269 protein-coding genes, 4 tRNA genes and 1 rRNA gene (1 of these 274 only partly in view) are annotated in these 392041 nt (G+C 41.0%); 95 read left to right on the top strand and 179 right to left on the bottom strand.

Annotated features, from left to right (window positions below; translation table 11 throughout):
- The 6 genes from DCO56_RS17955 to spt form a co-directional block, all read right to left on the bottom strand.
- Window positions 1–230: ribosomal RNA gene (locus tag DCO56_RS17955) — 16S ribosomal RNA — on the bottom strand; the annotation flags it as partial.
- 1338 nt (window positions 231–1568) lie between these two features.
- Window positions 1569–1964 (bottom strand): GtrA family protein, encoded by a 396-nt coding sequence (locus tag DCO56_RS17945; RefSeq protein WP_108635093.1) that lies wholly within the window; start codon window positions 1962–1964, stop codon window positions 1569–1571.
- 2 nt (window positions 1965–1966) lie between these two features.
- Complete coding sequence (locus DCO56_RS17940) at window positions 1967–2659, bottom strand: CDP-alcohol phosphatidyltransferase family protein (RefSeq protein WP_108635092.1); 693 nt, start codon at window positions 2657–2659, stop codon at window positions 1967–1969.
- Between the two features lie 9 nt (window positions 2660–2668).
- The gene (locus tag DCO56_RS17935) at window positions 2669–3661 is read right to left on the bottom strand and encodes an NAD-dependent epimerase/dehydratase family protein (protein ID WP_108635091.1); all 993 of its coding nucleotides are present in this window, start codon (window positions 3659–3661) and stop codon (window positions 2669–2671) included.
- A complete protein-coding gene (locus DCO56_RS17930; RefSeq protein WP_108635090.1) occupies window positions 3658–4779 on the bottom strand; it encodes a hypothetical protein in 1122 nt (373 codons plus the stop codon). Before DCO56_RS17930 ends, DCO56_RS17935 begins: the two co-directional genes overlap by 4 nt.
- A 13-nt stretch (window positions 4780–4792) precedes the next feature.
- The gene (gene spt, locus DCO56_RS17925; protein WP_108635089.1) at window positions 4793–5992 is read right to left on the bottom strand and encodes a serine palmitoyltransferase; all 1200 of its coding nucleotides are present in this window, start codon (window positions 5990–5992) and stop codon (window positions 4793–4795) included.
- 411 nt (window positions 5993–6403) lie between these two features.
- Here spt and smpB point away from each other — a divergent pair, with 411 nt between their 5' ends.
- Window positions 6404–6859: an SsrA-binding protein SmpB gene (gene smpB, locus DCO56_RS17920; RefSeq protein WP_108635088.1), complete on the top strand. Its 456-nt coding sequence runs from the start codon at window positions 6404–6406 to the stop codon at window positions 6857–6859.
- Here the strand turns inward: smpB and DCO56_RS17915 are convergent.
- Complete coding sequence (locus tag DCO56_RS17915) at window positions 6856–7767, bottom strand: AraC family transcriptional regulator (protein WP_108635087.1); 912 nt, start codon at window positions 7765–7767, stop codon at window positions 6856–6858. The genes smpB and DCO56_RS17915 overlap by 4 nt on opposite strands.
- A gap of 200 nt (window positions 7768–7967) precedes the next feature.
- Here DCO56_RS17915 and DCO56_RS17910 point away from each other — a divergent pair, with 200 nt between their 5' ends.
- Together DCO56_RS17910 and DCO56_RS17905 are read left to right on the top strand one after the other, a co-directional pair.
- A complete protein-coding gene (locus DCO56_RS17910) occupies window positions 7968–9470 on the top strand; it encodes an aldehyde dehydrogenase family protein (RefSeq protein WP_108635086.1) in 1503 nt (500 codons plus the stop codon).
- A gap of 2 nt (window positions 9471–9472) precedes the next feature.
- A complete protein-coding gene (locus DCO56_RS17905; RefSeq protein WP_108635085.1) occupies window positions 9473–9847 on the top strand; it encodes a DUF779 domain-containing protein in 375 nt (124 codons plus the stop codon).
- A gap of 82 nt (window positions 9848–9929) precedes the next feature.
- Here the strand turns inward: DCO56_RS17905 and DCO56_RS17900 are convergent, their stop codons facing one another.
- The 5 genes from DCO56_RS17900 to DCO56_RS17880 all read right to left on the bottom strand — a co-directional run bounded on the left by DCO56_RS17900 (window position 9930) and on the right by DCO56_RS17880 (window position 16162).
- The gene (locus DCO56_RS17900; RefSeq protein ID WP_104383990.1) at window positions 9930–10331 is read right to left on the bottom strand and encodes an acyl-CoA thioesterase; all 402 of its coding nucleotides are present in this window, start codon (window positions 10329–10331) and stop codon (window positions 9930–9932) included.
- A gap of 69 nt (window positions 10332–10400) precedes the next feature.
- Window positions 10401–12224, bottom strand: coding sequence for a MutS-related protein (locus DCO56_RS17895; protein WP_108635145.1), 1824 nt, complete (start codon window positions 12222–12224; stop codon window positions 10401–10403).
- Window positions 12225–12258: 34 nt separating this feature from the next.
- Window positions 12259–12915, bottom strand: coding sequence for a protein-L-isoaspartate(D-aspartate) O-methyltransferase (locus DCO56_RS17890; protein WP_108635084.1), 657 nt, complete (start codon window positions 12913–12915; stop codon window positions 12259–12261).
- Between the two features lie 225 nt (window positions 12916–13140).
- Complete coding sequence (gene priA / locus DCO56_RS17885; protein WP_108635083.1) at window positions 13141–15624, bottom strand: replication restart helicase PriA; 2484 nt, start codon at window positions 15622–15624, stop codon at window positions 13141–13143.
- A gap of 148 nt (window positions 15625–15772) precedes the next feature.
- Complete coding sequence (locus DCO56_RS17880) at window positions 15773–16162, bottom strand: DUF423 domain-containing protein (protein ID WP_108635082.1); 390 nt, start codon at window positions 16160–16162, stop codon at window positions 15773–15775.
- A 269-nt stretch (window positions 16163–16431) separates the two neighbouring features.
- Between DCO56_RS17880 and DCO56_RS17875 the strand changes: the two genes are divergently transcribed.
- The 3 genes from DCO56_RS17875 (at window position 16432) to DCO56_RS17865 (ending at window position 21230) form a co-directional block, all read left to right on the top strand.
- Window positions 16432–19071: a hypothetical protein gene (locus DCO56_RS17875; RefSeq protein WP_108635081.1), complete on the top strand. Its 2640-nt coding sequence runs from the start codon at window positions 16432–16434 to the stop codon at window positions 19069–19071.
- Between the two features lie 117 nt (window positions 19072–19188).
- Window positions 19189–20199, top strand: a complete 1011-nt coding sequence (locus DCO56_RS17870) for a DHH family phosphoesterase (protein WP_108635080.1) — start codon at window positions 19189–19191, stop codon at window positions 20197–20199.
- 23 nt (window positions 20200–20222) lie between these two features.
- Window positions 20223–21230 carry an FKBP-type peptidyl-prolyl cis-trans isomerase gene (locus DCO56_RS17865; RefSeq protein ID WP_108635079.1) on the top strand — a complete coding sequence of 336 codons (1008 nt, stop codon included), beginning with the start codon at window positions 20223–20225 and terminating at the stop codon, window positions 21228–21230.
- Between the two features lie 78 nt (window positions 21231–21308).
- Here the strand turns inward: DCO56_RS17865 and DCO56_RS17860 are convergent, their stop codons facing one another.
- The 3 genes from DCO56_RS17860 to DCO56_RS17850 are packed head-to-tail and all read right to left on the bottom strand — an operon-like array spanning window position 21309 to window position 24851.
- On the bottom strand, window positions 21309–22487 hold the full coding sequence (locus DCO56_RS17860; protein ID WP_108635144.1) for an ABC transporter permease: 1179 nt from the start codon (window positions 22485–22487) through the stop codon (window positions 21309–21311).
- A gap of 11 nt (window positions 22488–22498) precedes the next feature.
- Window positions 22499–23455: an HlyD family secretion protein gene (locus DCO56_RS17855; protein WP_108635078.1), complete on the bottom strand. Its 957-nt coding sequence runs from the start codon at window positions 23453–23455 to the stop codon at window positions 22499–22501.
- Window position 23456: 1 nt separating this feature from the next.
- Window positions 23457–24851: a TolC family protein gene (locus tag DCO56_RS17850; RefSeq protein WP_245935867.1), complete on the bottom strand. Its 1395-nt coding sequence runs from the start codon at window positions 24849–24851 to the stop codon at window positions 23457–23459.
- A 320-nt stretch (window positions 24852–25171) separates the two neighbouring features.
- Between DCO56_RS17850 and DCO56_RS17845 the strand changes: the two genes are divergently transcribed.
- Together DCO56_RS17845 and DCO56_RS17840 are read left to right on the top strand one after the other, a co-directional pair.
- Window positions 25172–25939 (top strand): TatD family hydrolase, encoded by a 768-nt coding sequence (locus tag DCO56_RS17845; protein ID WP_108635077.1) that lies wholly within the window; start codon window positions 25172–25174, stop codon window positions 25937–25939.
- A gap of 13 nt (window positions 25940–25952) precedes the next feature.
- Window positions 25953–26972, top strand: a complete 1020-nt coding sequence (locus DCO56_RS17840; RefSeq protein ID WP_108635076.1) for an asparaginase — start codon at window positions 25953–25955, stop codon at window positions 26970–26972.
- A 9-nt stretch (window positions 26973–26981) separates the two neighbouring features.
- On the opposite strand, the gene DCO56_RS17835 is transcribed toward DCO56_RS17840, so the two are convergent.
- From DCO56_RS17835 to DCO56_RS17785, 11 genes are all read right to left on the bottom strand, one after another.
- Window positions 26982–28289 (bottom strand): bifunctional folylpolyglutamate synthase/dihydrofolate synthase, encoded by a 1308-nt coding sequence (locus DCO56_RS17835; protein ID WP_108635075.1) that lies wholly within the window; start codon window positions 28287–28289, stop codon window positions 26982–26984.
- An 11-nt stretch (window positions 28290–28300) separates the two neighbouring features.
- Window positions 28301–29128 carry an energy transducer TonB gene (locus DCO56_RS17830; protein ID WP_108635074.1) on the bottom strand — a complete coding sequence of 276 codons (828 nt, stop codon included), beginning with the start codon at window positions 29126–29128 and terminating at the stop codon, window positions 28301–28303.
- 58 nt (window positions 29129–29186) lie between these two features.
- Complete coding sequence (locus tag DCO56_RS17825) at window positions 29187–29597, bottom strand: ExbD/TolR family protein (protein WP_108635073.1); 411 nt, start codon at window positions 29595–29597, stop codon at window positions 29187–29189.
- A complete protein-coding gene (locus tag DCO56_RS17820; protein WP_108635072.1) occupies window positions 29597–30304 on the bottom strand; it encodes a MotA/TolQ/ExbB proton channel family protein in 708 nt (235 codons plus the stop codon). The genes DCO56_RS17825 and DCO56_RS17820 overlap by 1 nt, the downstream gene beginning before the upstream one ends.
- Window positions 30305–30329: 25 nt before the next feature.
- Window positions 30330–31739 (bottom strand): HU domain-containing protein, encoded by a 1410-nt coding sequence (locus DCO56_RS17815; RefSeq protein ID WP_108635071.1) that lies wholly within the window; start codon window positions 31737–31739, stop codon window positions 30330–30332.
- Window positions 31740–31779: 40 nt separating this feature from the next.
- On the bottom strand, window positions 31780–33531 hold the full coding sequence (locus DCO56_RS17810; RefSeq protein WP_108635070.1) for a porin family protein: 1752 nt from the start codon (window positions 33529–33531) through the stop codon (window positions 31780–31782).
- A 6-nt stretch (window positions 33532–33537) separates the two neighbouring features.
- Window positions 33538–36576 (bottom strand): tetratricopeptide repeat protein, encoded by a 3039-nt coding sequence (locus DCO56_RS17805; RefSeq protein ID WP_108635069.1) that lies wholly within the window; start codon window positions 36574–36576, stop codon window positions 33538–33540.
- Between the two features lie 379 nt (window positions 36577–36955).
- Window positions 36956–37894: an aspartate carbamoyltransferase catalytic subunit gene (locus DCO56_RS17800; protein ID WP_108635068.1), complete on the bottom strand. Its 939-nt coding sequence runs from the start codon at window positions 37892–37894 to the stop codon at window positions 36956–36958.
- Window positions 37895–37995: 101 nt separating this feature from the next.
- Window positions 37996–38559: a bifunctional pyr operon transcriptional regulator/uracil phosphoribosyltransferase PyrR gene (gene pyrR, locus DCO56_RS17795; RefSeq protein WP_108635067.1), complete on the bottom strand. Its 564-nt coding sequence runs from the start codon at window positions 38557–38559 to the stop codon at window positions 37996–37998.
- A 258-nt stretch (window positions 38560–38817) separates the two neighbouring features.
- On the bottom strand, window positions 38818–40209 hold the full coding sequence (locus DCO56_RS17790) for an APC family permease (RefSeq protein WP_245935866.1): 1392 nt from the start codon (window positions 40207–40209) through the stop codon (window positions 38818–38820).
- 230 nt (window positions 40210–40439) lie between these two features.
- Complete coding sequence (locus tag DCO56_RS17785; RefSeq protein ID WP_108635066.1) at window positions 40440–43451, bottom strand: glycosyltransferase family 117 protein; 3012 nt, start codon at window positions 43449–43451, stop codon at window positions 40440–40442.
- Window positions 43452–44250: 799 nt separating this feature from the next.
- Between DCO56_RS17785 and DCO56_RS17765 the strand changes: the two genes are divergently transcribed.
- From DCO56_RS17765 to pth, 3 genes are all read left to right on the top strand, one after another.
- Window positions 44251–45207, top strand: a complete 957-nt coding sequence (locus DCO56_RS17765; RefSeq protein WP_108635065.1) for a ribose-phosphate pyrophosphokinase — start codon at window positions 44251–44253, stop codon at window positions 45205–45207.
- 167 nt (window positions 45208–45374) lie between these two features.
- Window positions 45375–45971, top strand: a complete 597-nt coding sequence (locus DCO56_RS17760) for a 50S ribosomal protein L25 (protein ID WP_104383968.1) — start codon at window positions 45375–45377, stop codon at window positions 45969–45971.
- An 80-nt stretch (window positions 45972–46051) separates the two neighbouring features.
- On the top strand, window positions 46052–46615 hold the full coding sequence (gene pth / locus DCO56_RS17755) for an aminoacyl-tRNA hydrolase (protein WP_075994222.1): 564 nt from the start codon (window positions 46052–46054) through the stop codon (window positions 46613–46615).
- 48 nt (window positions 46616–46663) lie between these two features.
- Here the strand turns inward: pth and DCO56_RS17750 are convergent, their stop codons facing one another.
- Both DCO56_RS17750 and DCO56_RS17745 read right to left on the bottom strand, forming a co-directional pair.
- Entirely contained in the window at window positions 46664–48745 is a 2082-nt protein-coding gene (locus DCO56_RS17750; RefSeq protein WP_108635064.1) for a M56 family metallopeptidase, read from the bottom strand.
- 4 nt (window positions 48746–48749) lie between these two features.
- Window positions 48750–49112, bottom strand: a complete 363-nt coding sequence (locus tag DCO56_RS17745; RefSeq protein WP_104383965.1) for a BlaI/MecI/CopY family transcriptional regulator — start codon at window positions 49110–49112, stop codon at window positions 48750–48752.
- Window positions 49113–49460: 348 nt separating this feature from the next.
- Here DCO56_RS17745 and DCO56_RS17740 point away from each other — a divergent pair, with 348 nt between their 5' ends.
- The 14 genes from DCO56_RS17740 (at window position 49461) to DCO56_RS17675 (ending at window position 64292) form a co-directional block, all read left to right on the top strand.
- A complete protein-coding gene (locus DCO56_RS17740) occupies window positions 49461–50831 on the top strand; it encodes a hypothetical protein (protein WP_108635063.1) in 1371 nt (456 codons plus the stop codon).
- Between the two features lie 5 nt (window positions 50832–50836).
- Entirely contained in the window at window positions 50837–51844 is a 1008-nt protein-coding gene (locus DCO56_RS17735; protein ID WP_108635062.1) for an SPFH domain-containing protein, read from the top strand.
- Window positions 51845–51850: 6 nt separating this feature from the next.
- Window positions 51851–52096, top strand: coding sequence for a hypothetical protein (locus DCO56_RS17730; RefSeq protein WP_108635061.1), 246 nt, complete (start codon window positions 51851–51853; stop codon window positions 52094–52096).
- A gap of 191 nt (window positions 52097–52287) precedes the next feature.
- Window positions 52288–53574, top strand: a complete 1287-nt coding sequence (locus DCO56_RS17725) for a citrate synthase (protein ID WP_108635060.1) — start codon at window positions 52288–52290, stop codon at window positions 53572–53574.
- A gap of 225 nt (window positions 53575–53799) precedes the next feature.
- Entirely contained in the window at window positions 53800–54873 is a 1074-nt protein-coding gene (gene nuoH / locus DCO56_RS17720) for an NADH-quinone oxidoreductase subunit NuoH (protein WP_108635059.1), read from the top strand.
- A 3-nt stretch (window positions 54874–54876) separates the two neighbouring features.
- Window positions 54877–55440 carry a NuoI/complex I 23 kDa subunit family protein gene (locus DCO56_RS17715; RefSeq protein WP_104383959.1) on the top strand — a complete coding sequence of 188 codons (564 nt, stop codon included), beginning with the start codon at window positions 54877–54879 and terminating at the stop codon, window positions 55438–55440.
- Window positions 55441–55444: 4 nt separating this feature from the next.
- Window positions 55445–55987 (top strand): NADH-quinone oxidoreductase subunit J family protein, encoded by a 543-nt coding sequence (locus tag DCO56_RS17710; protein WP_108635058.1) that lies wholly within the window; start codon window positions 55445–55447, stop codon window positions 55985–55987.
- A complete protein-coding gene (nuoK, locus tag DCO56_RS17705; RefSeq protein WP_108635057.1) occupies window positions 55984–56292 on the top strand; it encodes an NADH-quinone oxidoreductase subunit NuoK in 309 nt (102 codons plus the stop codon). Before DCO56_RS17710 ends, nuoK begins: the two co-directional genes overlap by 4 nt.
- A 3-nt stretch (window positions 56293–56295) precedes the next feature.
- Window positions 56296–58350 (top strand): NADH-quinone oxidoreductase subunit 5 family protein, encoded by a 2055-nt coding sequence (locus DCO56_RS17700; protein WP_108635056.1) that lies wholly within the window; start codon window positions 56296–56298, stop codon window positions 58348–58350.
- Between the two features lie 3 nt (window positions 58351–58353).
- Complete coding sequence (locus tag DCO56_RS17695; RefSeq protein ID WP_108635055.1) at window positions 58354–59955, top strand: complex I subunit 4 family protein; 1602 nt, start codon at window positions 58354–58356, stop codon at window positions 59953–59955.
- A 6-nt stretch (window positions 59956–59961) separates the two neighbouring features.
- On the top strand, window positions 59962–61443 hold the full coding sequence (locus tag DCO56_RS17690; protein WP_108635054.1) for an NADH-quinone oxidoreductase subunit N: 1482 nt from the start codon (window positions 59962–59964) through the stop codon (window positions 61441–61443).
- A 107-nt stretch (window positions 61444–61550) separates the two neighbouring features.
- Complete coding sequence (locus DCO56_RS17685) at window positions 61551–62156, top strand: DUF4254 domain-containing protein (RefSeq protein ID WP_108635053.1); 606 nt, start codon at window positions 61551–61553, stop codon at window positions 62154–62156.
- Window positions 62157–62160: 4 nt separating this feature from the next.
- Window positions 62161–63186, top strand: a complete 1026-nt coding sequence (locus DCO56_RS17680) for a glycosyltransferase family 9 protein (RefSeq protein WP_108635052.1) — start codon at window positions 62161–62163, stop codon at window positions 63184–63186.
- Window positions 63183–64292: a glycosyltransferase family 4 protein gene (locus DCO56_RS17675; RefSeq protein WP_108635051.1), complete on the top strand. Its 1110-nt coding sequence runs from the start codon at window positions 63183–63185 to the stop codon at window positions 64290–64292. Before DCO56_RS17680 ends, DCO56_RS17675 begins: the two co-directional genes overlap by 4 nt.
- On the opposite strand, the gene DCO56_RS17670 is transcribed toward DCO56_RS17675, so the two are convergent.
- On the bottom strand, window positions 64289–64900 hold the full coding sequence (locus DCO56_RS17670) for a glycosyltransferase family 32 protein (protein WP_241254849.1): 612 nt from the start codon (window positions 64898–64900) through the stop codon (window positions 64289–64291). The genes DCO56_RS17675 and DCO56_RS17670 overlap by 4 nt on opposite strands.
- 405 nt (window positions 64901–65305) lie before the next feature.
- Here DCO56_RS17670 and DCO56_RS17665 point away from each other — a divergent pair, with 405 nt between their 5' ends.
- The 5 genes from DCO56_RS17665 (at window position 65306) to DCO56_RS17645 (ending at window position 69961) form a co-directional block, all read left to right on the top strand.
- Window positions 65306–66061 carry a glycosyltransferase family 2 protein gene (locus DCO56_RS17665; protein WP_219929412.1) on the top strand — a complete coding sequence of 252 codons (756 nt, stop codon included), beginning with the start codon at window positions 65306–65308 and terminating at the stop codon, window positions 66059–66061.
- Window positions 66058–67074, top strand: coding sequence for a WaaS/CpsH family glycosyltransferase (locus tag DCO56_RS17660; RefSeq protein WP_108635048.1), 1017 nt, complete (start codon window positions 66058–66060; stop codon window positions 67072–67074). The genes DCO56_RS17665 and DCO56_RS17660 overlap by 4 nt, the downstream gene beginning before the upstream one ends.
- Window positions 67043–67999: a WaaS/CpsH family glycosyltransferase gene (locus tag DCO56_RS17655; RefSeq protein ID WP_108635047.1), complete on the top strand. Its 957-nt coding sequence runs from the start codon at window positions 67043–67045 to the stop codon at window positions 67997–67999. The genes DCO56_RS17660 and DCO56_RS17655 overlap by 32 nt, the downstream gene beginning before the upstream one ends.
- Window positions 67999–69042 carry a glycosyltransferase gene (locus tag DCO56_RS17650; RefSeq protein ID WP_108635046.1) on the top strand — a complete coding sequence of 348 codons (1044 nt, stop codon included), beginning with the start codon at window positions 67999–68001 and terminating at the stop codon, window positions 69040–69042. The genes DCO56_RS17655 and DCO56_RS17650 overlap by 1 nt, the downstream gene beginning before the upstream one ends.
- 115 nt (window positions 69043–69157) lie before the next feature.
- Entirely contained in the window at window positions 69158–69961 is an 804-nt protein-coding gene (locus DCO56_RS17645) for a hypothetical protein (RefSeq protein WP_108635045.1), read from the top strand.
- Between the two features lie 2 nt (window positions 69962–69963).
- Here the strand turns inward: DCO56_RS17645 and DCO56_RS17640 are convergent, their stop codons facing one another.
- On the bottom strand, window positions 69964–70965 hold the full coding sequence (locus tag DCO56_RS17640) for a WaaS/CpsH family glycosyltransferase (protein WP_108635044.1): 1002 nt from the start codon (window positions 70963–70965) through the stop codon (window positions 69964–69966).
- Between the two features lie 343 nt (window positions 70966–71308).
- Between DCO56_RS17640 and DCO56_RS17635 the strand changes: the two genes are divergently transcribed.
- Window positions 71309–72313: a glycosyltransferase family 2 protein gene (locus tag DCO56_RS17635; protein ID WP_108635043.1), complete on the top strand. Its 1005-nt coding sequence runs from the start codon at window positions 71309–71311 to the stop codon at window positions 72311–72313.
- A 4-nt stretch (window positions 72314–72317) separates the two neighbouring features.
- Here the strand turns inward: DCO56_RS17635 and DCO56_RS17630 are convergent, their stop codons facing one another.
- The 4 genes from DCO56_RS17630 to DCO56_RS17615 all read right to left on the bottom strand — a co-directional run bounded on the left by DCO56_RS17630 (window position 72318) and on the right by DCO56_RS17615 (window position 75613).
- Entirely contained in the window at window positions 72318–73175 is an 858-nt protein-coding gene (locus DCO56_RS17630; RefSeq protein ID WP_181390593.1) for a glycosyltransferase family 2 protein, read from the bottom strand.
- A 134-nt stretch (window positions 73176–73309) separates the two neighbouring features.
- The gene (locus DCO56_RS17625; RefSeq protein ID WP_245935864.1) at window positions 73310–74356 is read right to left on the bottom strand and encodes a DegT/DnrJ/EryC1/StrS family aminotransferase; all 1047 of its coding nucleotides are present in this window, start codon (window positions 74354–74356) and stop codon (window positions 73310–73312) included.
- A gap of 7 nt (window positions 74357–74363) precedes the next feature.
- The gene (locus DCO56_RS17620) at window positions 74364–74765 is read right to left on the bottom strand and encodes a sugar 3,4-ketoisomerase (protein ID WP_108635040.1); all 402 of its coding nucleotides are present in this window, start codon (window positions 74763–74765) and stop codon (window positions 74364–74366) included.
- Window positions 74765–75613, bottom strand: coding sequence for a glycosyl transferase (locus tag DCO56_RS17615; protein ID WP_241254851.1), 849 nt, complete (start codon window positions 75611–75613; stop codon window positions 74765–74767). Before DCO56_RS17615 ends, DCO56_RS17620 begins: the two co-directional genes overlap by 1 nt.
- Window positions 75614–75885: 272 nt before the next feature.
- Between DCO56_RS17615 and DCO56_RS17610 the strand changes: the two genes are divergently transcribed.
- Window positions 75886–76377 (top strand): SixA phosphatase family protein, encoded by a 492-nt coding sequence (locus DCO56_RS17610; RefSeq protein ID WP_165309133.1) that lies wholly within the window; start codon window positions 75886–75888, stop codon window positions 76375–76377.
- A 215-nt stretch (window positions 76378–76592) separates the two neighbouring features.
- Here the strand turns inward: DCO56_RS17610 and DCO56_RS17605 are convergent, their stop codons facing one another.
- Genes DCO56_RS17605 through DCO56_RS17590 form a run of 4 tightly spaced genes read right to left on the bottom strand, consistent with a single transcriptional unit; the run spans window position 76593 to window position 81636 of the window.
- On the bottom strand, window positions 76593–77411 hold the full coding sequence (locus DCO56_RS17605) for a DUF4249 family protein (protein ID WP_108635037.1): 819 nt from the start codon (window positions 77409–77411) through the stop codon (window positions 76593–76595).
- 5 nt (window positions 77412–77416) lie between these two features.
- Window positions 77417–79987, bottom strand: a complete 2571-nt coding sequence (locus DCO56_RS17600; protein ID WP_108635036.1) for a TonB-dependent receptor — start codon at window positions 79985–79987, stop codon at window positions 77417–77419.
- Between the two features lie 18 nt (window positions 79988–80005).
- Window positions 80006–81019: a FecR family protein gene (locus DCO56_RS17595; RefSeq protein ID WP_108635035.1), complete on the bottom strand. Its 1014-nt coding sequence runs from the start codon at window positions 81017–81019 to the stop codon at window positions 80006–80008.
- Window positions 81020–81021: 2 nt separating this feature from the next.
- Window positions 81022–81636 carry an RNA polymerase sigma-70 factor gene (locus DCO56_RS17590; protein ID WP_108635034.1) on the bottom strand — a complete coding sequence of 205 codons (615 nt, stop codon included), beginning with the start codon at window positions 81634–81636 and terminating at the stop codon, window positions 81022–81024.
- 182 nt (window positions 81637–81818) lie between these two features.
- On the opposite strand from DCO56_RS17590, the gene DCO56_RS17585 reads away from it, so the two are divergent.
- The 5 genes from DCO56_RS17585 (at window position 81819) to DCO56_RS17565 (ending at window position 87311) form a co-directional block, all read left to right on the top strand.
- Window positions 81819–82658: a hypothetical protein gene (locus DCO56_RS17585; RefSeq protein WP_108635033.1), complete on the top strand. Its 840-nt coding sequence runs from the start codon at window positions 81819–81821 to the stop codon at window positions 82656–82658.
- 50 nt (window positions 82659–82708) lie between these two features.
- A complete protein-coding gene (locus tag DCO56_RS17580; RefSeq protein WP_108635032.1) occupies window positions 82709–84709 on the top strand; it encodes a thioredoxin domain-containing protein in 2001 nt (666 codons plus the stop codon).
- Window positions 84710–84746: 37 nt separating this feature from the next.
- Window positions 84747–85244 carry an FKBP-type peptidyl-prolyl cis-trans isomerase gene (locus DCO56_RS17575; protein WP_104383926.1) on the top strand — a complete coding sequence of 166 codons (498 nt, stop codon included), beginning with the start codon at window positions 84747–84749 and terminating at the stop codon, window positions 85242–85244.
- Window positions 85245–85342: 98 nt separating this feature from the next.
- Window positions 85343–86032, top strand: a complete 690-nt coding sequence (locus DCO56_RS17570) for an SMUG2 DNA glycosylase family protein (protein ID WP_108635031.1) — start codon at window positions 85343–85345, stop codon at window positions 86030–86032.
- A gap of 538 nt (window positions 86033–86570) precedes the next feature.
- Complete coding sequence (locus tag DCO56_RS17565) at window positions 86571–87311, top strand: hypothetical protein (RefSeq protein ID WP_108635030.1); 741 nt, start codon at window positions 86571–86573, stop codon at window positions 87309–87311.
- An 89-nt stretch (window positions 87312–87400) separates the two neighbouring features.
- Here the strand turns inward: DCO56_RS17565 and DCO56_RS17560 are convergent, their stop codons facing one another.
- The 3 genes from DCO56_RS17560 to DCO56_RS17550 all read right to left on the bottom strand — a co-directional run bounded on the left by DCO56_RS17560 (window position 87401) and on the right by DCO56_RS17550 (window position 89725).
- The gene (locus tag DCO56_RS17560; RefSeq protein WP_108635029.1) at window positions 87401–87658 is read right to left on the bottom strand and encodes an RpnC/YadD family protein; all 258 of its coding nucleotides are present in this window, start codon (window positions 87656–87658) and stop codon (window positions 87401–87403) included.
- A gap of 135 nt (window positions 87659–87793) precedes the next feature.
- The gene (locus tag DCO56_RS17555) at window positions 87794–88594 is read right to left on the bottom strand and encodes a HEPN domain-containing protein (RefSeq protein ID WP_108635028.1); all 801 of its coding nucleotides are present in this window, start codon (window positions 88592–88594) and stop codon (window positions 87794–87796) included.
- 3 nt (window positions 88595–88597) lie between these two features.
- Window positions 88598–89725, bottom strand: coding sequence for a hypothetical protein (locus DCO56_RS17550; protein WP_108635027.1), 1128 nt, complete (start codon window positions 89723–89725; stop codon window positions 88598–88600).
- A 169-nt stretch (window positions 89726–89894) separates the two neighbouring features.
- Between DCO56_RS17550 and DCO56_RS17545 the strand changes: the two genes are divergently transcribed.
- Window positions 89895–90311, top strand: coding sequence for a helix-turn-helix domain-containing protein (locus DCO56_RS17545; protein ID WP_108635026.1), 417 nt, complete (start codon window positions 89895–89897; stop codon window positions 90309–90311).
- A 222-nt stretch (window positions 90312–90533) separates the two neighbouring features.
- On the opposite strand, the gene DCO56_RS17540 is transcribed toward DCO56_RS17545, so the two are convergent.
- Together DCO56_RS17540 and mnmC2 are read right to left on the bottom strand one after the other, a co-directional pair.
- Window positions 90534–92198 carry an SWIM zinc finger family protein gene (locus DCO56_RS17540; protein WP_108635025.1) on the bottom strand — a complete coding sequence of 555 codons (1665 nt, stop codon included), beginning with the start codon at window positions 92196–92198 and terminating at the stop codon, window positions 90534–90536.
- A 186-nt stretch (window positions 92199–92384) separates the two neighbouring features.
- The gene (gene mnmC2 / locus DCO56_RS17535) at window positions 92385–93050 is read right to left on the bottom strand and encodes a tRNA (5-methylaminomethyl-2-thiouridine)(34)-methyltransferase MnmC2 (RefSeq protein WP_108635140.1); all 666 of its coding nucleotides are present in this window, start codon (window positions 93048–93050) and stop codon (window positions 92385–92387) included.
- 226 nt (window positions 93051–93276) lie between these two features.
- Between mnmC2 and DCO56_RS17530 the strand changes: the two genes are divergently transcribed.
- A complete protein-coding gene (locus DCO56_RS17530) occupies window positions 93277–94536 on the top strand; it encodes a dicarboxylate/amino acid:cation symporter (RefSeq protein ID WP_108635024.1) in 1260 nt (419 codons plus the stop codon).
- Here the strand turns inward: DCO56_RS17530 and DCO56_RS17525 are convergent.
- Entirely contained in the window at window positions 94533–95492 is a 960-nt protein-coding gene (locus DCO56_RS17525) for a lipid A deacylase LpxR family protein (protein WP_108635023.1), read from the bottom strand. The two genes, DCO56_RS17530 and DCO56_RS17525, sit on opposite strands and share 4 nt — an antisense overlap.
- A 457-nt stretch (window positions 95493–95949) precedes the next feature.
- Between DCO56_RS17525 and DCO56_RS17520 the strand changes: the two genes are divergently transcribed.
- The 4 genes from DCO56_RS17520 to DCO56_RS17505 all read left to right on the top strand — a co-directional run bounded on the left by DCO56_RS17520 (window position 95950) and on the right by DCO56_RS17505 (window position 101341).
- Window positions 95950–96357 carry a cytochrome c maturation protein CcmE domain-containing protein gene (locus DCO56_RS17520; RefSeq protein ID WP_104383916.1) on the top strand — a complete coding sequence of 136 codons (408 nt, stop codon included), beginning with the start codon at window positions 95950–95952 and terminating at the stop codon, window positions 96355–96357.
- A gap of 20 nt (window positions 96358–96377) precedes the next feature.
- On the top strand, window positions 96378–98837 hold the full coding sequence (locus DCO56_RS17515; protein ID WP_108635022.1) for a heme lyase CcmF/NrfE family subunit: 2460 nt from the start codon (window positions 96378–96380) through the stop codon (window positions 98835–98837).
- Complete coding sequence (locus DCO56_RS17510) at window positions 98837–99598, top strand: Rossmann-like and DUF2520 domain-containing protein (protein WP_108635021.1); 762 nt, start codon at window positions 98837–98839, stop codon at window positions 99596–99598. The genes DCO56_RS17515 and DCO56_RS17510 overlap by 1 nt, the downstream gene beginning before the upstream one ends.
- Window positions 99599–99784: 186 nt before the next feature.
- Window positions 99785–101341, top strand: coding sequence for an FMN-binding glutamate synthase family protein (locus DCO56_RS17505; RefSeq protein WP_108635020.1), 1557 nt, complete (start codon window positions 99785–99787; stop codon window positions 101339–101341).
- A gap of 136 nt (window positions 101342–101477) precedes the next feature.
- Here the strand turns inward: DCO56_RS17505 and DCO56_RS17500 are convergent, their stop codons facing one another.
- The 3 genes from DCO56_RS17500 to DCO56_RS17490 all read right to left on the bottom strand — a co-directional run bounded on the left by DCO56_RS17500 (window position 101478) and on the right by DCO56_RS17490 (window position 104035).
- Window positions 101478–101921 (bottom strand): MarR family winged helix-turn-helix transcriptional regulator, encoded by a 444-nt coding sequence (locus DCO56_RS17500; protein WP_108635019.1) that lies wholly within the window; start codon window positions 101919–101921, stop codon window positions 101478–101480.
- 285 nt (window positions 101922–102206) lie between these two features.
- The gene (locus DCO56_RS17495) at window positions 102207–102983 is read right to left on the bottom strand and encodes an amidohydrolase (RefSeq protein WP_108635018.1); all 777 of its coding nucleotides are present in this window, start codon (window positions 102981–102983) and stop codon (window positions 102207–102209) included.
- An 83-nt stretch (window positions 102984–103066) separates the two neighbouring features.
- Window positions 103067–104035 (bottom strand): polyprenyl synthetase family protein, encoded by a 969-nt coding sequence (locus DCO56_RS17490; RefSeq protein ID WP_108635017.1) that lies wholly within the window; start codon window positions 104033–104035, stop codon window positions 103067–103069.
- Window positions 104036–104145: 110 nt separating this feature from the next.
- On the opposite strand from DCO56_RS17490, the gene DCO56_RS17485 reads away from it, so the two are divergent.
- Both DCO56_RS17485 and DCO56_RS17480 read left to right on the top strand, forming a co-directional pair.
- Window positions 104146–105315, top strand: coding sequence for a glycosyltransferase family 4 protein (locus DCO56_RS17485; protein WP_108635016.1), 1170 nt, complete (start codon window positions 104146–104148; stop codon window positions 105313–105315).
- Window positions 105312–105641: an iron-sulfur cluster assembly protein gene (locus DCO56_RS17480; protein ID WP_108635015.1), complete on the top strand. Its 330-nt coding sequence runs from the start codon at window positions 105312–105314 to the stop codon at window positions 105639–105641. Before DCO56_RS17485 ends, DCO56_RS17480 begins: the two co-directional genes overlap by 4 nt.
- Window positions 105642–105758: 117 nt before the next feature.
- On the opposite strand, the gene DCO56_RS17475 is transcribed toward DCO56_RS17480, so the two are convergent.
- Window positions 105759–107000: a cation:proton antiporter gene (locus DCO56_RS17475; RefSeq protein WP_108635014.1), complete on the bottom strand. Its 1242-nt coding sequence runs from the start codon at window positions 106998–107000 to the stop codon at window positions 105759–105761.
- 3 nt (window positions 107001–107003) lie between these two features.
- Window positions 107004–107483: a cation:proton antiporter regulatory subunit gene (locus DCO56_RS17470; protein ID WP_108635013.1), complete on the bottom strand. Its 480-nt coding sequence runs from the start codon at window positions 107481–107483 to the stop codon at window positions 107004–107006.
- A 356-nt stretch (window positions 107484–107839) separates the two neighbouring features.
- On the opposite strand from DCO56_RS17470, the gene DCO56_RS17465 reads away from it, so the two are divergent.
- Together DCO56_RS17465 and DCO56_RS17460 are read left to right on the top strand one after the other, a co-directional pair.
- A complete protein-coding gene (locus DCO56_RS17465) occupies window positions 107840–110869 on the top strand; it encodes a SusC/RagA family TonB-linked outer membrane protein (RefSeq protein WP_108635012.1) in 3030 nt (1009 codons plus the stop codon).
- A gap of 13 nt (window positions 110870–110882) precedes the next feature.
- Window positions 110883–112505, top strand: coding sequence for a RagB/SusD family nutrient uptake outer membrane protein (locus DCO56_RS17460; RefSeq protein ID WP_108635139.1), 1623 nt, complete (start codon window positions 110883–110885; stop codon window positions 112503–112505).
- Between the two features lie 69 nt (window positions 112506–112574).
- On the opposite strand, the gene DCO56_RS17455 is transcribed toward DCO56_RS17460, so the two are convergent.
- A complete protein-coding gene (locus tag DCO56_RS17455) occupies window positions 112575–113378 on the bottom strand; it encodes an MBL fold metallo-hydrolase (protein WP_342749298.1) in 804 nt (267 codons plus the stop codon).
- A gap of 90 nt (window positions 113379–113468) precedes the next feature.
- Between DCO56_RS17455 and recJ the strand changes: the two genes are divergently transcribed.
- The 4 genes from recJ to DCO56_RS17435 all read left to right on the top strand — a co-directional run bounded on the left by recJ (window position 113469) and on the right by DCO56_RS17435 (window position 119275).
- A complete protein-coding gene (recJ, locus tag DCO56_RS17450) occupies window positions 113469–115169 on the top strand; it encodes a single-stranded-DNA-specific exonuclease RecJ (RefSeq protein ID WP_108635010.1) in 1701 nt (566 codons plus the stop codon).
- A gap of 223 nt (window positions 115170–115392) precedes the next feature.
- Window positions 115393–116127, top strand: coding sequence for an LPS export ABC transporter ATP-binding protein (gene lptB, locus DCO56_RS17445; RefSeq protein ID WP_108635009.1), 735 nt, complete (start codon window positions 115393–115395; stop codon window positions 116125–116127).
- 17 nt (window positions 116128–116144) lie between these two features.
- Window positions 116145–117659, top strand: coding sequence for a GH3 auxin-responsive promoter family protein (locus DCO56_RS17440; protein WP_108635008.1), 1515 nt, complete (start codon window positions 116145–116147; stop codon window positions 117657–117659).
- A 545-nt stretch (window positions 117660–118204) separates the two neighbouring features.
- Window positions 118205–119275 carry a branched-chain amino acid aminotransferase gene (locus tag DCO56_RS17435; RefSeq protein WP_108635007.1) on the top strand — a complete coding sequence of 357 codons (1071 nt, stop codon included), beginning with the start codon at window positions 118205–118207 and terminating at the stop codon, window positions 119273–119275.
- 70 nt (window positions 119276–119345) lie between these two features.
- Here the strand turns inward: DCO56_RS17435 and miaA are convergent, their stop codons facing one another.
- The 4 genes from miaA to pdxA all read right to left on the bottom strand — a co-directional run bounded on the left by miaA (window position 119346) and on the right by pdxA (window position 123635).
- A complete protein-coding gene (gene miaA, locus DCO56_RS17430) occupies window positions 119346–120272 on the bottom strand; it encodes a tRNA (adenosine(37)-N6)-dimethylallyltransferase MiaA (RefSeq protein WP_108635006.1) in 927 nt (308 codons plus the stop codon).
- A gap of 46 nt (window positions 120273–120318) precedes the next feature.
- Window positions 120319–120909: an IS1096 element passenger TnpR family protein gene (locus DCO56_RS17425; RefSeq protein WP_108635005.1), complete on the bottom strand. Its 591-nt coding sequence runs from the start codon at window positions 120907–120909 to the stop codon at window positions 120319–120321.
- A gap of 46 nt (window positions 120910–120955) precedes the next feature.
- Window positions 120956–122389, bottom strand: a complete 1434-nt coding sequence (locus tag DCO56_RS17420) for a CCA tRNA nucleotidyltransferase (protein WP_108635004.1) — start codon at window positions 122387–122389, stop codon at window positions 120956–120958.
- A gap of 190 nt (window positions 122390–122579) precedes the next feature.
- A complete protein-coding gene (gene pdxA, locus DCO56_RS17415; protein WP_108635003.1) occupies window positions 122580–123635 on the bottom strand; it encodes a 4-hydroxythreonine-4-phosphate dehydrogenase PdxA in 1056 nt (351 codons plus the stop codon).
- 174 nt (window positions 123636–123809) lie between these two features.
- On the opposite strand from pdxA, the gene rsmA reads away from it, so the two are divergent.
- Genes rsmA through DCO56_RS17400 form a run of 3 tightly spaced genes read left to right on the top strand, consistent with a single transcriptional unit; the run spans window position 123810 to window position 126703 of the window.
- Window positions 123810–124589 (top strand): 16S rRNA (adenine(1518)-N(6)/adenine(1519)-N(6))-dimethyltransferase RsmA, encoded by a 780-nt coding sequence (gene rsmA, locus DCO56_RS17410; RefSeq protein WP_104383896.1) that lies wholly within the window; start codon window positions 123810–123812, stop codon window positions 124587–124589.
- A gap of 1 nt (window position 124590) precedes the next feature.
- Window positions 124591–125769 (top strand): FAD-dependent monooxygenase, encoded by a 1179-nt coding sequence (locus tag DCO56_RS17405; RefSeq protein ID WP_108635002.1) that lies wholly within the window; start codon window positions 124591–124593, stop codon window positions 125767–125769.
- On the top strand, window positions 125759–126703 hold the full coding sequence (locus DCO56_RS17400; protein ID WP_108635001.1) for an NAD(P)-dependent oxidoreductase: 945 nt from the start codon (window positions 125759–125761) through the stop codon (window positions 126701–126703). Before DCO56_RS17405 ends, DCO56_RS17400 begins: the two co-directional genes overlap by 11 nt.
- A gap of 43 nt (window positions 126704–126746) precedes the next feature.
- On the opposite strand, the gene DCO56_RS17395 is transcribed toward DCO56_RS17400, so the two are convergent.
- The gene (locus DCO56_RS17395) at window positions 126747–127613 is read right to left on the bottom strand and encodes a UbiA prenyltransferase family protein (protein WP_108635000.1); all 867 of its coding nucleotides are present in this window, start codon (window positions 127611–127613) and stop codon (window positions 126747–126749) included.
- A gap of 186 nt (window positions 127614–127799) precedes the next feature.
- On the opposite strand from DCO56_RS17395, the gene acs reads away from it, so the two are divergent.
- Window positions 127800–129716, top strand: coding sequence for an acetate--CoA ligase (gene acs / locus DCO56_RS17390; protein WP_108634999.1), 1917 nt, complete (start codon window positions 127800–127802; stop codon window positions 129714–129716).
- A 66-nt stretch (window positions 129717–129782) separates the two neighbouring features.
- On the opposite strand, the gene DCO56_RS17385 is transcribed toward acs, so the two are convergent.
- The 15 genes from DCO56_RS17385 to DCO56_RS17300 all read right to left on the bottom strand — a co-directional run bounded on the left by DCO56_RS17385 (window position 129783) and on the right by DCO56_RS17300 (window position 153295).
- Entirely contained in the window at window positions 129783–130772 is a 990-nt protein-coding gene (locus DCO56_RS17385; RefSeq protein WP_181390591.1) for an energy transducer TonB, read from the bottom strand.
- 152 nt (window positions 130773–130924) lie between these two features.
- Entirely contained in the window at window positions 130925–131245 is a 321-nt protein-coding gene (locus tag DCO56_RS17380; protein ID WP_219929411.1) for a hypothetical protein, read from the bottom strand.
- Window positions 131246–131700: 455 nt separating this feature from the next.
- Window positions 131701–133074, bottom strand: a complete 1374-nt coding sequence (locus DCO56_RS17375) for a RagB/SusD family nutrient uptake outer membrane protein (RefSeq protein WP_245935863.1) — start codon at window positions 133072–133074, stop codon at window positions 131701–131703.
- Between the two features lie 116 nt (window positions 133075–133190).
- The gene (locus DCO56_RS17370; RefSeq protein WP_108634997.1) at window positions 133191–136709 is read right to left on the bottom strand and encodes a SusC/RagA family TonB-linked outer membrane protein; all 3519 of its coding nucleotides are present in this window, start codon (window positions 136707–136709) and stop codon (window positions 133191–133193) included.
- Window positions 136710–137101: 392 nt separating this feature from the next.
- Window positions 137102–138166: an IS110 family RNA-guided transposase gene (locus DCO56_RS17360; protein WP_108634995.1), complete on the bottom strand. Its 1065-nt coding sequence runs from the start codon at window positions 138164–138166 to the stop codon at window positions 137102–137104.
- A 295-nt stretch (window positions 138167–138461) separates the two neighbouring features.
- Entirely contained in the window at window positions 138462–138893 is a 432-nt protein-coding gene (locus tag DCO56_RS17355) for a nuclear transport factor 2 family protein (protein ID WP_108634994.1), read from the bottom strand.
- Between the two features lie 1633 nt (window positions 138894–140526).
- Window positions 140527–140781: a type II toxin-antitoxin system Phd/YefM family antitoxin gene (locus DCO56_RS17350; protein ID WP_108634993.1), complete on the bottom strand. Its 255-nt coding sequence runs from the start codon at window positions 140779–140781 to the stop codon at window positions 140527–140529.
- A gap of 1392 nt (window positions 140782–142173) precedes the next feature.
- Entirely contained in the window at window positions 142174–142836 is a 663-nt protein-coding gene (locus DCO56_RS17340) for a hypothetical protein (RefSeq protein ID WP_108634991.1), read from the bottom strand.
- Window positions 142837–143011: 175 nt separating this feature from the next.
- Entirely contained in the window at window positions 143012–143293 is a 282-nt protein-coding gene (locus DCO56_RS17335) for a hypothetical protein (RefSeq protein ID WP_108634990.1), read from the bottom strand.
- A 624-nt stretch (window positions 143294–143917) separates the two neighbouring features.
- Window positions 143918–145210, bottom strand: coding sequence for a DUF4302 domain-containing protein (locus DCO56_RS17325; protein WP_108634988.1), 1293 nt, complete (start codon window positions 145208–145210; stop codon window positions 143918–143920).
- A gap of 6 nt (window positions 145211–145216) precedes the next feature.
- Complete coding sequence (locus DCO56_RS17320) at window positions 145217–146107, bottom strand: zinc-binding metallopeptidase (RefSeq protein ID WP_108634987.1); 891 nt, start codon at window positions 146105–146107, stop codon at window positions 145217–145219.
- A gap of 2 nt (window positions 146108–146109) precedes the next feature.
- Window positions 146110–147705, bottom strand: a complete 1596-nt coding sequence (locus tag DCO56_RS17315; protein WP_108634986.1) for a RagB/SusD family nutrient uptake outer membrane protein — start codon at window positions 147703–147705, stop codon at window positions 146110–146112.
- A gap of 24 nt (window positions 147706–147729) precedes the next feature.
- Complete coding sequence (locus tag DCO56_RS17310; RefSeq protein ID WP_245935862.1) at window positions 147730–151335, bottom strand: SusC/RagA family TonB-linked outer membrane protein; 3606 nt, start codon at window positions 151333–151335, stop codon at window positions 147730–147732.
- Between the two features lie 234 nt (window positions 151336–151569).
- A complete protein-coding gene (locus DCO56_RS17305; RefSeq protein ID WP_108634985.1) occupies window positions 151570–152721 on the bottom strand; it encodes a FecR family protein in 1152 nt (383 codons plus the stop codon).
- A 52-nt stretch (window positions 152722–152773) separates the two neighbouring features.
- Window positions 152774–153295 (bottom strand): RNA polymerase sigma-70 factor, encoded by a 522-nt coding sequence (locus tag DCO56_RS17300; protein WP_108634984.1) that lies wholly within the window; start codon window positions 153293–153295, stop codon window positions 152774–152776.
- Window positions 153296–153712: 417 nt separating this feature from the next.
- On the opposite strand from DCO56_RS17300, the gene DCO56_RS17295 reads away from it, so the two are divergent.
- From DCO56_RS17295 to mnhG, 7 genes are all read left to right on the top strand, one after another.
- Window positions 153713–156022, top strand: a complete 2310-nt coding sequence (locus DCO56_RS17295) for a putative monovalent cation/H+ antiporter subunit A (protein WP_108634983.1) — start codon at window positions 153713–153715, stop codon at window positions 156020–156022.
- Window positions 156023–156135: 113 nt separating this feature from the next.
- Window positions 156136–156555 (top strand): Na+/H+ antiporter subunit B, encoded by a 420-nt coding sequence (locus DCO56_RS17290; RefSeq protein WP_104383873.1) that lies wholly within the window; start codon window positions 156136–156138, stop codon window positions 156553–156555.
- Window positions 156555–156911: a Na+/H+ antiporter subunit C gene (locus tag DCO56_RS17285; protein ID WP_104383872.1), complete on the top strand. Its 357-nt coding sequence runs from the start codon at window positions 156555–156557 to the stop codon at window positions 156909–156911. Before DCO56_RS17290 ends, DCO56_RS17285 begins: the two co-directional genes overlap by 1 nt.
- Window positions 156908–158416 carry a proton-conducting transporter transmembrane domain-containing protein gene (locus DCO56_RS17280; RefSeq protein ID WP_108634982.1) on the top strand — a complete coding sequence of 503 codons (1509 nt, stop codon included), beginning with the start codon at window positions 156908–156910 and terminating at the stop codon, window positions 158414–158416. The genes DCO56_RS17285 and DCO56_RS17280 overlap by 4 nt, the downstream gene beginning before the upstream one ends.
- A 19-nt stretch (window positions 158417–158435) precedes the next feature.
- Window positions 158436–158894, top strand: a complete 459-nt coding sequence (locus DCO56_RS17275; RefSeq protein ID WP_241254854.1) for a Na+/H+ antiporter subunit E — start codon at window positions 158436–158438, stop codon at window positions 158892–158894.
- Window positions 158891–159166: a monovalent cation/H+ antiporter complex subunit F gene (locus DCO56_RS17270; RefSeq protein WP_108634980.1), complete on the top strand. Its 276-nt coding sequence runs from the start codon at window positions 158891–158893 to the stop codon at window positions 159164–159166. Before DCO56_RS17275 ends, DCO56_RS17270 begins: the two co-directional genes overlap by 4 nt.
- Window positions 159156–159509, top strand: a complete 354-nt coding sequence (mnhG, locus tag DCO56_RS17265) for a monovalent cation/H(+) antiporter subunit G (RefSeq protein ID WP_223581928.1) — start codon at window positions 159156–159158, stop codon at window positions 159507–159509. Before DCO56_RS17270 ends, mnhG begins: the two co-directional genes overlap by 11 nt.
- A gap of 138 nt (window positions 159510–159647) precedes the next feature.
- Here the strand turns inward: mnhG and DCO56_RS17260 are convergent, their stop codons facing one another.
- Window positions 159648–160739 (bottom strand): lactonase family protein, encoded by a 1092-nt coding sequence (locus DCO56_RS17260; RefSeq protein WP_108634979.1) that lies wholly within the window; start codon window positions 160737–160739, stop codon window positions 159648–159650.
- Between the two features lie 414 nt (window positions 160740–161153).
- Here DCO56_RS17260 and DCO56_RS17255 point away from each other — a divergent pair, with 414 nt between their 5' ends.
- Window positions 161154–162503 carry a peptidylprolyl isomerase gene (locus DCO56_RS17255; protein ID WP_108634978.1) on the top strand — a complete coding sequence of 450 codons (1350 nt, stop codon included), beginning with the start codon at window positions 161154–161156 and terminating at the stop codon, window positions 162501–162503.
- A 79-nt stretch (window positions 162504–162582) separates the two neighbouring features.
- Here DCO56_RS17255 and DCO56_RS17250 read toward each other — a convergent pair whose 3' ends face one another.
- The 9 genes from DCO56_RS17250 to DCO56_RS17210 form a co-directional block, all read right to left on the bottom strand.
- Window positions 162583–163467 carry a DUF4440 domain-containing protein gene (locus DCO56_RS17250; RefSeq protein WP_108634977.1) on the bottom strand — a complete coding sequence of 295 codons (885 nt, stop codon included), beginning with the start codon at window positions 163465–163467 and terminating at the stop codon, window positions 162583–162585.
- Between the two features lie 161 nt (window positions 163468–163628).
- Window positions 163629–165095: a cysteine--tRNA ligase gene (gene cysS, locus DCO56_RS17245; protein WP_108634976.1), complete on the bottom strand. Its 1467-nt coding sequence runs from the start codon at window positions 165093–165095 to the stop codon at window positions 163629–163631.
- A 21-nt stretch (window positions 165096–165116) separates the two neighbouring features.
- A complete protein-coding gene (gene der / locus DCO56_RS17240) occupies window positions 165117–166418 on the bottom strand; it encodes a ribosome biogenesis GTPase Der (RefSeq protein ID WP_104384042.1) in 1302 nt (433 codons plus the stop codon).
- Window positions 166419–166587: 169 nt separating this feature from the next.
- On the bottom strand, window positions 166588–168333 hold the full coding sequence (locus DCO56_RS17235) for a RagB/SusD family nutrient uptake outer membrane protein (RefSeq protein WP_108634975.1): 1746 nt from the start codon (window positions 168331–168333) through the stop codon (window positions 166588–166590).
- Window positions 168334–168356: 23 nt separating this feature from the next.
- Window positions 168357–171446 (bottom strand): SusC/RagA family TonB-linked outer membrane protein, encoded by a 3090-nt coding sequence (locus DCO56_RS17230; RefSeq protein ID WP_108634974.1) that lies wholly within the window; start codon window positions 171444–171446, stop codon window positions 168357–168359.
- A 358-nt stretch (window positions 171447–171804) separates the two neighbouring features.
- A tRNA-Met gene (locus DCO56_RS17225) sits at window positions 171805–171877 on the bottom strand.
- Between the two features lie 58 nt (window positions 171878–171935).
- A tRNA-Met gene (locus DCO56_RS17220) sits at window positions 171936–172008 on the bottom strand.
- Between the two features lie 57 nt (window positions 172009–172065).
- Window positions 172066–172138, bottom strand: a tRNA-Met gene (locus tag DCO56_RS17215).
- A 59-nt stretch (window positions 172139–172197) separates the two neighbouring features.
- Window positions 172198–172270: transfer RNA gene (locus DCO56_RS17210), tRNA-Met, on the bottom strand.
- A gap of 115 nt (window positions 172271–172385) precedes the next feature.
- Between DCO56_RS17210 and era the strand changes: the two genes are divergently transcribed.
- Window positions 172386–173264 (top strand): GTPase Era, encoded by an 879-nt coding sequence (era, locus tag DCO56_RS17205; protein WP_077437022.1) that lies wholly within the window; start codon window positions 172386–172388, stop codon window positions 173262–173264.
- A gap of 157 nt (window positions 173265–173421) precedes the next feature.
- Here the strand turns inward: era and uvrC are convergent, their stop codons facing one another.
- The 4 genes from uvrC to DCO56_RS17185 form a co-directional block, all read right to left on the bottom strand.
- On the bottom strand, window positions 173422–175233 hold the full coding sequence (gene uvrC / locus DCO56_RS17200; RefSeq protein ID WP_181390590.1) for an excinuclease ABC subunit UvrC: 1812 nt from the start codon (window positions 175231–175233) through the stop codon (window positions 173422–173424).
- 219 nt (window positions 175234–175452) lie between these two features.
- Window positions 175453–177723 (bottom strand): transglycosylase domain-containing protein, encoded by a 2271-nt coding sequence (locus tag DCO56_RS17195; RefSeq protein WP_108634972.1) that lies wholly within the window; start codon window positions 177721–177723, stop codon window positions 175453–175455.
- A gap of 301 nt (window positions 177724–178024) precedes the next feature.
- The gene (gene ispF, locus DCO56_RS17190) at window positions 178025–178504 is read right to left on the bottom strand and encodes a 2-C-methyl-D-erythritol 2,4-cyclodiphosphate synthase (protein WP_108634971.1); all 480 of its coding nucleotides are present in this window, start codon (window positions 178502–178504) and stop codon (window positions 178025–178027) included.
- A gap of 279 nt (window positions 178505–178783) precedes the next feature.
- Window positions 178784–179602, bottom strand: a complete 819-nt coding sequence (locus DCO56_RS17185; protein WP_108634970.1) for a glycogen/starch synthase — start codon at window positions 179600–179602, stop codon at window positions 178784–178786.
- 148 nt (window positions 179603–179750) lie between these two features.
- On the opposite strand from DCO56_RS17185, the gene panC reads away from it, so the two are divergent.
- The 10 genes from panC (at window position 179751) to DCO56_RS17135 (ending at window position 190080) form a co-directional block, all read left to right on the top strand.
- Window positions 179751–180599 (top strand): pantoate--beta-alanine ligase, encoded by an 849-nt coding sequence (gene panC / locus DCO56_RS17180; protein WP_108634969.1) that lies wholly within the window; start codon window positions 179751–179753, stop codon window positions 180597–180599.
- Between the two features lie 24 nt (window positions 180600–180623).
- Window positions 180624–180974: an aspartate 1-decarboxylase gene (panD, locus tag DCO56_RS17175; protein ID WP_108634968.1), complete on the top strand. Its 351-nt coding sequence runs from the start codon at window positions 180624–180626 to the stop codon at window positions 180972–180974.
- A gap of 110 nt (window positions 180975–181084) precedes the next feature.
- The gene (locus DCO56_RS17170) at window positions 181085–181447 is read left to right on the top strand and encodes a hypothetical protein (RefSeq protein ID WP_108634967.1); all 363 of its coding nucleotides are present in this window, start codon (window positions 181085–181087) and stop codon (window positions 181445–181447) included.
- A gap of 375 nt (window positions 181448–181822) precedes the next feature.
- The gene (locus DCO56_RS17165) at window positions 181823–184159 is read left to right on the top strand and encodes a TonB-dependent receptor (protein ID WP_108634966.1); all 2337 of its coding nucleotides are present in this window, start codon (window positions 181823–181825) and stop codon (window positions 184157–184159) included.
- Between the two features lie 40 nt (window positions 184160–184199).
- Window positions 184200–184667: a DUF255 domain-containing protein gene (locus DCO56_RS17160; RefSeq protein WP_181390589.1), complete on the top strand. Its 468-nt coding sequence runs from the start codon at window positions 184200–184202 to the stop codon at window positions 184665–184667.
- Window positions 184668–184742: 75 nt separating this feature from the next.
- Complete coding sequence (locus DCO56_RS17155) at window positions 184743–185399, top strand: FKBP-type peptidyl-prolyl cis-trans isomerase (RefSeq protein ID WP_108634964.1); 657 nt, start codon at window positions 184743–184745, stop codon at window positions 185397–185399.
- 67 nt (window positions 185400–185466) lie between these two features.
- Window positions 185467–186117, top strand: a complete 651-nt coding sequence (locus DCO56_RS17150; protein WP_108634963.1) for an FKBP-type peptidyl-prolyl cis-trans isomerase — start codon at window positions 185467–185469, stop codon at window positions 186115–186117.
- A gap of 70 nt (window positions 186118–186187) precedes the next feature.
- A complete protein-coding gene (locus tag DCO56_RS17145) occupies window positions 186188–186787 on the top strand; it encodes an FKBP-type peptidyl-prolyl cis-trans isomerase (protein ID WP_108634962.1) in 600 nt (199 codons plus the stop codon).
- Between the two features lie 819 nt (window positions 186788–187606).
- A complete protein-coding gene (locus tag DCO56_RS17140; RefSeq protein WP_108634961.1) occupies window positions 187607–189250 on the top strand; it encodes an NAD+ synthase in 1644 nt (547 codons plus the stop codon).
- 257 nt (window positions 189251–189507) lie between these two features.
- Complete coding sequence (locus DCO56_RS17135) at window positions 189508–190080, top strand: DUF4136 domain-containing protein (RefSeq protein ID WP_108634960.1); 573 nt, start codon at window positions 189508–189510, stop codon at window positions 190078–190080.
- Between the two features lie 152 nt (window positions 190081–190232).
- Here DCO56_RS17135 and DCO56_RS17130 read toward each other — a convergent pair whose 3' ends face one another.
- From DCO56_RS17130 to DCO56_RS16995, 28 genes are all read right to left on the bottom strand, one after another.
- The gene (locus DCO56_RS17130; protein WP_108634959.1) at window positions 190233–191270 is read right to left on the bottom strand and encodes a GntR family transcriptional regulator; all 1038 of its coding nucleotides are present in this window, start codon (window positions 191268–191270) and stop codon (window positions 190233–190235) included.
- A 75-nt stretch (window positions 191271–191345) separates the two neighbouring features.
- Window positions 191346–192503, bottom strand: coding sequence for a glycoside hydrolase family 88/105 protein (locus tag DCO56_RS17125; protein WP_108634958.1), 1158 nt, complete (start codon window positions 192501–192503; stop codon window positions 191346–191348).
- A 585-nt stretch (window positions 192504–193088) separates the two neighbouring features.
- A complete protein-coding gene (locus tag DCO56_RS17120; RefSeq protein WP_108634957.1) occupies window positions 193089–194717 on the bottom strand; it encodes a RagB/SusD family nutrient uptake outer membrane protein in 1629 nt (542 codons plus the stop codon).
- A gap of 7 nt (window positions 194718–194724) precedes the next feature.
- Complete coding sequence (locus DCO56_RS17115; protein WP_245935861.1) at window positions 194725–197841, bottom strand: SusC/RagA family TonB-linked outer membrane protein; 3117 nt, start codon at window positions 197839–197841, stop codon at window positions 194725–194727.
- Between the two features lie 4 nt (window positions 197842–197845).
- A complete protein-coding gene (locus DCO56_RS17110; RefSeq protein ID WP_108635135.1) occupies window positions 197846–199411 on the bottom strand; it encodes a fasciclin domain-containing protein in 1566 nt (521 codons plus the stop codon).
- Between the two features lie 30 nt (window positions 199412–199441).
- A complete protein-coding gene (locus DCO56_RS17105; RefSeq protein ID WP_108634956.1) occupies window positions 199442–201055 on the bottom strand; it encodes a fasciclin domain-containing protein in 1614 nt (537 codons plus the stop codon).
- 7 nt (window positions 201056–201062) lie between these two features.
- Window positions 201063–202529 (bottom strand): RagB/SusD family nutrient uptake outer membrane protein, encoded by a 1467-nt coding sequence (locus DCO56_RS17100; RefSeq protein ID WP_108634955.1) that lies wholly within the window; start codon window positions 202527–202529, stop codon window positions 201063–201065.
- 11 nt (window positions 202530–202540) lie between these two features.
- The gene (locus DCO56_RS17095) at window positions 202541–205780 is read right to left on the bottom strand and encodes a SusC/RagA family TonB-linked outer membrane protein (protein ID WP_108634954.1); all 3240 of its coding nucleotides are present in this window, start codon (window positions 205778–205780) and stop codon (window positions 202541–202543) included.
- A 45-nt stretch (window positions 205781–205825) separates the two neighbouring features.
- Window positions 205826–208024, bottom strand: a complete 2199-nt coding sequence (locus DCO56_RS17090) for a fasciclin domain-containing protein (protein WP_108634953.1) — start codon at window positions 208022–208024, stop codon at window positions 205826–205828.
- A 77-nt stretch (window positions 208025–208101) separates the two neighbouring features.
- On the bottom strand, window positions 208102–209553 hold the full coding sequence (locus tag DCO56_RS17085) for a hypothetical protein (protein ID WP_245935860.1): 1452 nt from the start codon (window positions 209551–209553) through the stop codon (window positions 208102–208104).
- Between the two features lie 215 nt (window positions 209554–209768).
- Complete coding sequence (locus DCO56_RS17080; RefSeq protein ID WP_108634952.1) at window positions 209769–210902, bottom strand: glycoside hydrolase family 88/105 protein; 1134 nt, start codon at window positions 210900–210902, stop codon at window positions 209769–209771.
- Window positions 210903–210905: 3 nt separating this feature from the next.
- Window positions 210906–213062, bottom strand: coding sequence for a glycoside hydrolase family 65 protein (locus tag DCO56_RS17075; RefSeq protein WP_245935859.1), 2157 nt, complete (start codon window positions 213060–213062; stop codon window positions 210906–210908).
- Between the two features lie 32 nt (window positions 213063–213094).
- Window positions 213095–216682: a DUF4450 domain-containing protein gene (locus DCO56_RS17070; protein WP_108634951.1), complete on the bottom strand. Its 3588-nt coding sequence runs from the start codon at window positions 216680–216682 to the stop codon at window positions 213095–213097.
- 157 nt (window positions 216683–216839) lie between these two features.
- Window positions 216840–218240, bottom strand: coding sequence for a glycoside hydrolase family 28 protein (locus DCO56_RS17065; RefSeq protein WP_108634950.1), 1401 nt, complete (start codon window positions 218238–218240; stop codon window positions 216840–216842).
- 135 nt (window positions 218241–218375) lie between these two features.
- Window positions 218376–219437 carry a glycoside hydrolase family protein gene (locus DCO56_RS17060; protein WP_108634949.1) on the bottom strand — a complete coding sequence of 354 codons (1062 nt, stop codon included), beginning with the start codon at window positions 219435–219437 and terminating at the stop codon, window positions 218376–218378.
- Window positions 219438–219658: 221 nt separating this feature from the next.
- Window positions 219659–221737, bottom strand: coding sequence for a RagB/SusD family nutrient uptake outer membrane protein (locus DCO56_RS17055; RefSeq protein WP_108634948.1), 2079 nt, complete (start codon window positions 221735–221737; stop codon window positions 219659–219661).
- Window positions 221738–221770: 33 nt separating this feature from the next.
- Window positions 221771–224902: a SusC/RagA family TonB-linked outer membrane protein gene (locus DCO56_RS17050; protein ID WP_219929409.1), complete on the bottom strand. Its 3132-nt coding sequence runs from the start codon at window positions 224900–224902 to the stop codon at window positions 221771–221773.
- 285 nt (window positions 224903–225187) lie between these two features.
- Entirely contained in the window at window positions 225188–226693 is a 1506-nt protein-coding gene (locus DCO56_RS17045; RefSeq protein ID WP_108634947.1) for a RagB/SusD family nutrient uptake outer membrane protein, read from the bottom strand.
- A 4-nt stretch (window positions 226694–226697) separates the two neighbouring features.
- Window positions 226698–229871 (bottom strand): SusC/RagA family TonB-linked outer membrane protein, encoded by a 3174-nt coding sequence (locus DCO56_RS17040; RefSeq protein ID WP_108634946.1) that lies wholly within the window; start codon window positions 229869–229871, stop codon window positions 226698–226700.
- 278 nt (window positions 229872–230149) lie between these two features.
- Complete coding sequence (locus DCO56_RS17035; protein ID WP_108634945.1) at window positions 230150–232891, bottom strand: glycosyl hydrolase; 2742 nt, start codon at window positions 232889–232891, stop codon at window positions 230150–230152.
- A gap of 12 nt (window positions 232892–232903) precedes the next feature.
- Entirely contained in the window at window positions 232904–233215 is a 312-nt protein-coding gene (gene rhaM, locus DCO56_RS17030) for an L-rhamnose mutarotase (RefSeq protein WP_108634944.1), read from the bottom strand.
- Window positions 233216–233253: 38 nt separating this feature from the next.
- Window positions 233254–236211 (bottom strand): DUF4982 domain-containing protein, encoded by a 2958-nt coding sequence (locus tag DCO56_RS17025; protein WP_108634943.1) that lies wholly within the window; start codon window positions 236209–236211, stop codon window positions 233254–233256.
- A gap of 50 nt (window positions 236212–236261) precedes the next feature.
- On the bottom strand, window positions 236262–237416 hold the full coding sequence (locus DCO56_RS17020) for a glycoside hydrolase family 88/105 protein (protein ID WP_108634942.1): 1155 nt from the start codon (window positions 237414–237416) through the stop codon (window positions 236262–236264).
- A 114-nt stretch (window positions 237417–237530) separates the two neighbouring features.
- Window positions 237531–239126 (bottom strand): arylsulfatase, encoded by a 1596-nt coding sequence (locus tag DCO56_RS17015; RefSeq protein ID WP_219929408.1) that lies wholly within the window; start codon window positions 239124–239126, stop codon window positions 237531–237533.
- A 1-nt stretch (window position 239127) separates the two neighbouring features.
- Window positions 239128–239907 carry a rhamnogalacturonan acetylesterase gene (locus DCO56_RS17010; RefSeq protein ID WP_108634941.1) on the bottom strand — a complete coding sequence of 260 codons (780 nt, stop codon included), beginning with the start codon at window positions 239905–239907 and terminating at the stop codon, window positions 239128–239130.
- A gap of 8 nt (window positions 239908–239915) precedes the next feature.
- Complete coding sequence (locus DCO56_RS17005) at window positions 239916–240686, bottom strand: rhamnogalacturonan acetylesterase (RefSeq protein ID WP_108634940.1); 771 nt, start codon at window positions 240684–240686, stop codon at window positions 239916–239918.
- Between the two features lie 59 nt (window positions 240687–240745).
- Complete coding sequence (locus DCO56_RS17000; protein ID WP_245935857.1) at window positions 240746–242596, bottom strand: rhamnogalacturonan lyase; 1851 nt, start codon at window positions 242594–242596, stop codon at window positions 240746–240748.
- A 35-nt stretch (window positions 242597–242631) separates the two neighbouring features.
- Entirely contained in the window at window positions 242632–243954 is a 1323-nt protein-coding gene (locus DCO56_RS16995) for a rhamnogalacturonidase (RefSeq protein WP_108634938.1), read from the bottom strand.
- Window positions 243955–244519: 565 nt separating this feature from the next.
- Here DCO56_RS16995 and DCO56_RS16990 point away from each other — a divergent pair.
- Entirely contained in the window at window positions 244520–245890 is a 1371-nt protein-coding gene (locus tag DCO56_RS16990) for a glycoside hydrolase family 28 protein (RefSeq protein ID WP_108634937.1), read from the top strand.
- Between the two features lie 151 nt (window positions 245891–246041).
- Here DCO56_RS16990 and DCO56_RS16985 read toward each other — a convergent pair whose 3' ends face one another.
- The 29 genes from DCO56_RS16985 to DCO56_RS16845 form a co-directional block, all read right to left on the bottom strand.
- The gene (locus tag DCO56_RS16985; protein ID WP_108634936.1) at window positions 246042–248903 is read right to left on the bottom strand and encodes a glycoside hydrolase family 2 protein; all 2862 of its coding nucleotides are present in this window, start codon (window positions 248901–248903) and stop codon (window positions 246042–246044) included.
- A 97-nt stretch (window positions 248904–249000) separates the two neighbouring features.
- A complete protein-coding gene (locus DCO56_RS16980) occupies window positions 249001–249543 on the bottom strand; it encodes a DUF3347 domain-containing protein (RefSeq protein ID WP_108634935.1) in 543 nt (180 codons plus the stop codon).
- 1 nt (window position 249544) lies between these two features.
- Window positions 249545–251995, bottom strand: a complete 2451-nt coding sequence (locus tag DCO56_RS16975; protein ID WP_181390588.1) for a zinc-dependent metalloprotease — start codon at window positions 251993–251995, stop codon at window positions 249545–249547.
- A 20-nt stretch (window positions 251996–252015) separates the two neighbouring features.
- Window positions 252016–253440: a RagB/SusD family nutrient uptake outer membrane protein gene (locus DCO56_RS16970; protein ID WP_108634934.1), complete on the bottom strand. Its 1425-nt coding sequence runs from the start codon at window positions 253438–253440 to the stop codon at window positions 252016–252018.
- Window positions 253441–253452: 12 nt separating this feature from the next.
- Entirely contained in the window at window positions 253453–257058 is a 3606-nt protein-coding gene (locus DCO56_RS16965) for a SusC/RagA family TonB-linked outer membrane protein (RefSeq protein ID WP_245935856.1), read from the bottom strand.
- A gap of 31 nt (window positions 257059–257089) precedes the next feature.
- Window positions 257090–258235, bottom strand: coding sequence for a FecR family protein (locus DCO56_RS16960; RefSeq protein ID WP_108634933.1), 1146 nt, complete (start codon window positions 258233–258235; stop codon window positions 257090–257092).
- A gap of 56 nt (window positions 258236–258291) precedes the next feature.
- Complete coding sequence (locus tag DCO56_RS16955) at window positions 258292–258876, bottom strand: RNA polymerase sigma factor (RefSeq protein WP_146191077.1); 585 nt, start codon at window positions 258874–258876, stop codon at window positions 258292–258294.
- A gap of 458 nt (window positions 258877–259334) precedes the next feature.
- Window positions 259335–260759, bottom strand: coding sequence for a sialate O-acetylesterase (locus tag DCO56_RS16950; RefSeq protein WP_245935855.1), 1425 nt, complete (start codon window positions 260757–260759; stop codon window positions 259335–259337).
- 123 nt (window positions 260760–260882) lie between these two features.
- Window positions 260883–261821 (bottom strand): glycoside hydrolase family 43 protein, encoded by a 939-nt coding sequence (locus DCO56_RS16945; protein WP_108634931.1) that lies wholly within the window; start codon window positions 261819–261821, stop codon window positions 260883–260885.
- A 43-nt stretch (window positions 261822–261864) separates the two neighbouring features.
- Window positions 261865–264261, bottom strand: coding sequence for a glycosyl hydrolase 115 family protein (locus DCO56_RS16940; protein ID WP_108634930.1), 2397 nt, complete (start codon window positions 264259–264261; stop codon window positions 261865–261867).
- 28 nt (window positions 264262–264289) lie between these two features.
- Entirely contained in the window at window positions 264290–266818 is a 2529-nt protein-coding gene (locus DCO56_RS16935; RefSeq protein ID WP_108634929.1) for an alpha-L-arabinofuranosidase C-terminal domain-containing protein, read from the bottom strand.
- Window positions 266819–267264: 446 nt separating this feature from the next.
- Entirely contained in the window at window positions 267265–268572 is a 1308-nt protein-coding gene (locus DCO56_RS16930) for a rhamnogalacturonan acetylesterase (protein ID WP_108634928.1), read from the bottom strand.
- A 335-nt stretch (window positions 268573–268907) separates the two neighbouring features.
- Window positions 268908–270275, bottom strand: a complete 1368-nt coding sequence (locus DCO56_RS16925; RefSeq protein ID WP_108634927.1) for an FGGY-family carbohydrate kinase — start codon at window positions 270273–270275, stop codon at window positions 268908–268910.
- 14 nt (window positions 270276–270289) lie between these two features.
- Window positions 270290–271564, bottom strand: a complete 1275-nt coding sequence (locus tag DCO56_RS16920) for a sugar isomerase (protein WP_108634926.1) — start codon at window positions 271562–271564, stop codon at window positions 270290–270292.
- Between the two features lie 81 nt (window positions 271565–271645).
- Window positions 271646–273754 carry a bifunctional aldolase/short-chain dehydrogenase gene (locus tag DCO56_RS16915; RefSeq protein ID WP_108634925.1) on the bottom strand — a complete coding sequence of 703 codons (2109 nt, stop codon included), beginning with the start codon at window positions 273752–273754 and terminating at the stop codon, window positions 271646–271648.
- Window positions 273755–273777: 23 nt separating this feature from the next.
- On the bottom strand, window positions 273778–274854 hold the full coding sequence (gene rhaT / locus DCO56_RS16910; RefSeq protein WP_108634924.1) for an L-rhamnose/proton symporter RhaT: 1077 nt from the start codon (window positions 274852–274854) through the stop codon (window positions 273778–273780).
- A 264-nt stretch (window positions 274855–275118) separates the two neighbouring features.
- Window positions 275119–277443, bottom strand: coding sequence for a DUF5703 domain-containing protein (locus tag DCO56_RS16905; RefSeq protein WP_108634923.1), 2325 nt, complete (start codon window positions 277441–277443; stop codon window positions 275119–275121).
- A gap of 6 nt (window positions 277444–277449) precedes the next feature.
- Window positions 277450–278871, bottom strand: a complete 1422-nt coding sequence (locus tag DCO56_RS16900; RefSeq protein WP_108634922.1) for a sialate O-acetylesterase — start codon at window positions 278869–278871, stop codon at window positions 277450–277452.
- Window positions 278872–278889: 18 nt separating this feature from the next.
- Window positions 278890–280908 (bottom strand): aceric acid hydrolase, encoded by a 2019-nt coding sequence (locus DCO56_RS16895; RefSeq protein ID WP_108635128.1) that lies wholly within the window; start codon window positions 280906–280908, stop codon window positions 278890–278892.
- A 7-nt stretch (window positions 280909–280915) separates the two neighbouring features.
- Entirely contained in the window at window positions 280916–284317 is a 3402-nt protein-coding gene (locus DCO56_RS16890; RefSeq protein ID WP_108634921.1) for a glycosyl hydrolase, read from the bottom strand.
- A gap of 171 nt (window positions 284318–284488) precedes the next feature.
- Window positions 284489–287809 (bottom strand): glycoside hydrolase family 2 TIM barrel-domain containing protein, encoded by a 3321-nt coding sequence (locus DCO56_RS16885; RefSeq protein ID WP_108634920.1) that lies wholly within the window; start codon window positions 287807–287809, stop codon window positions 284489–284491.
- Window positions 287787–289946, bottom strand: coding sequence for an alpha-L-rhamnosidase-related protein (locus DCO56_RS16880; RefSeq protein WP_108635127.1), 2160 nt, complete (start codon window positions 289944–289946; stop codon window positions 287787–287789). Before DCO56_RS16880 ends, DCO56_RS16885 begins: the two co-directional genes overlap by 23 nt.
- Window positions 289947–290078: 132 nt before the next feature.
- The gene (gene fucP / locus DCO56_RS16875; RefSeq protein ID WP_108634919.1) at window positions 290079–291374 is read right to left on the bottom strand and encodes an L-fucose:H+ symporter permease; all 1296 of its coding nucleotides are present in this window, start codon (window positions 291372–291374) and stop codon (window positions 290079–290081) included.
- Window positions 291375–291385: 11 nt separating this feature from the next.
- Complete coding sequence (locus DCO56_RS16870) at window positions 291386–291838, bottom strand: MaoC/PaaZ C-terminal domain-containing protein (protein ID WP_108634918.1); 453 nt, start codon at window positions 291836–291838, stop codon at window positions 291386–291388.
- A gap of 36 nt (window positions 291839–291874) precedes the next feature.
- Window positions 291875–292948: a Gfo/Idh/MocA family protein gene (locus DCO56_RS16865; protein ID WP_245935854.1), complete on the bottom strand. Its 1074-nt coding sequence runs from the start codon at window positions 292946–292948 to the stop codon at window positions 291875–291877.
- Complete coding sequence (locus tag DCO56_RS16860; RefSeq protein ID WP_108634917.1) at window positions 292945–294168, bottom strand: extracellular solute-binding protein; 1224 nt, start codon at window positions 294166–294168, stop codon at window positions 292945–292947. Before DCO56_RS16860 ends, DCO56_RS16865 begins: the two co-directional genes overlap by 4 nt.
- A complete protein-coding gene (locus tag DCO56_RS16855) occupies window positions 294161–295303 on the bottom strand; it encodes a CaiB/BaiF CoA transferase family protein (protein ID WP_108634916.1) in 1143 nt (380 codons plus the stop codon). The genes DCO56_RS16860 and DCO56_RS16855 overlap by 8 nt, the downstream gene beginning before the upstream one ends.
- A 1-nt stretch (window position 295304) precedes the next feature.
- Window positions 295305–296456 (bottom strand): CaiB/BaiF CoA transferase family protein, encoded by a 1152-nt coding sequence (locus DCO56_RS16850; protein WP_108634915.1) that lies wholly within the window; start codon window positions 296454–296456, stop codon window positions 295305–295307.
- Window positions 296449–297621: an ABC transporter substrate-binding protein gene (locus tag DCO56_RS16845; protein WP_245935853.1), complete on the bottom strand. Its 1173-nt coding sequence runs from the start codon at window positions 297619–297621 to the stop codon at window positions 296449–296451. The genes DCO56_RS16850 and DCO56_RS16845 overlap by 8 nt, the downstream gene beginning before the upstream one ends.
- A 378-nt stretch (window positions 297622–297999) precedes the next feature.
- On the opposite strand from DCO56_RS16845, the gene DCO56_RS16840 reads away from it, so the two are divergent.
- Window positions 298000–298776, top strand: coding sequence for an IclR family transcriptional regulator (locus DCO56_RS16840; RefSeq protein ID WP_108634914.1), 777 nt, complete (start codon window positions 298000–298002; stop codon window positions 298774–298776).
- A 6-nt stretch (window positions 298777–298782) separates the two neighbouring features.
- On the opposite strand, the gene DCO56_RS16835 is transcribed toward DCO56_RS16840, so the two are convergent.
- From DCO56_RS16835 to DCO56_RS16695, 29 genes are all read right to left on the bottom strand, one after another.
- A complete protein-coding gene (locus DCO56_RS16835; protein WP_108634913.1) occupies window positions 298783–300363 on the bottom strand; it encodes a sodium:solute symporter family transporter in 1581 nt (526 codons plus the stop codon).
- Window positions 300360–301454: a Gfo/Idh/MocA family protein gene (locus tag DCO56_RS16830; protein WP_108634912.1), complete on the bottom strand. Its 1095-nt coding sequence runs from the start codon at window positions 301452–301454 to the stop codon at window positions 300360–300362. Before DCO56_RS16830 ends, DCO56_RS16835 begins: the two co-directional genes overlap by 4 nt.
- 1 nt (window position 301455) lies before the next feature.
- The gene (locus DCO56_RS16825; RefSeq protein WP_108634911.1) at window positions 301456–303972 is read right to left on the bottom strand and encodes an L-rhamnose mutarotase; all 2517 of its coding nucleotides are present in this window, start codon (window positions 303970–303972) and stop codon (window positions 301456–301458) included.
- The gene (locus tag DCO56_RS16820; RefSeq protein ID WP_108634910.1) at window positions 303962–305704 is read right to left on the bottom strand and encodes a RagB/SusD family nutrient uptake outer membrane protein; all 1743 of its coding nucleotides are present in this window, start codon (window positions 305702–305704) and stop codon (window positions 303962–303964) included. The genes DCO56_RS16825 and DCO56_RS16820 overlap by 11 nt, the downstream gene beginning before the upstream one ends.
- A gap of 5 nt (window positions 305705–305709) precedes the next feature.
- Complete coding sequence (locus DCO56_RS16815; RefSeq protein ID WP_108634909.1) at window positions 305710–308799, bottom strand: SusC/RagA family TonB-linked outer membrane protein; 3090 nt, start codon at window positions 308797–308799, stop codon at window positions 305710–305712.
- Window positions 308800–308843: 44 nt separating this feature from the next.
- A complete protein-coding gene (locus DCO56_RS16810) occupies window positions 308844–311249 on the bottom strand; it encodes a glycoside hydrolase family 2 TIM barrel-domain containing protein (protein ID WP_108634908.1) in 2406 nt (801 codons plus the stop codon).
- A gap of 105 nt (window positions 311250–311354) precedes the next feature.
- Window positions 311355–312455, bottom strand: a complete 1101-nt coding sequence (locus DCO56_RS16805; protein WP_108634907.1) for a glycoside hydrolase family protein — start codon at window positions 312453–312455, stop codon at window positions 311355–311357.
- Window positions 312456–312549: 94 nt separating this feature from the next.
- A complete protein-coding gene (locus tag DCO56_RS16800; RefSeq protein ID WP_181390587.1) occupies window positions 312550–315288 on the bottom strand; it encodes a family 78 glycoside hydrolase catalytic domain in 2739 nt (912 codons plus the stop codon).
- Window positions 315289–315327: 39 nt separating this feature from the next.
- Complete coding sequence (locus DCO56_RS16795) at window positions 315328–316791, bottom strand: glycoside hydrolase family 28 protein (protein WP_108634905.1); 1464 nt, start codon at window positions 316789–316791, stop codon at window positions 315328–315330.
- Window positions 316788–317669, bottom strand: coding sequence for a sugar phosphate isomerase/epimerase family protein (locus tag DCO56_RS16790; RefSeq protein WP_108634904.1), 882 nt, complete (start codon window positions 317667–317669; stop codon window positions 316788–316790). Before DCO56_RS16790 ends, DCO56_RS16795 begins: the two co-directional genes overlap by 4 nt.
- Window positions 317666–319078 carry a glucuronyl esterase domain-containing protein gene (locus tag DCO56_RS16785; protein ID WP_108635124.1) on the bottom strand — a complete coding sequence of 471 codons (1413 nt, stop codon included), beginning with the start codon at window positions 319076–319078 and terminating at the stop codon, window positions 317666–317668. Before DCO56_RS16785 ends, DCO56_RS16790 begins: the two co-directional genes overlap by 4 nt.
- Window positions 319059–320207: a sialidase family protein gene (locus DCO56_RS16780; RefSeq protein ID WP_108634903.1), complete on the bottom strand. Its 1149-nt coding sequence runs from the start codon at window positions 320205–320207 to the stop codon at window positions 319059–319061. Before DCO56_RS16780 ends, DCO56_RS16785 begins: the two co-directional genes overlap by 20 nt.
- A 99-nt stretch (window positions 320208–320306) precedes the next feature.
- Window positions 320307–323045, bottom strand: coding sequence for an alpha-L-rhamnosidase (locus DCO56_RS16775; RefSeq protein ID WP_108634902.1), 2739 nt, complete (start codon window positions 323043–323045; stop codon window positions 320307–320309).
- Entirely contained in the window at window positions 323045–325822 is a 2778-nt protein-coding gene (locus DCO56_RS16770; RefSeq protein ID WP_108634901.1) for a glycoside hydrolase family 2 protein, read from the bottom strand. The genes DCO56_RS16775 and DCO56_RS16770 overlap by 1 nt, the downstream gene beginning before the upstream one ends.
- 5 nt (window positions 325823–325827) lie before the next feature.
- Window positions 325828–327270, bottom strand: coding sequence for a sialate O-acetylesterase (locus tag DCO56_RS16765; protein ID WP_245935852.1), 1443 nt, complete (start codon window positions 327268–327270; stop codon window positions 325828–325830).
- Entirely contained in the window at window positions 327271–329103 is a 1833-nt protein-coding gene (locus DCO56_RS16760) for an exo-alpha-sialidase (protein WP_108635122.1), read from the bottom strand.
- Between the two features lies 1 nt (window position 329104).
- Entirely contained in the window at window positions 329105–330034 is a 930-nt protein-coding gene (locus tag DCO56_RS16755) for a glycoside hydrolase family 43 protein (RefSeq protein ID WP_108634900.1), read from the bottom strand.
- Window positions 330034–331434, bottom strand: coding sequence for a glycoside hydrolase family 140 protein (locus DCO56_RS16750; RefSeq protein ID WP_108634899.1), 1401 nt, complete (start codon window positions 331432–331434; stop codon window positions 330034–330036). The genes DCO56_RS16755 and DCO56_RS16750 overlap by 1 nt, the downstream gene beginning before the upstream one ends.
- A gap of 4 nt (window positions 331435–331438) precedes the next feature.
- Window positions 331439–334549, bottom strand: a complete 3111-nt coding sequence (locus tag DCO56_RS16745) for a DUF6298 domain-containing protein (protein ID WP_181390585.1) — start codon at window positions 334547–334549, stop codon at window positions 331439–331441.
- A gap of 9 nt (window positions 334550–334558) precedes the next feature.
- Window positions 334559–336187, bottom strand: coding sequence for a polysaccharide lyase (locus DCO56_RS16740; protein ID WP_108634898.1), 1629 nt, complete (start codon window positions 336185–336187; stop codon window positions 334559–334561).
- Between the two features lie 112 nt (window positions 336188–336299).
- Window positions 336300–337931, bottom strand: coding sequence for a polysaccharide lyase (locus tag DCO56_RS16735; protein WP_108634897.1), 1632 nt, complete (start codon window positions 337929–337931; stop codon window positions 336300–336302).
- 120 nt (window positions 337932–338051) lie between these two features.
- Window positions 338052–340085: a RagB/SusD family nutrient uptake outer membrane protein gene (locus DCO56_RS16730; protein ID WP_108634896.1), complete on the bottom strand. Its 2034-nt coding sequence runs from the start codon at window positions 340083–340085 to the stop codon at window positions 338052–338054.
- A gap of 8 nt (window positions 340086–340093) precedes the next feature.
- Window positions 340094–343378: a SusC/RagA family TonB-linked outer membrane protein gene (locus tag DCO56_RS16725; RefSeq protein ID WP_108634895.1), complete on the bottom strand. Its 3285-nt coding sequence runs from the start codon at window positions 343376–343378 to the stop codon at window positions 340094–340096.
- 27 nt (window positions 343379–343405) lie between these two features.
- The gene (locus DCO56_RS16720; protein ID WP_165309239.1) at window positions 343406–343969 is read right to left on the bottom strand and encodes a DUF3826 domain-containing protein; all 564 of its coding nucleotides are present in this window, start codon (window positions 343967–343969) and stop codon (window positions 343406–343408) included.
- Window positions 343970–344191: 222 nt separating this feature from the next.
- Window positions 344192–347647 (bottom strand): malectin domain-containing carbohydrate-binding protein, encoded by a 3456-nt coding sequence (locus DCO56_RS16715; protein WP_245935851.1) that lies wholly within the window; start codon window positions 347645–347647, stop codon window positions 344192–344194.
- 47 nt (window positions 347648–347694) lie between these two features.
- Window positions 347695–350493 carry a glycoside hydrolase family 95 protein gene (locus DCO56_RS16710; RefSeq protein ID WP_108634893.1) on the bottom strand — a complete coding sequence of 933 codons (2799 nt, stop codon included), beginning with the start codon at window positions 350491–350493 and terminating at the stop codon, window positions 347695–347697.
- Window positions 350493–352079 (bottom strand): glycoside hydrolase family 28 protein, encoded by a 1587-nt coding sequence (locus tag DCO56_RS16705; protein WP_108634892.1) that lies wholly within the window; start codon window positions 352077–352079, stop codon window positions 350493–350495. Before DCO56_RS16705 ends, DCO56_RS16710 begins: the two co-directional genes overlap by 1 nt.
- A 1-nt stretch (window position 352080) precedes the next feature.
- Window positions 352081–353619, bottom strand: coding sequence for an MGH1-like glycoside hydrolase domain-containing protein (locus DCO56_RS16700; RefSeq protein WP_219929405.1), 1539 nt, complete (start codon window positions 353617–353619; stop codon window positions 352081–352083).
- 103 nt (window positions 353620–353722) lie between these two features.
- A complete protein-coding gene (locus DCO56_RS16695) occupies window positions 353723–356341 on the bottom strand; it encodes an alpha-d-galacturonidase (protein WP_108634891.1) in 2619 nt (872 codons plus the stop codon).
- A 258-nt stretch (window positions 356342–356599) separates the two neighbouring features.
- On the opposite strand from DCO56_RS16695, the gene DCO56_RS16690 reads away from it, so the two are divergent.
- Together DCO56_RS16690 and DCO56_RS16685 are read left to right on the top strand one after the other, a co-directional pair.
- Complete coding sequence (locus DCO56_RS16690) at window positions 356600–357220, top strand: 3'-5' exonuclease (protein ID WP_165309242.1); 621 nt, start codon at window positions 356600–356602, stop codon at window positions 357218–357220.
- Between the two features lie 10 nt (window positions 357221–357230).
- Entirely contained in the window at window positions 357231–359144 is a 1914-nt protein-coding gene (locus tag DCO56_RS16685; protein ID WP_108634889.1) for a DUF294 nucleotidyltransferase-like domain-containing protein, read from the top strand.
- A gap of 7 nt (window positions 359145–359151) precedes the next feature.
- On the opposite strand, the gene DCO56_RS16680 is transcribed toward DCO56_RS16685, so the two are convergent.
- The 8 genes from DCO56_RS16680 to DCO56_RS16645 all read right to left on the bottom strand — a co-directional run bounded on the left by DCO56_RS16680 (window position 359152) and on the right by DCO56_RS16645 (window position 371682).
- Window positions 359152–361071 carry a glycoside hydrolase family 43 protein gene (locus DCO56_RS16680; RefSeq protein WP_108634888.1) on the bottom strand — a complete coding sequence of 640 codons (1920 nt, stop codon included), beginning with the start codon at window positions 361069–361071 and terminating at the stop codon, window positions 359152–359154.
- 25 nt (window positions 361072–361096) lie between these two features.
- Window positions 361097–363058 carry an alpha-L-arabinofuranosidase C-terminal domain-containing protein gene (locus tag DCO56_RS16675; protein WP_108634887.1) on the bottom strand — a complete coding sequence of 654 codons (1962 nt, stop codon included), beginning with the start codon at window positions 363056–363058 and terminating at the stop codon, window positions 361097–361099.
- Between the two features lie 104 nt (window positions 363059–363162).
- Window positions 363163–364704: an alpha-N-arabinofuranosidase gene (locus DCO56_RS16670; protein ID WP_108634886.1), complete on the bottom strand. Its 1542-nt coding sequence runs from the start codon at window positions 364702–364704 to the stop codon at window positions 363163–363165.
- Between the two features lie 13 nt (window positions 364705–364717).
- On the bottom strand, window positions 364718–365866 hold the full coding sequence (locus tag DCO56_RS16665) for an aldose epimerase family protein (RefSeq protein ID WP_108634885.1): 1149 nt from the start codon (window positions 365864–365866) through the stop codon (window positions 364718–364720).
- Window positions 365867–365961: 95 nt separating this feature from the next.
- Window positions 365962–367662: a sodium:solute symporter family transporter gene (locus DCO56_RS16660; protein WP_108634884.1), complete on the bottom strand. Its 1701-nt coding sequence runs from the start codon at window positions 367660–367662 to the stop codon at window positions 365962–365964.
- Between the two features lie 75 nt (window positions 367663–367737).
- On the bottom strand, window positions 367738–369240 hold the full coding sequence (gene araA, locus DCO56_RS16655) for an L-arabinose isomerase (RefSeq protein ID WP_108634883.1): 1503 nt from the start codon (window positions 369238–369240) through the stop codon (window positions 367738–367740).
- 44 nt (window positions 369241–369284) lie between these two features.
- A complete protein-coding gene (locus DCO56_RS16650) occupies window positions 369285–369977 on the bottom strand; it encodes an L-ribulose-5-phosphate 4-epimerase (RefSeq protein WP_108634882.1) in 693 nt (230 codons plus the stop codon).
- Window positions 369978–369993: 16 nt separating this feature from the next.
- Window positions 369994–371682: a ribulokinase gene (locus tag DCO56_RS16645; RefSeq protein WP_108634881.1), complete on the bottom strand. Its 1689-nt coding sequence runs from the start codon at window positions 371680–371682 to the stop codon at window positions 369994–369996.
- Between the two features lie 322 nt (window positions 371683–372004).
- On the opposite strand from DCO56_RS16645, the gene DCO56_RS16640 reads away from it, so the two are divergent.
- The 17 genes from DCO56_RS16640 to DCO56_RS16560 all read left to right on the top strand — a co-directional run bounded on the left by DCO56_RS16640 (window position 372005) and on the right by DCO56_RS16560 (window position 391324).
- Window positions 372005–372709, top strand: coding sequence for an NUDIX hydrolase (locus DCO56_RS16640; RefSeq protein ID WP_108634880.1), 705 nt, complete (start codon window positions 372005–372007; stop codon window positions 372707–372709).
- A 149-nt stretch (window positions 372710–372858) separates the two neighbouring features.
- The gene (locus tag DCO56_RS16635) at window positions 372859–373509 is read left to right on the top strand and encodes a hypothetical protein (protein ID WP_108634879.1); all 651 of its coding nucleotides are present in this window, start codon (window positions 372859–372861) and stop codon (window positions 373507–373509) included.
- Between the two features lie 364 nt (window positions 373510–373873).
- A complete protein-coding gene (gene atpD, locus DCO56_RS16630) occupies window positions 373874–375376 on the top strand; it encodes a F0F1 ATP synthase subunit beta (protein ID WP_108634878.1) in 1503 nt (500 codons plus the stop codon).
- Window positions 375377–375397: 21 nt separating this feature from the next.
- Window positions 375398–375646 carry an ATP synthase F1 subunit epsilon gene (atpC, locus tag DCO56_RS16625; protein WP_028071934.1) on the top strand — a complete coding sequence of 83 codons (249 nt, stop codon included), beginning with the start codon at window positions 375398–375400 and terminating at the stop codon, window positions 375644–375646.
- A gap of 394 nt (window positions 375647–376040) precedes the next feature.
- The gene (locus DCO56_RS16620; protein ID WP_108635119.1) at window positions 376041–376931 is read left to right on the top strand and encodes a branched-chain amino acid transaminase; all 891 of its coding nucleotides are present in this window, start codon (window positions 376041–376043) and stop codon (window positions 376929–376931) included.
- A complete protein-coding gene (gene ilvD / locus DCO56_RS16615; RefSeq protein WP_108634877.1) occupies window positions 376915–378615 on the top strand; it encodes a dihydroxy-acid dehydratase in 1701 nt (566 codons plus the stop codon). The genes DCO56_RS16620 and ilvD overlap by 17 nt, the downstream gene beginning before the upstream one ends.
- Before the next feature lie 130 nt (window positions 378616–378745).
- Entirely contained in the window at window positions 378746–380488 is a 1743-nt protein-coding gene (ilvB, locus tag DCO56_RS16610; protein ID WP_108634876.1) for a biosynthetic-type acetolactate synthase large subunit, read from the top strand.
- Window positions 380489–380497: 9 nt separating this feature from the next.
- Window positions 380498–381088, top strand: coding sequence for an acetolactate synthase small subunit (ilvN, locus tag DCO56_RS16605; protein ID WP_108634875.1), 591 nt, complete (start codon window positions 380498–380500; stop codon window positions 381086–381088).
- 4 nt (window positions 381089–381092) lie between these two features.
- A complete protein-coding gene (locus DCO56_RS16600) occupies window positions 381093–381554 on the top strand; it encodes a DinB family protein (RefSeq protein ID WP_108634874.1) in 462 nt (153 codons plus the stop codon).
- Between the two features lie 116 nt (window positions 381555–381670).
- Complete coding sequence (ilvC, locus tag DCO56_RS16595) at window positions 381671–383152, top strand: ketol-acid reductoisomerase (RefSeq protein ID WP_108634873.1); 1482 nt, start codon at window positions 381671–381673, stop codon at window positions 383150–383152.
- Window positions 383153–383329: 177 nt separating this feature from the next.
- On the top strand, window positions 383330–384727 hold the full coding sequence (leuC, locus tag DCO56_RS16590) for a 3-isopropylmalate dehydratase large subunit (protein ID WP_108634872.1): 1398 nt from the start codon (window positions 383330–383332) through the stop codon (window positions 384725–384727).
- Window positions 384728–384768: 41 nt separating this feature from the next.
- The gene (gene leuD / locus DCO56_RS16585; protein WP_108634871.1) at window positions 384769–385359 is read left to right on the top strand and encodes a 3-isopropylmalate dehydratase small subunit; all 591 of its coding nucleotides are present in this window, start codon (window positions 384769–384771) and stop codon (window positions 385357–385359) included.
- Window positions 385353–386831 (top strand): ATP-binding cassette domain-containing protein, encoded by a 1479-nt coding sequence (locus DCO56_RS16580; protein ID WP_108634870.1) that lies wholly within the window; start codon window positions 385353–385355, stop codon window positions 386829–386831. Before leuD ends, DCO56_RS16580 begins: the two co-directional genes overlap by 7 nt.
- Window positions 386832–386969: 138 nt before the next feature.
- A complete protein-coding gene (gene leuB, locus DCO56_RS16575; protein ID WP_108634869.1) occupies window positions 386970–388043 on the top strand; it encodes a 3-isopropylmalate dehydrogenase in 1074 nt (357 codons plus the stop codon).
- Window positions 388044–388160: 117 nt separating this feature from the next.
- Window positions 388161–389324 carry a 2-isopropylmalate synthase gene (locus DCO56_RS16570; protein WP_104383780.1) on the top strand — a complete coding sequence of 388 codons (1164 nt, stop codon included), beginning with the start codon at window positions 388161–388163 and terminating at the stop codon, window positions 389322–389324.
- 66 nt (window positions 389325–389390) lie between these two features.
- On the top strand, window positions 389391–390638 hold the full coding sequence (gene ilvA / locus DCO56_RS16565; RefSeq protein WP_181390583.1) for a threonine ammonia-lyase IlvA: 1248 nt from the start codon (window positions 389391–389393) through the stop codon (window positions 390636–390638).
- Between the two features lie 170 nt (window positions 390639–390808).
- The gene (locus DCO56_RS16560) at window positions 390809–391324 is read left to right on the top strand and encodes a DUF2911 domain-containing protein (RefSeq protein WP_108634867.1); all 516 of its coding nucleotides are present in this window, start codon (window positions 390809–390811) and stop codon (window positions 391322–391324) included.
- A 90-nt stretch (window positions 391325–391414) separates the two neighbouring features.
- On the opposite strand, the gene DCO56_RS16555 is transcribed toward DCO56_RS16560, so the two are convergent.
- On the bottom strand, window positions 391415–392041 hold the final stretch of the coding sequence (locus tag DCO56_RS16555; protein ID WP_108634866.1) for a sodium:solute symporter family protein. The gene runs 1287 nt beyond the window's last position; the window shows 627 of its 1914 coding nt (coding positions 1288–1914); its start codon lies off the right edge, out of view; the stop codon is at window positions 391415–391417.

The following is a 392041-nucleotide window of genomic DNA, read 5'->3' as shown; positions in this document are numbered from 1 at the left end:
CTATCCTATAAATATTTAATAACCAGACGATGCCGAATAGTTATATTATGCGGTGTTAATCTCTCTTTCGAGAGGCTATCCCCCTGATAGAGGTAGGTTGCTCACGCGTTACGCACCCGTGCGCCACTCTCACCATCTTTGAGCAAGCTCTCCGATGGATCCCGTCCGACTTGCATGTATTAGGCCTGCCGCTAGCGTTCATCCTGAGCCAGGATCAAACTCTCCATTGTAAAATGAAGTTTTTGATTCCAACTATTTACATAATCAGAATTCTTTTTTTATATCTCTGATCTTGGACCGAATTGAACCAATTCTTGAATTTGTTCATGACTTTCGTCTCCTACTCGTCACGCTTACATGATTGTGTTTTCTTAAAGAACTTCTGCGCTTCAACTTCCGTATCCGCTATATTCCGATGGGCACCAGGCCCGTCTTTATCTTTTTATGTTTCCCTCCGTTTCCGTTGGGACTGCAAAGGTAGAAATCTTTTTTGAACTTCCAAAAAACTTTTGAAGTTTTTTTTTCTTTTTCTTTTCCAATTTCTGCGCCTAACTCCCGTTAAACCCTTCTTTTTTCATTGATCCCTCTTTCGAAGCAACCGTTCCTCCCTTGCGGAGTGGTGCAAAGATAGGGAGATTACTAACAAACTTCCAAGCCTTTTGTTCTTATTTATTTCATTTTACCCCTAACTCGCTGGAAACTTGACGGATTGTTTTTACCGGAAGCTGACCTGAGGGCCTTAGGGGGCAGGCTTACGGGCAGGCAAAGCGGAGAAACGATACGTGAAACGTCGGAATGGCTAACAGGGTACTTGCCTGCTACCCCGTGCAACCAGAAGCCTCCGAGCTGGCAAAGCAGGATAAATGCGAAGTCAGCAAAACAGCTCCAGGAGAGAAATCTGGAGCAGAAAGGCCGGGAATGAGGCGGCTTCCAGGGCAGCTTTCTCTTATTCTTTTGATTGGGGTACTGACTCCTTAACGGCTTTTAGCCAAAAAGCACAGCACTAGCTAATAGAAAACATTAAGGATACCCTAGAATAAGAAGCCGGGATTGGAAAGATCGAATGTGGGCAGGCATAAAAAGCGTAAGCGCAAACAAACCGCGGAAACTGCAGAAATATAATGCAAAAGCGAAGTCACCAAGGTCAGCATAAGTTCAATGTTTAGTTAGGGTTTGTTTAGGTTTAGTTTAGGTATTGGTTAGGTATAGTTTAGGTAAAAGCTAAACTATACCTAATGGATTGCTAACTTAAATCTAGATTATTCCTAAACTAAGATATAATCAATAGCGAACAATTAGTATTATAACCAAATAGCCTTAGCTTTATTTAAAAGAATATAACTGTTAATGCTATGGTTATCGATGATAATCCAAAATGCAAACGCCGGCAACCAAAATTAAAATAGCACTGAAACGATCTACAAATAACCTGGAGTTATCAATACAGATTGCAATTTCACCAATTTAAAATTTAAAAAATGGATTAGAAGTCCAAAAAAAAGCTATATACAGAAAAAACAATATTAAGCTGAACGGCATCGTTCAATCGACAAGAAAAGGGAAACAAATTACTTCCCATCGTCTTTAAAGACCCAGAAACGCTGAAGTGTATAATTAAAGCCTAAAGAAACAAGCAACTCAACAAGTAGCTTTGAAAACAAAAAGTTAAAATGGTATACGTCCACTAGAAAGTGAATGCCAGTAGATTTGAGCAGAATACTGCCACAGACAACAATTACAAACTTCCATAACTGACTACCTACAGAATTTTGCGTGCTTCCAAAAGACCAATACCGATTGATCAAGAAGTTTACGACAGCGCCAAGGCTACCGCTGATTGCATTGGAGAAAGGCGCGCTAATGTGTAACAGTTTATAACAGGCAGAATATACACCAAAATCAAACAATCCGCCCAGAAAGGCGGACAATTGTGCTTTTAGAAAAATAACAACCCTTGAAGACATATTTAGCCCGCCTCCTCTTGTTGTTTTTTCAGTTTATCTTCCTTATCCTTCGCATCCCCCAATTTTAACAACAGACGTGTATCATTTGCATTAATAATAAAAAGCAACAAGCAAATCACAAATACACACCAATTAATGGAACCGGGCATCAATACCTCCAATAACATCACCAAGGAAATAATCACACGTATTTCTGTCGGCCCCAAGATTCCGGCATCTATGGTATACTTATCAGTAATTCTATACCGAAGTTGGGATATAATCATCGCCCATCCATATAAGGAGACCAACGTAAAGCCGAGATATTTAAAATCACCTGTCGTATAGAGTACATATCCCAATCCGATAAATACCGTACTGATCCAATCCATTACAATATCGAGTGCAAATCCATACCAACGGCGTGATTTATTCCGATAAAATGCAATACGTCCATCCAATGAATCACCAAACCATTGTACAAAAAAACCAGGAATACCTAAAAGTAAATAACGGATATCAACATATTCTGCTAGTAAAAAACTCCCTAAAACCATCAGGGATCCCAAAAAACCGATCGCCGTAAGGCCATCAGAAGTAATCCAATTCGGAACCCTCGGCACGAGGTATGTAATCAACTTTTGTTCGGGTTCACTCAGGATATTTGTTCTTTTTCGATCTTGAAAAAGCTTTTTATTTATTTTAAACTCACTCATTATCTGTGATTATAACCATTTATTTTCTTTATACCAAGCCAGTGCCTCCTCTAAGCCCGCTTTCAAATTATATTTAGGTTGGTATTGTATTTGGCTTTGAGCCAATGAAATATCACAGCCCCAATTTTCTGCTGTAAGTTCATTCAGTCGCTCTGGATATAGTACAGGTATTGTTTTTGAATTTTTATATACACGTTCAAAGATTACAGCCACTGCTTTGACAATCCCCAAGGGAATATGCATCCGGATCATTTTCTTCTGCGTGAACTCTTTAAAAATTTTGGCCATTTCATATCTATCATAGACCTGACCATCACTCAGATTGTATACTCTTTTCCCTCCTTGATCAAAACGGCAAGCGTTTAAAATCGCTTGAACTAGATCCGTCACATAAATAAAGCTTAGCTTTTGAGGAGATCTTCCGACATAGGCATCCATTCCACCGTTCATTGTCTTGAAAAGAATAAAAATATCTTTCTCTCTGGGACCATATACTGCTGTAGGCCGTAAAATTGTCACCGGTTGTCCCTCAAACTCACTCAATGCGAGTTCCGCCTTGCTTTTGCTTCGACCATAAGCTGTCACTGGGCAGTAGGGATTACATTCATCAATTAAATTGGATGCATAAGGAACAGGTCCTATGGCTGCAAGACTACTTACAAATACAAATCTGCGGATTGGGTTTTCCAATGAAAAACAGGCCGACGCCAAGTTTTTGGTATAACCAACATTGACCTGTTCTAAATCTTCTTCGCGTTTGGCACGCGTCATTGCCGCTGCATGTACGACATAGGTATAGTTTTCCGATTCCAATAAAGCTTTGATGGAAGCTTCATCAGTGAAATCAGGATAAACAAATTTATCCACAACAGAACGAATTTCTGAAACGTCACTCGACTTTCTAACGGCAGCATGAACTTCCATTCCGGCTTCCTTCGCCGCCCTTGTCAAATGATAACCCACAAAACCACTCGCTCCAGTGATTAATATTTTTTCTATCATAATGATTTTTGATACAAACGATACCGTTTGTACAATTCTCCATTCATTTGTTCAATGGCATGGTTCATCATATAATTATGCTCCAACATCCACGAACATTCAGCCCCTTTTATATTAGAATCTTTTGATTCTCTAATAATTCGGCCGTACAAACAAGCTTCAATACCAAGCTTGCGATAATCTTCCAATACACCCAACATCAATACCCGTAGCAAATTGATTTTTTTCTTTCCGAACAACAACTTAAAAATACCCGTAGGAAGTAAACGGCCTTTCTTCACTTTGATAAGAATTTGATTGATATCGGGGATACCTAAGCCAAAACCAACGAGCTCTCCGTCTTTTTCGGCCACAATGGCAAAACGTGGATCGAGGATCATCTTCAGATCTTTAGCTGTATAGTTAAATTCATCTTCCGTCATCGGAACGAATCCTGAATTTTTATCCCAAGCTCTATTATAGATATCACGAACCTTGGCAGCTTCGTTTTTAAAATCCTTAACATTAAATTGGCGCAATGTAATTCCTGATCTTTTTAAACGTTCCTCCAACTTATCCAAAAGCTTTACAGAGCGCTTATCGGCAGTTTGCTCCATGACCAGATACGCCCTAAGATCTACCTTCTGTCCATAACCGGCATTGGTAATCAAATCCATGTAATAGGGTGAATTGTAGGGCATCATCGCCACTGGTGGTCTATCAAAGCCCTCAACCAAAAGCCCTACCGTATCATTGGTTGACAAATTGATAGGGCCGACGATGGTATCTCCACCTTTAGCTTTCACCCATTTTTCAGCAGTTTCAAACAAAGCATTAGCCACCTCCTGATCATCGATGCAATCAAAAAAACCCCATTGCCCTTCATTGACATGATTAAAGGCGTTGTGGTTGTTGTTCCAAATCGCGCAGATTCGGCCAACGATCTCATCATTACGAAAAGCTAGAAAGGGTTGTGCTTGGGAATGTTTGTAAAAGGGATGCTTGTCAGGGGAAAGCAAATCGTTTTGTTCAAGAAATAAGGCCGGTACATAATTAGGATTTCCCGCATAGAGGCTATGAGGGAAATCTATAAACAGCCGTTTTTGTTTCTTTGTTTCAACGGGTACAATCTGAATCATATACGATTAGATTTTATATTAATGTTTCAACTTCAGCTTGTTTGAATACTTTAACCATCTTCTCAATTGCTTCATCGATTTGGTCATAAGTATGTGTCGCCATCAATGAAAAACGAATCAAAGACTCCTCCGCAGGAACCGCCGGAGAAACAACCGGGTTAACAAATACACCATCATCTTGGAGCATTTTAGTCACCCAGAAGGTTTTTTCATTGCTACGAATAAATATTGGCAAAATAGGACTTTCCGTAGCGCCTAGATCAAAACCATGATCTAATAATTGCGCTTTGGCGTAATCCGTATTTTTCCATAATTTTTCAATGTGTTCAGGTTCATTTTGAATAATCTCCAACGCTTTCAATGTAGAAGCAACAGAAGCTGGCGTCATTGACGCACTAAACATCACTGAACGTGCATTGTGTTTCAAGAAATCAATCACATCAGCATCGCCCGCTACGAATCCACCTAAAGAAGCTAATGATTTACTAAACGTACCCATGATCAAATCTACATCGTCATTAAGCCCAAAATGCGACGCTGTACCAGCGCCTTTATGTCCAATAACACCCAAGCTATGTGCATCGTCCACCATAACGGCAGCATCAAACTCATTGGCTATCGTAGTAAGTTCCGGTAAGTTAACAATATCACCTTCCATACTAAAGATACCGTCCGTACAAATTAGTTTTGCACTTTCTTCAGGCAATCTCGATAATTTAGCGCGCAGATCGTCCATATTGTTGTGACCGTATTTGATCACTTTCGCAAATGATAAACGGCTTCCATCAATAATAGATGCGTGATCACGTTCATCCAGCAAAATATAATCGTTACGTCCCATCAGACAAGACAAAGGACCAAGATTGGATTGGAATCCTGTGCTAAACAGAATCGCGGCCTCTTTACCTACATAAGCAGATAGTTTTTCTTCCAGTTCTACGTGAATATCCAAGGTACCGTTTAAGAAACGCGATCCAGCACATCCAGTACCATACTTCTCCAAAGCATCTTGCGCTGCTTTTATAATACGTATATCAGTCGTTAACCCTAAATAAGAGTTAGAGCCGAACATCAATACACGTCTACCATCGATTTTTACCTCGGTATCTTGTTTTGATTGAATAGGCCTAAAATAGGCATATAAGCCTTTAGCTTTTAACTCCTCTACAATCTTAAATTGCGATATTTTTTCGCCTAACTTTCCTTTACTCATGCGATAAAAAGGTATTTCTAAAACTATTTCTAACTTTTAGATGTTATTGTAACAAACAAAATTCTCGAATTGGACTTTTATATAAAAAACTCTGTCTTCGAATAAAAATCTGCTCTATCCACAATGTAAGTTGAAATTCTACGTTGTCTATATTCACAATAATTCCAAAAAACGTTGCAAACATACGAAAACATAATCTGACTTTCACTTAAATTTAGTCATATTTTTAACACACCGCCCAAAACAGTTAATTTTATTTTAATACTCCCCTAACATCTTCCCCACACAATTCTACTATAAAATAAGACAATTTTAATAATTATATTTGCGAACTTTAAATTATCCTATAATTAGTTACATTTAGGTTCATTGCACTAGCAATGGTATAGACTTACTAATATACAACAATATATGGCTTTATCTTCAGATATCAATATAAAAAATAAAAAAGCTTCTTTTGAGTATCATCTACTGGACAGATACGTTGCTGGAATTCGACTTTTAGGCACAGAAATAAAATCAATACGGGAGGGAAAAGCAAATATTAACGATAGTTTCTGCAGTTTCTTCGAAGATGGGCTTTACATTCGTAACATGCATATTGCCGAATATTCCATGGGTTCATTTTACAACCATGAAGCAAAACGCGACCGCCAGCTTCTGCTGACAAAAAAAGAACTTAAGAAACTAAAAGAAAAAGGTGAAGAACGGGGTTTTACAATTGTTCCATTGCGCATATTTATCAGCTCACGTGGTTTTGCAAAAGTTGAAATTGCCCTTGCACAAGGTAAAAAAGACTTCGATAAACGGGAAAATATAAAGGAAAGAGATGTCAAACGTGAGCTTGATCGCGTTATGAAATTCTAACTTTGCCATTGCGTCAGGACAAATGCTCCTGGCGTGATGCCTACCCTATTTTTAAACAGCCGGACAAAATAATTGACATCATTGAATCCTGCCCCAAAACAGGACTCCTTAACATTACGGGTCAAGAGCAACAACTGCTTAGCTTTATGAATACGCTGCTGAATCACATATTCCATTGGGCTAAGCCCAAGTTCCCGATTGAACATCCTGGTCAAACTGGCCTTGCTCATGTGCGCGGCCTTCTCCAATAGTTCTATCGATATCTTCTCGGTAATATTCCTACGGATAAATTCCTGTAAATGAACAAGTACCTTATTAGGCGATTTCCCCACCTTCAACGCCATAAGAGACTGCGACTGCAGCAATCGAATCGTAAGCTCCTTAAACGTAAGATCTGCCAAAACATCTTTAAGCGGATTTTCGCTTATAATAATCTGAAATAATTTATTAACCAATTCGGCCAGTTCGTTGGAATTATAAAGATGAAAAAGTTCCGGATCAATATGCCAGCGGTCCAACTGTTCCTTTGGATAAAATTCATTTAAATAATCCAATACTGCTTCTATTTTCTCTTTCCGGATAGTGAGCGCCGAACACTGTGTAGGCTGCTCCAGTGTAGCTTCCGGAAAATCAATATGCATACCGACCATGGATGGCAATACGATCATCTGTCCGGGTAGATAGTCAAAAGCTTTCATATGATCCAGGTGCATAATTTTCTTCCCTTGAATCATATTGATCATGACCAGGTCATCAAACCGCAGGGGTACATATTCAGACACACGATATGTCTCATATATATTCAGTTCCAGGCTATCCAATGTAAATGCGCGGCGGTTTTCCACCAGCGTACTGAGTTCTCTTCCCTGAGAAAATGGCAATGTATGAATCAGTGTCCTATCCTTCATATCGCATCAACTAAATATAATTGGTAATCAATCAAATATAACAAAAAAAATCAAGCATTTGTTTCGGGGTATCTTGGAATAATATGCTATGCTTTTACTGCAACGATGCTGCTATGCTTTGCTTCAATAATGCTACGGTATTGAATAATTGCTGGCTAACTTTGATAAGAAGGGATTAAAAATAAGTAATAATAAATCATATGAGCGCAATTCAAAGACCATCGTTCAAAGAACGATACGACAATTACATTGGCGGCAAATTTGTTGCCCCGATCCAGGGAAAATATTTTGACAACATCTCACCGGTGGATGGTAAAGTATATACCCAGGTCGCGCATTCAACGAAAGAAGATCTCGATCTGGCAGTTGACACGGCATCCAAAGCCTTTGAGACCTGGGGAAAAACATCGGCAACCGAACGCAGCATTATTCTCAACAAAATTGCAGACCGCATCGAGGCTAATCTGGAATATATTGCCGCAGTAGAAACCATAGATAACGGAAAAGCGGTACGTGAAACGCTAAATGCAGATATCCCGCTTGCCATTGATCATTTTAGATACTTTGCGGGAGTAATCCGCGCCGAAGAGGGATCAATAACCGAATTAGACAGCAATACCGTTTCCTTGATTGTGCACGAACCGATAGGCGTTATTGCACAGATCATTCCATGGAATTTCCCAATTTTAATGGCGGTATGGAAACTTGCCCCAGCTCTTGCTGCCGGAAATACCGTTGTTTTAAAACCGGCAGAAAGTACACCGGCATCAATTCTGGTCCTCATGGAAATTATTGGCGACCTGATACCTGCAGGTGTGGTAAATATTGTCAATGGTTTTGGTTCCGAACTGGGCAGGGCCTTGGTAACAAATCCAAAAGTTGCGAAGGCAGCCTTTACAGGTTCCACCGCAACGGGCCGGTTGGTCATGCAATACGCTACAGAAAATATTATCCCCGTAACACTGGAATTGGGTGGAAAATCCCCAAACATATTCTTCAGCTCAGTCATGGATGCTGACGATGCATTCTTGGACAAAGCGATCGAAGGTGCTGTTTTATTTGCCCTTAATCAGGGAGAAATATGCACATGCCCCTCGCGCTTATTGATCCAGGAGGATATCTACGATAAGTTTATTGCACGTGTCATTGATCGGGTCAATCAGATCAAAGTTGGTGATCCATTGGATCCGACAACAATGATGGGCGCCCAAGCTTCCAAAATTCAAAAAGACAAAATCATGTCTTATATCACACTGGGTAAACAAGAAGGAGCCGAAGTGCTAACCGGCGGAGACGAAAATAATGTCGGTGCAGGTTTTGAAGAAGGTTACTACATCAAACCAACGCTATTCAAGGGAAATAATAAGATGCGTATTTTCCAGGAGGAAATTTTTGGTCCGGTCCTGGCTGTTACAACGTTCAAAGATGAGCAAGAGGCTATTGCCCTTGCCAACGACACTATGTATGGTCTCGGCGCCGGTGTATGGACCAGAGATGCACATCAGCTTTATCAAGTTCCACGCGCCATCCAGGCAGGCCGTGTTTGGGTTAATCAATATCACTCTTATCCAGCTGGCGCCCCATTCGGAGGATACAAACAATCCGGAATTGGTAGAGAAAATCACAAGATGATGCTTGCCCATTATCGTCAGGCAAAAAATATGTTAATTTCATACAGCAAGGAAAAACTAGGGTTCTTTTAACAATGACCAACAGAATAGATAGTACGGACAAAGCCAAGGAGCTCATTCATACACTTGAAGCACAACACGGTGCATTGATGTTTTATCAGGCAGGCGGTTGCTGTGAGGGCACTCAACCTCAATGTTTCGAAAAAGGGGGGTATTTTCCGCGGATGAATGATGCCATGATCGGATTGGTTGAGGGATATGAGTTTTGGGTAGACCGGGATTTGTTTGAGTACTGGAAACATGCCCACTTCACCCTTGATGTGCTGGAAGGTTTCGGTCCCGGTGGTTTTTCGTTGGAAACACCGCTAGGAAAAACCTTTAAAGTACATTATCGGCTCTTTACCGAAGAAGAATTAAAAGAACTTAGTCCGGTCAAACGTAGTGAATAAACACAAAAACGGGTGGATTACTCCACCCGTTTTTAAATCTTTTGCCATCGCAACCAAAAGTATCCCAGTTAAATTAGGAAGATCATTCTATATCTAGCCCCTCTAAGACAGGAATTGGCTGCTTATTTTCATCCAAAGCAACAAAGGTAAAAACACCTTCTATGGCCAGTTCGCGTCCTTCTTTATACATGTGTTCCAAAAATATTTCAACTTTCACCTTGAGACTGGTACGTCCGACGTTTTGGACACGTGCGATCGCTTCAATAATACTTCCCGAAGGAATTGCCTTATTGAAATCAATACGGTCGGTGGACACGGTCACTAAAGTTTTGCGGCAGAATCTCGTAGCCGCCATGAAAGACACTTCATCCATAATGGACATTGCCTTTCCGCCGAATAAGGTATCGTGATGATTTGTCAGAAAAGGAAATACTGTTGTACATACATGCGTTTCCGATAAATCAATACGTTCTTGTAAAGTCATTTATTGTGTTAATTTTGTGGATTTAAGAGGACACAAATGTAAGGCTATCCCAAAACAATTGAGTCATTTTTATCCAATATTTTCTTCGATATCCACCCCTATACCCTTTAGTAACAACGAGGCATTGAAGATCTTACACTCTCCGGTCTTCAATTTATAGTCAAACAGCATCTGCCCCTCGTCCACCTGAATGTCAAAATGATAATTTTTGATTTCTCCCGGAAACTCCTGCTCCAAACTGGACAGTTGCAGATCATGTGTAGCCACCATACCTTTCCCCTCCAAGCGGACTAATTTTTTGATAATCGCACGGGATCCCAAATACTTGTCCACCGAATTTGTACCACGTAGCATTTCATCAATCAGGAAGAAACTATCCGTATAGGAAGCGACTGTATCTAATATAAATTTCATTCGATTGAGCTCTGCCTTGAAGGTAGAGGTACTTTCATTCAGGTTATCCCGGATACGCATATAGGATATAAGCTTATAAATCGGTAGCCGAAATGTTGTAGCGGCAACGCTGGCTCCGGCATAGGCCAGAACGGCATTTATTCCAATTGTCCGCAAGAACGTACTTTTCCCCGCCATATTGGATCCGGTGACCAATGCAACCCGATGATCCATACTTGTATAATCATTGGCAACAACCTGTTCGCTCGGAATCAGCGGATGGAAAACGCCATGTGCTTCAATCTTATCTTCGTTAGGACGGTTTAAAATGACCGGGTAAATATAAGTTGGGTGGTTTCTTTTCCAGATGGCCAGACTATTCACGGCCTCTACTTTTGCCAGGGTATCAAATGAATTCAAAATTTCCTGTTCATACTTATTTTTCCAATCTATAATCGCCAATACCTGTCTAAAATCCCAAAGCAAAAAAAGATTCAGAAACAGACCAACGAATACATTATTTCGCGCATCCAGATTATTGATCAGTTTGGCGAGTTTTTTAAACGCTCTTGAAATAGGTTCAGCATGATTGCCTTGCTTTAATTCATTCGCCATTTCCTGTAGCGATGCAGACTTCCATGAATGGCTTTCAATAGCCTGTATGGCATCGGCATAGGATTCCAGCATTCCGCCTATCTTATCTATTCTTGAGGAGAATAAACTTATGTTACCTGCTTTGGCAAAAGCCCAAAGCACATGAAACAGGCCCAATATAGTGGCGACAGCCGCAAATTTGGGGATAAAAAAACTACCAATGAGCGCCACCGCAAATAAAGCCGGACCAACCTTGACATACATGCGCATGAAGGCGTTTCCAAAGTTAAAATTTCGATCTTGAAAATAATTGGACAAAAAAGCTTTAATATCCAGCTTATGATTTAGGTTTGCCAGCAGTTTTGCCTGAAAATCCCATATCCATTCCGATTCATTTTCCAATTCTTTCGAGGCTTCCTGATTGCGCCAGATCTGCTCCTTATCCAAAGGAGCACTGAACCAAGATGCCAGCAGGTCAATACCCTGCTTCGTTGTCGAGCGGTTCAATTGGGCAAATAAAGAATGGGATCCAAATACATCCATATCCGAACCGTAAGGATGGTTGCCATCTTCAAATTGCTCTCCATGGGCATACATGTTTGCTTTCCCTTCAGCTACGGTCTGTTCGTTGGAAAGTACCTTTAAATAGGCTTCAAAATAATTTTTCTGAAGTTCCAGTTGACTTTGCCGGCGCACCAAATACGCAAAAAGGAATAACAAGGCAAAGAAACAAAAGAACACCAGAGGTAGACTTTCCAACTGAAAAGTATAAAACAACAGCGCTCCACCGCCAAGAATAACGAATAGCCGTATGAAGCTCAAGGTATTCACCTGCTTATTTAATTTTAAGAGCGTTGACGCAATTTCTTGATGCTTTTGCGCATATAATGTAGCGATTGAATTCATCCCTAAATAATTTTTTATTCCATCAATCATTCAACTACCAGGCCTGGTCCCCCACCAAAGGCACAAAACGAAAGGTATCTAATTCTATTCGATCAAAATCATTTTCCCCCACACGAATTATTGTTACCATCTTCTGAGACTTCTCGTCTCCCACCGGAATAACGAAAATCCCCCCTATTTTCAGCTGTTTCAGCATGATTTCTGGTACAAATGGGGCTCCTGCAGTTACAATGATTTTATCGTAAGGGGCATGCTCTACAATACCTTTGGAACCATCACCTAAAAAGAAATTTGCCTTATAGCCCATATAGGGCAGCACCTGAATTGTCCGTTGATAAAGATTTTCCTGACGTTCTATGGTATACACCTCAGCGCCAAGTTCAAGCAGAATACAGGTTTGATAGCCTGATCCAGTTCCTATTTCCAGCACCTTATCTCCCCTTTTCACGTGGAGCAATTCTGATTGATAAGCGACAGTATAGGGTTGTGAAATCGTCTGTCCGTCACCGATAGGAAAAGCAATATCCCGATAAGCCTGATTCCAAAAGGTTTCATCAAAAAAGAAATGGCGCGGTACTTTTCCAATGGCTTCCAATACTTTTTGATCTTCAATACCTCTTCCTTTTAGATGCTCGACCAATTTCTTGCGTGCACCTCTTTCCCGATAATTATCAATAAACTTATACGCCATGATGTTTCAAATTTACTTTTAAAAAGGGATATTTAGCCGAACTATTCACAAATCATTTAGCGTCAAGCCAATACATGGCACTGAATACCGTACGTAGAACAAAGCTGCGCTACTTCAAAAAGACCTAATCCAAACAGCAACAGCAAGTTAAAAACAATTAAATTGCACTAGTTTCAGAATATTGATGACATAAGTCTGCCGGATAAGCGTACAAGAGCTACGGTCTTAATAGGGATCGACATCGACCTGGACACGAACACCAGTATTGGTCTTATCAAGCTCAAAATCCAATAAAACGGATCGGATCAACTCCTTTACCTTGGCAATACTGATATTTGTCCGTTCAATCTTGAGAGTAATGGTCTGAATAAAATTATTCCGCACGCGGGACACCAGTGGCGGTTCGGGGCCTAAGACCCTTGCGCCCAGTTGCTGACGCAGTGCCGAAGCAAAACGATTGGCAGAATCATAACATTTTTGAAAATCAATATGCTTAATATCAATACGGATAAGCCGATAAAATGGAGGATAAAGATAATTCTTCCGCTCTGTGATTTCTGTCATAAACATCCCCTCATAATCATTGTTAACGACCTGCTCCAAGACCCTATGATTGGTGGTATAACTTTGGATAATTACTCGTCCTCCGGCTTCCCGGCGGCCAGCTCGGCCAGCAACCTGGGAAAAGAGGGAAAACGAACGCTCATAAGCCCGAAAATCAGGAAAATTAATAATTGTATCCGCATTCACCACTCCGATTAAGCTGACACGTCCGAAATCCAGCCCTTTGGCTACCATCTGCGTACCGATCAGCACATCAAACTCATGCTCATCAAAGGCCGTAATGATCTTGTCAAATCCATACTTTCCTTTGGTGGAATCCAGATCCAACCGGCCAATACGAATCTCCGGCATCAGCAATTCCAGTTCCTCTTCCACCCGTTCCGTTCCAAAACCCTTGCTTTCGATGTGCGGCATCCCACAAGCCGGGCAGACCCGCAGGGGCGGTTCAACATGTCCACAGTAATGGCAATGCATCATATTGGAACTTTTGTGATAAGTTAAACTAACATCGCAATTCACACATTTGGCTACAAAACCGCAGGTATTGCACTGGATCATGGTGGTATGTCCACGCCTATTCTGAAACAGAATAACTTGTTCCTTATTTTTAACAGCCTCTTCAATAGCCTTTAACAACGTCCCTGAGAAATAGGAGAACATATTTTCTTTTCGCCCTTCCTCAGGAATATTGACCAGTTCGACACTGGGCAATTGTGCATTACCATAACGTTCCAACAACTGTACAAATCCGTACTTCTTTGCCTTGGCGTTATAATAGCTTTCCAACGATGGTGTTGCAGACCCCAACAGCACCTTAGTTTGATGCAAAAATCCTAAATAAATGGCCGTATCCCGAGCATGGTAGCGTGGTGCCGGATCAAATTGCTTGTATGAGCTTTCATGTTCTTCATCGACAATAATAATTCCCAGATCCTGAAAGGGAAGAAATACAGAAGAACGGGCGCCAATAACGACCTGAAATTCGTCCTTCATTACTTTGTGCCATACTTCGGCCCGTTCGTTGTCATTGAATTTAGAGTGATAAACTCCGAGCTTATCACCAAAATGTAATTTTAGACGCGCTGTAATCTGTGCCGTCAATGCAATCTCCGGCAAAAGATACAATGCCGATTTCCCCGCCGCTATGGCCTGTTCGATCAGCCTTATGTAAATCTGCGTTTTACCCGATGCTGTAACGCCGTGTAAGAGTGTCACCTCTTTCTCTTCAAAAGATGCGCTAATTTCATCGTAGGCTCTTTGTTGGTTTTCATTGAATTGAAAATTGGCATCCAGTTCGATATCTTCTCCCTGAAACCTCGACACGACCTTTTCCTTTATTTCAAATACTCCTTTGTCGATCAAAGCTGTGATCGCTGCATTACCGCAGCCTGAGGCCTCTGCCAGCATGGGACGCGTAATCTCCTCCGTTTTCTTGACGAGCTGCATAAATGCCAGGACCGCATCCTGCTGTTTGGGCGCACGGTTGAGACTATCCAAAAGTTCACGCTTCGCATTCTCATTTCTAAAGTCCGGAGCAAAACGCAGAAATGCTTTTGTTTTAGGTTTATACCTTTCTGTAATTTCCTCTGAAATAAGGACGATACCTTTGTCAAACAATTGTTTTAATATCGGAAATACGGTTTTCTGTCCCAGTAACTTTACGATATCATTGACCTTAAGTTCTCCCGCCACCTCCAGCGCTTCAATAATGAGGTATTCTTTATCAGATAGCGTTGATCGGTCAAATTCCGCTGTTATCGAAGACGCTACTTTTGTTTCACTTGCCAATTTTAATGCCGCTGGAAGAGCAGCTTGCATGACCTCACCCAAACTACACATATAGTAATCTGCCAACCAATCCCACAATTTAAATTGGGCCAGATTGACGATAGGCTTGTCATCAATGATATCTAAAATATACTTTGCTTCGTATTTTAGTGGAGCTTCTTTGCTGACAGATTTCACCACAGCCGAATAAATTTTATTTCGTCCAAATTGCACGATGACCCGAATCCCAACCTGTACCCGATCATTCCAGTCAGCCGGAATACGGTAGGTGTATGTTCTTGCTAGAGCCAACGGTAGAACCACATCAATGAACAAGGTATCTCTTTCACTAAAAATCGAAGATTGCGGATTGGACATAATTTCTTATTATGGGATAAAAATACAAAAAAAGCCGCAGAAAGAACAGCGAAGTCCTCCTTCAAAAAGAAAGCCTTCCCGGACTTAGTCTTTGGGAAGGCTCCATATTTTTAAGGCTCCTGGGCTTTATTTAATGCAAACAGCAGGGTTATGATTTGTTCTTTAGCGCGGCCACAAATAAGGCAATCCACCCGATGATCAATGATAGCCCCCCCAAAGGAGTGATAGGTCCCAAGATGGCGGGATTCCCAAAACCGGTTATCTCCCTGACACTAAGAACATATAGCGACCCCGAAAAAAAGATAATACCAACAATAAAGGCGATAAAAGACACTTTAATTGAATAGGTTTTTGCACGCGAAAAAGTAGATAAAAATAGCAATGCAAAGGTATGATAGAAATGATACTGATTTGCAGTTTTCCAAGTTTCGATATGATATGCACTTACCTTTCCTTCTAGACCGTGGGCACCAAAGGCCCCTAATATTACAGCTAATGCTCCTAATAACGAAGCGGCTAAAATGATTCTCTTATTCATTATAATAAAGTGAATGCTGAAAACGTGTTTCTCCGATAAATGTATTAAAAACCGAACAAAATAAGGAATATTTTGTTAAATTTATATTACAAAGCCCCATTATCGGGATGATTTTCTAGCGCTTCCCGCATATTTTTGTTAGGTTTGTTTTACTGATGAAACCATCATAAGTTTATCCAGGTTGATAGCTTCATTACTATAAAAAACAAATTGACTGAAACGTGTTCATCTATACCATTGAAGATGAGCACTCATAAATATATATTCTGATGAAAAAAACAATAGTCATCACTATTTTATTATTCATAGCCGTCATTGCGGCAACGATCTATCTTTTCGGAGATTTTAATAAAAACAACAAACAGGATTCAAAGGCCTTACAATATTTACCAGAAAACACCCTGGCCATTGCATCTTTCGCCAACGACGAGACTGTAGACACAATATTTAATGAGTACGAATTATTTAAGGCCATTCTGGGACAAGGAAATTTTGATGATCTCGAACGATTAAAAGGAGAATTGCTGCGCAGTGAACAACTCAGCCCCTTCGTTACTGGTCAACAGATCTTGTTATCTTTTCACCGGGAAAAAGATCAGATAACACCACTTTATAGTGTTCAGGTTGGCCAAAGTCTGGACAATAATTCACTGGGCACACTTGTCGGACAGATCGGTAACAATTACAAGGTGCAACTATTTGACACCCTGGGGCAACGATTCTTCGGCCTCAATAAGGGAATAAAAGACAGCACGCTCTATTGTGCCTATTCACATGAAATTGTTTTTGCCAGTTATTCAAAACAGGTTCTCGCACAAATTTTCGACAAGAATGTCCGAAAAATAAATACAAAACAGATTGAGTTCTTTGTCAATCACAACAATAAAAATACTCCCCTCAGTCTGTATTTTTTCAATGAACAGCTCGCGCAGGTTGCCCGGATATTGACGAAATCAAAATTTGGCAATTACCTCAATTTAATCGATTCACTGAAGGGACAAACCTCCTGGAATATGAATTTTAAACAGGATGCGCTTATCTTTAAGGGTGAAACAGATCTTACAGGAAGTAAAAACAGCTATCTGCAATTATTTGCCAATCAAACACCCCAAGTTCAGGCATTAGGAAATTATTTACCAAAAAATGCGGCTTCTTATATTGATTTCAGTATTTCAGATGCAGCCAGCTTTCATTCTGGATTAAAAGAACTGTTAATCCAGCAAAAAGAATATGACCGTATAAGCAAGAACGTTAAAAATTTCGAAGATGACACTAAAATTTCCTTTGATAGCGTCATTACACCGCTCTTCAATGATGAATTTGCACTGGCTGAATTGGATAATCAAGATGTACTTGGATTAATCAGCTTATCAGATTCCAGCTTATTTGCAAATAACTTCAAGAAATTCAGTTCTTCAGTAGGTGACTCAATCTATCAATTTAAGTATTCTCACCTCTTATATGCCTCTTTTGGTGAACCGTTCAAGGGTTTCACAAGGCCCTATTTTACCATCGTTGACAATATCATGGTTGTCGCAAGCAGAACAGGAATTCTACGGGATTATCGCGAATCATTCCGTGAGAGGCAATTTTTATCGGGCACTGCTATTTTCAAGAATCACGCAGCTTTACAAAACAGCCGCAGCAATGTCACCTTTTATTTGGAACCGAAAGCTGCTAAAAGCACTATTTTGGATAACCTAAAATCCGATTATGCAAAGAATTTTAAAGACGAGGAGCAATTTGGCTTTCAAAACTTTTATTCCTGGTCATACCAGTTAAGCGGCAATCAAGGCACATTCGCATCCAGCTTATATGGACTTTATAAAAGTGATACACGTCTGGGTGGCAAACCGGAATGGACCGTTCAGCTTGAAAACCGTATGATCAATAAGCCGTGGATTCTGGATCAGGATGGTAAAAACAAATTCATCATGATCCAAGAGCAGGATCATACCGTACATGCGTTTTCACCAGATGGAAAGGAACTTTGGCAAAACCTTTTCCAGGGCGAGATTTTGGGTGAACCGATTCAATTACAAGATCTCAGTATTGTCATTGTCACCAAAAATCGGCTGTACCGGATTACGCCCGACGGGAAAAATGTAAACGGCTTTTCGGTCGAACTACCTTCTACCGCAAGCTATGGCGCTACAATGACCAACTTCAATAAAGAACAACGAATCTATATCCCGGCCACGGATCGCATTTTGGCTTATACTTTAGATGGCAAGAAAGTGGAGGGAATGGAGAATAATAGTGTAGACAGCCGTATTCTATTTGACCTCAAAACAACAGCTTTGGGCCAGACGAATTACATTATAGCAGGCACCAGTACAGCTTCTGTTTATTTTTTCAATGAAAATGGCAAAATTATCCGAAAACAAACTTTGGACACCGAAGGCGAAAGTGTTAAGAACCCGATCGGTCTAGTCGCTGCTTCAGATGAAAAAAATTCGTTTGTCTATGTTGCCGATAATAAAGGCAGTGTTTTCAAAGTTCCTTTTGAAGGTGAAACGAAGAAAATAAAACTGGGAAGCTGGGGCAAGGATGCTTTCTTTAACTTCGAAGATATCAGTGGCGGTGCCGATCGAGATTTTATCATTTTAGCCAACAATAAATTGAAGGCCTATAGCGCAAGGGACTCCTCCTCCTATTTTGAATATAAATTCATTGAAGATGCGAGCAACAGGCCACTGTTTTTTAAACGTATCGGTAAATCCGATGTATTGGGAGTCGGCACTGACAATCGCATGATTTATGTCTTTGGGTCGGATGGTTTGATACAAGAAGGATTCCCAATGGAAGGCTTTTCAAAGTTCTATTATGGACCGATTAACTATGGCGACAATGCGAATTATCTGATTTGCATGAAAAAGGATTTTAAGGTTTATGTTTACAAGTTTTAAAAACTTGTAAATCAATTTTTTAAACCCAAAACAAAACAAAATAAGACGCAAAAGATGTTTATAAAAAATTTGTCTAATCTAAATTTTTTATAGTAGGTTTGCAGACTTAATATGACTATGCTAAAATCGGAAGAATTAAAAGAATTATTGGCTGAACCAAAGCGTATTGTAATCACCACACATTACAAGCCGGACGGAGATGCATTGGGTTCATCCTTGGGATTATATTTTTGGTTAACCACAAAGGGACACCATGTTAATCTAATCGTACCATCAGATTTCCCGGCTTTTTTAGACTGGCTGCCCGGTTTGGAAAAAGTGCAGATTTATACGCAAAATATTATCCTACATAATCAGCAGATTGAGACAGCAGATGTGTTATTCTGCCTGGACTTCAACGGTCTGAGCCGTATTCATGAGATGGGAGACCCTATCCGTGGGGCAAAAGGAATCAAATGCATGATTGATCATCACCTGGATCCGGAAGGATTCGAAGATTATGCCTTTTGGGATCCTTCAGCAGCTGCAACCGCGCAATTAATCTACCGTTTTTTGGTGAATGAGATGCAAGATGAAGACAGTATCAGTGCGGATATGGCTACTTGTCTTTATACGGGTATTATGACCGATACTGGCTCTTTCCGTTTTCGCTCTACGACATCCGAAATCCACCGTATCATTGCGACTTTAATTGACTGTGGCGCACAAAACTGGGCGATCCATGAAGAAATTTACAACAGTTCTTCGGAAAGCCGTCTCAAGTTTCTGGGCTTTTGTCTGCTCAACCGCCTCGAAGTCATTCACGAGTATAATACCGCTGTCATTCATGTAACCAAAGAAGACCTCAATCAATTTCAGGTCATCACAGGAGATACCGAAGGTTTGGTCAATTATGCACTTTCCATCAAAGGAATTCGATTAGCTGCGTTAATTATTGACAGAAATGAACAAATTAAACTATCTTTGCGATCGATTGGAGAAGTTCCCTGTAATGAAATCTGTAAATTGTATTTCAATGGGGGCGGCCATCTCAATGCTTCCGGCGGAAATTCGAAAGATAGTCTGGATGTTGTGATCGCAAAATTCAAATCCATTTTACCAAATTATAAAGAAATATTAACAAAATAAGATATCGTAACATACATTAGAAAATGAAGAAAGCAATTCTATTTTTCGCGGCTGCCGGTCTTTTGATGACGTCATGCCAAAAATTCAAAAAGGCTGAAGGTGGTCTTGAGTATAAGATCGTGGATGATAATGCAAAAGAAAAAGCAGTATCTGGCGATTTATTAGCTATTGACATTGTACAATCAACAGATAGAGATTCTGTAATGAGCAGCACTTACGAAATGGGCATTCCTCAGATCGTTCAATTATATCCAGACAGCGTTATCGCAAAAAATCCAGGTGATCCAACAGGTTTATTCAAATATGTCGGTGAAGGTGATAGCTTGGTATTCAAAATCAACTTGGATTCCATGGCTGCGAAAACTCACCAACCTAAACCAGAATTTGCTGACAAATTCTTAGTGTTCTCGATCAAAGTGAAAAAACACTTCAAAAAAGGAAAATTAACAGATCAACAATTGGGTGAGCAAGTGCAAAAATACTTTGAAGAAGAATTGAACAAACACAAATCTGCTGAGCCTGCAAAATTGGAGAAATACATCAAGGATAAAAACTTGAAAACAACAAAAACAGCTTCAGGTCTTCAGTACGTAATCACTAAACCCGGAACAGGAGCAAATGCTAAAGTAGGTGATTCTATCCATGTAAACTACGTAGGTTCATTGACTACAGGACTTGTATTTGATACTAACCTTCCGGATGTTGCGAAAAAAGAGAAAATCTTTATGCCACAACGCCCTTATGAAGCATTGAAATTCCAATTGGGTGTTGACGGTGTTATCCCAGGTTGGACTGAAGCATTCCAGTTGTTCAACAAAGGGACTAAAGCGACTTTAGTTATCCCTTCTTCTTTGGCCTACGGTGACCGTCCGTCAGGTAAAATCCCTCCTTATGCACCATTGGTGTTTGAAGTAGAGGTATTGGATATCAAACCAGGAAAGGTTCCAGCGCCAGCGCCAACTACTCCAGGTACAGTAGCTCCAACAACAACTGCCCCTGCTGCTACAAAAGCTCCGGCAGCTAAAAAATAATTTAGCATAATAAATTCGCTAACAAACAAAAGAGCCGTTCCCACATATGGAACGGCTCTTTTGTTTGTTATATTTTCTTTAGTCCTGAACCTGTTTTTGCTTATCAGCCTGTTTTAATTTTCTTATCTTCCACCAAAGCACGGCTACAGCCAGCACAAAACAGACGACCGCAATGATCGTCAAAGCCCATAGCGCTTTGTTGGTATGGTAGTTTTCCGCATGCTGAATAAATAGCAGTCTAAAAATCCGCAGATAATGTGTCGAAGGAATCACGTTGGCAATCCCCTGTACCCAGCCCGGCATTAAACTCGCCGGCCAGGTAAATCCGCTCAAGATAAAAGCAGGCGTCGCAATTACCATCAAGACCTCCGTTGACTTTAACTGAGAAGGTAAAATCATACTCACTAATACACCAATAAAGCAAACCGCCAGCAGAAACACGAAAGTGCATAACACAAAACGGCCAAAGTCAGCATGCAGAGGCATTCGATAATATTTCCCAAAACCCCAATACAGCAGCAATATTCCAATCGACATCAATACATAAGGCAATATCTTGACGAGAATAAGTCCAATCGGATTGGAAATTTTCCGAACAAGATCAGCGAACGTATTTCCCTCAAATTCTGAGGAAAAAGATAATGCCAAGCCCAATAACAAGACCTGTTGCAATACGGTGATCAATACTCCGGGCAACATAAAATAGAGGTAATTACCGCTTCGAATATTTTGCTTAACTATCGTTGTCTTAAACGGTTCATATTGTTGAGCTGCCACCGTTGCCGGTACACCACGCTTCATTTGCGCCTGAATCTGAATACCCGCTTTCATCGTCATCGCACAGACGTTAACGGCCATTAACGCCGTGTTGGAGGTCAACGTATTCGCACCATCAACGAATACGGTCACCTCGGGTAGACGGCTTTGTTGTACCCCCGAAGCAAAGCCCTTGGGAATATGAACAATGGTTGTTGCATCGTATTGGATCGCAACATCCTTCGAATCAAACAAAGATGGTAATACCTTCGCTACCCGAATGCTTTCATTGTCCGAAAGCATATCTATAAATGAACTGCTTAAGGGGCTATTGTCTTCATCAACAATAATAACAGGCATTTTAGTAACCTTTCCCTGTTGGTACACATGACCAACGAGAACACCATACAATACTGGTGCGCCTAAAAAGAGCATCAACAAAACCTTATTGTTAAAAAAGAGCTTAAACTCCCGTTGGATTAATTCTAGAAATCTTTTCACATCCATTCCCTTTAATTCGTATGGAGAACCACAAGCGTTTTTGTTAACAAATCTTTTGTTCCAGCCATATCCTCGGGGACAACCTTTAATTCAAAGACTGCTTGCTGTGGATCAAAATCCGGATATGCTGAAGCGATATTGGCATAAGAATTCAGTGCTTTTACGCTAACGATCTTGGCCGATACCTTTTCGTTGCTCCGATAAGGTATCTCTACGGTTACCACAGCCCCCTTCTGCAATTTCCCGATCTGATTTTCCGGCAGAGTAAACCTAAAATAGATAGAACGGTCAAGAAAGCCATTTACAATGGGATAGCCGGCCATGGCCAGTTCTCCCACTTTGAGATTGATGGTTTCTACGCTCATGTCCTGCGGCGCGATCACATATTTCTCCTGAGCAGCAACATTCACTTCAGACATGGCCCCAAGTGCTCTTTCTTTTTGACCTAACGCCATAATCTGTTGTTCCTGCCGAGCTCCGCCTCGCGCTTCCGCCATTTCGGCTTGCGCAGCCAAGTATTGGTTTTTTGCGCCTTGGTATTTCGCATAAGTTTCATCATATTTCTGTTGTGGAATCAAACTGTCCTGCAATAAAGCTTCAAGTCGACCAATGGATTTCTTCGCAAATTCATACTGCTCTTTCAAGCCATCTACCTTTGCTTGCAGTTGGACTAGCTGTCCTTTGGTCGCACCTTTGACGGCCATATTATATTGTGCGTCGGCAGATTGCAGCGCCCCTTTCGCCTGTTCCTCCTTTGCGTCCACCTCAGGAATACTCAAAATAGCCAAGGTATCCCCTGCATGTACAAAGTCGCCCTCCTCAACTAAGATCCTGGCGATTTTTCCGGGTACTTTTGTGACGACGGTCACCTGTTCACGTTCTACTTTTCCCTCAATAGGTTTTTCTTTCACTTGATTTGTACAGGAAACAAAAATAGACAAGGCTAATATCCCATATAAATTTTTCATGTTACTCATGTATAGTTTGTAATAATTTTCCAGAAGTATGTAATAATTCGACAGCAGCATTTCGTTGCTGCAAAACGTTATTAAAATAACCGAGGTTAACCTTATACCAGTCATTTTCCGCCGCCAGCAACTCCGTCACATCAATCAACCCGGCCTGATATTGCTTTACGGCCATTGATAAGTTGTTTTCAGCGGCTTTCAGCTGTTGTTCACCTACTTTCAGTTTTTGATTTCCGGTACTGTAACCTACCTTATTTTTACTTAACAACAGATTAAGTTTTTCCGCTGTATCTTCTCTTTTTGTCGCATTAATGGTTTGGTCAAGCTTAACCTGTTTAATTTTATTATGATGTTCTCCGCCGGTATAGAGGTCCCATTTTACTCCGAGCCCGACCAATAGATTTGGACTTCCTTTGATTGAATTTAAGGGCAGATTCACTGTTCCCAATAGTGGCTGGTCTTTTATGCTCAATTTTGAATTGAATACATTTAAGTAATTTGCCGATCCAAAAGCAAAAACAGCCGGTAGAGATCCCCCCTTTTCCTTTTTGTATAAATAATCATAAGCTTTTGATGATGCTTCCAGGGCTTTAAGTTCCGATCGCTGCTCAACATCATTGGGTATTTCCGACAAAAATATCGGCTTTAGTCCATAGTGAATGCCGCCGACTTCCTGAAAAGAAACTCCAGTTTCCTGCTCAATCTTCTGACAGAGGAGATCACGATTTCCGGCAAGCTCCACCTTCTTCTCCTCTAATTCTAGGAGCGCCAATTTGAGTTTATCTCGATCATAGGGAATAGCCAGACCATTTTGTATCGCTTTATTGACTTTCTCCTGCTCTTTTTTTAGTCTCTTTTCCGAATCTGCGATAAGTTTGTCGACTTCGTCCAGCAGCATCAACTGGTCAAAAGAAGCGATAATATCCTTGGAGAGCGTCTCTCGGCTCGCAGATTCCAAATATTGTTGTGCCAGGGCTTTCTCTTGGAGTGCCTTTATGCCATTGGGAATCTGTAGTCCTGAAAAAATAATTTGTTTTACCGAAACACCCGCATATGCGGCCTGCCCATGCATGCTGAATCCAGTCGCACCCTCAAAAAGTCCCAGGTTCAGCAGTGGAACATTCACGGTCGGAATATCCACGCTACCATTGCTATGCACATACCCATATAACCCCAATGCGGAAACATGTGGCAGCCTGTTGGCTTTTACTCCTTCGGCTTCCAGCCTTGCTTTATCAACTTCATATGCCTTCAGTTTTAATTCCTTATTTGTTTGAAAGGCCTTTTGAATAATATCTTTTACCGATGGGTCAATCATTGACTGCGCATGCAGCTTATTTAAACCCATAAGCGATGCAAAGGTGAACAAACCCATACATAGTTTCTTATTCATCATATGATTCATTTATTCTTTAAAAAATAGGGCAACAACCGTTCTTCTGTTTAACAGCAAATAGTAAAGTATGTTTTACAACATGCGATTTTTTCCAAGATAAGAAAAAAGTATAGCCCATATATGACTCAAATTCTCGTTTTTGGCTTTATAGCTAAAATATCCAATAAGAAGAGAATCCGTTATTAATTTTCATTTTGTTAATTATTAAGTTATCTTTGGAGAACGAATTGAAATTTTGGTAATGAAGCCGACCTCTTTATTCGATAATAACAAAAAGAAGTTTTTTACCCTAACCCACTTTTGCCTCCACGCAGAAAACTATGTTGCTTACTGATACACATACACACATCTACTACCATTCAGGTACCAATAAACTGCAAGAACACCTACAACGTTGTTTAGACAACAATATAGAACGCCTTTTTTTACCAAACGTAAATAGTGCTTCCATCAAACCTGTATTCGATACGGTTGCAGCTTATCCAGAACATTGTTTTCCTATGTTAGGACTACATCCCTGCGATGTTAAGGAAAACTATGTGGACGAGTTAAACAACATCCAAAAGAGCTTGGAAAATAACAAAGTCCATGCCATAGGTGAAATCGGGCTGGATCTTTATTGGGACAAAAGTACGCTAAACATCCAAAAAGATGCTTTTCGAACACAGGTAAAATGGGCTAAGGAACTCAATTTACCGATAGATATTCATTGCCGTGAGGCATTCACCGAATTGTTCGAATTATTGGAGGAACTTAAAGATGATAAGCTATTTGGTATCCTCCATTGTTTCACGGGGACGTTGGAACAGGCTCAGCATGCGATTAACTTGGGCTTTGCACTTGGAATAGGAGGTGTTGTCACCTTTAAAAAAGCAGGATTGGACAATGTCGTCAAAGAAATCGACCTAAAACATATCGTCCTTGAAACAGATGCGCCCTACCTCGCCCCTGTTCCTTATCGGGGTAAAGAAAATGAAAGCAGCTACCTCGTGTATGTTGCCCAAAAGGTTGCCGACCTACACGCGATTTCCGTTGAACAGGTCGCAGAAATTACAACCGCGAATTCAAAACGTATTTTTGGTATATAATCTATAGAATCCCATGCACAATATTTTTATTATCTACACTGGCGGAACCATAGGAATGGTCAAAGACGAAACGGGTACTTTTGTCCCCTTCGACTTCGAGCTAATCAAGCGTAATCTTCCTGATTTAAGCCGTCTGGATTATAAACTGACCGTACACTCTTTCGAACCGATCATCGACTCTTCCAACATGAAACCGGAAATCTGGATTGAAATGGCCCAGATCATCAAAGATAATTATGCGAACTACGATGGGTTTGTCATCTTACATGGATCAGATACGATGGCATTTACAGCGTCTGTGTTAAGTTTTATGCTTGAGGGCCTGCAAAAGCCGGTCGTTCTTTCCGGATCACAATTGCCTATTGGAGAGATCCGCACAGATGCACGCGAAAATATGATGACAGCGCTGGAAATTGCTTCTGCCAAACAAGACGGTGTTTCGATTATCCAGGAAGTATGCATCCTGTTCGACAACAAATTATTCCGAGGAAACCGCTCTTTCAAATATAACTCAGCCAAATTTGAAGCATTTAGATCCCCCAATTACCCTGTACTTGTCGAAGCAGGCATTCACCTTAAATACAATACCGACGCGTTATTAAATAATATTGACAAAGAATTTATCTTACATACCAAACTGGATAACCGCGTTGCTGTATTGAAGCTCTTCCCGGGAATATCCGCGCAGACCATCAAATCTGTCCTGGATTCGGATGTACGATCTATTGTGATGGAAACTTTTGGTTCGGGAAATACCACGACAGATAGCTGGTTTCTAGACCTATTAAAAGGAGCCATTGATCAAGGGAAAAATATCCTTAATATTTCACAATGTAAGGTTGGTTCAGTCGAACTTGGGCGGTACGAAACCTCACAAGGCCTGAAAGCCATCGGTGTGCTCAATGGATATGATCTTACATTTGAAGCTGCTGTCACTAAGCTTATGTACCTCCAGGGCGAGCTCGAAGATCAAAAAGAAGTGGCCTATTGGGTAGAAAAAGATATTCGCGGCGAACTGACGGTTAACGATTAGAAAAAAGTACTATGACCTTTCACCTATCTCCGCCAGGACTTCAGCTACCACAAAATTACTTCCGCCCACAAAAATCAGATCTCCCCTTTCGTATGCAGCCTTCGCCGCAGAAAAAGCCTCCTGTACAGAAGAATATTCTCCACCATTCAGGTCAAAAGCCACTGCCTCCTGACGCAGTAAATCCGGGGGCATTGCCCTCGGCATATCCGGTGCAGCAAAATAATAAACTGCATCTTTGGGCAGGTAAGGCAACATATGTGTCAGGTCTTTATCGCGCATAGCTCCAATGACAAAATGTAATTTGTTATAGGTAGTCGCATTTAGATTTTTCAACACCTCATGAATGCCGTCCTCATTGTGTCCGGTATCGCAGATGACAAAAGGATCTTTGGAGAGCTGTTGCCAACGTCCCTGGATACCTGTGGTAGACTGAACATGCTTTAAGGCTTCATGTACATGGAACGAGCTGATTTCAAAACCTTGCTTACGTAGTTCATCCACAGCCAAAAGAACACCGGCAAGATTCTTCACCTGATAAGAACCTTTGAGGTCAAGCTGATAAATATCCTCGGCACCATTTCCATCAATCGCTTCAATATGCAGGTAATCCTGGTCAACGCTCAACATCCTGGTCTGATAAACCTGAGATGCAAATTGAATGGGAGCTGCCTCAGCATGAGCCTTATTCAAAAATACAGCTGCTGTTTCGGCAGCATACTCAGAAATGACCACAGGTGTATTTTTTTTAATAATACCTGCTTTTTCGCCGGCAATCTCTACCAATGTATTTCCAAGCAGATTCATGTGGTCAAAACCGATGTTTGTGATCACGGACAATAAGGGTTGAATAATATTTGTACTATCCAGTCTCCCGCCAAGTCCAACCTCAATAACAGCGATATCAACTTTACATTTCTCAAAATAGTCGAAAGCCATCGCTACGGTAATTTCAAAAAAAGAAGGCTGAACATCTTCGATCAGCGCCTTATGCTTTTGAACGAAATCCGTCACAAATTCCTGTTCGCACATGGCGCCGTTGACACGAATACGTTCTCTGAAATCCAGCAGATGGGGTGATGTATAGAGTCCGGTTTTATAACCTGCCTGCGCCAATATCGCCGCCAACATATGAGAGGTAGAACCTTTTCCGTTGGTACCTGCAATATGTAGGGTTTTGAATTTTCGCTGTGGATTATCCAGCGCATTGCAAAGTCTGATGGTATTGTCAAGGTCTTTTTTGAAGGCTGAGGCACCATCCCTTGTAAACATAGGCAATCGAGTATATAAATACTCGATTGCCTCTTTATAAGCATTCATCTGAATGATTTTTATCTTAATCTAAAATTGAACACAATCCGCCCCGTTTGGGAATCTGGTGCATTAGCCAATTGATTTAGCCGTGCACCGCGGACAGCACGTTCACATTTCTCCAACAATGTTGGATCCGTGATTGTAGTCCCTTTTACTCCCGCACGCGCATAGGTAATCACGCCTTGCTTATTCACTCTGAATTCCACAGCAACCTTACCGGCTTGTTGACCATTATCGTCAATGCTTGGTCGCTGGGTAAAACTACGGTTTTCAATAGACAACATCATATTGCCGTTACCTGATCCCCCCTCACCATAATTACTCGCCAAGGGATCGCCCAACTTAGAACCTTGGTTTCCCGGTGTTGTGCCAGTACCGTCTCCAGCACCCTTGCCATTGTTTTTATTGCCTTTAAAAAGCGCTTTCGCATTTGCCTGTGGTGCTACTTCTTTTGTCTGCTTAGTTGTTTCGGGCGCTTTTGATACCACTTTCTTTTCCGTTTTTGTGACGGCTGGAGCCTCTTCCATATCTTGCGTGACAACTGCTTTTTCGGCAACTTGTTGTGTTGGTGTAGGTGTTGGAGTCTCCACAGGATCTATCCGATCCGGTCGTTCACTATTTGCATTCGGATCAATAGAGGGTTCTTCTACACTCATGTAATCGTCGCCCATCCCCTCTGGAGAAGTTCCATAGTTTACAATCATACCGCCCATACCATACTCATCCGGTTCCTGCGCCTTAAAAACTACAAAGAAACCAATCAAAAGCAGTGATGCCATGACCAATGTAGATATTCCCAAAGCCTTAGGGAAATTATTTTCTTCATGTTGAAGATGATATCGCATTGTATAAATCTCCTATATTAACATATGAGCAATAAACTTCAAAAAAGTTTAATTGCCCCTACTTATCTTTTTTAGGTTCTGTTGCCAGCACCACTTTCACTTTCAGACGATTGGCTACATCCATGACCGAGATCACGTTCTGGATAGGAACAGTATTATCGACATACAGCATAATGGTCAATTCTTCGCCACTGGCCATCTGCGATTGGATTGCTGCTTCCAAACCTTCTACCGGAACAGGATTTTTATCGATAAAATAGCCCAACTCCTTTGTAATAGATACTGTAATTGTCTTTTTTGCAACAGATTGCTCACCTGCGCTTGACTTTGGCAACAATAGCTTGACCACTTGCGGATTCGAAACTGCCGACGCCAACAGGAAAAACAACATCAGGAAAAACATGATGTCGTTTAGCGCTGAAGTATGTACTTCGGCAGATGGTTTATTTTTTCTACTTCGTAAGTTCATTATCTTCCCGGTTCATCCAATAAATCAATAAATTCTACTGCATCGGTTTCCATACGTAAAATCAATCGTTCAACCATCATATTTAAGATATGATAGCCTAAATAAGCCAGGATACCGACAGCAAGACCTGACGCTGAAGATACCATTTTCACATATAGACCACCGGATACGGATGCAATGTCGATACCACCCGCCAATTCTACCTCATGGAAAATCTTGATTACCCCAAAGATAGTACCAACGAAACCAAGCATCGGAGCGATACCGGCGATAATACCAAGGATATTGATATTTTTCTCCAATTTAGCTACTTCCAATTTACCGACATTCTCAATAGCCCCCTCAATGTCTTTGATGGGCCTGCCCACGCGTAACAGTCCTTTTTGCAACATGCGTCCTAAGGCCGAGTTGCTGGAACGGCATACAGCCAACGCAGAGTCTAAATTTCCAGACAATACATTTGCTTTCACTTGAGACATCAAACTATTATCGTATCTGGCGGCTCTGCGAATGGTCAGATAGCGTTCAAAAAAGATAACCAATCCAATAAAGAACAGTAATAGGATTGGAATCATTATCCATCCCCCTTTGATCATCATATCGATCAAACTCATGTTTTCTGTACTAGCAGCAGCAGGTAATGGTTGTTGCGCAGCTTGATTAAACGTATCTACAGCAGCCCTGGCTGTATCTTGCACTAATGACATAATTATTAATAGTTTTATATAGTTTCTATAATGTTTCTACCCAAGCACCTTCAATTTTTCCCGCTACAGATTTTTGAGCGAGGTCAGCCTCTGCTTTTGTCATGTAGGTATTCAAGATGATCTTCTTTCTATTCCTTTTATACTTTCCTTCCACAGCGCGAGCAGTCTTGTAGCCTAGCATCCGAAGACGTTTTGCCTCTTGCTCTGCCTGAGCCATTGTGCGTGCCGAACCGATCACAACCTGATATTTTGGCTGTGCTACGGGTATGGATTCTTTAATGACTGGATCCGCCTGCAAAACAGGAGCAGCTTTCCCAGCCGCCGCTGTATTCTTGCCTACTTCTACGGCTATACCCTTTAGTGAATCCGCTGTTGTTTTTGCTAAGGAATCCACTTTTTTTAAACTGTCCGCGGCGAGCACGTTGGATGATGAATCAGCAGTTGGCAGATTATTTTTCTGAACGGCTGTATCAGCAGCGGTTTTTAGTGCGGGCCGGGCTCCCCCAAACAACGAATTTTTCAATCCCGGATTCGTATACAATACGCCTACTGCAATCATGACCAGTACAATGGCTGCTGTTAGCCAGTACCAGATCGCATTCGAATTGCGTGGCTCCTCCTCATAAATATGGGGTGCATAAGCAGAATTTGCAGCGGCAATTGCGCCAACTTCTTTCTGCGTGTCAATTTGCTCCTCCGTAGATGTTATGGTATCCTCCGGATTAGCTATAGCTGGTACTGCCACGGCGTCCAATAGTTCGGCATCCACAGGGCTAGCCTCTTCTTCAGCTTCTGGGGTATCGGACTCAATCTCCGATTCAACAATAGCTTCAGCAACAGGAAGCGAATCTGCATCGGCAAGAGCCGCGGACTCTTGTTCCTCCTGCTTAGCTTGCTCTTCATTTTCAACACTGTCTGTTGCTTCAACGACAGGTTCTTCTGCATTGATTTCCCCAACGACATGTTCTGATGGGACAGATTCGACCGACTCAGCAAGCCCGTGTTCATCTTCGCGCACCGGAATAACTGTTTCGATTTCAGGACCAACAAGATTGACAACAGGTTGAAAATTAAAGCCAGAGAGGTCCAGCGGTTTAAAAACCAAACTCGAACCATAACTTATCAACAGACCGAGATCCTCCAGCTTCGCTTGACCAAATTGTCCCAGATCATTTCGCAATGCCCTAACGGTATCATCCAATATTTGCTGCGCCTGCACCAAACTCAAATGCTCCTGCTGTTGGATATAATGCACGATATTGAATCCCCGTTGTGCGGAATAGTCCAGCTCAACATAAGAAATGGGGGGCAAAAACACATTGTTCTGTTTATCGAATTGAGCCGGAGAATGAATTCTTTTGAACACACCTATTCCGGGCACGTATACTTCCGCATAGCGTCTTAATAAACTATTGATGTCTTTGCCTAGATTCATTGTTCTCTGATTTAAAATGCAAATTTATAATCTTAATTCGTTAAAACGAATAATTAAGACCACCAATTACATTGAAGCCCAATCTTGGATAATACATGTAACGTTCGTATTCCTTTCCAAAGATATTATTTGCTTTCACGAAAACACCAAATTGTTTTTTAATTCGGTATTCAGCACCAGCATTTAAATCAGCAAAGGAAGCAATCGTCACCTTGTGACCACTATCCGCTATACGAGTACCATCACTGTTATAATTGTAAACATACGCATAGGTATTACCTTGGCTAGAAAGCTCTGCATCGACGAAGAATTTATCTGAGATATTGAAACGCGCATTGGCCTGCAACCTAAATTTAGGTAAGCCCCAAGCCTCTTCTTCGTCGCTCAGGTTATAGTCATCAATAAATACTTTACCACCTAGATTAACCAATTGTGATAAACGTACATTGATCTCCCCTTCCAATCCCATATGCTTCGCTTTATTGATCTGGCCATCATAAACCACATCAAAAGCCCAAGGAATATATCCGCCTTGATTATCGCCAAACGCACTATTCTTAAACAGAGGTAATCCTTCGATCTGTTTGTAAAACACCTTCACCTTATAGCCAAATGTCGCACCTGCATTACCTTTTAAACCACCGTATACATTCAATTTTTCAATTGAATTGGCGATCCTGACGTTTGGTGCCAAATAAGGATTTTCCTTCGCAAAATTTCGGAAGGATCCCTGTCTTACATTACCATTAACTCCGGCAAATAAAGAGATGTATTCCGGAGCCAAAGAAAAATCCGCTTCAACCGATGGAAAAACATTAAAACGGGACTCATCACCAAATTCCGAAGTCAGGTTGGCTCCCAAAGTAACATTATAGTTATCCCCCTTAAATCGAATGTACGGATTGATCAAAAACAAATTGTTCTTCACATTTGCCGTATCATTTTCGTTTTTGACATCGTTCATGGTGACACTCAGGTTGGCTCCAACATTGAAAGCGCTCATGCGTTTGTTGAGATAACCGGACAGCGCAAAAGAATTTTCTTTTGCCTTATAAGCATCCTTAAATAGGTAACCATCTACCTTTGCAGCGTAGCTCATCGCCTGCTCATTTTTTGGATCAACGTTACTTGCCAGTTCACCATTTAAATAGATATCGGTGAATGTTTGCTTATCCGGGGTGGTATTCAATAATGTCGTCCCTGGTTGGTCAAATGTCTGACCGTAGAAATTTGTGCCATACCTATTGTAGCCTAAGGTACCTTTTACAGTCACGGCATCCAGCACACGGCGTCCGAAAATACCAATATCCTGTGTACTGAATTTCTGTCCATCAATATTGCCCTTTTGGCTTAAGTGTTTTGCAAATAGCCCAAAACGCGTATTTTCAAACTGCTCGGATGCCAAATATGCTTCACCTAAAATCGAGTTATAATTACCTATTCCAAATTTGACATAATTGCTGCTGTGTTCAAAAGGTTGTGCAAATGGTATTTCCTGCACATTCAATTGTTTCAGACCAGTATTGATATCCAACTTTTTATCAATGATATTACCGTAGTTTAATTTGGGCTGATATTCCCGTTTGTTGGTCATATCAGGACTACGACGGATTTTTACAGCATCAGCAAGAATCGGTTTGTAATCGCGAACAACATCAAAAGAATCAATAGTGACCGGTTTTTCAGGATCATTCTTCTTGCCTGTTTCCTGTGCAAAAGAATTCAATCCCACGCCCATCAAAAGCGCCGCTAAGGTATATTTCTTCACATTTCTATTTTGCAACTTCTTCATTGTATCCTATTTCTTTTTGTTGTTCAATTTATTTAGACGCTCTTTTGCAGCAGGCAAAATATCGTCTTTCGCATCGTAGTTATCCACAATTGATTCCAATGTCGCTTTCGCCTGGAATGTATCGCCTTTACCCGCATAGGCATCAGCCATCGTGATAAAGCTTTTCGCTACCCAATATTCATAAGAGGAGAAATTGTCAGACAAATCCATTGCCGTTTTAATACAGGCATCGTACTGTTTATTTTCCAATTGAATAACAGCGACATTATATTTTGCTTCCGCACCGTATACGGTACGACTCTTCAAAGCTGCTAAACTGAATTCCTTCATCGCCTCAGTTTTCTTATTCTGCTTCACATAGCATTTTCCTGCATACAAGAATGCGTTCGCGATCTCTTCTTCAGAAGATTTCTCGTAATTTTTCACCGCATTCGTGTAGTTTAACGCTTCTTTGTAATCACCGATTTCATAATAAGAAACCATTAGATTATTGATTGCAAAACCGTAGTTAGATTTGTATTCAGAGGTAAGCTCCAATTTTTTCAACAACTGTGTTGCTTCGTTATATTTCTTCTGTTTCAAATATAAATTGGACACTGAAATCAACGTGCGTTCCGTATACGGTGAAGTCCAGTCATTCAAGATAACGTTATAATCGTGTAAGGCATCTTCGGTATTTCCCAATGCCGCATTACTTTCCGCACGAACAAAGCGCGCATATTTCTCTTGATTTGGTTTCGGGAATTTATCGAAATAAGCATTTACAGCCTCGACTGCTCCTTTGTAATTGCCTCTCGAGAATAAAGTCGTTGCTGTTGAGAACGAACGTGAATCTTGTTCTGACTTCGAGACATCACCTAAATTAGTTCCCGTGGCATATTTGATATACCCCGTCGCATCCCCTTTATCCAGGTAGATATTCTCAATTGATCGCATGGCCTGTCTAGCTTCATCCGTAGAAGCGTATTGATCAACGACACGTTGGAACGTTGCCAAAGCTGCATCATTGTTGTCCTGATTATATTGAACCAACCCGATTGTTACTAAAGCACGTGGCACATAACTGCTTCGCGGATATTTTTCAACCATCGTTTGAAGTCCGGCAATTGCCTGATCGCTTTCTCCCATCAAGAAACGGGTGTAAGGAATTTCAAAAGCAATATCATCCGCATAATTAGAATTTGGGAACTGAGCAATAACAGCATTCAATGTTGAAATTTTGCCATTATTATCGCCTTGCAATCCTTGAATAATACCTCTTTGAAATAAAGCATAATCCTGACTAGGCGCTTTAGACGATATTAATTTGTTATATTCCGTTAATGCTCTTCCGTAATTTTTCGATGAGAAGTATGAATCACCTAAACGTGCGATGGCATCATTACGTGTATTCATCTCTATGCCTTTAGAACCGCCAGAGGCTAAGAAGCGTTCAAAGTAATTCGCAGCCGTATTATAGTTTCCGTTACGGAAAGCTGCGTAAGCCAAGGCGTAATTTGCATAACTGTATACATCGGTTTTATTTGCCCCAGGCAAACGTAAGAATTTATTGAAATTCGTTACCGCCTCACCGTATTTGCGTACTTCATACATCGCTTCTGCCTTCCAGTAAGTAGCCAAAGCGTAGATTTCTTCGTCATAACGATGCTGTTCAGAACGCATGAACAAAGAAATTGCATTTTCAAAAGCACGCTCATTATAATACTCCAGACCCCGGTAATAGGTTACTTTTTGATAAGCAGCATTAGCCTCTTTTCCCCGTTTTGGAATAGACTCTAAAATATCGACCGCATCACGGTAGTTTTTAGTGCTCAACAAGACTTCCGCCAATAGCGTTTTCGCTTCTTCCTGGCGTTGTGATTTTGGATAAGTTTTTAAATACTCCTGCGTAGAAGCCAGGGCGACCTGATGGAACTCCAATTCATACGACAGCTTCGCATAGTTAAACAACCCCTCTTCTTTCATCGCTGGATCAAAATCCAATTTTGAGGCTCTGAAAAACGCGTTACGCGCAGACTGCTTATTTCCCTTTTTCAGGAAGCTGTCCCCCAGGGTAACCATGGCCGACTGGTAATAAGCATCAGGCTCCGTCATTTTCTCCAGCTCTGTGATAGCCTTATCGTAATCCTTTAGCTTGTAAGCGATATACCCGATCTGATAGCTATCTTGATTATTTTGGGTCTTGCCCTGATCTTGTGCCTGGAACTTATCGTAATAATCTTTTGATGTTTTTAAGTCACCTTTGATAAAGTATGTCGCCGCGATAATACGGAACATCTCTGTTTCATTTTCTTGTTTTGTTTTTGACAAAATTGGTAACGCATAGTCCAACACATCGTCGTAGCGTTTATCCAGGAAATACAGCGCAGTGATATAATAAGGGTAACTATTTTCGAATTGCTTAGATCCATTTAGACGTTCAAATTCATTCAATGCCGTTTTATATTCCGCATCTAAATAACATAAATACGCATAGTAGTAGATTGAGGCTTCCTGAAATTCAGTTTTCTGATCTTTCAATCCCTCAAATAAGGGCTTTGCTGTCTTATAATCTTTCGTCATGAAAGAGGCGTAACCCAATTTAAAGCGATATTCTACATTTTCTTTACCGGCGAGATTTTTACTGTCAATCTTTGTAAACCATTCAATTGCCTTAACATAATCCTTTTTAGCATAATATGATTTACCTATCTGAAAGTAAGCGGCTTTAGAATTGGCGCTTACAGGGAAATCTTTAATATATTTTAGGAAACGATTTTCGGCATCTGACTCGCCCAATTCCAAGGCGCATACCGCTTGGTAATACCGCACATTTTCCTTTAATAAAGATAGCTCCTCCGTCTCGTCCAATTGTAGGTTGGATTTCGTCCGCAAGGCCTCCACACGATCAAATTGTGCCGATGCGGAACCGAATTTTCCGCGTTCATACAATTCCATTCCAGTCTTGTATGCCTTGTTGATTTGTTGCCATTCTGTCTGTTGCGCTAATGCTGGCGTCGCCATAACGGTTAGTGCAACTCCCACCTGGTAAATCTTCTTATACATAATATGTGAAACCTTAATATGTTATTTATCTGCAAATGTAAATGAATCTCCCTTCAAACCGAGGTAAATTTGCCTTGACATGCAAATTTAATGACCTCTCCTCTTTGATTGGCCGCTTTAAGGTAAGCCAAAATTTATTGAAAATCAATTCAAACCTCCCCCTTTTGAGAGATAGTTTTATTCATTTTACTAAATTATACTTTAATTGAGCTATTTTACACAAAAGTTATTAACATCTGTGAATAATCCAGTATTATAACGGAAATTTTGCACAAAAAATATGCCCGACCAAAAATAAAGTCAGGCATAATATTGTTGATTGATGAATCTGTCAATTTCGTCCTCCGGTATCTAAAACTGGCTCAAAATCAAAATTCAGTTAGCCACGTTGTCCGGCCAAAAGATACAATACCGCCATCCGAACAGCAACTCCATTTTCAACCTGATCCAGGATAATGGAGTGTTCACTATCGGCAACATCGGAGGTGATTTCGACCCCACGGTTGATCGGTCCGGGGTGCATAATCGTAATCGGTTTTTCCAAAGAATCCAAGATTTCCTTATTTAAACCATATAGCATGGAGTACTCTCTCAAAGATGGAAAATAGGCAATATCCTGACGTTCCAGCTGGATGCGTAACATATTTGCCACATCACACCAATTCAGTGCTTTTCTCAGGTCATGCTCCACCTTTACACCCAAAGAAGTAATATGCTTAGGAATTAATGTAGTTGGTCCGCATACCATGACTTCAGCACCCTGTTTTTGAAGACATAGAATATTTGATAAGGCCACCCGGGAGTGGGTTATGTCACCAATAATAGCAACTTTACGTCCCGCTACATCGCCAAAGCGCTCGCGTATTGAAAAGGAGTCCAAGAGCGCTTGCGTAGGATGTTCATGTGCCCCGTCGCCAGCATTCACAATTTGCGCATCAACATGTTTACTTAAGAACACACCTGCTCCGGCGTAGGGATGTCGCATCACAATCATATCCACCTTCATCGCAAGGATATTGTTGACGGTATCAATCAAAGTCTCCCCTTTACTCACGGAAGAAGAAGAAGCCGCAAAATTGACAATATCAGCAGATAGTCTTTTCTCAGCAAGTTCAAAAGAAAGCCGCGTACGTGTTGAATTTTCAAAAAACACATTGGCAATGGTGATATCCCGTAGAGAAGGCACCTTTTTGATCGGTCTATTTAATACCTCTTTAAAATTACTCGCTGTATCCAGAATCAATTGGATATCTTGTTCATTTAGATCTTTGATTCCCAACAAATGGCGAGTACTTAATTGTTCTACTGCAGCTGACATTTTATAGTATATTCAAGTATTTACTAATCATTTTTTAATTGAAGTGTTCGTTCCCAAGGGCCTATTAGAACCTTCCGTTATTTCTTTACTGAACCGGATTTCTAATCATTACCCAAAGGTTTTTTCTCCGTGACCAAGATAATGCTATCCTGATCGTCAGATTCTTTCCAGTTCACAATGACTTTTTGTGAATCTATAGAATCAACTTGTATTCCAATATAATCGGGTTGAATCGGAATCTGCCTGGAGAAGCGACGATCGACTAAAACAAGCAATTCAATGCTTCTTGCTCTTCCAAATGCCTGTACAGCATCCATGGCTGCGCGAATGGTGCGTCCTGTCCACAAGACATCATCAATAAAAATAACGTCTTTACCTTCTACAATAAAATTGATATTTGTACTATTTGCTAACAACGGACCTGCATTACCTTTTGTACGGAAATCGTCCCGATAGAATGTAATATCCAGATCACCGACCAAGATCGGTTTTTCGATCATGCGTTCAAGTTCTTTGACGATACGTCTAGCTAAGAAAGTTCCTCTTGGTTGAATACCTATGACGACTGCATTTGAAAAATCACCGTGATTCTCAATCAATTGACGACATAGTCTTTGAATGGTGATTTGAAATTTTGGTCCGTCTAATAAAATCGACTGTTTCATTATGGGAATGTTTGAGCAAAGCTACACTTTTTTTAACAAAAACTATCGCTCGTTTCCCAATTAATTTCAATATTTCAACTCGTTTCCAGCATTAACGAAGAGACTAATAAATTTAAAACAACCGCTCATCAAAGCAGATAAACGAGCTCATTGACATTCTTTATGGCACCACACGGCACATATCAGTTCCGAGGGTGCCCAGCTTTCTCGCCCATATCACCTATCCGGTATAAAAAACACCGAAGCGATACACCTGTTTTAGTCATTTTTCTTATTGCCTCGTGCAAAAAAATATACAGGCAGCCCTATCAATACCAGTATAAAACCCGGCCAGGTATACTGCGGCTTGTAGATGATTAACAGTAGGCAAAATACCGTACCAATAAGTAGGTAGATGATTGGTGTAAAAGGGAATAAAAATGTTTTGTAGGAACGGGCCAACTCAGGTTTACGGATACGCTGAATAATAACGCCCAGTACCGTAATCATATAAAAGATGACAATAACGAAAGAGATCATATCCAATAGATTGCCATACTGGCCACTTAAACAGAGCAAGGAGGCCCAGATCCCCTGTAACCATAATGAGCGGGCAGGCACATCATATTTGTTGTTGGGGATAGCCTGTTTTAAGAATAAACCATCTTTGGCCATGGTCTGAAAAACCCGTGCTCCGGACAGCGCAAGACCATTGACACAGCCAAATGTTGATATCATCACCAAGATGGCCATCGCTATTGTACCGGTATGTCCCAACATCTTTTCAGCAGCAGCAATTGCGACCCGATCATTGGTGGCAAAAGCGATCTCTTCACGGCTCAGCGCAGAAAGATAGATGTAGTTACAACAGATGTATAAAAGCATAACAAGGCTGGTTCCGATGACGAGCGCCCGCACCACATTACGCTGAGGGTTCACAATCTCACCCGACACAAAGGTCACATTTTCCCAGGCAACACTACTAAAGACCGACCCCACCATAGCCGCTGCCAGCGCCCCCATTAAAGCGCCACCGGAAATTCCCATCCAACCCTCACCTTTCAAATTCTGAAAAGCCTCCCAGCTGTACGCCATATTCTCCGAAAAATGATTTTCTTTGATCAAGAACAGGCCGCCGACGATCAATAGAACCAATGCAATAATTTTTGCTGAAGTAAAAAAAGACTGCACAGACTTGCCGCTCTTAATCCCGCGCGTATTGATATAGGTTAGCAAGAGAATCACGCCCATCGCCAGTATCTGTATCCAGGTAATCTTAAACTCACCGCGTTGAAAAAGCGGTGCAGCATCGTTCAGTTGCGGAATCAAATAGGCGGTAAACTTACCAAAAGCAACCGCAACAGCTGCTATCGTACCCGTTTGAATAACCGTAAATAAGCTCCAACCATACAAAAAGCCAATCGGTTTTCCGAACACTTCGGTGAGATAAGTATATTGTCCACCAGCTTTGGGATACATTGAGGATAGCTCACCGTAACAAATAGCTGCCGCAACAGTCGCGACAGCAGTCAGTAACCATACAATTGCCAACCAGTATCCTGAGCCCAGTTGCCGCATCATATCACTCGACACAATAAAGATCCCACTTCCGATCATCGAGCCCATGACCAGCATAATCGCATCCCACAATTTCAGTTGACGTTTCATCATAATATCAGGTTGGTTTTTATGCCGTTAAGCTAAGAAAAAATAATCAAAAAACCTTCATGCATTCACAAGCACCAAAAGCAATGAAACCGACTGAAGATTCTTGCTGACCAATAAGAAATACACTTTTAGAAAAAGAAGAGCTGCCCTCAGCTACATCCTATTCAAAAGATTATTATTTGAACAGGTGCAGCCTAGGGCAGCTCCTTCTGATTGAACGATGGTGTGAAAGATTATTCTACACCATATTGTTGTTTATACGATTTTTCCAGTTCAGTCACCTGTTGCAGCAATTGTTTTTCCGAAGTGGAAGCCAATATACTTTTATAAGCACCCAGAGCCCGTAAAGCCGTCCCGATATTGGAATATTCCAGTTCAGCTTTTGTTTGAGCGATATCCTGATACCAGCGCATATTCTGCGTCATAAATTTCAGATTACGATTGACAATCTCATTTGCACGTTTATTTTCACCGGTTTCATACAATACATTAATGATTGGAATATAGCCCAATACATCACGCATCAAGTACACACGTTTCGGCATTTTCTCATAAGTCTCAACGGCTACTTTACGCGCTTCATCTTTATGGCCTTCCATCATTAACTGTGTTGCCGTTCCGCCCATCACTGTATTGGTGATCATGGTGATCATGCGGTAGGATTCAGGATCTAAATAAGAAGCATTCGCCATATTACCCCATTGATATTTTGTTGTAATATCCTTAAAAGCAGACTGTGTATCCACTAAAGTTCCTTCAGATCCCGCAGGAGTCGCAATAGGCATTAAACGTAAAGCAAAACCCTCCTGTACCAGATATTTATCCAATCCAAGGTAGTTATCATTTGGAACGGTCGCCGCAAAATAAATCGGACGCTTCCAGTTATTGTTCACCAGAACATTTAGGATCGACAGTTCCGCTCTTGACACGTAGTTTCGATTATACGTCCATGTCATGGTATCGACAATAGATTCCTTCCATGCTTTGGGAACCACATTATTTTTCAGCACAGCATCCTTGTTTACCGGAAGGCTAAAATTTTTGGTCGGTAAAAAGTTTTCAAATTTACCACCACGCAATTCTAATTTGTTTTTTTGGTCATCAGACAATAAGATCTGCATCACCAGATCAAGATCTACGTGACCGGGTACTTTCATATCTTGATAATAAAGCACCTCACGGACACCTTTTTTGAACTTTTCGTCATCAATATTGATTGGCAGTCCATCCGCTTGGTTCACCTTTTGTTTCATCTGACGCATATACCAGTCAGAACTCAACAAGCTCAGGTTGACCACCCTTACATCGGGACGATAATTTTCAACTTCTTGCACATACCATAATGGATACGTATCGTTGTCACCATAGGTGAATAAAATGGCATTGGGTGCACAGGAAGCCAGGTAGTTTTTGGCTAAGTCACGTGCGGTTGTTTTCTCCGAACGATCGTGATCATCCCAGTTTTGGAATCCCAGTAATACTGGAGCCCCCAGTAAACAGGCCGCTGTCGCTACCCCTGCAGCCATCTTCCCATCCACCTTTTTACTTAAATAATCCGCAATAGCGAATACGCCCAAGCCGATCCATATCGCAAAGGCGTAGAATGATCCCGCATAGGCATAATCACGCTCACGTGGCTGCAATGGGCTTTGATTCAAGTATAAGACAATAGCTAGACCTGTAAAGAAAAACAGTAATCCTACGATTCCGGCATCACGTTGTCTTCGGCCAAAGTGCCAAAATGCGCCGATCAAGCCTATGATTAGCGGCAAGAAATAGTATTTATTATTTGAAGGATCAGTTTTCAACGAATCCGGAATGGCATTTTGTCCACCCACATGCATCTGATCAACAGGTTTAGCACCGGAGATCCAGTTCCCTTCTGTAAAAGACCCCTGTCCTTGCTGATCATTCTGACGGCCGGCAAAGTTCCAAAGGAAATAACGGCCGTACATGTGTCCGATCTGATAGCTGAAGAAGAATTTCAGATTATCCCCAAATGTAGGCGATTGTCCTTCTGGGATCTTTAAGTAATCACGATAATATCCATCATGTCCATCGCGGTTGCTATAAACACGGGGAAAGAACATCGTCTTATCGTATTTATAATTCATGCCATTCTCTACTTTCGTATATTTATCACTATCTTTTCGATAAGTATAAGTTGCCTCAGCATCCACTACTTGAGCATCGAAAGTCGGCCCGTTTAGAAGTGGCTCACTCGTATATTGCTCACGGCCCAAATAACTTACAAAAGAAAAGGCATTGTCCGGATCACTATTATTTAAGGTCGGATTCGCTTTGGCGCGTACCATGATCATCGCAAACGAGCTATAACCAAAGATGATAAATGCGGTACTGATCAGGATCAGGTTCAACATCGGTTTTGCTTTTTTGATCGAGTACCAGATACCATAAACAAAAAGAGCGATGAGCAATATAAAAAACAGATTAAATCCAGTACCGAAGCCCATGCCCAGACTATTCACAAAGAATAAATCAAAGTAAGCGGCAGCTTTGACAGTGTATTGGATAATACCCCATAAAATCAGGGCCAGCACAACAACACCGATCAGGAATGCTTTGGTTGCTCCCGAAGAAGTCACGGTTTTTGAGCGTTTAAAATAAATGACCAAAGCAATGGCCGGAATCACAAGAAGATTCAATAAGTGCACCCCGATTGACAAGCCCATCACATAGGCGATAAAGATCAGCCAACGGTCAGCACCAGGCTCATCAGCATGATTTTCCCATTTTAAGATCCCCCAAAATACAACAGCGGTACAAAGCGAGGACATGGCATACACCTCAGATTCAACAGCGGAAAACCAAAATGTATCCGTGAACGCATAAGCCAATGCACCGACAGCACCTGAACCAAATATTTTGATCAAGTCCGTTGCGGTATAGGACTCGCCGACTCCTTTTGCAACGACTTTCTTTGCCAGTGCTGTGATCGTCCAGAACAAAAACAGAATCGTCAGACCACTACAAACAGCAGATCCCACATTCATCCAAAAAGCGATCCGTGTGACATCACCTCCCGCAAGATTGGAGAAGATGTTTTGAATCATTAAGAATAATGGTGCTCCCGGCTGGTGCACAATTTGAAGTTTAAAGGCTGAGGCAATAAACTCACCACAGTCCCACCAACTCGTCGATCGTTCGGCAGTCATGACATATGCTACTGTTGCAATGAGCGCACATATCCATCCTAAAAGATTGTTGATTTTAGTATAGTTCATAAAATGATAACTGTAAAAGTATTATAATACGGCTCGAAAATAAGGATAAGTTAATAAGAAATGAACTTTATTCTGATTTTTTAACACATATTAATTGAAAATTTTCATTACGCGACGCAATATTGGCTGTAAAGAAAGCAGAACAAAGCCATTGATAAGCTGGAGCAGGCCAAAATCTAAGCTAAAAAACAGCAAGTATGTCTTAAATTTTCGGGCAAAACAAAAATTATTTATTTGAAAATCAAGCCCAATGCACTTTACAACACATTTTTATTTGCAGAAATAGGAATAGTCCGTATATTTGCATCATCAAATGTGAACGACATCATCACGATAACGAACACAATTGAATTGTTTGTCCGATAGTATAAGGGTAGTACGACAGTTTTTGGTTCTGTTTGTCTTGGTTCGAATCCAGGTCGGACAACAAACAATAGAAAAGGCTTGCAATCGCAAGCCTTTTCTGCGTTATATGCAAGGCTTATTATTTATGAAAGGGTTTAGATTTTTTTTAATTTGAATTTTGATTTTTAAAACAAATCTCTATCTTTGCGTCGTCAAAAAGAAAAAGACGGAAACGTTGACTTTTTAGAGACATTGTCCGATAGTATAAGGGTAGTACGACAGTTTTTGGTTCTGTTTGTCTTGGTTCGAATCCAGGTCGGACAACTTTTAAAGTTAAGAGTATATGGATTGTGCAAACAATCCATTTTTTTTAATGTTTAACTTTAAAAAATATTAGGGAATAAAAATATTGAATAAACGACAATACAATAACCCAACATAAATATACAAAACCATGCCTTTGCAATTCAACACGGTTAAACTATTTGCAGGTTCTGGCACTACAGAACTGGCTGAAAAAATCGCACAATCTTACGGGAAACCTCTAGGAGACAAAACATTATCGCGTTTTAGCGACGGTGAGATTCAACCATTCTACAATGAATCTGTACGTGGAGCCGATGTATTTATCATCCAATCTACCAACCAACCTACCGACAATCTTTTTGAATTATTGTTGATGACAGATGCTGCAAAGAGAGCCTCAGCGCACTACATTACAGCGGTAGTCCCCTATTTCGGTTTCGCAAGACAAGATCGAAAAGACAAACCAAGAGTTGCCATTGGCGCAAAAATGATTGCCAATCTGTTGACAGCAGCTGGAATTCACCGTATCATGACAATGGATTTACATGCCGCACAAATCCAAGGTTTTTTCGATATCCCTGTTGATCACCTCGATGGCTCCATTATTTTTGTTCCCTACATCAAATCCCTAAAACTCCCTAACTTGACAATTGCATCACCGGATATGGGTGGGTCATACAGAGCGCGTACTTTTGCTAAATTCTTCAATGCAGAAGTGATCATCTGTGACAAACGCCGTAAACGTGCAAATGAAATTGAATCAATGTCTATCATTGGTGATGTAACGGATCAGGATGTTGTATTGATCGACGATATCTGTGACACAGCCGGCACACTTTCAAAAGCTGCGGCTTTGATCATGGAAAATGGTGCGAGATCCGTAAGAGCGGTCTGTACACACGCGGTGTTATCCGGCAAAGCTTATGAAACAATTGAAAACTCCGTGTTATCAGAAATGATCGTAACAGATACCATTCAATTGGATCCAGAAAAAGCAAAACAATCCACAAAAATTAAAGTATTGTCTACAGCTGATCTGTTTGCAAAAGCAATCACCAGCGTCAACCAACATACATCTATCTCTGATTTATTTGACGTCGAATAGACTTTTTTAGTATAGCGTATTGAGATATTAGTATTTAGACTCTGGTATGGTAAGCCTTCGGCTGAAATACTGGAGTCTTTTTCTTTCCCCCTCAATATCAGCAGTTTTTTTTGATAATACCAAAATTTAAATTATCTTTGCACCTCAAAATTTATAAAAATTAAAAGATGAAATCAATTGCTATTAGCGGTTCTGTAAGACAGAACGTAGGGAAAAGAGATGCAAAAGAATTACGTTACCAAGGTTTAGTACCGGCAGTACTTTACGGAGGTAAAGAACAAACTGCTCTTTCTGTATCCGCAGCTGATTTGAAACCAGTTCTTTACACTGCTGACGTTGTAATCGTAGAATTAAACGTTGACGGTCAAACAAAAAGAGCTATCGTTCAAGACGCACAATTCCACCCATTGACAGACCTAGTTACTCACGTTGACTTTTTAGAATTATTTGATGACAAAGAAGTGTCTTTAAATATTCCTATCAAATTAACAGGAACATCTCCAGGTGTTAAAATGGGGGGTAAATTAGTTCAAAAATTACGCAATTTACGCGTAAAAGCATTACCTGCTAACTTGCCACAAGAAATTGAAGTACCAATGGAATCTTTAGAAGTTGGTAAATCATACCGTGTAGCTCAAGTTCAATTGGACAACGCAAAAGTATTGAACAATGCTGACGATACAATCGTATCCGTTATCATGTCACGTGCATTGCGTCAAGCTGAACAAGAAGCAGCTAAAGCAGCTAAAGGTGGTAAAAAATAATCTGAACAAGATTCTTAAAATACTACAGAAAGCACCGAAATTCGGTGCTTTTTTGTTTATTAAATTTTTATTTTTGCGTCATGAATTATCTTATCGTTGGATTGGGAAATATCGGTAGTGAATATGCCGATACGCGGCACAATATTGGTTTTATGGTTGCCGACGAGCTCGTTAAACAAGCTGGCGCTAGTTTCTCCCTGTTAAAATTAGCCTATTATAGCGAATTTAAACAGCGAGGGCACAATGTAACCGTCATCAAGCCGACTACCTATATGAACCTCAGTGGCAAAGCCGTCAATTATTATATGCAGCAATGTAAAGTACCTATCCAGAATGTACTGGTGATCGTTGACGATCTGGCCATTCCCTTCGGTTCTTTACGTATGAAGCCTAAAGGCAGCAGTGCTGGCCACAATGGACTTAAGTCCATCGAGCAACTTTGTGGGGGACAGGTATACCCTCGCCTACGTTTTGGTATCGGAGATAATTATCCCAAAGGCAGACAGGTGGACTATGTCCTTGGTCCCTTCGATAAAGAAGAACAGGCGGAACTTCCGGCTTTAATTGATCATTCTGTCAAAATGATCCAAAGCTTTGTCAATATTGGCATTGAGTTGACGATGACGAACCTCAATACAAAATAAAAGGGACCGCAGTCCCTTTTATTTTATTCTATCAGAAAATAATGATTATTACCCTTTGTCCCTTGCTGTCGCAGCGCGATTTCGTTCTTTATCAAGTTCAGTATTGATTATTTTCTTTATCTTTCCATCCAGTGGTTCCCCATCTCCCTTCCCATCATTCAATTCCCCCGCTTTTTTCTTTGTGGTTATGAGAATAACACCATTCGACCCTGCTGTACCATAAAGAGTCTGTGCACTTTGATTTTTAAGAATTTCGATGGACGCAATATCTCCGGATTTCAGATCATTGCGGTCTTTAGATTGCACCTGGCCATCAACAACAAACAACGGTTTTTCTTTTCCCGATAGACCACGGATCCGGATGCCATTAATATTCTTAAGTTCTTCCTCTACCTTCGCAGATGTTGTCGTTCGCGCCACAAATTTCGCGGTTTTCCCCGGGCTATCACTTTGGGCAGCTTTTCCTTCAAACGTTATTGTTTTAGCATCATTCCCCTTATTACCCTTTTTATACCCCACTACCGTAATTACCCGATCATCAGGGCTATTTTCCGATTTGGGTATGTGTGACGTTTTATCTACTTTATCTGGATTTTCCTTTGCCCATTTTTTTGTAGTCACTTCAATAACACCATTTTTCCCTTCTTCACCATATTTTGCCCAAGCAGAGCCATCCTTAATAACATGAATACTTTCAATATTATTTTGATCCATATCTCTCATTTCCCCCGAATTTATTCGTGCACCATCAACCACATACAGAATATTAGCAGGATACTTGATCACTGCGGCCTTAGCTTTACTAACGGAGTCCTGTCTGACAAAGAGACCTGTCACTTTTCCTTGAAGTTTGCCAGTACTACTTTCTGTTTTGGTAGTGATCAACAAGACACCATTTTCACCCTTCTCACCATAGATTGCTGTAGCAGATTTATCTTTTAATACTGATATTGATTCAATCCGCTCTGGAGCAATTGCATCTAGTTCTTCTTTACTAATAACTTCCCCATCCACCACAAACAGCGGATTACCAGTCGCATCAGAAGCGCCTTTGATTTTCAAAGAACCAATCTGACCGCTCCATACGGTAGTGCCCTTCGACCGGCGAGTTGTATCTATCTTAATCGTATCCGTACCGTAGGCTTCCTTGAGTACTTTTCCCGCTTCACTGACCATCTTGACCGATAGTGGATCACCCTGCTGTGAACCTGCAGCTAATTTCAAAAGCGTAGTCTCATTTGCCTTTTCAACGACATCTTCGATATTACCCTCCGCTTTGCTTACGGTAAATGCAGCTCCCGTTAGTAAAAATATAGGCAAAAGAAAGGCATATTTACTCAGTTCTATCTTGGATGACCTCTTCTTATTCATCATCATAATGCGACGTTTTAATAGTTTAAAATTAAATTGATTGCTCAACCCGATTGAAGTGCCCTTTTTGGACACATTCAACAGGCTATATTGGTAAGTCTGTTTGTCAATTCCTTTATTGAGCACCTGTTGATCAGTCAGAAACTCCAAATTTTGGCGAATGGCTCTGCGCATGAACCAGACGAAAGGATTGTACCAACAGCTCACCAATATGATTTCAAACAGTAAAATATCCAAGCTGTGAAGGCCTTTCACATGAATATCCTCATGCTTAAAAATATCTTTCAGTTCAGCATCCATATGCTGTCCCTTATTGACATAAATTTTATTCAAAAACGAAAATGGCACAATAGGGATAAACACATTCCTAAAAAAATACGTCTTCCACTGATCGGCTTTGGAATGCAGATGAACCCTTAAGAGGCTGAATAACTGGAAAACAAATTTCAACAATAGAAATGCCGCACCCAACATAAAAACGAACTCTACCAACCCACCCAGCGTCAACCGTTCCTGCATATCCTGTTCTTCCATATAAAATGAAATCTGCTCACCCACCAGCCCCACGTCTAATCCACCTCGTACAAAAAGCGATTTTAAATCCAAAAACGGATATATAAAAGCAAATAATCCACCTGTTAAAAAGTATGCTCTATTCAATGAATAGAAAGTTAAGCCTTTCAATAGCCCAACATACCCCAAGTAGATGATGCTCAACAGCAGATTGACTTGTATAATATAGGTCAGCAGATTTTCCATCGTATTAAGATTTGTTATTTTTAATCATATCCATAATCTCCTTGAGCTCGTCCTCGGTTAGCTTCTCCTCTTTCACGAAAAAAGAAACCATCTCTTTATAAGAATTTTTGAAATAATCACCTACAAAAGAGTTCATAAATTTCGCCTTATAATCCTGCTCACTGACCATAGGTTCGTAACGTTTTGCATTGGCATAACGCACAGCTTTCACAAAGTCCTTGCGCTCCAAATTTTTTACAGTTGAAGCTAAAGTTGTATAAGGCATCTTCTCCCCTTTAATGTTATCTAGAATCTCTTTGATAAAACCTCCATTTAGGCTCCAGATAGATTGCATTGCCTGTTCCTCTTGTGCTGTTAACTTTTCCATATCTAAATTCTTTCTTTACTAATCTTTCACTAATCTACGAATTATTCGTAAATACCAAAAATATTTTACATTTTTTAATTGTATCCTCGTCAACAACATCTAAAGCCCCGATTCTTTGTAACGTTACAATATGAATCAATATTTGACATATTTAAAATCAATCCTATCGAATATAAGATGACTGGCCGAAAATTTGTTATACCTTGTTTTTTATTTTAACTTTCGACTGTATATTATTTTATTTTCGCTACTTGACCGGCAGTATTATGATGAAATCATACATGCCTTTCTGTGCTAGAAATGAAACTTTAAACAGGAGTAATTCAAAACAAATACAACAAAATATAAATGGCTAAAAGCATCAAAGCGATCAAATGCCCGCATTGTGGCAGCATAAAAGTCAGCACAATACGTCCCGACTATTACAAATGTGATAGTTGCGGAACCGAGTTTTTTTTAGATAGTGATGACATCAACATCAATCACAATTACAACTACCCACGCAACAATACCGATCAATATAAAGCTATCCGAATCGTATTGTTTGCTGTTGTGGGCTTTATTGCACTCATGTTCATTATTGGTGTATTGAGTTCTATATTCTCTAAAAAATCAGAACCAAATTATTCGACTTACAGTTCGTCCAACACTGCAGAGAAAAAAGAAGAAGCCGAACCGCTGGAGTGGAATTACGCAAGCAATACATTATTTCTGGACAAAGATAACTCTCCACACGTCGTCGTCGTGGGCAATGTCGGAACTTCCAGGAACCGATTTGATGAAGGCAAAGACAACAAAGTATATATCGGATTATTTGACCCCAAAACTGGCAAAAAGGAATGGGTAAAGCAGCTGATGGAAACTCCCGTCGAGTTATCAAGTAGCGACGTTAATTTACAGGTATTTGAAGACCAAAACCTTTACATCATCATCAAATCCAAGTATATCTATCAATTGGACAAAAATAGTCTAACCTACAAAAGTGTCCTTGAAAATTACGTCAAAGATGCTCCGGCACTCAGCACCGGCATTGCCAAAGTTGAATTTAAATACGAAGATTATGGTTCTGCCTATCAGATTATGAACAATGAAGGGCAAAATATCGCCTATTACCCTTTAATCAATAAATCAATACCGGATAAGCAGCTTTACGATGAACGGAGAAAAAAACTCCCTAATCCAACGACAAAAACGGAATTCACTTTTTCAAGTAAATCCAGCTCCTATCCAGAGGAAAAAATTCAGTTAATTCAATACACGTATTACTATCAATATGGCTACCCCAAAGATAGCCCCCGCTTTTCCTGGGATAAAGATTTTGGTGGATCGGGTATTTTTACCGACCGCGATCCCTACAAAAAGGTACTGATCAATCCATGGCAAATTAAGGGAGCTCGTCTGATTAGTTTTAAAGACTTTACACCAGGTCGGCTCTATTTTCAACCTGTCGTGGTTGCTCAGAATGACAAAACGCTTCTGATCGCGTACAAACCAACACCTGCGGAAGATGATCCGCTACAGATCCAGCTATTGGATATATCGACCGGTGCGATACAGAAAACAGTCGCCACAGACCTTAAATCCATTTATGGAAATGGCTGTCTACTCAAAGACGGTTTTATTGTAAAAGGTTCGAGCGACTATTACTATTTTGATAATAGTGGAAAACAAATCAATAAATTCGAAGGGTATAATCCCAAATTCGACACATTAAATTAAATATTATGGGACTATTCAATCTTTTTAACAACCAATTATCCGAGGTCATTGAGTGGAAAAATCAAGACCCTCGTGTATTATGGTATAAATTTCCTTCCGAAAGGAATGAAATTAAGAATTCCAGTAAACTTATTCTTGCCCCGGGACAGGGCTGTATCCTTGTCTATGAAGGAAAAGGCGAAAACCTCCTTACGGAGGCAGGTACCTATAATTTAAAAACGGATAACCATCCTTTCTTCACCACATTAGCGCGATTAAGACAAAATTTCGAGTCAGAGCATAAGCTTTATATTTATTTCTTCCGTACGGCCGCCATTGTCAATCAATCCTGGGGAACGGGAAACCCGATCAAATATATTGACCCGCAATATAATCTGCCCGTGGAAATAGGCTTGAACGGTACTTTTTCTTACGTCATCAAAGAACCGGTACATTTCTATAAAAATATCGTCGCCAATCAAGACACAGTTAGCACGGCAGCCATTCAAGATATTATTAACAACCGGATTCCACAACAGATTGTCGCACAGATTGCACAGAAGAAATTAGGTTATAACGAAATCGATAGTCAGCTGCCTATTTTGTCCACGGACATCAAAACAGCGGTTGAACAGGATTTTAAAGATCTTGGTTTAGAAATTACAGATTTTAAGATCTTGGGAACCCAATTTGACTCAAACACACAACGTCGAATTGGTGAAATTGCTGACTTGACGACACAAAATCAAGCTGCACAGCAAGCAGGTTTGAGTTATGTGGAATTGGAAAAATTACGCGCACTCCGGGATGCCGCTAAAAATGAAGGTGGACTGGCAGGTATTGGTGCACAACTTGGTGTGGGCATGGAGCTGGGCAAACAATTTGATCTACAAAAAGAAGAGATCAAAGACAATATACAAGCAGAAGGAGATTTTGTCGAAAAACTGCAAAAACTACAATTGCTACTGCGCGAAAACATTATTACACAGGACGAATTCGACGCGCTCAAAAAACAGATTCTTAACAAAATATAACCCATCATGAAATACATCTTTGGCATATTATTCACCCTGGTTATCCTATTCGTCGCCACCTATTTTCTATTGGGGCTCTGGGGTATCCATTTCCTGGATGCTGAAAATTTCGGCAAAATCCTATGGACAACAGGAATTTTAACGTTAACATCTATTATTTTGGTATGCTTCGTCATCCTACCTTTTTTTGGCTCGGGCAAAAACGGGAAATATGAAGATAAGGGAAAAGTCGCTCAGCGAAAAATAGATTAATATTTCGGGACATAATAAGATAGTGTTAAATTTGAATAAACTATTTGCGTATTTAAGTAAATTGTTATTCAATATTATCCAAAATGACGTAATGATGTCATTTAAATTCCAAAAGAACTTTCAGTTTTAAATATCAAATAGTTAAATTTGTGAGATTAGCATACAAATCAGATATAAGATAATATATAAACATGTCAGATAAAGCATCTATAAATTTAGACGGCACTTCTTATGACCTTCCGGTCATTGTCGGTACTGAAAATGAAAAAGCAGTTGATATTTCCAAATTAAGAGATCTAAGTGGATTTATTACGTTAGACCCGGGATACAAAAACACGGGTGCAACAAAAAGTGCGATTACTTTCCTTGACGGTGAAACAGGTATATTGAGATATAGAGGATATCCAATTGAGCAATTGGCAGAGAAATCGACTTTCCTGGAAGTTGCTTATTTACTTATCTATGGAGAGCTTCCTAAAAAAGAGGTATTGGAAAAATTCAGAGCTGACATTAAAAAGCAAATGATGATTCACGAAGACATGAAAAATTTCTTCGCTGGATTTCCTTCCAAATCCCACCCAATGGGCCAACTTTCTTGTTTAGTAGGCGCCTTATCTGCATTTTACCCTGAATCTTTAAATCCAAACCTAACAGACGAAGAAGAAGATCAAACGATCATCAATCTTTTGGCCAAAATGCCAACGATCGTTTCCTGGATTCAAAAGAAATCACTAGGTCATCCGGTCGTTTATCCTAAAAATAACTTAGGTTACATAGATAACTTCTTAAACATGTTATTCGGCGAGGTTAACGACGAAAAAACATTCGATCCTGTTGTGATTGATGCCATGCACAAATTGCTTATTTTACATGCTGATCACGAACAAAACTGTTCTACATCAACAGTTCGTATCGTAGGTTCATCTAATGCCAACCTTTATGCATCTGTTGCCTCGGGTATCAATGCCTTGTGGGGCCCGTTGCATGGCGGTGCTAACCAAGCCGTAATTGAAATGCTTGAAGCGATCAAAAATGATGGTGGTGATGCAGAAAAATACCTTGCAAAAGCAAAAGACAAAAATGACCCGTTCCGTTTAATGGGATTCGGTCACCGTGTATACAAAAACTTCGATCCACGTGCTAAAATCATCAAAAAAGCATGTGATGATATTTTAGAGAAATTAGGCGTTCAGGATCCCGTATTGGACATCGCCAAAAAACTTGAAGAAGCTGCATTAAATGATCAATACTTTATCGATAGAAAGCTTTATCCAAACGTCGATTTCTATTCAGGTATTATCTACCGTGCATTAGGCTTTAAAGCAGATATGTTTACCGTGTTATTTGCGTTGGGTCGTCTTCCGGGATGGATCGCACAATGGAAAGAAATGCGTGAAAACAAAGAGCCAATCGGCCGTCCAAGACAAGTGTATGTTGGACATACAGAACGTAATTACGTTGAGTTCTCAAATCGTTAATTCGATTTATCAGCATAAAAAAAGCATCCCTAGGGATGCTTTTTTTATGCTGATAAGGCTTACTCAAGCAAAATCTTCATACTCAAATCTAAATACTGATATCTTGAATATGTCACGATAATCTACTTGTTTAGTATATTTTAATTTTTCCCTATCGAAATTCCCTGTTTTTCGTTAAGTTTGCGTATTCATTGGTCGCTTATTAAAAATCATTATAAATAAGACTTGATAGATACAATACTACATATCTTGGTTCCAATTGCTATTTTCACCTTTATAGCAGCATTTACCTTATTTGCAGTATATGCCGAGCGTAAGATTGCGGGATTTGTCCAAGATCGTCTCGGACCAATGGAAACCGGAAAATATGGTAGCCTACAGACGATAGCGGATATCCTTAAATTACTTCAAAAAGAATTAATAACACCCACATTAGCCGACAAAATTCTCTTTAGAATTGCCCCAATCATTATTTTTGTGGCTGTTTTCACCGGGTTTTCGGTCATTCCTTGGGCCAAAGATTTTATTCCGGCGAATACTCATACCGGATTATTCTTTATTATGGCCATCATCTCCATTGACGCATTGGGGATTTTGATGGCTGGCTGGGGATCGAACAACAAATATTCCCTACTGGGGTCCATGCGTGCAATCGCCCAAATGGTTTCCTATGAAATACCCGTTGGACTCTCCCTGATTACCGTCGTGATGTTAACACAGACTTTAAATCTCAACGAAATCGCAATCGGCCAAGGCATTCTGACCAACGGAAGTATCAAATTTTTAGGTTTTTGGGAAGTGAATGAGATAGGCGGCATTTTCGCCTGGAATATTTTTCAGGCCCCCCACTTAATTGTAACCTATATCATATTCTTTATCGCAACACTTGCCGAATGTAACCGGGCACCATTCGATATTCCCGAAGCGGAATCTGAATTGGTTGGTGGTTTCCATACGGAATATGGCGGGATACAATTTGCCTTTATCTTCCTGGCCGAATATGCCATGATGTTTTTGGTGGCTATGTTGGGTGTAGTCCTGTTTCTGGGTGGCTGGAATACACCGCTCCCTAATATCGGCGCAGTACGATTGGCAGACTGGACAACAGGCCTTGTCTGGGGAATCTTTTGGACCTTGGCCAAATCCTTATTTATCGTCGGCGTACAAATGTGGATCCGGTGGACCTTACCCCGATTACGTGCAGATCAATTGATGAGCTTATGCTGGAAGGTATTGACCCCGTTAGCTTTTGTTTGCATGGCCATTTCCGCCATTTGGAGAATTTTAATTATAGCATAAGATATGATATTTAAAACGGCTTCCCACGCATTTCGTACAGCAATCAAAGGACTATCTTTGACTGTGAAGCACTTGTTTGGCGCTCGGCGTTCGCGTCAGGAATTGAATATCAAAAACGATAATTATTTTGACCATCAGGAGGGCATTGTCACCGTACAATACCCCGCTGAAAAAATGCCTATTCCCGAAGTTGCCCGTTATCAATTGCAAGTGGATATTGACGATTGCATCGTATGTGATCTCTGTGCCAAAGCATGTCCGGTAGATTGCATTGAAATTGAGGCGATCAAATCGCCGGAAGCGATCGGAAAAACTTCAGACGGTAGTGTCAAACGGTTATATCCGGCCAAATTCAATATTGATATGGCCAAATGTATGTACTGTGGCCTATGTACTGTTGTCTGCCCTACCGAATGTATTGTCATGACCAACGAATATGATCGCAGCTCGCAGAAGTTGACCGATCTGATCTACGGATTTTCGGACATGACCGATGAACAAGTTGCGCAGCGCAAAGCCGAATGGACGCAGTTTCAAGCTGAAAAGGAGGCAGCAAAGCAAAAATAAGAACATGGAAATTATTTTATTTTATGCCTTCGCTGTACTGGCAATCGGATCTGCGCTACTATTGGTCAATCTTAAAAATATAGCCCGCGCCCTATTTTTATTTTTTATTGTTCTCTTTGCAATGGCAGGTCTTTACCTCTTTGCCTTAGCCGATTTTGTCGCCATTACACAGATCATGGTCTATGTGGGGGGTGTATTAATTCTGATGTTATTTGCCTTTATGCTTTCCAACAAAGAACTTCTGAAAGATCTTCAGGACAGCAGTGGCTCTTTTCTCAGTATGCCGCGATGGCAGGCCATTGTATTAACCTTAGGTTTTCTGACCCTCATGATTTTCGGAATACGGGAATGGCAGCAGTCACCGCCGACATGGATTCAGCAGGCTAGGGAAAATAATACCGAGATTATTTCAACAGATAATAATATTCAACAAATCGGATTACGATTTATGACCTTCTATGTATTGCCATTTGAAGTCATATCAGTTTTTTTGATGATGGCACTTATCGGAGCATCGCATTTATCCAGAAAGGAGCGCAATAGATGATCACACTAACACATTTTTTGGTTGTTAGTGCCTGCATATTCTGTATTGGCCTTTATACCGTGCTTTCAAAGAAAAATGCCATTATGATCTTAGTAGGTATTGAACTGATGATTAATGCAGCTATTCTAAACTTTGTAGCTTTTGGTAAATACGATAAAGTGAGTTATGGCGGACAGATTTTTGCCTTATTCGCCATTGTCCTTGCTGCTGCTGCGGTTGCAGTTGGATTAGCATTGGTCCTGAATGTCTATAGACACTATAAAACCATCAATCCGGATGAAATAAAAGAATTAAAAGATAAGTAAGAATTGGATCCAGTTGCCCACATATCACCCATATACACAGCGCTGTTTGCAGTAGCCGCACCATTTATTGCCTTTTTATATCAAGCGATGGCTGGCAAACGTGATCAGTCAGGGACCATCTCCCTGATCGCCATTGCATGTAGTTTTATATCCGGTGGATTCACCTGGCTGGCCATTTGGAATCATCCGATTGCGTCTGCTGAGATCAACTGGTTCACCATTGGTGCTTCTACTTTTAAGGTAGGCATCCTATTGAACAACCTAAGCGTACTTATGCTATTGCTGGTTCCCACAGTCGCCCTTCCTGTACATATCTATTCGAGAGCCTATATGAAAGGAGACCCAGGCATCCATCGTTACTGGATGTACCTTAGTCTCTTCTGTTTTGCGATGCTCGGACTGGTGATTATGGATAGCCTGTTGCTCATGTATATTTTTTGGGAATTGGTTGGTTTTGCCTCCTACCTCCTAATTGGTTTCTGGTTTACACGCGAAACGGCCGTACAGGCCAACAAGAAAGCATTTATAGTGAATCGCATCGGAGACCTCGGTTTTCTGATTGGTTTAGCAATCATATTTACGCAATTTAAAACGCTCAATCTAATTGACCTTTTTGGTGAAACCGGATTGATCTATCAGTCTGCTGTCACCAATGGACAATGGGTCTCTCCGGTGAACAGTATGGATCAGATTTGGCTCACAATAGCAGGACTGGCATTTTTCCTTGCGGCAATGGCTAAATCAGCTCAATTCCCGTTACATGTATGGCTGCCAGATGCCATGGAAGGGCCAACATCGGTATCTTCGTTGATCCATGCCGCCACCATGGTCGCAGCAGGTGTATTTTTGTTGGCAACCGTATTTCCATTATTCAACGAAAGTGCATTGTTATTTATCGCGATCATCGGTACAATTACCGCCGCATCCGCAGCCTATTTTGCATTAGGTCAATACGACATTAAGCGCATCCTGGCCTTTTCAACCATCTCACAATTGGGCTTTATGATGGTCGGAATCGGTATTGGAACCTGGGATGCTGCGCTATTCCATTTGGTAACGCATGCCTTCTTTAAATGCTTATTATTCCTGTCTGCGGGAGCCATTATCCATGAGATGGCACACCTCAAAACACATAGCCAACTTGATTTTGACCCGCAGGATCTTCGAAATATGGGCGGACTAAAAAAGTACATGCCCAAAACCTTTATCCTGATGAGTGTCGCATCACTGGCACTTGCGGGGTTTCCACTCACATCAGGTTACCTTTCCAAAGATAGTATCGTGATATCTTCCTTTGAATGGGCTTTATCAAAAGGTGGTTTTTACCTCATTATACCTGTTAGTCTTATCATCATCAGTATACTGACCGCATTTTACATTGGTCGCTTAATCTTTAAGGCCTTTTTAGGTAATTTTCGAATCATGGATCAGGTCAAGGACAAATTACATGGTGATCCCCTGCACGAGGCCTCAAAAACCATGTTGATTCCAATGGCCATATTAGGGCTATGCTGTCTATTCCCTCTATTTTCACTCAATCCTATTTCCTATCACGACTCCTGGTTGATGGATGGCCTTCTATCGGATGAATATACGTTTGCACCAAGTCACAGTGCACACTTGATTATTCCATTGATCTTATTGATCGGTTCGGTCATCAGTTGGATAATAGGTTGGAAATGGTACGTACAACAAACCTATCCACTTAACACCAATAGTCTGGCTCTGAAAGCGGCGTTCAACCAAGGCTATATCAATGAATTCTATCAATGGATCTTTGTTGATGGCACACTGAAACTAGCGAAGTTCTGTTACTGGTTTGACCGTTATGTTGTGGATTCACTAGTTGCTTTTATTCAGTTTATCGTCCTATCCCTCTCCAGATTGAGCGTGTGGATAGACAAATATATTGTAGACGGTTTTGTCAATGCTGTTGCTTCTGTTGCCTACTGGACCGGCAACCAGGTTCGCCTGGTACAGAACGGCAAATTACAGACTGCATTGTATTCCGTTTTTCTATTCGTTTTACTTGGTTTAATTTATCTCATATTTTTCTAGGAAATGCCTATTTTATCCTTACTGATATTTTTACCGCTTCTGGCGACGGCGTTTATCCTCGCCCTACCAACACGATACAAATCGAGTTACAAATATATTGCCTTAGCTTTTACGGCAGTACAATTTGTACTCGCCGGCATATGCTATGCACATTTTGACGCCAGCAAGACCGGCGTACAAGATCTGGCAGGATGCCAATTTGTTGAACAACTTGCATGGATTCGCTTGGACTTGGGCTCCATCGGAAAATTAGAGATAGATTACCTGATCGGGATAGATGGTATTTCCATGCCATTACTGCTGCTCAGCGCTTTCGTGATGTTGATGGCAATCGGTGCCTCCTGGAATATACAGAAAAGCCCCAAAGGATACTTCGCCTTACTTATGGTCCTCAACATGGCTGTAATGGGCATCTTTTGTGCTTTGGATTTCTTCCTGTTCTATTTATTCTACGAGGTCATGCTCCTACCGTTATACTTTTTAATCGGTATCTGGGGCGGGGCTAGGCGTGAATATGCTGCGATAAAATTCTTTCTTTATACCCTTTTTGGTTCGGTATTTATGTTATTAATCATTGTAGGTTTATATTTTTCGGTTATCAACCCCGAAACTGGGGCACATACCTTCAATATGATCTACATGATGAATCCACAGAATTATTTAGGAGATTCAATCTTCGCTTGGGATGGCTATCAGGAAATATTGGGTGTTTCGGCCAGATTAGTTGGCTTTGTGGTGCTCTTTTTCGCTTTTGCGATCAAAGTGCCTATCGTACCGTTGCATACCTGGTTACCTGACGCACACGTCGAGGCACCGACACCGGTATCCATTATCCTAGCAGGTATCCTATTGAAAATAGGTGGCTATGGCATTATCCGTATTTGCTATAGTATCTTCCCGGACATGGCCGCGCTATCCAATTGGTGGCTTGGACTGATCGGCGTCATCTCCATTATCTATGGCGCATTAAATGCCTTGGCACAAAAAGATTTAAAACGGATGATTGCCTATTCATCGGTATCCCATATGGGCTTTGTATTGCTTGGTATAGCCTCATTGACAGCCGAAGGTATTTCAGGCGCCATGTTCCAAATGATTTCCCATGGTTTTCTTTCGGCGGCACTTTTCTTTCTTGTTGGTGTGGTTTATGACCGTGTACATGATCGAAACATCTATAGTTTCCGAGGATTAGCTCAGCTTATGCCCAAGTATACAGGCTATGTTGCCATTGCTTTCTTTGCTTCATTGGGCCTCCCTGGCTTCTCTGCATTTATCGGCGAAGCATTTGTTATCATCGGTTCGTTCAACGCAGCTAGTGTAGGCACTGGGCTCCCCCGTTGGATGGCCTTAGCAGGCTCTATCGGTATCCTCTTGAGTGCAGCCTATCTGTTATGGACACTGCAACGGATGTTTTTTGGAGAGATCAGACTCAAAGGAGGGGAATCTTGGGCCAATGAACTGACCGATATCAATAGCCGTGAACAGCTGATTCTATTTCCAACCTTGGCTCTTGCTCTTTTACTGGGTATTATGCCATCCTTGGTATTCAGCAACCTCAATGCAAGTGTATTGAATCTGGTCAGCTTTATCCAACAATTTATTTAATCCAGCATGCTCGCATTCAGTCCATATATCAGTTCATTTATTGATCAAATTATCGGTAGTATTCCCTATTTCAAACCGGAATTAACACTGATCATTACTTTTATAGGTACTATTATCGCCAGTCTTTTCGTTGATAAATATTGGGACAAAGCATCTTTCGCCGTTACGATAGCTGGATTATTGTTGAGTGGTTGTTACCTATTGGGACAAGGATTAAGCCATGTGGAGATGGTTGGATTCTTCGACATGATTCACATTGATACATTCGCAACATCGGCACGGCTGATTATCCTGCTTTCAACCCTGCTCATTACAATTTTTATTCAGCAGCGTCATCAACATGATCGACCTCTGGGAGATTTGTATGCCGTGCTCTTAACGGCGACCTTAGGGTTGAATCTTTTGACCATGTCGAGCAATTGGCTAATGATCTTCATCGCAGTAGAAACCGTATCCATCAGTTCCTATATTATGGTCGGTTATTTTTCGTCCACCAAAGCACAGTCCGAAGCAGCGATGAAATATGTACTCTTTGGATCGACCTGCGCTGCGGTTATGCTCTATGGCTTATCCTTGCTATACGGTTTCACGGGAAACTTAAATTTTGATGCGCCAAGTCATATTGCGGGTCTGATGGAGGCTCCGCAGCTAATGATTAACATTGCCCTCCTTTTTCTGCTGACTGGTATTGGTTTTAAACTGAGTTTCTTTCCTTTTCACGTCTGGAGTCCCGATGTTTACCAGGGAGCACCAACAGTGATCACCACCTACCTGGCGACTGTACCGAAAATTGCCGTTGTAGTACTTCTTTCTAAGCTACTTGCAGCCTGGCTTGCTGTATCTTTTTATTTCAGCGATTTTCTGGCTTACGCGATCATCATCATTGCCATTGCAACCATGCTGATCGGTAATCTGGCAGCCCTGCGTCAACAAGATGCCAAGCGGATGATGGCCTATTCTTCTATCGGTCATACGGGCATATTGTTGATGGCGGTATTGGTCTATCAAAATAATGAATCGAATGTCTTACTATTCTATTTATCAATTTATGCCCTGATGAATATCGCTGTCTTTATCTTTATTGATAGTTTGGAAGTCAGCTTGGGCAGCACTTCCATTGACGCTTACAAAGGATTGGGCAAGCAATCTCCCGTATTGTTCACCGCTTTTTCTTTAGTGCTGATCGCTTTGATCGGTTTGCCTCCCACCGCTGGATTTGTCGGTAAGCTCCTGATATTTTCAAAGGTATTCGAACAGTATCAAAGCTTCCAATCCTTTGCCTTGCTTGCTTTATTAATCGTGGGAGCCCTAACCTCGGTGATTTCCCTATTTTATTACTTTAAGATTCCATTGAACGCATTCTTAAAAGACAGTGTGGATCCATATACTGGCAAATCCAATCCTTTGCTGCTCGGTATTGGCTTGCTGTGCACCCTTTTGGTGATCTTGCTCGGACTGTTCCCGGACACCTTGCTTTCTATTTTTTAAAATCGTCACCGCTCTTTCTTCAATAGTGTGATCCATCCCTAATTTTACTGTGTTTATACAGCGCTTGTAATTAAGGATAACTCCATAATATATTTTATATTTGTACCATGATTAGTGCAATAGCAAATCCCATTTTTCAACGTGCTATCCAGGATTACCACGTATACGATCAGATTGATCATCCAATCCAGAATCCGTATGACAAACAATCCCTAGAACATCTCCTGTACTTAAAGTGCTGGATTGACACCGTACAATGGCACATGGAAGATGTTGTACGTAATCCTGCCATCGATCCCAAGGACGGATTATATTGGAAACGGCGCATCGATGAGTCTAACCAGTACCGCACGGATACGGTCGAATATATAGACAGCTACTTTTTGCAGAAATATCAAGATATCGAAGCATTGCCTTCAGCAAAGATCAATACCGAAAGTCCGGCTTGGGCCATCGACAGGTTGTCCATCCTCGCTTTAAAAATCTATCATATGGAGCAAGAAACGCTCCGTTCAGATGCCACAGAAGTGCATATCTCTGCCTGTCAGAACAAATTGAACATCTTGCTGGAGCAACGTATGGATCTTTCACAAAGTATCGACGAATTATTGACGGCTATAGAATCGGGTGAAAAATACATGAAAGTCTATAAGCAGATGAAAATGTATAACGACCCCGAACTGAACCCTGTACTTTATACATCCGGAAAATAAAGACATGCCATTGCCGCAGCGAATTATAGTAACCCGGTTTTCGGCCATGGGCGATGTCGCCATGGTAGCTTCTGTATTGAAAGAATTTTGCCAGCAGTACCCTACGGTAGAGATTATCATGGTGAGCCGTCAATTTTTTGCCCCATTTTTTGAGGGCATAAAGAATGTCAGGTTCCATTCCTTTGAGCCGAAGACAATTCATAAAGGTTTTTTTGGACTGGTCCGGTTAAAAAAGGAACTGGCACAATATGGTGCAGACGCTGTAGCAGATTTACACTACAATTTACGCTCACGCGTACTTGCGGTGTTATTTTCGCTTGCTGGCATGAGGGTCAGACAACTGGACAAAGGCCGTGCAGAAAAAAAAGCTCTTACACGGAAGGAACATAAGGTTAAGCATCAACTGAAATTGACTGTTGAACGTTATGCCGATGTCTTTCGTGCGCTGGGGTTCCACGTTGAGCTTAGTCATAGATTGGCGCTTAATTTGCAGGATGTCCCCAAAGTAGCATTCAGCATGTTCGGTAATTTTGATCGCAAAAAAATTGGCATCGCCCCTTTTGCACAACATCGCTATAAAATCCTTTCACAGGTAAAGATGGAACAGATCATGGACTACCTGACACATCATGGATATGATGTATTGCTCTTTGGAGGCGGTAAGGAAGAATTTCAAATTGCACAAAACTGGACTGAACGTTTTCCAAACACCTATAATACGATTGGAAAATTTACGTTGCGGGAAGAACTGGATATCATATCCAATCTGGACCTGATGATCAGTATGGATTCGTCTGGGTTGCATATGGCTTCATTGATGGGCGTAAGATGCCTATCACTATGGGGGGCAACACATCCGTACGCAGGATTTACCGGGTATGGGCAACAAGCGGAGGACTGTATCCAAGTGGAGCATCCCAACCGCCCTAGCTCCGTGTATGGCAACAAACCTTGCGATTGTGACGGTACAGAAGCAATTGATTTAATTACACCGGAAATGGTGATCGAAAAAATAACAGCGATAAGATGAAGATAGGATTTGATGCAAAACGTTTTTTTAACAACGCATCAGGCTTGGGCAATTACAGCCGGGATCTGATACGCATTTTATCAAAGTTTGCTCCGCAAAATGACTATATCCTCTATACGCCCAGTACATCTATCGAACGCTATGCGAATCTCGTCAGTCCTGAACAGATTAAGAAACCACAGGGATATATCAACCAAAATTTCCCCAATCTCTGGCGAACCAAAAGAATAGTTTCGGATTTGAAAAGAGATCAGATCGATATTTTTCATGGTCTTTCTGGAGAAATTCCTGTCGATCTAACTTCTGCCAAAATTAAATCGCTAGTGAGTATGCACGATTTGATTTTCATGCGTTACCCTTCGTTATACCATCCGATTGACCGTTGGATCTATAAAAAGAAATTCGCGCATGCCTGTCGTCGGGCAGATAAAATTATTGCGATCAGTAAACAGACTAAAAATGATATTGTTGAATTTTTCGATATCCCGCCTGAAAAGATAGCTATCATCTATCAAGGCTGCCACGAGGCGTTTAAAATAGAAAAGACGGCCATTGAAAAGGAAGCCTTGAAAAAACGCTTAGGCTTACCCGATGAGTTCCTGTTGAATGTAGGAACGATAGAAGAACGGAAAAATGCACTTTCCATTGTCAAGGCAATAGAAAATATTGACATACCTTTAGTCATAGTGGGAAAAAGCACCAAATATCAACTTCAGCTTAAAGAGTTTATCAGCAAGCATCAAATGGAGCATAGGGTCTATTTTCTTAGTGGTTTGGACATGCAAGAGCTTTCTATTTTATATTCCTCAGCGCTCGCATTCATCTACCCTTCTATTTATGAAGGATTTGGTATCCCCATTATTGAAGCGTTGTATTCAGGCACCCCTGTAATTACTACAGATTCAGGAGTTTTTCCAGAAGCAGGAGGCCCATTTTCGCAATATGTATCACCACATGACATTGAAAATATCCGCCATACAGTCAAAACGGTTATTGAGGATTCTATGCTCCGCCAAGACATGCGTATCAAAGGTCTGGATTATGTTCAAAAGTTTAATGATGAGCATTTGGCCAGTCAGTGGGCAGAGCAATACCTTATACTTTAATTTTCAGCCTTTACGACGGGAATGACTTTTTGCAGTTTCTTCCAGTGTTTAGAGCGATCCCCATAGATAAGGATCTTCCCCAATTTATACTTAAATTTCATGATGCCTTTGTAATCATCGGTATAAATGCGGTACGAGACCTCCGGATTACGCGCAATAACATTATTGATTGCCAGCGAATAAACAGTCGGACCAGTCATCGAATGCACATCGTGCGGAAATCTATTGTTTTCAATATTTTCAACAATGAGTTTGATGGTTTCTTCCAGAAAGGGGTGTCCCTTGTCAAAAATAAGCGCCCATTGCGCAAAATATTGTTGCCACTTTTTCTCCCGCGCCACTACAGCGACATCATCTGTTCGAATTACCTGATCTAATTTACCCGTAATGTCACTATCAAGATCCAAATATATACCGCCTCTAATGTACAAGATCGCATACCTAAAAAAGTCAGCCTTTGCAGCACCTATTTGAAGCCGTGAATAAGCACGATAAGTGCGTTCGTCAAAAGACTCCTTAACAAACGCATCCACCTGAGCATCATCAAAAAACTCTCTACGGTAACCTTTATTTTTTCTTAAAAATCGCCAGATATAAAATTTGGTCAATAAAGGAATTTTATTTGTCTTGAAAGTCTGGTATATAACTTTTGGAATAGCCACTTACTATATTGAATTTAAACACGTAAATAACGCTAATATAACGTCATAAAAAATAATTTGCTATTACTTTTCGTGCAAAAATAATCATATATAATTAATAAGGTTTAAGTTTTTGTATTTGATAATCGAAAATACAATTCTTTGACAATCCTCCGTAAAAAAGCATTTCCGTTTTTTTGTTTTATTACAAAAAATATGTAATATATTTGTCACAATGAAAAAGCTTTTTGAGCTTAAGGACTAAATTGCAAAACAATAATTGTCATTTTTTCCAGCCTAATGTAACGAAATGAGAAACTAATACGTTATGATTGATATAGTATGGTCCAACTTTTTAATTAAATCGTATACGTGAGTCAAAAAATAAGCGCTTTAATTATTACATACAACGAAGAGGATAATATTAGCGAAGTTCTTAAAAGTTTAGAATTTGCCGACGAAATCATTTTAGTGGATTCGTTCAGTACCGATCGTACCCTGGAACTTGCCCGATTGCATCCTAAAGTAAAAATCTATCAAAATAAGTTCGAAGATTTTACCAAACAGCGGAATTTGGCATTGACATACGCCAGTAACGACTGGGTGCTATTTTTGGATGCGGATGAACGCCTGACTAAGGCATGCCAGACTGAAATAGTGGAGACCATCAATGATCCACAAGCGAAAGACGCATATTATATGTATCGCTTATTTTTCTTTTGTGGTGAGCGGATCAATTTTTCCGGAACACAAAACGACAAGAATTTCCGTCTCTTCAAAAAAAGTAAGGCTACATACGACAGCAAGAAGAAGGTCCACGAGACATTGATAGTCAACGGTACGATTGGTAGTTTAAAAAATAAAATATGGCATTATTCTTTTGCTGATTATGCATCTTACAAAGAGAAAATGGTTCATTATGGAACGCTTAAAGGCAAGGAGCTCTATGCGAAGAACAAACGTTATTCGCTATTGAGTCACCTGGCAAAAGTGTCCTTTAAATTTTTTAAGGCATACTTTTTGAAACTAGGTATTCTTGACGGACGACGAGGATATCAACTTTGCTACTTACAAAGTCTCAGCGTACATGAAACTTTTATGTCGTTGAAAAGAGAAGAAAAGAGATGAAGATTTGCATTATAAGCTTTGATTATTGGAATTATGACCACCACATTGTAAGTAAATTACAAGAAAAAGGGGTTGATGCCTCTCATATTAACATGGGAGCATATCGTTACAAAAACTTTGGCGAACGGTTCCGCAATGCCCTGAGCAAAATCTTCCTAAACAAAAACATCAAGCACATCAAACGTCAACAATATGTGCTTGATTCGCTGGCTAAGCTCGGCCCTCAGGACAAGATCCTTGTACTCAATCCCCATAATTTGGACTATGAGACCATTAAGCAGATCAAATCTTATACTCCATATCTGATTTCCTATCTATACGACAATCTCGAACGATTTCCAGTTAAAGATCGTTTGGATCTGTTTGACAAGATCTATTCGTTTGAAGACAAAGACGTTAATAAATACGGCTTTGAGAAGATTACAAACTACAATTATCTTTCCGAACAGCCTCTTCAATGTGATACGATTGAAAACGACCTCTTCTATATAACATCCTATGACAAAAGACGGATTAAATTCTTGCGGAGATTAGCGTCTCGCCTCTCTACAATGAATATAAAAAGCAAAATTATCGTCGTGGGGAAACAGGTATGGAAAGAGAAAATAAAACAATTATCCTCCAATAAATTACTTAACAGGTATATCCAGCTAAGAAAAACACCTATTTATATAGATGAGGTATTAACAGAATATAGGAAGAATAGAGTAATTCTCGATTTAATGCGAGATGGACAGGAGGGGTTAAGCTTCCGAATTTTTGAGGCAATGGCTCTGGAAAAAAAAATCATAACTGACAATCCAAGCATTCTAAATTATGATTTTTACGATCCCCAAAATATTTTATATATTGATAAAGATTTGGAAATCTTAAATGAATCCTTTTTTCATACCCCTTATAAAAGAATCTCCATCGAACTTTATAGGAAATATACATTAGACAGTTGGCTTGAAAAAGTATTTGATCTCGAACAAACTTTAGATGAAAAAAAAATTACTCTTTATAGCTCCTAATTATTACGGATTTAACGAAGTTGTATATAGCGGATTACAATCCTATAGTGATTATGAAGTAATTGAAATAAACTCTACGAAACCCTATAAGTACAAAAACATTAGCGAAAGGATATATAATTTTTTTCTAAAAACATTCAAAAAAGATAATTTAAAAAAAATTAAGACCGAACAATATGTCCAACAAGCCATTGAAGACAGCGGACAATATGATTTACTTATTGTGAATCGACCTGACCTATTAACCGAAGAGGCTTTAAAAAGGGCTATAGCCAAATCAAAAAAAAGCAAAGCAATTTTATGGGATAGCTTAAAAAAAATTCCACAACCAGAAGGATATCTTGCTAAATTTGATAATGTCTTAAGCTTCGACTCCGATGACTGTTCAAAATATGGTTTTACACCTATTACTAACTTTTATTTTAGAGAAGCCCAGAATTCAGAAATCAAGTTTGATGTAGCTTTGCTGATGACATATGATAATAGAATTAATGATGCTATCAAATTGTTCCGCTATTTTGAAAGACATGATATAAAAGCAAAGGCTCAAATTCTGGTTCCTAAAAAAAATCAAATTAAAGAAAATTTGCCTGAGAACATGGTAGTCATTCATCAGATTATTCCTTTTGAAAAATCCTGTGAATATTACTTCGACAGCAAAGCAATTTTGGATCTATCACATTCTAATCAAAAAGGGCTTTCTTTTCGGCCATTTGAGGCCTTAGGTTTAGAGAAAAAGCTAATCACAACATCTGAAAATGTAAAATCTTTAGAATTTTACAATGCAACAAATATTTTATATATAAAGGATATTGATAATATAGATTTCCCTAAAGAATTTCTAGATGAAAAGTATCTTAAGCCAAGTTTACAAATAGCAAAAAGATACTCCTTAAAAAATTGGGTTGAAAGCATTACATCATAATGGAACAAGATTTAATCATTTATTTTATCTGCCCTACAAATAAGTATGCTACTGGTGGGGTCAAGCAGATGTACCGACAGGTTGAGGTATTAAATGACAATGGAATCAATGCAAGGATTTTACATAAATGGCATGGGAATAGAGAGAAATGGTTACAAAATAACCCGCCAATATCTTATAGCCCCTATATTTTCAAGCAAATAAAATACAAAGCAAATTCAAAAAGCATAAATATCTTCCGAAGATTGACATTATTCTTTCTGAAGATGATCAGTAAAAAAATAGGTAGCAATTCAATACTGGTCTTTCCAGAATTTTATGGATTAAATGCCCATAAAATTACCCCTAATTTACCACGAGTAATATTCAATCAAAACTGTTACTATACATTTGACCATTCAGATAATTTTGATTTACAGAACAATACATATACTGATGATAAAACTTTAGCTGTAATAACAGTCTCCGAAGATTCTCAAAGCTATCTTAAATACATATTTCCGAAGATTCCAATTCATAAGTTAAGGTTAGGAATAAACAATGAACTGTTCTTTTATTCCAAAGAGAAGAAAAAACAAATTTGCTTTATGCCAAGAAAACTGTCTCACGACATCTCACAAGTTATTAATATACTTCGACTGAGAGGAATGGATAGTTCTTGGAATCTGGTTCCAATTGAAGATAAATCAGAAAAAGAAGTGGCACAGATTATGCGTGAAAGTTCAATTTTTTTAAGTTTCAATCACCGAGAAGGATTTGGTTTGCCGCCTGCCGAAGCAATGGCATGTGGCTGTATCGTTGTTGGATATATAGGCCGAGGAGGAGCAGAATATTTCAAACCAGAGTTTTCATATTCTGTAGAAGAAGGAGACATAATTGGATATGTAAATAAAATTATTTATGTAATAAATCTATTTGAAACAAACGTTGATCTTGTAACAGTTCAAAGAAAACAAGCTTCGGATTTTATTTTGAATAATTATAGTATAAATAATGAAATTAGCGATGTTGTAGATGTTTGGAAAAATACCTTAAAAAACTGATTCGTTCATTTAATTTTTCATAAAAATTATACAGTAAAAAGAAATTTTTCATACTCTATAATGTATATGTACACTATTTTTACTAAATTTGCCGTTACCAAAATGAAATTTGCTAATGAAAAAACAATTAAAACGGATATATCATTTTTTACAGTATAAATCTCTAATTTATTTCGATAAGAAAGTAAAAATACAACGAAAAGATCCTAGGAGCATTCCGATTATAATTATCAATTATAATCAGTTGGAAAATTTAAAAAATTTAGTTTCTTTTCTTCTAGCTAAAAATATTAAAAATATAATAATTATCGACAATAAATCAACATATGAACCTCTTTTAGCTTATTATAGGCAAATTAACGGCAAAGTAAAAATAGAGATGATGTCTGAAAATTTAGGTCACATGGTATTTTTTGAAAATGAAGATCTTCAGAAAAAATATGGATACGGATACTATTGTATTACTGATGCAGATATTCTTCCGAACGAAAAATTACCAGACAACTTTTTAGATATAATGATAAATATCATGGATAGATATCATGGTAAAATACAAAAAGTTGGATTTGCACTTGACCTAAAAACAATCCCAAATTTTTATCCGTTTAAACAAAAAGTACTAAAATGGGAAAAACAATTTTGGCTGGAAAAATTAGAGCCAAACATATACAAGGCTGGAATAGACACTACATTTGCCCTTTATAAACCTAAATATCCGAAAAAATTCAAGGTGAAACCAATGAAATTTTATGAGGGTATCCGCATTTCAGGAAATTTTACCTGTAAACACATGGGCTGGTATTTGGATCCCAAAAATCTTACAGAAGAACAGAGTGTATACATGAAAACTTCTTCTAGCTCAAGTTCCTGGAAATTTGACGAAGATGGAAATTTGGTAGCATCAGAAGCAAATTATTAAATTTAATCGACATCCAATATTTGACTGATCCATGAGGAAAAGCTATATTTCTTTCTTATTTCAAGCTCCACAGCAACATATGGAGTTTTAAGGAATGTAATTATATCTGCTTCATTCATCGAAGAATAGTCTAAAACATAAAAATTATTCGGGTGATAAAAATCATATTTAACAACATTGGTATTTGTCGTAATCACTTTTTTTTCATATTTCAATCCTTCAAATATCCGAAACGATAATCCATTATGATCGCCTATTAAAAAATCCACAATTACTTTTGTCTGTTCTATAAACTTCAGATAATCTTCGAATGGAATAACTTCAGTTAAACACTCTACCCCCCTCTCCATATAAAGATCTACATTTTCTAGCTGATCAGATTTAAAAACAATTTGAAATTTTACTTTTTTGTAAATTTTAGTCAATATATCGAACAAATTCAACAAAAAATGCTCCCTACTTTGATGATAAAAGCCTAAAAAATAAGCATCATAATTAATCGAATTAGTTTCCTGAGCAAAATCAAAATAAAAATTATGTAAAAGATGGGTCTGTAGTTCGTTATTTGAGATAATATCATCTTCATCGAATACATAAAACTTATCAAATATGGGAATCAATTTAAAAATCTCCGGATTCCGTCTTAACCCATCATAATGGTAGGACACCATATATTTAGCTTTATTTTTGGCCGCTAACAATACCTTTTTATGAAAAAAATCAGCTCTAAGTACTAAACAATAATCAAACAGATCAAATGCATCAATTCTGTTCAACAGTTTTTCAGCAGTATATTCATAGGTAAGCTTACGTTTATATTGATTGTTCCCATCTGTAAGTTTTTTAAAAGTATTTAAGACTCTTTGGAATATATTTTTATATCGAAATTTTATGGAATCGTGAAGGATAACAGTTACCTCAAAACCAATCTCTAACAGATTTCTTTCTATTAATGAATATAGTTTATAATCATTTGGAACAAGCAATAAAATTCTTTTCTTCATAAAATATATAAATCATAAGTCCTCAATATTCCATCAGGTAATTTTCTTCTTATATGCTATATTGAGAATAATATTATCTCTTCCTTGGACTTTCTAACCGATATCATGACAAAGATAAATATTAGCTTTCATACTCCTAAATACTAGAATCTTTTTCAAGATTATTTATCTTCTATTTGTCAAGATAAATCTTGGAAAATGTTTGTTTATAGAATCAATAAAATGACCTTTCAATATTTTTACATATTTTTACACTAAGAGAAAATATTGTATAATTCTGTCCTGAGCTAGTGTTTTAAATAAAGCACTGCTTAAATATACCAAACTTGGTAATAATATTATAATGAATTCAAAGCAGCCTTTAGTAACGGTCTTAATGGCCGCATACAATACCGAAAGATATATTGCACAAGCAATTCAAAGTATCCTAGATCAAACCTATAATAATTTTGAGCTCCTAATTATAGATGATTGTTCCTTGGACGGTACCTTAAATGAAATTAGGAAATTTGAAGATAGTAGAATAAGACTACTCCAAAATCATACGAACCAAGGTGTCGTCATTACCCGAAACAGAGTCCTACGGGAGGGTAAAGGTGAATTCATTGCAATTATGGACAGTGATGATATTGCTATCCCTGATCGTTTAGAATTACTATTAAATGAATTTAATAAGAGGCCTGAACTTGCTCTAATAGGTGGTCATGCGGATGTAATAGATCCAAATGGAGTACCTACAGGGCAAAAATTCAAGGTAGAGACAGACTCAAATTTACTTCGGCACCTCTTATTTTTTGGCAACAATTTCACACACTCGTCAATTATGATGAGAACGGATGTATTTAGAGAATTTAATGGATACCGAATTCCCATTGCAGAAGATTACGATTTATTTCTAAGAATTTCAACAAAGTATCCAGTATCAAATTTAGATAAGTGTCTACTTTTATATCGCGATCATACTTCAGGAATTTCAAAAAAATATGCATTAGAACTTGAAAATCAAATTTTACCAATAAAAGAAAATATTCTTCGTACCATTGATCTACCCTCGGAGATAAAATATCAGAAAATGATAACACCTCCTTTTGAATGGCCTAGTATTAGCGTACTTGAATATAAGAAATTTTATATTCAATTACTAAGTCGTATCAATCCCTCTAATGAATCATTATCCCTTAGAACATATCAGTTTATTTTCCAAAAATGGTATGAGGTAATAATGAATAATGGAGAAAAAAGAACTTTTTTCTATTTTTTCCATAAACCTTTTTTTGGATGGAAATACATTACAGCAAAACAATTTAGACGAGCATTAAAAAAAACTGTCAAAAATCTATTGAGATAAAGAGTCACTCTTTTATTTTTAGTGGATTAAACAGCAATAGTATATCCATAAAAGATTTTAATAAACGATACGAAATTTTAGACTGTTGCAAATGTTCAAAATGGATTAATCGTCGAGACTTATTTTCTAGATATTTGAGATCTTTCAAAGCGATATATTCACGCCAAAAATATGGATAGAAATTTTCGATAAAATCTTCCCTTTCACGAGTATGTGCCACAGCGTACGAACTGTCAGAGGAAATTCCATGTAAATCGTATTTAGCCAAAAAATCATCAATATAGATAAATGAAAGTTGGTGTTGGAAAAATAAATTCATAAAAAATTGCCAGTCCGAAGTAATTTTAAAACGACAATCATAAAAGCCATATTGAAAAAATAAGCTTCTCTTAATAGCCGTGGACTGATGATTTAAGGAACTAAACAACCAAAATGACAATGTCAATTGTGCAGGTTGAATCAAATCCAAGCTCTCTCCCGAATCGTACAAACCCAACGTATTGCCATAGTAAACGTCTCCTTGGCCATCAACCCGCTCGTCATAAATAGCAAGCGTACCATCGTCATAAAAAGTATCACCACTATTCATAAATATCAAATAGTCTCCTTTAGCGAGCATAATACCTTTATTCATGGCATCATAAACCCCTTGATCCCGTTCAGAGACAATATTATCAATCTGATCTTGATATGTAGCAAGCGTCTCCAGAGACCCATCATTACTGCCACCATCAATAACGATAAACTGAAATTTTTTATACCGTTGATTTACAACACTGTTAATAGTCAATTCCAGACCCTTACAATTATTATAATTAATAGTAATGACTGAAAATTTAACATTCTTATATTTATTATCCAAACCAGTTATTCTTCCTTTTTATTGTATACTGCAACATTTGCAATAAGAATCTACAACAAAAATAAAGAATATCAGTTTATTCCAATGGATATAAGCATAAATAACCACAATCTTTATCGTTTCAGCTGAAGGAGTTAAGAAAACTTATTCATTACCTTAACCACTCGACTAATATCCGCTTCCGTGTGGCCATAGGAAATCGGAAGGCTAAGTATTGTTCGGTGAATTTCTTCTGAGATTGGATAGTTTGCGCCGGATAGAATCCCCTGCATCGCTTTCTGTTGGTGTGGAGCTATTGGATAATGAATTTCTGTTCCGATACCGTTGTCTAGCAAATACGCTTTTAGTCGATCTCGCTCAGCATGGCGTATAGCAAAAATATGGTAAACATCCTCGAAACCAGCTTCTACTACGGGAAGAATAAAATCGGACTTCAGTTCACTTCGGTAAATTGCGGCCAGCATCTGTTTATGTGCAGTAATCTTATCCAAATACTTCAATTTTACAGATAAAAAAGCTGCCTGTAACTCATCCAGCCGAGAATTATACCCCACCTCATCAAACACATATTTAGCTGAAGAACCATAATTCCGTAGTGTACGAATAGATTTATTCAGTTCCTCATCCTTGCAGGTTATAGCACCGGCATCTCCTAATGCACCCAGATTCTTCGTTGGATAAAAGCTAAATGCACCAAAATCACCAAATGAACCGGCCTTTTGGTCTTTATAAATAGCTCCATGTGCTTGTGCACAATCCTCGACGACCTTCAGGTCATATTGGGTTGCTAACTGAAGAATGGGATCCATGTCACACATCTTTCCATAAAGATGGACAACTAAAATAGCTTTGGTCCGTGCTGTAATAGCGGGCTCAATTTTCCTAGGATCAATATTATAAGTATGTATATCGGGCTCTACAAGAACAGGTTTTAACCCAACCTGCATAACAGCGAGTATCGACGCAATATAGGTATTAGCTGGGACAATCACTTCATCTCCCGGTTTAAAGCCAAAATAACGTAATGACAGTACAAGCGCATCCAATCCGGAGGCCACCCCAATGCAGTGCTGTACATCACAATAGCTCGCAAAGGATTGTTCAAATTGCCCCACCTGTTTTCCCAAAATATACCAACCTCCATTCAACACTTCTCGGAATGCCGCGGTATATTCATCCATAAATTCTTTATTGACTTGCTGTAAGCTCTCGTAAGGGATCATGTATAAAATAAGGTTCGTAAATATAATCTGTTGCATCAAAGTATTCAGAAGCAAGTACCATGAGGATAGCGTCTTCTGAAAAATCGAACATCTGGTGCCAATCTTTAGGTTCCAAAATAAGGCATTGATCTGGTGAATTCAATTCGAAAACGCGCTCATTGGTTCCATCCTGATTATAAATAGCACAGCTCCCTTTCAGGCAGATCGCAGCTTGGACCGTTTGATGATGTCGATGTCCGCCGCGGGTGGATCCATCTACCCCATAAATGTAAAATATCCGACGCACATCGAAAGGAATAACTTTTTCTATCACCGTTAAATGCCCACGATCATCGGTGAATGTTTTTAGGTCAATCTGATAAGCCATTATCTTAAAAAATAGGATTTGTGATAGTATTCTCTAAATTTGCCGAGTGCATATAATTTAAACATACGGCGCAGTGAAGTTCTGATACGTGGAATTTCATTGATTTCATGCGAAACAATCTTACGCGATAATGCTTTGATCTCCCGGTCAGCACATGTTAACATCTTGATATATGGCTTGTAGAGAAATTCGATGTCATTATCGTTTAATGTATAGTAGTTAGATAGTGTAAAAGAATTCTTCTCTGCATATTTTAATCCATGAAAGTGATAAAATATCACTGGAAACAACTGTTGGCTCGAAAGCTCCCTTCCCCAAACTTGCCCTATTTTATGTTCGAATTCATATTGCTGAACATTCCAGGGCGCAACTCCGCCACCGAGATGCTCCAATACATGTATCCCAGTAAATTTCGATGTCCACACATCCAAATATTTTTGATCCCCAAATCGTCCAGGCTCTCTCCGATTATAGCACCACTCGATACAGGCTGCACGCCACCATTCCAAGACTGCTATTCCCTCAGGTGAGTTTTTAAAGTAAACAAACTGTACGCAATAAGTTCCGCCCGATTCACTATCTTCATACATCGCACTATACCGATGTGGGGTTATAATTACTGACGCCCCTTTAGCTTCCTCTATTAAAACGGCAGGGTCCGCATAAAAAAATAAATCGGCATCTAAATAGGTACAGTTTGACAGATCATAATTACGGATGCTATATAAAATAATAGACGGTGTACAGGTCCAACAATATTCTCCTACTGTACGTGTGGGTTTGACAGCCAATAATTGCTCATCTTCAAAATCCGACAAAGAGATGATGGTAGCATGAGACAGCTCCATACGCTTCAGAATGTTATAACATTCATCATCAAATGCAAAAATATAAAGATGAAAGTTCCTTACGCACTTTTCAAGCGACCGATACAAGGCCAGTCCGCGTGAAAGGTACAATGAATTAAATAAGGTGCAATAATTATACATATATTATATACTTTTTCAAAACTTCGTTTACGATTATTTGTATTCATATGCAAGACCTGCTGTCTCCCTGCCACAAACACAATGAAATGGAGAACAAAAACGTTAATAGTATAGAATCAAAAATTTTAATCATGAACAACAGTAAAAAACTTTATATCATCCGACATGCTAAAGCCGAAACCATTCCCGGGGTCAATGACTTTGATCGTGCATTGACTTCCGAGGGCATACAACACGCAAAACAGGTCGCAGAGAAACTTGCAGCCAAACTCACACTCGATGAAAACAGCATTGTGATCAGTTCGCCAGCTAATAGAGCCTTACAAACCGCCCGTGTTTTTTTAGACGTTATGGGTGCTTCATCATTTGATATTCAGATGGAAGAGTCTATTTATGAGTGCACCTACAAGCATTTGCTTTCAGTCATCAACACCATCCCCGATCATATTGATCATGTCTTACTTTTTGGGCACAACCCGACATTGACGGACTTGGTGGAATACCTAACCAGAAAGTCAGCTTATCTCCGCACCTCATCATTTGCAGAGGTTAAGATCGATGCCGGCTTTACCTTTCAAATGCTTAGTGGCAACTGTGCCGATCTTGTACAGATTGTTGATTAAAATATAGATTAAAGAACGATAGGTCCCGGAACATATCTCCTGAATAGTCCAATCTTGTAATAGTGACAACTGATGGCTAAAAAAGTCCTAGTCAATCTGGTCAATTTTTAAAAAAAAATTAAAAATATGATTCCAGCAATTTGACATATAGAAAAAGCCTTATGCAATTTCGACTTGCATAAGGCTTTTAATTCACTTTTTATCTGCTACAACGTTTATTTACTATCCCTGATATTTTTCATTGAAACCGTTTTTTCTACACCATCCATTACATAGAAATAGCCCAGCGCATTGCCCGAAATATTTCCCTGTACATTTGCCGGAACGGCAGACAGCAGCCCTTTCCATTTTGTCTCTTGGAATAAATTGTAAAGAAACTTAGCATATCGGGGAGAAATAGCAAATTTTGCAATGAATAAGCTATCCTTTTTGCTCATTTCATAACTATAAGTTGACGTCAGCAAGGTATTTAACACATTCGGCGCTCCGAACTTAAAACTGTAACTGAAGGGCGCTTTAAATACCGTAATACTTTCATTCGAAAGTTCCCTTTTTGGCAAAATCAACCATTTATTTGAGTTTCGCATGCCAAATAAATAAGTGGAGACCTTTACATGCCAATTCTGACGAGCATCCGATTTCTCTACAGGAATAAAAGATTTTTCTACTGGCACGATGGGAATAAGCTGATCTTGAGCCTCATATATCTTGCCATTTGACTCAATTTTTAACTGAAAAAGGTTGTTGACTGTATCTTTCAGATTAAATAAACTGCCTTTATAAAGGCCATCTCCAAGATCCTCAAATAGTATACTATTGGGACCATTAGTTACTGTCACTGCAGCGCCACTTATTCCCTCAGTCTTACTTCCGGACGAAGATATATTAAGTCGCTTCAGCGCTATATATTGTTCTTGATAGAGCGTATTAATTCCGCCTTCAACAATCATATCATAGGATTGATCCCTGTCAACTACAGGTTTTTCGCAGGATAGGAGAACAGAAAGGAAAAGAAACAAAATAATTATTTTCATGACTCTTAAAATCTAATTGCATAATTTATAGCCGGAACAATTCCAGAAAAGGAAGTCTGCTGAACAGCCGGATTGCCACTATCATCTTCGGAAAAGCTATAATAAAGTGGATTGCGCCGGTCTAGCACATTGTAGAGGCCGATGTTCAGCGTGTTCCGTCGCCCCGTTTCTCTTTGTTTTTTTGTTTCTAGATCTATTGAACAACTGATATCTAAACGGCTGAACAAGGGCATTCGATGCGAATTTCTATTAGAATAAATCGGAACGACTATTCCTTCATATTCGGTAAAACCCATAGGATACGTCAAGGGACGGCCGGACTGCACCGTATAAAATGCATTTAAATGCATAAAACGATTGATACTATAGGATAAGTTGCTTTTTAAAACATGAGGAATATCAGCATTTGCAACATATTCCTGACCTTTATTAATTCCAGCAATTGTACGAAAAGAACGAGACCAGCTATAAAAAAATGTACCATCAAAGCTTCCAATTCTTTTATTCAGTGAGAATTCCACACCATACATACGGCCATTCCCTTGCTTGACCTGCGTTTCGATAAAAGGATTTAAGATAAGCTGTGCATGATCAATCAGCTCAACTTGATTTTTCATCTTTTTCCAATATCCTTCTATGCTAATAGCTCCTTTATAGATCATTTTATGTATCCGAAAAGAGAATGCATCCGCGTATTGCGGTTTGATATTCTGTCCTGCAGGTATCCAAGCTTCCAACGAGGAAAATGCCAACTCGTCATTTTGTAGAAGTTGGAGGTATTGATACAGTCTATTGTAAGACAATCTCACACTATATCCTGAACCAAATCTATACATCATTGTAATACGAGGTTCCAGCCCATAATAGGCTTTCCTTTTATCGGCCTCTTCAGCCAACATTTTATACTGATTGTTATTCAGTAAGTAATACCTTCCAAAAGAAGTACTGGAAAATGCATTCACGCGAGTACCCAATACGACTCGGAAGGAGGAATCTATTTTCCAGTTAAACGAGGCGTATCCGGTATATTCATACGTTTGTGCTCTAAAAATATTATCCTCATTGTTGACATCCACGGGAGCAATCTCGCCTGGTTTAAAGCGATGAAGGGTAGCCTGAGCTCCAAAATCCAGTGTTCGCTCTAATCCCATAAAATAGGTAAAATCTGCTTTTAAGCTTTTATCCCTGATTTGCGTCAGCCAGGTTCTATTATCAGAAGATTCTGGCTTGCTGACATCCAGTTTGTTGCGATAATTACTAAGAATTGCAGAGATATTCATAAACAAACGTGGACTATGTACATAATTCCACCGCAACGTTGAAGTCCAATTACCCCAACGATTTGTATTTTTATTGAGAGCTACTACCTCGTCCTGTCCGACATACCCTGAAAGATAGATCTTATTCCGTTCTGAGAAAGCATAGTTCAATTTGACATTATAATCACTATAGGTTCCCTTGACATTAAATAACCGATACTCCGTATTTAATAGATTTGAAATGCTGGAGCGTGCTGTAACCAAAAAAGATCCTTTACCCCTTTTGATAAATGGCCCCTCTGCCCCTAAACGAGCAACCAAAAGGCTTGTTCCACCAAAAAAATGCATAGCCCCATTGTCGCCATCTCTTGTGTTCATTTCCATAATGGACGCTAGTCTGCCACCATAATTAGCAGGTATCCCATCCTTATAAATCTGCGTGTGTTTTAAAATATCCGAATTGAATACAGACGTCAGGCCAAATAAATGTGAGGGATTGTAAACAACAGCTTCATCAAGCAGAATAAGGTTCTGATCTTTTCCACTACCACGTACAAAAAGATTACTTCCTCCTTCAGTGAGTCCATTAATACCGTTTTGCATCTGCAAAACTTTTATAATATCTGCTTCACCCTTATAAAATGAATTATTCCGGAAGCGGGCCCAGTTTATTTTCTCATTGAGACGCTGTTGCTCTCTATCAGCAACAATCGAATCACTATCAATAACAACCTCTTTCAGGTTCATATCCATAGGTGATAGCTTAATGACAAGGTAACCATTTTCCATTTCGGGTGTAAAGCGCATATTTTTTGTGCGATAGCCAAGGTAACTAACCACACAGTCATGATTGCTTTTAGGAAGCGTCAATGAATAGAAACCATAGTTGTTACTAAAACCGGTTCTATTTTTTCCAGCAATTACCAGATTGGCGCCAATCAGACTCTCTCCGCTCAAACTGTCAACAACACGCCCTTTGATGGTGAAAGTTTTATCCTCAGGATAAAGAATCAATGCCCTGTTGATCACTGTAAAACCAATTTTCGAGTCCTTCAGCAGATACGCAAGAAGATCCTCCAGGCTGGATTTGTTGAAGTTCCTACCATAAACAATATTTCTGTTAAAGATCTGCTCATCATAGGACATAGAAATCCCGTAATTTTTATTGATTTCTGTCAAAATCTGAATGATCTCTTTATTTTTTGTATCGATGGAAACTTGCAAATCCGAGAGATTGCTTTGGCCAGATGATTTTGAATAAGTGAAAATAATCAGCCAGCACAACAAGAGAAAACGAGACAGAACAATACCCTTCATAGCAATACTCCCCAGTCTCTATTCGTAGATACTGTATCCTTTTTTACTCGCTTTCCATTTCACATTTAAAGTCTTGGAAAGAATCTGCACAATTTCATTCAGTGATTGGCCATCGAAATACATGCTTAGCTTCCGTGCTTTCAAATTGTCACCAACCACAACAATATGAGATTGAAAACGCTTTTCAAGATCCGAACAGATACTGTCCAGGCGTTCGTTGGAGTAACTGAGTTTCTGTGCTACCTTATAGTCATTTTCTAAATCATCGACGGTAACTTTTGATAGTACAGCGGTCTCTTTTTTAAAGAAGCCCTTCTCGTTCTTTTGCAGGATAAGTTCTTTTGCTGCAGCTCCTTTTCCACCGCTCAAAGCCACGGTACCTTCTTTCACCAGCACCTCTACATCCCCTGCGAGTAAATTAACTTCAAAGGATGTACCGATATCACGCACGTAATTATGGGTCAGTTCGACCACGAAAGGAGAGGTTCGGCCATGCCTTACGTCAAAAAATGCCTTTCCTTTTTTTAATTCAACAATACGTTGCTGATTAAATGTGCGTGTATTGAATTTTGCTTCTGCACCTGCATACAGCACCATGATGGAGCTATCGGGCAATAATATACGCTCCTGTTCGGCTGTTCCATATAATTGGCTCTCATACCCCACCCAACGGTCAAAGTTCAGGTAGCATGCAAATCCAATCATCAGCAACACTGCCGCAGCTACGAGTTTCATCCAAGGTTTCAAGATTGTTTTCATAGGTGTAGGCAACGTTACTTCATCAGTTGCCTGTACCCGATCCAAGCCTTGTTTAAATCTATCCCACTGGCTATTGGTATCCACATTTTTATAATGCTCCAGCACAATAAGGTCATCGGATAGCGTTCTGACTTCATCATATCGTTTCGGATTTTCCACATCCTCAGAAAGCCAACGTTCAAGCAACAGCCTTTCCTCAGCGGAAATAACCCCATCCAAATCTTTCTGGATCAAGTCATAAGGAATAAATCTTGACGTATTGTTTTCTTCCATATCTATATGATAACAAACTGAACTAAAAGTCCTAATGAAAAAAATAAAAAGCCTATTAGGAACAGCACATATGCTTCTCGCTTTGCCAATGCAACCCGAATTTTATCATAGGCAATGGTCAAATGATTTTTGACGGTTTTAATGGAGATTCCCAATTGATCCGCAATTTCTTGCTGTTTCATCTTATCGTATTTACTCATGAGAACAATTTTCCTACATTGTGGAGGCAACTCTTTTAATATACTTTCGATCATTAACAATTTGGATTCATATAAAGTCGCGTGATCGGTTTGGTCCGAATCGTCTGCCGGATTCAAATCCTTCAAATAATTCTGATTGTGATCCTTCAGGCGCTGGTTCTTTTTGAGGTGAGTAAGTGAAAGGTTGATGACACTCCGCGATAGATAGGCCCCCAATGATTGATTAATAGCCAGCTTTCCAGCATTCTCCCATAACATCATAAATACATCATTGGTCAGTTCCTCGGCGATAGCTTCATCTCTCAGGTACCGAAAAGACAATGTATATAATTTACGGAAATAGGCTTTATAAATAGTTTCAAAAGCATCTCTATCTTTATGAACTATCTTTTTGAGCAGGTCAACGTCGTTTGACATAGGACTTTGGTAAAGCTAATAATAATCGTATGTAAAAGTAATCAAATCCCCGGAGATTTCATCCAATCTATCTAATTTACAACGAATGAAGCCCAAGCAATAGCTTAACGTAAAAAAAAACAAAACGCCACACAACAAGTAAGTTTCAATTATATTTTTTATTTTTACGAAAAATCAAATTAATGTTAAAAAAATATTTCCTTGCGAGTTGTATTGCTTGCATTTTATTTTCTTGCGCTAAAGACAATTATCCTGAAACGCCAGAAGTAGTTACACCAGAAAAAGAAGCAATATCCTATAGTGATAAGTTGATTAAAAATATCAATGTTCATACTGAAGTCAATACGGTTAATATTTTTAAAGAAACACTAGTTGGAGTATATGACGAAGAAAACCATAAGGATTACCGATCATTTATCGATTGGGATAACGTTTTTGTGGATTCCGTAGTATGGCATATTGACGATGTTCTTCATTACAATACACGCACTGAGAGAAATCTGGCATATAGAGGGATTACATTCAACAAACCTGGTAATTATGAATTCAACCTTCTCCTTTATAAAGATAGTAAAGTTATAAAAAGATCTAGTTTGACCTTCAGAGCTATTGCAGGAAAAGATTTTTTTAATGTCAATTGGGAAAATCCACCGGCAAGTAACATTGTCGGACAGTCTTATTCCTACAAAAAAGGCTATCGTATAGATCAAACCTATGTGAAAGGGCAATATCCATATAGTTATGTGAGTCTTTATTATGGAGATCAATTTCCAAAACAAACTCCGGAAAAAGGAAAAGAGTATTTAATGGAAGTGGCACAAACGACGTTTGGTACACCTAAATTTGTTTCTGCACAAAATAAACAAGCCGAACTTGATGAAAAGTATATCATGCTTTTCAAAAACAAGTTGAATTACACTCCAGTAGCGATTTGGGAAAACGGAGCTTCTTCAATCGCCTTAGTAGGTTCTCCGAAAGATGCCATTGAAACTTATTTCATCATTGCAGAACCTAAATATTAAAAAATACATTAAAGCCTCCATTCTGGAGGCTTTTTTCCTACCTTCGTCCTATGGCGAATCAACTGCAGTTTGAAAACTCTCCTTACCTTAAGCAGCATGCGCACAATCCCGTGGATTGGATGCCCTGGGGAGCGGAAGCCCTAAAAAAGGCGAAGGAAGAAAATAAACTTATTATTGTCAGCATAGGCTATTCAGCCTGCCATTGGTGTCACGTCATGGAACGGGAGAGCTTTGAGAACTCGGCTATTGCACAGACCATGAACAAGTTTTTCGTGCCCATCAAAATCGACCGCGAGGAACGCCCTGATATCGACCAAGTATACATGCTCGCTGTCCAACTGATGACCAATGCCGGTGGATGGCCGTTGAATTGCATCTGCCTGCCCGATGGTCGTCCAATTTATGGCGGCACTTATTTCAAACCCCATGACTGGCAGAACATCCTGTTACAGATTGCGCAGATGTGGGAAGAAAAGCCTGAGGTCGCTTTGGATTATGCCAATAAATTGGAGAATGGGATCCAACGGTCGGAGAAACTTCCCATTCATCCCATTCCCGAACAATATACGCATAAGGATCTCGAAGCTATCGTTTTACCCTGGAGCGAAACATTCGACAAGAAAGAAGGTGGCTATAAAAGAGCGCCTAAATTTCCGCTGCCCAACAACTGGCTGTTCTTTTTAAAGTATGCAGTTCTTACGAATGACCAAGAAATCCTGAATCATGTCCATTTTACCCTGAAAAAAATCGGTTCCGGAGGAATCTATGACCAGATTGGGGGTGGTTTTGCACGCTATTCAGTAGACCACTACTGGCATATCCCCCATTTTGAAAAAATGCTTTATGACAATGGTCAATTACTTTCCCTTTATGCCGAAGCTTATCAACAGAATAAAGACCCATTTTATAAAAGAATAATCGAAGAGACGATTGTCTGGGCCGAAAGGGAGATGCTTGCCCCCAACCATGGTTTCTACAGCGCATTGGACGCCGATAGTGAAGGTATTGAAGGAAAATACTACTCTTTTTCAAAAGCCGAATTCGATGAAGTATTGGGCAAAGACGCCGAGCTATTTAGTCAATATTTTAATATTACCGAAGAAGGTAACTGGGAAGAAGAACATACGAATGTTCCCATTTGCGCCATTAATGCAGACCAACTTGCCACGAAGGTCAATATGTCAGCTGACGAATGGGCAGATTTTTTAAAAACTTCCAAGCGGAAACTATTTGATTATCGCGAACAACGCGTACGGCCAGGTTTGGATCATAAGCTATTGACCACCTGGAATGCCCTCTTGTTGAAAGGGCTAATTGATGCTTACCGCAGTCTAGGAAACAATCATTTTCTGGATCTCGCCCTGAACAATGCACAGTTTATTTGCACGGAACTGATTCAGGATAATAACTCCATCTTGCATCAGCCACGAGATGCAAACCGTGCGATATTGGGTTTTTTGGATGATTATGCTTTCACCATAGAAGCCTTTATCACTTTATATGAAGCCACATTTGATCAAAAATGGTTGACCATTGCACGGCAATTGGCTGACAAAGCCATCGGATTATTTTATGATGCGGAGCAGAAAACATTTTACTATACTTCATCAGAAGCCGAAGAGCTGATCGCCCGAAAAAGTGAAATCATGGACAACGTAATTCCCTCCTCCTCCTCCACGATGGTCCGCCAGTTGAAACGTTTGGGTTTACTTTTTGATGATGAGAATTATACCGCCATAGCTGATCAATTGCTGGCGAATGTATTTCCTCAAATCAAAACTTACGGCTCCGCTTATTCAAATTGGGCAATATTATTGCTAGAAGAAATATATGGGATCAATGAAATTGCATTGACAGGCGAGGGAGCATTAGCTTTTCGTGAGGAACTAGATCAACATTATATCCCAAACAAAATTGTACTCGGCGGCACGGAAGAAAGTCTTCCTCTCCTTGAGAATAGAATCGGAAAGGAAACAAAAGCATATCTTTGTAAAAATAAGACGTGCAGTCTTCCACAAGATTCCATAACAGCGTTAATAAATTATATTTAATAAACGGTAGCCTTAGGGCTCCAAAAATCAAAATCAGATGGCTATAAAAGCAAACGACGTCGTAGCATTGACGTACAGACTTCACACAGTAGAAAACGGTGAAAAAGTTTTCGTTGAAGAAACAACTGCAGAACAACCTTTAGACTTCTTATATGGTGTAGGTATGATGTTGCCTAAATTTGAAGAAAACATCGCTGACTTAAACGTGGGTGACAAAATTTCTTTCGAATTGGTACCAGAAGATGCTTACGGCGAAAAAGACGAAAGAGCATTCGCTCAATTACCTGTAGACATGTTCAAAGAGACAGGTTTACCTCCAGTAGGTGAAGTATTGCCTTTGCAGGACAACCAAGGAAACCAATTCCGCGCGGTAGTTGCTGAGGTAACTCCAGAAATTGTTATTGCTGACTTAAACCACCCAATGGCTGGTAAAACGTTGAATTTCGATATCGAAATCTTAACTGTACGCCCCGCTACTGAAGAAGAATTGTCCCACGGACATTCTCATGGTGTAGATGGTACGCAAGGTCACTAATCAGGGATCAAAATATAAACAGGAAAAGGGCGTCAATTGACGCTCTTTTTTTATTTTACTTAACTCAAAATATGTAACTTGTTTCCAAAACATCCATTATGCCCACATTTGCCGAGAAAGTAATTACATTTAACAAACAACTTCACTATCACGGAAATCTTCCTTCCGATTTTAATGTCATCAATCCCTACCTCGATAACCCGGAGACACTAGTTGTGATGGGACAATTCTATCATAAATACTATCACGACAATCTAAAACGTAAATTTATCATCGGGATCAATCCAAGTAGGCATGGTGCGGGTGTCACCGGTGTTCCTTTTACCGATACCAAACGATTATACAGTGCCTGTGGGATAAAAATGCAATCCGCTCATACCCATGAAATCTCTTCGGTCTTTATGTATGATATGATTGAAGCCTACGGCGGGCCTGATATCTTCTATCAACAGTTTTACATCAATTCCCCTTTTCCGCTGGCCATAGTCCAACATAAAAAGCCCAACAACTGGATTAATGCAAACTATTATGACGATAAGCAGCTTTTTGAAATGGTAAAGCCATTTATGGTGGAATCGCTAAAACAACATATTTCACTGGGAGTGAAAACTGACGAAGTCTTCGTTCTGGGAAAGAAAAATGCTACTTTCCTCGCAAAAATCAACAAAGAAGAAAAACTATTTGGAGAGATGATTATTCTGGATCACCCACGCTATATCCAACAATATAAATCCAAGGACAAACAACTATATATCGACAATTATATTCGTTTATTGAGTGGCTTATAAATGTTAGTAACTGTGTTAATAAACTGTAATTCAAAACTAAAATTGTTAATAAGCAATACCCTCGAACGATAGACCGGATTCATATTACTTCGATCTGGAGTCCGTGTTATATACGGTATCGAGGCCCCTTCGACTCCCATTCGGCCTTCATTCGACACTTATTCGCCTCTTCTTCGACACTGCGCCCTAGTAATAGCGGCTTGAGAAAGAAGTCTTACCCTCATGGCTCCGACTTTAACTCGGACTCACCACGGACACATGTCGCTCTCACCACAGACTCATCTCGACTATGGTACGAAGCTGTATCGAAGCAGATACGATGCTGCATCGAACCTCCATCGAAGCAGCGGTTTTACACCCATACCAAATTCGAAAAAGATCCTTGCCTACGTCACTGATAAAAATATCCATGCAATTTTCATAATAGGCTTTTACTAGCTATTATGAATTTAATAATTGCTGGTAAAAGCCTATTTCAAATTCCTTAAAAATAAACAAATATTTGTTTATCAGCATTTTAATTCCCTAAATTCAACCTATGGCTATACTAGAAAACGGTAATCTGAAAGGCTTGGTTGGGAACCTTGTCTTTCGAAAATCAAATGAAAAAACTATTGTGCAGACTGGCCCAGGGCGTAAGACAAAACAAACGAAGGCCACAAAAGCAGCTGCAATAGATTTTGGTCACGCGAGTACTGCAGGATCCCGCATACGACATATAATGGGAGAAGTTCATCTCAAATTGCACGATAGCAATATGCACAATCGCCTGATCAACCAATTAAAAAGAGTAACCCGGCCAAACAGAGCGCCCGTGGGTGAAAAGACAATTCGAGGCGGAAAGATCGATCGGCTGGTAAACTTTCAATTCAACGACAAATGCCATATGCACGACTACATGCATTTCGACCCAGAAATAAAATTGTTGGATACAAAACAAATTGCCATACAATTCCCAAAATTTGACATGCAAAACGATATTCATCGTCCAAAATACTGTAATCTCATGAAAATAAATCTGATGATTGTGGTATTCAATTTCGAAAAACAGATCTATGTCCGTAGGCACAAACACCAGATTTCTTTATGCTTACAGGCAGATTCTAGAACTGTTGAATTGGAAGAATTACGGTTTGATGTGAACGATCAAGATGCTGAGACCGTACTTATTGGAATGAATATCGAATACTATGAAAGATTTCGCGAAGATTATTCCCTACTAAATAATAAAGAACTGCATCCCGCGGCAATTGTCGGTGCATTTATTATTGAATCTTAAAAGCAAAATATAGGCATGGGCACGATAGAGAAAGAAATACCTTAATTGTTTATTATTGATATCACCGAAGGGCGATTCGATTAAACACACTATTTCAATTTCTCAATCTCCTCAATTGACAATCCTATAATATCAGCTATGACCTTGGAATCAAAACCGCTCTTTAACATCTTTAAGGCTGAGATTCGTTTCTCGGCTTCAGCTTTCGCTCGCTCCTCTTGCCGACCTTTTTCTATTCCCTTTTTCATGCCTTTTTCCATACCTTTCTCCATGCCTATACGTTCCGCTGTAAGGCGAATACTTTCCGCATCCCTCTTATCCTTAAGGCTCAATTCGTATGCTTTCATATCTTAATAATCCTCTATTTCTTTAACTCTCATTGTAAAAGCTAATTTACATTATTTTCCCGTTGGTAACATCTTCTTTGGCTTCTTTAACCTCGTAATCGGTAAGATATCCATTACGTTCATAAAATTCCTAATTCAACAAATAACTTTCCGCTCAAACAAAGCAATAATACCTTCAAAAATCTGTTCAGCATTTGCATGTAATGCTTCCATCTTGACCTCTAATCGTTTTAAGGTATCGAGGTCGATCTCAAAATTGTCTTCGTAACGGGTTGAGCGGTATATATCTTCCAAAACTTGGAGCAAAACGATATCATTGTGATCGTCTTCATCAAACACGCCAGCATAAATAGAACTGATTTCCTTCAGATACAGATGATGGTATCGGATCGAATGCGTAATTCTCTCCTTTGCAACAAGCAAAAGCTCTAGATAACGATAAGTAAGCTCGATAGCTTGGTGCAACATGAAAGAAGCCAAAGAAAATTTTCCCGTTACGCTAAAATGGTAATATCCTTCTTTAAATTCATCTATTTTCTGTTGTTCCCTATTTTTCAAGGCAATGGCGAGCCCCTTACATTTTGTGAAATCAAAATTTTTGGGTAACGGCACAAATTCAGATTTTTCCTTGGTGTAAATGCGTTTTTGGGGCTGACAAGACGTAAACAGAAATAGATTCCCTTCCCTAATCTTATCCTTTGCCTGAAAAGCCACATAACACATTACTTTATATTGCGGATATTCCCGTATAGTATTCATAATCTTTGGAACAAGATCGCCTAAATTATTAACATACTTGTTGGATACAAGGATAATTAGTTCGTATGGCAATATTTCCCTTTCATAGGAATTCAGATAAATCTGCTCGATATTGTATTTGGAAGTTATTTGGGAGACTATATTTTCCAAACCCTCCTCCTTATTTAGTGGTTCCATGTCTTAATAGATTTTTGGCTCATAAGCATTAAGTTCATCCAAATACAGCAGCTCCCTGATGAAATCGAGTACTTCGTTATTGTTGCGGTCAACTCTATATCCGATTTGCCGATTGCTAAATACATCCTCCAAACATAATTCTAGCATACTGCGCCATTCTTGAACAGATTTTTTTTCAAATTGGTCGTGTAGATATTTCCAAGGCCTTTTAATCCATTTATATCCCATACTGTACAACTCTTGCTTTTTATCCTTAGGATATTTCCATTTGGTATTGATATCCTTTCCATCCTCAAGAATGTTTTGATAATGCCCCCAATAACCATCAAGAATAAAAAGAAGATCGTGATAATAATACAATATATTCGCAGGATTGCCGTGTAGCTTCCAGAAATTGTTTGTATTCAAAATTTCCTTCGAAATAAGTATCGCTGTTATTAAATCTTCCTTTTTCGAATATCTGAATACATGATATAAGTCAACGTCGTAATCATAAAGCGTGTCCCTTGCTATAAATTTATCTCTTTCCTTCGTCAATATTTCCACATCTCGGGGAGATAACACGTTCCTCTGTTCGTGCCTGTCAATGATAAGTAAGGTACTGATCAAAATGTTCATTTGCTGCACCGCTTTCGCCATATAATCATCGAATTCACAAGAATAATTAACACAAGTGGGCATTAATCCTTCAAACAACAGATTGAAGAGGTCACTTCTTAATGAATACAAAGGATCCGAACTGTATATACTGACCAGTGCTTGATAAGCATTGGAAATGGGATCAGAATTCGTAATAATTCTTTCCCTTTCCCGCGTCTTGATTTTAATATTTGTATAAGGAATACTGAACTTTTCAGATAAACTAAGATCAGGTCTTATTTTCTCGATCAGCCATCCCGCTTCAAACAGACGTAATAATTTCTTATACTTTTTATAGATTACCAATGGAGAATCATAAGTCATCCAATAATTTCGACGTATTGCCAATGTCAAGATTTCAAATAGTTCATCCTGTATGTGCGTTGGGGATGAAAACTCGTTGAATGTCTTTTTTAATACGGAATATGGATTTAGTATTTCTTTTTCCGTTAGTAGTGTGATGTAACTACCTTGATATTCTACATGATGCATAGTGAAATGGATTTGAATTACACAAATAAACACAGTATCATCTACGTACCGAACCAAAACGACTTGTATAAAACCAAGCGCAATTTGTATCCTACAAGGTTATACTTGTTTTGTACCATCTAAAGATATTTCGTATCTTAAACACTGAATATTTGTTAACTTTGGACTTATGAGTACAACCAACACAACAAACCATATAGGAAGGAAAATTAGCCGTATCCGCGAACTTAGGGGAATGAAACAAGAGGCTTTAGCATTCGAACTGGGTGTAAGTCAACAAGCAGTATCCAATATGGAACGTAGTGCTGAGATAGAAGTAAGCCTATTGGCTCAGGTAGCGGAAGCATTAGGTGTTACTCCAGAAGCTATTGAGAATTTTGATGAAGAAGCTGTGTTTAATATTATAAATAACACTTTTACAAGCCACGACACATCTACACTAAATGCAATAAATATACATCCGACCTTTAATCCGCTTGATAAACTCATCGAAGCATATGAAGAGAATAAAAGGCTTTACGAACGCCTTTTAGAAGCTGAGAAATCTAAGGTGGAGTATTTAGAGAGGCTGCTAAAGAATAAATAATCCATTATCTAAAGCGATCTGATATGGAATGTTATTAGACGGAAGTAATGATTTAAATCAATGAAGTTTATAAAAAAGCGGAGAATAAGCTATTTATTCTCCGCTTTTTTTGCGGTAAATATTCCTTATTGATCATATCTACTGATACCGCATTGCGTGATATTACAGATTTAGTCAATAAAAGCGCCTATTTAAGACGGACTCAGTCGGTGGAAGTACAAATCACCTCCTATCCTCCAATCTACTATAGACCATTGCCTTAAAAGTTCGTTGATGGCTCGACCACGAGTCTGGTTTGAAAAATAGCTTGATCACATCGCTTTCATAATTTTCCATTATCTTGAGAATCAATTGTTCGAGATCGGATGGATCGGTACGATAATCAATCTGTACATTCGCTGCAAGAGCACGCAAGAATCTTAGCTTATCGAGGGCATAAAGATATTTCCAAAATTTCAGCAATACAGCAGGACTAATTCGATAATCTATCACTTCAAGCATTTTCTTATAATTCTTTTCATATTCCAATATCCTGAAATACAGCTCATCATATCCTGCATATCCCATATTATTGCGAAGCATACTCAGTGTCTTCGTCCTAAATTTCTTATTGAGCTCCTCATCATTGGAATGATCCATGATAAAAACGTAATCAGCGATATTCGGAGCGCTTGAAAATTTTTCCATTTTAATAGAGGCAAGTTTGCTAAAATTTCCACTATCCGTATATATGTCCTCTAAAATCTCCAAAAAAGGATCATTATAAGTTGGATTTACATTGCCAGCGATCACCCTGTTGCAATAATCAATCGCTTTGTTGGGATCATGATCTCTTATTGCTTCTATTAATTTCAGATTATACTTGGCTTCCCATTGACGGGGCACAAAGTAATCAGCATTGTCTTCAAACATATTATGCTCAAGCAATACCTCTAAAAAAAAGCTATCAACCGCTACGGACATGTGATAGCGCCCTTCTAACAGGGAAGTGATCAGATCTTCTATTTTGTCAGCCAGTAACCGTTTCCGTTCTGTAGTAGAGCTTTGGTAGATCTGTATGAACAATTCCAACATACCTCCCTGTGAATTTTGCTCAGACCACATTTTATCCCAATACGAATTTGTCAATGCGACCCACTGTATGTCAGAATCAACATGAGCAATGATTCCAGCGATTTTCGAATTTCCGGTTTCAATAAACTTTCTAAAACGCGTACCGGTATAAAAAACGCTATATTCAAGATCCAAAACAGTATTATATACTGCCAAAAACAAATCGATGATCTTTTCATTTCCGATATTCAACGCTAAATACTCCCAAAAAGGCTCAAGCGCCTTTTCCCAGATTTGTACGATCTTCTTGACCTCCGAAGCTTCTATCTTCTTACGTTTACCCACTACTGAGGCAACTGCATCTTTTAAAATCTTCGCGACATCTGTTTCTTGATATTCATGCTTATTTTTCCCGAATTTCAGCAGAAACTGTAATTCAATATCTTTATTGGATTTAAAAAGTTCCAGCAGCCAAGATGCTAACACTTCCTGTCCTAACATGAGTAACAGCTGTTCACTCTCCTTCACCTTCTTTCCGTTGGCTGGCTTGGTGTTTTTTTTCGTAGCTGAAGGGCTCTTCTTCTCGGACGAGAGCATCAGAAGTATGGCGATTTGGTGTATACAATAGCTATCTCGCCGGCCGCAATCACAAGAATGAGCGACAATAACATCCTTATCCAATTGGATGTTAACATCATACGAGTCATTTCCCTCGTCTACATAGGCTACGTAATTTCCTTTGCTTTCAACTTCTTCCAATTCACGAAAGACGAGTTTTTTAGCTTGTGTGAGCTTCGTTTCGCTCTGTTTAGCTAAGATCTGAGAAATTTTCATACAATAAACGTCAGCAAAATTTTCAACCTTGTGGTTTTATTCTGTTTACAAGTTAACAAATTGTTCTCTTTTAAGCCAATTCATCTTTTCATAGGTCTCTCTCAAGAAGCCAAAAAATATCACAGTGCTTATAGGGTAAACTTCGTTCGTGATCTTTCTCTTTATATCATGAGGTCTATACAACTTTCATTGCTTAGTCGCACGCAACATTTCTCTTTTTCCCGGTGCCCCGGGAGCTTTCTCGATGGAAAAGCCCAAAGATTTCATACTGCGTTTGAGATTGCCCGTAATGGCATAAGTAACAAAAACGCCGCCCGGTTTAACGAACTGGGCCACATGCGCCAATGCCGCATCATTCCACATTTCGGGCTGATGTATGGCAGCAAAAGCATCAAAATACACCACGTCAAACCCTTTTTCGGATTGGAAATCCATCAATAAAGTATGAGCAATGTAGAACTGTAAACGCTCGTGAATTCGGACCGACCGCTGCAATGCGGCTTCATAGTGACTGAGATAAGCTGACCAGACTGTCTCATCGACGGTCTCATTGTATCCCGTTGCGGCAACGGTCGCTAGCGGTAACGGAAAACCTTCGATTCCGACATAGTCTACCTGAATTGACTTATCCCGGATGTAGTCTGCTGTTTGCAGAAAGTTAAGTCCGGTACCGAATCCTACTTCCAGAATGGAGACATCCGAAGCTCCTGTCTTTTGCACATAGTGATCCAAACCGGTTTTGATAAATACATGCCTACTTTCCTGGACAGCACCGTGCTTTGAATGGTAGCATTCACCGATCTCCGCATTGTACAATGTCTTGGAGCCATCTCCCGTTGTTACAAAATCCATGTTCGTCATACTCATTATTAATAAAATCAAATATCCCTTACGCCCCCTCAGCCCAACAAGCCATGAATAAGGCCCCATACGGCGGCGGTCTTCCATCAGAAGATTCGTTCAAAGATAAAAAGCTGGTTCGAATAAATCCCGATTAATCTTTATCGAAGTGTTAAATGAAAATAATAGATAAAAAGATTATTTTAGCGTCGTAAACACGAAACAATTACTGAACCTAATGGCATACTCGGCAAAAACTTTTATACAGAACTATGGCAGCATCCTATTGTTGCTCCTTGGCATCAGTATCGGAAGTTTAATCGGCATATTTTTTCCACATTTTGTGAATAACCTGAAGCCAATTGGGGATATCTTCCTAAACTTGCTCTTTGTCAGTGTCATACCGCTGGTCTTTTTTGCAATAGCCTCATCGGTCGCCAATATCGAAGGTGACAGTGTACTGGGTCGTATCATTGGCATGATGTCGCTGGTATTTGTGGTCGGGATTGTCGTTGCCGGTGTCAGCAGTGTTATTTTCCTCTATCTGTTTCCCGTCAGTTCAGACCTTCCGATTGAGCAGGCCAAAGATGTCATCGATACAGCTACACAGGATTCCTGGGGCGAGAAAATGGTCCGGTTCCTGACTGTTAGTGAATTTTCCAGTCTATTATCCCGCCAGAATATGCTTGCTTTTGTGATATTCTCATTTTTAGTGGGTATCGCTACACGCAGATCGGGTGATTCCGCTGATATGTTCCGAAAATTTATCAATTCCGGAAATGCTGTCATGGGCAATTTATTGGTCATGGTTATGAATCTGGCCCCTATTGGTCTTGGCGCTTACTTTGCCTATCAAGTCGGTACGCTTGGCCCTCAGCTCTTTGGCTTCTATGCCAAACCCATCGGTCTCTATTATATTTTTGGTTTACTCTACTTCTTCACGATATTTAGTCTTTTTGCCTTTCTTGCATTTGGTCTCAAAGGTGTCAAACGATATTGGCAAAACAATATTTTACCTTCTCTGACTGCGCTCAGCAGTTGCAGCAGCCTCGCCACCATGCCGGCCAACTTATTGGCAGCAAAACAAATTGGCATACCCGATACCGTCGCCAGTGTCGTCATCCCGCTAGGTACAACCCTGCATAAACATGGTTCAGCCATCGCCTGTATCTTTAAAATTTACATTGCACTGCTGTTGAGTGGACAAGATTTTTTTGAACCAACCAATTTGGTTATGGCTGTCGGGATTACCTTGCTGGTCAGTATCGTTGCCGGTGGTATTCCAAACGGTGGATATATCGGCGAGATGCTCATCATATCAGTTTATCAAATGCCGACAGAAGTCATCCCCTCGATTATGATTATTGCGACTTTAGTAGATCCGTTGGCGACGATGCTCAACGCGACCGGCGACAGCGTGGCTGCGATGTTGACCACCAGACTCATCGGACAGAAACTCTCTGATCCAATCACGGAAACAACAGTAAATAACGGCTAAAAGCGATAAGTAAAGAATATCTGTCCGTATTGATGCCGATGAAAGACAGACTTAAGTTCCTTGGAATTGAAAATATAATTAATGCCATAATTGACCTTGTGGTTGGACCAGCTGAAACCTATCCGGTGACTTAGCATCCAAGGTTCAATCTGATATAATGCTCCGATAGGATCATCCTTCCCCAATCCGCCCTGTATGGTGGAATTATAAAAAACGCGAGCAAAACTAGGTTGATAAACAAAATACCATTCCTTCTCGTTGTCACTGCGGGCTTGCGTCAAATGTCCATGGGTAAAGGTCGAAGCGTGGTACGATTTAAGTTTACCTGCACGTATCGGAATTCCAGCTTCGATATTGGTATTGTTCATGCCCAAAACTCCTTCTCCTATCACACCAAGATCAAAGGACTGCGTTTCATTCCGGTAAATTCCTTTCAGATATTTTGCCTGCAGATCCACACCAAAGGCATTGCGCAGTTCCGTTTCCCAACCTGTGGCCTCATACATTCCAAAAAGATGGTGGATAAACTTCTGTGCTTCCTCACCGTATGACCGGGATCCGATTTGCCCGAACTCCACTTTCAGTTCAACAACTTGCTCCGCCTTCAAAAAATGGGTCGCCGCGGCGCTCAAATACAGGTACCCCGCAAAAGGCCGGTCATATTTCTTATTTTGCCGACGGTAATCCATCATGCTAATACCATTGTAGATCCGTTGTCCAAGTTCAAAGTCCAGTACTGTATTTGAAATTTCTGAAGTGCCACTTGGCGGTAGCGCAATACGATAGTTGACATTGATGCCATTGGTATAATACCTGTCCTGGCCGATCAATAGATAGACATCATTGTCATTCTGAATAGAAAGTTCCTGATTGCGCAACCTCACCTGCCCAAAGACCAAAAAAAATGGAAATATAATTCCATATAAGAGCAGTAACGACCGCAAAGCAACACTCATATTAACAGGCAATTGTAAAATTCATGCGATATAAACTGCGACAAAATATTAAATCTCGACTTAAATTATTCAAAAGCATCCAAATATACCTCATTTTTTCAGACACAACAACCTATTTAGAACAAATATAAATAATGTCGAAAAGTTGCATTATTCCTTTCTTCGCAAATCTATTTGTAATTTTGCATTCGATTAAGTGTCAGTTATTGTCAAAATGACCGCATGTAAAGCGCTCTTTGCTATTGACACCTAATTTATTTTAAGAGAAACATAAAATCTCTGAAGGTGGTCGCAAATACATAAACAAATACTACGAACGAAACTGTCATAAGTGCTCACTTGTTCAAATCATTTCCCGAACAGTTGCTCATGATAGCTTCATCGCAAACGAGACCGCCGAAGGCAGCATGAATGCCTTAAAAGAGAAAATTGACTAAATGAATAAACAAATTAACGGATGAAAAAAAGTTCCATCATTCTAATCGCTATTATTGCAGTGGCAATTGCCATGATACTTGTTATCTATACGGATTCAAGTACCTACTCGACATTTTCCGAGGCAAAAGAAAAGAAAACAGAACTATATGTGGTCGGCCAGCTCAACAAAGATAAGGCGCTCCACTATGACCCAAAGACAGATGCCAACAAATTCAGCTTTTTCATGTACGACAATGATGGTACAGAGTGCGAGGTTGTCTTCAGAGGTGCAAAACCGCAGGACATCGAGCGTTCAGAACAGATTGTATTGACTGGCAAAATGGACGGGAATGTGTTTAGAGCGAGTAAAATATTGATGAAATGTCCTTCGAAATATAACGATAAATCGGTCGTGACGGAAATCAATGCCACAGCTTTCAATAATTAATTTGTAAAATCAATTTTTCAATGGACGTTAATTACGTTGGTGAGCACCTGCTCCCTGGGCAGATCGGACAGTTCTTTATTGTTCTTTCTTTTGGTGCTGCACTTTTATCTTGTATCGCTTACTTTTTTGCGACTAAAAACCCTGAAGAGACTTCATGGAAAAAGATCGCGCGCATCGCATTCTGGATTAATGCAGTTTCTGTGGTAGCAGTCGGCGCAACTTTATTTTACATTATTTACAACCACTTTTTTGAATATAATTACGCGTTTGCACACTCTTCGAGAGACCTACCTACCTATTATATTATTTCGAGCTTTTGGGAAGGACAGGAAGGAAGTTTCTGGCTGTGGACCTTTTGGCAAACGGTATTAGGAGCGATATTGCTATTCAAAGCCAAAAGCTGGGAAACTTCCGTCATGACTTTCGTGATGCTTTGTCAAGCTTTTTTAGCCTCGATGATCATAGGCGTTGAATTATTGGGATTACGTATTGGAAGTTCCCCATTCATCCTATTACGTGACGCAATGAATTTCCCTATCCTGAAAGAAGCAAACTATCTATCACTACTTAAAGACGGTAACGGCTTAAATCCGCTCCTACAAAATTATTGGATGGTGATTCACCCGCCGACCTTATTCCTTGGTTTTGCATCGATGATTGTTCCTTTTGCTTATGCGACAGGTGCCCTATGGACCAAGCGTTACAAAGAATGGATCAATGCGGCTTTGCCATGGGCGCTATTTGCGGTCATGATTCTTGGAGCCGGTATTATTATGGGCTCATTCTGGGCTTACGAAGCGCTTAACTTTGGCGGATTCTGGGCTTGGGATCCTGTAGAAAATGCATCCATTATTCCTTGGTTTACCTTGATCGCGGCGGTACACGTCATGATTGCCTATAAAAACTCAGGGCATTCTTATTTTACAGCAACATTTCTAGCGATGATCAGCTTTGTGCTGGTGATCTATGCATCTTACCTGACGCGTAGTGGTGTCCTTGGCGAAACCTCCGTCCACTCTTTCACCGACCTAGGTATGAGCGGACAGCTGATCTTATTCAACGTTGCATTTTTAGCGATTATGGTTGTCTTTCTTGTTGTTAAAAAGAAAGAAATGCCGATCACTGAAAAAGATGAAGATATTTATTCGAGAGAATTCTGGTTATTTATCGGTGCTTTGGTACTGACTGTTGCCTGTGCACAGATCATTGCCTCTACCTCCATTCCGGTATTTAACAAGATTTTTGGCACCAAGGTAGCGCCGCCCCTGGAACCAATCCAACATTATAATAAATGGCAATCCGGTTTCGCGGTTATCGTTATGATTATGACCGGATTTACGCAGTTTTTAAAATACAAACGCACGGATAGCCGCAAATTTTTAGCATCTACGGTAGCATCGCTGGCTGTAGCCATTATTCTGACGGCAATTATTTCCTATTTTACCAAGACATATACCAACCTGATCTATATCCTGATCACTTTTGCCAGCATCTTTTGTATCCTGGCGAATATCCGGGTGCTGGGTGATGCAGTCAAAGGTAAGTGGAAATTGGCCGGTTCTTCGGTTGCCCATATTGGTTTTGGACTGCTGTTGATCGGCGCAATGGTCGCTGCTGCAACAAATGAAGTCATATCGGTCAACAATACAGGATACATCGCCGTATCGGGATTTGACAAAGTTGAAAAGCCGGGTGAAAACCTATTCCTAACCGAAGGACAGCCCGTGCAGATGGGTGAATATAAAATCACCTATATCGGTGACAGTATTGTTGCACCAAATACCTATTACAAAATCAAGTACGAACGTATTGACGAGGAAACAGGTAAAGTGAAAGAAGAATTTATCCTACAGCCCTTTGCGCAAAACAATGCCAAGATGGGCGGTCTGATCGGTACTCCGGCAACCAAACACTATATTACACATGACGTATATACGCTGATCACTGCTGCTGCAGCTGAAAGTCAGGCGCAGCACGCCAAAGTAGCGGACGAGGAAAAAACAGGTTTTGAAGATTATGAAGAACCTGCGACATATCAAGTCAGCATCGGTGATACCTTACGTTATCGCAACGGGTATTATGTGATTGAGGGGCTGAATAAAGAAGCGCAATTAGAAAAAATCCCGAAAGGCCCCAACGATGTGATGGTAGGTTTGAAAATAAAGGTCTTTGCGGCTGACAACAAACAATATGAGGTACAACCGGTTTATTTGATCAAGGACGGAGGAGTTTATGACTTCAATAAAGATGTCACTGATCAAGGTCTTAAATTTAGGTTTACGGGAATCAAACCGGACAAGGATAAACTGGAAATCATGGTGTACCAAAAACCATTGCCTGAGAAAAAATGGGTAGTCTTTAAAGCGATCAAATTCCCCTACATCAATTTCTTTTGGTGTGGAACGATTGTCATGACCATTGGTTTTATCATGTCTATTGTCAGAAGAAATAAAGAGGAAAAACGAAAACTAGCAAAATAATGAATATTGTTATCTTAGGAAGCGGAAATGCCGCAACGCATTTTGGACAAGCATTTCAACAACTAGGACATCAGATCGTTCAAATCTATAGTAAAACAAAGGCCAATGCGGATGCATTGGCCTTTGCCCTTCAATGCCCGGGTACGGACGATCTATCCCAACTGCTGCGCAATGCCGATCTTTATCTTATCGCCGTTTCCGACGAGGCTATTCCCACACTTGTAGAAACAATGCCACAGGACATCAATGGGATTGTTGTGCACTGCTCTGGAGCTACCGATATGGCTATTTTGAACCGCTTCAGGAATTATGGTGTCATCTACCCGCCGCAATCACTCTCCAAAAACAAAACCGTTGACTTTTCGCTCATTCCATTTTGTGTCGAAGGAAGCGATACAAGCATTGCGAACAGCTTACTTCAACTGGCACGCACGTTTTCTTCCCGAAGCATCTTGTGTAATTCACAGCAACGATTGGCGATCCACCTGTCTTCAGTCATGGTCAACAACTTTTCAAATATTTTATATCAGTTCGCTTATGAGCTATTAGAAGAGCATAATCTTTCCTTTGATCTGGTCAGACCTATCATTTTGGAAACGGCAGAAAAAGTTCAAAATCACGTTCCGATAACAGTTCAGACAGGTCCGGCAATCCGGGGAGATGAAGCAACACAGCAAAAACATTTGAAATTTATTAGCAATAAACCAGATTTACAGCAAATCTATCAACTTTTGTCGCATCAGATTACTAAAAGAAAATAGTTTGTTAGAAACAGTTATAAACTTATCAAAACTTATTCTAGCATAGTAAATATAACTATTTACTTAGGGAACTTTAGTACATTTGCTCTGTCCAAAAGCGCATTTTGGAATGCTAATTGAGCAATAGTATATTCAATTGGACTAAACATTAAAATAGCGAATTAAAACTAAACAATCGTATTTTCTATGGAAGTTAGAAAACTCATTATTTCAATAATGATTGTGATTAATTTAATCATTGTATCATTTGGCTTTATATTTACATCGAGCTGGTTTTGGTTATTGATCATTCCATTCCCGCTATTGTTGATCGCCTTATACCATAGTTTCCAGACCAAACATGCAATTTTACGCAATTATCCCTTGGTTGGTTACTTTCGTTATATCTTTGAATCCATTCGTCCCGAATTAAGACAATACTTTTGGGAATCCGATATGGATGGTCGTCCGTTCAATAGGAGACAGCGTTCCATTGTCTATCAACGGGCAAAAAATCAGCGCGAGACAGTTGCATTTGGTATGCAAACAGATCCACAGGCCGTTGGTAATGAATGGGCTGCGCATTCCGTATTTCCCTGTCATATTGAAAACCATGATTTACGTACTAAAGTTGGGAATGAAGCCTGTAAAAAGCCCTATAGCTTAAGTGTATTCAATATCTCAGCAATGAGTTACGGTGCGTTGAGCAAAACTGCTATTACAGCCTTAAACAAAGGTGCTGCGCTACAGAATTTTGCGCATAATACTGGCGAAGGTGGTATCAGTGATTACCACAACAACGGCGGTGATTTGATCTGGCAGGTAGGTACCGGTTATTTCGGCTGTCGTAATTCGGAAGGTAAATTTGACCCTGAACTTTTTAGGGAGAAATCAAACCGTGAAAATGTGAAAATGATTGAACTTAAGCTTTCACAGGGTGCAAAACCCGGTCATGGCGGTATCTTACCGGCCGCAAAGAATACACCTGAAGTGGCGGCAATACGCCATGTCATTCCCGGCACGGATGTGATGTCCCCGCCCGCACACAGTGCTTTTTCTTCACCAACGGAAATGATGCATTTCATCCAACAGATGCGCGATCTTTCGGGAGGAAAACCCATTGGATTTAAAATATGTATCGGTGATAAGCACGAATTTATGGACATCTGCCATGCCATGCAAAATACGCAGATCTTCCCGGACTTTATTTCTATCGATGGATCTGAGGGTGGTACTGGGGCCGCACCACTGGAGTTTACGGACAACCTCGGCATGCCGTTATATGATGCATTGGCGTTTGTAACCAAAACCCTGATTGCATTTGGTCTGAAAAAACACATCAAGGTCATTGTATCAAGCCGTATCGTTACTGGTTTTGATATTTTAAAAGTGATTGCTCTGGGTGCCGACGCATGTTATAGTGCACGTGGAATGATGTTCGCATTAGGTTGTATTCAGGCCCTGAAATGTAACGAAGACGTTTGTCCGGTCGGTGTTGCCACGCAACAACCGCATCTGTACAAAGGACTGGATGTGAACGACAAGTATGTACGTGTTGCTCAATTCCACCGCAATACACTACGCGCCACTGTTGAGATCATGGAAGCCTGTGGGTTCAAAACCTTGGCCGACGTATCCGCTGACAAATTCTATCGCAAAGTGGATGCAATACGGACCTTAAGTTTTCAGGAGATCTATTTTGGCACCGAAGGAAAATTGGTCAATAGCCACACGGACTTTGAAAGCAAGCTCTTCGAAGATTAATCTTTGGTCTAGCAACTATATACAAGAAGCCCTCAGTCGTTATTAACACTGAGGGCTTCTTATTTTTCTTTTCCTATTCGCCTTTTGGTTCAGCTAATTTCATAATCCATGTGATTCCTAAGTATATTCCCGATAACTATTTCAAATTGAATAATACGCGATGCAAAGCGGTATGCGAAAGTGCTATTTGATCATCGGTCAACCCTCCCAAAGCCTGTTCGATCGTATTATTGGCCTGTTTCATACCTTCATCCTTCATTTTGCGGCCAGTTTTGGTCAAATAGATCAAATTCGAACGTCTATCGTTTTTATCATTAACACGGATAACCAGATTAAGCCGCTCCAGATTGTTGATCAGGCGCGTTACACTTGGCTTGTCCCTGAATGTGCGGATCGCCAGCTCCTGTTGGGTCAGTCCCTCTTCTACCCACAGATTGTACATAATACTCCATTGCTCTGAAGTAATACTTAAGCCTGCCTCCTTGAGATTACGCTGCAATCTCCGCATAACGGCAATTGAATATTTCCCCGTCAGGAAATTATAAAAATACTCTTGCGATACTAAATCTTGGTCTAACATATAAATTATGGTTATGGTTGTTTACGCAACTTATGTTGCTAATCATATTATGCTCAAATCAAGATAAAAAAAACTAAACTTATTTTGGCTAATACTTAGCCTAAATTACGCTTTTCTACAGTTGTGTCAAACAAATTTTATCAACATGCAATAAATAGATGTTAATAAATCATCATAAACGATTTATAGTAGACTGAATTTAGGAATAAAAAGGGATACAAACAAAATAAAATTGCTTGTCTTTATACCTAATTTTAGGAGCACTTCTCCCGCAGCAAGAAAGTGTTATCCGATTGTAAACGAATCAGAGTCCTTTAGAAACGGGAATTTTTCACGAGCCTCTAGCAGGTCGTTCGGGTTTAAAGTAAAGGTGTATAAGTCTTCATCTTCGGGCTTATAGTAGACAACATCACCTAACGGTGATATGCACATTGATCCACCCGAGTAATAAATATCATTACCATCGTGCCCCACCCGGTTCACACCGACAACATAAGCTTGGTTTTCAATAGCACGTGCAGGGATAAGTGCTCTCCAATGTGCCGAACGCTTATCAGGCCAGTTAGCTGTATAAACAAGAATATCGTATGCAGCATTTTGATTCTTGGACCAAACCGGGAACCGGAGATCATAACAGATCATAGGACATATTTTCCAACCTTTGATATCGACTAAAATCCGTTCGTTGCCGGGTTCAAAATACTCGCTTTCTTTTGACATGCCAAAAAGATGACGTTTATCGTATTTCACATATTTGCCATCAGGGAACATCCATAGAAAGCGGTTGTAGTATTTTCCACCCTCTTCAATGATCAATGAGCCGGCGACAACACAATTCAATGAACTTGCCATTTCAAACAGCCATCTCGTGGTAGGACCATTGGCTGGTTCGGCACATTTTTCGACGTTGTTCGTGAACCCCGTATTAAACATCTCCGGTAAAATAATCAAATCTGTTTTTTCGCGTAACGCAGATAGCCTCAATGCCAGATTATTCAGATTTTTTTCAATATTTTCCCAGAATAAATATGCTTGAAATACGGTAATTTTTAAAGGATCCATGAACGTTATCTAAAATTTATTTAATTATTTAGTACAAAATAGCCATTTATTGACAAAATACGAATTTTAATGGAATTTTCTATCTATTGCTGTCTAACCAAAAGGTTATTTGCTAACAGTAATAACGCTTCCTTACGTTCGTTTGGTACATCCAATGCGCTCATTTTTTCAAATGCACGCTGGGTATAGACATCCTTTAGTTCATCTGCCGATTTTCGGACCTGATACTTATCGTATAATTTGAGCATATCTTCGACTTTGGTCGGCACCGCCTCGACAGTTGCATGTAATAAATGCTGCATCATGGGCACATCCTCCGGAGCAATAACCTCCATCAATTTAACCAGTAAAAAGGTTTTTTTATTGATTATAATATCACCGCCAACGATTTTACCGAAAGTATCGGGATCACCGTAGGCATCCAATATATCGTCCTGCAGCTGGAAAGCCAAACCAACATTTTCCCCAAAATCATAGATCAGTTGCTGCTGCTGTTCGTTCGCTCCTGAAAGAATAGCGCCCAATTGCAATGCCCCTCCTAAGAGGACAGATGTTTTCAAACGGATCATCTCCAAATAGTCGTCCATAAGCAATGATCCGCGGCTTTCATAATCCATATCGAGCTGTTGGCCTTCACAGACCTCCATGGCCACCTTACTCAAAATTCGCAAAGTTGCCGGCAAATAGACCGGATTGCATTTGGAGATTTCTTCGTAAGCCTTGACCAATAGTCCATCTCCGGACAGAATGGCAATATTTGCATCCCATTTTTCATGAACGGTGGTTTTTCCCCGTCGCAAGGGCGCCTGATCCATCAGATCGTCATGTATCAGGGAAAAGTTATGAAAAAATTCCACAGCCTTTGCCGCCGGAATAATTTGTTCCATTTCTTGCATGCCAAATAACTCGGCCGCCATCAATGTAAGCACTGGTCTAACCCTCTTGCCGCCCAAAGTCAATATATACCGTATCGGATCATATAAATTTGTTGGAGTTTCAGGAAATTGACTTGTCTCTATCGCCTCTATCACGAGCTTTTGTAAGTGTTGCATATATCTTTACGATCGAATCATGCGAATATAGCAATAACATATAGAAATGGCAATTTTGTACCACCAAAGCAAGTCAGCTCAAAATTGTACATTTGTATAAGTCTTTTGTTATGCGCATACTGATTATCCATACATTTTATCAAGCACCTGGCGGTGAAGATACTGTTTTTCAACAGGAATCATCGCTCCTATCCCGGGAGCACGAGGTACATACCCTGACCTTTCAAAATAAAAAAGGTTGGCGCGGGGCCCTTCAGACTATAGGATCTTTTTGGAATATCTTTGCAGCACAGCGTGTGAAGAAATCAATTCACGCGTTTCAACCAGATATTATCCATCTCCATAACACGCATTATGCCTCTGGCCCGCTCCTGATACGTACGATCGCCAAACTGGGTATACCACAGGTAATGACACTGCACAATTTTAGGCTGCTCTGCCCCTCGGCAACGCTATACCATCATAATCATTTATTTCTGGATTCTTTGCATGAAGAATTTCCTTGGACAGCAGTTCGACAAAAGGCATTTAATAATTCTACAGTCAAAACATTCCTGCTTGCACTGAATTACTGGCTTCACCGTCGAATAGGTACTTGGAAAAAGGTGAATCGTTATATTAATTTAAGCAGCTTTGCCAAGTCTATATTTGCGGAGTCGACATTAAGCATATCTACCGAAAAGTTTGCGGTAAAACCCAATTTTGTTTTTCCCGCCACCATAGGCTCAGAAATCTCCCAGTCTTATTTTATTTATGTGGGGCGGCTTTCCGACGAAAAAGGAATATTGCAACTGATTGAGTCCGTCAAAGGAACTAGGTTGGAACTCCGTATCATCGGTGGCGGACCACTGGAAGAGGAGGTCGTGAAAAGCATAAGCGGGCATTCCAATATCAGCTATCTCGGTTTTAAATCCCGGGCGGAAATTTTACCCCTCGTTGCCGCAGCACAGGCGCTGATCGTTCCTTCCATCTGTTTCGAAGGAATGCCAATCACGATCCTTGAAGCTTACTCCGTCGGAACGGCCGTACTCTGTTCAAAATTAGGACCTTTACCTGAATTGATCATCCCGCAGAGAACCGGACAGACATTTGATCCGCATAATAATAAAGAAATTACTGCATGTCTGACGCAGTGGAATGCCAAGCCGGCGGATGAAAAAGATGAGATAAGAAAGACCTGTCTTGCCTATTATTTTAGTAAATTTACTCCCGAAATAAACGAAAGCGAATTATTAGCGATCTATAAAGACGCTATTGAAGATAAAAAATTGAGCAAATGAGCATTATTGTAATGGATAAGCTGGGTTTGGCATCTCAGATCCAAGCTACACTGGAAACAATTTATGATCCCGAATTAAAACCGGCAAATATCGTCGATCTGGGTCTCGTCTACGAAATTATTACTAAAGAGGATGGCATTGCAAAAATTGTCATGACACTCACTGCTCCCGGCTGTCCGGTGGCAGGTGAAATCATGAATGAAGTGCAGGAGAAAGTTGCCGGAATAGCGGGGATCAAAGAAGCCTTGGTGGAATTGACTTTTGATCCGCCCTGGACCAAAGATATGATGTCTGAAGAAGCAAAGCTTGAACTTGGGTTCCTGTAGAAATCGTTTGAGAAATATTTAATGCCTCCTAATAGTCTTTCGGAGGCATTTTTATTGTGATGTTATTTTAAATATATCGTAACTGCTAATGGTCAGTGCAAAAAAGTAACATTAGCATTAACCGGTACTATTATTTTCCAGGTCGCTCAGTTTCTTGAGCGGTTTGGCTGTATTGGCATCACTTCCAAAGAGCAATTTCCACAGCTTGCGGGATTCCTTGGTCAAGAGCGGCGATACAATGGAGAGGATCAATACATACACCACGACGAATGACTGAATTACAGGAAGCAAAGCACCTGCTTTACCGATATTGGCCATGATAATCGAAAACTCTCCCCGTGCCGACAGCGTAAAACCAATATCAAAAGAAGTTTTCGGTTTCATTCCCGAGAATTTGGCTGCAAAATAACCTGAAGCAAGATTACCCATGACGGTCACCACAGCGGCTATAGAAGCCCATAACACGGCTCCCCCCAGCGACATCATATCTATGGATAGTCCGAAGCTAAAGAAAAACATTGCCCCAAAAAAGTCCTTATAAGGCAGTACCATCGCTTCAATTTTCTTAATATACTGCGAATCTGCCAGCACCAATCCTGCCATCAAAGCACCGATCGCCTCAGCAACATGAATGGTCTCCGAAAATCCTGCAACGATAAATAGCAGTGCAAAGATGACCAATATAAATAGTTCGGAAGTTTTGTCTTTTAATAAACGGTCTATGGCCGGCACCAATTTACGGCCCAAAACCAAAAAGGCTAAGATAAAGCCCAATGCCAGCAAGGAGGTCCCTGCTACGGTCCAAAACGAACTGCTACCTGTTAATATCAGTCCCGAAAGAAAGGAAATGTGCATGGCAATAAACAGGTCGTCAAACATGATCATTCCCATAATAACCTCTGTCTCTGGATTTGCCGTTCGTTTAAGGTCAGTGAGCACCTTAGCAACGATCGCAGTCGAAGAGCTGGTCATGATACCACAAAGCACCATCATCTCCTTAAAAGGCATATCCATCAGCCATCCGATCAATAGTCCCGAGGTAAAATTGAGCAGTACATAGATTGTTCCTCCTGTTACGATAGCCTTACCGGATTTAATCAGTCGATTAACTGAAAACTCTAGTCCCAGATAGAATAAGAGGAACAACACCCCTAGCCGGCCCATAAAATCTATAAAGGGTTTGCTTTCGGTAAATGTGAGGTCTACCAACCCTATCTGCGGTGCATGTTGTCCCAAAACCATCCCTATAATAATGAAAAAAGGAATAACGGAAAACTTAAGCTTGTTGGCAATCAATCCAACAATGGCTACAAGTCCGACAGCGATTCCAATTTCCAATATTAGGGTATGTGATAGCATAGATTACAGTAAAATTTCCTTTAAAAGTTTGATGTTGTTTTTCTTTCCGGCGATGACCAAAGTCGTTCCCGGAGTAATCAGATAAGATGGTCCCGGGTTGATGACCGTTTCGTCGTCTCTAATCCCAGCAATAATGGAAGCTCCTGTACGATGCCGTACCTCCAATTCTCCGATCGTTTTCCCAGCCCCCTCCCATTTGCCTTCGAGCTTGTACCATTCGATACGCAAGTCATCCAAAGCCACTTCAATTGTTTCCAATGCCTTGGGCTTATAGGATAGACCGCCTATAATACCTGCTATCTGACGAGACTCATCATCATTAAGTGTCATCACACACCGTGATTCATGCTCTTCATCATCATAACGATACAGTTCCCGCCGACCATCATCGTGGATCACAACAACCATATTGTCTCCCGCATCAGTTTCAATTTGAAATTTCTTTCCAATTCCAATCAGATCGGACTCTCTTACAATAGACATAATCTTCTATTTAAATAAATACCCATAATAACAGCAAAGTGCCGTTTTATCAAAAACAAATTTAACCAAAAATTCAATCTTAAACGAATCCTCTCCGCGCGACAGCAGGGGACATGAACAAGCAGATTACCCCAAAATACTAAAAAAAGATCAGAAAAACGAGTTTTAGGCCGCTTAATTCATTTAAAAACATCAGTCAGCGCCCCCATTTGTTGGTGAAAACGTTATTACAAAGTTGAATTTCTATAACGTTTTCGTAGTTCGTGCAATCGTTTGTTCAGCTCAGCAAAGAAATCACTCCACCGAATTTCTTTATACTTGCCGCCATTAAAACTAGCGAATCTAAATTACACACTATGGTCAAAAAGAGTCATTTCATTCTACTGACGCCCTTAACAATTCTTTCAGTAGCAGCACCTTGTTATGTTGCAGCGCTCCCTAATAATGCGAAGACAGCCATTGTCCAAGTCGTCCAACAACAATCCGTTTCTGGAAAGGTGGTGGATGAAACCGGAAAGCCTGTCAGCGGGGTTACCGTACAACAAAAGGGAACAACAGTAGCAACCACCACTGGTCAAGATGGGGTATTTACGCTGACAGTCACATCAAAAAATGCTACATTAGTCTTTAATTCAATCGGATTTATTGCACGGGAGTTACCTGTATCCCAAACAACTCAAGTTACACTGACAAAATCTGAGGACATGTTGGACGAGGTTGTCGTTGTTGGTTACGGTAAACAGAAAAAAAGTGACCTGACAGGGAGTGTCGCTACAGTGGAGGCCAAATCCCTCGAGCGGATCAATTCGCCAAACATCGTGGACAAACTGCAGGGCAAGATTTCCGGTCTAGCAATCAATTCTGGAAATGCTAAACCCGGGGAAACCGCAGCGATCAATATACGTGGCGAAAACTCCATATCTGCTTCCAATAATCCCTTGATCATCTTAGATGGAATCCCTTTCAGCGGCTCATTGGGTGATATTTCCTCCAATACCATTGCGAGTATTTCTGTATTAAAAGACGCCTCTTCCACGGCCATTTATGGATCACGTGCGGCAAACGGGGTCATTTTGATCACCTCCAAAAAAGGTGCCGCTGGAAAAGCGCGCATCAATTACAATGGTTATTTTGGGCTACAGAGTGTAGAACGTCGTCTGAAATTGATGAATGGCCCACAATACATTCAATTTATGCGCGACTATCAAGCCGCTAAAGGTAAAACTGGTGATGCGCTTAATCCCGAAAACTACCTTTTTGCGAATGTACTGGAACAGTATAAAAAAGGCGAAGAAGTCAATTGGCAAAATGAAGCCTTTAACAATGCGGCTCCCATTCACGAACATCAGCTCAGTTTTTCGGGCGGAACTGACAAATCTGATTACTATGCATCAGTAAGCTATCTCAATCAAGATGGCGTGGTCAAAAACACACCATACGAACGCTACAATGTCAACTTAAATCTCAATCAAAGCCTAAATTCATGGTTAAAATTGGGAATGACCATGCAAGCATCACAAGGCAATCGTGATGGTGTACAACCCAACCTGGAAAGCGTGGTAAAACTATCCCCCTATAGCAAAAACCGGAATGAAAACGGTGTAGCGGAGACGTATCCGATGTATGCCCAAACATTATGGGGTCACCCTTTCGCCGATGAAAATGGTCAATGGGACAATACACGACGGACTGTATATGCAAACTCCTGGTTAGATGTCAAACTTCCAATTGAAGGGTTAAGCTTCAAGTCAACATTCGGCACGAACTACAGAAATATCAATGAAAACTCCTATTATGGATCAAATACGTTGACAGGACGCGGTGTAAATGGTCGGGGAGAGATTTATAATGAACATTTTTGGGACTGGACCTGGGAGAATTTACTGACTTATGACCGGACTTTTGGCGATCATAAAATTAATGTGGTCGGACTTTATTCCTCACAAAAGACCAACTTCAAAACGTCTAAAATGACCGGCGATGATTTCGTTTCCGATGCCGGGTACAACAATATGGCTTCAGCTTCCAAAAATCTGAAATTGGAATCCAAGCTTGAGAATACAGCGATGATCTCTTATATGGGACGGATCAACTACTCCTTCAAAGATCGTTATCTATTGACATTAACCGGTCGTTCGGACGGTTATAGCGCTTTTTCTGTTGATAACAGGTATGCCTTCTTTCCTTCGATTGCCGGAGCATGGGTAATCTCCAAAGAGGGGAACGTCCAAGATTACTTTGATCAGTTAAAACTACGGGTTTCTTATGGTAAAAACGGAAACCAAGCCGTATCTCCTTATCAAACCTATGACCGGTTGACCAATGTGGATTATATCTATGGACTAGACCCCGTAAAAGGACTAGTGATGAATTTCAATGGACGAGGAAGCAACCTGACTTGGGAAACGACATCCTCCTTAAACGCAGGTTTGGATTTTGGCATTCTTAAAAATCGTCTTTCTGGAACAATTGACTACTATACTTCCAAAACAACAGATCTTTTGCTGAGCGAGCAAGTTCCGGTGATGAATGGCTATAATACCATTTTGAATAATATTGGTGAAACCTCCAACAAGGGATTTGAAGTCACTTTGAACGCCGTTACCATCAAAAATGACAATTTCCAATGGAATACAACGGTTAATTTTGCATACAACAACAATAAGATAACGAAATTGCGGGCAGATGGAAAGGATGATTTGACCAATGCCTGGCTTATTGGCAAACCAATACGCATTTTTTATGATTACAAAGTAATCGGGGTATGGCAGGAAGGTGAGGATATCACCAACTCTTATCAACCAAAAGCAAAACCAGGCGATGCTAAACTAGCTGATTTAAATAACGATGGTAAAATCGATGCCAGCGACCGTACCGTCATGGGGAATAAAATTTCACCTTATACCCTCGGTATTGGGAATGATTTTACCTACAAAAATTTCTCCCTTTCTATATTTATGAACGGTGCTTTTGGCGGCACAAAAGTGGACGACTTTAAAAATATCGAGCGTTTCCTACCCAATAATGGCGCAAATTATCTCGCTGATATGCCTTACTGGACACCAGAGAACCCAAACACAGATATACCGTCACCGGGTTACACACCTGTCAATAACCATACGTATTACATCAATTCAGCGTATTGGCGGATTCGCGACCTCAGCTTGGGCTATACCTTTGAAGGCGATTTTCTAGAACGATTGAATCTTTCGTCCGTCAGGGCATTTATCAATGCACGCAATATCTATACGTTCTCCAAAATAAAGGGGTACAATGTAGAAGCATTAAGTGTCAGTTCGACGACAGGAAACCCCACATCAACAAATATTGCCTACCCTTATCCGGTAGCAAGAACATTCTCATTGGGGCTAAATGTTCAATTCTAAACAGTTAAATATCATGAAAAAAAGAAACACAACTTTATATACACTTTTAGCTGGCCTTAGCCTATTCTTTACTGGCTGTAGCAAAAATTTTCTAAATGAAGATACCAGCAGCTTTCAATCGCCTGACAATACCTACATTAATACCAAAGGTTTTGAAACGGGTCTGAACGGTCTATACTCGTACGCTCGGATGGAATTTCTGACCTGGAACGGCAGTATATTTTCACAGGGAGCAACACCGCAGGAAGCTTTACAAGTTGGTACAGACATTGTCGCGATCAAAACCACAGGAACTGATGCTACTTTAGCGCCTTTTAGCAACTATAGCCTCAACCCAGCTTCGTCTTATGTACGTAATTACTGGAAGTATGCCTATGGTTTTATTGGAAATACCAATATTATCCTGGAAGCATTAACAAAAAATACAATCCAATGGACAGATAAAGAGAATGATCCAAAACGTGTGGAAGCTACAGCCCGTTTCTTCCGCGCATACAGCTATCGTTATTTGATCAACCTCTACGGAGATGTGCCCTGGGTAGACAAGGTCTCGGTAACACCGCGCCGCGATTTTACCCGTACACCTAAAGCTGAAGTCTTGGCGCATATGATCGAGGACCTTAAATACGCTGGAGATAACTTGCCTGAGGATCCAGGCCCAATTCAAGAAGGGAAATTGACAAAATGGGCCGCATTGCATTATCTTGCTGAGGCTTATATTGAAGCTGGTCAACCAGATTTGGCTGCGGAAGCAGCTAACAAAGTGATTCAGAGTGGTTATTTTAAATTAAACGATCAACGCTTTGGAGCCGAGAAAGACAAACCCGGCGACTATTTCCACGACATGTTTATCGAAAACAATCAGAATCGTTCGTCTGGCAATCAAGAGACTATCTGGGCCATTCAATTAGAATACAATACGCAGGGAGGCGGTGACAATTATACAGATTGGAGCAAACGCGCATGGGTTCCTTTTTATTCCCAACAAAAAGGTTTTGTCCTTGCCGACTCACTCGGAGGAAGGGGCCTCGGTCACGTGCGTCCGTACCAGTGGTGGCTGGATAGCTATGAAAAACAAGACGTCAGAAATTCCCCTTACAATATCAAACGGGATTGGTATTATAATGATCCTTCTGTTCCGGAACTCTATGGTAAGAAGGTTGTATTGACCGATGCAATCATTGCTTCTGGCAATGTATTTCCTACAATCACGAAGTTTTTTTATGGAAAAACAGCGGCAAACCCTGCATTTGAAGGCAATATGAAAGACCGTGTCAAAATACGGTTGGCCGAGACCTATCTTTTATTGGCGGAAGCATATATGCGCGCCAATAAACCTGAACTGGCGAAGGATGCCATCAATGCGGTGCGCGCCCGGGCCAAAGCCTCTCCGGTCAACGCTTCGGCAATCAATGTAGATTTTATATTGGATGAACGTGCGAGAGAGCTTATGGGCGAAGAAATGCGCAGGATGACATTAGCACGCTTTGGTGCCGACGTTTTCCTACGCCGTGTACAGGCACTTAATCCCCAGTCAAAAGATGTTGTCAAGAAGGAATTTATTCTTTGGCCTATTCCACAGGAAGTCATCGACAGCAATACTGAGGCTGCTTTTCCGCAGAATGCTGGATATTAAACCTGACGTCAAAAAAGCCTTGTGGAATTCAAATTCCACGAGGCTTTTTATTGACATATCATTTTTTTTCTACCCCGCTTCAATAAGCTTGTAACTTCCATCCGAACGCAGCTGGCTACGGCCCATGGTTATATTTTTTGAGTGATAGAACAGAAAAATCCAGCCTTCGGGAGCCCCCTCTGTCCAATACCGCTGTCGGAGCTCTTTCGAGCGTCGTCCGTCAAAATCGTATTTAGCCACGTAATTATGAAAAATTTCCTCGGGTTCAGGCAACACATCGCCTCCGAAAAAATAGTGCTCTCCCCCTGTACGGATGTGAAATGCCTGGTGATTTGGTGTATGTCCGCCATTATGCACATAGCTGATTTCAGTATTTATCGCTCCTTCCCCCTCCACCAACACAAGGTTTCCGCTCCGTTGGACAACATCAAAAATCTCTGTACGGTAGGAACTGGAGATACCAGAATAGGCGTCCTCCCATTCGCCTCTTTGCACAATATATTCAGCCTCCGGAAATGCAATACGGGGCGAGCCTTCTTCCATTTTTACCATACCACCGGCATGATCCTTATGCAGATGTGACATCAATACATATTTTACATCATCGGGTTCATAACCCAATTTGCGGATATTATTGTACAGCTTCAGCACACCCTGGTCATCCGTATGCCCCAGACCGGTATCACAGATCACAATACCTGATTCTGTTTTGATCAAAAAAGGATGAACATGGATAAACATGGATCCGGGACGATCTTTCGGATCATCTACAGCCGGATCAAAGGGAACGAATTTTCTACTTTTATCAACGGAAAAAGAACCTTCATATAGAGAATAAGCCTGCACCATATTTAAAACATTGGGAATATGCACGTTAAGCAACAGATGGTCAATACCAGGTTTAGGAATTAGGTAAGTCCAGCCTTAAAACGTATATTTACACTTAAAATATTGTGCAAAGATATGCAAAAAAGGTGGGTACTAAAATCTAAAACTGATGTCAAAATAACCAACAAACTGCGCGAGGAATTAAATATCAACGCTGTATTAACAGAGTTGCTCGTCAGCAGGGGAATTGGAAGTTTTGATGAAGCAAAACAGTTTTTTAGACCACAATTGTCCGATTTGCACGATCCATTTTTGATGAAAGATATGGAAAAAGCCATATCCCGAATCATCCAGGCCATTGGCAACAAAGAAAAAATTCTAATCTATGGTGACTATGATGTCGATGGCACAACAGCCGTTGCCGTAGTCTACAGCTTTTTCAGAGAATTCCATAGTCAGCTTGAGTTTTATATTCCCGACCGTTATGCGGAGGGATACGGTATATCTACACAAGGTATTGACTATGCTGCTGCAAATGGATTTACTTTAATTATCGCATTGGATTGCGGCATAAAGGCCATCGATAAGATTGAGTATGCCAACAGCAAAGGGATAGACTTTATCATCGGCGACCACCATCTGCCGGGAGAAGAACTTCCAAAGGCTTTCGCCGTGTTAGATCCAAAACGTGCCGATTGTGATTATCCGTATAAAGAACTTTCGGGTTGTGGCATCGGATTCAAGATCATTCAGGCTTTCATCCTGACCAATGGCATGGATATCAATGCCTGTTATCAGTTTTTAGATCTGGTCGCGGTCAGTATCGCTTCAGACATTGTTCCGATCACCGGAGAGAACAGAATCTTAAGCCATTTTGGATTAATCAAGCTCAATACCAACCCTTGCGTTGGACTAAAAGCCCTGATTGACCTTTCCAATAATAGAACAAAGACCTTCACGGTCAATGATATTGTCTTCCAGATCGGCCCACGCATCAATGCCGCCGGAAGGATAGACCATGCCAAGGATGCTGTTAAATTATTAATTTCAAAATCCTTACAGGAGGCTAAAGATTTCAGTTCGAGTATTGATGACCAAAATAATGTCCGCAAGGATTTTGACCTGAAGATAACCGAGGAGGCGCTGGCGCTGATTGAGGAGAACGTCGTGCTCAAAAGCCGAAAATCTACCGTATTATACAAAGCAGACTGGCATAAAGGTGTTATCGGTATCGTTGCCTCACGATTGACCGAGAAATATTACCGCCCGACCATTATATTGACGGAAACAAATGGTCATATCGCGGGATCCTGCAGGTCAGTGATCGGATTTGATTTATATGAGGCCCTAAACGAATGTGCCGACCTGCTCGAACAGTTCGGGGGACATAAATACGCCGCTGGACTAACCATGTCACTTGATAATGTAAGTCTGTTTCAAGATCGCTTTGAAGAGGTTGTCGCCCGAAGAATCAGTCCGGAGATGCTGACACAGGAAATTCTGATCGACGCTAAACTTCACCTAAAGGATATCGACGCAAAGTTTTTCCGCATACTCCAGCAGTTTGAGCCATTTGGTCCACAGAATGAAGCACCGATTTTCCTGAGCAAAAAGGTAAGTGCGGTAGGTCCGGCTTTCCCCGTCGGTACAAATCATTTAAAAATGACCGTGGTTCAGGAAGACTCTGCCTCTTTTGACTGCATCGGTTTCGGATTGGCCGAACATATCAGTCTTATCAATTCAGGCCAGAGTTTCGATATCTGTTATAGTATCGAGGAAAACGTGTGGCGCAACAAGAGAAACTTACAGCTTAACATCAAGGGAATACGATACTAGTTTTTTTTATTTGAATAAGGTGTACTTAGCTTCTTAAGCATAGAGCACCACAGTGGTCTAAATACTACAATCTAAATACTTAATACTAAGAAGATATTAAATATATTTACCATAGATTTGCATCAAAATGCTCCAACAGCGATTTCCGCATCGAATTCAGTCTGATCTGTTTTTTGAGGGAACACATAGAGCAGCAATTATAGTGACAAGATAAAGCAAGAAGATGATTTTAAAGGCAGAACATCTCATAAAAAAATATAAACAACGCACGGTTGTCAACAACGTGTCCTTTCATGTAGAGCAAGGAGAAATCGTAGGATTATTGGGACCAAATGGTGCCGGTAAAACGACCTCTTTCTATATGATTGTGGGTCTGATCAAACCCAATGAAGGAAAAGTATTCTTGGATGATCAAGAAATCACACAAGATGCCATGTACCAACGTGCACAACGCGGAATAGGTTATTTGGCTCAGGAAGCTTCTGTTTTCCGCAAGTTATCCGTGGAGAATAATATTCTTGCAGTACTGGAGATCCATTATCCCAACAAAGAAGAACGTATGGCCAAGCTGGAGGAGTTGTTATCCGAATTTAGTCTCCACCGCGTTCGTAAAAACAGAGGTGATCTTTTGTCGGGGGGCGAACGCCGCCGTACGGAAATCGCTAGGGCATTAGCGGCAAATCCAGCATTTATCCTTTTGGATGAACCATTTGCAGGGGTCGACCCTATTGCCGTAGAGGAAATACAAACGATCGTTGCCAAACTCAAAACGCGCAATATTGGTATCCTAATTACCGATCACAACGTACAGGAAACTTTATCCATTACGGATAGAGCTTATCTTTTGACCGAAGGAAAAATCATGCTGACCGGCACACCTGAAGAGATTGCCGATAATGAGCTCGCGCGAAAATTCTACCTTGGTCGTCATTTTGAATTAAGAAGGAAAAAATTTTAAAGCAAAAAGAATACCCTATGGCCTTATTAAACTCCATTTTTACTTGGTTCATGAAAAAAAGGATTCACCAGATCGAACTTTTTATGAAATATCCACACGATGTCCAAGAAGAATGGTTCCAAAGTTTAATTTCTACCGCAGAGGCAACAGAATGGGGAAAGAAATACGATTACACAAGTATACTCACACCTGAAATATTTAAAGAACGTGTCCCTATACAGGACTACGATGATATCAAAGGTTATGTAGACCGCATGATCAAAGGTGAGCAGAATATTCTGTGGCCTTCGGATATCAAATGGTTTGCAAAATCTTCGGGAACAACCTCTGACCGTAGCAAATTTATCCCCGTCAGTGAAGAGGCTTTGGAAGAATGTCATTTTCAGGGCGGTAAGGACATGTTGACCATTTACTGCCACAATAGACCCGAAAACCGTGTTTTCACGGGAAAATCAGTTGTCATCGGTGGCTCTTCCCAGATCAACAACTTCAGTCCCGACTCTTATTATGGGGACTTATCCTCGATCCTGATCCGTAATCTCCCTTTTTGGGCAGAATTCAAGCGGACCCCGAATATGGAGGTGACCTTAAATCCCAATTTTGAAGAGAAAATTGAACAGATAGCCCAAATAACCATTAAGGAAAATGTAACCAGTCTAGCAGGTGTGCCAACCTGGAATATTGTGATGGCCAAGCGTATTTTGGAAATCACGGGCAAGGATAATTTATTGGAGGTATGGCCAAATCTGGAATTTTATGGTCACGGTGGCGTGAGTTTCAAGCCTTACCGCGAGCAATTTCACAAGCTGATACCTTCAGACAAAATGTATTATCTGGAAAACTACAATGCCTCAGAAGGATATTTTGGTTTACAGGACAGATCTGATTCCGAAGATCTGCTGCTGATGCTGGACTATGGGATCTATTATGAATTCCTTCCGGTGGAAAGAATGCATGATGAAAATCCAACAACGCTACGCTTGGATCAAGTGGAAATCGGCAAGAACTATGCGCTGATCATATCCACCAACGCTGGACTATGGCGTTATAAGATAGGTGATACGATCAAGTTTACATCGCTCTCACCTTACCGTTTTCAGATATCAGGCCGCACAAAACAATACATCAATACATTTGGTGAAGAAGTAATCGTGGACAATGCCGAACAAGCATTGGCAGAAGCGAGCAAATTGACAGATGCCCGAATTAAAGATTATACCGCGGGCCCGGTATATTTTCGGGAAGCAGAAGCTGGCGCACACGAATGGGTTATCGAATTCGAACAGCAGCCTAATGATTTTAACCGTTTTTGTGAAATATTGGATGCAAAGTTGCGGGAAATCAATTCGGATTACGATGCAAAACGCTTTAAGAATATGGCACTCCAATCGCCCATTGTCCATAATGCGCCGTCAGACACTTTTTATAAATGGATGAAGTCTAGGGGTAAATTAGGTGGACAGAATAAAGTTCCAAGGCTGAGCAATAATAGAGAGTATCTCGATCCGCTTCTAAAGATTTTACAAGATTGACCGGAGGTCTGTCCTAGTGGAGATTAGCCAAAATTTTCCAATACATTTTTGGCTAATCTTTTTGTTTTAGGGTTTAATTGCGGTTTTATACAAAAACACAAAAAAACCAAGGATAAAATTCACAGAAATACCTTTCTTTTGAATTTCAACATCACGCTGTAACAATTCGCGAGTTTCACCCGATGTTACTTCATTGCTTTTGTTAAGACTGTGAGTCAATTCCATACTAAGTTTATTTTATGATAAGTGATTTTATAGCGTAAAGCGAACCAGATGCCCATCCATGGCCGCATTCTTTATTGCCAAACTTTATGCCATAAATGCAAGCTGATTGTTAATTAATATAAAATTAATACATTTAATTAATAATGGACTGATTCTAAAAATTTCTAAGTCAAATCTTTCATTTTTATATAAAAAGTGTAGTCATTTGGAGAATGACTGTCCGAAATAAAAGGCATTTTGCCAAACGGGAAATTATCCGGACAAAGTGCGGTTTATATTTCAATTTTTCCTAACTTAGCCTAAGTAATATAAAAAATAAGATGAACGCGACAGAGAACTATTCAATTCGCGTAGAGCCAACTCAAAATTCAAGACTCTCGCAAGTAGATTTCGACAATCTAAAATTCGGAAAGATATTATCCGACCACATGCTGGTCGCAGACTATGATGATGGTGAATGGAAAGATGTCAGCATCGTCCCTTATGGAGATATCAGTATCAGTCCTTCGATGTCTGCTTTACATTATGGTCAAGCGATATTTGAAGGTATTAAAGCTTATAAATTTGCAGATGGTACGGTGAGTATCTTTCGTCCGGATAGAAACTGGGAAAGATTCAACAAATCAGCAGCCCGGCTTCAGATGCCTGAAGTCCCTGAAGAAATCTTCATGGATGGACTGAGCAAGCTATTGGATATTGACCGGAATTGGGTTCCTGCTAAAGAAGGTTCTTCTTTATATATCCGCCCATTTATGTTCGGTACGGAAGCCGCTTTGGGTGTACATCCATCCAAATCGTACAAATTTATCATTATTACAGGACCGGTAGGTGCTTACTATAGTAAACCCATTAGCTTAAAAGTTGAAACTTACTATACGCGTGCAGCCGAAGGCGGTGTTGGATTCTCGAAAAATGCCGGTAATTATGCATTGTCGCTTTACCCAACCCAACTGGCTAATGATGAAGGCTACGATCAAATTATGTGGACTGACGCAGCTGAACACAAATATATTGAAGAAGCCGGTACTGCAAACCTTATTTTCCGTATTGGCGATACCATTATCACACCACATGGTGATACGATCTTACATGGTGTAACCCGTCGTACCATTATGGAGTTAGCGGATAAATGGGGATATAAAACCGAACAGCGAAAAGTATCCGTTCAGGAGCTTATCGATGGCATCAAATCGGGAACAGTAACCGAGGCATTTGCCGCTGGAACAGCAGCAACGATAACACACATCAGCCGTATCGGTTTTGAAGGACAAGACTACAACTTGCCTCCGGTGGAAGGCCGCGAGTTCTCCAATAAAGTCTTAAATTACCTGAATGAATTGCGCTACGGTAAATTAGCTGATTCATTTGGATGGAACTACTTGGTGAAATAAAGGAATAATCCATACTAAAAAAGGGCAGTTGGTGATCATCAACTGCCCTTTTTTGTGCAAATAGGTTTGATTAATTCTCCTTGTTGCAGCCATGAAGTTTAGCCTGTATAAAATCAATGATGTCCCCCGTCTCAGTAGGTTGGAACCAAACAGTATCACCATATTTTTTAAACCAGGTAATTTGACGCTTTGCATAACGTCTTGAATTCTGCTTGATTTTGTCCACAGCATCTCCCAAGGAGATATTTCCGTCGAGATAGTCAAACAATTCGGCGTACCCTACCGTCAGCAAAGCTGGTTTGCTTCTAAAAGGAATCAACGATTTTACCTCCTCCAGCAAACCAGTTTCCATCATACGATCTACCCGAAGATTGATCCGTGCATACAATTGGGAACGCTCCATATTTAACCCTATCGTCAAAATATCAAACGGTCTTTTATCGACATCTTTCTTATGGTAAAAGGACATCGGTTTGCCTGTTGCCTCAAATACTTCCAGGGCGCGGACGACACGCTGTGGATTGTCCACATCGGCGACTTGATAATAAGCAGGATCAATTGCATTTAACCGTTCCTTCATCTTTTCAATACCCAATTGCGCCATTTCGTTGTTGAGTCTTTCACGCACCTCCTCCCCGGCTTTGGGAAGGTCATCCAATCCTTCACAGAGTGCACGAACAAATAGTCCGGATCCGCCCACCATAATAACGACATCATGCTGCCTGAAAAGTTCATTCAGCCTGAGCAATGCTTCCCGCTCAAAATCGCCCGCAGAATAATCTTGACTAATGGAATGCGAATTTATAAAGTGGTGTGGAGCAGCGGCCAATTCTTTTGCATCCGGCTTTGCCGTACCGATGCTCATCTCCCGATAGAATTGGCGGGAATCGGCAGAAATGATTTCAGTCTTAAAGTATTGGGCCAATGAAATAGCCATTGCAGTTTTTCCAACAGCAGTCGGACCTACAATGGCTATCAGTGTTTTTTTATTTGCCATAATATGTGCTTCAAATGCTCAAATAAGCATCCAAAGGCATTTTCTATTAATATTCGTCTTCGTAGCCAGTAGATTCTTCACGTTCCTCCTCACCTTCTCCCTCTTCATCTTCATCCTCGCTGTCAAAGCCATCCAATTCATCTTCGTCATCCACACCGTATTGTGTTTCATCTTCCTCAACATACTCATCTTCCTCAACAGCATCGGCTACAGGGAAATTAGCGGCGGTCATGGTTTTAGGTACCTGACCGACTGACTTGAACAAAGCCGGATACTCTTTACCTGCTTCCTCCTTCAGAATTTTGATCAGCTCCACCTGAAAATCATAAGGACGGTCAAAGTTATAGATGTAATAAAATTTTTGGTGTGGATCATCAATAAACTTGCTCAGGCGAATATTCTCCATCAACAAAACTTCCGTATCTTTCTTACGTTGCGTGGGTTTAAAAGCAATTTCTGTTCCTTTTTTCCACTGATCATTGCTCACGTAGAAAGAGGAAGAAGCATCTGGCGCGTAGCCTGTCGTTTTATGGATTTCCTCATGCATGTCTAAAAATGTACTTTTGGAAGGCATATCAATTTCGCGATATACATCTTCATAATCTTCAAAAGTAACTCTAAATCTATAAATTGCCATCTTTTATGTATTCTTCTTTTTAGCAGTTTAAAATTAATACTATATTTTAAGAATTGGAAATTTCCAATGGGATTTCTTGCTTGACCTCCAAGCCCATGTCTCCAGCTTTACGAACTAAATAGTGATAGGCTTCGATCCGGGAATTGGGGATATCACCTTCCAAAATAGCTTCGCGGATCAGATTTTTCAACTGTCCGACAACACGTCCGGGTGTCAATCCAAAAAGTGTCATAATATCTTCGCCACTGATGGGTGGCTGCCAATTTCTAATCTTGTCACGTTCTTCAACGTCCTTCAGCTTTTGCTTGACAAGTTCAAAATTCTGGCGGTACTTTTTCTTTTTAAACTCATTCTTCGTTGTCACGTCCGCATGACACAACATCATCAGGGCATCGATGTCATCATCGGCCTCAAATAGTAAACGTCGAACGGCAGAGTCGGTGACAATATCCTGTGCCAGCACTATCGGACGAAGATGCAATTGTACAAGTTTCTGTACAAATTTCATCTTTTCATTCAATGGCAATTTCAGTTCGGCAAAAAGCTTCGGCACCATCCGTGCGCCACGGTCTTCATGTCCATGAAACGTCCAGCCCAATTTCTTATCGAAACGTTTTGTCGCCGGCTTGGCAATATCATGCATGATGGCAGCCCAACGTAACCAGAGGTCATCTGACAGTTCACATACATTATCCAAAACCTCCAATGTATGGTAAAAATTGTCCTTATGTCCTTTTCCGTCAATAATGTCAACACCATGCAGGTTGTACATGGCGGGGAAAATTAATTCCAACAGGCCGGTATCAAAAAGATATTTAAATCCCACCGAAGGCTTAGCTGAAAGAATAATCTTATTGATTTCGTCGATAATCCGTTCTTTCGAAATGATCCTGATACGTTCCTTCGTCTCCGTTATCGCTTTAATAGCCTCAATATCGATCTTAAAATTTAGTTGCGTTGCGAAACGGATCGCACGCATCATACGTAATGGATCATCCGAGAATGTTTCAATTGGATCGAGGGGTGTCCGGATAACACGGTGTTCGAGATCCTGTACACCATCAAATGGATCCACCAAGGTTCCATAATCGGCCTTATTCAGTGAAAATGCCATAGCATTGATGGTAAAATCACGACGATTCTGATCATCGCTCAAGGTCCCATCCTCTACGATCGGTTTTCTGGAATTTGCACGGTAGGATTCCTTCCTTGCCCCCACAAATTCCACGTTAAGCCCCTCAAAAACCAACATCGCGGTTCCAAAATTCTTATAGACCGCAACTTTAGCATGAAGTTTCTCACCGAGTAAAGTTGCAAATTCAATACCACTTCCCACCACAACAATATCCACATCATTTTTGAATGGGCGCTGCATAATATAGTCGCGCACATAACCTCCGATGACATAACATGTTGTGTTTGTCTGCTCGGCGAGCTCCCTGATGATAGAAAATATTGGATGTTGTAAATTATCGCACATAGTTAGAACAGTGGGTTTAAAAAACCAAACAGTTTGCAAAAGTAATACTTTTTTTTAGTATTAGGTATTGAGCTATTAGAATTGAGATTTTGATCATTATAGTCCCCTTAATGACAATATGATTCTCGTCATCTGCTTAACTTGACACATAACTGCTATAGATCAAAAAAAATCAGCAACTATTACAGGCCTAATCCCGGTCTTTGGACAATTTGCGGAAGGCCAATGGATTCTTCAATAATTCAGCTTGTTCCCGGCGACGTTTCACAATATGGACCGCAGTAAAAATTGCTTCGACAAATGAGCTCGGTGAAGCCAGGTTTTTCCCTGCGATATCGTACCCTGTACCATGATCCGGCGAAGTACGCACAATGGGTAATCCAGCAGTATAATTTACACCGCCCCCCTTGGCGATATGTTTGAAAGGAATCAGCCCCTGATCGTGGTACATGGCCAGTACGGCATCAAATTTCTCATAAGCGCCCTTTGCAAAGAAACCATCTGCAGGATAAGGACCAAAACAGAAAATCCCCTGTTCATTTGCTTTTTCAACCGTTGGTCGAATAATCTGGTCGTCTTCCGTCCCGATAATCCCGTGATCGCCAGCATGTGGGTTAAGTCCCAAAACGGCTATTTTGGGTTTCTCAACCCAGAAATCCTTTTTTAAAGATTCGTTCATCAGAACGAGCTTTTTCAAAATTGCCTCTTCCGTAATATTCGTAGCCACATCGTGTAATGGGATATGTCCCGTCACCACACCAATGCGCAGCTCATCACAGACCATAAACATCAGTACATCGTCAGCTTCAACTTTTGCCTGCAAATATTCGGTATGCCCGGGAAATTGAAATCCTTCCTGTTGAATATTATGTTTGTTGATCGGTGCGGTCACCAATGCATCAATTTTACCGGCTTTCAAATCATCTATCGCTCGCTCGAGTGACAAAAAAGCATATTTGCCGCCGATTTCATTTTCCTCACCCAAGGAAATCTTAACATCTTCCTGCCAGCAATTGATCATATTCGCCCGTTTGGAATGGGCCTGTTCAGCATCATTGATTACGTTAAAACTAAAATCGTTTACTCCTATCGCTTTTCGGTGAAAAGAGGCCACTTTTGTATTTCCATAAACAATCGGCGTAAAAAAATCGCACATACGTTGATCTACCAATGACTTAATAATTACTTCAAGTCCAATGCCGTTAATATCCCCTACGGTAATTCCGATTTTTAGTTTATCACTCATCCTTTTTTAAATGCTTTGACTCAAAAATAGGGATTTTTTTTTAGTATTGAGTAGTTAGATATGCGTATTAAGATTTTGGGCGAACAAGCCTCTGGCCTAAAAACTTTCTGTCCATTTGAATTTTTACTTTTGACTTTTTACTTTATAAAGCTTTTAAATTTCTAATTTTGCATCATGAGTACAGTTAGAGCAAAAAAACATTTAGGACAGCATTTCTTAAACGATAAGAATGCCGCACAACGTATTGTAGAAGCATTGGATCCTAAATTGGGTTTTAGCCAAGTACTCGAAGTCGGTCCGGGAATGGGTGTCCTTTCGGATTTTCTATTACAGAAAGAAGAATATGAGACCTATCTGATCGATGTTGATGATGAATCGATCGCCTATCTGGATGACAAATACCCACAATTGGGCAAAAGATTGATCCATGGCGATTTTCTAAACCTTGACTTTTCACAATATTTCGGTGAAAAAATGGCTGTCATCGGCAATTTTCCCTATAATATTTCCTCACAGATCCTCTTCAAAATTCTGGACGAGCGTCAACGTGTTGTTCAGATGACAGGTATGTTTCAAAAAGAGGTCGCTGAGCGCTGTACAGCGAAAGCGGGCAGTAAAGAGTATGGCATTCTTAGTGTATTCTTACAGGCATACTATAAAGTAGAATATCTCTTTACCGTAAAGGCAGGCGCATTTAATCCACCACCAAAAGTATTGTCAGGTGTCATTCGCATGACGCGAAATGATCGTGAACAATTAGCCTGTGACGAGAAGCTGTTTTGGCGGGTCGTTAAAGCGGGATTCAATCAACGTCGCAAAACCCTGCGCAATTCCCTTTCAGGCGTCGTCCCAAAAGATAAAATGTCGGACAATCCGCTGTATGAGCTGCGGGCCGAACGATTGACCGTAGATGACTTCGTCAGCTTGACAAACGAGATTGCAAACTGCCTTTAATATGAAGCCGGCAGATAACACTTTTATCATTATCGGTGGCGGAATCGCCGGATTATGTGCAGCAATAGGCCTCCAGCAACTGGGTATTGAAGCCCATGTTTATGAAAGTGTATCCGAACTTAAAGGTATAGGAGCAGGATTTGGCCTTGCTGCCAATGCCATGCAGGCATTAGATCACCTGGGCCTAAAAGAAGAAATCAGCCAAATCGGACATTATCTTGAATCCTACAATGTCCTGGATCAAAAAGGGAATATTTTGGTCGAACCGGATACCCGATCAATCAGCAAAAAATACAAACAGGACAATTTCGCCATACATCGGGCGGACCTACATCGATTTCTTCTATCAAAGATTCCTGACAGTCAAGTTCATCTTGGCAAGCGTGCGCTGTCTTTTGATCGACTAGGTGAGCAGGTCCATGTTCATTTTACCGATGGTACCCAAGCAGTAGGTAACGCAATATTAGTTGCCGATGGCGTACATTCACTTTTACGTCAGCAGCTGATCCCCACATCCACCCCCCGTTATTCAGGCTACACCTGCTGGCGGGCAACAATAGATAACAGTAGCATCCAGCTCAAAAAAAGCACCGAAACATGGGGGGCAAAGGGTAGATTTGGCATGACACCGCTTGTAGGCGACCGCATTTATTGGTACGCTTGTATCAACAGCCCACAACAAAATCCTGCTTTAAAGAATTGGACCCCGTCGGATCTGCTAAATAATTTCAAGGATTACCATGACCCGATCCCAACTATTCTATCAGAGACGCAGGCAACCGAACTGATCTGGAATGACATTATAGATATTGCTCCCTTACAACAGCTTGCTTTTGACAATATCCTTTTACTCGGAGATGCCGGTCATGCCACAACGCCGAATTTAGGACAAGGTGCCTGTCAAGCCATAGAAGATGTTGCCGTGCTATTGGATGAACTGAAAACAGCTGCCTCCGTCCAGCAGGCCTTCACCCGATTTGAAGCGCGACGATTAGACCGTGTTAATTATATCAGCAATACCTCTTGGCAGATCGGGAAGATCGCTCAATGGGAGAACCCATTTTTAATCGGTATGCGCAATTTCATCATGAAAATCATGCCGAATAGACTCAAGCAACAACAGTTAAACAAGTTACTGTCAGTAGACTTTATGCAAATCAACCGTAATCATGAAAGCTAATATTTTGATTGTCGACGATATCCACGAAATTATGTTGGAGAAATTTGAACAGGCAGGGATTCCCTATGACTACCAACCTGACATTGACCGCCAAGAAGCTGAAAAAATCATTGCGAACTATTCAGGCATGGTCATCCGCTCTAAATTTCAGGTCGACAAAGCTTTCTTTGACCTGGCTCCTAACTTGCGTTTCATCGCCCGGGCAGGCGCTGGAATGGATAATATCGATGATGAAATTGCCACACAGCGACAGATTACATTAATTCCCGCCAACGAAGGTAACCGGGATGCGGTGGGCGAACACATGATCGGCATGTTGTTAAGCCTGATGAACAACCTCAACCGCAGCGATCAACAAGTCCGGGCCGGCAATTGGTTGCGTGAGGCCAACCGTGGATACGAACTTAAAGGGCGTACCGTTGGTTTGGTCGGTTATGGACACAATGGTATGGCGATGGCTAAAAAGCTCTCTGGCTTTGAGGTGAACGTGCTTGCTTACGATAAATATCGGACCAACTATACGGACCAGTACGCAGAAGAATCCACTATGGAAGATATCTATTCGCAAGCGGATGTTATTAGCTTCCATATCCCCCTGACGACCGAAACAAAAGGAATGATTGACAGAGTTTATCTCTCCAAATTTAAGAAACCAATCTTCTTCCTGCTTGGTGCCCGAGGTGGCATTGTACAAGTACCCGCTGTATTAGCTGGTCTTGATAGCGGCAATATTCTCGGTGCAGCCTTTGATGTACTTCCCGTCGAAAAATTCCCCAAACTTGCTGAACAGACCTGGTACCAGGAACTCATTCGCCGAGAAAATGTTATACTATCCCCACACGTAGCGGGCTGGACATTTGAAAGCTATTATAAGTTATCAGCAGTTGCCGCAGATAAGATTATTGCATTTTTAAAGCTTCAGGAAACGCATTAAAAAAGTTTAATCCATTATCGGGTTATGAAAGTTGTTCGACTACCTACCAAATGCTAAACAACGCCACGATCAAAAATTGGAGTACAAGGCTCCCATCCAATAAATAGGCATAATGGTAGTGATCTTTCGTTTTGAAGACGGCTAGCTTTAGGAGTGCATATATCAGTATATTAGTTAGGATCAGTCCCAACTTGATCCATAACAGATAGGGTGCAACAAGGATTAAAAAGCTATGTAATATCAATAAAGTATAGGTAAGTCTTTTCGCTTTCTGCTCCCCCAACATATTGGGCAGCGTACGCAGATGATAGTAAGAATCCTGCTGAATGTCACGGATATCAAAAGGTAGTGTACAAATAATCAAGAATATAAATTTCAACACACAAAGCGCAACGAGCACCCAATGGTCTATCCTGTCACCGATATTGAGCAGTTCAACATAGGGAAGTACCACACTACTACAGACCCAAACCAGGGCAATATGGAAGATCTTAGCCCCGGGTATCTGTCTCAGCCCTACTTTTCGGTCATGGAACGTAAACAACGGCATTCCGTACAATAAGCTCAAGATTCCGATAAAGCCCAAAAACAGAAATGAATAGCGGTGAATATGGAACAAACAGTAACCAAGAACAGCCAATGCGATGACATTATTTAACCACATCACCCATTCATGGTTAAATATCCAACGTGTACGGGGGAATTTGGACTCTTTTGGATTCTTAGGCTTAGACCACCATAGGCTAAAATTATAGAGTAATAATGTTGCTGTCCCCTCGACCAAAACAATAGACCAATTGATTGGTCGTTCAAATATGATATAGGTCAGTGCGCATTGCGCCATGGCGGCAAATGCAATTAAAATATTCGTATAAATGCTGATATAGAATATCTTTCTTAGAAACAACATGCTTGTTTAATCTTGCTGCAATATAACAATCTTGATAGAGAAAAGTAGTTTAACATTATATTAAACATCAAATTGTTGATAAAATGGGCAAAAACCGCTAAATTGTACACCGAAATTGAACGATCAAAAACGATTTCGCAACGATAACAATATAAATTAAAATAATTCATAATAATCCTAATAACGATGAGCCTACAAATAAAATCATTTGAAGAATATCAAAGTGAATATAAGCGAAGTGTAGAACAACCAGAGGAGTTTTGGGCGAGCATAGCGGATCATTTTTTCTGGAAGAGAAAATGGAACAAAGTGCTGAACTGGAACTTTGAGGAACCTAATATCAAATGGTTTGAAGGTGCAAAATTAAATATTACAGAAAACTGCCTGGACCGTCATATTTATGCGAATGGCGATAAACCAGCGATTATTTGGGAACCAAATGACCCGAATGAAGCACACCGCATCCTTTCCTATAAACAATTGTTACAGAAAGTCGAGCAATTTGCCAACGTATTAAAAAACAACAACATCAAAAAGGGCGACCGGGTCTGTATTTACTTGCCGATGGTTCCGGAATTGGTTATTGCTGTATTGGCCTGTGCACGTATCGGTGCTATCCATTCAGTTGTCTTTGGCGGTTTCTCCGCGCGTTCGATTGCGGATCGTATCGTGGATGCGGAATGCAAATTGATCGTGACTTCGGATGGCAGTTACCGTGGTAATAAAACCATTGGCCTTAAAAATATTGTTGATGATGCGTTAATGCAATGTGATACTGTAGAGAAAGTCATTGTATTAACACGTACACGTACGCCAGTATCCATGATCAAGGGACGTGATGTGTGGTGGGAAGACGAGATCAAGAAAGTGGAGACCCAAGGAAATCCAGCCTGCCCTGCAGAAGAAATGGATGCCGAGGATACTTTATTTATTCTTTATACTTCAGGATCAACAGGTAAACCAAAAGGTGTCGTACATACCTGCGGTGGCTATATGGTCTACACGGGATACACCTTTATGAATACTTTCCAATATCAGCCCAACGATGTATTTTTCTGTACAGCTGACATCGGATGGATCACCGGCCATAGTTATATTGTCTATGGACCGTTGTCACAAGGTGCTACTTCATTGATGTTTGAAGGTATCCCAACATTTCCGGACGCCAGTCGTTACTGGGATATCGTTGATAAATTTAAAGTCAATATCATTTATACCTCTCCTACAGCATTGCGTTCGTTAATGGCTTTTGGCGATGAATTTGTAGATAAAAATGATCTTTCATCCCTACGCGTGCTTGGATCAGTGGGTGAACCTATCAACGAAGAAGCCTGGAACTGGTTTAACGAGAAAGTAGGCAAGAAAAACTGCCCTGTCGTAGATACCTATTGGCAAACGGAGAATGGAGGTCACCTGATAACCTCATTGGCTGGTGTGACACCAGAAAAAGCAAGTTACGCGATGTTCCCAATGCCGGGTATACAACCCGCGTTGATGGACGAGAATGGAAAAGAAATCGAAGGCAATGATGTCACGGGAAATCTATGTATCAAATTCCCTTGGCCGGGTATGTTACGGACGACTTGGGGAGATCATGATCGTTGTAGACAAACGTACTTCTCCACTTATAAAGACATGTACTTTACAGGCGATGGTTGTTACCGTAGCCCAGAAGGATATTACAAAATCACGGGCCGTGTGGACGATGTATTGAATGTATCCGGTCACCGTATCGGTACTGCGGAGGTAGAAAATGCCATTAACATGCATGCTGATGTTGTGGAATCCGCTATTGTCGGCTATCCACATCCAGTCAAAGGTCAGGGCATCTACGCTTATGTTATCGCCAATCACCATACAGATGCAGAAGCGACCAGAAAAGACATTATGGAGACTGTATCACGTATTATTGGCCCTATTGCCAAGCCAGATATTATCCAGTTTGTCAATGACCTACCAAAGACACGTTCAGGAAAAATTATGCGCCGTATTCTACGCAAGATTGCCGAAGGCGATATCAGCAATCTAGGTGACACATCGACATTACAGGATCCAACTGTGGTCGAAGGAATCATACAAGGTGCCGAAGGCCTAAAAAAATAATTGGCAACAATCTTTAACAAAGAAAGCCTCCCATGTGGAGGCTTTCTTATCTTATTTACCATTATTCTATCTCGAAAGGTTTAGGCGTATTGGAATTGTATATTTCACGTTGACCTTCTCACCGCGTTGTATCCCCGGTTTCCATTTACCAGCTTTTTTTAGAACACGGATTCCCTCTTCACCTGTCCCAAAACCTAAATCTTTTTTGACTACCATATCTTTTGGATTCCCCTCTTTGTCTATAGTAAATTCAATTGCTACAATGCCATGAACATTATTACTAATAGCCTCACGCGTGTAATTATAGTGGCTTGCAATAAAGCCCATCAATCTTGAAATACCACCGGGATAGTCGGGATAACTCATAAAGTTGGTGGAATCATACTGAATAACTTCACCATTAGCCTTTGTTTTGGTCCCTGATACTAGTTTACCATCAGTATACGTTTCTATAAACCTATCCTTTCCCATGTATCCTTTCCATTCGCCCTCCCGCAGGTTGTTCTTCATTTCACCTTCCTCATTACTCCAACCATAATTTAATCGAATAAAACCATTCCCATTTTCTAATGTTTTGTTATGAAGAGAATCATAGTACACGACATAAATGGGCTTTCCTATTTGCAGTTTACCTTTTTTATCGAGGTTACTTGGATAGAAAGTAATCATTTCCAGTTTATTATTGGGGTACAAATAAAATGCTGAGTCAATAAGATTCCCATCGTTAAAATTCTCTAAGCTCTTTAATATTCCATTCTCATGGAACTCGTATTTGCGTCCTTCGAATTTATAAGGAGGAAGAGCATTCTTACTAATGCCATTAAGTTTAACAGAGTCGTTGTGAAGATAAAATTCTTCAATACGATAAGCCTTATCCTTATTTTTAGTTTCAACATGAATCATTCTCAAAAAATAGGCTGAGTCCCGCTGTTTTATTTCAGTTCCATCTTTCTTATGATAGGATGTAAAGGTAACTTGTGCTGAAAGGCTTGAGCAGTAAAAATTGAGCAGTAGAAAACAAACAAATTTCGCCGTAAAATGTAAATAATACTTCATTATCATTATTAATATCGGCGTAATTTAACAAATCGTTAGCCAAAATTAGAAATTACCAAGTTAAATAATTATTAGGTTCAATCAACAGCGCTGCAATTAAAGCGGTTGAGTTTTCCACATAATGTTAATAACAGTGTTGATAAGTCAATACCTTACAGTCCTTCTTCATCTCGAAGCCTTATAATTTCCTCCAATGCCTGTACATCAATTCGATCTTTGGGTCTATTTACTGCTTTTTTATTAGCTATGAGCTGATTAATATGTAAAAAGGGGATTTTCACATCTTCAATTTCTGCTATGGAAGCCAATTCGAGACATTCATCAAACGAAAAACCTTCGAGTCCCTTCATATCTGTCAATATGTCCAAGCGAAGACCATTATTTAAATGGAAATCAGTCCATCCTGCAACAAAAGAGATTGTTTCCAGTTGGGGAATATCTCCAAGATCCGATAACTTGAATGCTTTCCGCAACCGTCTTCTATTATCTAAAGAATCTTTTATCCAAAGATCTAATCACCAGTAAATCTCTGAAAGCCATGCAAATTAGTTGCGTATCCTCCAATCATAATGTATGCTACATTTGAAATTTCTAGATTTTTCCAAAACTCTAAGATCTCGTTATCAAAAATATCCATATTTTATCTATGGTTATAAGGTTTATGAGTAATTTTTGCTTTCTTGAGTGTTTGTTGAATCTTGTAAAGACGTGTAGTCATTTCAAATCGTTCTTTATATGTGCGACTAAGTCCTGCTCTCAATAAAGCAATTTCAGATTCACTAAAAGATCGTGAGGTATGTTCCTTGTGAATGTACATATAATTTACACTTTAGTTAAACAGATCTCTCTACAAAGATACAACAAAAAGCCACATCATCTCGACGTGGCTTAAAATAAACAGTATCGGGAGTACCGAGTACACTTTCTATCAATATCCTGGATTTTGTGTCAGGCCGGTTCCTAAACTGATCTGAGCAGAAGGAATAGGATACAGCAGGAATTTCTCGTCTTTCAGACTTTCATATTTTTTAAGGGCTAATTTCGTACGGCTAAAGTCAAACCAGGTCTCGCCTTCAAACATAAGCTCTTTTTCTTTTTCTTCTTGCACGGCAGTAACGAAGGCCTCCAGATTAGCATACGTATCGATCGGAACGGCGACACCAGCGCGCGTCTGTACCGCTTTTAGCGAGTTGTAAGCTGCTGTGCTCACACTATTATCAACACGCGCTTTAGCCTCAGCGTGGATCAAGTAAATCTCTGCAAGTCGGATAACAGTTACATTTTGACTGGCTGGCGAGAAATTCGGAAACTTACCCATGAAATAATTATTATTGCTACCTTTTTTGACAGTAAAATCCTTTCGTTTGTCTTGCTCGGTATATAAGTCGAGGATTGCGGAGTCTTTAGCAAAAAATAATACGCTAGGATTGTCATTGGCTACAGCTGCGAGTGGATTGGTTGCTTGATCATCAAATTGAATTTCGAAAATAGCTTCGTTCGTATTTTGTGTCGTCCAAATTGTACTGAAATCCGCCACTAAGCCAAAGCCACCTGCTGTCAGAACTTCATTCGCCATATCCGCTGCTTTTTTATAATCATTCGTAATGGAAGCTTGATACAGATAGACCTTTGCCAACAGCGCTTTCGCCGCCCAATGCGAAGCCCGTCCCTTGATAGCATCACCAGTATTTGGATTTTCTTCGGGAAGCGCAGCAATAGCATCCGTCAGATCCTTAACAATCTGTGTGTAAAGTGCTGCTTTGTCGGATTCGACAATATCAATATTATCCCCTTCCTTGGTATACGTCAGCTTTAGTGGGACCTTATTAAAGGCACGTACCAGAAAAAAATAGTGCAACGCCCGAATAAATTTAGCTTCACCAACAAACATCTTTTTCTTGTCTTCAGTAATCATGGTCTCGGTCATTTTTGGGACTTCCTCAATCACTTGGTTGGCCGCGTTGATCGTGGAATATACAGCTTGCCACATATTGGCAATCCAAGGATTGATCGCTTGTATTTTATGTTCGGAGAAATTTTGGTATTCCGGGAAACTGGAAGAATGCCGAACATGGACTGCAGAAAATTCCGGAACAACGATGATGGACTGACCAAAAGAAAATGAATTCATCATCGTCCGATACATTCCCAAAACAGCGGCATTGGCATTGGTTTCGGAATTGAAAAATTTATCTTGGGTAATCTGCCCAAGCGGGTCGCGATCCAAGAATTTAGAACATGATATTGCAAAAGACGCGATCATGGTCGCCAAAAAAATTAATAGTATTTTATTTCTTTTCATCCGTACAAATTATTTACGAGTGTATGTTTTAAATTGTTTAAATGAGTTCGCCCTATTCATCCTATTTATTCCTCTTGTCTCTAAAAGGCAAACTTCATCTTCCTTACTCACGCAGTTTAGAAAGTTACGTTAACACCAGTAGTGAATATCCTCGGTTGCGGATAACTACCGTAGTCATATCCATAAATCAGTCCTGTATTGGCACCACCGTGGCTTGAGCTGACCTCTGGATCATAACCTCGATAATTTGTGAACACAAAAGCATTCTGTACCGTAGCGTACCAGCGGAGCTTTTTCATTTTAATTTTCTCTGCGATGCTGGACGGCAATGTATAACCAAACGTGATATTTCTAATTCTAAAGAATGAGCCATCTTCGACAAATCTTGATGATATGGCCCCGTTGCTCAGGTCGCCGGGTGCCGGCCTCGGAACGTCGGTAATATCGCCGGGTGCTCTCCATCTATCGACAAAGTCAACAAACTGATTGGAACTTGGGTTGAATCCTTCCAGTCCCGATGCCAGATTGTAATTGAAGATGTCATTCCCATATGTGAATTGCCCCTGAATACTTAGATCAAAATTCTTATAAGCAAAATTATTGGTAATACCACCAAAGAACGATGGGTTAGGATCGCCGATCATCCTTTGATCTTTGTAATCTGTCGGTGTTACGGCAGAGCCATCCGCACCTAGGTAATCGATCATCCCAGTCTGTGGATTGACACCTGTCGCTTGCCAGCCATAGAATACGCCAAGGGGCTGTCCCACTATGGCACGGTTCAGATCACCTACCCCACCACGCATTTCTGTCAATCCCTCAGGTAAAGCAACTACTTTATTTCTATTAAAAGTCATGTTCAGCGAAGTTGTCCACTTGAATTCACCTACCAAATTCTTGGACGTTAGTTCAAATTCGAAACCTTTATTTTCTATATCACCAGAGTTTGTAAATCGGTTGAGATAACCTGAGCTGGTCAGGATAGGCAGTCCGATTAACAAGTCCGTTGTTTTCTTATAATAGTAATCTGCCAATATTGAAATTCTATTTCCCAGGAACCCGGCATCAACACCAACATTCCATTGATTGGTGGTTTCCCATTTTAAATTACGATCGCCCAACACATTCGGCACAAAGCCTGCGAGTCCCATGTAGTTGTAGCCACTAGAATATAGTGAACGACTAGCATAGTTGCCGATGTTCTGATTCCCAGTAATCCCCCAGCTCGCACGAAGTTTTAAATCATTGATCACCTTAGAATCCTTTAGGAAATCTTCCTCTGTAAGTCGCCATGCTCCTGCAAATGATGGAAATACTGCCCACCGATTGTCAGCTCCAAAGCGTGAAGAGCCATCCGACCGCACGTTTGCATTAAGGATGTATTTATCTTTATAAATATATGTTGCGCGGGCAAATCCAGAGGCGATCGCCCATTCTTCGGGATAAGAATTTGCACCGGTAATAACACCTCCGGCAGTGATATAAGGAATATCATTATTCGGGAAATTTGAACGTTGTCCATGTACAAAGTCAAGTCTGGATTCCTGAACTGAAAATCCCGCCAAAGCATTGATGCTATGGTCACCGAATTTCTTATCATAGGTCAAGGTTGTCTCATTTATCCAAAGCTGGTCGCGGGTATTCCGGCGAGCGCCGATACCGCCTTGGCTAGCATAGGAACGAAGTCCAACAGGAGGCATAAAGAAGGTCTCATCAATAAAGCTGATATCAGTACCAAAGCTTGTCTTCAGTAAGAGCTCGGGAACAATATTGTATTCCGCGCTGGCATTTGCCAGTACCCGAAAAGTCTGCGCTTCATTGGTTGGAAGCGTTAGCATAGCGACGGGATTTTCACGTGTCGCTCTAACCTGGTCATAGACAAAGTTTCCAGCTGGGTCATACACCGCTAAGTTTGGCGGAGAAAATATACCACTTTTGGTGGCACCTTCTTTTGAATTTTCTTCCTGCACACGGTGGTTGACAGCCCTAGTTAGATTGATAGCCGTAGAAAATCTCAATTTCTCATTGTGCTGGTGGTCTAGATTTATACGACCGCCTATGCGATTGAAGTCGGATCCCAACAGTACACCGCCCTGTTTCATGTAGCCGACAGAAGTATAATATTGAGTCTTCTCACTCCCACCTCTTGATGAAAGTTCATAACTCCTGGTTGCTGCATTTCTGAATATGGCATCCTGCCAGTTCGTATTGACATTAGGATTGGCAAATATCTGCTCGGGAATGACTGCTTTAGGATCCTGTTGCTGTAAGATTTTGTAATAATCTTTCATATAATCCTGATACTGCTCGGTATTCATGAAATCGTAATACCGTTCCTTAGGTACCTGTGAGAATCCTTCGTACATATTAAAGTTGAACTCACTTTGTCCAGCCACCCCTTTTTTTGTACTAATTAGCACTACACCGTTTGCGGCTCTCGAACCATAGATTGATGAGGATGCCGCATCTTTTAATATTTCGATCGATTGCACGTCCGAAGGGTTGATCGAGGATAGCACATTGATCCCTTGGGTACCACCTCCAAAATCAAAGGTAGACCCTCCTGTAAAATTGGTGGTGCTGTTGACCGGAATGCCATCGACAACGTATAGTGGGTCCGAACTGGCATTTATCGATGTTGTACCTCTTACCCGAATACTGATCCCGCCGCCCGGCGAACCGGACTTCTGTGTCACCTGAACTCCCCCTGCCTTACCTTGTATTGCCTGGGTAATACTTGGCAATACCTCGTCTTCGATTTCATTGGCACCAATACTCGATACCGCACTCGGTAACGTAGCGCGGTCCATCGTACCATACCCAACCGCTACAACCTGCACAGAATCAAGCACCTTAGTTTCGCCACTAAGTACCACCTGTATATCCTTTCGATCTCCAACGAGTTGAGTGATCGCTTCAAAACCAAGTGAAGAGAATCTGAGTTGATTCTTTGGACCTGCAGCAATCTGAAATTTACCAGCTTCATCCGTACTTGCAGACACATTTGTACCGACTACCGCTACGGTAACTCCCGGCAGGGGCCCCTTAGGTCCCGTGACAGTCCCGGTCACTGATGTTTTTCCTGCGGACACCCCGCCAGCGCTATTCGGGCTAACTGTAACTCTTGTCGTACTATCCTGATTGCCAACTATTTTTGTCGTGCTATCCTGGCCAGCGGAGACATTTGTAATACTATCCCGACCAGCGGCAACAGTAGCAGTAGAATCTTTATTTTGAGCTGTCGAATCGGTTACAGCCTTCGTCGTACCGGCTGACAAGGCAACTTCTATCAGTTTTTGATTGTTTACAAAGACTTCTTTAATAGCAAATCCAGTTTTTATAAAAACTAATACACCATTGGGATCCGCTGAAAGTCTGAACGCTCCTTTTTCATCTGACAGACCGCTATTACCCGTTTTCTTTTCGGTGACGACCACTCCCGAGAGTGCTGTTCCCAATGAATCCGTGACTTTACCACTAATCCCGATAGTATCAAGCGCAAGAAAAGAAGGCGGTTTAGCAAAAGAAGCTATATTAGCACGGTACTTGATTTCGATCGTGTGAGCCTGCCCTGGGTGGCAGAAAAGAATAAAACCGCAGGCTAACAGAAGAGTGTGGTTTAGGGGATGCATCATACGTTAAATATTTATAATAAGAATCTAATTGAAATAATTACGTTCCAAGCGAAAATGAAATACATACAACAAAAGGCTGAACATCACACCTTTCCCACAAGCCTATTTATATCAACTTTGTTACATATACTTATAGATAATAAAACGTCCTTAAATCTAATTTGTTATCAGTTATTGATATTTATTTTGAAAAACATCATTAACGCATTTTGTACCCGCAATAAAAAAACAACACAAACTGCTGAACATCAATACATTTAACAAGTATTGATATAAAATATATTTGCTTATAATTATATTAAAAATCTGCCCGAGCAATCTTGACACGAAAGTCCTAAAAAAAGGTACTGTTTTAAATTCCAAATATTTAGACAAAAAAGTATTTTTGTATTCTAAAGAAGTTCAGCTTCTGAACTATCTAGTGTAGTCTCGGTTTTCGGATCGGGACTACTTACTTTATAATTTTCTATAAACACGGTATCATTTTTCCAAAGTGTATACATTAAGATTAATAATTTTCTCTGTACGGCAACCTGTCCGACCATTTTTGACGGCTTTTTCTGGATGATTCTCGTGTAAGCTTCCTTTAGCACAGAATTATGCCTACAAGCTACCATAGCCGGAAAATACAGCGCATTCCTGATATACCTGTTCCCCTTTTTCGAGATCCTGGTTTTTCCTTTTACAGATGTCCCAGATTCCCGCTGAACAACATCGTATCCAGCATAGCTGACAAGTTGTTTGGCGCTACCGAACTGTTCAAACCCCATTGTTTCGGCAAGAATGGTAACCATGGTGATCATTCCAATCCCCTTTATTGTTGCAAGCTTCTCTATTTTTTTATGGAGCCCCAGGTCTGACTTTACCAGCCTGTTGATTTCCCCGATGCATCTGCCAATCTCCTTATCTATCTCAGAAATAAGTTTTTTATTGCTTTTTAGTATAAAGATCTGGATAGCATGCGAACAGTCCTTACTATGTTTGATGTTACCTAATGCCGTTTTCTGCTCCTGTAGCTGGACATGGTATCTGGTCAGATTTCTCAGCTGCAATAAGACTGGTGGAGGAGGACTCCATGCTTTATGGATCCTTTCTACACCGAATTGACTCAGGATCCGTGCATCAACAGCATCCGTTTTGGTCTTGATATTGAGGCTCGAAAAATAGTGCTTTGACGTATTGGGAAGAACAACATGAACCCTTTTCTTAATCTTATGCAGATGGTGGGCAAGGTTCTCATAATACACACCGGTAGCCTCCATCAAAAAAACAAGTGCTGCATCTTTCGCAATGACTCCTTTGGCCCAACGCAGAAACTGGTTGAACCCTTTGCTATCATTACTGAAATCCACTGTCTTGGAGAACACTAATTCTCCATCATCTGAACACTGACACAGACATGCTGTGAATGTCGCTTTTGAGATATCTATCCCAATGCATTGTTTACTAATAGCCATAGTCAAGAATTTAAATCGTATCGACTTAATCCTCCTTCGTCTATCCTTTTGTTTTATCCAGGCTCGAAATAGCGGCCTTAAGTACTGTTCAGACTCCTGAGAATAAAATCGTGTGGACAATTCCTTTTTTACGGTATAACGATCTGTTTACCTAGCCACATCTCGTCTCACACGAACAGCCAATACATTTTGTATAACAACAATATAATGACCTTTTCTAATTTCTCAGTAAAAATAAAAGCCACATCATCACGACGTGGCTTAAAATAAACATATGAATTTAATTAAACAGTTTCTATTTATATGAGTTAACCGAGCTCGCGATCTTCCAGCTTCCGGATTCATTCATCAAGGTCACGAGGTCGGTTTTTGTAAATGTTTCGAATTTCATTGTAATGCGTGCCACCATATAATTTTCGGATTCTTCAAGAATCTCCGTTTTGGTACTACAGTTTAACTTTTCACCCTTTTGTTTTTTCAAAAAGGAAATCACTTCTGAGCGTTTATTTGTACGCGCATTTTCACCTTGAATCTTTTGGCTGAAATCGGCAGCAAATAATTGTTCTACACCACCAGACATCCCTTCTGTCATCACAGATACATAGCTATCAATGGCCAGGTCCGCTGTAGATAGGTTCAATACCTTTCCAGGATTACCCGCTGCCATTGTACATGTTGATACGGCGATCAAAGCTGCTGCTGCGAATGTTTTTATTAAAGTTTTCATAATTTTTTCTACTTTATAGTGTTAGTTTTTATTGTCTCTTTTCTAGTAGTCGCAGGAATGTTGATTATGTTGCAACATTTCCTTTAAGTTTCATTCTTTAATTTTTTCCTTATCGGCAATGAAGCTATCATGAGCAAGAGATCCAATATTTTATTTGTAATCTGATATAACTCATGATGGTTTCTGATTCAAAAGTAAGACAACGCAGCCTGCGATTTTATTACATTTAGACTAACATTCGGAAAAAGTCGGTGAAAGGGGCGATTGGGACGGTAAATATGAAAATTATAGGCCACACTATTTAAATATAGTGCGATTTCGAGCCGCTGTTGCCAACTCAAACGCGCATAATAAGGTGAATGATATGGAAGTATACGATCGTAAATCCAACTAGGATCGGTGTACAGACAAATTCATTACATAGTATGCTGATCGTTTTGGCCGGAATTGGCCTCTGATACTTTGTACGTTTAATATGGTCTCGGTCACACCTTATTTTTCAATAAGACGCCTTATACGTTTTCCACAAGGTTATTAACATCCTGTGGAAAACTTTAAATTACTTCTCGTGATCTCCCAATAGCCATTTCGCAAAATCATCGATTTTATCTTTATTGGCAATGAAGCTATCATGAGTGAGATATTATGCTCTATTTATAAGCGGTTGTAGCTCATGATGGTTTCTGATTCAAGAGAAAGACAACGCAGCCTACGATTTTATTACATTTAGACTAACACTATGAGGAAGTCGGAGAATGAGATGATTCGGTCGGTTCAAGAAAAATCGATGCGACAAAATGCTTCTAATCGCTACCAGGCAGGAAATAGACAAAAAATCCCCTCAGAAAGCTTATTGTAAATTTCTGATGTCATGCAGTTCGCTACTAGAGAATGATACCTTCACCTTTATAATGCTATACAAGCACTTACCGCTGCCCCTCAACGCACTCCGATAAAAGGCTTTCACAGAACATCCATACACCAAAAGACTGCCCTTATGAATCATCAGTTCAAAGGCGGGTCAAGAAAATCTTGAGGAGTACCTATTCCTCATAATATTATAAAAATTTACAATATCGTCATATCACTTCATCTGGCTGAATTATACAACAGAGCCCCGTTATTACTATATTATGCTCATGACCTATACATTAGCGCTGGTGCCATGTATACCAAGTTGATTGCTTCAGCCCAGTAACAGCCTGTGATATGGCTGCAGCATTTTTGAATTACAAAGAGGCACTAAAGCTTATGATAAAGCATTGCTACCGCCTTGCATGAGCCTTTTGCTGTGTGATTTAAGTCTCCTATTCACCGCTTTTAGCCACATAAAATATAACTTTAACTCAATGCTGTATACTTGCGCAGTTATTTCGTATCCCATGTTTATATCTGAATATACATTTGGCTTTAGACTATATTTCCTTTTATTATTATGCTATGTCTTAGTCCTACAGCGTCCCTTGCTAAGTAGTTGAATAGAAAACATGGCCATGTTGGTATACCTCAAAATGTAATGGGCATCTTGCAGGAATGCAGTGTGAGTTGGTAATCAACTCTCCGCTGTAGGTATTGAAGAGCTAAGGGTATGCCTAAAAGCCAGTCTTGGGAGGGACGGCTCTATACTTCATAACTATTCCTCTAGCAACTGCTTTTCAAACGATTTTCCCGCTTTAAGCTTTTCAATCGCTGCATCAAGACGCTGTTCATTTGTTCGGGAAGATAGTTCATGGCCTGTTGCCATCAAGGAATTATATTCTTCAAGCGACATAACAACAATACCCGAGTCTTTACCTCGATTAATAATCAAGGTTTCAAAGTTTTTGGAAACCTTATCCAAATAGCGTTTTATATCTTTTCTGAAATCTGATACACTGGCAATTAACATAACAAGTACTTTTATCTGTACAAAAATTCGTACAAATTATTGGCAAATCAAATAAAGTCAAGTCGTTGATGGAAACAATAACGTCAGTTCTATTTTTCAGCCTTCTACGTCATGCGGATAAAACTACCTTTTGCATAATCAAGCTTCTGTGTAAAATAGTTCGTTTGAGGGCAACAGTTATTTTTTATTAATCAATACCTTGATTTTTCAGGCAACACTCTAGATGCGCAGTAAACTACAAACACACTCGCAAGAACAGATTGTAAAGCGATGCGATATATAGAGGAATTATTATCTAGGAAATAGAACAAGGAGGCTATACATATAAATGCTTCGACGGCAATTAAGGACAGCACTAGTATGAAGTGCTTTTTGACATTGCCTGATGTTAAGAGATAATGAAGCCATGCCCCCAATATGCCAATTAACGAAGAGGTGATAGCAATAATAAAGATAGGAATCCTACCATTTAAAAAGTAATTTAAACCAGCGAATATGATCGCCGTAATGAGTAAGTACTGAAAAAAAGACAAGAATACCGTCCAAAATATTTTATTTTTCATAATAATATTTTTCCATTTTTTCCGCGGGATCATGCAGGTAATATTTATTATAAAACGAAAGATAAACCACATCGAGGAGATCAAAAACAAAATATTGGAAGAAAACTAGGCATTAATGAAAATAACAATTCTTTTTAGATTGAATTGTCACAAAAATATGAGAAAAATTCCGCGCAACATTTATTTAAACAAAAAGCTGAATTATAATTATACCTCAGGGCGCATTTGTTTCCGCACTTTTCGTTATCGCTTCATCCCTGACCGTAATCCTTTGGTTGGACTACAGGATTACGGTCAGAGCCGACGTGTTCACTTGTCAGGCTCATCCAGTTGCTTAGCAGCTGTATTGGTTCTCTTCCACTATCGCATGTGTTACTTGAGATATATAACAGTTTCCTGATGCAGTCTATCGGGACACTTTGGCTATCCATGTGAATCCTTCTTCCTTGGAAGCAATTGCTTAAGTCAAGAAACTAATAGCATTAGCCGAGTATGCGAAACGATGGAACAATACTGTGTTTCTTCCACAGTATATAAGGTTTACTTCGTTCGCCGAAGCGAACCATTCGCCACTACCTGTGTCTATTTGGTGGAATATGTAGTTTGCATCTTCTGCTGATCGGTCTCTGTCGAATATGAACTTGTTTACTTGAAGCCTTTCCGTTTTCACTTGCTCTATCCATTGGAATTTTTCCACGATCGAAGGATTTACATCCCAGCGCCAAGTGTTTACCTTGATCGGCTACGTGTTTGTTTAGGCTGCTTACTGGTTTACAACAAGAGAGGAAGTGTTTGCGTCCCGGCAAATTAATTATCTTTTTTCTTTTTATTATCGACCAATTCCCCAAGCAAGTTGTGCATAGAAACTTCCTAATCGGTCTGCAGGTACGTCTGTGGCTTTCGTACCTATAAGCTTCCAATCATTTTTTGTTATGGAGGATTTATAGCCAACTCTACATTCGGGATAAAATATTGTTCTGTTTTTATTCATTGATTTCAGTGTAATATTGAAATCTACAATCGCTGAGTTATGTTCCATTTTCGTTTGATTTGATTGCGTTGTTAGGAAGTCATCAAATGAGCCAGACTGATTGTGTTTTTGAATTGTAAAAGTCGACCATTGGCTACCAAGCCCAAGCTGTGGACTTAATATTAGATTGCCGGTGTGCACCGCATTGGTCGCAACGTATAGGATAATGTCCCCAGTGTTCAGCGTATTATCTTTTTTACTATTTGTGGATAAACTAAAACTGCCTCCGATTAGCATTTGTTTCATACGGTACGCTACGCCTGCACCTGCATTCCACCCAAAACCAGGTAATTTCCCTGCCCCCTCTTGCATTAAGATTTTGTTTAGATTACTTGCGTTGTTAAATTGGACACCTCCGAAATAAATCACTTCAAAGGGCAAATACTTTATTTTATTATCTTTTTCTTGTGCGATTAGATTTGTTACGCATAGGGTTAATAATATGCTTACAATATACTTCATAAAATTTAAAATAATGTTAATTTATGGAATGCTTAGAAACGTTTATTAGTAATGACAATTCATAATACTACTTTATTACATGGTTACGGAAAGAAATTTTATGGTTAATAATAAAAACAGATTACGAAGTCTAAAAATCTGTATCACTGATATTTGTCATATTTATAGGTGCAAACTATTTAATTGACTTTTTTGTTCTAGTTCGCCCGTCAACAAATGTTAGGATCAAACCGCCCAGGATTACCCATACAAATGCTGCAATAAACCAAGATAGGGTATACTCACTAACTTTTTTTTGAAAATAATAGTTGATAACCTCCCCCATAATTACCATGATAATCATTGCTAGGCAGTATCTTAAAAATAACTTATAATGATTTTCCATAATTAATTCTTTTTTAATTTTTAAACACGATGTTCTCACAATCTTTTGAGCAAGCAAAGTCTTTGTATTCATTTAAAGAAACTTTCACTAAAAAACAACAAGAATACACTAATAAAATTGCAAAGTAAGCTTACTAGAAAGATAGGCTTATATTGCTGTTTTACAAAAAATTGAAAAATGGATATTCCAATACAAATCGTTATTAAAATTAATATAGGAATCGTAAACAATTCAACAATAACTCCTATGGCAGTCTCTATATTTTCAGGTATTATAGCAATATAGTAAAAATGAATTATTAAAAGTAATGTATAAACCAAGCTGCTTATTGACCCAATTAATACTATTTTTAAGTTTGAATCATTCATATATTAAGAGTAAATATAGCTCTTCCATACACAGATGGAAGAGCTATTAACATAAACTATATTTCTACCCTACAGGAACATATTTTACAGTTTTCTCGGGATTTTCAAAGAATCCATTTGGGAAGCATTCGGGAGTGATTTACATCCCATTTTTAACAGTTTAACCAGAAACCGTCCCGATGAACTTTCCGCAACTTTTTTTTGCTAAATATGCAATTTGCACTTTCTGCCGACAGATATGTGTAACGATAATTAGTTTTGTGTTGTTAAATTACAAAGTTAATTGGTTTAAGCCTTCCCTAACTTCAGGAAGGCTTATTTACCCTTTTTAATTGTTTAATGGATCATTGATGTCTTTCAAGAAAACTTTAAATGTGTTCGTTGGAGCAGCAACATCAGTCAATAATACTGATGACGGTTCGTTTACCTCATCGGATGTAATCTTAAATGTACGTCCATTCAACGGTGTTGTAAACTCGCTCAATCCTCCTGTCCAATAGGCTGCTGTAAAACCCACAACATTGTATAATGAGCCCGTAAAAGTTATTCTGACTTGATCAACAGTTCCAGAAACCGGGGTGATATTATGCCCTACAGCTCCTTCGACTGCGCCATTTTGTAGAACATAATATAAGACCTCCACTCCTGCATTTCCAATATACATATTGTTTAACGTGATACCATTTGCTTTTAATTTGGATTTTGCATTGTTCCAATATACTTGCCCAATTGGCCCAACGTTACTATAGGACATGGACCATAGATTAGTTTTAAACCATAAATTAATTGGAGTCACTTCGGGAACAATCTTAAAAGTATTTCCATTGTCTGTATAATAGCCATATGGATAAGTACTTGTTGGCTCAATATATTTTAAAAAGTCAAAAGTTACACCGTCCATTGTGTACTTCTCATAAAATTCAAGTCCCCCAGGCACGACTCTGAAAGCCATTCCTTTAGCGGCCTGATCGAGCGGATTACCAAAGACACGCATTTTAGGACTATACCCCATGGCAACAGACTCGCCATTCTTTGTTTCTAAATTAAATACGCCAAATTGTTTAAATTTATTTGCTGCCGCCTGATAAGATGCTGACGTGCTCTCAAACTCATCCCCCTTCAGAGGTAACATGACCAAATGGCTACCGCTTTTCTTTCCCTTTAAGACTACTGAATCTGCTGTAGCTTTAAGCACAATAAATTCAAAATCACCACGCATACCGCTGTCGTCGGCACCGATGCCGCCATTATCTTTTCCAGGCTCGGAAAACCAGTGAATATTTTTATTATAACCGTCAAATGAAAGTACCGGACCAGATTCAGGGTTCACAGAATAAGTACTTGTTTTAAAACCTGAAAAAGGGTCAGAAGCAACCGAAACCTCCTCTTGGGAAATAAATTTAGTGAAAATAGTATACCCACCGAATTCCTGGTTACTACTCGGGTAAAATTTCATCATCCAACCGGCTTTGTTCGCCTGTAAAACTGTATATGCTTGTTGCACCGCTTCAGTCATACGGACTGTTGCATTGGCATCAAATATTCTATCTTCATCCCGCTTGCATGAGCTAATCCACAAAGCAGGGAGTAACAATAAGAAAAATAAATATTTCAATTTCATGATTTTTTATTTTAAAGATGTTTGATCAAAATTGGGTAGATCTGCTTGTCTAGCTAGAATCTCATCACGCAACTCATCCAAATCAATATTCCAAACATTTTGGAAATAAGTCCGTACAATATCAAGTTTAGCTTCAATCAATGCTTTTCCTTCCTCTCCCCCTCTACTGATACGTTGGTTCCATTGTGCTGGTGACAATGTAATATAATAGGAATAAGTCTCTACAAAATCTTCGTTGGGCTCTTTGGAAGCATAGGGAGAAACAAATCCCAATGCGGTAGCATCTGCTTCACTTTCATAGATATCACTCCAAGCATCCGAAACATAGCGCTCACCAGTAATCTGCTCAAAAGAAGCCGGATACCCCTTAGTTTGGTGTAAAATGTGTCCGAACTCATGATGCATCGTGTGAAAATAATAATAATTGAGAAAGGCTACATCTTTCCCCGTTTCCGCGTTCAATTCGTTCAATAGATAAAGCGTAATCTTAACACCGCCTTCTGCTGTACCTAACACAAACGTTCCATTATTTCGATAAGCTGGTGAGCCAATATAGTTTAGTAATTTAGGGAAATATTTTTTGATAAAGTCCTTACTTCCTGTAATTTTATCATAGGGTTCAATACCAAGGTGATATAATAGTTTGGTCATGCGGACAGAGCTCTCATAGCTCGCTGGACTCAAATTATAATCTAAATCAGACTCCTTTTCAACAAATTTGTAAAGAATTGCGATATTATAATCCTTCGTATATTTTTGTTGAATATACTTATCTAGTTCATTGCTTTCAACCTTCTTATCAACAAATATACTTTCCGGGTTCAATTTTTCGTCAGAGCATGAAAATAAAAGCACCGAAGAAAACAACAATACATTAATCTTATTTAATATTTTCATAATTATCTTGGATTAGGTGTGTAACCGGCGGCAATAACTTCAGCAGGAATTTGCAAAGCCGCCCTTTTGTCACGTGCAATTAATTTTGTGTCCGTTTCCACAGAAGCTACTTCGCCTCCAGAATTCAACACACGTCTTTCCACTTCAATACCATAGCGTTTAACATCAAACCAACGCAGCCCCATATGTAAGGTTTCTACACGGCGTAAAAATAACAGCGCATGAAGCATATTTTCCTGTGTACCAATCTCAAATGGAATCATTTTAGGGTCTAATTTTTTCTTTGCAGTTGGTACTCGAGCAGAAGAATAATCTATTCTATCTGCCCATGTGTTGATGCTTGCTACAGTAAAACTTGCAGGGGGGCTTACTAAAGTATTGTCAACCCAACGTTTCATATCTATCGCAGCATCATCGTATCGTTTCAGGTGAATAAGAGCTTCAGCACGAACCAGCATCGTTTCTTCTGTAGTAAATGGTACATAAGCACCACGAGCATATCCAATTCCTGCGACAGGGTCTGTATACTCGAACATATACGAAACACGGGGAAACAATACTTTATCTAAATTTGTTCCCGCATAAACAGAAACACGTAGTACATAACCAGTTGCACCTAATTTCCCATAAGGCCCTTGCGCCATGGCTGTTTCATTGTTTGCCAAAAATGCACCATGGGAATACCTCGAACCATAGGTATAGGGGCCAAATATTACACCATGTTGCGTTGCGGCAGTGGCTACCATTAAATTGGCCTTTTCTTCACTCTTTGTATAGGATATTGCTCCATTTGGAAATCCTCTACTTCCAACTGCGTCAGCGGCAATCCTTTCATAATTCCGAAGTAAACTCGTTGGATTCGTACCAATCGCTGCATTGGCAAAACTGACGGCTTTTTCCCAATCTTGCATATATAGGGCGACTCGAGCGCGTAAAGCGTTTGCAGCCCTAGAGTTCATATGATATTTGGGGGTTGATCCGAACGAAGAATCATCAATTAGCGGAATAGCTTCGTCTAGATCAGCTACAATATGGTCATATACTTCTTGGACTGTATTCCGTTTATATTTCGGATCTAAGTCTCCCTCCGCCGTAGTCATATAGGTAACTCCCAAATCTGTTACCGCATTTGCTTTTGTATAATGCTGTGCAAATAAATTAACCAGTGTAAAATGATTATAGGCTCTTACAGCTAAAGCTTCTCCTTTTTGTGGATTTAAACTGGCCGGATTTCCCATTTCTTCGATTGCTTTTAATGCCGCATTTGCACTAGCGATCGCTTTATAACAAGCTTCCCAGACGTCTTTAGGTCCCTCGTCCTGATTGTCTGTGACATCTTTCCAATGGAACAACTCCTCCATAAAACGCTGACTATTGGGATTAGTAGATCCATAATCATCGACATTATCTGATGAAAGTTCAGCACTCATCAAATAAGCTACCTCTGGATAAGCAGAAACCAATAACTTATCAATTTTAGCCTCAGTATCAAGTTTAGCACGATTGTCAGGCATTTCATCCAAAAACTTATTGCAGGATAACATACTCAGTCCACAAATCAATGCAATTGCTATATATAATTTTCTATTTCTTTTCATTTCAATTACGATTTAAAATTTCGATTACAGTCCTAAACGTAAAGTCAATGTATATTGTCTCGCTATAGGAGCAGCGACACCTCCAGCATTGACAAACTCTGGATCCTGTCCATTCAACTTTTTATCCGCATAAATCAAGAATAAATTGGTTGCATTAAAGCGTAATCCTAAAGAGTTTATATTCCACGCTTTCACCAAATCCTTCGGGAATTGGTAGCTTAATGAAACATCTTTCATACGAATAAAATCACCTTTCGCTGTACGAACTGATGAATAATTATATGCACTATAGGCATACTTCAAATCATTAGCGTATGCCCTGTTCTGTCCAGTAGTAGCGATAATAGGTATATTCGTGAAGGCTTCATCTCCCGCTACCATCCAACGGTCTGCAAACTCCTTGGTTGATGCCGTCAAATCTGAATATTCGTTGGAAAATACTGGATTAAGGCGCACAACATTACCAAATGAATAAGTCATAAATACATTTAAACTAAAATTCTTATAACTAAATGTATTTCCAAAACCACCTGAATGAATAGGATCTGTAGGGCCCTCATATTTTAGAAAGCCTATTTTATCCCGTTCTTGAAAATTTAAATCAGTAACAGTTTCCTGATTATTTGTATTTAAAAAAACCGGTAATCCTTCATCATTCAATCTTACGAATGGGATAGAATAGAGTCCACGAACGGGGCCTCCTTCTAGCGCAAATCCAGTACCTGTTATAAGATCCATCACTTGAGTTCTAGTGTCTAAACGGGTTACCTTTGTTTTCACATTTGAATAAGTAAAATTTGATATCCATTTAAATGCTTGATCACGAAAGATATGGCCAGTTAGGCTCAACTCAGCCCCGTGTGATTTCATATCAGCCACATTACCAAATTTTGAAATCTGTCCTCCTAACCCTTGGGTATTGATAATACCGATCAAATCAAAATTATCACGTTTGAACCAGTCAAATTCGACATTAACCCGGTTATCTAAAAATCCCATGGATGTTCCGATATTCAATTCGTGCTTTTTCTCATAAGTCAACCCATTGTTAGCCAAATCTGCTATTTCTAATCCAGATTCAGCATCTCCTGCTGTTGGTCTCCACGGAGTGTATGAACGATAAACAGCATACGAATTAGTGACAGTTGATGGTCCTCGATCACCTGTTAAACTATAAGAACCTTTTAAAGTAAAATGTGAAAAAGCTGGCCTCAAGTTTTCAAAGAAGTTTTCCTCATGCGCATTCCATGCGCCCGAAAGGTTCCAGCTCGGCATCCATCTCGCAGAGGTTGCTTCCCCTAATTTATTTGCGCCCTCATATCTAAAGGTACCATTCAATATATATTTCCCTGCATAGGAATAGGTAACATTCGTAAAAAAAGCGGCCTGTTTGTAACGCGTATTTGTCGGGTCGTTTTTTCCATTTCGATTCGCCGAGAAATAAGGCGAATTTTCTTCTTGACCCCGTTTAAATACCCGATAATCTGTAAAAGGGCTTTCTCCTAAGTCATATTGGATTCCCCAACCTCTAAACCAAGTGTTATCTCTTTGAGATGATGTAAGCTCCGATCCTGCAAATACATTAAGAAGATGGTTCTCTTTAAAAGTCTTATTGTATTGCGCTGTAAAACGGAAGAGCTGTTCAAACATGGTGTAATCTGTTCGATTATAGATTCCCCCCTCAGGCAACACAGAAATAGGCCGTGCATAGGGATCATCCGGATCGGTATATAAAAATGGATTCTTATCACGAATCGTCGTATTGTCTGGCTCAGAAATACCTGCCCGATAAGCCATTGCTTGATTTGACCGATCTTTAACGTAATGATGCTGTGTTGTCGACTGGTAACGAACAGACCCAAACGCACCTACTTCTAACCCAGGAATCACTTTCCATTTCAAGTCTCCCTGAAAACGTAAATCAGCGACATTTATATCCATGTAATTGTTCTCCAACTCATGTAGGATATTAAATGCAGCATAATTTCGAGTGTAGAATGTATTGGGATCCAAGGTTCGCGAGGTATTCATTGCATAAGCATAAGGATTGATATCAAAATCACGTTTTACTTGCCCAAAGACAACATCCTTCGACTGTCCTAATGTACCGGGAGCTTGTTGCTGCCGATAAGAACCGTTTGTAATAATGTTTAATTTAAGCTTGTCAGAAATATTGTAGTTTGCATTCAGATTACCCGTATAGCGGTTTACTTTACTCCGTTTTGTCCATCCCGGATCGACTAATGCACTTAAAGAAGAATAATATTGGGATTTCTCTGTTCCCGATGACATGCTGAGAGCATGATTATGTTGAAGACTAGGTTGGAATAACTCCCCAAACCAATCGGTATTCCGATATTCAGCTTCTTTCAAAAAATTATTGACGTTATGTCTATCCGTAAATAGATCATTAGGAATTTCGCCGCTTTGAATACGCTTATATAAGTCACCATAAACACCACTGTTGTTTGCGACAGGCAGATCGGCAAATCCAATATAGCCTTTATTATACATATCATCGTAAACGGACATTTGCTCTTGCGAATTCATGATATTGAATTCTGAGTATCGAGGGGTAGCACGTGTCGTATATTCACCGGTGTAATTAAGGGAACTTCGCCCCGCCACTCCTTTTTTAGTTGTAATGACAATTACACCAGCCATAGCACGAGCGCCATAAATTGACGTTGCTGAACCGTCTTTTAATATTTGAAAAGATTCGATATCATGCGCATTCAATCCAGCAACAGCTGAACTAATTAGGGTTAATGCATCACCAGATGACAACTCATCTGAATTTACGTCGGCAACATCCTCTATAATAACTCCATCAACAACCCACAAAGGCTTTGAACTACCATAAATAGAGGTCGCCCCGCGCACGCGAATCTTGGGTGCCGTACCGAAGGTTCCGGTAACGTTCTGAACCGAAACCCCAGCGACTCGTCCCTCCAAGCCACGACTGGGATCTATCTGTCCGCCGATTTGCGCTGCTTCACCTGAAATCTGTGAAGTAGCACCGGTAAATAACCTTTTATCTAGACGTTGCCCCATACCGGTTACAACAACTTCTTCAATCTGCCGCTCATCTGACGACAATATTATATTGACTATATTTCTTCCTTTAACACCTACTTCAACTGCTCCATAGCCGACATAGCGGACTACCAGCGTTGCATCTGCTCCAGCGTTTATTCTAAAACTTCCATCACTAGCAGTCTGCGTAGTAATAGCGGTTCCTTTGACAGTCACTGTTGCCCCGGCCAGCGCATTTCCATCTTTATCTTTTACTGTCCCAGAAACTCCTTGCTGCACAATATTACTTGACCTACTACCTTCCGTTTTCCCGTTGACAGAAATCGTATTGGCAATAATCTTATACTCAATATTATTATTTTTCAAAACGGCATTTAATGCATCAGCAACGGAAGCCTCTTTCAGATTGACATTGATCCTCGCTTTGGAATCAATATTTTCCCCATAAAATAACTGCAGATTGGACTGCTTGGAGATCGCATTCAGTGCTTCTTCAATCCGTGCATTTTTCATTTTCAACGTAACTTTCTGCGCAATGCCATTGGCTTGAACTCCGGTCACAAAGGCGAAAAGAAGGCAGGTACTAATTTTCATAATACGTAAAGGTTTGCTAAACCGCGGGTCATGAGGTATCAGTCGCCACGTTTTGCCAAATGGTAAGTTATTCATACATTTACTCTTTGTGGTTAATTGGGTTTACTTAATTCGCTTTTTAAATTTTTAGGCCTTTTTTAATCATTTCTGGACAGGGATGCTGCAACATTCCTGTTCTATTTTTATGTAAAGGCTCTTAGGTTAGGTATTATTTCTCTTACATAAGTACTCCTCCTATTTGTTTTCTACTATTAATTCTTTTCCTTGAAGCTCAAATTTCAGGTCACAGACATAGGTCAGCATTTCCAATACCTCTGACAGCTTAACATCACGCTTAAAATTACCTGTATACACTTTATCTAATGCCACATCTTTCTTAAATTTCACTTGGATATCGTACCATTTAGACAATGTAGAGGTTATCTCAACAATGGTTTCTTTCTTAAAATAAAACTGATTATTATGCCAAGATAGGTCGTGCTCCAAATCGGCTTTTCCTTTCCGAAGCTGTTCTCCTACGAGATTCGCGTATTCTCCCGGCTCCAGGACAATCACATGTCCAGAATGACTTACTTGAACTCTGCCCGAAGATAATGTGGTACGAACATTATGACCATAGGCATTGATATTAAAATGTGTTCCCAGTACTTTTACTTCATTCCCCTTGGACTCGACATAAAATGGTCGCTCAGCATCATGTGAAACCTCAAAATAGGCTTCACCATCCAAAATTACCCGGCGCTCATTCTTATCGAATTTTTCAGGAAATTTAAGTTGCGAATTTGCGTTGACCCAAACTTGGGTACCATCCTCCAGATTTAATTTATAGAAATGCCCTTTAGGAACGACTAATGTATTGTATTCAATTGCCGATTTTGTCAGTGGTGCTGCTACAGCAGCAGTCCCGCTTTTAGTCTCGGCCATAATAACTTTTGGGTCTAAGTTTCTTACCGAACTTTCCAATGGCACTACTGACCCATCTGCCAGCAGCAGTAAAGCTCCGGGCTGGGCGGGCAGAATATCCTTTTTTACGGTTGTATTGGTCACTACTTTGCTCGGATCGCTGACCTCCCGATCACGCAGGTAAACTAGCGCCGCCCCAAACAGCAAAACAAAAATAGCTGCAATACGGATAAATGGCCAATAATTTATCTTTTTAACAGATCTAACAGCACCTACTCTTCGCCAAGCCTCTCCTTCGTCAAGATCTGCAAAAAAATTCAGGTCCTGCTCAATATTTTTTGCATCCCGAAATTCCTTAATTAGATCGTCATTCCTTTGATCAGATTTCCGCCAGTGCTCAATTGAATCGCGTTCCGCAGCAGTTTCCTGTCCACGAAGAAATTTCTGGATTAATTTGGCTATGTAATTGGAGTTAGCTTTCATATCTATAGGTTAGAAACCCTATAGATTAATATGGGGTGACAAGAATTTAAAATTATTTTAACAAAAAAATAACAAAGGGCAAAAATTCTGGATGTAGCTTGTCCAACAGCATTTTCATACCGCGCTGTTTTTGAGTTTTAACGGTATTCACACTGATCTGAAGCCTTTCTGTAATCTCTAAATTAGACAACCCCTCTAAATATCCCATTTTGAAAATTTGCTGACAGGCAGCCGGCATTTCTTGAATAATGCGATAAACTTCATTGATAACCTCCGTATGGATCATGGATAATTCAACAGAGTGTTCATCCTCTTCCGTAAAACCGACCTGTGACCAGTATTTCTCCTTTACCTTCTCGTGCCGGATATATTTTAAACAGGAAAACCGAACAGCAGTGTATAAATAATTGCGAACAAAATTCTCGGATTCATCCATGCGCTGCTTTTCCTTAAAAAATGCAATAAAAGCTTCCTGCACCAAATCTTCCGCAACGGAAGACTCCCCCACGAATTTCCATGCAAAGTGACACAAACTTTTATAATGCTGTCTAAATAACTTTTCTTCAGGTCCCATAAGATAAAACGGGTATAACAAACAATTGATCAGTCGCGATTAATGGAGATCGACAAACTAGTCTAACGTAAAGATAGAATTTTAATCTTACTTTAACAATTATTAACATGTTTATTACATATATTGCAAATATTACAAAAAAACACTGCACATCGAGAAGATAACATAAATACGATGTTCACCTCCGCGCTTGTTTTTCACCCCTGAATCATTTTTCTTACCAACAAAACAAAACCGCCTTTTTTTGCCTTTATACTAAGCGAAACATCACAAAAATTCCAATTTTTCGCCTTTTTTTTATTATATTGTAGACTTTCAAAAAAAACCTTCATAGCCAGATAAGTATCAACAGCAATAAAATTTCGAAGGTTCTTATTGAAAAATAAATACTCCAGTAAAAATTAAAACAAAGACTAAATGCTATTTACTGTTCTATCAGGATTAATAACATCGAGCCTTATTGTTCCATTTGGTCGATTCCTAAAAACCAAATGGGGTTTTATTCTCGCATTCTTACCGGTACTCTTATTTCTGTATTTTACAAAATTTGTGGTGCCCATCGGCCAGGGATCTCATTTTATCCAATCCACAGCGTGGGTACCATCGCTAGGCATCAACCTGGATTTTAAATTAGATGGACTTTCGCTACTTTTCACCCTGTTGATTACAGGGATCGGAGCCTGTATATTCTTTTACGCGAATTCCTATCTTAAAGGACATCAGTATATTGATCGATTTTTTGGCTACCTCTGTTTGTTTATGTCCGCCATGTTGGGTCTGGTGCTTTCGGACAATATGCTCTTGCTCTTCATCTTTTGGGAATTAACATCCATTAGTTCGTTTTTTCTGATCGGCTTCAACAACGATCAGGAGGATTCTAGAAAAAGTGCAATGACTGCACTATCCATTACAGGTCTTGGCGGTTTCTTTCTACTCGCCGGTTTTGTATTAACGGGCAATATCGCTGGCACATATAATATCACCGAACTTGTCGACAAAGCCACCTTGATTCAACAGCATCCACTTTTCCCGCTTATTTTTGGGTTGATTGCGCTCGGTGCCATTACAAAATCGGCACAGTTTCCCTTCCATTTTTGGTTGCCGGGGGCTATGAAGGCACCAACACCCGTATCCGCATACCTGCACTCCGCTACCATGGTGAAAGCAGGAATATATTTGCTGGCCCGCTTTTCACCAATCTTGGGCGGAAACCCAATCTGGATGTATTCGCTGATGATTATCGGTGGTATTACCATGCTCTACGCGGCATTCCACTCGCTTTTCAGAACGGATCTTAAGGGCGTATTGGCCTATTCGACGATATCCGCACTGGGGATCTTGGTTTTCTTACTCGGTCTTGGATCTAAGGAAGCAGTCATCGCGGCCAGTGTCTTCATCCTCGTTCACGCCTTATATAAAGCTGCGCTGTTCCTAATTACGGGTATTATTGACCACGAAACCGGGACAAGGGACCTCACGGTTCTCAGGGGCTTGCGCAAAGTTTTGATGCCTGTTGCCATTGCGGGCTTCCTTGCGGCTCTCTCTAGTGCAGGCGTACCCTTGACCCTTGGATTTATTGGAAAGGACCTGATCTATGAGGCTACTTTACATGCTACCCCTAGTTTATTCCTTTACTTGACAATAGCGGCCGTAGCAACAAACATACTGCTGGTATCAGCTGGATTTATGGCTGGAATCAAACCCTTTATGGGCAAATTACCTGAGCAGTTTGACCATATCCATTTACCTTATAAATCCATGTGGATCCCACCGTTGCTGCTGGCAATACTGGGCGTGATCTTTGGCTGCTTTCCTGGTTTTGTTGGCAACTGGATTGCTGGTCCAACGGCAAACAGTATCCTTGCGCAACAGGAAATATTCCACCTAAAAATATGGCATGGCTTTAACCTCATACTTTTACTGAGTGCCATCACCATCGTGGCCGGAACGCTTGTATTTATTTCCAACACGCCTAGCCACAAGAAACTGGCCTGGATTACTGCTTTTGAAAAAATCTCTCCAGCATCTATTCTCAATGCATTCGCCCGGGAAATTGAATTATTTTCGGCCTTTTTTACCGCAAAGATGCACAACGGTTACCTGCGCTCCTATCTATTGAAGATCATTCTATTCGCAGAGCTACTGATTGGCTATCAGCTCTACCTGGGCGGGCCATTACATATCAAATGGGACACCTTGTCTCCGGTGAGTTTTTATGAGGTGACAACGGTATGTATCTTAGTCGGCGCTATTGTACTGACGATCAGAACCTCATCAAGGTTGACCGCAGTTGTGGCAACCAGTGTCGTGGGCTACGCGATATGTTTGATCTTTGTCTTTTATAGTGCTCCGGACCTGGCGATGACGCAATTTACGATTGACACTTTAACAGTGGTTCTTTTCGTATTGGTATTATTTAAATTACCTTCTTTTCTAAATTTGGCCAACCGTCGGACCGTCATTCGGGACTCAGTGGTCGCCATCATATTTGGCATCTTGCTTTCCATGGTCGCCTTACGTGTCTTGCATGAACCGACAACGACCAATATCAGTGACTTTTATGGCGATTACGCCTATGTACTGGCCAAAGGAAAAAATGTTGTCAATGTACTGCTGGTGGACTTTAGAGGCTTCGATACCATGTTTGAAATCGTTGTGCTGAGTATTGCAGCACTGGGAGTCTACAGTTTATTGAAATTACGTTTAAAATCATCTGATAAAGAGTAATATTTTATGACAAGTTAGCGAAGTAATGATGACTAGGGACTATCTATGAGAATCCATCGGTTTGTATCACCAGAATTTCAATACTTAATACTAATATCTAAATACTAGAATAAATGAATAGCACGATATTACAGACCGCAACGCGGTATCTCTTACCGATACTTTTATTATTTTCGGTATTCCTCTTGCTCCGGGGGCATTATTACCCCGGCGGAGGGTTTGTCGGGGGCCTGGTAGCATCCATTGCTTTTGTACTGCATAGTTTTGCTTTTGGCCCTGAAAACACCATGAAGCTCATTCAATATAAACCTTTGTCGCTAATTCCCATTGGACTTGGAATTGCTGCGGTAAGCATGTTTTTACCCACTTTTTTTGGTTACCCTGTCATGACCGGACTGTGGCTGGAGGAAAAGATTCCCGTCATCGGTATGATCGGAACTGCCTTGTTTTTTGATCTCGGTGTATACTTTGTGGTCATCGGTGTCGTATTAACTATTTTATTTACAATTGCTTTAAATACGGAGGAGGAATAATGGAACTGATTCTCGTTTTATTAATCGGTATTCTATATGCCGCCGGAATATACCTCATCTTGCGACGCAGCATGGTAAAATTACTATTGGGCATTATGTTATTGGGTAATGGTACCAATATATTGATCTTTTTGCTGGGCAATATCATCAAGGGCAAACCGCCCATAATTGACCCCGACTTAAAGGTATTTACGGATATTTATGCGGATCCGATTCCGCAAGCCCTTATTTTAACAGCAATCGTGATCAGTTTTGGACTGACTTCGTTTGCGATCGTATTACTTAAACGTGTTTACGCTTTACTGGGCACGGATGATTTGGATGATTTGAACACGCCTGAGGAAGAAGATATATGATAGACAACCAGATTATTGCCACGGTTATCGTGCACCTTTTTATTGCTATTGTCCAGCTGATACTCTGGCGAAAATCTACTGCACAGCGTTTCCTGAGTGTAGGTGGAAGCCTTTTGGCACTTATTCTTGCATTTAAACTTTTTTTCAAGGTTTATGACGGCGAAATCCTGACCATGAATGCCGCCAATTGGAAGGCTCCTTTTGGAATCGTCTTTGTTGCGGATCTTTTTAGTAGCACCTTGGTCGTACTCACCTCAATTGCAGGACTTGCTGTTTCTATTTTTTCCTGTGTGGGTGTCGGAAGACAACGTATTTTATATGGCTATTTCCCTATTTTTCATTTCCTGATGATGGGCTTAAATGGGGCATTTTTGACTGGAGATATTTTTAATCTCTACGTTTGGTTTGAAGTCATCATCATTTCATCATTTGTGCTGATGACACTCGGCGGCCGTAAATCACAATTGGAAGGTGCGGTCAAATACATGGCCATGAATATATTGGCTTCCACTTTCTTCCTGACAGGAATCGGAATTTTGTATGGCATCTCCGGATCCCTTAATATGGCTGACCTGGCACTGCGCATACCCAAAATACAAAATCAGGCGCTCGTCGAAATTACGGCTACTTTTTTCCTTATTGGTTTTGGAATCAAATCGGCTGTTTTTCCACTTTATTTTTGGCTCCCATCCTCCTATCATACGCCCCCTTCTGCTGTCGCCGCAACTTTCGGTGGCCTATTGACCAAAGTGGGAATTTATGCCTTATTCAGGGTATTTTCTTTATTGTTTATCCCAAACCATTTCACCAAAGAATTGTTGGTCATATTGGCCATACTCACGATTTTAACCGGCGCTTTTGGCGCTTTGATCAAGACAAATATCCGCAGATTATTTTCCTATCTGATTGTCTGCCATATCGGTTTTATGATCGGTGGTTTAGGTTTGTATAGCAAATGGGCTTTGCTAGGTGCTATTTTTTATCTAATTCACGATATTATGGTAAAAACCAACTTGTTCTTAATGGCGGGTGTCATTCGGCAACTCCGGGGTACGATGGACATGAACAAGCTGGGCGGGCTATATGCTCAATACCCCAAAATTTCTTTGCTCTTTGCAATTGTGCTGTTTTCCTTGGTCGGTATCCCCCCATTATCCGGATTCTGGCCCAAAATTTATCTTTTTAAAGATGCCTTTCAATTGGAGAAATATGCATTCGCAGGAGCGCTGATAATCGGTAGTTTTATTACGCTCTATGTAATTGCCAAAATGTGGGCTCAGGTCTTTTGGAAGGATACCCCACAGCCAGAGATCATCGAAGACAAATTTGTCAAAATGATCGGCTATCGAAAAACCATGCTGCTCCTGCCCGTCATTATATTGGCCTCAGCATCGCTATATATCGGATTTAATGCAGAAGCCATTATACATGTCGCGGATCAGATCGCTACGCAACTATTGGATACTTCACCTTATATAAATGCTGTATTGGGAGGACAGAATTAATATGATAAAACAGTTTTTAATGAATCTCATGCTCTCCTTTATCTGGGTGGCACTAACGGGATCAATGTATTATTCAAATTTCCTGTTCGGTTTTTTACTTGGCTTTGCCATTCTTTGGATCATGAATAAGAATGAGGCCGATCAACGTTATTTCTATCGTGTCCCTAAAACGGTTAGTTTTATTCTCTTTTTCCTATGGGAGATGATCGTCGCCAACGTTCAGGTCGCTTATGATGTGATTACGCCCAAATTTTTTATTAAACCAGCCATCGTCAAGTATCCGATGGATGCCAAAACAGATCTGGAGATCAATTTGCTTTCGACTTTTATTTCACTCACACCGGGGACACTTATTCTGGATGTAAGCGAGGATAAGAAAACACTTTTTATCCATGTGATGTACATGAAGAGCAAGGAGCAATTTGTCTCCACGCTAAAAAACAATGTTGAACGAAGACTTTTAGAACTCTTACGATGACTTTAGCTACTTACTTCGATTATGTTATCCTGCCGATATTAACGCTATCGGTTATACTTGCGTTTATCCGCCTGTACAAAGGTCCGCAGATCTTTGACCGGGTCATCGCCCTGGATCTCATTATCACAATTGGAATTGGAATTATTACAGTCTATAGTATACGGACTTCGCAGGAAGTATTTTTAGATATTGCCATGATCTTGGCCCTGATCGCATTTTTAGGAACTATAGCCTTTTCATTTTATTTAGAAAAACAAAACCATGATGACTGATATTACGTTAGCAATTTTAAGCACGATAGGCGCATTGGCCATATTGTTCGCTTCAATTGGCATATTACGGATGCCGGATTTCTATTTACGGCTTTCAGTGACCGTAAAAGCAGCAACCCTAGGCGTTGGTCTTTTGTTGATCTGTGCCGCAATGACATTCCCAGATGTGTCCGTAACGACCAAAGCGATAGCAATTGGTTTTTTTCTCATTTTGACCGCACCAGTTGCCGCTCATATGATCGGACGGGCGGCCTATATACAACGTGTAAAAACCTGGAAAGGAACAACCTTAAACGATCTGGAAAAAGAAGGACAGCTGGATTGCAGAAAAGAAGATTTTTAGACTTTGCTGTTTCATTATTTGGCTAAACGGCACCATCAACAAAATATCTTCGACATAATTAAGGGATCAAAATTTTGATCCCTTAATTATGTCTGTTAGATTTCAATAGATCATGTTCCTTGACTTCCGCTTGAAAAACTAAAAAATAATACAGACCGGAGCCGGAACTTTAATTTCCTTACCCGTGTCAGTCAATAATCCGGTCTTGGGATCACGACTGAACAAAACAATATTATTGGTATACTGATTAGCCACCAGCAGGTATTTTCCATCGGGAGAAAGATTAAAATTCCGCGGTCCCTTTCCTTTTACTGAAGTATTGGACAGTTTTTTTAATCCCCCGTCCTTTTCCACGGAAAAGGTCGCTATTGTGTTTGCATCACCGCGGTTGGTCGCATATATAAATTTCCCGTCAGCAGAAATCTTGATATCTGCGCCACCGTTCTGACCTTTGAATCCCTCGGGGTTGATGTCGTAGGTACTCTGATACATCCAATCATTGCCTTCTTTTTTATAAGATGCAATCTGTCCGGTCATTTCCAATATCGCATAAAGGAATTTTTCCTTTTTATCGAAAACAATATGACGCGGTCCTCCACCTGCCGGAGTAAAGAAATCTTCTGATGCTTCGGCAAGGCCATAGGCATGCCCAGTCTTGTTAACCGGAAATACCGAGATTTGATCCAATCCCAGATCCTGCACATATAAGCGGTCGCCTTTGCTTGAAAAAAAAGTAGAATGGACGTGTGGCTTCTCCTGACGGACAGGATCAACACCTTTCCCTTCATGTTGCACCAGCCGGCTTCTTTTACTTAAGACACCGTTTGACTCGAGATCAAATAGAGCTGCCGATCCACCGGTGTAGTTTGCAACCGCGAGCAGATTCCCTTTCGGATGAACTTCAACAAAGCAAGGTGATTCTCCACCTGTAGGGAGTGAATTTAAGAAAGTTAATTGTCCATCCTTAAATGAATAGGCGGAAATCGTGCCCTCTTGGTTTGGAAGTTCGTTGACCGCGTAGATAAAATTGTTATTCCGTGCCAGAAAGGACGGATCCTTACTTTCCTGTGTGCTGACTAAGGCAGCCTCACCGGTCTTTGTATCGAAATTATAGATATAGATACCTTTGCTTTCTGTTTTGTTCGTATAGGTTCCAACAAACATTGGAATCTGTTGTGCAAAACTTGCCAGCGGTAAAAGTGTCATCAGATAAATAAAAGCTTTTTTCATATGTATACAATCTATTAAAAAATAAAATACCAAAATTTCGCCGTTGTTCGCTCTATGAAGCAAAAAATCAAGATACTTTTCGACCTTATCATTAGCGTCGATAAACTTGTTAAATTAGGTTAAAACCGCCCTTTCTAATAGGCAAATCCGTATTTTTAGCGAATCAATTTTAACAAGTCGAAAATCTCCATTTGAAATATTGGGATTATAAAAATATTGTTAAATAAAAATACGAATAATTCATATAATCTGATAATTTTGTGCTGTTGTTCAAAATAGTATCTATTAAACGACAGAATCGGGAGATTATTAGTGATTTAGATGATTTCATCGTAACACAGATCTGTATGACCGGTACAGGAGTTAAAAACTGTTTACGATTGTTTCATCAGCATTTAGAAATATATTATTTAGATGAAAAAAAACATATATATATTGTTTTTGTTGCTGTTTGTATCAATTCAGGCCAGCTTTGCACAAAATCAAATTATTGACCGTGTAGTGGCCACTGTTGGTTCGGGAATTATCCTACAATCTGATTTGGATATGCAATATTCACAATGGCTTGCTCAAGGGAATAAACCAAATGAGAAGTTTAAATGTGGAGTTCTTGAGCAATTGATCATTCAGAAGCTCCTTTCCCAACAGGCAGTAATTGACTCCATCGATGTGACAGAAACAGAAGTGGATGACAACTTAAATTCTCGCTTGCGCCACATGTCGCAACAGGCTGGTGGCCAAGAACGGCTGGAAAAATTCCTGAACCGTTCTTTGCTGCAATACAAAGAGGAAATGCGCGCAAGCGTTTTCGAGCAGTTGAAAGCGAATAAGATGCAACAAAATATCGTTCAAAAAGTGGATGTAACGCCTCTTGAAGTAAAACGTTATTTTGAAGGATTGGATCAAGATAGCCTTCCTTATTTCAATACAGAAGTTGAGATCGGCGAAATTGTTATGCTGCCTCAATTGACAGACGAAGAGAAAAAAGAACAACGCGAGAAGATCGAAGGTATCCGCAAGCAGATTGTCGATGGCTCGGATTTTGGAACCATGGCCCGACTCTATTCACAGGATCCGGGTTCTGCTCCTTACGGTGGTGACCTTGGCTTTGGTACCCGTGACAATTATGTCAAAGAGTTCTCAGCGATGGCATTTAAATTAAAGCCAGGAGAGATATCACCTATTGTTGAATCAAAATATGGTTTTCACATTATCCAGGTACTGGAACGGCGCGGTGAAGAGGTGCATACACGCCATATTCTAATGAAAATGAATCCGGGCGCTGCTGCATTGGAACGAACCAAAAACAAATTGGACAGCATCTATAAATTGGTTGTCGACAAGAAATTAGATTTTTACCACGCTGCGACTAACAATTCTGACGCTGAAGAAAGCAAATTTAATGGCGGTATGGTCTTAAATCCACAAGGATCTAACCGTACAACGTTAATTCCGATGGATGGATTGGAGAAGTCCGTATTTACCGCCATTGACCCACTAAAACCGGGGGAATATTCGAAACCGGAACAATTCACCGATAAAACAGGAGAGGTAGGTTACCGTTTTAACTATCTTAAAACACGTATCCCGCCGCATAAAGCAAACTTAGATCAGGATTTCACCAAGATCAAAGATGCAGCAAAAGAAGATAAAGTACGTCGTAATCTGAGCAAATGGTTTGACGATAAAGCGAAGAATACTTTTATTGATATCAGTGATGACTTTGGCGCTTGTGAAGAACTAGAAAAATGGAGAAAAAAATAAGGAATTTCTCCCTACTCCAAAATAAAAAAGACTTGAATATGCATTCAAGTCTTTTTTATTTTCTAGCATAGCTCCAAGTCTATTTCTCAAACATCATCTCGATCAGGATATTCCAGTTCGCCTTCTTTACATCATCCTTTGCCAATTCACTCAGCTGCCATATCCGGATATAATTATACTTAACGACCTTATCCTTTTGTCGTACAGTTGCAGTTCCTTTTGTATAGGCAAAATCTCCACTATAAGAACGTTTTACTTCTTCCGGTACCGTTTCGATCGTCATTCGCTGTTTCTTCAGGTAGGCCATCATTTTATCCTTTCCTTCCATCGGACTGGTCCAGGGAAACAGAAACCGTACATCTTCACTCAAAAACTCTTTGTAAGCTGTAGGATTGTCCGCTTTAAGGACAGTGGACATCAACTTATCGGTTTCCAGAACAATATCTTCACGCTGGTTTAAACGTACCTTGGACCGATGCTTGAGATACCATGAATCCGTCGGTTCAATAAATTCCAGATCAAAGTCACCATCCTTACCATTATTCTCCACTTCGGCACGGATATCTACCAACCACTTCCCTTTCTTGTTGCGTTTCCATACGGTCAGGTATTCGCCGTGGCGCAATCGGGCGCCCACTTTTTGAAAATCCATGGCACCAGATGTCACCCCAAACTCCAAGCTTTTAGCAACAAGCGCAAAAGTAGGCTGCCAGTTTAATACATCTGGAATATTGGGCCTATTATTGAGGTAATTGTATGCATTTACCGCCGAAGGAACATAAAATGTGGATTCTTTGTCAATAATAGATAAAAATGCCTGATGGGGAGTTGACGCTTTCGCTAATGCTGCAGCATCTTTATCTGCCTGTAGTAAGCTCCCTACTTTTTCGGGTATCTGTGCGTACAATGTTGTGCCCATTGTACTCATCAATGCAACAACGGATAACCTGTTCCAAAAATTCATATGCAAATGATTATTTATCAGCGTTCATTTTTTGTATTGGATGAACTCATTACACTCGGTTTTCTTTTAGAGGAAATATGCTTTAGTCTTCAAAGTATCTAAACTTTTCGACGATGAATAGCCCAATTTTTCCTCTTTTTTTAATTCGATTTTTTTATCTATCAAATCTTATTCCAAAGTGTTCCTTCTTTACTATCTTTCAGCTGGATACCAATTGCATTAAGCTCATCACGTATACGATCCGAAGTGACAAAATCCTTATTTGCTTTCGCCTCGTTACGTAATTTGATCACTAAATTCATGACATCGTCTATATCATCCGTCCCCGAAGCTTGATCATTTCGCAGTCCAAGAATGTCCTCAACAAACTCTTTCATGAAAATTTTCAGCTTTTCCAGTCCTTCTTCAGAGACTTTTGCTTTACCGTCATAAATGGAATTAATGATCCGCACGATCTCAAATAATTCTGCAATCAGCACCGGGCTATTGAAATCGTCATCCATTGCGGCATAACATTTATGACGGATCTCCGCCAGATTGAACGAGTCAGCTCCCTTTGAAACCTTGAGTTTATCCAGGAGTCCTATGGCGCTCATCAAGCGCTTATACCCTTTATCCGCAGCATCAAGTGCTTCATTGGAGAAATCCAATGTGCTTCGATAATGTGCCTGCAGCATAAAGAAGCGAACCGCCATAGGCGAATAACCTCTATTTAGCAAGGGATGATTGCCGGTGAACAGTTCACCCGGTAAAAATCCGTTGCCTGCGGATTTGGACATCCTTGCACCATTGACCGTCAGCATGTTGGTATGCATCCAATATTTGGCAGGTGCAGTATGATTACAGGCTTCGGATTGTGCGATTTCGTTCGTATGGTGCGTAGCCGCCAAATCCATTCCACCGCCGTGGATATCAAATTGATCTCCTAAATACTTTCTGCTCATTGCCGAACATTCAATATGCCAACCCGGAAATCCAACACTCCAGGGTGCCGGCCAGCGCATAATCGTTTCGGGTTTTGCTTTGATCCACAGCGCAAAATCCAAACGTCCTTTTTTTTCATCCTGACCACTCAGCTCCCGCGTGTTGTTTAGCATATCTTCCAATTTACGATTGGTCAATACGGTATAATCATACTGCTGTACATATTTTTCGACGTCGAAATATACGGTACCGTCAGTTTCATACGCATAACCGTTGTCAATGATCTGTTCGATCATTTCGATCTGCTCAGAAATATGACCTGTTGCTGTTGGTTCAATGCTTGGTGGCAAGGTATTGAAAAGGCGTAAAACATCATGAAAACCAATAGTATATTTCTGTACGATTTCCATCGGTTCCAGCTGTTCTAGTTTAGCCTTTTTTGCGAATTTATCATCTCCTTCATCACGATCGCCCTCCAAATGCCCCGCATCTGTAATATTACGTACATAACGTACTTTATACCCCAAATGACGTAGATACCTAAAAATCAAATCAAAAGAAATAAAAGTTCGACAGTTACCTAGGTGTACATCGCTGTAAACGGTAGGTCCACAGACATACATCCCAACAAGGTTGGTGTGGATCGGTTCGAATTTTTCCTTTGTTCGCGAAAGCGTATTGTATAAAAAGAGATTGTGGTCCATGTTTGTTCTCTGCTTGGAAATCTATTTTTGTCTGAAATATATTTGAATAGGTACACCTGTAAAGTCAAAGTGCTCACGCAATTTATTTTCGATAAAGCGTTTATATGGATCTTTGATATATTGCGGCAAATTACAGAAGAAGGCAAACATTGGTGTTCTTCCCGGCAATTGTGTCACATATTTAATTTTGATATATTTTCCTTTTAAGGATGGTGGCGGATAACTCTCTATAATATCCAGCATCACTTCGTTCAACTTTGAAGTCGGAATCTTTTTGGTTTTATTAGCATAAACCTTATCAGCCACTTCCAGTACTTTTAGGACACGTTGTTTTTCCGTTACCGAAGTAAAGATAATTGGCACATCCGTGAATGGTGCTATTTTTTCTCTGATACGGTCTTCAAAGGCTTTCATGGTCTTGTTGTCCTTCTCGATCAAATCCCATTTATTGACAACGATTACGATACCTTTACGGTTTTTCTCCGCCAAGTTAAAGATATTCACATCTTGCGCTTCCAAGCCATCCTGAGCATCCAACATCAAAATAGTCACATCAGAATCCTCCAATGCTTTGATGGTACGCATGACCGAATAGAATTCAATATCTTCGTTTACTTTTGATTTACGGCGAAGACCGGCGGTATCGATCAAAAGGAAATTATGTCCATATTGATTGTAATGAATCCGGATAGAATCCCGTGTTGTGCCCGCCATAGGCGTTACGATATTACGATCTTTACCGATCAATGCATTTGTCAAAGAGGATTTACCCACATTTGGACGACCAACAATTGTATATTTAGGTAGAGCTTCATCTTCCTCCTGTTCTTCTTCAAAATGCGATACGACAGCATCCAATAACTCTCCGGTACCAGAACCTGTAGCCGATGAAATATTGAATACTTCTCCTAAACCGAAAGCATAAAATTCGGCAGATTCATGATGCAATTTAGCATGGTCAACTTTGTTGGCTACCACATATACGGGTTTGGAGCTTCTTCTGAGGATATCAGCTATTTCATCATCCAGGTCAGTAATACCAGTAGTAACATCTACCATGAATATAACGACCGACGCTTCCTCAATAGCGATATAGACCTGATCACGGATTGCCTCTTCAAAGACATCATCCGAACCATGTACAAAACCACCTGTATCGATTACTGTAAATTTCTTTCCGATCCACTCTGCCGTCTCATAATGACGGTCGCGCGTCACTCCGCTAAAGTCATCAACAATCGCTTTTCTACTTTCGGTAAGACGATTGAATAAGGTAGATTTACCAACATTTGGACGACCAACAATTGCAACAATATTTGCCATATTTATTTTATTTGATCCACCCACTATCACAGCAGATGGCACTTTTATGCTAAAATTATAGTTAAGGGTACAAAGATACGGATTCAAAAGGGATTATGGAGACACAAAAACAAAAATGGCTTTACCATGAAGTAAAGCCATTTATAGGGTTTAAATTATGAATATTCGTCTAGTTAGACGTTGGATTCTGTGTTAATTTACCCGGATAAGAGTTGATGGCATCCTGAGGAATGAAGTATGTTACCCTAAAATCAGTTGGGGCAATGTCCTCAAATTGCTTCTGCGGGCCTGGATACGTTCTGTTCAGCGGTTCACCATTACGGAAAACATCATAACTACGTTCGGCTTGGAAAGCCAATTCTAGCTGCCGCTCTTTGTCAATCAACTTGAAAGCATTACTTGCATCAAGAGAAGTATAACCTCCATTAACAATAGAACGATTTCTTATGGTATTCAGGTCATTCAATGCAGCACCATAATTACCTAATTTTGCATAAGCCTCAGCACGATTTAAGTAAATTTCCCCTAAACGACTGATTACTGGTGAGTGTAATTGCGATTCTTCACCTTCACGTGAACATTTCACGATATAGAACTGAGGATAAGCGCGGTTTAAGGAAATATAGTAGTCAATCATACCCGTATATGTTTTACCATCCTCATAAGTAATGGAATAGGTTTGTTGTGTTTCATTGACTGCTTTTAACGTATACTCTTTAACAACGTCCTTATCATCAACCTTCTTCACCTCGCGGACAGTGACTGTACCACCATTGACCGTCGCAGGCAGTTGCATATAACTTGTCGTCAACTGATCACCAGCTTTCTTCGGAACATCCTGCTTAACAAATCTAAATACAGTTGAATATTTCCCCTTATCGTCTTTGGAGTAAGTAGGCTCAATAAATGCGGCACGCGCATCCACAATATTATAGCGATCCGGTCTCCAGTCATTACGGCCAGTCTCATTTAATAGATCAATGTATTTTGCACTAGCATACATTTCTCCCCAGCCCATTCCGCCGATATTCGAATACATACCACCGATACCATTGTAGTGATCGTCGCCAGAAAATTCGGTAGCAACGCGTTTCACCACAAATATTGTTTCTGCATTATCCTCTGGTTTGAATGTATTGTACTTCATGAATTGAGCCCGGCCCAATAAGCTATATTTACCTGAATTGATCACTTTATCAGCATATTCTACCGATAAACGTGCATATTCGGCATTTGGATTTTTATAAGTTCCGCTCATATACAGGTAAATCCGTGATAACATCGCCTGTGCCGCCTCTTTAGACGCATAAGAATGTCCTTTATTTATCGTAATCAAGGACTCGGCTTTTTTCAGATCGCTGATGGCCTGTGCATAGGTATCTTTCACCGTAGAACGATCGGGAAGATTCAGATCGTTGATCACATCGTCAGGAGTACCGTTTACGATAGGCACACCGAGGTTTGTTTCGGGATTTTGGTAATACGGTTTTCCAAATGCTCTGCAAAGGTAAAAATACATCATCCCGCGGATGTAATAACATTCACCTAGCTTATTATCCATGTCAACGCTTTCACCTTCAGCAAACAGCTTAATAATATTGGAAGATTGCGCGATGGCTTTGTAACCGTAATCCCAAAAGTTTTGCAAACGATAGTTATTCGGTGTTCTTGCAAAAGAGATAAATTCATAGAAAGCATCGGTAGATGACCCACGGATCATCATATTATCACCGGCGTATTCGCCAAGACGGTGCATTGGATCTGACCATTGTTTTAGCTGCGCATACGTCCCGGTGATCATAGCATCAGGATTATTGGCAATCTGGTCACCATCCATTGAATTATAAGGTAGACGGTCTATATCGCATGAGGATACCGCCGCTGCTATCACTAATCCCATTAATATCTTTTTCATGATTGATTTTCTAAATGTTAAAATTAAAACGTTACGCTGGCCCCAAACATAAACTTGCGAACCAAAGGATATACACTAGTTCCTGTTGACCGAATCATCTTATTTCCACTTCCTTTTCCGTCTGGTTCGGTCAATGGGAGCTCCGGATCGACCCCAGAGTAATTGGTAATCGTAAACAAGTTCTCTCCCGCTAAGAAGACACGCAAGTTTTTAACATTATATTTCTTTAGGTCAAAGTTATACCCTACCGTCAAAGATCTCATCTTTAAGAAATTATTACTTTCCAAAAAGCGCGTGGAAGGTGAGTTGCCTTTATCTTGATTGTCGTATCTTGCTATTGGGTGAGTAGCGACGTCCCCAGGTTTTTCCCAGCGTGTCCATCCGTCCTGAAGTTTCATTTGATTACGGTCGGTATATGTCCCATCCGAATCAAACTCCTGACGTGAATAATTATAGATTTTTCCACCCAAAGAAAAACCAAACACCGCATTTAAGTCAAATTGCTTATAGCTCAGTGAGGTATTAAAACCGCCAAAAAGATCTGGATTTCCTTTTCCTGCCTTGCGGAAAGTCGCCTCTGAATAATTTGAAGTAGTCGTTCTTGTCTCGTTTCCATCTGCATCCGTTCCATATTTATACCACATCGGAAGACCATTATCAGAATTTACTCCTGCCCATTCCTTTAAATAATAGGTATCAATTGGATTTCCAGGTTCAAACAAACGTTGTGCTGAACCAGCTATTCCCAAATCATCGCCAGCAATGATGGGTTTAGATACCAGATTACCGTTTGCATCTTTTGTTGTATATAATTTAGTTAGTTTATTGACATTATGGCTTAAATTCAGATCCACGCTCCAATGCCAATCATTATTACGGATGATATCACCACCGATGGTCAATTCTATTCCTCGGTTTTGCATTTCACCGATATTCTTCCATACATTGTTAACCCCTGTCAAGCTACTGATCGGAGTCTTATATAGGATATTGTCCGTTCGCTTATCATAGTAATCAAAACTCATACGAACTCTATTCTGGAAAAGTGCAGCATCTACCCCAACACCTGTTGTATATGTCCGCTCCCAGGTCAAATTAGGATTGGCATGTTGGTCGATCAATGCTCCAGGGATTCCGTCATAACTTGACGTAATTTTCACGGAGTAAAGCTTATATTGCGGATACAAATCGTTTGGACGGTTACCCACCGAACCGTAAGCGGCTCTTAACTTCAGGTTATCTACCCACGGCGCGTTAAACCAGCTTTCTTTATTAATGTTCCACCCTCCACTGATTGAGAAGAAATTTCCATATTTTGCATTTGTCCCAAAATTGGAAGCACCGTCCCGACGAAACGACACCTGAGCCAAATATCTGTTATCATAAGCATAATTCGCATTCGACAACATAGATTGAACAGCCCATTCGGTAATACCGCCTTTAAAACGCTCAGGCTTTGCAGTCACGTCAGGCACTTCAAAACCTGGGACAATACCAGTACCAGCAGCATCCAACGATTTATCCCTATAGTCGTTAAATTCATAAGCTACCAAACCGTTTAAGCTATGCTTATCCCAAGTCTTATTGAAACGTAAAATTTGGTTGGTATAACGGCGCGTAAACTCTTTACGATATTCTGAAACACGTCCTATAACACCATCACCGCTATTTGAGCGTGGATCGGTATAATCTGTTGCTGAATAACTGATGTATCTATAGTTATTGACAGATGAGAATGTCAACCAATCGGTCAACTTAACATCAAAGTCCATATTACCCATAAACTCGTAATTCGTATTTTCGGACTTATTCCATTGCAGATCATACAGGTAATTGGTACTCGTATTATTTACCCATGAGCTACTACGATGTGGAACCAGATTACCGTTTGCATCATAAGGACTATCCCAGGGTAAATTGGAATACATCGCACCAACATCATATTGGCGATCGTCAACTGAACGTTTTGAACCAACAATAGACGGTTTAACGGTCAACCATTTAAATGGCTTATAATTGGTACGCAATCGGAAATTATAGCGGTCATAATCATATCCTTTGACTGCACCGGCCTCATTATAATAGCCTAAAGACAAATAGGACTGTAATTTTTCTGTTCCGCCCTGAATAGATAAATTATGATTTTGGACAAATCCAGTTTTGGTCGCTAATTTCCACCAGTCAAAATTGCTGTTTCGCAAGTCAGAATTCCACCGCGGAAATTTGATATCAGCTGGATTCGAAAATGATGCAAAGTAATCGTAAAGTTCAGCACCATCCATCATTTCCATGTTACCATTGGTCAATTGATTGATCCCCATTTTTGTGGAAAAACTAATGCTAGTTTTTGACGCAGATGGATTTTTAGTCGTTACTACCACTACGCCATTTGCGCCTTGCGACCCGTAGATCGAAGTTGAAGCTGCATCTTTTAGAATTGTTAGCGATTCGATGTCATCTGGATTGATATCACCAGGGCTGCTTCCAACAATTACGCCATCAATTACCCACAAGGGACTTGTGGTCCCGCTTATCGTTGCCTGCCCACGGATGACAACCCCACCGTTTGACCCCGGTTTTCCCGCTCCTGGTGCGACATATACACCAGCGGCTTTGCCGTTTAGCATATTTTCCACGGATGGCGTTGTCACGTCACGCAACTTGTTTCCTTTGACCGCCTGAAGTGCCCCAGTCAAGCTTTCCTTTTTTTGTTGCGTTCCGTACCCTACAATAACAACCTCTTCCAATGCTTCGCTATTGGACTCCATGCTGATACTGACCACGGAACCTGTTACGGTCACTTCCTGTGTCTTGTAACCGATGCTATTGATCACTAAAACATCTCCATTTTTAGCCTCAATGCTAAATTGACCATCAGCTCCAGCCGAAGTAGAACGTGAGGTACCTTTAACACTAATGGTTGCTCCCGCTAAGGGACCATCCGCGGATTGTACTTTTCCACTTACTTTTTGCTGAAAAACAGCACTGTTCAATAGAACATTACGGTCTGGAAATTTAAGACCATTAGCATTAGCTGGGTTGTGTGTACTTGTTATGAGTAAAGCTAATGATAACAGACTCAACTTGTGATTGTCGAGAATCTTTGAAATCATAATATTTAATAGTTAGTTTAAAAATTGATTAGCGTGCTAATCAAAATTTAGGTGCATGAATGCTAAAACTAGAAGAAGATAGGGGTATATCAAAATTCAAACAGAACGAAATCGATTGCGCCAATTGAACAAACGATTGCATAAACATTCAATTGCAACTTAAAATGTACGATTATCAGATTTTATGGTTTAATCATGATTTTATTCAGCTAAATCAACACATACTCAAACATCATGAGATACAATAAATAGCGAAAGTTCAAAATTACCCCTATTTTGGCGAGAGGAAGTTAAAACGGTTAAAATAGGCACATAAAACAAGAAAAGCCAAGGTTCTCACCTCAGCTTTCTCTTTTAGTAGCGGGGACCAGACTCGAACTAGTGACCTTCGGGTTATGAGCCCGACGAGCTACCAACTGCTCCACCCCGCAATGTATTTTTAATGTCTTTAAAAAGAACCGGTCATTGCAAACCGGCTCTCTCTTTTAGTAGCGGGGACCAGACTCGAACTAGTGACCTTCGGGTTATGAGCCCGACGAGCTACCAACTGCTCCACCCCGCAATGTATTTTTAATGTCTTTAAAAAGAACCGATCATTGCAAACCGGCTCTCTCTTTAGTAGCGGGGACCAGACTCGAACTAGTGACCTTCGGGTTATGAGCCCGACGAGCTACCAACTGCTCCACCCCGCAATGTATTTTTGATTTCTTTAAAAAGAACCGGTCATTGCAAACCGGATCTTTCCTTTTAGTAGCGGGGACCAGACTCGAACTAGTGACCTTCGGGTTATGAGCCCGACGAGCTACCAACTGCTCCACCCCGCAATATATTTTTGAACAAAATTGCTTTTTTCTTTTGAAAAAACAAGATTATGATCCTTCCGAATTGGAGTACAAAGATATATTTTGTTTCTTTGTAATCCTAATAAAATTTAGAAAAATGTCACATAAAGCAGGATTCGTAAGTATCATCGGAAAGCCAAATGCTGGTAAGTCCACCCTAATGAACGCTTTAGTAGGTGAAAAGATGTCTATCATCACACCTAAAGCGCAAACGACAAGACACCGCATTATCGGTATTGTAAACGATGAAGACCATCAAATTGTGTTTTCCGACACACCGGGCGTCATCAAACCAAACTATTCTCTACAGGAATCAATGATGAACTTTGTCCAGGGATCGCTTATTGATGCGGACATTATTTTATTTGTGACTGATATCCACGAGAAATACGACGAGAATGACGTATTGGAGAAATTACGTAAAACGAATTCTCCGGTAGCCGTCCTGATCAACAAAATAGATAAATCTTCTGAAGAAGAGGTAAAGGCCAAAATTGAATTTTGGCAAGAAAAGCTAAATCCTGACACAATCTTCGCTATTTCAGCCAAGTTGGATCATAATGTATCAGCCGTCATGCAGTACATCAAAGATAAGTTGCCTATCCACGAGGCTTACTACGAAAAAGATGAATTGACGGACAAATCCATGCGTTTCTTTGTCTCCGAGATGATACGTGAAAAAGTATTCAAACTGTATGACAAAGAAATTCCTTACAGTACAGAAGTGATCGTCACTTCCTACAAAGAAGAAGCAAATATTACGCGTATTGCTGCCGAAATTATTGTCGAGCGCGATTCACAAAAAAACATTATCATCGGCAAAGCGGGAGCTATGATCAAAAAAGTAGGTACCTATGCCCGCCAGGATATTGAAGAATTTATTGATGGAAAGGTTTTCCTGGAACTTTTCGTTAAGGTAATCCCCGACTGGAGAAGCAAGAAGAATTACCTCAAACGTTTTGGTTACGACGATTAATTAGTACTGAGTAGATAGTATTGAGTATTGAGATTCTGGTTGTACAAGCCTTTGGCTCACTTACTTTAGTTTTTGTATCGTGCAATCTATTTTTCTTTATCCATTTTTACTGTCACAAAAATGAACAAAGAAAACAGCAATATCAGAAAAGTCAGCGCTAGCTCGACAGGTTCGTTTCATTAAAATATGCACGGAGTGCTTTAATCTGTTTCAGATTAAGCACTTTTTTTAGGTCTTCATCCGAAGCTTCCTTCACTCGTTTAACAGATTTAAATTCGGTAAGCACCTTTTCCACCGTTGTTTTTCCGATTCCTGGTACATTTTCCAGTTCAGACACAAAAGTCTTGCGGCTGCGTTGATTACGGTGAAAGGTGATCCCAAAGCGGTGCGCCTCATCACGTAAGTGCTGGATGATCCTTAATGTTTCCGATTTCTTATCTAAATAGAGTGGATATTGATCTCCGGGATAGAACAATTCTTCCAGTCGCTTAGCGATACCGATGACAGTTACCTTACGTTCTATTCCCAGTAAGCGCAAGCTTTTTAATGCAGCGCCCAATTGTCCCTTACCCCCGTCAATAATAATCAACTGCGGCAAGGATTGATCTTCATCCAATAACCTTCTGTATCGTCTAAAAACAGCCTCCTCCATGGTCGCAAAATCATTGGGTCCCTCCACTGTTTTCACATTAAAATGCCGATAGTCTTTTTTGGAAGGCTTTGCATCTTTAAACACTACAATAGCTGATACAGGATAATTCCCCTGAATATTGGAGTTGTCAAAACATTCGATATGTTGAGGCAGGACATTCATGCGCAGGTCCTTCTGCATCTGCTTTAAAATACGTTCCGTACGAATGTCAGGGTTCAGTTTTTCGTATTGTAACAAACGTTCTTTCCTAAAAAAAGCTACATTTTTTTGGGAAAGCTCCAAGAGTTTCTTCTTTTCCCCCAGTTTGGGAATTGTGAATTTTATCCGTTCGTTTTCCTCAATATCCAGTTCGAAGGGGACAATAATCTCCCGCGAAAGGCTTTTAAACCGTTCACGTATTTCGGGGATGGCCAGAGACAGTAGTTCCTGTTCGCTCTCATCCAAACGACGTTTCATTTCTAGGGTCTGCGTCTGAATAATGACGCCATTCATCACCTTTAGATAATTGACAAAGGCGTAGCCCTCATCCGAGGCAATACTAAATACATCCACGTTGGTAATCGAAGAATTGACCACGGTCGATTTGCTCTGATAATTGTCCAGTTTATCGAGTTTGGCTTTAATCAATTGTGCCCGTTCAAAATCCAGTGAAGCTGCCGCTGAAGCGATGCTTTCTTTTAGTCTATTGGTGACGACGGCAATTTTACCATTCAGAATATCCTTGATGTCACTCAGGTTCTGATCGTAGTCTTCTTCAGACTGATATCCTTCACAGGGCCCTTTACAGTTTCCGATCTGATATTCGAGACAGATTTTGAACTTACCTTTTCGGATATTCTCCTGCGTAAGCGCCAGATTACATGTCCGAAGCGGAAACAATTCACGGATCAGATCCAGTACGATGTGCATCATACCGACAGAAGGGTACGGTCCGTAGTACCGGGAACCATCCTTAATAAATTGCCTCGTCCAAAAAACACGGGGAAAGGGTTCGTTCTTAATGACAATCCATGGATAGGTCTTGTCATCCTTAAGCATGACATTGTATTTTGGCTTATGCTTCTTGATTAATGAATTCTCAAGCAACCAAGCATCAATTTCGGTATCTACTATAGTAAAAGAAATACGGTTGATCTTACGGACCAAAACACGGGTCTTACCGTTTAATTGATTTTCATTGACAAAATATGAACCTACTCGGTTACGAAGGTCTTTCGCCTTACCGATATAGATCAATTCATCGTGTTTATCAAAATATTGATAGACCCCTGGTCGATGAGGTATCTTCTTTAATTCTTCCCTATAGTCAAATGTCAAAACTTTAAAAATTAAAAAGTAAAAAACGGAGACAGCTTCTAAGCCACAGGCTTATCAAACTAGAGCTCTTATTCTTTAATCTTTGAAAAACAAGCTGGCGTAAACAAAATCTTCATACTCAAATCTGAAAAGTCAAAATTAGAAAATGAAGCAACTTCTAAGCCGCAGGCTTGCCCAACCAGAATCTCAATACTCAATTCTAATTTCTCAATACTCAGATTAAAATCCCAAGCGGTCATCCTTTAATTTCGGCTCATCCTTGCTGCTTGAATCTGTAGATCCGTCTTCAACATCAGAGCCGCCACCGCCCCAATACTGGTTACAGTCAATAACACGGGTAAGTCCACCCTGTGGCTGTTCGAAATCACCTTTTGTATATTTCAGGTTTGAATCTTTATAAACCTTTTGCATAAAGAAGGCAAAGACTGGCATAGCTGCGGCAGCTCCCTGTCCATATTCCATACGGTCAAAACTGATTCCGCGATCCTCTGCTCCCGTCCAGACACCTGTGACCAGTTCCGGAGTAATACCGATAAACCATGCATCGGAGTTATCATTGGTTGTACCTGTTTTACCACCTATCGGATTGGTAAGTTTGTATTTCCACTGAATACGCCGAGCCGTACCCTGAGATACAACTTTTTTCAGCATATCAACAATAATATAAGCGGATTCGCTATTCAGTGCTTTCACTACTTTCGGCGCCTTATCATAGATAGGCGTCCCATTTTTATCTTCGATACGTAAAATGGCTGTTGGTTCGATCCAGGTTCCCTGGTTAACGAAAGCAGAATAAGCACCAACCATATCAAAAACAGATGCTTCATACGCACCTAGGGAAATGGAAGGGTAGTTGGGCACATCGCTCGTTATTCCCATGCGTTTGGTTAACGCAGCGACCTCTGCAGCTCCCACTTCATGCACGAGATAAGCTGTTGCAAAGTTTTGTGAATAAGCTAATGCCTTTGCCAAAGTAATCGGATTCCCGCCCTGTGCATTTCCTCTTGGCGTCCAACCATTATATGTTTGCTGGTAATTCGGAATACTATAACAAGGCGAATAACCGTTATCGATAGCTACTGCATAGGTAAATGGCTTCGCTGTAGACCCGACCTGTCGTGTTCCCATTTTAACCTGATCATATTTGAAGTGATCAAAATCAATTCCACCGACCCAAGCCTTAATATGCCCTGTTTTTGGCTCCATGGACATCATGGCATTCCGAAGCATGAGCTTGTTGTATTTAATGGAATCCATTGGTGTCATCATGGTATCTTTACTGCCTTTCCAGGTGAAAATATTCATCGCAACTTTCACATTGAAGGCTTTTTTGATCTGATCGTCATTTAATCCCTCTTCACGTAATATCCGATAACGATCAGAACGTTTCATTCCACTGATCAGCAGTTTTGCTTTATCGCCTTTGAACGGATCTCTATTTTTCCACTGCGCCGAAAATTTCGATTGCAGCTGCTTCATCCATTCTTTCTGCGCATCCTCGGCATACTGTTGCATGGACATATTGATAGTCGTATAGATCTTTAATCCATCGCGGTCTAAGTCATAAGGTGTCCCGTCAGCTTTAACAATCTTAAGATTAGCAAATTCCTTTTTAATCTGATCCTTCAATACAGCTCTAAAATAAGGCGCCAGCCCTTCCCCGTAGTTTGCAATTTTCAATTCCAGTCCGAGTGGTTTCTCCTTTGCATTCGATGCTTCTTCGGCAGAAATAAAATTGGCCGCCACCATATTATTTAATACGGTATTACGCCGAATTTTTGACTTTTCAGGATATCTTACGGGTGAATAGGCTCCGGGACCTTTCAACATGCCCACTAAAAGCGCCGCTTGTTCAGCAGTTAATTTATCTGGTGTGGTATTGAAATAAGTTCGCGCTGCAGATTTTATCCCAAATGTATTATATGCACCGAAATCCACCGTATTGAAATACATGGTAATAATCTCATCCTTAGTATAATTTCTTTCCAGACGGACAGCTGTCACCCATTCTTGAAATTTTTGGATAACCCGTTTTAAAAAGTTCTTTTGGCGGCCATCAGAAAAAAGATTAAGCGCCAGCTGTTGCGTAATGGTACTCCCCCCCTGTTTATTGCCGGTCAATGTATGGAAGATCACGGTAAAGGTACGGGAATAATCTATCCCAGAATGGTCATAGAAGCGCTTGTCCTCTGTGGAGACCAATGCTTTGACCAAATAGGGTGACAGTTCGCTGTATTTAACATTCGACCGATTCTGTACATAATAAGTTCCTAATACTTTATGATCCTCCGTAATGACCTCAGACGCTAAATTGCTTTTTGGATTTTCCAGGTCGTTAAACGAAGGCAATTTTCCAAATAGTCCAAGGCGTATACTCAATATAAATAGGAATCCCAAGGCTACAATGCCGATAATGATCTTCCAAAAATTGAACGTATATCGTTTTATATCGCCTTCAGTAAGTTGATTTTTTTTTGATACTCGCTTCATCTATTTACTAAATTTCATGTGCAAACATTATTCATTTATGCTTTTTTTCCTTTAGCATTGATGAATGTACTGCATTTTGTTTTTTTTAAGCTACATGGAATATCCAGTTTTTTGATCCGTGTTTATCTTTTTCAATTGGATATTTCACTATTTGCTCTCATATAGATTTCAATATGATTTTAATGTCCACTCTATCAGATAATGTGCCAAAGAATGATTCATGGCAAAGGTATTACTAATTCATTCAAAAGTGTGCATGAAAACATGAAAATGTTTCCTTTTTACAAGGTTGATAATGATGCTATACCCGTTCTATCAAACAGACGGCATAAGCAACGACTCCTTCTTGCCTACCGATAAAACCCATTGTTTCATTCGTGGTTGCTTTGATGGAAATATCATCCGGATCCAAACCTGTAGCTTCAGCAAGTTTGACCTTCATCTGTGGAATATAAGGCTTGATTTTGGGTGCTTCAAGGCAAAGCATCGCATCAATATTGCCAAGTTGATATCCTTTTGCCTGAATCAATTTCATACATTCTTTCAACAGCAACAAGCTGCTGATCCCTTTCCACCGCATATCCGTGTTGGGGAAGTGATAACCGATGTCTTCCAAGTTTGCGGCGCCCAAAATAGCGTCACAGATGGCGTGGACCAACACATCGGCATCTGAGTGACCAAAAGCTCCTGCATGATGCTCCAACTGTACACCTCCAACAATAAATGGATGCCCCGCTTTTATTTGATGGACATCAAACCCAAATCCTACCTTGATTTTCATGATTACTATTAAATTATGAGAATACGTTTTTCAACGTAATAAATAAGCTCGTTTTACCTCACAAACCAAATTTGCGTCCACGATATCTTCATTGCTACGAAGATAACATTTTAGAGCTGATATTTTGAAATGGAGTTTAGCATCAGACATGATCTTCCGCTTTAACTATTGGTAGTCAATAGTGGTATAATCCGAATAACAAAGGGCTATTTCGTCGGAAATAGCCCTTTGTTATAACTTATTGTCTGTTTGTTTTACTCAACCTCTCAGGACATGGATCTATGCTTCCACTTCCTCAGGCGCAAACTGATCATACACTTCGCCAAATGCATCGTAGTCCTGATCACCGTTAGGCTCAAAAACCTGAATGTCTTTGGACCTGGCAAAATCAACAATCTCCGTATTGACATTTCCATCAGCTACGACAACCATATCCGTATAATGCAATGCACCTTTATAGATTGCTTCATAGCTACCATCACCATACACTTGCGCATCTTCAGCTTTAAAAGCACCTTCCGGAGCCATTTCAGCATACTTTGAACCCAATGTACCTTTGAACTCTTCGTTAAACAAAGAATACATCACTTTTGCATCCTTAAATGTAGGGTCGTCCTTATACGTTGTTTTTACGTAAGCAGGTACCAAAGCAGAGAACCATCCGTGACAGTGTACTACATCCGGCGACCAGCCTAATTTCTTAACAGTTTCCAACGCTCCTTTACAGAAGAACACTGAACGCTCATTATTGTCTGCAAAGAATTCGCCATGCTCATCACTAAAAACTTTTTTACGCTGAAAGTAGTCCTCGTTATCCAAGAAATACACCTGCATTCGGGCTGCAGGCAGTGAAGCTACTTTAATAATTAGCGGATTATCATTATTATCCACAACAATGTTCAAGCCTGAAAGACGAATCACCTCATGTAATCTATTTCTACGCTCATTGATATTCCCAAAACGAGGCATCAAGATCCGGATTTCAAAACCCTTCTCTTGCATCGCTTGAGGCAGTTGACGTGTAATTTCAGAAATTTTGGTTAATTCGAGGAAAGGCGACATCTCGTGAGTAATAAACAATATCTTCGTTTTTGCCATCTCCAGTTATTTTTATTTATTATTTTCGAACAGTAAAATCGGTCTACAAAGGTACAAAAAAAATACTTACCATGCAATTTACTATCAATCATCGTTTTATATTCCCAAAATAATATGCAACTTTGCGAACAAAAAACTATTCAGCAAAGTGGAAATTTTCAAAACGAAAGCATCCCTCCAAGCACATCTCCAAAAAGCACGCTCGGCAGGTAAAAAGATAGCCTTGATCCCCACTATGGGAGCACTTCATGAAGGACATTTATCGTTATTAGATTATGCGAAACCCATTAGTGATATTCGTGTTTGTAGCATTTTTGTCAATCCTACACAGTTTAACGACCCTAAAGACCTTGAAAAATATCCGCGTCCAATTGAAAATGACATTAAGCTATTGGAATCCGTCGCTTGTGACATTTTATTTATGCCAAGTGTAGATGAAATGTACCCCGACAAAGATGAAAATTGGCATATTGACCTTGGCGAACTGGATCAAATCTGGGAAGGAGAAAAACGTCCGGGACATTTTCAGGGTGTAACACAGGTGGTCTACAAATTGTTTATATTAGTACAACCCGATATCGCCTGTTTTGGTCAAAAAGATTTCCAGCAGGTGATGGTCATCAAACGTATGATCGAAATCAAAGATCTTCCAATTCAATTGGCGATCTGCCCAATAATCAGGGATGAACACGGTTTAGCCTTGAGTTCGCGAAATATGCGCCTGAGCGAAGAAGGAAAAATAAAAGCCCTCGCGCTTTCGCGTTCGTTACAATATGTGAAAGATCATCTTGCAGACAACATTGACCTACAAGAAATTAAAAAGAAAGCCCTCACTATTTTGACACAGACAGAGGGATTAACAGTCGAATATTTTGCGATCTGTGAAAGCAACTCTTTAAAAGAAGTTGAGCGGATTGATGCCAGCAAACAGTATGTAGCTCTGGTAACAGCCTGGGTTGAAGGCGTTCGTCTTATTGATAATATGACGTTAGCTTAATAAAAAAAATTTTACCTTTGCGCCATGGTAATAGAAGTAATGAAATCCAAGATCCACCGCGTGAAAGTTACACAGGCGGAATTGAATTACGTGGGTAGTATCACGATAGATGAAGATTTGATGGATGCTGCAAATATCATCGCTAACGAGAAAGTTCAGATTGTAAATAACAATAATGGGGCCCGCCTAGAAACGTATGTGATTCCCGGACAGCGCGGATCGGGGACGATCTGTTTAAATGGAGCTGCAGCACGTTTGGTACAGGTTGGCGATATCGTTATTATCATTTCTTATGCAACAATGGACTTTGAGGAGGCGAAACAGTTTAAACCTGCTTTGGTATTCCCGGACGACAACAACCATTTGATTAGATAGTATTGAGGTACTTCCTACAGTACTTAATAATAATTTTATCTAGCAGAACTATATACTGCTAAATAAAAATCGTATTTTTGAAGCGCTACTCGAACAAGTAGCGCTTTTTTATGCAATCAAAAATAACAAGAAATCTGCGTCAGCTTATCGCATCATTCCAATTGGCTTTGATGTCGCTGATTATTCTTTCGGGTGTTATTTTTATGCACAAAGAGGTAAAATCAAATGGGGAAATCGTGATGCACACGCACCCTTATGATTTTACAAAGAAAGAAAAACCTCAAGAAACAGACGATCAGATCGATTATCTGAATGTCATTTATCAAAACAATTACGTACAGACCGATTTCATTATTCTCGAACTTCCTATACCAAAGGAAATTCAGCTAACGGATTATTGTTCGATCTGCCCCGAAATTACCAGCATCACAAGCAGTCCCTATTACCTCCGAGGGCCTCCCCGCTTCGCATAAAACATTTATTTTTTTAATCTGACGTACACCTTGTGAAATAACATCAGGCAATGCCGCTGGCATTTGTCAGCTGCTCTATTTCCGGAATCGAAAAATTGATCAAGATCGTGGCTTGTACATGGGTGCAAGAACTTCTGTTCATTTGATGATTAAGTGTAAACGGTAGATTGCTGCAGGTGAGTGACCTGCAGTCCAAAGATCTTTGTACATCTTAGGGCTAGGATATATAGTCAATGTTATATGATACAGCTGACAGGCAAGATGCTAATATGAGCATCCCCCTTGTCTATAGCGAAAAAGTATGCAATATAAAAGATTATAAGCTTTTAGGATTAAGATCTCAAAACGAAGTACTCCATACTCAATCTTATAAAAATGCTAAAGCAATATACGCTGCTGGCTACATTAATAGCCGGCACATCCACCATATACGCACAATCACCTTTGGAGGGATATTTATTCAATAAAAACCGTGAAGCCATTGCTTCTGGCACATTGACCATAAAGAATAGCAAATCAGCCACAACATCAGATGCTGATGGACACTTTAAATTCAATAGCCTGACTACGCCCAAAGTAACTTTAAATATTTCCGCTGTAGGTTATCGCTCACTGACAAAAGTGATCAGTTTGGACACCTTAAAATCACCGCTTCAGATCCAGCTTGACGAAGACAACCTTAATCTCGACGAGGTTGTCGTTTCGGCTACGCGTTACGGTGTCAAACGTAAGGATGCACCGGTTGTGGTCAATGTCATTGGTCCAAAACTATTCAATGCGACACAATCCGTTGCGATGTCAGAGACATTAAATTATCAACCCGGTGTTCGGGTGGAAAATAACTGTCAAAACTGTGGTTTTTCACAGGTTAGACTCAATGGCCTCGAAGGGCCATATTCACAGATATTAATCAACAGTAGAGCTGTTTTTTCGGCATTAAATAGTGTCTATGGACTGGATCAGATCCCGACCAGTATGATTGACCGGATCGAAGTTGTCCGTAGTGGTGGCTCCGCACTATTCGGAGCCAATGCCATCGCCGGAACCATCAATATCATTACAAAAGACCCTGTCGAGAACGACTGGCAGGTAAAATCCACCAATTCATTAATCGGCGGCAAAAGCTGGGACAACACCGTAGACTTCAACACCTCCCTTGTGGCAGAGGACTTAAAAACCGGCGCAACATTTTATGGCATGCACCGCAATAGGGAATCTTACGACTCCAATGGGGATGGATTTTCGGAAATCACTAAGCTTCGAAATACTACATTTGGCACCAAGGTGTTTTACAAACCGAGCGATCTGGATAAAATTACCATTGATTTCAGCACGGTCAATGAATTCCGTCGGGGTGGAGATCAGCTTGATAAAGCACCTCACCTGACTCAGATCACAGAGCAATTGCAAACCAGTTCCATTGTTGGCGGAATCACCTACGATCATTATTCCGAAGATTACAAACACAAGCTGTCGGCTTATGGTTCCGTTCAGAAAACCGAACGTGACAGCTATTATGGCGGTCTTGGTGGCGGAACCACACGCGCTGACAGTACACTTGCATCCAATTCGTATGGAAAAACAGATGATATTGCACTTGTTTTAGGAAGTCAATACACCTACAATTTTGAAAAAGATGTATTTACAGCAGGTGTAGAGTTTTCCTATAACGACACCCAGGATGAGATTCCCGGCTATAAGCGGACGATTGACCAGCAGAATAAGGGGTTGGGTACTTATGCACAATACGAATGGAAACCCTTTTCAACATTGAAAACACTGATTGGCGCCCGCTACGATTACACGTATGTAGATGGTAAATACAGTCTTGCAGGTATAAATCGGAATTCAGATCAACGCTTTGGTACCTTCAGCCCACGATTAACTGTTCTTTATGATATCACGAAAGACCTGCAGTTCAGGGGTGGATATGCACGTGGTTTCAGGGCGCCGCAGGCATTTAATGAAGACATGCACGTGACCTCGATCGGCGGCAACCAGGTTTTTGTCCTTATTGGTGAAAACTTAAAAACCGAATATTCCAATGCCTATACAGGATCATTCAGTTACAATAAAAACTTTGGAAATGTACAGACAAGCTTGCTTGTCGAAGGTTTCTACACAGATCTCAACAATCAGTTTGTCAACATTATGGCCTCAGAAAAGGATGGGTTGATTATTCAGGAGATGCAAAATGGAGAAGGCGCACGCGTGTATGGCTCCAACATCGAAATCAATATTGCCCCTTCATCCTGGCTTTCCTTCCAGACCGGAGGAACAATCCAACGCTCGCGTTATAAAAAAGATCAGCTGATCTATGAAGGCAAAGAGGATGCCCATGATATCTGGACAAAGAAATATGTCCGGACACCCAATATCTACGGTTATATGAATACGAACCTAAAAGCGACAAAACGGTTTGCAGTTGACTTGACCGGAGTATATACCGGTAAAATGATTGTACCCCATATCCAGCAAGATATCATGACCTTAAAAAATGCAAGAGATTTTGTTGAATTAAACCTACGGCTGGGCTATACACTTCCTGTCCACAAGGACTTCAGCATTGAATTCTTTGGTGGCGTCCAGAATATGTTCAACGCTTTTCAAAAGGATTTTGACAAAGGCGCTTTACGGGATTCAGATTATATTTATGGGCCAACACGTCCGAGAACCTTTACGTTCGGACTCCGCGTTGGTCATTTTCATTAAGAAATTGCCATTCGGAGAAATAGACGCTAATAAAAAAACAATGAAATATTGCCGGAAAATAAGCATGTTATTGATCGCATTATTTTATCCGCTCCTCCATTTTGGGCAGGAGCGGATCAATTGGGTCAGTTTTGAACAGCTCGATTCTTTACTTGCAGTCGAACCGCGGGAAACCCTTATTTTTATCCATACCGACTGGTGTAGCTATTGCCGGAAGATGGAACGGGAGATATTCACTAAGCAGAATCTTGTCACTGTGATCAATAAAAATTATTATGCAGTTAGTCTGGATGCGGAATCCGTGGCGGAGATCAGCTTTGATCAAAGCATCTGGAAAGCTGAATCCAACAGAAAAAAAACTGGTCAGTACCATCCTTTGGCGCTACTGTTATTGCAGGGAAAACAAATGGTTTTCCCGAGCATCCTTCGATTTGATAGCGAATTTCGCTTAAAAAACATACAACAAAAATATCTGAATTCAAAAGAGTTAGGTGTTTTTTTAGAATAATTTAACATATTTGTGTAGCGAAACCAAATGAACCTGCGTTTGGAATCTTATAATTAATACACACTTTAAGAAATTATGAAAAATATCACGAAATTTTTAATGGCATTTTTGTGTCTGGGAATGATCTTCGCATCTTGTAGCAAAGATAACATCGATTATGATGCTATAAACGAACAGATTAGACAAGAACAGATCAGACAATATAAAACCAAAAAACAGCAAGCACAGGCAATCAAAGATTATGCTGCCGCAAATTTTACAAATCCGAAATTTTCTTCCGACTCTATTGGAATATGGTATGAGGTCTTAAATGAGGGAACGGGAGATCCATTCGACTATACTACAGGTATTCCTAAAATCAGTGTCAACTATAAAGGCGAGTTAATGGATAACAATAAGACAGTATTCGCTCAAACAAAAGAAGGAACTCCAGCCAATTATTCTGATTTAAGAATTACTTATACTGAAACAACACAAGGACAGTTTCTTGGTGCATGCTGGTTCTTTGCATTCGTTCCAGAATCCATTAACAGCAATGGAGCTGAGAAAAAATTATTGGGACTTTTACCTAAGGGCTTAAAAAAGGGTTCAAAAATTAAATTGGTTACACCTTCTGTGTGGGGATTTGATAATAGAACCTATAAAATTGGTGATGGTCCATCAATTCCTGCTGATTCTCCATTGGTATATACGATCGAGGTAGTAAGTATGGAAAAAGCCACTTCAATCTAAAAAACACTTTTTATTTATGGAAGCCATTTTCATGTTGAAAATGGCTTTTTTTTAAAAACACAATACCATGAAAAAACTACTATCTACCTTATTCTTTGGGCTAACACTGGCCTCGATCTTTTTTGCTAGCTGTAACAAAGACAATTTTGACTATGCCGCTTGGGAAAGAGAACAGTTGGAAAAACAACGCATTCAGGATTCCATCAACAATAAGCGCGTTGAAGAACAATTTCCTATTATCAAAAAATATGTGGCTGACAACCAGCTTCAGAACGTACAATATATTGATTCTCTAGGCTTAGCCTACCAGCTTTTAGCTACTGGAGATGAGGCTTCATACAGCTATTCGTTTAATTCAAACGGAGCAATTATTGCCCCTGATGCTACAGTGAAATATATTGGTAAACTCGTTCCCAGTGGCACAATATTCCAACAAACCGAAGAGGGAAAAACCGCTACATTGAATTTATCTCAGGTGATCACCGCTTGGCAAATAGCCTTTTTACCAAAATCAATTTCTTATAACGGTAAAGACATCCCAACAGGTGGCCTTACATCAAAAGGTCTAAAAAAAGGATCTAAAATCCGCATCATTACCCCGTCTCCTTGGGCTTATGGTGATACGGGCAAACAAGGCTCCTCCTCTTCAGACGTTTCGATTCCAGCTAAATCACCTTTAGATTTTACAATTGAAGTTGTTGATATTAAAAATAAATAGTCTTACAGAAAACACAATAGGTATTCAAAAACCATCAAAAAAAAGTTTTTGAAGACCTATTAATCATGCTATGAATAAGTTTTTATCGCCTTTATTTTTAGGAATCGTAGCCCTCATTCTGCTGAATGTTAGCTGCAATAAAAACGACGATATTCCTATTTATAATGCGACTGAGCAATTTAAGACAGATTCCGTCCTACTTAAAAATTATGTTGAAAGCAAGTTTCCTGATGCACAGTATGATGCAGAAACGGGAATCTGGTATGAGATGCTTGCCACAGGAACGGGTACCTATACCTACAAAATAATAGATACACTAAATGCAAAACATCTTAAATTTTCTCCTACCGTAAAATATGTAGGAAAACTTTTGAATGGGAATATCTTTGATCAAACGGAAGCAGGCAAAACATCAACCTTCAACATTAGAACGAATACAGGCTATCAATATCCCTTCGACAGCACAATTATTCCGGCCTGGACATTCGCCTTTGCACCAAAAAGGATTGGAGACATGAAACTAGGCGGGCTGACCGAAAAAGGGCTTCAAAAAGGAGCTAAGATCCATATTATGGTACCTTCCAGATGGGCGCATGGGAGTCTCGCAATGGGAAAAATCCCCGCTAATTCTCCCTTGGATTTTGTAATTGAAGTCATTGACATCAAATAAGATCCTCCTATAAAAAGAACCGTTATATTCATAAAATACAAACATAAAAACGCCTCAAGCAAATTCTGACTTTAGGCGTTTTTATGTTTTTTCCCGTTAATCAACAAATATATCTTATCAAATAACACCGCATTATATTTTCCATTGGCTACCAGAAAATAGCAACCTTCAATCTGCTCAAATAATAAATCCCAACTAGAACAATAAGTGCATTTCTCGACTTAGAAATCCAGCCGATTGAAAACTCTATGTCCGACCAGTGTAATGAGTGAATAAGGAGAGCTTTTAAAAAACAAAAGCTCGAAGTGGGGAACTCCGAGCTTTACCTAACCAATTATTAACCTAAATTATGAAAAGTTCTTTATATATTATTTTGTATATATCTTTCTGTTTTGATATATCAAAGGTAACATACATTCCCTTTTATGTCAAGAAATTTAACAGCATTTAACGTTGTTAAAATTATGTTAAAACAATTTAGCAAAATGTAACAGGTTAGTGACTTTGTTTGGGTATTGCGATACTTTTAAACGCATTTTGAAGCAGTATTGTTCCAGATTTGATGAAAGACCATACTCCGGTCTCCTGAGTCAGAAAATGATATGGCTTTTTAAGGAAAAATAAGCGGGATAATGAAACCCTGAATTCTTTTAGAAAAACAATATCAATAAACAAAACACTTTCAATAAAAAGGAATAAATTTGTGTAGCAGCTTTTGTCAATATATACGACATTTAATGATGTGCGTAAAAAAACAGGAACTTATCAGGATTTCGTATGTGGCAATGGCGATCTAATAAATTGGAAAAATAAACAAGGATGAAAATAGCTTTAGCACAATTGAATTACCATATTGGCAATTTTGAAGCAAATACAAAAAAAATAATTCAAGCAATCAACCAAGCCAAAGAGGCATCGGCAGATCTTATCATATTTGCAGAGCTCGCTATCGGAGGCTATCCGGCCAAAGACCTGCTACGAAGTAAGGTATTTAAACAACAGTGCAACGAAGCTATCCATCAGATTGCAGCCCACTGCTTAGACATAGCCTGTATTATCGGTGCTCCTGTCACAAACAGCGATCCCGAAGGAAAAGCGCTTTACAATACTGCCGTATTTATCGAACAGGGAGCTGTTCGAAATATTGTAAAAAAAGGTTTATTACCAGATTACGATGTATTTGATGAATACCGCTACTTTGAACCCAACAAACGTTTTGACTGCATCACATTGAACGGTGTAAAAATTGCCCTGACCATATGTGAAGATCTCTGGGATGACGATGAGGGCGGCAACTCCTATGTAGGTGACCCTATGGCCGAACTGCGAAAAGAGAATCCCGATCTGCTGATCAATATTGCAGCTTCGCCATTCTCGTACACACATTTTGAAAAGCGCGTTAAAGTGCTCTCCCTTCAAGTCGAGAAATCCAATCGTCCTCTGATCTATGTCAACCAGGTGGGTGCACATATGGATATTATTTTCGATGGCAGATCTCTCGCATTCAACAAGGACGGAACAAAGGTTGCTGAATTAAAACGATTTGAAGAAGACCTACAATATGTCACCTATCATCAGAGAAATATTACCTCAACCACCGCAACGATAAAAGATCCTGCAACGGAGATCGCCTTGATCCATGACGCATTAATTTTGGGATTACGCGATTATTTCCAAAAATCAGGATTCAAAAGAGCGGTGTTAGGTTTATCAGGAGGATTAGATTCAGCCCTGGTTGCGGCCCTGGCCTGTGAAGCGCTCGGTGCAGACAATGTGCTTTCCATTTTAATGCCCTCTGTCTATTCCTCAGACCATTCCATCAAAGATGCAATGGATCTGGTGAGCAATACCGGCTGCAAACACCATATCGTCCCCATTAAAGATATCGCTTCTGCATACGAAAATACGCTCGCTCCTCTCTTCGAAAACTTGAAGCCCGATACCACCGAAGAAAATATACAGGCACGTGCACGTGCTGTTATCTTAATGGCTATCTCAAACAAGTTTGGCAACATCCTATTAAACACTTCCAACAAAAGCGAGGCCGCTGTAGGTTACGGCACCTTGTATGGCGACATGGCGGGCTCCATTTCGGTCATTGGCGACGTCTATAAATCCAGCGCTTATGAACTGGCGCGTTATATCAATCGGGAGCGTGAAATTATTCCGGTCAACACCATCGAAAAGGCCCCATCCGCAGAATTGCGTCCCGATCAAAAAGACTCAGATTCTCTGCCGGAGTACGACCTGCTGGATAAGATCTTATATGAATTGATTGAAAATGAAAAGAGCGGTTCCGAAGTTGTAGCAATGGGATTCGAAAAAGCGTTAGTAGAAAGAGTGAGTAAATTACTGAATAATGCTGAATTTAAACGCTTTCAGGCACCGCCAATTCTGCGGGTCAGCCCCAAAGCTTTTGGTGTGGGAAGACAGATTCCACTGGTAGCAAAATATCCGTATTAATTTTACAATTAGCATTAAACCATAGTTATAGTTTTTTGTCTAACATAAATAAATTGAAATAGGTGCTGTACAGTACAAAAGTGAATTGCCATAATAATTGCTTTGACCAGCTTGAGGGCGGCCAGAGCGAATAGTTAAGAAAGTTTAAAACAATTTAAATAAATATAAGTTCCATATAGGCCATGAAATCATTATGAGTATACAGCTAAACGGTTGCTCATGATAGATTCATCACAGTTAATAAATAAATTACTACGATGAAAAAGATTCTGTTATTTTTGGTGCTTTGCGTTGCGCTGGCATCATGTTCATCTTACCAATACAATACCACTCGGGTAGAGAAGATGGATTTTACCCCTTTCAAGACGTATGCCTGGTTACCACCGGTAGACTCGCTTTCAAAGTCTTATTTTGACAATGATATTGCCAAAACTAACATTTTGGATGCGGCAAATGCTGCCTTGGAAGCGAAGGGACTCCGATATTCAAAAGATAATCCCGATTTATTATTCCGTTATATCACGATCGTTAATAACAAAAGCCGTCTGGTATATGGCGGTGGCGGATATTATGGCTGGGGCGGTCCTTGGGGCTGGTACAGACCTTGGTTTTCACCTTACTATTACGGTGGTGGATATTATCCCGTTGCAAAAGAACGCTATCGTTATGGCCACCTGATCATCGAAGCGATCGACCGCAAAACAAATACCGTGATCTGGCAGGCGCGGGGTTCAGGGGATGTAGACAATCCGGAGAAAGCGATCAATAACATCAGTAAAGTGGCGACCGGAGTGATTGATTTGTTCCCGGTAAAAACATTAAAAAAATAGGTGGAGTTTAAGATGACTCCCCAAAAACAAAAGGCTGGTTTGATAGACCAGCCTTTTGTTTTTTATTATTAGAAATCTCTTTTATGTTCCGTCCGTCGCCCAATTCGCTTCTTCACCGGATTGGGATTGAGGTCAACCCAATAAACTTAACATTAAACCGATGGACGCAATTTCAAATAAAACGGTACCTCAACGCGATCTTTGGATTTATTAATGATCAATTCGGCAGCCATCCTACCCATCATCTCAAAATCAGTCGATATTGTCGTAATGCCATTGAGAATAAACTTCTTTAATGGCGTCTCATTATAGGAAATGATACCAACATCTTTTCCGATGATCAATTTTTTTTGAATAACCTTATTTAACAATTTGACGAGATCGTCTTCAATAATATTGATATAGCAAGTACCTTTCTCTACCTTCTCTTCATCTATGTCAGAGACCAGCTCATGGTCAAAAGCGTATTGTTGACAGAATTTATAAAATCCCTTGATAATAGCCTTTGGAAAATCACTATAGTCAGGAAATACCAGTTTCAAGTTTTTGTACTTACTCAACACTTCATTCGCTTCCTCCAATGCAGTATAAATATCATGTTCGTAATTTTCGTAAACCGCAGGAAAGTCTCCGGGCACATCTTCAATGAACTTTCCCAGCAACATGAGCTTCTCGGCAGGAATCTTACGGATAATGTCCGGTGCTTTGTCTCTCCCCTCTTTAAAATGTGGAAAGAGTACGTAATGGTCATATGTTTTGGTTAAACTGCCCAAAAGCGTATTCAGATACGATAGATCTGAATTATATACAAATAAATCTAAATTCGCATAATCACTCAGTTGTTTGGCAAAGGAATCATATACAATTTTTTTATGCGCACTTAGTTTATTCAGAAAGAGCGCTATCTTAAGTTTAGATTCGACATCCGTTTTATTCACATAATATCCCTTCCCCGGGTTAGAGGCTATAATCTCATTTTTCTTAAGATAACGGTACGCTTTTTCGACAGTGTCACGTGATATTTCCAAATATGCACTCAGCTCATTAATAGAAGGAAGCATATCATCTCTGACCAATGTTTCATTTTTAACAGCATCGATAATCGTATTTGCCAATTGCAAATATTTGGGAGTAGCAGAAAAATCACTGATTTCTAAGGTCTTTAAAAACTGATTTACGGAACTGGTCATTGTTAGATTTTAATATTTATAAAATTAACGATTTGTTTATAAATATTTAAACAAAACACCCAAAAACAATTTGCCTCAGAAGCCCGCTTCCATGCATCCCATAATAAAAGGTCCAGTTGCTTTTGTATCATTTTCACGAATCCGCTCACCAACGTAATAATCATAACTGCCGTCCCTGTAAGGATTGCCTCCCAGACCAGCGACAGCATTACACTGCATCAATGTCCACAATCCATTTTCTTGCTTTAACAGCTTTTTTTGAATACCCTGATATAATTTGTTTACCAAGGCCATGTAGCTTTCGGAAAGGTGTTTTTTATTGATGCCTTTTGAATAGGTATATAGAAACATACTATTGACCGACGCTTCCTGATAATTACCTTTTCTTTTGGGCTGGTCAATTACTTGCCACCACAGGCCTTCATCATCTTGATAGTTGGCAAGGGTATTAGCTAACGATTGAGCCAATTGAATCAATTTATCTCTTCTGGGATAATCCAACGGCAATTCATCCAATACATCAATGACAGCCATAAAATACCAGCCAATACTTCTGCCCCAAAAATTGGGCGATTGTCCCGTTTGGGGATTTGCCCAAGCTTGCTTTTTACTTTCGTCCCAAGCGTGATAATACAACCCTGTCCTAGGATCCAATGTATGTTTAGCTGTAATTAAAATTTCGTCAATAGCCTTATCATAATATTGGTCATCCTTGCTCAGCTTTGCATATTTAGCGAGAAAAGGCCCGGTCATATAAACGCCATCCAACCAGATCTGATGGGGGTAAATTAATTTGTGCCAATAGCCGCCTTCGAGTGTTGTAGGTTGATATTTTAGTTGGTGAACCAATGTTTCAATAGCCAGACGATATTTTTCTTTCTTAGTTTTTTCATAAAGTTCAAAGAGTATTTTTCCGGAATTCACAAAATCCACATTATAGGCACTGAGCTCGTATAGATGAATTTCTCCCTTTTCATTGATGAGTGTATCCGCCCACTTTTCTACGTAGTTGAAGTATTTTTTATCGCCGGTCTTTTCGGCAACTTTTAGCATAGCAAGACAACCTAAACCTTGGGAATACCCGAAATATAGTCGTTTACCATGATCCAATTGCCAAGCCTCAGGGAAACGTTTCATCTCCGAATCCGCAAACTGTTGATACATCGATTGTGCTGTCAAAGTTAATATACTGACTAGCAACTGTAGGAAAAGAACGATCTTTTTAAATAACATATATGTAATCCTTTATTTTTAACACCGATTTATTGACCAATTAGATATCGATATGCATTGAACGTTTTGGATATACTTTAAGAATGAATTTTAAACGTATACAGAAATTGGCAATCCTAAAAGTACGACGAAAAGAAATAGAAGCTGTCCTGAACTGTCTTGATTCCGCGCCCTTACTCGACGATTTTGCGCAGTAAAATGTTGTTTCCCCCACATGAAAATACCTTTCAGAACAACGTTTGGTCTATTCTGTCACGTGGAATGTTCAACGAGTCACATGAAAGAATCAGTTAGTCACTGGACTTCTTCGTTTTGACAGGCGGAAAAATGAAAAAGTCCGGCGACTAAACAGAACAGTCACCGGACTTTTTCATTTCGACGGACGTTTGCAGAAGATCTACAGAGGAAATGCTCATTTTTCCACACGGAAAAATCGTTAACACACCCGTCAAAAAACTGATTCCATAGTGGGAAATCAACCATTTACTCGGCGATTTACCTCTTTAGGAAGCATCTCTAATAAGAAAAAAGGCACACCTCTATTTAAACCATCAATAAATCAACTATTTACAATATAATTTAAGTTTACTCTAAGGGATATTGAACAAACCAATTTTTTCTATCCAACAAATATTGATGAATCTGATTCGCTTGTCCAGCAGCGTATTTTTGCGCAACTACATCGGCTAGAATTGCTGGCTCGTTCCATCGATCGGCAATCCGCATTAGGGCAAAATATGCCTTTGCTTCACCAGCACTTTCCATCAACGTTTCTTTAACAATCAATTTATCCAACGCTTTTTTATAAGCATCCATTTTCTCGACCGTTGACAAGTCGTCCTTGCTTAAACCCTCAGGATAAACGGGGGCAAGATTGACCCGACGCCTGATGCCCCAATTTCTGGCGAGGCTAACATTCATCACCGCATCATCAAAAGGGTACTTTAAATTGCCCGCATTTCGCGAAAGGTACAACTCTACGCCATCGTTCAGTAACGCTTCCGCCTGGTCAAATAGTCCTAAATTATTTAAGGCCTCAATCATAAAAAAATGTACGTCAGCATCTCTATATATTACAATATGCACGTTATTTTTATATATTTCTGATGCACTTTCCCGATCTCTGGAGAACTTGCGAATGACCCAATCTCCATTCTGTAAATAATAGGTGTAATTCTCGCCTCGATATTGGTCGCCCAGTGTATGACCGTCATACCTAATTTGCTCCTGGTATCTCTTCATCGCTACCTCCGTGGGTTTTAAATAATAAACTGAAGGTGTAAGATTTGAAAAAAACTGGATCATACGATTCGTCTGATTTCTTTCGAAATCATAAGGAACAATATTAATTAATACTCTTGTCCGCGTGATTGGATCCCGTGTAAATACCTGAACCCACTCGCCGTTATAATCGTCATTACTCACCTTAAACTTATTACTTCCATTGTCATAAATAAAGCGGATACCGATATCGACAACTTTTGAATACTGTTTTGTCCATAGATAGAGTTCCATTAACAACGGTTCTGGTGATGGACAGATCATATTCCATGTGAGATCCTGTTGATTGGTATTGACACCGGGGAACAAAATATTTCCCCAGTTCGCAACATACTTACCATCAACGCCATCTAGTCCTGCTTCCATTAATGAAACTAGTTTAGGCAACAATTCATTCAAGGAGATCACGGGAATTGTGGCAACATTATCCAGGTTAATCTTAGGGTCATCAAAATAGGCGACTTTACCATACAGTTTTCCTAGCGTGAGATAGGTCCATACCTTAAAACGAATAGTTCCAGAAATCAATGCCCTATAATGTTCATCTTCCAGCGCCTTTGGATTCGCTTTGCGATATGCCATAATCTTTTCTAAATAAGCATTGGCATTTACAATCAAATCATAATAAGTCCGGGGATTGGCAAAGGTATTTCCTTTTTTCTCTCTATAATTATACAGATCCCACAAATCTTGCGGTGCATTTGCGGTGGGTTCAAGGAGATCTGTACGCAGTTCGCTTAAGAATACCGTTTGATCAGCTAATGTCTGCATTTTTGCGGCAACGCCCATATATCCCGAATATAATTCGTTTGTTTCCTTTCCATATTCCTTATCCGTCAAAATATCATTGGTATTAACTTCAAAGTATTTGGAACAACTGGTAAAAAACAAGCACAGCACAGCTATGCCATAATGAATATGATAACTTTTCATACGTTTTCTAGAGTTTAATATTGACACCTAATTTAAAAGTTCGAGGTAATGGAATTTTCCCATAGTCAGCACCTGTATAACTCATATTATTGCTGTAAGCCGTTACAGGATCTAGACCTAAGTATTTGCTCCAAGTAAATAGATTTTCAGCAGCGATATACCATTCCGAATTGGAAAGAATTTTAAGTCTATGATTTCCAAACCTATAAGACAACGACAGGTTCTCTAACCGCATATAAGAAGCATCTTCAATCCAGCGGTTGGAAAATCGTGCATTCTCCATCGGATCTCCATATTGAGCCTGTGGCACATCCGTTTGCTGGCCATCCGTTTGCCAACGGCGCAATGCTGCAATGGATTGATTGTTATAACTGGACAGGTCTTCGAGGCTTCTTCGCACGGCATTGTAAGCTTTATTTCCTTTTGTAAAACTCATCAGGCCCTGCAATTGAAACTTCTTGTAACGTAATGAGAAATAGGCACCTCCAAATAATTTGGGTAAACTATTTCCTAAATCCATCCGATCCTCAGCATCTATAATACCATCATTATTGATATCCTCAAACTGAATATCTCCTGCAGAAAACATTCTATTTTTATAATCGTATAAATTCAATTGCTCGGCCTCTTTAGCGCTAGCTATAACTCCATTTGATTGATAGCCATAGAAAGAAAAGGGAGACTGTCCTACTTGATGAATGCGAACAACATCATCTTCCTGCTGTAACAATATGGGGTCTACGCTCAAAAGTTTCTTCACCGTGCTGTTTAATGTGGATAGGTTACCGCCAAGCGTAAAGGACCAGTCTTTTTTATCAACAAAAGCGAAATTCACGTCTACTTCCAAACCATGATTGTCGATTTGTCCGCCATTTAAGAATATCTTATCGATCCCAGCTATCGGCGATACTGAAAACGCATTCAAAAGATGGCTAGCTCTGTTGTAATAATAACCTGCATTCACGTTTAAACGTTGGTTGAATCCGGAAAAGATCAGATTGCCCTGCAGGTTTTGATTATCTTCCCATCTAATTTTATTGTTGGGAATATTCCCAACGACAATTCCAGCAAGTTGTCGATATAATTGACTGCTGTAATACGATTGTCCAATCTTCGATGAAAAACGGCTATTTCCGGTTTTTGCATAACCGAATTTCAAAATTAGCTTATTAAGCGATTCACGTTCCTTGAGAAAAGACATGTTAGATAGCAAAATGGATAAGTCCGCAGCTGGGAAAAACCCAAACCTTCCGACATTTGAGCCTGTAACTGAAGTGCCATCAACACTAAGATTGACATCTAATTTCAACAAGCTACGCCAATTGTAATTAAGGAAACCATACATATTCATCCAATTCCAGTCTTCATCGTATCCCCAAAACTTACGTCCAGCGTTACTTACGTAATTCAGTGTGCGGTAAAAATCGGAACTCGTATTCCTCCCCGCACCAGCATCGTATTCCTGGCTGTTCAGAAGTCCCTGTATACCGGCACCTGCTTCCCATTGATCCTTGCCATACTGCCTGGAATAACTTCCATAAAAATTCCATGAGATATTAGACGATTTGCCCGCACCAGACCGCGCAGTATTTAAGGCCATGCCATTTTCCAAAGGCACAATAGTTCCGCTGGACAGTCCCGGTACAAAGGTTGTCTGTCTGCTATAATTTGTATAGAATCCGAGCAAGGCATTAAATTGGAGACTTTTTGTAGCGCTATAACGTAAATTAGCCTGTGCAAAAACATCGTAGATATCTGATGTAAAATCGCCAGTTTGCAAAAGAGCTATTGGATTGGATACTCCAAATTGCCGAACACCATCCAAATCATTCAATACGTTATTGTCTTTATCTTTTGTATAAGGACTAAGAATTGGTGCTCTATACATCGCAGCCAGCATGGGATTAGTCGTTTTTAGCATACCCTGTTCCTGCAATCTTCCGGTACTATAGGTCAACGCCATCATCGCATTCAAATCGAATTTTTGTCCTAAAGCGATGGTTGAATTCAAGCGGGTGCTGTATCGTGTGTTGCTCGTATAATCCAATGCACCCTGCTGATTCAATACGCCGAGTGAGAGATCGTATTTTGCGATAGCATCTCCTCCTTTGATCCTTAAATGGTGATCTGTTACAAAAGCATTTCTATAAATCTGATCTTGCCAATCTGTCTTATTGTTGTACAGATAATTATAATAATAATTCGGATCATCTTTCAGGAAAGGAAATTGTGTTAAAAGTTCCCCCATATCATTGTAGTTGGTCATCCCCACTGCGCCAAGATAACTTTTATACTGACTATCATTCAATAACGGGAGCCTTCTGAATTGGTGGCTGATACCAAAATTACCATGGTATTCGATGACCGTTTCCATATCATCTGATGCTGAGGTTTCCAATTTTAACACGCCATTGGATCCCAACGATCCATAACGAGCCGTTTCAGCTCCTTTTAAAAACCGAATACTTTTTATGTCCTGAAGATTAAATGGGGCGAAAATACTCCGCGAATATCCACCGATAATCGGAGAATTATCCATATCTGGAAAAAAGGGAGCCTCATCGACCACAATTAATGGGTTATTGTTTGCTTCAAACGATCGAATTCCTCTAAAATTTAACGCACCACCTTCTGAGGGCATCCCACTTTTGTTGGTAACACGCAAACCTGCAATTTGCCCTTTGAGTACTTGTTCAACTGTAGTCGCGCCTTTAGGGTAATCATTAGCTGTCAAAATCCTTGAATTGGCCGATGAGAAAGATCCTGAAACTACATTTTCATAATGTTCCCGTCCCTCCGAAACCAAGGTTATTTCAATCTGGCTCCGTCCTAACAGCTCAATTCTTGATTCAAAAAAACCAGGACTCCAAACTCGGATTACCGGTGCTTCTTCAATTATTTTATCTAACGAAAACGTTCCATCCCCCTTTGTCTTGGTCGTATGTGTAGAATTCAAAATGGTAATGACAGCTCCCTCAATCGGAGTTTTATCATATGAATTCACGACTTTCCCTTGGATACTATGTTGCGCATAGCTATTCACACAGAATATGGAGAATGACAAGGTGATGGACAGTTTCCAAATAAGTTTCTTTTTTCTAAACATGAGATCCGTAAATTTCATCTGATTAATAATTATTTACTGTTGGGATCAATGCCCAATGATATAGCTCTATATTTTCTACAGTCCCTTTTCCTAATCCGGCGAATTCAACTTTTATTTTAAAAGATCGGATTTTATCACCTTCGATAACAAGGGGGCCAACCAATCCGCCCCAGCCATTATATTTCGTACCAGGTACGGTATTTGTGGCACGATCGTAATTCCATGGCGTAGCTGGTTCTACATTCAATGATTTAGCGATAAGTTTGCCGTCCACATAGATATTGACAAAGGGATGATTCTTCGCTAAGAACCCCATATATAGATTATATTCTCCCGGAGGCACCTCCACCACTTTATATCCTGTGGAACCGTCTGGTTTCCGCTCCAGCATAATCGGGGTAAAATCGATAGAAGCGGGTAGATTATCTGAGATATTGCCCCTAAACAATAATGTTCTATAGGTTAACTCTATTCCCAATGTCGGAAAAGACACTTTGTCCCGATCTTTTGGTTCTATACCGGTCACATTTGCTAAAGTAAATAGATCTGGCTTTTCATGCTCAGGCACATATTCATAATAATGAAACAACTGTTTTATCATTCGAATATGAACATTATTGGGAATCTTTAATTTGGTAACATTAAAAATTCGGCCATTGCTCATCCGTTTATATTGAGGATCCACAAGTTGCACTGTTGGCTTCCATACTCGATTAAATGCCGATGTGAGATCCTTCGTACCATAATTATCAATGATTTCATTATAAAAAATTGCCTCTTTGATCCAACTATAGGCGATTAATGAATCTTCTTTCAAAAATTGTTTCCCAAATTGATCATAGAGACGTTTTAAGTCGTCAAAACAGTTTTTAATAACCTGATTACTTGGTAAAAACATCGTAACATTTGCAAATTCCGAGCGAATATTTGCCTTTTCAAAAATTGGATTCGTAATGGTAAATACAGAATCGTATAGCGTATTTCCCGTAGGGTCAACACCAATTGGAATACTATTTGACAAATCGAAAATAGTATCATTCATCGCAAGAACACTATCTCTGATGATAGAATAATCGCTTCCAAGTCCACGGAGATAATCATAGATGCTAACATCAGGGGTTAACAATTGGTCAATTTCATGGACCACTCCATTTTTACAAAATTGATTTGCTTTTGTTAGCGCTGCGTCACCAACGTGCAGCTGATCATCCTTACGGGAAACCATCAGGTACTTTCCATTTAACGTAATTAGTTTTAAACCATCTTTGAGCTTTCCGCTATCATATTTTAGATTATTGATATGATATTTTAGAATCGAAGCTTTATTTTCTGTAGATGCTTCCAAGACTGCCATCTGATCGTTAGGTACGGCCCAGATTGTTAATTCTTGATCCCGTGACAACTCTTCTGCAATCCCATATTCTTCCAGCTTAGAGACGAATAGGCTATATTGTGGTTGAGTTTTCAGATAAGCTAATAAATCTAGATCGGAAACGGTTCCCTGATCCTCATAATGATCATTCCAATTTTTTTTACACCCTGTTGCCACAACCAGCATCAACAGGAGAATTCCTACAATATTTTTCATCTGTATATAATTAGATCTCATTTAATTCGGTCAATTAATCGGTTCAAATTGGATATAATCCAACGTCAGCAATTTACCATCCAGGGACAATATGCGCAGGGTATGGTTAGTTGTTTCAGTAAATTCAACGGTTCCTAAATCCTGTGACATGATCTTGTCTGAGCTCGTATTGGACATAACCAATCGCGGATAAATCATTTCGTTGTCTAACACAAAGGCACATATACCTGTATTTGAAGCATATTTTGTGCTCGGCCATGTCAACTTCACTTTATATTTTCCTTTTACAATCGTCGGGCTTTGCATCTGAATCCAGCCTGATTCTCCCAACTCCACGCGTAAATGATCATAATTCAGTGTTCCAGTATACCAAACACCATCCGCACTCCTGTTATTACGATAAATCAGGACATTTAACTTTGTCTCTGGTTGCGCCTGCCATAGAATGCTCTTTAGATCAGCCGCAACAAAGGTCTTATTGTATTGCGCACCTAAGCTTGGATTTCTGTATTGTGTAACATTGGCAGCGATATCGGGGTAATCTGTAAATTCCCAGACCACTTTAACCTGCTCAGGAACAAAAATTGGCATCCAACTGTCAACCTCATGGATTACCCCATTCTTACACGGGATATTAATCTCATTGAACTGAATAGCGCTACCAGCATCTCCAGTCGCATTGATAACCAAGCCGTCCCCACCTTCACTAATTTTGATCAACTCGTATTGTGCCATTGTCTCCAAATTCATTTTCGTTGCTCCAGCAGGGAATGTTCCTAAGTCGGCAAACGAGCGTTGTTGCGCTAATAAATGGTAAGCCATATAACGGTTGGCAGGATTCTCTGGCGATTTTAGATCCGAACCCGATGCGCCCAGTTTATTTAATAACTCCGCCAACGTATGGATACCTTCTTTCAGATAAACATCGTCACTTACGGCAAACGCGGTATATCTGAATCGCTGTTGAATTGGATTTCCATCCGGATCCGTACCTGTGGTATACACCGTATTTAATCGCTCGTCATATCCTGTCGCAGTTGCCAAACCGTAAAATATGCTATGCTTACCATCCTTCAAGCGATCCAATATAGTCGCTGTCAACGGTTCTAAAACATCGTCAATACCATGGATAATACCATTGATCACTTTCACATCAAAAGCATTAAATCTAGACACTCCGTTCAAATAGATCTGATCCAATCCGCCTTCTTTAAATTCAACGAACAGATTATCGTCAGTAGCATTTAAGTCTGATATTGCACCACTTTGAAACTGACCAAGATCAATTGAAACATTGGGGATAAGATGATAGCGTACCAAATAATTAGCATCTTCTTTTGTCATTTGATCTACCGAAGTCAGCTTCATTTTTTTTAGATATCGTTCGACACCTTCATTAACCGGAGCAAAGAGCGTATATATGGTATTAATATTTAATGTATTGTATAAATCTGCTTTTTCGAGGACTTTCACCCATAAATCATATTTTTCGGGTTGATTTTTGAGGTATACAGCCATCGGCAAATCTTCGTAGGCCGAATAGGTATTATTTTCAAAATCATCCTTACACGCGGTAAGTATGATCGAAAATAATCCAATAAAAAGCAGCACAATTTTAGAAAGAGGAATAAGATTCTTTTTCATTTTTGCATTAATTTAGGTTTTCATAATACGGGTTCTGCACGAGCAATTTATTATACTTTAATTCATCGGCATGAATCGGCAAGTAGTGTGCATTTTCATTGAGCAATAAGGATCTAATGACGGGGGTCGAAGCACCCGATACACCCAATAACACTTGTTCGATCAAATATTCCTTATATTTATATTGATCTCTTTGTGCTACGCGTAATAAATCAAACCAGCGCTTTCCTTCCCCGACAAACTCGCGCGCCCGCTCCTCCATTAAGACTTTCAGTAGATCCAATTCAGTACTTCCGGCCTCCAATGGCCTGGATATAGCTGCCCGGGAACGAATTGCCGTTATCAATTCCACCGCCTGCGGATAGTAGCTTTCTCCTTTCATGATTAATGCTTCGGCTTTCATCAGGTAAATATCCGCTATCCTGTAGATGATCCAGTTTTGATCACTATAGGGTCTAGGGATTGTTGTATTTCCCTCTGCCCCTAAATATTTCCAAAGCTTGTAGCTAATCGTTTCATAAGACGCCCCTACACCGCGGATATCTTCGGCATTTTCTATAAAAAGAGATACACAGTAGTTGGATATGATCCAATTATAGTTTGACCCGAATATCTCCATCAATTTATTTGTTTGGTTCTTGGAATAATCAAATTGGACTTCAAAAATTCCTTCGTTGGAATTGCCCGGATTAAAAATACTGAACCAGTTGTTTTTGTTATTAACAGTTCCTTGTATAAGTCCATATTTGCCCGATTGCAATATTGCATTACATGAAATAATCGCTTCATCGTATTTGCCCAACCACAGATAGACGTCTGCCAATAAAGCCTGTATAGCCCATTTTGTCGAGCGCCCTTTGGTTTCCCAAACGGTAGGCCAGATCTCCTTGCCATTGGTTGCGGCGACCGTTAGATCTTGAATAATTTGTTCAAAAAGCTGGGCTTTGGACGATTTTGGCAATTCGTAAGCCTGCTGATCATCCATATAGGGTTCTAAGATCAATGGCGCCTCTCCAAAGCTCCTGACGATATAAAAATAACTGAGCGCTCTCAGAAAATAAGCTTCAGATAAAAATGACGCCATCGTGGCCTGGTTAAACGAAGGATCTTTTTCTACCACAGCAGGCGCATATTTTATCACCATATTCGCGTAATTAATGATTTGATAGAATTCACCCCATTTTGCATAACTGTTTGTCGGTAGAAGGGAGAAGTTTTTTAACCGTGAGAGATCGACGTCGACATAGCCGCCTAAGCTCAATGTATTTCCCCGACCTTCACCCCATACTAACATAGTTTTAACAGCGCCTTGCAATTTGACATAAGCCGCACCTAATACGGCTTCGACTTCAGCCTTATTGGTCCAATAAGCATCACTGACCTGTTCGTTCTGTGGTTTAAGATCAAGCCATTTTTGACAAGATGTTGCTGGCAAGAGTAGACACAACAACATTATTTTATATATTATTTTCATACGCTTACTTTTTAAAAATTTACATTTACCCCCAAAGCGAAACGTCTTGGACGGGGCGTGCTTGCATTATCCTGGCTTAACATATAGATATTACTTGATAGGGAAACTTCTGGATCTTGTCCGGAATAATTGGTCCATGTAAATACATCCTGAACTGTGGTAAATATTTCACACCGTGTCAACCCCCACCGCTCTATTACTTTTTTAGGAAGCGCATATTTTAAAGAGATCATTTTTAATCTCACAAAAGACGCGTCTTCTACAAAGCGGTCCGATCCCAGGTAATTATAACCTTCACCGTATAGCGCTCTCGGTATATCAGTAACATCTCCCTCCTGGCGCCATCGTCCAAGTACTGCAGTACTTTGATTAGCTGTTCCATACATATTCTCCGTATTGATCCGTACCTGATTGACTACTTTCTGGCCAAACCTACCGTGTAAAAAAGTACTTAGCGCAAATGCTTTGTAGCGCACATTTATTCCCCCGCCCATCGTAAATAAAGGCATTGCATTTCCTAAATAAACAATGTCATATTGATTGATCAGACCATTACCATCGATATCCTGGTATTTGGCGTCGCCGGCAAATACCCGCCTGTTACCATTCATCATAAATACGGGCTGTCCCTGTAAATCATGAATGACCTGACCATCTAAATCTTTTGCATAGGTATCTTGTTCGTTCTGATAAACACCGAGATAATGGTAGCCATAAAATGAGCCAACGGGATTTCCTTCAATAATTTTATGGGCGTATTTACCGTTTCCGAAGTTGTAGTTCTCAAATTGCATATTATCCGGTAGTACAATAACTTCATTTCTATTGCGTGATACATTCGCATTAATGGAGAGACCAAAATCTTTGGAGCGGATAGCCTCGGCATTGAAAATCAATTCCCAACCTTTATTGGCTAATTTCCCTGAATTGTAATACCTCATTTTACCAAAGCCCGTGGATGAAGGTAATGTCACGTCCTTTTGTAGGAGGTCCGTTGTAACCCGATTATATAGCTCACCCGTAAATTGAAGTCTATTTTTAAAGAAAGAGAGATCGACACCAAAATCAGTTTGAGTTATCGTCTCCCATTTAAGATTATCCAATTGAATGGATACTGGTCCCACAGCAGTCATATCAATATAACCTGGAGTGATCGGCTGAAACGTGCCCAAATAAGTGAAAGCGCCCGAAGGGGCATTTCCACTTTTCCCCCAGCTAAAGCGAAGTTTCGCGGTACTGACAAGACCTAGTTTTTTAATAAATTCTTCGTCACCGAGGTGCCAGGCAGCGCCAATTGAGGGAAACCCTTTCCAGCGATGTTGTGCCGAGAGACTGGAGTTGGCCTCCCAACGGTATGTACCACTGACGATATAACGATCCTTATATGCGTAATGCAAACTGGAAATCGCACCGATATTCCGTGTTTTAGAATTTCCCGACCCCATATTCACGACGGCGCCGCCGGCGGTTGGATCACTTAAAGATGATGATGCGTTTCCTGATGTCTCACTGGCATAGCTAAACTTTCGTGCTTCATTTGTCTGTAATAAGCCCGTAGCAACAATGCTATGCTCTTTTATCTTTTTATTGAATATAAATTTATTCTCGGTGTTTAGGTATAACTCATCTGACAGCATATCCGATCCCCTATTGAAGAACGGATCGGTCCAGATAACTCCGGTAACAGCCTGCGGCAAATATTTTCGATTTTTCGTTGACCTGGTATCAAATCCAACTGTACCAATATATTGAAGCGCTGGAATAATATTATAGATCCCTCGAAAGACGACTCTTGCCTGCTCGCCGACAGTATTATTGATTGATTCATTCACCATGGCTACCGGATTGAACATTTGGTTATCTCCAAATGAACCCTGAAAGTTTATCCTAGGCGTAAAATATTGATCTGTATATTGGCCATCCTCCCCGATGACGTAAGGACTCATATTTGGCATTTTCGTCATTGCCATACCTCTTGGCGTACTTACATCTTCACCCGTCCAAAAATTCTTCCGATCGCTAATGGAATAGGACATGTCGGCATTGATATTAAATTTATTGGAAAATTTATAATTGAGGCTCAACAGTGAATTATAACGATTCAGCTTGGTCCCTTTGGTTGTTCCGACATCATTTAAGAAGCCGAGTGACAGCCTATAGGTAGCTTTATCTCCTCCGCCACTAATCGAAAGCGAATTATCTTCGAAATGTCCCACCTGGGTTACCTGGTCAAGCCAATTGGTATTTTGATTATACTCATTAAAATAAACCCATGACGGATCATATTTGATTTCGTTAGTATTATAGAGTAAGTTGAGGTAGGGTAGTGCGGCACTATATCCGAGGTCATTCACTGAATTCCAAACGGCGTCTTGCACCATCGCAACATACTGCCCTCCATTTAACATAGGAATGGTTTCTGCTTCGCGCTTAACATCCAATTTGCTGGACAATGCAAATTGGGTTTTACCTTTCCGCCCTTTTTTAGTCGTAAAGAGTAAGACACCATTTGCTCCTTTGGATCCCCAAATAGCAGTGGCCGCTGCGTCCTTCAGCACCTCAATTGACTCAATATCGTTAGGAGAAATATTGACCAAACCGCCAAAATCCTCGTCATTTGCAGTAGAGAAGTTGAAATCACTGCCTATGGATGTTGGATAGGGAACTCCATCAACCACAATCAACGGTTCGGAATTACCATTCAATGAAGATGTACCCCTAATACGTATTGAACTTCTTGCTCCAGGATCTGCACTGGATACGATATCAACGTTGGCTAGCCTACCTTGTAACCCGCTTTCAATAGATGCAAAAGGTAAAGCTTCCAATTCCTTCATATCAAAGCGTTCCGTCGCCGAAACCTGATTACGGTAGCTGATCCCCATATTGTTTTTAGTATTGGCTTTCTCTTTCGTAATCACTACTTCGTCCATCACCCGATCATCTTTAACGAGTTTGATGATCACACTGCCTTGTCCCTTAAATGGTATTTTTGTTGTTTTGTAACCGATACAGGCAACGACAATAGTCAGCCCTTCACCGGAGGGGACGGCGATGGTGAATTGGCCTAAATTATCTGTTGAAGCGCCCATCAGACTCCGATTATCCTTGTTTTCGATATAAACGGAAGCCCCTGCCAAAGGCGCGTTTTGCACACTTTGAACACTACCTGTCAAGACTTTTGCCGGTTGGCCAAAAACGGGTAGCACAAAAGCAATGCAGGTAATCATTAAAAATATATTTAGCTTCATGAATTTTAGTTTATGGTAATGAAATCAATGCGAATGAAATCATGCCTATGGCTTTAAAAGTTTATTAATATGATAGACAGCCCCATCATTAAATACTTGTGGCAGATATTCTACGATCGGAATGCTCGTCCCATCCGAATCTTTCAGGCGCAAGTTTGTCCCCTGATCCACTAAGGTAAGCTGCCGATAAACGTTATAACCTGTTCTTCGTGTCGTATTCCAGGTTCCTTGGATGCCAAAACCCGGAAAAGGATAATCGCCAAGAGAATTGTCAGCAATAGAAACAAAATAGGATTTGAGATATTCCGTCAGGGCTGTTTTATCTGTTGGAATGAGACCTGCGGCGATACCTGACAAAACGGTAGCGTTGTCTGGTGCGAACAGTATAAAGCGATTACCAAAAAGAAAGGAAAGCGAACTACCTGCATCAATCATACCTGCTTTCGCCAATAACTTCGAGAATTCTGCGTATTTATTTAGGGGGTTGCTACTGGCTTCAGCGCCGATCAACGTAAACTTGATCGTTCGCGTTTCTCCCAACAAAGTTTGAGCTGCTTCGAAACTCTTTCCATTATACCAATTTCCCGCGATTGGCATCACGGATACTGCCTCATTGCTATTATAGCTAGCTGTCGAATACATGCTTCCATCTTTCGTAAATATATAGTTATATGGATTTCGGGTCCGGTACACTTTGGTACCCGCCAAATTGGTGATATCATCATACACAATATGTTCGGAAACAAACAGTTCCTGTTGACGTTGCGACATGGCTACTTTAACGCCATCGTTATTTTGAATCTGCACCTCTTCATCTCCAAAGATCAAAGGACTACCTTCATTCCAGAAGATATAGCTATCGCCATAAAGTGTATTTAGAATTTCTTCATCGGACGGAATCAGCAGCGTGTAACGTATATCTCTACTCGACAACGTTTTATACATGCCAGAGTTATACAGCATATACATAAAAATTTTATATTTCGGATTGACCATCACCGGTCCCGTTACACTATTAAAAGCTTCGGGAATTAAGACTTTATTTAAACCATAAAATGTTCCATTGGAGGCGATTGCTTTATCTCCCACATCCGATTGTGTATTGAAAACAATAGGAATTCCATCGACTGTTTTAATATCTGGATTTTTACCGATTTCAGCAGGAAAGACCACGTTTCCCGCATATACATGGTTTCGTAGCATCATGGCCAAAGGCAACATGTCCACATCTTTCATGGAAGGGTAATAGGCTTTAAAATATTGACTAAAGAAAGTAGACAAAGCTTGATTGTTGGGCGCAAATACATTAAAAGCTTTATAAGAAAGATCTCCGAGATTGGCGTAGTCTGGGATACCTGATTCACCGTTATACGACCATTCTGAAGCAATTGCGGGTAAGGCACCATAGTTAACTAAAAATAAGGAGTCTCCTGCCGCCGCATAGTTTATACTCGCTTGTTCATCATATGTATAGTTTCGAAAACGATCATAAACAGACAAAAAATCCTTGTAGGTTGCACTTTGAGCCAAACGTTCATAAATGGTTGGTAAGGGAGCAATTACCTGATCGACCACATACACATAACCATTATCCGCTGGAATATCATATTCCGTAATTCCGGCATTCGAGACATTAAAACCATTTTCTCCAGACCAACTTTCTGATCCGAAAAAATATTCATAATTCTGCTTCGCATCAATTCCTTTCGTTTGAAAATGTGTTGTCGAAAGAATGGGCACAAACCGGTCCTTATGATATACTTTTTTCAACTTTCCGTCTGTTGCATCAATTTCTTCACTGATAGAATCCTGACTCCTGGTACGATGCTTATAATACAGACCCGCAAAAGCAGGTTGTACATTTTGGCTCCCTTGTGGTTGATAATTCATCAGTCGACTCTTATCATAGGAATAATAAATAAGATGATAACCGATAATCTTTTTCAATTCGTTGATAGGGATCTGTTCTATTGAGGTCAGGTTTCTGTCCTTCAGATAGTTCAAAAACACTGGATCGCTAGGCGCAAAGACGGACACGATTGTCTTGCCATTCAATATTTCTTTAAAACCAGCACGTTCGACACCTTTTAAAAAAATGGAGAATTCTTTCCGATTGTCCAAAACCTCCCAAACGTTGCCTTTCAGCCAATCTGGTCTCTCATAGTGCGAGACAAGTTCCTTTTTGGAACAGGAATACGAACAGGCTAAACTGACACCAATAAAATAGATGAATAGTCTTTTCATAAAAAATTTAAATGTGCCAAGTTATTATTACTGGCATTGGTTTATAATTGTGGTTAATGATAGCACGTTAAACTATCTCATTTTTGCGCTAACAAGATCAAATAAGCTTCAATATTTAAATAGCCCTTGAACAAAGGATGCTTACTTGACTGCAAGGCATCAGCACTATTATTTGTGTCAAGCTTTAACTTTACTTCCCATTCGTCAGGTATTCCATCTCCATCCGAATCCATCGGTAGATCGGCAGATTCAAATCTGCCCAACCCGCCATTGTCCAAAGGAAGATCCGATTCGCGATAGGTATAAAATCCGAGTGTGCCTTTGCTCTGTAATTCCTGAATTAAAAAAGCATCAACCTGATCTCTTTGGGGCAAGGTGGCACCGACATGATCAATCAGGTAGGCATACGCTTTTTTAGCGCTCATTTTGGGCCTCAAGGTGGGGTAGGTCTCGTAGAAGTCGGCTGTTTTAAAATTATCTGCAGCTAGCCCCGGGTACCAGGCCGCTGTAGCTTCGATTAATTCTCCGTCCAGCTTTCCGTTCTGATTATTATCAAAATAATTTCCCGACTGATAGAGATTAAAGTTGCCGTTTCCTCTAGAAAATGGGGTTCCTTTTGTCTTTGGGGTTGACGGACCGCCCACAAAATAATTATTTAAGATGGTCACATTAGACTCTCCGGAGGATTCACCACCAAGAATGTAAGCATCTGCAGATATGGCATGATCGGGATAGGTTGTATTGGCATTGCCAAAGTTATAAACTACATTATTGACAAATTCATTAATGCCTTTCACTTTCGGATTTCTAGTCTTGTTGCTATGATAAAGTGATTTGATAATAGATATCTTCCCTCCAGTCTGTATCAAGCCGCCGGCAGAGTGATTATGACGATGTAGCCCCTGCCCAATGATTGAATTCTGGATGGTAATACTATCTGGCTCGTTACCTTTGTTATCCCAGTTTATGGAGAACACCTCATCCAGTCCCCAGGTAAAAGACATATGGTCGAGCATGATATTTTTTCCGTTGGCAATACCGGATGCATCATCACTTTTCCCGGCCCCGGCATTTGCGCCGAGCCTGATCCTAACGAAGCGTGCAATCGTCCCATTTGAGCCAGAAAAAGAAACTTTCCTTCCATATAGGACCACACCATCGCCTGGCGCCGTATGTCCGGCGATGGTGGTGTTTGCGGCAACGGCTAGATTAGATTTTAATTTAATGATACCGGATACATTGAACAATACAAAACGCCCAGGCTTGCTTACCGCATCGCGAAACGAGCCTGGACCGCTGTCATCCAGATTTGTTACAAAATAGACACTTGGTGTTGCTGCTCCCCTAGCCCCGGCAGCAAAACGGCCAAAGCCTTCTGCCCCAGGAAAAGCGAGTAGCCTTCCGCCGTCAGTTGTAGCATTATTTTCAGCCCATTCAATCCATTCCAATCTGGAAACAAGTGCATCTTTGGAACAAGAAAGAAGAATCATAGCCAAAGCGCCAAAAGAAAATAGACACTGTCTTTTCATAATGATGAGATTTTCAAGCCAACCAGTGCTGGCTTTAGGGTTTATAATTGTTATATATTGGTTTACACAATATTACACAATGCAACCGGTTTCATCATCCTGCACTGTACTGTTGTATGTCAAAAAGACACCACGGTATCTTTGTCTTTCCTTTGGTTTGTAGACCAACCTTTTGTAAAAAACAAGGCTACCCAAAGAGTTGGATAGCCATGAGTCTATTTTTTCGCAAGTTTATATATTTCAGTGCCTGCCAATAGAAAACAGCCGAGCCCGTAGTCTTCAAAATCCGGTACTTTGTCAACAGTGACCGGTTGTCCATCCTTCGGCTCTTTTCCTGTAGATTGCACGTATCCTAAGAAACCATTTGGTTGTAATGATTCCTTTGAGATTGCATTCCAACCTTTTGCTACTGCTGGCAAAAAGTCCGTTTTTGCTAGATGCCCATTATTTATCCCCCAGGTCATTCCATACACAAATAACGCCGTACCTGAAGTTTCTTTTCCGCCAAAATGATTTGGGTCATGCAAACTTACATTCCAAAAACCATCAGTTCTTTGCAAGGGGAGCAATGCTTTCGCTAATTTTTGGAAATCATCCAGATATTCCATGTAATGTGCATCTGTCTTCGGTAATTCCTGAAGCACCAAAGCCAAAGCAGCGAGGACCCAGCCATTTCCGCGTGCCCAATAACAGTCTTCACCATTAGGTTCGGCATAGGGCGGTATAAAATCCTTATCGCGCCACCACAGGTTATCTTTCGGATTAAAGAGACCATGTCCACCTTCCTGATATTTAATATGACTGTACATCTTATACATATAGTCAAAATATTTGGTATCATTTAACGTTACGCCCAGTTTGACAAAGATCGGCATCGCCATTTGAATGGCATCTATCCAGGTCCAGTCATCATATCGTCCACTGTTAATGACAGCATCTATATTTGCTTTAATCGCTGCCAAACGTTCAGGTTTGGGATCAATACGATATAAATCAATATAGGTCATTCCACAGTTTTGATTGTCTGCATGTCGCGTATACACTTCACCGCGGACGGGTTTCCACTGATGCTTTTCGGCCCATTCTACCGCATAATCATAATAGCGTTTTTGATTATCGATTTTATAAAATGCCATGAGTCCTTCATAATACACACCGCGGGTCCAGATATTGGCCGGTCTTTCTTTATTTGTAATAATGGTTTTGACTGGATCTGGCCATTTCTTCATAAAATAGTCATTAGCAGAACGCAACTCACGGACAATCGTAGACTTAGCTGGTAAATCCTGGGCAATCGTCACTCCTGTTCCACAGCCCAAAAGCAGTAGTAATAATATTTTCTTCATCATATATTAAGGCATCTTTTTAAATCCTTCTTTTTTTATAACCCAGGAGCCGTCTTTCGGAAAGCCAGGTAAATCACCTGTGGATGCATCCCAACCTTCCAGCATCATCGCCACGGTCGTCAATACCCCTCCATTGCCCGGCAAATAGATCCGAAGGCGTCCATCCTGATAATTATGCCCATTTTTGAGGTAAGTATTGGTTTGGATATTCATAAATAATGCATCCAGCGCCTTATTAGGAAGATTCAGACGAGCAGCATTCATAGCCGTCATGGGGAAATCCCATCCCCAAGTTTTTTCCCAATGCCATTTCTCCAAAACGACATCCAATGTATTTTTCATCACCTCTTTATTTAGCTTAGGTGATTCGGGCACCATTCCCAATGCCCCTAATACTGCAGGATGATCAGTCATCCAACGCTCGTAGGTATACGAATCGGGAGCGGTTTCGGTGGCTAAGTAGACGTTGTCCTTACTTGGTAAGGGAGCCAATTTTTCAATAACCTGATCCCATTTTGCCACCCTGGGTTCGCCCAGACGTTCCTTCCATTCTTGGGCGATGCGAAGTGCCCAATCCCAATAAGCGACCTCGTAAGTAGGATTCATTGTTTCAGAAGCTTTAAAAACTTCTTGAGCCGGGATGACACCTTTACCGACATTATATCGACCAGTAGTCTTATCGTAATGTGCAAAGTCAGCCATAAAATCAGCTGTTGCGAAAACCAGATCCTTGTATTTCTTTAAGACAGCCAAGTTCTTTTTATCTCTGTATGCCAATTCCGTCATATAGATAATATGTGGCTGCTGCCAAACTAAAAATGCAGCAACTGATGAAGGGCTTTCATTGCCTTCGTTGTCAGACATCTTAATCCACCGCACTCCTTGATAGCCTTGCCTTTTCGCTAGTTCTCTGGCTTTTTCAAAAGTCCGAAAATAATAGTCAAGTGTTTTTTCCATAATCTCAGGGCGCCCCCAGAGTGCGAAATGGACAGCATGCCACCAATGCATTTCTGTGTGCGGTTTACCATACCAACTATTAAAAGTAAGTCCTGTCTCTTGTGGTGGGTTACTTCCACCACATTGGACTTTTGTCAGATATTGGGAAAGCACTACCCGCCTTTCTAATTCATTGGCCCGAGGGTCTGTGCTTCCTGCAAAGTCAACCGCTGCACCGCTTTCCCAAAAATGTTTCCAGGATGCTGTACTTTCACGTGCTGCATCCGCATAGCTAGGGACATCATGATCAAATTTATCTGTGGCAGCGAATGCAAATGAAAAATCAAATTCATGGAGTCCCGCTGCTGGTCGGTACACGAAATAGTGTGGATCTGTATTTTTTATCGTTCCTTGGGAATAATCCAGTTTCGTAAAATAATCTGTTCCCTGCAGCTGATGATTGATAACCGCAGATCTTGTCGATTCAGCTACAATCGACGTGCTATGGCTGTCTACTTGACCATAATGGGTACCTTCATCCAAAAATTTCCCACTTGGATAAGGATAGTGTACAAATACATTAAGTCTTTGCGCTGCGATCAATGGGGAAACGACATGGACAGCTATCCGATCACTTCCTTGATGCGACGCTGTTTTCACAACAACTGGCTCACCCTCAACACGAAACTCACTCGTAATAATACCCGTCCAAAGATCTAATTCTTGTCGAATGCCCTCAATATCTTTTACAGTCGCCCGTTGCCCATTTTTCAGATAAAGCTCCAAACCAACATTGCCCAGCTGCAAACGATGCTTATTCTCTCTAAAATAATTTACCGCCCGGACGTTGCGCTCGGGCTCTTTCAACTGAATACTATACTTCGCATCTCGTCCTTCATTGTTAAAATCATAGGACTTCAATGTTTCTTCGAATGTATAGTTTTCTGTATTGGGAAATGAGTCCCAGCCCCATTCAGATTGTGTTCCTAATGATACCCCATTTTTATAGTATACAGGGAATGTCTGCATACCCGTAGCATCAACGGTGTAGGCGAAGGTACCATTCCCTACCGTGAGCGAGGCTAATGTATCCATGGTTTGGTTAAATACATTATGTCTTTTGACGACGCTTTGACGATTAATTTTTGTTCCTTGTTGTGCTTTGATCAACATCGGAAAAAATACGCTTGCAAGGCTTATGAAAATAACGCAAAATTTCTTTTTCATCCGTATAAATTAGTTATAAGTATTGATTTCATCTACCGCATCAAAGTGAGGCTTATCAGACCAATGACCGCATCATTTGCCACGGCTATCAGCTCCAACGATTGCAACTTTTTTTTCCTATTCAATGGTAGGTCCAATAGGGTCGCAGCTCCGCCATCAATGGCACGATTACTATATCCCTTGATTTCCGTATAATGTTTCCAGGTCCCGCCTTTATAAAGTGCTCCTGATTGCAAACTGATTCGATAAGGAACTCGCTCGTCCGGGATTTCAAAGGCATAGTTATCATCCAGATAGTCTTGTTCTATCGGCCACCAATTTATGGGGTTAACCAAATCAAGCGTATCGGAGGTTCCATCTTTGTAATTGACCTTAATCTTAGCGTTTACAAATTGGGATTGCATGGGATTTGTAGAACCGGCGACCAGCAGATACATTTTGCTGGCCTGACCTTCCAAAGGTATCGTGACACTTGTTGGATAGTTGTCCCATTGGCTGACAAAGACCACGTTTTTGGTATCACTGTTTATCTTGAACGGGATACCTAAGTATTTTAAACTATCCTGCTTGTTTCGTTCCATGATTCCTGAATCATCGATATTCGCCATAGTCAACGGATAACACCAGTTGCCTATCCCTTGCCAAGGCAGCTGCAGGGTAGGACCTTCTGGCCTTGGCGAAAGATATTTCTGCTGAAAGATGTCCGTCAAACGTGCATTGTAATAGCTTGATAAGTTTTGTTCCAAAAAACTTGGGTTATCATGCATGGTCCAATCCACATAATCGACCTTTTGATGATAATTTTCCCCATTCAGATAAAGGCTATTTGTTCCTTTCGAAAAGATAGTGATGGGAAGCGCAAGTTCTTTTATCTCTTTGGATTTTAAGTTTAAGGTCGTCTGAAAATTGCTATGCTCAATCTTTAGGTGTTGCGGCTGACCTGAACGGTTTTCCACGACTAGCTCATAATTCGCCTGTTTTTTTACAATTGTTGCTTTTAACGGCGGTAATAAACGCATATCGACCGCTTGCCACCAAACCATATCATCTTGCTGGAGCTTCACAAAGAAAGTTCCTAAACGCTCTTGCTGGACAAAAGAGAATTTGTCATCCGCTCGCTTTTGGATCATCCCCTGTGGGTCATAACAATCCAATAACGTTGTATGCGTCCCTAAGGGGAATGACCATGGTTCGGTGAATGCATGCTCCACATTTTTGGTATCTATCTTTTCGAGTTTACCTTCACCTAATATTGCGACGTCGAAATTCCGATCAGCTTCAGATTCAATGACAACATAGGGCTTATTAATAGCGGAAGATATTAGCGACCATTTGACCTCCTTTCCATTGACTTTAACAGCACGCACTTGTGTAAAATCTATGGGGACCTCCAAGGTAAGTTTTACAGGCATCGCATAACGCGTTTTTATCTGAAATGTAAGGGCTGCCTTCTCTTTTTTATAGGCGTAACTCCATTCAGGCAGTTCGATCTGTGCAAAATCCCATGTCGCTGGAAAACCTGGTTTTATAAACAACTGTTTATCCAATAGACGTGGATGCACGCCAAATAATCCTTCAACTAAGGTGCGGGATGCAACACCAATAGGATCAGCAAAATCACGGTACAATTCACCCCGAAATGCATCATAATGCGAGAGCTGCTGAAAATTGGCTGGACTGATCCCATGGTACATACTTTCCATGAGGTTGCTTTTCCAGAGTTGGTAGGCATCCTCCGCCCGACCAGCTTGCCAGTAGGCTAGTGCCGTTTGCAGATTCTCAGCCAAAGCAACATTATTGATTGACCAAGTATAGGGCTGCCATGTCGTCGTGGGCAATGTATACAGGTCTTGTTGTTCCTGTCCTTTGACACGAATAGGAATCTTTGGCAAATAATTGGTTACATATTGAAGGTTTTGGTAGCTTTCAAAATCATCCAGCATAGCGGCGTCCGCGGCATGGTAAATGGTCCATAATCCTGGGTTTTCGTGTACCAGTTTATTTCCCAACGCATCTTGAAACTCCGCAAAATATCCCTTTTCTTTCAACCAAAGTCGGTCTTTTAGCGCCTTTTTAATCTTATCGGCTTCTTGTTGATAGGGTCTAGCATCTGCCCCTATTAGCTGTGCTAGTTTGACCATCATTTGATTGGCCCGGTACATATAAGCGCTAGTATGCGTAACGGCCCCACCGGAATATTGCAATCCATCACTGGCCCAGATCGCGCAATAGGCATCGTATAAGCCATCATTGTCCCGATCAAAATTGCGTTTTTCCCAATGGAGATGCCGGGTCAGTGTGGGCCACATTTGTTTGAGATAGGCAATATCTCCTGTATAATTAAAATGCGACAATAGTTGGTCGATAAAGACCAAATTCATGTCGTAATGATGCGGTACTTTGTTATTATTGGGATTTCTAGAAATATAGCCATTGGAAAACATCGATGTTCCCATCTTTTCCAGATGCCGTGCCAAATGCAGGGTCGTATCCATCACAACTGGACCCGTATTAGGTTCAATCACCTGCGATTTGGCGTAACTCGAAAAATGCTCTTTCGCTCGGTCATGCCAGCCCAATGCATTTGCGGTATAAGCTCCTCGCCAGGCATTCAAGCGCATGCGCCAGGCCACAGCACCATGCAAAAAAGTAGGCGATTCCCAAATACCGTCGGCAGCTACCGCGAGCGCCGCCCCTAAATTATTGATGTATCGATCCGGCGTGTTTATTTTAACACGACTGGCCAAGGAAACCCTTTTTTGCTCTGCTTGTTCAAAGGCCTTTACCAAGGAACTTTCAGAAAATTTTGCAGCCGCAAGCTTACCCTTGGCGATTTGAATATAACATGGCTTTTTAGTCAGATTATATTGCCCCACGAGGATAGGGCTGCCAGTGCTTTTTACCTTGGTTAGATTCGAGAGATCATCCAAAACAGTAGCATCTGACATCCACAGTGTTGATAGTCCAGAAAAGCTACCCTGAATAAACTGCGGTTCATTTTTCTTATTTTGATAACTTAGTTCAAAACGATTTTTCTCCAGTGTATAGCGATTATTTTCGCAATAGGCAGGAAGAAGGTAAAATCCAGATTCTGGGTCTGCTCCTATGTCTCCATTTCTGCTAAAGGTTTTTCCGCTGGCACCACCATAAACAGCATAGAGCTGTACTTCGGGTCCAATGTCTATGCCCTGTAGTTTTACGATCATTCCTTCGGCATCAGCCTGCGCCATGACAACGATATCGATATAGCCCTTCCCCAGTAGAGCATCTTTGATACGATAATGCATGGCTCCGGGCCGATATCTTGTCTCAATATGATCGGCATTGATTAATTTTTTACGTATTTGTTTATTCCCGAGGACAAATTGCAGATTTCCTGCCATCCCTGGCATATAGAGTGCAAATTCAGGTAAATCGCCAGCTTCAACACGGGATGCCAAGTTATTACCATAAAGCGCGCGATTAAATCGATATCGTCCATTGACCAGCAGGAAATCTCCTTGATCTTCCGTATAATGCAATACACGGTCATTATGTTGCCAATGTTTAGATTGGGCAGCTGTCTCCTGTAATACAATACCGGCTAAAAAACAGAAAAGAATCAAGCTCCTTCGTGTCATATCAATAATTATTTCATGAGCTCGCTATGCTCAGTTTGTTATCCATGAATTTATTGTCCCATTAAAGCGTTTATTGCGGTCCTCTGCAGTTTTAATGACGCTCATGCTCCTTCGTAATCCGCCGCAATTCTTCATGCTAAACAGCGATTATTTCATATCAATCAAAAGACTTTAGCTCTTTTCCATTGACAATAACATTCTTTAAAGAGACATTCTTGAGGTAATCCACTTTAAATGCTTCTTTTACCCCATTAATCTTACAATTGACCATTGTAAAATCAGTTACAGGCGAAGATTCGTACGCTGTGGAGAGCACAGCATATTTTCCACCACTTTTTACGTGAAGATTTTCGACCCAGATATTACGGATTGTTGGGATGTGTTTTCCGGGTTTTTCATAAAACATATTGAATCGTACAGCTGCTTCTTTATATTGTCCCACTTCCGTGTTATAAAAAAACACATTTTCAATAATACCACCCCGGCTGGAACTGGTTTTTATGCGTAGCGCCCGATCCAAATTTGGACTATCCATCACATTGTTAAGTGCGTAGATATTTTTGGCTCCGCCTGCAATTTCGCTACCGATGACGACGCCGCCATGTCCATCCTTCATTTCACAATTTTCGATGATATGATTCTCAGCGGGTCGACCAATATTGCGCCCATCTTCATCTCGCCCCGACTTAATGGCGATGCAGTCGTCGCCCGTATCAAAATAACAATTTCTGATCCATACATTTTTACTTGCCTCAGGGTCACAACCATCATTATTAGGTCCATGGCTAACCACCTTTACACCCTCGATCAACACATTTTCGCATAAAACAGGATTCAGATTCCACATGGGCGAATTAATTAGCTTCACATCAGCAATCCAGACATTTTTGCAGAGATAAGGTTGCACAAAATTGGGACGAAGAAAATGTCCATCGCCAAATACCCTTTTATTCGGGGCCATCTCTTGGGCCATCTGCTGATGCAAAATTGCCCGAGCAGGCTTTTGTTCGCCAGGACGGCCTTCGTGCCAGCCATATTTACGGGCACCGCACCAGTACCACCAATGATCATTATCGGCATTTCCATCCAGCAATCCTTTTCCTGTAATCGCAATATTTTCTTCTTTATACGCATAGATAAAGGGAGAAAAATTGATACATTCCATGCCTTCCCAACGCGTGAAGACCATCGGATAATCAGCACTATCCTGACTAAAGAGTACAGTTGCCCCTTCGCTAATATGAAGATTGACATTGCTTTTCAAATAAATTGCACCGGTCAAATACACACCTTTGGGAACAACTACCCGTCCCCCGCCGCGCTTATTGCACGTTTCAATTGCTTCTTTAAAGGCTGCCGTATTTTTTGTTTTCCCATCTCCAATTGCGCCAAAATCAGCAATGGAATAATCTTTCTTTTTGAATGTAGGCGCGACAATGACCTTTTTGAGCTGTTCAATTTCCTTTAAGGGTTGCTGTGCACTGGTCCAGGTTGTCTGTTGTGCTTGACTTGCTACGCATGCAAAAATAGCAAGGAGCATACTAAAAATCTTTTTCATTGGCTTATCATTGTTTCTAGTTATAATTGTTTTAAAGCTAACAAACTCCATACAGAGTAGCTTGTATTGAATCCTTATCACGACTCTTTTGTAGCTGCTTTCTATAACGAATGCGATTGAACAGCGACATGATCTTTACAATATTTCAAAAACAAAAGTTGTAGCAGTATCCGTTTCCCCACCTTGGGTTGCTCCAAATAGGAAACGAGGTTTATCTGTTATTTTATCCATTAAAATCATGGGCCGCTCCAGCCGACCAAACCGTTTCAAATTTGCCGGTGGTGGCGGTTCCTGGACATATTCAGCTAAATTTAAATAGGCTGCTTTCGGTTCGGACCATTGCAGCCCATCTGATGATGTTAAGATTAGGCCATATTCATGATTATAGAACCCCATATCCCTTGCGATCAAACAATACTGTCCATCCTGTTTCCAAACGAAAGCATCTTCGAGCTGTGCATTATGAGGGCGGTCCGAAAAGTCAATCACTGGAGATTCAGACACCTTTAGGTATGGCCCCAAAGGGTGATCTGCTTTGGCCATCCCATATTTCCGATTTCCCCGGACAGAACCTTTATCATGGAGGTATTCGGCTGTATTCCAAGATTTGTAGTAAAGCCAAAATTTACCGTCATCCCCTTTTAAAAATGCTGGATTTGTGGTGCAGTGGTCATCCCATGCCCCTTCTGCTCCTGGCAATAAGATCGGATGATCACTCCGTTTCCAAGGCCCATCCAAGCTTTTCGCTGTTGCCACACCTACCCTTTTCGTATCTGTCTTTCCATTAGAATTTCCCATATAAAATAAATAATAGCTATCATCTATTTTTTTTATTAAGGGATTATGGCAAGTGGTGCTGTCCCAAAAACCTTCTCGAGGTTGTAAAACAATATCCTTGTGTTTGAATGCTTCATAGGGAGAATCGGCAATAGCATGGGCTATTTCAGAACCTTTGATCCAGCCCCCCATTCCTTTTTCCTTTCGCCAACGCGAATAAAAAAGATGGACTTTCCCATCCTCGCCCCAAATCGGTGATGAACACCAAATAAAATAATCCTTTAATTGTAATGAACGACCGATCGGTTTCAATTTGAAATAGGGCGACTCTATCCTACCTTTTTGACCCCATGTACCTAAGGGGAGCAAGGTTGTCATCCATAAAAATGCATTTGACTTTAAGAAGACTCTTCTATCCATTTGAACATTCCCTTCCGTTGATTTACAATTTGGTTTAATCAGATCCGTAATATTTACACGAATCAAGCTGTAAGATAATAAAACGAGTCAAGCCACCTATCCTGCGCTATCCTGCAACCGATTGCAAACCAATATTTACAAACCTCCTAAGGGTTTCCTCAAAAAAAAACTACCCATTCTAGTACAGAACAGGTAGATTCACGTTTATTATATTTACTAAATTAATAGCCTGGATTTTGCATTGCTTGTTTTTCTGCCGGTGTCAATGCAGCACCACTTTCACTGGTCGTTGCATCCAAGAAAGATTGCGGAATAGGTCGATAGTAATGTGTATTTGGACTAAAAGCTGCTCCCGTACGAACATAACCATCATTGAAGGCTTTCCATCGCGCTTCCAAGGTTTTGGTACGGGCTAGATCTTCCCAACGATAGAGCTCGCCACACAGTTCGCGTGTGCGCTCATTCAATAAGAATGCCATCATTTTCTGCGCATTGCTTGACGCGCCCAATTTCTCGTAGATCGGAGCATCAACTGCTGAATTATAAATATCTGCCACCGAATTAATCAGCATCTGTGATTCGGATGATGCTGTTGTTTTGGCCATATCGTTATTGGATTCATAATAGGAATTTCCCTCCCAATAAATTGCGCCCTCAGCCGAAAAGCCGCCTCCTTTGCCGACAGCATACGAATTATTTTTGTAGGATTGTCCGCCATCTACATGCTTCGCGCGGTCTTCACCATTTTTATAGCCAGCACGATTACGTAATTTATTGATCCATTGTATTGCATTGGCGTACTGACCTTCCCCCTTACGGATATACGCTTCAGCGACCATTAATACATCTTCTGCCGAACGCGCCATAATCACATCCCGCGTACCATTGGCAGATGCTATACTTAGCCTGTAGCCATCTCTGAACTTTGAGAGCGCCACATAACGTGATTGTACACCGTAGTAGCCATTATTTCCATGTTTTCCCACCCAGGCTTGCGGTTCTCCTTGGAAGTAACGCACGAAAGTATGCGGATTTTGCATCACGCCATTTTTAAGTACACCTGTTGCATCACTCGCTACAGCTTTATAGCGTGTATCGCCAGCATTATTGACAATATATTTAATACCTAACTCACCACCTTTAAAGCGTTTGGTTCCAGCAACAGTACCCTCGGGGCCAAGTGCTGCATTAGTTGCAGTCCATACAGGTGCATTAGCGGTATTATTCGCGCCATACATCGTGATAAAGGATTTCCAAAAACGGGAATCATTGACACGATCAAAAACATCTAAGGTATAGTTTGTGGTACGTGCATAGGAGAATTCACGATCCCCGGAGATATCGCGGCTTGTTCCACCTAAATCTTGATAAACTGCAGGATAATAAAGGTGGATCTGATTTCCATAACGTCCCCATGTTGCCTGGTCGTCTGAGAATTGTGCCGACAGAACAACCTCCGAAACCTTTTCGTTGGCACTATTCGCCTTTTGATAATCCCATAATTTGACATAATCATCAACTAAGGGATGTGCCGCGACGACTTCTGTTCCGTATTTGATAACCGCATCCAAATCTTCAGCAGTATATTTTGAATTCCAGGAAGCGTATAACTCACTCGCGCGAGTCAATCTTGCTTTAGCTATGTAGTGTGCCGCAGCAGATTTGGTGACACGTCCAAATTGTGTAACCGAAGTAGGCAACAGCGTATAAGCTTGTTCCAGATCCGAAATGGCTTGTGCAAAACAGGCATCTTCCGAAGCTCGCGTGAAATAGGATTCTACTTTTGTCGTTGGTGTCAATTTGAGTGGAACTCCACCAAACTGTACAATTAGTTGCAGATAGAAATAGCCTCGCATAAAGTATCCTTCGCCTAGACGTGTATTGTAGTTGGCGTTGGATTTATCATAATACAACGGTACATTCTGAATCAGTGTATTGGCCGATTCGATACCGCTATACATATTGTCAAATACCGGCTTAATATTTCCGCCACCATAGGTTGATTCCATAGAATTTAGATCCGCACTATAGCTGTTGAAACTTGGGGAAGGATTATTTGCATCTGTAAATTCGTCTGCACCCAAATTGAACAAGGCCATACCCCAGGTATAGTTGTATTTAAACTTCAGCTTCGAGTAAACTCCGGTCGCCAGATCATCCAACCCTGCCTGCGTTTTAAAATATTCCGTATCCGGGATAGTAATTTGATCCTCTTTTAAAAAGTCTTTGCTACATCCATTCAATACCAGCAATCCAGCAGCACCAAAGATGCAAGCAATTAATATTTTATAATTTTTCATTAAAATGAATTTATACGTTAAACTTTAGGTTCTCTAAAAACCGATATTGACTCCGATTACCGCTCCTCTTATGGTAATAGATGAGCCTGCTTGTGTCGTATTATTATTGTAACTTGATAGATCCGGATCCAAGAAATCTACTTTTGAATACAACATTGCCGGGTTCATGACCTGCGCATAGACTTTAAAATTACTGATACCAAGTCTTTCTAATTTTGCTCTTGGAAAATTATAACCCAAACTCACGTTCCGCAACTTAATAAATGATCCGTCACGGTAATTCATGGAAGAGTTCTTCGGGTCTGCAACATCAATACCATTCAAGCCAGGTTGATAATACTCCGCGTCTTCATTCACGCCAGGGATAAAATAATCCAATTTACGCATCATAAAACGCCCACCTAGATTTTCTGCCCCGGCATTGATCATTTGCCCCCAACGGGAGAAAATAAAGAACGATAAATCAAAATTCTTATAGGTAAAAGTGTTCATAATACCACCGGACCATTTCGGGCGATAAGATCCCAAAATCTGCCGATCATAAGTTGGGTCTATTTTTCCGTCAGGTACACCATCTGGACCACTGATATCCTTTACACGAATCTGTCCAGGACTGGCACCGTATTTTGTAGCTTCGTCCAGTTCCGAGGTTTTCCAAATACCATCGTAAACATAATCGTAGGGTACAGAAATTTGCTGACCAACAAACAACCTATTATCAGCATCTTCTGTCCGTCCGTTATTCAATTGCAAAATTTTATTTCTATCCATTGACCAGGTTAAGGTTGTATTCCACTGAAAGTCGTCATTTTTAATATTGACTGTGTTCAATTGAAAATCTATTCCCCAACCGGAGGTTTTCCCGACATTGGCCCAAGTACTCGGATAGCCTGTTACTGGATTTAAAGTCATTGCGAACAATAAATCGTTCGTTTTTGTCTTAAAGAAGTCCAAAGCACCATTTATCCGATTATTAAAAAAACCATAATCAACCCCTACATTATACTGTGTGGTACGTTCCCAACCCAACTCAGGATTGGCCATTTTCTGTGGATTCGCTGCAGAAGGATCTGATGCCACATACCCCGAACTCGAATTGTTTGCATTCCAATTATAAAAATTTTGCGTCAATCCGCCCTTTGTACCATAGGCACCAATTGCAGCATTACCTACGACACCAGCTCCCAAACGTAATTTTAAGGTGTTGATAAATTGAGCATCTTTCATAAAATCTTCTTGGTCAATGCGCCATGAAGCCGCTACCGAAGGAAATGAACTCCACTGGTGTCCTGGAGCCAATACCGAAGATCCATCCCAACGCACAAAGGCAGTTAACATATAACGGTCTTTATAGCTATAATTAGCACGGGCCATATAAGATTCCATCTGAACTTCTTCTAGCCCCGTTTTCCAATTGCCAGCGAGACCACCAGAATTGATATTATACCATAATTCTCTTGCACTATAGACATTAGTCGCTTTCATTTCACTAATTTCAAGATTCCTTTTCGACGAACTTTGCAATAATGTAATGCCTAGATGGTGATCTGTTCCAAAGTCCCGATCGTAGTAAATTAAATTGTCCAAGGTCCAAGCAAGATTCCTATTAGTCGAGTAAGTCACAGCATTATTTCCGTCACCATTAATTCCTGCGGCCGCATTCGCCAAACCCAAACGGTAATATCTAAACTCAGGACCAAACTGTATCCGATATCTCAACCCTTTCAATGGCGCATAAATCTGTCCAAAATCCAATTGACTAAAGAAACTACCATTAGCACCGAAAGTCTGACGTTGATTGGTATTATTTGTCAACTCGTTTATTGGATTGATAATATTTACTTCTCCTGCCGCGGGATTACGAAGGTAGTTCCCGTTTTCATCGAAAGGTACTGACCATGGCAACATACTACGTAAAGCTGAGTAATAATCACCAGCACCAGTTACGGATTTAGAAAAATTATATCCATAGTCTTGATCGGAGAAAAAAGCATTTAATGAGGCCCCCATCGTAAACCACTTCGTCGGAGTCGCCTCAAAACTTACTTTTGAAGTATATCGATTAAATTTTTGTCCCGGTTGTGTTGCATCCTGCTTGAGATAACCAAATGAACCATAACCTTTCGAATTCTCCCCACCCCCAGATATGCTTAAAGTATGTTCTGTAGACAAGGCATTTTTTCGTCCTGCATCCGCCCAATCGTAATTCCCGACAAGACTTGGATCCCAAACCGTATTATTGTTAGTCCAACCTTTGGCAATATTAGCCCATGAAGCCGGAACTTTCCCCCATTTCTCGTAATCTGTTTTATAGTCAGGTGTTGTGGTGCCGAAATTTGCCAAACGCGCATAGTCCAACCACTCCGCAGCATCCATATATTCCGTTACATCGTACATCTTTTCAAATGTTGCTGTACCCGCATAATTTAATAGCAAACGCCCTTTTTTTCCTTGTTTGGTTGTGACCAATACCACACCATTGGCTCCTCTGGATCCGTATACGGCTGTTGCGGAGGCATCTTTTAGAATATCAATAGTTTCGATGTCACTTGGATTAATATTATCGATCCCGCCCGATTGTATGACCATTCCATCAATTACATATAGCGGATTTTGATCTGCATTAATGGATCGGACTCCCCTAACTTTTATACTACCTGTTGTACCTGGCCGTTGATTCGATGTAATATCCACACCCGCAACTTTACCTTGCATCGCCTGCAATGCATCTTTAACCGGCATCGCTTTGAGCTCTTTTTCTCCCACACTGGCAATCGAGCCCGTCACATCTTTCTTTTTCATCGTGCCATAACCAACCACAACCACTTCATCCATGACATCCACCTTCTGTGTCAAGACAATACTGAAATTATTTTGACTACCAACGGAAACTTCTTTGGGTTCATAACCAAGACTTCTGAATGTCAATGCATCAGATGAAGCTGCATTGATCGTAAATGAACCGTCGGCATTGGTTTTTGCCGTCATGGCTTTTCCTTTCACCTGTACGGTCACACCTGGGATAGGCAAACCCTTTTCATCATTTACCTTTCCAGTCCTAGTGGTTTGAGCAAATAAATTCAAGGTGCACAGCATTGCCATAAACAGCAAAAAAGTGTACCTCTTTACATGATGATCAAACCTAATTGTTAAATAGTTTATCATTAAAGTATTATTTAGGTATTATTTTATTTTTTCCCTTGTTGACCTTCAGTAGTGAAAATCAATTTTCATTATAGCGAGCTAATGAAAAAGCTGTATGATCTTTACCTATTTTTTAATAGGCAGGTTGACTTAAAAAGATTATCAAGATTTCTCTCAGGCTTATAATGATGGCTAAAAATAACAGGATGATTTATAATAACCATCCTGTTCAATCCTGTCATTGGCTGGCGCCAAAAATAAAAAAATCGCCCTTAAATACTAAGGGCGATGCAATTCATTAAAATATCAATATCCCGGATTCTGGGTATACAAGCCCGGGCTATTGTCGAGCTCAGATTGTGGTACTGGGTATAACACATAGTTTACTTGAAAAGCAGACATTTGTTTTGCTACATCGTCCTTCGTGATCCAAGCCTTCATAACAGATTCGACTGTTCCGCTACGTATCAGATCAAACCAGCGTGTTCCCTCACCGATAAACTCCCGTCTCCGTTCGTCCATCAGCTGAGATTTAGTTACATTGGTTAGCGCTGTTGTCAATCCAGCGCGTTTTCGAATTTGATTAACAACCGCATCCACATCCGTCGTTGTAGAACCAGAAGCACCATTCAATACACATTCCGCTTTTAATAGCAATAGATCTGTATAACGAAACACAATGTAATTGATGGGCCAATCCATTCGATTTGCTGGTACTTTAGTTAAATCAACAAATTTTTTTACGAAAGATCTTGTCTCAACAACGTTACCATAGGTATATCCTTGCTGAATACTGAACGTTTTCCTGCCATCGCCTGCATCATACTGTTTAAGCAAGTCTTCAGATACTGGTCTAATCGTCAAGCCCCCTTGTGTGGCTAGCCCGAGTGAATTGAACCAATTGTCCGGTACAAGTACCCAAGGAAAGGTTGCCCCAACAACAGGATTAGCACCGCTCGAATATTCAATATTAAAGATCACTTCCTTGTTGCGCTCATTACCATAATCAAAAATACTATTGTAGCTGGCCAACAAACTAAATTCATTACTTGTGATCACATCGTTAAATTGCTCCGAGGCTTTCGCCCATTCATTGCTATTCAACCCAGCCCCATCAATGCCTAAGTCAGGTCCTGATCGCGTCATATAAACCAATCCCAGCAGCATTTTTGCAGCATATTTATTGACACGTCCTTTATCTGTCACCGCATACGCACTGGGGGCAGGAAGCGCATTAATAGCCTTGTTCAGATCTTCAATAATCAATGCATATAACTCCTCGACATTGCTCCGCCCAATATTTTTAGCTTGGCTGGCGGATACAACTTTGTCGATCAGTGGCACCTTTCCAAAGTATCGAATCAAATCAAAATAAAAAAATGCACGTAGAAACCGAGCCTCGCCTTCCATTCTATTGCGAAGACTTTCATCCGTGATGGCTGTAGTCCCATTCGACGAAAGTTGCTCCAAATAATTGTTTACCCGAAATATACCATTGAAATTTGTTTGCCAAGCTTCAATTACATAGGGATTACTGGCAATCGTTTTATGAAAACTGTTGATTCCTTCCCAATCACGTACACCGCCATCGGATACCGCGTACAGGTTATCCGATCGTGTCTCGGAAAGATTCATCAGACGATCAGGATATCCTCGCGTACTGTTATAGATGGCATTCAATCCTTGAATAAAATCGTTCGCTGTCTTAAAGTACGTATCTGAAGTTGCATTCGAAATTGGTTGCTGGTCCAGATCCATTTTGCAAGATCCCAATAGACCTGCGATCAACAAAAATATACTCAATTTTTTCATCGTCTTAAAAATTTACGTTTAAACCAAATGTTACTGTTTTTGGAATTGCTAAGCCTCCATAATCACCTGCTTCCGGATAATCAGTACTTCCACTTAAATTCGTATTGGACGATTCTGGATTTACACCACCGTCATACTTGTCTTTTCCCCAAAAATTCTCCAATGTCACGAATAAACGGACTAAACTAAGTTTGGACTGACTCCCAAGTTTCAAGTCTCTCATATTATAACCTAAAGTTACATTGCGTAGGCGCCAGTAATCTGAAGAATACAGCCAATCTGTATTTTTAATCCGTCCAAAGGTTGAATAGGCTTTTCCCACACGACCTTCTCCTGGATCATCTTCTGAACGCCATCTATCCCGATAGAATCCGAGTGCATTGTCCGATGCCCCTTGGCCCGTACGTCCCAGTGCTCTACCCAACAAAGAATAGATATGCCCACCATTTTGCCCTTGGAACATAAAGCTCAAATCAAAATTTTTATACTTAAAGTTGTTGGTTATTCCCCACGTATAACTGGGGTTTGGATGTCCCACGATTACACGATCATTAGCATCGATCACGCCATCACCATTGGAATCTACATATTTTGGATCACCAGCCTTTTGGCTGCCATACAATGCCGCCCCGGCATCAATGTCTGCTTGACTCAGTATACCATCTTGTTTAACGACATAAATACTGTACATAGGTTCACCAATCCGTAAAAGGCTATGTTGGATATCAAACGAAGACGGGATTAAGATTTCTTTTTGTTCACCATCAAGTTTTGTTACCTTGTTGGAATTATGACTTATGTTAAAAGAGGTGGACCATGAAAAATCGGACTTTCTAATCTGATGTGAAGTAATCTCCAAATCCCAGCCTTTACTTTTCACTTCACCGGCATTATCCAAATAGGAGGAAAAACCGGTAGCCAGCATAGAAGGTACATTTAATAATAAATCACTGCTCTTGCGTGTATACCAGTCAAATGAGCCAGTGATACGCGAGCCCAATAAGCCAAAATCCAACCCTACATCATAGGTCCTGGATTTTTCCCATTTCAGATCTGGATTAATAATATTGCTTGGAGCCTGTCCAGATGCTGACAAGCCATTTAACGAATAATTATAAAATCCCAATAAGGCAATGCTACTGTAATCACCAATATTATTATTTCCTGACTCTCCATAACTTCCGCGCAATTTCAGCTCATTAATAAAGGAAATCGGCTTCATAAAATTCTCCTCTGACAAACGCCAACCCATTGATAGCGAAGGAAACCAGCCCCATTTTGTGTTGGATCCGAAACGTGATGAACCATCCCGCCGAATGCTTCCTGACAAAAGGTATTTTCCATCATAGGCATATTGCACCCGTCCAAAATAAGACAACAAGACACTTTGCGTCGCCCCTGTTGTGGCTACCGTCGCGACCGCACCATTTAAGGTTGTAATGGAGCTATTGGTGTAACCTCCCTGCGAGGTTATTGAAGAAGTTTCAAGCTTATCAAAATTATAAGCCTGCCCCAGCAAAGCAGTAATATCATGTTTGTCAATATTGAGGTGATAGTTTAAGGTATTTTCATTAACGAATGTCTGTTTCCGATACACATTATTGGATCCGTAGGTAGCCTGATTCGGGTTATTGGTTCGATTAGCTAAGGTACCGCCTACTGTGTAGGGCTGAAATCTATTGCTTCGGCTATCGGTTTGATCCAAATTGACCGTTGTCTTAAAATTCAAGTTCTCCAAAATATTGTACTGCCCATAAACTGTCCCCAATAAACGTGAAATTTTATTTTCTCCGATATAATAGTTCAATTTTGCAATTGGATCATTTGTCGACGTGCTCCAAGGATATTTTTCATTGTCAAAAACGTTCACTGTCCCCGCAGGATGGTCCTGCACAGGTGACATGGAATAAATCTGATGCATAATATTATCTTTTCCTTCCACACCGGGGTCATTCCCAATAGAATAAGTTGGAGCTAGGTTTAAGCCAAATGCAAACTTTTTATTGGGTTTCACTTCAACATTGGCTCTCGCGGTATAATTTTTATAATCCAGGCCTTTGACAATTCCTTGCTGATTGAGATAATTTCCTGAAACATAATAATTGACAAACTCCGTCGCACCCGAAGCCGCAACTTGATAGTTTTGAATTACCCCTTTCCGATAAGCTTCGTCCTGCCAATTAATAAGGTAAAGCCCTGGGTGTCCCGGCTCTAGCCATCGATCATCGTACATATAGGTTGTATTGTATGTCCCATCGGCAAGGCCTAATATCTTCCTTCGTTCAGCATTGCTTTGGCTGGCCAGCCTTCCTGCTCCCGAGGCTTCCCACTGTGCATTAATCATCTCGACCGCTCTATCTATCCATTCTTCTCCATTGAGCATATCCAATTTCTTATAAGCCTCGGAAATGCCTACATATGAATTCAGACTCACTTTAGCTTGGCCGCTCTTACCGCGCTTTGTTGTAATCAAAACGACGCCGTTTGCAGCTCTAGATCCATAAATCGCAGCTGCAGATGCATCTTTGAGCACTTCCACAGATTCAATATCATTTGGGTTCATATTATCCAAAGGATTTCCCGAAGCATAATTTCCCGAACCATTCTGTGAGGCCGTCGACAATGGAAAACCATCAATGACATACAAAGGTTCACTTCCGGCAGTGATAGACCCCGATCCCCTAACCTGCACACTTAACCCTTTTCCTGGAACACCAGTGGATTGCTTAACCCGCACCCCAGACATCTGCCCGATCAGGGCCTGATCAACCCGCGCAATAGGACGCTCATCGAGATTCTCAGCATTAAATTTTGAAACTGGAGCAATAAGATTAGTCCGTTTTTGGGATCCATAACCAATGACAACGACCTCGTCAAGCGATTCTTGTTTAGGTGTCAAGTTCACTTGTAAAAACGAGAGGTTAGCTACATTTAGGGTTTTAGTGAGGTATTCTATCGAAGTGAAGGTAATTTTATCCCCTGGCTTGGCAACGATACCAAATTCACCATTTTGATTCGTTGTTCCACTACCTTTGCCGTTGACAAGGATAGTCACTCCGCTGATAGGTTGACTTTTATCGTCAACAACTTTTCCCTTCAGCAGTTCTTGAGCATATAATACCTGAGTCAAAGCCAACTGGGCCATTACTACGGTACCATATCGTAAGATATTTTTCATGGGTTGAAGTTTAAATTGTTATTTGTGATTTATATTGGTAACTGGAAGTTATAGTATCTCTTTAAACTAACTATCCTGAACTTACAGGCTCTTGTGTATCCAGCCTGTTACAGAAACCAAAAAGCCCCATAAATGGGGCTTTCTGCAACTATTATTTTTTTTAATGTAACAGGTTCATCGTCTTCAATTCCAGCTACAGCTCCATATAAACTTCTTGCCATGGCGAAAAATTGACCAGTCAAGGATGATTTACAGTAAATACATCCAATCGATTTCCCCTAATAACTCCACAAAGTCACAGGGCCGATCAGACCACTTTCCATTGGTTTCCAATCGCTGGCATCAAAGTTTTTATAGTTGATATTGACAAAGTTTATTTCATGATAATTACGCCAGGCAAATTTTTGCTGATCCAGCTGACGAATACGGTTTGCCATTAGATTAGCAACCTCGATACGGATTTTATTTTCTCCATTGACCAACCACTTGGTGACATCCTGTTGAAAGGGTATCGACCATAAAATACCCGCATCCTTTCCATTAATAAATACACGAGCACTTTCAGCAACACGCCCAAGCTTCAACAGGTAAGATTTCGATTGATCCTTCTCGATGGAAAATGTTTTCTCATACGCTGCGGTACCCGAAAAATTGATCGCATCCTTGTCGCCCCATTCCGTCCAGGATGACAGTCGACCGATTTTTCTAGCATGCGGTAAAACAGATCCTCCTGAAATAAAGCTCACTTTCCAATCATGATCCAATTGAGTCACTTGAATCAATTCATCTTGATAGCGGAATGGTTCCACGGCTTGCTGCTCAGAAGCCAAAATGATCCAAGAATAACCCGAAGGAATCTGCACCCGTATTTTACCATCCCTTGATGGTAACTTAAATACTCTTCCCGTCTGCGGATCCAAAAAAGAATAATATTTAGCCTGAGCATTTAGCGTCATACTACGATCCACGGTCTGCCCGCTGTGATTGACCAAATAATAATACGTATCCTTACCAGAGACTCTCCTTGAAAATTTCAACCCTGTTTGGTTAATTCGTTCGGGTGCGATCTGTTCTGTTTCGAGGGCTGAATTGACATCCGTCGTCAGATAGATTTTACCTTTTCCAAAAGCCGTATACTGGTTCGCATTATTTTTTTCAAAACCAAGCGACGTAATTAATTTATTGAATAGCGCAGTGCGTTCATCCAATTGATTATACCCACGTACTTCCTGCGGTAATTGTTGGAAAATGACAGTTGCTCCTTGCTTCGCCATTTCTAAAATTTTCTGAAGCGTCACTTCGGAAAAATAATGACAGGCAGGGATATAAATCGCTCGATACGGGATCGCATCCTTCGAAGTCTTTAGTTTTCCGTCGTTTACAGTTGTTCCCGCCAGAATTTTATCTGTGGCAAAATCAAAGCTATACCCACGTTTCTGTAGTTGAACACTTTGTTTATAAAATTGCGTTGGGTGCAACCACTCGTCAACATCATGAACCTTCAACGCTTTATCCATCCCCTTGGCATTGTTCCAAATATCGTAAATGGGCCAATACACCAACAATTCATTGTCGGCACGACTGGACTGTAGAATGGATTGGACACGTGTAATATATTGGTTCAAACCGGATAGGTGATCCCAGAATGAATTTTGGGGAACAAAGTTAACAGACGCATAGAATAACCAACCCGGAAAGGGAACATTTTTAGGCGAATAGGTTGTCCCATGGTAGAACACATGATTCACCCCCGCCAGGAATAATTGTTCAACTTCGGGTTTCGTTTGTGACAAGGAGGTTTTAAAATGTTCCGTCAACCAAGTGAACGTCTCCGAAGAAGTATATTTCTTCCCATACACATTTGCTGCTGAGGTTGCAAACTTAGCCATTATTGGATCCGGGTCTACATTACGAATATCGGCAGTGTCACGTCTTAATCCGGGAATAGCAAAACTACTGGAACCGAAGGTTTCACACTCGGGAATATCTGTATCGGCATATAAATCAATCAGGTTTCCTGGAGATCCATGCGCTTGATTTTTTGAAATCGCTTGATAGCGATGGGCAAAATCTGTAAATGGGATCAAAAAGTTGTTGGCCAGTAACGCATTTACAACTTCACGATAATCAGATTTTAGACGTGCTGTTTTATTTTCATTTCCTCCCTTTCCTGCAAAATCCAAAAGATTATCCTGCAGTTTATATCCCTTTATTCGTTCGAACGATTGTAAAAATTCATCTGTCCAGTTCGCGCCATATACTTCGTAGCTATCATTAAAAAATGCGCGGACATTTAATTGTTTTCCATTGAAAACTTCTGCAAACCTATTAAAATAAGATGCGACAGATGTTTTACCCAGGTGGTCTAAGGTATACCCCTCGCCACCAGGGGCTGCACGTTTCACTTTTTGCCCCGTTCTTCCTGAGAATACAGCCAATAAACGTACGTCGGTCGGCGCTTCCCAAGTTCCATCGGTATGTGAACTGTAATCATCCAGATTAATTTCGCTATTATCGGATTTAAATGCGCGTAAAGCTTGCAGGAAAAAATAACGTTGTTTGGGGTCTTTTGGTTTCAAAGGGAAAGTAATTTTTTCACCTTTTTTCAATTCAAATTCATCCAGAATCAATTTTGTTGCCGCATCCTTTTCTTTGATTTGAGCCCCCCCAAAAGGCCAACCTGTTCCCAAATTCATGTCTACCCCCATTCCCAAGGCATTAGCCTTATCTGTTGTTACACCCAACATATTCATCCATTGGGGAGAAAGAAAGGTCAAATAATTGGATTCAAACCCTTTTGCACCATAAATAGGCGTTATCTCAACACCGCCAAACCCACTTTTTTCAAACAAGGTTAATTCCCGTTCGAGGTTAGTTCTGTCCACCGCTGAACCGAGCCACCACCAACGCGTCCAGGGTTTCATTTCTTTGGTAACTGCTGGCCATAAATCCTGCGCCATCGTTCGACCGAAAGCCAACAGATTACAGGCAAGCACGAGTGATATATAGATTTTCTTCATGTTAAAATTGGCCTAATCCATGTGAAATACTTTTTTCAAATTTATCGAAACTGGGGAACGATCCGGATTTGCGTCCATGATATCATGCATATAATCCCACCACTGCTGGACAATCGCTTCCTTGCCCAATTCTTGCGAGGAATGCCCTGAAAGATACTGAACAGCAAATAAGGTATCCGTCTCCTCATCCAAAAAAATACTGTAATCAGATACTCCATTTTCGCGCAATAAGGCTGTTAATTCCGGCCAGATCGCATTATGTCTCCGCTGATACTCCGCAGACATGCCTGGTTTTAATTTCATCTTAAATGCTATTTTCTCCATTTCGAGTTATTAAACTATTTTAGTGTTACAGTATAATCCTAATTAACCAACACCTGATGTATATCGGCTTCGATAATGCTCAAGGTCCCTTTGGCATTGGCATCATTACGTGCCACGCCATCATCAAGCTTTTTACCGCCCATTTCTACCTGCTTGTTTTCCTTTGCAGTAAAAGGCGCATTTTTAAGTTTTATGGTTACCTTTTCGCCCCTAGTACGCGGAAACGAAAGTGTACAGTAGCCTAAAGTAATATCCGTATTTCCATCAAAAACAAGTTTGTTGTCTACGAAAATCTGTAGCGGGTAGGATCTTGATCTAAAATTATTTAATTTCAGATCGATCTCATCAATGTCGGACTTTTCCTGTAAAATGTATGTTATCCATGCTGTGCCCAACTGTCCGTCATTGACCCAATCCGACAGTTCATTGTCGTCGTAGGATTGTGCTGCCTTCTCTGAATTAGCGCCAGCGGTAGCCGCACGGATTTTAAGGCTTTTTTTCAGCTGTACCAGAGTAGGTTTTTCTGGACTTGGCCCCCGCTCTAAAAAAGAAGGTAAATTTTCAGTAGATTCTTTTACAAAATAATTCTCCGTCTTTTTGATAGGTTGCACCGTCCAGGCGACTGAATCTGATAAAAGACCATTAGCTGTCGCCTTCAACAGTACTCGACCCGATTTATCGTACTGTGTACGAAGTAATACACGATTTATACCTGCCTCCACCGGAAGTGATTTGGCCAAAATATAATTATCGGGTCCCTGTGCGATACCACCGCGCCAATCCATCGGCCCATCTAAGTTGAAATCAATCGTGTTTGATGCCAACGGGCAACGTACGCCATTCTTGTCGAGCACTTCAACTTCCGCCAATACCATATCGTTACCATCAGCAAATAAACCATTGTTACCATGTTGCGCCGTCAAACGGATTTTATAAGGTTCGCCGGCTGTCCTTAGCTCTTTTTTGTTCAACAACTTTCCGTCTTTCGTAAATGATTTCGCAGTCAATACACCGGTCTCAAAGTCAACCGCTGGAAAACGGTATAGGAAATTATAGCGTTTTTCTGCTTCACCTTGGATCTTGCCATTTACGGATAATTCAACACGATCAGCAGCGGAGACGACTAATACATCCTTTTTCGTTCCGGGAGCATAGTTCCAGTGGCCAACAAGATGTAATCCCTTTGGATCTGGATCAATCCAACCATCCCACATGACCTGATGGGCGAAGTAAGCATCTTTGGGAATACGCATGGCATCTACCTCGCCACTGCGTCTATAGTTTTCTTTTCCTCTAAAATGGGTATTGGAATCCGAGAAAATAATATTGACGCCACCTGAATTTACGCGATCACCAGTACCGGGACGCATTTTCCAATACTCCCACCAACGATGGACCGTCTCCACGACATAACTATCTTGGTTTCTATTATAGTCACTGGCGTCAACACCCTTGTAAAGCGGACCTTCACCATCCTTGTGAAACGGATAGCTCAATTCGTCCCAATATTTACGTAGGGCTTCATCGCGCATGTATTCCGTTGCAATCATCGGGTGACGGGCACTTTTATTGATGTATAGCATTTCACCACCATATTCAGCTAGCTTACTATCCAACATTTCACGTGAACCAATTGCCCGTCCGCCAGCTGGATCGTATTGATCCCGGATGGCTTTCATCTCCGCCATATGCTCCTCAGAAATGGACTCATTTCCACATTCATAAAACAGAACACTGGGACTGTTTCGATAATAAATAATTGCATCACGCATCAGTTCTGTCCGCTGTTCCCAGCGTCTGCCTTGGGTATCTTTTTCGGCATCTCCAGCAGGTAACATTTGCATTAGTCCCATGCGATCACAAGATTCAACATCCTGTTTCCAGGGGGTTACGTGCATCCAACGAACAAGATTGGCATTGCTCTTAACCATCAGCCCATTGCTAAAATCACTCAACCAAGGGGCTACAGACAAGCCGACAGCAGGCCACTCATTACTGGTACGTTGCGCATAACCCTTCATCATCAAAACTTGATCATTTAGATACACCATTCCATTCTTAAAAGCTGTTTTTCGAAACCCTGTTTTCGTTTGCACAGCATCGATGGTTTTATTGTCCTGTAAGATTTTTGTCGTAACCGTATAGAGATAGCCATAACCCCAGCTCCAAAAATTAACCTGATTCAAGGCTGAGTTCATGGTCAATTGTTGTGTTTGATTCGCAGAGAGATTAAACTTTTTTGAGAAAGTTTTCACCAACTTTCCCTCTGCATTATGTACCTCGGCAACAAAGTTGACTAAGCTCGATTTATTGGTTTCATTTTTCACCTCCGAAGAAACAAAAAGGTCCAATGTCTTTTTAGGGATGTTTATATTTTTCGCATAGACATAAACACCCGTAGTCTTTAAATTGGAATACAAAGGCAGGGTCTGATAAATTTTGGAAGCAAAGTGGATCAATACATTTTTCGGGATCCCACCATAGTTGGCGTTAAAGTTTTTATCGTTCCATTGATAAGTACTGTTTGTTGCCTTTTCCCGATAGCTCCAGCTATTGTCAATGCGTATCGCCAAGATATTTTCGCGATCACGATCAATCAGATCTGATAGATCAAATCCGGCGGCCATGACACCATTTTCATGACGTCCAATAAATTTCCCGTTAAGGTAAAACTCTCCCCCAAAGCGAATTCCTTCAAATTCTAAAAATACTTTATCAGAAGTAATGCCCTTAGGAATACGAAATTTCTTCCGATACCAAACAATATTTGCAGAAAGGTCATGTATCGCTTTTGCAAAAGCTTCATCTTCATTCCAAGCTTGAGGCAAGACAACTTGTTTCCATTCCCGGTCATCGATCTCAGTAGCAGAAGCATCGCTTACATCGCCAATGTGATAACGCCAATCGGCGTTAAAACTAAGCGTCTTCCGACCCGATTGTGCATGAGTGTCACATAAAAGCAGAAGACAACAAAAAATAAATAATAACCTTTTCATCTTATAATTATTTTCAATGGCTGATGTTGGACCGGTTATAATAAATCGGATTAATTTGACATCATTTTATAAACCTCTGTACCCCCCAATAAAAAACAACCCAAACCGTAATCTTCAAAATCCGGTTGACTGGAAAAACTGACAGGTTGACCATCTTTAGGTTCTTTTCCCGTTCCTTGTAAATAGCCTAAGAAGCCTGAAGGGTGTACCGCTTCTGCTGTCATTGCTTTCCACGCTTTTTCTACAACAGGTCGATATATTTTAGCATCCAGGAGACCATTATTGATACCCCAGGCCATACCATAAACAAATAATGCCGTTCCTGAAGTTTCACGCCCGCCAAAATTAGTGGGATCATGCAGGCTTACATTCCAGAATCCATCCGGTCTTTGAATAGGAACAAGCGCTTCCATCAAGGCTTTATAATCCGCCATATATTCCGCACGATGTACTTCGTTTTCTGGGATTAACGAAAGTACCCTGACCAAAGCCGCCACGACCCATCCATTACCACGTGACCAATAACAATCTTCACCGTTTGGTTCTTTATAGGGCGGTACAAAATCCTTATCGCGCCACCAAAGTTTGTCGACCTTGTTATACAGGCCACCACCTTCTTGCGTTTTTGAATGATGATACATTTTATACATGTAATCAAAGTAAGTTTGATCCTTGGTCATTACACCCAATTTAGCATAAATTGGCATAGCCATTTGTATCGCGTCAATCCAGGTCCAATCGTCTACTTTGCCAGATTTGATAATGTAATCTATATTCGCTTTAATCTTCTGGATACGCTCAGGTTTCTGTTCAATCTCATAGAGATCAAGATAAGTTTGCCCACAGGCTTGGTCATCGGCATTTCGAGTTTCTACACCATTGCGCATACCCCATTCATGTTTATTTCCCCAATCCACCGCGTAATTGTAGTAGTCATTGTTTTTATCAATCTGATACAGTGCCATGAGACCTTCGTAATAAACGGCTCTGGTCCAGATATTACTTGGCCGCCAACGGTTGGTATAGATGGGTTTGCCCGTGTCTGTCCATTTATTCATGAAATAGCGATTGGTTAACTGCAAGGATTGAAGTACATCCCCAGCGGTGATTTCCTTCTTCTGTTCGACTACTTTTTTCGTCGATGAACAGGCCGAAAGGAAAAACGCAATCAGTAAAGTTGCTGTATACGTATTAAATATTTTCATGTTTTTCTTGCTATAATTATTCATAACGGGAGTTCCCTTTTTTTCTGAAAGTGTCTGATCTTATTGGCCAGAAAGAACCTTCTTTCGCTTTCATTGCTGTTGGTGTCTGTGAAGTCATGAAGGTTTTTGAGCGAGCTGCTCGTAGGGTATCACACCGACCCTTTTTGCCCAATTTTCATAGATCTGAACCATTTCGTGGTATATTTTTGGAAAAGTAGCCGATAAGTCTATAGTTTCACTCCTATCTTTTTCGACATCATACAAATACCATTTGTTTTCAGGGTAAGACGAGACAAGTTTCCACTTTCCTTTGCGCACCCCTTTATTGCCCTCATGTTCAAAACAAATCTCCCTATTCGCAGACCGCTGTCCTTCCGTCCAAATAGGAAGCAGGGACATTCCTTCCATCGGTTTGATCGTGTTACCGGCGTAGTTCTTTGGGTAGTTTGCACCCGACCACTGCGCCAAGGTGGGCATGATATCGATCAAATGGGCCGGTAGATCAAACTGTTTTCCCTGCGGCAGGAACTTTGGCCCATAGGCGATAAAACCAGTTGCATTGCCTCCTTCAAACTCCCAATGCTTGAATTTTTTGAAAGGCGTATTACTGACCGCGGCACCTTCTATTCCATAGGCGGTAAAAGAACGTGGGTGGCTGGCCGGAAATTCATTGGCAGCCCTAATATCAGCCGTGAATCCAGTATTGGTTATTGTTTCATTGCTCGCGCCATTATCGGAGAGGAAGATAAAAACAGTGTTTTCCAATTGTCCTTTCGACTGGAGATAATCAACCAATCGCCCTACATTTTGATCCAATTCGTCGACCATCGCCGCGTATACAGCCATCTTCTCATCCCATTTTACTTTTTCCTCCCAGCTGCAATCGCTCCATTTTCGCAATGCGGTATCCATTGGAGACAATTTGGTCGTTGGTGGCAGTACGCCCAGCTGCTGCTGTTTTTCAAAACGCCTTTCACGGACAGCATCCCATCCTTCCATATATTTACCGCGGTACTTTGCGATATCCTGAGGTTTGGCATGTAAAGGCCAATGTGGAGCCTGAAAAGCTAAGTACAGGAAAAAGGGGTTCTCTTTTTTAGTGTCTAGATGCTCGCCAATAAAAGTCATCGCATAATCCGTGTAGGCATCCGAGCTATAATAATCTGCTGGCGGAACAATCGCTTCATTGTCCAAGGCTATCGTCAATTTTTGGTTGGGCCGATAAGGTCGGTTTTCAAAATAGCTGTTTGCCCCATCAATCAGTCCATAATACCGTTGAAATCCACGTTGTAAAGGCCAATTTTCTTTCTCCTGCCCCACATGCCATTTCCCAGCCATATAGGTTCCGTAGCCTGCGCCTTTTAATAGTTCGGCCAAAGTCACTGAAGTTCTATTTAGAAACCCCTGATAAGCTGGAAAAGGACGCTTATTCATCATATCGCCAACCCCTGCCTGATGTGGATATAAACCTGTCAATAAAGAAGCTCGGGATGGACAGCAACGCGAAGCATTGTAAAAGTTGGTCATCTTAATTCCTTCTTTTGCCATTCTGTCCAGATTTGGGGTTTGAATTTCAGAACCAAAACAACCCAAATCGGAATAGCCCATATCATCTGCCAAGATCAGAACAATATTTGGCCGTTGCTGCGCATGCAGGGTCAATCGTGTCAACAGAAAAAAGAGACACAGCGTAAATATTGGTTTCATCATACTACATAAATTTCTTTAGCCCGATTTTGGGCTGTGCTTTCAATTGTTCGGCGACTAATTTGGCATTTAGCAAGGCCCCCGCTTTAATCGTGTGAGTCGCATCCTTCGGATCAAAAAATTCCGTTTCTACTTTCTTTTTTCCAAATGTTTCATACTGAGCAATAACAAGTTCCTGTAATGGAATGAAAAATGCCCCAGCCTGTTGCGCAGCCTCCTTAGCCCATAACGCATAATCTGATCTACGAACCTGATTTCCTTCCCAAGCATTGCGCGGAATTGGCGAACAGATAATTGCTGTCGCCCCTTTATCTTGAATATTTTTCACAAAGCGTCGCAAATAGAAACCATAACTATACACGACTTCATGTTGCTTCAACAATGGATTATACACTTCCTGATACTCGTCACCATTTCCCTTTATCGTTCCACGAGCCCGCAACGTATCCACAATGGGACTTGAATCATTGTGTCCGAATTGCATAAGCACAAAATCACCCGGCTGTATGCTATCCAGTACTTTCTGCCAAAGTTTGGGGTTGTTATAAAATGTCCGGGTACTTGTCCCTCCCAATGCACGGTTCTTGACGTTGATTTTATCCGATTTAAAATACTGGCCAATAAAACTTCCCCATCCCCACTGTCCGTTTGAACCGTTTCCTTGCCCATTTTTTACCGTGGAATCACCAATAATAAACAAGGTCGGTTTATGCTGCTGTCCCAAAAAGGACATGCTGATTACCGCAAAAAGGACCGCAGCCCATGGCAACAATTTCAATTTCATCTTCTTTATTATTTAATATATTGTATTAGCTGACTTTTAATCCTACGAAATCCTTCGACAACCGATAAAGCATTTTCGCGCGCGCCATCCTTATTCGTATGGGTATGATCCCCAGGAAAATAGCTGGATTTTACCGCTTCAGGGCCAAGCCGATCATATTTATCTGCAGTAATACTGTTCAGATCCAAAAAAGCGACGCCCTGTTCTTCCGCGATCTGCTTTGCCCACAATCCAAAATCCTTATCTGCCCGCTTCACTTTACCTTGATCATCCCATTGGTTGCGCGGAATCATGGATAACAAGATCGGTGTTACACGCTTTTTCTTTGCTTCAATCACAAAACGACGTAGGTTTTCACCGTAAGTACGTACGGTCTCTTTCTTCCCATTTCCCCAATCCAATACAATAGAGTCCTGACCAATCCCCCGCAGTACACCGCGATACCCCTGTCTGCTCGTATCAGGCTTACTTCCTTCGTTATGGCCAAACTGAATCAATAAAAAATCACCAGGTTTAAACAATGAGTCAACTTTTGCCCACCTTCCCTCTTTGACGAATGTCCTTGTGCTACGCCCTGCCATCGCATGATTATCTACTCGGACACGTGTAGTATCCAACAGTTCAGGAAGCAATGTTCCCCAGCCCCAATACTCCTTATTACTATTCTTCACAGTCGAATCACCTATAAGATAAATCGTAGGCTTATTCTGTTGTTTTGCAAAGGATATCAAAAGAAAGGCTGTCAAAGCCATCCCTATCCATTTTATTGTATGCTTCATGTGCTAACTTATCTATTTCTTTTTACTCTACCTATTTAAATCGTGCACTTCCAACCCTTCTATTTCTTGTGGGTGAACTTGACCAGCTGAATATTCGGTTTAACCGGACGATCCATTCCTACACCAAGGTAATAGCCCGTATGTGGCGGTTGATTATAGCCTACATTCTGCCATGTTACACTCAAGCGATATTGTGGATCATGCATGAGTGTATATACGCGTTGCTCTGTTGGGATCGTCGTTGTATAGATACGGAGATTCTGGTTATCTTCTGAACGTAAGACCAATTCTTCACGCCAGTCGCCAAAGATATCGGCGCTCAGGTTGGGTGTGCTTTTAGTGCCATTGATCGACGATGTTCCCATAGCTGTAAAGATTCGTTCCGTTTTCCCATTTTGATATTTTTCAATATAGTTGCTGTTTAAAAGCTCACGGCTTAAATCAGCATCCCACCAGATCAAAAAATTGGTCGATCTCGGAGCCCGCCCGACAATATTTCCCTTGGTATCATACTTGTCTTTAGACCCCAGCCACCACAGATACGCTCCTTTACGATCGGGATCAATATTTGCAGCAACACCGCGAGGAATATCTTGGTCTCTTGCACTTTGAAACAATATGGCTCCCGTTTTGGCATCCAACAAGGCTACCCCCGTCCCCTTTCGTCCCCCTTTCAGTTCATGAATTCCAAAAATCTCCAGTCCGGGCCTTTCAGGATCCAAGTCACTGACATGCAATGCATCGCCATGTCCCAATCCTGTACTGTACAGTCCCTTTCCATTATCATCAATAACCATCGACCCAAAGACAATCTCATCTTTACCATCTTGATCTACATCAGCAACTGTGAGGTTGTGATACCCCTGACCGGAATAAGGGTCTTGACGAACCTTGCTGTCGAATACCCAGCGGCTCACTAATTTTTTATCTTTGAAGTCCCATGCCGCCAAGGCCGTTCGTTCATAATACCCCCGCGTCATCACGACACTCGGATGTATGCCGTCCAGATATGCTACGCAAGCTAGAAATCGATCGCTACGATTGGCATTCGTGTCTCCCCACGAACGCAGATCCCCACGTTCAGGTAGATAATCCACGGTACTTAGCGCCTTGCCCGTCAATCCATCAAACACGGTTAGATATTCAGGTCCTTTCAATATGCGGCCTACAGTTCTTGAACTTGATACGGTATCACGCCAATCGGCTTTTGGATCACCAATAATATGTCCCAGTGCATCTTTAGTACCATCCGCAGTTTTACAAACCAATTCTGCACGGCCATCACTATCGAGGTCGTACACCATAAATTGAGTATAATGTGCTCCTTCCCGGATATTTTTACCCAAATTGATTTCCCATAGAAAGGTACCATCTAATTTATACGCCTGAAAAATAGGTTCTGAAGTGATCCCATTGTGTGCATTGTCATGTCCAACACCGGTTTGATGAACAATAAGTTCATACGTCCCGTCGCCATCCAAATCGCCTACAGAAACATCTCCTGGCGTATAACCTTTGGGGGTGCGTAACGGAATATTCAGGTATTGCTGTACTTTTTGATCTTTGGATAAAGTAAGTTTAGCAACTTCCTTTTCTTTTCCTCCCGCCACAATATCCAAGGTGTAGGTTACATCTTTACTCAGGTCAACATGATCGTCCAAAAAATTGGTACCCTTTGTTAAAGGTGCGTTATTCAATTTTTTCTGTATACCATTTCCTTCCTGCCGATAAATAGCAAAGGCCGAGTCAAAATCGTCGGTACCCAGCAAACGCCAACTCAAAAACACGGCGTTATCCGTAGTTTTTACACCGACCATTCCGCGATCTAAAAACTCCATTTTGCGTTGGCCTGAAACGGCAAGAGAACCGATCAATGCTCCTGTCAAAAGAATAAGTTTTGTTTTCATCATTCAAGGTCTACATCAAAGCAATATGCTGGTACATATTATTGCTTTTTATTATTAACCGTTACATTGTTTAGGATAAAATTTTTAATGTACTCCTTATGAATAATAGGATCTTTGCTCGCACGGACATGCATATTTTGAAATGTAAAATCCGACAGTACATATTGCTCCGAATTGAGCACATCAAAAACAATGTCGCAATCCAGATCAATATTACGCAAGACAATATTTCTCGCATAGGACATTTTGATATCTTTCTCGCCCTTTAAATCAAAAAATTGGGTCCAAGGTTTGATAAACAACATACTATTGACATTTCCTTTTACATTTTCAATCAAAATATTTTCATATTCCTGTGGTGTATCCGGGCGCATCTTAAGCTGTAACAGCTTACGCGCTTTATCGAGCGTGTTGTTTCTAAAAATCACATTGTAACTATGAATTGATTCACTTCCACACGTCAGTGCACTATGACAAAATCCAAAAAAACAATTTTCAATAATGATATTTGAATTCGGGCCGTTGTTAGGATCCTTATCAGACTTGGGCCCTTTCCCACCTTTCAATGCGATCGCGTCGTCGTTGACGGAAAGATAACAATCCTTAATCAATACGTTACGGCAGACATCCAAATCAATCGCATCAGAACTAGGCGCTTTAACAGGCTCCTTTGGCGCTGAAATATGCAAACCGATCAATTTGAGGTTTTCACATTTGTAATAATGTGAGGTCCAGAAAGGTGAATTGATCAAGCGAATACCCGAAATCTGTACATCTTTGCTATTGGATACATAGAGTAAACGCGGGCGCATCTCGTCCATATTTGTACATTTTGGGTTAAACTGCCGTCTAAGCCAAAAAGACCGCCAGTAGCGTAACCCATTTCCATTGAGTGTACCCTTGCCTGAAATTGTAAAACCATCCACCTGATCTGCATTGACGAGCGCCATAAAGTATTTTACTGTTTGCCCCTCCATACGGGTTTCAGCCAATGCAAAATCTGCGATATCATCACTTCCCTTTAGTACAGCTCCCTCTTCCAAGTACAAATGTGTCTTTGGTTTAAAAAATAATGACCCACTCAAATAGATACCTTTAGGTACAACGACCACTCCCCCACCACTGGCATAGGCTTTATCAATTGCTTGCTGGATTTTGGCCGTTTGCACAACGGTGCTATCTGTCGTTACACCAAAATCCGTGATCAAAAATTTCTTTCCGAGCGTTTCTATGTTGGTCGATTTTATCGTCTCAAACCACTTTGAGATTGCTGTTCCATCTGGGAACTTATCCTGCGCCTGCGCACTTGACAAAACCGCAATTGATGTTAGTAACTGTAAAAATCGAAAGAATTTTTTCATAATATTTAGTTTATAAACATGTTTTCCCTAGCCCAACAATTAAAATTCATGTATTGAAAAGCTTTTAAAAATTGATTAGCGCATTAAAATATGCTTAATGAGTAGCTAATCTAAAAGTATCAACATTTTTAAGAAGAGCTGTCCTGTAGTATCCTGAACAAACTAGATACACAGTCAGCAAGCGCTCATTTTTCCTGACAGTGAGCCTAATAGCAAGGTTTCAAAGCTTTTCGTAATATATTTGTTATAGAATCCCTATCACCAACTCCCTACTAACTTATCACCAACTCCTGACTGTAACCACCTTGAGTCCATAGTGAGTCCACGTTGAGTCCACCTTTTAATTGTTTAGATACCATGTTGACGTCGTTTTAACAACTCGCTTGCAGTCAGGAGTTGGTAGGAATTTGTACATAACTTATCCGCAAGAAAGCGTTTCCAAACCACCTTGTACTGTCCTGCTTTGCAAAATTAGGTTCTCCTATGATTGTTCTTTATTTTTAACAATTATTGCTTTGGAGCAATTAGCGCTAGTACCTCCTTCAGAACACATTACTGATCAATTATGACATATAAATCAATCTTTACAATCATTTTATTATCAATATCCTTTGTTGGCTTAAGCTTTGCGCAAACAGGCAAGCTCGCACAGGAAGAGATCAACATTCAGGCTCCTTTTGAAATCCCAACGTTTAAGGTTCCCAATTTCGAGCATTGTAAAAACTACGATATCCGCGATTTTGGTGCACGCCAAGGCGATAAGGAAAGTACGGCCACTGCAATAGCTCAAACAATTGATCTGGCGACAAGAGCTGGAGGGAATGTCATTATTCCCCCAGGTGAGTGGATAACTAAGGCTATACACTTAAAAAGTAATGTCAACTTACATGTCAGTGCAGGAGCAACGTTATTATTTTCGGGAGACCCGAAGGACTATCTGCCTGCTGTTCACAGTAGTTGGGAAGGATTAGAATGCTATAATTACTCCCCGCTGATCTATGCTTACGAAGCGACAAATGTTGCCATTACTGGCAAGGGAACCATAAAAGCGGATCTTACTGTTTGGGAGAAATGGTTTCCAAGACCGAAACCACATATGGAGAGTATCAAAAATCTCTATAATTGGGCGCAAGAAGGGATACCTGTCGAACAACGCCTTATGGTCAATGATACATCCAACCTTAGACCGCAATTTATTCAATTCAACCGTTGCCAACAGGTTCGGGTAGAGGATATCAAAATCCGAAACAGTCCTTTTTGGACCTTACACCTCTACTTAACGAAAGATGTCCTTGTACGTGGGATCGACATCTATGCTCATGGTCATAACAATGATGGGATCGACCCAGAAATGAGTGAGAATGTATTGATTGAGAATTGTATTTTTGACCAAGGTGATGATGCTATTGCATTGAAATCGGGCCGGAATCCGGAAGGCTGGCGATTAAAAACACCAACAAAAAATATCGTCATCCGCAATTGTGAAATCCGTGACGGTCACCAATTACTTGCCGTTGGGAGTGAGCTATCGGGTGGCATCGAAAACATCTATGTAAATAATTGTACAGTATTGCCTAATGAGAAACTCATGCATTTACTGTTCATCAAAACCAATGAACGTATGGGCGGTTATGTCAAAAACATTTATTTTTCAAATATTAAAGCCCAAAATGTAAAAGAGGGAATCCTTGGGATAGATACAGATGTGCTCTATCAATGGCGCAACCTGGTACCAACCAAAGTAAAAAAACTAACGCCAATATCGAATATCTATCTTTCGAACATCCAAGCGGAGGTGGGTCAATTTATTTCAAAAATCAACGGCAATTCGGAACTTCCCATTCAGACGGTTCAATTGAAGGATGTACGACTCAAAAAAATAACCTCAACTGCAGTCCAAAATCAATATGTTAAGGATTTCTCCTACAAAGAATAACAGACCATACTGAATTGGTTTCCAATCTCTCCTCATTAAAGAGATTCGCACCATGAAATCATTCAATAAACCTGATACAATAAATCTTCATACATAAAAAAGGGCTTTTCTATTAAATAGAAAAGCCCTTTTTTATGTATGAACCAGTACATTAATCGGTCAATACATTTACTTTAGGCATCACGAATTGGGTATTTTCTTTTTCTCCCTTCGGTGTACCAAAGTAAAAATAGAGTGTCCGGTCTATTTTTTTATCCATTTGATTCGGCTCTCCTGCAGGTCCATTCACTGCGGCATTACCATTGATCCCCAGGGCCAACTTTGTTCCAATAGGCGGAATGGCGTCCAAAAAGGAAATATCTCCAGTAGGTAATTGTGGATATCCTTTGGGACCTGAAATGCCATAAAATTCAAACAGCCGCAGAAATAGATCATCCTGATCTGTTGCGACCAAAAACTTTCCTTGAACGGTATTGAATTGTACCCAACTGACATCCGAAAAGTAGCCTTTAAATTCAGGAAATGTCCATGGCCCAATACCAGCCTTTCCATCGTTGTACATTTTTTCCCATGTATTTAGCGTAACTCCTTGCAACCTATTCTTCCATACGCGGTAAGGGCCATTTCCCAACCATTTGGCTCCGATAATATAGTTTTCAGGAAAGTTGAAGCTTACTCCCGCATAAGGTACTGCTTTTTTCATTTTGTAGGCATAATCGAGTTTCAACCAACCATCCGGACGCATCGTCCAACGGATAAAGCTTAGATTACCATCAAACATAAACTCGACCACCTCATTTTTCCCTTCTCGCCAACGTTTAGCGCTCTTCAGCTCTGACTGACCATCGATCAGCACCGGACCATTATTGAAAGCCAATTTCATGCTATAATCATTGGCTAGATCAACCAATAATCCTGTTTTTTTTGAAACAAAAGCGGTTATTCCATTTGCCTTAAGGATGTAATTCACACTGTCTTCTTTCGCTTCAACATCCGCAGAAGATTTCAAAGGTAGGATTTCAGTAGTCAATGTTTGATTGGATTTTACCCGCCATGTCCAGGTATAAATTTCCGCACCCTGTGGATCAGTCGCGGTCAATACCAGCGCATCATACTGCTTCCAGTCACCAGGCAAATTCAATTGCAAAGCTCCCTTTTGCGTAGGAGCCACTACAGGACTGTTTACTTTTAGGTTTAGCACCGAATCCATGCCCGAATCATCCGCATAGGGCTGCTGATAAGTAATCAGTTTACCCTCAAATTGACACGCTTTTAGATCGGTAAAGTGGAAACGATTTTCTACCGGAATAGTTCCATTGAAATCAGCAGGTAATTTTTTCATTTTAATATGCACAGGTGCATAGATCTCTCGAATGGCATAGAAACTTCCTTCTTTTTCACGATGGGGTCCAAGGATTCCGTCCGGGGCATTTACCCGGTTGACATCAATCACATTATTGAAATCTGTCCGTACGATACCCTCATCCGCAAAGTCCCAGATAAATCCGCCTGCACCTAATTTGGCATTCCAGTGCAACTCCCATATATCCGCCAATCCTGCTGCTGCGCCACCGTCATCCTGCGCATGGAGAAATTCGGTCGGCATATAAATGTTCGGCCCCTCCAGAATTTTTTTGGTCGAATAAAAGTCTTCATAATGGTTGCAGTCGATTCCATTGATTGCATTCCCAGGTCTATGGTGTGCATGGATCACTGTTCGTGCGGAGAGATCATATTTCCTATACTCGTCTACGAGTTCTTTATTGTGTCCACCTTCATTACCGTTGCTCCAAAGTATAATGGAAGGATGATTGGCATCGCGGATAACCATTTCTTGCACCAGCTTTTTACCCACAACGGTACTGTATGCCTTTTGCCACCCGGCCAATTCATCCAAAACATATAAGCCCAATGAATCGCAATAAGCCAAAAACGACCTATCTGGAGGATAATGCGAACAGCGCACCGCATTCATATTCATTTCCTTGATTAATTTCACATCGTTCAGATCCAATTGCGCGTTCACCGAACGTCCGGTTTCGGGCCACCATACATGACGATTCACACCTTTCATCTTCACTTTTACCCCATTGACATAAATGCCATCTCCCTGGCGAACTTCGATCGTCCTAAAACCAAAACGATCCTGATATTGATATCCTTTATTCTTGCCATTTACTAGGGTATAGGTAACTTGATATAGGTTTGGTGTCTCCGCTGTCCATAACAACGGTTTTTCTACTTTCATTTCGACCAATTTCACTGAATCTTTCGAAGTAATCGGAAATTTCTGAGTTGAGATCACATTCCCTTTTAAATCTTTGATCTCTACCAATAGATCATTTGCTTTAGACAAGCCCTCCAAATGCACATTGCTTCGAAAAGTTCCGTCTGCTTTTGCATCAATAGCCGTCCAGCTGATATGTTCCTGTGGCGTCGCCTCAAGGTACACCGGTCTATAAATACCGCCTAAAATCCAATAATCCGCCAGACGCTCCGCGTTGTTAACGGATTTATCGGAAGACATCTTCGATACAGTGGCTTCTAATATGTTAGTCTTGCCAAAGGTGATCTTGTCGGTAACATCGTACTTAAACCGATAGAAAGCACCTTGGTGGATATCTCCGGCCAACTGACCGTTGATCTTGACTTCAGTATCCGTCATCGCCCCCTCAAAAACCAAGCTTATTTTCTTCCCTTTCCAATGCTTTGGAACAGTAAACTGATGCCGATACAGACCTTTCTCATCGTGAAATACAAAATTCTTTCCATAGGTCACATAGTCCCGACCATAATTGTAAGCCCCAAATCCCTGCTGTTCCCAATGACTCGGCACTGCAATCTTATCCCATTTCCCTGCTTTACGTCCACCTGTGACCCAGAAGTCCCAATTGACCGTGTGAATATTGTCTGTTCCCGAAAGATAATGTATTTCTTTCTGCGTCTGTGCTGAGGCCATTAGGACGGTCGTAACACACAGCAATGTAAGGAAGGCTATTCGAATTTTAAGCATAGGTTTATCATTGAGTTTGCAAGCCCCTAAAATAAAAAGTTCAGGACACTAAAGTGTCCTGAACTTACCTGATTTGTTGTAATTTCTTCGAAGATCCTTAATGACAGGCTACGGGCTCAGGATAATCTTCTGTCGCCATACCCTTAACCAATTGTCCACAATTACGCATGGAAGCTGCGTAAGGATTTTCAATCTCTTTGTCATAACTCAACCAATAAGCTTTTTCCATCGGACAATATTGTAAGTAGACGGCTTCATCTGTACATTTCATCGTTTCCATAATGGTAAATAGGGATTGCGTAATTGCAGAGAATGAAACCTTCATTGCCTTCATATCCTGCGCAGATTTTAAGCCGGCAGCGTCTGCCTTCATGGTCTGACTGACCTTCTTAAGGCGCATCATATCGTCAAGCTGCAGACCTTTTAGCCGAAAGTTCTGTACTTCTTTTTCTAACTGAACGACATTCTCCTTAGCACCGGCGAAATTCTCATCCGTAATATCCTTTTTAACTTCCATGTAGGCCTTAAATAATCTGTCTCGTTGTGCTTGTGCATTATCCTGCCCTTGGCTTAATTGGCAAGAAACCAGCATGAAGCCGATCACGCATGCCACATACATTTTTTTAAATCTACTTTTCATTTTAGTCTTTGTTTATTTGATTTTGAATACGTTTAATTTCTTGCAGCATCAAATTCAGATGCTGCTTATTGAGTTGATCTGTTTGCTTGGCATTAAGCAGATTGATCTGCTCAATCAAACCTGGCAGATAATTTCTGACATACAGTTGCACGTCACTGCGCTGTGCCTGTGTAATAATATCCGACCCAGGTCCGATTTTCGGGTTAACAACTTGATTTACCCGTTCCAGAAAAAAGCGTTGCTGGCCACGTTTGAAGGCATCAATACGAAGATCACCACCGGGCAATGTCCATATTCCATGACCAACATCTTCCAAATATTCATTCAAGGTGTAAGGGTCTTCGTTGCTTAGAGACTTGATATAAACATTATAAAGCAAACCGGGACTCATCAGCATGTTGAGCATCTGCTCTTGTTGATCATTGATTTCTTTATTGGCGTCTATTCCAATAAGGGACTGTATATTGTCAGGATACAACCACAAGGGTGGCGTAAATACATTATCATTTACATAGTGTACTGCTGCTTTTACCTTTTCTTTGGGAACAGCCGCGTAGACGGCTCCTTTTTGACCCCGGACTTTATTCGTAATCTCTTGACTTCCGATATTTTTTAGCACATGGTATAAATAGCGATTAAATTGTCCGCGGACAGCTTTATGCATATCTTTTAGGTTGCTGTAATCATCCGAAGGCTCGTCTGTCCATGCGATCAATTGGGGAACGACGCGTTTTAAATTTTTGAGGCCATAGGTACTCGCCAACATAGAATCGTCGCCCAGATCTTCCTTCTGACTACGCGGATCTTCATTGTTTCCTTCCCCACCGAACCATAGCTTTGGGTTGACCATCAGACTATCTGTCACCTGTTTTGTAAGATAACCCCGCTCTTCTTCACCAGTCGAAAACTGTGGAAGATATTGATACCCCCATTGAATGGCCCATTTATCGTACATGCCTACGCGTGGATATATTCCAGCAAGCGCAACGTTATCTTCTGGCTGGGCTACATAATTGAATCTGGCATAATCCATGATCGAAACGGTATGTCCATGTTTTTCAACCCATTTCTTATCGCGCAATTTCTCGACCGGCGTTTGGCTGCTCGCCCCCATATTATGCCGTAGCCCCAAACTATGTCCCACTTCGTGTGAAGAAACAAAGCGAATTAACTGCCCCATCACTTCGTCATCCAGCTGCATTTTTTGAGCAGCTTTGTTTAATGGCCCCACTTGTACCATAAACCACTGTTGGACAAGCTTCATGACATTATGATACCAACCGACATGCGCTTCAATAATCTCACCGCTTCTAGGATCTGAAATCCGAGGCCCATAAGCATTTGCTTTTTCAGAAGCAAAGTAACGGATGACGGAAAAACGCGCATCTTCCAGGCTCATGGTCGTATCCTGCTCGGGCCACTCTTTGCCTACGATTGCATTCTTAAATCCGGCTTGTTCAAATGCGACGTTCCAGTCATTGATCCCTGCGATGAGATAAGGGCGCCACTTCTTGGGCGTCGCGGGGTCTATATAGTATACAATTTGCTTTTGTGGTTCTACAAGTTCACCTTTTAAGTATCGCGACACATCATTGATCTTAGGCTCAAGTCTGTAGCGTTGTATAAAATTCAACGCTTTGGAGCGTTGATCTTTATCGGTGAATAAAATATATTTATTGGCGAAATAGCCCACACGATCATCAAAAATCCGCTTTTTCATCGGCACTTTTGGCAATAATACCATGGATGTATTGGTCGTAAAAGTCATCGCTCCCGTCAAACTCGCTGCTGGTGTACCAGAGGTGGATGAATATGTCTTTGTAGTCTTCACTTCTAAATTGATCGGAAAGACTTTCATATCAGTAATAAAAGATCTGTCGTCTGCCAGTGATGACAATTTATTTTCACTTTTTATTTTGCTGTCAAAGGAAATCGCCGCATTGTCCTTGCGAAAAAGATCTGTCACATCGATAAGATAGCCGTTTTTTGCCGGATTAAGTCCTTTTATATCTAAAATAGCGATGATTGGATCTTCCTGAGACTGAACTAGTGCGATCCGTATAGCGTCGTTTTCCGGGGCGTCTTGTTTATAAATTGCTGCCCGCAACTGTATACGGTCACCCAGGCCTTTCTCAAAATAAAGTGTCTGTTCATTCAGCTTTTCACCGCCATACATTGGGAATCCCTGTGGGGCTGACACCAAGCGCGTTACCGTCAGGAAATAACGGTTCAACAGACTGTCCGGTATTTCTAGATACCATTTTTTGTCAGATTCAAAGACATTAAATACGCCGGAACGGGCAATTTTTTTCTTCTTTAAAATCTTTTCATAGGCTTCATCCAAATCATTTTTTGATTTTATAGTGTCTACCGGAGTCAAATTTTGATGGGCTTGAGCCATACCGCCGAACAAGAGCAAGGCAAGCAAACTATAGATAATTTTGTTTTTCATGTGTAATGTAATAGCATATATTAAAACGGTACAGTTTCATCCGTGTTTAAACGTAAGTTTGGGTTTAACTTCATGGCATCCAATGGAAATGGAATAATATACATTCGTGAATTTGGGGCCAATGTATAGGTCTTTTGCTCCACCGTCTTATTGACAATAGGGAATACACGAACAAGTGTTTTGGCATAGTCAGGTTCTAGGTTCAAGCGTTTCAAATCAAAAAAACGATGGAAACCGATTGGCAATTCTTTACGGCGTTCGTTTATCACTAGATTCATCGCTTCTTTTCGGGTAGTTGGAACTGCCAGAATTGCTTTATCGCCTTCGATCCGGGTTTTACGTAAGGTATTCAACATGTCAATAGCCTTTGTAAATTGATCCTGACGGGCATAACATTCGGCTAGCATAAGGTAAATCTCTGGTGTTTTCAGTCCCACTGTGGGGAAGAAAAAAGCAGTGTATTTCACGTTGTAGTAACTTGCTCCAGCACCAATATCCAGAAAACTGGCATTTGAGGTCGTATAAAATAGACTAAAGCGTTTGTCTTCCTTGTCAAACATACTTGTCAATTCTGGGCTTAAGATATAGCTATAACCAAAATTCATCTCCGTATAGCCATTCACATACATATAGCTTAATACCTCCGGGTTATTTTCAGCGATTATAGGTGTCTTGCTTGGCCCCCCTAACTTTTCATACTGAACAAGATCAATTAGCTGTCCGTTAAGCTGCAAGGCTTTTTCTGCAGCAGCTTGCGCTTCAACAACTTCTCTTTTGAAAAGATGCACCTTCGCCTTCAATGCATAAGCAAAGGCCAGTGACGGATGATAGGGATTCGTAGGTTTCTCCTGCAAATAGGGCAAAGCATCCTCGATATCCTTTTGGATAAAATCGTATACCTGCTGTACCGTTGATTTTGCCGGCTTAGCTTCAAGGTCATATTTATCCATAATACAGACACCGCCATCCTGAGAAGCGGTATTCGCGTCATAGGCTTTGGCGTAGACATTGATCAAATGGAAATAATCAAAGGCCCGAAACATCTTGGCCTCAGCCTTGGCTAGGGTCTTTAATTGACTATCGCCTGTACTTTCATCAACCAAGGAAATAATCATATTCCACTGTGCAATATATTTATAACATTGATTGTAAAAGCTCGATGCGGTAATGCGGCTTACCCGATCCTCTTGTTCTTGGAACAAAAAGTTAATGGTATTCATATTAGGCGTCAAACCGATTACATTGGATTCTTTCATATACTGGTCATCGACCAAATATTGAAAGTTATTAATCGGATAGCCCCTATTGGGATAAGCGACCAAATCGTAATAATCTTGAGCGGTGCTCACCAATTGTGAGCCTTTTGGTGTTATATCGAGGTATTTGTCGCAGGCGGAAAAGACCACTAGAGTCACAAATGCCGCCGCTAAAGTTTTAAAAGTCATCGTAGATTCAGATTAAAAAGTTAATGAAAGCCCCATGAGGAATGATTTAGCCAGTGGCAAATTGCGTGTTCCGCTATTGAGCGAATAGGCTTCTGGATCGATATCATCACCAGCCGCAGTCCAGGTCCATAAATTATTCACCTGCAAGGTTAATTTGACGTTTTGCATCCCCGCTTTCTGCGCTAATTGTTTTGGTAATTGATAACCCACAGCCACATTTCGCAGCTTCATGTAATCTGCAGAAACAATCTGCTTATCGCTATTCCGCCATAAGGTAGATAGTTTGCTCGCATCGGTACGTAATTTGTCTGGATAATCAACCAGTAATCTTGGATAATCATTATCCGCACCTTCTGCCCATCGATTGACCAAGCCCGCGTTTGTCAGCTTATCACTTGCTAAGTCGATCGCATCTTTACGCAGTTTATGTCCGCCCGAAAAAACGAACATCGCAGACAGATCAAATGCTTTATAGCGCAAACGTTGATTGATAGAACCTGTATACTTAGGAAACAAGGTCCCCATATTTACCAGTGCCTCCGGCGAGGTAATTTCTTTGATGCTCGTCGGTGTACCGTTCTCATCAAAGACAACATTTGATTCACCGTTTTGATCCAAGAAATAAGGATAGCCATTCACCATGCCTCCATAGCGAAAAGCCATGATTGAATTATAGCTACTTCCTTCAAAAAAGTAATTACTTGGTGAACCAACATACGATTGGGCTGTAGAAGTTAAGCCGTTCACTTTCTCCACCTTATTCTTATTAAAGGAAAATACCAGCTGTGTACTTGCCGTAAAATCTTTCTTTTTCAACCATACACCGTTGATATTAAACTCAATCCCTTTATTGCGCAGTGCACCGTTGTTAATCACACGGGAACTGGCCCCCACCGTAGGATCAAGAACAGAATTAATCAATAAATCCGAGCTATATCGATTATATGCATCGATACTAGCCGAAAGGCGGTTGTCGAAAATCGAAAAATCCATCCCTAAATTGGTGGTTGTTGTTTTTTCCCAGCGTAACATGGGGTTTGGCAATGACCTTTGTTCCAAATACTGCAGATAGGGGAAAAGTTTATCCGATTTCCAGGTTGCAGTTCCATAGCTGGAACTGGCTTGATCCACGTTACCGGTAATACCATATGTAGCCCGCAGTTTGAGTGAATTCAACCAGTCTTCATTTTTCATAAAGCCTTCGTTGCTGACATTCCAGCCAGCTCCGACGGACCATAAAGGGCGATATTTAAACTTTGGATCTACACCAAATAGATCTGCTTGATCTACCCGTATGCTTCCAGTCAAGTTAAATCTATTATTATATGTATAACCTGCGTTGGCATAAAGTGAAGTATATCGATGTAAAGTTTCTGTTTGCGCCCCACCATTCAAATCAGATAGTCGGTTGTTTCCCCCATACACATAACTCGTTATTCCTGTTTTACTTAAGGTTGCCCAATCAATTGTTGTCGAAGTCAATGTTACTGGGTTGTATCCTAAAAGCAATTGTTCAATTGAGCGTGGTACATGTGACTGTCGCATCTCGAATCCGGCCAATGCTGTCAGTTGATGTTGACCATATTGTCCAAAGGTATTATCGTAGTTAAACTGATTCCGAAAGGTGTAACTATAGCGTTTGCTCTCAAATTGATAGTAACGTCCTCCAGCAGGTAAATTCTTGGTATAAATACCCGTCGCATCATTGTAACTGACCATTGCATTTGATGCAACACGCATCATGTAGCTATCTTCATCGTAGAAGCTTTCACGTGCTGCTTGGCCCAATTCATATGAAAACTGTGTCTGAAAAGAAAGTCCTTTGTAAATATTGGCCCGCAACGATGTAAAAGCACGAAGGCCTAGACTTTTATTACTTTCAATGCCCTCCCCTAATGCCTCAAGCACATTAAAGGATGTACTTTTTAGATTTCCATTTGCAGCAATTTGTTCCGCCGTTTCGCCGTTAATGGCAGAGCCTGGTCCTACTGAACTGGGCAATTCAACGTACGGTGTATAGACTAAGTTGCCACCTTCATCTTTGATGCGAGCATAACGTGGTTGCAAGAACACATTATTGTAAACGCCGTCGGTTTCTTTATTTACTGTATACGTACCATTCAGTCCTACTGTTGCAGACAACCACTTGGTCAAATTAAAGCCCGACTTTAGATATAAGTTGAATTTCTCATTCTTTTCATTGACCACCTGTCCCTTTCCCTTATCATAATTAAAAGAAACAAAGGTATTGCTCTTAGTGGAGTTCTGGGGGATGCTCGCGTTATAACGTTGACGTGTTTCATTCTGCCAGACATTGTCCGTAAACTCCTTAATATAATCGTTGCTCCGCCATGAATTGATCGTTGCCTCCCGTTCTTGCTGACTAATCGCACCAATGGATTCCTTTCGAAATAGATCATACAATGGTGAATAATATTTTAGACTGCCACTGCCCAGCTTTCCATAGTAATTAAATAGCGATTCACTATTCGCATAACGGGATAGCTCCTTCTTATATACATCAATTTCATAATCGATTAAATCCGATGTACGCGCATAGTGCATTTTGGAGATATCCGGTTTCTGCGTGATGAATTGGTCCACATTAAAGTTCACGGAAACACCTTGCCCTTTCCCTTTTTTGGTGGTCACGACGATAACGCCATTAGCCGCACGGGCACCGTAAATAGACGCTGCTGTCGCATCCTTCAAAACGGTAACGGACTCAACGTCATAGGGATTAATATCGTTCAAGGTGAACTCCGTCGGCAAATCATCGACAACAATGAGTGGATTGGTGGTCACCTGACTGGAATAGGTGCCAATGCCCCGAAGTATGGGGCTGTCTGCACCGGAGCGCGTTGGATTTTTGATATAGGTCAACCCAGCCACCTGACCTTCTAACGCGGAAGTCAAATCGGTATTAATCTGTTTGTTCAATTGATCATTGCTGATACCGGTATAAGCTCCAGGACTACGTTCTTTGCTGATACGTTGATATCCCGTTATCATAATTTCGTTGAGCATAGACTCCTTTGCACTCAACATCACACGGACGGGCCGAGCAATTTGTTCCGGGCTGAAGTGCATGACCTTTTCATTAAACGATACATGTCTAAAAGACAATTGAATGTCTGAGCTAGCGACGTTCAATTCAAAATCACCATCTCCGGAACTCATCGTCTGGCTATCATCCTGTAAATTATGAATAGACACGCCGGGAATGGTATTACCCAAACTGTCTATTACTTTTCCGCGTACAAGCTGACTAATGGTTGACACAGCTTTACGATAGAGAATAATCCGTTTGTTTTCCAAACGATAGCCGAAGGGCTGATCCTTAAACAAAATGGATAAAGCATCTTCGACGCTTGAAAGTTTCAGATTAACACTGATCGGGTGCGCCGATTTGAGCAGATTGCCGTCAAATACAAATTCATAGCCGTAGTGATCCGATAAACTCGTAATCACCTCTTTGACATCGGCATTTTTAAAATTCAATTGTACCTGTTGCGCATGTAATTCATAGGGGTCAATCATGCTCATCAAGGCAATTCCAGCAACCAAACTCAGGTATTTTCGTAAAAATACCGGTTGCTTTTCGGTTAGGTGTGACATGGTAGATTAAGGTAAATGTACTATTTAGTTGTTATTTTTTATGAGTAGCTTTTAATGTGATTTTTTTATTGTTCAATTGAAAATTTAGACCACTTGCTTCATTCAATAGATTCAACATTTCCTGTAATGGAATATTTTTTCGAACCTTCATATAGATCGATTGATCAGTAGGTAGCGTAATGGTATCGACATCTACGCCATACCACCTGGACATATCTGACAAGATAACGCGAAGTGACTGATCCCGGTAATCAAAGTAGCCAACCGTCCAAGCAACAGCTTGCTTAGGAGCCAAATTTTCGATATGTATTCCTTTCTGATCGGTTACAGCTGTTTCGCCGGGGCGGAGGACAATTCTTTCAGAGGTCCCCGATTTACTTAAGGCTATCCGTCCAGACATGAGAGATGTGGTAACTCGCCCATCACTCGCATAATTTCGTACGTTAAATACAGTTCCCAATACTTCGATTTTTGCAGCACCAGCATTTACTGTAAATGGTCTTCGCACATCATGGGCGACTTCAAAGTAACCTTCCCCTTCCAAAGAAACTTCTCTTTTAGCAGGGGTAAAAGGGAGCTGAAACCGTAAGGTTGATGCAGCGTTCATCGTAATCTTACTACCATCCTCCAAAACTAGCCTAAAGTCCGAATTAGGAGTATATATCGTTTGCAAACTTGGATTTTTACCTACTGCGATTACTTTTACAGTTTGACTGTCGATCCGAGAAAAGGCAATATCGCCTACTGTCCAAATCGAGTCTGTTTTCGGCAAAATGGCTATTTCTTTACCAGATCTATCTTTAACATATAAAATAGCTTCTGAAGGGGCTATCACATCGGAATGCTTGGGACTTTGTTTTGCATAAAACCATGTGGCCAATCCCGCTACAAACAGAATGGACGCTGCCGCCCACCAGCTCTTTCTATATCTTAAACGGATAGGCTGCTTTTTGGACTCGTTCAGTTTATTTTCCAATCGCTGTCTAATAACCGGGATATGCGCAGCGAAAGATTCTTCGACGTGATCTGCCTCAAAATCTTCAATAGCAAAGGAAGTCAGCGCATTCAATTCATCATCACCAGCTTTCTCAAAATACAGAAGGAGCGCATCCAGATCAACACGATTGATACTCCCATTCAAATAGCTCTTGTAAATATTTTCTATTTTTTTTGCCATATCTATAAGTTAATACGCAACTTACTAGCAAAAACACTATCGCTATCTTATTTTTTTTAAAAAAAATAGAACGTAACAAGAATGATTAAAATCTCATCATAGTGATCCTGTACAAATTGGCGAATATGTTGGTTGGATTTGACCATGGCATTACTCACAGTAGATACGGAAATATTCAATTTCTGAGCAACCTCCTCATAACTTTTCTGTTCTATTTTACATAAAACAAAGATTTCTTTTCTGCGCTCACTTAAGGTATTGAGTGCTCGTTCCAATAATGCCGCCTGTTTTTCTTGAATATCCCCCTCTTTTTCCATAACATAGAGGTGCTCGAAATGTTGGTATAAGTTTTCCTGCAGCGCGGTTTCTTTTGCTAATTTCCTATACCATGAAATCACGTCATTTTTAGCTATTGTAAAGATCCAAGACTTAAAGCTTCGATTCGGATCAATGGTGCATCTCTTTTGCCAGACTTTTAGGAATACATCTTGTACGATCTCTTCACTGACCTGCCTATCTTTAACCATTCGAAAAACATTGGAAAATAAGGCATGACTATAATGCTCGTATAAAGCAAAAAAAGAGTGTTCGTCTCCCTGGGAAAGCGAAATCATTAGCTTATTTTCTGCGGTAACATCCATTTTAAACTTTTCAAAAGGGCAGATAGTATGCTGTTTAAACACCTAACCAGTCGTCAAATTTACAAATTTTCAACTTAATATAGACGCCAATAGCTTTCGAGCGACCATATTATATTCATTTTAGGATTTTTGATTAAGTCAAACAAGCAGAACAGCACAGGATGACAAAACAATTCTATATCCCTAAACTTGTATTATCAAATCAGACTCATCGTCGATTTAGTGAAGTGAGTAATTCAGTGGTAATGAAAGAAAACTATTAGATAGCATTATATTTTTTATCATAAATTTAGGATTAATTGGTTATTTTAAAGGTTTTCATTCTCCCCGTTTGAAAACCTTTTTTTATAACAACCGTCTATTACTGAATGGCAACTATAGTTACAACTTCATCATTTCAGTAACAACTTGATAGCTTCAAAAGTAGCGTACTTCAATAGAAAAAGAACAAAAATATATTACTCCGTTCTGAAAGGTAATGCCGGTAATCCCTCTTTATTAAAAAAATTGGGCCGGGCGGTTTCATTCCAGCCAAAGCGGACCTGTTTTGGTGATTTTACCGATGCTGCCCATACAACAACCTGATCACCATCGATCTTCGCTTCTGCAGGTACAAATTTTCCATCTGAGCCAGCAATTTCAAACCAGGTCAATTGATCACCTTTACATTGCAATCCGCTACCAGCATATTTAAAATTCAGTATTATGCTACTTTCGACTATCTTTTTGCTTTTATATTGCGGTCCCGAAAAAACAGTATTTCTTTGACCATAGTCTAATGCCAGGGGCCACAACGCTAAACGGCGCCCCACTTCCCATTTATAGGAGGGGTGTATATCAGAAAGGTCATCGACCAAATCAGTGACGACAGCCATTCCCGAATGTTTAATATCCATACATTTCGTCTGGATCTCCCAAAACCAAGGCAACGCCTCTACATTATGCTGTGTTTTATCCTTTCTTTTACTATAATAATAAGGGGCGATCTGAACATAGTAAAATGGCATATTCTTATCCTGCCAGACACGACGCCAAGTGTCGATTAGCAATTTTTGCTTTGCATAATAACGTGCATCCTCAAACATCAGATTGCTTTCACCTTGATACCAGATAAAGCCTTTCATGGCAAAAGGCGCCAATGGACGGATCATCGCTTCATACATTTCTCCAGCAACAGCATTTTCAATTTTTGTTTCACCATTTTGCGTCTCCAGCTTAAAGAGACTGGAGTTTTGATAGGCATCCAAGGGTGTCCATGGCTCAATTCTACTGCCGCCCCAGGATGAACTAATTAAACCGACAGGAACATTCAGCTGTTGTTGCAATGTCTTTCCAAAGAAATAACCCGGAGCGGAAAACGGTGCAAGTGAGCTCGGACTGGCAATTTCCCATCCATTAGTTTCCACATCCTCCTGCGACCCTTTCGTTTTGGCAACAAGGAATAAGCGAATTTTTGGATTTTCAGGCTGCCGCAATTCTTCCTCCGCTTGATCAACTCCAACAGCAGGCTTCTTATACCCCTTACGTAATTGCATCGTATACTCCATATTGGACTGCCCCGAACATAGCCACACTTCACCAACAACAACATTTTCCAACAACAATGTATTATCCCCCTTGACTTCAATCGTAAATGCATCGAAACTTGCCTTTTGTGCTTTAAAGGTAACTTTCCATGCACCTTTTTGATCCGCCACTGTTTTTCTTGTTAAACCTTTCAATTTGACCTCAACGCTCTCCTGAGGATCCGCATGTCCCCATATAACCACTGGTTTATCTTGCTGAAGTACCATATTTGAACCAAAAACATGGGGCAGTTTGACTTTAGCCTGCGTACTCAGCGCCAGCGCCGCTAAAAGTATGAAAAGGAGAATTTTCTTCATAAATATAAATTCCGAACTCATTACCTGAAATTAAGCATCTATTCATCGATATGCAACCTGCACTTCACTGTTTATCACAAAAAAGAAGCTACAATCGAAGGCAAGGAATCTCATGCTAAACTATCAGTTTACTTTTAATAGATTTGATAAAACGGATTGATTTACCGTAAAAGCTGTCCCATGACGAATTCCCTTCGGAAAACTCACCAAATCAGAAACATCTTCCCAGTTGACACCGTCTTTACTGCGTACAGCTCCATATTTGTGGTCGCGGTATTTATCGAAATATACATAAATATATTCCCCAACTTGCAACGGAGCAGGACCTTCCGCCCAGTAATCACCTGTAATAGGCTTAGAAACAGTAGTCGGAAATCCTTTGGCTAAACTCTTCGTTGTCGTGATCCGAATATTTTTCTCAGGCGGGTTAGAATTTTCATTTTTCAAAACCATCATATATTCCCTATTGGCCTGCTGTATAATGGCGGCATCAATGACACTAAATTCGGGATCAAAAAATAGCTTGGTTTTTGAAAAACGTTTAAAATCTTTTGTCGTCACGCTATACATACGGTGGTTTAACCCTTTTTCACTGTCACTGGTCAGTACTTCTTTATGTCTTCCGGGAATGGTAGTAGCCCAAATGATATAGTATTCTTTTGTTGCTTTGTCGTAAAAAAGCTCCGGAGCCCAAGCGTTTTTAGCCTCAGGTTCATCTACCATGACTGGTATTGCTTTTTGCTCAGTCCAATGCATAAGATCTTTAGAAGAGGCGTATCCGATAATTTTATCCCACCAACCGGTAGTCCATACCAGATGAAACGTCCCATCTGGCCCTTGGCAAATACTGGGATCGCGCATCAGTTTATCTTTTCCCACTGTTGGTTCTAAGAAAGGTTTACCCTGATTCAAAGGTTCCCATTTCAGTCCATCCAAGCTGTAAGCAAGATGTAACCCATCGGCGCCATTACCTATGAAATAAGAAAAAAGATAGACAGGAGATTGTGCCTTAACCAGGCAAGTCAATACAACGAAGAGTGTAACTAGAAATTGTTTTTTCATGTTAATATCATTATGAACAAGTATATAGTAGAAGAAGAAAACTTTAATCCAGATATAGCGCGATTTCGTCGACTATCACTCCTTCATCGAGTGCTTTTATGCGCAATATATCTTGTTGTAAATTAGTTATTTTAAATTTAATCTTTCGAATAGCCTGATTCCGCAAGACATTCTCTTTCCATTCTTCACTTCGTCCGATTGTTTTGTAAGAAATGGGCGAAGATTTTTCTTTTCCCAAAGACAGCTCAAAACGCAAATCATCTGAAGAGACAGGATGAGTAGGCAGCAAGTGGACGACAATGGTCACAGAATCGCTCTTTAATCTCGGAAGTCGATACTTGGCTTCTACGCCCAATGGGATAGCCGCTGCCTGTCCTTGATAACCTAAGCCTTCATACCCAATTGAACCCGTTAAATCTTTACCCGAAATTCGCTTAGCAGGCTGATCATCATCAGCCATCGGTGCGACCGCTTTTTCTTCAATAAGTTTATCGAAAACAGCAAGGTCTCTTGGTTTACAATCCATGATACCTTTCCATTTACCATTATTCAATGCATTGTATCGTTTACTTAAAGAAAGGATTTTATCATATGCCACGTGGCTTTTTTCCCACTCAGCTTTGCCATGGCGTGCCAATTGTGCATACAGATGCTTCTCGTTCATCTTTGCCGCTGCAACTACCGGATAAAGGACCAATTCAAAATAGGTATCCTTTCGGTCTAGCGGCACAGTGGCATCAATTGCAGTGGCAGCGTCCTGAAGATGTTTATACTGTACCAATCGCTTCTGAATCTGCTGTTCAGACCAAGGCAGATCTTTAACAATTTTATAGGCTGGATCTTTCTCCTCTGTCCGCGTATTTCCCATAAACTCAGGTTTTCGAATATGGGCCAACCGATAGTGTTCCTGCATTAACGGTACTATTTTCTTCGCCAAACGATTTCCGAATTCCCTTTGCAGAAAATGATTCATGTGCTGGTTGATGCCCATTTTTTGTACCTGTTCTATATTCCAGGCCATGTCCATCAATAGCTCAATCTGATATTCAGCAGGCTTAATATCCCCAACATTGACAATCCACATTTTCCGTACATCGTGCTGATATGCTTCACTTAGCTGCTGATAGATCAGTGCTGGGCTCATTGTCGATAGCCAGAGGTAGTCATGCGGTCTTCCCCAATACGATATATGATAATAGAGCCCATTCCCACCTTTTCTTTTCTTCTCTTGTTCATCTGGGAAATGCGTAATGTAACCATAATTATCATCACACCACATCAACGTGGTATAGTCAGGAACGTCTATACCAGCTCGGTAAACATCCAATACCTCTTTATAGGGTATAACGACTTGAGGAATCTGCGCCGGATCTGCATTGATATATTTTCTCAACAGATCCGTTTGATCCTGGAGAACCTCATTGAATGCGTTTTTATAAGCTGCAATTGTTTTAACACCCTCCATTGCTCCATCGTGTTTCCCCCGCATACCAAGTGTAAATATGTTATGGGATTGACCAAGTGTTTTCAATCGATTGGACCAATAGTCCAGTATTTCCTGTCTATTTGTTAAATAGTTGTATGGCCCGTTACCCACGATATCCCATTCCGTTGCACTATTTCGAGCGAGTGGTTCACAATGCGATGAGCCGATATATATTCCATATTTTTCGGCCATTTCCCGATTTCCTTGAACAAAATAAAAAGGGACTGTAACCTCATGCATCGCCGGCCAGATTGAATTGGCCCGAAGGCGTAACAATAATTCAAAAATACGGGCATAAGTTTTAGGCCCGATCGTGGACATTTTTTTTGTTTTCGTCAGATCAATTCCTGCATCCAATTTTGCTTCGGGTTCATAGGTTTTGCTGCTCCAAGGTGTCAACCCCCAATCCTCGTCATTCAGAAATATTCCTCTGAATTGTACCGAGGGAGATTGTTTATCCTCAAAGTTGGACGATAGCGAAACATTAGATTTTTTGAGGGGGCTTGCGTCCGCCCACCAGGACCATGGAGAAACACCCAATTTTCTAGAAATTTCCATAACACCGTATGCCGTACCTCTAGCATCAGAGCCTATCACTAACAGTGTCGGCACTTTTTCAATTTGAATGACTTTCAAATAAAAAGCCTCCCATTTATCGGATATATCAGAAAGAGAAATGTGATGATCTTTTATTAATTTGCCGATTACTGGATCATTTAATTGACCAACGATAATCGCTCCGGGATCGGGATGTGCTATTCGCTTAAATGCAGATTGGCTGACTTGTTGCGCATCTGCCCCCAGGAGTTCCAATGCAGTTTCAATAACAGGATTTCCGCCACCGTAATAGATATTAGCTGCCTGATTATTTTTGATCAGATGGAAGGGCTTGCTGGCAAACAAGGGTGCTATTGCCAAGCAAAAATGAATCAAGATCAATAAAAATTTCTTCATTTGAGACGGTTTATCATATTTTAACAAGCTATTTCGCTGCGGACTCAATTCGTATGATGGTCAACGAATAGGGTGGCAATTGTTGATGCTTAAGCTTTTCAACTGTTTCAGTCCGCTCTTCAGGTTTAGCAGTTTTACTATCCAAGTTTCCAGTTAACTGTGAAACCACCGCTGTTTCAGCTTTTAAATTAAGCTTGTTCAGATCCAATTGTATATTAACCGTAACAGGTAGAATATTGACCATTTTTACAATGAGCGATTTATCTTTCGGATCTTTAACCATAGAAAATGCCACGCGCTTCTGTACATCAACGACAGCATTAGAGTAGCTGGCTTCCATTGGAATATATTCAGTCCCATTATTACGGCCAAATAACTGCTGTACGTAATAAGACGGTGTTAAATTCAAATCAGTATTGGAGAAATAAATAAGATCGGGGCGCCATTGGGTATAATCCTCTTTGGCTAGCAGCGGCGCATAAGAAGCCATCTTAACGATATCGCCATTTCTTTCCAACGCTGTTAAATAGGCTGCCTCCGCCAGTGCCACTTCCAAGGTACTCGCCCGCCCATGAATATGCGCCGCATATTCTCCTAAATACACTTGCGATTTACTCCGGTCATATTTGTCATAAAAGTCTTGATTATGAATAAACCATCCTGGTGTCTGATAATAATGTTCGTCCATAATGGGCACGTTTAATTTATTGGCAATTTTCCAACCTTCAACATAATCTGTTCCCTCGAAAAAAGGACCTGCTGTCCCGATAACTTGTATATCCGGATATTTTTCGCGAATAGCATTGTAAATCATGGTAAAACGCTCTTCAAATACATTGGATATTAGGTCTTCATTACCTACACCAATATATTTTAGATGAAATGGTTCGGGGTGCCCCGCTGCCGCACGTACTTTTCCCCATGTGCTATTTTTATCACCATTGGCCCATTCAATCAGATTTAATACTTCCTGGATATAATCATCCATATCTTCCATTGGGATACCGCACTGCTGGCCACCTAGCGGATGTCCATGTGATCCCGAATTTTGACAAGGCACACCAGCTGCGACTACCGGAACAGCATGCGCCCCGATATCTTCACAAAATTGGAAATATTCGTAATAGCCCAACCCTACAGTCTGGTGATATCCCCACATATTCCGCTGCGGCACGCGGCTTTCCAATGGCCCTACTGTACTGGACCAATGATAGATGTTTTCGATTCCATCTCCATGTGCCAAACAGCCTCCCGGGAAACGGACAAAACGAGGATTTAACGCTGCAATTGCTTCCGCTAAATCCTTTCGTAATCCATTTTTACGTCCTTTATATGTATGCTGAGGAAATAAAGAAATCAGGTCCAGATCCAATTGTTGTAGATCTGTAAATACAAGCTCCAACACAGCATCCTTACAGGTTGAATTAGGGGTCAATGTCAATTGATATTTCTTCCAGTTTTTGCAGTCAACAGTTAAAGATTTCTCATCCAGGATCTTTCCATCTTTCGTGCTCATCCGAATTTTTAGTTGGCGCCCTTTACCGGACGTACCTCTTGCAAAAAATGAAAGATCATAGCGTTCGTTTTTATCCAGGGCAATTCCATCGTACCCTATATTTCTTAATGCGTCTGCCCCCCGCAGCCTAGCATAATGTTTATTATTGGGATGAATGGGGTTTAGACTGTCAATACTGAATTGTCCTGCCCCATCAATGGACCAAGCTGTTTTTTCGTTCCAATTTTTGTCCTGCCCTTGCTTATCGCTCAATTTATATTCAAAATCCCGATTTTGAATCAATTCTGCATAAAGACCTCCGTCTGCCGCGTAATTAATATCCTCGAAAAATACACCCACCAACATGTCACTAATAGGCTTGGTTTGTTCTGTTTTCGGCGTCAATTTAATATCCAATGGCTTTAGGCTAGGGAAACGGGCGGCATCATCAATACTTCTTTCGGACCATTGCTTTTGCTTAAGCAAAGCAAGATCATAATGTTTAATCAATTCTTTAATAACAGACCATGAAACTTTCAACTTCGTCCCATGTAAACGATCTCCAAGAAGTGAAATATGTTCGCGAGCCAACAAACTGTTTTTTACAAGAGATGCCGTTGATTTATCCAAATCGTTTAATGCAACATAATAGTCTTGCCTACCCCAATTGAAAAAATCATTTGTATAAGTATGTGCATACGGACCATTATTTTCGGGGGTTAATTGCCATACACAGGTCCATCCTCCTCCTTTTCGTGGTAATAATACCGGATTAATCATTCGTTTTTCTGATCCCCAACGACCATAATCAGATTTCACAAAAGCCAAATCTGTCCCAATTGAATTCCATTTTTTACCATCCAGACTCCAGGCATATAATAGCCCGTCTCTGCCAGCATTCTTTTCTTTTGCATAAGCAAAAAAATAGGCTGAATCCGGTTCAGACGCCTTCATCCTATGCACATTAGCATTGACATTGGAAATCCAGAATAAACAAAAGAAGCAGAGCGATTTTGTAAGAAACAAATTATAGGCTCTTAATTTGAAGTTATCAGTTCTCATTGGTTATAATTAATCAGAAATATCTATAAATGTATAAATTACATTTATAAAATACAAACCTCACAATTAAAAGAAATAATCGTCACTGACATATTACGATTGTATTTTTTTAATCATCTACCACTAGGTTTTTTATTGAGTTTGGCATGGGGTCGGTTGTTGTTGATTGCCTCTCACAAGCGGTATATATGGTACAATGATATTAAATATTATGGTGTTGACTATCCTGTGGTATCATGTTCAATAATTTTGTGCTCTATTTTTTTGAAGACGGGATGCCCCCAATCTTCTATGTGAGATGAGTTTTTAGGAAAAATCCCCGCTCATGTTGGAAAAATAAAAAATGTAAATTGATTCTAGCAAGAATGCTATACAAGAAGAAGCAAATAGCGCATAAAAAAGGCCGAACAAATATTGTCCGACCTTGTCATTATATCAATACAAAACTAATTGCCATCTGGTTTTACAACGCTATTAATCAAACTTGGTGGCCAATACCAAGTGTTAAAATCATCTGGTTGCTGCGGATCAAAGCCTTGAAAATCGACGATATGTTCCGTAATCGGCAACTGATTCTCTTTAATTCCTGTTAACACCATTTTTGCAATTTCATAAGCCCCATAGGGGTTAAAATGGGTATTATCAGCTAAATCATGCTGTTGATTTGGGAAAGTATGGGCCGGATAATGGACAAATGCCCTTTTTGATCCCTCAACACCCAATGCTTCATAAAACATACTCGTTTTCTTATTGAGGTCTATCATAGGTACCTGGAGCTCGGCCGCGACCTTTCGTGCCGCATCTGGAAAGTCTCCTAAAGTGTGTACCAAATGTCCCTGTTCATCAAATGAGCGTCTTGCTGTTGAAGTCAAGATAACGGGAATACCACCTTTCACCCGAAATTCACGAACAAAGTAGCGTAATCGGTCGCTGTATCCTTTATAAGCACCGGCATGCTCTCCTTTTTCCTTTTGGTCATTGTGCCCAAATTCGATAAATAAATAATCGCCGGGCTTAGCAATAGAAAGAATTTTGTCCAATCTTTTTGAGGAAAGAAATGAACTTAAGGCCAATCCCGATTCAGCATGATTGGCTATCGCAATTTCCGCATCAAAAAAACGTGGAATCATTTGTCCCCACGAAGCCCAAGGTTCATCCTCTTGATTCACCACAGTAGAATTACCTGCCAAGAATACTGTAGGAATAGCATTAATCGATTCTATACGAAGGCTTGATATACAATTTGTTTGTTGAAACTCTAAAGTCAGCTTTTCATCCCAGTCCAATTTCTGGAGTTCACGTGGCTTCTTCAATGCTACAATTCCACCAGAAGCAATCTTCGGATTTTTAATGTGTACGATAATGGTCCTATCTAACACTTTATTAGGGAGCACCACTTGATTTTCAATTTGCAACCTCCGGGATTCAGACCGTATTGTACTCATATAAGATTTGTTCTGTAAACCTTGATATCTAATCGTAATCTTATAATTCCCTTCCGGAACTTTCACAGAGAAGTAAAATGGTTTTTTGCTTAATAGCATTTTATTTTTGTGATCGATAACGACATTCTTTTCTGTCGAAAACTCGAATCCATACCCCTGAGCCTCCAGATAAGGCTGCGCTTTCTCCAACGATATTGCTGTACTGCCTTTAGCTTTCCCAAAGCTAAATTCCCTTACTATCTGTTCTGCAAACAAAACAGGACTCCACAACTGGAAAAAAAATCCGATCACTAAGATTAATCTCTTCATCTTTAGGTTTACAAATTAAGGACGCTCAAATATAGTTTTCCATTTCCACTCCACTACCCTGCGCTTACCTGTACCCATCATTTCACGCATCTGTCGACAGTTCAGGACAGCTAATTGAACTATTATTAGCACCTTTGATCATCATATAATAATTGGTATAATTATTCATAATTTTAGGTTTTTAATAAAAGGTTTCCTTACTCCCGTTTGGAAGCCTTTTATTTTTACAATTCCCAACGACTCATAGCTCATTAAAAAAAGGCCAGACAACGATTTGCCTGACCTCAAACGATAACTAATAAAAAAACTAAATCCTATTCAACTATAACATCGCACTAATGTGTTTGCTGTTTGGTTCTAAAATACCTTAGCTCTATAATATCATTTGGAATCTCCCGGCTATTCCAATGATCATGAATCACTAAAGCAGCACCAAGTGCTGTTGCTTGGGCCATAGAGGCTCCAAACACTTCACTATTTGGAAAGGCTTGGGCCAGTAGTCCCATATATATGTGATTACGACTAAAACCTCCATCCACAAATATTCGCTGTACTCCGGTTTGATTCATGACAAGCGTAGTCGCCTTTACTTGAGCCTTGACCAAATGCATCATTAGCACATGATAAGCTTCGATATAATCGCTAAAATGACTCAAATCAATTGTGGAAAATGCAGACAGTTCATCCGAAATATCCAAAGCTTGATATTTCTCTATTATGGTCCAATCCAAATCGATCTGCTTAAATTTTCCTGTAGAAATCTGGAATGCTTTAGCGATACGTTTAATTTGCTCCTCATGTTCATATCCTGCAAATAGTCGTGATGCTTTCACAGGTTTCCCCGTATAGGTCATATACAAAAGACAGTCACTGTGAAGTTCTTCTTTGGTGAGCGGATCAATATTGAACGGATTGAAAGAAATACACCAGGTTCCTGTCGAAATCAATATAAAAGGTTCGTGAAAATTCAGTAAATAGGGGATCAATGCAGACGAACTGTCGTGTAAACCGCTACCTACGAGATAACCACTGCCCGGAAATGTCGCTCTGTAAAGACGATCTCCCTGAACGATCGGAGCCATTTTATCAATAATGCCTGTATCTTCTACCCACCTATGATAATTATTCTTACTAAAATCCCATAGCGCCGTATGACAACCAATACTTGTCATATCCGAATAAGCTTGTCCTGAGATCAGATAACTCAAGTATTGTGGAAGGTGTAGCGCCCACTTCACTTCCTTAAATATAGCTGGTTTAAGTTTTGACAAGCGGTAGACCTGTAGTCCTGAATTCAGACTCCCCAGGCTTGGAGAGGAGGTTTCTAATGCGAATTTATCCTTTCCACCGTATTGTGCATAAAAAGATTCCAACAATTTTTTAGGGTATTCTTTTAAATAATTATATAATGGCGTCAAAGGCCTGCCATCTTTATCAATGTAGACAAAACTTGCTCCATATGAGGTAAAATTAATTGCTTTGATTTCAAACTCGCCTTTTCGAAACACCTCATGCAACGAATCAAAAACTGACAGACGTAAACTCTCCAAATTCTCGCAATGATCACCATCTTCATCTACAGTTTCCAAAAAACGAGCCGACCGTTCAAATACGATTTGGTACTGCTCGTTAAAGAGAAATAATTTCTTGTTCGTCTTCCCAACGTCGAATATCGCGACTACTGGTATTGGTTTCCCCTTCATTCTTTTTTCCCTAATTACAAACCTGTAGCTACAGAATTTACTCCGCGTTCCTCGATAAGTTTACTGCGTAAATTTCCTTCATTGAATAACTGAACAGGATTTAAAGCTGCTCCACTTCTTAGTCTTGCTTCTGCAACAAGCGGTCTGACGTCGGTACGGAATGCATCCTGTAAAATTTCCTGTGCTTTCACGATATCATTTGCTTGTTGTGCCTGTTTCAATGCTTTACGATCCACCAACAAAGCCTGAGCATAAGCAATCTTAATTGCTTCAACTGACTGTAGAAGGTCTACCAATGGGTCTTTCAGATTATGCGAAGCATCAATCATCCACCCCAGTCCGCTCGCATGGTCAATACCTTTCACATCCATACCATCGATCAATTCATTAAAGATCAAAAATAGTTGATAAGGTTTGATACTACCCGCAGTCAGGTCATCGTCAGCATACTTGCTATCATTGAAATGGAATCCGCCCAATTTTCCTTCCATCAATAATAAAGAAACAATTTGTTCAATGTTTGCATTTGGCAGATGGTGTCCCAAATCAACCAATGTATATGCTTTCGGCCCTAATTTGTTGGCTAACAAAAGGGATTGGCCCCAATCACCAATTGTCATGGAATAAAAATACGGTTCAAATGCTTTGTACTCTACAAAAAGTTTCCAATCTTCTGGTAAGTGTTTGTAAATCTCACTTAAACTAGACAATGTATTTTGAAAAGCCTCTCTAAAATTTAACTGCCCAGGAAAAGAAGAACCATCAGCCAGCCAAACTGTCAACGCTTTAGAACCAACTGCTTTGCCATAGTTGATTACTTCAATATTATGATCTACAGCTTGCTGACGAACTTTTGGATCGACATGGTGTAGGGAGCCAAACTTATAACTATGCTCCTGGCCTGCCTGATCTTGAAAAGTATTAGAGTTTACTGCATCAAATCCGATGTCTAATGAAGATGCCAAAGCTTTAATTTTTTCTGCATCTGAAGGGATGTCCCAAGGAATGTGCAGTGAAATTGCTCCACTTGATCTGTTAAGTGCATGCAACAACCCAACATCCTCAAGCTTTTGCTCTAAAGTACCCGGTTCACCAGCACCGGAAAAACGGCCAAAACGAGTTCCACCTGTACCTAAAGCCCAGCTTGGTATGGCAATTTGAAACTTTTGAAGTTTATCCAGGATTTCATCTACCTGTGCAATATCTCCCGACACATAGTCAAATGCTCTTTTATGCTTATCTTTTAATTGGTTATTGTGCTGATCTATAATTTTCTTATCTAAAATCATGATATAATGGTTATCGTGTAAAAATGTTAGGTGTCGCGCACATCTTTTCCCTTTCTGAACGCGACACCTAAGATATAAAAATTAGCGTACAAACGCCATAGCAACACCTCCGTCAACGTTCAGAACATTTCCAGTAGATTTATTCAATAATCCGCCGACAAAAGCAAAACATGCATTTGCAATGTCTTCTGGAAGGATGATCTGATTCAAAAGCGTGCGTTTTGCATAGTAAGCTGGTAATTCGGCAACCGTGATGCCATAAGCCTTAGCGCGACCTTCAGCCCATCCTCCGGCCCAGATATTGCTGTCTGAAATAACCGCATCTGGATTCACAACGTTCACACGTACTCCTGCAGGCCCTAATTCTGCTGCACATAAACGACTTAAATGCAATTGCGCAGCTTTTGCACTCCCGTATCCTGTATTATTGGGACCACTAACCAAGGCATTTTTACTGACGATGTTGATGATATCGCCACCGATTGCCTGCCCTTTTAAGAGTGATGTCGCTCCTTGAGTAACTAAGAATTGGCCTTTTACCAATACATTGTACAATAAATCCCAATCTTTCTCTGTATGATCTTCGATTGTCTTGGAAATCGACAAACCCGCATTATTGACGACAATATCGATACCACCAAATGCTAAAGCAGCATCTTTTAAGGCGTCCTTAATAGATTCCGCACTGGTTACATCAAGGATCGTAGCGATGACTGCATCTTTTCCAAATTCGGCTACAAATTCTGCTTTACTCGACTCCAAACGTTCTGTATTGATATCATTTAAGACAATAACAGCACCTTCTTGAGCCATCTTTTTGGCAATTGCTTTTCCGATACCGCCACCGCTTCCAGTTACCAAGGCAATTTTTCCAGACAAAGCTTTTGGCTTTGGCATACGTTGAAGCTTCGCTTCTTCCAGTAACCAATATTCAATATCAAACGCTTCCTGACGAGGCAAAGCAGTGTATTCACTTACGGCTTCGGCCCCTTTCATTACGTTGATCGCATTGGTATAAAATTCTGCCGCTACCCGTGCCGTTTGTTTGTCTTTGGCAAAAGCAAACATACCAACACCCGGATACAAAACAATGACCGGGTTTTTATCACGTACAGCTGGGCTGTTTTCATGTTTACAGTTTTCGTAATATTGTGCATACATTTCACGGTACGCTTCAAACAATGGCGTCAATTTCGCTTTTAGTTCCTCCACGTTGTCCAAATCTTCTGATTTATCCAGATTCAATACCAACGGTTGAATTTTGGTTCTTAAGAAGTGGTCAGGGCAGCTGGTACCAAGCGGAGCCAAACGTTCTAAATCATTTGAATTAATAAATTCCAATACACGCTCATCATCCGTGAAGTGTCCGATCATGTGACGTTCACTTGAACAGAAACCTCTTAAAACAGGAGCGAGTTTGGCGGCCTGTGCCTCTCTTTCCTCCTTACTCAGGCTAGTTACTTGCTGTCCACCAAATACAGGTGCTTTTTTACCATAGTTCTGCTCAAGATATTCCGCACAAGCTTCGATTACATCCAAGGAATTGATATAACATTCGTACGCTGTATCGCCCCAAGTAAATAAACCATGCGAACCCAACATAATACCGCGGATACCTGGATTTTCTTCCAAGCAGGCACGCAATTGCAGCCCAAGATCGAATCCCGGACGTTGCCAGTCTACCCAGCCAATAGTTCCGTCGAACAATTCCTGCGTAATTTTTTTACCATCTTTGGCCGCAGCAATCGCAATCGCAGCATCGGGATGTAAATGATCAATATGTTTAAATGGTAAGAATCCATGTAAAGGCGTATCGATAGAAGGTGCCTTTGATGCTAAATCATAGATACAATGGTTAAATAACTCAACCATTTCATCTTCGTGTTCAAGACCACGATAAACATTCTCCAAATTGCGGAGACGTTTCAAATAAAGAGCCGCAAGACCTGACTTTTTTAACGTTCCAATGTCTCCACCAGATCCTTTAATCCACATCACATCAACTTCTTCGCCCGTCAACGGATCTTTTTCCACAACTTTACAAGACGTATTACCACCGCCATAATTTGTGATTCTTAAATCTGCACCTAGAATATTTGAACGATATAACAACAAAGCTACCTCATCACCACGAAGTGCTTGAGCTTTCTGATCGTCCCATAAATAATTGACATGTTTGTACGTTTTCACTTCTTCTATATTTTGTTTTAATATTAATTTTCTAATGTTTTAGCAAATCCTACGATACAAATGGAGATGATAATTGTCACTATACCAGCTATTATGGAACGATAGGTAGGCCGATCTACACCTTTCCATTCTTTGAGTACCACACCCCAAGCATTTGATATCAAAATGATAAACGCCATATGCAATATCCAAGAACTAGCTCCATTACCCAAGCGGCTTTCGCCCATACCGTAAAAGAAAAACTGTAAATACCAAGTCGTTCCTGCTAAAGCACATAAAAGGAAATTTTTGCCTTTAGGTGCATCCGATTTCGTATAGTCCGAAAACGTTTTGTTCTTGATCAAAAGGTAAAGACACCATAGGAAATTAGTCGTAAAACCACCCCATAAAATCACAATGTAAGTGACATTATTCTGGTAAAGAAATTCACCTTGATTTGGATTAGTAGACTTCCACAATATATTTGCCACATCAGCCATGGGCTTTCCTGCTTCAATACCGAAATTGAAGCAAGCACTCAATATTCCTGAAACAATAGCCACAACGATCCCTAAACCAAAATTATAATCGGACTTGCTTTCTGAGGATAATGAGGATAAGTGTTTTTCTTTTGAAACACCAGCTTTACCACATAGATATACACCAAGCACACAGACTAAAAGTCCAAGAAGGATACAGATACCAGATTGGGTGGTAAAAAAATAATCTATGCCATGTTTGCCCTCGGCCTTATTGAAAAAATAATAGATGCTGGGCATCAAAGAACCAAAGACCATGCTAAGCCCCAAAATAATGCTGCTACCTAACGAAACACCGAGATAGCGCACACCAAGACCATAAGTTAATCCACCAATTCCCCAAAGCAAGCCAAATAGAAACGTATAACCTAAAATAGCACTATTGGTATCCTTAATAATTTCAGTAAAATTGGGTATCGTTAACATCGCTGCTATAGGCGGCACAATAATCCACGAAAAAAGCCCCCCTAAAATCCACATGGATTCCCAGGACCATCCTTTTACTTTTTTGTACGGCACATAAAAACTTCCCGAGGCAAATCCGCCTATGAAATGAAATATAACTCCGAAAACTGCATTCATATAAACTTTATTTAGGTTCTTAGCAACTAAGATAATTCATTGGTTTTTTAGAACTGTTATGCACTGTTATGACCTTCTCGCCATGGAGGGTCAAAAACACAAACTGGGCTACCCAAAATAATGGACAGCCCAGTTTTATTTATTTAGCCTTGTATTTTTTGCAATGTAGGATTCAAGCATTCAAAAGTGTATACTTTTGCTCTGCCTCGCAATGCTTAAATCAATTCATAAGCGATAATATACCGTTAGCAATCCACGAATAACCTATTTTAGGAGGTTGATAATAGCTGCTTCCCGTTCTTTTGGAAAAACTTTTAGATCCAATAATTTACCATCCTTCAACCTCCCTTCGACCGTGGTCTGCCCTGGTGCATGCAACTTAAAATCCACATCCCAGTCTTTGGGCCATGCCGGGAAAAGGTAAATTTTATCATCCACTACCTGCAAAAGCATTTCCTGTAAGCCGATCATACCTGAACCACCCCAGTTATGATCCGGAACCCAGTCGAAGCCCGGCCCCCAAAAAGTTGGAAATCGCCGTTCCGCATTTTTGAGTTTCAGGAGAGTCAATTGCTTTGCTTCGTCGACCAATCCGAGACGTGCAGCAAAAATATTATGTTGCTTCCAGCCAATATGACTTTTGAATTTAAGCACATCGGGATCATCAGTGTAGGTATTGACTGCAATATCCATATTTGGTTTACCAATACCATAAATTCCCCAAGGATAGACGGGATAGAGCTGCGGGGATTCGGTATTGTTGATCCGGGCCCATAGCTGTGCTGGCGCCAACATCTTTTTGCCCCCGAGTTCACGCCGTGGCAAAGGTGGGATTCTGGTTAAAAACCCCTGAAAATAACTACGCGACTCAGCGTTGATATACCCCTCTGGCAATGCCAGCAATCCTTTTGTTACCTCCTGTAACGCTGCAATCGTGCTAGCCGAATTATAGGCCATTTTATAGGTCTCCGCGGAGGAGCCCGGATACAGGACAAGGTGACCTGCATCATCCAATACCTTGCTACCTCGTTGCCGTGCCCGGTATTGATAATGCTCATCAAAAAAACGTAGACAACTTTCTATCAGCGGGATATAAGTCTGAATATCGGACTTATTATAACGTTCGGTTTCTAGTATCATCATGCAGAACTCCAGCACAGTATCCCATTCGTATTCCAGCCAAGCATTGTATTCTAGGCCCTTATCGAAATCTTTTGGCCGTTTCCAATTGTATTCTGCTGGATTGGGTAAACCAAAATTTTCGATCTGCTCCGTAAAACTTGCACCGGAATGACCCCAATAAAATTTGGATCGCCATTCAGCGTTCCCTAAAAGGCGTTGGTAAAACTTAAATTGTGCGGGCATTAGATCAAAATCGCCGCTCTTCAATAATGGCCAATAGACCAAACGCTGATTCTGTGCTGTATGGGTACCTCCACCCCAGTTACGAAAATCCGGTGTAAATGTAAACGTACTGTCTATCGTAACGGGATCGTAGGTAAATAAACCACCGTTAAATTTTGTTGGATAGTCCCCATAAGCGTTACAAGCCAGCATAAATCGAAACAACTGATAGTTTCTGCCAACTTGCCAAGCTTCATTATTAGGGTCTTTTAAGCCTGGCTGGATGACGATATGACTTCTATCCCAAAAGGATTTCCACCAGGATTCTGTCGCTCGTTTTAGCGATACAAAGCTAGGTTTGGGCGTAGCCAGATCCTCCAGTGCTGTTTTCCAGTGTTGCAAGTCTGCTTGTTGCCCTACATGCAACGTCACTTGAAGCGCATGATTGGTCTTTGCCGCTTTACTTTTGAGTATCCAAGATTGGTATGGGGTATTCATATACGTCCCTGCACGCTGGCCGACGTATTCAAAATCCTCACCTTTTAAAAGACCGCCTGAAATTCGGTTTTTCAATGGGTTGTATAACGAATCTTTGATGGTTGTCAGGCCTTGTTGATCGACGACAAGGTCAAACGCGGTAGTCGCTTGATTTTGATGATAGAAAATAATATTGTTTGCTTCTGCCACAACCTGATCTTTATGCGTCACCACTGGTTTTGGCGGTGCCCACTTCCAAGAATTCGCATTATTTTCCTTCTTCTTAGGAAACAAATCCTGAAAACGCCAGCTCTCGTAAGCTGCTTCCACCTTGATCTTCCGATTGGCACTTACTTCGAGATGTACATTGGGATTAAACACATCTACCCAAACCAGTACTTCGGCCTTGACGCCTTTGCTTTCGCCCTTCAGGACAATATGACCTTTATCCAACTGCAATTCTTGCTGGAATTTTCCATCGGCAAAGGGGTTGGGATATAGATGGAGGCGGATGCGACCGAGCTTCAACAAGGTATTGTTCTCGTCAAATGCACCTGTCTTCCCCAAGTACAAAAGTAATTCGCCATTCTCTACCCAAACGTTCAAACCAATATCTCCACCACCTACAGGCATGGATTCAGACGAATTTTTGCTCTGTGTGGTCCAAGATACATTGTAATCCTTCCAATTGAACTCTTGAGCCTCAATTGGGCTTAACAAAACAACTATTAAAACTAGAATGCCTATAATACGTTTTTCAATCATCATTTCTGTTTACCAATCGTCTGTACGGAAAGAACTTAAGGGCAAGCCGTTGGCCCCGAACACCTCTCCGACAACGAAATCTTTAAATGCATAACGAACAGCCACCGGCTCCTCAACTTTTAGTGACGCTACAACAATTGTCTTTCCTTTCAAAACAGCATCTGCAGGATAAAAAACTTGATCTTTACCCGCAATCTCAAAAGTCTTTATTTCTTTACCATATGAAGTCAGCCCCAGCGGTGCATCCTTAAAAGAGAGTACTGCGGTACTGCCTTTAATTTCCAACTTTTCATAAACAGGACTTTTTAGATTTAGTGAAGCAAAACCGTAGCTATCGTGCAGTGCAAGGTAGGCCAGTCGCTCACCACTTTGTTGTTTATGTGATGGATGGATGCAATTCTGTTCGCCCAAATCTAGGGTAACCGCCATAGCGGAATGCGGGATTTTATCCAAAGATTTACGTTGTGCGTCGCGTAGATAGGCAGAATTGTATTTCCCCCCTACATGATAAGGAGGCAATGAAGCGTAATCAAATGGCGCAATTTGCATAAAATAAAATGGAAGTTCATGATTTCCCCATAACGCACGGTACTTCTCGACCATCCGGGGGAATAAGACTTCATATTGATCCGGACGTTCGTAATTGGACTCACCTTGGTACCAAATGATACCACGAATGCCGTAACAGGCAATGGGATGAATCATACCATTGTATAACATGGTCGGCACGCGGTTTTTATCTTTCAAGCCTTCCTCTTGTTTTGGGATCTGTATATCTTTCTGATCCGCTAGCCAAGATGCCTCCATCCAGGCTTCGATGTTTGAACCGCCATAGCTGCTATGAATCAAACCGACTGGCACACCCAAGGTTTTGCGCAATTGTCGACCGAAATAATAGGCCGTTGCACTAAAACTGACAACAGACTGTGGCTCTGCTTTTCTCCAAACACTTGGTTTGCTATCCGATGCAGGCTGCAACAAAGGATTGCGGGGAACGGTATAGATACGCAATTGATCATCTTTGGAATTCATCATTGCTTCTGTACTACCGAGGATGGGTTGCCCAGGATAGCCTTTCAAAGGCATTTCCATATTCGACTGACCTGAACATAACCAAACTTCGCCAATTAGAATATCGTGCAGTTCAATCACATTTTTTTCTGAGACCTTGATCTGATAAGCTCCACCTGCTGCTGGTGTTTGCACTACAATTTTCCATTGGCCAAGCTTGTCCACTTTCGCTTGATATTTCTGCCCATTCCAGGAGGTCTGTAAGGTTACTGTTGCCTGTGGGTCTGCCCAGCCCCAGACAGGGACTTTACTTTGTTGCTGCAGCACCATCCCATCGGTAAAGAGAGCCGATAAACGTACTTTCGCCTGGCTACTCAATTGGGCCAACAGTAACACGATCGCAAAAAAACAAGTTTTCATCGTCATAAATTTCTCGCTTTAAAAAACTGGCATCCAAACGCTCATATCACCAAATGTACGATTTCCCCAAGCAAAATAGGGTACTAAACGTACAGGGATAGTTTCAGGCTTTCCATTGGAAGTTTTACGGTATAGTGAATTCCATTTCGTGCTATCTGTACGATAGGCTTTTCCTTCCAACAAGACAATATCCTGTCCCAAGATATTTTCATTTCTTAGTGCGAACTGTTCGCCATGTTTCATTTTCAGATCAAAGATATTGACATCCGCAGCTACATCCTGCTTTTCCAGACAGTAAACCACAGGGCCCCGCATGACCGCAACCTGGTTACGCGTTTCTTCAACCAATGGATTTGATTCCATTAAAGAAACATCCATGGGCAACCTAATTTCAATGCGGTCCCCTTTTTTCAGCGGTCCTGCTAAAAGGGCATAACCTTTCTCGATCGGTACTTCTACTTTTACCTTATTTTTCCATATTTCTGCCTTTCCAGCCCAACCCGGTACCCGTAGTTTCAAAGTATAATCGGAAGGAAACTCTTTTAAGGTGAAGATGGCGGTTCCTTCCCATGGGTAGCTGGATTCTTGTACAATGTTGATATGTTTGCCTTGGTATGTTGTATTCAATTCATTTCCGCCATACAGGTTGACCGCAACAGCATCTGCTGATAGGCCATAAGCATAGTTGGCTACTTCTGCAATAGTACGAACGATATTGGGTGGACAGCAATTAGATAATGAGATATAAGGAACCCGCTTTTTAGACCAGCGCTGCTGGAATGGAAGATCGGATGAATAACTCAATGGATTGGTATACAAAAATTTGTCTCCATCTAAACTAATCCCTGACAGTACACTATTATAGAGTGCCAGTTCCAATACATCGATGTATTTTGCATCGCCCGTGAAATTTGCCATACGCCAATTCCACAACATATTGCCAATATTTGCGCAGCTCTCATTATGCGCCGTTAAGTTGGGCAATTGATAATCCCGTCCAAATGCCTGATGGATTTTCTGTACCTCACTGGGATTATAGGAAGTTCCGTCGGGTGAGGTACCATCATACAGCGATCCCAGACCACCGGTAATGTACATCTTATGCTTAGTGACGTCATCCCAAATTTCAAAAAGGCGGTTGCTCAATGTGGTATCTGCAATCTCGGCACATAAGTCGGCAACTCCTGCATAGAGGTAGCTTGCCCGCACGGCATGTCCCGTGGCTTTATGCTGCTTGCGGAATGGGATACGGTCCTGATTGTCGTCAGTACCATCCTCAATCTCACCTTTAATATCGATCAAGTGCTTGGCAAGTTCAAGGTATTTTTTGTCTTTGGTCGTCCGATAAAGTTCTACAGTACCCATATAATGAGAGGGACAGATTGCGTTTCGGGCCAAGGTCGGATTGGATTTTTTATAAAATCCATACAGGTAGTCAGCTGCTTTGATTGCGATATCCAACAACTCGCGTTGTCCGGTCGCCCGATAATGTATACATCCTGCAGTCATCAAATGCCCGATATTATAGGATTCAAAGCTTAGCCGATCTTGAAACTCAATATTTTGTCCCGATCGCTGCTGGTCAATTGTCGCCTTGGTATAAATATAGCCATCGGCACGTTGCGCTTTGCGGATAACGGGAATAACTTCATCTAGCATGTGAAGCAGCTTTTTATCTTTTGTCTGTGCATAGATTGCGCAGACAGCTTCCAATGTTTTGTAAAAATCGCCGTCATGAAAGGATGGCCCTGTATGTTCTCCTTTTTCCAAACCTGCCGCAATTTCGAAATTCCGATAGGCGTGACTGATGGAAGCATCTGTATAAACGTGCCAGAGTTGTGGCACCATCTGCTCATAGCATGACTTTGTACGATCGGCCCAAAAACCTTTGGTCCATTGCACATCCCCCATATCGACCGCTTGCTGAACGGCATACGGGCTTGCACCGGTATTTGTAATAGACTTTTCCTGGGCCTGGACCTGCCAGCCCGTCGCGAAGAAGAGACCCAGGATCATTAGTTTGTGCTTCGTATTCATGATTTCTTTATTTTGCATCTAGCCATAGTAATTCAACTTTCCCCTGCAAGCCCGAAGGCAGCAAGCCTTTCAGAAACTTGTCCGATGCCGTCGTTTTTATTTTCTTTTCTGCAGCGGGCTTTTCTTTTTCGTACAGCAAGCGATTGCCCCAGGTGTTGTACACTTTCACCCTGATCTTGTTATCGCCTTGCCGGATAAAATCAGTCACATCGATCTGATAAGGTTTGGTCCAGACAACACCGGCAGACTGTTCATTGACAAAAATTTCAGCCATGGATTCGATCTCCGAAAATTCCAAATAAGCACGCTGTTTTTTACCAATCTCTTGAACACGTAACGTTGTCTCATAGCTTCCAGAGCCAGCATGGTATTTAGTTTCATTGTCTGTACCGCTTGTCCAAAACTGAGGTTCCTGCTGTTTAAGCGTTTGTTTGTTGTGCAGCCCATCAGCAGTAAATGACCAAGGTTCTATCAAGGCTGTTTTCCCGGATAACTGATAGGTTGGTACATTGATCTTTTTATCAGTGGTCAACACAAAGCCGGATTGATAAGCATCAAACGGTAAGTCAACAACTGTCCTATCGTTGATCACTTTAAACGGTAAAACCGTCAGCTTGTCGCTCACAGGATCATAACGGTAGGCATAGCTGTCTTTTGTCCGTAAAGATAACGTTGCCTTTTGCGGTAAGCTATCTTGATTAGCTACAAAAAACAAATGACCACCATCGAAACGGCGGTGGTTCCAGGAGATATGCGGATTGTCCCCTTCATTGATCAGCACATCCGGAGCAATATTTAGTGGACTAAAATCCTTCGCTTGATAATGTCCAACAAGCACCCGTCCTTTGCCCAGTTGTTTAACTTTTAACGTTGTATTTGTGAATGGCGCGAGGTTACTGAATAATTCTTCAAGCAAACTGCGATACTGTTGTACTTTTTCATCCGTCAATTTGCCCCGCCAGGTCTGTGGGATATCTTGGAAGAGTATCGTAGCCCCCGCATGAACAAGGCCGCACAAGCGTTCCAGGGTCCGTAAGGAATATTGGCTACCATTCGGATTTAACGCAGTTTTACCCGGCATCACCAGAATCGAATAAGCAATATGATTCGCAAAAACCACCTTACCGTCCTGCACCCTCGTCTGGTTCCAAAGCGCATCGGGATTGAAGGAATCGTAAGCATAGCCGCGTAGCGGATCAACCCAATCTTCGGGTCTATACATATTAGCTCCAGTGGTCACCCCCGCAACTTTCTGCAGAGGTAAGCCGACATTGGCCAACAGCGAATCTGCCCGATGTACACGCGCATCACCGATAATACCAGGCAGCACATCGACTAAAGTACTTGGGAGTACAGATCTTCTAGGAATCTCTTCACCAATAAACACAGCTACATCACGTACGGGTACCCCGTGTTGTAAAAGCTGCTGTGCCCGGATTGCATAATTCACCCATTCTTTACCGGGTTTCCACCAGGTTTGATCGCGCTGAAAATAGGTTCCAATACCATCCATGGTCATACCAGGTTTGCGGTCCATCCAGGGATTATGCACATACACATGGTAGACTAGGTTGTTGATTCCCAAGGCATAATTTCTATCCTGAAGACTTTTTAGGAGTCGTGGATGTTCGTCCCATTGGGCCCGAATCTGGGTAAAGGCTTCGGACATAGTCACCTGTTTGCCATAAATATGGCTGCCTGAAACGGCATCTAGGATATCCGCAGGTTTGTCGTGTGAAGGGCTTCTAAACCAAAACTCACCCATCGGACGATCGGTAGAAGCAAAATGGGCTAGCCCGTCACCGACCATCACAGGAGCCGTGGCTTCAGCTGTAAATTCGACACCATATTCATCCGCTTTCCGGCGTAATGTTGCATAACCATTCTCCTGTAACAGCTCACTGATTGTTTGTCGGTAATCGTGCAAAAAAGCTTCGGAATCTTCTACACTATTGACAAAACAACCCGCTAAAACAGGGAGATAATCGGTCAAGTCATAACCTCGACGTTTCAAAAACTCGTTTGGAAAACTTCGGGTCCAGTTTTGACTGCCACATTCCCAAGAATCAATATGAAATACCGTGAGGACTTCTTTAGATAACTGCGGATCTACATGCTTTTTAGCTGCCCCAAACCACTGGTCAAATTGAAAAGCGACAGTAGCCGCATCGAGTTTATCACACTCTAAGCCTTTACCAGCACCTGCAGTCTCGTTTTTATGTCCTGTGGAGGTATGTCCAACACGCAATATTTTCCATTTTCCTGCCGGCAATGTGAGGTCAACACGACCTGCCCTGTCGGGGTTCGGTAGACGGATAAGCTGTTGCTGTCCGACAATAGCGTCTTTGGCAACGGCGCTTGGTTCAGAGTTTTTTCCAACACGCCAGATTTCCCCAGTCTTGCCTTCGATCTGATTGACCTGCGCTTCTTCAAACAGACTGATGCCGTTTAATTTTAGCGAAGGTTTCCATTTACCGGAATCAAGGTCTTCGGCTCCAGGCTCACTGCCCACGGGATCGTAGACAAGACGGAAATATTTTGCTCTGGTATAGGGAATCAGGTGGGTGACGCCATTGTCCCAGTCCAACCAGCCCATTCTGGGGGATTCTAATTGTGTAACCTTCCGAAAATTTAGGCCATCATCGCTAGCCCAAACTTGCAAACGGTTCGCTTGGTAGTTGGATGCTGTCCATTCAATTTTCAATGAATTGCAAGGGAAGGGCTGATCAAATGCATACTGTATCCAACCGGACGCAGCTGTTGCAAAATTTTGTTTATTCCCTCTTTCAGCCAATCGTTTTAGATCTTCGCCATAGCTATTGGATACGTGGACCTTCTCCGTAAAGCTTTTTCGCGGCGAATGTGTCAGTGGTATCGCAAATAAGGCAATATCCTCGTAATAGCCTTGTTGGGTTTGTGGTTGTGGCAATTGAACATTGTGCAGCCGCTCCCCCTTGCTATCAATTACGGTATCGGCATGCACGACTTTCTGCATCGACTTCTCGGGACTAATCCATGGTCCCCCCGCGGTTGCAAATCCATCATTGGGCAATAAAGCTATTTTTACTCCGTATTTTTTTGCTTCACGGACGATATATTTGAACATATCCCACCATGCTGGTGTCAACGTCTCTGTCGGCGGATCGAAAAGAGGCGGATTGGTTTTGCCCTTGATCGGTGCTAGATAGGCTCCTGCGATCTTATTTTCTGCCATCGCTTTCAGATCCGCAGTAATCCCTTCCTTGGAATAGCTGGCATGCATAAAGTACCAAAATACCCAAGGTTTTGCCTGTTCAAATGAATGTTGATCCAAAGGAACTAATGCCGTTGGAATACCTTTAATCTGTGCATTACCGCTCAAACAGCCAAAAAGAAGACTTGTCCCTAATAGCAACTTAATCCTCGTCATATCTTATCTTGTTCTTTAAAGCTATCCAAAAAGGTTGGACAGCTTATTTCTTTCAATTTTGAATGTATCTCCCTTATCGCGTCATTTCAACTAGTTAGCTCTTGCAGGGTTTAACCTTACTCCCCAGATACCTTCCTATTAATCTTTTATTTAATTTTAACCTTCACTTATTTAATTGGATTTCACAAACTCCTTAATCGATTGTTTCAAGTCTGTCGGAATCAAATAAAAGGAATAATTGTAGTCTTTTGCCGGAATTTGATATTTTTCCAACGGTTGCGATACATCTGTCCAAGTATCATTTCCGCCAATACCCATCTGTTTTAAGTCGACATTTAAGGTAATCTTATCTTCTTTCTTCAATTTAAACCAGTGTTTTGCTTCGACGATTGCTTTTTGTGAATAAGGCCAGGCACTCATATACAGCGGCTGCTCGCCGACAACCAAGAGACCAGCATTTTTATTTTGGAGGTGCATCCAACGAACATCCATCCGATTTCCGTTTTCCTGTGGATAAAGATAATGCTCCATAAATTGATCGATGTTCATGTGATAAACACCGAGATCAAACCCATAGGCACGATCAGGGTAGTTTTCCATTGGACCTAGGCCATAATATTGGATATCTTCAAATGTGGGATTGATCCCCATTTGAAGTCCTACTTTCGGAATATTAGGTAATCCAGCCTTCACCTTCAGCTGGTAATTTACCGATACAATACCTGGATTTTTAACCGTATAGATCAATTTTACCTGTGCAGAATCACCCGGAAGAACATACAATGTCTGTACTTCATAATCTTGACCTTTTTCTTGAGCGGTTACCGACACTAATTTTGGTGTGCCATACCAGTATTTTAGTTTTTTCTCCGGTTTCCAGCCCCGGCGGTCATTATCCGTACTTGGTCGTGTAAAGCTGGGTCGAATGGCATCTTTGATAATTTCTTGCCCTTTGTAATTAAACGCAGTTAAACTTCCGGTCGATTTATCAAAGATAACCTGAAATGCATTACCCGCGATCTGATACTTATCGGCAGTTTCTGTCTTGACCAATTTACTTCCTTTGTATGATAAACGTCGCAGGGCATTAGATTGCTCTTGCAATCGGACCTGTGATGAAGACACGACAAATCCTGCCGGCGCCCATGCTGTCGCTTCCCGTAGACGGAATTGGATATCAAGCTGATATTCCTGATCTGCCAAGCGTTTAGATGGCAAATAGGAGGCGAAACTCAGTTGTGTGGAATCGCCTGCGGCTAAATCAATAGCCGATATGGGCACTTCCTTCAGCAGCAGACCATTTCTGCGAAACAATAAGACAGCATCGTAATGGTTAAGGTTGAGCACCGCTGATCTATTTTTGATTTGTACCGTACTTTTTGCTGAATCAACTAAAGTGATCTCCGCAGGCTGATAGATTCGTTTATTCTCATACATCGCCGCTTTTGGTCGCCCCCAGGCATCGGTGATACCATTCAAACTAAAAGCGCCATTGTGTACTTTTTCGTCAAAATCACCACCATAGGCCAATACTTTACCATAAACGGAATCCTTACGGATCAATGCCTGATCTTTATAATCCCAGATAAAACCACCGATCAAACGTGGATGGGCGCGAAAGATATCCCAAAAATCACGAATATTACCAGTCGAATTGCCCATGGAATGGGTATATTCAACAAAGAGGATCGGACGATGATCGCCATTGTCCTGATTTAAGAGTAATGAGGGGGTGAAAATACCGGGATAGAATCGCGATACCATATCCACATAATATTGGTCCTTTATATTCTGAATCCGGTGCGAGTGATCGTTGGATTTTGGATAACGTGGATCCGAAGGATCAATATAGCCTGGTAACTGATGACTTCCCATGGCCGGCTCGTAATGTACAGGACGTGTAATATCAAAATCATGTATCCAAGCAGCCATAGCGGCTGTATTCGGACCTCTTCCAGATTCATTGCCCAGCGACCAGATGATAATGGAAGGATGATTCTTGTCCCGTTCCACCATGCGTGTGACACGTTCCTGAAGTGCCGCCAGCCAGGCGGGATCGTTCATGAGTTTTCCACCAAGTCCATGGGTCTCCATATTTGCCTCATCCATCACCATAATACCATAGCGGTCACAGAGCTCATAGATATACGGATCATTGGGATAATGTGAGGTACGAATTGCATTAAAATTAAATTGTTTGATCTGACGAATGTCGGCTTCCATATCTTCCCGTGTCAGTGCCTTCCCGCGTTCGGGATGGTGATCATGCCGGTTGACTCCATATAAGTAGGTGGTTTTTCCATTGATCAAAAGTTTGCTGTCTTTTGGAGAAAAAGCGATACTCCGAAATCCGACTTGGCAAGTCTTCGCTTCAAGCAAGCGATTTTTCTTATCATACAGCGTCAGTACCAAGCGGTATAGATTAGGCTCTTCTGGGGACCATTTCTTTGGATTTTTGATCGTCGTTTCCAATAGACCAAACTTCACATTGTCCAATCTCGGATAGATCTCGTCAAAAATGGCTGAAGCCCCTTTTTCCAATGGTTTGTCGAGAATAGGTTTATTATTGCTATCATAAAGTTGTGCTTTTAGGGTAAAGCCGCTGATACTGTCGCCTGAAAAATTATCAATTTTTGGACGAAGCGAGAATTTTGCATCTTGATAATCCGCATCTAAAGTTGCTTGCCAATGAAAATCGGCAATGCGAACTTTCGGCTCCGCCATTAAAAACACCTCCCGGTGAATACCGCTCATTCGCCAATGATCTTGATCTTCCAGATAGGAAGCATCGCTCCAACGTAAGACTTGAACAGAGATGCGATTTTTACCTTTTTTAAGGTAAGGTGTCGCGTTAAATTCAGATGGCAAGCAGGAGTCTTCCGCATAACCTACGTATTGGTCATTAATCCACAACTGATAAGCTGAGATAACACCACCAAAGTGTAAGGTAATGTTCATTCCATCCCATGATTCGGGCAATTCGAATGTTTTTTGATAAGACCCTACACCATTGTAATCTTTGGGAATGCGCGGTGGGTCAATTGGTGAAAAAGGATATACTGCCGAACGGTATATGGGAATATCGTAACCTTTCATCTCCCAATTGGAAGGCACTTGGATTTTGTCCCAGCCTTTGACTTCGGATAAATGAAAATCTTGAGGTGCTTCAGCCGGTTTAAAGGCAAATTTAAAATCCCATTCGCCATTTAAAAAGAGCATTCGTTTATTGCTCTGCCGATCATTCTTCAAAGCTTCTTCCACTGTCGCATAGGAATAGCCCGTCGCTCGTGAGGCGTCCCGATTGATGGCGGTAATCATCGGATTTTCCCAAGGAGCAGCAATTTGTCCATTCGGTACAGGGGGAATGACTGCCGGTTTTCCGTCAACTGTCTGTGCTTGTAGCGAAGCTGCAGTCAGCAACAATAGCAAGGCAGCACTCCATTGAAACGCTGCAGTTCCTGTAGCTGATTTAATATTTATAATCCACTTCATATGCGATTCCTTTTTCCAAAACCAGCTCATAGTCGTTTCCTGAAATATGTTTTACCTGACCTTGTTTTACACTTGGAACAATTTTGCTCCGCAATTTTAATGTCCCTGTTCCAACAGGTGATTTTACCTTGATTTTGTTTTTTGATACATACAGTTCAATTTCACCCTCTGGTGTAGGAATTTTTCCCTCCATCCACGCTAAGGATGTCAAATAGGGCTTGATTTCGTACTTCGAATAACCCGCCTCCGTTGGTTGTACACCGAGATAATACTTGCCCAGCAAATAGATCGGACTTGCTCCCCAAGAGTGACAAAGGCTTTTGCCAAAATCCCTTCCATACATGGCATAATGCTCTGCTCCTTTTTTTGCTGGATTAAATTCTTCCCAGAAGGTCGTCGCACCAAGTTTTAGCATACCGCCCCAATAGTCTTTCATTTCTTTCATCACATAGTCCTTTTCACCAAGTTCACACAAAGCTTCAAGTTCGTAGTAACGCATATAAGGTGTGGTAATCTGTTGTACTTGATCATTTAACAAGACATTTGCTTTCACGCCAGCCTGCTGCTGTTCGTTCAGATAATTAAAGAAAATCGCAAACATATTGCTGTAGCGTGTCACGTTATCGGTTTGCTTACCATCAATACGACTATGTGCAAAGGCTTTTTTCTGATCGTTCCAATAATAGGCAAATAGCTTATCTTTGAGTTGTTGAGCTTCTTGTTGATAATGTTGGTTGTCTTTCGGCTCGCCAACCAAATCGGCACACATCGCCATGGTCTCGAGACTGCGGCACAGCAATAATTGTTCAAAGCTCACTTCCCCTTGTTTGCTTAGACCTTCGGCCCAGTCAATAAATACCCAATCGCCAGCTAAACCTTTCATCAAACCATCGCTATTTCTTCTATCCAAACAAAACTGCATCAGACTTTTCATACGTGGATAGATGCCTGCTATAAATTCCTTATCACCGGTATAACGGTAATAATCTGCGATACTCAAAAACCAATAGAAAGTATAATCCATAATGGTGTTGATGTGGCTGATCGTAGGCTCCTTACCCCGTAACGCTAAAATGGTTCTTTTGACGGACTCGGAATCAAATCCCAAATAGTAATTCATCGCATAAGATTGATAGGCATCACCGCTCCAGATCCACCGATCACGCTTGATACCGTCAATGAAAAACTCACGTGTGGTTAATTCCATGGTATATTTGGCTACATCCCATATCTTGTTTAATTCATTATCTGAACTACGAAAGAATCCGCGATCTGCAACTGGTAGGTATTCGTACTGCATGGATACCTGATCGAACTTCACTGTTCCTTCGGGTTCTAAGTAAACAAAGCGGAAGGCTTTGGATAGATCGAGTGTACTGTCCTGTGGCTGTTGGTTTTGTATCTCAAGTAAATCGATGGTCTCACTGGTTTTCGTCGAAAGTGCTTCCTCTCGGGATTCGCCATAATAGATGTTCAGGCGACCTGTCCCCACCAGCTTATGCAGGGTAAGAAAACCAAATGTATTTTTTCCGAAATCGACCAAGATACCATTGCCTTGTTTTTCTTGCGAAAGCGCTTGTTGTGGTTTCACGGGCAATTTAAACTTGGATGGTCGAGCTGTTGGTCCGTTAAAGTTCCATTTACCAGCTTTGACATAGGTTGTCCCGGATTGATCAGACGCTTTACCTGTCTCATCAATCCATTCCTTATCTTCATACGTTGCGTTCCAATCGCTATCTGTTGTTACATTTTTCCCTGCAACATACAGCGCGGGAACATTTCCTTGATTGTAAACTTTAATATTGATTTTTTGCTTTCCCTTTTGAAGCTTCACTTTAGCAGGTGCCCCTGGAAGCATTTTCCCGTTGATCTTGACATTATACTTGCCTTCGGCATAGATACTGATTTCTTCATCAGCAGGCAAATCAAATTCTTTACTGAACTCGACAAGCACATAGTGACTGTCCATTTTCCAAAAAGGCGGAAAAAATGTACCTCTTTCCGTCCGGCGATTTTGCATATCGTTGCTTAACCAGACTTCATAATCTCCCGGATACCAGATCCAGGTACTTGCCTGTTGTGCAAATGCTGTCGTTGCTGCAATTAAACAACCTACAATTAAAATAATTTTATTCATATTCGAATCATTGTTAATCAATTCACTAACACCGAAACCAACGTTAACTTCGGCGGTATACGTGTTTTTCACTAGTAAAACACGCGCTATATTTTTTTCAATTGCTCACTAAAATACACGGTGAGACACAACTTAGGCTTTTGCCGGTTTATATCCTTTCAGTGCAAACCATAAAATAACAAGATAGCAGATGAAGGGTACACTATAGCCTAGCTGGGTATTGTCATGTGCGGAATCGATAATAATCCCGGTCAGAAAAGGGAACAACGCTCCGCCGACAATGGACATGATCAACCAAGAAGAAGCTTGTTTCGTTTCGTTGCCGAGACCTGCAATACCAAGAGAGAAAATCGTCGGGAACATAATTGACATAAAGAAACCTAATCCACCAAGTGCATACAAAATGACCATACCTGTTCCCGAAATGGCTACCCCTGCCAATACTGCGCAGCAAACAGCATAAATGGCCAACAAACGCTGGGCCGTGGTATAACGTAACAATAGCGTTCCAACGAAACGTCCGCCCATAAAGAGCAGACCATATATGCCAAGGAAATACCCCGCAGTCTTCTCATCGACACCAGCCCCCTGTTGCGCCATACGAATAAAAAAACTGGTCACACAGACCTGAGCTCCGACATAAAAAAATTGTGCAATCACCGAAAAGCTCAAATGTCTATGTCGAAGTACAGCAAATAAGCCCCTTTTTTGCCCGGCGTTTCCCTCCTTCTTTTCACCCTGAATTTCGGGGAGTTTTACAAATAAAAAAATCAGTGCCACCCCCAGCAAGATCAAGCCCAAGGTTAAATAAGGCATTTTTACAGAAGATGCTTCATGAAGCAGGTACGTTAACCGATTGCTCTCCGTCATAGCCGCCAGTTCCGTTTCTGAATAGCTCGTCCCCGACAAAATAAAGGTGGTACCTACAACCGGAGCGACCATTGCCGCCAATCCATTAAAGGAGGCCGCCAAATTAAGCCGATGTGTTGCTGCTTCGGGCTTACCCAAAACTGCAGCATAAGGATTAGCCGCCGTTTCCAATAAGGCGAGTCCACAACCAATAATAAATAATGCCAGCAAGAAGAGCTCATACATACGGTGATCTGCCGCGGGGATAAATAGAAATGCACCTAGGGAGAAAGTAACCAGCCCAATAATAATAGACAGCTTATACCCCCATTTGCGCAAAACATAACCCGCCGGCAGTGCCATAATGAAATAAGCGAAGAAAACTGAAGTATCAACCAGTGCTGACTGGCTATTATTCAACTGACAGGCTTTTTTCAAATGCGGGATCAGAACGCCATTTAAATTATGGGCCATACCCCATAAAAAAAACAGACTGACGATCAGAATAAACGGAAGCAGATACCCCTTAGTAGAAGCTGCCCCGGTTAACTTGATCGGTGTTTTTGTACCAATTTCCATGTGATGATAGGTTAAATTGAAACTTCCTTGCGTTTTGCCAATAGGATATGGTCTGCGACCAACACCACCACATCATGTTGATTGATAATTTCAACATGCTCAACTACGGTACCGAATTCAGGCTTTTTTGCATCGGATTTTTCAGAAATAGTCACCTCAGCGTGGATGGTATCGCCAATAAATACGGGCTTGACAAAACGAAGGCGATCGTAGCCTTTGGAAAATGCTTCCGGATTAATGACTGATGCCGTCAGTCCGATACCAATCGCAAAGATCATTGTTCCGTGCGCAATGCGCTGCCCGAAAGGCTGGGTCTTGCACCATTCCGCATCGAGGTGATGGGGGAAGAAATCGCCTGTATGTCCGGCATGAACAACAAAATCTGTTTCGGTAATCGTGCGGCCCAATGTTGTCCGTTTATCGTTTAATATATAATCTTCAAAAAAAATAGATTCGAAATGCATAATTTAATTTATTATTGGTTTTAAGGCTTTGTTTCTTTATCCTTTTGCTATCGGTTGCCCCCCTTGGGCACTGCTTTGATAAGCAGCCTCTACGACGGCCATGGTATGGATTACATCTTCAACCGCAGCTGGTAATACGGCTATTTCACCCAGTTTAAAACGCATCAGGCTACCCATGCTGCCGATGAAAGCATCGGGAAACCAAGTTCCATCGATCGGGTAAGCCACCCATTCCGGTTGGCTGCCATCTATTGGCTTGATACAATATTCAAACACATCGGATACCCCATGCGGATAATCCATCAGCAAACCCATCGTCGCTTTTATAGCCCCCTTGGTACCTTCCCATTTGATATAACTTTCCTCATGTTTTGGCCCAAATTCATGGTCATGATTGGTATTTACAACAGCGTGTAGTGTGTCTCCATAATCAAATAGCAAGGTCGTCCTGCTGGATGATAAGGCTTTGGTTGGGTGCTTTAATGTTTTTGCATACACCGACTGTGGATCGCCTAAAAATAAGCGGATCAAATCAATATAATGAACACTGTGGTACAGAATTTCTAAGCGTGGGTGTACCATCACATGCGGAAAAAGCTGCCAAGGTGTATGTACCGATACCCGTACTTCCATATCATACAGTTCACCGATATGGCCTTGGTCGATCAGCCAGCGTGCGGCATTGACAAAGGGTGCCTGCCGAAGCTGACAGTTGATCGCAGCAACCAAGCCCTTACGTTGACAGACTTCTAATATCGCCTGACTATCTGCATAATAATCACCCATTGGCTTCTGAATCAATACAGCCGCGCCATGAGGTAATGCCTCCAAGGTTTCGATAAATTTATTGGGCATAATGGTTACATCATAAACCGCATTTTCGGGAGCCTGTGCGACGGCATCTTCCACCGTATCGTAAACATGTGGAATACCAAATTCTACTGCCAACGCTTCTGCTTTCGCCTTTGTACGATTGACAATACCATGCACATGAAAGCCTGCTTTACGATAAGCCGGGAGATGCGCATCTTTCACTATACCACCTGCGCCTATAATAATAATCGGCAGAGCAGTCTGGGGTAAAATCGTTTTATAAGGGATATCTATCATAACCATGCATTTATTTTTTCCTGTGCTTTTGTTAATAAAGAAAGACTACTTTCTTCGGTCTTAATCGCAGCAATTACAGTATCATCGATGATATGTGCAATCTGCGGCCAGTTGGCCAAGCGCGGTAATGTACGTGCAGTATCGTGCAATTCAGCCAATTTATTATAAAAGGGTATCATCTGATTGATTTCGGAATCATACCAGGTGGAGTAACGACAGCCTACTCCTCCTTCAACAGTGAGCAGCTTATCTTGTTGGCGTCCGACTGCAAAACGTATAAAGTCATAAGCCAACTGCTTATGACGACTACCTTCCGGAATTGCATACAACCAATACACATTTAATGAGGGAGACATTCCCCCTTCTGCTGAAGGAATAGCTGCTACATCCACCTTACCTTTTACGGCCGAGGCGGTATCAATTTGTGCCCAGGATGCAAAACCAAACCAATTGACCATCATAGCGACTTCACCCCGCGCAAAGGCAGCACCAGCCTGCACGGATTCATAATTGGCCGATTCGGGATGTAATCCGCTATCCTTCATAAATAAACTACGATAGAAATCCAATGCATCTACAGCCAACGGCTGATCCAACTTAACAGGTACGTCGCCTTGCTGCAAATCTCCACCGCGGGACCAAAGTTGAATACAGAAATCAAATACCGCATTATGCCCATCCGGGTAGCCTGCGAACACTGTCCCGTACAAGTTATCTTCCGGCCGCGTAAAAAATGCTACAACAGTCAAAAAATCAGCCCAGGTTTTTGGAATTGCCAAAGGTTTTCCGTAGCGTACCTGAAAACGCGTCTGTTCCTGCGGATCTTCAAATAAATCTCTTCGAATAACCAGGCATTCGGGACCATCATGAAAAGGCAGGCCAAATATTTGCTCGTCAAAACGTTGTAGAGCTTGTAAGCTTTCTGGCCAAGCCCCTTTCAGGTCTTCCGGTGGATTTTGTACGATCATACTATCCAGTACCGACAAACCCTGGGTTTCATAAGCACGTGCAACCCAATCGGTATTGATGTGAATGATATCCCAATCGCCATTATTAAGGCCTTTCTTTTCAAAGAAAGCTGCTGTTAATTCCTCTAAATCCAGCGGAACAAACTCCATCTCCACATCCGATGGATATACCTCCTGATAAGCTGCCCAACATTTCTCCATGGCACGCTCAAATGGTTCAAATTTCCGGACAGCAAAACGTAACTTATCCATACAGTTCCTCCAATATTTTAGCTGTGTGCTCACCAAGTTTGGGCGAACCTTTTGTGGCGGTCAACCGCTCGCCATCGATGCGAATAGGACAACGGGTGGTCTCATAACGGAAGCCATCGCCCATCGTTACTTGCTGTAGCATGTCTAATATTTTAAAAGCATTATGTTCGGTCAGACGACGCCAATCCAAGACATCGGCGCACCAGATATCCGCTGCTTCCAGTATCTCCAGCCAATGTCCGGTACCTGCTGTCGTCAGGTGCTCGGCTAAAATGGCCTTAATGTTATCTCTCTCCCGAAAAGCTTGCTCTCCGTCAGCAAAACCTTCTAACGACTTACAATTCAATAATTTACTAAGAAAAGGAATAGAACCCATCGCAAGGGCCAGAAAACCATCCTGTGTACGATACACCCCATAAGGTGCTGCCAAATATGCATGTGCATTGCTCACTTCGCTACGTTGTGGCAGCAATTTGCCATCACGAAAATAGGTTGTAACGGCCTCAAATTGTATATCCACAGCAGAATCCAACATGCTGACATGAACATGCGCTCCTATCCCTTGCATCGCTCGACGGTACAGGCAGGCCAATACGGCACTACATAGATTGGATCCGGCAAACATGTCCACAACGGAAAGTCCCATGGCTACTGGACCATTATTTGCATCGCCACTCAACCAAGTCATCCCGGTAAGCGATTGCAATAATAAATCCTGGCCAGGCCGTTTAACCCAAGGTCCTTCTTTTCCATATCCCGAGATCTCTCCATAAATCACCGTCGGATTGATCTCGCGGACACCTGCATAGTCAAATCCCAAACGTTCCATGACACCTGGACGAAAATTATGCAACACCACATCTGCCCGCGCGATTAAATCATGTATAATCTGTTTGTCGGATTCGCTTTTCAAATCCAATACGATACTTTCTTTATTCCGATTAATGGCATGAAACACCGTTGAAGTACCGTTCAGTATCGTGTCAGAAGTATATAGTTGCCTGCAAATATCACCTGTTTCTGGTTTTTCTATTTTTATAACCCGCGCGCCTAAGTCAGCCAGCCGTAAACTCGCTAATGGGCCGGATAAAAATTGACTAAAGTCGATTACGGTATAACCTGCTAGTGGTAACATATTAATTTTCTAAATAATCGTGAACAATTGATGCCGTATGCTGTCCCACTTTGGGTGCAGGTTTATCCGCATATAAACGCTTTCCATCGATCTGGTAGACGCTACGGGTGGTAGTCAGTTGGGTGCCATCTTGTAAAGTGAGTTCCTGCAACATCCCCGATTCCTTAAAACCTTGTTCCTCGAAGAAACGATGATAATCGTTTACCACGCCACACCAAATCCCTTCGGTTTCCAAACGGGATATCCACTCACACGTTGTCTTTTGACACAATACCTTAGCAAATTCTTGAAGTATTTCGTCACGTCGTGAAAACCAAGTTGAAGCATCTTGATAGGGCTCGCGCGATAAACCTATTGTTTCTGCAATATGTGCTACATTGCCCATGGCCAAGGCTAGATAGCCATCAAGGGTTTTGTAGAGTCCATAAGGCGCACTTAAATAAGCATGGCCAGCTCCTCTAACCGTCGACCGCTGAGGCAGCTTGCGACCATCGTTGACATGTGTGGTCAGCATTTCAAACTGCATATCCAACACAGATTCTAGCAAACTGACTTCAACAAGAGCTCCCTGTTGGGTACGGGCGCGTTTCAACAATGCCGCCAATATACCTTGTGTCAGATGTGTGGCACAGTACATATCCACCACGGCCAATCCAAAAGGGACCGGCCCATCCTGCGCACAGCCCGATAACCAGGAAAGTCCCGACAGCGATTGCACGAGTAAATCCTGCCCTGGCTTTTTAGCCCATGGTCCTTCATTGCCGTAACCAGTTACCGTGGCATAGATCATTTTTGGGTTAATTTTCCGCACGCTCTCGTAATCCAAACCGATCTTTTCCATGACACCGGGGCGGAAGTTATGTGTCATTACATCTGCCTGACGGATTAATTTCCTAATATTTTCCAGGTCGTTTTCATCTTTCAAATTGGTTGCATACGATTCTTTATTTCTGTTGATGGTATGAAAGACCAGGCTACTCTCATCTACAAAAATATTTTTAATCGCAATCTGCCGCCCCCCTTCGCCGGCACCAGGACGCTCGATTTTAACGACTCGTGCACCGAGATCCGCCAAACGCAGGCCAGCAGTTGGTCCAGCCATAAATTGTGAAAACTCGAGGACCAAAAGTCCTTCCAGTGGTTTATTATCCATGGTCTTCTTTATCCACTAATGATTCCCGATACATCGCATTCATCTTGTCCAAAACCGCCTTTTCGTCGCCGCCATCCCTTAGATAATCAACCACGATATCACCAGCATGATCCTGAAAATAAAGATGTCCATCGTAACGCGGACGCAAATAAGCCCGATGTAATGCGGGTAGTGTATTGCTGAAATAATTGGCCGTAGCGGCATTTGCTTGCTCATTTTTCCAGGCACGTAAATGTCCAGGCTGGCCGCCATTTTCGACATATAGCGTTTCCTGAACTTCCGGTGTCGCGACAAATCGTGCATAATCCATGGCCACATCAATATGCTTGCCCTGTGAGGATACTGCCAGCCCCGCTCCACCAAGTGTGCTGATCATAGGCGTACCATTTAATGATACTAAATCATGAAAATGCAACACCTTACGTGCATAACCTGCCCGAGCGTAATTCGAATAACCATAGGCAAATGGACAGTAAGCAATTTCATCACGCTGAGTCATTTCTTCAAACACCTTAAATGGATTTTTATCATAAAATCCAGCATCCAGTTCATCCGCAAGTGATTTGAATAATTTTAAGACCTTTATTCCAACTGCATCGCTGATTACTTTTTCGGTATCTTGGCAAGGTTCTTCACCCAAAGAACAACAAAGACCGTAGAAGTGCATCAAGGAATCAATCGGCAATAGCGAAAATCCAACCCGCCCCGCTTTAGCTAAAGCCAAGACTTCTTCGAATGTACGAGGAAGTGCTACGCCTAAGGCTTGTAAAAGATCTGGACGGCTTGCAGCAACCGGTGTCGCCGCATCTATAGCCAAGACCCATTGCTTGCCTAGAAAGTTGTAGCTTTCATAAGATTTCCCAACACTATTCGCCTGTTGATCGGCCAAAAAATCTGCGGATAGGTAATCGTCAAATGAGGCAAGCATCCCCTTAGCTGCGGCGTGTCCTGTCCAAGGGTGATCAATAACCAATAGATCATACTCCTTGGCTAAATCCGTCACCGACTTATCAGCAAATTCCTGCAAAGTCCGTTTTGTCCAGACAATCTCTACTTCGGGATGTAATTCTTCATAACGTTGTGCCGTTGCAACCATCGGTACAAAACCTCTGGTATGCCCCCAGGTAATCCCCTTTAACCGGATTTTCTCTGTCATTGTATTCATGTATTATTTTATGTAATCTTGCGGAGAGACTTATCAACCATTTTTACTATTTGATTACCAACCTTAAAATTATTCCGATCTCCAAAAACAGCAAAACATGACATTGCAGTTGTAACTATTTTCCCTATTCTTCTTGCCCTTCCAGGCACGATAATATTGCCTAGGCAACGCAGTACTATAATCTAATGTTGGTATTAAATGTGTTTATAATCTTTTTCCCTTCTAATGCTTTTTCACAAAGAAAAAGCGGTCTATAATATTCAAATATAAATACAATATTTGAATATAAAAATTTAAACTCTTTTTTCGAATAGCTAAAAACGTCTCTTCAAATACTTTTTCTATCTTTAGCCCGATCATTTGTAAGCAAAACATTTTATGACATCAAATAGCTCCGATAAATATAAAGCGCCAGCGCTCGAAAAGGGATTGCAGATCCTTGAATTTCTGGCCTTACAAGCAACAGCGCAATCCCAATCTGAGATCGCTTTGGGCTTACATCGAAGTCCCAATGAAATCTATCGCATGCTTGCATCACTGGAGTCCAACGGTTACATTCATCGTGACCCAATTTCATCCAAATATTCGCTTTCACTGAAATTATACTATCTTTCGCACCGCCATTCCTTTGTAGAGAAATTACGGGCAACCTCGTTACTACCGATGCAGGATACGTCCAACGAAATCAAAGATCCCTGTCACCTCTGTGTTATCTACGACAATCAGGTGATGGTCATCGCTTACGCCAGAGGTTCCTCGCCCATCAGCATCGTTGTTGAAGAAGGCAAATTGTACAGTACTTCACAAACGGCTTCAGGCAAGCTCCTTTTAAGTTTTTCCGAAACTGAAAAAAGAAAATCCATTTTAGAAGCCGATCCGTATTACTGCAGCTTAAAGAAAGCTGAACGTCAGCAATTTGACAGCGACCTAGCCGATATCAAACGCAAAGGCTTTTATGAAATGCCAAGCGCATATGCGGAGGGCATCATCGATATTTCTGTTCCCATCGGAACCAGCGAAACAGGCATCATCGCCTGCCTCACGGTTTCAAAGCTGGTCCGACGTCAAACGGGTCAGAATATGCCGACCGAAGCTATCGTTGATAGCTTAAAAAAATGCCGATCACAAATTGAATCCAATCTCGGATTAACTTGACCAAAGCTATTTAAAGAACATATATAAGGCAATCATCACAATAAAAAGGGCTATCCAGGCAGCCTTTACCCGGACAGTCGGCTTCTCGATTTTAATCTGGAAGCTATCCTTATGTTCCAGTTCATACCTGGATTTGGGTACCAACAGACTGACGGCAATGCCGATAAGCAGTAGGGCGGTAAACAAACCAAAGGATAGCATCAGATAATGCGGCCAAAACGAGTAAACATCTTTTGGAAAAATCCAGAGATAACATACACCTGTCGCCAGGCTCAATACTGCGCCAAAAGTTAAAATCGTATTGATTGCTGCTCGATTGGTTCTTTTCCACAACACGGCCATTAGAAAAGCAACAGCTAAAGGTGGCGCAATAAATCCAAGAATAGACTGAAATACATCGAAAAGATTGAGTCCTTTAATCTGATCAATCGCCAGCGCGACGAAAACTGAAGCTAGACAGCCGATGATGACCGTATAACGCCCTATTTGGGTTATTTGCTTATTGGTCGCATCCGGCCGGATATGCTTTAAGTATATGTCCATGGTGAAAACGGTACTCAAAGAATTGAGCGAGGAACCAATGGTACCCACTAATACAGCAATTAACACCACAATTACCAATCCATTCAGACCAGTAGGAAACAGGTTGGTCACCATGGTCATGTAAGCAAGTGACGGGTCTTTAAGTCCCGGAAATAAAACCGAACAGATGATACCGGTCAGGATAAACAGCGGCAAGGAAAGTATCTTGAGCCAAGCGATAAAATTAATTCCCAGTTGCCCCTGTTCGAGATTCTTTGCCCCCAAAACTGATTGTACCATGGCTTGATCCGTACAGAAAAAAGCGATGGCGGCCACGGGGTATCCCAATGCAATGGCATACCAGGGATAATCGGGATCACTTGCCGGTCTGATCAACGACCAATAATTGTCGGGGGTCTGTTGCATTAAAGAACTTATGCCACCGATTTTGGAAAGTCCCAGAAAGGTCAAAAAGGCCGACACGGCGATGAGCAAAATCATCTGGAAGATATTGATCTTAGCGACTGTTCTTAATCCTCCAGTATAAGCAAACAAACCCGCCAGGGCAACGAGTACAGTAACCGACTGCCACATCTGAATTCCCAAAATCTGACGTACTAAAAATCCACCAGCAAACAGTCCCAACGACAACCATGAAATGAGCATTTTTACCAATGAATACCAAGCCAGAATAGTTTGCGTATTTGGACCGAACCGCTTGCCCATAAATTCGGGTAGGGTACGCACACCTGTCGCAATATAACGAGGGGCAAACAGCACGGCCAATAAGAATAAATAAATAAACGCATACCAGTCGAAATTGACGGCAACAATACCGGTCGTATAGCCGACTGTCGCAAAGGCCAGCAACATGGATGGTCCGACATTTGTCGCCCACATATTGAATCCAATACTGTACCAGTTTAGGGATTTCCCGGCTAAGAAGTGTTCCGCTCCTTCAGTCTTTTTACGTGACGATATAATGCCTATTGCCAACAGCGCCACCAAATAGACGACAACAATGCAGTAGTCATAAATAGTTAATTTGTCTAAAATCGAGTTCATCTTCCCAAATTCAAGTCAACTCCAAACCTCGCCAATAATTCTTTCGGGCGAACGGGTTTTCCGGTTGTTAAAGATTCATCCATCGCTTGCAGTAAAGCAATGGTACCTATACCCTCTTTCATGTCAGGAAATGCTTCCTCTCCAGTACGGATGGCCTTTGCGAAGTGCTCCAGGTAATTTTGATATTCACCTGCATGATGGCTTTTTCCTTCAAAACGGAAGTAATGCTTTAGTTTATGCTCCCAAGTCAGCATGCGTTCTTCGCCCGTTTTATCTGTAATTGCATACCGGAGATCCATATAATCCGCCTGACTAGCACCTTCAGTTCCCCGTAAAATGCAGCTCATCTCACTATCCCGTGTGACAGGCTGCACAGGCCCAGTATACGCACCACTTACTCGAGCTACACGGCCATCTTCGGCTTTGAAAATAAAATGCATGGTGTCTGGATTTTGAAGCCCTCCTTTTTTTCCGTTGGCGCTCAGCATGCCATATCCCATCACCTCTTCAATATTCGGAAGATACCAGCGGATAAAATCAACCGGGTGACTCAGCCCACCGTAAAGCCATTTGAAGGAAGATTGTAAAGACCAAGGCTTCTCCAGAAACCAGCGGTGATCAGCATGATAATAGCCTTCGATGGTAATCAACTCACCGATCAGCCCGGCTTCAAAATCTTCTCTTTGTTTCTTCACTGGTTCAAAAAAACGTGAACTCTGACCGACAAATACACGCTTATTTTTCCGAGCTGCGAGTTCCAATAAAGCATTGGCATCGGCCAGATTATCAATAAATGGCTTGGTACAGATGATATGCTTGTCATGTTCCAAAGCCAGCTGTATATGTTTTGCGTGAAGATGATCTGGTGTGTAAATTGCGATGGCTTCAATACTATTGTCATTGAGCATAACCTGATAGTCATTGGTATAATTATGAAAATCAAATTCCTTCATCCGCTTACGTCCCAGTTCCTCATTGAGATCACAGACTTTGACCAACTCTATATATGGACTCTGCAAGGCTGCAGACATCGTACTCCGGCCTTCTCCGAGCCCTAAAATCCCTAATTTTAACTGCTGTATATTTTCCATTTTATTGTTTATAAAAAATCCATGTTTCATTCACTCCCGTTCCGGGAATACCTTCCTGATAGGTTCCCATAAGTTTGTTCCACTCCATAACCCGTGGATTGTCCCTGGTCGTCAGCTGATCGATTGTTTTAAAATCCCGCCCTTTTGGAAAAGAAATATATAACATAAGCTGTCTTCCATTACGGTAGACCAATACCTCGTCAAAGCCGGCTTTGCAGAACCCTGCTGCAACTTCGGGCCATTCTTTAGTTTGATTTTTATGGGCTTCGAAATAAGCCTCCTGTTTCGATTTATCGTCCACCAGTTGTGCAGTAAGTAAAACAAAATCGATATCTTTCACTTTCTCGGCTCCACAGTTGCTCCGATCGAACGTATAAAATAGATCATTGAACAACTTATAAGAAATTGCCGGATAATTGGCTACCCAAGCACTCGATATTTTCTTACCGATCTCATCATCTGTCATCAGTAAGATGTAATCCTTCCAGCGATATACCTGGCTGCTATCGGCTCCTTGTTTAGCAAAAAAATCTTTGATTTCAGTCAGTTCAAGCTGCTTTTTTACATCATGGATCTGGAAAAATACAGGTTTGGTAAAAGGAGTATATGTATTGAAAGCTACATTTTTGGGTATTGATCGTTTTTCAGACAATAAATAGGCATAACGTGGACCGATACCAGCTTCTTCTTTGACCCTGGCATCCGCCTCGGGCCCATTCTTTATCCACTCAACGCTCGGACCATTGGCATTTCGCAATATTTTATTGGATGGGAACCAGTTGTTGCTAACATTCATATAGGCTGAGCCTTCATCGGTATAGAGATAAAACCAATGTTCAGGAATATGCGCATAAGGCGACACATAGATACTGTCGATATAATTTTCCTGAATTTTTGTTCCGGGCTGAGCCGATAAGGTGTAAATACCGGCTACATCATACATGTATTTGCCATAACGTGTGATCTTATTTTTGAAAACACGATTATTACGCATAGCATTGACTGTCGGTGTCCAGCCCCAGCCCAAGCTAATGCCTGTGTACGGAAGATCAAGCAATTCATTATTTGTAATAGCTACATTGCGGACAAAACCGGCGCCAATCCCTACTGTTCCCCAATCCTCCTTCCCAATATCTTGGATTAGATTATTGCTGACCACAACACCATCTGTCAAGATACGCTCGTCGCTGGGCTGAAAAGGCAGATGTGCTTCAACTTCCTCATCTGAAAACTGACCGAGCAGTACACCCGATCCGCCGATCTCCTGAAATAGATTTCCAATTAGACTATCCTTCAGGTTGCCTTGCCGATAGTCAATGCCTGTTGCAGCCAAATGGGAAAACCGGCAAGCTGAAATATTGGTAAAGGCCGTATGGCTAAGTATGACTGCCGCTTGTGGCCGGCCCAGCCAGGCCTGATTCTCCAATCCTGCTTTATCAGCTGTTCCGGGTTTAGTGAGCTTATAGGCATCTAAAAAGTACATACCCGCCTGCAAGGCAACATGTCCATAAAAATGTGGCCTTAACCAGGAACTGTGCTGAAATTGTATGCCAGCGACATGGACATGCTGTACTGGTGACTCCAGAGTCCCTTGCATGGTCAGTATGGTTTCCAGATAAGGAGCAACCACCTGTAGACGGTTTATATTTTCATCTGGTCTTTTGTAATAATAGACTTTATGCTGTTCTTCATCCAAAAACCATTCTCCGGGCTGATCCAAAAATTCAAGGGCATTGACAAGACGAAATGCCGAGTTGCCATGTTCTTTGGACAACCAAGGCTTGGGCCAGGGATGTTCATTTTGGATTTTGCCTTCTGGCTCGTGAAAAAATAGTGTAGTACTATCTTTTGTGACTACCGCCTCACGAACCCGGAGCTGTGCTATTGCCCACCACTGATGGATGAAAAACTCCATACCAGCCTTATAGGCAAATCTTTTCGGCAACACGTTCGGAATGACGGCCGCTTGTTTTTGAAAATCCCAATTGATAATACGGGGCAAGTGGGCATCATCGTGACTTTCGGCACGGATTGCTTTACGTGAACCAACCCACAATTGACGGAAAGGGAAATACTTTCCTCCGGCCTGAGGGGCATCAGCCACCACGATATGCTCAGCAATAGCAGGATCCAATCTCTTTTCACTTTTTACTTGCCGCCAGTCTGTAACAGAAATCCCGCCCGAAAATATGGCTTCGTTGCCTACCGCTTTTATCCATGTCGGACTTTGGGCTGTTCCGCTGTCTTCAGGGCGGATAAAAATGGTCTGAGTAGGTACATACTGTCCGTCATGAATCCAAATGGTAATGCCATGCTGCATGCGCGGATCGTTTAATCGTCGCCATTCCCTAGCCTCACGCAGGGCATCCTCCAAACATGAAAATGGAGCTCCCTGGGTGCCATCCCGTTGTTCCTTGTTGCTTTGTTTACCTACATGGATTTCACCTGTCTGTGCCGACAGGCTACAGAGCGAAAAAAAAGCGAAAATCCATGCGAGAACTGTTTTCCTAATATCCATTATTTTGACCAAATTCGATAGGGTTAGTAATTACATCCAAAAACTGTTGTGGAATAGGGCGGTTAACATGATAAGGTTGTATCAACGTTATATCAGGATTGTATTGTTTTACGTAATCGACTAACTTATTTGTCCGCTTTAAATCAAACCAGCGGATATGCTCTCCACACAGTTCTCTACCACGCTCGGCCAATATAAAGTCAAGATTAAGCTTAGATTCGTTTATAAGCATATCATTTTCTTTACCGGGTTTAGCTGCTCTTTTTCGTAAAACGTTCAGCAGTTGGGCAGCCTTCCCTTTATTCCCGCCATTTCGCATTGTTTCAGCTTCCGCAGCAATCAGGTACATTTCAGCCAAACGCATTACGATGACGTCTTTAGTGCCCACCTGTGACCCTACCGACGGCAAGTCGGGATCATTGTATTTGTTCAGAGACGGAAAATGTACATTAAAGTGCGCATTTGTATTTACTTTTGCCCCATTGTAAGTATCGTCTATATCCACAACAGCATAAGGAAAATTTCTTTTCTCACCTGTTATTTTTTTCTTCGTAAACCACAGGGCTAAATCGCCACGATTGAGAATTGACCCGACAAGAGATGTGGGTTTTTCAAAGGCAGCCAAATCATCTGTTGTCCACTTGTATTGACTTACATTCAAGTAGTATTTCTCTCTAAACCAATCTTCATACCGACGGTCAATGTCCTCATTATACAGCTCTAACAAATGTCTTGTTGGCATAAAGCACATTCCGCCAGAATTGGAATTACGATCAGCACCATACTCCAGGTCCTGCACCATACCTGCTTTGGCAGAATATTTTGCTTTAAACCAAATATGTAACCTATTAGGATTATTCGGTTGTGGATTTAGCGAATTTATGGTTGAGTGGGTTATCGTAAACATCGCTTCCTTATTAATTTTATTATTTGCCGGACGGAATACCTCCTCCGGCGTCGCATATAAGGATACCTGCAATGCTGCTTGATGATCAATAACGTATTGAGCTGCCTCGGACGCAACCTGATAATACCTATCTTTTTCGGCAGCGCTTTCATACGCTACACGAGTCAATGCTACACGGGCTTTCAAACCATATGCAGCCTTTAAGGTGGCACGGCCAATTTCGGCTGCAGGAATAGGGGCTACAGGCAGGTTCGCGATGGCGACCTCCAGATCGGAAAGCATCAAGTCGTAAAAACTTAAGATTGGGGACCTATTTGCGGTCAGGATCGCCTCCTTTGTTTCCTTTGTCCGTAAATCGATATTGCCAAACTGTTCAACCAAATGCCAGTAAGCATAGGCACGTAAAAATGATAATTCGCCAATACGGGATTTTTTTACTTCCTGATTAGCGAAAGAAACGGCATTGATACGCTCAAGTCCCGCATTACAATAATTGATGATTTCATAAAAACGATTCCATGTATTTCGCAATTGTCCTACAGTGGCATTCAAACCATCGTATTTCGTCATTTGACGACCATAACCTGAATTTGCAATATTAATCCAAAGGTCGGTCCCCCCTTCTGTCAACATCAAAATATCCTCACGACCATAAAACTGTGCTCCATAATATACATAGGCCGAGTTGACCAACGAATTTATTCCATCTTCTGTAGAGAATACAATATCGGATGTTGTTCCCCCGGGGTTATATTCTTCCAGACTACAGCCTTGCAATCCCGCAAACAGACTTATTCCAATAATATATTTTGCTATTTTGTTCATAACGATTAAAAATCAAGGTTAATACCAAAGACAAACTGACGTAGTAATGGACTCTTTGCAGATCCACCTCGCTCTGCATCATAATTTTGTACCAAATCACTTTTCGACCAGGAAAAAAGGTTATTCGCGGTCAAATAGAATCTAACACCGCTCATTTTCCACCGATCTAATGTAGCTTTAGACAAACGATACCCTAGGGTAGCTGTTTTCAACTTGATATACGAACCATCTACATAACTATAGCTTTGATAACCCAAATAATTATAAAAGTTGGTTTGATCAGGTCTTGGAAAATCATTTGTAGGATTATCTGGTGTCCAATAATCGAGATAAGCCGGTTGATTACCGCGACCTTGTGGATCGAATGCTGCAGTCAACTCATAATCCATCATTTGTCCCCAACGTGCAATCGAATAGATACTCAAATCGAAATTTTTGTAAGAGAACGTATTATTGAAACCCAAGGTCCATCGTGGAGATGTTGTTCCCAGATAAGTTACGTCGTTGACATCGTCAATGACAAAATCACCATTCAGATCAGCCAACTTAATATCTCCAGGTTTAAACGGTTGTGTTTTTTCCGTATCCTTAAAATATCGTGCAGCTTCCTCTGCTTCATCCAGCTGCCATATTCCTATCCGTTTGAAAGAATAAAATGATTGTAAAGGGCGACCGATCAAAAGACTTTCCGTCTCTCGTGTCGTTGTACCAATAATATCCCGACCATCTATTAGATCAACAATTTTTTCGCGATTGGTACCAAATGTTAAATCACTTCCCCATTTAAAAGCACCTGTAAGATTCTTGGTATTTAAAATAATCTCTAAGCCCCGATTACTGCTACTTCCGATATTCTGATAAATTTGGAATGGGGTATTGTTTCCCGATCCCATTGAAGTCGGTAAAGTTCTCGGCAATAGGATATCGGTCGTTTTGGTATCATACACGTCCAAAGCTAAATTAACCCTGCTGTTAAAAAGCTGGGCATCCAAGCCCAAGTCCCAAGACGCTGAACGTTCCCATCCCAAATCGGCATTTCCAATCAACCTATTGTAAACATAATAGGCATAGCCCTGATTTTGAAACGCACCGTTTGTATAGCTAGAAACTCCCGATTGTGTACCATATTCACTAATTCCGGAGTTTCCGGTCTGTCCATAACTAGCGCGCAATTTCAATTCTTTAACTGGCTTCCATTTAAACCAACTCTCGTCACTGATACGCCAACCTGCCGCAACAGAAGGAAATGCAGCCCATTTATGCTCTTTGGATAAGCGCGAAGCTCCATCCCAACGGTTAGATACTGTTAGCAAATATTTCCCTTGATAGGAATAATTAGCGCGTAATGCATATGATAGTGTTTGGCTTTGTATATATCCCGATCGAATCACGTAAGAATCCTTATTATTTGCACCTATATTATGCCAAAGTTGTTGAGGTACCAATTGACCAGTACCTTCCATATAGCTTGTATTCAATTTTGCTTGGGTCCAAGATGTTAATGCCGTCACACTGATCGAATGATTCTGAATCGCAAAGCTATAGTTCAATACATTATCCCAGTTAATAAAGCTTCTGTTTTTATCATCGATACTGGCCAACGACGTCGGAAACTCACCTGCTCGGTCTATCGAGCTTGCACTTTCAAAGTCCTTTCGCTTACGAAAGGCGAGATTTACGCCAAAATTAGAGCGAAAAGAAAGCCCTTTCATTGGCTTAATTTCGGCAAAACCATTAGCGATCAAGTGGGTATTTGCTATACGATGTTGGGCAGTAAACTCGTCGGATTCATCGGCTAATGGATTAACCTTTCCTTCTCTTCCTAAAGGCCATAAGATCACTTTTCCTTGTTCGTCATAGGGTAAACCCAATGGCACATTCGTTGCTGCGCGCCAAAGCACATTTTCGGCTCTATTATTTCCATCATAATGTGTGATTTGCGAAGACGTGCCTATTTTCACGATAGAGCCTACATTTTGGTCAAGATTAAGTCGTAGGTTGAACTTATCCAATGCATCATTTTTGAAAGAACCTAATTCGCGATAATATCCCCCAGACAACCGCCCTTGCGTATTATTATTGCCACCAGCAATAGAAAGCTGGTGACTTTGAACCATGCCATTATGAAAAACCTGATCTTTCCAATTAGTCCATTGATTTTGCTGTAGTGCAGCCCATTCACTGACCGTAAACAAAGTCTGGTCATCTGCAGCTGTATTCCATTGTCCGGCAGTCTTTGCGGCTTCGCGGCGCAGGGCAATGTAATCATCACCTGTCCGCATAGTAGGATATTGTGCCCAGCCATTTATACCCACATAACCCGTATAGGCTATTTTCGGCACGCTATTTTTTCCTCGCTTAGTTGTAACAATAATGACACCGTTTGCACCCTGAGAACCGTAAATCGCTGTCGAGGAAGCGTCTTTGAGGACCTCTATTGATTCAATGTCCTGTGGTGGAATATCACTAATTTCTCCTCCTTGCATACCATCGATAATAATAAGTGGGCTATTGGACCCTTCCGCAGTGGATAGCGAACGTTTTCCCCGAATTGTCATATTTACGCCTGAAGTTGCACTCCCAGATGAACGTGTAATATCTAATCCCGGGACTTGACCTTGAATCGATTCTAATGCATTCGAAGCTGGAGATCGAACTATATCATCGGCCTTAACCGATGTCACAGCCCCTGTTAAGTCTCTTTTTTTCACCGTTCCATAGCCAATTACCACAACCTCATCCAAGGCCTGATCATCTTTTTCAAGTTTTAACTGAACCGGAACACCAGTCTTGACCGAGATTGTCTGTGTCTTATAGCCAATTGCCGAAACAACAATCTTTCCGCTCGTACCATGAATCCGCAGAGTGAAATTGCCGGACTCATCTGTAGCGGTAGAAGATACCGCATCAGCTAATGTAACTGTTACTCCGCCGAGGGGTTTTCCATCTTCCCCAACTATTTTACCACTTACCTCCGTTTGCTGCATAGCGAAATAAAAGGGTAATTTTTCGAGACTTGCATTCATCGCGAACAAAGATTGTGTGCCCATCCATAGTGCAAACCCGCCCATCGCTAGACATGTTTTGTTCATCATTTAATATTAGATTTAAAGGTTATTTATTTCTCTTAATAATGGGGTTACAAGTTGACCTCAACTTCGCCCAACTTAGACTGAATACGTATCATTCCCCTTCCAGTTGTACCATCTTTCTTATGGACGAACGCCACAGCTTTACCCTTAAATGTTTTACGGGAAGGATTCGTTAACCCACGCAAATCGGCTTGAAAACCATTATCAGTTCCTACTACTTCATATCCGTCATTCGACAAGAAGGTTACTTCAACATCCTCTTGTGTCACTTCCCTACCCTGTCCATCCAACAGTTGAACCGACACAAAATATAAATCTCGTGTATCTTCCGTCGAAAAAAGACCGTGCTCGACTTGTGCTTTTAATGTCTTCGCAGGTCCCGCAGTCTGCCGTATAGCTTCCTGAACAACTTTACCATCTCGTTTTTTAACGACTTTCAATTCCCCCTTTTCAAAAGGCACCTTCCAGCTGGCGTGCAGACGATCTGCTGTTTTGGCTGAAGTTCCCAGACTTTTGCCGTTCAGGAACAACTCGACATCGTCAGCTTTGTTATAATAAGCCCATACGTCCACACTATCACCGGTTTCCCAATTCCAATGCGGTAAAAGATGTAAAACATCCCTGTCTGTCCATTCAGACTGATACATGTAGTACACATCTTTGGGAATACCGGCAAGATCGACAATACCATAATAAGAGCTCCTTGCAGGATAAGGGTAAGGAACAGGCTCCCCAAGATAATCGAAGCCGGTCCAGACAAATGTTCCCGCCAAAAAAGGACGGTTCTTAACCGCTAGCCAGGCTTTCTCATGGCTTGTTCCCCAATAGGCAGCCACATTATCATAGGCCGATACCGTAAAATCGGGATTGCCATTAACGACATATTTGTCTTTTGAAGACGCGGGCCAGAGCTGAATCGTATCTTGCAACTTGTCATATACCGCTCTAGTCTGTAAAGCAGAAACAGTTTCTGACGCCAGTAGCGGAATATTCTTAAATTCTACAGGCAATTTATCATAATCTTCATGTTTATAGTTGAATCCTAAGACATCCAATGCTTGTGCCTGTGCAATAAAGTTTTTCGCATAATTATTTTCTGTCAGGGCAGCAGTAACGGGACGTGTAGGATCTAGGGATTTAACCAATTTGGCCATTTCTTGCGTTAAGGCAATACCTGTGGAGTCAAATTGCTCCCGGATTTCATTTCCGATGCTCCATAGGATAACCGAAGCATGATTACGATCTCGACGCACCCATGTTTCAATATCCTTAAGGTGTTCCGTAGGAAAGTCAATGTGGTAGTCGAACTTATTTTTTCGCTTTTTCCACATGTCAAATGCTTCGTTATAGACCAAAATTCCCATTTCATCGCAGAGATCGAGCAGTTCTTCGGCCGGCGGATTATGCGCAGTGCGAATGGCGTTCGCGCCCATTTCTTTCATCATCACAAGCTGCCGTTTTGCAGCGGACTTATTAAAAGCAGCCCCTAACGCACCCAAATCATGATGCATGCAGACTCCTAAAATTTTCAGGGCTTCCCCATTGAGGTAAAATCCTGTTTTTGCATCAAATCGAATTGTTCTAAACCCAATTCTTTTTTCGATTTGATCTTCAACTGTATTATTTTTATTTAAAAGAGCGAGTTGTACGCGATATAAATTCGGTGCATTGGTACTCCACAACTTCGGTTTGTCCACACGAAGTAATTCATTAATATTTCCATCCTTTTCCACACCTGTTTTTTTCAATAGCAGATTTCCTGTGGGATCCCATACCGTAATTTGATATTTCTTTCCGCCCGCGACTCCGGAGGAACGCGATACCTTGTTCAATTTGGAAAGAACTTTCAACTGGCTCAGTTCACCATGCATTTCGGGCGTAGTGATAAAAGTTTCTTGCTCATCCAAGTGTACTGCTCCTGTCTTGATCAGGAAGACATCACGGTAGATTCCAGAACCCGAATACCACCTGGAATTTGGCTGTTTACTATTATCCACGCGGACAGCAATCCGGTTGGGCTGATTTCCAAATTTAAGATGCGGAGTCAGATCCAGTGTAAAAGAAAGGTAGCCATTAGGCTTTTTACCCAAATAGACGCCATTGATCCATATCTCCGCATAACGGTAAATTCCGCCAAAGTGAAGCTGTATACATTTCCCCTGATCAATTGTTGGCAATTTAAACTCCTTACTGTACCAGCCAATTCCACCGGGCAAGGCACCACCTGCGTTGCCCGCAGCGTAGCTAGCGGAAAAATCAGATTTAATACTCCAGTCATGAGGCAGTTCGACCGACTCCCAGGCCTGCGGATCGATATTATGCAAGCGATAACCCAGCTGATCCTGCAACGTGAAATGCCAGTTTTCATTAAAGCTGATTTTGGCACGCCCCTGCCCAGATACAAGTTGTAGCTGCAACAGAAAGAGAATAGAAAAAAAATAATGTAACTTCATATTAAATGATGATTTATAAGCACTGTTACCATTGTCATCAATGATGTTATTGTGCTTGTTTCTTTATTCATTAATCAATGTTGAGGCATGCATCCTGCCTTCGGTTTAAAAACTAACCTGACTCTTGCCCAGATCCTTAGAAGTTGCCAAGGCGATACCGCGGTTACCTTTGCTGTCCACTGCACAATAAAAATGATAAACAACCCCCTCCGTTTTCAACACAAAAGACTTGTGGGCATACTGCTGATCAAAACTTTCACTTGATTCGATTAGGTTGGCACCTTCCCAGTCAGTCCAATGGATCAGATCCTTAGATGCAGCGAAACGGTTAAATGCGCCCTTACGATCTTTCCAAAATGCACCAAAATAGAACATCACCCAGGTATCATCAATACGTTGGATCATGGGATCACCCGTGATGCCCATCGGATGGTGGACCGCAGGATCCTTTTGAAAACGCTTCCAAGTTTTCATATCGTCAGATACGGCCATACCGATCCGCTCATACCAACGGGTCGCCTTGTTATTTACCAAGGAATCGCCCACGGCATTGTAATACATCACAAAACGATGGCCTGTATGTTTATCAGGATCTTCGATAACATAGCTTTTAAATAACTTATGGCGATTTTCCCACCAGGAAACATCTGGATCAGTACTTTTTAGGACCGGATTGGGCAGCTGTTTCCACTGGACGGGCTTCGTAGGCTTTTTACTGGTATAAGCCATCCCAATCGACAAAGGTTCAGGCTCATAGCCTGCGGTAGAACCGCCGAAATAGGACATCCAATATTTCCCAGCGTACGTATTGAGTTTATATTTTCCAGCCCATTTTGTATCTACCAAGGCATTGTATCCTGCTCGCTGCTTGGCATCCCAGCTGCCATCTGGTGCCATGGAGAGTTGTTTCCCCAAGGTCTTCCAGTTCAAAAGATCCGAACTCTGCGCCAGCCAGGTCTCATAACCACTTCCATCAAACACAATATAGGTCATATACCAATATTTCCCCTCCTTATAGATGGTCGGACAATCCATCAATTCGCCTTTATGCGCGGGTACTAAAACAAGTCCATACTTATAGGGGGTCTTTACTTCATCATAAATTTTTGTCATTTCCGTACTGGAAATATTTTGGGCATGTACCCACGATTTCCACCCCAGCAATGCAAAGGATAGCAATAGCATGATTCTTTTCAACGGTTTCATCTGTAATAATTATTCTTTTTTATTTGCCTTAAAGCCTTAATGTTGCCGAATGGCCATCAGCCTTTCTACTTTTAAATACGGATACTTCATTGTTTTACTTTGTAATGGTATAATTTCCGGAGCCTAATTGCAACTCGACATGATCCGTTGTCAAAACCATTGCATTTGGATCCAGCTGTTTCCCATTCACCCGATAGACTCCTTTAGGCAATACCAAGGTACAGCGACTATTGACAGGAACCTCCAGTTGATAATTTTCTTTTGATTGTTTTCGGTTAAAATAAATTTTCCCATAAGGACTCCTAAAACTTATTTCACAGTCTTTCAGCAGGTCCAGCATTCTGGGTTCGATCCGAAAATGCTTAAATGCGATTGATCCTGTATCTTGCTGTATCCCACCGAGGCCGGCATGAAACCACTCCATCAGGTGTCCAAGCATAAAATGATTATTGGAGACGTTCGGAAGGCCTGCCCAGGACTCGGTCAGCGCTGTTGCACCTTTCCGCAGCTGATAGCCATAGCCCGGCCGGTCATCACGATGGTGCATGGCATAAATCAGATCATCACGGTTGTTGGACTGCAATATCTGTAGCAGATAACGATGACCAATATCTCCCGCCGTCAACGCCGTATCATTTTGGCAAACCGTTGTTGTTAGCTTTTCAAAAACTGCCTGTTCGGCCTCCTGAGGCACTAACCCAACATAAAGTGGCATGGCTAACGCCGTCTGACTACCAGAGCCATAGCTATGTTCCTGAGGTCGATAAAATTGCTGATTGAACGCATTGAATACGGCCTGCTGTAATGTCTTAAATTTTTCGGCATCTTCTTTTTTTCCAAGTAGCGTAGCGATATCTACCATGAGCTTCAAGTCATAGTAATAGATTGCCGTAGCCGTGATCCCTGGAGTAGTCAGCTGGGAAACACCCGGACGTTCAGGTCCCAAATCATACCAGTCACCCAAACCTTGTGTCAAAATATGATCTTTCGCCTTTGTGCCCAAATAATCAATATATCGGGTCATCATGGTATAATTATCAGCAAGGAAAGCTTTGTTTCCATACCAGCGATAAGCATACCAGGCTAGGATAATCGAGCTGCTTCCCCACTCGGGTGAGTCCCTGAACATATCGCCGCCCCAGTCAAACTGCACATATTCGGGCGCTATTTCAGGAACTAGCCCGTCCTTTGTCTGAGATTGCCGCATATCCCGTAGCGACTTGGCAAACAGGCGCTCAGCATCAAAGTTAAATTGTACGGAAGGTCCCATTAAATGTAACTGCTCCAGCCATCCTAATTTTTCGCGGTGCGGACAATCGGTAAAGACACTGACCATATTACTCTTAATTGCCCAATTGATCAATTCATGGATCTGATTAAATAGCGTATCGGAGCTTTGAAAGCTTCCCACCTGCGCTGTACTATTCCGGATATGGGCCAACTGTATCGCATTCATCCGAACCGCTTTGCTACCGGCAGGATGTAACTGAACTTCCGCATAACGAAATCCATAATACGTAAAACGTGGCTGCCAGGACACAGTTCCATCTTTTGCAAAAATATATTGGTAATAATAAGGGCTTCCTGAATGCTTTTGACTCAGGCGTCCATCCGCAGTCAGCAATTCGGCCGGATACACTCGTACAGTATCTCCAGCTTGTCCAGTCATTTGTAAGGTGACTATGCCCGAGGCATTCTGTCCAAAATCATAGGTGATCCGTTTTCCGCCATCAGTTTGCTGCAATCCAACAGGTTCGAAACGTTGCATAATTTTTACCGGATCGATATCCTGCGCCCTTAGCTTCGGTCCATCCGTAATGAGGGCTTGCTGCCAGTTCGTATCATCGTAAACTGGAGCTGACCAATCATCAGGCAAAATCCGTGCATCGTAATCCTCGCCCCCATACATGCTGGAAAAAGTAATTGGTGACCGATGTGTTTTCCAGCCTGCATCACTAACGATGATTTCTTGCGTCCCGTCCGTGTAGGTATTGACGATCTTAAGTTTGAGCTTTGGTAGGCCAAAAGCAACTTTATGTTTTTGGAATCTGCCTTTAATTGGTGGGATATAATAAAACCCATTTCCTAATAGGGCAGCAATCGTATTCTTTCCTTGTTGCCAAGCTTGGGTAAGATCGTAAACCACATAATAGGCTTCTTTGTCATATTTCGTCCAGCCCGGCTGTAGCACCGCATCATCCACCCGCTTGCCATTCAATAACAATTCGTAGTGTCCCAAGCCTGCCACATAAGCGATCGACGAACTGATTTTCTTTTGTATCTGAACTGATTTACGAAAAACCGGAAGTTCATAACTTTTGTCCAAACGAAGCTTGCTGGAACTTAGAGGTAGCGGGTTAACCAACGAATCCGGTAATATATCTTTTGCAATCCATCGGGCATTCCCCCAATCTTCTGCGTTCAACAATCCCGTATGAAATCGTTGTACCGCGCTTGTGGCTGTCTCGTTTTTATTATCACGAACGTGTATCCTGATGTAATAACTTGTACCTGTAGCTAGAAGGGTTCCCTGATATAACAAATTTAGGGATTGTTCTGCCGCTACCCATTCGGAATCCCAGAGCATGTCCTGCTTTGCAAAACGAGCGCTTTTACTGATCTGGATACGATAAGCCAGTTGTTTCACATCAAATTTATCGCTGTGCAATTGCCAGCTAAAGGAAGGTTTTAATGTATTTATACCCAATGGGTTTTCGCGTCCTTCTATCAAAACACGCGTTACGGATAACTTGGCCATACCAATCATGGGCATAGCTAGCAATAACAGGAAAATGCTTCCTAAAACGATTCCCCGTTTTACACTATTCTTCATTCTTTTTCTTTTTTCCCCGACTGTATTCATAACCAACTATTAAGGAGCTTCAGTCATCACTCGTACACGATCCTGTATCAGCTGAGAAACATTGATTGTCAAAACGCTAGTATCCTTACACACAAAAACACTATTTTTAATCTTGATATTTTTAGCATCTTTAATCGACAGATATCGATCCCCGCGTCCAAAAACACGATCAATAGATACGTTTTCCAAAACAGATTCCGGAATACCTTCGATCTTAATACAATTCTTAGCCGCATCAATATATATATCCTTTATTTGGATATTCGAGAAACGTGGTGTCAGAGCGTTCTTCTGAACTTCGAAATCACGGCTAGCCTGATTGCCCACATGTTGAGCCTGTCCAAGCATATCCCAGCGTAAAGCCGACTCAACATCCTGCATCCGAATACGTTCAAAGCGAATATCAGATCCACCTCCGCCCCGTGGTCTTCTGGTCTTAAAACGGATACCGACATTGGTTTTACCAAATACACAATCATGTACGTACACGTTTTGGGCCATGCCCGCAGTTTCGCTACCGATCGTAAATCCACCATGACCTTTTTCCGAAAAACAGTAACGGACTACAATATCCTCCGAAGGTCGATTCACACGCAGTCCATCATATCCACGTCCCGCTTTTACAGCAATACAGTCGTCTCCAGTATTTAAGGTGCAGTACTCTACGAGCACACGCTTAGACGATTCAATATCAATACCATCCCCACGTGGTATGCCGATTGATTGTATACGTACCCCACGGATCACGACATCCTCACAGTACGTAGGAACGATATTCCAAAAAGCGGTACGCTCCAGTGATACGCCCTCAATCCAGACTTTTTTGCAGTTAATAGGAGCAATAAGTGCGGGTGGAAAGATAAAATCTGCTGTTTTACCATCATAGATTCGCTGATCAACAGGCGTATTACTGTCCACAATCTTTTCAATGACATCGTGCGTCATGGTTTTACTCCGAACGCTGCCTTCACCGGGGCCAATAATTCTACCTGATCCCGTGATGGCAATGTTATCTGCCCCATTGGCATAAATACAGGCTCCCAAGCTATACAATTCTACACCTTCATTTCGTGTAAACACTACAGGCAGAAAATCGTTAATTTCATTCTTAAATTCCAAAACGGAACCTTCATCCAATTTTAGATTAATATCGGACTTTAGCGTAATCCGTACTGTATGGTGGTGTCCTTTCAGTACTAACGTACCCCCTCCCTGAGCTGCAAGATGATCGAGCTTACCCTGAATATCGTCATTCGGCCATACCGTATCTTGTCGCATCGGAAATGTTGGCCGCTGGACATTCCATGCCGTAAAAGGGGATTGCACCTTTTCTGGCTCAGCGGGCATCTTTCCAGCCCCTATCTGATCCGCACGCAGCAAGGCCTTATCCAACTGCTTGTCAACTGGAATACTTCGACATCCCTGTATTCCCAGTATGACCGCCACAAGTGATATTATCCAGTTTATGTTCATTGAAATAGCTGTTTTACGTAACGTGTATTTGCACCAAAGTTTTCTTTAACAGCACGTGGTGGAAGATTTGCGTCACGCGACCGCTCGATCACGAGCCAACCGTGCCAGCCCATGCGATCTAAGGTTTGTTTTACCAAGGGCATATTCAGTCGTTTATTATTTTCGAGCCAGACACCGTCCTCATCCGTACAATGTATTTGACATATCCGCTTCTTCCCTAAAATAGTAAGCTCCTGAATCAGATCACGCCCTTCTTTCAACGGATTGGAAAAATTAAAATAGATTTGGATATGTTTGGAACCGACTTCTTTTAAAAGACCGACTTCGCCTTTCGCGTCCAATGCTGTTTCAATTCCGATCACCACACCGGCCTTTTTTGCCATCTCGCCAACCACACGAAGACGCTCCACGATAGCAGGTCGTAACTCAGGATACTTAACCAAATCGCACGTTACGCCCAAAGGCAAAAAAGCCACTTTAACCCCCATTTTCTGACAAGTGTCCAAACAATCCCCTACCATCTGCTGATAAGTCGGTCGCGTGGCAAAAGACTGTGCATAGAAACCAGTCATAGCTAACGAACAGATCGTTATTCCAGTTTCCTTCGCCTTGTCGAGAAAGGCTTTCCGCTCAGCGGGATCGCCTAACTTACTGTCAAAAGTAACCCTGTTGCCCAATCCGCCCATATCAACTTCTAGCCCATCCGCTCCTATTTCTTTCGCCAGGTCGAATGCACTTAGTTTTTGCCGTTTTAAGATCATCAGATCAATTACGGCGACATGATAGCGTCGCTTAGGAGCAGCAAAAACAGCAGAAGGTAAGGCTGCAACGCCAACTAACGCCAAGGTATCCAGTATGAATTTTTTTCGGTTCATCATAGTTCAATTTGGTATGATTTTAATAATGCTTTCAATTGTCCCATCCCATGAATCGCGTTCTTTGGTAAGTTTTCACCTTTCTTTCCAAAGCTGTATAATAACTCCTCCGGTTCGATCTGAACTGAAGTCTCTGCAATAATATCGGCAGCTTTAGCCTGATCTAAATGGAAATGATCTATCAGAAATTTGTACAATGCCTGCCTTTTGTTATACCCAAAATCATGGCCTTCTTCGGGAAAATGTGCGTGTTGCACCTGATTTTGCTGTCCATAATAACCATAGATATGTTTCAGATAAGGAAAATCATGCACGTCAGTTTCCTTCGTCCAATCCTGTCCATCGGAAATGATCAGTTGTGGTTTGGGCGCAGCCATTGCAGCCAGTTCGACATTATTGGTTCCACCACAGACAAAATGCACGGGTAGTCCACTTTCACAAGGGCAACCACCAAAGAAGTAGGAAGACATCGCCACGACAGGAGCGACCAAAGTGAAGCGATCGTCTAAAGCAGCCATTAAAATACTGTGGCTACCCCCACCCGATCCACCACTGATTCCTATTCGCTTTTGATCTACCTGTGGCAAGCTGGTTACGTAATCTAAAATACGTTCAGCGCCCCAGGTCTGCATCAACATGGCTTCGCTGCTGCGATGATCTGGACCAGCGAATTGCAATAAAGACTCCCCCCAGGCAAATAGGTCATAGCTTATAGCCATACAGCCCAGTCGGGCTAAGGTGATAAATCTCTTCTGCGCATCCGAACGGTACCGCTGCTGTGGCCAATGCCCATCAGGAGATAACACCACAGGTATATTTTTCTTTTGCTTGAGCGGCGAATAGATACTGCCATTGATATAGACTCCCGGTATAATTTCTAAGGCAAAGTTCTGAACTTGGTAGTCGGCATAGCGACGTGTCTTGCCCAGGCGAATCGGTTGATCCGGTATACTTTGCAGTTTATCCCAATACATCGCTTGTCTTACCGCAGCACGCAATTGATCTTTTCTCTTTTCCCAACTTGCCTGATCGGTATATTTTTTGGATAATAAGGTCAGAAAATCCCAGCCTTCCTGCGGTTTCCAGCGGTTATATTCGTATGATTTTAATTTATACGTATTGGGTTTTGCTTCCTCTTGCAACTTAAAACCCAAAGGATACAGCAAATTGATTTCTGTCCCCGCAAGATCCGCCCTAAACTTCCAGGGAGCATAGTCCACCATAATGTTTTTGACATTGCGTGGATCATATTTGATCTTGACCTGATACCGTTCCTGCATCATGACAAGCACTGTTTCCAGGGGTTGCTTAAATTTATGCTCATAATTGAGTAAGCTGTCCTGCCCCTTGACAACAAGCGAAACAAAAAACAGACATACTACACAAACGAGATTAATCTTCTTCTTTGACATATGCATTGGGATCTGGTTTTTTATATCCTTTTTTTGTTGGCCAGATGCCATCCTCAATCGGGATTAACTTCACTTTCTTCGGATCTACGACGACATGTTTCATTTTCTTTCTACGCCAGGTGTAGCCAAAATGCAATAGCCCATCTTTGGTTTGAATCACTGCGGGATAAGAGTACTGACTGATTGGCGAATCCTCAAGAATAAGTGCGGCCTGCCACTGCTTGCCATCTTTGGAAAAAGCCACATTCAATGGTGTACGTGCCCCTTTGGCTAAGTTACCTTCCGGAAGCACGTGGTTATACACCAATACATGCCGTCCGTCTTTTAACGTTACGGCATCTGTACCCGAATTATTATTGGGGAGCGTCGTTTTTTCCAATGGGGTCCAATGTTCGCCCCAGTCCTTAGACCAAGATGTTACGACCGCACGGTTGCGTGTGCGCGCCAATATTTGCAATTGACCATTTCCATGGTCCAGTATGCTCGGTTGTATCGCATCCAGATTATCTGTACCACGAGCGATTGGACCTATTTTGCGCCATGTCTTACCAAAATCCGAACTCGCCTCAAAATGTACGTTCCAACCATTTCCTTCGGTGCTTGAAGGACTCAGCAAGGTGCCATTTTGTAAAAGAACTGGTTTGTTTTTCACCGGTCCAATAAAGCCATCGGGCAATCTTTCGGCAGCAGACCAAGTCTTTCCGCCATCGTTGGACCGTTTGAGCATCCCCCACCATTCTGATGGTTTGGGTCCAATTTTGTAGAATAACAAGAGCTCTCCCCCGGGCACTTGGTATAAAACAGGATTCCAGGTCGGTAAGCGTTTGCCATCTGGCTGTACACCATCCGCTGCCGACACTGGCGCTAACCAGTTGCCGTTTTCAAGTCTACTCACATAGATCTCCACATCGGGATGGCGTTCTTTCGTTCCGCCAAAAAAGGCATATACTAGACCTTTATCCGTCTCTGCCATAGTAGCGGAATGACAGGAAGGGAAAGATGCCGTATCATAAATAAACTCATCTTTTATGACCCCTTTTTGCCATTCTTTTAATGTCGGATTTTGTCCGTAAGAATTCAAGGTGCATAAAAACAATAGGGCTGTTGCCAATTTAATTTTTATCTTCATCAGTGTAACAGTATTTTATACATGTGCATTTTTATTGGACTTTCAATTGCTGCCGACACACATACGCTTTTTATTTTTTTTTTATTTATCCGCTTAAGTCTATTTAATTCTAAACTGATAATCTCCTGATCCTATAGTTAACCAAGTACCTGATTTTTCCTGTCGTAGAATCTGAATATCTGTATTGTTTTTTAATTTTTGATTATTTTCCAGGATCGCGGACAGCTCTGTCGTTGGCAGATAAATCTCTGCTTTGGTATTGGCCGGAATAGAAATCTTCCATTCGAAAGCAGATTTGCTTTTGCTCCAATTCGATTGAATGATTCCATAAACACTTTTGTAGCTTGCATCCACATGATCCAACCCTGCTACGACCTGCGGTTTCATGATAACAGTCTGAAAAGCGCGCTCTTTTGATTTGATGCCCGCCAGATCCTCATAGAGCCATACCAAGAGGTCGCCCAACATCATCACATGATTTTGTGAATTCATCTTGGGATGGGCTGTATTACCATTCCACAACTCCCAAATTGTTGTTGCCCCATTTTCGACCATATAACCCCAAGAAGGATAGGTCTTTTTTGTTGCAATTTTATAGGCAAGATCTGCACGACCGATTTCGGTTAGCGTACGCATAATCCATTGTGTTCCGATAAGTCCTGTACTCAGATGCCCCCGATTTTCTTTTTCGACAATCTCAACGATCCGATTACTCAGCTTTTCTCTATTCGCATCTTCGACTAAGCCAAAAGACATTGGCAGTAGATTATCGGTCAATGAATTACTGCCATAATAACCTGCATCGTTATAGAACGCGACATTAAATGCGATTTTCATCTTCGCTGCACGGTCCAAAAAATCAGCTTGATCTCGATCGTTGCTGACGAGAACACTAAAGCGGGCGATGGTCTGCAACAAATGATAGTAATAAGATGTTGCGATCAATGCACTTGGGTATTTTTTATCGGCAATCTTTCCTCTTCCGGCTTCAATGGTTACCGGTGGGAAACACCAATCTCCGTAACTATCTTTGGTAATGATACCGCCCGAGCCTGTATAGCGAGCCTGCATATAATCCATCCATTTTTTCATGGCTGGATAATGCTTTTCCAAAATGCGCAGGTCACCTGTCTGCTGATAGAGCATATCGGCGATAAGCAGATAGGTTCCCGGCCAGCTGACATTATCACTATAGTAACGCCAGAACGCTGGTGCAACATCCGGTAATGCTCCATCCTCCTTTTGGGACAGCCGAATATCTTCGAGCCATTTATTATAAAAATTGGCGTTATCAAAGAGGAAATTCTCACCATATGCACTGATCGGACGGTCGCCCAACCAGGGCTGACGCTCGTTTCGTTGTGGACAATCCACTGGTATACCTTTGTAATTGGAAGCGATACCCCACCATGCATTTTGATAGATCTGATTGATGAGTGCGTTGGAAGACACAAAGGCTCCCGCATCGGGTATATCGTCGTAGACAAAACGGCCAACAAAATTACTTTTTGACGCTACCCCCGGATAACCGCTGACTTCCACATAACGAAATCCATGATAGGTAAACCGCGGTTCCCAGGTTTCCTTTCCGCCACCTTTTAATATATAATGATCCGTTGCTTTGGCATCGCGCAAATTGGTTGTGAATAATTCGCCGTCTTCGGTCAGCGATTCTGCAAAACGAAGTGTCACTGTTGTTCCACACGTACCGGACACCGTCATCTTTACCCAACCCGAGAAATTTTGTCCAAAATCAAGAATGTATTTTCCTTCGGATTTTTTGACGATCGAAACCGGTGCGATATCTTGCATCACCTTCATCCCCTCCGAATGCGCTTCGTAATTGCCACCGGGCTCTTGCACAAAAGCAGCCTTTAACCATGTTTTATCATTAAAATCTGGATTTGCCCAACCCGTTAGTTCTTTTCTGGCATCATAATTCTCACCGTCATATTCGTTATTTGCCGTTATTGGTCCTTCGGTCGTTCCTTTCCACGAATCATCGGTCTTAATGACCTCTGTTGAACCATCCGTATAAGTCAGCATAAGTTGCATCTGCAATTTTGGGAATCCAAAGGTTTTTACTTTATAAGGTTTTGCTTGACGCATGGCATAAAACCGTCCATTTCCCAAAATGACACCAAGCGCATGTTTACCCTGCGAAAGTGATTTTGTTACATCCAAAACATTATACTTAATGTTCTTGGTATAATCTGTAGGCACTGGAGCCAGTACTTGATCCCCTATCTTCTTGCCGTCAATATATAACTCGTAAAGTCCTAAGCCCATTATATAAGCTGTAGCCTGCTTAATCTGCTTGGTTGTTGTAAACTCCTTTCTGAAATAACGGGCAGCCAATTGACCAGTCTTTTCATTGTCTGATGGGAAATACTGATCAAAACCAATCCAACGTCCTGTCCAATCTTTGTAATGCAGCAGTCCCATTGTCCAGCTTGCAACATCTGACCATTTGCCCTCACCTTTATTTGTGTACACTTTTACTTTCCAGAAGACTGCTGCTCTGCTCTGTAGGGCTCTGCCTGCATAAATAACATGCGTGGAATTATTCGAAAGCTGTTTCCCCGAATCCCAGAAATCGCCGATATTTTGGTCCAGTTTTTCTTGCGAAGAAGCAACCAAAACCCGATAGGCTTCTTGCCGGATAGACCGCCCGCTGCCCTGCAATTGCCAGCTCAGTCTTGGTGCGGCAACATCTATACCGATCGGATTCGAACGTAATTCAGTCCGCAGGTTTAAAACAGTGATCTGCGCAGTAGCCTGATACCACAAAGTCGATAAGAAAACCGATACAATGAATATGACGATGTTTGCTTTCATTAATTTTCAAAATCAAAATAGAGTACCATATGCAATGCCCGGCTCGGTTCCTTCTCAAAATCATAGTAAACGTGCTTCATACCCATAGGCCCGGTGGTTTCTGGTTTTTGTGTTTTCGTCCCAATGGCCGAAATACCGTTCATAAAAGAAATATCACCTTTTGGGAAGGTAGGCTCCATGTTTTTCCATTCGGTATCTTGCTGTTCTTTTGGTGTATATAAGCGTAAAAACACATCCTCCCGGTCGGTAAACACGCGGAAACTTTGATCTTTTCCGATAAATTTTGTCCAATACATATTGGCATGGTAACCTTTAAATTCGGGATATTCGAATGTCGATTCGCCCGTTGCCGTGTTATTGTACTTCTTTTTCCACACGCCAAACTGATTCCCTTTCATCCGGTTTTTCCAAACCCGATAAGGGCCCATTCCCCGATATTCAACACCTTCGATTTGATCTTCTGGAAAATCGAAATTCACCCCCACAAAACGTGTAAAATAACTTTCAGGAAAATATTGAACATGCATTTTCAACTGTCCCGAAGCAAGGATTTCCCAACGCAAGGTATTATAACTATCTTTTTTATCAAAAGTAGATGCGATAATCACCTTTCCGTCTTCACGGTTCAATTTGAAATTCTTATAATTTGTCGTCGCTTCCTGTAAAACCGGTCCGTTTTTGAAAGGAATAATTCCTTTGGCATTTTGAACCTGCTCCAGCAACCCGCTTGTCTTATTGATCTGATAGCTAATGCCATTCGCTTTCACCAGATAGGCATTCGCGGTCTCCTGTACGGCAATATCCCCGGTTCCATTTGGTTTCAGGAGGCTACTTGCCACCTGATTCGGCAATGTAATCGGAAAGCTCCAAGTAAAGAGTTCCTGTTGATGCACATCTTTTGCGGTAATATATAAAACATCGAAGTCCTCCCAACCTGTAGGGAAATCAACTTTTAAGATCCCTTTATCTCCAGGGCGGATATTGGGTGCGACAATCGTTCCGCTTTTTGTTGCTTTCACTTCTTCATAACCGCCCAGCTTTTTGAGTTCGTACGAAAATGTACACTGATTAATATTGGTAAAAGAATATCTATTTTCAATATGGAACGAACCATCAAATCCCTCAGTCATTTCTCGTTTTTCAAAGAAAATAGGGCTCCATACTTCTTTAATGGTAAAGAAGCTGCCTTCCTTTTCGCCATGTGGACCAATTATACCATCTGGACCACGATTTCCGTCAGTATCTATAATACCGCCTTTATCTGTCCTAACGATCCCCTGATCACGAAAATCCCAAAGAAAACCACCCGCAGCAAGGGGATTGGCAAGCATCGCTTTCCAATAATCCTCCAATCCGGCACCATGCCCGCCATCGTACATACCATGCAAAAACTCAGTCGGCATAATGATATTGTGCCCATGATCATAGGTACCAATACCATAGTTATATTCCCGGTAATGGGTTGTTTCAAAACCATCATGTACGGCCCAGGGATAAATCACAGCGCGTTTTTGAATATCCTCTTCCGCGAAGATGGGATCAAAATCCGGATTATGCCCACCTTCATTCCCATTTGCCCAAAAAACAACGGACGGATTATTTTCGGATACGACCATCATCTCCCGCAATAATTTGGTACCGACTTCCTTATCGTAATGCCCGTGCCAACCCGCTAACTCGTTCATGACATATAAACCCAATGAATCACAGACAGCCAAAAAATGATTGTCTGGTGGATAATGGGCCATTCGAACAGCGTTCATATTCATTTCCTTCATGAGCTTCACATCGGCAATACTAACTTCCTTACTCGTCGTCCGTCCGGATTCCGGAACGAAAGCATGTCGATTGACACCTTTGAATCGAACCTTTACGCCATTGACATACACGCCATCACGTTCTTTCACTTCTATGGTCCGAAAACCAAATTTTTGCTCCAGCTGGTGCTGTACCTTACCATTTTTCGATAAGGTAAATTGCGCTTTATATAAGTTTGGAAATTCAGCAGACCATAATTGCGGGCTTGAAAATTGTCCCTCTACCCAATTGTTTTTGTCTGACAGCTTTGTTCTCAGCTGTTTTCCAAATTTCCTTCCTTTGGCGTCAAACAGTTGAACAGCAATTTCATCGGCTTCTCCCACCGTCTTTATTTTGGCTCGGAATGTACCATCAGCCTTTGCATCCAACGAAACACGTTCAATATGATGCTGTGGTAGAGCCTCTAAATAGACCGGTCTAAAAATGCCGCCAAAAACCCAAAAGTCACCTTCCCGTTCCGCTGCATTCACCGACTTGTTTGCCGAATGCTTAGCAACATTGACTTCCAATAGATTTTCTTCGCCAAACTTCAACAGTTTCGTAATATCATATTTGAAAACATAATATGATCCCTGATGGATAGCGCCGGCTAGCTTACCATTGATCTTGACTTCGGTATCAGTCATAGATCCTTCAAAAACAATTTGGATCAACTTATCCTTCCATGCATCGGATACTTTAAATCTATATTTATATTGCCCGACCTCTTTGCCTTTATCAGCCTCTTTATTGAAGCCGTAATTATATTTCCCAAAGCCTTGCTGTTCCCAATTGGAGGGAACTGGTATTTTCGTCCATTTCCCGACATTCATGCCTTCGCTCACATAAAAATCCCATAATACACCATCATCCTTTCCTGTTCCAGAGAGGTATTGGCTCGCTGTTTTTTGGGCAGATACTTGCAATCCCATAGTCCCAAAAAAAAGTAAGGATAACGCTATTTTTGTTTTCAAGTTCATGATCGCTAAAGACTATTTTTCAATTTAATATGTTGTAATGGATTATTTGTTCTAAAAGGTGCGGCCGGCAGGTCAACGGTATTCACCAGGTTGGGCTGGGCAGCTTCGTCCCAACCAAAACGTACCTGACGAATCTGTTGTACCTGATCACTTTCAAGTACGACTGTCTGTCCGTTGATAGCAGCCTGTGCTGGATAAAATATGCCATCCTCATCCGCAACTTCAAACGATGTTAAGGGTTTGCCATCGATAGTCTTTAAGCCTTTCGCATGTTTCAATTTTACCGTTGCTTGTTTACCTTGGTATTTTACAGCCTCTAGTTCAGGGCCATCGGCTACAATATTTCTATGATAGACGTATTTTAAAGCCTTAAGGGCATGACGACGACCGATTTCCCATTTATAACTTGGATGGAGATCGTGTGGATCATCGACCAAATCTGTCGTAATGATGCGTGCTGTATGCGGCAATTGTAAAACTAGATCTTGGGCTTCCCGAAATTCCGGCAACACCGTTCTCGGCATACGGACATGACCTTTTTCGTCCAGGGAATAATAGAAAGGTGCGATCTCGGTAAAATAAAACGGTAATTTGGGGTTCCCCCAAAGAGCCCGCCAATTTTCGATCAGCGCCTTCATTTTATAACTATAGCTAATATTCTCTTTTAGAAAGGTATTGGATTCACCTTGGTACCAAACAAATCCTTTTAAGGTATAAGGCGCTAATGGTTCAATCATCGTATGAAAGAATTTACCGGGATCGCCTTCTTTCTTTTTATCTTTCAGATAAGGAGAACTTGTCCAATATTCTTCGGAAAACCAAGGCTCGATTCTACTGCCGCTCACAGCTGATGAAATAATGCCTATAGGAACACCTAATTCTTGCTGTAGCGTTTTCCCAAAGAAATAGGCCGGCGCAGAAAATTGACGCAGTGCCGAATCCCGTGCTACAGCCCAGCCCTCATATTGGCCATCCGGCTTGGCCAGAAATTTCCGGCGTACCAAAAATATTCGGATATTGGGATTGTTTGCTTCGGCCACTTCATTTTTAGGGAAATAATCACCCTTCAGCGGAGTTTTTACCTTCACAATTTTACGCATTTGGTATTCCATATTCGATTGGCCCGAGCACAGCCAAACTTCACCGACCAAAACATCTTTAAGTTCGATCGTATTGTTTCCCTTGATGGTCAATGTCTGTCCAACCGCATTGGCTGACATGGCTTTTAGTTCAACTTTCCAATGGCCATTTTGATCGGTTTCTGTCGTCTTCAACTGATTTTGAAAGGCTACACTTACCTGCTCACCAGGATTCGCGGAACCAAAAATGGCGACCGGCTGGTTGCGTTGCAAGACCATGTGATTGGCAAAAATATTGGGCAATATGACATCTGCCTTTGCCGAGAAACTGGCTACCAATAAAGCAATATGTACAATAAACCGTCTCATTTATTTCAACTTTTCCGCTTTCAGCGAAGTAATCTGATAAATAGCTTCTTTTACCGAAGCACCTGCATTTTCAACATCAAAGTCCTGGTCTGTTTCTGTATCCGCATTGGGAAATCTTCTGACATCGCCTGTTCGGAAAGAGATTTTACTGACGTTGCTTACGGGTTGGAAAAATAGCTTCGTGCCTTTATCCTCGCCATTGATGGCAACTTGATAAGAGCGGGTGCTCACGTCGAAAGTTAACACAAAGTGATAGGTCTTTCCCGCTGCATATTTTGTCAGCGAAGCATTTCGATAACCTGCCTTATTTTTGATAATACCATCTTTGTCAATGATAATTCTAGCGGCAGCTAAGCCTATATCATTGACCAACTCGATCTGTAGAGTACCATGATCATTTTGCTGTGGCCTCACTGTAAATTCGATGGTCCCTTTTTGGGCCGATTGAATCACACGATCTGCTTTTGCATAGTCGAAAGGGTCTTTATCGCGCAAGACCAACGCATCTCCTTCAACTTTGGTACTTGCCCACAAAGGACTATAAATATTCCAGTTGTTATAGGCTTGCACAGCATTTTTCGCAAAATCATCGTTCACGACCTCATCTACTGTAGACTTGATCGGAACAGGTACAACAGCAGTCCAAATATCTTCTTTGTTCATACTGTACGTCAACCACATGTTATGATCTGGAACTATGCCATTGCCTTCGACGATACCACGGACATATTGCGGTCCATAAGACTTATAATTACCGCCATAGCGCATGGTGGTGATCTCACCATTGACCAATAACAAATCGGTATAGTTCAAGCCATCATTGCTGGTCGATACGGCCAAAGGCCATCTGAATTCGGAAGGATTATACACCGTTGCATAACGTCCATCAGATGTTTTTTGTCCCCAGATCTTTGCATTGCTGTTCACGAAACCCGGCGCGCGCAACGGTGAATATTGCCATGTCTTGCCATTGTCCTTGCTCATCGATGTCAACGCATGCTTCCATAAACCGACGACTCTTCCATCATTGAGGCGATAGAACGAAAAAGCTTTTACCGGACGTTGCAAGGGAATTAATGGATCGTTTCGATCGGACTCCTCTACCCATTGTTGCATCATGAGTGGCGTGCCTAGCAACTCGTCACAAGCTTGTATAAATGCTTTATCCTTACTTTTCGTATAAAATGGATATTTTGCCATTTTTTCATTAAAGGAAGCATTGAAGTGAATAAAATATATCGGCCCGAAGCTGCCATCTTTGTGGATCTCCCGAACAACACGCCCAAGACCATTTCCGTCATTTGGATCGTCCTTGGCGTCCAGGGCCACACCGTAATACGCGAGGGTCAGCAGTTTATCATTCTTTGCATGATAAAAACCCATACGCTGGTGCATGATCGCATACAGGTTTTTTCCGGCCTTATCGGTACGTCCCGGCTTGGTAAAGCCCTCTGGAACCAGATAAGTAGGGAATAGATCTATAGGGCTGGACCAATTGCGACCATCTTTTGATGTTAACAACAAGGTTTTTCCTTCCGCGATATGCTCGCCCACAGGATTGCTCAGAAACTGTAAATAATAAGTATTATTCCAATACGCCAAAAAGGGCTGATGGTTATACGTAAAATTGTGTCCGCCTGCTAATTCAGGAAACTCTCTATTTGCTCTAAATACCTGAATATTGTGCGTACCCACTGCAGGTGTCAGCTGTCCGTGGTGATAATCTACATTGGATAATGTCTTTCCTATATACTTTACCGTATCTTGTTGTGCCACCGCCTGGTGCATAATAGAAGCCAGCGATAGACTCACTAATACTGATTTGATACTCATACTATTTCTTTTTGGCTTCATCCCGAAGCAAATTTTTTAAATCTTTATTGGACGCTTTGAAGATCGTTCCATGTTTATGCCCTTCTGGAACGGAAATCTTGTCGTTGATCTTTTCGAAGACCTTGAAATCTTTGGTGGACACAGCCTCATAGCTTTTACTTCCATAGGAATCGAAATAGATCAACCACTGATCTTTTACTTTAATCACTGCTGGCCCCTCACTTAAATACGGCGAGAAAGGCTCAGAAACCTGTTGAAATGGTCCTAGCGGGTTGCCTGCAAAGGCAACTTTTAGATTCCGGTTGGGCCGCGTGTTTTCTTTTAGTACCAATACATAATCTTTCTGCGCTTTCTTGACAATGACCGCATCAATGATACTAAACCCGGGATCGCTAAATAATTTCGTGGCTGTAAAAGATTTAAAATCCTTGGTTGTTGTATAGTACATCCGATGATTATTATTTTCCTCTTCTACGCCTTTCGCAAAACGATAAGGGATCGTGGAGGCCCAAATAATTATAAATCGGTCCTCTACATCATCATAAAATAATTCTGGCGCCCAAACATTGACGGTGGTTGCTTCTTGTTGCATCACTGGAACGATCTGTTGATTTTCCCAATGGATCAAATCTTTTGAACGGGCATAACCAATCCCCTCATTTCCCTGCCAGCCAATGGTCCATACCAGATGATAAATACCTTGTTTATCCCTGATCATCGACGGATCGCGCATGATTTTCTGTTTTCCTAATTCCGGCTTTAAATACACCCCATTAATCGCATTCCAATGGTATCCGTCTTTACTATACAGATAGCGCAAACCTTCATTGGCAGGTTCGTGGAATGAGGTAAATAGGTAAACATCCCGCTGACATGAAGCCAAGAGCGATGCCACACTAAATAAAATAAACAATTTGACCAAATTCCTCATTAAATGCTATCTAAGATCAATACCCAGTCATTTCCGTCCTTTTGTCCTCCCTCAGGTACAAAAGTTTGTACACCTTTGTTTTCAAACTCCCCAATCACCTTGGTCGATCCATTTCGAGGGTCAAACCAAGACGCTTTTACCTTGTCCCCTTTGATTTTTCCCATATTAATTTTCATTTCTCTACCGTTGTAATTGTAGATAAATGCATAGCCATTTGTTCTTGTCGCTACTAAACGATTGTATTTCTCACCATTATCCGCAATTAAAGACTGATCTGGAACACGATCAAAGTAATTGTCCCTAGAAAGCATAAGTTCTTTTAAGTACTTCATTTGAGCAGCACCAGGTGCATTGATTGCCGAACTCCATACTTCATCCGAACCATAGGCCGAAGTGGAGTCTTGCTTTCCATGCATCTGCATGACCGAGTTCTGTCCGTAGGTATACCCAAATGCGCCTGCAAATACAGACCAATAACCGTATCTTCTGACGTCAGCATCTTTCCAGCGCGGTTGGGTGATATCGTGTAATCCCTGTGGGATACCTTCATAAGAGGGTTCTCCGTCGATCGTCGGCTTAACGGGCTTCATATCCCAGTCGGCTGCCATAAACTTCCAGTTATCCTCACCATAATGTTTCTGTTCATTCGCAGAAGTATCCTGAGCATAAGTACGGTGTCCAGATTGCACCATGTTGAAATCTAGCCAAGGTCGATCGTGGAACCAATCCGAAGAGGCTGCTCGTCCTCTCGGATGGTACGTCATCAGGTGATTTTTATCAATCGATTTGATGGTTTTACCTATCTTATCCCACACTTCCATCTTGTCAGATCCCTTGATATCACCCCCATTTAACCAAATGATATTCGGACGATCTTTCCACCTTTCCGCAAGAAACGTGGCGTATTTTTCCGCTTGCTCAGCTGATACTTTTCCATCCTTCACCGGTGATCCCCAAACTGGCACCAAAGCTACATAGAGTCCTTTTTCAGCAGCCTTGTCAATGATATAATCGACATGATCCCAATAATCGTATTCCGTTGCCTTATCAGGATTGTTACCTTCGGTCACCAGCGGTCTGGAAATATCTTTATTGACAACCGAAGAATCTCCATAAACATTTACAGAAGGAACGGTATGCAAGACCATCGCCTGAATGACATTGAAGCCCTTTTGGTTTCGATCTTCAAGGTATTGATCGGCTTCGGATCGGTTGAGTTTATTAAACAATAACCAACCTGTATCACCCAACCAAAAGAAGGGCTGTCCATCTTTGGTCATCATGTATCTGCCATTTTCAGATATCTTCAATAATGTAGTGTGCTTTGACTCTTTATTGGAAGTACATGAAAACAGTGCTCCTGCAACTGTAAATAATATAAGTTTCTTACGTATAGACATGTTGTTATTTCTTATTTAGCCAAATAATTTCCGGCCCTTTTATATAATTGCTTAAATTAATGTGCTTGCCCAAATTGATCTGCTCGGTTTTGGTAATCGCTCCGCTTTTCGGATTAATATGTGTCATTTCAAAACGTCCTTTATAATCGGATAAGTCAATGTTTTCACCTATAGCTTGCTCGCTATAAATAATCAATCCCTGCGTGCTCTTTAATAGCCACGTACCGCTGTTGACTTGTACAGCTTTCATAGTCGATGCCGCACGGTAGAAATCATTGTTCCCTATTTTAGGTAAGTTGGCCATAGACCCTCCGGCCATAAAAGTGGCCCAAGCCATCGTTGGATAGTTGTCCGCAAAGTATAACACTGCCTTGTCTGGATATCTTGTCCGGTACTCGGATACCGCTTTATAAACAGCCTCCATCGACGTTTTCTTTGGTTTCAACAATCGTGCATGCTGACGTGGTGCCAGATTTTGTCCTCCTTGGGGCGCATAGGTCTTTCCATCGGCTTGGTAATGCCAGTAGCGGATATCAATGACCTGGATTTCTTTGGCACGTTCGGTGTCCGATAAAATGGCATCTTGCACATCTTTCGTTGCACTCAAACCAATAATTGGATTTTTACCCGTCTCAGCCTTCCATTCTTTAATCACATCTATCCAAAACTGAACGAAATGCAAAGGTCCAGTATATTCGGCACTGATCATCTGAATGACTCCCGAGTTGTCTTTAAAGTTATTTAAACATTGACGGATGTATGCGCGGTGTAATGCCCGACGAACAGGGTTACTGATATCATAGAACTGCTCCGCCATGAAAATGCGCTTGTTTCCGGCATATGGAACGGGTTCCGGAAATCCTACATTGTTAATATTATTGGCGGTCCGCCATGGGAAGTCCGCATAATGCGCACCGGCTTCGATAATATTATGTTGGAAATAATTTTGGTGAATCAAGACTAAACCTTTTTGGTCGGCTAAATCTGCATATTGTTTCAAGCGCCCCCAATAAAATTTGTTATACTTTGTCAAATCATATTTCGACAAGCCGTCATACGCTAAGCTCTGGCCGCTGCGCGCAAAGGGCAATTCATAAAACGGTGGCCAAACCTCCCCATTGATCCGTCGGATACGCTCGTGATCATCGCGTCTCCGATCATACCAAAGTCCGTAATTGTGATCAATGGCGATAATATTATCTTTTTTTAATGAATCCGTCATCTCCTCAAGATCGTCCGTCAATCCCCTGCCAGCCTCGCCAGGAACATAGCGAGTGATATGTGGTTTTGCTTTCTCAGCACCATATGGCCGAGCGCTACCACTCCACCATGGGACATCCGATTTGGCCCCTACGAGTACTTCATCACCACGTACCAACCAACCGTTTACGACACGCATATCTGCTTGTTTTTTTGCTGGGGTAGTCTCTTTATAGCCAATTTGATCGATGGTCTTTACATTTGCGGTCGTATTTAAGGGATAACGATTACCGGCTTCTGCAATAAAGTCAACCAGCCTCGTCATTGGATTTTCAGACTGACGTGTCAGCTCCATGGCAACACTGACAGGAGGGCTACTGGATGCTTCGGTCAGAAGGGGCAACAGTACTGCGCGTTCATCAGCCGCTAGGCCAATTCTTTCCCGTAGCTGTGCATAATACAAGCTTTTGGGCTTGATGTATTCGTTAGATTGCTCCCAATAGCCGTCTCCCTGAAACTGGGACCAAATGCCAAAGGCCCAGTTCTGCGCCGTTGGCGGTTGGTAACACTCAACAAGCCCCGCTGTAGATTGCCAAAACACGCTATTTGCCGCTGACCAGCCCGCGCCTTGGCCGTCCTGACCTCGGTTTTTGTAGCTAAGGGCCTGTGCATCTATATCCGCATTATCAAATAAAATTCCAGACGCCCAACTGTCTATACTACCACTAAAACTAAATGGTTCTACAGCTTGGCATTGAACAAAAGCATTTGGTCCTGCTGCCAGGTAGCCTACTGCGAAATCATGGTAACCATGTTCGGAATAGAGTCGTTGAAACAGTGTCTGCTGCCCCTTTGTAAAAAAGGTATATCTTCTTTGCCCGCCGATTTCCGAAACTGGATCCAAAGAAATACAATCTTCAACGGTTAATTTTTTAGTACTTGCCAAAGCGTAGACAGCTGATCCTGCAAAATGCTGGAACTGCATGCGGCGAACCCAAACGTTTTCTGCATTTTCAATCGTAATTGCCATCCAGCGATGGTCTTCGTCTTTCGGGTTATTCGCATCGAAAGCAGATTTAAGTGCAATATTTTCGATACCAACATTTTCGATTCTTCCTTTCCAAGTATATTGCTCAACAGTCGCTTGGCCATAGCGTCTATCCAATGCTGTTGTGATTGGCGCATCAATCTCGATACGATTACCTTTCACAGCGACGATCGTTCTATCCCATGTAACATCGCGTTGCCCGGGCTTCCAACCTAAGGAAGTAATACCACCACCAAAATGATCGGTACCAAGCTGATTAATCCAATCTTGCGTGGAAGGTCTTGTAATCCTAATTTTATCTCCAGCTTTATAGGAAGCGGCATGATCAATATCCAATACCCGCGCGTTGACAGGGACGTAAGAACTTGTTACATTTGTCTTTTTCGCAAATGTGATATCGTCTTTTCCAAGAATACGGATGAGTGTTTCTCTTGTTGTTCCCTCACCAACGATGACGGTTCCATTTGTTTTGAAGCCACTACCACGCAGAATAACACCTGAGGCACTTAATTTAAGGGAACCAGAAACAGCATAGGTTCCGGCTTGTAAGAGAACTGCACCGCGCAGCCCATCTTTACCTAAAGGCAAAGATGAAACATAGTCGATAGCAGCTTGTATACGCGCTGTCGCATCGCCTGATCTTACAGGAACAACGACAGCAATCTGTCCTGTAGGAATAGCTTCGTTGCCCCCTTTGTATCCTGCATAGGAAAAGTCAGGAATTTGGTTTCCAAGTGAATCCTTATGATAAACAAACTTTGCCTCATCCCATACCAAAGGAGTATATGCCTTCATTTGTTGTGCATGTGCAGTACAGATAAAGGCATATAGTCCGAGACAAGAAAAGAACAGCATTCTTTTTCTCATGGTTATTTCTTATTTTTTGGGCACGACAGCATCTAATGCTACAACCCCATTTAAATAGTTCTCAATATTGGCGTAGCCGTTTTTCGCTATTTTTCTTGAATCGCTTGGATCATTGGGATTCAATCCCATATTTTTCTCCACATCATCCGGAATACCATCATTGTCTGCGTCTTGGTAAGGTACTCCCTGATAAACCGGATAGCCGCCTACCTGTGCGATATCAGATATAATCCCCTGCTTGTAGGAATCCGCTGGCAAACGTCGTTTCACATAAGGCGATACAAATCCATGCTGCGTCTTATCTTGATTGTAGTAAACTTTATTCTCAGCAACTTGCTTTATAATCCGTGTATCCACTGCATCTTGCTTTGGCAAAAATGCGCCTACATTTTCAAGGACATAGTTGTAAGCATCTTGTGCGGATAGTGTTGTAACGGGTGCCATTGGAAAAGCTTTATCCACCCGAATTTCTTTTTCGCGTTCGCCTACATTCGGTAGATCTTCAATCTGAATCCCTCCAGCCCAATTGTCTTTAGTAACTTTTGGGAAACCCTCTACCACATTTCCATGCGCATACACTTTTCCATATTGATCCTTAAACGCCTTATCTCTTCCAGATTCCGGTTTTAAAATCCGGTATGCAATCGGCTTATCTTTTGGTGTAATGGGACCAGGTTTATAGTAGTTATTGATAAAATTAAATAACGACCTATTATCACCACCATCAGCACTTCTATTCCACCAATTCCAAATAACATTATTGACAAATCCAAAGTCGCCATACATCCCTATGGAAGGATTCCGGCTGATATTTGAAGCCCAGAGATTACGCATAAAGGTGCTATTCAAACCACCTATTGTACTTCCGAAAGCATGGTTATAGGCATCCAGGCATTCCGAAAATATGGAATTTTGGATCGTAATATTTACTGTAGGTAATTTGAGGTTCTTACCTTCCCGATCGTATACATGCCGATAGATCGACATATTTTCATCCAAGCCCCAGCTTGCAGATACGTGGTCAATCATAATATTGCCCACTACATTTCCTCCTACAGCATCATCACGGCGCGTTACATCGGTTTGCCCACGACGTAAACGTAAAAAGCGTAAAATAACGTCGTGCGTATCAATTAGAAAAGATTCTCCGGCCACACATATCCCATCTCCAGGGGCTGTCTGTCCAGCAATCGTGATATAGGGAGCCTTAACGACAATCGGTTTTTCAAGTTGAATAATACCGGCAACATTAAATACGACAATACGTGCGCCACCGGCTTCACAGGCTTCTCTCAACGTTCCTGGACCACTGTCCGCAAGACTCGTCACGACAAAAACTTTTCCGCCTCGACCTCCAGCAGTAAAAGCACCGCCGCCTTCAGCACCGGGGAATGCTTTTATTTTTGCCTGAGGCAAGTCACTAGGTTTTGCTGCCCAAGGAATATAGGGCTTACCTTCGGCCTTCATGGCCTCTTGTGCTTTTTCCCAAACCTTTTCTAAACGTATGTTTTCCGTATTTTCCCGCTCAGCAGCCAATTTCTTCAAAGAATCCGGAATAACTGGATATTGCGCCAATGCAGCTATTGGGCTTATTAGGCCCAATAGTAACACGGTATTTCGATTAAATAACGATTTCATATGCAGATGATTAACTTAAGCCCACAAGCTCAATTTATTTCTTTCGATTATATGAAATACCCCAGCTTATTTGATGCTGTATTTGTCGTCTAAACAGGGGTATTCCACGGATTTATTTAGCAGCCAATTTATTTAGGTAGAGTTCAATGTTTGCGTAACCTGACGCTGTAATTTTTGCCGAATCACTCGGGTCATTCGGGTTTAGTCCCATTTGTTTTTCTACATCATCAGGAATACCATCGTTGTCAGCATCTTTATATGGTTTACCCTGATAAACTGGATATCCACCTACTTGAGAGATATCGGTAATAATGCCAATCTTATACGAATCTTTTGGCAATCTTCTGTGTTCGAAATCCTTTTCAGGTAATTTCACGTTGCTCAAAAGTTTGACTGGCTTACCATTTTTCACATCTGCAATAACGCGTGTATCCACAGGATCTCTTTTAGGCAAGGTTGCTCCTGCATGATCAAGAACAAAACCATAAGTTTCCTGAGCAGTCATCACTGGAAAATGAGCATGTGGAAATTCTTCTTTAGCATTCATCGCCGCAAAGTATGGTTGTGCTTCCTCATAGGTCATCGCATCCCCTTTTTTATTTTCCAACTGTATACCCCCATCCCAGTTATTTGATGTTACTTTTGCATTACCTTCAACGATATTACCTTTTACATGAGCACGACCAAATACAACATAAGGCAATTTACTTCTTCCTGATTCCGGTTTTAAGATGCGGTAACTTACAGGCTGACTCAACGGAGTCGCAGGGCCTGGTTTAAAATAATTGTTGACAATATTGTATGTAGCTTGGTAATCGCCACCGTCAATTGAACGATGCACCCAATTGTAAACCACGTTGTTGTAAAAGTTGAACAAACCATTCCAACCAATAGATGGATTACGGGCTGCATTATTTGCCCAGAGGTTACGCATAAACGTACAATTTTCTCCACCTAAAGTACTTCCGAACGCGTGGTTCCATGTATCTAATGCTTCAGAAAAAATAGAATTTTGAATAGTAATGTTTACAGTACCGCGTTTCTCCTCTGCCTTTCCGGTACTATCATTATACATATGACGGTACATGGACATATTTTCATCCAAACCCCAGCTTGCCGAAACATGGTCTATCATAATATTTCCTACAGGATTACCACCGATCGCATCATCTCGACGGCCGACATAAGTTTCACCGCGTCTAAAACGCATATGACGGATCAAGACATCGTGTGTGTTGATCCAAACAGATTCACCGGCCACGCAGACACCATCGCCCGGAGCGGACTGCCCTGCAATGGTAATATAAGGAGCGCGGATAATTAAAGGTGTTTTCAGGCGGATGATACCGGAGACGTTAAACACAATAATACGAGGCCCACCTTTTTCGCAAGCTTCGCGCAATGACCCGGGGCCATTGTCTTCCAAGCTTGTAACCACATACACATTCCCACCGCGACCACCAAAAGTAAATTTACCGCCACCTTCAGCTTCTGGGAAAGCCAAAATCTTAGCTTGTGGGAGATCATCAGGTCGGCCTGCCCATGGAATATAAGGTTTACCCTGTTTCGCATATTCTTCTATGACAGGTAGGGCTTTTTGCCAAGCTTCATCCGATTGTTTGGTCGCTTTACGCATCAGCTCATCTGTATTCTTCTTGACATCTTCTGGAATTTTGGGATACTGACAAAATGCGATTGACGTAATGAGACTCAACAATGCTGTCAGCGTTATTTTATGTAACATGTTTATCTAGTTAGTAGGATTTATAATTTCTATTTCAAATATATGTCAATTGTACATTTATTAAAAGCAATGTATGTCACAATTCACATACATTGCCTTAATATTTTAAGCAAAAGGAACCTATTTCAAAGGGTCAAAAGTTCCTGCTCCATTCATGCTATCCCAACCTGTCGTTTGTTGTAAATAAGGTGAAGTAGACAAGATTGTTTGATTTAATCCGAAGAAATAGTATTGCGGATACCATGTGAAAACCCAGTTGTTCTTAATTGGATCCAAATCATCTTTTTCTGTGATGGTGAAATAATTATCGTAAAGGTAATCGAGGTATTCATCTTGGTTTTTGATATCTCCTGGATAAGTGGCGGGTTCGCGCTCTATAACAACCAAATTACCATTCTTATCTCTCAACAAAGGGTCTTTATCCCCTTTATATTCAGCATCTTTATTTTTAAATGTAATCAATATACCTGTTCTTCTCGTCCCATTCAATGGTTTTACGCCAATACGTTTAGCTGTTGGCGAATCTTTTTCAAATAACTTCCAGCGTCTAAGATCGTAAAAACGCTTACCCTCATAAGCAAACTCTAGTTTTCTTTCATTGATCACTGCTCCAAATAATTTATCACGATTTCCTGCAACAGAGGCTAAACCATATGATCCATCGCCAACTTCAAGTCCTGCACGTTTACGAATTTCCTTGATTCCTTCCAATCCTTCGGCTAATTTATCCGAACCGATAGCAGATTCCGCCAAATTCAAAACTACCTCTGCAAAACGTAATTCAATAAAGTCTGTACCGCTTTGTTGAAAACCAGATCCTCCATTAGACCTATTGTTTGCACTCGGGTTAGAACCTTTCCTTAAATAAAGACCACTGGCATTCAATCCCGATCCTTCAGTAGATAAATAAGCAGTACCGTTCTCATTTTTCCAATAATAGGTCCATTGACGATAGTTCGGTCCATCGGCATAAGGGAATAGCGCTCCATTATAAACAAAAGTCTTGTCAAAGCGTGGATCCCGGTTTTTATAAAATTTCTTCGCATCATAGGTATATTTTGATGTCGGGTCATCAATATTTTTACCGTCTAACATCGGAAAAGCATCTAAAATTTGCTTAGTCGGAGCAATCGAACCTGAGCCAGAAATTGCTCGAGGTCGAATCACCTGTTCCCAACCATTGTTTTTAACACCATTAGCTGTTGCTGTACCAGTGTTAAATCCATATACGATAACGGCTTCTGTGTTTGCTGTACCTTCTTGCATAAACATATTGGCCCAAGCTTTTCCATCTGTTGAACCACCTGTCTGGAATAATCCAAAACCATTTTGCTCCAATAAAGTTTTGGCTTCTACATTTGCAGTGTATGCTGCTTCCCAACGATCGCGTGAGTCATTTGGATTAAATTGCGGGCTGGCATATGTCAAGAGCACGCGTCCTTTTAACGCTGCGGCTGCACCACTGGTAATGCGGCCCCAATTTGCAGCATTCCATTTACCAGGTAATAAACTCTTCGCCATATCCAAATCTCTCACGATTTGTTCAATACACTCTGACGTTGTGCTTCGAGGAACGGAGTTAGCATCATTATTTACAACTGTTGGAGTTTGCGATCCAAGAACCAAAGGCACTCCACCGTACATACGCACCAATTGAAAATATTGAAAGGCACGCCAAAAGTACATTTGCCCTTTCATCTGATTGCGCGTTGCCTCATCAATCCCCCCCTGATCAATTTTTTCTAAAAAAACATTGATCTCTTTCATCCTGGTCCACACATTGTTGGCAACACTTGCCGTCATCCGCTGACCAAAGTACTTGTTGGCATTGTCATTGACATAAGAAATGACATTCCATGTCTTATTAAAAGCTGTCTCGCCTGCCAGTTCATCCGTCGTTTGTGTAAAGGTATTTGTGTACCCTCCATTCTCAGCGGCATCCTGCGTTGCGACAAATGATTGTGCATTATTTGGCGGCAAGAATAAACCATATACATAATCTACATAGGCTCCAGCCAAGATTGGATCTTTAAACACCTGATCTTCACCTACAGCTCCAAAATCCGTCTTTTCTTCCAGAAAATTATCTTTACAGGCTTGATTGGTCAAAAGCAAACACAGAAGCCCTATATTTAAAATTGTTAATTTTTTCATTTCTCAAATTATAAAGTCACGTTAAGACCAAAAGAATAAGTTTTCAAATTTGGATAAACATCCCAAGCGGCACCATTTCCGTCTTTATAACTGAATGGATTGTACAGTATAAAAGGATTCACTGCACTGATATATGCTCTCATATTTGATACTTTTAGATATTTAACCAGCTTTTCAGGAAACTTGTATCCGACATTAAGGCTACTCATACGCAACTGAAAAGCCGGAACAGTCCAGAAACTTGACCTTACGTCATAAATAGAAGCCCAAAACGGATTGGGCATCGTTCCTGTCGGATTTAACTCAGGATCATAAATATTTCCCCATATTGCCGGTACATTTTGATATACCCTAGAAATGTCAGTATTCAACGGCTTACGTTCGGTAATTTCGTTGTAACCGCCAAAGGAGCCTGTGATTACCGATTCTACACTAAACCCTTTGTAACCAACCCTTAACGTCATACCAAGAGAATAATGATTTGTTGCATTCTTTGCCAATTGAATCTGATCATTTTGATCGATGATGCCATCAGGTGCTGCAAAAGTTCCGTCGGCTTGTATGGGGCCGCGAACATCGCGATAGTATAACATACCCGGCCTCAACCGATTAACAGGTTGATCAAAAACTTGGGTAATATTGTATTGATTTACATAGCGCTCAATATCCTCTTGTGTCTTGAACATACCCAAATAATCGTACCCCCAGGCACCATTGTCCGAAGGTCCATTAGGATGTGCTATCCATGGTTTTAAAATATCAACATCATTAAAATTGTCTTGAATCACTTTGTCATTCCACCAAGATAAGCGTGCACTGACACCATAGCTAACCTCGTTCACTTTATCTCGCCATCCCAAATCAAAGTCGAGACCAAAGGTGTTTTTCTTACCATAGTTTTCGGCTGCGACCGTTCCACCGACAGTAACCGGAATATTAGCTGTACGTTCGACCAACAAATTTACACCCTTATTATAGTAACCATCAATCGTAGCTGACAATCGGTTATTCAAGAATCGAGCATCGATACCAATATTGTTTTTGTATTCATCTGCCCAAGTCGCATCCCGATTAGGGGATTTCTCCATTCTCAGCCCAGTACTTGCATCGACATTGTTATTGTTGTCCCCAAATACAGCCCCTTTTCCCTGTTGATAAGTATAACGTTGTAACCAACCCCAAGCCTTAGTTTGATCATTACCCAGCTTACCATGTGATACACGTAATTTCAAATAATCAATAGCTTTGACATGAAAGAAGTCTTCTTCGCTGATTACCCAACCCACAGAAATATTATAAAATTTCCCCCAATAATGTTCGGGGGCAAATTTTGTGGACGCATCCGAACGAAATAGCACTTCGGCAAGGTATTTATCACTATAACGATAATTTAAACGGCCGACATATCCAAGGGTGCCCGACTCATACGCTGCGGTACGCCCATCAACAGCCCCGAAGGCTGTTCCGAACTGCCCGTTGGTATTGGAAAGCGGGCTATCTTTCCAGACGTCTTCTTGCGAAGAATTCGCTTCAGCTTTTTCTACCGAAAATAAACCGGAGAAATTATGTTGTTTCCATTGTTTATCATATGTCGCTGTAAAGTTGGCTTGATAATTATTGCCTGCCGCATTCGAAAAATAAACCCGATTACCATTACTATAGCTTGCAGCCTTCGCACCACTGACGTTATCATCATAAATATGACCATATTGTCCACTTCGCTGATCGAATGTATAAGTTTGATATTTGGTACCAATTTGCGTGCCCCGGTCATTCTTATAATTTTTGTTATAAGATCCTCTTAACGTTAAGCCTTTTAACCAAGGTGCTTGGTATTCACCATTCAAGTTGATACTAAATTGACGTGAATCTGTTGTCGCCAAATTGGCTAACTTTTGCAACTCAAAATAATGATAGGACGATAAATCACTAGCACCAACAGTTCCTGGTAAACGCACAGGCAGACCATTGATATAAGCTGGTATATAAGGTGAGGCTAACAGGAGATTACGATAATCATTATCATCGTTTTCACCACCAATCTTGTTAAAGGTCTTCTGCTGATTACCCGTATTTCCAGACACCTGTATACCTACTTTAAAATTACTAGCCACCCGGATATCACTACCGGCCCGGAAATTCCAACGATCATAATCCAAGGTCCCTAAATTACCGTTTTGCTTGTTATAGGCCACATTGGCAAAATAGGTCGCTTTATCTGCCCCGCCCGAAATATTCACGGAATGCCGCGTCAGATAACTTGCTTTCCAAGCATCATCCAACCAATTGTAGGAGTGGCCTTTAAAATAATCCAATTCATCTTGAGAAAAAAAGTAATTCTTATGCTCGGGCTTTGTAGGATCCGTAACCGCATTATAATTCCCATTCGGGCCGTTCAAAATATTAAAATAATTCCCAAACTGGTAAGCATCCAACACTTTCGTCCGATAAGTTGCATCATTTATTGCATACGAACCATTGTAACTGATCTTCGGCGTACCTACTTTTCCTTTTTTTGTCGTCACCAACACCACACCATTAGCCCCTCGAACACCGTATACGGCAGCCGCACCATCTTTCAAAAAAGAAATACTTTCAATCTCCGAAGCATCCAAATTACTAAACAAGGTTGCATCAGGTTGATTTTGGCCATCCACCTGCACCACACCATCGATAACATATAGCGGGTCTGTGGTACCACCATCCTTACTCGGCCCCATTGGTTTTCTGATTGTTAACGTAGCTTTTGATCCCGGACGACTCGTTCCTCCGCTAACACTAAGTCCTGCAACCCGGCCCGCCAATGTTGCACCCACATTCGTCGAGGGTAAATCTTCGATTTCCTCCGCTTTAATCGCTACGACAGAGCCCGTTAAATGCGCTTTTTTCTGCGTGGTGTAACCAACAGCAACAACCTCTTCGAGTTCCTGACTATCGGCTTCCATGCGTATATTCAATACACTTTGGTTTCCAACTGGAATTTCAAGTCTTTTATAACCAACAAAATTGAGCACCAAAATCTCGTTTCCAACAGGCAAGTTCAGTCTAAATGTACCATCTGCATCTGTTGAAGTCGCGGTCTTTGATCCCTTAATGGATATCGTTACTCCGGCAAGCGGTTTTCCATTTTGATCAACAACCTTTCCTGTTATATTCTTAAAAAAGTTTAAATTGTATTCACTTAGATTTACTCCATAGGAGTATGACGGAATGATCCCGCCAGTCATTATTCCAATAGCCAGCAGTTGTGCCAACCTTTTAGAGGATTTACTCGGGAATATGAGCTGATTCATAATTTGGGTATTAGTTTATTTACTGGGTTATTTTTTTAATCTCGCAGCCCACTTATCGCCTTCTTCCTTTAGGTTATAGCCATGAGACGCTAAATAGTTATTGATTTTGCCTTTGTATTTACCAAACCAAGCGTGTTTTTTTTCCGAAGATTCAGCCTGCATCGCAAAATCCCGTGCTTCATAAAGCAAGCTGTCGATCATATGCACTTCGTCTTTTGTGAGTCGAGGAATCATATCCTGGTAAGCTTTCACAGTATTCGGATAGACATTATAGGTCATACCGTTTTTAACGGCCTCAACTTCTGGGTCTGTTAAAACCTCCTTTAGCCGTTTCACAAACGCTTGATTTAAATTGGTAGTTTCCTGTAGCGTCTCCTGCGTGATCTGCTCTTTTAGGCTCTTATCCGTATTCTCCTTAATTTTTAAATCCCGAAGTGAATAACAAGCATTTAAAAGATAATACTGATCACGAATAATGTGAACGGCTTTTTCTTGTTTGGCTTGATCCTGTAACGCCAATTTAGCTACAATTTTTTCGGATCGATCTGTAATGGTTTTCCAATAAGCGTCTTCTGTTTGACTAAATGTCATAGATACACTTAAAAATAAAAACATGAGTAATGCAAAACGTTTCATAGGCATGAAATAGTTTATCCCTTTTTGGTTATTATTAAACATTAAATAAAGTCCCTTACCTTTATTTTCTTCTATAAACGCTCAAATAAACTTCAAAATGACATTAAAGAATTTTTGAGTCTTCAATATAACTGAAAATTTTATTGACAACCGTCATGTACTATGCTGGCAGCTAGGCTATTTAACCTCTAAATTATCAACAATAACACCCTCTAAATCAGAAGAGTATAGTTTAACAAAATAGGTACCCGCATTAATCATTGTCTTTGTATCAGTATTGATATAATTCCATTTGCCTACACGTGTAGGTTCCAATTGTATTGGAGCTTTAGGCACTAGCACATGCTTATCTTTGTCCAAAATTTCATAATAACCACGACGTGCTTCTTTAAATGGATTATGATACTTAATCGATAACGCATACACATCTGCCGCTCCAACCTGAAACTGCCAACCGATATAACCTCCTTGATTGTTGAATACCAAACGCTTTTGTCCTGCAAGCTCGATTTCGGAAACACCGTCGCGCCAGCTACTTTGATAGGCCTTATAGTTTTTCACCTCTTTCAAGTCATAAACTGGCAGAAGACCGCTTTGCTGCTGAAAGACCAGAATTTCCCCTTGCGTCTTGGCCGTTATGGAAAGCTCCTCGCCTGCCTGCAATACCTTACGGAATACCGCCAGATATTTCCCTGTATTCAATTGCACACTGTCTTTGGTCTGTTCAAAATCATCAGGCTGATTACCCCCCAATAAGAAAACATTGGTAGGCTCTTTAAAGCGTAGACGATAGGCTCGATTACTATCCAACTCGAAATATTCTGAGCCAAACAAGAATGATGGCAATGAAAAAAACGATGTTACCTTATTCCCTTCCTTTTTCAATACACTACCTATATCCAACCAGCTGTGGAGCTTAATATCTTGATTCCCTAATTCAAGATTATAATGCTTTTGATCAAGCGATAAGATTGTCCTGTTTTCTTTTGATGCAATAGCAATGGCCTGGATCACCGCCTGACCAGCATAAATACGTGGAAAATTAATCACAATCTTTCCATTCATGACTTTAATAGGATAGCTTTTTTTTAAGGCCTGCTGGAATCCAGCGTTTTTATAAATATCAAACTGATCTTCCACAACTTGACCATTAATGGCGATATCAAAAATACGATCTCCTTTTCCGGGTGAAAATTTTCCGTACCAGGGTTCGGCAAAATATAATTCGACGAAATAATCTCCATTGGGTACGTCAAACTGATAGCCCAACTTATCAAGCCCATAGCGAAAGGTCTGAAAAAGCGGCCAGTCTTTAGTTCCTTTAATTGGATCAAAAATTATTCGTTGGCTGGCAAAATTAGTGTTCATCCCTTCAAAATGATCTGCCCAGGATTTACTGCCCCAGCCCAGTTCGGATCGATAAGGTTGGTCAGCTGTCCAGTTTCCCCCATATTCATCTGTATAATTATCGCCGCCGCAATTCACGCGATAGAGATAGTGATATCCTGGATCTGGTTTTAGAATCTCTGATGGAGTCTTATACAAGTCACCAAAATGTGGACTTTCAGGAAAGTTCTGTAGTATAATGGTATCACGGCTAACAACTTCTCCTCCTATTCTTCCTTCGGCGTACAAGACATTATATCTCACATCAACACCGTTAAATTCAAAATGCCGACCAAATCCGGGATGTTGTTTTTTTCCAAGCGATAATGAACCGAGATCGTTGAAAAGTTCGACTTCATCACAATTCGAAAAAATACGAATATTGTCTTTTATCCCAGGGGTCAACCAACGATTCGGCCAAGAATGCATGGCGATATACAGCATAGGTTGCTCTTTCTTACCATAATGCGATAGATACATATAATACGCATCTGTGGGCTCCCCCCAGGGTGTCAACAACCCTTTATAATTAACCGGCCCAATCCGATCAATCTCTCGATTTCCTTCTCCCCCCTGGATACGGCCAGGATTATCATGTGAGTTCCAAAGCCATAGATAATGGCCAACAGCGCTATCTTTCACAGACTCTGCCAAACGTACCTTGGTCTGTAAAATATCAGCAAAACGTTCTTCATTGTAATTATTTTCGTTGGGTAGATAGGGCGGTTCGGCATGCATCCCCAGACTGCGCCAAGCACCATATTCCCCCACGAGCTGTTGCTTTTTTAGATCGTCACCATAGGTTTTTTGATCCCCCCCATAAGTACCTGTCCAATTTTGCGGTACGTCCCAATCGGTCCCACTACCGCCATTACATGTGGTTACTAAACGTTGTATAGATGCTGTTGGATCTAATTTGCGAATCAACGCAGTACATTCACGTGCAAAATCTTCCGGAAGCGTACTTTCATTTTCAAGTCCCCATAAAATTACTGATGGACTATTTCGACGTTCACGCACCCATTCTGTCAGCAATCTCTTGAAGTTCTCCCGAAATGCAGGCGTATCAAACCAGATGTGTGCCGCAAGCTGTGTCCATAACAAAATACCATGTTGATCCCATGCCTGTTGATAACGCAGGTTATGGGGTTGATGCGCATCACGAAAGGAGTTGAACCCGAGTGCTCTGATCTGCTTAATACGGGAATCGATCTCTTCCTTTTCGAAGGCGTGTGACTGCCCTAATTTATGCTCATATTCCGCTATACCATTTATAAATACTGGCGCTCCATTAACTAAAAGACGTGGATCACCGGATGGTTTTAACCCTTTTGACCAGCGAACAGTGCGAATTCCGTAAGGTGTTTCTATCTCGTCTATGATCTGTCGACCTATTTTTAACGTCATTTTTATGCGATATAAATAGGGTGAGGCCACAGACCATAATTGTGGATTTGTAAAAACAAGATCTTTCAGTCTAATTTCCTTTATAGCATTTCGTTTGATCTGGTCTTTTGATGTAGATCGAACAATTAGTTTTCCTTTTTGGTCCAAAACCTCTGTTATAAGCTCCAGATCTTTATTAACTTGGCTTTTATTACTCACTTCCACGACTTGGTGTACAACCGCCTTCTTATGATCAATAGTTTCATCATTCCAATAATGTTCACCAAAAGGCGTAATAGACACTTCATTTTTGATCAATAGACTCACTGGACGAAAAATTCCCATAGGCTGCGATCCTTCAGAAAATCCCCGTTCTGTCGAACAGCCTCCATCCACCCAAGGAAGATCCATAATATGTGCCGGATGATCTGCCCGAACGGCCAAAAGATTGGGACTCCCATCCAATTTGATCGCATCAGTGACATCAAGTGTAAATGTGGTTCTTCCCCCAGCATGATATCCTACCTGTATGCCGTTTAACCAAACTGTTGCATAGGATCCTACCCCCTCAAAAAATAAATAGAACCTATTTTTATTCCTTTGCTGTTTAAGAGAAAAAGTTTTTCGATACCATGAGTAACCGTGTAAATTGCCATGCAGCAATCTGCGATATCCTTCGTAGCTATCCCAATTATGTGGGACATTTACTTTCCGCCAATCTTTATCTGTCTTAAAAGACAAACGGTGAAATCCACGATACCTAGCAGAATCTTTTTGGTCCATTATCGTCAACCAGTCAGTATCCAGAGCAATCGTTTTACGGATTTTTTGACCATAGGAAAACATTCCGAATAATAACATACAGGCACAGCAAAACAGCCTAATCAACAGCATCAATCTGGTCATCATTATTTCTTTAACTTCAATTCTTGATCGAAGGCATAAGACTTGCCCTTCTTTGTTTTGATTTTTACTTCGCGACTAGCATAACGCAAATGGAGTTCTTCTCCAGCAAGCGATTCAACAGTCACCTCCAATAACTGATTGTCTTTCCATTCCATATTAACCTGAAAAGCCCCCCGCGCTCTGAGTCCCTTTACTTTACCCGTGCTCATTTCCTCTGGCAATGCTGGTAATAATTCAATCCCGTTGATATGGCTCTGAAGCAACATCTCGGTAATTCCTGAGGCTCCACCAAAGTTGCCATCGATTTGAAATGGTGGATGAGCATCGAATAGATTTGGATAGGAACCACCTCCTTTACCCGCCGGTCGCAATAGCATTTTTACCATGTGATAAGCATGCTGAGCGTCTTTTAATCTAGCCCAAAAATTAATTTTCCAGGCCAGGCTCCAACCCGTTCCCTCATCACCACGTAGTACCAACGAACGTTTTGCGGCTTCAACCAATTGTGGTGTATGCGTCGTATTGATTTCATCTCCTGGAAATAACCCCCATAAGTGGGATACATGACGATGTTTATTTTCTGGATCATCCAAATCCGTCAACCATTCTTGGAGCTGTCCATGTTGCCCAATTTGGTTTGGTGCTATTTGATCTCGCATCTCCATAATTGAATCCCGCAATTGAACATCTTTACTCAATAACTTGGAACTTTGATCGAAAATAGCAAACAACGAACGGATAATTTGATGATCCATTGTAGGTCCTTTAACCAAACCTCCATTTTCTGGAGAGTTTGAAGGCGAACTGACCCACCATCCTGTTGTTTCGTCTTTAACTAAAAAATCTTTAAAAAATAAGGTCGCGTCCTTGATGATAGGATAATATTGCTGTAAAAAGTGTAGATCTTGTGTATATTGATAATGCTCCCAAAGATGTCGCACCAGCCAAGCCCCACCTGTGGGCCATATTCCATGATTGGAGTTATTGATGGGAGCTGTTCCACGCCATATGTCTGTATTATGATGCAACACCCAGCCTCGAGCAGCATAATATTCCTTAGCCGTTTGCCCACCAGCTAGACGAAGATCCTGGATCATCTGAAATAAAGGTTGCTGCAACTCAGAAAGATTCAATGCTTCCGTCGGCCAATAATTCATTTCCAAATTGATATTGGTGGTATATTTACTGCCCCACGACGGTTCTAAAAATGGATTCCAAATACCTTGGAGATTCATGGGCTGACTATCTTCGCGAGACGCTGCGATCTGTAAATATCGGGCAAACTGCATATAAAGTGCTACAAGCCCAGGGTCAGCATGTCCAGTCGCCCGCTGCAACCTTCGATCAGTTGGAATTGTGTCAAGTTGGTTGCCAGCACCAAGATCTATTGAAAAGCGATGATACAATCGTTGGTAATCTTTTTGATGGACTTGATACAATTTATCTAGATCAAGCGTACATAAGTTCTTGAATCGTTCTAAAGCAGTAGCAGCATACTGCTCGTTCAATTCCCGATAAGATTTAAAATTTGTCGCGGCAATCAGATAAATCTGCGCTTCATCAGCCTGTTGTACCACAAGTTCGTCACCTTCATAAGATACTGCACCACCTTTCAATTTGAGTTGCAGGAAAGCCGTCCCGCGCATTGCCCCATTTTTTACCCACACTTCCAAACGGATTGATGTGCCGTCCATGTGATGAAGTTTAGCGCGCTGATGTTTGGTATTCATTGCGAGTCGAAAAGTAACTTTATTTTTCTGATCAGCCTGCAAGCGTACAGCAATAAAATTATTGGGATGACTCGCAAAATAGGTCCTCCTATAATTCACCCCGTTGAAAGCGTAATTGACCCGGACTTCGCCTTTATCCAAATCGAGTATCCGGCTGTAGTTTTCAGCAACATCGTGATCAAACTGCAGTTTCAACGAACCGAAAGGTTGATAAGATGCTTGATAACTTCCTATTTTCGGACTGTTTTGATCTTGAATATGGTATTTCCACTTTCCCTTCAACGACACAAATTTACCGGTGTTACTTTTTAAACCGATAGCTTGTTTGGGATCTTTATATCCTGCCACACCACCCTTACCTTCTAGATTGATTACCTGAATAGCGATACTATTCCGCCCTTCACGCAATAATCCCATAGGAATTTGATAGTGTCTCCTGGTTTCATCCCCCGCAGATTGGCCGACGAGCTCACCATTGATATAGGTATAATCATTGGTTCGTATTTTATTTAAATCCAACGACCAGTGCTCAGCTAGATCATTTTTTGACAGGTTAAATTCATAACGAAACCAGACTGCTCCGTCTAGGCCTTCAAGCCCCTCTATTTCCCAACCCTCATAATGAGGAACGGTAATAAGTGGCCATTTACTATCATCAAAAGCGAATTCAAAAGGACCATGTTCCTGTTTTCGGATTTTGTCAATCTTGTTTAACCAAGCGGTAGGGTCTTCGGATTCACTTTTAACTCCCATAAACTCCTGCATCGCCAAAGATTCTGCTTCTTTCTGGCGCCCTTGATCCAGTAGCTCTCGGATCTTTTGAAGATACTTTGATGCTCCTTTTTTATTATAATTCCGTGGACCGTCGGTCCACAAAGTCTCTTCATTAAACTGTATCTCCTCATTGCTAACACCACCATAAATCATGGCCCCCAGGTGGCCATTCCCAATAGGCAAAGCCTCTTCCCATTGTGTAGCAGGATGATCAAACCATACGCGCGACTGCGCAAAAGCTGAGCGCAAAGAGCATATCGATAAAAACGACCATAAGATATACAGTTGTAAACGCATTATTTATTGTCTGAAGGGTTTATATTTGATGTTAACTGACCACTTTTATAAGTTCCACGGAGGATTTGCTTTACGCGAGCCAGATTATTGCCCTGTACGTAAATTTCTTCATTTGCGGAACCAACTAAATCCAGAAATACTCCTGTTCCTGCTGAAGGGAAACAGCTTTGCACATTCGCTGATTTACAGTTTTCCAGTTCGATTAATGATTTCTCCACTGCAGGTGTCGTATTTCTCACATTCAAAATATGCAGTTCCTTACTGTTGTTGGCAGTCAACAAGGCTCCTTGTTTGATGGCCAAGTTTACATTGTTTAATGTCAAGCCATTCACGTTAAGAGCCGAAAAACCTGTGTTCCCCTGCATATTAATATCTGAAAATACTACATTCTCAATTGGCATCTCCTCCAACCCCCGCATATATCCAACACGATTGGTTGTCCCTGATAGATTGTTAATAAAAATATTCCTGAACTTAGGTGTACGTTCGCCGACAGGTTCGATATCAGTTTTAGCATATTGCATATCCATCACAACGGCTTGATCTCTAATGTTGCGCATGACAATATTGGACACTTGAATATTTTCAACGATACCTCCTCTGCCCCGAGCAGTCTTAAGCCTTATACCACGATCAGTACCATCAAAAATGCAATTGGAAATAACAATGTTTTTAACACCGCCGGACATCTCACTTCCTATCACAACGCCGCCATGACCACGAAGCATTGTACAATTTGTAATCGTATAATTTTCGGCTGGAATGTTAATTTTTCGTCCCGAACGGTCCTTTCCTGATTTTATCGTAATGCAGTCATCCCCCACGCTAATATGGCAATTAGCGATGCGAACGTTGGAGCAAGATTCTGGATTAATACCATCTGTGTTAGGAGATGGAGGATTATCTATTGTCACACCATCCACTGTGACATTATCACAATATTGGGGATTAATTGTCCAAAATGGTGAATTTTGAATTTTAATATCCTTGATCTGTACATTTTTACAATTTAAGAATTGTATAAACGGCGGACGTAGGAAGCCTCTCTCGATCCATCCCGGAAGATCTGGAGCCAGTACATCCTTATTGAGGCGTTTAAACTCTTTTTGCCATTTACTGTCTTCGGTTTGTTTTTTAACCTCAACCTCGGAATAGCCCCACCACTTTTTACCATGTCCATCGATAGTACCACGTCCCTGAATACTAATGTTTTCTAGGTTATTGCCATAGAATAATGGTGAAAAATTGGTTACTGCAGTTCCTTCCCATCGCGATTCCACCATCGGTAAATAATCATCAAAATTATCACTAAAATGCAATTCAGCACCAGCATCAATATAAATGGTGATATTACTTTTCAGGTGAATTGGACCTGTTATATATTTTCCCGCCGGGAAATAGATCGTTCCTCCGCCTTTATTTGCTGCAGCTGCAATAGCCTTTTTGATAGCCAATGTATTGCTGCCAGTACTGTCTTTTCGCGCACCAAAGTCCATGACATTTAGCCAAGTTTGTGCCTGTAGACCCAACATGGATAAACAAAAGAAAACTGTTATTAATCCACGATGATAGTTTTTTCTGATCATATTAATTTAAGTTAATCTTACAATTTTTTAAATCCATCTGGTGGAAGGACTTTGTTCCATCCACATACACAGTAAATCCTTTTCCTTTGTTATATTTTTCGCCGGTAGCATCCCAATAAATCGCAATGTTCTTATTGTGGTAAGTTAACTGAGTCAGCGCAAAATAGTCCCATCTGTCTTTTTTAATCAATGGCCTTATTTCCAATGTATTGTTGGTTTGTGGCTTTACGCCAATTAAGTCCTGAATAATGATATCCGCAAATGTAGAGTGGTTGTAAAACTTACTTCTCGGATTATCGCCTTTTAACCATGCTCCTGTCCGCTCATCTTGGTATTCACCAATATAAGGCTTACCGTTCATCACATGTGATTTGGCATATTTATGAATCTGCTCGTATAAATCATTCGCATTTATCGCCTTATTCCGCTTGTAATCGCTTAAGTAATTAGCCATTCCACGGATCGTCTGCGAACTTGTGAAAGGCCAAATCGCACCATCCCATTCACAACTATGCCCTGTCCCACGCGTTCTAAAAGTTGGTTCACGTCGCTCGGCAGTCGTTGTGCCCCAAGGGGCATTAAATCCCGCCGTATCGGGCAATTGAAGCCATGCCTGTCCATACATTGCTTTATCGGGCGGTAAATGAAAGTACCATGGGATAAAACCAATTGCTTCACGTGTGGAATGTAGCGGTCCCTTTTCCAGCTTTGTTTTAAAGAATTGATCCTCCTTGTCCCAGAGTGAATCCAATACCAATTGACGCAAAGACTGTGCGTATGAACTATATTTCTTCTCTAATCCCTTATTCGACACCAATTTGGCAATTGCTGCAATCGCAACAGCATTCCCATACATGTAGCTGTTAATAGATGGGCGCATATTATGCTCTTTCCGTCCACCGGAAACAGATTCTTCCATCCCATCCTGGACATCGTATTGCCAGAAAAGACCATTATTAGCCTTTCTTTCTTTTTCCCATTTTTCAAAATCTTGATCCAAGTCCATCAATCGGGCCTCTAAATAGTGATTGTCAGGATTGACTTTGCAATAGGCCAATAATGCATCAGGCAGCCAGGAACTGAACTGATGGAATCTCCGCTTGGATTGACCTTTATCAGCATGATAAAGCCAAAAATCAATGTATTCTTTTAAAAACGCATTGTCGCGAATCCATCTCCCTTCATACAAATGGTGACCAAGTGCACAACTAATTGAATTGTATTTTCCAGCATGCTTTACCGGTTCAATAAATTCTGTTACCAAAGTACCTTCTGGACTTGACTTTATATGTTTGCGATAGGACCACCACCTAAAATAATAAGTCTGCTCAACCTCCTTATCAGGACAATCCAGCAAGGGGACATTCGTCACCAGCCAATCGTAAGCATCCTTATTTGGAATCTTGTTGACCACTGCTTCATTGTCATTACTATTAAATTCCCGAACATAGGATCGGACCTTCTCCACTAATTTTTCCTGCGCCTTTACATAGGAGAGTCCAAAGAAAAGAAGCGCAAGAATAGACGTTTTAATTTTCATTACTTATTTAATATCAAAAAGTTGAAATCAATTTATTGTGTTTTTCGTAAAATACCTACTTCGTTTAAGTTGTTTATCCTGTACTATCCTGAGCCTCGTTATACTACAGTTTTGTACCGTGATAATAGCCAAATAAATCGTCGAGGTCATCCCCTTGATTATCCACATCGGCATTATACGGATGTGGGAGCTCCCTATCGTCCACAACGCCTAAAATCAGCACTTCTCCCTTCGGAATTTTCAGTTCGTTCGTTCCCGCAGGAAAGGAGTAAGTATGAATATCTACCATAGGCATGTACTGAATTCGAATCGCATTACGCACTTTTGCCTCTGCCTGTCCAAAATCATTGGCGCTCGCATCGATTTCCAAAACAGGTTTGGGGGCAAAAACTTTGTCGGTGCTATTGAAATAGCCAACTAATATCTTGACTGGTTTTTCACTTTTGAACCGGAGATGTGTACCGACTAATTTTTGATTAGCCGCATCAATCTGTATCGCTTGAACCCCTTCTAATTCATTTGCTAAATGTGTCACGACCAATTCCTGATCCGCATACAATTTCGCGCCCTTTTTCAATGGAATCAATTGTTGATTATCCAGAAACGTGACCTGCTGAGATTTTACTCCAACTTTTATTTGCGTAGGGGTATCGCTCATCTTTGATAAAGAATCTATCGCTTGTTTAAAGTTATTCAATTCAGTTTCAAAGACAGGCAGCATTTCCTTCCAATGAATAAAGGTTGCATCCGCTCCCCGCATTGGTATTTTACGTTGTTTGGTTTGCATGCTGTTTGCATATAAATAGGTCTTATCAGTTATCGCTGTTAGCTTACGGTATTCTTCGACACTTCGCTCCAGATCCGGTAAAGCTTTTCGAAGAGCACTTAGATCACGTATATATTTATAGCGCAGAAGTTGAATGGCAGCCTTCACCTTATAGCTATAATGATTAGCCAACAGTTGATGGATTCGGATATCATTAAGCCATCGATCAAATTCTGCTACATTTTTGGTGGGCATTCCCAATGTTTTGATAAGAGCCGCTGCGCGCGCTCCATGTTGCACAATTTCTCTTGCCACCTGGTCAGGTGTTTCTCCAATATGGCCTTCATGACGATAGTCCTTCTCTACATATTCAACAATCATCTCTCCTTCTGGCGCCTCAGATTCATAAAGCATTGTAAACAATCCATAACGATAAGGATTTATCAGTTGTGTCATCAGCATTCCCAAAGAAGAGGTCTGTCTGTTACCGTCTGTAATACCAAATCGCCGCAGGATTTTAGGCGATATCTCACCTATTTCTTCAATGGCCGATAATAACTTTTGCGCATCCTTCTCAGGAATACCGTAATAGTGCACAAGTTCCTTTGACCAATAGGATTTCTCATTTAATAAATCTCGATTTTCGTCCCAAGCGTATCTAGCCCAAGCTTTGTACCACATCCAATCCCGATCGACCTGTAATAATCTATTGTCAACTTTATCCGCTGAGTAGGGCCAATCCCAATACGAAGCCTGTGGATATATATGGATGCCATTTGAATAGTGGACTTCGTGCATAGCTTTAACCGATTTCTGGATAAAATCAGGCGAGCCATAACGGAAAGGTTCCAAATTGGCCAATATATGCACATTTTGAATATGTACCGTACCAATATCACCTAATGAACGATGTAATTCTGCCCATTTTCCCCGAGGTGTATAGGTCGTCAATGCCTCTCCATTATATTTAGCCATCGTGTACAAATTCTTATATATCGGCAGTGATGCTTGCATAACAGCAGGCGCATCCGTATCATGGGCCCTTAGGATGATAGGTGGTTCACCGGCTGTCCGAGACAACTGTAAACCATCTTTCACACCCGGAATAATCGTTTTTGTAAACCAGTTGATATCGTCCTGCCCCACCCCTTCCATTGCTTCACCCAAAGTAATCAAGAGCCCTACATTCGGATATTTGGCTACAAAAGCAGCGATGCTTTTACGTGTATAATCTGAAATTAAAGGTGTAATAATTCGATTTCGCTCCTGTGTCTTTAAACCATGGCGATCGGCGAAAGGCTTTGGTAGGATAATATTATAAAACATTTGAATAATCCAGATCCCTCTTTTATTAGCTTCTTTGGTCAAAAAAGTATAGATATCTTGATTTTTCTGAAAAGTAGACTCATCAACCTCAAGCGCATAAGGATAATCTTTTAATTTGACTAAGGAGGAAAAAGGATGCCCATTCCAAAGGTAAAGTGCATTATATCTATTTTCAGCCATCATATCCAAATAATTCAGCCACAATTGCTGATCGTAAAACCAAGGAAAGGACTCTGGTGTATAAGGGTATTCATAAATATCATGCCCCGGTAGATAGGTCGTTTTCTGAAGCCCGATGCTCGTCCCTCGCATCACCATCTTGGGTCCATCTTGTATAAAAAAGGGCTGGTTTCCATGCCAGGTTTTATTAGCAAGTAATTCCATACAACCGTACAATACCCCTGACTCGTCTGCTCCGATAAGTTCAATTACTCCTTTTCCTGCTTTCCGATATAAAACAAAATGTTCTTTCTCGATCAATTTAGCTTTAATAGAGTCTGGTAAAGGCTTTTTTTGTGCTAACGTACTCACCTCAACCTGTACAGGGTTTGTGACAATCGAGTTGAACAGTTCTTTTTGTAGCAGGTCAATGGCGTATTGAAATCGCTCTTGATTTACGATTCCGGCCATCGTATAAACAATATTTTTTTGTTTGTTTCCTGCGTGAAGCTCTACAATGAGAGAACAGATACAAAGTAAAACGCATAATAGTCTTCTGTACATAATTGGTTATTTTGCAATTCACTAATAAATGTCAATTTTACATATAAAATTCCAAATATTAGAATAAGTATCTCGTTTTTTACAAAGTAAATTTTTTACAGATAGAGATTTAATCCGCATCAACTAGATTATTTTTACTATTTTTAGTATATAATCAACGATTCCTTGAAAAAATATCTTTTATTCTTAGACACGGAAACATCTGGATTGCCAAAAAAATGGAGCAAAAGTTACACAGAAAGCGACAATTGGCCATATGTACTGCAATTGGCTTGGATCATTTTTGACGAAAACCAAAATGAAATAAAACGTACGAACAAATATATCTATGAACCACTTATTCCGATCAGTCCGGCATCAGAACAAATACATGGGTTGACACCCCCCTTTTTAATGAAATATGGTGAGAAGAAAAAAGATGTGCTGCGCAAGCTAAGTCATGACATTAAAAAATATAAACCGCAAATTGTGGGACATTTTCTTTCCTTTGATCTCCAAGTATTATCAGCAGAATTCTACCGGTCGAACTTGGTTCTCCCATTTGGTGACGTAGATTATTTTTGCACACTGTTACATAGCAAAAGATACGTAAGAAACCCCAACATGGTCCATCTTCCGCTTTCGTTATTACATGAATCCCTTTTTTCGGCTCCGCCAGAACATATGCACGATGCAGAAAAAGATGCTGAGATCACGGCAAAATGTTATTTTGAAATGATTCAACGAAAAGACCTGACCCATCAAGATATCCTAAACCAACAAACAGAGTTTGATAACATATCCTAATGCTGTTCTCATGAAAAATCCCGAGGTTATTCTTTCCATACTGAAATCTACCCCCCCTTTTCAGGCACTGCCCGATTCCCTACAGCTGAGTATTGTAGATATATTCAATGAATACCGCTTCTCCAAAGACACACTTGTCTATCGACAGAACATTACCGACATGGATGGAGTCGACTTAATTTTTGAAGGTGAATACGAAACGTTCTTCTTGGATGACTTAGACAACAAAAGATTGACGGAAATTCACCACAGACCTTATTGTTTTGGCGGAATATCCGTCCTTTTGAATCGAACAAAAGCATTAAAATCTGTAATTGCCAAGAAAGGCACCGTCATTTATCGATTGCCCCGGAAAAACTTTATTGAGCTTTGTAACGCAAATGAAGAGTTTTTCCATTTTTTTACCAATTCTTTTGGTAGGAGAATGCTGGATGAAGAATTTTCTCATTTTGTCAAATCTCCAGCTTCTTTCGAAGAAAGCTATTTTGCAGCAGATCAATTATACTCAAGAAAGATCGAACACATCATCTACAAAGATATTGTTGCCTCTACCCCTGAAACGCCCATCTATGAGGTTGCAAAGACAATGGCAAACCAAAAGGTAAGTTGCTTATTTATCAAAGAAGACGATAGCATTATTGGTTATGTGACCGATATGACTTTGCGGGATAACGTAGTTGCTCGACAAATACCGGTCGACCATCCGATTGTGGAAGTCATGGACAATCCTATTGTTAGTATTTCTGATCAGTCTTATCTTTATGAGGCTGTATTAAAAATGTTCCGTACAAAATCAAGGTACCTGCTTGTGGAAAAAGAAGGAAACTATGTTGGGTTCCTAAGTCGTAATCGCCTGTTGAGCGAACAAGGGCAATCGCCACTTGTATTCATTCAATCGGTAAAACTAGCAGAGACGCTGGAAGAATTGGGTGAGAAGTGGAACAATGTTCCGGAAATTATCCACCAACTGCTTGGTAGAGGTGTAAATGCTGAAATTGCCAATCAGGTGATCACGACGGTAGCAGATAGTATTGCGCTCAAAGTAATCGAAAAAGTAATAGGGGAAATAGGTGAGCCTCCGGCAAAATTTGTTTTCATGGTTACGGGCAGTGAAGGTAGAAAAGAACAAACGTTGATGACGGACCAGGACAACGCAATTATCTATGAAGATAAAGCCAACGAACAGCGTGAACTGGTACGTGATTATTTTCTCCGTTTCGCCTCTCAAGTATCCGATCATTTGAATACAATAGGTTTTAGCTACTGCACAGGTGGTTATATGGCTAGCAATCCCGAATGGACACACTCCCTTTCCCATTGGAAAAACAACTACAAAAAATGGATTGAAGAAAGTATTCCGGAAAATGCCATTAAATTTTCAACATTTTTTGACTGCCGACGATTATACGGCGACCAAGAGATAATTGATCAGCTTAAAGAATTTCTCAATATCGAGTTACAGCGCCCTAATGATCGATTTTTTGCATTTATCGCCAAAAATGCCTTACAATATGAGCCGCCATTAACATTTTTTAAAGCAATCAAAACACAAACCATCGGTTCATCGGAAGTCTTCAACATAAAAAAAGCGATGACACCTATTGTAGACTTGGTTCGTGTTTATGCCCTGAAAAACCGTATTTATGAAGAAAACACCGGTGGTAGGCTCAAACAACTACTTGATTTAGGTGTTTTTACGCAGGAACAATATGAGGAATTGCATCAATCTTACTACTATCTGATGTCGATTCGCCTGAAAAACCAAGCGAATCAAATTCGAATAGCCAAACTAAGTCCAAACAATTATGTGCCGATGGACAGTCTGACAAATATTGAAAAAGCAACCATTAAAGAAATTTTTAAAACGATCAATAACTTCCAATTGGGCATCAAAGTGAAATTCACCAATAACCTTTTTGGTTAGTACATTGTTAATGACTGGGAATCACAGGTAGGATCTTTCCATCTGCATCGAAGTGCAATTCATCCATACAAACCTCCCGGTGATAACCGGCAGCATCCCCCATTGTAATTCCATTAGGGTAATTAAATCGATGGTAAATAATATGCCACTCATCTTTTCCCGGTACCTGTAGTATGGAGTTGTGCCCAGTACCAAAAATTCCGAGCCCCGCATCTTTCTGCAAAATGAGGTTATCATCAGGAACTTGAATTGGTCCCAAAGGAGATGTTGAAGTACCGTATCGAACCCGATAATTTTCACTACGGGTATCGTTTTCAGACCATAAAAAGTAATAAGTTCCCTTTCGGAAGAAAACATAAGTACCTTCGCGAAAGGTGCGATCCGGTGTTATTAATTTAATCGAATTTTCCTTGATCGTGATCATATCCTTATTGAGCTCGGCCACAGCAAGATGTCCATTCCCCCAATACAGATAACTTTTACCTGTTTTGGGATCAGTAAAAACCGCGGGATCGATTTCTTGGCCACCTTTCACACCATTCGGCTTAAAATCTATCAGCGGTTTACCTGAATCTTTAAATGGTCCTGTCGGCGAGTCAGCTACGGCAACACCGATTTTCTGGGCTGCTGTAAAATAAAAATAATACTTATACCCGCCTTTAACTTTCTTTTCTATAATTGTCGGTGCCCAGGCATGGTGCGTACCCCAAGGAACATCTTTTTTTAAATCTAATATCACACCCTCATCTTTCCATTCCTTGAGGTTCGTAGAGGAAAAAGTTTTGAAGTAATATCCACCCCAACCGTCAAAACCATCGCTCGTTGGATAGATATAATATTTCTTTGTCTTATTGGAATACAATACATCCGGATCTGCGTAAAAGCCTTCTAATACAGGGTTCTTCGCCTTATTTAAAGCAATATCTTCGGGCTTACCCCAATGTTGCACCAATCTGTTTAATTCATTTTTTGAAATAGGCAAAACTGTGCCATGTCGCGGATGAAAATCCATATCAATCTGTTGATCTATCACTTTAAAATGATCTAGATCATGCGATTCGCAAAACTGATATTTCCCTTTTTTATAAACATCATACATGAGAACATAAGTATCAGATTGATTGCGCCTAAAAATACCCGACCCTTCCACATCTTCTGAGGTAGCCTGTTTGTAACCCGGCTGTTCCACCCATTTTCCTGAGGTCAAGGAATCTGTAATGGCTTGTTTTATACCTTTTCCATCGCCCTCCGTTTTATAAAACAAATGAAATAATCCATTTTTAACAATAATATCCCCATCAATACAGGATTGACCATTTTTTGGCAAGAACAACACCCTAGGTTCGCCTTCCAAATCTGTAAAATCGGGGTTGGCATAGGCATAATAAATCACATCGGGTTGATCTCCGTATTTCATGGACCAGTAAACCATATATTTATTTGCGCCCGGATCAAATATAGTCTGCGGTGCCCAGACTCTTTTTAAGTCTTTCTGTCCCTGATAACGTTCCTGTATGTTAATAGCGTGATGATCCCAATGGATCAGATCCGTAGACTTTAACAGAACCATGCCGCGGTTAGAATCCCACCCTTTTGAGGAAATCATATCCGTTAATACCATATAAAATGATTTTCCATCTTGCGCACGTAGAATATGAGGATCCCTGACCCCACCTGTACTACTGATGATCTTAGAATCCAATATCGGCTGATTATTGTTCAGCGTTCTAAACGTGTAGCTATCGGTACTGATCGCAAAACAAACAGCCTCGTCTGCAACGGCATTTCCTTTAAAATAGGTAAATAAGTAAGCCGCAAAATCTTTTTCCGATGGACCAAATTTGTATTCCTGAGCAAATACGCCGGATAAGGATCCAATGATTGAACAAACAGCCCCAATGATGGACATCAACTTTTTTTTATTCATAATAAAGTGCCTGCAAATAATCATCCTATTTCGTGGACATTTTAATCAGGGTAAATGAATAAGGCTCAAATGTTTCTACGAGCTTCTTTCCCTTATAAATCACGGTATCTTCCTTTGGACGAATATTTAATGGCTCGTCCAAACTGTTACTCACATTGAGGTCGGCATTTGCCAACGTGATTTTTTGAGCCGTCGCCAGCAGCTTTTTTTTCGAAACTACATCTAGACTCACCTTTATAGGCTTACTGTTGTAATTGACCACTTTCAAAACCAACTGCTGCGAAAAATCGTCATAGACGGCAGAGGCATATAGGCTATCTCGTCCGGCAACGGGTTTGCCCTCACGTTTGATCGGAATAATAGACGTCCCTTTATTGGTGGCATACAATTTTTGCACTTGGTAGCTAGGCGTTCCGTATACCTTCAAATTGTCAACCCAAATTAAGTCAGGTGACCATTGCCATCCATCTACATGGCCAAATAAAGGTGCATAAGACGCCATCTCGACAACATCGCCATTTCGCTCCAGCCCAGTCATAAAAGCCGCTTCAGAGAGTGCGGCCTCCCAGGTACTTTTCCCCGGGCCGTTTGGCCGTGTTGTATGTGAAGCGTACTCACCCGCGAAAATCTTTACTCCATTTCGTTCATAATTGTCATAGCGGCTTGCACTCGAAAGAAACCAGGATGGTGGACGGTAATAATGTTCATCTATGATATTTATATTCATCGCGCGAAGTTTTTCATTAAGGAAATCAAACCGGTCTCCCTCGGGATCAGTCCCTGAGCTGGCGATAAGTGAAATTTCGGGATGCTTTTCGTTCAACGCTTTCTTGAAAACAGCCAACCGTTCGATATATTGGGGTCCCCAATTTTCGTTTCCAACCCCCAACATCTTGAGATGGAAGGGTTCGGGATGTCCCATTTCAGCACGCAATTTGCCCCATTTCGTATCTATAGAGCCATTGGCAAATTCGATCAGATCCAACGCGTCCTGAACATAATCATCTAACTCTTCTAAAGGCACGACTTCACCGGTATTAAACTGGCATGCCATTCCACAATTGAGGATGGGAACCGGCGTTGCACCGATATCTTCTGCCAATAAGAAATACTCAAAAAATCCTAAGCCAAACGTCTGAAAATAATCTGGCGTCAAACGATGTTTAAATTCGGTGTTCCAACGGTTGATGATCAACTCCCTTTCGGTAATTGGGCCAACCGTTTTCTTCCATTGGAATCTATTGGCAAGATCTTTACCTTCCACAATACAGCCGCCCGGAAAACGGATAAAACCAGGTTTCATGTCTGCGAGCATCTGAACCATATCTTTACGCAAGCCCTTTGGCCTTCCTTTCCATGTATCTACTGGGAATAACGACAGCATATCAACATCTAAAGTACCTGATCCTGTAAACCAAACATTTAATTTAGCCTTAGCTGTCGTTTCCGACACTGAAAATTTAACAGCGGCTTCGGACCATGATGTAGCCGCATTTAATGGAAATTCAGCTTCACCAATTACTTTATTCTGTTCGTTTAAAACTTCGACATGGATTTTCATCCCAGTCGCAGCACCCTGATACTGCAGAGAAAATTCGTAAGCAGCGCCTGATTTGACGCCCATACCTCTAAAACCTTCATTTTGCAGTCCCAATTTCAAATTGGTCGTATTATTTAGTCTTAGATAACGTTTATTCCCTTTGCGCTTACTGTCGTTTAATAGTAAATAAGTACCTTCAGGTCCATTTTCCAGCTTCTTCCAGGCCATCCATGGCTGATCAAATTCAAACGATCTATTTTTCACCAATTCGGCATAAATCCCTCCATCGGCGCCCAAATTAATATCTTCAAAAAAGACACCCCACATGTGCGGCGATATTTTGCCCGTAGGTTTGTCCAACTGTATATTCAGTTCAATTGGGGACTGCGCCACTGCCGAAGAGCTTAAACTCGCCAGCAATAGCATCATTGACGCAATTTTCTTCATCTATTAGAATTATTTATCTTTTCTATTGTCTTTAATGGTAAATGAACTCGTTCCACTCGGTTATATACGGATCAATCCTTCATTTATCAGGCCTTTACAAAATGCTACATCAACTCCAGTACAATAACAGAAAACGCAGGAATATCAACCTCAATAGTTCCATTTACAATTTTTGCGTCCTTATAGACCACCGGTGTAATGACCGTAGGCTTTTTAAATGAATTGTAATCCCGTAGATTCGCTGCAGTAAGTATCCGACCTGTGACTTTTGCCGCTTTGACCGAGCCAAGGTCCACGTGTACTTTATTTTTCCTTTTTGGATCTATATTCACTAAAGAAATATGTGTACGCCCTTGTTTGTCTTGTGATGCAGAAACAGACACTGCCGGAATCTTTTCGTTATTAAATTCAAAATCTGTTGATTGAAGAGAAATCGGGATTAATTTCGCATCCTGATGCACTTTATACATTTCCATCACATGATAAGTCGGTGTTAGGATCATATTCTTACCCTCTGTCAAAATAACAGCCTGTAATACATTTACGGCTTGTGCGAGATTGGCCATTTTAACACGGCGGGCATGATTATTGAAAATATTCAAGGTCATCCCCGCAATCATGGCATCACGCATCGTATTCTGCTGATAAAGGAAGCCGGGATTGGTACCTGGCTCAACCTCATACCAGCCGCCCCACTCATCAACGATCAGGTCTACTTTTCCTTTTGGATCATACTTGTCCATAATGGCAATATTCTTTTCCACCAGTTCATTCATGAACCAAGCCGACTTCATCGTCCTAAAATATTGTTCTTCGGAATACTTGGTCGCTGAACCTTTCTTGTCCCAGTTAATCACGGCATAATGGTGCAGGCCCATACCCTTCATTAAGCTACTCGGTATTTTCTTCATTAGGGTCTCGGTCCAGTTGTAGTCTGCACTATTGGCTCCAGAAGCAATTCGATATAAGCCACTTCCATTTGTCCAGTCCGACATAAACGTGGCGTATTTACGGTATATATCCGTGTAGTAATCAGCGGTCATGTTTCCACCACAGCCCCAGGCTTCATTTCCCACGCCCCAAAACTTTACCTTCCAAGGTTCCTGCCGACCATTTTTTCGTCGCCAATCCGACATGGGGCTTTCCCCCTTAAAATTCACATATTGGACCCAATCGGCAAGCTCCTGCACCTCACCGCTCCCCACATTACCCGCCAGATAAGGTTCTGCACCAAGTAATTCACACATATTGAGAAAATCGTGTGTACCAAAGGAATTATCCTCTGTCACTCCACCCCACCAATTATTGACAATAGCAGGGCGCTGTGCTTTGGGTCCGACCCCGTCTTTCCAATGATAGGTATCCGCAAAACATCCCCCCGGCCAGCGTAAATTTGGAATGTTCAAATTCTTGAGCGCTTCAATCACATCCTTTCGTACCCCATTGGCGTGCGGAATGGAATCGTTTTTCTCTCCCACATAAAAACCATCATAAATACACCGACCCAAATGTTCCGCAAAATGACCATAGATATGCCTATCTATCGTAACTTCTCCCTGTATGGGCTCTAATTTCACGCTACTTTGCCCATACAACAGCCCATTGATCAGTGTAAAAGCAACGCCTAATTTTAATCTTAGCTTCATGATCTAAACTTCCTTATTTAACATTGAATCGGTAAGTTGTTTTTGAACTATATTTTTCTCCGGGTTTCAATACCGTTGATGCAAAATTGGGATGGTTCGGTGCATCCGGAAAATGTTGTGTTTCCAGACAGAATGCCGAACGGAATGGATAAACCTTTCCTTCTTTTCCTTTTGGATCTGAATCCTTCATAAAATTACCGCTGTAAAATTGCAGACCCGGCTCTGTTGTGTAGACCTGCATTTCAATTCCCGTTTTCGAAGCATATACCGCAGCTACTTTCTGGAAACCATCCTTCTTGTTAAGTTCAAAATTATGATCATAGCCTTTTCCGATCTTCAATTGTGCATTTTCATCTTCAATATGGGCACCGACACGCTGTGGTTTTGTAAAATCAAATGCTGTACCTGCAACAGGCAAACTCTTTCCTGTCGGAATTAACGTATGATCAACCTCCGTTATCGCCTTTGCATCAATTTGAAGTTCATGGTCTAAAATAGAAGAATCGCCTGCACCATTGAGATTAAAATAGGCATGATTCGTCAGATTTAAAACCGTTTCTTTGTCCGTCGTTGCTAGATAATCAATGGCCAACCCACCATTTTCTTCGAGCGTGTAAGTAACCTCCATTTTGACTGTTCCGGGATAACCGGCCTCTTTATCCGGTGAGGTATACGCCAGTGTTATCGAGGTAGCCGTACGATTGATCACATCCCACACTTTGTTGTATACACCATTCGTACCGCCATGAAGCGAATTCTCACCATCATTTTTTTCTAGGGAATAAGACTCCCCATTCAGTGTGAAAGAAGCTTTACCGATGCGGTTACCATAGCGTCCCACAATTGCTCCGTAAAAATTATTATAGTTTTCCTTGTATTCCTTCGCTGAATCATAACCCAAAATTACATCCGTAACACCACCGTCCTTATTTGGAACTTTTAATGTCACCAATCGCGCGCCATAATTCGTGAGTGTGACAGCTATTTTATCGTTCTTTAGTTGAAACAATTTAACCTCTTTACCATCAATCTGACCATCGAAGGCCTGGCTCGACGTAGAATCAGCCGAAGTTGCCGCTTGCTTATTTTGAGTCGAAGAGGACTGACATCCATACGCTAAAGAAGCACAAGTCAACAAACCAATAATAATTTTCTTATTCATCTGTATTTAAGTTTTTATTCCATCAACCAAGATGGAGTTTCCTAGTTACATTAGGAAGGGTTCATAATAATTTCTAGTATTCAAAAGTCGCCATTTTACCAAAACCGAACATAAATGGCTGTCACCAACAATAAGGTTACAACAATTAATGCCAATACGGATGGCTCAACCTTGAACATCGATTTATCCAAGACAAAAGCTTTTGGATTAATTTTTGGCCCAAATAAGCTTACACCTATCATGGCTATCATGGTAAAAACAAATGCCAGTCCCATACAGATCTGGAATGGAATCTCATAAACCCCCGCTTTATTTGGATAAGCTGTATAGATCCATGTTTCCGGTCCGAAAACTTTTGTTGCAAACTCGTTAAAAAATACGGACAAAGCAAAGCCCGTGACAAGCCCTGTAATAGCAGCTGCCCCCGTCGTTCTTTTCCAAAACATGCCCAATAAAAACATCGCAAAAACACCCGGGCTGATAAATCCAGTATATTTCTGGATAAAAGTAAACCCGCCGGCGCCACCGATGCCCAAAGCATCATTCCAGGTAAACAATACGGAAAGCAAAATAGAGATAACAATAGTTATCTTGCCAACCCATACCATTTTTGCTTCGCTCGCCTCTTTATTGATATATTTTTTAAAAATATCCAATGTAAAGATTGTTGCAATACTGTTGGCCTTTCCGGCCAATCCCGCCACAATAGCAGCTGTAAGTGCTGCCAGCGCAAGCCCCTTCATACCATTTGGCAGATAACCCAATATCGCCGAATAAGCATTATCGGCATGAAATACACCTCCCGGAGCCATTTCCTGTTGCAAGGCTCCATTTTTATATAACACATAAGCAGCAATCCCCGGCAGCATCACGATAATTGGCATAAACAATTTAAGAAAACCGGCAAAAAGAATTCCAGTTCGCGCTGTTTTTAAATCAGCTCCTAAAGCCCGCTGCGTGATATATTGATTACAGCCCCAATAATTTAGGTTAACAATCCAGATTCCTGCAAGATACATCCCTATTCCTGGCAACATCAGATATTTATTAATATCTTCCTGACTGGCCCCTGGCCCAGGTTTGGAAACAAACAAATTAAAGTGCTCCGGCGAATCTTCCATCAGCTTATTGAATCCAGCCAAAGCATCCTGTCCCAAACCAAAATGTTCACTGACTAAAGTCAATGCCACATAGGTTGTCGCTATACCGCCAATAATCAGTACCACAACCTGGATAACATCTGTAAAACCGATCACACGCATTCCTCCCAATGTGATAATCACAGCAAACACAGCCAAAGCCACCGTGATCGTATGGAAGCTATCTCCACCGCCTGCCATACTAGAAATGGCAATGGCTCCTAAATATAGAATCGATGTCAGGTTGACAAACACATACAAAAACAGCCAAAAAATAGCCATGATAAGGCTTGTTGTTTCGTTGTATCGGTTATTTAAAAATTGTGGCATGGTGAAAATCTTATTTTTTAGATACACCGGGATAAACCAAACCGCAACAATGATAAGCGCCACCGCAGCAATAAGTTCGTACGCTGCTACAGCTATTCCAACTTCAAACCCATTACCGCTCATTCCTATAAACTGCTCCGCAGAAATATTGGATGCAATCAATGAGGAGCCGATCGCCCACCAAGTCAGTGACCCTTCCGCCAAAAAATAATCCTTGCTGCTGCTTAGACTATTTGTCTTCTTGCGATAAATCCAGTAGCCATAGCCTGCCACGATAAAGAAGTAAATTACGAAGATAACGTAATCTACCGTTGCAAATTTTTCCATATTTTCCAAATTGGTTATTTATCAAATAAGCCATTTATGTCCCGAAGATTGGGTACATAAATGGCTTACAAACTATTACTTACTCAGTAAATAATAAAGTTCATTCCACTTCAATTGATCTTCGAGTTTTGCAACCGTAGTTTCCTCATCAATCAACACATATTCTAACCCTGCTATGCGCGCAAAATCTTCAAGATATTCAGGTGTCAAACTCAAGCTGTAGGCGGTATGGTGAGCGCCGCCAGCAACGATCCAGGCACTACAACCTGTTTTCATATCTGGAAGTGGTTTCCATAATACCCGCGCAACTGGAAGTTTTGGTAATTCTTCTTCGACAGAAACCCCTTCAACCTTATTGACGATCAATCGAAAACGTGTACCCATATCAACCAACGAAGCATTGAGTGCATCTCCACTCTGGCCGTTAAAGACGAGACGAGCTGGATCCGCTTTGCCACCTATTCCCAATGGATGTACCTCGATTCGTGGCTTGTCGGTAGCCAAGGCTGGATCGACTTCCAACATGTGTGAACCCAAAACCATGGCATTTTGCGGATCAAAATGATAGGTATAGTCTTCCATAAATGCTGTCGTTCCTGCCAGACCAGCTCCCATGACTTTACATGCTCTGACCAAGGCCGGCGTTTTCCAGTCTCCCTCACCGGCAAAACCGTACCCTTCGGCCATTAAGCGCTGTACTGCCAAACCCGGAAGCTGCACCATACCATGCAGGTCCTCAAAAGTATCCGTAAAACCTTTAAAATCGCCTTGCGCTAAGAATTTACGTAAGCCGATTTCAATTTTAGCAGCTTCAATCAGATTGTCATGAAATTCACCACCGACCTTTACGTTTTCTGCCAATTCATACGTAGCTTCGTACTCGGCCAATAAAGCGTCTATTTCTTCATTAGTGCTCGCGTTAATAATCTGAACCAAATCACCAATCGCATAGGTATTTACAGAAAAACCAAATTGAGATTCCGCTTCCACCTTGTCGCCATCCGTAACAGCTACATAACGCATATTGTCGCCAAACCGCGCAAATTTGGCACCTTGCCAGTCATTCCAGCCTGCTGCGGCACGCGACCATACATTAATACGCTCCAATACTTCAGGGTCTTGCCAATGTCCGGTCACCACTTTACGGCCTATTTTCAATCGGCTTACAATATGGCCAAATTCACGGTCGCCATGTGCGCTTTGGTTGAGGTTCATAAAATCCATGTCAATACTGCTCCAAGGGATATCCTGATTATACTGGGTATGTAGATGCAATAATGGTTTTTGTAAAGCTTTTAACCCTCTGATCCACATTTTAGCAGGCGAGAATGTATGCATCCATGTAATGACACCGATACAATTTTTTTCGCTATTGGCAGCTGTTAACGTTGCGTAAATTTCATCTGTATTTTTGACGATCGGTTTATATTTCACTGCCACAGGAATCACAGTCTGTGCATTTAAATAGTTTGCGATTTCCTCGGCATGCAGTGCAACTTGGCGTAAGGTCTCTTCTCCATATAGATCTTGGCTTCCAACGATAAACCAGACCTCAAGTTCTTTTAAATTAATATTCATTTTTAAATAGTAGTTTTTTGCTATTGTTTTTTTATTATCGCGAATTATTGACCATAGTAGGCATTGGTTCCATGTTTCCGTTCATAATGTTTTTTGATTAAAGCGGACTTTAACCTCGGCGCATTGGGGTTGATCTGTTCTGTCAACAAAGCCATCTTGGCAACTTGTTCCAATACCGCGCTATTATAAACAGACTTCATTCCATTTTTACCCCAGGCAAAAGGCGCATGGTTGCCAACTAGAATCATTTCCACTTCTTTATAATCAAGCTTATTTTCGGTAAAGTGATTGATAATCTGAAAACCCGTTTCATGCTCGTAGTTTCCGGCGATCATCTCATCACTCATTGGCGGAGCACAGGGAATATCTGTCGTTAAATGATCGGCATGTGTCGTTCCGAAAATCGGAATATCGCGTTGACTTTGTGCCCATGCTGTTGCATAAGTTGAATGCGTATGTGTAATACCGCCAATTTCTTTCCAGTGTTTATATAAAACAGCATGCGTTTTTGTATCCGATGAAGGTCTAAGATCTCCTTCAACCACATTACCGTCAAAATCAACAATGACCATTTGCTCAGGAGAAAGCTCCTCATAAGGTACCCCACTAGGTTTAATGGCAAAAACTTCATGCTTCCGATCCACAACACTGACATTTCCAAATGTGAAAAGTACAAGGCCCAATTGGGGCAGTTGCATATTGCAACGGTATGCTTCTTCTTTAATTGAATTATACATAATAAATATTCAACGATTAAACAGTAATGGCTAACGATTCTTTCCCTTCCATGAAAGCTCCGAGTGCCTTGTAGCGTTCATAACGTTCAGCATAGATTGGCACCCACTTCTCTTCGGGTACATAGGTACATTCGAAACCTTGCCCCATGGTTTTCATGGCATCCTCAACATGGTCATACAGCCCCGCCGCAGTCGCCGCGAACATGGCCGCACCAATAGCACAAGTCTGCTCACTCTTATGTATACGAATTGGCATGTTCATGACATTAGCCATCATCTGCATAATAAAAGGGGATTTTTTGGCAACGCCACCGAGACCGATCAGTCCTTTAACAGGAATTCCCTGATCAACAAAACGATCCGCAATGGCTTTTGCGCCGAAACAGGTTGCTTCAACAATAGCTCTAAATATCCGTGGCGCATCGGTTCCTAAATGCAATCCTGTAATTGCACCTTTCAATGATTGATCCGCGTCGGGTGTTCTTCGACCATTCAACCAATCTATCGCCAACTCCGAAGTTGCGGTTACTGACAACTCCGCAGCCTTTTTACTCAAACTGACCAGCAACTTCTCTTCCAAACCATTCACAACTTGCTCACGAACGACATCATTCAGACCTTCTACATCTTGTAACGCCTGTTTCGCAGGCCATAACAAGACCTGTTTTAACCAAGCATAAGCATCGCCAAAGGCGGATTGCCCAGCTTCCATACCGATCATTCCGGGAATGATCGAACCATCCACCTGACCGCAGATTCCCTTCACAAGTGTATCCTGAACCTCTTCTTTTGGTGCAACAAGCATATCACAAGTCGATGTACCCATGACTTTACTGAGATAATAAGGTTCGATCTGTCCACCTACAGCCCCCATGTGACAATCAAAGGCACCGATACCAATTATTACCGATGTCGAAAGCCCCAAACGTTCGGCCCATTCGGCTGAGAGATTCCCTGCAGGTTTATCTGCCGTATAAGTTTCTGAAAATAAACGATCCACAACACCATCCAATAGCGGGTCAATATCCGTAAAGAAAGCATTTGGAGGCAGGCCACCGAATGCTTCCGCCCAAAGCGACTTATGGCCGGCAGAACATACACCTCGCTTAATCGCAGATGCATGCGTGCCTCCCGTCAATAAGAAAGGAATATAATCACAATGTTCAACCCAGCTAAATGTCGCTTTACGAACTTGCTCGTCAACTCTAAAAATATGAAGTAACTTAGCCCAAAACCATTCCGAAGAATAAACACCACCAACGTATTTCAAATAATCAACCGCACTTGTTTCGTTATAATCATTGATTTCCTTGGCTTCCTTAACGGCGGTATGATCCTTCCACAGGACAAACATCGCATTGGGATTATCCTTAAATTCATCCAGCAAAGCCAAAGGAACCCCTTGCTCATTGACAGCAATGGGGGTTGAACCGGTGGTATCTACCGAAATTGCTCTTACGGCCTGTCCAATATTCGCTATTCCCGATTTTTGTAAACAATCCCTTACTGTCGCCTCCAGACCTTCGATGTAATCTAAGGGATGTTGTCTAAACTGACTCGATGCAGCATCGCAGTATTCCCCTCTTTTCCATCGTGGATAATAAAATACTGAAGATGATATTTCTTCTCCATTAATCGCATCGACCAATACAGAACGGACAGAATCGCTTCCGTAATCTATCCCGATGACATATGATTCATTCATTTTTGCTGAATTTGGTTTATAACTTATAATTGTTTCTAGCATTATTTTTTTCAGTGCCCTCAATCGAAGATAAGCATTCAAAAATAATTAGTGTCAAATAAACATTTATTTTTTTGAATTTGAAAGAAAATTTTCATATTTAAAAAAATGAATTAACTTCATCCCGTTAATCATGATGAGCCCAAATGCCTGTATATGTTATATTGAAACATTTTTCAATCAGTTACCGACCAAGTATTGTACTTATTTTTAGCTAGTCACTTTATAGTTTTGATCATGAAAACGGGAGGAAATCAAAAAAAGAGATAAAAAACAATAGACAATGGAATATTATAAAAAAGATTCAGGGATTCTTTTAGCTGTAGACTGTATTATATTTGGCTTCAATGGGGAATCCCTAGAAGTATTGTTGATCAAGCGTGATTTTGAACCTGAAAGAAATAAATGGAGTTTGATGGGTGGTTTTGTTCAACCCAACGAAAGTCCAGAAGAATCTGCCAGCCGGGTGTTGAAAAAATTAACAGGTCTCGAAAATGTCTATATGGAGCAATGCAGTGTCTTCGGCGAGCCCAAACGCGAACCCAATGACCGAGTGATAAGTATCTGCTATTTTGCATTGATCGACACCCAACAATATAAGCATATCTTAAGCGACGATTACGAAGCAAAATGGTTTCCATTACAACAGCATCCTACACTGATATTCGATCACGAACAAATGATATCATCGGCACAACACCGCCTACGTATGAAAGCAGCGCTATATCCTATTCTATTCGAACTGCTACCGGAAAAATTCACGATTCCACAAATCGCAGCCTTATATGAAGGTGTCTATAATATCGAGCTTGACAAGCGTAACTTTAGTCGGAAACTACTCTCATCGGGCTTAATCATCAAACTACAGGAAAAAGACAAAGAAAATTCCAAAAAAGGGGCATATTATTTTAAGCTAAATACAGCAATCTATAAAGAGAAAATTATGTCATTTCTCCGTTATCTGCCTAGCTGGGGCCTCGAAACATAAAGATACCTACCAAAAGGATAGACTATAATCGGAATATATTTCACTTTCAATTTTCGTTTTTTCAATAATTCCTTATATTTATCACAGGCATATGCTAGCTTTGCAGCTGGAATATTCTGATTAAACTTATTATAATAACGATAGACAACATGAGCAAATTGAGATTAGCATTTGTATTCTTTACGATTTTATTTATTTCATCGTACACTTTATTACAGGCTCAAACTCCTGCAGCAGCGCCGGTTACCGCCACCCAGCAGGCCAATAACGCTTACAAATACAGCCCGGATGGACTAAAAAAAGGGAGCTTGGCAAATCAATTTGATCACTTAAATTATATATCGAAAAACAATTATGACTTCAAGATGGTGCGCAAAACCAACCTTGATATCGTCAAAAGAAATGTTGTTGATACTGTTGCAAAGCTGCATAAGGAAATCAATTCCCTAAAATCCTCATCCAGCAATTATTCATCAAACACCAAAAATTTGCAAGATTCTATTCAGACATTAAAGGATCAACTCGCACAGGAGCAACAAAAGACAGATAGCTTTTCATTCTTGGGTATCAATACATCCAAGAGCTTATACAGTACGGTCGTCTGGACCATCATCGCCGTCTTGGCTGTAGCGACTTTCATCTTTTTAATTTCCTATAGAAAAGCGAAAGTCGATACAGTAGAATTTCAAAAGACAGCAGAACAATCACAAGAGGAATTTGCGACATTCCGTAAAAAAGCCATGGAAAAAGAACAATTACTGAAACGTCAATTGCAAGATGAATTAAATAAAAAGATCTAGTCAGGTCTTCATAAAACGATATTATACAGAATTCTCATCGACCTGAAGCGGCTCCTCATGAAGACCCCGCTTCAGGTCGATCACATTTATATACACGCTGAGCCTCATCGTACGAACGTCGGAAAGGAGCAGCAATTCAAAAAAATAGTGTCGCCAATACGCCGAAATAGTATATTTGCAACAACAAGAGTCGAAACTCACAGAATTACAAGAGATAACATTTTGACCTACATTAATGAAAATATAATTTAATTACAAATTCTATTTGTTTTTAAAAACGAATAACCTTATTTTTGCTGACCAAAAAAGAGGCCTTTTATGTCTCTTATATAAAATTGATTAATAAATATTTAGTCCCTATAATATGCCCAAGATTGGTAAAATAGCGCAGATTATCGGCCCAGTTGTTGACGTCAACTTCGCCGACAGTGAAAATCTACCTAAAATTTACGATGCATTGTACATTCAAAAAGAAAATGGACAACGTGTTGTATTGGAAGTTCAACAACACTTAGGTCAGGATCGTGTACGTACAATTGCCATGGACGCAACTGAAGGTTTGGTTCGCGGAATGGAAGTTGTCGATACTGGTGCTCCTATCAAAATGCCTGTTGGTGAAGAAATCAAAGGTCGTGTATTCAATGTAGTTGGTGATGCCATTGATGGTATCCAAAATTTGAGTAAAGAGAATGGTCGTCCTATCCACAACGTCCCTCCTAAATTCGAAGATCTATCCACTGAATCCGAAGTACTTTTTACTGGTATCAAAGTTATTGACCTTTTAGAGCCATATGCTAAAGGTGGTAAAATTGGTTTATTCGGTGGTGCCGGTGTAGGTAAAACTGTATTAATCCAAGAATTAATCAACAACATCGCTAAAGGTCACGGTGGTCTTTCCGTATTTGCCGGTGTAGGTGAACGTACACGTGAAGGTAATGACTTATTGCGTGAGATGTTGGAATCTGGTATCATCAAATACGGCGAGCATTTTATGGAAGGCATGGAGAAAGGTGAATGGCCTTTGGATACTGTTGACCATGAATTAATGAAAGACTCTAAATGTACTTTCGTATTCGGTCAGATGAATGAGCCTCCCGGTGCACGTGCACGTGTTGCTTTGTCAGGTTTGACTGTTGCGGAATATTTCCGTGATGGTGATGGCGAAGGTCAAGGTCGTGACGTCCTATTCTTTATCGATAACATCTTCCGTTTTACACAAGCAGGTTCTGAAGTATCCGCGTTGTTAGGCCGTATGCCTTCAGCTGTAGGTTACCAACCGACATTAGCTACAGAAATGGGTTTAATGCAGGAGCGTATCACTTCAACTAAAAACGGATCTATTACTTCAGTACAAGCGGTATATGTACCTGCCGATGACTTAACTGACCCTGCTCCTGCGACAACATTTGCTCACTTGGATGCAACTACAGTATTGTCCCGTAAAATTGCTGAGTTAGGTATCTATCCTGCTGTGGATCCATTGGATTCTACATCACGTATCCTTTCTCCTGCTGTTTTAGGTGCTGAACATTACGATACCGCACAACGTGTGAAAGAAATTCTTCAACGTTACAAAGAATTGCAAGATATCATCGCCATCTTAGGTATGGACGAGTTATCCGAAGAAGATAAGCTAACCGTTCACCGTGCACGTCGTGTACAACGTTTCTTATCACAACCTTTCCACGTAGCAGAACAATTTACAGGTTTAAAAGGTGTATTGGTAGACATCAAAGATACCATCAAAGGATTTAACATGATCATTGATGGTGAGGTTGATGAATATCCAGAAGCTGCCTTCAACTTGGTAGGTAACATTGATGATGCTATCGAAAAAGGTAAGAAATTATTAGCAGAAGCAGTTTAATTTAGATTATATCTAAGAATAATGAAATTAACAATTATCACTCCCGACAAATTAGTATACGAAGGCGAAGTAACATCTGTTACGGTCCCTGGCTCTGCGGGCTCTTTTCAAATTTTGAAAGACCACGCGGCAATTGTTTCTACTTTGGAAGATGGAAAAGTAATTATTCAACAAGGTAAAGGTGGACAAGAAGTGTTCATTAAAGGTGGTGTTGTGGAAGCAAAAGACAATGTCATTACCGTGCTTGCTGAAGGAATTATCGGAGATTAAATCAATTGGTTTTAAAATATTGAAGAGCTTCCGATAGAAATATCGGAAGCTTTTTTTTTAAAGTTTTTTTGACAATTTCTTCATTTTAGGAAGAAATTTGCCCTTTGTAACAAAAAATAATTTTTTGACCAGGTAGACCAATTTTAAATACGGTATACGACTAACAAAATTAAAAACCGATCAATAGCTTAAAATGCAGTTTAAAATTTTTAAAAATATAAAATTTTAAAATTTTATTCTAAATAGAAAATTAGCACTTTACCTATTGCCAATTATTGTAATTCCTGCTACCTTGAGGAAATGAAAATCGAAGGTTTTTACAGCGGCCTGAGATAGCATGATTTACCAGCAAAAACCAAAAAGGGAAATTATTTATATAGGTAAATTTTGGGTTATGAAATACTACGACAAGAACACATTGATTTATTTGGATGGAGCCTTTGTAAAAGCCTCCGAGGCTGCATTGAATCCCTTTGCACAATCGCTTCACTATGGCTACGCTGTATTCGATGGTTTACGCGCGTACAACACCCACAATGGTCCGCGCATCTTTAAAGCGGACAAACATTTTGACCGATTGAAGAAATCCTGCGAAGCGGTGAATATCCCTTATCGATGGAGTAACAGGGAGCTAATTGATAAATGTTATGAGCTTTTGGCTATCAACAACTTACGGGAGGCCTACATCCGTCCATTGGTACTCACCGGCTCGAATATGCACCTGACTTCTTCCACGGAGGCTAATCTGATGATTGCCGCCTGGGAATGGGGACCTTATCTTGGTCAAAATCTGTTACGTGTATGCATCTCTGATATTAAAAGACCTAATCCAAAATCTTTTAAAACGGACTCGAAAATATCAGGTCAATATGTAAACTCTATTCTAGCGACGACAGAAGCCATCAACAGGGGTTTTGATGAGGCACTTATGCTTGATCATGAAGGCTTCGTTGCCCAAGCTTCCAGCGAGAATATTTTTATTGAGAAAGATTTCAAAATTTATACACCGCCAGCGAAAAACATTTTTCCCGGCATTACACGGCAGACCGTTAAAAACATCTGTAAAAAACTGAATTTCGAAGTCGTTGAAAAACAATTGACAGTAGAAGATATCTATACAGCTGATAGTGCATTCTTATGCGGTACAGCTGCTGAAATTATCGGAATCAAACAAGTCGACGATGTCATCTATCAAGAAGAGTGGGAACACAGCATAGGTGCGTCGATCCAAAGAAGATATAAAAATTTAGTATTAGAGAACGAAAATTATGAAGTCATCATCTAACGGCGAAAATGCAATGAACAAATACAGCCGTACATTTACACAAGACGAAACGCAACCTGCTGCTAAAGCAATGCTTTACGGTATCGGCCTGACAGATGCCGATATGGACAAGGCGCAGGTCGGTATTGCCAGCATGGGATACGATGGTAATACGTGTAATATGCACCTCAATGATTTGGCACAGATCGTCAAAAAAGGTGTTTGGAACAATGACTTAGTGGGTCTGACCTTTGGTACCATTGGTGTCAGTGACGGCATGAGCAACGGTACGGATGGTATGCGTTACTCCTTGGTAAGTCGTGATGTAATCGCTGACAGCATTGAAACGATCTGTGGCGGTCAATATTACGATGGTCTAATCTCTATTCCCGGATGTGATAAAAATATGCCCGGCGCCATCATGGCGATGGCACGTTTGGATCGCCCCTCGCTCATGGTCTATGGCGGTACAATTGCACCCGGACATTACAAAGGAGAGGAACTCAATATCGTTTCTGCTTTTGAAGCCTTAGGACAACGTATCTGCGGCAATCTCTCCGATGAAGATTACGAAGGTATTATCAAACATACCTGCCCTGGCGCCGGTGCTTGTGGCGGCATGTATACAGCAAATACGATGGCTTCAGCAATTGAAGCGTTGGGAATGAGCTTACCGTACTCTTCCTCTAATCCGGCAATCTCAGCTGAAAAGAAAAATGAATGTCTAGAAGCTGGTAAACATATCCGTACCCTACTTGAAAAAGATATCAAACCTTCCGATATCATGACGCGCAAAGCATTCGAAAATGCATTACGTACCATCGTGATCTTAGGAGGTAGTACCAATGCCGTGCTTCACTTTATTGCGATCGGTAAGGCTGTAGGCGTTGATATCTCACAAGATGACTTCCAGCGCATGAGTGACGAAACACCTGTATTGGCAGACTTTAAACCTTCTGGCAAATACTTGATGCAAGATCTTCAACAATATGGTGGAACTCCCGCTGTGATGAAATACCTTTTGGACGAAGGTTTATTACATGGTGATTGTATCACCGTAACTGGAAAAACTGTTGCTGAAAACTTAGCGGATGTCAAATCCATTATGGAATATGACCAGCCTATTATCAAACCATTGAGCAACCCAATCAAAGCAACAGGACACTTACAGATCCTTTACGGAAATCTGGCTGAAAAAGGTTCCGTAGCAAAGATATCAGGCAAAGAAGGCGAAAAATTCACAGGTCCCGCACGTGTATTCGATGGCGAACATGACTTAGTAGCAGGAATTGCCTCAGGCAGAATTAAGCCCGGAGATGTTGTGGTTATTAAAAATGAAGGCCCAGTAGGTGCTCCAGGTATGCCGGAAATGCTCAAACCGACCTCATTAATTATCGGTGCCGGCTTAGGTAAATCAGTGGCACTCATTACAGATGGGCGTTTCTCTGGCGGTACACACGGTTTCGTTGTAGGCCACATTACACCTGAATCTTACAAAGGCGGGTTAATTGGCTTAGTGCATGATGACGATATCATCGAGATTGATGCTGTCAACAATACGATCAATGTGAACCTTTCCGATGAGGAGATTGCACAACGTCGTGCAGCATGGGTACAACCGGCTTTGAAAGTCAGTAAAGGCGTGTTATATAAATATGCTAAGACCGTAGCCGACGCTTCAGAAGGTTGTGTAACTGATCTGTAGAAATCAAAAAAAATGGAGACACTTGGTGCTGGAGATTTAAACAAACAAAGTCTTCGATCTAATCTCTCCAGATCTAATATCTAAAGACTAAAAAAGACTGAATAATCAACAAAACTAAAAAATCAACGTAATGAGTACACTGGAAATAACAGAAAATAAGGCTGCTGCCAAGCAGGAAACTCCGACACAAATTTCGGGATCGAAAGCTGTTATGGAGGCCTTATTGAGCGAAGGAGTTGATACCGTATTTGGCTATCCGGGTGGCGCGATCATGCCCATTTATGATGCCCTTTATGATTATACGGATCGTTTGAAACATATCTTGGTGCGCCATGAGCAAGGAGGAATCCATGCGGCCCAAGGTTATGCAAGAACTTCCGGTCGTACAGGTGTCGTCTTCGCGACGAGTGGTCCCGGAGCAACAAACCTGGTTACCGGACTGGCAGATGCCATGATCGACAGTAACCCGATCGTCTGTATTACAGGCCAGGTATTTGCTTCACTATTGGGAACGGATGCATTTCAGGAAACGGATGTCATCAATATCACCGCACCGGTCACCAAGTGGAACTATCAAGTCACTGACGCTACTGAAATTCCAGCCGCACTCGCTAAAGCATTTTATATTGCCAGCACCGGTCGTCCGGGCCCCGTATTGATCGATATCACCAAGAATGCACAAATTCAACTGTTCGATTACTTCGGTTACGAAAAATGCAATCATGTGCGTAGTTATAGACCTGCTCCGCAGGTTCGTAAGGAGTATATCGAACAAGCTGCTGAGTTGATCAATAATGCAAAAAAACCATTTGTACTTTTTGGCCAGGGGATTATCCTAGGAAAGGCAGAAGAAGAGTTCAAAGCTTTTATCGAAAAAACAGGCATTCCTTCCGCCGCTACTGTCATGGGATTGAGCGCGCTTCCTACAGACCACAAACTTCATGTCGGTATGTTGGGGATGCACGGTAACTATGCACCAAACGTCATGACCAACGAATGTGATGTTTTAATTGCTATCGGTATGCGTTTCGATGACCGCGTCACTGGCCGATTGGACAAATATGCCAAGCAGGCAAAAGTGATCCATCTGGATATCGACCCGGCCGAGATTGATAAAAATGTACAAACAACCGTTCCCGTGTGGGGAGACTGCAAAGAATCTCTTCCAATGTTGACTGAACTGGTTAAAGCCGTGGATCATTCCGCTTGGTTGGCCCAATTCCGTGAACTCGAAAAAGAGGAAATCAAAGAAGTCATCACAGATGAATTGCATCCAAAAACGGATATCATGACCATGGGCGAGGTGATCAATGTGTTGAATGAATTAACCGGTGGAGATGCAATCATAACCACAGACGTTGGTCAACATCAGATGGTCACATGTCGCTATGCAAAATTTAACAAGAGCAAATCAAACGTAACATCAGGCGGATTGGGAACCATGGGCTTTGGCCTTCCTGCAGCGATTGGTGCCTGGTATGGCGCCCCTGAGAAAACTGTCGTAGCCATCATCGGTGACGGTGGTATCCAAATGACCATTCAGGAACTGGGAACTATCATGCAATTTGGCGCGAAGGTGAAAATCATGATCTTGAACAACGAGTTCTTGGGTATGGTACGTCAATGGCAGCAACTGTTCCATGACAAACGCTATTCATTTGTGAATATCACCAGTCCTGACTTTGTTGCAGTTGCCAAAGGTTATTATATCGATGGACAGAAAATTTCGGAACGGAAAGATCTCCGCAATGCCCTTCAGACCATGCTTGACCACGATGGTGCTTATCTATTGGAAGTTATGGTAGGAAAGGAAAACAATGTATTCCCGATGGTTGCACAAGGAACATCCGTATCGGAGATTCGATTAAAGTAAAAAGTCAAAATGGAAAAACAAGAATATACCATTACCCTATACACAGAGAATTCTATCGGCCTTATCGGAAGGATCTCAACGATTTTTTCAAGAAGAAAAATCAATATCGAAAGTTTAAACACATCGCCTTCTGAAGTAGAAGGTATACATCGTTTCACCATTGTCATTACAGAAGCGGAAGATGTGTTGCGCAAGCTTTGTCGTCAGTTGGAAAAGCAGATAGATATCCTTAAAGCCTACTATAATACCAATGACGAAGTGATCTGGCAAGAACAGGCCTTATATAAAGTACCTGCAGACGTTGTCAATGAAAAAGTATATGTTGAGCGTTTACTACGTCAATATGGAGCCAATGTGGTTGTGATCCGCAACGATTACATCGTGTTCGAAACCGCAGGTCACCGTGAAGAAATTGATAAGCTCACCGAGGAATTGACAAAATACGGGTTAATTGAATTTGTACGTGGCGCCCGTATTGCCATCATTAAAGATAGTGCTGGCTTCCACTCCAAATTGGTGCAGTTTGAAGCACAGGAACCGTCGATAGAAATCGTTGAAAATGAATATCTCGACAAACGGGATGATGTATTTACCATGTAATCAGATGCAAGAAACATTTAAATTTATCTTACAGGCCCGCCAAAAATTCATTGAATTAGTGGATAGCCTTTCCATAGAACAACTCAACAAAATCCCTGCTGGATTTAACAACAATATTATCTGGAATTTTGGACATATCGTTGTAAGTACACAGACTTTGGTCTATGTTCGTACCGGTATCAAAGCGGATACCGCTTGGGTAAAATACAATGAAGATTATAGAAAAGATACTAAGCCCACACGTTTTGTTGAGCAGGCTGAGATTGATGAACTAAAGGCAATCGCTATCCAAAGCATTGAACAGATCGCCAAAGACTATGAAAATGGCCTTTTTGGATCGATTACCTCGTTTTCAACAGCAACCTATGGTTATCCAATGGATACGGTCGAAGATGTTATCGCTTTGACCTCAGGACATGATAATGTTCATTATGGTTATGCTTTGGCACAACGCAGATGTTTATAAATTAAAAAAATAGAAATTAAAAAATAAAAAGAGAAGAAAGAAAGCTGGTAAGCCATAAGCTAGAAAAACCAAAATCTCAATTCTCATATCTCATTACTCAATACTAAATCAAAACAATGGCAAATTATTTCAACACCTTACCGCTTAGAGAGCAGTTAGAACAATTAAGTCACGCTGAATTCATGGACAACACCGAATTTACGGATGGAGTAAATGCTTTAAAAGGTAAAAAAATCGTAATCGTAGGATGCGGTGCACAAGGCTTGAACCAAGGTTTAAACTTAAGAGATAGCGGACTGGACGTTTCTTATGCTTTACGTAAAGAAGCTATTGAACAAAAAAGAGATTCTTGGAAAAATGCTACGGACAACAATTTTAACGTAGGAACTTACGAAGAATTAATCCCAACAGCAGATTTGGTCATTAACTTGACTCCTGATAAACAACATACTTCAGTGATCAACGCGGTCATGCCTTTGATGAAAGAAGGTGCAACATTATCTTATTCACACGGTTTCAACATTGTTGAAGAAGGTATGCAAATCCGTAAAGATATCACCGTTATCATGGTTGCTCCAAAATGTCCGGGTTCTGAAGTTCGCGCAGAATACCTTCGTGGTTTCGGTGTCCCTACTTTGATCGCTGTTCACCCAGAGAATGATCCACAAGGAAAAGGTTGGGCTGAAGCAAAAGCATACTGTGTAGGAACAGGTGGCCACAAAGCCGGTGTATTGAAATCTTCATTTGTAGCCGAGGTAAAATCAGATTTAATGGGTGAGCAAACAATCCTTTGTGGTTTGTTACAAACAGGTTCGATCTTGTCTTTCGACAAAATGATCGAAAAAGGAATTGAGGCCGGTTATGCATCCAAATTAGTACAATACGGAGTAGAAGTGATCACTGAAGCGTTAAAACATGGTGGTGTAAGCGGTATGATGGATCGTTTGAGCAACCCTGCAAAAGTGAAAGCTTTTGAGATCTCCGAAGAATTAAAAGATATCATGCGTCCATTGTTCCAAAAACACCAAGACGATATCATGTCCGGTCACTTTAGCAAGACCATGATGGAAGATTGGGCAAACGGTGATGCCAACTTATTGAAATGGAGAGCTGAAACAGGTGAGACTGCATTTGAGAAAACACCTGCTGGCGATGTTAAAATCAACGAGCAAGAGTATTTCGATAACTATACGCTAATGGTTGCTTTCATCCGCGCAGGCGTTGAATTGGCTTTCGAAACAATGGTTGAAGCAGGTATCAAACCGGAATCAGCTTACTACGAATCATTGCACGAAACCCCATTGATTGCCAACACAATCGCCCGTAAGAAATTGTTCGAAATGAACCGTGTTATTTCTGATACAGCGGAATATGGTTGTTACCTATTTGATCAGGCTTGTAAACCTTTATTGGCTGATTTCATGAAAACTGTTGATACCGACCTAGTAGGTAAAAACTTCAACGAAGGTAAAGATGCTGCTGTTGATAACGCACAGTTGGTTGTCATCAATGAAATTTTGCGTGACCATCCTGTGGAAATCGTTGGACGTAAATTGCGTAAGGCGATGACTGCAATGAAAGCAATCAAAACCGTTTAAATATTTATACGAATTATTTGTTTTTTTAAAGCATAGCATGTCTGGGTGAATTCAATCTACAGATATGCGCTAAAATCATGAATATTTCGTAATTTAGTCTATTGAAATCAGGGTGATATTGAGACATTTACAATATCACCCTGATTAAAATAAAAATAACATAAGAGAGATTAAAAAATGTCAAAAACATTAGTAGAAAAGATTTGGGATGCTCACGTCGTCAAGCGTGAAGAAGGGTTTCCGGATATTATATATATCGATACCCACTTGATTCATGAAGTTACTTCACCGCAAGCTTTTGATGGCCTACGCAAAAGAGGAATCCCAGTTTTTCGTCCAAAGCAAACGGTAGCAACTGCCGACCATAACGTACCGACACTCAACCAACATTTGCCGATCAAAGAAGAGCTATCGCGATATCAAGTTGATATGCTAACCAAAAATTGTGCTGAATTTGGCATTGAATTATATGGTTTGGGACATCCTTACCAAGGAATCGTACACGTGATTGGTCCTGAGTTGGGTATCACACTACCGGGTAAAACAATGGTCTGTGGGGATAGCCATACATCAACGCATGGAGCCTTTGGAGCTATTGCTTTTGGTATCGGAACCTCTCAGGTTGAACAGGTCTTTGCGACACAATGTTTATTGCAGTCCAAGCCTAAAACCATGAAAATTGAAGTCAATGGTACTTTACAAAAGGGGGTTGGCGCAAAAGATATTATCCTCTATATTATCGCCAAGATTTCTGCCGCAGGTGGTACAGGATATTTTATCGAATATGCTGGTTCAGCCATCCGCTCTTTGAGCATGGAAGCGCGTATGACCATCTGTAATATGAGTATCGAAATGGGGGCACGCGGAGGGCTTATTGCACCGGATCAAATCACATTTGATTATGTAGAAGGCCGCGAATTCGCACCAAAAGGAGAAGAATGGGACCAAGCCTTAGCGTATTGGAAAACATTATATTCCGATGAAGATGCCATTTTTGATAAAGTATTGTCATTTGACGCAGCTGACATCGCTCCTATGATTACCTATGGTACAAACCCGGGCATGGGTATGGGTATCGCCGAGCATATCCCGGCAACTAATGCACAACCGGAATCAGAAAGACCATCCTATCAAAAAGCACTGGACTACATGGGCTTTAAAGATGATTCCACGGTCTTAGGTAACCGTGTGGATTACGTTTTCATCGGAAGCTGTACCAACTCCCGTATCGAAGATTTACGTGAGGTCGCCTCATTCGTTAAAGGAAAACAAAAGGCACAGGACGTCGAAGTATGGATTGTTCCCGGATCAAAACAGGTAGAAAAACAAGCCAAAGAAGAAGGCTTGGATAAAATATTTGAAGCCGCGGGATTCCAATTACGCGAACCGGGATGTTCCGCATGTTTAGGCATGAACGAAGACAAAATTCCTGCGGGTAAATATTGCGTTTCAACTTCAAATAGAAACTTCGAAGGACGTCAGGGGCCTAATGCACGCACCATGCTGGTATCTCCACTGACAGCAGCAGCAGCAGCAGTAACGGGTAAAGTAACAGATGTAAGGGAGTTAATATAACTAACTCCATTTTTTTAATTCTGACTTACTAAATTTTTATCATGAAAAAATTTGAAACTTTAACTTCACAGGTAGTTCCACTACCGATCGAAAATATTGATACCGATCAGATCATACCAGCGCGTTTTCTAAAAGCGACCACACGTGAAGGATTTGGCAATAATTTATTCCGCGACTGGCGCTTTGATAGCGATAATCAGCCAAAAGCAGATTTCGTATTGAACAATCCAATCTATTCAGGGAAAATATTGGTTGCCGGCAAAAACTTCGGCTGCGGTTCCAGTCGTGAACACGCAGCCTGGGCAATCCAGGACTATGGTTTTGATGTCGTTATCAGTTCGTTTTTTGCGGATATATTTAAAGGTAATGCGCTTAATAATGGCGTACTGCCTATTCAGGTTCCCGAAGAATTTTTAGAGAAAATCTTCGAATTGGTCCACCAAAACCCAAATACCCAAATTATCGTTGATCTCGAAAAACAAACGGTTATGTTAACCGAGACCGGTGATCAATTTGAATTTGAAATCAATCCATACAAAAAATCATGCTTGATCAATGGATACGATGACATCGATTTTATCCTTAATCAAAAAGATTTAATTGAATCATTTGAAACAACCAAAAAATGGTAGACCCAGTCGTCCATATTGCCAATTTAACGATTCAGCACGGTAAAGATTCCGTACTGCAAGATTTAAATTGGCAAATTTTTCCTGGAGAACAGTGGATCTTAGGTGGTCCCAGTGGCACAGGAAAAACAACGCTTGCAAAAGCAATTGCAGGGCAATTAAAATATGAGGGCACCATATCCTTTCATCTGGATAACAATAGTTCCCTTCCTCCAGTTGTGCATTACGTATCCAATTGGTTTCAGTTTACCAATCTTGAAGGTGATCGCAACTTCTATTACCAACAACGTTATAACAAGTTTGCAAAAAACGATACCTTAACGGTTTTTGCTGAATTGAAACATTTTGCGAAGGAAGAACAGCTGGCCTTCGAAGATGTGGCACCTTACCTTACCATATTTGGATTTGAAAATTTCAAAGACCAACAATTGATCGAACTTTCCAGCGGCGAGCATAAACGCTTACAATTGGTCAAAGCACTTTGGCTTCAGCCGCAGGTCTTGGTTATCGACCAGCCTTATACCGGACTTGATGTACAATCCCGAAAAGACCTGAACCAGATCTTCGATCAGCTTGCGGACAAGGGCGTATCCCTCCTACTGATCAGCAATGATGACGAACAACCGGATTGTATTAATCGTTTTGCCGAAATCCAGAATGGAAAAATTGTTCTCCGTCAACATAGCGGTGAAATTTCACGGGGCATACCACGGAAACGCAAGGAATTACCCTATTTCTTACTGCAGTCACCCAAAATCTCCGACCCAACGATGGTCAAGATGCGGCAGATCAACATTTCATACGGTGAAAAGCAGGTCTTGAAAAACATTGATTGGGAAGTAAAAGCAGGAGAAAAATGGCTGCTGCAAGGACATAATGGATCGGGAAAATCGACTTTATTAAGTCTGATCAACGGTGATCACCCCCAAGCTTACGCAAATGACATCCATCTTTTTGGTAAAAAGAGAGGATCAGGAGAAAGTATATGGGAAATCAAAGCGCACCTGGGGATTATTTCTCCCGAATTACATTGGTACTACGATATGAATGCCAATGTAGGCCAGACCATTGCTTCGGGATTCTTCGATTCAATGAGCCTGTATCAAAAATTGGGCTATGAACAACAGCAGAAGCTTGATCAGGTACTCCATTTTTTTGACCTCAAAGACGTGAAACATAAAACATTAGGATCTTTACCTTTAGGCCAACAGCGATTGGCATTGCTGGCGCGCACCATTGTAAAACATCCTGAATTGCTTATATTAGATGAACCTTGCCAAGGATTGGATAAGGAACAATCACAATATTTTAATGATGTGATTGATGACCTGAGCAAGAATGGGCAGACCCTTATTTATGTCGGTCATTTCCAATCCCAATTACCGACCTGTATAGACAACAGGATGGTACTGGAAAAGGGTGAAATTAAGTCCGTAGAACGAGTTATCCACAAAAAAGAGACTTTATCAACATAAAAATTGTGGAAAACGACAATTGACAATAGATATTTAGACGAAAGATAACAGATATTAGACAATGGACATGAGCGGATGGATATTCAAATTTTATAAAAATAGCATCTCAAGACTCATATCTCAATACGAATAAAAACAATGAAAAAAAATATTTTAATCATACCTGGAGACGGCATCGGCCAAGAAGTAACCACATGGGGTAAAAAAGTTTTAGAAAAGATCGGTGAAAATTATGGTCATGAATTCAGTTTTGATGAAGCAATCATGGGCCATACGGCTATTGAAGCTACCGGCAATCCGCTTCCTGACGAGACGTTAGCAAAAGCCAAAGCATCAGATGCCATCCTTTTTGGCGCGATCGGACATATCAAGTACGATAATGATCCTTCAGCCAAGGTTAGACCAGAACAGGGTTTGTTGAAAATCCGGAAAGAATTGGGGTTATATGCCAATCTGCGTCCTATCCTTTTATTTGATGAACTATTGGATGCATCAAGTTTAAAACCTGAAATTCTCCAAGGAACAGATATTCTTTTTTTCCGTGAGTTGACGGGTGATGTGTATTTCGGTGAGAAAAACCGTAATGAGGACAATACCTTCGCTTCGGATTTGATGAACTATCACCGTTATGAAGTAGAGCGTATCGCACGTAAAGCTTATGATGCCGCCCGTACGCGTAACAAAAGATTATGCTCGGTCGATAAAGCTAATGTATTGGAAACTTCCCGCTTATGGAGAGAGGTGGTACAAGAAATTGCAAAAGAATATCCAGATGTTGAAACTGAACACATGTTTATTGACAATGCAGCAATGCAATTGGTCAAGAATCCAAAGAAATTTGACGTGGTATTAACAGCGAATCTTTTTGGTGATATTTTGACTGATGAAGCATCTCAGATTGCGGGTTCAATGGGTATGTTGGCCTCAGCTTCTGTTGGTGATGGCACAGGTTTCTTCGAGCCTATCCATGGCTCGGCACATGATATTGCTGGCCAGAATAAAGCGAATCCACTTGCTTCAATTTTATCCGCTGCTTTAATGCTCGACATCAGCTTCGGTCTACAGGAAGAAGCAAAAGCAGTTACTAATGCGGTTGCCCAAACGCTCAAAGCAGGCTGGAGAACCGGTGATATTGCGAATGCCAATACAGAAGCTTCTAAAGTCTTGGGTACCCAGGAAATGGGCGAGAAAGTATTGGAGTTTATTAAATAGTAATGAGATATACGTATGGAGTAATGAGATTTTGGTGCAACAAACCAAAAAAGGTCGATGCACTCACACTCTTTGCCCCATACTTCTTTAGTTATAAATCTTTTGAATTAAGAAATTATGTTACACGATCCTAATCATCTTTACATCTTCGACACCACATTGCGTGATGGCGAACAGGTACCGGGATGCCAATTAACTACTCCAGAGAAAATTGAGATCGCAAAGGACTTAGAAAAACTGGGTGTTGATATTATCGAAGCCGGTTTTCCTGTTTCCAGTCCCGGAGATTTCCAATCTGTCGTAGAGTTGTCCAAGGCGGTGAATGATGTTATTATATGTGCATTGACCCGTGCCAATCAAAACGATATCGACGTAGCTGCGGAAGCATTGAAATATGCCAAACGTCCACGTATTCATACCGGAATTGGTTCTTCGGACATGCACATCAAATATAAATTCAACAGTACAAGAGAAGAAATTTTAGAACGTGCCGTTGCAGCTGTAAAACATGCTAAATCTTATGTGGAAGATGTCGAGTTTTACGCTGAAGATGCCGGTCGTGCTGACTTGGAGTTTTTGGCTAAAATGATTGAATCAGTTATTGCTGCCGGTGCAACAGTTGTCAATATTCCCGATACCAACGGGTACTGTTTACCGGACCAATATGGTTCAAAAATCAAGTATCTTAAGGAAAATGTACGTAATATCGATCAAGCCATTATTTCTGCACACTGTCACAATGATCTGGGGCTTGCTACGGCCAACTCCATCGCCGCGATACAAAACGGTGCCCGTCAGGTAGAATGTACCATCAATGGTATCGGCGAACGTGCCGGTAATACGTCATTGGAAGAAGTTGCGATGATTCTTAAAGTGCATAACCAAGCTTTCGGAAGCCTAACTTCGAATATCGATAGCCGTATGTTTACCTATCTATCCCGTAAAGTGAGCGATATGATGAACATGCCCGTGCAACCCAATAAAGCGATTGTTGGCCGGAATGCCTTTGCCCATAGTTCAGGCATCCATCAAGATGGCTTCTTAAAGCACCGCGAAAATTACGAAATCATCAGACCTGAAGATGTAGGCCTTGATGAAGCAGATATCATCTTGACGGCCCGTTCAGGAAGACATGCACTTAAACACCATTTGGAGCGCCTTGGTTTCCATCTTGAAAAAGATGATCTAGCAGATTGCTATCAACGCTTTTTGGTGTTGGCCGACGCAAAGAAAAATATTTGTGATGATGACTTAAAAAGCCTCATCCAAGAAAAGATATAGAAAATGGAAGGCTGCATCTGCAGCCTTTTTTTATCAAAAGACAACCTTAATCACCCTATTAAAAAAATGGATCTATCAACCTTAAACATCGATTCCGAAGCTACACTTGAGCGCATCAAATCGGTGGTCAATCGTACGCCTTTACAATATAACCGCCATTTATCTGAAAAATATGGCGCAGAAGTCTATCTCAAACGGGAAGATTTACAGGTCGTCCGTTCCTATAAACTGCGTGGTGCCTACAACAAGATTATTTCCCTGACAGCGGAAGAGCGCCAACGGGGCGTCGTCTGTGCGAGTGCTGGTAATCATGCTCAGGGTGTCGCCTTTTCATGCAAAAAACTGGACATTAAAGGGGTTATCTTTATGCCCGGTCCAACACCGCGCCAGAAAATCTCCCAAACTGAAATGTGGGGCAATGGCAATGTTGAAATTGTATTGACCGGAGATACGTTTGACGATTGCCAAAAAGCGGCACTGGCTTACACGGAAGAGCATGGCATGACCTTTATTCCTCCATTTGATGATCTCAAGGTTGTGGAAGGACAAGGCACCGTGGCCGTCGAAGCTTTACAGGATCTTCCTGATATGGATGCCATCTTTATTCCGATCGGTGGTGGCGGGCTTGCGGCAGGAGCAAGTTACTACCTGAAAAGCAAAAATAAAGCAATCAAGTGTTATGGAGTCGAACCGGAAGGAGCACCGTCCATGCAGGCCGCACTGGAAAACGGAGCACCGATTGAATTGGAACACATTAACAAATTTGTTGATGGCGCAGCTGTAAAGAAAATTGGCGCGACCACATTTGAGATTGCCAAACAATTACTAGATGATACACGCTCCATTCCAGAGGGAAAAATCTGTACTTGCATCTTGGAACTATATAATAAAGACGCCATCGTGGTCGAACCAGCAGGTGCACTTTCTGTTGCAGCTTTGGAATTTCACAAGGAAGAAATAAAAGGTAAGAAGGTCGTTTGCATTATATCGGGCGGAAACAATGATATCGACCGCATGAGCGAGATCAAAGAACTCTCGTTACTTTATGAAGGCTACAAACATTATTTTATTGTCCGTTTCCCACAGCGCCCGGGCGCATTAAAACTCTTCGTTTCTGAAGTGTTGGGCCCGAAAGATGATATTACCCGTTTTGAGTTTATCAAAAAAACAGAACGGGAAAGAGGTCCGGCCTTAGTTGGCATTGAGCTCAACAAACCTGAAGATTACGAAACACTGATCGCAAGAATGAAAGAGTATAAGTTTGATGTCATTGAAATCAACAAAGACCAAACATTGTTCGAATATTTGGTATAAAAATAAAAGCCAGTGATTAAAACGCTGGCTTTTATTTTTATACACGCTCATTTTATAATTCATATAGCCTGATGCCTCCCAGTCACGATTTCGTCAAGTTCTAAAAAAACAGAAAATTTTCATCACATAAAAATCTTATATTTAAGTGTTTAATCAAAAAATAAGCACATATGAGAGTACTAATTTTAACAATTTTGACCTTAATCGGTCAACTTAGCTTCGCCCAGACAGACAAAAGCAAACGCCCGAGTCCTCCAGACAACACCAAGGTAACCACAACTGATGGGGTTACGATCGACATCAATTATAGTCGTCCTTCACTCAAAGGCCGTAAGCTTGGTGTTGATATCGCTCCCGTAGGAAAAGTCTGGCGTACAGGTGCCAATGAAGCGACCACCATCGAATTCAATAAAGATGTACTGGTCGAAGGCAAAAAACTGGCGGCGGGAAAATATGGTCTCTATAGTATCCCCGGAGAACACGAAACAACCCTTATGTTCAGCAAAGTATGGGACCAATGGGGAACAAAATATGACGCCAAAGACGATGCCCTACGTGTTTCGGTCAGCAACGGAATGTCTGATAACAATCAGGAACAGTTTAAAATCAATGCGACTCCGGAAGGAAATATATCCTTGGAATGGGGAGATTATGTCGTCCCTTTTCTGGTCAAAGCAAGTAACTAGCTGATCCAATCAGTCCATTTACAAAATAGGACACTCGTCGACCTACGACGGGTAGCCTATTTTTGTCTTGTCGGAAAGCAGTTGGTGGGGTTAATCAATAGTCGTTTCTTCGGTAACGGTCTTATCTGTTTTATTTAACCCGTACTTTAACATAAAGGCATTATACTCTTCCTCCTCTCGGGTCATTTTATCATACCAGTTCTTTTTAAGTATAAGTGTAGTAATACCCAATAGCAAGACTGTTGTCAATAAACCCTGTCCCTGTTTGATCACAATATACATAGGAACCAAGGTCAGGCAGCATTGCCATACAATACCAACGGTCACATTGGCCATATCCCGCTTAAAATGATCGTTCTTCTTGAGATCCGGGTATTTTTCCAGTGCTTTCTGATGAATGGGTCCCCAAAATCCCCAAGGCCGTATACGTACATAAAAATCAACAAGCACTTCCTCCTCGGTAGGCCGGGACAACCATGTACCTGCAAAACAGCCCAACAGCGATAGGACAAAAAGCAAAGGAAAAAAATAGAGCGGAAGGGTATCCGGAAAAAACAGCGGGAGTATCACTGCCCCAAATATACCCGCTAGCATTCCCCAGAAAAATCCGGCACCATTAAAACGCCACCAGTGCCATTTCAATACATTTGCCGCAATATAACCACCATATAACGCGGAGACAATCCATTGTAATACCGAATTGATATTCTGCACATA

Source organism: Sphingobacterium athyrii (genome assembly GCF_003071065.1).
In the GTDB taxonomy this organism is placed as follows: Bacteria; Bacteroidota; Bacteroidia; order Sphingobacteriales; family Sphingobacteriaceae; genus Sphingobacterium; species Sphingobacterium athyrii.
Note: the sequence above shows the minus strand (reverse complement) of the source record. Positions and strands in the feature narration are given on the sequence as shown.

Bases quoted from the DNA above. Each gene is read 5' to 3' on its own strand.
- DCO56_RS16800 (WP_181390587.1), bottom strand. From the start codon at position 315,288: ATGAAGAATAGTGTAAAACGGGGAATCGTTTTAGGAAGCATTTTCCTG.
- DCO56_RS17820 (WP_108635072.1), bottom strand. From the start codon at position 30,304: ATGTCATTAGTGCAAGATACAGCCAGGGCTGCTGTAGATACGTTTAAT.
- DCO56_RS16905 (WP_108634923.1), bottom strand. From the start codon at position 277,443: ATGATGATTGAAAAACGTATTATAGGCATTCTAGTTTTAATAGTTGTT.
- leuC (WP_108634872.1), top strand. From the start codon at position 383,330: ATGTCAAAAACATTAGTAGAAAAGATTTGGGATGCTCACGTCGTCAAG.
- DCO56_RS17815 (WP_108635071.1), bottom strand. From the start codon at position 31,739: ATGAATCTAGGCAAAGACATCAATAGTTTATTAAGACGCTATGCGGAA.
- cysS (WP_108634976.1), bottom strand. From the start codon at position 165,095: ATGGACCACAATCTCTTTTTATACAATACGCTTTCGCGAACAAAGGAA.
- DCO56_RS17195 (WP_108634972.1), bottom strand. From the start codon at position 177,723: ATGAAGCGAGTATCAAAAAAAAATCAACTTACTGAAGGCGATATAAAA.
- DCO56_RS17480 (WP_108635015.1), top strand. From the start codon at position 105,312: ATGAGCATTATTGTAATGGATAAGCTGGGTTTGGCATCTCAGATCCAA.
- DCO56_RS16775 (WP_108634902.1), bottom strand. From the start codon at position 323,045: ATGAAAGCAAACATCGTCATATTCATTGTATCGGTTTTCTTATCGACT.
- lptB (WP_108635009.1), top strand. From the start codon at position 115,393: ATGATTTTAAAGGCAGAACATCTCATAAAAAAATATAAACAACGCACG.
- DCO56_RS17530 (WP_108635024.1), top strand. From the start codon at position 93,277: ATGGCATACTCGGCAAAAACTTTTATACAGAACTATGGCAGCATCCTA.
- DCO56_RS17565 (WP_108635030.1), top strand. From the start codon at position 86,571: ATGGCTATACTAGAAAACGGTAATCTGAAAGGCTTGGTTGGGAACCTT.
- DCO56_RS17730 (WP_108635061.1), top strand. From the start codon at position 51,851: ATGAAATACATCTTTGGCATATTATTCACCCTGGTTATCCTATTCGTC.
- DCO56_RS16930 (WP_108634928.1), bottom strand. From the start codon at position 268,572: ATGAAGAGATTAATCTTAGTGATCGGATTTTTTTTCCAGTTGTGGAGT.
- DCO56_RS17625 (WP_245935864.1), bottom strand. From the start codon at position 74,356: ATGGATGAATATACCGCGGCATTCCGAGAAGTGTTGAATGGAGGTTGG.
- DCO56_RS17500 (WP_108635019.1), bottom strand. From the start codon at position 101,921: ATGTTAGACCAAGATTTAGTATCGCAAGAGTATTTTTATAATTTCCTG.
- DCO56_RS16970 (WP_108634934.1), bottom strand. From the start codon at position 253,440: ATGACTTTTAAAACTTTAGCGGCGGCATTTGTGACTCTAGTGGTCTTT.
- ilvB (WP_108634876.1), top strand. From the start codon at position 378,746: ATGAGTACACTGGAAATAACAGAAAATAAGGCTGCTGCCAAGCAGGAA.
- DCO56_RS17305 (WP_108634985.1), bottom strand. From the start codon at position 152,721: ATGAAAGCTAACTCCAATTACATAGCCAAATTAATCCAGAAATTTCTT.
- DCO56_RS17355 (WP_108634994.1), bottom strand. From the start codon at position 138,893: ATGAAAACTTTAATAAAAACATTCGCAGCAGCAGCTTTGATCGCCGTA.
- DCO56_RS16925 (WP_108634927.1), bottom strand. From the start codon at position 270,275: ATGAAGGGGAAACCAATACCAGTAGTCGCGATATTCGACGTTGGGAAG.
- DCO56_RS16865 (WP_245935854.1), bottom strand. From the start codon at position 292,948: ATGATAGATATCCCTTATAAAACGATTTTACCCCAGACTGCTCTGCCG.
- DCO56_RS17745 (WP_104383965.1), bottom strand. From the start codon at position 49,112: ATGGAAAAGTTAACAGCACAAGAGGAACAGGCAATGCAATCTATCTGG.
- DCO56_RS17840 (WP_108635076.1), top strand. From the start codon at position 25,953: ATGCACAATATTTTTATTATCTACACTGGCGGAACCATAGGAATGGTC.
- DCO56_RS17375 (WP_245935863.1), bottom strand. From the start codon at position 133,074: ATGAAAAGAAATAAAATACTATTAATTTTTTTGGCGACCATGATCGCG.
- DCO56_RS16640 (WP_108634880.1), top strand. From the start codon at position 372,005: ATGGAATATTATAAAAAAGATTCAGGGATTCTTTTAGCTGTAGACTGT.
- DCO56_RS17065 (WP_108634950.1), bottom strand. From the start codon at position 218,240: ATGAAAAAGATTTTTAGTATGCTCCTTGCTATTTTTGCATGCGTAGCA.
- DCO56_RS17230 (WP_108634974.1), bottom strand. From the start codon at position 171,446: ATGATTTCAAAGATTCTCGACAATCACAAGTTGAGTCTGTTATCATTA.
- DCO56_RS17675 (WP_108635051.1), top strand. From the start codon at position 63,183: ATGAAGATAGGATTTGATGCAAAACGTTTTTTTAACAACGCATCAGGC.
- DCO56_RS17620 (WP_108635040.1), bottom strand. From the start codon at position 74,765: ATGGCTTATCAGATTGACCTAAAAACATTCACCGATGATCGTGGGCAT.
- DCO56_RS17060 (WP_108634949.1), bottom strand. From the start codon at position 219,437: ATGGATAGAAGAGTCTTCTTAAAGTCAAATGCATTTTTATGGATGACA.
- DCO56_RS16735 (WP_108634897.1), bottom strand. From the start codon at position 337,931: ATGTTACATAAAATAACGCTGACAGCATTGTTGAGTCTCATTACGTCA.
- DCO56_RS17710 (WP_108635058.1), top strand. From the start codon at position 55,445: ATGGAAATTATTTTATTTTATGCCTTCGCTGTACTGGCAATCGGATCT.
- DCO56_RS17555 (WP_108635028.1), bottom strand. From the start codon at position 88,594: ATGGAACCACTAAATAAGGAGGAGGGTTTGGAAAATATAGTCTCCCAA.
- priA (WP_108635083.1), bottom strand. From the start codon at position 15,624: ATGTCCAATCCGCAATCTTCGATTTTTAGTGAAAGAGATACCTTGTTC.
- DCO56_RS17615 (WP_241254851.1), bottom strand. From the start codon at position 75,613: ATGGAGCTGTCTCATGCTACCATCATCTCTTTGTCGGATTTTGAAGAT.
- DCO56_RS17485 (WP_108635016.1), top strand. From the start codon at position 104,146: ATGCGCATACTGATTATCCATACATTTTATCAAGCACCTGGCGGTGAA.
- DCO56_RS16665 (WP_108634885.1), bottom strand. From the start codon at position 365,866: ATGAATAAGAAAATTATTATTGGTTTGTTGACTTGTGCTTCTTTAGCG.
- leuB (WP_108634869.1), top strand. From the start codon at position 386,970: ATGAAAAAAAATATTTTAATCATACCTGGAGACGGCATCGGCCAAGAA.
- DCO56_RS17070 (WP_108634951.1), bottom strand. From the start codon at position 216,682: ATGACACGAAGGAGCTTGATTCTTTTCTGTTTTTTAGCCGGTATTGTA.
- DCO56_RS16960 (WP_108634933.1), bottom strand. From the start codon at position 258,235: ATGGCAAAAAAAATAGAAAATATTTACAAGAGCTATTTGAATGGGAGT.
- pdxA (WP_108635003.1), bottom strand. From the start codon at position 123,635: ATGAGTGATAAACTAAAAATCGGAATTACCGTAGGGGATATTAACGGC.
- DCO56_RS17930 (WP_108635090.1), bottom strand. From the start codon at position 4,779: ATGATTCAGATTGTACCCGTTGAAACAAAGAAACAAAAACGGCTGTTT.
- DCO56_RS16705 (WP_108634892.1), bottom strand. From the start codon at position 352,079: ATGATCAGAAAAAACTATCATCGTGGATTAATAACAGTTTTCTTTTGT.
- DCO56_RS17285 (WP_104383872.1), top strand. From the start codon at position 156,555: ATGGAACTGATTCTCGTTTTATTAATCGGTATTCTATATGCCGCCGGA.
- DCO56_RS17105 (WP_108634956.1), bottom strand. From the start codon at position 201,055: ATGAAAAAGAATCTTATTCCTCTTTCTAAAATTGTGCTGCTTTTTATT.
- DCO56_RS17010 (WP_108634941.1), bottom strand. From the start codon at position 239,907: ATGAAATTGAAATTGTTGCCATGGGCTGCGGTCCTTTTTGCGGTAATC.
- DCO56_RS17850 (WP_245935867.1), bottom strand. From the start codon at position 24,851: ATGATGAATAAGAAACTATGTATGGGTTTGTTCACCTTTGCATCGCTT.
- era (WP_077437022.1), top strand. From the start codon at position 172,386: ATGTCACATAAAGCAGGATTCGTAAGTATCATCGGAAAGCCAAATGCT.
- DCO56_RS17910 (WP_108635086.1), top strand. From the start codon at position 7,968: ATGAGCGCAATTCAAAGACCATCGTTCAAAGAACGATACGACAATTAC.
- DCO56_RS17510 (WP_108635021.1), top strand. From the start codon at position 98,837: ATGAATATTGTTATCTTAGGAAGCGGAAATGCCGCAACGCATTTTGGA.
- DCO56_RS17275 (WP_241254854.1), top strand. From the start codon at position 158,436: ATGAATCTCATGCTCTCCTTTATCTGGGTGGCACTAACGGGATCAATG.
- DCO56_RS16870 (WP_108634918.1), bottom strand. From the start codon at position 291,838: ATGCATTTCGAATCTATTTTTTTTGAAGATTATATATTAAACGATAAA.
- DCO56_RS17865 (WP_108635079.1), top strand. From the start codon at position 20,223: ATGAAGAAAGCAATTCTATTTTTCGCGGCTGCCGGTCTTTTGATGACG.
- DCO56_RS16710 (WP_108634893.1), bottom strand. From the start codon at position 350,493: ATGCGTTTACAACTGTATATCTTATGGTCGTTTTTATCGATATGCTCT.
- DCO56_RS16985 (WP_108634936.1), bottom strand. From the start codon at position 248,903: ATGCTTAAAATTCGAATAGCCTTCCTTACATTGCTGTGTGTTACGACC.
- DCO56_RS17270 (WP_108634980.1), top strand. From the start codon at position 158,891: ATGACTTTAGCTACTTACTTCGATTATGTTATCCTGCCGATATTAACG.
- DCO56_RS17580 (WP_108635032.1), top strand. From the start codon at position 82,709: ATGGCGAATCAACTGCAGTTTGAAAACTCTCCTTACCTTAAGCAGCAT.
- DCO56_RS17870 (WP_108635080.1), top strand. From the start codon at position 19,189: ATGCTAAAATCGGAAGAATTAAAAGAATTATTGGCTGAACCAAAGCGT.
- DCO56_RS17595 (WP_108635035.1), bottom strand. From the start codon at position 81,019: ATGGAAGAAAACAATACGTCAAGATTTATTCCTTATGACTTGATCCAG.
- DCO56_RS16890 (WP_108634921.1), bottom strand. From the start codon at position 284,317: ATGACGAGGATTAAGTTGCTATTAGGGACAAGTCTTCTTTTTGGCTGT.
- acs (WP_108634999.1), top strand. From the start codon at position 127,800: ATGAGCCTACAAATAAAATCATTTGAAGAATATCAAAGTGAATATAAG.
- DCO56_RS17940 (WP_108635092.1), bottom strand. From the start codon at position 2,659: ATGAGTGAGTTTAAAATAAATAAAAAGCTTTTTCAAGATCGAAAAAGA.
- DCO56_RS16730 (WP_108634896.1), bottom strand. From the start codon at position 340,085: ATGAAAAAATTAACAATTTTAAATATAGGGCTTCTGTGTTTGCTTTTG.
- DCO56_RS17635 (WP_108635043.1), top strand. From the start codon at position 71,309: ATGAATTCAAAGCAGCCTTTAGTAACGGTCTTAATGGCCGCATACAAT.
- DCO56_RS17680 (WP_108635052.1), top strand. From the start codon at position 62,161: ATGCCATTGCCGCAGCGAATTATAGTAACCCGGTTTTCGGCCATGGGC.
- DCO56_RS17830 (WP_108635074.1), bottom strand. From the start codon at position 29,128: ATGCGATATCATCTTCAACATGAAGAAAATAATTTCCCTAAGGCTTTG.
- DCO56_RS17320 (WP_108634987.1), bottom strand. From the start codon at position 146,107: ATGAAAATATTAAATAAGATTAATGTATTGTTGTTTTCTTCGGTGCTT.
- DCO56_RS17605 (WP_108635037.1), bottom strand. From the start codon at position 77,411: ATGAAAATAATTATTTTGTTTCTTTTCCTTTCTGTTCTCCTATCCTGC.
- fucP (WP_108634919.1), bottom strand. From the start codon at position 291,374: ATGGAAATTGGTACAAAAACACCGATCAAGTTAACCGGGGCAGCTTCT.
- DCO56_RS16850 (WP_108634915.1), bottom strand. From the start codon at position 296,456: ATGGATAATAAACCACTGGAAGGACTTTTGGTCCTCGAGTTTTCACAA.
- DCO56_RS17905 (WP_108635085.1), top strand. From the start codon at position 9,473: ATGACCAACAGAATAGATAGTACGGACAAAGCCAAGGAGCTCATTCAT.
- DCO56_RS17360 (WP_108634995.1), bottom strand. From the start codon at position 138,166: ATGGCTATTAGTAAACAATGCATTGGGATAGATATCTCAAAAGCGACA.
- DCO56_RS17475 (WP_108635014.1), bottom strand. From the start codon at position 107,000: ATGCTATCACATACCCTAATATTGGAAATTGGAATCGCTGTCGGACTT.
- pyrR (WP_108635067.1), bottom strand. From the start codon at position 38,559: ATGAAACAGTCGATTTTATTAGACGGACCAAAATTTCAAATCACCATT.
- DCO56_RS17300 (WP_108634984.1), bottom strand. From the start codon at position 153,295: ATGGGACCTGAAGAAAAGTTATTTAGACAGCATTATAAAAGTTTGTGT.
- DCO56_RS16820 (WP_108634910.1), bottom strand. From the start codon at position 305,704: ATGAACAAAATAGCAAAATATATTATTGGAATAAGTCTGTTTGCGGGA.
- DCO56_RS17110 (WP_108635135.1), bottom strand. From the start codon at position 199,411: ATGAAAAATATTGTAGGAATTCTCCTGTTGATGCTGGTTGTGGCAACA.
- nuoK (WP_108635057.1), top strand. From the start codon at position 55,984: ATGATCACACTAACACATTTTTTGGTTGTTAGTGCCTGCATATTCTGT.
- DCO56_RS16975 (WP_181390588.1), bottom strand. From the start codon at position 251,995: ATGAAAAACAAAATTATCTATAGTTTGCTTGCCTTGCTCTTGTTCGGC.
- DCO56_RS17155 (WP_108634964.1), top strand. From the start codon at position 184,743: ATGAAAAATATCACGAAATTTTTAATGGCATTTTTGTGTCTGGGAATG.
- DCO56_RS17660 (WP_108635048.1), top strand. From the start codon at position 66,058: ATGAAGATTTGCATTATAAGCTTTGATTATTGGAATTATGACCACCAC.
- DCO56_RS17000 (WP_245935857.1), bottom strand. From the start codon at position 242,596: ATGATGAAAACAAAACTTATTCTTTTGACAGGAGCATTGATCGGTTCT.
- mnhG (WP_223581928.1), top strand. From the start codon at position 159,156: ATGATGACTGATATTACGTTAGCAATTTTAAGCACGATAGGCGCATTG.
- ilvD (WP_108634877.1), top strand. From the start codon at position 376,915: ATGAAGTCATCATCTAACGGCGAAAATGCAATGAACAAATACAGCCGT.
- DCO56_RS17685 (WP_108635053.1), top strand. From the start codon at position 61,551: ATGATTAGTGCAATAGCAAATCCCATTTTTCAACGTGCTATCCAGGAT.
- DCO56_RS17085 (WP_245935860.1), bottom strand. From the start codon at position 209,553: ATGAAAAGACAGTGTCTATTTTCTTTTGGCGCTTTGGCTATGATTCTT.
- atpD (WP_108634878.1), top strand. From the start codon at position 373,874: ATGCCCAAGATTGGTAAAATAGCGCAGATTATCGGCCCAGTTGTTGAC.
- ispF (WP_108634971.1), bottom strand. From the start codon at position 178,504: ATGAAAATCAAGGTAGGATTTGGGTTTGATGTCCATCAAATAAAAGCG.
- DCO56_RS17845 (WP_108635077.1), top strand. From the start codon at position 25,172: ATGTTGCTTACTGATACACATACACACATCTACTACCATTCAGGTACC.
- DCO56_RS16700 (WP_219929405.1), bottom strand. From the start codon at position 353,619: ATGAAAATTAAAACGTCTATTCTTGCGCTTCTTTTCTTTGGACTCTCC.
- DCO56_RS17655 (WP_108635047.1), top strand. From the start codon at position 67,043: ATGAAAAAAAAATTACTCTTTATAGCTCCTAATTATTACGGATTTAAC.
- DCO56_RS17310 (WP_245935862.1), bottom strand. From the start codon at position 151,335: ATGAAAATTAGTACCTGCCTTCTTTTCGCCTTTGTGACCGGAGTTCAA.
- DCO56_RS17540 (WP_108635025.1), bottom strand. From the start codon at position 92,198: ATGAAAATTTCTCAGATCTTAGCTAAACAGAGCGAAACGAAGCTCACA.
- DCO56_RS17875 (WP_108635081.1), top strand. From the start codon at position 16,432: ATGAAAAAAACAATAGTCATCACTATTTTATTATTCATAGCCGTCATT.
- DCO56_RS16790 (WP_108634904.1), bottom strand. From the start codon at position 317,669: ATGATGAACCGAAAAAAATTCATACTGGATACCTTGGCGTTAGTTGGC.
- DCO56_RS17435 (WP_108635007.1), top strand. From the start codon at position 118,205: ATGAACGCGACAGAGAACTATTCAATTCGCGTAGAGCCAACTCAAAAT.
- DCO56_RS16660 (WP_108634884.1), bottom strand. From the start codon at position 367,662: ATGGAAAAATTTGCAACGGTAGATTACGTTATCTTCGTAATTTACTTC.
- DCO56_RS16680 (WP_108634888.1), bottom strand. From the start codon at position 361,071: ATGAATAAAAAAAAGTTGATGTCCATCATTGGGGCTGTTTGTTCAATC.
- rhaM (WP_108634944.1), bottom strand. From the start codon at position 233,215: ATGGAGAAAATAGCATTTAAGATGAAATTAAAACCAGGCATGTCTGCG.
- DCO56_RS17465 (WP_108635012.1), top strand. From the start codon at position 107,840: ATGGTCAAAAAGAGTCATTTCATTCTACTGACGCCCTTAACAATTCTT.
- DCO56_RS16635 (WP_108634879.1), top strand. From the start codon at position 372,859: ATGAGCAAATTGAGATTAGCATTTGTATTCTTTACGATTTTATTTATT.
- DCO56_RS16840 (WP_108634914.1), top strand. From the start codon at position 298,000: ATGACATCAAATAGCTCCGATAAATATAAAGCGCCAGCGCTCGAAAAG.
- DCO56_RS17335 (WP_108634990.1), bottom strand. From the start codon at position 143,293: ATGAATACAAAGACTTTGCTTGCTCAAAAGATTGTGAGAACATCGTGT.
- DCO56_RS17805 (WP_108635069.1), bottom strand. From the start codon at position 36,576: ATGTATAAGAAGATTTACCAGGTGGGAGTTGCACTAACCGTTATGGCG.
- DCO56_RS17280 (WP_108634982.1), top strand. From the start codon at position 156,908: ATGATAGACAACCAGATTATTGCCACGGTTATCGTGCACCTTTTTATT.
- DCO56_RS17515 (WP_108635022.1), top strand. From the start codon at position 96,378: ATGGACGTTAATTACGTTGGTGAGCACCTGCTCCCTGGGCAGATCGGA.
- DCO56_RS16965 (WP_245935856.1), bottom strand. From the start codon at position 257,058: ATGTCACACCTAACCGAAAAGCAACCGGTATTTTTACGAAAATACCTG.
- DCO56_RS17715 (WP_104383959.1), top strand. From the start codon at position 54,877: ATGATATTTAAAACGGCTTCCCACGCATTTCGTACAGCAATCAAAGGA.
- DCO56_RS16835 (WP_108634913.1), bottom strand. From the start codon at position 300,363: ATGAACTCGATTTTAGACAAATTAACTATTTATGACTACTGCATTGTT.
- DCO56_RS17025 (WP_108634943.1), bottom strand. From the start codon at position 236,211: ATGAAAAGGTTATTATTTATTTTTTGTTGTCTTCTGCTTTTATGTGAC.
- DCO56_RS17015 (WP_219929408.1), bottom strand. From the start codon at position 239,126: ATGATGAAACCAATATTTACGCTGTGTCTCTTTTTTCTGTTGACACGA.
- DCO56_RS17440 (WP_108635008.1), top strand. From the start codon at position 116,145: ATGGCCTTATTAAACTCCATTTTTACTTGGTTCATGAAAAAAAGGATT.
- DCO56_RS16945 (WP_108634931.1), bottom strand. From the start codon at position 261,821: ATGAAAAAACAATTTCTAGTTACACTCTTCGTTGTATTGACTTGCCTG.
- DCO56_RS17640 (WP_108635044.1), bottom strand. From the start codon at position 70,965: ATGAAGAAAAGAATTTTATTGCTTGTTCCAAATGATTATAAACTATAT.
- DCO56_RS16685 (WP_108634889.1), top strand. From the start codon at position 357,231: ATGAAAAATCCCGAGGTTATTCTTTCCATACTGAAATCTACCCCCCCT.
- DCO56_RS16830 (WP_108634912.1), bottom strand. From the start codon at position 301,454: ATGGAAAATATACAGCAGTTAAAATTAGGGATTTTAGGGCTCGGAGAA.
- DCO56_RS17915 (WP_108635087.1), bottom strand. From the start codon at position 7,767: ATGAAGGATAGGACACTGATTCATACATTGCCATTTTCTCAGGGAAGA.
- DCO56_RS16940 (WP_108634930.1), bottom strand. From the start codon at position 264,261: ATGAAGAAATTTTTATTGATCTTGATTCATTTTTGCTTGGCAATAGCA.
- DCO56_RS17525 (WP_108635023.1), bottom strand. From the start codon at position 95,492: ATGAGTGTTGCTTTGCGGTCGTTACTGCTCTTATATGGAATTATATTT.
- DCO56_RS16695 (WP_108634891.1), bottom strand. From the start codon at position 356,341: ATGGCCGGAATCGTAAATCAAGAGCGATTTCAATACGCCATTGACCTG.
- DCO56_RS16825 (WP_108634911.1), bottom strand. From the start codon at position 303,972: ATGGATATTAGGAAAACAGTTCTCGCATGGATTTTCGCTTTTTTTTCG.
- DCO56_RS17340 (WP_108634991.1), bottom strand. From the start codon at position 142,836: ATGAAGTATATTGTAAGCATATTATTAACCCTATGCGTAACAAATCTA.
- DCO56_RS16810 (WP_108634908.1), bottom strand. From the start codon at position 311,249: ATGAAGTTACATTATTTTTTTTCTATTCTCTTTCTGTTGCAGCTACAA.
- DCO56_RS16715 (WP_245935851.1), bottom strand. From the start codon at position 347,647: ATGTTATTATTCGGAATGTTTTCCTATGGTCAAAAAATCCGTAAAACG.
- DCO56_RS17100 (WP_108634955.1), bottom strand. From the start codon at position 202,529: ATGAAAATAATATATAAAATAATGTTGTTGTGTCTACTCTTGCCAGCA.
- DCO56_RS17255 (WP_108634978.1), top strand. From the start codon at position 161,154: ATGAAAAAAAACATATATATATTGTTTTTGTTGCTGTTTGTATCAATT.
- DCO56_RS16765 (WP_245935852.1), bottom strand. From the start codon at position 327,270: ATGAGACGGTTTATTGTACATATTGCTTTATTGGTAGCCAGTTTCTCG.
- rhaT (WP_108634924.1), bottom strand. From the start codon at position 274,854: ATGAATGCAGTTTTCGGAGTTATATTTCATTTCATAGGCGGATTTGCC.
- DCO56_RS17075 (WP_245935859.1), bottom strand. From the start codon at position 213,062: ATGAAAAAGAAATTTTGCGTTATTTTCATAAGCCTTGCAAGCGTATTT.
- DCO56_RS17045 (WP_108634947.1), bottom strand. From the start codon at position 226,693: ATGAAAAAATTGAGTATATTTTTGTTGATCGCAGGTCTATTGGGATCT.
- atpC (WP_028071934.1), top strand. From the start codon at position 375,398: ATGAAATTAACAATTATCACTCCCGACAAATTAGTATACGAAGGCGAA.
- DCO56_RS17695 (WP_108635055.1), top strand. From the start codon at position 58,354: ATGCCTATTTTATCCTTACTGATATTTTTACCGCTTCTGGCGACGGCG.
- DCO56_RS17125 (WP_108634958.1), bottom strand. From the start codon at position 192,503: ATGTTATTTAAAAAGATCGTTCTTTTCCTACAGTTGCTAGTCAGTATA.
- DCO56_RS17140 (WP_108634961.1), top strand. From the start codon at position 187,607: ATGAAAATAGCTTTAGCACAATTGAATTACCATATTGGCAATTTTGAA.
- DCO56_RS17165 (WP_108634966.1), top strand. From the start codon at position 181,823: ATGCTAAAGCAATATACGCTGCTGGCTACATTAATAGCCGGCACATCC.
- DCO56_RS16560 (WP_108634867.1), top strand. From the start codon at position 390,809: ATGAGAGTACTAATTTTAACAATTTTGACCTTAATCGGTCAACTTAGC.
- DCO56_RS16580 (WP_108634870.1), top strand. From the start codon at position 385,353: ATGGTAGACCCAGTCGTCCATATTGCCAATTTAACGATTCAGCACGGT.
- DCO56_RS16980 (WP_108634935.1), bottom strand. From the start codon at position 249,543: ATGAAAAGTAGATTTAAAAAAATGTATGTGGCATGCGTGATCGGCTTC.
- DCO56_RS17880 (WP_108635082.1), bottom strand. From the start codon at position 16,162: ATGAATAAGAGAATCATTTTAGCCGCTTCGTTATTAGGAGCATTAGCT.
- DCO56_RS17935 (WP_108635091.1), bottom strand. From the start codon at position 3,661: ATGATAGAAAAAATATTAATCACTGGAGCGAGTGGTTTTGTGGGTTAT.
- DCO56_RS17145 (WP_108634962.1), top strand. From the start codon at position 186,188: ATGAATAAGTTTTTATCGCCTTTATTTTTAGGAATCGTAGCCCTCATT.
- DCO56_RS17750 (WP_108635064.1), bottom strand. From the start codon at position 48,745: ATGGAAAATCTGCTGACCTATATTATACAAGTCAATCTGCTGTTGAGC.
- DCO56_RS16725 (WP_108634895.1), bottom strand. From the start codon at position 343,378: ATGAATCAGCTCATATTCCCGAGTAAATCCTCTAAAAGGTTGGCACAA.
- DCO56_RS17050 (WP_219929409.1), bottom strand. From the start codon at position 224,902: ATGATAAACTATTTAACAATTAGGTTTGATCATCATGTAAAGAGGTAC.
- DCO56_RS17115 (WP_245935861.1), bottom strand. From the start codon at position 197,841: ATGAAATTTACGGATCTCATGTTTAGAAAAAAGAAACTTATTTGGAAA.
- DCO56_RS17735 (WP_108635062.1), top strand. From the start codon at position 50,837: ATGGGACTATTCAATCTTTTTAACAACCAATTATCCGAGGTCATTGAG.
- DCO56_RS16855 (WP_108634916.1), bottom strand. From the start codon at position 295,303: ATGTTACCACTAGCAGGTTATACCGTAATCGACTTTAGTCAATTTTTA.
- DCO56_RS17160 (WP_181390589.1), top strand. From the start codon at position 184,200: ATGAAATATTGCCGGAAAATAAGCATGTTATTGATCGCATTATTTTAT.
- ilvC (WP_108634873.1), top strand. From the start codon at position 381,671: ATGGCAAATTATTTCAACACCTTACCGCTTAGAGAGCAGTTAGAACAA.
- DCO56_RS17090 (WP_108634953.1), bottom strand. From the start codon at position 208,024: ATGAAAAGACTATTCATCTATTTTATTGGTGTCAGTTTAGCCTGTTCG.
- DCO56_RS16805 (WP_108634907.1), bottom strand. From the start codon at position 312,455: ATGAAACCGTTGAAAAGAATCATGCTATTGCTATCCTTTGCATTGCTG.
- DCO56_RS16755 (WP_108634900.1), bottom strand. From the start codon at position 330,034: ATGAGGAATTTGGTCAAATTGTTTATTTTATTTAGTGTGGCATCGCTC.
- DCO56_RS17035 (WP_108634945.1), bottom strand. From the start codon at position 232,891: ATGAAGAAAATCTATATATCACTCGTGCTTGCCTGTAATCTGTTGGCT.
- mnmC2 (WP_108635140.1), bottom strand. From the start codon at position 93,050: ATGGATTTTGTAACAACGGGAGATGGCTCCAAGACATTGTACAATGCG.
- DCO56_RS17325 (WP_108634988.1), bottom strand. From the start codon at position 145,210: ATGAAATTGAAATATTTATTTTTCTTATTGTTACTCCCTGCTTTGTGG.
- DCO56_RS17150 (WP_108634963.1), top strand. From the start codon at position 185,467: ATGAAAAAACTACTATCTACCTTATTCTTTGGGCTAACACTGGCCTCG.
- DCO56_RS16920 (WP_108634926.1), bottom strand. From the start codon at position 271,564: ATGATTTTAGATAAGAAAATTATAGATCAGCACAATAACCAATTAAAA.
- DCO56_RS17040 (WP_108634946.1), bottom strand. From the start codon at position 229,871: ATGAAAAATATCTTACGATATGGTACCGTAGTAATGGCCCAGTTGGCT.
- DCO56_RS16990 (WP_108634937.1), top strand. From the start codon at position 244,520: ATGACATATAAATCAATCTTTACAATCATTTTATTATCAATATCCTTT.
- DCO56_RS16900 (WP_108634922.1), bottom strand. From the start codon at position 278,871: ATGAAAACTTGTTTTTTTGCGATCGTGTTACTGTTGGCCCAATTGAGT.
- DCO56_RS17495 (WP_108635018.1), bottom strand. From the start codon at position 102,983: ATGGATCCTTTAAAAATTACCGTATTTCAAGCATATTTATTCTGGGAA.
- DCO56_RS17315 (WP_108634986.1), bottom strand. From the start codon at position 147,705: ATGAAAAGAAATAGAAAATTATATATAGCAATTGCATTGATTTGTGGA.
- DCO56_RS17765 (WP_108635065.1), top strand. From the start codon at position 44,251: ATGCCTTTGCAATTCAACACGGTTAAACTATTTGCAGGTTCTGGCACT.
- DCO56_RS16895 (WP_108635128.1), bottom strand. From the start codon at position 280,908: ATGAATACGAAGCACAAACTAATGATCCTGGGTCTCTTCTTCGCGACG.
- ilvA (WP_181390583.1), top strand. From the start codon at position 389,391: ATGGATCTATCAACCTTAAACATCGATTCCGAAGCTACACTTGAGCGC.
- DCO56_RS17420 (WP_108635004.1), bottom strand. From the start codon at position 122,389: ATGTGCGATAATTTACAACATCCAATATTTTCTATCATCAGGGAGCTC.
- DCO56_RS17575 (WP_104383926.1), top strand. From the start codon at position 84,747: ATGGCTATAAAAGCAAACGACGTCGTAGCATTGACGTACAGACTTCAC.
- smpB (WP_108635088.1), top strand. From the start codon at position 6,404: ATGGCTTTATCTTCAGATATCAATATAAAAAATAAAAAAGCTTCTTTT.
- DCO56_RS17135 (WP_108634960.1), top strand. From the start codon at position 189,508: ATGAAAAAGATTCTGTTATTTTTGGTGCTTTGCGTTGCGCTGGCATCA.
- DCO56_RS16845 (WP_245935853.1), bottom strand. From the start codon at position 297,621: ATGAATACAATGACAGAGAAAATCCGGTTAAAGGGGATTACCTGGGGG.
- DCO56_RS17785 (WP_108635066.1), bottom strand. From the start codon at position 43,451: ATGAACTATACTAAAATCAACAATCTTTTAGGATGGATATGTGCGCTC.
- DCO56_RS17080 (WP_108634952.1), bottom strand. From the start codon at position 210,902: ATGATGAAGAAAATATTATTACTACTGCTTTTGGGCTGTGGAACAGGA.
- DCO56_RS17725 (WP_108635060.1), top strand. From the start codon at position 52,288: ATGTCAGATAAAGCATCTATAAATTTAGACGGCACTTCTTATGACCTT.
- DCO56_RS17055 (WP_108634948.1), bottom strand. From the start codon at position 221,737: ATGAAAAATTATAAAATATTAATTGCTTGCATCTTTGGTGCTGCTGGA.
- DCO56_RS17645 (WP_108635045.1), top strand. From the start codon at position 69,158: ATGAAAAAACAATTAAAACGGATATATCATTTTTTACAGTATAAATCT.
- DCO56_RS16885 (WP_108634920.1), bottom strand. From the start codon at position 287,809: ATGAAGTGGATTATAAATATTAAATCAGCTACAGGAACTGCAGCGTTT.
- DCO56_RS17425 (WP_108635005.1), bottom strand. From the start codon at position 120,909: ATGGCAATTTATAGATTTAGAGTTACTTTTGAAGATTATGAAGATGTA.
- DCO56_RS16955 (WP_146191077.1), bottom strand. From the start codon at position 258,876: ATGGATGTTACCGCAGAAAATAAGCTAATGATTTCGCTTTCCCAGGGA.
- spt (WP_108635089.1), bottom strand. From the start codon at position 5,992: ATGAGTAAAGGAAAGTTAGGCGAAAAAATATCGCAATTTAAGATTGTA.
- DCO56_RS16600 (WP_108634874.1), top strand. From the start codon at position 381,093: ATGCAAGAAACATTTAAATTTATCTTACAGGCCCGCCAAAAATTCATT.
- DCO56_RS17790 (WP_245935866.1), bottom strand. From the start codon at position 40,209: ATGATGAAACGTCAACTGAAATTGTGGGATGCGATTATGCTGGTCATG.
- DCO56_RS17560 (WP_108635029.1), bottom strand. From the start codon at position 87,658: ATGAAAGCATACGAATTGAGCCTTAAGGATAAGAGGGATGCGGAAAGT.
- DCO56_RS17570 (WP_108635031.1), top strand. From the start codon at position 85,343: ATGCCCACATTTGCCGAGAAAGTAATTACATTTAACAAACAACTTCAC.
- DCO56_RS16995 (WP_108634938.1), bottom strand. From the start codon at position 243,954: ATGAAAAAATTCTTTCGATTTTTACAGTTACTAACATCAATTGCGGTT.
- DCO56_RS16740 (WP_108634898.1), bottom strand. From the start codon at position 336,187: ATGAAATCGTTATTTAATCGAAATACCGTGTTACTATTGGGCCTAATA.
- DCO56_RS17890 (WP_108635084.1), bottom strand. From the start codon at position 12,915: ATGGCGTATAAGTTTATTGATAATTATCGGGAAAGAGGTGCACGCAAG.
- DCO56_RS16650 (WP_108634882.1), bottom strand. From the start codon at position 369,977: ATGTATAATTCAATTAAAGAAGAAGCATACCGTTGCAATATGCAACTG.
- panD (WP_108634968.1), top strand. From the start codon at position 180,624: ATGGTAATAGAAGTAATGAAATCCAAGATCCACCGCGTGAAAGTTACA.
- DCO56_RS16720 (WP_165309239.1), bottom strand. From the start codon at position 343,969: ATGACATTTAGTCAAACAGAAGACGCTTATTGGAAAACCATTACAGAT.
- DCO56_RS17490 (WP_108635017.1), bottom strand. From the start codon at position 104,035: ATGCAACACTTACAAAAGCTCGTGATAGAGGCGATAGAGACAAGTCAA.
- DCO56_RS17855 (WP_108635078.1), bottom strand. From the start codon at position 23,455: ATGAAAAATTTATATGGGATATTAGCCTTGTCTATTTTTGTTTCCTGT.
- DCO56_RS17610 (WP_165309133.1), top strand. From the start codon at position 75,886: ATGAACAACAGTAAAAAACTTTATATCATCCGACATGCTAAAGCCGAA.
- DCO56_RS17650 (WP_108635046.1), top strand. From the start codon at position 67,999: ATGGAACAAGATTTAATCATTTATTTTATCTGCCCTACAAATAAGTAT.
- DCO56_RS17895 (WP_108635145.1), bottom strand. From the start codon at position 12,224: ATGAATTCAATCGCTACATTATATGCGCAAAAGCATCAAGAAATTGCG.
- DCO56_RS17405 (WP_108635002.1), top strand. From the start codon at position 124,591: ATGAAGCCGGCAGATAACACTTTTATCATTATCGGTGGCGGAATCGCC.
- DCO56_RS17760 (WP_104383968.1), top strand. From the start codon at position 45,375: ATGAAATCAATTGCTATTAGCGGTTCTGTAAGACAGAACGTAGGGAAA.
- DCO56_RS16645 (WP_108634881.1), bottom strand. From the start codon at position 371,682: ATGAATGAATCATATGTCATCGGGATAGATTACGGAAGCGATTCTGTC.
- DCO56_RS17470 (WP_108635013.1), bottom strand. From the start codon at position 107,483: ATGTCTATTGTAAGAGAGTCCGATCTGATTGGAATTGGAAAGAAATTT.
- DCO56_RS16750 (WP_108634899.1), bottom strand. From the start codon at position 331,434: ATGTCTATACGTAAGAAACTTATATTATTTACAGTTGCAGGAGCACTG.
- DCO56_RS16745 (WP_181390585.1), bottom strand. From the start codon at position 334,549: ATGAGAAAAAGAATGCTGTTCTTTTCTTGTCTCGGACTATATGCCTTT.
- DCO56_RS17690 (WP_108635054.1), top strand. From the start codon at position 59,962: ATGCTCGCATTCAGTCCATATATCAGTTCATTTATTGATCAAATTATC.
- DCO56_RS17295 (WP_108634983.1), top strand. From the start codon at position 153,713: ATGCTATTTACTGTTCTATCAGGATTAATAACATCGAGCCTTATTGTT.
- DCO56_RS17020 (WP_108634942.1), bottom strand. From the start codon at position 237,416: ATGAAAATATTTAATACGTATACAGCAACTTTACTGATTGCGTTTTTC.
- DCO56_RS17400 (WP_108635001.1), top strand. From the start codon at position 125,759: ATGAAAGCTAATATTTTGATTGTCGACGATATCCACGAAATTATGTTG.
- DCO56_RS17120 (WP_108634957.1), bottom strand. From the start codon at position 194,717: ATGAAAAGTTATCATATTCATTATGGCATAGCTGTGCTGTGCTTGTTT.
- DCO56_RS17290 (WP_104383873.1), top strand. From the start codon at position 156,136: ATGAATAGCACGATATTACAGACCGCAACGCGGTATCTCTTACCGATA.
- DCO56_RS16780 (WP_108634903.1), bottom strand. From the start codon at position 320,207: ATGAAGATAAAAATTAAATTGGCAACAGCCCTATTGTTTTTATGCACC.
- pth (WP_075994222.1), top strand. From the start codon at position 46,052: ATGAATTATCTTATCGTTGGATTGGGAAATATCGGTAGTGAATATGCC.
- DCO56_RS16760 (WP_108635122.1), bottom strand. From the start codon at position 329,103: ATGAGTATCAAATCAGTATTAGTGAGTCTATCGCTGGCTTCTATTATG.
- DCO56_RS17740 (WP_108635063.1), top strand. From the start codon at position 49,461: ATGGCTAAAAGCATCAAAGCGATCAAATGCCCGCATTGTGGCAGCATA.
- DCO56_RS17945 (WP_108635093.1), bottom strand. From the start codon at position 1,964: ATGTCTTCAAGGGTTGTTATTTTTCTAAAAGCACAATTGTCCGCCTTT.
- recJ (WP_108635010.1), top strand. From the start codon at position 113,469: ATGCAAAAAAGGTGGGTACTAAAATCTAAAACTGATGTCAAAATAACC.
- DCO56_RS17900 (WP_104383990.1), bottom strand. From the start codon at position 10,331: ATGACTTTACAAGAACGTATTGATTTATCGGAAACGCATGTATGTACA.
- rsmA (WP_104383896.1), top strand. From the start codon at position 123,810: ATGAGTACAGTTAGAGCAAAAAAACATTTAGGACAGCATTTCTTAAAC.
- DCO56_RS16880 (WP_108635127.1), bottom strand. From the start codon at position 289,946: ATGAATAAAATTATTTTAATTGTAGGTTGTTTAATTGCAGCAACGACA.
- DCO56_RS17170 (WP_108634967.1), top strand. From the start codon at position 181,085: ATGCAATCAAAAATAACAAGAAATCTGCGTCAGCTTATCGCATCATTC.
- DCO56_RS17835 (WP_108635075.1), bottom strand. From the start codon at position 28,289: ATGAATGCTTATAAAGAGGCAATCGAGTATTTATATACTCGATTGCCT.
- DCO56_RS16815 (WP_108634909.1), bottom strand. From the start codon at position 308,799: ATGATGAACAAAACATGTCTAGCGATGGGCGGGTTTGCACTATGGATG.
- DCO56_RS16935 (WP_108634929.1), bottom strand. From the start codon at position 266,818: ATGAGAACTGATAACTTCAAATTAAGAGCCTATAATTTGTTTCTTACA.
- DCO56_RS17235 (WP_108634975.1), bottom strand. From the start codon at position 168,333: ATGAAAAAGATATTAATGGGATTAGTGATAGCAGCGGCGGTATCCTCA.
- DCO56_RS17260 (WP_108634979.1), bottom strand. From the start codon at position 160,739: ATGAAAAAAGCTTTTATTTATCTGATGACACTTTTACCGCTGGCAAGT.
- DCO56_RS16795 (WP_108634905.1), bottom strand. From the start codon at position 316,791: ATGAACATAAACTGGATAATATCACTTGTGGCGGTCATACTGGGAATA.
- DCO56_RS16860 (WP_108634917.1), bottom strand. From the start codon at position 294,168: ATGGATAAGTTACGTTTTGCTGTCCGGAAATTTGAACCATTTGAGCGT.
- DCO56_RS17505 (WP_108635020.1), top strand. From the start codon at position 99,785: ATGGAAGTTAGAAAACTCATTATTTCAATAATGATTGTGATTAATTTA.
- DCO56_RS17185 (WP_108634970.1), bottom strand. From the start codon at position 179,602: ATGGCAAAAACGAAGATATTGTTTATTACTCACGAGATGTCGCCTTTC.
- DCO56_RS17095 (WP_108634954.1), bottom strand. From the start codon at position 205,780: ATGAAGCTAAATATATTTTTAATGATTACCTGCATTGCTTTTGTGCTA.
- DCO56_RS16620 (WP_108635119.1), top strand. From the start codon at position 376,041: ATGAAATACTACGACAAGAACACATTGATTTATTTGGATGGAGCCTTT.
- DCO56_RS17810 (WP_108635070.1), bottom strand. From the start codon at position 33,531: ATGAAGAAGTTGCAAAATAGAAATGTGAAGAAATATACCTTAGCGGCG.
- DCO56_RS16570 (WP_104383780.1), top strand. From the start codon at position 388,161: ATGTTACACGATCCTAATCATCTTTACATCTTCGACACCACATTGCGT.
- miaA (WP_108635006.1), bottom strand. From the start codon at position 120,272: ATGGCAAATAAAAAAACACTGATAGCCATTGTAGGTCCGACTGCTGTT.
- DCO56_RS17545 (WP_108635026.1), top strand. From the start codon at position 89,895: ATGAGTACAACCAACACAACAAACCATATAGGAAGGAAAATTAGCCGT.
- DCO56_RS16950 (WP_245935855.1), bottom strand. From the start codon at position 260,759: ATGAAGAAAATTCTCCTTTTCATACTTTTAGCGGCGCTGGCGCTGAGT.
- DCO56_RS17590 (WP_108635034.1), bottom strand. From the start codon at position 81,636: ATGTCAAACGACGTTGACCTGCTCAAAAAGATAGTTCATAAAGATAGA.
- DCO56_RS17550 (WP_108635027.1), bottom strand. From the start codon at position 89,725: ATGCATCATGTAGAATATCAAGGTAGTTACATCACACTACTAACGGAA.
- DCO56_RS17825 (WP_108635073.1), bottom strand. From the start codon at position 29,597: ATGAACTTACGAAGTAGAAAAAATAAACCATCTGCCGAAGTACATACT.
- DCO56_RS17130 (WP_108634959.1), bottom strand. From the start codon at position 191,270: ATGACCAGTTCCGTAAATCAGTTTTTAAAGACCTTAGAAATCAGTGAT.
- leuD (WP_108634871.1), top strand. From the start codon at position 384,769: ATGAAAAAATTTGAAACTTTAACTTCACAGGTAGTTCCACTACCGATC.
- DCO56_RS16670 (WP_108634886.1), bottom strand. From the start codon at position 364,704: ATGAAGCTAAGATTAAAATTAGGCGTTGCTTTTACACTGATCAATGGG.
- DCO56_RS17350 (WP_108634993.1), bottom strand. From the start codon at position 140,781: ATGTTAATTGCCAGTGTATCAGATTTCAGAAAAGATATAAAACGCTAT.
- DCO56_RS17585 (WP_108635033.1), top strand. From the start codon at position 81,819: ATGTTAAAAAAATATTTCCTTGCGAGTTGTATTGCTTGCATTTTATTT.
- DCO56_RS17800 (WP_108635068.1), bottom strand. From the start codon at position 37,894: ATGTCAGCTGCAGTAGAACAATTAAGTACTCGCCATTTGTTGGGAATC.
- DCO56_RS17520 (WP_104383916.1), top strand. From the start codon at position 95,950: ATGAAAAAAAGTTCCATCATTCTAATCGCTATTATTGCAGTGGCAATT.
- DCO56_RS16785 (WP_108635124.1), bottom strand. From the start codon at position 319,078: ATGTCAAAGAAGAAGATTAATCTCGTTTGTGTAGTATGTCTGTTTTTT.
- araA (WP_108634883.1), bottom strand. From the start codon at position 369,240: ATGAATATTAATTTAAAAGAACTTGAGGTCTGGTTTATCGTTGGAAGC.
- DCO56_RS17250 (WP_108634977.1), bottom strand. From the start codon at position 163,467: ATGAATTTTTGGAACAGGTTATCCGTTGTTGCATTGATGAGTACAATG.
- DCO56_RS17395 (WP_108635000.1), bottom strand. From the start codon at position 127,613: ATGTTGTTTCTAAGAAAGATATTCTATATCAGCATTTATACGAATATT.
- DCO56_RS17370 (WP_108634997.1), bottom strand. From the start codon at position 136,709: ATGATGCATCCCCTAAACCACACTCTTCTGTTAGCCTGCGGTTTTATT.
- DCO56_RS17460 (WP_108635139.1), top strand. From the start codon at position 110,883: ATGAAAAAAAGAAACACAACTTTATATACACTTTTAGCTGGCCTTAGC.
- DCO56_RS17600 (WP_108635036.1), bottom strand. From the start codon at position 79,987: ATGAAGGGTATTGTTCTGTCTCGTTTTCTCTTGTTGTGCTGGCTGATT.
- DCO56_RS17385 (WP_181390591.1), bottom strand. From the start codon at position 130,772: ATGAAGTATTATTTACATTTTACGGCGAAATTTGTTTGTTTTCTACTG.
- der (WP_104384042.1), bottom strand. From the start codon at position 166,418: ATGGCAAATATTGTTGCAATTGTTGGTCGTCCAAATGTTGGTAAATCT.
- DCO56_RS16675 (WP_108634887.1), bottom strand. From the start codon at position 363,058: ATGAAGAAAATTGCGTCAATGATGCTATTGCTGGCGAGTTTAAGCTCT.
- DCO56_RS17005 (WP_108634940.1), bottom strand. From the start codon at position 240,686: ATGAAGCATACAATAAAATGGATAGGGATGGCTTTGACAGCCTTTCTT.
- DCO56_RS16770 (WP_108634901.1), bottom strand. From the start codon at position 325,822: ATGAACTTGAAAACAAAAATAGCGTTATCCTTACTTTTTTTTGGGACT.
- ilvN (WP_108634875.1), top strand. From the start codon at position 380,498: ATGGAAAAACAAGAATATACCATTACCCTATACACAGAGAATTCTATC.